At 65.8% G+C, this 333848-nt stretch carries 308 protein-coding genes, 2 tRNA genes, 2 rRNA genes, 1 other RNA gene, 1 pseudogene and 1 riboswitch (2 of these 315 running past the window's edge); of the genes and pseudogenes, 173 read left to right on the top strand and 141 right to left on the bottom strand.

Annotated elements, in window-relative coordinates; all coding sequences use genetic code 11:
• Both ACN5W5_RS18765 and rrf read left to right on the top strand, forming a co-directional pair.
• Positions 1-2568: ribosomal RNA gene (locus ACN5W5_RS18765) — 23S ribosomal RNA — on the top strand; it begins 311 nt to the left of the window's first position.
• Positions 2569-2727: 159 nt separating this feature from the next.
• Positions 2728-2840: ribosomal RNA gene (rrf, locus tag ACN5W5_RS18760) — 5S ribosomal RNA — on the top strand.
• A 202-nt stretch (positions 2841-3042) separates the two neighbouring features.
• Here rrf and ACN5W5_RS18755 read toward each other — a convergent pair.
• On the bottom strand, positions 3043-4029 hold the full coding sequence (locus tag ACN5W5_RS18755) for an NADPH:quinone oxidoreductase family protein (protein WP_420049972.1): 987 nt from the start codon (positions 4027-4029) through the stop codon (positions 3043-3045).
• Positions 4030-4188: 159 nt separating this feature from the next.
• Between ACN5W5_RS18755 and surE the strand changes: the two genes are divergently transcribed.
• The 5 genes from surE (at position 4189) to rlmD (ending at position 9265) form a co-directional block, all read left to right on the top strand.
• On the top strand, positions 4189-5019 hold the full coding sequence (gene surE / locus ACN5W5_RS18750; protein WP_420049971.1) for a 5'/3'-nucleotidase SurE: 831 nt from the start codon (positions 4189-4191) through the stop codon (positions 5017-5019).
• Positions 5016-5849, top strand: coding sequence for a protein-L-isoaspartate(D-aspartate) O-methyltransferase (locus ACN5W5_RS18745; RefSeq protein ID WP_420049970.1), 834 nt, complete (start codon positions 5016-5018; stop codon positions 5847-5849). Before surE ends, ACN5W5_RS18745 begins: the two co-directional genes overlap by 4 nt.
• 82 nt (positions 5850-5931) lie before the next feature.
• On the top strand, positions 5932-6843 hold the full coding sequence (locus ACN5W5_RS18740) for a peptidoglycan DD-metalloendopeptidase family protein (protein WP_420049969.1): 912 nt from the start codon (positions 5932-5934) through the stop codon (positions 6841-6843).
• Positions 6844-6975: 132 nt separating this feature from the next.
• Complete coding sequence (locus ACN5W5_RS18735; RefSeq protein ID WP_420049968.1) at positions 6976-7761, top strand: 3'-5' exonuclease; 786 nt, start codon at positions 6976-6978, stop codon at positions 7759-7761.
• A gap of 37 nt (positions 7762-7798) precedes the next feature.
• A complete protein-coding gene (gene rlmD, locus ACN5W5_RS18730) occupies positions 7799-9265 on the top strand; it encodes a 23S rRNA (uracil(1939)-C(5))-methyltransferase RlmD (RefSeq protein ID WP_420049967.1) in 1467 nt (488 codons plus the stop codon).
• Positions 9266-9274: 9 nt separating this feature from the next.
• Here the strand turns inward: rlmD and ACN5W5_RS18725 are convergent, their stop codons facing one another.
• On the bottom strand, positions 9275-9637 hold the full coding sequence (locus ACN5W5_RS18725; RefSeq protein ID WP_420049966.1) for a hypothetical protein: 363 nt from the start codon (positions 9635-9637) through the stop codon (positions 9275-9277).
• A gap of 150 nt (positions 9638-9787) precedes the next feature.
• Complete coding sequence (locus ACN5W5_RS18720; protein WP_420049965.1) at positions 9788-10486, bottom strand: Bax inhibitor-1/YccA family protein; 699 nt, start codon at positions 10484-10486, stop codon at positions 9788-9790.
• A gap of 246 nt (positions 10487-10732) precedes the next feature.
• On the opposite strand from ACN5W5_RS18720, the gene ACN5W5_RS18715 reads away from it, so the two are divergent.
• Positions 10733-11140, top strand: coding sequence for a GlcG/HbpS family heme-binding protein (locus ACN5W5_RS18715; protein WP_177139724.1), 408 nt, complete (start codon positions 10733-10735; stop codon positions 11138-11140).
• A gap of 108 nt (positions 11141-11248) precedes the next feature.
• Here ACN5W5_RS18715 and hemP read toward each other — a convergent pair whose 3' ends face one another.
• The 7 genes from hemP to ACN5W5_RS18680 all read right to left on the bottom strand — a co-directional run bounded on the left by hemP (position 11249) and on the right by ACN5W5_RS18680 (position 18043).
• Positions 11249-11452, bottom strand: a complete 204-nt coding sequence (hemP, locus tag ACN5W5_RS18710; protein WP_420049964.1) for a hemin uptake protein HemP — start codon at positions 11450-11452, stop codon at positions 11249-11251.
• Between the two features lie 28 nt (positions 11453-11480).
• Positions 11481-11894 (bottom strand): ExbD/TolR family protein, encoded by a 414-nt coding sequence (locus ACN5W5_RS18705; RefSeq protein ID WP_420049963.1) that lies wholly within the window; start codon positions 11892-11894, stop codon positions 11481-11483.
• 18 nt (positions 11895-11912) lie between these two features.
• Positions 11913-12647 (bottom strand): MotA/TolQ/ExbB proton channel family protein, encoded by a 735-nt coding sequence (locus tag ACN5W5_RS18700; RefSeq protein WP_420049962.1) that lies wholly within the window; start codon positions 12645-12647, stop codon positions 11913-11915.
• A 51-nt stretch (positions 12648-12698) separates the two neighbouring features.
• Positions 12699-13346 carry an energy transducer TonB gene (locus ACN5W5_RS18695; protein ID WP_420049961.1) on the bottom strand — a complete coding sequence of 216 codons (648 nt, stop codon included), beginning with the start codon at positions 13344-13346 and terminating at the stop codon, positions 12699-12701.
• A 305-nt stretch (positions 13347-13651) separates the two neighbouring features.
• Positions 13652-14761, bottom strand: coding sequence for an alpha-hydroxy acid oxidase (locus tag ACN5W5_RS18690; RefSeq protein WP_420049960.1), 1110 nt, complete (start codon positions 14759-14761; stop codon positions 13652-13654).
• A 163-nt stretch (positions 14762-14924) separates the two neighbouring features.
• Positions 14925-15617 (bottom strand): Fe2+-dependent dioxygenase, encoded by a 693-nt coding sequence (locus ACN5W5_RS18685; RefSeq protein WP_420049959.1) that lies wholly within the window; start codon positions 15615-15617, stop codon positions 14925-14927.
• Between the two features lie 101 nt (positions 15618-15718).
• A complete protein-coding gene (locus ACN5W5_RS18680) occupies positions 15719-18043 on the bottom strand; it encodes a TonB-dependent receptor (protein WP_420049958.1) in 2325 nt (774 codons plus the stop codon).
• Between the two features lie 343 nt (positions 18044-18386).
• Here ACN5W5_RS18680 and ahpC point away from each other — a divergent pair, with 343 nt between their 5' ends.
• Together ahpC and ahpF are read left to right on the top strand one after the other, a co-directional pair.
• Positions 18387-18950 (top strand): alkyl hydroperoxide reductase subunit C, encoded by a 564-nt coding sequence (ahpC, locus tag ACN5W5_RS18675; protein ID WP_420049957.1) that lies wholly within the window; start codon positions 18387-18389, stop codon positions 18948-18950.
• 218 nt (positions 18951-19168) lie between these two features.
• The gene (ahpF, locus tag ACN5W5_RS18670; RefSeq protein WP_420049956.1) at positions 19169-20758 is read left to right on the top strand and encodes an alkyl hydroperoxide reductase subunit F; all 1590 of its coding nucleotides are present in this window, start codon (positions 19169-19171) and stop codon (positions 20756-20758) included.
• Between the two features lie 87 nt (positions 20759-20845).
• On the opposite strand, the gene ACN5W5_RS18665 is transcribed toward ahpF, so the two are convergent.
• Both ACN5W5_RS18665 and ACN5W5_RS18660 read right to left on the bottom strand, forming a co-directional pair.
• Entirely contained in the window at positions 20846-22570 is a 1725-nt protein-coding gene (locus ACN5W5_RS18665; protein ID WP_420049955.1) for a cation acetate symporter, read from the bottom strand.
• The gene (locus ACN5W5_RS18660; RefSeq protein ID WP_420049954.1) at positions 22570-22878 is read right to left on the bottom strand and encodes a DUF485 domain-containing protein; all 309 of its coding nucleotides are present in this window, start codon (positions 22876-22878) and stop codon (positions 22570-22572) included. Before ACN5W5_RS18660 ends, ACN5W5_RS18665 begins: the two co-directional genes overlap by 1 nt.
• Positions 22879-23216: 338 nt before the next feature.
• Here ACN5W5_RS18660 and ACN5W5_RS18655 point away from each other — a divergent pair, with 338 nt between their 5' ends.
• From ACN5W5_RS18655 to ACN5W5_RS18645, 3 genes are all read left to right on the top strand, one after another.
• The gene (locus ACN5W5_RS18655) at positions 23217-23477 is read left to right on the top strand and encodes a DUF4212 domain-containing protein (RefSeq protein ID WP_420049953.1); all 261 of its coding nucleotides are present in this window, start codon (positions 23217-23219) and stop codon (positions 23475-23477) included.
• A 15-nt stretch (positions 23478-23492) separates the two neighbouring features.
• Positions 23493-25343 (top strand): sodium:solute symporter family protein, encoded by a 1851-nt coding sequence (locus ACN5W5_RS18650; RefSeq protein WP_420049952.1) that lies wholly within the window; start codon positions 23493-23495, stop codon positions 25341-25343.
• Between the two features lie 199 nt (positions 25344-25542).
• On the top strand, positions 25543-25914 hold the full coding sequence (locus ACN5W5_RS18645; RefSeq protein WP_420049951.1) for a hypothetical protein: 372 nt from the start codon (positions 25543-25545) through the stop codon (positions 25912-25914).
• Between the two features lie 44 nt (positions 25915-25958).
• On the opposite strand, the gene ppsR is transcribed toward ACN5W5_RS18645, so the two are convergent.
• The gene (ppsR, locus tag ACN5W5_RS18640) at positions 25959-26780 is read right to left on the bottom strand and encodes a pyruvate, water dikinase regulatory protein (protein ID WP_177139746.1); all 822 of its coding nucleotides are present in this window, start codon (positions 26778-26780) and stop codon (positions 25959-25961) included.
• A 252-nt stretch (positions 26781-27032) separates the two neighbouring features.
• On the opposite strand from ppsR, the gene ppsA reads away from it, so the two are divergent.
• The 5 genes from ppsA (at position 27033) to ACN5W5_RS18615 (ending at position 35193) form a co-directional block, all read left to right on the top strand.
• On the top strand, positions 27033-29444 hold the full coding sequence (ppsA, locus tag ACN5W5_RS18635; protein ID WP_420049950.1) for a phosphoenolpyruvate synthase: 2412 nt from the start codon (positions 27033-27035) through the stop codon (positions 29442-29444).
• A gap of 151 nt (positions 29445-29595) precedes the next feature.
• Entirely contained in the window at positions 29596-29829 is a 234-nt protein-coding gene (locus tag ACN5W5_RS18630; RefSeq protein WP_420049949.1) for a hypothetical protein, read from the top strand.
• Between the two features lie 17 nt (positions 29830-29846).
• Complete coding sequence (locus ACN5W5_RS18625) at positions 29847-32624, top strand: ATP-binding protein (RefSeq protein WP_420049948.1); 2778 nt, start codon at positions 29847-29849, stop codon at positions 32622-32624.
• On the top strand, positions 32621-32995 hold the full coding sequence (locus tag ACN5W5_RS18620) for a response regulator transcription factor (RefSeq protein WP_226462147.1): 375 nt from the start codon (positions 32621-32623) through the stop codon (positions 32993-32995). The genes ACN5W5_RS18625 and ACN5W5_RS18620 overlap by 4 nt, the downstream gene beginning before the upstream one ends.
• Positions 32992-35193 carry an exonuclease domain-containing protein gene (locus ACN5W5_RS18615; protein ID WP_420049947.1) on the top strand — a complete coding sequence of 734 codons (2202 nt, stop codon included), beginning with the start codon at positions 32992-32994 and terminating at the stop codon, positions 35191-35193. Before ACN5W5_RS18620 ends, ACN5W5_RS18615 begins: the two co-directional genes overlap by 4 nt.
• A gap of 217 nt (positions 35194-35410) precedes the next feature.
• Here the strand turns inward: ACN5W5_RS18615 and ACN5W5_RS18610 are convergent, their stop codons facing one another.
• Complete coding sequence (locus ACN5W5_RS18610) at positions 35411-37267, bottom strand: putative nucleotidyltransferase substrate binding domain-containing protein (protein WP_420049946.1); 1857 nt, start codon at positions 37265-37267, stop codon at positions 35411-35413.
• 168 nt (positions 37268-37435) lie between these two features.
• Here ACN5W5_RS18610 and ACN5W5_RS18605 point away from each other — a divergent pair, with 168 nt between their 5' ends.
• The 9 genes from ACN5W5_RS18605 to dnaB all read left to right on the top strand — a co-directional run bounded on the left by ACN5W5_RS18605 (position 37436) and on the right by dnaB (position 43954).
• Entirely contained in the window at positions 37436-37732 is a 297-nt protein-coding gene (locus ACN5W5_RS18605; protein ID WP_420049945.1) for a hypothetical protein, read from the top strand.
• Positions 37733-37740: 8 nt separating this feature from the next.
• The gene (locus ACN5W5_RS18600; protein ID WP_420049944.1) at positions 37741-38304 is read left to right on the top strand and encodes a tetratricopeptide repeat protein; all 564 of its coding nucleotides are present in this window, start codon (positions 37741-37743) and stop codon (positions 38302-38304) included.
• Positions 38305-38330: 26 nt separating this feature from the next.
• On the top strand, positions 38331-38591 hold the full coding sequence (locus ACN5W5_RS18595; RefSeq protein WP_420049986.1) for a DUF4212 domain-containing protein: 261 nt from the start codon (positions 38331-38333) through the stop codon (positions 38589-38591).
• A 3-nt stretch (positions 38592-38594) separates the two neighbouring features.
• Positions 38595-40703: a sodium:solute symporter family protein gene (locus ACN5W5_RS18590; protein WP_420049943.1), complete on the top strand. Its 2109-nt coding sequence runs from the start codon at positions 38595-38597 to the stop codon at positions 40701-40703.
• A 146-nt stretch (positions 40704-40849) separates the two neighbouring features.
• The gene (gene rpsF / locus ACN5W5_RS18585) at positions 40850-41239 is read left to right on the top strand and encodes a 30S ribosomal protein S6 (protein WP_177139768.1); all 390 of its coding nucleotides are present in this window, start codon (positions 40850-40852) and stop codon (positions 41237-41239) included.
• 38 nt (positions 41240-41277) lie between these two features.
• Positions 41278-41550, top strand: a complete 273-nt coding sequence (gene priB, locus ACN5W5_RS18580) for a primosomal replication protein N (RefSeq protein ID WP_177139770.1) — start codon at positions 41278-41280, stop codon at positions 41548-41550.
• A 12-nt stretch (positions 41551-41562) separates the two neighbouring features.
• Positions 41563-41844 (top strand): 30S ribosomal protein S18, encoded by a 282-nt coding sequence (gene rpsR / locus ACN5W5_RS18575; RefSeq protein WP_177139773.1) that lies wholly within the window; start codon positions 41563-41565, stop codon positions 41842-41844.
• Positions 41845-41857: 13 nt separating this feature from the next.
• The gene (gene rplI / locus ACN5W5_RS18570; RefSeq protein ID WP_420049942.1) at positions 41858-42310 is read left to right on the top strand and encodes a 50S ribosomal protein L9; all 453 of its coding nucleotides are present in this window, start codon (positions 41858-41860) and stop codon (positions 42308-42310) included.
• A gap of 213 nt (positions 42311-42523) precedes the next feature.
• Positions 42524-43954, top strand: coding sequence for a replicative DNA helicase (dnaB, locus tag ACN5W5_RS18565; protein ID WP_420049941.1), 1431 nt, complete (start codon positions 42524-42526; stop codon positions 43952-43954).
• 70 nt (positions 43955-44024) lie between these two features.
• Here dnaB and ACN5W5_RS18560 read toward each other — a convergent pair whose 3' ends face one another.
• The 3 genes from ACN5W5_RS18560 to ACN5W5_RS18550 all read right to left on the bottom strand — a co-directional run bounded on the left by ACN5W5_RS18560 (position 44025) and on the right by ACN5W5_RS18550 (position 47034).
• On the bottom strand, positions 44025-45815 hold the full coding sequence (locus ACN5W5_RS18560; protein ID WP_420049940.1) for a PhoH family protein: 1791 nt from the start codon (positions 45813-45815) through the stop codon (positions 44025-44027).
• A gap of 183 nt (positions 45816-45998) precedes the next feature.
• Positions 45999-46475: a peroxiredoxin gene (locus ACN5W5_RS18555; protein WP_177139781.1), complete on the bottom strand. Its 477-nt coding sequence runs from the start codon at positions 46473-46475 to the stop codon at positions 45999-46001.
• Positions 46476-46653: 178 nt separating this feature from the next.
• Positions 46654-47034 carry an Mth938-like domain-containing protein gene (locus ACN5W5_RS18550; RefSeq protein WP_420049939.1) on the bottom strand — a complete coding sequence of 127 codons (381 nt, stop codon included), beginning with the start codon at positions 47032-47034 and terminating at the stop codon, positions 46654-46656.
• A 158-nt stretch (positions 47035-47192) separates the two neighbouring features.
• Here ACN5W5_RS18550 and ACN5W5_RS18545 point away from each other — a divergent pair, with 158 nt between their 5' ends.
• The 11 genes from ACN5W5_RS18545 to ACN5W5_RS18495 all read left to right on the top strand — a co-directional run bounded on the left by ACN5W5_RS18545 (position 47193) and on the right by ACN5W5_RS18495 (position 61477).
• Complete coding sequence (locus ACN5W5_RS18545) at positions 47193-48473, top strand: pyridoxal phosphate-dependent aminotransferase (protein ID WP_420049938.1); 1281 nt, start codon at positions 47193-47195, stop codon at positions 48471-48473.
• A 64-nt stretch (positions 48474-48537) separates the two neighbouring features.
• Positions 48538-49860, top strand: coding sequence for a homoserine dehydrogenase (locus ACN5W5_RS18540; RefSeq protein ID WP_420049937.1), 1323 nt, complete (start codon positions 48538-48540; stop codon positions 49858-49860).
• Position 49861: 1 nt separating this feature from the next.
• Positions 49862-51304: a threonine synthase gene (gene thrC / locus ACN5W5_RS18535; protein ID WP_420049936.1), complete on the top strand. Its 1443-nt coding sequence runs from the start codon at positions 49862-49864 to the stop codon at positions 51302-51304.
• Positions 51288-51860 (top strand): molybdopterin-guanine dinucleotide biosynthesis protein B, encoded by a 573-nt coding sequence (gene mobB, locus ACN5W5_RS18530; protein WP_420049985.1) that lies wholly within the window; start codon positions 51288-51290, stop codon positions 51858-51860. The genes thrC and mobB overlap by 17 nt, the downstream gene beginning before the upstream one ends.
• A 35-nt stretch (positions 51861-51895) precedes the next feature.
• On the top strand, positions 51896-53176 hold the full coding sequence (gene glp / locus ACN5W5_RS18525) for a gephyrin-like molybdotransferase Glp (protein ID WP_420049935.1): 1281 nt from the start codon (positions 51896-51898) through the stop codon (positions 53174-53176).
• 11 nt (positions 53177-53187) lie between these two features.
• Positions 53188-53439 (top strand): molybdopterin converting factor subunit 1, encoded by a 252-nt coding sequence (gene moaD, locus ACN5W5_RS18520; protein ID WP_420049934.1) that lies wholly within the window; start codon positions 53188-53190, stop codon positions 53437-53439.
• 2 nt (positions 53440-53441) lie between these two features.
• On the top strand, positions 53442-53915 hold the full coding sequence (moaE, locus tag ACN5W5_RS18515) for a molybdopterin synthase catalytic subunit MoaE (protein WP_290966480.1): 474 nt from the start codon (positions 53442-53444) through the stop codon (positions 53913-53915).
• A 14-nt stretch (positions 53916-53929) separates the two neighbouring features.
• A complete protein-coding gene (locus ACN5W5_RS18510; RefSeq protein WP_420049933.1) occupies positions 53930-54682 on the top strand; it encodes a GNAT family N-acetyltransferase in 753 nt (250 codons plus the stop codon).
• Positions 54683-54836: 154 nt separating this feature from the next.
• Entirely contained in the window at positions 54837-57452 is a 2616-nt protein-coding gene (gene clpB, locus ACN5W5_RS18505) for an ATP-dependent chaperone ClpB (protein WP_420049932.1), read from the top strand.
• Positions 57453-57566: 114 nt separating this feature from the next.
• Positions 57567-59993 (top strand): DUF1631 family protein, encoded by a 2427-nt coding sequence (locus ACN5W5_RS18500; RefSeq protein WP_420049931.1) that lies wholly within the window; start codon positions 57567-57569, stop codon positions 59991-59993.
• Positions 59994-60043: 50 nt separating this feature from the next.
• Positions 60044-61477: a coniferyl aldehyde dehydrogenase gene (locus ACN5W5_RS18495; protein ID WP_420049930.1), complete on the top strand. Its 1434-nt coding sequence runs from the start codon at positions 60044-60046 to the stop codon at positions 61475-61477.
• Positions 61478-61489: 12 nt separating this feature from the next.
• Here ACN5W5_RS18495 and ACN5W5_RS18490 read toward each other — a convergent pair whose 3' ends face one another.
• Positions 61490-61735: a hypothetical protein gene (locus ACN5W5_RS18490; protein ID WP_420049929.1), complete on the bottom strand. Its 246-nt coding sequence runs from the start codon at positions 61733-61735 to the stop codon at positions 61490-61492.
• 148 nt (positions 61736-61883) lie between these two features.
• Here ACN5W5_RS18490 and arsC point away from each other — a divergent pair, with 148 nt between their 5' ends.
• The gene (gene arsC / locus ACN5W5_RS18485) at positions 61884-62264 is read left to right on the top strand and encodes an arsenate reductase (glutaredoxin) (RefSeq protein ID WP_420049928.1); all 381 of its coding nucleotides are present in this window, start codon (positions 61884-61886) and stop codon (positions 62262-62264) included.
• On the opposite strand, the gene ACN5W5_RS18480 is transcribed toward arsC, so the two are convergent.
• Positions 62265-63119 carry an AraC family transcriptional regulator gene (locus tag ACN5W5_RS18480; RefSeq protein ID WP_420049927.1) on the bottom strand — a complete coding sequence of 285 codons (855 nt, stop codon included), beginning with the start codon at positions 63117-63119 and terminating at the stop codon, positions 62265-62267.
• 89 nt (positions 63120-63208) lie between these two features.
• On the opposite strand from ACN5W5_RS18480, the gene ACN5W5_RS18475 reads away from it, so the two are divergent.
• From ACN5W5_RS18475 to ACN5W5_RS18460, 4 genes are all read left to right on the top strand, one after another.
• Entirely contained in the window at positions 63209-64426 is a 1218-nt protein-coding gene (locus ACN5W5_RS18475; protein WP_420049926.1) for an MFS transporter, read from the top strand.
• Positions 64427-64452: 26 nt separating this feature from the next.
• On the top strand, positions 64453-66150 hold the full coding sequence (locus ACN5W5_RS18470; RefSeq protein ID WP_420049925.1) for a thiamine pyrophosphate-binding protein: 1698 nt from the start codon (positions 64453-64455) through the stop codon (positions 66148-66150).
• Positions 66151-66275: 125 nt separating this feature from the next.
• Positions 66276-66971, top strand: coding sequence for a helix-turn-helix transcriptional regulator (locus ACN5W5_RS18465; protein ID WP_420049924.1), 696 nt, complete (start codon positions 66276-66278; stop codon positions 66969-66971).
• Positions 66972-66977: 6 nt separating this feature from the next.
• On the top strand, positions 66978-67628 hold the full coding sequence (locus ACN5W5_RS18460) for a Crp/Fnr family transcriptional regulator (protein ID WP_210825395.1): 651 nt from the start codon (positions 66978-66980) through the stop codon (positions 67626-67628).
• Positions 67629-67655: 27 nt separating this feature from the next.
• Here ACN5W5_RS18460 and ACN5W5_RS18455 read toward each other — a convergent pair whose 3' ends face one another.
• The 4 genes from ACN5W5_RS18455 to ACN5W5_RS18440 form a co-directional block, all read right to left on the bottom strand.
• On the bottom strand, positions 67656-69590 hold the full coding sequence (locus ACN5W5_RS18455) for a hypothetical protein (protein ID WP_420049923.1): 1935 nt from the start codon (positions 69588-69590) through the stop codon (positions 67656-67658).
• A gap of 31 nt (positions 69591-69621) precedes the next feature.
• Positions 69622-70647: a phosphatase PAP2 family protein gene (locus tag ACN5W5_RS18450; RefSeq protein WP_420049922.1), complete on the bottom strand. Its 1026-nt coding sequence runs from the start codon at positions 70645-70647 to the stop codon at positions 69622-69624.
• 88 nt (positions 70648-70735) lie between these two features.
• Positions 70736-72463, bottom strand: coding sequence for an adenylate/guanylate cyclase domain-containing protein (locus tag ACN5W5_RS18445; protein WP_420049921.1), 1728 nt, complete (start codon positions 72461-72463; stop codon positions 70736-70738).
• A gap of 276 nt (positions 72464-72739) precedes the next feature.
• Complete coding sequence (locus ACN5W5_RS18440) at positions 72740-73192, bottom strand: SWIB/MDM2 domain-containing protein (RefSeq protein ID WP_305359530.1); 453 nt, start codon at positions 73190-73192, stop codon at positions 72740-72742.
• Positions 73193-73462: 270 nt separating this feature from the next.
• On the opposite strand from ACN5W5_RS18440, the gene rraA reads away from it, so the two are divergent.
• Positions 73463-73969, top strand: coding sequence for a ribonuclease E activity regulator RraA (rraA, locus tag ACN5W5_RS18435; RefSeq protein WP_420049920.1), 507 nt, complete (start codon positions 73463-73465; stop codon positions 73967-73969).
• A 28-nt stretch (positions 73970-73997) separates the two neighbouring features.
• Here the strand turns inward: rraA and ACN5W5_RS18430 are convergent, their stop codons facing one another.
• The 4 genes from ACN5W5_RS18430 to ACN5W5_RS18415 all read right to left on the bottom strand — a co-directional run bounded on the left by ACN5W5_RS18430 (position 73998) and on the right by ACN5W5_RS18415 (position 75838).
• A complete protein-coding gene (locus ACN5W5_RS18430; protein ID WP_420049919.1) occupies positions 73998-74813 on the bottom strand; it encodes a sulfite exporter TauE/SafE family protein in 816 nt (271 codons plus the stop codon).
• Between the two features lie 153 nt (positions 74814-74966).
• Positions 74967-75145: non-coding RNA, 6S RNA (ssrS, locus tag ACN5W5_RS18425), on the bottom strand.
• Between the two features lie 73 nt (positions 75146-75218).
• On the bottom strand, positions 75219-75602 hold the full coding sequence (locus ACN5W5_RS18420) for a cell division protein ZapA (RefSeq protein WP_420049918.1): 384 nt from the start codon (positions 75600-75602) through the stop codon (positions 75219-75221).
• Positions 75599-75838 (bottom strand): DUF904 domain-containing protein, encoded by a 240-nt coding sequence (locus tag ACN5W5_RS18415; RefSeq protein WP_420049917.1) that lies wholly within the window; start codon positions 75836-75838, stop codon positions 75599-75601. The genes ACN5W5_RS18420 and ACN5W5_RS18415 overlap by 4 nt, the downstream gene beginning before the upstream one ends.
• Positions 75839-75888: 50 nt before the next feature.
• Positions 75889-76136: riboswitch (cobalamin riboswitch) on the top strand.
• Between the two features lie 80 nt (positions 76137-76216).
• On the opposite strand from ACN5W5_RS18415, the gene ACN5W5_RS18410 reads away from it, so the two are divergent.
• From ACN5W5_RS18410 to ACN5W5_RS18315, 20 genes are all read left to right on the top strand, one after another.
• Positions 76217-78058 carry a TonB-dependent receptor domain-containing protein gene (locus ACN5W5_RS18410; RefSeq protein ID WP_420049916.1) on the top strand — a complete coding sequence of 614 codons (1842 nt, stop codon included), beginning with the start codon at positions 76217-76219 and terminating at the stop codon, positions 78056-78058.
• 90 nt (positions 78059-78148) lie between these two features.
• Positions 78149-79534, top strand: a complete 1386-nt coding sequence (locus ACN5W5_RS18405) for a cobyrinate a,c-diamide synthase (RefSeq protein ID WP_420049915.1) — start codon at positions 78149-78151, stop codon at positions 79532-79534.
• Complete coding sequence (locus tag ACN5W5_RS18400) at positions 79531-80352, top strand: cobalamin-binding protein (protein WP_420049914.1); 822 nt, start codon at positions 79531-79533, stop codon at positions 80350-80352. The genes ACN5W5_RS18405 and ACN5W5_RS18400 overlap by 4 nt, the downstream gene beginning before the upstream one ends.
• Complete coding sequence (locus ACN5W5_RS18395) at positions 80345-80920, top strand: bifunctional adenosylcobinamide kinase/adenosylcobinamide-phosphate guanylyltransferase (protein ID WP_420049913.1); 576 nt, start codon at positions 80345-80347, stop codon at positions 80918-80920. Before ACN5W5_RS18400 ends, ACN5W5_RS18395 begins: the two co-directional genes overlap by 8 nt.
• Before the next feature lie 5 nt (positions 80921-80925).
• Complete coding sequence (locus ACN5W5_RS18390; protein WP_420049984.1) at positions 80926-81819, top strand: ABC transporter substrate-binding protein; 894 nt, start codon at positions 80926-80928, stop codon at positions 81817-81819.
• Positions 81816-82895, top strand: coding sequence for a FecCD family ABC transporter permease (locus tag ACN5W5_RS18385; protein ID WP_420049912.1), 1080 nt, complete (start codon positions 81816-81818; stop codon positions 82893-82895). The genes ACN5W5_RS18390 and ACN5W5_RS18385 overlap by 4 nt, the downstream gene beginning before the upstream one ends.
• 8 nt (positions 82896-82903) lie before the next feature.
• Complete coding sequence (locus ACN5W5_RS18380) at positions 82904-83701, top strand: ABC transporter ATP-binding protein (RefSeq protein ID WP_420049911.1); 798 nt, start codon at positions 82904-82906, stop codon at positions 83699-83701.
• Positions 83691-84260, top strand: a complete 570-nt coding sequence (cobO, locus tag ACN5W5_RS18375; RefSeq protein WP_420049910.1) for a cob(I)yrinic acid a,c-diamide adenosyltransferase — start codon at positions 83691-83693, stop codon at positions 84258-84260. Before ACN5W5_RS18380 ends, cobO begins: the two co-directional genes overlap by 11 nt.
• Positions 84261-84286: 26 nt before the next feature.
• Positions 84287-85285: a biotin synthase BioB gene (gene bioB, locus ACN5W5_RS18370; protein ID WP_420049983.1), complete on the top strand. Its 999-nt coding sequence runs from the start codon at positions 84287-84289 to the stop codon at positions 85283-85285.
• A gap of 60 nt (positions 85286-85345) precedes the next feature.
• Positions 85346-85762 carry an aspartate 1-decarboxylase gene (gene panD / locus ACN5W5_RS18365; protein ID WP_291100280.1) on the top strand — a complete coding sequence of 139 codons (417 nt, stop codon included), beginning with the start codon at positions 85346-85348 and terminating at the stop codon, positions 85760-85762.
• Complete coding sequence (bioA, locus tag ACN5W5_RS18360; protein ID WP_420049909.1) at positions 85759-87141, top strand: adenosylmethionine--8-amino-7-oxononanoate transaminase; 1383 nt, start codon at positions 85759-85761, stop codon at positions 87139-87141. Before panD ends, bioA begins: the two co-directional genes overlap by 4 nt.
• Positions 87131-87844 carry a dethiobiotin synthase gene (bioD, locus tag ACN5W5_RS18355; protein WP_420049982.1) on the top strand — a complete coding sequence of 238 codons (714 nt, stop codon included), beginning with the start codon at positions 87131-87133 and terminating at the stop codon, positions 87842-87844. Before bioA ends, bioD begins: the two co-directional genes overlap by 11 nt.
• Positions 87822-89069: an aminotransferase class I/II-fold pyridoxal phosphate-dependent enzyme gene (locus ACN5W5_RS18350; RefSeq protein WP_420049908.1), complete on the top strand. Its 1248-nt coding sequence runs from the start codon at positions 87822-87824 to the stop codon at positions 89067-89069. Before bioD ends, ACN5W5_RS18350 begins: the two co-directional genes overlap by 23 nt.
• On the top strand, positions 89066-90043 hold the full coding sequence (cbiB, locus tag ACN5W5_RS18345; protein WP_420049907.1) for an adenosylcobinamide-phosphate synthase CbiB: 978 nt from the start codon (positions 89066-89068) through the stop codon (positions 90041-90043). The genes ACN5W5_RS18350 and cbiB overlap by 4 nt, the downstream gene beginning before the upstream one ends.
• Positions 90040-91020: an aminotransferase class I/II-fold pyridoxal phosphate-dependent enzyme gene (locus ACN5W5_RS18340; RefSeq protein WP_420049906.1), complete on the top strand. Its 981-nt coding sequence runs from the start codon at positions 90040-90042 to the stop codon at positions 91018-91020. Before cbiB ends, ACN5W5_RS18340 begins: the two co-directional genes overlap by 4 nt.
• Positions 91017-92483 carry a cobyric acid synthase gene (locus tag ACN5W5_RS18335; protein ID WP_420049905.1) on the top strand — a complete coding sequence of 489 codons (1467 nt, stop codon included), beginning with the start codon at positions 91017-91019 and terminating at the stop codon, positions 92481-92483. The genes ACN5W5_RS18340 and ACN5W5_RS18335 overlap by 4 nt, the downstream gene beginning before the upstream one ends.
• A 3-nt stretch (positions 92484-92486) precedes the next feature.
• Positions 92487-93548, top strand: a complete 1062-nt coding sequence (gene cobT, locus ACN5W5_RS18330) for a nicotinate-nucleotide--dimethylbenzimidazole phosphoribosyltransferase (protein WP_420049904.1) — start codon at positions 92487-92489, stop codon at positions 93546-93548.
• A gap of 121 nt (positions 93549-93669) precedes the next feature.
• Entirely contained in the window at positions 93670-94473 is an 804-nt protein-coding gene (cobS, locus tag ACN5W5_RS18325) for an adenosylcobinamide-GDP ribazoletransferase (protein WP_420049903.1), read from the top strand.
• The gene (locus tag ACN5W5_RS18320; RefSeq protein ID WP_420049902.1) at positions 94470-95063 is read left to right on the top strand and encodes a histidine phosphatase family protein; all 594 of its coding nucleotides are present in this window, start codon (positions 94470-94472) and stop codon (positions 95061-95063) included. The genes cobS and ACN5W5_RS18320 overlap by 4 nt, the downstream gene beginning before the upstream one ends.
• Positions 95064-95074: 11 nt before the next feature.
• Positions 95075-96355 carry a DUF445 domain-containing protein gene (locus ACN5W5_RS18315; RefSeq protein ID WP_420049901.1) on the top strand — a complete coding sequence of 427 codons (1281 nt, stop codon included), beginning with the start codon at positions 95075-95077 and terminating at the stop codon, positions 96353-96355.
• Here ACN5W5_RS18315 and nth read toward each other — a convergent pair.
• The 22 genes from nth to ACN5W5_RS18205 all read right to left on the bottom strand — a co-directional run bounded on the left by nth (position 96352) and on the right by ACN5W5_RS18205 (position 123452).
• Positions 96352-96987, bottom strand: coding sequence for an endonuclease III (gene nth / locus ACN5W5_RS18310; RefSeq protein ID WP_420049900.1), 636 nt, complete (start codon positions 96985-96987; stop codon positions 96352-96354). The genes ACN5W5_RS18315 and nth overlap by 4 nt on opposite strands.
• An 18-nt stretch (positions 96988-97005) precedes the next feature.
• A complete protein-coding gene (locus ACN5W5_RS18305) occupies positions 97006-97503 on the bottom strand; it encodes a DUF2059 domain-containing protein (protein ID WP_420049899.1) in 498 nt (165 codons plus the stop codon).
• Positions 97504-97661: 158 nt separating this feature from the next.
• Positions 97662-98162, bottom strand: a complete 501-nt coding sequence (locus ACN5W5_RS18300) for a hypothetical protein (protein ID WP_420049898.1) — start codon at positions 98160-98162, stop codon at positions 97662-97664.
• Positions 98163-98174: 12 nt separating this feature from the next.
• Complete coding sequence (locus tag ACN5W5_RS18295) at positions 98175-101351, bottom strand: DUF6519 domain-containing protein (RefSeq protein ID WP_420049897.1); 3177 nt, start codon at positions 101349-101351, stop codon at positions 98175-98177.
• A 13-nt stretch (positions 101352-101364) separates the two neighbouring features.
• Entirely contained in the window at positions 101365-103440 is a 2076-nt protein-coding gene (locus ACN5W5_RS18290; RefSeq protein ID WP_420049896.1) for a hypothetical protein, read from the bottom strand.
• An 88-nt stretch (positions 103441-103528) separates the two neighbouring features.
• On the bottom strand, positions 103529-106339 hold the full coding sequence (locus ACN5W5_RS18285; protein ID WP_420049895.1) for a putative baseplate assembly protein: 2811 nt from the start codon (positions 106337-106339) through the stop codon (positions 103529-103531).
• Positions 106339-108936 (bottom strand): putative baseplate assembly protein, encoded by a 2598-nt coding sequence (locus tag ACN5W5_RS18280; protein WP_420049894.1) that lies wholly within the window; start codon positions 108934-108936, stop codon positions 106339-106341. The genes ACN5W5_RS18285 and ACN5W5_RS18280 overlap by 1 nt, the downstream gene beginning before the upstream one ends.
• Entirely contained in the window at positions 108933-109301 is a 369-nt protein-coding gene (locus tag ACN5W5_RS18275; RefSeq protein ID WP_068166235.1) for a GPW/gp25 family protein, read from the bottom strand. Before ACN5W5_RS18275 ends, ACN5W5_RS18280 begins: the two co-directional genes overlap by 4 nt.
• A gap of 2 nt (positions 109302-109303) precedes the next feature.
• Complete coding sequence (locus tag ACN5W5_RS18270; protein ID WP_420049893.1) at positions 109304-109624, bottom strand: hypothetical protein; 321 nt, start codon at positions 109622-109624, stop codon at positions 109304-109306.
• A gap of 4 nt (positions 109625-109628) precedes the next feature.
• Positions 109629-110147: a phage baseplate assembly protein V gene (locus tag ACN5W5_RS18265; RefSeq protein WP_420049892.1), complete on the bottom strand. Its 519-nt coding sequence runs from the start codon at positions 110145-110147 to the stop codon at positions 109629-109631.
• 61 nt (positions 110148-110208) lie between these two features.
• Entirely contained in the window at positions 110209-111351 is a 1143-nt protein-coding gene (locus tag ACN5W5_RS18260) for a hypothetical protein (protein ID WP_420049891.1), read from the bottom strand.
• Positions 111341-111703, bottom strand: coding sequence for a LysM peptidoglycan-binding domain-containing protein (locus ACN5W5_RS18255; protein ID WP_177133756.1), 363 nt, complete (start codon positions 111701-111703; stop codon positions 111341-111343). The genes ACN5W5_RS18260 and ACN5W5_RS18255 overlap by 11 nt, the downstream gene beginning before the upstream one ends.
• Positions 111703-112362, bottom strand: a complete 660-nt coding sequence (locus ACN5W5_RS18250; protein WP_210829038.1) for a hypothetical protein — start codon at positions 112360-112362, stop codon at positions 111703-111705. Before ACN5W5_RS18250 ends, ACN5W5_RS18255 begins: the two co-directional genes overlap by 1 nt.
• 7 nt (positions 112363-112369) lie before the next feature.
• Complete coding sequence (locus tag ACN5W5_RS18245) at positions 112370-114745, bottom strand: DUF4157 domain-containing protein (RefSeq protein WP_420049890.1); 2376 nt, start codon at positions 114743-114745, stop codon at positions 112370-112372.
• On the bottom strand, positions 114742-116058 hold the full coding sequence (locus ACN5W5_RS18240; RefSeq protein ID WP_420049889.1) for a DUF4157 domain-containing protein: 1317 nt from the start codon (positions 116056-116058) through the stop codon (positions 114742-114744). Before ACN5W5_RS18240 ends, ACN5W5_RS18245 begins: the two co-directional genes overlap by 4 nt.
• Positions 116055-116309, bottom strand: a complete 255-nt coding sequence (locus tag ACN5W5_RS18235) for a hypothetical protein (RefSeq protein WP_420049888.1) — start codon at positions 116307-116309, stop codon at positions 116055-116057. Before ACN5W5_RS18235 ends, ACN5W5_RS18240 begins: the two co-directional genes overlap by 4 nt.
• Positions 116306-118231, bottom strand: a complete 1926-nt coding sequence (locus tag ACN5W5_RS18230; protein WP_420049887.1) for an ATP-binding protein — start codon at positions 118229-118231, stop codon at positions 116306-116308. Before ACN5W5_RS18230 ends, ACN5W5_RS18235 begins: the two co-directional genes overlap by 4 nt.
• Positions 118228-119556 (bottom strand): DUF4255 domain-containing protein, encoded by a 1329-nt coding sequence (locus tag ACN5W5_RS18225; protein ID WP_420049886.1) that lies wholly within the window; start codon positions 119554-119556, stop codon positions 118228-118230. The genes ACN5W5_RS18230 and ACN5W5_RS18225 overlap by 4 nt, the downstream gene beginning before the upstream one ends.
• Positions 119553-120311: a hypothetical protein gene (locus ACN5W5_RS18220; protein ID WP_420049885.1), complete on the bottom strand. Its 759-nt coding sequence runs from the start codon at positions 120309-120311 to the stop codon at positions 119553-119555. The genes ACN5W5_RS18225 and ACN5W5_RS18220 overlap by 4 nt, the downstream gene beginning before the upstream one ends.
• Positions 120312-120336: 25 nt before the next feature.
• Positions 120337-121044 (bottom strand): hypothetical protein, encoded by a 708-nt coding sequence (locus tag ACN5W5_RS18215; protein WP_420049884.1) that lies wholly within the window; start codon positions 121042-121044, stop codon positions 120337-120339.
• A gap of 11 nt (positions 121045-121055) precedes the next feature.
• Complete coding sequence (locus ACN5W5_RS18210; RefSeq protein WP_420049883.1) at positions 121056-121580, bottom strand: phage tail protein; 525 nt, start codon at positions 121578-121580, stop codon at positions 121056-121058.
• A 279-nt stretch (positions 121581-121859) separates the two neighbouring features.
• Positions 121860-123452: a phage tail sheath family protein gene (locus ACN5W5_RS18205; RefSeq protein WP_420049882.1), complete on the bottom strand. Its 1593-nt coding sequence runs from the start codon at positions 123450-123452 to the stop codon at positions 121860-121862.
• A gap of 382 nt (positions 123453-123834) precedes the next feature.
• Here ACN5W5_RS18205 and ACN5W5_RS18200 point away from each other — a divergent pair, with 382 nt between their 5' ends.
• The 3 genes from ACN5W5_RS18200 to ACN5W5_RS18190 are packed head-to-tail and all read left to right on the top strand — an operon-like array spanning position 123835 to position 126141.
• The gene (locus ACN5W5_RS18200) at positions 123835-125025 is read left to right on the top strand and encodes a PLP-dependent aminotransferase family protein (protein WP_420049981.1); all 1191 of its coding nucleotides are present in this window, start codon (positions 123835-123837) and stop codon (positions 125023-125025) included.
• Positions 125026-125083: 58 nt separating this feature from the next.
• Positions 125084-125581, top strand: coding sequence for a GNAT family N-acetyltransferase (locus ACN5W5_RS18195; protein WP_420049881.1), 498 nt, complete (start codon positions 125084-125086; stop codon positions 125579-125581).
• 23 nt (positions 125582-125604) lie between these two features.
• Positions 125605-126141, top strand: a complete 537-nt coding sequence (locus ACN5W5_RS18190; protein ID WP_420049880.1) for a flavin reductase family protein — start codon at positions 125605-125607, stop codon at positions 126139-126141.
• A 114-nt stretch (positions 126142-126255) separates the two neighbouring features.
• On the opposite strand, the gene ACN5W5_RS18185 is transcribed toward ACN5W5_RS18190, so the two are convergent.
• Complete coding sequence (locus ACN5W5_RS18185) at positions 126256-126861, bottom strand: lysophospholipid acyltransferase family protein (RefSeq protein WP_420049879.1); 606 nt, start codon at positions 126859-126861, stop codon at positions 126256-126258.
• 82 nt (positions 126862-126943) lie between these two features.
• Here ACN5W5_RS18185 and ACN5W5_RS18180 point away from each other — a divergent pair, with 82 nt between their 5' ends.
• On the top strand, positions 126944-127768 hold the full coding sequence (locus ACN5W5_RS18180; RefSeq protein WP_420049878.1) for an alpha/beta fold hydrolase: 825 nt from the start codon (positions 126944-126946) through the stop codon (positions 127766-127768).
• A complete protein-coding gene (locus ACN5W5_RS18175; RefSeq protein ID WP_177133780.1) occupies positions 127765-127980 on the top strand; it encodes a DUF3820 family protein in 216 nt (71 codons plus the stop codon). Before ACN5W5_RS18180 ends, ACN5W5_RS18175 begins: the two co-directional genes overlap by 4 nt.
• A gap of 30 nt (positions 127981-128010) precedes the next feature.
• On the opposite strand, the gene ACN5W5_RS18170 is transcribed toward ACN5W5_RS18175, so the two are convergent.
• From ACN5W5_RS18170 to ACN5W5_RS18145, 6 genes are all read right to left on the bottom strand, one after another.
• Complete coding sequence (locus tag ACN5W5_RS18170; RefSeq protein ID WP_177133782.1) at positions 128011-128565, bottom strand: NUDIX hydrolase; 555 nt, start codon at positions 128563-128565, stop codon at positions 128011-128013.
• Positions 128566-128651: 86 nt separating this feature from the next.
• Positions 128652-129704, bottom strand: a complete 1053-nt coding sequence (locus tag ACN5W5_RS18165; RefSeq protein ID WP_420049877.1) for a TRAP transporter substrate-binding protein — start codon at positions 129702-129704, stop codon at positions 128652-128654.
• 207 nt (positions 129705-129911) lie between these two features.
• Positions 129912-130607, bottom strand: a complete 696-nt coding sequence (locus ACN5W5_RS18160; RefSeq protein WP_420049876.1) for a fumarylacetoacetate hydrolase family protein — start codon at positions 130605-130607, stop codon at positions 129912-129914.
• An 83-nt stretch (positions 130608-130690) separates the two neighbouring features.
• Positions 130691-131014 (bottom strand): 2Fe-2S iron-sulfur cluster-binding protein, encoded by a 324-nt coding sequence (locus tag ACN5W5_RS18155; protein WP_420049875.1) that lies wholly within the window; start codon positions 131012-131014, stop codon positions 130691-130693.
• A gap of 5 nt (positions 131015-131019) precedes the next feature.
• The gene (locus ACN5W5_RS18150; protein WP_420049874.1) at positions 131020-132498 is read right to left on the bottom strand and encodes a glutamine synthetase family protein; all 1479 of its coding nucleotides are present in this window, start codon (positions 132496-132498) and stop codon (positions 131020-131022) included.
• Positions 132495-133880, bottom strand: coding sequence for a Rieske 2Fe-2S domain-containing protein (locus ACN5W5_RS18145; RefSeq protein ID WP_420049873.1), 1386 nt, complete (start codon positions 133878-133880; stop codon positions 132495-132497). Before ACN5W5_RS18145 ends, ACN5W5_RS18150 begins: the two co-directional genes overlap by 4 nt.
• Positions 133881-133959: 79 nt before the next feature.
• Here ACN5W5_RS18145 and ACN5W5_RS18140 point away from each other — a divergent pair, with 79 nt between their 5' ends.
• The 13 genes from ACN5W5_RS18140 (at position 133960) to pgeF (ending at position 147478) form a co-directional block, all read left to right on the top strand.
• A complete protein-coding gene (locus tag ACN5W5_RS18140) occupies positions 133960-134679 on the top strand; it encodes a GntR family transcriptional regulator (RefSeq protein WP_420049872.1) in 720 nt (239 codons plus the stop codon).
• A gap of 232 nt (positions 134680-134911) precedes the next feature.
• Positions 134912-136483: a thymidine phosphorylase family protein gene (locus ACN5W5_RS18135; RefSeq protein ID WP_420049871.1), complete on the top strand. Its 1572-nt coding sequence runs from the start codon at positions 134912-134914 to the stop codon at positions 136481-136483.
• The gene (locus ACN5W5_RS18130; RefSeq protein WP_420049870.1) at positions 136483-137391 is read left to right on the top strand and encodes a ribose-phosphate diphosphokinase; all 909 of its coding nucleotides are present in this window, start codon (positions 136483-136485) and stop codon (positions 137389-137391) included. The genes ACN5W5_RS18135 and ACN5W5_RS18130 overlap by 1 nt, the downstream gene beginning before the upstream one ends.
• A 193-nt stretch (positions 137392-137584) precedes the next feature.
• A complete protein-coding gene (acsA, locus tag ACN5W5_RS18125; RefSeq protein ID WP_420049869.1) occupies positions 137585-139357 on the top strand; it encodes an acetate--CoA ligase in 1773 nt (590 codons plus the stop codon).
• Positions 139354-140352: a pyruvate dehydrogenase (acetyl-transferring) E1 component subunit alpha gene (pdhA, locus tag ACN5W5_RS18120; protein WP_420049868.1), complete on the top strand. Its 999-nt coding sequence runs from the start codon at positions 139354-139356 to the stop codon at positions 140350-140352. Before acsA ends, pdhA begins: the two co-directional genes overlap by 4 nt.
• Positions 140349-141353, top strand: coding sequence for an alpha-ketoacid dehydrogenase subunit beta (locus ACN5W5_RS18115; protein WP_420049867.1), 1005 nt, complete (start codon positions 140349-140351; stop codon positions 141351-141353). The genes pdhA and ACN5W5_RS18115 overlap by 4 nt, the downstream gene beginning before the upstream one ends.
• Positions 141350-142558, top strand: coding sequence for a dihydrolipoamide acetyltransferase family protein (locus ACN5W5_RS18110; protein ID WP_420049866.1), 1209 nt, complete (start codon positions 141350-141352; stop codon positions 142556-142558). The genes ACN5W5_RS18115 and ACN5W5_RS18110 overlap by 4 nt, the downstream gene beginning before the upstream one ends.
• Positions 142559-142571: 13 nt before the next feature.
• On the top strand, positions 142572-142808 hold the full coding sequence (locus ACN5W5_RS18105) for an acyl carrier protein (RefSeq protein WP_420049865.1): 237 nt from the start codon (positions 142572-142574) through the stop codon (positions 142806-142808).
• A 162-nt stretch (positions 142809-142970) separates the two neighbouring features.
• Complete coding sequence (locus ACN5W5_RS18100; RefSeq protein WP_420049864.1) at positions 142971-144431, top strand: NfeD family protein; 1461 nt, start codon at positions 142971-142973, stop codon at positions 144429-144431.
• Positions 144424-145200 carry a slipin family protein gene (locus ACN5W5_RS18095; RefSeq protein WP_420049863.1) on the top strand — a complete coding sequence of 259 codons (777 nt, stop codon included), beginning with the start codon at positions 144424-144426 and terminating at the stop codon, positions 145198-145200. The genes ACN5W5_RS18100 and ACN5W5_RS18095 overlap by 8 nt, the downstream gene beginning before the upstream one ends.
• 265 nt (positions 145201-145465) lie before the next feature.
• Positions 145466-145864: a collagen-like protein gene (locus ACN5W5_RS18090; protein ID WP_420049862.1), complete on the top strand. Its 399-nt coding sequence runs from the start codon at positions 145466-145468 to the stop codon at positions 145862-145864.
• Positions 145865-146015: 151 nt separating this feature from the next.
• A complete protein-coding gene (gene maiA, locus ACN5W5_RS18085) occupies positions 146016-146657 on the top strand; it encodes a maleylacetoacetate isomerase (protein WP_420049861.1) in 642 nt (213 codons plus the stop codon).
• Between the two features lie 5 nt (positions 146658-146662).
• Entirely contained in the window at positions 146663-147478 is an 816-nt protein-coding gene (gene pgeF / locus ACN5W5_RS18080; protein ID WP_420049980.1) for a peptidoglycan editing factor PgeF, read from the top strand.
• Here the strand turns inward: pgeF and ACN5W5_RS18075 are convergent.
• Positions 147398-147850, bottom strand: coding sequence for a hypothetical protein (locus tag ACN5W5_RS18075; RefSeq protein ID WP_420049860.1), 453 nt, complete (start codon positions 147848-147850; stop codon positions 147398-147400). The genes pgeF and ACN5W5_RS18075 overlap by 81 nt on opposite strands.
• On the opposite strand from ACN5W5_RS18075, the gene phaC reads away from it, so the two are divergent.
• From phaC to phbB, 3 genes are all read left to right on the top strand, one after another.
• Complete coding sequence (phaC, locus tag ACN5W5_RS18070; RefSeq protein ID WP_420049859.1) at positions 147849-149693, top strand: class I poly(R)-hydroxyalkanoic acid synthase; 1845 nt, start codon at positions 147849-147851, stop codon at positions 149691-149693. The genes ACN5W5_RS18075 and phaC overlap by 2 nt on opposite strands.
• Positions 149694-149735: 42 nt before the next feature.
• On the top strand, positions 149736-150914 hold the full coding sequence (locus tag ACN5W5_RS18065) for an acetyl-CoA C-acetyltransferase (protein ID WP_420049858.1): 1179 nt from the start codon (positions 149736-149738) through the stop codon (positions 150912-150914).
• A gap of 157 nt (positions 150915-151071) precedes the next feature.
• Positions 151072-151809 (top strand): acetoacetyl-CoA reductase, encoded by a 738-nt coding sequence (phbB, locus tag ACN5W5_RS18060; protein WP_177133829.1) that lies wholly within the window; start codon positions 151072-151074, stop codon positions 151807-151809.
• Positions 151810-151960: 151 nt separating this feature from the next.
• Here the strand turns inward: phbB and ACN5W5_RS18055 are convergent, their stop codons facing one another.
• Both ACN5W5_RS18055 and ACN5W5_RS18050 read right to left on the bottom strand, forming a co-directional pair.
• A complete protein-coding gene (locus ACN5W5_RS18055; protein WP_420049857.1) occupies positions 151961-153880 on the bottom strand; it encodes a sensor histidine kinase in 1920 nt (639 codons plus the stop codon).
• Position 153881: 1 nt separating this feature from the next.
• Positions 153882-154724: a transporter substrate-binding domain-containing protein gene (locus ACN5W5_RS18050; RefSeq protein WP_420049856.1), complete on the bottom strand. Its 843-nt coding sequence runs from the start codon at positions 154722-154724 to the stop codon at positions 153882-153884.
• A gap of 136 nt (positions 154725-154860) precedes the next feature.
• On the opposite strand from ACN5W5_RS18050, the gene dusA reads away from it, so the two are divergent.
• From dusA to ACN5W5_RS18030, 4 genes are all read left to right on the top strand, one after another.
• A complete protein-coding gene (gene dusA / locus ACN5W5_RS18045) occupies positions 154861-155910 on the top strand; it encodes a tRNA dihydrouridine(20/20a) synthase DusA (protein ID WP_420049855.1) in 1050 nt (349 codons plus the stop codon).
• Positions 155911-156086: 176 nt separating this feature from the next.
• Positions 156087-158009 carry a PrkA family serine protein kinase gene (locus tag ACN5W5_RS18040; RefSeq protein ID WP_420049854.1) on the top strand — a complete coding sequence of 641 codons (1923 nt, stop codon included), beginning with the start codon at positions 156087-156089 and terminating at the stop codon, positions 158007-158009.
• Positions 158010-158051: 42 nt separating this feature from the next.
• Positions 158052-159320 (top strand): YeaH/YhbH family protein, encoded by a 1269-nt coding sequence (locus ACN5W5_RS18035; protein ID WP_420049853.1) that lies wholly within the window; start codon positions 158052-158054, stop codon positions 159318-159320.
• Positions 159320-160888, top strand: a complete 1569-nt coding sequence (locus tag ACN5W5_RS18030) for a SpoVR family protein (RefSeq protein WP_420049979.1) — start codon at positions 159320-159322, stop codon at positions 160886-160888. The genes ACN5W5_RS18035 and ACN5W5_RS18030 overlap by 1 nt, the downstream gene beginning before the upstream one ends.
• Positions 160889-160919: 31 nt before the next feature.
• On the opposite strand, the gene ACN5W5_RS18025 is transcribed toward ACN5W5_RS18030, so the two are convergent.
• The 3 genes from ACN5W5_RS18025 to ACN5W5_RS18015 all read right to left on the bottom strand — a co-directional run bounded on the left by ACN5W5_RS18025 (position 160920) and on the right by ACN5W5_RS18015 (position 163941).
• Positions 160920-162206: an NAD(P)/FAD-dependent oxidoreductase gene (locus ACN5W5_RS18025; protein WP_420049852.1), complete on the bottom strand. Its 1287-nt coding sequence runs from the start codon at positions 162204-162206 to the stop codon at positions 160920-160922.
• A 109-nt stretch (positions 162207-162315) separates the two neighbouring features.
• Complete coding sequence (locus ACN5W5_RS18020; RefSeq protein ID WP_420049851.1) at positions 162316-163206, bottom strand: Dyp-type peroxidase; 891 nt, start codon at positions 163204-163206, stop codon at positions 162316-162318.
• 99 nt (positions 163207-163305) lie between these two features.
• The gene (locus tag ACN5W5_RS18015) at positions 163306-163941 is read right to left on the bottom strand and encodes a GntR family transcriptional regulator (protein ID WP_420049850.1); all 636 of its coding nucleotides are present in this window, start codon (positions 163939-163941) and stop codon (positions 163306-163308) included.
• Positions 163942-164082: 141 nt separating this feature from the next.
• On the opposite strand from ACN5W5_RS18015, the gene scpA reads away from it, so the two are divergent.
• The 8 genes from scpA (at position 164083) to ACN5W5_RS17975 (ending at position 175015) form a co-directional block, all read left to right on the top strand.
• On the top strand, positions 164083-166239 hold the full coding sequence (gene scpA, locus ACN5W5_RS18010; RefSeq protein ID WP_420049849.1) for a methylmalonyl-CoA mutase: 2157 nt from the start codon (positions 164083-164085) through the stop codon (positions 166237-166239).
• The gene (gene meaB / locus ACN5W5_RS18005; RefSeq protein WP_420049848.1) at positions 166236-167240 is read left to right on the top strand and encodes a methylmalonyl Co-A mutase-associated GTPase MeaB; all 1005 of its coding nucleotides are present in this window, start codon (positions 166236-166238) and stop codon (positions 167238-167240) included. Before scpA ends, meaB begins: the two co-directional genes overlap by 4 nt.
• Before the next feature lie 29 nt (positions 167241-167269).
• Positions 167270-168802, top strand: a complete 1533-nt coding sequence (locus tag ACN5W5_RS18000) for an acyl-CoA carboxylase subunit beta (protein ID WP_420049847.1) — start codon at positions 167270-167272, stop codon at positions 168800-168802.
• A 21-nt stretch (positions 168803-168823) separates the two neighbouring features.
• Complete coding sequence (locus ACN5W5_RS17995; protein ID WP_420049846.1) at positions 168824-170872, top strand: acetyl-CoA carboxylase biotin carboxylase subunit; 2049 nt, start codon at positions 168824-168826, stop codon at positions 170870-170872.
• An 83-nt stretch (positions 170873-170955) separates the two neighbouring features.
• The gene (locus ACN5W5_RS17990) at positions 170956-171546 is read left to right on the top strand and encodes a class I SAM-dependent methyltransferase (protein WP_420049845.1); all 591 of its coding nucleotides are present in this window, start codon (positions 170956-170958) and stop codon (positions 171544-171546) included.
• A 3-nt stretch (positions 171547-171549) separates the two neighbouring features.
• Entirely contained in the window at positions 171550-172038 is a 489-nt protein-coding gene (locus ACN5W5_RS17985; protein ID WP_420049844.1) for a VOC family protein, read from the top strand.
• A gap of 274 nt (positions 172039-172312) precedes the next feature.
• A complete protein-coding gene (locus ACN5W5_RS17980; RefSeq protein ID WP_420049843.1) occupies positions 172313-172600 on the top strand; it encodes a hypothetical protein in 288 nt (95 codons plus the stop codon).
• A gap of 99 nt (positions 172601-172699) precedes the next feature.
• Positions 172700-175015 (top strand): methyl-accepting chemotaxis protein, encoded by a 2316-nt coding sequence (locus tag ACN5W5_RS17975; RefSeq protein WP_420049842.1) that lies wholly within the window; start codon positions 172700-172702, stop codon positions 175013-175015.
• Positions 175016-175039: 24 nt separating this feature from the next.
• On the opposite strand, the gene rsxB is transcribed toward ACN5W5_RS17975, so the two are convergent.
• Both rsxB and phaZ read right to left on the bottom strand, forming a co-directional pair.
• Positions 175040-175702 carry an electron transport complex subunit RsxB gene (gene rsxB / locus ACN5W5_RS17970; protein ID WP_420049841.1) on the bottom strand — a complete coding sequence of 221 codons (663 nt, stop codon included), beginning with the start codon at positions 175700-175702 and terminating at the stop codon, positions 175040-175042.
• Positions 175703-175748: 46 nt separating this feature from the next.
• Positions 175749-177224 carry a polyhydroxyalkanoate depolymerase gene (gene phaZ / locus ACN5W5_RS17965; protein ID WP_420049840.1) on the bottom strand — a complete coding sequence of 492 codons (1476 nt, stop codon included), beginning with the start codon at positions 177222-177224 and terminating at the stop codon, positions 175749-175751.
• Positions 177225-177526: 302 nt separating this feature from the next.
• Between phaZ and ygiD the strand changes: the two genes are divergently transcribed.
• The gene (gene ygiD, locus ACN5W5_RS17960; RefSeq protein ID WP_420049839.1) at positions 177527-178345 is read left to right on the top strand and encodes a 4,5-DOPA dioxygenase extradiol; all 819 of its coding nucleotides are present in this window, start codon (positions 177527-177529) and stop codon (positions 178343-178345) included.
• Positions 178346-178414: 69 nt separating this feature from the next.
• Here the strand turns inward: ygiD and ACN5W5_RS17955 are convergent, their stop codons facing one another.
• A complete protein-coding gene (locus ACN5W5_RS17955) occupies positions 178415-179623 on the bottom strand; it encodes an amino acid aminotransferase (protein WP_420049838.1) in 1209 nt (402 codons plus the stop codon).
• A 113-nt stretch (positions 179624-179736) separates the two neighbouring features.
• Here ACN5W5_RS17955 and uvrB point away from each other — a divergent pair, with 113 nt between their 5' ends.
• The 13 genes from uvrB to ACN5W5_RS17890 all read left to right on the top strand — a co-directional run bounded on the left by uvrB (position 179737) and on the right by ACN5W5_RS17890 (position 192310).
• The gene (gene uvrB / locus ACN5W5_RS17950) at positions 179737-181842 is read left to right on the top strand and encodes an excinuclease ABC subunit UvrB (protein ID WP_420049837.1); all 2106 of its coding nucleotides are present in this window, start codon (positions 179737-179739) and stop codon (positions 181840-181842) included.
• A gap of 90 nt (positions 181843-181932) precedes the next feature.
• A complete protein-coding gene (locus ACN5W5_RS17945; protein WP_420049836.1) occupies positions 181933-182625 on the top strand; it encodes a LuxR C-terminal-related transcriptional regulator in 693 nt (230 codons plus the stop codon).
• A 14-nt stretch (positions 182626-182639) separates the two neighbouring features.
• Positions 182640-184547 carry a sensor histidine kinase gene (locus tag ACN5W5_RS17940; protein ID WP_420049835.1) on the top strand — a complete coding sequence of 636 codons (1908 nt, stop codon included), beginning with the start codon at positions 182640-182642 and terminating at the stop codon, positions 184545-184547.
• A gap of 162 nt (positions 184548-184709) precedes the next feature.
• Positions 184710-185246: a Fe-S cluster assembly transcriptional regulator IscR gene (gene iscR, locus ACN5W5_RS17935; protein WP_226462032.1), complete on the top strand. Its 537-nt coding sequence runs from the start codon at positions 184710-184712 to the stop codon at positions 185244-185246.
• 162 nt (positions 185247-185408) lie between these two features.
• A complete protein-coding gene (locus tag ACN5W5_RS17930) occupies positions 185409-186626 on the top strand; it encodes an IscS subfamily cysteine desulfurase (protein WP_420049834.1) in 1218 nt (405 codons plus the stop codon).
• Positions 186627-186638: 12 nt separating this feature from the next.
• Complete coding sequence (iscU, locus tag ACN5W5_RS17925) at positions 186639-187025, top strand: Fe-S cluster assembly scaffold IscU (RefSeq protein ID WP_077331347.1); 387 nt, start codon at positions 186639-186641, stop codon at positions 187023-187025.
• A gap of 21 nt (positions 187026-187046) precedes the next feature.
• Positions 187047-187370: an iron-sulfur cluster assembly protein IscA gene (gene iscA / locus ACN5W5_RS17920; protein ID WP_177133880.1), complete on the top strand. Its 324-nt coding sequence runs from the start codon at positions 187047-187049 to the stop codon at positions 187368-187370.
• A 64-nt stretch (positions 187371-187434) separates the two neighbouring features.
• Positions 187435-187953 (top strand): Fe-S protein assembly co-chaperone HscB, encoded by a 519-nt coding sequence (gene hscB / locus ACN5W5_RS17915; protein ID WP_420049833.1) that lies wholly within the window; start codon positions 187435-187437, stop codon positions 187951-187953.
• 52 nt (positions 187954-188005) lie between these two features.
• Entirely contained in the window at positions 188006-189889 is a 1884-nt protein-coding gene (gene hscA / locus ACN5W5_RS17910; protein ID WP_420049832.1) for a Fe-S protein assembly chaperone HscA, read from the top strand.
• Between the two features lie 32 nt (positions 189890-189921).
• The gene (fdx, locus tag ACN5W5_RS17905) at positions 189922-190260 is read left to right on the top strand and encodes an ISC system 2Fe-2S type ferredoxin (protein ID WP_177133886.1); all 339 of its coding nucleotides are present in this window, start codon (positions 189922-189924) and stop codon (positions 190258-190260) included.
• Positions 190260-190967 carry a DNA polymerase III subunit epsilon gene (gene dnaQ, locus ACN5W5_RS17900; RefSeq protein ID WP_420049831.1) on the top strand — a complete coding sequence of 236 codons (708 nt, stop codon included), beginning with the start codon at positions 190260-190262 and terminating at the stop codon, positions 190965-190967. Before fdx ends, dnaQ begins: the two co-directional genes overlap by 1 nt.
• 93 nt (positions 190968-191060) lie before the next feature.
• Positions 191061-191135 (top strand) — tRNA-Val (locus ACN5W5_RS17895).
• Between the two features lie 68 nt (positions 191136-191203).
• Positions 191204-192310, top strand: a complete 1107-nt coding sequence (locus tag ACN5W5_RS17890; protein ID WP_420049830.1) for an NAD(P)/FAD-dependent oxidoreductase — start codon at positions 191204-191206, stop codon at positions 192308-192310.
• Between the two features lie 18 nt (positions 192311-192328).
• Here ACN5W5_RS17890 and ACN5W5_RS17885 read toward each other — a convergent pair whose 3' ends face one another.
• A complete protein-coding gene (locus tag ACN5W5_RS17885; RefSeq protein WP_420049829.1) occupies positions 192329-193420 on the bottom strand; it encodes a quinone-dependent dihydroorotate dehydrogenase in 1092 nt (363 codons plus the stop codon).
• A 41-nt stretch (positions 193421-193461) separates the two neighbouring features.
• Here ACN5W5_RS17885 and rpiA point away from each other — a divergent pair, with 41 nt between their 5' ends.
• Positions 193462-194133, top strand: a complete 672-nt coding sequence (rpiA, locus tag ACN5W5_RS17880; protein ID WP_420049828.1) for a ribose-5-phosphate isomerase RpiA — start codon at positions 193462-193464, stop codon at positions 194131-194133.
• Positions 194134-194152: 19 nt separating this feature from the next.
• On the opposite strand, the gene ACN5W5_RS17875 is transcribed toward rpiA, so the two are convergent.
• The 3 genes from ACN5W5_RS17875 to ACN5W5_RS17865 are packed head-to-tail and all read right to left on the bottom strand — an operon-like array spanning position 194153 to position 197514.
• Entirely contained in the window at positions 194153-194833 is a 681-nt protein-coding gene (locus ACN5W5_RS17875) for a DUF4124 domain-containing protein (RefSeq protein ID WP_420049827.1), read from the bottom strand.
• A gap of 56 nt (positions 194834-194889) precedes the next feature.
• On the bottom strand, positions 194890-196983 hold the full coding sequence (locus ACN5W5_RS17870) for a M3 family metallopeptidase (RefSeq protein WP_420049826.1): 2094 nt from the start codon (positions 196981-196983) through the stop codon (positions 194890-194892).
• A gap of 60 nt (positions 196984-197043) precedes the next feature.
• Positions 197044-197514, bottom strand: coding sequence for a YhbY family RNA-binding protein (locus ACN5W5_RS17865; protein WP_210825194.1), 471 nt, complete (start codon positions 197512-197514; stop codon positions 197044-197046).
• 44 nt (positions 197515-197558) lie between these two features.
• On the opposite strand from ACN5W5_RS17865, the gene ACN5W5_RS17860 reads away from it, so the two are divergent.
• From ACN5W5_RS17860 to folP, 3 genes are all read left to right on the top strand, one after another.
• Positions 197559-198278, top strand: a complete 720-nt coding sequence (locus ACN5W5_RS17860; RefSeq protein WP_420049825.1) for an RlmE family RNA methyltransferase — start codon at positions 197559-197561, stop codon at positions 198276-198278.
• A 96-nt stretch (positions 198279-198374) separates the two neighbouring features.
• A complete protein-coding gene (ftsH, locus tag ACN5W5_RS17855) occupies positions 198375-200294 on the top strand; it encodes an ATP-dependent zinc metalloprotease FtsH (protein WP_420049824.1) in 1920 nt (639 codons plus the stop codon).
• Between the two features lie 69 nt (positions 200295-200363).
• On the top strand, positions 200364-201191 hold the full coding sequence (folP, locus tag ACN5W5_RS17850; protein ID WP_420049823.1) for a dihydropteroate synthase: 828 nt from the start codon (positions 200364-200366) through the stop codon (positions 201189-201191).
• Between the two features lie 383 nt (positions 201192-201574).
• Here folP and ACN5W5_RS17845 read toward each other — a convergent pair whose 3' ends face one another.
• Together ACN5W5_RS17845 and ACN5W5_RS17840 are read right to left on the bottom strand one after the other, a co-directional pair.
• Entirely contained in the window at positions 201575-201835 is a 261-nt protein-coding gene (locus ACN5W5_RS17845) for a HEPN family nuclease (RefSeq protein ID WP_420049822.1), read from the bottom strand.
• A gap of 137 nt (positions 201836-201972) precedes the next feature.
• On the bottom strand, positions 201973-203055 hold the full coding sequence (locus ACN5W5_RS17840) for a restriction endonuclease (RefSeq protein WP_420049821.1): 1083 nt from the start codon (positions 203053-203055) through the stop codon (positions 201973-201975).
• 789 nt (positions 203056-203844) lie between these two features.
• Here ACN5W5_RS17840 and glmM point away from each other — a divergent pair.
• Together glmM and ACN5W5_RS17830 are read left to right on the top strand one after the other, a co-directional pair.
• Positions 203845-205179 (top strand): phosphoglucosamine mutase, encoded by a 1335-nt coding sequence (gene glmM, locus ACN5W5_RS17835; protein WP_420049820.1) that lies wholly within the window; start codon positions 203845-203847, stop codon positions 205177-205179.
• The gene (locus tag ACN5W5_RS17830) at positions 205179-205667 is read left to right on the top strand and encodes a GNAT family N-acetyltransferase (protein WP_420049978.1); all 489 of its coding nucleotides are present in this window, start codon (positions 205179-205181) and stop codon (positions 205665-205667) included. Before glmM ends, ACN5W5_RS17830 begins: the two co-directional genes overlap by 1 nt.
• A 15-nt stretch (positions 205668-205682) precedes the next feature.
• Here the strand turns inward: ACN5W5_RS17830 and ACN5W5_RS17825 are convergent, their stop codons facing one another.
• The 11 genes from ACN5W5_RS17825 to ACN5W5_RS17775 all read right to left on the bottom strand — a co-directional run bounded on the left by ACN5W5_RS17825 (position 205683) and on the right by ACN5W5_RS17775 (position 214853).
• Positions 205683-206885 (bottom strand): exo-beta-N-acetylmuramidase NamZ domain-containing protein, encoded by a 1203-nt coding sequence (locus tag ACN5W5_RS17825; RefSeq protein ID WP_420049819.1) that lies wholly within the window; start codon positions 206883-206885, stop codon positions 205683-205685.
• Between the two features lie 8 nt (positions 206886-206893).
• Complete coding sequence (locus tag ACN5W5_RS17820) at positions 206894-207526, bottom strand: DOMON-like domain-containing protein (RefSeq protein WP_420049818.1); 633 nt, start codon at positions 207524-207526, stop codon at positions 206894-206896.
• A 55-nt stretch (positions 207527-207581) separates the two neighbouring features.
• Positions 207582-207995, bottom strand: a complete 414-nt coding sequence (locus ACN5W5_RS17815) for a hypothetical protein (protein WP_420049817.1) — start codon at positions 207993-207995, stop codon at positions 207582-207584.
• A 114-nt stretch (positions 207996-208109) separates the two neighbouring features.
• Positions 208110-209138, bottom strand: coding sequence for an ACR3 family arsenite efflux transporter (arsB, locus tag ACN5W5_RS17810; protein ID WP_420049816.1), 1029 nt, complete (start codon positions 209136-209138; stop codon positions 208110-208112).
• Between the two features lie 17 nt (positions 209139-209155).
• Entirely contained in the window at positions 209156-209659 is a 504-nt protein-coding gene (locus ACN5W5_RS17805) for an arsenate reductase ArsC (protein ID WP_420049815.1), read from the bottom strand.
• 4 nt (positions 209660-209663) lie between these two features.
• The gene (locus ACN5W5_RS17800) at positions 209664-210200 is read right to left on the bottom strand and encodes an arsenate reductase ArsC (RefSeq protein ID WP_420049814.1); all 537 of its coding nucleotides are present in this window, start codon (positions 210198-210200) and stop codon (positions 209664-209666) included.
• A gap of 29 nt (positions 210201-210229) precedes the next feature.
• Positions 210230-211507 (bottom strand): organoarsenical effux MFS transporter ArsJ, encoded by a 1278-nt coding sequence (gene arsJ, locus ACN5W5_RS17795; protein ID WP_420049813.1) that lies wholly within the window; start codon positions 211505-211507, stop codon positions 210230-210232.
• Between the two features lies 1 nt (position 211508).
• A complete protein-coding gene (locus ACN5W5_RS17790; RefSeq protein ID WP_420049812.1) occupies positions 211509-212552 on the bottom strand; it encodes an ArsJ-associated glyceraldehyde-3-phosphate dehydrogenase in 1044 nt (347 codons plus the stop codon).
• A gap of 136 nt (positions 212553-212688) precedes the next feature.
• Positions 212689-213180 carry an ArsI/CadI family heavy metal resistance metalloenzyme gene (locus ACN5W5_RS17785; RefSeq protein ID WP_420049811.1) on the bottom strand — a complete coding sequence of 164 codons (492 nt, stop codon included), beginning with the start codon at positions 213178-213180 and terminating at the stop codon, positions 212689-212691.
• Positions 213181-213192: 12 nt separating this feature from the next.
• Positions 213193-214503 carry a hypothetical protein gene (locus tag ACN5W5_RS17780; protein ID WP_420049810.1) on the bottom strand — a complete coding sequence of 437 codons (1311 nt, stop codon included), beginning with the start codon at positions 214501-214503 and terminating at the stop codon, positions 213193-213195.
• A complete protein-coding gene (locus tag ACN5W5_RS17775; RefSeq protein ID WP_420049809.1) occupies positions 214500-214853 on the bottom strand; it encodes an ArsR/SmtB family transcription factor in 354 nt (117 codons plus the stop codon). Before ACN5W5_RS17775 ends, ACN5W5_RS17780 begins: the two co-directional genes overlap by 4 nt.
• Before the next feature lie 187 nt (positions 214854-215040).
• On the opposite strand from ACN5W5_RS17775, the gene ACN5W5_RS17770 reads away from it, so the two are divergent.
• The 5 genes from ACN5W5_RS17770 to ACN5W5_RS17750 all read left to right on the top strand — a co-directional run bounded on the left by ACN5W5_RS17770 (position 215041) and on the right by ACN5W5_RS17750 (position 220718).
• A complete protein-coding gene (locus tag ACN5W5_RS17770; protein ID WP_420049808.1) occupies positions 215041-215907 on the top strand; it encodes a GNAT family N-acetyltransferase in 867 nt (288 codons plus the stop codon).
• A 125-nt stretch (positions 215908-216032) separates the two neighbouring features.
• Complete coding sequence (locus ACN5W5_RS17765) at positions 216033-216908, top strand: UDP-2,3-diacylglucosamine diphosphatase (protein WP_420049807.1); 876 nt, start codon at positions 216033-216035, stop codon at positions 216906-216908.
• Positions 216909-216933: 25 nt separating this feature from the next.
• Positions 216934-218058 carry a glycosyltransferase family 4 protein gene (locus ACN5W5_RS17760; protein WP_420049806.1) on the top strand — a complete coding sequence of 375 codons (1125 nt, stop codon included), beginning with the start codon at positions 216934-216936 and terminating at the stop codon, positions 218056-218058.
• Between the two features lie 76 nt (positions 218059-218134).
• On the top strand, positions 218135-220216 hold the full coding sequence (gene ppk1 / locus ACN5W5_RS17755) for a polyphosphate kinase 1 (protein WP_420049805.1): 2082 nt from the start codon (positions 218135-218137) through the stop codon (positions 220214-220216).
• 19 nt (positions 220217-220235) lie between these two features.
• Entirely contained in the window at positions 220236-220718 is a 483-nt protein-coding gene (locus tag ACN5W5_RS17750; RefSeq protein ID WP_420049804.1) for a SixA phosphatase family protein, read from the top strand.
• A gap of 48 nt (positions 220719-220766) precedes the next feature.
• On the opposite strand, the gene ACN5W5_RS17745 is transcribed toward ACN5W5_RS17750, so the two are convergent.
• The 4 genes from ACN5W5_RS17745 to ACN5W5_RS17730 form a co-directional block, all read right to left on the bottom strand.
• Positions 220767-221294: a hypothetical protein gene (locus ACN5W5_RS17745; protein WP_420049803.1), complete on the bottom strand. Its 528-nt coding sequence runs from the start codon at positions 221292-221294 to the stop codon at positions 220767-220769.
• A gap of 82 nt (positions 221295-221376) precedes the next feature.
• Positions 221377-224328 carry an ATP-binding protein gene (locus ACN5W5_RS17740; protein WP_420049802.1) on the bottom strand — a complete coding sequence of 984 codons (2952 nt, stop codon included), beginning with the start codon at positions 224326-224328 and terminating at the stop codon, positions 221377-221379.
• 22 nt (positions 224329-224350) lie between these two features.
• On the bottom strand, positions 224351-225469 hold the full coding sequence (locus ACN5W5_RS17735; protein ID WP_420049801.1) for a response regulator: 1119 nt from the start codon (positions 225467-225469) through the stop codon (positions 224351-224353).
• A gap of 123 nt (positions 225470-225592) precedes the next feature.
• Positions 225593-227077, bottom strand: coding sequence for an exopolyphosphatase (locus ACN5W5_RS17730; RefSeq protein WP_420049800.1), 1485 nt, complete (start codon positions 227075-227077; stop codon positions 225593-225595).
• 167 nt (positions 227078-227244) lie between these two features.
• Here ACN5W5_RS17730 and ACN5W5_RS17725 point away from each other — a divergent pair, with 167 nt between their 5' ends.
• The 7 genes from ACN5W5_RS17725 to ACN5W5_RS17695 all read left to right on the top strand — a co-directional run bounded on the left by ACN5W5_RS17725 (position 227245) and on the right by ACN5W5_RS17695 (position 232396).
• Complete coding sequence (locus ACN5W5_RS17725; RefSeq protein ID WP_420049799.1) at positions 227245-227847, top strand: sigma-70 family RNA polymerase sigma factor; 603 nt, start codon at positions 227245-227247, stop codon at positions 227845-227847.
• Positions 227844-228431 (top strand): TlpA family protein disulfide reductase, encoded by a 588-nt coding sequence (locus ACN5W5_RS17720; protein ID WP_420049798.1) that lies wholly within the window; start codon positions 227844-227846, stop codon positions 228429-228431. Before ACN5W5_RS17725 ends, ACN5W5_RS17720 begins: the two co-directional genes overlap by 4 nt.
• Positions 228432-228495: 64 nt before the next feature.
• Positions 228496-229545 carry a permease gene (locus ACN5W5_RS17715; protein WP_420049797.1) on the top strand — a complete coding sequence of 350 codons (1050 nt, stop codon included), beginning with the start codon at positions 228496-228498 and terminating at the stop codon, positions 229543-229545.
• A gap of 35 nt (positions 229546-229580) precedes the next feature.
• Complete coding sequence (locus tag ACN5W5_RS17710; RefSeq protein ID WP_420049796.1) at positions 229581-230519, top strand: MBL fold metallo-hydrolase; 939 nt, start codon at positions 229581-229583, stop codon at positions 230517-230519.
• Complete coding sequence (locus tag ACN5W5_RS17705) at positions 230520-230756, top strand: thioredoxin family protein (protein WP_420049977.1); 237 nt, start codon at positions 230520-230522, stop codon at positions 230754-230756.
• 246 nt (positions 230757-231002) lie between these two features.
• Positions 231003-231401 carry an OsmC family protein gene (locus ACN5W5_RS17700; protein WP_420049976.1) on the top strand — a complete coding sequence of 133 codons (399 nt, stop codon included), beginning with the start codon at positions 231003-231005 and terminating at the stop codon, positions 231399-231401.
• Positions 231402-231433: 32 nt separating this feature from the next.
• A complete protein-coding gene (locus tag ACN5W5_RS17695; RefSeq protein WP_420049795.1) occupies positions 231434-232396 on the top strand; it encodes a cation diffusion facilitator family transporter in 963 nt (320 codons plus the stop codon).
• A 21-nt stretch (positions 232397-232417) separates the two neighbouring features.
• Here ACN5W5_RS17695 and ACN5W5_RS17690 read toward each other — a convergent pair whose 3' ends face one another.
• On the bottom strand, positions 232418-232654 hold the full coding sequence (locus ACN5W5_RS17690) for a thioredoxin family protein (protein WP_420049794.1): 237 nt from the start codon (positions 232652-232654) through the stop codon (positions 232418-232420).
• Positions 232655-232684: 30 nt separating this feature from the next.
• On the bottom strand, positions 232685-234130 hold the full coding sequence (locus tag ACN5W5_RS17685; RefSeq protein ID WP_420049793.1) for a permease: 1446 nt from the start codon (positions 234128-234130) through the stop codon (positions 232685-232687).
• Positions 234131-234445: 315 nt separating this feature from the next.
• Between ACN5W5_RS17685 and pstS the strand changes: the two genes are divergently transcribed.
• The 7 genes from pstS to phoR all read left to right on the top strand — a co-directional run bounded on the left by pstS (position 234446) and on the right by phoR (position 241134).
• Positions 234446-235477, top strand: coding sequence for a phosphate ABC transporter substrate-binding protein PstS (pstS, locus tag ACN5W5_RS17680; protein WP_420049792.1), 1032 nt, complete (start codon positions 234446-234448; stop codon positions 235475-235477).
• 112 nt (positions 235478-235589) lie between these two features.
• On the top strand, positions 235590-236570 hold the full coding sequence (gene pstC, locus ACN5W5_RS17675; protein WP_420049791.1) for a phosphate ABC transporter permease subunit PstC: 981 nt from the start codon (positions 235590-235592) through the stop codon (positions 236568-236570).
• Positions 236571-236593: 23 nt separating this feature from the next.
• Entirely contained in the window at positions 236594-237448 is an 855-nt protein-coding gene (pstA, locus tag ACN5W5_RS17670) for a phosphate ABC transporter permease PstA (RefSeq protein ID WP_420049790.1), read from the top strand.
• A gap of 51 nt (positions 237449-237499) precedes the next feature.
• Positions 237500-238276: a phosphate ABC transporter ATP-binding protein PstB gene (gene pstB / locus ACN5W5_RS17665; protein WP_420049789.1), complete on the top strand. Its 777-nt coding sequence runs from the start codon at positions 237500-237502 to the stop codon at positions 238274-238276.
• Positions 238277-238368: 92 nt separating this feature from the next.
• Positions 238369-239070 (top strand): phosphate signaling complex protein PhoU, encoded by a 702-nt coding sequence (gene phoU, locus ACN5W5_RS17660; RefSeq protein WP_177134008.1) that lies wholly within the window; start codon positions 238369-238371, stop codon positions 239068-239070.
• Positions 239071-239086: 16 nt separating this feature from the next.
• Positions 239087-239818, top strand: coding sequence for a phosphate regulon transcriptional regulator PhoB (gene phoB / locus ACN5W5_RS17655; RefSeq protein WP_420049788.1), 732 nt, complete (start codon positions 239087-239089; stop codon positions 239816-239818).
• Complete coding sequence (gene phoR, locus ACN5W5_RS17650) at positions 239815-241134, top strand: phosphate regulon sensor histidine kinase PhoR (protein WP_420049787.1); 1320 nt, start codon at positions 239815-239817, stop codon at positions 241132-241134. Before phoB ends, phoR begins: the two co-directional genes overlap by 4 nt.
• A gap of 7 nt (positions 241135-241141) precedes the next feature.
• On the opposite strand, the gene ACN5W5_RS17645 is transcribed toward phoR, so the two are convergent.
• The 4 genes from ACN5W5_RS17645 to trxA form a co-directional block, all read right to left on the bottom strand.
• Positions 241142-242842: a hypothetical protein gene (locus ACN5W5_RS17645; RefSeq protein ID WP_420049786.1), complete on the bottom strand. Its 1701-nt coding sequence runs from the start codon at positions 242840-242842 to the stop codon at positions 241142-241144.
• A gap of 157 nt (positions 242843-242999) precedes the next feature.
• A complete protein-coding gene (locus tag ACN5W5_RS17640; protein WP_226466904.1) occupies positions 243000-243257 on the bottom strand; it encodes a type B 50S ribosomal protein L31 in 258 nt (85 codons plus the stop codon).
• 209 nt (positions 243258-243466) lie between these two features.
• The gene (gene rho / locus ACN5W5_RS17635) at positions 243467-244729 is read right to left on the bottom strand and encodes a transcription termination factor Rho (protein WP_177134018.1); all 1263 of its coding nucleotides are present in this window, start codon (positions 244727-244729) and stop codon (positions 243467-243469) included.
• A 191-nt stretch (positions 244730-244920) separates the two neighbouring features.
• Positions 244921-245253 carry a thioredoxin TrxA gene (gene trxA / locus ACN5W5_RS17630; protein WP_177134020.1) on the bottom strand — a complete coding sequence of 111 codons (333 nt, stop codon included), beginning with the start codon at positions 245251-245253 and terminating at the stop codon, positions 244921-244923.
• A 103-nt stretch (positions 245254-245356) separates the two neighbouring features.
• Between trxA and ACN5W5_RS17625 the strand changes: the two genes are divergently transcribed.
• From ACN5W5_RS17625 to ACN5W5_RS17615, 3 genes are read left to right on the top strand one after another with little or no spacing between them, the layout of a single operon-like run.
• On the top strand, positions 245357-248068 hold the full coding sequence (locus ACN5W5_RS17625) for a PD-(D/E)XK nuclease family protein (protein WP_420049785.1): 2712 nt from the start codon (positions 245357-245359) through the stop codon (positions 248066-248068).
• A complete protein-coding gene (locus ACN5W5_RS17620) occupies positions 248065-251478 on the top strand; it encodes a UvrD-helicase domain-containing protein (protein ID WP_420049784.1) in 3414 nt (1137 codons plus the stop codon). The genes ACN5W5_RS17625 and ACN5W5_RS17620 overlap by 4 nt, the downstream gene beginning before the upstream one ends.
• Positions 251475-252803 (top strand): TIGR03862 family flavoprotein, encoded by a 1329-nt coding sequence (locus ACN5W5_RS17615; RefSeq protein ID WP_420049783.1) that lies wholly within the window; start codon positions 251475-251477, stop codon positions 252801-252803. Before ACN5W5_RS17620 ends, ACN5W5_RS17615 begins: the two co-directional genes overlap by 4 nt.
• Positions 252804-252819: 16 nt before the next feature.
• Here ACN5W5_RS17615 and ACN5W5_RS17610 read toward each other — a convergent pair whose 3' ends face one another.
• Positions 252820-253737 (bottom strand): CoA transferase, encoded by a 918-nt coding sequence (locus ACN5W5_RS17610; RefSeq protein ID WP_420049782.1) that lies wholly within the window; start codon positions 253735-253737, stop codon positions 252820-252822.
• A gap of 214 nt (positions 253738-253951) precedes the next feature.
• Positions 253952-255136, bottom strand: coding sequence for a 4-hydroxybenzoate 3-monooxygenase (gene pobA / locus ACN5W5_RS17605; protein ID WP_304920545.1), 1185 nt, complete (start codon positions 255134-255136; stop codon positions 253952-253954).
• Positions 255137-255281: 145 nt separating this feature from the next.
• On the opposite strand from pobA, the gene ACN5W5_RS17600 reads away from it, so the two are divergent.
• Positions 255282-256064, top strand: coding sequence for an IclR family transcriptional regulator domain-containing protein (locus tag ACN5W5_RS17600; RefSeq protein ID WP_420049781.1), 783 nt, complete (start codon positions 255282-255284; stop codon positions 256062-256064).
• A 95-nt stretch (positions 256065-256159) separates the two neighbouring features.
• Here the strand turns inward: ACN5W5_RS17600 and ACN5W5_RS17595 are convergent, their stop codons facing one another.
• The 6 genes from ACN5W5_RS17595 to ACN5W5_RS17570 form a co-directional block, all read right to left on the bottom strand.
• The gene (locus ACN5W5_RS17595; protein WP_420049780.1) at positions 256160-256873 is read right to left on the bottom strand and encodes an ABC transporter ATP-binding protein; all 714 of its coding nucleotides are present in this window, start codon (positions 256871-256873) and stop codon (positions 256160-256162) included.
• A 2-nt stretch (positions 256874-256875) separates the two neighbouring features.
• Positions 256876-257637: an ABC transporter ATP-binding protein gene (locus ACN5W5_RS17590; protein WP_420049779.1), complete on the bottom strand. Its 762-nt coding sequence runs from the start codon at positions 257635-257637 to the stop codon at positions 256876-256878.
• The gene (locus ACN5W5_RS17585; protein WP_420049778.1) at positions 257634-258626 is read right to left on the bottom strand and encodes a branched-chain amino acid ABC transporter permease; all 993 of its coding nucleotides are present in this window, start codon (positions 258624-258626) and stop codon (positions 257634-257636) included. The genes ACN5W5_RS17590 and ACN5W5_RS17585 overlap by 4 nt, the downstream gene beginning before the upstream one ends.
• Before the next feature lie 16 nt (positions 258627-258642).
• Complete coding sequence (locus ACN5W5_RS17580; RefSeq protein WP_420049777.1) at positions 258643-259506, bottom strand: branched-chain amino acid ABC transporter permease; 864 nt, start codon at positions 259504-259506, stop codon at positions 258643-258645.
• Between the two features lie 75 nt (positions 259507-259581).
• Positions 259582-260769, bottom strand: coding sequence for an ABC transporter substrate-binding protein (locus ACN5W5_RS17575; protein ID WP_177134041.1), 1188 nt, complete (start codon positions 260767-260769; stop codon positions 259582-259584).
• A gap of 344 nt (positions 260770-261113) precedes the next feature.
• Positions 261114-263087: a peptidase U32 family protein gene (locus tag ACN5W5_RS17570; protein WP_420049776.1), complete on the bottom strand. Its 1974-nt coding sequence runs from the start codon at positions 263085-263087 to the stop codon at positions 261114-261116.
• An 81-nt stretch (positions 263088-263168) separates the two neighbouring features.
• Here ACN5W5_RS17570 and ACN5W5_RS17565 point away from each other — a divergent pair, with 81 nt between their 5' ends.
• Positions 263169-263927 (top strand): alpha/beta fold hydrolase, encoded by a 759-nt coding sequence (locus tag ACN5W5_RS17565; protein ID WP_420049775.1) that lies wholly within the window; start codon positions 263169-263171, stop codon positions 263925-263927.
• Positions 263927-264691 (top strand): heparan-alpha-glucosaminide N-acetyltransferase, encoded by a 765-nt coding sequence (locus tag ACN5W5_RS17560; protein ID WP_420049774.1) that lies wholly within the window; start codon positions 263927-263929, stop codon positions 264689-264691. Before ACN5W5_RS17565 ends, ACN5W5_RS17560 begins: the two co-directional genes overlap by 1 nt.
• Here the strand turns inward: ACN5W5_RS17560 and ACN5W5_RS17555 are convergent, their stop codons facing one another.
• From ACN5W5_RS17555 to ACN5W5_RS17530, 6 genes are all read right to left on the bottom strand, one after another.
• Positions 264692-265339: a GntR family transcriptional regulator gene (locus ACN5W5_RS17555; RefSeq protein ID WP_420049773.1), complete on the bottom strand. Its 648-nt coding sequence runs from the start codon at positions 265337-265339 to the stop codon at positions 264692-264694.
• The gene (locus ACN5W5_RS17550) at positions 265336-266724 is read right to left on the bottom strand and encodes an aspartate aminotransferase family protein (protein WP_420049772.1); all 1389 of its coding nucleotides are present in this window, start codon (positions 266722-266724) and stop codon (positions 265336-265338) included. Before ACN5W5_RS17550 ends, ACN5W5_RS17555 begins: the two co-directional genes overlap by 4 nt.
• A 10-nt stretch (positions 266725-266734) precedes the next feature.
• Entirely contained in the window at positions 266735-268081 is a 1347-nt protein-coding gene (locus tag ACN5W5_RS17545) for a glutamine synthetase family protein (protein ID WP_420049771.1), read from the bottom strand.
• Between the two features lie 137 nt (positions 268082-268218).
• Positions 268219-268998, bottom strand: coding sequence for a peptidylprolyl isomerase (locus ACN5W5_RS17540; RefSeq protein ID WP_420049770.1), 780 nt, complete (start codon positions 268996-268998; stop codon positions 268219-268221).
• A 95-nt stretch (positions 268999-269093) separates the two neighbouring features.
• Positions 269094-269378, bottom strand: a complete 285-nt coding sequence (locus ACN5W5_RS17535; RefSeq protein ID WP_420049769.1) for a BolA family protein — start codon at positions 269376-269378, stop codon at positions 269094-269096.
• Complete coding sequence (locus tag ACN5W5_RS17530) at positions 269375-269932, bottom strand: septation protein A (protein ID WP_420049768.1); 558 nt, start codon at positions 269930-269932, stop codon at positions 269375-269377. Before ACN5W5_RS17530 ends, ACN5W5_RS17535 begins: the two co-directional genes overlap by 4 nt.
• On the opposite strand from ACN5W5_RS17530, the gene ACN5W5_RS17525 reads away from it, so the two are divergent.
• Together ACN5W5_RS17525 and ACN5W5_RS17520 are read left to right on the top strand one after the other, a co-directional pair.
• Positions 269904-271052, top strand: coding sequence for a YcjF family protein (locus ACN5W5_RS17525; protein ID WP_420049767.1), 1149 nt, complete (start codon positions 269904-269906; stop codon positions 271050-271052). The genes ACN5W5_RS17530 and ACN5W5_RS17525 overlap by 29 nt on opposite strands.
• A gap of 174 nt (positions 271053-271226) precedes the next feature.
• Positions 271227-271724: a hypothetical protein gene (locus ACN5W5_RS17520; RefSeq protein ID WP_420049766.1), complete on the top strand. Its 498-nt coding sequence runs from the start codon at positions 271227-271229 to the stop codon at positions 271722-271724.
• 6 nt (positions 271725-271730) lie between these two features.
• Here ACN5W5_RS17520 and cysK read toward each other — a convergent pair whose 3' ends face one another.
• Both cysK and ACN5W5_RS17510 read right to left on the bottom strand, forming a co-directional pair.
• A complete protein-coding gene (gene cysK / locus ACN5W5_RS17515) occupies positions 271731-272651 on the bottom strand; it encodes a cysteine synthase A (protein WP_420049765.1) in 921 nt (306 codons plus the stop codon).
• An 87-nt stretch (positions 272652-272738) separates the two neighbouring features.
• A complete protein-coding gene (locus ACN5W5_RS17510) occupies positions 272739-273875 on the bottom strand; it encodes an iron-containing alcohol dehydrogenase (RefSeq protein WP_420049764.1) in 1137 nt (378 codons plus the stop codon).
• Positions 273876-274005: 130 nt separating this feature from the next.
• Here ACN5W5_RS17510 and ACN5W5_RS17505 point away from each other — a divergent pair, with 130 nt between their 5' ends.
• Both ACN5W5_RS17505 and ACN5W5_RS17500 read left to right on the top strand, forming a co-directional pair.
• The gene (locus ACN5W5_RS17505; RefSeq protein WP_420049763.1) at positions 274006-274989 is read left to right on the top strand and encodes an alpha/beta hydrolase; all 984 of its coding nucleotides are present in this window, start codon (positions 274006-274008) and stop codon (positions 274987-274989) included.
• A 10-nt stretch (positions 274990-274999) separates the two neighbouring features.
• The gene (locus tag ACN5W5_RS17500) at positions 275000-275860 is read left to right on the top strand and encodes a YbgC/FadM family acyl-CoA thioesterase (protein WP_420049975.1); all 861 of its coding nucleotides are present in this window, start codon (positions 275000-275002) and stop codon (positions 275858-275860) included.
• A 1-nt stretch (position 275861) separates the two neighbouring features.
• Here the strand turns inward: ACN5W5_RS17500 and ACN5W5_RS17495 are convergent, their stop codons facing one another.
• Together ACN5W5_RS17495 and ACN5W5_RS17490 are read right to left on the bottom strand one after the other, a co-directional pair.
• Complete coding sequence (locus tag ACN5W5_RS17495; protein ID WP_420049762.1) at positions 275862-276716, bottom strand: NRDE family protein; 855 nt, start codon at positions 276714-276716, stop codon at positions 275862-275864.
• A 21-nt stretch (positions 276717-276737) separates the two neighbouring features.
• On the bottom strand, positions 276738-277673 hold the full coding sequence (locus tag ACN5W5_RS17490) for a YgfZ/GcvT domain-containing protein (protein ID WP_420049761.1): 936 nt from the start codon (positions 277671-277673) through the stop codon (positions 276738-276740).
• Positions 277674-277788: 115 nt separating this feature from the next.
• Here ACN5W5_RS17490 and mltG point away from each other — a divergent pair, with 115 nt between their 5' ends.
• The 14 genes from mltG (at position 277789) to ACN5W5_RS17420 (ending at position 290385) form a co-directional block, all read left to right on the top strand.
• On the top strand, positions 277789-278796 hold the full coding sequence (mltG, locus tag ACN5W5_RS17485) for an endolytic transglycosylase MltG (RefSeq protein WP_420049760.1): 1008 nt from the start codon (positions 277789-277791) through the stop codon (positions 278794-278796).
• A gap of 121 nt (positions 278797-278917) precedes the next feature.
• Positions 278918-279601: a dTMP kinase gene (gene tmk, locus ACN5W5_RS17480; protein ID WP_420049759.1), complete on the top strand. Its 684-nt coding sequence runs from the start codon at positions 278918-278920 to the stop codon at positions 279599-279601.
• Positions 279602-279653: 52 nt separating this feature from the next.
• Entirely contained in the window at positions 279654-280655 is a 1002-nt protein-coding gene (locus ACN5W5_RS17475) for a DNA polymerase III subunit delta' (RefSeq protein ID WP_420049758.1), read from the top strand.
• Positions 280656-280666: 11 nt separating this feature from the next.
• Complete coding sequence (locus tag ACN5W5_RS17470; protein ID WP_420049757.1) at positions 280667-281038, top strand: PilZ domain-containing protein; 372 nt, start codon at positions 280667-280669, stop codon at positions 281036-281038.
• A gap of 64 nt (positions 281039-281102) precedes the next feature.
• The gene (locus ACN5W5_RS17465; protein ID WP_420049756.1) at positions 281103-281912 is read left to right on the top strand and encodes a TatD family hydrolase; all 810 of its coding nucleotides are present in this window, start codon (positions 281103-281105) and stop codon (positions 281910-281912) included.
• 68 nt (positions 281913-281980) lie between these two features.
• The gene (locus ACN5W5_RS17460; protein ID WP_420049755.1) at positions 281981-282598 is read left to right on the top strand and encodes an ankyrin repeat domain-containing protein; all 618 of its coding nucleotides are present in this window, start codon (positions 281981-281983) and stop codon (positions 282596-282598) included.
• Between the two features lie 154 nt (positions 282599-282752).
• A complete protein-coding gene (locus ACN5W5_RS17455; RefSeq protein ID WP_420049754.1) occupies positions 282753-283241 on the top strand; it encodes a tripartite tricarboxylate transporter TctB family protein in 489 nt (162 codons plus the stop codon).
• Between the two features lie 15 nt (positions 283242-283256).
• Positions 283257-284768 carry a tripartite tricarboxylate transporter permease gene (locus ACN5W5_RS17450; protein ID WP_420049753.1) on the top strand — a complete coding sequence of 504 codons (1512 nt, stop codon included), beginning with the start codon at positions 283257-283259 and terminating at the stop codon, positions 284766-284768.
• A 407-nt stretch (positions 284769-285175) separates the two neighbouring features.
• Positions 285176-286033, top strand: a complete 858-nt coding sequence (locus tag ACN5W5_RS17445) for a transporter substrate-binding domain-containing protein (protein ID WP_177134092.1) — start codon at positions 285176-285178, stop codon at positions 286031-286033.
• 27 nt (positions 286034-286060) lie between these two features.
• Complete coding sequence (locus tag ACN5W5_RS17440; RefSeq protein ID WP_177134095.1) at positions 286061-286762, top strand: ABC transporter permease; 702 nt, start codon at positions 286061-286063, stop codon at positions 286760-286762.
• A complete protein-coding gene (locus tag ACN5W5_RS17435; protein WP_420049752.1) occupies positions 286762-287478 on the top strand; it encodes an ABC transporter permease in 717 nt (238 codons plus the stop codon). Before ACN5W5_RS17440 ends, ACN5W5_RS17435 begins: the two co-directional genes overlap by 1 nt.
• Before the next feature lie 96 nt (positions 287479-287574).
• Positions 287575-288696 (top strand): succinylglutamate desuccinylase/aspartoacylase family protein, encoded by a 1122-nt coding sequence (locus ACN5W5_RS17430; RefSeq protein ID WP_420049751.1) that lies wholly within the window; start codon positions 287575-287577, stop codon positions 288694-288696.
• Between the two features lie 15 nt (positions 288697-288711).
• Positions 288712-289479: an ABC transporter ATP-binding protein gene (locus ACN5W5_RS17425; protein ID WP_420049750.1), complete on the top strand. Its 768-nt coding sequence runs from the start codon at positions 288712-288714 to the stop codon at positions 289477-289479.
• 141 nt (positions 289480-289620) lie between these two features.
• Entirely contained in the window at positions 289621-290385 is a 765-nt protein-coding gene (locus ACN5W5_RS17420) for a hypothetical protein (protein WP_420049749.1), read from the top strand.
• Between the two features lie 164 nt (positions 290386-290549).
• Here ACN5W5_RS17420 and ACN5W5_RS17415 read toward each other — a convergent pair whose 3' ends face one another.
• The 3 genes from ACN5W5_RS17415 to ACN5W5_RS17405 form a co-directional block, all read right to left on the bottom strand.
• Positions 290550-293033 carry a penicillin acylase family protein gene (locus ACN5W5_RS17415; RefSeq protein ID WP_420049748.1) on the bottom strand — a complete coding sequence of 828 codons (2484 nt, stop codon included), beginning with the start codon at positions 293031-293033 and terminating at the stop codon, positions 290550-290552.
• Positions 293034-293115: 82 nt separating this feature from the next.
• Positions 293116-294060 (bottom strand): FHA domain-containing protein, encoded by a 945-nt coding sequence (locus ACN5W5_RS17410; protein ID WP_420049747.1) that lies wholly within the window; start codon positions 294058-294060, stop codon positions 293116-293118.
• Between the two features lie 180 nt (positions 294061-294240).
• Positions 294241-294387 (bottom strand): hypothetical protein, encoded by a 147-nt coding sequence (locus tag ACN5W5_RS17405; RefSeq protein ID WP_420049746.1) that lies wholly within the window; start codon positions 294385-294387, stop codon positions 294241-294243.
• Between the two features lie 62 nt (positions 294388-294449).
• Here ACN5W5_RS17405 and ACN5W5_RS17400 point away from each other — a divergent pair, with 62 nt between their 5' ends.
• Positions 294450-294782, top strand: coding sequence for a hypothetical protein (locus tag ACN5W5_RS17400; protein ID WP_177134109.1), 333 nt, complete (start codon positions 294450-294452; stop codon positions 294780-294782).
• A gap of 28 nt (positions 294783-294810) precedes the next feature.
• On the opposite strand, the gene ACN5W5_RS17395 is transcribed toward ACN5W5_RS17400, so the two are convergent.
• Positions 294811-295752 (bottom strand): LD-carboxypeptidase, encoded by a 942-nt coding sequence (locus tag ACN5W5_RS17395; protein WP_420049745.1) that lies wholly within the window; start codon positions 295750-295752, stop codon positions 294811-294813.
• 31 nt (positions 295753-295783) lie between these two features.
• Positions 295784-297172: a tRNA adenosine(34) deaminase TadA gene (gene tadA, locus ACN5W5_RS17390; RefSeq protein ID WP_420049744.1), complete on the bottom strand. Its 1389-nt coding sequence runs from the start codon at positions 297170-297172 to the stop codon at positions 295784-295786.
• Positions 297173-297236: 64 nt separating this feature from the next.
• On the opposite strand from tadA, the gene opgC reads away from it, so the two are divergent.
• Entirely contained in the window at positions 297237-298379 is a 1143-nt protein-coding gene (gene opgC, locus ACN5W5_RS17385) for an OpgC domain-containing protein (protein WP_420049743.1), read from the top strand.
• On the opposite strand, the gene ACN5W5_RS17380 is transcribed toward opgC, so the two are convergent.
• The 5 genes from ACN5W5_RS17380 to ACN5W5_RS17360 form a co-directional block, all read right to left on the bottom strand.
• Positions 298359-299066, bottom strand: coding sequence for a GDSL-type esterase/lipase family protein (locus ACN5W5_RS17380; RefSeq protein ID WP_420049742.1), 708 nt, complete (start codon positions 299064-299066; stop codon positions 298359-298361). The two genes, opgC and ACN5W5_RS17380, sit on opposite strands and share 21 nt — an antisense overlap.
• Positions 299036-299629: a 2'-5' RNA ligase family protein gene (locus ACN5W5_RS17375; protein ID WP_420049741.1), complete on the bottom strand. Its 594-nt coding sequence runs from the start codon at positions 299627-299629 to the stop codon at positions 299036-299038. Before ACN5W5_RS17375 ends, ACN5W5_RS17380 begins: the two co-directional genes overlap by 31 nt.
• Positions 299630-299716: 87 nt before the next feature.
• Positions 299717-301333 carry a glutamine-hydrolyzing GMP synthase gene (gene guaA, locus ACN5W5_RS17370; protein WP_420049740.1) on the bottom strand — a complete coding sequence of 539 codons (1617 nt, stop codon included), beginning with the start codon at positions 301331-301333 and terminating at the stop codon, positions 299717-299719.
• A 71-nt stretch (positions 301334-301404) separates the two neighbouring features.
• Positions 301405-302874 carry an IMP dehydrogenase gene (gene guaB / locus ACN5W5_RS17365; protein ID WP_177134125.1) on the bottom strand — a complete coding sequence of 490 codons (1470 nt, stop codon included), beginning with the start codon at positions 302872-302874 and terminating at the stop codon, positions 301405-301407.
• 168 nt (positions 302875-303042) lie between these two features.
• The gene (locus ACN5W5_RS17360) at positions 303043-303231 is read right to left on the bottom strand and encodes a hypothetical protein (RefSeq protein WP_420049987.1); all 189 of its coding nucleotides are present in this window, start codon (positions 303229-303231) and stop codon (positions 303043-303045) included.
• Between ACN5W5_RS17360 and ACN5W5_RS17355 the strand changes: the two genes are divergently transcribed.
• On the top strand, positions 303140-303601 hold the full coding sequence (locus tag ACN5W5_RS17355) for a DUF4124 domain-containing protein (protein ID WP_420049974.1): 462 nt from the start codon (positions 303140-303142) through the stop codon (positions 303599-303601). The two genes, ACN5W5_RS17360 and ACN5W5_RS17355, sit on opposite strands and share 92 nt — an antisense overlap.
• Positions 303602-303640: 39 nt before the next feature.
• Here ACN5W5_RS17355 and ACN5W5_RS17350 read toward each other — a convergent pair whose 3' ends face one another.
• Complete coding sequence (locus ACN5W5_RS17350) at positions 303641-303970, bottom strand: RnfH family protein (protein WP_420049739.1); 330 nt, start codon at positions 303968-303970, stop codon at positions 303641-303643.
• Positions 303967-304410, bottom strand: coding sequence for a type II toxin-antitoxin system RatA family toxin (locus tag ACN5W5_RS17345; protein WP_420049738.1), 444 nt, complete (start codon positions 304408-304410; stop codon positions 303967-303969). Before ACN5W5_RS17345 ends, ACN5W5_RS17350 begins: the two co-directional genes overlap by 4 nt.
• A 103-nt stretch (positions 304411-304513) precedes the next feature.
• Between ACN5W5_RS17345 and smpB the strand changes: the two genes are divergently transcribed.
• Both smpB and ACN5W5_RS17335 read left to right on the top strand, forming a co-directional pair.
• The gene (smpB, locus tag ACN5W5_RS17340; protein ID WP_177134131.1) at positions 304514-305008 is read left to right on the top strand and encodes an SsrA-binding protein SmpB; all 495 of its coding nucleotides are present in this window, start codon (positions 304514-304516) and stop codon (positions 305006-305008) included.
• Positions 305009-305061: 53 nt separating this feature from the next.
• Positions 305062-306312 (top strand): glycosyltransferase, encoded by a 1251-nt coding sequence (locus ACN5W5_RS17335; protein ID WP_420049737.1) that lies wholly within the window; start codon positions 305062-305064, stop codon positions 306310-306312.
• 45 nt (positions 306313-306357) lie between these two features.
• On the opposite strand, the gene ACN5W5_RS17330 is transcribed toward ACN5W5_RS17335, so the two are convergent.
• From ACN5W5_RS17330 to ACN5W5_RS17265, 14 genes are all read right to left on the bottom strand, one after another.
• The gene (locus ACN5W5_RS17330) at positions 306358-307461 is read right to left on the bottom strand and encodes an enoyl-CoA hydratase/isomerase family protein (protein WP_420049736.1); all 1104 of its coding nucleotides are present in this window, start codon (positions 307459-307461) and stop codon (positions 306358-306360) included.
• 25 nt (positions 307462-307486) lie between these two features.
• Positions 307487-308515, bottom strand: coding sequence for a DMT family transporter (locus ACN5W5_RS17325; RefSeq protein WP_420049735.1), 1029 nt, complete (start codon positions 308513-308515; stop codon positions 307487-307489).
• 43 nt (positions 308516-308558) lie between these two features.
• Positions 308559-310379: a translational GTPase TypA gene (gene typA / locus ACN5W5_RS17320; protein WP_420049734.1), complete on the bottom strand. Its 1821-nt coding sequence runs from the start codon at positions 310377-310379 to the stop codon at positions 308559-308561.
• Positions 310376-311356: a tRNA pseudouridine(55) synthase TruB gene (gene truB, locus ACN5W5_RS17315; RefSeq protein ID WP_420049733.1), complete on the bottom strand. Its 981-nt coding sequence runs from the start codon at positions 311354-311356 to the stop codon at positions 310376-310378. Before truB ends, typA begins: the two co-directional genes overlap by 4 nt.
• A 2-nt stretch (positions 311357-311358) precedes the next feature.
• The gene (gene rbfA / locus ACN5W5_RS17310; protein WP_177134140.1) at positions 311359-311733 is read right to left on the bottom strand and encodes a 30S ribosome-binding factor RbfA; all 375 of its coding nucleotides are present in this window, start codon (positions 311731-311733) and stop codon (positions 311359-311361) included.
• Between the two features lie 24 nt (positions 311734-311757).
• Entirely contained in the window at positions 311758-314631 is a 2874-nt protein-coding gene (infB, locus tag ACN5W5_RS17305; RefSeq protein ID WP_420049732.1) for a translation initiation factor IF-2, read from the bottom strand.
• 32 nt (positions 314632-314663) lie between these two features.
• Positions 314664-316163 (bottom strand): transcription termination factor NusA, encoded by a 1500-nt coding sequence (nusA, locus tag ACN5W5_RS17300; RefSeq protein WP_420049731.1) that lies wholly within the window; start codon positions 316161-316163, stop codon positions 314664-314666.
• Positions 316164-316242: 79 nt separating this feature from the next.
• Positions 316243-316836 (bottom strand): ribosome maturation factor RimP, encoded by a 594-nt coding sequence (gene rimP / locus ACN5W5_RS17295; RefSeq protein ID WP_420049730.1) that lies wholly within the window; start codon positions 316834-316836, stop codon positions 316243-316245.
• Positions 316837-316982: 146 nt separating this feature from the next.
• Positions 316983-317204, bottom strand: coding sequence for a DUF2788 domain-containing protein (locus tag ACN5W5_RS17290; RefSeq protein WP_177134148.1), 222 nt, complete (start codon positions 317202-317204; stop codon positions 316983-316985).
• A 21-nt stretch (positions 317205-317225) separates the two neighbouring features.
• Positions 317226-317969: a DUF2189 domain-containing protein gene (locus ACN5W5_RS17285; RefSeq protein ID WP_420049729.1), complete on the bottom strand. Its 744-nt coding sequence runs from the start codon at positions 317967-317969 to the stop codon at positions 317226-317228.
• A 135-nt stretch (positions 317970-318104) separates the two neighbouring features.
• A complete protein-coding gene (locus ACN5W5_RS17280) occupies positions 318105-319706 on the bottom strand; it encodes an ABC transporter ATP-binding protein (protein WP_420049728.1) in 1602 nt (533 codons plus the stop codon).
• The gene (locus ACN5W5_RS17275) at positions 319703-320737 is read right to left on the bottom strand and encodes an ABC transporter permease (protein ID WP_420049727.1); all 1035 of its coding nucleotides are present in this window, start codon (positions 320735-320737) and stop codon (positions 319703-319705) included. Before ACN5W5_RS17275 ends, ACN5W5_RS17280 begins: the two co-directional genes overlap by 4 nt.
• On the bottom strand, positions 320737-321762 hold the full coding sequence (locus ACN5W5_RS17270; RefSeq protein ID WP_420049726.1) for a microcin C ABC transporter permease YejB: 1026 nt from the start codon (positions 321760-321762) through the stop codon (positions 320737-320739). Before ACN5W5_RS17270 ends, ACN5W5_RS17275 begins: the two co-directional genes overlap by 1 nt.
• 43 nt (positions 321763-321805) lie before the next feature.
• The gene (locus ACN5W5_RS17265) at positions 321806-323653 is read right to left on the bottom strand and encodes an extracellular solute-binding protein (RefSeq protein WP_420049725.1); all 1848 of its coding nucleotides are present in this window, start codon (positions 323651-323653) and stop codon (positions 321806-321808) included.
• A gap of 38 nt (positions 323654-323691) precedes the next feature.
• On the opposite strand from ACN5W5_RS17265, the gene fabI reads away from it, so the two are divergent.
• Together fabI and ACN5W5_RS17255 are read left to right on the top strand one after the other, a co-directional pair.
• Positions 323692-324492 carry an enoyl-ACP reductase FabI gene (gene fabI / locus ACN5W5_RS17260; protein WP_420049724.1) on the top strand — a complete coding sequence of 267 codons (801 nt, stop codon included), beginning with the start codon at positions 323692-323694 and terminating at the stop codon, positions 324490-324492.
• Between the two features lie 44 nt (positions 324493-324536).
• Entirely contained in the window at positions 324537-325409 is an 873-nt protein-coding gene (locus ACN5W5_RS17255) for a DNA ligase (protein ID WP_420049723.1), read from the top strand.
• Positions 325410-325430: 21 nt separating this feature from the next.
• Here ACN5W5_RS17255 and ACN5W5_RS17250 read toward each other — a convergent pair whose 3' ends face one another.
• Both ACN5W5_RS17250 and ACN5W5_RS17245 read right to left on the bottom strand, forming a co-directional pair.
• Positions 325431-325646, bottom strand: a complete 216-nt coding sequence (locus tag ACN5W5_RS17250; RefSeq protein WP_177134165.1) for a YdcH family protein — start codon at positions 325644-325646, stop codon at positions 325431-325433.
• 119 nt (positions 325647-325765) lie between these two features.
• Positions 325766-328057 (bottom strand): Orn/Lys/Arg decarboxylase N-terminal domain-containing protein, encoded by a 2292-nt coding sequence (locus ACN5W5_RS17245; protein ID WP_420049722.1) that lies wholly within the window; start codon positions 328055-328057, stop codon positions 325766-325768.
• A gap of 164 nt (positions 328058-328221) precedes the next feature.
• On the opposite strand from ACN5W5_RS17245, the gene ACN5W5_RS17240 reads away from it, so the two are divergent.
• From ACN5W5_RS17240 to ACN5W5_RS17230, 3 genes are all read left to right on the top strand, one after another.
• On the top strand, positions 328222-328647 hold the full coding sequence (locus ACN5W5_RS17240) for an NfeD family protein (protein ID WP_420049721.1): 426 nt from the start codon (positions 328222-328224) through the stop codon (positions 328645-328647).
• Positions 328648-328717: 70 nt separating this feature from the next.
• Positions 328718-329632 (top strand): SPFH domain-containing protein, encoded by a 915-nt coding sequence (locus ACN5W5_RS17235; protein ID WP_420049720.1) that lies wholly within the window; start codon positions 328718-328720, stop codon positions 329630-329632.
• 44 nt (positions 329633-329676) lie between these two features.
• Positions 329677-329766 (top strand) — tRNA-Ser (locus ACN5W5_RS17230).
• A gap of 2 nt (positions 329767-329768) precedes the next feature.
• Here ACN5W5_RS17230 and ACN5W5_RS17225 read toward each other — a convergent pair.
• The gene (locus ACN5W5_RS17225; RefSeq protein WP_420049719.1) at positions 329769-330347 is read right to left on the bottom strand and encodes a hypothetical protein; all 579 of its coding nucleotides are present in this window, start codon (positions 330345-330347) and stop codon (positions 329769-329771) included.
• A gap of 14 nt (positions 330348-330361) precedes the next feature.
• Here ACN5W5_RS17225 and ACN5W5_RS17220 point away from each other — a divergent pair.
• Positions 330362-330454 (top strand): annotated as a pseudogene (locus ACN5W5_RS17220) (Lrp/AsnC family transcriptional regulator); the annotation flags it as partial.
• 399 nt (positions 330455-330853) lie between these two features.
• Here the strand turns inward: ACN5W5_RS17220 and ACN5W5_RS17215 are convergent.
• Together ACN5W5_RS17215 and ACN5W5_RS17210 are read right to left on the bottom strand one after the other, a co-directional pair.
• A complete protein-coding gene (locus ACN5W5_RS17215) occupies positions 330854-331012 on the bottom strand; it encodes a hypothetical protein (protein ID WP_420049718.1) in 159 nt (52 codons plus the stop codon).
• A gap of 89 nt (positions 331013-331101) precedes the next feature.
• Positions 331102-332127: a helix-turn-helix domain-containing protein gene (locus ACN5W5_RS17210; RefSeq protein ID WP_420049717.1), complete on the bottom strand. Its 1026-nt coding sequence runs from the start codon at positions 332125-332127 to the stop codon at positions 331102-331104.
• 320 nt (positions 332128-332447) lie between these two features.
• Here ACN5W5_RS17210 and ACN5W5_RS17205 point away from each other — a divergent pair, with 320 nt between their 5' ends.
• Both ACN5W5_RS17205 and ACN5W5_RS17200 read left to right on the top strand, forming a co-directional pair.
• Positions 332448-333734: an ABC transporter substrate-binding protein gene (locus ACN5W5_RS17205; RefSeq protein ID WP_420049716.1), complete on the top strand. Its 1287-nt coding sequence runs from the start codon at positions 332448-332450 to the stop codon at positions 333732-333734.
• A 5-nt stretch (positions 333735-333739) separates the two neighbouring features.
• Positions 333740-333848, top strand: the 5' portion of a protein-coding gene (locus ACN5W5_RS17200) for a DsbA family protein (RefSeq protein ID WP_420049715.1). Its footprint extends 608 nt past the window's final position; the window shows 109 of its 717 coding nt (coding positions 1-109); it begins with the start codon at positions 333740-333742; its stop codon lies off the right edge, out of view.

The following is a 333848-nucleotide window of genomic DNA, read 5'->3' as shown; positions in this document are numbered from 1 at the left end:
CATAGTGGGTGATAGCCCCGTACGTGAAAAGACCTGTGTGGTACTGAGCTAACGAAAAGTAGGGCGGGACACGAGAAATCCTGTCTGAATATGGGGGGACCATCCTCCAAGGCTAAATACTCATCATCGACCGATAGTGAACAAGTACCGTGAGGGAAAGGCGAAAAGAACCCCGGGAGGGGAGTGAAATAGATCCTGAAACCGCATGCTTACAAAAAGTAGGAGCCTCGAAAGGGGTGACTGCGTACCTTTTGTATAATGGGTCAGCGACTTACATTCAGTGGCAAGCTTAACCGAGTAGGGAAGGCGTAGGGAAACCGAGTCCGAATAGGGCGATTCAGTCGCTGGGTGTAGACCCGAAACCAAGTGATCTATCCATGGCCAGGATGAAGGTGCCGTAACAGGTACTGGAGGTCCGAACCGACTAATGTTGCAAAATTAGCGGATGAGCTGTGGATAGGGGTGAAAGGCTAAACAAACTTGGAAATAGCTGGTTCTCTCCGAAAACTATTTAGGTAGTGCCTCAAGTATTACCGTCGGGGGTAGAGCACTGTTTTGGCTAGGGGGTCATGGCGACTTACCAAACCAAGGCAAACTCCGAATACCGACGAGTACAGCTTGGGAGACAGAGCACCGGGTGCTAACGTCCGGACTCAAGAGGGAAACAACCCAGACCGCCAGCTAAGGTCCCTAAAATTGGCTAAGTGGGAAACGAAGTGGGAAGGCTAAAACAGTCAGGATGTTGGCTTAGAAGCAGCCATCATTTAAAGAAAGCGTAATAGCTCACTGATCGAGTCGTCCTGCGCGGAAGATGTAACGGGGCTAAGCCAGTTACCGAAGCTGCGGATTTGCAATTTATTGCAAGTGGTAGGAGAGCGTTCTGTAAGCCTGTGAAGGTGTCTTGTAAAGGATGCTGGAGGTATCAGAAGTGCGAATGCTGACATGAGTAGCGTTAAAGGGGGTGAAAAGCCCCCTCGCCGTAAGCGCAAGGTTTCCTACGCAACGTTCATCGGCGTAGGGTGAGTCGGCCCCTAAGGTGAGGCAGAGATGCGTAACTGATGGGAAACAGGTCAATATTCCTGTACCGATTACAAGTGCGATGTGGGGACGGATCTTAATAGGTTATCCGGCGGTTGGATGTGCCGGTTTAGACAGATGTAGGCGACACGTAGGCAAATCCGCGTGTCATATACCGAGGCTGTTGATCGAGCGAGCTTGCTCGCGAAGTAACTGAACGAGGTCCCAGGAAAAGCCACTAAGCTTCAGCTTGTAATTGACCGTACCGCAAACCGACACTGGTGCGCGAGATGAGTATTCTAAGGCGCTTGAGAGAACTCTGGAGAAGGAACTCGGCAAATTGACACCGTAACTTCGGAAGAAGGTGTGCCCTTGTAGTGTGATGAGAACATCTGAGCACGAACGGGTTGCAAAAAATTGGTGGCTGCGACTGTTTATTAAAAACACAGCACTCTGCAAACACGAAAGTGGACGTATAGGGTGTGACGCCTGCCCGGTGCTGGAAGATTAATTGATGGGGTGCAAGCTCTTGATCGAAGTCCCAGTAAACGGCGGCCGTAACTATAACGGTCCTAAGGTAGCGAAATTCCTTGTCGGGTAAGTTCCGACCTGCACGAATGGCGTAACGATGGCCACACTGTCTCCTCCAGAGACTCAGCGAAGTTGAAATGTTTGTGATGATGCAATCTCCCCGCGGAAAGACGGAAAGACCCCATGAACCTTTACTGTAGCTTTGTATTGAATTTTGAACAGATCTGTGTAGGATAGGTGGGAGGCTTTGAAGCAGGGTCGCTAGATCTTGTGGAGCCAACGTTGAAATACCACCCTGGTGTGTTTGAGGTTCTAACCTAGGTCCCTTATCGGGATCGGGGACAGTGCATGGTAGGCAGTTTGACTGGGGCGGTCTCCTCCCAAAGTGTAACGGAGGAGTTCGAAGGTACGCTAGGTACGGTCGGACATCGTGCTAATAGTGCAATGGCATAAGCGTGCTTAACTGCGAGACTGACAAGTCGAGCAGATGCGAAAGCAGGACATAGTGATCCGGTGGTTCTGTATGGAAGGGCCATCGCTCAACGGATAAAAGGTACTCTGGGGATAACAGGCTGATACCGCCCAAGAGTTCATATCGACGGCGGTGTTTGGCACCTCGATGTCGGCTCATCTCATCCTGGGGCTGTAGCCGGTCCCAAGGGTATGGCTGTTCGCCATTTAAAGAGGTACGTGAGCTGGGTTTAAAACGTCGTGAGACAGTTTGGTCCCTATCTTCCGTGGGCGCTGCAGATTTGAGGAAGCCTGCTCCTAGTACGAGAGGACCGGAGTGGACGCACCTCTGGTGTACCGGTTGTCACGCCAGTGGCATTGCCGGGTAGCTAAGTGCGGAAGAGATAACCGCTGAAAGCATCTAAGCGGGAAACTCGTTCCAAGATGAGATCTGCCGGGGCCTTGAGCCCCCTAAAGAGTCGTTCAAGACCAGGACGTTGATAGGTCAGGTGTGGAAGCGCAGTAATGCGTTAAGCTAACTGATACTAATTGCTCGTGAGGCTTGACCCTATAACTTTGACGATAATCGTCCAAGTGCAAATGTTATTGTTATGCCCCGTGGACAACTCACGTTGTTCCACATCGTTGGCAGCAATCAAAATCAGCTGATTCGAAACTCTATGAATTCGTCCCTGTTGTGCAACAGCACAGCAAGGACAACCCGTTATGCCTGACGACCATAGCAAGTTGGTACCACTCCTTCCCATCCCGAACAGGACAGTGAAACGACTTTGCGCCGATGATAGTGCGGATTCCCGTGTGAAAGTAGGTCATCGTCAGGCTCTTACTCCCCCTAACCCCCTCGTACTTCCCGTACTTGGGGGTTTCGGCTTTTCTGGGGTTATCTCAGTTGTTTTGCGGCTCGATCAAATCCGTCGCCTGCAAAAATGCACTTTCTGCTGGCCTTCCTCCGATCCGCCATCCCTCCATATAAAAAAAGCCCGCTGATTGCGAGATCAGCGGGCCTTTTCCTTGTTGGAGCGTTCAGTTCACCAGCACCAGTTTGCCCTTGACCGAGCGCGAACCCATGATGGCGTAGGCCTTGGGCAGTTCGCTCATGGGGAGGGTCTGGTCGATGATCGGTTTGACCTGGCCCTTGGCGTACATGCCGGCAAGGATCTGCATCATCTGCGCGTTGGCTTGCGGCTCGCGGCGAGCAAAGTCGCCCCAGAACACGCCGACGATGCTGGCGCCCTTGAGCAGGGTCAGGTTCAGCGGCAGGCTGGGGATGGGGCCGCTGGCAAAGCCCACCACCAGGTAGCGCCCGCGCCAGGCGATGGAGCGGAACGCGGGTTCAGCGAAATCACCGCCCACCGGGTCGTAGATCACGTCGGGGCCCTTGCCGTCGGTCAGGCGTTTGATTTCGTCGCGCAGGCCAGCCTGGGGCGTGTGCACGCTGTAGTTGATGGTGGCGTCTGCGCCCAGTTGGCGGCACAGTTCGCATTTGTCGTCGGTGGATGCGGCGGCGATCACGCGCGCACCGGCGGCCTTGGCGATCTGGATCGCCGCTGTGCCCACGCCACCGGCCGCGCCCAGCACCAACACGGTCTCGCCCGCCTTGAGCGCAGCGCGGTCCATCAGCGCGTGCCACGAGGTGGCGTAGATCATGATGAAGGCGGCCGCGTCCACCGGCGGGAAACCCGGCGGCAGGGGCATGCACAGCGCGGCGGGCGCCAGGGTGTGTGTGCCAAAGCCCCCGGTGCCACTGAGGCAGGCCACACTCTGGCCCACCTGCAGGTGCTTCACGCCTTCGCCCACCGCGCGCACCACGCCCGCGTATTCGGAGCCCGGTACGAAGGGCAGGGCGGGTTTCATCTGGTACTTGTTCTGCACGATCAGCAGATCGGGGAAGTTCAGGCTCGCGGCCTGGATTTCGATCAGTACTTCGCCCGCCTTTGGCTCGGGGGTGGGCAGCTCTTTCCAGGTCAGGGCTTCGACGCCGACAGGGTTTTCGCACAGCCAGGCTTGCATGTTGTCTCCTCGTAGGACAGGGGGGAAGCGGCTGATGATAGGCAGCGCGCCGGGTCGGGCACAGCGGGTATGTCCGCTTTCTGTCGCTGGGGCGACCGGGGTTGGGCTGTCGGTGGCGTGAACCCGGTCCAGTGGGGCAATCCACCTAGAATCGACAGCATGAAAATCCTCATCTCCAACGACGACGGTTACCAGGCGCCCGGCATCGTGGCGCTGTATGAAGCGCTCAAGGATCTGGCCGAGGTGGAGGTGGTGGCGCCCGAGCACAACAACAGCGCCAAATCGAATGCGCTGTCGCTGCATTCGCCGCTGTACGTGCACACGGCGCACAACGGTTTTCGCTATGTCAACGGCACGCCGGCTGACTGCGTACACATCGCGCTCACCGGGTTGCTGGGCTACCGCCCCGACTTGGTGGTTTCCGGCATCAACAACGGCGCCAACATGGGCGACGACACCATCTATTCGGGCACCGTGGGCGCAGCGATGGAGGGTTACCTGTTCGGTATCCCGGCGATCGCGTTTTCCCAGACGCAGAAGGGCTGGGCGCATCTGGATGTGGCCGCGCAGAAGGCTGCCGAACTGGTGGCGCAACTGCTGCCGTCTCTGGACGGATCTCCGCAGCACCATGCGCCCTGGTTGCTCAATGTGAACATCCCCAACCGGCCGGCCAGCGAAATACCAGGATTCAAAGTGGCACGGCTGGGGCGGCGCCATGCGGCTGAGCAGGTGATCGCCCAGACCAATCCGCGCGGCGACACCATGTACTGGATCGGTGGCGCCGGGGCGGCGAAGGACGATGCCGAAGGCACCGACTTCCACGCCACGGCGCTGGGCTACGCCACCATTACGCCGCTGCAGGTGGACCTCACGGACCACGAACGCCTGCCGTACTGGGCGCCGACCGCGGCGCGGCTTTCGGGAGCACCAGCGGCCGCCACCCCCGCTGGCACTACCGGTCGGCACGACACAGGCAGTTCTGCGGCATGAAAAAGCCACCCACGCCTGGCCCTCGGGCGCCAGCCACGAAGACACCGGCCCGACCGCGGCCGGGTTTCCCTGTTCAACTGGCCGCCCCTGCGCAGGGTGCGCCAGCGCGCAAAAACAACTCCGCGGCGCCAGCACATGCCAAGCCCACGGCCGCCCCGCGATCAGCGCCGACCGCGAAGCTTGTGGATATGGACTCACGTGCGTTGCGTGCGGCTATGGTCCGCAAGCTGCAGGCGCAGGGGGTGAGCCATCCCGCGGTGCTGGCGGCGATGGGCGCGGTGGAGCGACACCGTTTTGTCGATACGGCTCTCGTCAACCAGGCGTATGAAGACACGAGTCTCCCCATAGGTTTGGGTCAAACCATATCCAAACCCAATGTGGTGGCCCGGATGATCGAACTGCTGTGCGAGGGGCGCACCGAAAAGCTCGGTCGGGTGCTTGAAATCGGGACCGGATGTGGTTACCAGGCCGCGGTCTTGAGCCAGGTGTCGCGGGAGGTCTACACCATGGAGCGCCTGCGCGGTCTGCACGAAAAAGCACGCGAAAATGTGCGGGGTCTGCGGCTGGCCAATCTGCACCTGCTGTTTGGCGACGGAATGCTGGGTTTTGCGCAAGGCGCTCCTTATGCGGCCATCATCGCAGCTGCCGGTGGCGAGGCGATTCCGCAGGCCTGGATAGACCAGTTGGCGGTGGGTGGACGCCTGGTGGCACCTGCCGTGACCGGCGTGGGCCAGCAGCATCTGGTGGTCATCGACAAAACCGCCACGGGTGTGAGGAAAACGGTGCTGGAGCCGGTGCTGTTCGTGCCTCTAAAATCAGGGGTCGCATGAGGTCCACCTTCTGGTGGGGGCTCGGGATTTTTTCAGGCAGTCCTCGGAACATCGCCAGGGCTGCAACCAGGTGGGAGTCAAGATGAACAGAGTGGAATTCGACCCGTTGGCACCGAAAGGCGTGCCCGCGCGTCGAGCGGCTTGGCGCAGCGTGCTGCTGGTGGCTGCGGTCACCAGCCTGCTGGTGGCCGCGGGTTGTTCGACCCGGCGTGTCTCGCAGCCTGCGCCGGTGGAAGACCGTTCGGGCGCCAAAGCCACGGAGGTCAAACCCTTGCCGGGTGCCGAGAACGCGGGCAAGCCCGGTTATTTCACCGTGCGCCCGGGCGACACCCTGTACCGCATTGCGCTGGAGAGCGGACAGGCCTGGCGCGATGTGCAGGCCTGGAACAACCTGGCCAATCCGAACCTGATCGAAGTCGGCCAGGTCTTGCGCGTGGCGCCTCCCGCGACCACCGGCACAGCGGGAGCGTCAGGAACAACCCCCACCACAGTGACCGCGGCGCCCGTTGCGGCACCCGGCGTGGTGGCGCGGCCCCTGACCGCCGGCAACAGCCCGGCACCGGCCACCACGCTCCCGCCCGGACCGGCAGCTCCCGCACCGGCAGAGCCTCCGGTGGCATCGGCCGAGGAGCTGCAGTTTGTCTGGCCAGCCCAGGGGCCGGTGATCGCACCGTTTGACGAGGCCAAGAACAAAGGCGTGGCGATTTCCGGGCGTGTGGGTGATCCGATCGTGGCGGCGGCCGATGGCCGGGTCGTCTACGCCGGTGCCGGCCTGCGTGGCTATGGCAACCTGATCATCCTCAAGCACAACAACACCTACCTCACGGCGTACGCGCACAACCAGGCCTTGCTGGTGCGCGAAGACCAGGCGGTTCGCCAGGGGCAGAAGATTGCCGAGATGGGCAGCAGCGATGCCGATCGCGTGAAGCTGCACTTCGAGGTGCGTCGCCTGGGCAAACCGGTCGATCCGCTGGGTCATCTGCCGAAGAGGTAACCTTCCTGCGCCGCTTCGCGGCTTCCCCCCCCGGGGGACCACACCTTTGGACCTGCGAAGCCGGAGCCTCGGTGTGTGCGGGATGCAAACCCGTGCTCCGGTGGCGCCTCTTAACGCTTCTGTGAGAACCCTATGGCTTGGCCTGTTCTGGTTTTTGACATCGAGTCGATCCCCGACATCGAGGGCCTCAGGGCCTTGCGTGGGGAACCCACCGAGACCAGCGACGAGCAGGTGTACGCAGCCTGGCTGGCGGAACGCAAGGAAAAAGGGCAAAGCGATTTCATGCCTTTGCACCTGCAGCGCATCCTGGTCATCAGCGTGGTGTTTCGCAACGCCGAGGGCTTGCGCATCCATTCGTTCGTGGACCGCGATGGCGCGAGCGAAGGCAAGGTGGTGCAGACCTTCTTCAACAGCATCGAGAAACACCAGCCGCAGCTGGTGAGCTGGAACGGCAGTGGTTTCGACCTGCCCGTGCTGCACTACCGTGGCCTGCGCCACGGCGTTGAGGCCAGCAAGTACTGGGACATGGGCGAAGACGACCGCGAGTACAAGTGGAACAACTACATCAGCCGCTACCACATGCGCCACCTGGACCTGATGGACCTGCTGGCGATGTACAGCCCGAAGAACAATGCGCCGCTCGATGCCATGGCCAAGCTCTGCGGCTTCCCCGGCAAGCTCGGCATGGATGGCTCGCAGGTGTACGCGCAGTACCTGGCCGGTCAGACCGATGACATCCGCCGTTACTGCGAAACCGACGTGATGAACACCTATCTGGTGTATTGCCGTTTCCAGAAAATGCGCGGCGGCCTGACCGAAACCGAGTACGAGCAGGAAATCACCTACGTCAAGGAAACGCTGGGCAACCTGGCGCCCACCGAGAGTCACTGGGACGAGTACCTCAAAGCCTGGGCTTGACGCGGGATCCCGTCTCGCGTCCTGAGACAATCGGGGGATGACCGCACCTCTTGCCCACGAAAACAGCCTGCTCACCACCGCGCGCGACGACGCGCCCGCCGCTTCTGAAGCCACATTGCCGGAAGGCTGGCTGGCGGTGGAATCCCTCGACATCGATGCCCAGGGCATCGCTCGCCGTCCGGACGGCAAAGTCGTCTTCATCGAAGGCGCCTTGCCCTTTGAAGTGGTCAGCACCAGCGTGCACCGCAAGAAAAACAACTGGGAAGCGGGCGTCGTCACCGCCATCCACCGCGAATCCTCGCAGCGCGTGCGCCCGGGCTGTCCGCATTTCGGCCTGCACGCGGGTGCCTGCGGTGGCTGCAAGATGCAGCACCTGCACGAGAACGCGCAGGTGGCCATCAAGCAACGTGTGCTGGAGGACAACCTCTGGCACCTGGGCAAGGTCAGGGCGCAGACCATGTTGCGTCCCATCGAAGGGCCGGCCTGGGGTTACCGCTACCGCGCGCGCCTGTCGGTGCGTTTCGTGCACAAGAAGGGCGAGGTGCTGATCGGTTTTCACGAGCGCAAGAGCCGCTACGTGGCCGACATGCAGGTCTGCCATGTGCTGCCGCCGCATGTGAGCGCGATGTTGATGCCGCTGCGTGGGTTGATCTTCGGCATGGACGCACGCGAAACCTGCCCGCAGATCGAACTGGCCTGTGGCGACGACGTGACGGCCCTGGTGCTGCGCCATCTGGAGCCGCTGTCGGACGATGACCTCACCCGTCTGCGTGCCTTTGCTGCCCAGCACGGTGTGCAGTGGTGGCTGCAATCCAAAGGGCCGGACACGGTGAAGCTGCTCGACGAGGGCGGCCCCTTGTTGTCGTATGCATTGCCCGATTTCGGCATCAACATGCCATTCAAACCCACCGATTTCACCCAGGTCAATCCGCACATCAACCGCGTGCTGGTCTCGCGCGCCCTGCGCCTGCTGGACGCGCAGAAGACCGAACGCGTGATCGACTGGTTCTGCGGCCTGGGCAACTTCACCTTGCCGATCGCCACGCAGGCGGGTGAAGTGCTGGGCATTGAAGGCAGCGACACACTGGTGGCGCGCTCGCGCGAGAACCTGGCAGGCAATCAGACCGGTCGAGTGGTGCCGCTGGCGCCCACTTCGTTTGTGGCGCGCAACCTGTTCGAGATGACGCCCTCGCAACTGGTGGGCGATGGGCGGGCGGACAAGTGGCTGGTGGACCCGCCACGCGAGGGCGCGTTCGCGCTGGCCAAGACGCTCGCCGACCTGCACCTGCAGCCCGAGCTGCGTGGTGGCTGGACACCGCCCAAGCGCATCGTCTACGTGAGCTGCAACCCGGCCACGCTGGCGCGCGATGCGGGCCTGCTGGTGCACCAGGCGGGCTACCGCTGTGTGGCGGCGGGTGTGGTGAACATGTTCCCGCACACGGCGCACGTGGAGAGCATGGCGGTGTTCGAGCTGGACGCCGAGCGCGTGGCCGGCGCGGCCTGACCGCTTTGGTCAGGACTTGTGCGACCGGACGGCGTTGGCGTTCGGATCGCTGGTCGCTTCGGCTTCGTCGGCCTTGCCCGGGCTGGATTCGGCGGCCTCGGGTTCTGATGGCATGCCGACGATCTGATTTTCGCGCATGTACTGGTCCATGTCTTTCCAGCCGGCGAAAACGGCCGCCTTGCCAGCCTTGGGGTTGCCGTTGAAACAATCCTCGATGCTGCGGATGGCGTGTCGGCAGGCGCTGCCGATGGCCATGCCTTCGGCTTCCTTCTTGGCGGCTACCTGAGGGGCGGTCTCGATGCCCAGGGCATCACAGCCGGCCAGCAGGCTGGCTGCGGCAATCAGGCAGAAGGTGAGGGCGTTGTGTCGCATGGTGCTGGGTGCGTGCGGATGTGTCCTTTCTTTCGGCTTCTGGCGTGCCAACTTGAATGGTTTTCATGTTCCGGCGACCGGCAGACGACTTGCGAACCGGCAAAGAAAAAGGACCCGCAGGTCCTTTTCTCTGAGGGGCCGTGAGGGCGATCAGTCGCGTTCGCCGCCGAAGATGCCCAGCAGGGCCAGCAGGCTCTGGAAGATGTTGAACAGGCTCAGGTACAGGCCCAGCGTGGCGCTGATGTAGTTGGTCTCACCGCCGTCCACAATGCGCTTGAGGTCGTACAGCAGGTACAGGCTGAACACGATGATGGCCAGGGTGGCGATGGCGGCCATGCCGGCGGTGCTGCCGACAAACACGTTGATGATCGCGCCGATCATGATGGCCAGGGCGCCGACGAAAAGCCACTTGCCCATGCCCGAGAGGTCGCGCTTGATCACGGTCGAAATGTTGGCCATGATGAAGAACACGCCAGCGGTGCCGCCGAAAGCGGTCATGATCAGACTGGCTCCGTTGCTGAAGCCCAGCACCCCGGCCAGCAGGCGCGAGAGCATCAGGCCCATGAAGAAGGTGAAGGCCAGCAGCACCGGCACGCCGGCTGCGGAATTCTTGGTCTTCTCGATGGCGAACATGAAGCCAAAGGCGCCACCCAGGAATACGATCAGGCCCAGGCCTCCCGTCAGGCTGGCGGTGATGCCGGTGGCGACGCCGATCCAGGCGCCGAGCACCGTGGGCAGCATGGACAGCGCGAGCAGCCAGTAGGTGTTGCGCATCACCTTGTTGCGTTGCGCGGAAGTGGATACGGCGGCGCCGAAGCGGCCGCTGGTGGGTTGTACTTGGTCGGTCATGGTGGTGAGCTCCTTCATCATCTGACGCAGTGGTCTGACAGCATCCGGTCCGGGGACCGATCGCTGGTGAAGCCGCATTGTAGGGCGCGGCCTTGTCCGCCGTGTGACCCGGCATAAACCGCATTCCGGTCAGGGCAGTTGTGACCTGCGCTGGGCCTGTAGTGCGGTATCGTCCCGGGTCCAGAGCCTCGGCGGTGAAGCCGGCTCGCGAACCCCAGTCAGATACCCCATAGAAGGAATAAGTTCATGAAAAACAAAGCCGTTCTCGAACTCGCCGACGTCAAACTCATCGCCGCGGCGGCCGAGGCCGAGGCCCTGCAAAACAGCTGGGCGGTCACGTTCGCCATCGTGGACGATGGCGGCCACCTGCTCTGGCTGCAGCGCCTGGATGGTGCTCCGGCCATTTCCTCGCACATCGCACCCGCCAAGGCCCACACCGCGGCGCTGGGGCGCCGCGAAAGCAAGGTCTACGAAGATGTGATCAACCAGGGGCGGGTGTCGTTCCTGAGTGCGCCCGCCGTGGCCGGCATGCTCGAGGGTGGCGTGCCGATCATGAAAGACGGTCAGTGCATTGGCGCGGTCGGCGTGAGCGGTGTGAAGTCGAGCGAAGACGCGCAGATCGCGCGTGCGGGCATTGCAGCCATCGGGTTGTGAGGAAAAAATGACTGGCTACCGGGACCGGAATCCCTTGGCTGGCCAAAAAACGACGCTCGGGGAGATGGCATTTCCCCGGGTCGCCCCACGATGAAGTTGAGTTGATCCTTATTTGGTCAGGATGAGTTTGCCCTGGCGGGTGGTCTGCAAGCGGTAGAGCGCGCCGTTGTGGGTGATGGCCACCGATTTCTGGCCACGCAGCACATCGTGGCTGGTGAGCAGAACGAGCGCCGCCGTTTCAGGCAGCGTCTCCATGGCCTGAGGCCGGTCCGTCATGGGCACGGGGTCGTTCGACGGTGGTTTGCTCAACATGCGTTCTCCTGGGCCGGATGACCGGGTCTCACGGCGCCACCGGCTCGGTGATGAAGCCGATCTTGCGCACACCCGCGCGCTGGGCCGCGGCCATGGCCAGGGCCACGCGCTCGTAACGCACCGCCTTGTCGCCGCGGATGTGCAGTTCGGGCTGCGGCTCCTGGGCTGCGGCACTGGCGAGTCGCTGCTCGAAGTCGGCATCCTGCACCGGGGTCTCGTTCCAGAAATAGGCGCCGTCGGCGTCCACCGAGAGGCGGATGTTTTCCGGCTTGTCGAGCACCTTCTCATTGCTGGCGCGCGGCAGGTCGATGTTGACCGCGTGTTTGATCACCGGCACGGTGATGATGAAGATGATGAGCAGCACCAGCATGACGTCGATGAACGGGATCATGTTGATCTCGGCGAGCATCTCGTCGCTGTCGTCCTGGGTTCCGATGGCCATGGTGTTGTCCTCAGGCGGTCAGGCTTTTTTCATGGGCAGGACCTTGCCGTCGCCACCGGCCGTCACACGGGCGCCGGTGACGAAGTAGGCGTGCAGGTCGTGGGCAAAGCGGTTGAGCTGGTGGTTGATGCCCTTGTTGCCTCGCACCAGGACGTTGTAGCCCAGCACGGCGGGAATCGCGACCAGCAGGCCCATGGCGGTCATGATCAGCGCCTCGCCGATCGGGCCGGCGACCTGGTCGATGCTGACCTGGCCGGCCGCGCCGATGCCGAGCAGTGCGTGGTAGATGCCCCAGACGGTACCGAAGAGGCCCACGAAGGGCGCGGTGGATGCGATGGAGGCAAGCACGGTGAGGCCGCTCTGCGCGCGCGCGGTGGCGTCGTCCAGGCTGCGACGCAGGCAGCGTTCCACCCAGTCGCTCACGTCCAGTGAGTCGTGCAGTTGCGGGCCGGGCCGGCCGTCTTTGTGCAGGACGTGGCGCGCCGCTTCGCGGCCTTCGTTGGCCAGCGCGCGGAAGGGGTTGCCGTCCTGCGCGCCGAGCTTGTCCAGGCCTTCGGCAAAGTCGGCGCTGTGCCAGAACCCTTCGCAGGCCCTGGCCTGCTGGCGCTGGGCGCGCTGGTCGAGGTATTTCCACAGGATGATGATCCAGGTGGCGAGCGACATGGCCAGCAGGACGAGGGCGACGGTGCGGGTGACGGCGTCGCCCTGGATCCAGACGTGGGCCAGGCCGGATGAGACGTTTTGCGGTTCCATGGGTGAGAAAGCTCCAGTGAGATCGGTTTCGGTACGGGTGTGCGTGGCGCGTTATTCGAGGACGAAGTTGATGGGGATGTTGAACCACATCGCTTCAGGCACACCGGCGCGTTTGCCGGGGATGTAGCGCCACTTCAACACCGTCTGCAAGGCGGTCTGGTCGAGACGCTCGTAGCCGCTGGAAGTCCTGATTTCGGCCTTGCTCGCCGTGCCATTGACTTCGATGAAAGCGCGCACGATCACCTTGCCTTGTTCTCCCAGCCGCTTGGACAGCGGCGGGTAGGGCGGTGGTGCGTTGTTGAGGTAGTCGGCGCTGCTGGAGGGCAGTTCGACCTTGGGTGGCGCTGGTGGCGCGGGCTCGGCAACCACCATGGGTGTCTGTGGAGGCGGCGCGGGTGGCTGGGGTTCGGTGGTGCCCGTCGCGGCCGTGGGGGACGGGGTCGGATCGACCATGGCCACCGGTTGCGGAGCCGGTTTGGGCGCTGGCGGGGTGACCTTTTTCGGGACCGCTGTTGGTCGGGGCTGCGGTGGCGGCGGGGTGGGCGTCACCTGGGGTTGGGGCAGTTCGATGAATTCGGCCATCACCTGCACGGGCACCACGAGCTCCACCGCCCGGCGCAGCAGGCCGGTTTGCAGGGCCCACAGGCCCAGTACATGAAAGCCGACCACGGCGATCACGATGAACAGGCGGCGGTCCATGCGGGGTGTCGGATTGGGAGCCTGTGGGGCTCCTGAAAGGGGTAGCGCGAGGCTCGCGCTGGCGGAAGACATAGTGTAGGTGGAGGCGACGTTCGGTTGGAATGGGCGCTTCGCGGATTCAGGGGTGTAGCACCCACCACGCGGCGGCCAGAATCAGGATCAGGCTGCCGCCCAGAATGAAAACACTGCTGGTCATGGTGAGCCCCTTTCGGTCTGCGGTTGAAGACTGAGTTAATTATAAATGCGAATAACTCGCATTCGCGATAAATATCAAAAAAGTATCGAAATGCATGGACGTCCCGGGTTCATTCAGACGGGCGGGACCACAACGCCGCGCTCGCCTCATCGAGCGTCCGGCAACCGCTCAGCGCCATGGCGATTTCCAGTTCGTCACGCAGCAGGCGGATGACGTGCGCCACGCCGGTGGCGCCCGCGTTCGCCAGCCCGTGGATGACCGGCCGGCCCACCAGCACCGCGGTGGCGCCCAGCGCGATGGCCTTGAGCACGTCGGTGCCGCGCCGGATGCCGCCGTCCACCAGCAGCGGCAGCGCGCCGCCGACCGCCCGTGCAATGGCCGGCAACAGGGTGGCGGTGGCGGGCAAGGTGTCCAGCGTGCGGCCGCCGTGGTTGGACACGATCAGGCCGGCCGCGCCGCAGGCCAGCGCCTGCTGCGCATCGGCCGGGTGGGTGATGCCTTTGAGCAGGACGGGCAGACGGGTCTGCTCGCGCAACCAGACCACATCGTCCCAGCTGGGGGCGTGGGTCAGCAGGTCGTCGAAAAGAGGGCTTTGGCCAGACCGCAACGCTGCGGGCGCAGGCGCCTGCAGGCCTTGCAGGTTGACGGCAGAGATGCCCGGCGGCAGCGTGAAGCCGGTGCGGCGTTCGCGGTCCCGCGCTCCGTTCACCGGCGCATCGACCGTGAGCACCAGGGCTTCATAGCCCGCCGCTTCGGCGCGCTGCACGAGCGCCCGGGTGAAACCCCGGTCGGCTTGCAGGTAGAGCTGGAACCACAGCGGGCCGCGATCGGCTTCGCCCAGCACCACCTGGGCCACGTCTTCCAGCGGCGTGCTGGCCTGGGTGCTGAGCACCAGGCCCGCGCCCAGCACGGCCGCTGCCAGCGCCGTGGCCAGTTCACCGTGCGGGTGCGCCAGGCGCTGGTAGGCCATGGGGGCGATCAGGATCGGATGGACCAGGGTGCGGCCGAGCAGTTTCACCCGCGTGTGCCCGCCGGCCAGGGGTCGCAACACCCGTGGCCACAGCGGTATGCGCTGCCAGGCCAGGACGTTTTCGCGCAGGGTGATCTCGTCGGCGGCGCCGCCGTTGAAATAGGCCTGCGCGTTCGCATCAAGCACACCGCTGGCAAAGGCTTCGTGGTCGGCCAGGTTGACCAGGCCCTCAGGCAGCCGGTCATTCATGACAGCCCCAGCGCCGGACTGTCCCAAGCTGGGCCAACCCCCTCGGGGGGCAGCGACCCGCGCAGCGGTGGAGTGTGGGGGCTCCGACCCAGCGCCGGGCCGCCCCAAGCTGGGCCAGCCCCCTCGGGGGGCAGCGACCCGCGTAGCGGTGGAGTGCGGGGGCTCATGTTTCCGACCACATGCGCAGCAGGTTGTGGTACGTGCCGGTCAGGGCCGTGGCTTCGGGCGTTTCGCCGTGTTGCTGGCGCAGGGCCAGGATGTTCATGTCGAGTTCGTAGAGCAGGCGGCGCTGTTCATCGCTGCGCAACATGCTCTGCACCCAGAGGAAACAGGCGAGCCGGTGTCCGCGCGTGACCGGCGTCACCTGGTGCAGGCTGGTGCCGGGGTAAAGCACGGCGTGGCCGGCGGGCAGCTTCACGCCGCGGGTGCCGTAGGTGTCGCTCACGGTGAGCTCGCCGCCGTCGTATTCGTCGGGGTCGTTCAGGAACACGGTGCAGGAGACGTCGGTGCGCACGTATTCGGTCTGTCCGGCTTCGTTGACCTTGAGCCGGATCGCGTTGTCGATGTGGTTGCCGTAGGTGTTGGCTTCGCCGCCGTAGCGGTTGACGCGGGGTGTGAAGATGCGCAGTGGCAACGCGGCGCTGAAGAACAGCTGCGAACGGTTGAGGCCATTCAACACCATCGTCCGGATGGTTTGTGCGGCTTCGCTGTCGTGCGGCAGTTGCTGGTTGTTCTTGACGGTGCGCGCCTGCGGGCCGGCGCTGTCCCGGCCGTCGGTCCATGGCGCATCGGCGAGCATCTGGCGCGCCAGGCGCAGGTCGTTGGATGACAGGATGTCGGGCAGGCTGAGCAGCATCGGGGTGTTCCGTTTTGTTGATGGGTTCTCATAAATGGAAAAGGCCGTCCCCGCGTGACCGCGAGGACGGCCAGCGTGCCGTCAGTCGACGCGGTGCGCGATCAGAACTTCAGGCTGGCGGTCACCTGCAGCGTGCGCCCTGCGCCCGGGATGTAATGCCCTGGGTAAAGCTGGTCGGCGTAGAGCTTGTCGGTGATGTTGGACAGGTTGGCCTTGAGCGTCAGGCGGTCGAAGTCGAACTTGTACTCGGCCATGAGGTCGGCGGTGACGTAGGACGGGACGGTCCATTCCACACGGGTCGGCGACTGTTTGCCGCGGAAGTTCAGGCCGGCGCCCAGGCGCAGCTTGGGCGTGAACTGGTAGGTGGTCCACACGGTGCCGCTGTGCTCGGGCGTGAGCGACGGGCGGTCGCCCGGGCGCTCGCCAGCAGCACCTTGGGAACACTGACCGGTGGTCGGGCAGGGGGCCGCCCGGTCCACCTTGGCCACGGGCAGCCACATGTAGGAGCCGAAGACTTCCCACTTGGAGGTCAGGCGGCCCACGATGTCGGCTTCGAATCCCGCCACGTGGCGTTCACCCGACAGTGTCACGACCGGGCGATCCGGATCGGTGTTGCGCTCGTTGTACTTGGTCGAGCGGAACACCGCGAGCCGCGTGGAGAAGCGCTTGTCGGCCGAGTCCAGCTTGGCGCCGAGTTCGATGTTGCGGCTTTTTTCCGGCGGGGTGTCGACGTTGCTGGCGCCCAGCGAGTAGGCGTCGCCGGAGGTGTTGAACGACTGGCCGACCGAGAAGTGGTACGACTGCTGTGGCGTGGGCTGGAACAGCACGCCAGCGCGCGGGCTCCATTCCGACACATCCATGCGGTAGCTTTCGGCGCTCAGCGGGCCGGCAGCGTTCTGCGGCAGGCTGAAGCTGTCGTAGTCACCGGTGAGTTTGTCGTAGCGCAGGCCGGCCACCACCTTCCAGGCGGGGGCGATTTCCACCGTGTCCTGCACATAGGCACCCCAGCCCTGAGAGGTGTACTGGTTGTTCACACGCAGCACGCGGGACGATTCGTCCACCCAGGCCCCGTCGTCCGGTGTTCCGATCAGCGTGGTGGGCTTGGTGATGTCAACGCCACCCTGAGCGCGTGAGCGCGCGGCGTAGACGGTGCGTTCCTCGCGCGAGAAGTCCACACCAGCCAGCAGGTCGTGCCTGGCGCCCAGTGCCTCGAACTTGCCCGAGTAGTCGCTCTGGAACTGGGCCGTGTCCATGTCCTGAATCTTCAGGTGGTTGCCACGGGTCAGCCGGGTGTTCGGGCCGAAGTTCTCCAGGGAGTTGGCGCTGGGGCACTGCGGGTTGGTCACGGCGCCGGTCTGCTGGTTCACGCCGCGGGTACACAGGCGGATGGCGCCCGAGCGTTGGTCGCGCTCGAACTGGCCCACGCGCACCTGGGTCCTGAGTTCGCTGTCGCGGCTGAAACGGTGGGTGTGCGAGCCCCCAATGAGCGTGGCGCTGCCGTTGTTGTAGTCGCTGGCAGCGCCGTAGTAGGTGTCGGGGTCGAGCGGCAGCAGCACGCGGTCGCTGGAACCGGCGGTGGGCGCGATGTACGGAATGCCGTAGTTGATGCCGTTGTTGTTGTCCAGGTGGTAGAGGTTGACTTGGAACTCGTTGCGCTCGCCAATGCCATTGCGGTAGGCCAGGGCCGCACCGCGCTTGTCCAGGCTGGCGCCGCTGCCGTTGTTGTCGGCCTGGGTGGCCATCGCGTTGATGCGCAGCGCGGCGCTTTCACCGGTCTGGATGTTGAAGTCGCCCGTGGCGCGCACGTACTTGTGGTTGCCCAGCGTGAGGTCGATCTGGTGTTCGTCGATCAGGCGCGGCGTCTTGCTGACCTGGTTGACGGCGCCGCCGGTGGAGCCGCGGCCGAACATCATGGAGGCCGAACCGCGCAACACTTCCATGCGGTCGAGGTTGAAGGTGTCGCGGTCGTAGATCGCCGGGTCGCGCATGCCGTCGATGAACAGGTCACCGGTCGCCTGCAGGGCGAAACCGCGCAGGCGGATGTCTTCCTCGCCGCCTTCGGCCGCCAGGAAGGTGATGCCGGCGGTGTTTTTCAGGGCTTCCTTGAGCGTGTCGAGGTTGCGGTCGTCGATCAGCTTTTCGGTGACCACGGTGACCGACTGGGGGATGTCGCGCAGTTGCTGCTGGCCTTTGCCGATGCGGGTTTCGGTGGCGCGCAGCGCGTCTTTGCCTTCAGGTGCTTCGGCCTGTTCGCGCACCACGACGGTGGGCAAGGTCTTTTCCGCGCTGGAGGGCGCGGTCTGGGCGAAGGCGTTCAGGGAGCCGGCCAGCAGCATGGCGCCCAGCGGCAGCACGGAGCTTGCAGAGGTGGATGAACGGGGCAGGGCGCGCTGGGCGCTGCGCAGGGTCTTTTTGCGTTGTGACATGGAAGCGTTGGTCGAACGGGTTGTCGGCTGGCTTCAACGCACTGCGCTGTGGCTGGCTGGAAACGCAATCGTATTGCAAACGCGAACGATTCGCAATAAAGTGTTTCGGATTGCCGCCTGAAACCGATTTTTGTAGCACCGAACCAACATCGGATGGCGCCGCCCCGTCACCACCGCCTGTGGGTGCGTGGGCGACCCGGTCATGCTGCTGCGCAACAAAAGCTATCGATCCAATGTAAACTATCAATGCGACTTCATGATAGTTGTCGTCTATGATTCAACCCATCGCGATACCCGTCGCGTCCTGATCACCGTTTCTTTCAACTCCAACCTAGGAAATACCATGTCCCTGATCAATACCCCAGTCCAGCCCTTCAAGACCCAGGCCTTCCACAACGGCAAGTTCATCGAAGTCTCCGACGAAAGCCTGAAGGGCAAGTGGTCCGTCCTGATCTTCATGCCGGCCGCCTTCACCTTCAACTGCCCGACCGAAGTGGAAGACGCCGCCGACAACTACGCCGAGTTCCAGAAGGCCGGCGCCGAGGTGTACATCGTCACGACCGACACGCACTTCTCGCACAAGGTGTGGCACGAGACCAGCCCCGCCGTGAGCAAGGCCCAGTTCCCCCTGGTCGGTGACCCGACGCACACACTGACCAACGCGTTCGGCGTGCACATCCCCGAAGAAGGCCTGGCCCTGCGTGGCACGTTCGTGATCAATCCCGATGGCATCATCAAGACCGCCGAGATCCACTCCAACGAAATCGCCCGCGACGTCAAGGAAACCCTGCGCAAGCTGAAGGCTGCCCAGTACACCGCCGCCAACCCCGGCCAGGTGTGCCCGGCCAAGTGGAACGAAGGCGCCAAGACGATCGCTCCTTCGCTGGAACTCGTCGGGAAGATCTAACCCCCCCCTGCGCCGCGCCTAGCGGCGCGTCTTCCCCCCAGGGGGACAACGCGAGCGGCCCGGCAAAGCCGGTTCCGCCGCGTTCTTGGCTCGGACACTTCGCTCCGGCGCAGATTTTGTTCCTCTTGCCATTGGCAGTACCGCTGCCTCATGGGCTTGCTTGCAGGCCCATGCACCAGCGGCCTTCCGCACCCCATCTTTCCTTTCAGGAGTCCACCATGCTTGACGCCACCCTCAAATCCCAGCTCCAGCAGTATCTCGGCATGCTGCGCCAGCCGATCCGGCTGATCGCTTCGCTCGACGACAGCGATACCGGCGTGGAGATGCGCAGCCTGCTGGACGACATCGTTTCCCTGTCGGACAAGGTCACGCTGGACACCACGGGCAACGATGCGCACAAGCCGTCGTTCGTGGTGGCGCGTGAGGGGGAAACCCAGGGCGTGCGCTTCGCTGGTCTGCCGCTGGGCCACGAGTTCACCTCGCTGGTGCTGGCGCTGCTGTGGACCGGCGGTCACCCGCCCAAGGTCGAGGCGGACGTGATCGAGTCGATCAAGGCCCTGGACGGCGACTTCAGTTTCGAGGTCTACATGTCCCTGACCTGCCACAACTGCCCGGACGTGGTGCAGGCGCTGTCGCTGATGGCGATCTTCAACCCCAAGGTCAAGACCGTGGTGATCGAAGGCGGCGCCTTCCAGCAAGAGGTGACCGAGCGCGAGATCATGGCCGTGCCCATGGTGTTCCTGAATGGCAAGGTCTTCGGTTCCGGTCGCATGTCGGTCGAGGAGATCGTGGCCAAGCTGGACACGAACTCGGGCGACCGCGAAGCCGCCAAACTGAACGCCAAGGACCCGTTCGACGTGCTGATCGTCGGCGGCGGCCCGGCTGGTGCGGCGGCGGCGGTGTACGCGGCCCGCAAGGGCATCCGTGTGGGCGTGGCGGCCGAGCGTTTCGGTGGCCAGGTCAACGACACCATGGCGATCGAAAACTACATTTCGGTGCTGGAAACCGACGGTCCCAAGTTCGCTGCGGCGCTGGAAGCGCAGGTGCGCCACTACGAGGTGGACATCATGAACCTGCAGCGTGCCGACAAGATCATCCCCGCTGAGGAACCGGGCGGTCTGGTGCGGGTGCAGATGGCCAACGGCGGCGTGCTCCAGGCGCGCAGCGTGATCCTGTCCACCGGCGCGCGCTGGCGCAATGTGAACGTGCCCGGCGAGCAGGAATACAAGAACAAGGGCGTGGCCTACTGCCCGCATTGCGACGGTCCGCTGTTCAAGGGCAAACGCACAGCGGTCATCGGCGGAGGCAACTCCGGCGTGGAAGCGGCCATCGACCTCGCCGGCATCGTGCAGCACGTGACCCTGGTCGAGTTCGCCGACCAGCTCAAGGCCGACGCCGTGCTGGTGAGCAAGCTGAAAAGCCTGCCCAACGTGACCGTCCACGTGAACGCGCAGACCACCGAGATCAAGGGTGCCGATGGCAAGGTCAATGGCCTGAAATACAAGGACCGCGCGACCAATGAAGAGCACCTGGTGCCGCTGGAAGGCGTGTTCGTGCAGATCGGTCTGGTGCCCAACACCGAGTTCCTCAAGGGCACGGTCGAGCTCAGCCGCTTCGGCGAGATTGTGGTGGACGCCAAGGGCCACACCAATGTGCCGGGCGTGTTCGCCGCCGGTGACTGCACCACGGTGCCGTACAAGCAGATCGTGATCGCCGCGGGCGAGGGCGCGAAGGCCGCGCTCAGCGCCTTCGACCACCTGATCCGCCAGCCGGTGGTGGCCGCCGTCTCCGAAGCCGTGACCGCCTGAACGAACCTCGGTTCCCGAAAGAAAAAAGCCACCGGGGCAACCCGGTGGCTTTTTTTGTTGGACGGACCGAAGTCCGCTCTTCGTGGATCAGTGACCCGAAGCGCCGGAAGCGCCGATGCCTGTTTCCGAACGAACCTGCTGGGCCAGGAAGCCCGCGCGATCGACTTTGGCACGGGCGCTGTTGTCCAGGATGGAGAACAACCAGATGCCCACGAAGCCGATCGTCATGGAGAACAGGGCCGGCGAGGTGTACGGGAACAGGGCCGAACCTTTGGGGTTGCCCAGCGTGGCTTCCCAGACCGAGGGCGACACGATGGTCAGCGCCACGGAGGAGATCAGCCCCAGGAATCCACCGATCACGGCACCCTTGGTGGTGCAGTCCTTCCACAGCACACTCATGAACAGCACCGGGAAGTTGGCCGATGCCGCGATCGCGAAAGCCAGCGACACCATGAAGGCGATGTTCTGCTTCTCGAAGGCGATGCCGAGCACCACCGCCACGAGGCCGAGGCAGATCGTGGTGATCTTCGACACGCGCAGTTCGGATGCCGAATCGGCCTGGCCCTTCTTGACCACGGTGGCATAGATGTCGTGTGACACGGCCGAGGCGCCCGACAGCGTCAGACCCGCCACCACCGCGAGGATGGTGGCGAAGGCCACGGCCGAGATGAAGCCCAGGAACACATTGCCGCCCACCGCATTGGCCAGGTGGATGGCAGCCATGTTGTTGCCGCCCAGCAAGGCCCCTTGGGCATCAAGGAAGTTGGGATTGATCAGCACGAAGGTGATGGCACCGAAACCGATGATGAAGGTCAGCAGGTAGAAGTAGCCGATCCAGCCGGTGGCCCACATCACCGACTTGCGGGCTTCCTTGGCCGACGGCACGGTGAAGAAACGCATCAGGATGTGCGGCAGGCCGGCGGTACCGAACATCAAGGCCATGCCGAAGCTGATGGCCGAGATCGGGTCCTTCACGAAGTTGCCCGGGCCCATGATCGACTGACCGGCGGCCGTGGCGGCTTCGGCAATCTTGCCGTCCTTCAGCGCCAGATCGGTCTTGATCTGCACCGCGCCAGCGAACATCGCTTCGGGGCTGAAGCCGAAGTGCAGCAACACCATGAAGGCCATGAACGATGCGCCACCCAGCAGCAGGCAGGCCTTGATGATCTGCACCCAGGTGGTGGCTGTCATGCCGCCGAACAGCACGTAGACCATCATCAGCGCGCCGACGATGATCACGGCGATGTAGTACTCCAGGCCAAACAGCAGCTTGATGAGCTGGCCGGCACCGACCATCTGTGCGATCAGGTAGAACGCGACGACGACCAGCGTGCCCGAGGCCGCAAAGACGCGGACAGGGGTCTGGGCAAAGCGGAACGCGGCCACGTCGGCGAAGGTGAACTTGCCCAGGTTGCGCAGGCGTTCCGCCATCAGGAAGGTGATCACGGGCCAGCCAACCAGGAAGCCGATGGAATAGATCAGGCCGTCAAAACCGCTGGCCATCACGGCTGCGGAAATGCCGAGGAACGAGGCGGCCGACATGTAGTCGCCGGCAATCGCCAGACCGTTCTGGAAGCCGGTGATGCCACCGCCGGCGGTGTAGAAATCCGATGCCGACTTGGTTTTGGCAGCGGCCCACTTGGTGATGAACAGGGTGAACACCACGAACATCGCGAACATGGTGATGGCCGTCCAGTTGGTGGGCTGCTTCTCGGCCTGACCGAGGTCGGCGCCCGCTGCCCAGGCGGCAAACGACACACCGAAGAGCGCCAGCAGCGTCAGCACGCGACGCAGGGAGTTTTGAGCGGGCATCATTTGTATGCGGCCTTGATCACTTCGTTGGAGAGGTCGTCAAACTCGGTGTTGGCGCGTTTGACGTAGATGGCTGTGATGACGATGGTGAAGATGATCACGCCGAAACCGACGGGGATGCCCATCGTGATGACGCCGTCGCCCAGCTTCTGCGAGAGGAACTCCTTGTTGAAGGCAACCAGCAGGATGAAGCCGTAGTACACGAGCATCATGGCCAGGGTGAGCCACCAGCCGAAGCGGGATCGTTTGGCTTTGAGCTCCTGGTATTGGGGATTCTTCAGAATCCGTTGAATGACGGTGTCGTCCATGTCTTGACCTCGGTCTTGGTTGGTTGAACATCCACGATAGGCTCAGGGTCTTACCTAGTACTTACCCCGACTTCCATGGGCTTGCGCGATCAGTGCCTGACACGCCCGTCGCGCTGTGCGGGAGGGGCGAATCTGGACCTTCCTCTCCCTATGTGAAGGTCATTTATTGGGACTTACCCTTGGTTTGCCTGAAGGGGGTGGTGGAAGCAATTTAACTGTAAGGAAGTGCTCCCACAGTCCGCCCCGTAATGCCGGAATCCGCAAGGTAGGCGGCATGCAAAACGGGGCGGCTCACACCGCTGAAATCGCAAAAGCATCACTACGAGGAGATGACTTTCATGACAAGTGACAACAACGCAAAGGCCTACTGGTCGGCCACCCTGGGTCTGCTGACCAAGGTGCTGATCATCTGGTTCCTGGTCTCATACGGCGCAGGCATCCTGTTCGCCAGCGCCCTCAACGGCATCCATCTGGGTGGCTATCCGGTCGGGTTCTGGTTCGCCCAGCAGGGGTCCATCTATGTGTTCATCGCGCTCATCTTCTGGTACGCCTACCAGATGGGCAAGATCGACCGCAAGTTCGGCATGCAAGAAGACTGATCAAGGAAGACCACCATGGAACTCCAAACCACCATTTATCTGTTTGTCGGGCTGAGCTTCGCGCTCTACCTCGGCATCGCCTTCTGGGCACGCGCGGGCAGCACGTCCGAGTTTTACGTTGCCGGCGGCGGGGTGCACCCCGTGACCAACGGCATGGCCACGGCCGCTGACTGGATGTCGGCCGCGTCCTTCATCTCCATGGCCGGCCTGATCTCCAACATGGGCTACGGCGGTGCCGTGTTCCTGATGGGCTGGACCGGTGGCTACGTGTTGCTGGCCATGTTGCTGGCACCGTACCTGCGCAAGTTCGGCAAGTTCACCGTGCCCGAGTTCATCGGCGACCGCTTCTACTCGAAGGCCGCACGTAACGTCGCGGTGCTGTGTCTCCTGGTCGCATCGCTGACCTACATCATCGGCCAGATGACGGGTGTGGGCGTGACCTTCGCGCGCTTCCTGGGTGTGTCGAGTGAGCAGGGCATTTACATCGGTATGGCCATCGTGTTCGCCTACGCCGTGTTTGGTGGCATGAAGGGCATCACCTACACCCAGGTGGCCCAGTACATCGTGCTGATCTGTGCCTACCTGGTTCCGGCTTTCTTCATCTCCCTGAATCTGACGGGCAACTTCCTGCCGCAGCTGGGCCTGGGCTCTTCGATGGCCGGTACCGACGTGTCGCTGCTGACCAAGCTCGACCAGGTGGTGACCGATCTGGGCTTTGGCCAGTACACCACGTCCAGCGCCGGTTCGATGCTGAACATGTTCTTCTACACCGTGTCGCTGATGATCGGTACCGCGGGCCTGCCCCACGTGATCGTTCGCTTCTTCACCGTGCCGAAGGTGGCTGACGCCCGTTCGTCCGCTGGCTGGGCCCTGGTGTTCATTGCCCTGCTGTACACGACCGCTCCCGCTGTGGGCGCCATGGCCAAACTGAACCTGCACGGCACGGTGAACAATGCCGTCGGCCTGACCCAGACCGCTGACGGCATCCAGGTGAACGCCGACGTGGTGAAAGCCAATGGCGACCTGTACGCCACCGAAGCCAGCCTGGTTTACGAGCAGCGTCCCGACTGGATGAAGCGCTGGGAAAAAACCGGTCTGCTGAAGTGGGAAGACAAGAACGCCGACGGCCGTATCCAGTACTACAACGACAAGACCAAGAACGAAGTCGCCAAGGGCAAGGCCGAAGCGGCTGGCTGGAAGGGCAACGAACTGACCGTGAACGCCGACATCATCGTGCTGGCCAACCCGGAAATCGCGCTGTTGCCCAACTGGGTGATCGCACTGGTGGCCGCCGGTGGTCTGGCCGCTGCGCTGTCGACCGCTGCCGGTCTGCTGCTGGCCATCTCGTCGGCCATCTCCCACGACCTGATCAAGGGCGCCATCAAGCCTGACATCAGCGAAAAGGGCGAACTCATGGCCGGCAAGATCGCCATGGCCGTGGCCATCTTCGTGGCCGGCTACCTGGGTCTGAACCCACCGGGCTTCGCCGCTGGTACGGTGGCCCTGGCTTTCGGTATCGCGGCCTCCACGATCTTCCCGGCCTTGATGATGGGCATTTTCAGCCGCACCATCAACAACAACGGCGCCATCGCCGGCATGCTGGCGGGCCTGTTCGTGACGCTGTTCTACGTGTTCGCGCACAAGGGCCTGTTCTTCATCAAGGGCACCGAATACCTTGACATGGTGGGCGGTGTGAACGGCTTCTTCACCATCACACCCGAAGCCTTCGGTACCGTGGGTGCCATGGTGAACTTCGCTGTCGCTTACCTGGTGAGCAAGATGGGTGCTCCGGTGCCCAGGCACATCCAGGAACTGGTGGAGTCGGTGCGCGTGCCCAAGGGCGCGGGCGTTGCCACCGGTCACTGAGATCGACTGAAAACCACCCGCCAGGCCACGGCTTGGTGGGTGGGTGAATCAAGACCCCGTGGGCTTGCCGACGGGGTCTTTTTCTTGGGGGACAATCCGGCCTGTCGCTGTTTTGTCACCAGGTTTGTTGTGCACAGACCGTCTTCCCGGCGCTTTGCGCAGAGCACACCCGCTCCCCGCATCAACAAGGACTTCCCGGATGAATCTACCGAGTGTTTTCATATTCAACTGGATATTTCTGCTGGCCCTGTTTCCCGTGGCCTTTTTCTGGCTGCGCCGCGCCTGGCGCATCCTGGTGAAGAAGGACTTCTCCGAGGTGGCACTGAAAAAAGGCCTGCCGCCGCCCAACGCCGAGAAGTACGCGCCCTATGAAATGGCGATCAACATGATTGGCGGCGTGGTGATCGTGGTCCTGCTCGTGGCGGTGCTGGGTTTTCAGGCGCTGGCATCGGAAGACTGGGTGGCCATCGCGGGCGTCACGCTGTGGGTGAAACTGTTCGCCTCGTTCGCCCTGGGGCGCCAGGCCCACGGCCTCGGCCCGGCCAAGAAGAAGCCCGCAGCAGGCAAATAGGAACGGCCTCCCCGCCACGCACCCGCTTGCTGGCCCGGGGGGGCTCAATAGCTGAGTTGTTCGGGCCGGATTTCCTGCAGGATGGTGGTGGCGATTTCTTCGATCGACTTCGTCGTAGTCGAGAGCCAGCGGATGCCCTCGCGGCGCATCATGCCTTCGGCCTCACTGACCTCCATGCGGCAGTTCTCCAGGCTGGCGTAGCGCGAGTTGGGCCGCCGCTCGTTGCGGATCTCGGACAGGCGTTCCGGAGCGATGGTCAGGCCGAAGATCTTCTTGCGGTGTGGCATCAATGCCGGCGGCAATTTGCGGCGCTCGAAGTCTTCCGGGATCAGCGGGTAGTTGGAGGCCTTCAGGCCGTGCTGCATGGCCAGGTAGAGCGAGGTCGGCGTCTTGCCGCTGCGGCTCACGCCGACCAGGATCACATCCGAACCGGCCAGGTCGCGGTGGCTCTGACCGTCGTCGTGCATCAGCGAGAAGTTGATCGCTTCGATGCGATCGTGGTATTCCTTGCTCTTGGAGACGTCCGAGAAGCGGCCCACGCGGTGGTTGGACTTGATGCCCAGCTCGGCCTCCAGCGGCTCCACAAAGGTGCCGAACATGTCGAGCATCATGCCGGTGCAGTGTTCCTTGAAGACCTGCAGGACCTCCATGTTGACCACGGTCGTGAAGACCAGGGGGCGCCGGCCCTCGACCACGGCGGTGTGGTTGATCTGGCGCACCGCCTGGTGGGCCTTGTCCACGCTGTCGAGAAATGGCAGCCGCACACGCCGTACCTGGGCCTCGAACTGGTTGAGGATGGCGTTGCCGAAGGTTTCAGCGGTGATGCCGGTGCCATCGGAAACGAAAAAGACGGTTCGGTTGGTCATGAAGCGGTCCCGGGGTAGGGGGTGCAAAAATATTCAGGCAATGCCACCGCGGTTTTCACACCGCAGGGCAACGGTGTGCCGCCTGAAACAGGCTGCCGCCCTACAATTGCAGGTTCGGGCTCCGGTCATTATCCCGGTTCCGGCCCGTCAGATTTCAGCCCCCGTTGCCCGGTGCAAGACCCACAACAGAACCACAGGTCGCAAGCGCCGAGCATGGAGCCCCCGGTTTTTTAACTTGAGCGGAGTCTTTCCATGTCCAACCTGTTTTCCCCGACCGACCTGGTCGTGCCTTTCGAGCACCTGCGAATGTCCGACGTCGAAGCCGTCGGCGGCAAGAACGCCAGCCTCGGCGAAATGATCTCGCAGCTACCCAGCGGCGTGAAGGTGCCCACCGGTTTTGCCACCACGGCGCACGCCTTCCGCGAGTTCCTGCAATACGATGGCCTGACCGACCGCATCAACGCCCGCCTCGACGCGCTGGACACTGAAGACGTGCGCGCCCTGGCCGAAGCCGGCGCCGAGATCCGGGCCATGGTGGAGAACCAGCCGTTCCCCGCCGACCTGGAAAAAGCCATCCGCGACGCCTTCGCCACCCTGGTGGGTGACAACGACAAAGCCACCTTCGCCGTGCGGTCCTCCGCCACCGCCGAAGACCTGCCCGATGCCTCGTTCGCCGGCCAGCAGGAAACCTTCCTCAACGTGCACGGCATCGACGAAGTGCTGCACAAGATGAAAGAGGTGTTTGCCTCGCTGTACAACGACCGCGCCATCAGCTACCGCGTGCACAAGGGCTTTGCCCACGCCGACGTGGCCCTGTCGGCCGGCGTGCAGCGCATGGTGCGCTCCGACACGGGTGCGGCCGGCGTGATGTTCACCATCGACACCGAGTCCGGCTTTGAAGACGTGGTCTTCATCACTTCCAGCTACGGCCTGGGCGAGACGGTGGTGCAGGGTGCCGTGAACCCCGATGAGTTCTACGTGCACAAGCCCATGTTGAAAGCCGGCAAGCGCGCGCTGATCCGCCGCAATCTCGGCAGCAAGCTGATCCAGATGACCTTCACCACGGCCGAAGAAAAAGCCGGGGACAGTGCGCTCAAGGGCAAGCTGGTGAAAACCGTGGACGTGCCGGTTGAACAGCGCAACCGCTACAGCCTGACCGATGCCGACGTCGAACAACTGGCGCACTACGCGCTGGTGATCGAGCAGCACTACGGCCGTCCGATGGACATCGAGTGGGGCAAGGATGGCATCGACGGCCAGCTCTACATCCTGCAGGCACGTCCTGAAACTGTGAAGAGCCAGTCGGCCGGCAAGACCGAGGTGCGCTACAAGCTCAAGGGCAAAGGCGCCGTGCTGGCCTCGGGCCGTGCGATCGGTCAGAAAGTGGGCACCGGCCCGGTGCGCCTGGTGCACAACATCAGCGAGATGGACAAGGTTCAGCCCGGTGATGTGCTGGTGACGGACATGACCGACCCGAACTGGGAGCCGGTGATGAAGCGCGCCAGCGCCATCGTGACCAACCGCGGTGGCCGCACCTGCCACGCTGCCATCATTGCGCGCGAACTGGGTATTCCGGCCGTGGTCGGCTGCGGCAACGCCACCGAAACCCTCAAGGACGGCATGCTGGTGACCGTGAGCTGCGCCGAGGGCGACACCGGCCACATCTACGACGGCCTGCTGGAAACCGAGATCACCGAGGTGCAGCGCGGCACCATGCCCGAGGTCGACGTGAAGATCATGATGAACGTGGGCAACCCCCAGCTGGCGTTCGACTTCGCGCAGATCCCGAATGGCGGCGTGGGCCTGGCCCGTCTGGAATTCATCATCAACAACAACATCGGCGTGCACCCGAAGGCGATCCTGGACTACCCCCAGATCGATGCCGACCTGAAGAAGGCCGTGGAGTCGGTGGCCCGCGGCCACGCTTCGCCGCGCGCGTTCTACGTGGACAAGGTGGCCGAAGGCGTGGCGACCATCGCCGCGGCTTTCTGGCCCCGGCCGGTCATCGTGCGCCTGTCGGACTTCAAGTCCAACGAGTACCGCAAGCTGGTCGGCGGTAGCCGCTACGAGCCCGATGAAGAGAACCCCATGCTGGGCTTCCGCGGCGCGGCACGCTACATCAGCGAAGACTTCCGCGAAGCCTTTGCCATGGAGTGCGAGGCCTTGAAGCGCGTGCGCGAAGACATGGGACTGGACAACGTGCAGGTGATGGTGCCGTTTGTGCGCACCCTGGGCCAGGCCCAGCGTGTGACCGAGTTGCTGGCCGAGAAGGGTCTCAAGCGCGGCGAGAACGGGCTGAAGGTCATCATGATGTGCGAGATCCCAAGCAATGCCGTGCTGGCCCATGAGTTCCTGCAGTTCTTCGACGGCTTTTCGATCGGCTCCAACGACCTGACCCAGCTCACCCTGGGGCTGGACCGCGATTCGGGTCTGGAGCTGCTGGCCAAGGACTTCGACGAGCGCGACCCCGCCGTCAAGGCCCTGCTCAAGATGGCCATCGGCGCCTGCAAGGCCGAGGGCAAGTACGTGGGCATCTGCGGCCAGGGCCCCAGCGATCACCCGGATTTCGCCCAGTGGCTGCAGGCCGAAGGCATCAGCTCGATCTCGCTGAACCCGGACTCGGTGGTGGACACCTGGCAGCTGCTGGCAGCGTCCCAGAAGTAAAGCGCGGGCAAGTCACAGCGCAAGGCGGCAAGGGGCAACCCTTGCCGCCTTTTTCGTTGCGTTGCAACGTAAGCCCGTGGTCAGTGCTTGGGGCACAATCCTTTGAGACAGGCGCGGCGATGCATCGCGCCCGCCGCTTGAGGAGACACACATGTTTCAAGGCCTGGATGCCCAACGCCTGGTGGCCCTGTTCGTGGCCGGCTGGGCCTTGTTGAGCTTTCCGCTGCTGGCGCTCTGGGACCACGAGGCGCGGGTTTTCGGGTTGCCACTGTTTCCCCTGGCCTTGTTCGGTATCTGGGTGCTGCTGATCGCGGCGCTGGCCTGGGTCGTCGAGCACGGACGCGAACGCGATCCTGCCGCCAGCGACACCGCACGGCCCCATTGACACAAGACGACCCGCCCATGCTGTCCGCCCCGCTGGTCATCGCCGTTTCGTTCGCCTACCTGTTGCTGCTGTTTGCCGTGGCCTACTGGGGCGACTGGCGTGCGGCGCAAGGCCGCTCGGTGATTTCCAGTCCCTGGGTGTACGCCCTCTCGATGGCGGTCTACTGCACCGCCTGGACCTATTTCGGCAGCGTGGGGCGCGCAGCCAACTCGGGCGTGTGGTTCCTGCCGATCTACCTCGGGCCGATGCTGGCCATGATCCTGGCCTGGATGGTGGTGCGCAAGATGATCCGCGTGGCCAAGACCTACCGCATCACCTCCATCGCCGACTTCATCGCCAGCCGCTACGGCAAGAGCCCTTTGCTGGCCGGGCTGGTGACGATGATCACGGTGGTCGGCATCGTGCCCTACATCGCGCTGCAACTCAAGGCGATCGCCAGCGGTTACGCGGTGCTGACCTCGCCGCTGGGATCGCCTGCGGTGCAAAGCGCGCAGTGGTGGAACGACAGCACCCTGTATGTGGCGCTGATGCTGGCGGGTTTCACCATGGTGTTTGGCGCGCGCCACCTCGACAGCACCGAGCGCCATGAAGGCATGGTGGCGGCGATCGCTTTCGAGTCGGTGGTCAAGCTCGTGGCCTTCCTGGCTGTGGGCCTCTTTGTTTCGTTTGGGTTGTTCGCCAGCCCGGCCGCGCTGTTTGACCAGGCCTACGCGGTGGCTGAACTGCGCCGCTTGTTGCAGTTCGGCCAGGACCAGCCTTTTGCGTACCCGCAATGGTTCGGCCTCACCCTGCTGGCCATGCTGTCGGTGATCTTTCTGCCGCGGCAGTTCCAGGTGATGGTGGTGGAAAACGTCGACGAGCAGCACCTGCGCCGCGCTGTCTGGGTGTTTCCGCTCTATCTGCTGCTGATCAATCTGTTCGTGCTGCCCATTGCCATCGGTGGCTTGCTGCACTTCGGTCCGGGGCGCATGGATCCGGAGACCTTCATCCTCTCGTTGCCCCTGTCGCAGGGCCATGGTGCACTGGCGCTGGGGGCCTTCGTCGGCGGGCTCTCCGCTGCCACAGGCATGGTGATCGTTGAGGCGATCGCTGTCTCCACCATGGTCTGCAACGACCTGGTCATGCCCATCCTGCTGCGCATGAAGCGTTTCGGCGCGCGCGCCAGCGGGGACCTCACGGGCCTGCTGCTGGGCATCCGGCGCCTGGCCATCCTGGGCATCCTGCTGCTGGGCTACCTGTATTTCCACCTGGCGGGCGAGGCCTACGCGCTGGTCAGCATCGGCCTCATCAGTTTCGCCGCGGTGGCGCAGTTCGCCCCCGCCATGCTGGGCGGCCTGTACTGGAAAGGCGGCACACGCCGTGGCGCCCTGGCCGGTTTGCTGCTGGGCTTCGGCTTCTGGGTCTACACGCTGATGCTGCCCTCACTGGCCAAATCGGGCTGGCTGGATTCGGACTTTCTGCAGTTCGGCCCCTTTGGCTTGCACTGGTTCAAACCCGAGGCGTTTCTCGGCCTCTCAGGACTCGACAACCTGACGCATTCGCTCTTCTGGAGCCTGCTGGCGAACATCGGAGCCTACGTGGGTGTGTCGCTGTGGCGTGCGCCGTCAGCGGCTGAAACCAGCCAGGCGCTGTTGTTCGTCGACGTGTTCAACCGCACGGCGCATGCGCGGCCGGTGTTCTGGCAGGGCACGGCCCAGGTATCGGCGCTGCTGCCGCTGACCGGGCGCTTTCTCGGTGTCGATGTGGCCCAGCGCCTGTTTGTGGGCTATGCCGCGCGCCTGGGTGTGGCCAGCATCGACCAGATTCCGGGCGACGCGCGGCTGGTGCATTTTGTCGAGACCCAGCTCGCGGGTGCGATCGGCAGCGCTTCGGCGCGGATCATGGTGGCGGCGGTGGTGGAAGAAGAGGCGCTGGACCTTGACGACGTCATGCGCATCCTCGACGAGGCCTCGCAGCTGCGGGCCTATTCGCACGCGCTGGAGGACAAATCGCGTTCGCTGGAGCGGGCCACGGCCGAATTGCGCGAGGCCAATGAGAAGCTCAAGAGCCTGGACCGCATGAAGGACGACTTCATGTCTTCGGTGACCCACGAGCTGCGCACGCCCTTGACCTCCATCAGGGCCCTGTCGGAGCTGATGCGCGACGATGACCACATGGACACGGCGCAGCGACAGCAGTTCCTGGGCATCATCGTCACCGAGGCCGAACGCCTGAGCCGGCTGGTGAACCAGGTGCTGGACATGGCCAAGATTGAGGCGGGACACGCCGAGTGGCACGACACCGATGTGGACCTGCGCGAGGTGGCCGACCAGGCTGCGGGCACCATGAAGGAGAGCTACCGCGAGCGGGGGGTGGCGCTGGTGCTGAACTTGCCCGCGCAGGTGCATGCGGTCCGGGCCGATGCCGATCGGCTCACGCAGGTGGTGCTGAACCTGCTGTCGAATGCCCTGAAGTACGCCCCCCGAGAGGGTGGTCGTGTGGTGCTGCGCCTGCATGAGGACCCGGATCGCCTGACCGTGGAGGTCGAAGACAACGGTCCGGGCATCCCGCTGGAGCAGCAGGCGGTGGCCTTTGAAAAATTCCGGCAGGTCGCCGGTGACGACCATTACCGGGCGGGCGGCACGGGGCTGGGCCTGCCCATCAGCCGACAGATCGTGGAGCATTTCGGTGGCAGCATGTGGCTGCGCTCAACGCCGGGGCAGGGCGCCTGCTTCGGCTTCTCGCTGCCCCGCCACACACCGACCGCCGACGACGGCAGCTACAACGATGAACACCAGAGGAGCACACAAACATGAGCCAGAAAATACTGATTGCCGACGACGAACCGAACATCCTCATCTCGCTGGAGTTCCTCATGAAACGCGAAGGCTTTGAGGTGGTGCTGGCGCGCGATGGCCAGGAAGCGATGGATGCGATTGCCCGCGAGCGCCCGGCGCTCGTGTTGCTCGACGTGATGATGCCGATCAAGACCGGTTTTGACGTCTGCTGCGAAGTCCGTGCCAACGAAGACCTGCGCGACACCCGCATCCTGCTGCTCACCGCCAAGGGCCGCGACACCGATGTGGCCAAGGGCCTGGCGCTGGGGGCCAACGCGTACATGACCAAGCCGTTCTCGACCAAGGAACTGGTCCAGAAGGTGCGTGAACTGCTGGGTGCCGCTTCATGAGTGGGCAGCAGAAGACAGACCGCCGTCTGTGGTGGCTGCTGGTGGTGGCGGCCGTGGTGTCGGTGGCCTGGTTGCTGGCAACGTTTGGCCTGCTCGGTTCGACCCTGGAGCCGGACGACCGGGCGACCATCTGGGGCCTGCTGGGGGACCGCCTGATGCTGATCTCCCTGACGTGGGGCGCCGGCATGGCGGCCATCGCCTGGGGTCTGAAGCGCTGGTTCGACCACTGGGTCACGCCCTCCGTGCAACTGGCCGAAGAAGCCCAGGTGCTGCTGCGCACCGACGTCGTGCGCGAACTCACGCCCAAGGGCAACGTGGAAACCAAGGTGTTGGTGGGGCTGTTCAACCAGCTGGTGGGGCAACGCGAAGACCTGCGGCGCGAGATGGACGCCAAGGTGCGTGAGGCGGCGCAAGGCATCGAGCAGGAAAAGTCGCGTCTGGCCGCGCTCATGTCCGAGCTCACGCAAAGCGTCGTGGTCTGCAACCTCGACGGCCGCATCATTCTGTACAACAACCGCGCGCGCATGCAGTTCAGGGCGCTCTCGCAGGCGCCCGGCGTGGCCGGCGGCGCCGAACTGATCGGTCTCGGTCGCTCGATCTACAGCGTGTTCGACCGCAAGCTGGTGGCCCACGCACTGGAGAACATCCAGCAGCGCATGCTGCGTGGCGCCGGCCAGCCGTCGGCCCAGTTCGTGACCACCACGGCGGCCGGTCAGTTGCTGCGGGTGCAGATGGCGCCGGTGCGTTCGGCCCAGGCCCAGGCGGCCGAGTCGCCGGCCGACCGCATCGAACTCAGCGGCTTTGTGCTGATGCTGGACAACATCACGCGCGACTACGAGGCCGAGTCGGCCAAAGACCAGGTGCTGCACTCGCTCACCGAGGGCAGCCGTTCTGCACTGGCCAACATGCAGGCCGCGATCGACATGCTCGATTACCCGGATCTGGAAGCCGCCATGCGCGAGCGCTTCCTGGGGGTCATCCGCGAAGAGACGCGCACGCTCAGCCAGCGCATCGGGGCGCTGGAAGCGGGGTCGGCCGACAGCCTCAAGACCCGCTGGCCGCTCGAAGACATGCTGGGCGGCGATCTCGTGAACGCGGCGCTGCGCCGCATTGAGGTGGTGACCGGTCTGCCGGCTTCGACGGTGGAAGTGGACAGCTCTCTGTGGCTCAAGGTGGAGAGCTTCTCCCTGCTGCAGGCGCTGGTGTACCTGTCCGGCCGCCTGGCCGACGAGTTCGACGTGCGTTTCGTGCAGCTGCGCCTGGCGCCCGCGGCGGGCAGCGCGGGCAAGGCCCAGCTCGACCTGATCTGGTCGGGGCAGGTCATGAGCACCGAGACCGTGATGAGCTGGGAAATGGACCCGATGAAGGTGGGCAACGAGACCACGCGCCTGACCGTGCGCGACGTGGTCGAGCGCCACGGCGGTGCTTTCTGGTTCGAGCGCGAACGCGTGCGCCACCAGGCCTTTTTCCGCTTCCTGCTCCCGCTGGCCAACCCGCAGGAGCAGGTGGACGCCGCCGCCTTTCTCAAGGGCGAGAGCCGCCCCGAGTACTACGACTTCGACCTTTTCAAGACCACCGAACAGACGCGCACGCTGGACGACCGCAAACTCGTCGATCTGGTCTACACCGTGTTCGACACCGAGACCACCGGGCTCAACCCGTCGCAGGGCGACGAGATCATCCAGATCGGTGCGGCGCGCATCGTCAACAACAAGCTGCTGCGCCAGGAGTGTTTCGAACAGCTGGTGGACCCGAAGCGCCCGATCCCGGCGGCCTCGATTCCCATCCACGGCATCCAGCCCGAAATGGTGGTGGGACAGCCGACCATAGAAGAGGTGCTGCCGGCCTTCCATGCCTTCGCGCAGGACACCGTGCTGGTGGCGCACAACGCCGCGTTTGACATGCGTTTCCTGCAGCTCAAGGAGGCGCAGACCGGTGTGGTCTTCGACCACCCGGTGCTGGACACGCTGCTGCTCTCCGCGCTGATCCATCCCAACCAGGATTCGCACCGGCTGGAGGCGCTGGCCGAGCGCTTCAACGTCACCGTCATCGGGCGCCACACCGCCCTCGGCGATGCCATGGTCACCGCCGAGGTGTTCGTGAAACTGATTCCGATGCTGGCCGAAAAGGGGATCCACACGCTGGGCGAGGCGCGGGAAGCGGCGCAGAAGACGTACTACGCCCGAATCAAGTATTGATCCCCCCGCGCCGCGCCTATGGGCGCGTCACCCCCCAGGGGGCGATGCGAGTGGCCCGGCAAAGCCGGTTCCACCGTATCCTGGGTCAGGGCACGCGCTCCGGAGAGGCAATGCCTGCGTGAAGGGGCGTTGATCCCAAGGCACCGCGGAACCGGCTTTGCCGGGCCGCCAGTGCCGCCCCCTGGGGGGTGACGGCCGCAGGCCGGCGCGGGGGGTATCACATCTTGTAGCGCTGGCCCAGCACGCTTTGCAGTGACTGGACCACGGTGAATGCATCCTTGAGCTGGGTGCGTTCGAAGTTCGAGACGTCGTCCGGATTCAGGTAGTTGTCGGGAGCCAGACCGGCGGCGATCTGGCGCGCCTGGTGCTGGATGCGGGTGAACGCCAGAAACTCCAGCGCATCGCGCAGGTCGCGGGCGCTCTGTTCGCTGATGGCCCCGCCCGCTGCGGCGCTCAGCAGCCGGTCGTGGGTGTTCACGGCATCGTCGCCGCCGGCCAGCGCGTACACGCGGGCCAGATCGACGATGGGCACCACACCGGTGTGCTTGAGGTCGATGGTGCCCTTGTGCTCACCACTGCGGATGCTGGAGATGCCCTTGAACATGCCCAGCGGTGGTTGGTGCGTGAGCGCGTTGCCCACCATGAGGGCCAGAAAGATGCTGTTGCCCCTGGTGCGTTCGAGCACATCGCGGCGCAGTCCGTCGAGCAACTGGCTGTTGCCGTGCACCGCGCGCAGGTCGAAGAACACACAGGTGAGCATCAGTGCTTTCGGATCGGGCTGACCGGTCCAGCGCGCGAAGTACTCGACCCAGCGCCGGCGCGGCTGGCGCCAGGTGTCGGTCATGGCCATCATCTCGCCGGGGCAGTAGACGTAACCGCAGGCGTCCAGCCCATCGCAGACGAACTGGGCCAGGGCCTTGAAGTAGGCGCCGTGTTGCGCTTCGTCGTAGCTGTCGTCCAGCACCATGCAGTTGTCCTGGTCCGACTTGGCGGTCTGTTCGCTGCGCGCCTGGGAGCCGGCGGCCACCCACACGTAGTCCACCGGCGCCGGGCCGAAGCGGGCTTCACCGAGCTGCAGCAGCCGGCTGGTGATGGCGTCGGTGATGGCGGTGATGATGTGGCCGGTGCTGTAGGCCGATGCCTGTGCCGAGGCCAAGCTCTGCTGCAGGCGCTTGATCTTGGTGCTGGCCTGCTGCAGGCCTTCGACGCTGCCTTGCTTGTAGATGTCACCCGCCAGGTACACGGCCGAGGTGCTGTGCTGCTCGGTCAGGTCGGTGGCGGTGATCATGCCGACGATACGCTGGCCGTCGAGCACGGGCACGTGGTGGATGTTGTGGCGGGCCATGAGCAGCAAGGCATCAAAGGCCGGGTTCTGCACGTCGATGGTCATGGGCGCGAGCGTGGCGATGTCCATGATCGAACGCGAGGTGTCCATGCCGGCGGCGATCACGCGGTTGCGCAGGTCGCGGTCGGTGATCAGGCCAAAGAGGTGGTCCTGCTCCACGATGAGCACCGAGGACACGCGCTTTTCACTCATGACCTGCGCCGCCTCGCGGATGCTGGTTTGCGGGGGCAGGGTGATGGGCGCGCGTTTGATCAGCGCGCGCACCGGGGTGGTCATCAGGTTGAGCGCGGGGTCGGTCTCGGTGCCGGCGCTGGCCAGGGCGTTGCGTGGGAGGCGGCTACCCTGGGGCAGGAAATAGGAGAGGGCAGGGGCTTCCAGGCGCAAGGCATTCAGGGTGGCGTGGTCGAGGTGCGCGACACGGCAGGCGCTCAGGGCCACCGCCGCGCAGGCCATCAGGTCACCGCCCAGGTCCAGGCCAAAGAACTCACCCGCCTGCAGGGTGAGCAGCACTTGGTCATCGGCATCCTGCAACTCCACGGCGCCGTCCATGAGCCAGTACAGATGGGCCGTGAACGTTTCGCCATCGGCCAGGCGAACACCGGCCTCGTACCCCTGAACCGTCAAGGCGTTGGCCAACGAGGCCTGGGCATTGGCGGGCAAGCGGCCGAACACCCGGTGGTCCCGGATGGCGGCGGTGAGGGAGGGGTTTTTGCTGGCGGATGCGCTCATGTCCTGGACCTGTTGGGATGCTTGCTGAACATGCTACACCCCGGGAGACGGGGGTATCGCGGGTATACCCTGTTGGCGTTTGACCTGTGTCAGACGCGATGTCGGCGCTTCTGTAAGAACTTGGTAAGCTCGAAATCCAGAATGGCCCCACCGTGTCCTGAGCCTTGCATGTTGATCTTCCTCTCTGCCGTCAAACTCGTCGCTGAAATCGCCCTGCTGGCGTTGTTCGGGCAATGGGTGTTGGGCTTGCTGGCGGGCCAGCGCCGTGCACAGAACTTCTTCTACCAGCTGCTGCAACAGATAGCCCGACCGTTTGTTCAACTGGCGGGATGGGTGGCGCCCCGGGTGGTGCTCGAACGCCATCGGCCGCTGGTGGCTTTCCTGATCCTGGGCTTTGTCTGGCTAGCGGCCACCGCGGCCAAGATTGCCCATTGCCTTGAGATTGGGGTGCAGCTGTGTCGATGACCGGGCGCATGACCGCCACGCTGGAACGCGGTCGGGTCCGGCTGCTGCTGATGTTCGGACTGGAGCGGCTGGCGCTTGCGCGGATCTTGCGTCGCCTTGAGGCCCATCCCGCCGACGCGTTTTCACTTGCCACGGGCGCACACCTTCACGCCAGCCTGGGCGACCCAGCAGCCGCGCAGCGCATGCTGGAGCGGCTGGTCCGGCTGCACCCTGAGCGGGCGGACGGCTGGTTCAATCTGGGCTATGTGTGCGAATCGCTGGGCCTGCTGGCCGCGTCCGAGGCGGCGTTCCGCCGTGCGATCGCCATCGATCCCCGGCTGGACCGGGCGTGGTACGGCCTGTCGCTCAGCCTCATTGCCCAGCAGCGCCTGGATGAAGCCCTGCAGACGCTGCGCAAGAACACCGAACTGCAGCCCATGAGCCCTTATGGGTGGTACCAGATGGCCCGGGTGCAGGTGGAGCGGCAGGAGCCCGATGAGGCCGAAAAAATCATTCTCCACCTGCGCGGGTTCGAGCCGCGTGTGGCGGCCCAGCTGGAGCGCGAAACCGGTCTGGGGGCCGTCCGGGCCTGACACCAGCGAAGAACCCAATGGATCACATGGACCCCACCGAGAACCACCGCCGCTACTGGCGGAAAAACCTGAACATCACGGCCGTCTTGCTGGCGATCTGGTTTGTGGTGACTTTCGTGGTGAGCTACTTCGCCCGCGATCTGAACTTCAATTTCTTCGGCTGGCCCTTCAGCTTCTGGGTGGGCGCGCAGGGCGCCCTGGTGGTGTACTGCCTCATCATCGGGTTCTACGCCTGGTACATGGGCCGGCTCGACATCCAGCATGGGGTGGATGAGGACGGGCCATAGACCATGACAGGTCGACCCGAATCCCGGCGCAGTGCCGCCGACATCGCCGCCAACAAGGCGTTCAGGCGGCAGCTCGACAAGGTGTACCTCTGGTACACCGGCGGGTTCGCCTTTTTTGTGGTCAGCCTGGCCGTGGCGGAGCAGATGGGTCTGCCGCGCGACTGGATCGGCTTCATCTTCCTGCTCGCCACGATCGGTCTCTACGCGGGCATCGGCATCATGAGCCGCACGACCGACGCCACCGAATACTACGTCGCCGGCCGACGGGTGCCCGCCGTCTACAACGGCATGGCCACTGGCGCGGACTGGATGTCGGCCGCGTCGTTCATCGGCATGGCCGGCACCCTGTACCTCACAGGCTACAGCGGCTTGGCTTTCATCATGGGCTGGACCGGCGGCTATTGCCTGGTGGCCCTGCTGCTGGCGCCGTATCTTCGCAAGTTCGGTCAATTCACCATCCCGGATTTCCTCGGCGAGCGCTATGGCGGCAACCTGCCGCGCCTGCTCGGGATTGCTGCGGCCATCCTGTGTTCCTTCACCTATGTGGTGGCCCAGATATCGGGCGTGGGTCTGATCACCTCGCGCCTGACCGGTGTGGCTTTCGAGCTCGGGATATTCCTCGGACTGGGCGGTATCCTGGTGTGCTCCTTCCTGGGCGGCATGCGTGCCGTGACCTGGACCCAGGTGGCGCAATACATTGTGCTGATCGTGGCCTACATGCTGCCGGTGGTGTGGCTGTCGGTCAAACAGACGGGGGTTCCGGTGCCCCAGGCCATTTACGGGTTTCAGCTTGAAAAGGTGACGGCCAAGGAAAAGCTGCTCGCGAACGATCCCAAAGAGCTGGAGGTGCGCGAGATCTACAAAGCCCGTTCGATCGAACTCGCCGCCAAGCTGGAAAACCCCGCGGTCGCCCTGGTGGGGGCCAAAGCGGCTGCTGAAGCGAAGCTCGCCGAATTGCGCTCGGCGAATGCGCCGTCGTCACAGATATCGGTCGCCGAAAAAGCCTTGTCGGCCTTGCCAAGGGATGCCGCTTCGGCCCGGGTCACCTGGACCCGCGCCAAGGTCGAAGCCGACGCCAAGTCATTGCCGCTCAACGGCATGCCAGCGCACGCAGCCCAGTTTGCCGGGGACCCCGATGGCAACGCCGAGGACCGAAAGACCTACGACGAATCGCGCCGCAACTTCCTGGCGCTGATCTTCTGCCTCATGGTGGGCACCGCAGCGCTGCCCCACATCCTGATGCGCTACTACACCGTGCCCAGCGTGAAGGAGGCCCGGCAATCGGTGACCTGGTCGCTGTTTTTCATCTTCCTGCTGTACTTCACCGCACCGGCGCTGGCCGTGCTGGTGAAATTCGAGGTGTTCCACGTGCTGATCGGCACGCCGTTTGACCAGTTGCCCCAGTGGGTGTCCGCCTGGAACAAGGTCGATCCTTCGCTGCTGTCGGTGACCGACATCAACAAGGACGGGCTGTTGCAGCTCAATGAAATGTCCATCGGTGGCGACATCATCGTGCTGGCCACCGCAGAGATTGGCGGCTTGCCCTATGTGATCTCCGGTCTGGTGGCCGCTGGCGGCCTGGCCGCAGCGCTGTCCACCGCCGACGGGCTGTTGCTGACGATTGCCAACGCGCTGTCTCACGACCTTTACTACAAGATGATCGATCCCAACGCGTCCACCGCGCGCCGGGTCACCATCTCCAAGGTGCTGCTGCTCATGGTGGCCCTGGTGGCGGCGTATGTGGCGGCGCAGAAGCCGGCGGACATCCTGTTCCTCGTCTCTGCCGCGTTTTCATTCGCGGCGGCGGCGTTCTTTCCCGCACTTGTCCTGGGCATTTTCTGGAAACGTGCCACCGGCATCGCCGCGGCCCTGGGCATGATCGCGGGTCTGGGCGTCACCTTCTACTACATGGTGACCACGCAGCCGTGGTTGCGCGATGTGTTCGGGGTCACCTCGCCGGTGGAGCTCTGGTTCGGCATCCTGCCGATTTCTGCCGGCGTGTTTGGTGTGCCCCTGGGCTTCGTCGTGATCATTCTGGTGAGTCTGGTCACGCCGCCGCCGAGTCGCGATGTGCAGGATCTGGTGGAGCACGTTCGCTACCCCCGGCGCTAGGCGCCGGCGCCATTGCCCAGCTTCGGCCCGTTTGATCTCGCCAGTTCGTTTTACAGACCGCCTGGATCTTTGCTAGAATCGCGGGCTTGCCTTGCTGCACCCCAAACAGACGCTGGGGGCGGCTTTTTTATCCAAAAGGAGAGTCTATGCGTCATTACGAAATCGTTTTGCTGATCCATCCGGATCAAAGCGAACAGGTTCCAGCCATGCTGGAGCGCTACAAGGGCATGATCACGGCCGGCGGCGGCAAGATCCACCGCGTTGAAGATTGGGGCCGTCGCCAGATGGTTTACCAGATCAACAAGCTGTCCAAAGCCCACTACCTGTGTGTCAACATCGAGGCCGATCAGGCTGTGATGGCTGAACTGGAGCACGCCTTCAAGTTCAACGACGCCGTGCTGCGCCACCTGACCGTGCTCAAGAAGAAAGCCGAAACCGGCCCTTCGAGCATGATGAAGTCGGTCGAGCGTGAAGAAGCCCGCAAGCTTCAACAGCCCGCCCACGGCAACCAGGAACAGCGAGTCCAGGCCGCCTGATCCCGGGCGTGTCATCGTCAGCGGTCAACCGGTGTCAATTGTCCGCCGTGGTGGTGCAGGTTCAGAGCCTGCGCTACACACCGGCAGGCATCCCGGCCGTCAACCTCGTGCTGGAGCACGAGTCAACGGTCACCGAAATGGACACCCCGCGACTGGTGAAACTGCAACTGAGGGCTGTGGCCTTCGGAGCCCAGGCTGAAACACTGTCCCGACAGGGGCTTGATTCGGTTTGTGAGTTTCACGGTTTTCTGGCGAATGCACGCAACGGCAAAGGCGTCGTGTTTCATATCCAAGATTTCAGCAAGACATAGGAAAGGCCCATCATGGCTGCACCGAAACGTTTCAACAAAGACAAGCGCCCCAAGCGCAACACCCAATCGCTGCTGTTCAAGCGCAAGCGCTTCTGCCGCTTCACTGTGGCGAACGTCGAAGAAGTCGACTACAAGGACATCGATGTCCTGCGTGACTTCATCGCCGAAAACGGCAAGATCATCCCCGCGCGCCTGACCGGCACCCGCGCCTTCTACCAGCGCCAGGTCAACACGGCCATCAAGCGCGCACGCTTCCTGGCCATGCTGCCTTACAGCGACCAGCACCGCGTCTGAAAGAGAGCCTGACATGCAAATCATCCTGCTCGACAAAGTTGTCAATCTCGGCGCCCTGGGCGATGTGGTCAAGGTCAAGGACGGCTACGCCCGCAACTTCCTGATCCCGGCCGGCCGTGCCCGCCGCGCCACGCAAAATGCCATCGCCGAATTCGAAGCCCGCCGTGCGGAACTCGAAAAAGTGGCGGCGACCAAGCTGGCTGAAGCCCAGGCCCTGGGTGAAAAGCTGGCTGCTGTGACCATCAAGCTGTCGCAAAAAGCCGGTGTGGACGGTCGCCTGTTTGGCTCCGTCACCAACCACGACGTGTCCGAAGAGCTGAACAAGCAAGGCTTCTCTGTGGTCAAGTCGCAAGTTCGCATGCCCAACGGTCCGTTGAAGAATGCGGGTGACTACACCGTGAGCGTCAACCTGCACACCGACGTCACCATCGACGTCGCTGTTTCGGTGCTCGGCGAAACCGCCTGATCGCCCGCATCCATCCAGGCAGTTCACTGCCAGGATGGAACAGAAGCCGCCGCCTTCGGGTTGGCGGCTTTTTTGTTTCCGGCGCTGCGTCCCGCCCATCGGCTGGAGCGACTTGTCCCACGAAATCCTTCGCCTTTGCACCGGTTGTCCACAGGTTTGTCCCATGACACACGGGCGGCCGCGACGTACCATTGAAGGCCCTTCAGGAAAGCCATGTCCTCCGCATTCTCCAGTCCCCTTTCTTCATTTGACGCCGGTCTTGACGAGGTCGATTTCGGTGCCGACCGGCAGATCGCCCAGTTGCGCGTTCCACCGCATTCCATCGAGGCCGAATCCAGTGTGCTGGGCGGCCTGCTGCTCGACAACCACGCCTGGGACCGCGTGGCCGATCTGGTCAACGATTCCGACTTCTACCGCTACGAACACCGCCTGACGTATTCCGCCATCGCCTCGCTGGTCAATGCCAGCAAGCCGGCCGACGTGGTCACGGTGTTCGAGCACCTGCAGAACCTGGGCAAGGCCGACGAGGCCGGTGGTCTGGCCTACCTGAACTCGCTGGCTCAATACGTGCCCAGCGCGGCCAACATCCGCCGTTACGCCGAGATCGTGCGCGAACGCGCCATCCTGCGAAAACTGGTCGCCGCCAGCGATGAAATCGCCACCGCGGCCTTCAATCCGCAAGGCCGGCAGGTCGCCAAGATCCTGGACGAAGCCGAGCAGAAGATCTTCAAGATCGGTGAAGAAGGCTCGCGCATGAAGGAGGGCTTCCAGGGCATGGACACGCTCGTGGTCGATCTGCTGGACCGCGTGCAGGAAATGGCCGACAACCCGATGGACGTGACGGGCGTGCCCACCGGTTTCATCGACCTGGATCGCATGACCTCGGGCCTGCAGGCGGGGGATCTGGTGGTGCTGGCGGCTCGTCCGTCCATGGGCAAGACGGCGTTCGCCATCAACATCGCCGAACACGTGGCCTTGAACGAGGGGCTGCCGGTGGCCGTGTTCTCCATGGAAATGGGCGCCTCCCAGCTCGCGGTGCGTATCGTCGGTTCCATCGGTCGCATCAACCAGGGCCACCTGCGCACCGGCAAGCTGACCGACGACGAATGGCCCCGTCTCACCGAAGCCATCGAGAAGCTGCGCAACGTGTCGCTGCACATCGACGAGACACCGGGCCTGACCCCCAGCGAACTGCGCGCCAACGCGCGGCGCCTCTCGCGCCAGTGCGGCAAGCTCGGCCTGATCGTGGTCGACTACCTGCAGCTCATGAGTGGCTCGGGTGCAGCCGGGGGGGACAACCGTGCGACCGAGCTGGGTGAAATCTCGCGGGGCCTGAAGATGCTGGCCAAGGAACTGCAGTGTCCGGTGATCGCGCTCTCCCAGCTCAACCGCTCGGTCGAGCAGCGCACCGACAAACGCCCCATGATGAGCGACCTGCGCGAATCCGGTGCCATCGAGCAGGATGCGGACATCATCATGTTCATCTACCGCGATGACTACTACAACCGCGAAACGTCCAAGGAACCCGGCGTGGCCGAGATCATCATCGGCAAGCAGCGTAACGGCCCCACCGGCGTCGTCAAACTGACCTTCCTGAACACACTCACACGTTTTGAGAGTCTCGCTGGCGGCGGGGATTTCTGATCCCGGTTCGCTGAACGCAATAAAAAAAAGCCCGACCGAAGTCGGGCTTTTTTTATTGTGTGTCAGGCGGTTACAGCACTTCGGAAGCAAAGTCCGCCAGTCGCGAACGTTCGCCGCGCGCGAGCGTGATGTGCCCGCCGTGCGGCCAGCCCTTGAAGCGGTCCACCGCGTAGGTCAGGCCCGACGACCCTTCGGTCAGGTAAGGCGTGTCGATCTGCGCCAGGTTGCCCATGCAGATGATCTTGGTGCCGGGGCCGGCGCGCGTGATCAGGGTCTTCATCTGCTTGGGCGTCAGGTTCTGAGCCTCGTCGATGATGACGTACTTGTTCATGAAGGTGCGCCCGCGCATGAAGTTCATGCTCTTGACCTTGATGCGGCTTCGGATCAGCTCGTTGGTGGCGGCACGGCCCCATTCGCCGGCATTGCCGCCATCGCCCTTGGCCAGGAATTCCAGGTTGTCGTCGAGCGCGCCCATCCAGGGACCCATCTTTTCTTCTTCGGTGCCGGGCAGGAAGCCGATGTCTTCACCCACGCTCACCGTGGCGCGGGTCATGATGATTTCGGTGTAGCGGCGGTCATCCAGCACCTGGGTCAGGCCGCTGGCCAGCGCCATCAGCGTCTTGCCGGTGCCGGCCGTGCCGGCCAGGGTGACGAAATCGACCTCGGGGTCCATCAGGATGTTGAGCGCGAAGTTCTGTTCACGGTTGCGGCTGGTGACGCCCCAGACGGCATTTTTCAGGTGCGTGAAGTCCTTGAGCGTCTTGAGGACCGCGGTCTTGTCCCGGATTTCGGTCACGCGGGCGTACAGCGAGGGTTCGCCAGGCGCTTCGAAGTACACAAACTGGTTGATGTAGAACTGGCTCACCGCCGGACCGCTGACGCGGTAGAAGGTGTGGCTGCCACTGGCCCAGCTCTCGATCGTCTTGCTCTGGCGGGTCCAGAAGTCCTGCGGCAGGGCCAAGGCACCGGCGTAGAGCAGTTCACCGTCATCCAGGGTCTTGTCGTTCTGGTAGTCCTCGGCGGCCAGACCCAGTGCACGGGCCTTGACCCGCATGTTGATGTCCTTGGACACCAGGATCACTTCACGCTGAGGGTGCTTGTCGCGCAGGGCGTGTACAACACCCAGGATCTGGTTGTCGGCCTTGCCCTGGGGCAGGCTGGCAGGCAACTGGGCGTCCAGCGGTTCGGTCTGGAAAAACAGCAAGCCGCGTGCAGACAGGTGGCCGGTGGCCGAGAGCTTGAGGCCGCGTGTCATGTCGCCGCCTTGCTGCGCGACCAGGGCATCGAGCGTGCGGCTGGTCTGGCGGCCGTTGCGGGCGACTTCCGTCATGCCTTTCTTGTGGCCGTCGAGCTCTTCGAGCACGATCATGGGCAGGAAGATGTCGTGTTCCTCGAAGCGGAACAGGCTCATCGGGTCGTGCAGCAGCACGTTGGTGTCCAGCACGAACAAGCGGGCCGGTCCGGTTGACCCGCCGGATTTGGCGCGCCCTGCGCGGCGGTTGCTGGCCACGGGCGAAGCGCGCGACACGGTCTCGCTGGCGACCGGCGGTTTGCCCGTTGGCTGAGGCGCACGGAATTCGACCGGTTGGCGCTCTGCAGCCGGGGTGGCGGGAGCGGGCGCCCGCGCGGCGGGTTGGGATGGCACCGGGGCCAATTCGGGCTTTCGCTCACGGCCACGGGACCGCGCACCGGCTTTTGCAGTCGGTGCCTCGCTGGCGGGTGCCGCAGGAGCGGCACGCAAGGGGGTGACCACGCGCTCGGGTTCCGGAGAAAAGTTGATCAACTCTTCAGATGCCCTGAGGCTGTAGGCATCGGAGGCAAGCAGGGCGGCGCGTTTGGAGGGGGCTGGAGGCAGTGGCATGGAAGGCTTGGTGGTTCAGCGCTGGGCCGGAAAGCAAAAAGCCGCCGGGAAGACCGGGCGGCTTTTTGGGCTGCATAGGGCAGAGAAAGAAGGGCGGGCGAAGGGTCTTCCCAATGTCATGAACCCATTATGCACGAGCCCTGTGACGGGCAAATTCCGCCGCCACCGGCGGTGTGGTTAAGTTCAGACGGCCTTTTTCAGGGTCTTGACGGCTTTCAGCACATCTTCGACATGGCCCGGCACTTTCAGGCCACGCCATTCCTGCTTGAGCACACCATCGGCGCCAATGAGGAAGGTGCTGCGTTCGATGCCCTTGACCTTCTTGCCGTACATGATCTTGTTCTTGACCACGCCGAACATGTGGCACATCTTTTCTTCTGTGTCGGCGATCAGTTCGAACGGCAACTCAAGTTTGGTTTTGAAGTCATCGTGGGACTTCATGTTGTCGCGCGAGACGCCGAAAACATGGGCGCCAGCCTTGACGAAGTCTTTGTACTTGTCGCGGAATTGCATGGCCTCGGTGGTGCAGCCGGGCGTGTTGTCTTTCGGGTAAAAATACAGCACGACGGTCTGGCCGAGGTGAGTCTGGTTGCTGACTTTGATGCCGCTGGTGGCCAGGGCTTCAAATTCGGGAATGGGTTTGTTGACAACGACTGCCATACTGCGTGGACCCCTGACGTAAGTTGGTGGTGATTCGTTGGCTTCCCGGGTGCATCGAGCAGGCCACGGGCGGCGTGCACCCAATGGCTGTCAAAGCAGGAAACAATCCGGTATTTTACCCTGAACAGGGGTGCCGGGCCGAGAATGGACCCGAATGGACCGCTCGGTACCTGGGTATTCAGGTGCCAATCAGCAGGGCGGCCAGCACCCGCCGGCCTTCGCCCGCGAGGATGTTGTAGGTGCGGCAGGCCGCCAGGGTGTCCATGGTTTCTACGCCGATGCGCTGGTTGATCAGGCACTCCAGCATGCCTGGACGCACGAACCGCAGGCGCGGGCCACTGCCAAACACCACCAGCTCGGGCTTCACAGGTGAGCAGCTCAGCAGTTGCTCGAAATGCGCGGGCTTGAGGTCTTCGAACCGCTCGCAGGCCCAAGGCAGCAACTCCCCGGACGACGCGAGGATGAGGCTTTGCGTGTGGCGCTGACCGTTGATCGCGATCCATCCATCGCCGTAAGCGTTGATGGTGTGCAGATCGGGCTTGTCAGCGTGCAGTTTCATGGGGAAGTCGGGCGCAGGAATGGGGCGGAGCGTGCACGGATACGGTGAAGAACTGTGGTCAAATTGCAGGTTTTCCCTACAAGACGCACCGTAATATAGCGCCCAGCGCCATAGCCCGGCTCTCCACCTCTTTCTACGGCCCCCAAGCGGGAGGGACTTTGAAAACCATCCAGAAATCCGCCAAGCTCGCCAACGTCTGCTACGACATTCGCGGTCCCATCATGGACGCCGCGCGCCAGATGGAAGAAGAGGGCCACAAGATCATCCGCCTGAACATCGGCAACCTGGCGGTGTTTGGTTTTGATGCCCCTGAGGAAATCCAGCAGGACATGATCCGCAACCTGCCGAACTCGGCGGGGTACTCGGACAGCAAGGGCATTTTTGCGGCGCGCAAGGCGGTGATGCACGAGACGCAGAAACAGGGCGTCAAGGGCGTGACGCTGGATGACATCTACCTCGGCAACGGCGCCAGCGAGCTGATCGTGATGGCCACCAACGCCTTGCTCGACGATGGCGACGAGCTGCTGCTGCCATCGCCCGACTACCCGCTGTGGACGGCGGCGGTCAGCCTCTCGGGTGGCACGCCGGTGCACTACATGTGCGACGAGTCGAATGGCTGGATGCCCGACCTGGACGACATCCGCCGCAAGATCACACCGGCCACCAAGGGCATCGTGGTGATCAACCCCAACAACCCGACCGGCGCACTGTATTCCGACGAACTGCTCCTGGCGATCGTGGCGATCGCGCGCGAGCACGGTCTGGTGATCTTCGCCGACGAGGTGTACGACAAGGTGCTCTACGACGGCGTGAAACACACGGCGCTGGGCAGCCTGTCGGAAGACGTGCTGACCCTGACCTTCAACTCCCTGTCCAAGAGCTACCGCTCCTGCGGTTACCGGGCGGGCTGGATGATCGTCTCGGGCGACAAGAAGCCGGCCCGGGACTACATCGAGGGCCTGAACATGCTCTCGAACATGCGCCTGTGCGCCAACGTGCCGGGCCAGTGGGCGATCCAGACCGCGCTCGGTGGCTACCAGAGCATCAACGATCTGGTGTGTGAAGGTGGTCGGTTGCGCCGCCAGCGCGACCTGGCCTACGAACTGATCACCGCCATTCCGGGCGTCAGCTGTGTCAAGCCGACGGCGGCGCTCTACATGTTCCCGCGCCTTGACCCGGCGATGTACCCGGTTGAAGACGACCAGCAGCTGTTCCTGGAGCTGCTGCAGGAAACCCGTGTGATGCTGGTGCAGGGCTCGGGCTTCAATTACCCGGACAACCAGCACTTCCGCATCGTTTTCCTGCCGCACGAGGACGATCTGCGCGAAGCCATTGGTCGCGTGGCCAAGTTCTTCGAAGGCTGGCGCAAGCGCCACGCGCCCGTGCACGCATCAATCGCCCCCGCAATGGGCAACACCGCCAGTCTGGCCGTTCCCTAAACTGGGTGCCCCGGGCGATGGCATGGCCTGGCACCGATATTTTTGAAGTCGAGAGTTAACAACGATGAAACCGATCCAAGTAGGCCTGCTGGGCATAGGCACCGTGGGCAGCGGCACGTTCAACGTGCTGCAGCGCAACCAGGAAGAAATCAAGCGCCGCGCTGGCCGTGGCATTGAGATCACCATGGTGGCCGACCTTGATGTGGCGCGTGCGCAGAGCATCGTCGGCCCGGACGTGAAGGTGGTGAACGACGCGCGCGCCGTGATCGCCAATCCCGAGATCGACATCGTGATCGAGTTGATCGGCGGCTACGGCATCGCCAAGGCACTGGTGATGGAAGCCATTGCGGCCGGCAAACACGTGGTCACCGCCAACAAGGCGCTGCTGGCCGTGCACGGCACCGAGATCTTCGCTGCTGCGTCGGCCAAGGGCGTGATGGTGGCGTTTGAAGCGGCCGTGGCTGGTGGCATTCCCATCATCAAGGCGCTGCGCGAAGGCCTCACCGCCAACAGCATCCAGTGGATCGCCGGCATCATCAACGGCACGACCAACTTCATCCTGTCCGAGATGCGCGACAAGGGCCTGGACTTCGACGTCGTGCTCAAGGAGGCGCAGCGCCTGGGCTACGCCGAAGCCGATCCGACCTTCGACATCGAGGGTGTGGACGCGGCGCACAAGGTCACGTTGATGAGCGCGATCGCCTTCGGCATCCCGGTGCAGTTCGACAAGGCTTACGTGGAGGGCATCACGAAGCTGGGCGCCACCGACATCAAATACGCCGAACAGCTGGGCTACCGCATCAAGCTGCTGGGCATCACCAAGCGCACGGCCAAGGGCATTGAGTTGCGCGTGCACCCGAGCCTGGTGCCGTCCAAGCGGCTGATCGCCAACGTCGAAGGTGCGATGAACGCCGTGGTGGTACAGGGCGATGCCGTGGGCACCACGCTGTACTACGGCAAGGGCGCAGGCAGTGAACCCACCGCCTCGGCCGTGATCGCCGATCTGGTGGACATCACCCGCCTGCACACCGCCGACCCGCTGCACCGCGTGCCGCACCTGGCGTTCCAGCCCGACGCCATGAGCGACCTGGCGGTGTTGCCCATGAGCGAGGTGGTGACGAGTTATTACCTGCGCCTGCGCGTGGCCGATGAAGCCGGCGTGCTGGCCCAGGTGACGGGCCTGCTGGCCAACGCCGGCATCAGCATCGACGCGGTGCTGCAGCGCGAGGCCGATGAAGTGGGCGGCGAAGGCTCGACCCAGACCGATCTGATCATCCTCACGCACGACATCCGTGAAGGCGCCATGAACGACGTGCTCGCGCAGATGCAGGCGCTGCCGAGCGTGCTCGCACCCATCACGCGGATTCGAAAAGAAGAACTGAACTGAGATGCTGTACCTCTCCACCCGTGGCCACCCGGACCGCAAACACTTCTGCGAAATCCTGCTTGAGGGGCTGGCCCCCGATGGCGGTCTGTATTTGCCCGAGCGCTACCCGCAGGTGGAAGCCGCCACACTGGCGCGCTGGCGCTCGGTGTTCAACGGCGGTGCGGCCGGTGGTTACGCCGCGCTGGCGTTTGAGGTGCTGTCGCTCTACATCGACGACATCCCTGCGGCCGACCTGAAGGCGCTGTGCGACAAGACCTACACCGAAGCGGTGTATGGCACCGCGGCCATCGTGCCACTGAAGCAACTGGAAGATGGCTTCTACCTCGAAGCCCTGTCCAACGGCCCGACGCTGGCGTTCAAGGACATGGCCATGCAATTGCTGGGCAACCTGTTCGAGTACGAGCTGGCGCGCCGCGGCGAAGAGCTGAACATCCTCGGCGCCACCTCGGGCGATACCGGCAGCGCGGCTGAGTACGCGATGCGGGGCAAGCAGGGCGTGCGCGTCTTCATGCTGAGTCCGCACGGCCGCATGAGCCCGTTCCAGCAGGCGCAGATGTTCAGCCTGATGGATCAGAACATCCACAACATTGCGATCGAAGGCGTGTTCGACGATTGCCAGGACATCGTCAAGAACGTGTCGAACGACCTGGCTTTCAAGCGCCAGTACAAGATCGGCACCGTCAACTCGATCAACTGGGCGCGCCTGCTGGCGCAGGTTGTTTACTACTTCGCCGGCTATTTCCAGGCGACCACGGGCGACGACCAGAAGGTCAATTTCACCGTGCCCAGCGGCAACTTCGGCAACGTCTGCGCCGGCCATGTGGCACGTCAGATGGGCCTGCCGATCCAGACGCTGGTGGTGGCGACCAACGAAAACGACGTGCTCGACGAGTTCTTTCGCACCGGCGTCTACCGCGTGCGCGCCAGTGCCGACACGCACGAGACCTCCAGCCCGTCGATGGACATTTCCAAGGCCAGCAATTTCGAGCGTTTCGTGTTCGATCTGCTGGGCCGCGACGGCGCGCGCGTCAAGGCGCTGTTTGGCGAGGCATTGAACAAGGAAGGCCGTTTTGATCTGGGCGCCGACCCGGTTTTCGCCGAAGCCGCCAGCCACTACGGGTTTGTCAGCGGCAAGAGCACACACGCCGACCGCCTGGCCACCATCAAGGACACCTTCGATCGCTTCGGCGTGATGATCGACACCCACACCGCCGACGGCGTGAAGGTCGCGCGCGAGCATTTGAATGCGGCGGCGCCGATGATCGTGCTGGAAACCGCCTTGCCCATCAAGTTCGCCGAGACCATCGTCGAAGCCCTGGGGCGCCAGCCTGATCGTCCGGCGAAGTTCGACGGCATCGAAGCCCTGCCCAAGCGCGTGCAGGTGATGCCGGCCGACACATCGGCGGTGCAGCGCTACATCGTCCAGCATTGCCCCGCGGCGTGATGCCCGGGCGTCGGCAGCGGGCATGAAAGTCGTCGGCTTTGCAGGCTTTTCCGGTGCGGGCAAGACCACGCTGGTTGAGCAGCTGATCCCAGTCCTGCGTCAGCGGGGCCTGCGGGTCTCGGTGGTCAAACATGTGCACCATGGTTTTGAAATTGACCACCCGGGCAAAGACACCTGGCGCCATCGCGAGGCCGGCGCCTACGAGGTGGTGGCCGCGTCGCCGCAGCGCATGGTGCTGATGCGCGAATTCGAGCGGCCACTGGAGTTGACGGTGCACGACGTGATTCGCACGCTGCATCCGGGTGTGGACTGGGTGCTGGTCGAGGGCTACCGCGACAGCAACCTGCTCAAGGTCGAGGTCTGGCGTGCGGCCACCGGCAAGCCCGTGCTGTACCCGGACGATCCCTTTGTCGCAGCCATCGCCACCGACAGCGCGGATCAGTTGCCGCAGACCACCCTGCGCCCGGTGCTGAATTTGAACGACGCCGCTGCCGTGGCCGGCTGGCTGCTCGACAATGAAGATCGTTTTGACTATGTTCCCGAGGCCTACATCTGACCCGGCGGACATGCCCATCCACCGACCCTGACGCCATGAACGCTTCTGTACCGCCCGCACGGGCTCCCTTGATGGCGCTGGACGCTGCGTTGACCGACTTGCTCGAGCGGGTCGTTCCGTTGTCCCGGATCGAGACGGTGGCCGCGTTCGAGGCCGATGGCCGCGTGCTGGCCAGCGATCTGATCTCCGGACTGCAGGTGCCGCCGCAGGACAACTCGTCCATGGACGGATATGCCGTCAACACGGCCGACGTGACCGAAAAAGGCGTGGTGCTGACGGTGTCGCAGCGCATCGCGGCCGGTCATGCGGCCGAGCTGCTGCACCCCGGCACGTGCGCGCGCATCTTCACGGGTGCGCCCATGCCCTCGGGAGCCGACGCGGTGGTGATGCAGGAGGACACCCGCGAGGTCGGGGGCGATCTGCATGCGGTGCACATCGACGCCGTGCCGACCTCTGGCCAGTGGGTGCGTCGCGCCGGCGAAGACGTGACGCGTGGGGCGGTGGTCTTGCCGCGCGGTACGCGGCTTTCCCCGGCCAGTCTGGGGCTGGCGGCCAGCATCGGCTGCGCCCAGCTGCCGGTGATGGTGCGTCCGCGCGTGGCCCTGTTTTCCACCGGCGACGAACTCGTGATGCCGGGCGAGGTGGCTCCCCAGGACATGAAGCCCGGGGCGATCTACAACTCCAACCGCTTTTTCCTGCGCACGCTGCTGCAGCGCCTGGGCTGCGAAGTGAGCGACCTGGGCATCGTGCCGGACAAGCGCGACCTGACACTGGCCGCGCTCAAGACCGCGGCCGACCACCACGACCTGATCCTCACCAGCGGCGGCGTCTCGGTGGGCGAAGAAGACCACATCAAGCCGTCCGTTCAGCAGCTGGGCAGCCTTGACCTGTGGCAGATCGCCATGAAGCCGGGCAAACCTTTCGCGTATGGCACGGTGCGGCGTGATGCGGGGGCCGGGGCCGACGCGGCGCAGCCCTGCCACTTTATTGGCCTGCCGGGCAACCCGGTGTCCAGTTTCGTCACCTTCCTGCTGCTGGTGCGGCCCTTCCTGCTGCGGCTGCAGGGAGCCGAAGTGCCTGGCTTGCAGCCAGTGAAGTTGCCCGCCCACTTCGACCTGACACGTGCCGATAGGCGCCGCGAGTTCCTGCGCGTGCGCCGCAACGCCGACGGCGGCCTGGACCTGTTTCCCAACCAGAGCTCGGGCGTGTTGACGTCCGCTGTCTGGGGCGATGGTCTGGTCGACAACCCCGCGGGCAGCACCATCGCCCGGGGCGATCTGGTGTCCTATCTGTCTTTTGCCGACCTGCTGCTCTGAAAGCCTATCCCGTGAAGATTCAACTGCGCTATTTCGCCTCCATTCGCGAAGCTGTCGGCACCGGCAGCGAGTCGCTGGACACGGCGGCCGGCACGCTGGCTGTCCTGCGCGACGAGCTGATTGCGCGAGGTGGTGCCTACGCCGAGGCGCTGGCGCGTGGCCGGGCGGTGCGTGTGTCGCTCAACCAGACCATGACCGACGAAGCCGCCGCGCTCAGCGAAGGCGCGGAAGTGGCCTTTTTCCCGCCCGTGACCGGAGGCTGAGCATGAACGCCCGCGTCAGCATCCAGACCCAGGACTTCGACCTCAGCACCGAGGTCGCCCGGCTGCGCGAGCAGGACAAGCGCGTGGGTGCCATCTGCACCTTCGTTGGCACGGTCCGTGACCGCAACGATGGCCAGAGCATCAGCACCATGGAGCTGGAGCACTACCCGGGCATGACCGAGAAGAGCATAGAAGCCATGATCGACGAGGCGTTCAAACGCTTCGACATCTACGCCGCGCGCGTGATTCACCGCGTCGGCCTGCTGCAGCCGCTGGACCAGATCGTGCTGGTCGCCGTGACCTCCGCGCACCGGGGCGAGAGCTTCCAGGCCTGCGAGTTCCTGATGGACTACCTCAAGACCCAGGCGCCGTTCTGGAAGAAAGAACAGACGCCGGAGGGTGCACGCTGGGTGGATGCGCGGGTCAGCGACGACGCGGCGCTGGCCAAGTGGGGCATCCAGAGTCAGAACGCCTGACCGCCCCTGCTGACATGGCGCCCACGATCCTTTCCGACGCCGATATCGAGGCCATCGAGCGCGCCACGCTCGATGCCGTGTCGCCCGAGCGCGTGGAGTCGCTGCCCGGCTGGTTGCTGCCCATGGACAGCGGCACCGTGGGCCGTGCCCGCAGTGCTGTCCCTCTGAGCCATGCCGCGGCCGACCCGGCGGTGCTCGACGACATCCTCGAACGCTACGCCGACCAGGGTTTCGTGCCGGCCTTCCGCCTGCCCGATGGACCGGCCTTCGAAGCCCTGTACCGGGGGCTGCAAGCGCGGGGCTTCGCGCGCGCCCAGCCGACGCTGACGCAGTGTGGCCGTGTACAGGACCTGCGGATGGCGCAGACCGGGCCGGTGGCGGACCTTGCGGACACGCCCGACGCCGCCTGGATGGCGATGTTCCTGGGCGAAGGCCTGGACCCGGTGGATGGTGCGAGCCGTGCCCGCTCGCTGAGCCGGGCCACCGGGACGCTGTTTGCCAGCCTGCGCGAAGACGGGCAGACGGTGGCCTGTGGCGCCGCGGCCTATGGGCACGGCTGGCTCAGCGTGCACGGCATGCGCACCGTCGCCTCGCACCGGGGCCGGGGCCTGGCCGGGCGGGTGTTGCAGGCCATGGCCGAAGAGGCCTTGCGCCGCGGGATTCACCGGGTGTTTCTCCAGGTCGTCTCGGACAACGGGCCGGCACTCGCGCTGTACCGCCGGCTGGGTCTGAACACCGCCTGGACCTACGCCTACTGGCGCCGCTGAGCGGCGCCGGTCCAGACGGCCCCCAGAGGGCGGGGATCGGCTGATCTGCGTCAAGACGATGTGGTGCACGCGGGTGCAAGCTGGAATGATCACCTTGAAAACCCGGGGAATCGCTCCAAATGCCGGGTAATCAAATTTTCCGGAGAGCTCTTTCATGCGACTCGACAAACTCACCACCAAGTTCCAGGAAGCCCTGAGCGAAGCCCAGACCCTGGCGCTCGGCAACGACAACGCCTACATCGACCCGGCCCACCTGCTGCTGGCCATGCTGCGCCAGGCCGACGGCCCGCAGTCGCTGCTGCAGCGCGCGGGCGTGAACGTCCAGGGCCTGGCCAAGGCCGCCGAGGCGGCTGTGAAGCGCCTGCCCGAAGTGCAGGGCCAGGAGCAGGTGCAGGTCGGATCCGATCTGGCCAAGCTGCTGCAGGCCACCGAAAGGGAAGCCATCAAGCGCGGTGACGAGTTCATTGCCGGCGAGCTGTTCCTGCTCGCCGTGGCCGACAGCAAGGGCGATCTCGGCCGCATCGCGAACGAAAATGGCCTGACCCGCAAGAGCCTGGAAAGCGCGATCACGGCGGTGCGCGGCGGCCAGAAGATGGACAACCCCGAGGCCGAGGGCCAGCGGGAAGCGCTGAAGAAATACACCATGGACCTGACCGAGCGCGCCCGCCTGGGCAAGCTCGATCCGGTGATCGGTCGCGACGACGAGATCCGCCGCGCCATCCAGGTGCTGCAGCGCCGCACCAAGAACAACCCGGTGCTGATCGGCGAACCCGGCGTGGGCAAGACCGCGATCGTCGAAGGCCTGGCCCAGCGCATCGTCGCCGGCGAAGTGCCCGATTCGCTCAAGGGCAAGCGTGTGCTGTCGCTCGACATGGCCGCGCTGCTGGCTGGCGCCAAGTTCCGCGGCGAATTTGAAGAGCGCCTGAAGACGGTGCTCAACGAACTGGCCAAGGACGAAGGCCAGACCATCGTTTTCATCGACGAACTGCACACCATGGTGGGGGCGGGCAAGGCCGAAGGCGCTATGGACGCGGGCAACATGCTCAAGCCCGCTCTGGCGCGCGGCGAGTTGCACTGCGTGGGCGCGACCACGCTGGACGAATACCGCAAGTACATCGAGAAAGACGCCGCGCTGGAGCGCCGCTTCCAGAAAATTCTGGTGGGCGAGCCGACGGTGGAGGCGACCATCGCCATCCTGCGCGGCCTGAAGGAACGCTACCAGGTGCACCACGGCGTGGACATCACCGACCCGGCCATCGTGGCTGCGGCCGAGCTCAGCCACCGCTACATCACCGACCGTTTCCTGCCCGACAAGGCGATCGACCTGATCGACGAGGCGGCGGCCAAGATCAAGATCGAACTCGACTCCAAGCCCGAGGTGATGGACAAGCTCGACCGCCGGCTGATCCAGCTGCAGATCGAGCGCGAAGCCGTCAAGAAAGAAAAGGACGAAGCCTCGCAAAAGCGGCTGACCCTGATTGAAGAAGAGATCACCCGGCTGCAGAAAGAGATCGCCGACCTCGACGAAATCTGGAAGTCCGAAAAGGCCACGGCCCAGGGCAGTGCCCAGGTGCGCGAAGAAATCGACCAGTTGCGCCAGCAGATCGAAAGCCTGACCCGCAAGGGCGACCTGGCCAAGGTGGCCGAGCTGCAGTACGGCAAGCTGCCCGAGTTGGAAAAGCAGCTCACGGAAGCGCAGGAAAAAGAGTCCGGCAAGGCCAAGGGCGGCGCGGGTGTGGGCCCGCAGCTGCTGCGTACCCAGGTCGGCGCCGAAGAGATCGCCGAGGTGGTGGCGCGTGCCACCGGCATCCCGGTCGCCAAGCTGATGCAGGGCGAGCGCGACAAACTGCTGGTGATGGAAGACAAGCTGCACACCCGCGTGGTGGGGCAGGACGAAGCGATCTCCGCCGTGGCCAATGCCATCCGCCGCTCGCGCTCGGGTCTGTCCGACCCGAACCGCCCCACCGGTTCCTTCCTGTTCCTCGGCCCCACCGGCGTGGGCAAGACCGAGCTGTGCAAGGCCCTGGCCGGCTTCCTGTTCGACAGTGAAGACCACCTGATCCGCATCGACATGAGCGAGTTCATGGAGAAGCATTCCGTGGCCCGCCTGATCGGTGCGCCGCCCGGCTACGTGGGTTACGAAGAAGGTGGCTACCTCACCGAAGCCGTGCGCCGCAAGCCCTACAGCGTGCTGCTGCTTGACGAGGTGGAGAAGGCGCACCCGGACGTGTTCAACGTGCTGCTGCAGGTGCTGGACGACGGCCGCCTGACCGATGGCCAGGGCCGCACCGTGGACTTCAAGAACACCGTGATCGTGATGACGAGCAACATCGGCTCGCACCTGATCCAGGCCATGGTGGGCCAGCCCTACGACGACATCAAGGAAGCCGTCTGGGGCGAGCTCAAGGACAACTTCCGGCCCGAGTTCCTGAACCGCATCGACGAGACGGTGGTGTTCCACGCGCTCGACGCAGAGCACATCGCGTCCATCGCCGGCATCCAGCTCAAGGCTTTGCAGGCCCGCCTGCAGAAGATGGATCTGCGGCTGGAGGTGGCACCCGCCGCGTTGGCCGAGCTGGCCAAGGTCGGTTTCGACCCGGTGTTCGGTGCCCGGCCGCTCAAGCGCGCGATCCAGCAGCGCATCGAGAACCCGCTCTCCAAGCTGTTGCTCGAAGGCAAGTACCCGCCGAAATCGGTGATTCCGGTCGGTGTGGATCCGGTGCGTTACCCGGGCGTGTTCGAGTTCGGCGAACCCATCGAAATGGCCTGATGAAGGAGAACCGTCGGACGGTCGTTATCGGGGGATAGACGGTCGCACTGGTAACAGGTTGTTGCCATTGCCTTGCATTCGAACAAGAGGCGGACGGTATAAATCCTGGGATATATGCCGAATTCGTCACAGTTGCTCGATCAATGTTTTGATGAGGTCGCCCGCCAGGCGAAGCCTTTGCTGGGCCGTTGCGTCGAGTCGGCGGTGGCTTCGTTGCAGGCGGCTGAAACGAAGTCCAGCGCGGTGGCCGAGCGCCAGCGCCTGGCCCAGGCCTGCTGGGGATTGACACAACGCAAAGGCGCGCTGATCGATACCTACCCGGTGCGCTTGCGCGAGGCCTTTGAGCGGGGAGGGGGCGAGGGCGGGCGAACGTCGTCGCTGGCTCTGCTGTCCGACTCGTCGTTGCTGGCGCTGGTGGACGACCTGTCGGTGTCCGAATCCCTGGAGTCGGCCCGCCTGCTGCAGGACCTGATGCCGGTGGTCGAGCAGGCCCTGACGGCGCTGGATGCGCGCATGAGTTCGCTCATCGGCTTCGAGACGGTGCAGGTGGAGAAGAACCCGCTGCGTCCCTCGGTGTTCGTGCGGGTGCTACGCGACCTCATTGCCGAGTTCGAGCGCGAGCCCGAGATCCGGTCCCTGTGGTTGCAGCACCTGGCCAGCCCGCTCGGCCGCGGGCTGTGCCAGCTCTACGAGCAACTGGCGCTGCGGCTGCAGCAGGCCAATGTGCAGGAAGCGGGCTATCGCATCCGCCTGGTGGAGGATCCGCAAGCGGGCTCGGGCCCGGCCTCAGCGCGGCGCGATCCATGGACCCGCGACGCGCAGTCTTTTGAACCCGCTGTGACCGGGCGCGGCGATCGGTATGAGGCGCTGCCGCCCATGACGGCCCTGGCTGGCACGCAGGCACGGGTGGACCATCAGGTGTTCCACGATTTCCTGGCCGACCAGGGTGACCGGTTCGAGCAGGCGCTCGATTCGGGTTATTACGACCAGTTGTTGCGCGAGCAGCGGATCGCCCAGGCCGAGGCCGATCTGCCCCTGCTGGACGAGGTGGTGGTCGATCGCGAGCGTGTGCAGTTCCGCGGCCTGCCGGTCGTTGACCGGCCTGCGCGAGCGGTCAGCATCGGTTCGCAGCTGGGAACGGACCACTGGGGCGCCTACGCCGCCCCGCACGAGCGCACGCGGGTGTTGCTCGACCTCAAGCAGCAAGCCGAGCGCGTGTCGCAGGCGGTGGGCCTGGACCTGGTTCGCAAGCTGGTCAACCAGGTGGCGCGCGATCCGCTGCTGCTGGCGCCGGTGCGCGAGGCGGTGGTGGCGCTGGAGCCGGCCCTGCTGCGGCTGGCGATGGACGACCCCCGGTTCTTCGCCAAAGACCAGCACCCGGCCCGCCTGCTGGTCGAACAGGTCGCGCAGCGCAGCTTCCGCTTCAACGACGAATTCTCGGGCGAGTTCGAGCAGTTCCATGCGCCGGTGCGCGAGGCCGTCAATGCCCTCAACGCCTTGCCCGGCGCGACGCCCGAACCCTTTGCGGTGGCGCTGGAACACCTGCGGGAAGACTGGGCAAGTGCCGACCAGGCCGAGGCGGAGGCGCAGGCGCAGCACCTGCAGGCCCTGCATTTCGCCGAAGCACGCCAGGAGCTGGCGGACCAGGTGGCGTGGGAAATCAGCCTGCGACCCGACGTGTTCAATGCGCCTGCGGCGGTGCTGGATTTTCTCTACGGCAGCTGGTCGCTGGTGATCGCGGAGGCGCAACTGCGCCATCCCGACAGCGGCCCTGACCCGCTGGGCTACCGGGCGCTGATCTCGGATCTGCTGTGGAGCGTGCGCCACGAGGTCACGCTGCACCAGCCGCGCAAGCTGATCGAGATGCTGCCGGGTCTGCTGCAGAAACTGCGAGCCGGGCTGGGCATGCTGGACAAACCGGCAGAGGAAACCCAGACCTTTTTCGATGCCTTGATCCGCTACCACGAGCCGGTGCTGGCGTTGCGCCGGGCCAGCGCCCGGTCCCAGGCCGGGACTTCGATGCCGGGGGCGCTCGAGACCCCGGTGGTTGCCTTTCCGGAAACGGACAACCTGGCCGAGGCGCCCCGGCCGCGGGTGGCAGACACGCCCTGGCTGGCGGCGCATGAGCGGGTCGAGGCCGGGTTCCAGGATGCGCCGGCTGCGGTTACACAGGTGGAGGAGGACTCAGCGGCAGCGCCGCTGTCCACCTCCAGCGAAGAGCCGGATGAAGGGTTGGAAACCGCAGGCGTGCTCGCCAGCCTGCATGTGGGTGACTGGGTGGATCTGCAGGCCAGCGGACAGTGGCTGCGCGCCCGGCTGGTCTGGGCCAACGCCCGGGCCACGCTGTTCCTGTTCACCAGCCGGGGCGGCCACCCGCACACCATGACCCGGCGCAGCTGCGAAAAGCTCATCCGCCAGCGCGGGTTGCGGCCGCTGGCGGTGCGGCCGGTGGTCGATGCCGCCATCGACGCGGTGGTCAAGGGCGTGCCCGGCGCTCCCGCTCACGCCTGCGTCGTCGCCACCGAAGCGGTTCCGGCCTGATAGGGGCACAACCCCTATCTCCGGGGCGGCGTCTTTTTTATGATGGCACCATGACCCAGACCCCGCCCGACCTCCCGATGCGCGCCCTGTTTGACGCGCAGTACCGGGCCAGCCGCTCCCAGATCGACGTGCCGCTGGCGCTTCGGCTCGACCGTTTGCAGCGCATGCGGGCCTTGATCGACGTGCACGGCGCAGCGCTGGCCGACGCGGTGCAGGCCGACTTCGGCGTGCGCTCCCTGCAACTCACCGAAGTGGCCGACTTTTTTGTGCTGCGCGCGCTGCTGGGCGATCTGGAGAAGCACACCGGCGCCTGGATGAAATCGCGGCGCGTGTCCACACCGATCTACCTGCAGCCCGCGAGCGCACACATCCAGCGCCAGCCGCTGGGCGTGATCGGGGTGATCGGCCCCTGGAACTACCCGCTGCAACTCACGCTGGGTCCGGCCGCCACGGCGCTGGCGGCGGGCAACCGCGTGATGATCAAGCCCAGCGAGCTCACGCCGCACACCTCGGCGTTGCTGGCCGAGGTGTTGAACCAGGCCTATGCGGCCGACGAGGTGTGTGTGGTGCAGGGCGGGGCGGACGTGGCGCACGAGTTCGCCAGCCTGCCGTTTGACCACCTGTTCTTCACCGGCTCCACCGCGGTCGGTCGCAAGGTGGCGGCGGCGGCGGCCGCCAACCTCACGCCGACCACGCTGGAGCTGGGCGGCAAGTCACCCTGCATCATCGACGCCTCGTGCGACATCGCCAGCGCCGCCATCAAGATTGCCCACGGCAAGCTGCTCAATGCCGGGCAGACCTGCATCGCACCCGACTACGTGCTGCTGCCGCGCGGGCGCGAGGCCGAATTCGAACAGGCGTTTGCGACGGCCGTGGTGCGCCTGTTCCCCACCATTGGCGGCAATCCCGACTACACCAGCATCGTCAGTGACCGGCACCATGCGCGCCTGCAGTCGCTGTTGTCAGAGGCCCGGACGCAGGGGGCCCGGGTGGTGGAGATTCGTGCCTCGGTTGTGGAGGGGGCACACACGGTGGCCCAGGAACGCCAGATGAACCCGGTCCTGGTGTTTGATACCCCGTCCGGTCTTCGCCTGATGCGCGAGGAGATCTTCGGCCCCATCCTGCCGGTGCTGACCTACAGAAAACTGGACGACGCCATCGCCGCCATCAACACCGGGCCACGCCCGCTGGCGCTCTACTGGTTTGGCAGCGACACCGGCGCGCGCGACCATGTGCTGCGCAACACGGTGAGTGGCGGTGTGACGGTGAACGACACCCTGCTGCACATTGCCCACGACAACCTGCCATTTGGTGGCGTGGGAGAGAGTGGCTGGGGCGCCTACCACGGTGAAACGGGCTTCCTGCGTTTCACGCAGCAGAAGTCCGTGCTGGTGCAATCGCGCTTCGCGATGGGCAGCCTGTTTTACCCGCCGTACGGCAAGCGCTTTGAACAGGTGATGGGGCTGCTCAAGCGCTGGCTCTGAGCGCCGGGGCGATCAGCTGTTGAGGGTGTTGTCCCCGTCGCTGTACATCACGAGCGGAATCGGCTGCAGGTAACCCTGGAGCTGCAGTCCGTGTGCCAGCTCGGAGACGTCATCCCCCAGCAGCATGGAAAGCTCCCGCTCGCTGCGCCGTCCATTGGCCATCAGCAGCAGGCTGTGGGCTTTGCGCCCGATCTGGCCCGGGCGTGCGAGCGCGTCCCAGGCCTTGGGTGTTTTGGCGAACCGTTCGATGCTGGCCATATGGTGCTCCCTGTGCGTGTGACTTCAGTCCAGCAAGATACGGGCCGGCCGTGACAGGGGCATGACAGGGCCGCCAGCGCCCGATGGCCGGGCACCTTGCACCGCGAGCGGGCGCTATGCTCTCGCCAGCCGCCACCGAAGCACCGACATGAAGCCCAAGAACCCCGACATCACCTTTTTCCACAACCCCGCCTGCAGCACCTCGCGCAACGTGCTGGCCATGGTCCGCGAGGCGGGCTTCGACCCGCTGGTGGTGGAGTACCTGAAGACACCCTACACGCGTGAACAGCTGGCAAACCTGTTGAAAGCCATGAACCTGCGCCCGCGCGACGTGATCCGGACCAAGGGCGATCTGTACGCGCAGCTCGATCTGGCCCGGCCCGACTGGAGCGACGACCAATTGCTCGATTTCATGGTGAACCACCCGGTGCTGGTCGAGCGGCCCATCGTCGTCACGCCGCTGGGCACGCGCCTGTGCCGGCCCAAGGAGCGGGTCTGGGAGGTGTTGCCCGTCGAGCGGCCCGCCTGATCAGGCGGACGCCGGTCGACCCGGCCCGAAGCGTGTGGGTGGCTGGCCCAGTGCGGCGCGGAACATGGCGGTGAAGGCGCTGTCGCTCGCGTAGCCGCTGGCCGCGGCCACCTGGCTCACGGGCGTGCCGCGCGCCAGCATGGGCAAGGCATGGGCCAGCACCACCTGCTGGCGCCAGCGCTGGAAACCGGTGCCCAGCTCCTCGCGAAACAGCCGCGCCAGCGTGCGTTCGCTCGCACCGCTGTGCGCCGCCCAGGCGACCAGCGTGGCGTGCTGTGCGGGTGCGTTCATCACGGCTTCGCACAGCGCGCGCAGCCGGCGGTCGCCGTGTTGCGGGTCGGGCATGGGCACACCCAGTGGCTGGGTGGGTGCGTTCGCGATCTCGGCCAGCACGAGCGTGGCCAGGGCCTGCTGCTGGGGCGCTTGCTGCGCGTGGGGCTGGTCCATGCCACGCACCAGCTCGCGCAGCAGCGGCGACACCACCAGGACGCGCGAACAGCGCCAGTCCGCTGGCACCACCGACGCGTCGATGTAGAGAGTGTGCAATTGCGAGGCTTCGAGCATGGTGACAGCGTGCCGCGCCCCCGGCGGGATCCAGACCGCGCGCGATGGCGGCACGATGGTGGTGGTTTCGAACGCGGGGGCGTTGCCGGTCGGGTCTCCTGGCGTGGACACCGTCACCTGCAGCAGGCCGCTGGCGCAACAGGCGAGCTGGCCCCAGGGGTGGTGGTGCGGCTCGAACTGGGTGTCATGCCCCATGGCGCGTGCGCGGCAGCGCACCGGCCGCGCCGGCGTGGGTTCAAAGGGGTCGGTGTCGCCGACAGGGACGGCCTGGCGCGGGCGGCGGGGTTTCATGGGTGGGGCAGGGCGGTTTGGCTGGAATTCGACAGGAATTGTCTTTTTATCGCAAAAGAGCCTTGCCTGCCCACCCTACCATTGGCCGCATGAACACCGCCACCCTGGGCGCCACAGCGCCAGTCAACCCCATTCCCCTCAAGCAGGATGCTTCCGTTATCGGGCTGGTCGGCCTGGCGCACGGCACCTCGCACTTCTCCCACCTGCTGCTCGCGCCACTGTTTCCGGTGTTCATGCGCGATTTCGGCCTGAGCTATTCCGACGTCGGTCTGCTGATGAGCATCTTTTTCATCATCTCGGGCTCGGGCCAGGCCATGGCGGGCTTCGTGGTGGACCGCATCGGCGCGCGGCCGGTGCTGTTTGTGGCGATCACGTGTTTTCTGCTGGCGGCGCTGGCCGCCTCCATGGCCACGGGTTACATGGGCCTGGTGCTGGTGGCGGTGCTGGCCGGCCTGGGCAACGCGCCGTTCCACCCGGCGGACTTCACCATCCTGAACCAGCGCGTGTCGGCGCCGCGCCTGGGCCACGCCTTCAGCGCCCACGGTCTCACCGGCAACCTCGGCTGGGCGCTGGCGCCCGCGTTCCTGGTCGGCATCACCGCGCTGGCCGACTGGCGCACCGCGTACCACGCCGCCGCACTGCTCTACGTGGCCGTTCTGGCCCTGCTGTTCTGGCAGCGCGACAAGCTGCGCACCGAGGTGCACGTGCGCCACGCCGACGCACCCAAGGGCTCGGACCTGGCCTTCCTGAAGTTGCCCGTGGTGTGGTGGTGTTTCTCGTTCTTCCTGCTGTCCACCATGACGCTGGCGGTGGTGCAGAGCTTCGCCCCCTCGATCCTGAAAAACCTGCACGGCGTGAGCGTGGAAGCGGCCACGCTCACCATCAGCGCCTACATGCTGTGCGGCGCCTTCGGCATGCTGGTGGGCGGCTTCGTGGCGGCGTACACGAAACAGAGCGACCGCGTGGTGGCGCTGGCCATGTCGGCGGGCGCCGCCTTGCTGCTGGTGTGTGCCACCGGCTGGCTGGGTGCCACCGGCACCATGGTCGCGCTGGCGGCCACCGGTTTCGCCGTGGGCGTGGGCGGCCCGAGCCGCGACATGATGATCAAGAAAGCCACGCCCAAGGGTGCCACCGGCCGTGTCTACGGCACGGTGTATTCGGGTCTGGACGTGGGCTTTGCGATCTCCCCGCTGGTGTTCGGTGGCTTCATGGACCAGGGCTGGTACGCGCTGACCCTGGCGGGAGCGGCGGTGGTCCTGTTCATCTCGGTCTACGCGGCCATCGGTGTCGGCCGCAGGACAGCTTGAATCCCTGCGCGCGGCAAAATGCCGGCATGACACAAAAGCTCGCCGGACACCTGCTCGTTGAATGCCTGATCGCCCAGGGCGTGACCCACGCCTTTGGCGTGCCGGGCGAAAGTTACCTCGCCGTGCTCGACGGCTTTCATGCCCACGCCGACCGCATCCGTTTCGTGATGAACCGGCAGGAGGGCGGCGCCGCCTTCATGGCCGAAGCCCAGGGCAAGCTCACCGGGCGACCGGGCATCTGCTTCGTGACCCGCGGACCGGGCGCGACCAACGCCTCCATCGGCCTGCACACCGCCTTCCAGGACTCCACGCCCATGGTGCTGTTCATCGGCGATGTGGCCAGCGACGCGCGCGACCGCGAAGCCTTTCAGGAGGTGGACTACCTGAGCTTCTTTGGGCCGAGCACCAAGGGCATGGCCAAGCGCGTGGAGCGCATCGACGATGCGCGCCGCATCCCCGAATACGTGGCGCGCGCCTTCGCCACCGCCATGAACGGCCGGCCCGGTCCGGTGGTGCTCGTGCTGCCCGAAGACATGCTCACTCAAACCGTGGACGTCGAACCGCTGCCGCGCGTGGAGCCGGTGCAGGCCTGGAGCGACCCGGGCGCGCTGCGCACCCTGCGCGAACTGCTGTTGCAGGCCGAGCGCCCGCTGGTGATCGCCGGCGGTGGCGGCTGGACGCCGCAATCGGCTGCGGCCCTGCAGCGCTTTGCTGAAAACTGGCAACTGCCGGTGGCCAACGCCTTCCGCTTCCAGGACTGTTTCGACAACCACCACCCCAACTACGCGGGCGACATCGGTCTGGGCATCAACCCGGCACTGGCCGCGCGCGTGCGCGAGAGCGACCTGCTGATCGCCATCGGCCCACGACTGGGCGAATCGACCACCGGCGGCTACACGCTGATCGAAGCGCCGGTTCCGAAACAGAAACTGGTGCACATCCACGCCAGCGCCGAAGAGCTGAACCGCGTCTACCAGGCCACGCTGGCGATCAACGCCACCATGAACGCGGCGGCGCGCAGCCTGGAGGTGCTGACCGCGCCACCGGGTGTTGCCTGGGGCCAGTGGACACAGGCCTGCCACGCCGATTACGAAGCCAACGTGGACGTGGGCAACGGGGGCATCGTGCTGCCCGGCACGATCGACATGCCGGCCATCATCCACACGCTGCAGCAGCACCTGCCGGCCGATGCCGTGCTCACCAACGGCGCGGGCAACTTTGCGTCGTGGTTGCATCGCTTCTTCAAATACCACGGACTGGTCAAGGGTCACAAGACCCAGCTCGCGCCCACCAACGGCGCCATGGGCTACGGCGTACCGGCGGGGATCGGGGCGGCCATCCTCACCGGGCGCACCGCCTTCACCATCGCGGGCGACGGCGACTTCCTCATGAACGGCCAGGAGCTGGCCACGGCCGTGCAGCACGGCGCCAAAAGCATCGTGCTGCTGCTCAACAACGGCACCTTCGGCACCATCCGCATGCACCAGGAGCGTGAGTACCCGGCGCGCGTGAGCGGTTCTGACCTGAACAACCCGGACTTCTGTGCACTCGCACGGGCCTATGGCTACGCAGCCGAGCAGATCACCCACACCGCCGAATTCGAGCCCGCGCTGCTGCGTGCCCTGGCGGCGCCCGGCGGCACGGTGATCGAAGTGATGCTCAGTGAAGAAGTCATCACCACGCGGGGCACCTTGTCGGCCATACGCGACAAGGCGCGGGCATAAGACCTGTCGCAGGCCGATTTTTCGGCGAAATGTAAATAGATCACAAAACGCCGGGCAACCACGCGCTATCTGTCCAGCCGCCGTTTTTCTAAAGTTCCTCCATCAACACGACGGAGGAACGTCACATGTGGCAAGCCAATGAAACCATCTCCACCCGCAGCCATCTTTCGGCAGCGGGCTTCGGCGCTCAGGGTGGCCTTGAGCAGGCGCTCCTGCTGCGCGTGCTGGACGAAGTCGACTACGGTGTGCTGGTGATCGACGGCCAGGGCCGTTTGCGTCACGCCAACCACCTCGCCCGCCACGAAATGATCAGCGCCCGGCTGATCATGAACCACGGCAATACGCTGCTGGGCGCCACCACCGAGTTCACCGTGCAGATCCAGCAGGCGCTGGAGCAGGCCCTGCGTGGTCAGCGCCGGCTGGTCTCGCTTCGCAGTGCATCGCGGGAGCTGTCGCTGGCCTTCATCCCGCTGAGCCACCCCCTGGAGACCGGTGAGCCGTCGGTGCTGGTCCTGTTGTCGCGACAAAGTGCCTGCGAGAACCTGGCTGTCCGCATGTTTGCCCGGTCGCAGAACCTCAGTCCGAGTGAAGAGTCGGTGCTGATGGGCCTGTGCCGCGGCCTGTCGATTCCCGATATCGCGGCCGAACACGGCGTGGTCCAGTCCACGGTGCGCAGCCAGATCAAGGCCTTGCGCGAAAAGACCGGCTGCCCCAGCATCCGTTTGATGATGCAGCGCGTCAACAGCCTGCCGCCGGTGGTGCCCGCCTTGCGCATCGTTTCGCCGATGCCTCACAATGCCATGGAGTTCGCCCAACCATGAGCACCCATGCCCCTTGCCGCCGCGTTATCGCCCCAACCCGGTTCCACATCACACATTGAGGCTCTGGCCGCCCTCGGGGTGCCTCGTCTCTACCGCCGGGGGACGCTGCTGATCCAGGAAGGGGAGACCGGCGACACGCTGTACGTCGTTCTCAAGGGCCGGCTTCGGGCCTTTCTGGCCGACAACAGCGGCAAGGAACTCACCCTCGGCACCTATGGGCCGTGGGAATACGTGGGCGAAATGTCGCTCGACGGCGGCCCCCGGTCGGCCAATGTCGAAGCCACCGAGGCCAGCACCTGCGCCGTGGTGACCCGGGCCACGCTACTGGGCTACATCGCCGATCACCCCGAATTTGCCCTCGAGCTCCTGGGCCGTCTGATCCGGCGCGCCCGTCTGGCCACGGAAAGCGCGCGCAGCGTGGCACTCATCGATGTTTACGGTCGTCTGGTCAGTCTGCTGAACCGGATGGCGAGCCCGCCCAACGAACGGGGTGAGCGGCCATTGCGTGAGCGACTGACCCACCAGGCCATGGCGCAGCACCTGGCCTGTTCGCGCGAGATGGTCAGCCGCCTGCTGAAAGACCTGGAGAGTGGCGGCTACATCGCCGTGCGCGAGCGCTGGATATGGCTGCTGAAGGACTTGCCAGCGCGCTGGTAGCGCCGGACCCGTTCCGCGCAGGCGTTTTCATGCTTCGTTGAGTCGCTGGCGGGCGAGCTGTGGCGACGAGCTGCTGGTGCCGGCCAGTCGGATCACGCTGCCGCTGCGACTGCCCGCTCCCAGCACGCCCCACAGGGCGGGGTTGTCATCGCTGGGCTGCAGTTTGTCGGGCACTTTCTTCACGCCCGGCCGCTCAGGGCGGCCCGCGTCCGGGTCGGGTTTGCGCGGGGAATACAGGGCGAAGTGCCCGCTGGGCGATGCATCGCGCCGGGTACCTCCCACGCTCACCGTGTTCTGGCCGGTGGACAGGCTGTTGAAGGTGCCACTGCGCCGGATCGGCGTCGGGTTATCTGGATGATCGACGAAAGACCCGAGGTTGCCACTGGTGTCGTAGTCCGCGTCTTCAAAGTAGGACTGTCGGGCACCGGTGTTCTGACCAATGGCTACATCGTCGCGCTCAATGTAGGCGTCGAAGAGTGTGGTGTTGGCGCCCGTGTTGGCGAGGGTGACTTTCCACGAGCCACAGGGCGCGGTGGAGTCGGCGGCGTGGCGACTGAAGGTGGGTGCGAGCGCGAGCAGGGCGCAGGTGCCCCGGGTGCCGAGCGCGGTCGTGGTGGGGAAGATCAGCCCGCACAGGGGGGCGCCGTGCGCGTCGGTCCACAGGCCCGCTTTCCCCATGGGCATCGCGGACAAAGGCTGCGGGTGTCCAGGCGGCGTCACGGAAATCGTCATGTCCTGTGCGCCATCGGGCAGCCACAGCTCCAGAAAGCTCTGGGTGCGGTCGTCCGGCTGCACGCGCCAGTGCAGGGTCACGGCCCGGTTCGGCGGCAGCGTGGCGTTGGCATGGGTGCGGCTCTGGTAGGCGTTGCCCGCGGGCACGGTGACCTGCAGTCGCCCGCCGTACAGCGCGATCAACTGGTCCATGGCCGCCTCCAGGATGGAGCTGCCGTCGTGCGGCCCCGCCAGGGTGCCCCAGCTGATGTTCACCACCACCTGCGCGCTCGGCGCGCAGCGCGCCAGGATGTACATCAAGCCGTCGAGCACGCTCACGTTCATGGCGCCGCCCGAGGTGTCGAGCACGTTCGACCAGTCGAGTTGCACGGCCACCAGGTCGGCACGGCTGGCGTCGTCGTGGATCGGGCGCAGTGGATTGCCCCGCCCGCAGGCCAGGCTCATCACGTGGGTGCCGTGGTTGACGGGCTTGCTCAGGTCCCAAAGCTGCAGGTGCTGGTAGAGCGCGTCTTCGTCCACCTGGCCTTGTCGGGTGTAGGCCGCCATGGCCGCGTTGATGGCCGCGCCCGAGAGCTCGTGGCCATAGCCCATGTCGTGCGGCGTGGGGCCGGCGCGTGCCGGGTCCAGCGGTTCGCGGTGGCGCGGCTGGTTGCCGGGCCAGTTGCCGTTCTCGTAGGCGTCCTGCCGCCAGAAATGCCGGATGCGTGTGTGACCGTGCCGGTCCAGAAAGGCGCTGTTGGCCAGCGCCAAGCCGCCATCAATCAGGCCCAGCACCTTGTCGCCCAGCAGGCCATGGGCCGGGCTGGGTTGGCTGGTGGGCGTGCAGGGGTCGATCAGTGCGTGCGTGTGCGGCTCCACCGGCAGGCCGAGTTCGAAGCGCTGGATCAGGCCGCGCAAATGCGCGTCGCTGCGCAGCTTGTCGAAGAAGCGCGGCTTCACGCGGGCGCTGCAAAAACGCAGGCCGGGTACGTTCAGGTACACCCGGGGAATCTGCAGCCAGGCGGTGCGGGATGCGGCCACCAGCGCTGGCACGTCGGCCAGCTCCGAGAGCTGAATCACGATGGGCAACCACTTTGGCGGCTTCTTGCCGGGCCTTCTCCGGTAGCCGGCGAAGTGGTCGGCCTCGGCCCAGGCGAGGTAGGGGTCCTGGCCATCGATGGCGCCGGGGGCGCTCCAGTCGATGCCGGTGAATTCGCCGGTGGGCAAGGGCTGCCAGGTCGTGGCGCTCATTCCGGCACCTCCGCGCGGCGCACCGCGCCGCTCATTGCCACTCCTCGATCGCTTCCTCCCAGAGCCAGGTAAGCAGGGGGGCATTGCCCACGCCCGTGCTGGTCGCCGAGCGTGTGTAGGCTGCCTGCCTTTGCGGGCCATCCATCTTCTGGTGCAGGCTGAAGTCCAGCGCCTCGCCGTTCGGACCGTGGAACAGGCGGCCGTCAAAGCCGCGCTCGTGCACCCGCGTGCCGGTGGCGCGGGCCACCAGGAACTCGGCCAGCGCCGTGCCGAGAAGACGGCCGGCCGCGCTGTCCACCGGGAAGTGCACACCGGCCACCGTGCGGTTCACGGCGATGCGTGCGGCCAGGCGTTGCAACTGTTCGTGGCTGGCCGTGCCGTTGGGGGTGGCGACACCCTGAGCAGAGGCGGCGTTGAGCAGCGCTTCCAGCAGGACGGCGAAGGCAAAGGCTTCGGTGGCGTGGCCGCTGGGCCAGCTGCCATGGCCCGGGGTCTGAATCATGGGCTGGATCTGCGGCGAAAACGCTTCCGGCCGCAGACTGGCGAAGGTGTGTTTGAAGCGCATCTCCACATGAACACAGAGCGAAAAGACCAGGTCCAGCAGCTGCAGGGTTTTTTTGTGGCGGTGTGCTGTCAGGCCGACCATGGACGAAAAGAACGCCAGCGGCGGCGTCAGCTGCGCCACGACCTCGGCAGCACGGTCGGCGCGCAGGTCGGCGTAGGCCGCGACCAGATCGAGTTGTTTCTTGAACTGGGCCTTGGTGGGCGCGCGCAGGCACACGAGTGGTTTGCGCTGGATGGTATTGGCCTGCAGGTTGGCGAACTCCAGCAGCGCCTCCTTTGGGCCGTTGCGGGTGCGAAACAGCAGGCCCTCGACCAGCTCGGTGAAGCAGGCCGCGACGCGCGGTCCGTCGGCCCAGAGCTTGAGGTTGGCGGGTTTGTCGAACCCGGGTTCGGAGGCGTCCAAGGACGCACCGATGAATGGGCCGACGATGGCTGCGCGGCTGAGGATGAGGGCGTCGGCCGAAATGAAGCCACCACTCATCCCACCACTCATCCCACCACTCATCCCACCACTCATCCCACCACTCATCCCACCACTCATACCTCCACTCATACCTCCACTCATATCAGCTCCTTTGAAATCAATGAACCGGCAATCCCAACTGGGCCAATGCGTTGGCTACTCGCTTGCGCAATGGACTCTGCCCTCCCGATGCAAGGTATTTGGCAATGGTCAAATCGGGTTGAAGTGTGCGCATCAGGTCAAAGGTTTCCCTTGCCTCATCTTTCGCGCCGGTTTCGAGTTGCGAGACGATCAGGCAACGGATCGTGGGCAAGTGGTAGCGATTCTTCAGCAGCGAGGCACGGCAGAGTTCAATGGCACGTTCCCATTGCTCCATGGCGGCGCAGCTGGTCGCCAACATCATCTCGAAATAATATTTCTGTGGATCCAGCGGGGAAAGATGCAGCGCATTTTCGGCTTCGATCATCGAATCCGTGGGGGTGCCCCACATGGTCGACCACACACTGTTGTACAGCCAGGCCATGGGGTCGTTGGGGTTGCTCTGGGTGGCTTCCTGCAGCAGGCGGTGCGAGGCATCCACGTCCTCGCCGAGGTGACACAGCGCATGGCCCTTGATGGCCATGGCCAGCGAGCTGGAGGGCTCAAGATCGAGCGCGCGGTCGGCCATGTCGATCGCGCGCTTGAACTCCCTGGCCGGATCGGTTGCAATGCCTTGCACCACCTGCATGATGTGCCACTTGGCTATCCAGGCCCGGGGTGCCGCCACGCGCTTGTGCCGTTCAGCCACCGCTTCGAGCAGCTGCTGGCTGCGCTGCAGGTCACGCGCTGTCGAGCGGTGCATGAGCGTGATGCCGCCCAGCATGAGCGAATTGCTGTCCAGCTTGGGCAGCGGCAGCACCAGGCTGCGTTGGATTTCGGCATGGAGCAGCGCGTGGGCACAGGCGGTGCTGAGCGTGTTGAGCAATTCGCTTTGCTCCTGCACCAGATCCAGGGTGTCGCCACCGAGGCGCTCGGCCCACACGACTTCATGGCGGCGCGTGTCGGACAGTTCGGCCATGATGACCACCCTGTCACCCAGGGTGGCATAGCTGCCGCTGAGCACGAAGGCAGCGTCGAGCCGGGCGTCGATCTCGCCGGGGCTGGCGCTGCGGTTGCGAAAGGCCGTGGTGGACAGTCGCGAGATCACGCGCAGGTCCTGGCTGCGTGAAAGCTGCGCTATCACGCCGTCGGCAATGAGCTCGCCGATGACGAAGTGTTCCGGCGAAGGGTTGCGGGCCTCGAACGGGATGACGGCGATGGAGGGCCGGAAGTCGACGGGCGCGGCCTCGCGCACCGCGGGACGCCAGACCGCCTGGCCGTCTCGAACCGGGTGAACCAGCCAGGTGCGCACCGGCTCGGGCCAGTGTTTGAGATAGCTCTCGCCCATGTCCTCGACTTCACCGTCCACCCCGTCGACGATGGCATCGCGCACGGCCGCCGTGACCACCGTGTCCCCCGGATCGGCCAGGCTGGTCACGCGCGCGGCCAGGTTCACGCCGTGGCCATACACGTCTTCGGAATCGACATACAGGTGGCTGGCGTTGATGCCCGCCCGCAGATGCAGCTGCTCGGCCGGCGGCAGGGTCTGGTTGAGGGGGGCGAAGAAGCGGTGGAGTTCGTGGGCCGCCTGCACGGCGTCGACGGGCTGGTCGAACTCGGCCAGGATGCCGTCACCCAGGCTCTTGACCAGGCGGCCGTGCCGCTGGGGCAGCACCTGCGTTCGTGCATGGCTGAGAAAGCCGTGCCAGTGATTCACCACCGCCGACTCGTTGGCCGCCATCAGACGCACGGATTCCACCAAGTCCATCACAAGGACCACCCTGTTGTATTGCAGCGGCAACGGCGAAGTCAGGTCCTCATGACCTGAACCGCTGACCGGCATGTTGGGCTGTGGGGGTGGAACTGTCATACCTCATTTGGGGTAGGTTTTTTTCAGTTTCTCACATTTGGGGGATGCTCTGCAGGGGTATCCCATTGATGTTGCCCTTCGGCGGCGCTGGTCGCGCCCAGACGAAAAAAAGCCGGCTTGCGCCGGCTCTTTTGATCGAAGGCTCTGCGCGAAGCGCGGAGCCCCGTGTCCTGATCACTTCAGGTGTTCGTTGATCATCTTGGTCATTTCGAACATCGAAGCCTGGGCCTTCTTGAAGATTTCCTTCAGCTTGGCGTCGGCGTTGATCATGCGACGGTTCACTTCGTCCTGCAGCTTGTTCTTCTTGATGTAAGCCCAGACCTGCTTGGTCACTTCGGTGCGTGGCAGCGGGTTGGCGCCGACGATGGCGGCCAGTGCGGCGCTGGGCGTCATGGCCTTCATGAACGCGGCGTTGGGCGTGCGCTTTTTCGCCGGAGCGGCCTTCTTGGCAGGGGCGGCTTTTTTGGCAGGAGCGGCCTTCTTTGCCGGAGCAGCAGCCTTCTTGGCCGGAGCGGCTTTCTTCGCGGGTGCAGCGACCTTCTTCGCAGGAGCGGCCTTCTTTGCCGGTGCAGCGGCCTTCTTGGCCGGGGCGGCTTTTTTAGCCGGCGCTTTTTTCGCAGTTGCCATGGTTGTATATCCTTCTAGAAGTTGACTATTCACCAGCGGAAAACGCGCTTTCTCACTGGTGTCTCGGATGCTAATGGACTTGCATCACCATTCCAAGCGGCGTGATCAGGTTTTTTGCAGGTTTTCAGAGGAAGTGAGGCCCACATTGGCGTTGAAAACAACACTTCGGCCCACGCCCTGTGCAAGCTGTTCGTCAGAGCGTGTGGTCATGCTCCAATGCGCTCGATTTCCAGGCCCTTCTTCCATTCGTTTTTCAATCCGTTTTTCACCATGTCCAACACCCCCACGATGGCCACCTGCGATTTGTGTGACGCCCACAAGAACGATGACTCCGGCGCCTTTCGTGTGCTGCCGCCCGTGTTTCGCGATTTCGGTGCGGTGCGCCGCTTCGCGGGTCCGGTGGTCACCGTCAAATGCTTCGAAGACAACACCCCGGTGAAGCAGGCGGTCGAAAGCGTGGGTGAGGGCCGGGTGCTGGTGGTGGATGGCGGCGGCTCGTTGCGCCGCGCGCTGCTGGGCGGCAACCTGGGGGCCGCGGCGGCCCGCAACGGTTGGGCCGGCGTGGTGATCGATGGCTGCGTTCGCGATGTGGCCGAGCTGGCCGCCTGCAACGTGGGCATCCGCGCGCTGGCCTGCATACCGTTGCCCACCGAGCGCCGCACCGAGGGGCTGCGCGATCTGGCGGTGCAGATCCAGGGTGTGTGGGTTCGACCGGGCGACTGGCTCTACGCCGACGAGGACGGCATCGTGGTGTCGAACGTTCAGCTCACGGGTTGAGCAGGTCCGCTGCTGATGGCCCGAGCGTTCAGGCTGCCAGACCTTTGTAGAGCATGTAGGCGGCCAGCACATACAGGATGCTGGCGAAAACGCGCTTGAGCGATTTCACGGGCAGCGCGTGCGCGGCCTTCACGCCCAGTGGCGCCATGAGCACGCTGGCGATGGCGATGACCAGCAGAGCGGGCAGAAACACATAGCCCAGTGAACCGGTGGGCAAGCCGGTCACGCCCTGGCCCGAGACGATGTAGCCCAGGGCGTTGGCCAGCGCAATCGGGAACCCGAGCGCCGCGCTGGTGGCCACGGCGTTGTGGATGGCGACGTTGCACCAGGTCATGAAGGGCACGCTCACGAAGCCGCCCCCCGCACCCACCAGACCGGAAAGGAAGCCGATGGTCGTGCCTGCGCCGATCTGGCCCGCGGTGCCGGGCAGGGTGCGCGTGGGTTGGGGTTTTTTGTCCATCAGCATCTGCGTCGCGGAGAAGCTGACGAAGGCGGCAAACACCAGCGCGAGCCACGCACCCTTGAGCATCGCGAACACGCCCAGGCTGGCCAGCGCGGCACCCAGCACGATGCCTGGTGCCAGGCGCTTGACGATGTCCCAGCGCACGGCTCCGCGTTGGTGGTGCGCGCGCACGCTGGAGATGGAGGTGAAGATGATGGTGGCCATGGAAGTGGCGATGGCCATCTTGATCGACAGATCGGGGGCGACGCCGCGACCCGAAAGGATCACGGTGATGAAGGGCACCATGATCATGCCGCCTCCAATACCGAGCAGGCCGGCGAGGAAGCCGGTGCACAGGCCCAGCACAACCAGTTCGGCAATGAGCAGAGGTTCAAGAATCATGAGGGGATCGGGGCCAAACGCCGATAGCACGCGCAGGAGGGGGAGCCACCCAGAGCAGACGTGGAACCGGCTCAGCCGGGCCACTGGCTGCGTTCACCCTCCCGCAGGAGAGGGGGGAAGACGCGAAGCGGCGCAGGGGGGTGATTCGAATAGGGGTGTCTGCAAGTGCCGCCGGACCGTCATCCTGAACCGGGGTTCAGGTGGGCCAGGGCAGCGTGACTTCGGGTTCATCTGACGCGAGATGCTCACACCCATCAGGCAATGTACCTAGTCCGTGCTCAATGAGCATTGGTTCAAGGAAATATAAAGCCCGGCGCGCACTGCAGACGGTTTGGATTGTAGGCCCGCTGCGCTGTGTTTTCAGGACCGCCGGTCCATAAAAACTTGCGCGCCGCCGAATGGTCGTCAGAGCAGCTGGCCGTCGCTGCCCAGGGTCTGGTCGAGGCGGCGAATGAGTTCGTCCATGCGCGCCTGCGCGGCCGGATCGTTGTCCGTGCTGCCCAGGGTCTGGGAGGACTCGGTGAGCGCGCCGGATTCGGTGTGGCCGAACACCGGCTGTTCAAAATGTTGTGACTCTTTTTGCGACAGCTCGAAGGCGAGGTTCAGCGAGGCGAGCACGGCGATGCGGTCGCGGGCCTTCATCTTGCCGGCATCGCGGATGCGGCACATGGCGGTGTCGACCCGCTCCACGGCGTCGAGCAGGGCCGACTCGCCACCCACCGGGCAGGCCAGCAGGTAGCTCTGTCCCATGATCTGGACTTCAATCTGTTTGCTGGCCGGCTTGTTCATTCGCGATCCTTGTTCGGGGTCGTCAGGCCTTCGGTGGCCGAGGCGGGCAGCCGGTCGAGCAGGGCGTCGATGCGGGCGCGGGCGGCGTTCAGTCGCGACTTGAGCGCGTCGCGTTCGGCCTGCAGGGCCTGCACCTGCTCGTGCAGCAGGGCGTTGGTGCGCTGCAGCTCCTCGTGTCGCAGCAGCAGCCGCTCTACGCGTTCGGTGATCTGGTCAAGGTGCTTGGGATCGGCCATGGTTACGACATGTTGCTGCCACATTGTAGGGTTGCGGCAAGGGCCGCGCGATTACAATGCGCGCTGTTGGTGCTCGCGGTGTGGTTCACATGCCGCAGTTCAACGGGAAGCAGGAGGGAAAGTTCACAACGGACCGACCTAACCTGCGCTGCCCCCGCAACGGTAAGCAGACGAGATGCCTGATGTCTTCAGGCCACTCCGCTTTCATCTCACAACCACTGGACAGCTCGCGCTGTCTGGGAAGGTGATGAAGGTCGCTCTGCCAGCCCGGATACCGGCCAACGAGGTGGTGGTGCGTCCAGAAGTTGGCGCGCTGCCGTGACGCTCAGGCACCGTCGGGGAAGACGGTGAGAGCACATCATCGTTCGTTCTGCTTTCATGAAAAACCGCAACCTGCGCGCGCCCCTGGCCGTGCTGCCCCTGGCCATCCTGGCCCTGTCTTCCCACGCCCAGACTTCCGGAGCCTCCACGGCAACGGAACTGCCTGAAACCGTGGTCACCGCCACGCGGTCTGCCATTCCTGTGGCCGATGTGGTGGCCGACGTTTCCATCGTTGACCGCGAACAGATCGAGCGCAGCGGCGCCAACGGTCTGGCCGATGTGCTGTCGCGCGTGCCGGGCATCACCGTGACCCGCAATGGCGGCCCCGCTTCGACCACCAGCGTGTACCTGCGCGGCGCCGAGACGCGTTTCACCGCCGTGTTCGTGGACGGGGTCCGCGTGGATTCGCAGTCCACCGGCGGCGCCAGCTGGAATGCGATCCCCTTGGCGCAGGTCGAGCGCATCGAGGTGCTGCGCGGCCCGGCGGCAGCGATCTACGGATCGGACGCCCTGGCCGGTGTGGTCCAGATCTTCACCCGTCAGGGTGAGGCGGGTTTCTTCCCCTCTGTGCACGTGGGTGTGGGCACGCACAACACGCGCGACATGAGCGTGTCGCTGCGCGGTGGACAGGACGCTGTGAGCTATGCGCTGGGCCTCTCGGGCGAGCGCAGCGACGGGTTCAATGCCAAGCCCTCGGGCAACCCGGACCGCGACGGCTACCGCAACCAGTCGGTCTCTGGCCGGCTGGGCTGGAAGCTCGCGCCCGGCCACGAGCTGGAAGCGACGCTGCTCGACAGCGAGCAGAAGGCGGGTTACGACGGCTTTCTTCCTGGCCAGGATGACCAGAGCCAGCAAGACCTGCGCACCCTGGGATTCAGCTGGTCGGCGGCCTGGAGCGACACCTGGAAAACCCGGGTGGGGGTGACACGCGGTACCGACCGCTACGAAACCACGCCGTCGCCTTACCTCACCAACACGCGCATCGACACCTACCTCTTGCGCAACGAGTGGCGCATGGGCACGGCCACCCTGAGCGCCGATCTGGAGCGCCGCGAAGACCGCCTCACGAACGGCAGCACCACCCCCGAACAGACCAACCGCGACCAGAACGCGCTCGCGCTGGGCTACACACTGCGCCACGGTGCACACACGCTGCAACTCAACGCACGCCACGACGAGGACAGCGAGTTCGGTGGCCAGTCCACCGGTGGCGCCGCCTACGCGTTTGCGTTCACACCCGCCTGGCGCGCCACGCTGTCGGCCGGCACCGCGTTCCGTGTGCCCACGCTGTTCCAGCGCTTCAGCCTCTACGGCACGCCCGATCTGAAGGCCGAAACCGCCCGCAACTTCGAAACCGGTCTGCGTTACCAGGCGGGTCATGACCGCGTCGGATTCACGCTGTACCGCAACGAGGTGAAGAACCTGATCGACTACGTCACCGGGCCCGGCACCTGTGCCAATGGCGTGGGCGAATTCGCGGGTTGTTACGGCAACACGGGCAGGGCGCGTTACACCGGCGTCACGCTCAGCGGCGGCACCCGGGTCGGCACGGTCAACCTCGGGGCTTCGCTCGACCTGATGCGTCCCAAAGACCAGGAGACCGGCCTGCGCCTCGCGCGCCGCGCCCAGACCCAGGCCACGCTGACCGCCGACACCCAGATCGCCAACTGGACGCTGGGGGGCGAGGTGCAGCATGTCGGCTCGCGTTTCAACGACGCGGCCAACACCCAGCGCCTGCCGGCCCACAGCCTGCTGAACCTGACGGCCAGCACCGCGCTCACGCCCAGCTGGAAGCTGCAGGCCCGCGTCGACAACCTGACCGACAAGGCCTACGAGTCGGTGCTCGGTTACGCCACCGCCGGCCGCACCTTGTACGTCGGCCTCAACTGGTCGCGGTGAAGGATGGGACACCCCCCTGCTGCGCTGCGCGTCTTCCCCCCGCCCGTTCCGGAGGGGGAACGCAGCCTGTGGCCGGGCGAAGCCCGTTCCATGGCTGCCTTGGGTGGGGCACGCGCTTCGGATCCGGTTGACGCTGTCGCCTGTCCGGCGCTGCTGATCGCGGCCCCGGCCTCGGGTCAGGGCAAGACCACCGTGACGGCCGCGCTTGCGCGGCTGCACGCGCGGCAGGGCCGCCGGGTGCGGGTGTTCAAGTGTGGTCCGGATTTTCTGGACCCGCACTGGCACACGCTCGCCAGCGGCCACCCGGTGCACAACCTCGACCTCTGGCTGAATGGCGAGGCCGACATCCGGGCCCGCCTGTTTGAGGCGGCTTCGTCGAGCGACCTGATCCTGATCGAAGGGGTCATGGGTCTGTTTGATGGGGAACCCAGCGCGGCCGACCTCGCACGGCGCTTCGGGCTGCCGGTGTTGGCGGTGATCGACGCGTCGGCCATGGCGGGTACCTTCGGCGCGCTGGCGCACGGGCTGCGCCATTACCAGGAAGGCCTGCCCTGGGCGGGCGTGCTGGCCAACCGGGTTGCCAGCGAGGGCCACGCGCAGATGCTGCAGCGCTCGCTGCGCCCCGCAATGTCCGAAGGAAACGCGGTGGGCATCGACGCCGGCTGGCTCGGGGCCTTGTTGCGCGACGCGGGCTTCACGCTGCCCGAGCGGCACCTTGGCTTGACGGTGGCGTCCGAGCTGCCCGACGCCATGGAGCGGCTGGATGCCGTGGCCGACGCGCTGGCGCAGACGCCGCTGGGTCAGCTCGACCACGCGGGCTGGCAGCGTTGGGCGGTGCGGTTCGACGCGGTGCCACCCGCGCTGCCCGCTCGCCGGCTGGTGGGTCGCACGGTGGCGGTGGCGCGCGACGCGGCCTTCTGCTTCATCTACCCGGCCAACCTGGACAGCCTGCGCGCACTCGGCGCCGAGCTGGTGTTTTTCTCGCCATTGGCCGACGAACCGGTGCCGGCTTGTGACGCCGTGTGGCTGCCGGGCGGCTACCCGGAGTTGCACGCGACCACGCTGGCGAAGGGTGTGCACTGCCGGGCCTCGCTGGCCGATCACGTCGCGGCGGGCCGACCGGTCTGGGCCGAGTGCGGCGGCATGATGCCGCTGTTCGACACCTTGGCCACCGCCGACGGCGACGAGCACGCGATGTGGGGCCTGCTGCCCGGCCGCGTGGCGATGCAGAAGCGCCTGGCCGCGCTCGGGCCGCAGCGCTGGGACACGGCGCAGGGCGAGCTGCGCGGGCACACGTTCCACTACTCGACCACCGAGTCGCCGCTGCAACCGCGGTCCCGGACCGAGGCCCAGCGCACGGGCGGGCGCGGCGAGGCCATCTACGTGCAGGGGTCGGTGCGCGCCAGCTATTTCCACGCCTGGTTTGCCTCCAACCCCGAGGCCACCGCCTCGCTGTTCCTTGAGGAGGTCTTGTGAGCACACCGCACCTGGGGCCTCAGCGCATCGTCTGCCTGACCGAGGAGACCACCGAGTGGCTCTACCTGCTGGGGCAGGAGCACCGCATCGTCGGCATCAGCGGCTACACGGTGCGCCCGCGCCGCGCGCGCGACGAGAAACCCAAGGTGAGTGCGTTCCTCAACGCCAAGATCGACAAGATCCTCGCGCTGCAGCCCGACTGCGTGTTCGGTTTCTCCGACCTGCAGGCCGACATCGCGGCCTCGCTGATCCGGGCCGGCGTGCAGGTGACGGTGTTCAACCAGCGCAGCGTGGAGGAAGTTTTTTCCATGCTTTTCCAGGTGGCTGCGATGGTGGGCTGCGCTGAAGAAGGCCTGGCGCGCATTGACGTCATGCGCCTGCGGTTGGCGGCCATCCGTGCCGAAGTGGCCGCGCTGGTGGCGTCCGGCAAGCGCCGCCCGCGGGTGTTTTTTGAAGAGTGGGACGAGCCGCACATCAGCGGCATCCGCTGGGTGTCCGAGTTGCTGGGCATCGCGGGTGGTGACGATGTGTTTCCCGAGTTGGCGGTGCAGTCGCTGGGCAAGGACCGCATCATCGCCGACGGCGCGGAGATCGTGGCGCGCTCACCCGACATCGTGATCGGCTCCTGGTGCGGCAAGAAGTTCCGTCCCGAGAAGGTGGCGGCGCGCGCTGGATGGCAGGAGGTGCCTGCGGTGAAGAACGGCCAGCTGTTTGAGATCAAGTCGGCCGACATCCTGCAACCCGGCCCGGCGGCGCTGACCGACGGGGTGGAGCAGATGCACCGCATCGTCACCACGTGGATGAACCGGCATGGTTGATCTGGCCCGCAGCGAATTCATCCTCGGTGGCCAGCGCAGCGGCAAGTCGCGACGCGCTGAAGAACTGGCGCGTCAATGGATGGCCGCCGACACCGCGCACCGCGCCGTGCTGATCGCCACCGGACAGGCCTGGGACGGCGAGATGCGCGAGCGCATCGCGCGCCACCGGCGGGACCGCGCTGAGCGGGTACCGGGCATGGTCACGGTCGAAGAACCGCTGGCGCTGGCCGGGGCGCTGCACCGTGTCAGCGATGCGAAGACTCTGGTGGTGATCGATTGCCTCACGCTGTGGATGACCAACCTGACGATGCCGGCCGATGCCGGGCAGGCGCTTGACGAGGCGGCTGTGATCGCCGCGGGCCACGCGCTGTGCGAGGCCATCGCCGCCGCGCCCGGCCCTGTGGTGCTGGTGGGCAACGAGATCGGTCTGGGCGTGATCCCCCTGGGGCGCGAGGTGCGCCAGTTTGTGGACGCGCTGGGCCGCCTCAATCAAAGCGTGGCCGCCGCGTGCGAGCGCGTCACCCTCATGGCCGCAGGCCTGCCGCTGACCTTGAAAGACCCGACATGAGTGCGATGCGCAACATCCTGGCCACTGTGACACTGGTGGGGCTGACGCTGCTGGCCTTGCCGGTCCGCGCCGCGCTGCAGATCACCGACGACCACGGCGTGGTGGTGAACTTCGAACGCTCGCCGCAGCGCATCGTGAGCCTGCTGCCTTCGCTGGCCGAGACGGTGTGCGAACTGGGGCAGTGCCAGCGCCTGGTGGGCGTGGACCGTTACACCAACTGGCCCGCGAGCGTGAAGCCGCTGCCCAAGGTGGGTGGCGGGCTGGACCCGAACATCGAACAGATCGTGGCGCTGCGGCCCGACGTGGTGCTGATGGCCACGTCGTCCCGGGCGGGCGACCGGCTGCGTGCGCTGGGCCTCAAGGTGGTGGCGCTGGAGCCCAAGACGCACGCCGACGTGCAGCGCGTGATGCTCAAGATCGGCCAGTTGCTGGAGGTGCCCGACGCGCAGAAAATCTGGCGCGCCATCGACGCCGCCGTGATGGCGGCCGCGCAGTCGCTGCCCGCCAGCGTGCGCGGCACGCGGGTGTATTTCGAGGTCAATCCCGGACCGTACGCCGCGGGTGAAAGCTCCTTCATTGGCGAGACGCTCACGCGCCTGGGCACGAAGAACATCGTGCCCGCGTCGCTCGGGCCGTTTCCCAAGCTCAACCCCGAGTACATCGTGCGCGCCGACCCCGACCTGATCATGGTCGGCCAGCGCAGCGTGGACGGCATGCTGCAGCGCCCGGGCTGGATGAGCATGCGCGCCATGCGCGCGCAGCACCTGTGTGTGTTCCCGGCCGACGAGTCCGACACCCTGGTGCGGCCCGGCCCGCGCATGGCCGAGGGGGCCCGGCTGATGGCGCGTTGCCTGGCCGAGAAGGCGCCCGGCGCCAAGAAACCGGGAGTACGCCCGTGAACGCACGCCGCGCATCGTGGCTGGTGGTGGGCTTGCTGCTCACCGCGCTGGCTTTGGCCGCGCTCGGCGTGTGCGTGGGCAGCGCTGGTTTTGAGAACCTGATCGGCCCGCTGCTGAACCCGGATGCCGATCCGGCCGCTACCGCGATGGCGCAGCAGATCGTGTGGGAGATCCGCCTGCCGCGCACGCTGGGCGCCTGGGGAGCGGGCGCGCTGCTGGGCTTGGCCGGCGCGGTGGCGCAGGGCCTGTTCCGCAACCCGCTGGCCGACCCCTTTCTGCTCGGCAGCGCCTCCGGCGCATCGCTCGGTGTGGCGCTGGCGCTGGCCGCGATGGGCGGCGGCGCGGGCATGCTGGGTGCCAGCATGATGAACGTTGACGTGGCCGTCAGTGTGTTCTCCAGCAGCGTCTGGGTGCGCCTGGGCCTGACCGGCGCGGCCTTCGGCGGCGCGGTGCTGGCGGTGCTGCTCACGCTGCTGCTCTCGCGCGGCGTGCAGCACACGCTGCGCCTGCTGCTGGCCGGTGTGGTGGTGGGCGTGGTGCTGGGTGCGATGACGCACCTCGTGCTGCTGTTCTCGCCCGAATCGCTGCAGGCCATGCAGGCTTTCATGCTGGGCTCGACCAGCTTCGTGGGCTGGACGGCCTGCGTGCTGATGGGGGCGGTGTGGGCGGTGTGTGCGCTGGCGGCCTGGCTGCTGGCGCGTGTGCTCGACGGCCTGAGCCTGGGCGATGCGACCGCGCGCAGCCTGGGCCTGCCGCTGGGCCCCATGCGCGCAGCGCTGGTGGCGGTGCTCGCCCTGGCCACCGGCACCGCCGTGGCGCAGACCGGGCTGATCGCCTTCGTCGGCCTTGCCGCGCCGCACCTGGTGCGCTCCATGGTCAAGACCACCAGCGCCCGGTTGATGCTGCTGGCCAGCTGCATGGGCGGCGCGCTGCTGATGGCGGCCGACACGCTGGCGCGCTGGCTGATCGCGCCGCAGGAGCTGCCGGTGGGCGTGCTCACCGCCGTGCTGGGTGGCGGCTACCTGCTGTGGCTGATGCAACGCAACACGCGTGTGTCGCGGGGGGCGGGGCTGTGAACGCACCCATGAACGTCATTGCCATCGAAGCGCGCGGCCTCAGCGCGCGGCTGGGCGACGCACAAATCCTGCACAACATCACCCTGGCGCTGCCGCGTGCGCGCTGGACCTGCATCGTCGGGCCCAATGGCGCGGGCAAGTCCACGCTGCTCAAGGCACTCGCCGGGCTGCTGCCGCACAGCGGCGGGGTCGCCCTGCTGGGCCGGCCGCTGGCCGACTGGCCGAGCCGCCAGCGGGCGCAGCAGCTCGCCTGGCTGGGACAAAACGAATCGAGTGGCGACGACCTCACCGTGTGGGACGTCGCCATGCTCGGGCGCCTGCCGCACCAGGCCTGGCTCAGCCCGCCCAGCGCCGCCGACCACGCCGCCGTGGAGCGCGCGCTGCGGGCTACCCAGGCCTGGGACTGGCGCGCCCGCTCGCTCGGTCAGCTCTCGGGCGGCGAGCGCCAGCGCGTGCTGCTGGCCCGCGCGCTGGCCGTCGAGGCCCAGGTGCTGTTGATGGACGAGCCATTGGCCAACCTCGACCCGCCGCACCAGGCCGACTGGCTCGCTCTGGTGCAGGCGCTGGTGCATGAGGGCAAGACCGTGGTCAGCGTGCTGCACGAGATCGCCATGGCCTTGCACGCCGACGAACTGGTGGTGATGGCGCAAGGCCGCGTCACCCACCAGGGCCTGTGTGCCGAGCCCACCACCCACCGCGCACTGGAAGCGGTGTTCGACCACCGCATCGAAGTCCACGCACTGCAAGGGCAGTGGGTGGCGTTGCCGCGCATCATTCCATCAGTGAAACCACACCATGCAGATTGAAACTCCGCCGAGCGAGAAGCCCTACGACAAAGCCGAGGGCGAACGCCGTGGCCTCGTGATCGTCAACACGGGCGACGGAAAAGGCAAGAGCACGGCCGCCTTCGGGCTGGCGTTGCGCGCGCATGGCCGCGGCAAGGCCGTGAAGATCTACCAGTTCATGAAGGTGCCAACGGCGCGCTTCGGCGAACACCGCATGTTCGAACAGATCGGCATCCCGATCGAAGGCTTGGGCGACGGCTTCAGCTGGAAGAGCCAGGACCTGGAGCGTTCCGCGCAACTGGCGCGCGACGGCTGGGAAAAGGCCCGCGCTACCATCCTTGCCGGTGATCACTTTCTCGTCGTGCTCGACGAGATCACCTACCCGCTGATCTACGGCTGGTTGCCGCTGGACGGTGTGTTGCAGACCTTGCGCGAGCGGCCTTCGCACGTGCATGTCTGTCTGACCGGCCGCCGCTGCCCGCCCGAGATCGTCGAGCTGGCCGACACCGTGACCGAAATGACCAAGATCAAGCACGCGTTCAACGCCGGCATCCCGGCGCAGCGCGGCATTGAAGACTGAACCTCTGGAGACACCCGATGAACATGATCGTTGAAGCCCCTGTGACCCTGCACCGCCCCGTCAAGTCTGCACCGGCGACGGCACCGCGCTGGAGCGTCGCCGACGTGCAGGCCCTGCTGGACCTGCCGTTCCCCGAGCTGATGCACCGCGCCCAGACCGTGCACCGCGAGCACCACGACCCGACCCACATGGAGCTGGCCACGCTGTTGTCCATCAAGACCGGCGGCTGCCCGGAGGACTGCGGCTACTGCCCGCAGTCGGTGCACCACGAGACCGGCGTGGAAGCCACCAAGATGATGACGCCCGAGGAAGTGCGCGAGGCGGTGCTCGGTGCCAAGGCGGCCGGCGCCTCGCGCTTCTGCATGGGTGCGGCCTGGCGCGCGCCCAACGACCGCGACCTGGAGAAGGTGGAAGAGCTGGTGCGCGTGATCAAGGACGAGGGTCTGGAAGCCTGCTGCACCCTGGGCATGCTCACGGGTGACCAGGCGCAGCGCCTCAAGGGCGCGGGCCTGGACTACTACAACCACAACCTGGACACCGCGCCCGAGCTGTACGGCGACATCATCACCACCCGCGACTACCAGGACCGGCTGGACACCCTGGGCCACGTGCGCGGGGCCGGCATCCATGTCTGCAGCGGCGGCATCGTGGGCATGGGCGAGTCCCGCGCCGGGCGCGCCGGCCTGATCGCGCAGCTGGCCAACCTGGCGCCGTACCCCGAGTCGGTGCCGATCAACCACCTGGTCAAGGTGCCGGGCACGCCACTGGCCGACGAGCCCGACCTCGACCCGCTGGAATTCGTGCGCACGGTGGCGGTGGCCCGCATCACCATGCCCAAGGCCAAGGTGCGTCTGTCGGCCGGGCGCCGGCAGATGGGCGAATCGACCCAGGCGCTGTGTTTCCTGGCCGGCGCCAACTCCATCTTCTACGGCGACAAGCTGCTGGTGACAGGCAACCCCGATGTGGAGGCCGACCAGGACCTGCTGGCCCGCATGGGCATGCACACCACACGCGCGCACGCCTGACGCACGCCCGTTATGGGCCCTGCCGATGGCCGAGGCCCACTCAGATCAAGGAGATCCCTTATGTTCCGCACCCTGCTGAAATCCAAAATCCACCGCGCCACCGTCACCCACTGCGAGCTGCACTACGAAGGCTCCTGCGGCATCGACGAAGACCTGCTGGAGGCGAGCAACATCCGCCCCAACGAACAGGTACACATCTGGAATGTCAACAACGGCGAACGTTTCATCACCTACGCTATCAAGTCGCCGCGCGGCAGCGGCATCATTTCGCTCAACGGCTCGGCCGCCCGGCGCGCCAGCGTGGGCGACCTGGTGATCATCGCGGCCTTCGGCATGGTGCACGAGGACAAGCTCGACGAAGCCGTGCCCAAGCTGGTGTTCCCCGACGCGGCCAACCGCATCGTCGAGACCCGCAGCGAGCCCGCCGGTCCGCAGGCCGGTGACCCGGTCATCCTGCCCCTGGGCGCCGAGCTTTGACGCTGCCCGTGTCGGCCAACGCCGCCTGGCGCCAGCGCAGCCTGGCCGCCGTCTGGCACCCCTGTACCCAGATGAAGCTGCACGCGCCCGAGGGCGCGGCGTTGCCGCTGATCCCGGTGGCACGGGCCGAAGGCGTGTGGCTGCACGACCACGAAGGCCGGCGCTACCTCGACGCGATCAGCTCCTGGTGGGTCAACCTGTTCGGCCACAACCACCCCGCGATCCGCGCCGCGCTGATCGACCAGCTGCACACGCTGGACCACGTGATGCTGGCCGGCTTCACCCACGGGCCGGTGGTGGAACTCTCCGAGCGCCTGGCCGCGCTTACCGGCCTGGGCCACGCCTTCTACGGCAGCGACGGCGCCAGCGCCACCGAGATCGCGCTGAAGATGAGCGCGCACCACTGGCGCAACGCGGGCAAGGCCGACAAGTGCCGCTTTGTCGGCGTGGCCGGGGGTTACCACGGCGAGACTGTGGGCGCGCTGGCCGTGACCGACATTGCGCTGTTCCGCGAAGCCTATGCGCCGCTGGTGCGCCTGGCCGCCACCGTGCCCAGCCCCGACGCCCGGCAGGCCGCGCCCGGCGAGACCCCGGCCGACGTGGCCGAGCGGGCCGCCTCCGCCCTGGGCGACTGGCTGGCCGAACACGCTCACGCGACCGCCGCCGTGATCATCGAGCCGCTGATCCAGTGCGCGGCGGGCATGGCCATGCACGATCCCGTGTACCTGCGGCGCGCGCGCGAACTCTGCGACCAGCACCAGGTGCACCTGGTGCTCGACGAGATCGCGGTCGGCTTCGGCCGCACCGGCACCCTGTTTGCGCACGAGCAGGCGGGCATCCGCCCCGACTTCCTCTGCCTCTCCAAGGGCCTGACCGGCGGCACGCTGCCGCTGTCGGTGGTGCTCACCACCGACGCGGTGTACGCCGCCTTCTACGACGACGAGGTGGCGCGCGGCTTCCTGCACTCGCACAGCTACACCGGCAACCCGCTGGCCTGTCGCGCCGCGCTGGCCACGCTGGACCTGTTCGAGCAGACCGACGCGCTGCGCCAGAACCTGGGCACCAGCGAGCGGCTGGCCGCGCAGTTCACGCCGATCTCCCACCACCCCCGCGTGCGCCACGCGCGGCGCAAGGGCATGGTCTTCGCTTGGGACGTGGTCAGCAGCCTGCCCGACTTCGGCCGTCGCTATGCCCGCCACGCGCTGGCGCAGGGGCTGCTGCTGCGCCCCATCGGCCAAACCCTGTACGCCATGCCGCCCTATGTGATCGACGAGGCCGAGGGCGAGCTGCTGGCCGGGGGCGCGCTGGCCGCACTCGAAGCCACGCTGGCCGAAGAAACCAGCCCGGCGCCGGTGAGCGGGGTGCTTGATGGTGTTTGACGGCTGCTTCGTCACCGGCACCGACACCGGCGTGGGCAAGACGCTGGTCAGCGCCGCGCTGCTGCACACGCTGGCGCGCCACCACGCCCGCGTGGTCGGCATGAAGCCGGTGGCGGCGGGCCTGGTGCAGCAGGGCGGCGCGTGGGTGGCGGAAGACGCGCTGGCCTTGCGCGCCGCGTCCACCGTGGCCGTGCCGCCCGCGCTGGACAACCCGGTGGCGCTGCCCGAGCCGCTCTCGCCCCACCTGGCGGCCGCGCGCGCGGGCCGGCGCGTGGGCGTGGCCGAGCTGGTGGTGGCGCACCGCGGGCTGCGGCGCCTGGCCGACGTGGTGCTGGTCGAAGGCTCGGGTGGCTGGCGCGTGCCGCTGAACGACAGCGAGACCCTGGCCGACCTCGCGGTGGCGCTGGCCCTGCCGGTGGTGCTGGTGGTGGGTCTGCGGCTGGGTTGCCTGAACCACGCGCTGCTGACGGCCGAAGCCATCCGCGCCGACGGCCTGCACCTGGCGGGCTGGGTGGCCAACACCGTGGACCCGGCCATGGCCTGCCGCGACGAGAACATTCAAACACTGCGCCAGCGCCTGACCGCGCCGCTGCTGGGCGTCGTGCCCTGGCAGCTCGACACCCCCGATGCACGCCAGATCGTGCTGGACCTGCCTGAACCCTGGCAATCAAAGGAAAACCATGAGCTGGCTGAACGAATTTGATGAACGCCTGGCCGCGCTGGACGCGCAGTCGCTGCGCCGCGTGCGCCGCGCGGTCACGCCCGAGCCGGGGGCACGGCTCAACGTGGACGGCTTGTCGCTGCTGGCCTTCTGCAGCAACGACTACCTGGGCCTGGCGCAAGACCCGCTGCTGCGCCAGGCGGTTCACGCCGCGGTGGACCGCTACGGCGTGGGCTCCGGGGCATCGCCCATGGTCAGCGGCCACAGCGTGGCCAACGCCGCGCTGGAGCGCGAGCTGGCCGAGGCCGTGGGCCTGCCGCGCGCGCTGTATTTCTACGCCGGCTACGCCACCAACGCGAGCATCGTGCCGGCGCTGGTGGGCGAGGGCGACGCGCTGTTCTCCGACGCGCTGAACCACGCCTGCCTGATCGACGGCGCCCGCCTGTCCAAGGCCACGGTGCACCGCTACCCCCACGGCGACCTGGCCCGGCTCGACGCTCTGCTGGCCGTCAGCCCGGCGCGCCGCAAGCTGGTGATCAGCGACGCGGTGTTCAGCATGGACGGCGACGTGGCCGACATCGCCGGCCTGCACGCTCTCTGCGAGCGGCACGATGCCTTGCTGCTGCTGGACGACGCGCACGGCTTCGGCGTGCTGGGGCCGCAGGGCCGTGGCGCACTGGCCGCCGTCGGCCTCACCGGGCCGGGCGCTTCGCCGCGCGTGCTCTACATGGCCACGCTGGGCAAGGCGCTGGGCGTGGCCGGGGCGTTCGTGGCCGGGCCCGAGCGCTTGGTGGAATGGCTGCTGCAGAAGACGCGCAGCTACACCTACGCCACCGCCGCGCCGGCCTTGCTGGCCGAAGCCGTGCGCGCCGGTTTGCGTTGCGTTCTCGGTGCCGAGGGCGAACGCCGGCGGCAGCACCTGGCCGCTCTGATCGCGCAGCTCCGCCGGGGCCTGGCGCCGGGCGCCCACGCGGCCATCGACGCCGCGGGCTGGACGCTGATGCACTCGGACACCGCCATCCAGCCGCTGGTGATCGGCGACAACGCCGCCGCGCTGGACGTGATGGCACGCCTGCGCGCGCAGGGTCTGTGGGTGCCCGCCATCCGCCCCCCCACCGTGCCGGAGGGTACCGCCCGATTGCGCATCGCCTTGTCGGCCGCCCACCAGGCCGACGACGTGGACCAGTTGCTGGCGGCGCTGCACTCGGCTGCTGCAGAGCGGCTGGCCCTGGCCGATACCGCCGCCCTGCAAGGCGCCACGCCATGACCGACCCGCAGGCGCTGTCGCCAGTGGCCATCGGCGCCCTCGCGGTGCTGGTGGCGCTGGGGGTGGACCGCCTGTGGGGCGAGCCGGCAGCGCGCTGGCACCCGGTGGTGTGGATGGGGCGCTACCTCGGCTGGGCCGGTGAACGCATCGCAACGAAGTTGCCCACGCCGCAACCCGACCGGTGGCGCGTGTTCTCGCGCGGCGCACAGGCCTGGCTGCTGGGTGCCGCGCTGGTGGTGCTGAGCGCCTGGGCGCTGGCCCGCGCGCTGGACGCAGCGCCGGGGTGGCTGCAGGTGCTGGCGCTGGGCCTCTTGCTCAAGCCGCTGCTGGCCTGGCGCATGCTGCGCGACGAGGTGCTGGCCGTGGAGGTGGCTCTCGCCGGATCGTTGCCGGCCGGACGCGAACGCCTGGCCTGGCTGGTGAGCCGCGATGTGAGCGCGCTGGACGCGGCCCAGGTGCGCGAAAGCGCCATCGAAACCCTGGCCGAAAACCTCAACGACTCCGTGGTGGCTCCGCTGTTCTGGTTCGCCTTGGCCGGCCTGCCGGGCGCCGCGCTCTACCGCTTCGCCAACACGGCCGATGCCATGTGGGGCTACCGGGGCGAGCGCCAGGGCCGCGACTGGACCTGGGCCGGCAAGTGGGCCGCGCGTGCCGACGACGTGCTGTCGTGGTTGCCGGCGCGCCTGACGGCTGGATTGCTCGGTGCGCTGGGCGCAACCCGCACCTGGCGGCACCTGCCGTCGCAGGCGGGCCTCACACCGTCGCCCAACAGCGGCTGGCCCATGGCCGCCATGGCGCTGGCGCTGGACGTGAGCCTGGCCAAGCCGGGCGTGTACACCTTGCACCCGGCCGGTCGCCGGCCGCAGGCGGCCGACACGGCGCGCGCCTTGCAACTGGCGGGCCGGGTGGTGGGCGTGCTCGCGCTGCTGGCTGGCGCGGTGGCGTTGTACGCCGCAGGGAGGGCGTTGGCATGAGCGGCATTCACGGCGGCCCCGATGCCCAGGGCGTTCCGCGCTGGGATTTTTCGACCAACGCCAACGCCTGCGGACCGTGCCCCACGGCGCTGACCGCCGTGCAGGGGGCCGATCCGCAGCACTACCCCGACCCCGGCTACACCGAACTGCGCGTGGCGCTCGCCGCGTTCCACGGTGTCGCGGCTGAGCGCCTCGTGGTCGCAGGCAGTGCGAGCGAGTTCATCGCGCGTATCACGGCGGCCGTCGTGCGCACGGGCGGGCAAAGCGTCTGGTGGCCCGCGCTGGCCTATGGCGACTACGCCCACGCCGCCCAGGCCTGGTGCCTGCAGCGGGTGAACGATCCGGCAAAGGCCAATCTGCTCTGGCTGTGCGAACCGTCCAGCCCGCTGGGCACGGCCGAACCCCTGGCGCAGGCGGTGGCCGGGCAGGGCGGTGTGGTGGTGCTGGACCGGGCCTACGAACCGCTGCGGCTGAGCGGGCACTGCAGCCTGGGCGCCGACGTGCTGGACCGTGTCTGGCAACTCTGGTCGCCCAACAAGGCGCTGGGTCTGACGGGGGTGCGCGGCGCCTACGCCATCGCACCGCTGCGGGGCCTGGCCCTGGCGCAGACACTGACCCGGATGGCGCCCTCGTGGCCGCTGGGTGCTCACGCGGTCGCGATGCTCACGGCGTGGGTGCAGGCTGACACGCAGCGCTGGCTGGCGCAGAGCCGCGTGCAACTGGCCGAGTGGAAGACCGCTCAGCGGGCGATGCTGCAAGGCGCGGGCTGGCAGTGCCTGCCCAGCGAGGCCAACTACCTCTGCGCCCGCGCGCCGCTCCCACTGAACGTCGAAGCGCTGCGCGCCCAAGGCATCAAACTGCGCGACACCACCTCGCTGGGCCTGCCGGGCCACTGGCGGCTCGGTGTGTTGCCACCAGCGGCCCAGCAGGTGCTGCACACCGCAGTGCTGGAAACCACGAAGGAAACCGCCCCATGACCGCTGTCTGTGTGATGGTGCTCGGCACCACCAGCGGTGCCGGCAAAAGCTGGCTGACCACAGCGCTGTGCCGCCACTACGCGCGCCAGGGCCTCAAGGTCGCGCCGTTCAAGGCGCAGAACATGAGCAACAACGCGCGGGTGGTGGCGGGGTCCGGTGGTGCCCTCGGCGAAATCGGCAGCGCCCAGTACTTTCAGGCCCTGGCCGCGCGAGCCGAACCCGAGGTGCGCATGAACCCGTTGCTGCTCAAGCCAGAGGCCGACACGCGCAGCCAGGTGGTGCTGATGGGACAGGTGAGCGAAGAACTCTCCACCATGCCCTGGCGCGGCCGCAGCGAGAAAGTCTGGCCGGCGATCACCGCCGCGCTCGACGCGCTGCGCGAAGAGAACGACGTGGTCGTGATCGAGGGTGCGGGCTCGCCGGCCGAGATCAACCTTCACGCCAGCGACATCGTCAACATGCGCATCGCGCGCCACGCGCAGGCGCGCTGCCTGCTCGTGACCGACATCGACCGCGGTGGCGCCTTCGCCCACCTCTACGGCACCTGGGCGCTGCTGCCGGAAGACGAGCGCGCACTCATCAAGGGCTTCGTGCTCAACAAGTTCCGGGGCGACGCCACGCTGCTCGCGCCCGGCCCGCAGATGCTGCAGGACCTGACGGGCGTGCCCACCGTGGCGACGCTGCCGATGTGGTGGCAACACGGGCTGCCGGAAGAGGATGGCGTTTTTGATGACCGCACCCTTGCTTCCGGTGCGGTGCAGACAACGATCGCCGTCATCGCCTGGCCGCGCATCAGCAACCTCGACGAATTCCAGCCCTTGAAGAACGTGCCCGGTGTGCGCCTGGTCTGGGCGCGCACACCGGCCGATTGCGCGGGCGCCGACTGGATCGTGCTGCCGGGGTCCAAGGCCACCGTGGCCGACCTCGCCTGGCTGCGCACGCAGGGGCTCGACCGCGCCGTGGCCGAACACGCGGCGCAGGGCGGGGCGGTGCTGGGCATCTGCGGCGGGCTGCAGATGTTGGGCGAGGCGCTGATCGACACGCACGGCATCGACGGCAACGCACCCGGCCTGGGCCTGCTGCCGCTGGTGACCGCGTTCGATCCGCAGAAAACCGTGCGCCACACGCAGACCCGTTTCAGCGCGCTCGCCGGCCACTGGCGCGCGCTGTCGGGGGTGGAAGCCGCCGGCTACGAAATCCACCACGGCCAGACCGCCCAGCACCCGGCCATGGCCGCCAAGGGCGACGTGGCGCGCGAGGTGATCCCTGGCCTGGCCTGGCAGAACGCCGCGGGCAACGTGCTCGGCTGTTACCTGCACGGCCTGTTCGAAGACCCGCGCGTGCTGCACGCGCTGTTTGGCGCCAGCGCGCCCACGCTGGAGAGCGTGTTCGACGGCCTGGCCGATTTTCTTCAAACCCATGTCGAGCCCGGTGTGCTCGACGCCCTCATCCAACCGGACTGAACCATGACCACCACCGTTCCCACCATCGCCGACATCACCCAACCCGTGCTGGCGGCACGCCTGCAGCTCAAGCTGGACAACAAGACCAAGCCCTTGGGCTCGCTCGGCCGCATCGAGGCGCTGGCGCAGCGCCTGGCCCTGATCCTCGGCAACGAAACGCCCGAGCTCCGGGATCCCCAGCTGGTGGTGTTCGCCGGCGACCACGGCCTGGCCGCGCGCGGCGTGTCGGCCTACCCGAGCGACGTGACCTGGCAGATGGTCGAGAACTTCCTCGCCGGTGGCGCCGCGGTGAGCGTGCTCGCGCGGCAACACGGCATCGGCCTCACCGTGGTGGACTGCGGCGTGCGCCACGACTTTGCGCCCCGGCCCGGACTGGTCATCAACAAGATTGCACCCGGCACGGCGGACGCGCTGGAGGGCCCGGCCATGAGCGCCGCCCAGTGCGAGGTGGCGCTCGCCAACGGGGCCGCCCTGGTGCGCGGGCTGCCGGGCAACGCGCTGCTGCTCGGTGAAATGGGCATCGGCAACACCTCGGCGGCTTCGCTGCTGCTCGCGCGCCTGGCCGGACTGTCGGTGGCCGACTGCACCGGTGCCGGCACCGGACTCGACGCCGAGGCCGTGCAACGCAAGATCGGCATCCTGCGCCAGGTGCTGGCGCGCCACCCCGATGCCAAAGACCCGCTGGCCGCGCTCGCCGCGTTCGGCGGTTTCGAGATCGCCACCATGGTGGGCGCGGTGCTGCAGGCGGCGGCCGAGCGCCGCGTGATCGTGGTGGACGGTTTCATCGCCAGCGCGGCCGTGATGGTGGCCGCAGCCTTGCAACCCGCCGTGCTGCAGCGCTGCGTGTTCGCGCACCGCTCGGGTGAACGTGGCCACGCGCTCATGCTCGCCCACCTGCGCGCCGAACCGCTGCTCGACCTGGGTCTGCGCCTGGGCGAAGGCTCGGGCGCGGCCATGGCCTGGCCGCTGCTCATGTCGGCCTGCGCCATCCTGCGCGAGATGGCGAGTTTTGAATCGGCCGGCGTGTCGCGGCAGGATGAGGCGGCAGCGCCCGTCCAATCTTGAGGCAGGTGCGGTGGAGCGCGGTGACTTAGACCAGGGCAGCCGTGGCACCGGCCCCGCCGGGCCACTGGCTGCGCCTCCCCTCCCGCAGGAAAGGGGGGAAGCCGCGCAGCGGCGCAGGGGGGTGTTCCAGTCCTTTCGGCATTTTTTCATCGCCCTCCAGTTCTTCACCCGCATCCCGGTGACCGGGCGGCTGGCGGACTGGGTCGGTTTTTCGCCCGCCATGCTGCGCGAGAGCGCTGCGCATTTCCCGGGTGTGGGCTGGGTGGTCGGCGGGCTGACGGCGGCGGTGTTTGCTGGCCTGCTCACGTTGCTGCCGGCACAGCCCGCTGCGCCCTGGGTGGCGGCCGTGCTGTGCACCGCGTTCAGTGTCTGGCTGACCGGCGCGTTCCATGAAGACGGCCTGGCCGACACGGCCGATGGCCTGGGCGGCGCGGTGAACCGCGAACGCGCCCTGGAGATCATGAAAGACTCGCGCATCGGCAGCTACGGCGCGGTGGCGCTGGTGCTGGCCTTGTTGTGCAAGGTGGCGCTCATGGCCCTGCTGGCGCAGGCCGGTGGCCTGCTGCTGGCGAGCGCGGCGCTGTTCGGTGCCCACGTCAGCTCGCGGCTGATGCCGCTGTTCATCATCCGCACGCTGCCGCACGTGGGCGACACGCCCACGTCCAAATCCAAGCCGCTGGCCGAGAGCATCGGCAACGCGGGTTTGTTCACCGGCGTGCTGTGGTGGGCGCTGGCCATGGGGCTGGTGGTCAGCCTGCAGCCGGGCCTGCACTGGCTCGCAGCGATGCTCGGCGCGCTGCTCGGCCTGGCCTGGATGTGGCGCCTGCTGCGCCGACGTCTGCAAGGGTTCACCGGAGACGGCCTGGGCGCCACGCAGCAGGTGTGCGAGCTGGCGTTTTACCTCGCGCTGGCGCTGGCGCTGTGAAGCTCTGGCTGCTGCGCCACGCCCGGGTGGAGCTCGAATCCGGCTTCTGCTACGGCGCGACCGACGTGCCGGCCAACGCCGCGCTCACGCTGCAGGCCGCCGAGGCCGCGGCGGCGCTGCTGCCGCCCGGCTTGCCGGTGTGGGTGTCGGGTCTGGGCCGTGCGCAGCAACTGGCGCTGGAACTGAGCACGCTGCGGCCCGACCTGGGCGACCCGGTCATCGACACCCGCCTGAACGAAATGGACTTCGGGCATTGGGAACTGCAGCGCTGGGACGACATTCCGCGCGCCGCGTTTGACGTCTGGATGGCCGACTTCGCGCACCACCGCTTTGGCGGTGCCGAGAGCACGCAGCAGCTCATTGATCGCGTGGCCGATGCGCTGGACGCGTTGCGTGAAAGCGTGCCCGGCGAAGCGGTCTGGGTCACCCACGCCGGCGTGATCCGTGCCGCGCAGTTCGTCGCCGCCCATGGCCGCGGGCCCATCGGCGGCGTGGCGCAGTGGCCAAAAGACGCGCCCGGGACGGGCGGCCACCTCTGCCTAGACTGGTCGTCCGGCGCAAAGCCTCCCGGTGCACACTGTGGCCCATGAATAACCAGCCGATGAAACCATCCGCCAGCCTGGCCCGCATGAAGGCGCTGGCGCTTGGCTTGCTGCTGCTGGCCGTGGTGATCTATGTCGTGGCCACCTTGCTCGCCCCGCACCACCCCGTCTGGGCCTATGTGGCCGCTGCGGCGGGTGCGGCCGTGGTCGGCGCGCTGGCCGACTGGTTTGCCGTGGTCGCGCTGTTCCGCCACCCGCTGGGCCTGCCGATTCCGCACACCGCCATCATCGTGGCCAACAAGGACCGGCTGGGAGCGCAGCTCGCGCGCTTCCTGGGCACGCACTTCCTCACCGCCGAACACGTGCGCCCCATGCTGGCGCGCTGGGACGTGGGCCAGGAACTGGGCCGTTGGCTGGCGCAGCCGGAGTCGGCCGCCCGCGTGGGCCGGTGGTTGCAGCAGGCCACGCCGGCCTTGCTGAACGCGCTCGACCAGACCCTCGTGCGCCAGTGGGTGGCACAACTCGCGCAGCGCCTGCTGCGCCAGGTGGACGTGGCCACGCTCGGCGGGCAGGCGCTCGCCGCGCTCACGCAACATGGCCACCACCAGCAATGGCTCAACGGCCTGTTGCAGCAGATGGCGCACTGGGCCGAACAGGACACGGTGCAAGAGCAACTGACCGAGCGCATCGCGGGTGAACTCAAACAACTCAAATACGTGGGCCTCGACCAGATGGCCGCGCGCCTGGCCACGCGCAAGCTGGTGGCCGCGCTCACCCACACCCTGGCCGACGTGGCGGCCGACCCGCAACACGAGCTGCGCCACCGCTTCGACGACTGGATGGCGCAGTCCATCCAGCGCCTGCAGACCGACGCCGACTGGCAGGCCCGCGTGGCCACCTGGCGCGACGCCTGGCTGGACCAGCCGCAATGGAATGAACCCATCGAAGCCTGGTGGCACGAGGTGATGCAGCGCCTGGCCAACGAGGCGCAACAACCCGACAACGCGCTCGCCGGGCGCTACGCCAGCGTGGTGCAGGCCGCTGGCCGCCAGCTGCTGGCCGATGCCACGCTGCGGGAGTGGCTCAACACCCAGGCCCAGCAGGTGCTGCTGCGCGCGCTGGAAGGCAGCCGCGACAACATCGTCGGCTTCGTGGCGCAGCGGGTGGAGGCCTGGGACGCACACGACATGAGCCGCGTGCTGGAAGACCACATCGGCCGCGACCTGCAGTTCATCCGCATCAACGGCACGCTGGTGGGGGCGCTGGTGGGGCTGCTGCTGCACGCCGCCACGGTGATGGTCATGCAGATGCCCGTGGTTCAGGGCTGGATGTCGCCTTAACCGGTCGTCTTTGGCTTGAAATCGCAGTACGCCGACACCGCACACTTGTGGCACAGCGGTTTGCGCGCCTGGCACACGTAGCGGCCCAGCAGGATCAGCCAGTGGTGCGCGTCCACCGCGTAGGCGGGTGGCACACGTTTCATCAGCAGCTGCTCGACCGCCAGAGGCGTCTTGCCCGGGGCCAGACCGGTGCGGTTGCTGACGCGGAAGATGTGGGTGTCCACCGCCATCGTGGGCTGGCCGAAGGCCACGTTGAGCACCACGTTGGCCGTCTTGCGGCCCACGCCGGGCAGGGCTTCCAGGGCCTCGCGCGTGCGCGGCACCTCGCCGCCGTGGCGCTCCACCAGGATGCGGCAGGTTTCCATCAGGTGCTTGGCCTTGCTGCGGTAGAGGCCGATGGTCTTGATGTAGCTCTCCAGCCCTTCCTGCCCGAGCGCCAGGATCTTCTGTGGCGTGTTGGCCACCGGGAACAGCTTGCGCGTCGCCTTGTTCACGCCCACGTCCGTGGCCTGGGCCGAGAGCAGCACGGCGGCCAGCAGCTCGAACACGCTGGTGTATTCCAGCTCGGTGACCGGGTGCGGGTTGGCGGCCTGGAGGGTTGAAAAAAAGGCTTCGATGGCGGCGGGTTTCATGGCGGCGGTGGTGCGGGTTTACAGGGTAACGCCCTTGGACGCGAGGCGTTCCCTCACCCGCTGCTCCACCTTGGGCCCGAGCAGGCGGCCGAACTGCACGCCGATCTCGAACGATTCCCGGTTGAGCGCGGGCGTGACCTGGGTGAGCTTGCGGCCGGTGTCCGAGGCGTAGAACACCAGCAGTTGCCGGATGTCGTCGGCGCTGAAGTGCTTGTGGTACAGGTGCACCATCAGGGCCTTGAACACGCCGATGTTTTCATCAAACACCGCTTCGTGGGCTTCGGCAACGATGCGCAGATGTTCTTCGGTCAGTTTGGGCTGCTTCTGGCGCAGCTGCAGCACCAGTTGCTGCAACACGGTGTTCATGTTGGCGCGCGCGTTGCTCATGGTCTGGGTGAGTTCGAGCAGCTGCTCGATGTCGGCGCGCTTGGCGTCGTCCAGTTCCTGCGCCCAGGCGCTGTGGCCGAGCGTCAGGCACAGCGCGAGGGCCGCGAGCAGAGGGCGTATGAAGGGCATGGTCAGAACGGGAGAAGTGGCGGGGCGCCTGCCATCTTATGTGCTTCCCGTGCCAGATGCCGAGACACAGCCACCCCTCGGCCATTCGCCGACCCCCTTCACAAGCTTGAACGCTTCAAGCGGCCCGGCAAGACCCCCGTGCCGCCCCGTGCCAGGCTTCAGGCGCTCGCGGCTTTCAGGTCTTTCAGCATGCCCTGGATCGCCGCCTCCATGGTCTTGGCGCGTTCCGCGAGCTCCTTGCCTCGCAGTTCCAGGGTCTTGGTGGTCAGTGCGGCCTGTTCTTTCAGTTCGGGCGATTTTTCCAGGGCACGTTTGAAAGCGTCGCTGCGGATCAGGGCGAAGTGTTCCTTGTTGTCGGCCAGGCCCTGCTGGGTGCGTTGGGCCAGCTGTTTGCCGTAGCTGGAGAGCGCCTCGCCGATCTCGCTGGTGATCTGGGCGGGTGGATCGTCCGCCGCCCGGCGGGCCTTGGCCCGCAGTTCCGGCAGGTCGGGCACCTTGAGCACGGCGCCCTTGGGCAGGGTGCTCAGGTCGTTCAGCCGCGGGTTGGCTTTCAGGATGGCGGCCTCGGCTTTTTCGCGCTGCTTGGGGGTCAGGCGCTCGAACATGACGTCGGCGATCTCGGCCACGGACTTTTCGCCGCGGAAGCTGGTGATCGGCATGGCAAGTCTCCTTCAGAGGCCAATGACGTTGGTGAGGTTGATGTCGGCGGGGGTGGGCGTGCCGCCTTGCACCACGATCGGACCGGTGCTGGTGTTGCCCATCACGATGGCGCGCTTCAACTCGGGGAACAGGAAGAGGGTCTGCAGGTCTCCCAGGCCGATCAGCCGGTTGTTGCTGGCGTTGAGCGTGCGCGCCGCGAGCTGGCCGATCACCGGCTGCGGGCTGCTTTCACCGACCGCTTCGCAGTGGTTGGTGTTGAACAGGCAGTCGGCGACGCCGCCGCAGCGGTTCAGCGGCACCGAGGACAGGTGGCCGCGCAGCCGGTTGCCGCGGATGGACAGGATGCCCGTGCGCGCGGGCACGGCCGCCGCCAGGCTTTCGGTCAGCAGGAAACCCGTTTCGCCCGCCGCGACATGGCTGGCCATGGCGAAGTGGGTGAAGCGCACGCTGCTGCCGGGCGCGATGTTGATCGCGCGCCAGGCCAGCGGCTCCGGCTTCTGGTCGTTGCCGCCGATGCGGTCCACCTGGTTGTCGTCGATCCCGCAGTGCTCGAACGGCGGCAGCACATGCAGGCCGCTGATCTGACCACTGCCGCGGTCCGGGCCAATGCCGAAGCAGCGGTTGCCCGCGATGCGCAACTGCCCCATCGCCAGCGCGCGCACCGCATCGACTGCGGGCGACCCGGTGGCCGTGCGCGCGACCAGGCCCAGGCTGTTGTCGAGCAGGTCGGCGCGCTCCACGCGGACCAGCTGGATCGCGGCGAAGGCGGTGTTCTCCACGTTCGCGGCCTGGCCGACGTCGTGGCACTGGTTGCCCGAAAAGCGCAGCACGCCCGCCGAGCCACTGCGCGCCATCACCAGCGCGCCGAGCCCCAGTTGCTCGAAGTGGTTGTCGCAGATCACCGCGTGTTCCACGCGGTGGTTGATCAGCACACCGTTGCCCCGCAGCGTGCGCAGGCGGTTGCCGCTGATGCGTGCGCGGTCCAGCGCCACCGGGTCCAGGCCCTCTTCGAGCACGATGCCGTCGCCGCTGCGTTCGGTGGCGCCGGAGATCTCGTTGCCCTCGATGCACAGGCCATCGACCCCGGCCCGGATGCCGTCGCCCGCGGTGTAAATGACGTTGCTGGCGATGTCCATGGGCGAGCCGGGCAGGGTGGCGCCGGTGGCGACCACGGCGGCCTGGTTGCCCACCAGCATCAGGTTGTCCACGATGCGTGTGTTGCCGAAGTGCAGGCTGACACCGTCGAGGTTGACCGCGCGCTGGCTGCAGAACATCAGGTTGCGCGCGATCCGCAGTTCGGCGGTGAGCAGGTGCTTGCGCTCGCGTTCGGTCACCGCCGCGATGCCGCGTTCGGCCACCAGCGCGCACTGCTCGATCTTCGCGCCGAGCACGTTGCCGGCCAGTCCGATGGCCACGCTGGTGCCGTTGCCCACCGACAGGCCGAGCACGTTGATGTGCTGTGCGAGCAGGTCGATCACCTGGGTGGCCAGCAGCATGGCGGTGGTGCCCGAGGTGCGCGCCGAGCCGAGCAGGCTGAGGTTTTCCAGCGCCACGCCGTTGCTGTCGTGGATGTTCACCACGGTGCCGGGTTCGCTGCCCTGCAGCACGGTGGCCCAGCCCTGGCCGCGGATGCGCAGCGAGCGTGCGCCCTCGATGTTCAGCGGCGCTGAAAGCACGTAGGTGCCGATGCCCAGGCAGACCGTGCCTCCGGTGGCCTGCAGGCTGTCCACCGCCTGTTGCAGGGTGGCGCTGCCGTTGTTGTGGTTTTCCGCGCTGACGCAGACCGAGCAGTCGCAGCCGTGGCCCTCGGGCATGGGGGGCCACAGCGTGCGGCAGTCGGTCTCGGCGTCCGGGAAGTTGACCACGGCGAGCCGGGTGTGGTGGTGGTGGATGCCCAGCGGCGGGGCGCGGTCCAGCTCTTCGATCCTGGCGTTGGTGCTGCGCGCTGCGAACACCCAGTGGTCGCCGCTGTGGAACTGGCCACCGGCCGGGTCGAGGCTGAATTCGACCAGGACACCGTGTTCCAGGAACAGGCGCGTGCCCAGCGGCGGGATCAGGATCGCGCCGGTGCTCGCGGGCGCGTCCAGGTCCTGGCCGGCCACCGCGCTGCCGTCTTCGCGGCGCACCTGGCCCGACTGGTCCCAGCGCCGCACCCGGGTGTTGCGCAAGGGGTCGGTGGCCTGCTGTGGATCGGTGGGGAACAGGCCGGCGCTCAGCGGCTGGTCAAAAGTCAGGGTGCGCGCGGTCACGTCCACCCCGCTGGCCGCGCGGATGCGGCGCAGCTCGCCGGGCAGGCCGTGCAGTTCGCGGTGGTCGTCGGTGACCTCGACCCAGTCGCCGTCGTTGAAGCGCAGCACGTCGTCGCGTCCGATGCTCTCCACCGTGACGCGGTCGCGCGCCGGGTTGATGTGGGTCGCGCGCGAGGCCACGCTGGCGTTGTCGCGCGACCACTTGAAGGTGGCCGTGCCGAGCGCGCCGCCCTGGTGCACCTCCACCCGGTAGAGCTGGTTTTCCAGCCCGCGGTAGCCCGCGGCCGGCGGCACGCTGCAGGGGTTGGGCTCGAAACCGGGGTCGCCGGTGGCGGTGGACAGGCGCGCGGCCGAGGGCGCGGTGGCGGCCGCCCAGCCTGGGACGTCTTCGTCGGGCGTGGCGCAGCTGATCGCGCCGACGTTGGGCAACACCTTCACCTGCCACACCGTCTGGCGCCGGCCGGTGGTGTCCACCCCGATGGCCGGCTCCACGAGCCCGGGCGCCTGCAGTGCGGTCACGTCGCGTTGCCACACGTCCAGGTACACCAGGTGCGGCCCCGAGCCGGGCAGTTCAGGCGGGTCGGGATAGTAGGGCTGGTCCAGGTAGTCCAGCGCGGTGGTGCCGGCCAGTTCGGCCAGGTGCGGGTCCCAGGCGTCGGGCGTGCCGCCGTGGTTTTCGGCCAGCAGGCCATCGACGTACATGCGCCCCGGGCCGATGCTCAGGGCGCCCGCGGCCGCCTCGATGCGGAAGCCGTCGGGCGTGGTGCGCGGCACCACGCTGCCGTTGAAGGTGTCCCAGCTGCCGGCCTGCAGGCGCCGGCCGAGCTGGGCCACCCACTCGTTCCAGTCCGCGTCCAGCTGGACGCGGCCCTGTTGCATGACCACGCCCAGGAAGTCCTGGCGGGCATCAAAGCGCACGCGGCTCAGATCGAAACTCATGGTGCTCCCTCCTTCAGGATTCGTAGAAAATGCCGGCCCGCAACCCGACCCGCAGGTACTCGTCGAGGCGGATGCGCAGGTTGGCTTCGCGCTGCGCGCCGTGCAGGTGGTGAAACACGCCCATTTCGCTTTCGTCGTCGGCACCACGCAGCACCTCGGGCGGTGTCGAGCGGGCGAGCTGGGCGTAGGCCGGTGTGCCGTAGACCAGCGAGGTGAAGCGCGGCGCGATGTGCTGTGCATCGCTGGCCGAGCCGGGCTGGCAGCGGAACCGCGTGGGCACGATGGCGCCCAGCGGCAGCCAGGAAAAGCGCACGCAGCCCAGCTGCTTGCGCGCCGCGCGCACCGGCACGGACCAGCTGTCGCCCTCGGCCAGGGCCGCGAGCAGGATGCTATTGGACACGCTCATCTGCGCCGCGTGCAGCTTGCCCACCACGGTGCAGGCCTCCAGCGTGAGCGCCGCGCCGGGGCCGCTGCCATCGAGCGCGGCCAGCGCCACGCCGCTGCGCGCGGTGGCGTCGATCAGGCTGTCGTCCGCGCTCAGGCTGGCGCGTTCGTGGCAGCGCACGCAGCCCACGATGCAGCGCTCGATGTGCGTCTGCAGGCCGGCGAGCTCCAGCAGCAGGCTGGGGCTGGTGGGCTGCGCGGGGCTGGCGTCCGGGTTCAGGGCGATCCCCGGCACCAGGGTGCAGTGCAGCAGGTTCAGCTGCTTCAGGGCGTTCGTGCCGTCGTCGGGCACCAGCAGCGGCGCGCCGGTGATCAGCAGGCCGTTGAGCGTGCAGGCGGCGTTGGCCCCGCCGGTGACGGTGCAGCCGCCGAGGTCGAGCACCGGGCGGCGGCCGTTCTCGGCCCGGATCTCGATCTGCCCGTCGGCCACCACGGCCAGGGTCAGCGTTTCCGTGTAGCGGCGGCTGTCGCGGATTTCCACCACGCCGTTGCCCGCGATCTGGGTCAGCGCCGCGCCGATGCTGGGCTGGTCGTCGGGCACGCGCACGACCAGCGTGCTCGCGGCCGGGGCGGGCAGGCTCTCGCCGCGTTCGTACTCGCCGCCGCCCAGGTCGGCGCTGAAGCCCTCGTGCCAGGTCAGGCTCAGCTCGGCAGGGTCGTCGGCCTCGGGCGGCAGCGCGATGCGCCCGAGCACCGGGTCGATGGCGTAGACGCCCGCCGGGGGCGGCGTGTGGGCCCAGCCCGCGCCGTCGTCGCCCAGGTTGCAGACCACGATCTGGTCGCGCTCGATGGGCGTGCCGTCCACGCTGAGCAGCAGCGCGGGTTCGGCGTTGTCCGCGGGTGCCGCCGCGTGGGCCCGCGTGCCGTAGTGCTGCGCCAGCTCGGTGGCCAGGCGCCGGCGCGAGAGCGGGCCCGGCACATGGGCCGGCTCGGCGAGGTGGGTGATGTCGTCCTCGGCGCGCGGGCGGTTGAACAGCGGCAGGTCGTGGTTGAGCGGGCTCACGCGGTAGCGGCGCGGCCCCACCCGCAGCGCCGGTGTGTCGCGGTGCCGGTAGGCCTGGATGCGCCACAGGTGCAGGCCCACGTTGGGGATGTTGTGGCGCCCCCGGCCCGACTCGATGCGCCGCACGTCCACCGTGCGGTTGGCGCTCTCGAACGCGGTACCCACGAACTCCAGCGCCGCCCCCCGCCGCAGGTCGGGCGACTGCAGGTTGTGCGGACGGGTGTGGTTCATGTATTGCGTGGTCACGATGCGCTGGAAATACTCCACGGCGCGCGCGTCCCAGCCGGTCACGTCGCGCGCGAGCTGCTCCAGCACCAGCGCCGTGCCCTTGCGCCGGCGCAGGGCGATGGTGTGCGCCACCTCGGCGCGCGCGCTGGCCACCTTGGGCGTGACGCCGTGCAGGCTCTGGTAGCCGATGAGGTCGCCGATGTAGGGCACGGCCCAGTCGGCGCAGGTCTCGATGAACAGGTCGTCGTGGAGCTGCTCCAGGCTTTCCCCGGCCACCGCGATCTGCTCGGCCAGTACGCTGATCAGCTCTTCGAGCGGCCCGCGCTCCAGGCCCAGGGTCTGCGCGAGCTCGGCGTCGCGGATGCGGTGGATGGCCGGCAGCAGTTCAAACAGCGACTGGGTGTCTGTGGTCATTGGAATTCCCTCCGTGCTGCGCTCACGGGAGTACCTTCGCCCTGCGGGCTGCGGTGCGAGCTTGCTTGGGAGCGGCCCGGCGCGGTGCTCATGGCATCACCTCCAGTTCCACCGGCTCGTCGGCCAGGGTGAGCAGTTCGGCCGGCAGCGGCTGGCCGGTGAGCGTGGCCACGGGCAGGGCCGCGAACAGGCGCGGCACCAGCCCCGGGGCCTGGCCCACGCGGTGCAGGCGGGTGACGTGCACCGCCTGCACGCCCGCCACCGCCTGGGCCACGGCCGCCACCTCGTCCACCGACACGGTCTGCCCGAACTGGCGGCGCGCGAAGCTGAAGTGCGCGCGCAGCGCGGCCTCCAGGGCCTGGAGCACCGGGTCGGTCTCGTGGCTGGCCAGCACCTTCACCGAGAGCCGGGCGCGAAACCGCACGCCAAGGTGGTTGCGCAGGTGCAGTGGCACCAGCGCGTCGCCGTGGTTGCGCAGCGCCGCGCCCAGGCTGGCGAAGGTGGCGCCCGACGGCGGCACCACGGCGCCGTCCACCCCGGCGATGGTGAGGAACACGCCGCGCGCGGGGCCGGCGGGAATCCACAACGCGTGGGCCTTGTCGATGCCGGCGAAGGCGCGCGCGAAGCTGGCGTAGTCGGTGATCGAAACCGCGCGGTCCAGCGTCAGCACGGTCAGCGGGGCGTTTTCGCGCGCGCGCTCCAGCAGCTCGCCGTCTTCGCCGCCGGTGGCGGGCTCGGGGTTCACCACCTCGCTGACACCGAGTGGGCGCGACAGCAGCGTGGTGAGCTGGCCCGCGGCCACGTTGCCGGCCACGCCCAGGCCCTTGCGGTAGCGCGCGCGCACGTTGCTCTGCCCGCTGGGCAGGCGCGCGCCTTCCACGCCGTCGCCAAACTCCACCGTGGTCAAGCCGTCATCGTCCTGACGGGTCTGGTAGACGCGGGCGGCCGGGCTGGCCTGGTAGAGCGTGGGCGCCTCGGTCCACAACACGTCCGCCACGCGCAGCTCCAGGGTGGACGCGCCGCCGCTGGGCGTGGGGGCGCTCACGTAGGTCAGCGGCGCCTGGTTCAGCACGAAGCGCTGGCCCGCGCTGCCCGCGTCGCCGTTGCCCAGCAGCGCCTCGACCGTCTCGCCGTGCGTGGCGGGCGCCACGTTGCCGTTGACCCGGACGCTGGCGCGCTCGTAGACGTGGCGCAGCGCGGCGTCGAGTTTCAGCTGCGTGTGGTCGCGCGCCTGCAGCACGGCCTGCCCGGTGGCGGCGATGTGGGCGATCTCACGCACCAGCGGGTCGTCCTTGCGCGCCGGCGCCAGCCGCAGCTCGTGGCCCTTGGCCACCAGCGTGCCGCTGCGGCCGTCGCGGTCCATCAGGGCGAGGCGCAGCCGGGCCGACGGCTGGCCGAGCAGCGCGGTGAAGGCCTCGGCGCCGAGCGTGATGGCCGTGAGGCCCACCAGGCGGCTGGCCGGCGCGGTCATGAAGAGTTCGTCGCCCTCGGTCAGCGCCACGCTGCCGCCCTGCGCGAGCTGCAGCGACAGGCCCGTGGCCCCCGAGGCGATGGCGATGCGCTGGCGCGTGCCCGAAACCGCCAGCGCCTGGCCAGGCAGCAGGCCGTCCACGCGCTGGCCCAGGGTGAGGGCGTCGCCGTGCACCGGGTGGAACAGCGGCGTGTCCACCGTGGCCAGGCGCTCGCTCTGCGCAAGCACCAGGGTGTTGCGCAGGCCGAAGCGGGCCGCGCTCAGGTTTTCGGTGGTGTCGGGCGTGATGCGGGTGGTCTTGCCCGAGATGCCGAAGTCGTTGCGGCTGAGCTGGCTCACGCGCTGGGCGCGGTAGAGCTCGGTGTAGCCCGGCAGGTCGGCGCTGCCCAGGCCGGCCTCGTTGGACACCAGTGCGAACCAGGTGCCGGCGGTGATCTTGGGGTTGGCGCTTTCCAGGTCCACTGTGGTACCGTTGATGTGGAACTGCTTCCAGATCCAGTTCGACGGCGTGCTTTTGTCGATCTTCTGCGCCAGGTTGGAGCCGCGGCCGCTGAGCAGGTTGGGGTCGGGCGCGTTGTGGCCGAACAGCGCCGTGCGCTGGCGAAACGCGTGCACCTCCACGCCCACGCCGGCCGGGCTCATGGTCGGGAACGCACTGCCCAGGGGATGCTTCCACACCACGCGGGTGCGGGCGTTGGCGTTGTCGGGCAGCACCGCGCTGAGCACGCGCACGTCCCAGTGTTCGCCGCCGGGGTCGTTGATGCGGTCGCTGCCCACGATGAGGATCGCATCGCCCGGCTGCAGCTGCGTGGCCAGGCCGTCGAGCCACAGCTCGGTGTCGCCCGACTGGGGCCGCCAGGGCACCCGGGTCTGCACCGGCATGGCGTTCCACTGCACCCGCGCGGGGATCTCGGCCACGGTCTCGAAACTCTGCGCCGTCTCGTCCTGGCCGGGCACGCTCTGCACCCGGGTGCCCACCGGGATCTGGATCGGCTCGGGCGGCGCGGCGCCCGGCGCCTCCAGCAGCTTGAACGCCAGGTGGGTGCTGGCGGCCACGCCGGGTGCGAGCCGGTAGCCGATCAGGCGCGCCATCTCGCGCACCGAGAGGCGTTCGGTGGCGGTGCGCAGGTAGTGTTCCTGCGCGTAGCGTTCGGTGTAGAAGCTCAGCACGTCGAGCGAGGTGGCCATGGCGTCGGCCAGCGCCAGGCTGAAGTCGCTCATCTCGCGCGTGCCCAGGGCGGCCAGCGCCGGCGTGTCGGTGCTCGACAGCCGGGCCTGCATCGAGGCCAGGAAGTCGCCGTGGCGGCCCACCCGGTAGGCAATGGCCGGCAGACCGGGCGGGTTGTGCACGCGGGCCGGCGTGTCGGCGTCCACGCCGGCGCAGCAGCCGCAGTCGCCGTTGCCGGCGGGGGTGTCATGGCCACTCATCACTTGCCTCCGTGCAGTTCAAGCCGCAGCACACCGTGCTCGGGGAAGTTGGGGTCGTTGTCCAGCCGCGCGATCTCCAGCCGGCCCAGCGTCATGAAGCCGTCGGCCAGGGGTTTGGGGTCGGGCTGGCCCTGGCGCTGGAAGCGCGTGACCTGGACCGAACTCACGCCGGCAACGGTGCGTGCGGCCGCGTACAGCGGGCTCAGGAACACGGTCTGGCCGAAGCTGAAGTGGTCTGGGTGGAACAGGCCACGCGTGCCGTCGGCGCGGGTGCGGCTGCTCAGCACGTCGAGCAGGCCGCGGCTGACGTCGCTGCGGAAGTGGTCCTTGTGGACGCAGACCAGCAGGTCGATCTCCAGCGACACCGCGATCGGGTCGTGGATGCGCAGGTCGTGGCCGGCCATGCGGTAGCGGTCCAGGTGGGTGCCGACCTGGGTGGCGAAGGCGGGGTCGATGGCCTCACCGTCTTGCCGGTCAACGGTGACGAACACGGTGTGCCAGCTGCCGGTCCAGCGCAGGCTGGCGGCGGCGCGCTGCACCTCGGGCAGGCGCTCGGTGACGGCGGCGTAGTCGGCCGTGGTCACGGCGCGCTCCTGGGTGCGAAAGGCCTGCGGCGCGCGCCGGCGCACCTCGGCGGTGGTCTCGGGCGCCACGCCGCCGCGCGCGGGCATGGGGTTGACCACCGCGTTGATGCCGCCCTGGGTGGTCACCACGTGGGCGATGGCCTGCGCGCCCACGTTGCCTTGCGGCCCGTTGCCCACGCGGTAGTGCGCGCTGAAGGCGGTGCCGCTGTCGGGGCGGCGGCCGTGCACGTCGTCACCGAAGCGCAGGCGCGCGCTGCCGTCGTCTTCGGCTTCGATCACGAAGTGGGTGTCGCTGGCCCGGCTGGAGAGCAGGTCGCGCCGCGGGCTCCAGGGCTCGCTGCCACTGCCTTGCGTGGCGGTGAGGCCGATCCTGGGCAGCGCGTCGGCGGTGCGCCAGCGCATGGCGGCGCTGGCCGAGTCCTGCGGGTCGAACAGCAGGCGTTCACTGGTGCGCACGCCGTTCTCGACCCGCGTCACGAGCACCGTGCCCTGGTGGGTGAGCGGCGTGCTGGCCAGCCGCGGCCGGTAGCGCGGGGGCAGGGGTTGCGGCGCCTCGCGCTGGCAGGCATCGCCCAGCACGGCCGGGTGGTGCAACCGGGGTTGCGGCACGCTGCCCAGCGGCTCGTCTTCGATGCGCTGGCCGTGATCGACCAGCACGTTGTTGCCCAGCGCGAGGCTCACGCCGTGGATCAGCACGCTGCCGTGCGCCTCGTCGGTCTCGCTGGAGATGCACAGCGCGAAGGGCAGGGCATCGGCCGGGTGCCAGGCGATCTCGGTGATCTCGGTCAGGGTGCTGGGGTCGGCCGGGTCGGGCGGCAGCGGGTCGGTCAGCGGGTCGGCGCCGTCGAAGGCGCGCACGGCGCTCAGGCGCACCGCGTGGCGGTGGGCGGGGTCGGCGTCTTCGGGCTCGCCGCTGAGCGGGCCGAGCTGCTCCTGGAAGATCAGCACGTCGCCGGCCTGCAGCTCGGGCCAGTGGCCCAGCAGCGTGGCGCGGGTGGCGCCGCGGGGCAGGCAGCAGCGGGCATCGCCCCAGGTGTGGAACTCAAAGCTGTTGTGGGCCTCGCGCAGGGTCGCGCCGTGCAGCGGCTCGAACACCAGGGGCCGGGCCTGCAGCGCGGCGCGCTCGGCGGGCGAGTCGGGAACGATGCGCGGGGGCACGCCCGCCACCCGGGTGTAGCAGCGCAGGTCGTCGGGCAGGGGGAAGGGGCCACCGCTCACGTCGAAGTGCAGCCAGGCGCGGGCGTTGCAGCCCTCGTGCACCGCGTAATCCACCAGCAGGGCGTGGCGGCGCAGGCTGCTGCGCCGCCGGGCGGTGTGCAGGTAGGCCTCGGTGGCGACGGCGTCGAGCTGGTAGTGCTGCAGATCACCGACGTAGGCGATCAGCTCGGCCAGTGTGGTGGCCAGGTCGGCCGGGCTGCGGTCGCGCCAGCCCGGCATGTTGCGCGCCAGGCGGTCGATCACCAGCCGGCGCAGGCTCTCGTAGTCGCGGGCGAGGTAGTTGATGTCGGGGGCTGGCTTCGGCGGCTCGGTGCAGCCCGGGGGTGTGCGGCAGTCGAAGTCGCTCGGGCACTCGACCTTGAAGCGGAATTCGATCTCGGAGAGCCGGGGGTCGAAGTCGGGCAGCGGCGTGGGCGTGGCCGGGTCCTGCGTGAGCCGCAGGGTGTAGCGCGAGAAGTCGCCCGCGCTGTCGGTGCGCACCAGCAACACGTGGTCAGCCTCGGGCAGCGCGCTGAACAGGGCCTGCTCGGCCGCGTTCGCCTGGGCCGGGGGCGCGCTGGCCACGCCAACCCAATCGACCTGGATGCGGCGGATGCGCTCGCCGCCTTCGATCACGACCTGCTCGCGCGTGAGCCCGGCCGGCACCGGCTTGAGCAGGCGCACGAGCAGGGTGCGCTGGCGCGGGCTGCCCAGGGGGGCGTCGAGGTCCAGCACCTCCAGCCAGTCGATGCCGTTGAGCGTGGCGTGGGCGTCCACCGCCGCGCGCCGGTTCTGGTCGCAGCAATGGAAGATCATGGCTGGCCTCCCTGGGTGAAGGTCTCGCGCTGGCGCGAGGCGTTGCGCCGTATCAGGTACTGCACGGTGACGCTGAGCGCGGCGTCCACCGCCCGCACTTCGACCGCCTCGACCGTGATCAGGCCCGAGAGCCAGCGCTGCAGCGCACCCTGCACCAGGAACTGGGTGGTGGCCGCGAGCTCGGGGCTGTTGGGGGCGAACACCAGCTCGCGCAGGCCGCTGCCGAAGTCCGGGCGCATCACGCGCTCGCCCGGCGCGGTGAACAGCACCTGCTCGACCAGGCCACGGATCCAGTCCGCCTCGTCGGCCTCGCGGGTGAGGCCGCGGCCATCGAACTGGTAGGGGAAAAACAGGCGTTGGGTCATGTTCAGCTCCCGATCACGCGGGTTTGCGCGGCCACCGGCATCAGCGGTGTGCCGTTGGGCACGCACACCGCCTGGCTGTCCATCAGCACCAGGGGCTGGCCACTGGACTGCACGCGCAGCGCAGCCATCACCCATTGCCCGGTGACGCAGGGCACCGGGCTGCCCGAGACGTTGAACGGGCAGCCCGCGATGGCGTAGGGCGCGCTCATCACCACCGTGGGCTGGCCGCTGACCAGCACGCGCGGGTTGGGCGCCGTGGGCGTGGCGGTGCCGCCGTGGGCACAGAGCACGGTGGCGCCGACGTGGAGCAGGGGGCCGGGCATGGCGTCAGGTCACCGTGAGGGCGCCGTTGTTGATGGTCACCACCGGGCCCACCAGGGTGATGGCCGCACCCTTGCCGTTCTGGATGTAGATGCCGGTGTCGTTGACGATGAGCATCGCGCCGGTGGTGCTCTTGATCATGATGCCGCCGGTGGGGCCGGGCACGTCGGAAATGGTCAGACCGTTCTGCAGCGGCGTCTGCAGCGTGATCGCTGGCACGGCCGGGGGCGTGAGCAGGGCCAGCGCGGGCACTTCGGCCGCGCTGCCCCAGAAGCCGCCGACCCAGATGGGAAAGTCCGGGTCGCCCTGCTCGAACTCGACCCAGACGCCCGAGCCGGGGATGGGCAGGGCGAACATGCCGTTCTGTATGCCCGCGATCGGCACGCAGGGCATGGCCCAGGTGCCGGGGATCAGGCCGCCCACGTCGGGCACCTGCACCATCAGCCGGCCCTGCTGCATGGGGTCGACGTTGGAGATCACCATGCCGCGGTATTTGCCGTAGAACTTCTGCGCACCATTGCTCATTCGACTACCCTCCGTGCTGCGCACTGCGGGGCTGAGCACCTTGGGAACGGCCCTGCGGTGCTCATACGGGGATCCTCGGTGTGATGGAGATCAGGCCGTTCCGGCTGAGGTCGAAGCTCTGCTTGAACTCGCCGCGCTTGAGCGTGCTCTTGACGCTGGAGACGTAGTACAGGCCGTCGTAGGCCAGGCCCACGCCACGCACCCCGACCAGGGCACGCGACTTGAGCGGGCGGCCGTAGCGCAACACGTCGAGCTCGCCGCTGGCGGTCACCGAGTCCTGCGACTTCTTGGCCTCGGCCAGGCCGCGCGAGATCGCCTGCATCGGGTTCATGCGGGCCGTGTCCTTGAGCATGGTCAGGTTCGACAGCGGCGTGGACAGCACGCCCAGCGGCGGCTGCAGCGGGTTCAGGTTGGGGATCGGAATGGGGATGGGCGCGCGGGTGAGCTGGTTCTGGATGAACACGATGGGCAGCACGCCGGCGGTCGGGTCGAAGCTGAAGCTCAGGTTCTCGACGTTGGTCAGCGCGTCCATGTCCACGTTGAGCGCGGGCTGGGGCACGCCGATCTTGATCTCGGGGCCGAAGTAGGCGATGTTGGTGCCCGGCGCCGGCCCGGGCTCGATGTAGAACACGTAGCCCACCTGCTCGGCGAGAAGGCGGATGTAGGCCAGATCGGTGCCCTGCTGGGCCGGGATCTTGTCCACCGGGATCGGCACGTCGGGGAACAGCGCCGGGATCACCAGCGGGATCAGGCCAAACGGTGCGTACTTGGCGCAGAGCAGGGCCACGCGCGCCTCGATCGGCATGGCCGGAAACGGCAGGCCGCTCCAGTCCTGGGTGTCCATCACCTTGGTCAGGTCTTCGCCGGTGACGGTGACCGTGCCGGGCGAACCCTGGCCGCCGGCCTGCACCTCCACATGGGTCATGACGCCGTCGAACAGCGGCTGCGGCGAGCCATTGAGCGTGACGATCAGCATCACCCGCAGCGGCGGCGTGCCCAGCCCGGTGTTCTGCGCGCCGGCGATCAGGAAGATGGTGTTGAGCTCGGAGCGGGAGCTGAACTGGAAGGTCAGCGTGAACCCGCTGGCGCTGCCCGCGGAGCTGCGCACTTCCACGCTCTCCAGCGCGTCCATGACCACCCGCGGCGCCGGCACCGCGATCACCGGGCCGATCAGCAGGGTGAGCTGGATGCCCTTAGCCAGCATCGCTGTCTCCCGGAATGCCTTCGGGCAGGGTGATGCGCAGCACGCGGCCCACGGTGGCGGTCAGCTCGGTCGGGTCCATCGCGCCATTGGCGTCGCACAGGCGCCAGTACTGCAGCGGGTCGCCGAGATAGTGCGCGGCCAGGTTGTCGAGCCGGTCGCCACTGGCCACGGTGTGCTCGGAAAGGGTTGAAAAACGCTCGGGCGGCGGCACGAAGCGCCGCTTGACGAAGGTGATCACCGTGCCCTCGGGCGTGGTGGTCTGCGCCGAGCCGATGCCGTGGTAGCGGCTGGTGGGCGCGAACAGCGGGGTGGCCAGCGCATGGGCCTGCATGAATGCCTGAACGGGGTCCATCAGCCGATTCCTCCTATGCCCAGAGAGCCGAAGCTGCCCGCCTGCGCCTGGCCGGCGAGCCGCTCCTTGCCCTGCAGATACGCCATGAACAGGCTGCCGCCCTTGTGGGAGAAGCCCAGGTCGTCCACCGACAGCACACGCAGGCCGATGCTGACCTTGGCGACGATGGGGTTGAGCGCCGGGTCGAAGGCCTCTTCGGTGATCGAGAACTCGGTCAGTCGCACCGGCACGATGCGGTTCTTGCCCCAGACGAAGAGCATCAGCGGGGCCTCCATGGGCGCGATCTCCAGCGTGCCGGAATCGGCCTGTCGGTGCACCTCCAGCAACTGCGCGCTGCCCGGGTTTGCCAGCGCTTCGAGCACGGCCAGTTGCGGCGCCACGCCGTGGTCCACGGTGCCGCGGTTCTGGTCGGGAAACTCCAGCTGGTCGGCCGCGTCGATGTCGGCTTCGAGCCGGAAGGTCTCGATGGCCGGCCCCTTGAAGCGCATCGCCTCGCTGCGGTTGGCCGCTTCGCCGCCAGCGGCCTGCACCTGCAGGCTGCGGGTGAGTTTTTCCGGGTTGTACTGCAGCGAGATGACGCGCAACACCCGCGACGACTCGGGGTCGATCAGCACCAGACCGCCTTTGAGGACCTTGGGGGAGTTGGGGAAGCTGGTCATGGGGGACTCATTTCGGCGGCGGCGGGGGTTTGAAGGTGGACTGCGCGAAGAAGTCGCTGTCGCCCTCGGCGCGGTTGAAGTGCTCGTGCGCGGACACGTCCAGGCTCTCGTGGTGCAGGTAGGCCACCACCCGCGTGGCGGTGGCCTTGATCGTGGTCGTTCCCTTCTTGGCGTTGTGGCTGCGGGTGGTGACCCAGCGGTAGCGGTCCGGGTTGTTCAGCGTCGCGCGCGCGGTCTGCTCGAACGCGGCGTCGCTGGGCACCACGGCTGAACTCAGCTCGAAGTACTGCGTGGCACCCTTGGGCAGGTCGCCGTCCAGCCGGTAGGTGCGCGTCGGCTCGCCGTCCTCGCCGGTGGAAGCCTTTGAACTCAGGGTGCCGGGGACAAATCCCTTGGGTACCTTGCCGCGCGCTGCACGGAACGCAGCCAGAAACTCCTGGCCGTCCGCCGGCTCGACGAAGGTTCGGGGAATGACGCGGCTGTAGACCCGCTGGCCCTTCTGCTTGTAGGTGCCCTGGGCCAGAGCCACCGCGTTGGACCGCGGGTCCTTGGCCACCAGTTTCTTGGCCAGCGCCTTGTGCCGGGCCTCGGAAAGGTGGCCGTACAGGCGCTTGAGTTCTGGCAGCAGTTCGTCCACCGTGTACAGCTGCTCGCCCAGGCGCTGGAACATCGGCCCCGAGAACGCCTCGTAGGTCCGGGCCTCCTGCACCTTCTGTTTGCGCTCGTCGTCGCGCTCCTTGAGTTCGGCCTTGATGGCGGCCTTGCGCTCGGCCACGGCCTTGGTGCGCACGGCCTTGGCGTCCTTGAGCGCTTTGCCCTTGAGCGTCTTGTCCACCGGTGGGGGCTCGGGGTACTTGGCCTCCACCTCCGAGCGGAAGGCCGCGTCCGCGCGCTGGGCGAGTTCGGGGTCGGTGCCGTAGACCTGCTCGTGGGTGGGCGCGGTGACGGTGCCGGCACCGCCGAAGGCCTCATCCAGCAGTTCGAGCATCTCCTTGGTGCGGCCGATGTCGCAGCCCTTGATGCGCACCACCGTGTGGGCGTCGATCTGTTTGCCGACCCGGGTCAGCGCCGACACCCCGGACGCCGGGTGCAGGGCCTTGCGCAGCTCGGTGACGTTGAGTTTCTTGTCCTTGTCGTCGCCATCGAGCGCGAAGCTGAGCGTGCCGTCTTCGTTGGCGTGCGAGACCAGGTACAGGTTGCCGATGGGGTCGGTGATCTCGCCCGCGATGTGGTCGAGCACCGCCGCCAGGCTGCGCTTGTCGGTGACGAAGGTGGCCTGTGGCCGGTGGGCGCGGAAGTAGCGGTTGGCCTCGCGGTAGAACGCGTCCTTCTTCACATCACCCATGATGAACACGTAGTCCTGCCGGGGTGGCCCCTGCGCCTCGGCATCGGCCTGGGTCTGGGCCGGCGCGTCCACCGCCGGTTCATCGGCTTTCGCCGGTCGCAGCGCGCGCGATCCGCCGAGCGCGGCCTTGCGACCGCCTTCGAAAGTCTTGTCGTAAAAGGCGCGCAGGGCGTCTTCTTCTGCGCCGTGGAAGTCGCCGTCCAGGTTGTCCGGGTCGATGCCGCCCTTGGGCGCGAAGATGGCGGCAACGTCGGCCGGGCTGCTGTTGAGCAGCAGGGTGAGGATGGCGCGCTCATCGTCGTTGCCGGTGAAGCCCGACTGCATCTCCTGGATCAGCAGGATCTTCTGCGCGGCGTCGAGGGTCAGCGTGCCCTTGCGCCACAGCGCGACGATGGCCCGGGCCTTGTCGTCGCTGTTCATGTTGTCTTCGATCTTGCCCGGCCCGTGTTGGGCCAGGTAGGTCTGCAGCGTGGGGAGATCGAAGCCGTCCGCATCGAAGTCTTCGATGTCCAGCGCCCGCTGCACCCAGGGCGCCGCAGCGCCTTGCTGCACCACGTGGGCCAGCTCGTGCGCGATCAGCCGCTGCCCCTGGCGCGTGTCGGGCGCGAACTGCCCGGCGTTGAAGGCGATGTGTTCGCCCACGGTGTAGGCCCGGGCATTCACGTCGTGGGCCGATTGCTGGGCCGGGCCGTCGGTGTGGATGCGCACGCGGGAAAAATCGTGGCCCAGGCGCTGCTCCATGCCGTGGCGCAGCGCTGGCGCCATCGGCGTGCCGGGCCGGGTCAGGGTGCGCTCCACGCTCGCGGGTGCGCTGGTGGTTTCGCCGGCGGCGCGGGTCGCGTCGCGCTGCAGGCGGGGGGCTGCCGGTGCGGTGGCTGCGTGGGGTGGTGCGGCCAGCGCCTGGTCGGCGGCGCGGTCCGCCTCCTGCTCCAGCCGGTCGCTGCTGGCGCCCACGGCGAGCTTGCGCTGCAACACGCCGCGCGCGACCGGTGTGCGCGGCGCCTTGGCCGGAGCAACTTGCAAGGGGGCCGTGCTCATGGGCATTTGGTGCCTCCGCAGGGATTGGCGTTCCAGCGGGTGTTGCCGGTTTTCTTCCGGTGGCAGCACAGGTCGTCCAGCACCGCGCCGCTGTAGCTGACCGACACCGTGGTCACGCCGATCCGGGTGTGGTGGTTCAGGGTGCGGATCAGGGACCGGGTGCCGACGTGCACGCAGGCGTGCGAGCCGGTGTTGAGAAAGCCCTCGTGAATCGCCTGGATGCCCTTGAAGAAGATGGCGTAGTTCATGGTCCCGGCGCCGCTGGCCGAGTAGCGCGCGCCTTTGCCCTTCTTGGCCACGGGATCGGTCAGGTTGCCGAGTCGGACGTTTTCGGAGTCGGTGTAGCCCAGGCCTTCCAGCCGCGAGACTTTGGAATTCTTGACGCGGTCGGTCAACCCGACGCCCAGCATGGTGGAGCCGCCCGTGATGGACATCACGATGTCGGCCGGCACGCTGGACGATGCCGTGCTGTATTTGGCCTTCAAGGTGCCGGTGGGCATGCGCGGTTCCAGCTGGCCGGCCGCAAGGGCCGCGGCCTTGTGGCCGTCGTCCACCACGGCTTTGTCGAACTGGATGTCGATGTGTTCCACCCAGGGCTGGGTCTTGGCGTCCGTCAGGGTTTCGTCGGCGCCCTCGAAGGCAATCGTGTCCTTGCCCTTGCGGCGGTAGCGGTGCAGGGTCTGCGCGGAACCGGCTGTCGGTTCGCCCGACAGGCCGGTCTGCTGGACCACATGGGTGAGCTCGTGGGCGATCAGGTGCCGGCCCGCCGCCGTGCCGGGCGCGTACTGGCCGCTGTCGAAAACCACGTCTTGACCCACGGTGTAGGCGAGGGCGTTGACGTCCCGGGCCGAGGTTTGTGCCGCCGCGTCCGCGTGCACGCGCACCCGGGAGAAGTCGTGGCCGAAGCGTTGTTCCATGTCCTGGCGCAGCGCCGGCTCCAGCGCGCGGCCCGGGCTTGCCAGTGCCGTGTCCACGCTGGCGGGCGCCGCGGCCGCACCCTGCGCTGCGCTGCCGCTGGAGCGCTGGATGCGCGGCGCCACCGCCCCCGCGTGGGATCGGCCCGGTGCCACGAGCACCTGGTGGGCGACCTGTTCGGCCTCCTGCTCCAGCGCGTCGTTGCTGGCGCCGATGGCGAGCTTGCGTTGCAGGGAGCCGGTCGAGGCACCGTCCTCGCAGCGATCCTTGGCGGGGGTGGTGGCGGACGAACCGCAGCCGCAAGCGCACTGGCGCTGCAGCCACGGGCTCGCCACCGGCGTGTGGGTGGACACCCTGGGTTTGCCGGCCTTGGTCACCAGGGGCGCCACCGTGCTCATGAACCGATCCCCCGCACGATGCCTTGCGCGGTCTGTTCGCCCACCGCCGAGGCCCGTGCGCCTGGCGCGATGCGCAGGGATGCGACTTTCAGCAGGGGCACGCTGCGTTGCGCCAACAGCGCCTGCGCCGCCTGCGGCGTGGCCAGCAGCCGGCCGAGCTCCGCGCCCAGCCCTTCGGCGATGCCAGCCTGGTCTTCGCGGTCGAAGCCACGCAGCACCAGCCGGTCGATGTGCAGCACGACGCGCTTCATGACCACCCCCGGGTTTCGGCATCGCTCAGCGGGCGTTCGCGTTTGCTGGCTTCGGACTGCGCGGCGCGCAGCACGTGGGCCATGCCGACGGGTTGTGCGTCCTGCGCCGCGTGGAAGGCGGCGTTGAGCGCGATGTTGCGGATGTTGCCCCCGGCCATCTGCAGCCGGGCGAGCTTGGCGTGGTCCAGGTCTGCGGTGGGCGTGGCACCGGGGAAGACGCGCCGCCAGATGGCTTCGCGCTCGCTGGCCTCCGGGAACGGGAAGTTCACCACGAAGCGCAGCCGGCGCGAGAACGCCGTGTCCAGCGCCTTTTGCTGGTTGGTGGTGAGGATCGCCAGCCCGCGGTAGGCCTCCATGCGCTGCAGCAGGTAGCTCACCTCGATGTTGGCGTAGCGGTCGTGGCTGTCCTTGACCTCGCTGCGTTTGCCGAACAGCGCGTCGGCCTCGTCGAACAGCAGCACCACGCCGCTGTCTTCGGCGACGTCAAACACGCGGGCCAGGTTCTTTTCGGTTTCACCGATGTATTTGCTGACCACGGCGGACAGGTCGATGCGGTAGAGGTCCAGGTGCAGTTCGTGGGCCAGCACCTCGGCCGCCATGGTCTTGCCGGTGCCGCTCTCGCCGGCGAACAGCACCGAGATGCCCAGTCCGCGCCCGCCCTTGCCCGCGAAGCCCCAGTGTTCGTACACCGTGGGCCGGTGGCGCAGGTGGGCGGCGATCTGGCGCAGGGTGGCCTTCTGTGGCTCGGGCAGGATCAGGTCGTCCCAGCGGGCCACGGGGTCGATGCGCTGGGCCAGCCCGGCAATGCGCCGCCCCTCCAGGCTGCGGCAGGTGGACCACAGGGCGGCCACGGGGTCGGTGGCGAGGTCTTCCGCGCGCTGCAGTTCGGCGCCCATGCGCTGGATGTCGCGTGCGCTCAGCCGGAACTCCGAGGCCACGCCGTCGAGCGCGGCGCCGTACCGCGGCGCCCGCCCGCCCAGCGCCTGTTCCCACAGGTGCCGCTGCTCGCGCACCCCGGGCTTGGGAATGTCGATGCGGATGTCGCGCCGCGTGAGTTCCGCCGGCTCGGACACGCCCAGCAGCGCCAGGCCACCGATGCGCTCGACCAGGCGCAGGGCCGGTGCGGGTGGGGCGGCGTCGCCGCATTCGATCAGCAGCGCGGCGTCGAGCAGTGCTGCTTCGCGTTGCCAGAGCACGGCCAGCGCTTCAAGCTCCTGCGCCGATTCGGGCAGGTCTTCGCAGGCCATGGCGTAGAGCTGCAGGCCGAGCCGTGCGGCGGCGGTGGCGGCGATGTCGCGTTTGCCGTGCCTGTCCTTGCCCCAGAGCTGCACCACCGGAACGGGCTCGCCCGCCTCGGCGATGGCGGCGGCGAGCGCCTGGGCCAGCGTCTGCTGCCGGGGCGCCATCGTGGCAGGCGCCTGCACAGGCTGCATCAGCGCCTGCAAGCGCGTGTCCAGGAAACCGGCGCCGGCCAGGTGGTGCAGCACCCGCTCGTCCAGCTTCAAGCGGGCGTTGACCAGGGAGGCGTCGTCGGCCGGTTCGACCAGGCGCCAGCGGCGCAGGGGTCGCACCGGGGTCAGCGCGCTCCAGTGCGGATCGGGCAGCACGGCCAGGGCCAGACCGAAGGTGGCCCAGCGGCGCTGGCCGCCGGGCGAGGCCCCCGCGCAGAGCGCGCCGATCTCGCTGTCCATTTCGACGCCGGCGGCCAGCAGCACGGTGTCGCGCTCGAAGCCCGAAAGGCCCAAGCGTTGGGCCAGCTGGTCGATGGCCGCCGGTTCATCCAGTTCGAGCCGGCATTGCGTGATCCGGGCCTGTGCGACCGCCTCGTCCTCACCGCGCAGCCGGGCCTTGATGCGCGCGAACTCGGCCGACAGCAGGCGCTGGTTGGCCGTGGTCCAGTCGGAGGGCGCGCGGGCGTTCATGTGATCACCACGCGCTGGTTCAGGAAGGTTGGCGGCACGGCCGCGCGGTCGATGACGGGGCTGTCGATGCCGTCGATGCGCAGGCGCGCCAGGTGGCCGGGGGGCTGGCCCGGCGGGGGCGGCGGTGACACGGGCGCGTCTTCGATCACGAAGTCGAGCGAGGTGGTGGGCGTGGTGAACGCCTGTGGCGCGTACTCCTGCTGGCCCAGCACCAGCACCACGCTCTGCCCGGCGCGCAGGGCCGGGTGGAAGTTGATCGTGAAGCTGGCGCTGCCGTCGCCCGCGCGCACCACGTTCAGTGGCAGCCCGGTGATCTGCGGCGCCAGTGTCATGGCCAGGCGGTTGCTGCTGCGTGCGGCGCTCTCGCCCGGGCGCAGCACGCTCACGCCGACGCGGTAGACGCCCACCGGATAGATCGCGGCGTCGGCCACCGGGAGGTTGAACTGCACCAGGGCCGCGCCCCCGGCCGCCAGCGCGGGCAGACTGAGTTCGCTTTCGAAGCGGTCATTGCCCAGCAGCACGGTGCGCCCGGTGCCGTCCAGGTGGTGGCCCGTGAGGTCGATGGTTTCGCCCAGCCGCGCCACGATCTGCCCGCCGGGTGGTGACACCGCTTCGAGCGTCGGGATCGCGGGCTCCAGGCTGGGCTCCACGGACACGCCGCGTTCGCGCCCGCTTGACGGATCCACCCCGCCGCGGGTGAGCACCGGCAGCGCCGAGCGCACCGGCTCCGAGTCTTCGATCAGCACCACCGTGGCGCGGTAGGCGGCGGTCGGGCGCAGATGGCTTTGGGTGGCGGTCCAGAGCTTGGACATCTCCTCGGTGTCGAGGTGCTCGGGCGTGATCTTGATCAGCTCGACCTGGTCGGCCAGGCCCGCGTCGAACAGCGCGCGTTCGAGCGGTGTGCCGGGCAGGGGGGCGGGTGTCAGGGCCTGGCGGATCATGCCGCGCGTCAGCAGCGGGGACTCGTGCAGCCACTGCATGGCGTAGCCCAGCAGGATCTCGGCGTGCAGGTCGCCGCCGCTGTAGGCCGAGAGCAGGTAGTGCAGGTCCAGCGCGAGCGGGGCGTTGCTCAGGCGGTTGCGCCCGGAGGCGTCGCGGCTGGGCAGGCCTTCGTTGCGCCAGCCCGTGTTGGCGCTGACGCGGTGCAGGAACAGGTTGAGCTGCGAGGCCTCGGTGCCGTTCTGCGGCACCACGCGGTCGGGTGGCAGCACGCTGACGGTGGCGGTGCTGCCCAGCACGCCGCTGAGGTTGTGCTCCACCAGCCCCTCGCTCAGCAGGCTGCGCAGGGTGGCGGTGACCGCGGCGATGCCCAGGGCGGTGGTCATGATCGGCCCCCTTGGCGCCGGGCCAGGTACTCGTCCAGCGAGACCGGCGCTTTGCGGCGTGCCGCCGGGCGTTGCGCTGGCGCCGCCGGTTCGTGGATGGCCGTGACCTCGATGCGCCCAATGCTCACGTGCACTTCGGTGGTGGTGTCGGCCGGACCGCTTGGGCTGGGCCGGTGGGCGAGGGGCGGCTGCTCGGCGCTGGCGGGCCAGCGCACGCGGATTGTGGGCGCCAACAGCGGCTCGACCTGAGGCCAGGCCGGGGGCTCTGTGGCTGGCGGCGTGGTTGTTGAGATTGCGTCCGGCCCCGTGGTGCCGGGTGCGCTGGTGGCGGGGTTCGCGCGGCGGACTGCCCGGGCTTCGTCCGCCGTGTCCGGTGTATCTGGGGTGGACATCGAAGCTTTTGCACGTGCCGACCGCGCCGGGGAGGGCACCGCAGCGGCTTCGCCGGCGGGCGCCAGCAGCGGGGCGGGGGCCGATGCCGTTGCGGCGATCTGACCGCGCCGGGCTGCTTGCGCGGTCTGCGGGCGCGGTGCATCGGCTGGCGCGAACACCGGGTCGGAAAGATGGCCCGGACCCGCGCCTGCGGGCGTGTCTGCGGGCTGAAACGGCGCGGTGCCCCCGATCGCCGGGGCGTCCTCCGGCATCGGCGCTTCGTGCCCGAGCGGCTCTGGCGCGAAGCGCGCGCCCGACGCGGCGCGCACCGTGCGGGCCGAGCCATTGGCCCGTTGGGCGAGACGTTGCAGGAATCCGGTCATGGTCTGCCTCGTCGTGTGGTGAGCCTCAGACCCTGAGCAGGTCCAGATACGCGGCGCGCCGGGCCGGGCTGAGCGCGAGCACCTCGCCTTCGGTCCAGCCATAGGCCTGCGCGAGGCTGTGCACCTGGCCGAGCAGGCTCCGGGCTTGGTGGTGCACGTCGTCCCACAACAGGCTCCCCGCGTCCAGCGAGGCCTGGGTCGTCTGGCCGCAGGACTCGCAGGCCACGCTCAGCCGCAGGTCGGCCAGGGGGTCGGCGGCTTCGAGCTGTTCTTCCGCCTCGCTCAAGACGTCGGCCAGCGCGGCGGGATCGTCAGGGCGCGCCACACAGCAGCGCTCCAGCAGGTGCAGCGCGGCGGCCCGCGCATCGGGTTCATGGGCCAGGGCGGCGAGATCGCGGCTGTGCGGCACGCGGAAGCGGAACCCTTGCAGCTCGATGTCCGCGCGTTCGTCCTGTGCCGTGGCGTCGGCCAGCAAGGGGTTGATGTCCAGCCCGAGCTCCAGGTGTTCGCCGCAGTGTTCGCAGTCCAGTTGCACCTCGACGCGCGCGCCGAACAGCGCAGCGCGCATGCGCAACAGCCCGGTGTTGACCACGCCCAGCGGCAACTGCGCGAACCGCTCGGGCGCCACGTCGGGCCGCGCCCAGGCGCAGAGCAGCAAGGCCCGGTCAATGGGGTGGCGGTCCTGGCCGCGTTCCCAGAGGTCGAGCAGCCCGGCTTCGTCGAGCGTGCGCATGGCGGTGGGCCTCAGGCCGGTTCGGTGAAGCGCGGCTCGGTCGGCTCGGTGACGTCGTAATCACGCTCCCAGCCCTCGTTCTCCAGCTTGATCGACTGGATGGCCACCGCGTTGGCGTTGGCGTCCAGATCGGGCAGCGCCTGGTATTCCGAGACCCAGCAACGGAACACCTTGTAGGCCAGGACGAGCTGGCCGGCTTCGTTGTAGACCTCGATGATCAGGTCCTTGCGGAAGTCCTGCAGCGAGACCTCGGCGCCCAGGCCGGAGCCGAAGTTCCAGACCTTGTTGGCCCAGCGCTCGAACTCCTGGTCGTGCGTCACGCCGCGCTCCAGGCTGATCGCCTCGAACTTGGTGCGCCCGGGCGATTTGCGAGTGACCGAAGGGTCGCCGCCCTCGCGGTGCTCGACCAGCTCGGTGCTGCGCTTGAGCGCGCCGACCTTGCTGATGCCCGCGACGTAGCGGCCGTCCCACTTGACGCGGAATTTGAAGTTCTTGTAGGGATCGAAACGCTGTGCATTGACGCTGAACTGAGCCATGACGGTTCTCCTTAGGGCCTGTTCACACTGTTTTTCCAAGTGCGAATGGGTTGAAAACAGCGCCAATCTAGGCGCGCGACGACGGCCAGACTGGGCGTCTGGCCTAGGAGTGCAACAACGAGTGGCGCTGTTTTCAACCCATTCCCTTCGGGTTGCGGCCAAAAAGGCCATGCGCGGCGTTGCGAAGCCTTGCCGGGGGGCGACCCCGGCTGCGTTTCGCGCCTTGCGCATGGCCTTTTTGATCCGCAACGCATCTTTGAAAAACAGTGTGAACAGGCCCTAGACTTCGACCTGACCGGCCATCTGCTGGATCTTGAGCACCACGAATTCGGCCGGCTTCAGCGGCGCGAACCCGACCAGGATGTTCACGATGCCGAGGTTGATGTCGTTCTGCGTCGTGGTCTCGCGGTCGCACTTGACGAAGTAGGCCTCGCGTGGGCTGCGGCCCTGGAAGGCGCCCTGGCGGAACAGGTTCTGCATGAAGGCGCCCACGTTGAGCCGGATCTGTGCCCACAGCGGTTCGTCGTTGGGTTCGAACACCACCCACTGGCTGCCGCGGTACAGGCTCTCTTCGAGGAACAGCGCGAAGCGCCGCACCGGCAGGTATTTCCACTCGGAGGCGAGCTGGTCGGCGCCGGCCAGCGTGCGTGCGCCCCACACCAGGTTGCCCGTGACCGGGAAGCTGCGCAGGCAGTTCAGCCCCAGCGGGTTGAGCAGGCCGTTCTGGCCGTCGGTCATGGTGTAGCTGAAGCCCTGCACACCGGAGAACGAGGCGTCCAGCCCGGCGGGGGCCTTCCAGATGCCACGCTGCACATCGGTGCGCGCGATGATGCCCGCGACCGCACCGCAGGGCGCGAACTCGGCGAGGCGGTTTTCGCTCAGCGGATCGGCCATGCGCAGGCGCGGGAAGTACACCGCGGCATTGCGCGCATCGTCGTTGCCCACCGTCGTGCGCAGGGCGCTCACGTTGGTCTGGGCGGTGCTGATGGCGGTGGCGGCGTTCGCGGTCCAGCTGGCGGGCGAGTCGATGATCAGCATCGCGCGCCGGTCCTGGCAGTAGGCGGCAGCCAGGGCCCAGGTGGCGCTGGCCACGTCGGCCTCGTGCGTCAGCGGCGGCAGGCACAGCAGGTTGAACAGGTCGGCCGCCTCCAGCGCGTACATGCCCTCGCGGTTGGCGATCGCCGTGGCGCTGGTGGGCACGAGCTGGGCGTCGGTGATCGCCGCGCCATCGGCGTTCGCAGCGCCCACGGCCACCACGTTGGGCAGGGCCGGGTTGGCCGGATCGTTCGGGCTGGCGTTCTGCGGTGCGGAGGTGCGCACCCTCACCAGCGCCGACTGTTCGTTGAGCACGGTGTTGACGAAGCGCGGGCTCAGCGGCGAAACCGAGACGTTGCGAAAGCTCTCCGCGGCCACCACCTGGCTGCCGCCCACCCGGTCGAGCTCTTCGATGGTGAGGTTGAAGAGCAGCGTGTCGGCGGGATTGCGGGTGAGGTGGTCGACCCGGGCCCGCAAGGCCTGGCCCCACAGTCCCGGACTGGCGGCCTCCAGCACCAGATTGCCGGCGCCCGCGGGCAGGGTGATGGTGGCCGTGTTGGTCGCGATGTTGCCGTTGAACACACGCACGATCAGCGCGTCGGCTCCGCCGTGCTGAAAGAAGTGGTTCACCGCGTAGCTCATGGTGCTGTCGCGCCAGAGGCCGCCGAAGATGCGCGCGTACTCTGTAAAACTTTGTACGCGCACCGCCCGGTTGACCGGGCCTCGCGACGAACGGCCGATGAAGGCCGTGATGGACGTGGCGACACCGGTGATGGTGCGTACACCACTGGGAACCTCTTCGACGTAAACCCCAGGGTAGGTGAGGGCTGAAGGCATGGTGGACGCTCCTTGAAGGCTGTGTTGGTTGGGGGCCCGGAGTGCGCCTCGTGGCGCCTGGTGAAGCCAGCTGGGTGCTTCAGGTTCGAGAGGCTACGAACTTCATCGACCGGATGTTGTGACACTTTGTGTCGCCCGATCCCTTGTCCAACCGGTGAAATTCGTGGCCTCAACGCGGGTTCTTCTGGACCGCATTGCGCCACAGATCGGGGTAACCGGCATGCCTCAAACGGAGGAAGAAAAGGCGTTGGTGGACAGCAGAAATTGCGCGCCGAAAACGGCGGAAATGGACCCACGGGACAGCCTCGTTTCTGGAGGTGCCGCGGCGGCGTCTGCTATCTTCCAAGCTTTCATTTTTGCCAATGAGCCACACGCCATGCCACTGCAATTTGCCGACCGCCTGAACAACGTCGAAACCTCCGCCATTCGCGAACTCTTCAAGCTGCTGGGCAAGCCCGGCATCATCAGCTTCGCCGGAGGCTTCCCCGACAGCGCCATGTTCGACGTGGACGGCATCCGCGAAGCCGTCAACACCGCACTGACCGAAGAACCTGGTAGCGCCCTGCAATACGGTGCAACCGAGGGTTACAACCCGCTGCGCGAACAGCTCGCCGCGTTCATGACCAGCAAGGGCAATCAGGGCGTGAGCGCCAGCGACCTCATCGTCACCACCGGCAGCCAGCAGGCGCTGGACCTGCTGGGCAAGACGCTGGTGTCGCCCGGCGACAAGGTCATCGTCGAAGGCCCCACCTTCCTGGCCACCATCCAGTGCTTCCGCCTCTACGGCGCACAACTCATCAGCGCGCCTGTGGATGGCAATGGCGTGAAGACCGACGAGCTGGAAAAGCTGATCGAAGAACACAAGCCCAAATTCGTCTACCTCATCCCCACCTTCGGCAACCCCAGCGGCGCCATGCTCAGCCTGGAGCGGCGCCAGCGCGTGCTGGAGATGGCGGTGAAACACAACACGCTGATCGTGGAAGACGATCCCTACGGCGACCTCTACTTCGGCGAAGCGCCACCGCCCAGCCTGCTGGCCCTCAGCGCCAGCGTGCCCGGCAGTCGCGAGCTGCTGGTGCACTGTGGTTCGCTCAGCAAGGTGCTCAGCCCCGGCCTGCGCGTGGGCTGGATGGTCGGCCCGGCCGAGCTGCTGGCCAAGGCGACCATGTGCAAACAGTTCAGCGATGCACACACCAGCACTTTCGCCCAGGCCACCGCCGCGCAGTACCTGAAAGCCGGCCGCATGCCCGCCACGCTGGCCAAGGTGCGCGCCGTCTACGCCGAACGCGCCACCACCATGGGCAACGCCCTGAGACGTGAACTGGGCGAGGCCATCGAGTTCGTGCAACCCCAGGGCGGCCTGTTCGTCTGGGCCCGCCTCACCGGCGCGGGCGGCAAGGTGGCCGACGGCGGCGAGCTGGCCAAACGCGCGATTGAAAAAGGCGTGGCCTTCGTGCCCGGCGCACCGTTCTACGCCTCCAACCCCGACCACGCGACCCTGCGCCTCTCGTTTGCGACGGTGGGGGTGGAGAAGATCGAAGAGGGGGTGGGGCGGTTGGGCGCGGCGGTTTGATCTGCTGACTCCAACTTCTTCAGCGTCCAAAACCCAAACACCCTGACCGGCTCACACCATGATCCGGCCCGAAACCCCCGCCGATGCCGACGCCATCGCCGCCCTCACCACGGCCGCTTTCCTGAATGCGCCCCACGCCGCCCACACCGAAGCCTCTATCGTCAAAGCGCTGCGCCGCGCCGGTGCGCTGAGCGTGTCGCTGGTGGCGGAGCAGGGTGGCGAACTGGTCGGGCATGTGGCGACCTCGCCGGTGGTCATTGCCGACGGCACGCCGGGCTGGCATGGGCTGGGGCCGATTTCGGTGTTGCCTGAACACCAGGGAAAAGGCATCGGTTCGGCGCTGATGCGGGCGGCGCTGCAGGCGCTGCGCGAGCAGGGTGCGGCGGGCATCATGCTGGTGGGCGAACCGGGCTACTACCGGCGCTTCGGCTTCCGCAACGAAGCGCAACTGGTCTACCCGGACATTCCGCCCGGGTACTTCATGGTGCTGCCGTTCACCGATGCCTTGCCGCGAGGCACGGTGCACTTCCACGAGGCGTTCGGCGCGACGTCCTGATTCTGCGCAACGGGAGCCCACACATGGCCAAAAGACCGTTCCCGCTCGCCAAGGCCTACACCCTGCTGGAGCCCGGCCCGGTGGTGCTGCTGACCACGGCGAGTGGCGGGCAGACGGATGTGATGGTGCAGTCCTGGCACCTGATGCTGGAATTCGAGCCACCGCTGGTGGGCTGTGTGGTCAGCCCGCGCAACCATTCGTATGGCTTGCTCAAGGCGTCGCGCGAGTGCGTGATCAACATCCCCTCGGTGGAGATCGCAGAGCAGGTGGTGGCGTGTGGCAATTCATCGGGCCGCAACGTGGACAAGTTCGAGCGCTTCGGGCTCACACCGGTGCCGGCCAAAGTGGTGGGTGCACCGTTGATCAGGGAGTGTTTTGCCAGTCTGGAGTGCCGCGTGGTGGACACGCGCATGGTGACGCAGTACGGTCTGTTCGTGCTGGAGGTGGTGAAGGCCTGGGTGGACCCGGCGCACAAGGACGCGCGCACCTTGCACCACCGCGGGCGCGGGCGTTTCATGGTGGCGGGCGAGACGATCCAGCTCAAATCAAAAATGAAATAGGCGGCCCACACCTTTCACCGACCCGGACGGCGTCGCCTGGACGTGGCGAACGACCTGCAGGAGCGGCGCGATCGGCACGACCGCTGGGGCGAAGCGACTGGCTGACGCGCGGGCTTACTCGATCGGCTCGGCTTCAGCTTCAAACTGCGCCGCGTTCTTGCCCTTGAACGGCGCGTAGAACGCCTTGATCGCGGCCATGTCGGCCTCGATGTCGCCGGTGGGCTGGAACAGCGGGCCCAGGCCGCTGCGCTTGGTGGCGTAGTCCATGTAGGCCATGACGATGGGCACCCGGGCTGTCTGGGCGATGTAGTAGAAACCGGTCTTCCAGTAGCGCGTCTTGCTGCGTGTGCCTTCGGGCGGCACGATGAGTTGCAGCGGTCCGTCGGCCTCGGCAATGGCCTGGGCCGAGGCAGCCACCAGGTTGCTGGATTGCGCGCGGTTCACCGGGATGCCGCCGAGCCAGCGCATCAGGCCACCAAACGGGGCTCTGAAGATGCTCTGCTTGCCCATCCAGTAGGGGTTCAGGCGCAGGGCGAAAGCGACCATGAGGGTGTAGGGCAGGTCCCAGTTGCTGGTGTGCGGCGCGGCGATGAACACGCTCCGGGTCGCCTGCGGCGGCAGGCTGCCTTCGATCGTCCAGCCAGTCATTTTCAGGAAAGCCAGCGAAAAGCCGCGCAACAGGGCGTTGACCACCGGGGTGGTGAAGATGGTTCGGTGCATGGCCGGGGAGTATCGTGCAAGACACCGCCTGGCCCTTGCGCGCGCTACCATCGCCGCCACTTCATTTGACGGATATCAAACCATGACCCCAACCCTCGATGTGCAGGGACTGACGGTGCAGATCGAGGGCCACGGCCCCACGGTGGTGATGCTGCACGGCTGGCCCGACACGCTGGCGCTGTGGGACGGCGCGGTGCGGGCGCTGAGCGACGGATACCGCTGCGTGCGCTTCTCGCTGCCGGGCTTCGACCTCGCGAAGCCGCCGCGTCCGGTGTCGGTGAATGAGATGTGCGAACTGGTGGGCGCCGTGGTGGATGCGGTGAGCCCGGACGAGCCGGTGACGCTGCTGCTGCACGACTGGGGCTGTTTCTTCGGCTACGAATACGCGGCACGCCACCCGCAGCGCGTGGTGCGCGTGGTGGGCACCGACATCGGTGACACCAATTCGGGCGCCTACCTCAAGTCGCTCAAGGCCAAAGAGAAGCTGATGATCGCGGGCTACCAGCTCTGGCTGGCTGTGGCCTGGAAGCTGGGGGGCTGGCTGCCGGGCCTGGCCAACCGCATGACGCGCTTCATGGCGCACACCATCGGTTGCCGCACGCCGCCGGAGCGCATGGGCTGGCAGATGAACTACCCCTACGCCATGCAGTGGTTCGGTTCGTACGGCGGCTTGCGCGGCGTGGCGCGGGTGGACAAGGTGTTCGGCCCGCAGATCCCCACGCTGTTCTGCTTTGGGCGGCGCAAGCCCTTCATGTTCCATTCACCGCGCTGGCTCGCGGCCCTGGGCACGACGCCGGGCAACCAGGTGCAGGGCTTTGACGCCGGGCACTGGCTGATGTTTCAGAAGCCCGACCAGTTTCACACCGCGGTGCGGGCCTGGCTGGACAGCGGAGGCGCTGAGCGGTGAAGGCTGAGGACCTGGAACGCCTGATCACAACCGAGATGCCCTTCGGCAAGCACAAGGGCACGCCCATCGCCGACCTGCCGGGCAACTACCTGAACTGGTTTGCGCGCGAGGGCTTTCCGAAGGGGGACATCGGCCGTCTGCTGCAGCTGATGCACGAGATCGACCACAACGGCCTGAGCGATCTGCTGGCGCCGCTGCGGCGGCGCTCCTGACCCGCCCTGCATCGCCGGCGATGCCAGCCCTCAGGCGATGTCGAAGGCGTGGAAGCCGAACTGCCCGCGCCGGCGGTCGGCGAAGTAGTGTTCCAGCGTTTCCCGGACGGTGCGGAACGCGATCTCGTCCCAGGGGATCTGGTCTTCGGTGAACAGCCGGGCCTCGATGGTCTCGAAGCCGGGGTTGAATTGCTTGCTGAGCAGGCGGGCGCGGTAGTAGAGGTGCACCTGGCCCACGCGCGCCACGTTCATGAGCGTGAAGAGTTCGCCCAGCTCGATCTGCGCGCCGGCCTCTTCGTCGGTTTCGCGCAGCGCGCCTTCGGCCGTGGTTTCGCCCAGCTCCATGAAACCGGCGGGCAGTGTCCATTTGCCACGGCGCGGTTCGATGTTGCGCAGGCAGAGCAGCACGTATTCACCCGTCTCGCCCCACACCGGCACCGTGCCCACCACATTGAGCGGGTTTTCATAGTGGACGGTGTGGCAGACGGTGCAGATGGCGCGGGGTTTGGTGTCACCGTCGTCGGGGAGTCGGTAGGTGACGGCGGCGCCGCATTCTCTGCAGTGTTGGATGGGGCTGCGGTGCATGTCGCAAAGTGTAGGGGAAATGAAAAAGGGCCCCTTGCGGAGCCCTTCACGAGGCAGGGGTGCAAGGCACCCGGTGCCGGCGGCGGTCAGCCCTTGGCGGTCTTGCCGTGTTTGGCGATCAGCGACTTGGCGGTGTCCAGCAGTTGCTTGCCGTTGAAGCCGCGCTTGTCCATGTCCTGCATCCATTCCACTTCGACCAGGCGCGCCTTGCGCTTGAATTCCTGCGCTTCGGCTGCTGGGATGGTGTAGATGCTGTTGCCCAGCTTGACGGCCGATTCCCGGCCGGGCGCGTCGCCACCTTGCTGCACCTTGCCCAGCCAGGCCGAGGTTTCCATGCCGGAGTTCTTGTCGATGACGGCCTTGAGGTCGGCGGGCAGCGCGTTGTACTTGGCCTTGTTCATGGCCAGGATGAAGGTCGTGGTGTAGAGCGCGCCGCCCGCCGGGTCGAACTCGCTGTGGAACTTGGCCAGTTCCTGCACCTTGACGGCCGGCACCACTTCCCAGGGGATCACGCAGCCGTTGATGACGCCTTTGGAAAGCGCGTCCGGAATCTGCGGCAGCGGCATGCCCACGGGTGAGGCGCCGAGGTAGCCGAGCATCTTGGTGATCTGGCGGGTCGGGCCGCGCACCTTGGAACCCTTGAGGTCTTCGGCGGTCTTGATCTGCTTGTCGCGCATGTGGAAAATGCCGGGCCCGTGCACCTGCAGGGCAATGGGGTGCACATCCTTGAACTCGTCCTGGGCAACGGTCTGCACGTATTCCCAGTAGGCCTTGGAAGTGGCTTCGGCGTTGTTCATCATGAACGGCAGCTCGAACACTTCGATGCGCGGGAAGCGGCCGGGCGTGTTGCCCGGCAGGGTCCAGACGATGTCCACCACGCCGTCCTTGGCCTGGTCGTACAGCTGCACCGGCGAACCACCGAGCTGCATGGCCGGGTAGGCCTCGAACTTGATGCGGCCGCCCGAGTCCTTGGTGACCTTGTCCATCCAGGCCTTGTGCATGTTGAGCCACACATTGGACTGTGGCGACATGAAGGTGTGGAACTTGAGGGTGACGCTCTGCTGGGCAAAGCCGACGAGCGCCGGGGCGCCGAAGGCCACGGCCGCGCCGGACTGGAGCAGGGTTCTGCGCTGGATCATGAAATGTTCTCCTGTGTTGTAGGGGGAAATGGGGTGGCCGACGGCTGATGACCCTGTGACGGTAAACGTTTTGTTGCGCTGCGGGACAGAGGTCAAACCCGCAGCGCGGACGGTCCGCATGGGTTTTCGTGATTTAAATTTGTGAAATCAGTTCACGATGGTTGAATTGTAGGTGTTCAACCCTGCGGGTTGACCCTGGGGCCTTTTTCAGGCCACCTTGACGCTGATGCCGGTCAGGCCGTCCACCCCACCGGTCATGGTGTCGCCCTTGACCACCGCGGCCACGCCTTCGGGGGTGCCGGTGTAGATCAGGTCGCCCGGCTGCAACTCCCAGGCATTGGACAGGTGTTCGATGGTCTCGGCGATGTTCCAGATGAGTTTGCTCACGTTGCTGCGTTGCCGGTCGCTGCCGTTGACCTGCACCCAGATCGCGGCGTTGCCGATGTCGCCCGCCTCGGCCGCGGGTGTGATGGGGCCGATGGGTGCGGACTGGTCGTAGCCCTTGCCGATGCACCAGGGGCGGCCCTGCTTTTTCATCTCGGTCTGCAGGTCGCGCCGCGTCATGTCCAGGCCGACCGCGTAGCCAAAGATGTGCTTCGCTGCGTCTTCGGCACGGATGCCGCGGCCACCCTGGCCGATGGCGACCACGAGCTCGATCTCGTGGTGCAGGTTGGACGTGAGCGTGGGATAGGGAATGACCGCGGTCTTGCCGGCTTCGGCGACCACGATGGCGTCGGCCGGTTTGAGGAAGAAGAACGGCGGCTCGCGGCCGGTGAAACCCATCTCTTTGGCGTGTTCTTCGTAGTTGCGGCCCACGCAGTAGATGCGGTGGACCGGGAAGCGTTCGGCTCGGCCGACCACGGGCACGGAGACGACGGGCGGCGGGGTGAAAACGTAGCTCATGGTGGGTTCCTGGCGGCTGGCTGGCAGCGGGTGGCGTGGGTTCGGGTGCCCAGTATAGGCACCCGGTACCTGCTCAAGCCCGCTCAGTATTGCGAAGCCGGCAGGCGAAGTTCGATGCCGTCGAGTTCCGGTGTGAGCACGATCTGGCAGCTCAGCCGGCTGCCGGTTGCGCGCGGCGATGCGGTGAAGTCGAGCATGCCTTGTTCGTCATGGCCGGGCGGCGGGAGCCGGTCTGCCCAGGGGGCATCGACGATCACATGGCAGGTGGCGCAGGTGAGCGTGCCGCCGCAATCGGCTGCGATGCCGCTCACGTTCGCGGCGACGGCGGCATCCATGACGCTCTGGCCCGGTTTTCCCTGGATGTCCTGTACGGACTGGTCGGCGGCGATGAAGCGGATGTGGATCATGGGGCTCAGATTCTGCTGAAGTATTCGCGGCGGTCGAAGTCGGTCTTGTCCTTGGCGTCGGCGTGGCGGTCGATCTCTTGTTGTTTGATGCGGCAGAAATGGTGCACGACATCGGCGCCCAGCCCGGCGATGAGCGCGGTGTCGGCGCGCAGGCACCGCAATGCGTTGCCGAGGGTGTCGGGAATTTTGGGGTGATCGGCGGCGTAGGGGGTTTCGCAGGCGGGTGGTGGTTCGAGGCCGCGGGCCAGTCCGTCGAGACCGGCGTGGATCTGCGCCGCCATGTACAGGTAGGGGTTGGCCGCCGGTTCGCCGATGCGGTTCTCGATGCGGGTGGCTTGGTCGCCCGGCCCGCCGACCACACGCAACATGGCCCCGCGGTTGTCCTGGCCCCAGATTACGCTCTGGGGGGCCAGCGCGTTCGGGCGGAAGCGGCCGAAGCCGTTGACGGTGGGCGTGCACAGCGCGGTCATGCCTTTGGCGTGGGCCAGCAGGCCGGCGAGCCAGTGGGCGCCGGCGTCCGACAGCGTGTGGCGCGCGTCGGCGCGGCCGCTGCCGGGTGCGGGCGATTCGCGCACGCAGACGTTGCGGCCAGTGGCCAGGTCCACCAGCGACTGGTGCAGGTGCCAGCCGCTGGACATGATGTGGGGAAACGGCGGGCGGCACATGAAGGTGGCGTGGTAGCCGGCGCGGCGCAGCGCCTGGCGCACACCGTTGCGGAACAGCACCATCTGGTCGGCCGCGGTGAGCGCGTCGGTGGCGTCGAACACGGCTTCCACCTGGCTGGGGCCGAGTTCGATTTCCAGCGACTGCAGCGGCAGGCCCAGCGCCTGCGCCGTGTGCATCACGATGGCCAGTGGTTCATCCGCCATGTCGATCATGGCTTCGGACTGCAGGTTGTAGCCGGGGTGGATCATTTCCACGCTCGGCGGCAGACCGGGCCAGTCGGCGCGTTCGGGGTCGAGTTGCGGCGCGGTGTCGGTGATGCGGTAGATGTGGAATTCGACTTCGAGCCCGGTCTTCAGGCCATAGCCCGCCTGGGCCAGCCGCGCCAGCGCCTGCTGCAGCACGCGGCGGCTGTCCAGCGCCACCGCGGTGGCGTCCTGGAACCAGGGCTGGCAGCGCAGCCAGCCGGTGCCCGGGCTCCAGGGCAGTTCGATGAAGCTGGCCGGGTCGGGCAGCAACATGAGGTTGGCGGCGCCGGCAAACCCGGGCAGGTCGCTGGTGCCACCGGATTCGAACACCTTCCAGGCCGTGCGGTCGGCCGTGTCCTTGAGCATCATCGTGCCGACCATGCCGACGCCGTCGCGCAGGGCCTTGATGGCGGCGTGGGCCATGAGCGTTTTGCCGCGCAGCGTGCCGTGGGTGTCGCACCAGCCCAGGCGCACGCGCTCGATGCCGCTGGCTTCGATGAGCCGGGCGGTGTGTTGGCAAGCCGCCTCGCGGGCAGTGTCGTGGAGGCCGCAGCGTTCGGCGAAATGGGTCATTTCGCGTTGACCGTTTCGGTCGTGGCTTGCGCGGCGGTGTTTTTCCAGGGTGCGCCTTGGCGCTTGGCGCGCACCGCGTCTTGCCACCAGGTTGGCCAGCCCTCGGCGGGGGCGATGCCGTCCACCGTGTCGGGGCCGGTGATGTGGGCGTGTTGTGCCGGGTCGGCGATGCCGGGTGGCGTGCCGCCTTGTTCCACGGTGTCCATGGCCTGCAACAGCATCCGCCGGTTCGCCATGATGACTTTGTCTGTTGTGCCGAGATGTTCGCGTGTGCGGTCCTGGATGGCGCCCATGCTCTCGCAGGCCCACTGGTCGTGCACGTTGATGTCGTCCTCGCCCATGCCGAGGTAGGTGCGGTTCTGCTGCTCTTCGGCGTTGAAACCCCAGTTGTTGTGGCGGCCGGATTTGGGGATGTAGTCGGGCAGGGTGACGGCGTCCAGGCGCTGGTTGCGCATGGTGTCCTTGTCCACCGGTTTGTCGAAACTGGTGAAGAAGGCGAACCAGTAGTTGTGCGTGTCGTCCACCGGCACGTGCATCTGCGTGATCGTCATGGTCTCGGAGAGCGGGATCACGAAGGTCTGCGGGAACACGGCGTTTGTGATGCGCACGTGGGTGAGCGCGTCGGTCATCGGGCGCAGGGCGGTCAGTTGCAGGCCGTAGGGCTGCTGCGTGAAACTGATCTGTGGCTGGCCGAACTCGCGCATCACCTTGGTCATGGGCCAGCGTTCGCCGCCCACCTCGCCCACGCTGGCGCCGCGGAATTGTTTGCCGTAGCTGCCTTCGAGCGAGGCGTCGTTGAAGAAGCGGTGCAGGTACGAAGCGTGCGCCGGGTCGATGCCGACCTCGAAGGCCTGCAGCCAGTTGCAGTGCCAGAGGCCCTTGAACACGAAGCTGTGCGTGGCCGGCGCTTCAAAACAGTCCAGCGCGGGGAAGGGCGGCGGCGTGCTGCCTTCGGGGCCAAACCAGCCGAACAGCGCGCCGGCCTTTTCCACCAGCGGGTAACTGCGCTGCCGGATGCGGCTGCACAAGGTGCTGCCGGCGGGTTCGGCCGGGGTGTCGGTGCACTGGCCGCTCACGTCGAACTTCCAGCCGTGGAAGGGGCAGCGCAGGCCGTCGCCCTCGTTGCGGCCAAAGGCCAGGTCGGCGCCGCGGTGCGGGCAGTCGCGGTCGAGCAGGCCGAAGGCCCCCTGGGCGTTCCGGAACAGCACAAAGTCCTGCCCCAGCACGCGCACCGCCTTCACTGGGCGCACGGCCATGGCCGGGTCAAGCGCGGGGTTGAACTCGTCGAGCAGGGCCACCGGTTGCCAGTAGCGGCGCAGCAACTCGCCGCCCGGTGTGCCCGGCCCGACCTGGGTGATGCGCTGGTTCTGTTCGGCTTTCATGCGGGGGCTCCTGTGGGCTGTTCGGCGGGTGATGGTTAAACGGTATCCCGTTTCGTGGTTTCAGTGTACATTTTGCGGCATGAGCCTGCAAGAAACCGTTTTGATGCAACTGCGCGACCTGATCCTGAGCGGCGAATTCGCGCCCGGCCAGCGGCTGGCTGAGCAGCAACTGGCCGAGCGCCTGGGGGCCTCGCGCACGCCGGTGCGCGCCGCGCTGGTGACGCTGGAGCAGGAGGGGCTGGTGGAGGCCAACGACACCGGCAAGTACCTGGTGCGGCAGTTCACCGCCCGGGAAGTCACCGACGCGATCGCGGTGCGCGGTCATCTGGAAGGCATGGCGGCGAGACTGGTGGCCGAGCACGGCGTGTCGCGCCAACTGCAGGGCGATCTGCAGGCCTGTCTGGAAGAAGGCGACCGCCTGCTCGCCGACAGCCCGCTCACGATCGAGAGCTACGCCGCCTACGCGACCATGAACGACCGCTTCCACGCGCTGATCCTGGACGCCTGTGGCAACCGGGCGTTGCAGCGCGCCGTGGCGCTCAACGACAAGCTGCCGTTCGCCCCCGCCTCCGCCATGTTGCCCATGCAGGGCACGGTGGCGCTGGACCGCGACTGGATGCTCTACGCCCACCGGCAGCACCACATGCTGTTCGACGCGCTGCGCCGGGGCGAGGGCGCGCGCGCGCAGGCGCTCGGCGTGGAGCACACCGAGGTGGCGCAGATGAACATGCGGCTGGCGCTGGAGCGGCGCGCAGAGTCCGAGCGGTTCATGCCCGGAATGCGGCTCGTGGTCGGCTGAACACGGCTCCCCCCGCGCCGGCCCTGCGGGCCGTCACCCCCCAGGGGGCGATGCGAGTGGCCCGGCGAAGCCGGTTCCACCGCATCCTGGATGAAGACATTTCGCGCCGGAGGGGAAGTTGGTTCCTGGGCGCCGTTTCATGCCTCGGGGTGGCACTCTGGAGCGGTGGAAAACTGCAGCGGGAGCGCTGTGCGCTATCGCACGGGGCTTTCGGCGGTGTATCGTGCCGGGCATGAGTGCCCAACCCGAACAAGAGACCCCCGGCCATGGCAGCCTGATGCTGCGCCGCGTGGCCATCGACACCTACCGCGAGAACGTCGCCTACCTGCACCGCGATTGCGCGGTTTACCGTGCCGAGGGTTTTCAGGCCCTGTCCAAGGTCGAGGTGCGCGCCAACGGCCAGCGCATCCTGGCCACGCTCAACGTGGTGGACGACGCATCCATCGTCGGCTGCAACCAGCTCGGCGTGTCGGAAGATGCTTTCGCCCAGCTGGATGTGCCCGACGGGCACCCGGCCTCGGTGTCGCAGGCCGAGCCGGCCGAATCCATCCCAGCGCTGTTCCGCAAGATCAACGGCGAACGCCTCACGCGCGCCGATTTCCACGCCATCGTGGGCGATATCGCCCAGCACCGCTATTCCAAGATCGAGCTCACCGCTTTCGTGGTCGCGAGCAACCGCAGCGAGCTCGACCGCGAAGAGGTGTTTTTCCTCACCGAAGCCATGGTGGCCAGCGGCCGCAAGCTCGACTGGCACGAGTCGCTGGTGGTGGACAAACACTGCATCGGCGGCATTCCGGGTAACCGCACGTCCATGCTGGTGGTGCCCATCGTGGCGGCCTACGGGCTGGTGTTTCCCAAGACCTCGTCGCGCGCCATCACCTCGCCCGCGGGCACGGCCGACACCATGGAGGTGCTGGCGACGGTGGAGCTGCCGTTCGACCGCTTGACGGAAATCGTGCGCACCCATAAAGGCTGTCTGGCCTGGGGCGGTACGGCCAACCTGTCGCCGGCCGACGACGTGCTGATCTCGGTGGAGCGGCCGCTGGCGCTCGACTCGCCAGGGCAGATGGTTGCGTCCATCTTGTCCAAGAAGATCGCGGCCGGCGCCACCCACCTGGTGCTCGACATCCCCATCGGCCCCACGGCCAAGGTGCGCTCCATGCCCGAGGCGCAGCGCCTGCGCCGGTTGTTCGAGTACGTGGCGCAGCGCCTGCACCTGTCGCTGGACGTGGTGATCACCGATGGCCGCCAGCCCGTGGGGCAGGGAGTGGGCCCGGTGCTGGAGGCGCGCGACGTGATGCGGGTGCTGGAGAACCACCCCGATGCGCCCAACGACCTGCGGCAGAAATCGCTGCGCCTGGCCGGGCGCCTGATCGAATGCAGCCCCGACGTGCGCGGTGGCGACGGCTTCGGTATCGCGCGCGACATCCTCGATTCGGGTCGCGCGCTGGCGCAGATGCAGGCCATCATCGAGGCCCAGGGTTCACACGACTTTGATCACCACCACCCGGCGCTGGGCGCGCTCACGCTTGAAGTGACCGCGGCGCAGGCCGGCGTGGTGACCGGGATCGACAACCTCCAGATCGCGCAGATCGCAAGGCTGGCCGGTGCGCCCAAGGTGCAGGGCGCGGGCGTGGACCTTTGCGCCAAGCTGGGTGACGAAGTGCGCGCGGGCGATGCGCTCTACCACGTGCACGCCAGCTACCCGGCCGACCTCGAATTCGCCCGCCAGGCCTGTTTGCGCTTCAACGGTTTCAGCCTCGGGCACGCCGACCAGGTGCCCCATGTGTTTGTGGAGTTCTGATGCACCCCGACCTTTCCGCTGGCTGCCTGCTGTGTTTTGACGATGAGCAGACCATCGCCCAGGCGGTTGCCGCTGCGGTGGGCCTGACGCTGGCCGTCATCGAGCGCCACCGCTTTCCGGACGGCGAGCTGCGGCTGCGCCTGCCCGAGAGCCTGCCGCCGCGCGTGGTGTTCTGGCGCGGCCTGCACCAGCCCAATGAAAAGCTGGTCGAGATCCTGCTGGTCGCGCGCACCGCGCACCAGCTCGGCGCCTTGCACCTCACGCTGGTGGCGCCTTACCTGGCCTACATGCGGCAGGACATTGCGTTCAACCCCGGCGAAGCGGTGAGCCAGCGCGTCATCGGCCGCTTCCTGGCCGGTCTGTTTGACGCCGTGATCACGGTGGACCCGCACCTGCACCGCGTGGCGACGCTGGAAGAGGCCATACCCGTGAAAGATGCCATCGTGCTCAGCGGTGCGCCGCTGCTGGCCGACCACATCGCCACGCAGCGCCCCGACGTGCTGCTGATCGGTCCGGACGAGGAGTCGCTGCAATGGGTGGCGCAGGCCGCTGCGCGCCACGGCTGGGCGCACGGGGCGTGCCGCAAGCTGCGGCATGGCGATCGGCAGGTGGACATCGAGTTGCCCGACCTGCCGGTTGCCGGGCGTGCCGTGGTGCTGATGGACGACGTGGCCAGTTCCGGCCATACCCTTGCGCAGGCCGCGCGTTTGCTGAAAGCGGCGGGCGCGGCTTCGGTGGACGTGGCGGTCACGCACGCGCTGTTTGCCGATGGCGCGGTGCAGCTGATCCGAGAATCCGGCGTTGGCCAGATCTGGAGCACAGACTGCATACCCCACGCCAGCAACGCGGTCAGTGTCGTGCCTGCGGTGGCGGAGGCTTTGCAGCGCCTCGCCGACCGCACACACTGATCGGTTCTTGCTGCTGCGGCGGTCTTCGCTCACATTGATTGCGCTCAATCGGCTCGTGCTCCCGATGGGACAAGATGTTTCCTATGGGAGCGCAGTCTCCCGCCACACCACAGGCAGCGCAGGTTTTCCGGTTCGCTGACGGTCTTTCGTCTTGGCGTCTTGCGACGGGCTGCTGTGCATCCAGGAGACCACGGTGAGCGCGACCATTCACAAGCAAGCCGCGGTGCGGGGGCCGGCACCGAACCTGATGGACCACGCGGTCACGGCCGCGCAGTTCAGCTGGAATGACGCACGCGGCTGGCTGGACGGCCTGCCCGGCGGCGCTGGCCTGAACATCGCCTACGAAGCCGTGGACCGGCACCTGCTGCACGGCCGCGGCGACAAGGTCGCGATCCGCTGGATCGGCAAGAGCGGTGAACGCCAGGAATTCACCTACGCCGACCTGGCGGAAGCCACCAACCAGTTCGCCAACGCGCTGCACGACCTGGGCGTGATGCCCGGCGAACGGGTGTTTGTGCTGATGGGGCGCCTGCCCGAGCTGTATGTGGCGGTGTTGGGTGCGCTCAAGGCGCGCTGCGTGGTGACGCCACTGTTTTCGGCCTTTGGTCCCGAACCCATCGTCACCCGGGCCGAGATGGGCCAAGCGCGCGTGCTGGTGACGACGCCCGAGCTCTATCAGCGAAAAATCCGGGACGTGCGCGAACGCCTGCCGGGGCTGAAGCACGTGATCGTGGTCGGAGCGGCCCCGGCGGACGAACCCGGCGTGCACCCCTGGGGCGCCATCGTGTCCCCTGCGTCCACGGCGTACACCATCGGGCCCACCGATCCCGAGTCCATGGCTCTGCTGCACTTCACCAGCGGCACCACCGGCCGCCCCAAGGGTGCGGTGCACGTGCACGAAGCCGTGCTGGCGCACGTGGTGACGGGCCGCTACGCGCTGGACCTGCACGACGACGATGTGTTCTGGTGCACCGCCGACCCGGGCTGGGTCACCGGCACCAGCTACGGCATCATCGCGCCGCTGGTGTGTGGCGTGACCAACGTGGTGGTGGAAGCGGAGTTCGATCCGCAGACCTGGTACGGCGTGCTGGAGCGCGAGCGCATCACCGTCTGGTACACCGCGCCCACCGCGATTCGCATGATGATGAAGCTCGGCGCCGAGGCCTTGCAGGGTGTCGACCTCTCGGCGCTGCGATTCATGGCCAGCGTGGGCGAGCCGCTCAACCCCGAGGCCGTGGTCTGGGGCCTCAGGGCGTTCGGCCGGCCGTTCCACGACAACTGGTGGCAGACCGAAACCGGCGGCATCATGGTCTCGAACTACGCGGCCATGGACATCAAGCCGGGTTCCATGGGCAAACCCTTGCCCGGCATCACCGCCGCGGTGGTGCGCCGCGGGGCCGACGGGCATGTGGAGCCCATCGAAGCACCCGATGTGGACGGCGAGCTGGCGCTCAAGACGCCCTGGCCATCGATGATGCGCGGCTACCTGCACGAGGACGAGCGCTACCGCAAGTGTTTCGCCGACGGCTGGTACCTCACCGGCGACCTGGCGCACCGCGACGCCGACGGCTACTACTGGTTCGTCGGCCGGGCCGACGACGTCATCAAATCCGCCGGGCATTTGATCGGGCCGTTCGAGGTCGAGAGCGCGCTGATGGAGCACCCGGCGGTCGCCGAGGCGGGCGTGATCGGCATTCCCGACCCGATGGCGGGCGAGGTGGTGAAGGCCTTCGTGGCGCTCAAGCCTGGCTTCGAGGCCGGCGAGGCCCTGCGCCGAGAGCTGCTGGGCCATGCGCGCAAACGGCTGGGCGCGGCGGTGGCGCCCAAGCAGATCGAGTTCCGGGACAACCTGCCGAAGACCCGCAGCGGCAAGATCATGCGTCGCCTGCTCAAGGCGCGCGAGCTCGGCTTGCCGGAAGGCGATCTGTCCACGCTGGAGAGCGATGAAAACAAGGGTGCGCCATGACCGACAAGATTCACCTCGACCGCACACATCTCCACCACCTGTACCGCGGGATGTTGCGCATCCGGCGCTTCGAGTCGCGCTGCGTCGAGCTCTACCAGGCACAGAAGATCCGTGGCTTCCTGCACCTGTACGACGGCGAGGAGGCTGTGGCCGTGGGGGTGATGGATGCGCTGGAGCCGCGCGACGCGGTGCTGGCCACCTACCGCGAGCACGGCCATGCGCTGGCGCGCGGCGTGCCGATGGCGTCACTCATGGCCGAGATGCTGGGCAAGCTTGAAGGCTGTTGCCGCGGTCGCGGCGGCTCCATGCACCTGTTCGATCGCGAGCACCGCTTCTTCGGCGGCAACGCCATCGTCGGCGGTGGCCTGCCGCTGGCCGTGGGCATTGCCATGGCCGACAAACAGCTGCGACCGGGCGCGGTGACGGCCTGTTTCTTTGGCGAGGGCGCTGTGGCCGAAGGGGCCTTTCACGAGAGCATGAACCTGGCGGCCATCTGGAAGCTGCCGGTGCTGTTCGTGTGTGAAAACAACCTCTACGCCATGGGTGTTCCGCTGGCCGATTCGGAGTCACAGACCGAGGTGTACCGCAAGGCCGACGCCTACCGCATGGCCTCGGCGCAGGTCGATGCGATGGACCCGGTCCAGATGGCCGCCGCCGCTCGCCGGGCCGTGGAGCATGTGCGCGCCGGGCTCGGTCCGTATTTCCTGGAGTGCCGCACCTACCGCTTTCGCGCGCATTCGATGTTCGACACCCAGGCCTACCGCACGCGGGGTGAGATCGAAGACTGGCGCCAGCGCGATCCGATTGAGCGGCTGCGCCAATGGATGGAGGACAACCACCTGCTGACCGCGGACGAATCGGTGGCGATCGACACCGCGGTGACCGCCGAGATACAGGCGGCTGTGGCCTTTGCCGAGGCCGGCACACTGGAACCGCTGGACCAGCTGGAGCACTTTGTGCTGATGGACCGCGTGGTGCAGGAGACCGTGACATGAACGCCGCCGCACCGACCCGGATGACCTACCGCGAAGCCTGCCGCCAAGCGATCCGCGACGCGCTGCGGGCCGACACCCGCTGCTTCGTGATGGGCGAGGACGTGGGCAAATACGGCGGCTGCTACGCCGTGACCAAGGGGCTGCTGGAGGAATTCGGTCCCGCGCGCATCGTGGACACGCCACTGGCCGAAGTGGGTTTTGTGGGGGCGGGTGTGGGCGCCGCGCTGGCCGGGTTGCGCCCGATCGTCGAGATCATGACCTGCAACTTCAGCCTGCTCGCGCTGGACCAGATCATGAACAACGCCGCCACCATCCCGCACATGTCGGGTGGGCAGTTTGCGGTGCCGCTGGTGATCCGAATGGCCACGGGTGGCGGGCGGCAGCTGGCGGCGCAGCATTCGCACAGCCTGGAAGGCTGGTTTGCCCACATTCCCGGACTCAAGGTGCTGGTGCCCGGCACGGTGGAAGACGCACGCCACATGCTGGCCGCCGCGCTGGCCGATCCCAACCCGGTGCTGATCTTCGAACACATCGTGCTCTACAACGCCGAGGGCGATCTGGACCCGGCGGTCACCGCGGTCGACATCGAGCACGCACGCGTGCGCCGTGCGGGCAAGGACGTCAGTCTGGTGACCTATGGCAACAGCCTGCCCAAATGCCTGGCCGCGGCGCAGCAGCTGGCGGGCGAGGGCATCGAGGCCGAGGTCATCGACCTGCGGGTCTTGCGCCCGCTGGACACCGCCACCGTGATGGAATCACTCTCTCGCACGCACCGCTGCGTGATCGTGGACGAGGGCTGGAAGAGCGGGTCCATCTCGGCCGAAATCGCTGCCCGGCTGGCCGAAGACGCGCTCTACGAACTCGACGCGCCGGTCCGACGTGTCTGCTCCCGCGAGGTGCCGGTGCCCTACGCCGAACACATGGAGACGGCCAGCCTGCCGCAGGTGTCCGACATCGTGGCCACGGTGCGCAGCCTGGTGAAATCGGGGCTGGGTGCATGACCGACTTTCTGATGCCCGCGCTGGGTGCTGACATGGAAACCGGCACGGTGGTGCAGTGGCTTGTCGAGCCGGGTGCCCGCGTGAAGCCGGGCGATGTGGTCGCCGTGGTGGAAACGCACAAAGGCGCGATCGATGTGGAGTGTTTTCTCGACGGTGTGATTGGCGATCTGGCGCCGGTGGGTGAACGCTTGCCGGTGGGTGCGGTGCTGGCGCGGGTGATGGAGGCGGGCGGGAAGCCTGCAGCATCGGTCAAGGCCTCGGAGCCCACGGTCTCAGCGGTTGCGCAGCCCGTCTCCGCGCCGCTGGGGAGCGATTCCGCAGGCTCCCGGGCCGCGCAGTCCACACCCGTCAATCCGCGCCGCAAGGTCAGTCCTGCAGCCCGTCAGCGGGCGCTGCAGGTTGGCCTGGACCCCGATGTGCTGGCGGGCACGGGAGCCGACGGCGCGGTGGTGCTGGGCGATGTGGAGCGTGCTGCGCGGCCGCCCCGGTCGGTTGCGGCCCCCGCAGCAGCGGCACCGGCCGCGCCCAGGGGGGGCTTCGACCCGGTGCAGATGCGCCAGGCCATCGCGTCGGCCATGGCGCGATCCAAGCGCGAGATCCCGCACTACTACCTGAGCAGCACGATCGATTTCGGTGCGGCACAAGCCTGGCTGCAGGCATGGAACCGCGACCGCGACCCGGTGCACCGCCTGCTGCCGGCGGTGTTGCTGCTCAAGGCCACGGCACTCGCGCTGCGCGAGGTGCCGCAGTTCAACGGATTCTGTGAAGGCGGTGTCTTTCGGCCCGGCGCCGGGATTCACGTCGGATGGGCCACCGCCCTGCGTGGTGGCGGCCTGGTGGCGCCCGCCATCCACGGCGCCGATGGTCGATCGCCCGCCGAGTTGATGGAAGCCATGCGCGATCTGGTGCAGCGCGCCCGAGCTGGCGGTCTGCGCAGTTCGGAACTGACCGATCCCACCGTCACCGTGACCAGCCTGGGCGACCGCGGTGCTGAAAGTGTGCTGGGCGTGATCTACCCACCGCAGGTCGCCATCATCGGGTTTGGCCGGGTGGTGGAGCGGCCCTGGGTGGTGGACGGGCAGATCGTCGCCCGCGGGCTGGTGAACCTGAGCCTGGCTGCCGATCACCGCACCAGCGATGGCCATCTCGGCGGCCAGCTGCTGGCGGCCATCCAGCAACACCTGCAATCGCCCGAAACGCTGTGAGGAACCCCCAGTGATGAACCCGATCGACATCCGACAACTCGCGACCGATGTGCTGGCCGGCATCGCCCCCGAGGCCGACCTGAGTACCGTTGGCGACCACGAGGACCTGCGCGAGGCACTGGACCTCGACTCGATGGACTTCCTCAACTTCATCATCGGCCTGAGCCAGGGCAGTGGCGTGCCGATTCCCGAAAGTGACTACCCGAGGCTGTTCACGTTGCAAGGGCTGGTGGCGTATCTGGCCCGGTAGCGCGTCGCAGCAGCGGGGTGCCGGACCGGCGCAGCCTGGCTTCGAGGGCGCGCTGCATCGCCAGTGGGGACATCCTCGTCCCCACCATGGGTGTACCACTGGCCATTTGCGTGCGGACCGCCGAGAGGCATACAGTGAATCCGGTAGCTCTGCGGAGGTGCGATGAATACAGCTCATGCCATGGATCCCCGGGCCGCCTGGGGTGACCGCATCAGCCGCATCCGGGGCTGGTGGGTGTGGGCTGCGTTGTTGTGGGCCTTCGCAGTGACCGGTGTGCGGGCCGAGCCGGTGATGGTCCTGACGGTGCAGGGGACCATCGGCCCCGCCAGCGCAGATTACGCGATCCGTGGTCTGCAACGTGCCCAGCAGCAGGGTGCGCCGCTGGTGGTGCTGGAACTGGACACACCCGGCGGGCTCGACACCTCCATGCGCCAGATCATCCAGGCCATCCTGGCCTCACCCGTTCCGGTCGCCACCTACGTGACGCCTCAGGGTGCCCGCGCCGCCAGCGCCGGCACCTACATCCTGTACGCCAGCCACATCGCCGCCATGGCCCCGGCCACAACGCTGGGGGCCGCCACGCCCGTGGCCATCGGCATGCCGGGCGCACCGCAGGCGCCTCGTGAACGACCCGATCCCACCCCGGCGCCCAAGGGCACACCGGGAACGCCAGCGCCCGCATCGCCCGCCGACGCCATGACCGCCAAGCAGGTCAACGACGCGGCCGCCTACATCCGGGGCTTGGCGCTGCAACACGGGCGCAACGCGGCGTGGGCCGAACGCGCGGTGCGCGAGGCCGCGAGCCTGGCCGCGACCGAAGCCCTGAGCGAGAAGGTCATCGACGTGGTGGCCAGCGACGTGCCAGACCTGCTCGCGCAGATTCACGGGCGCACCGTGCGCATGGCCAGCGGCGAGCTGCGCCTGCAGACGCGCGGCCTGACCACCGTGGCGCAACCGCCCGACTGGCGCCACCGACTGCTGGGCGTGGTCGCCAACCCGAGCCTGGCGCTGATCCTGCTGATGATCGGGGTCTACGGCCTGATGTTCGAGTTTTCGTCACCCGGCTTCGGCCTGCCCGGCACCGTGGGCGCGCTCTGTCTGCTGCTGGCGATGTTTGCGCTGCAGTTGTTGCCGGTGAACTACGCGGCGCTCGCGCTGATCCTGCTGGGCTTTGCACTGCTGGCGGCCGAACTGCTTTCGCCCTCGTTTGGCGTGCTCGGTGTGGGTGGTGTCGTGGCGTTCATCGCTGGCGGACTGCTGCTGTTTGACCGCGATGTACCCGGTCTGGGTGTGCCGCTGCCGTTGATCTTCGGCATCGCCGTCACGGCCGCGGCCGCGGTGCTGCTGGGCGGCGGCATGGCGCTGCGGGCGCGCCGCGCGCCGGTGGTCAGCGGCGGTGAGGACATGGTCGGTGCCCTGGGCGAGGTGGTCCAGGTGCAGGACGGCCGGATCTGGGCCGAGGTGCGTGGTGAGCGCTGGCAGGTGCGCTCCGACACCGCGCTGCGGCCCGGGCAGCGCGTGCGCGTGGAGGCCCTGCACGACCTGATGCTGCAGGTGCGGCCCGAAGCCGCCGCACCACCCCCATCTCCCAACCCAGTGCATGGAGGCACCCACGATGTTTGATGTCAACCTGGGACTGGGCACGATCCTCGTGCCCGTCGTGCTGATCCTGCTGGCGTCGTCGTTCCGCATCCTGCGCGAGTACGAGCGCGGCGTGGTGTTCCAGCTGGGCCGGTTCTGGAAGATCAAGGGCCCCGGCCTGGTGATCGTGGTGCCGGGCCTTCAGCAGATGGTGCGGGTCGATCTGCGCGTGGTGACCATGGACGTGCCGCCGCAGGACGTGATCTCGCGCGACAACGTGTCGGTCAAGGTCAACGCGGTGGTGTTCTTCCGCGTGGTGGCGCCCGACAAGGCCATCATCCAGGTGGAAAACTACCTCATGGCCACCAGCCAGCTCGCGCAGACCACGCTGCGTGTGGTGCTGGGCAAACACGAGCTCGACGAAATGCTGGCCGAGCGCGAGCGGCTCAACCTCGATGTGCAGCAGATCCTGGACGCGCAGACCGATGCCTGGGGTATCAAGGTGACCAATGTCGAGATCAAGCACATCGACCTGAACGAGTCCATGGTGCGCGCCATCGCGCGCCAGGCCGAAGCCGAACGCGAGCGGCGTGCCAAGGTGATCCACGCCGAAGGCGAGAAGCAGGCCGCCGTGTCCCTGCTCGAAGCCGCTCAAATGCTGTCGCAGCAGCCCGAGGCCATGCAGCTGCGTTACCTGCAGACCATGACCCAGGTGGCCGGTGACCGCGCCTCGACCATCGTGTTCCCCCTGCCGATGGACCTGCTCGGCCGCATGCTGGACACCTCCCGGAAGCCTGATTCGCGGGGTTGACCCAGGGCAGGGAGCCAGGCTCCCAGGCAGTCGCGGGGGTGGCGCTTCTGTGAACACACCCTAAGCGCGCCAGCGCACCGACTGGCGCCAATGGCCTGTCTAAGCTGCACCGGGACGGAAGCCCCAAGCCACCAGGCCGAATTTCCGCTCAAACGTGGCGATGGCCTGATCTGCCGACGCTCAAAGTCTGTGTCAGAGGGCTGATCAACTCTGCAGGGCTGCTCTTCAAGTGAGGGTGGTCCTCGTAAGCCACCAAGGAACCATCATGCATTCAATCAAAATCATCGCCGTCGCCGCGACCACACTGGCGCTCACCGCCTGTTTCTCGCTGCCTGCAGGCCCGACCGGTGCCACCGGCGCCACGGGCGCGACCGGCGCCACGGGGACCACCGGCTACACCGGCGCCACAGGTGGCACGGGTGCCACAGGGGCCAAGGGCACCACGGGTTACACCGGTGCAACGGGTGGCACGGGCGCCACCGGTGACACGGGAGCGACCGGCTACACCGGGGCCACAGGTGCCACCGGCTACACCGGTGCAACGGGTGGTACCGGCGCCACGGGCGCCACGGGCTATACCGGTGCGACCGGCGCCACCGGCAGCACCGGTGCCCGTGGAGCCACAACCCAGGGCGACACGCTGGTCATCGTCCCGGCGCGCTGAACAGCCGGGTAACACTGCGCTGAGAGCCTGAGAGCCTGAGAGCCTGAGAGGAAGCCTCTCAGGCTCTCAGCCGTTGCGAAGCCCGCCTGCCCAATGGGGGCGACTTCGCACGACCGGACAACACCAGCCGGGCGGTTTATCCTTGGCTTCCATGAAGCTCTACAACTATTTCCGTTCCTCGGCCTCGTTCCGCGTGCGCATCGCGCTGGCGATCAAGGGGCTGCCTTACGAATACCTGCCGGTGCACCTGGCCAAGGGTGAACACCGGCAAGCGGCTTATGGTGATATCGCGGCCGATGGCCTGGTGCCCGTGCTGGAACTGGACGACGGCACGCGCTTGTCGCAGTCCATGGCGATCATCGAGTACCTGGACGAGATCCATCCCGAGCCCGCCCTGGTACCTCGCGACGCGCTGGCACGTGCCCGTGTGCGGGCTTTGGCGCAATCGATCGCCTGCGAGATCCATCCCATCAACAACCTGCGCGTGCTCAAGTACCTCTCGGGCACCCTGAAGCTGGACGAAGACACCAGGAACACCTGGTACCGCCACTGGGTGCGCAGCGGACTGGAGGCCTTTGAACGGCAGCTGGACCAACAGCCGGCTTCGCGCTTCTGTTACGGCGACACGCCCACGCTGGCCGATTGTTGTCTGGTGCCGCAGATCTTCAACGGGCAACGTTTCAACACCCCGTTCGACGGCTTGCCACGCACCATGGCCGCGTTCGACGCCTGCATGGCGTTGCCTGCTTTCCAGCAGGCCCAGCCTTCCGCCTGTCCGGACTTCGAAGCCTGATGCCCATGCCGGAAGACTGGCTGGTGCCCGACTGGCCGTTGCCGGCCGGGGTGCGCGCGGTGTTCACCACCCGCTCGAGTGGCGTGTCCGGGCTGCCGTTTGACCGCCTCAACCTCGGTGACCATGTGGGTGACGATCCGGTTGCGGTCGCCACCAACCGGGCGCGCCTGGCCGGTGCCACCGGTGTGCGACCGGTGTTCCTGAAGCAGGTGCACGGCATGGCCGTCGCCACACTCGATACCCGGACGCCTGATGGGAGTGAGGCCGATGCCTGCCTGAGCACGCAGCCCGGTGTGGCCTGCACCATCATGGTGGCGGACTGCCTGCCTGTGCTGTTCACGAACAGCGCGGGCAGCGTGGTGGCGGCCGCCCATGCCGGCTGGCGTGGACTGGCGGGAGGGGCTGATGGCCAAGGGGTGCTGGAGGCCACGGTCGCTGCCTTTGTGAAGGCGGCTCGGCAGATGGACGCATCGGCCGATCAGGACAGCGTCATTGCCGACATGCTGGTCTGGCTGGGACCTTGCATCGGGCCCGAAGCGTTTGTGGTGGGGCCTGAGGTGAGGGCTGCTTTTTTGCAGGGCGATCCGGCGGCCCAACACGCCTTCGTCCCGCACCCGGCGGATAGAGAGAAGTACCACGCGAACCTGTCGGCGCTGGCCCGGTTGCGGCTGAGCGCCATGGGCATCCACCGCGTTTACGGCAACGACGGCACCCCGGTCTGGTGTACCGCGACACAGTCCTTACGTTTCTTTTCGCACCGCCGGGATGCTGTCCGTCTGGGCAGTACCGGGCGCATGGCCGCCTGCATCTGGCGGGTCTGACACAGGTGTTGCGCTCTCTGTGGCGCGCAACTTGTGGGCGAGGTCCTCGGCGGCTTCGCGTGCCTTGATCTCTTTGCGGCGCTGGGGCGTGCGCATCAGGTAAACCACCAATGCGATTGGAATCAAACCGTAAAGAAAGAAGGTCACAATGGCTCCGAGGACGGTGCCTGTCGTGTTTGACGCCTCAGCCACCGCCATCATGAGCACCACATAGAGCCAACCAATCACCACCAGATACACAACGTTCCTAACCAAGCGGGGTTTTGTTGTCAGGTTGCTGGAAGCCGGCACACCGACACTAGGGAAAACCCGGAACTCCTCCCCAGAGGAACCGATAATAAGCCGCTGGTAAAAACCATTGGAGACAAGCATGACATCTGGGAAAACCCCTCAACAGCCGTGGCTGGAGGCTGCGCAGCAGTTTCAGCAAAACCTCATTGCCCAGTGGTCGCATGCCGCTCAGGCCTTTCCGGGCGCTGCCTCGCAGGCCGCTCCTCAGGGTGCCACCGACCCGTTCGCGGCTTTCAAGGCGTTCATGCCGCAAAGCGGTGCGGCCCATCCTTTCGGCATGGCCATGCCGCAGGTGGGCGCGGGGATGGGCATGGCCGGCATGGGCGACATGTTCAACCAGGCCGCCGGTCAGAAGGTCCACTTCGATCCGGCCAAGTTGCTCGAGATCCAGAACACCTACATGAAAGACGTGGCGGGCCTGTGGAACCAGGGTCTCGACGCCAAACCGCAGGCTGACCGCCGCTTTGCCTCAGAAGCCTGGGCCAGCAATCCGGTGGCCGCGTTCTCCGCCGCCGCCTACCTGTTGAACGCCCGCACCCTGATGGCGCTGGCCGATGCGGTGGAAGGTGATGCCAAGACCCGGACCCGCGTGCGCTTTGCGGTGCAGCAGTGGATAGACGCCAGCGCACCCAGCAACTTCCTGGCGTTCAACGCCGAAGCCCAGAAGATGGCGCTGGAGTCCAAGGGCGAGAGCATCGCCAAGGGCATGGCCAACCTGCTGCACGACATGAAGCAGGGCCATGTGTCCATGACGGATGAGAGCGTGTTCGAGGTGGGCAAGAACGTTGCCACCACCGAAGGCGCGGTGGTGTTCGAGAACGAGCTGTTCCAGCTGATCGAATACAAGCCGCTCACCGCCAAGGTCTACGAGCGTCCGTTCCTGCTGGTGCCGCCGTGCATCAACAAGTTCTACATCCTCGACCTGCAGCCCGCCAATTCGCTGATCCGTTACTGCGTGGAGCAGGGCCACCGCACCTTCGTGGTGAGCTGGCGCAACCCGGACGAGTCGCTCGCGCACAAGACCTGGGACGACTACATCGAAGACGCGGTCATCAAGGCGATTGGTGTCACGCAGGACATCACCGGCGCCGAGACCATCAACGCGCTGGGCTTCTGCGTCGGTGGCACCATGCTCAGCAATGCGCTGGCCGTGCTGGCCGCGCGCGGCGAAGAGCCGGTCCACAGCGCCACCTTCCTCACCACGCTGATCGACTTCACCGACACCGGCATCCTCGATGTGTTCATCGACGAGCCTTTCGTGAAGATGCGCGAAATGCAGTTTGGCCAGGGCGGCCTCATGTCCGGCCGCGATCTGGCGACCACCTTCAGCTTCCTGCGCCCGAACGATCTGGTCTGGAACTACGTGGTGGGCAACTACCTGAAGGGCGAATCGCCACCGCCGTTTGACCTGCTGTACTGGAACTCGGACGCGACCAACCTGCCTGGCCCGTACTACGCCTGGTACCTGCGCCAGACCTACCTCGAAAACAACCTCGTCAAGCCCGGCAAGACCACCGTCTGCGGCGAGAAGATCGATTTCCGCCAGGTCAAGCTGCCGGTCTACATCTACGGCTCGCGCGAAGACCACATCGTGCCCATCGGCGGTGCGTATGCGAGCACGCAGGTGTTCCCGGGCAAGAAGCGCTTCGTCATGGGCGCTTCCGGCCACATCGCTGGCGTGATCAACCCGCCCGCGGCCGGCAAGCGCAGCCACTGGGTGAACAACGCCACCAAGTTCCCGGCCGATGTGAACGACTGGATCGCCAGCGCCACCGAGCACAAGGGCAGCTGGTGGACCGACTGGGCCAACTGGCTCAAGCCCCTGGCTGGCAAGCAAATTGCTGCGCCCAAGACCTATGGCAAAGGCAAGACCTACGCAGCCATCGAGCCGGCACCGGGCCGCTACGTCAAAGCCAAGGCCTGAATTTTTCGCAACCGATTTTTTGACCACTGAGGAGACACCCCCATGGAAGACATCGTCATCGTTTCAGCCGCCCGCACCGCCGTGGGCAAGTTCGGCGGTTCGCTGGCCAAGACGCCGGCCACCGAGCTGGGCAGCATCGTCATCAAGGAACTGCTGGCGCGCACCGGCCTGCCGGTCGATGCCATTGGTGAGGTGATCATGGGCCAGGTGCTGGCCGCTGGCTGTGGCCAGAACCCGGCGCGTCAGGCCATGATGAAAGCCGGCGTGGCCAAGGAAACGCCGGCACTGACCATCAACGCCGTCTGCGGCTCGGGCCTGAAGGCCGTGATGCTGGCCGCCCAGGCCGTGGCCTGGGGCGACAGCGAGATCGTGATCGCCGGCGGCCAGGAAAACATGAGCGCCAGCCCGCACGTGCTCAATGGCAGCCGCGACGGCCAGCGCATGGGCGACTGGAAGATGACCGACACCATGATCGTGGACGGCCTGTGGGACGTGTACAACCAGTACCACATGGGCATCACCGCCGAGAACGTGGCCAAGGCCCACGGTATCACGCGCGAGATGCAGGACGCGCTGGCCGCGGGCAGCCAGTCAAAGGCCGCCGCTGCACAGGCTGCCGGCAAGTTCAAGGACGAGATCGTCGGTGTGAGCATTCCGCAGCGCAAGGGCGACCCGGTGCTGTTCAACAGCGACGAGTTCATCAACGCCAAGACGACCGCCGAAGTGCTGGCCGGTCTGCGGCCTGCCTTTGACAAGGCGGGTTCGGTGACTGCCGGTAACGCATCGGGCATCAACGACGGTGCTGCCGCCGTGATGGTCATGACGGCCAAGAAAGCCGCCGCCCTGGGCCTGACGCCACTGGCGCGCATCGCCGCCTTTGGCACCAGCGGTCTCGACCCGGCCACCATGGGCATGGGCCCGGTGCCCGCTTCGCAGAAGGCCCTGGCCCGCGCGGGCTGGAAGGCGTCGGACGTCGACGTGTTCGAACTCAACGAAGCGTTTGCTGCACAGGCCTGCGCCGTCAACATGGCGCTGGACATCGACCCGGCCAAGGTCAACGTGAACGGTGGCGCCATCGCCATCGGTCACCCCATCGGGGCGTCGGGTTGCCGCATCCTGGTGACGCTGCTGCACGAAATGCAACGCAGCGGCGCCAAGAAGGGCCTGGCGGCGCTGTGCATCGGCGGCGGCATGGGCGTCTCTCTGGCGGTAGAGAGGTAATTCCGAATCACCCCCGCGCCACCTGCGGCGTCACCCCCTCAAGGGGGCGGTGCGAGTGGCCCGGCGAAGCCGGTTCCACCGCACCCAGGGTGAAGTCACCGCTTTACCCCAACAAGTTTTTTAATGCCATTCGGCACCACCTAGAGGAGCAAACAACATGAGTCAAAAAGTAGCGTACGTCACCGGCGGCATGGGCGGCATCGGTACCGCCATCTGCCAGCGCTTGCACAAGGAGGGCTTCAAGGTCATCGCTGGATGTGGCCCCACGCGCGACTTCACCAAATGGCTGGACGAGCAGAAGGCCCTGGGCTACACCTTCTACGCCTCGGTCGGCAACGTGGGTGACTGGGATTCCACCGTGGAAGCCTTCTCCAAGACCAAGGCCGAGCACGGCAGCATCGACGTGCTGGTCAACAACGCCGGCATCACCAAGGACCGCATGTTCCTGAAGATGTCGCGCGAAGACTGGGACGCGGTGATGAACACCAACCTGGACTCCATGTTCAACGTGACCAAGCAGGTCGTGGGCGACATGGTCGAAAAGGGCTGGGGCCGCATCATCAACATCTCGTCGGTGAACGGCGAGAAGGGCCAGGCGGGTCAGACCAACTACTCGGCCGCCAAGGCCGGCATGCACGGTTTCTCCATGGCGCTGGCGCAGGAGCTGGCCACCAAGGGCGTGACGGTCAACACCGTGAGCCCGGGCTACATCGGCACCGACATGGTCAACGCCATCCGTCCCGACGTGCTGGAAAAGATCGTCGCCACGGTGCCGGTCAAGCGCCTGGGCAAGCCGAGCGAAATCGCCTCCATCATCGCCTGGCTCGCCAGCGAAGAAGGTGGCTACGCCACGGGCGCCGATTTCTCGGTGAACGGCGGTCTGCACATGGGGTGAGGGTGGTCCCCCCTGCGCCGGGCTCCGCCCGTCACCCCCCAGGGGGCGGCACTGGCGGACCGGCGGAGCCGGATCCGCGGTGCCCTGGATGGGCACCTCTCGCCGAGAGCCTTGCTGATGCAGGGCTTTTTTTTTGCCTGTTCGATCCGGGTCAGGATTCGATATCGGGCCCGAGCGGGGCGGGGCGGCTGTTGCTGTGGCCCAGTGGGGCGGGGCGGCTGCCGATGAAGTCGCGTTCGCGTGGCGGGGGCTGGCCGGGCAGGGTGAAGAAGATGATGGCGCCGACGTTGATCTGGCCCTGTGCCCAGACACGGCCGCCGTGGTGCTTGACGATACGCCGCACCGTCGCCAGTCCGATGCCGTCGCCCGGAAATTCGCGCGCCGAATGCAGCCGCGTGAAGGGCTGGAACAGTTGGGTTGCGTGGGCCATGTCGAAGCCGGCGCCGTTGTCTCGCACGTAGAAAGCGGTGGAGCCATCGGCCTGCGGGCTCTGCCCGATCTTGATGCTGGCCGGTTGCCGGTGCGCGCTGTACTTCACCGCGTTGCTGATGAGGTTCTGCAGCAGACTGCGCACCAGGTGTTCGTCGGCCCAGACGGTCATGCCCGGCTCCAGCTGCCATTCGATGCGGTGGTCCTTCTGGTCGATGCCAAAGGCCATGCAGATCTCGTTGGCCATGGCCGACAGGTCCAGCCAGCTGCGTTGCAGCGGGATCTCGCCGATGCGCGAGAGGTTGAGCAGGCTCTCGACCATCTGGGCCAGTTGGTGGGCCGACTTGCGTGCGCGTTCGAGCAGGTCGCGCGCAACGGGACTCAGCGAGTCACCGGCTTCCTCGACCGCCAGGGCTGTGTAGGCTTCAACGGCCCGCAGCGGGGCGCGCAGGTCGTGGGACACCGTGTAATTGAACCGGCGCAGCTCCTCGGCGGCATCGTTGAGCTCGCGGGTGCGCTCCTCAACGCGGGCTTCCAGCTCTTCGTTCAGCTGGCGCAGCGCCAGTTCGCTGCGGATGCGCTCGGTCACGTCACGCGACAACCAGATGACCTGGTCGAGTGGGGTTTGTGGGGGCGTCTCGAAGGCATCGCTGGTCGGTAGCGGTTCGATGGCGGCCACACGGGCTTCGAACCAGCGGGTCTGGCCCGCGGTGTCGGTCAGTTCCGACTCCAGGGTTTGCACCTGCCGCGATGAAAGGGCCTGGTGGATCGTCTCCAGGTACTGCCGGCTCAAGGCTGCGGGACGGTGTTGCTGAACGAGATCACCCACGGGCAAGGGCGGCAGTTGTCCCGTATGCTCATGCGGGTGCCCGATGGCCTCGAGCACCCGGCCTTCGCTGTCGAGCACATACACCGGGTCGGGCACCGCATCGGTGTAGGCCCTCAGGCGCGCTTCACTGGTGTGCACCTGGCTGAACGCGTTGCGAACCCGCGACCACATCCAGAACAGCGTGACCACCACGGCCGTCATCAGCACCCCGGTGGAGATGATGGCCAAGCCGTCCAGCCATCGTTTGCTGCGGAAGTCGTTCTGGAGCTGACCCAGAATGTGCTGCTCCAGTCGGTGGGTCAGGGCAGAGAGGTCGAGCAAACCGCGCTGCAGGTCCAGCAGCACACGGCCAGAGTCGTTCAGTGCTCGGGTGCTCAGGATTTGCAGATCGGTGGCCAGGTCCCGCAGTTGCAGAGCGACAGTACGGGCATCGTCCTGCAGCGCCTGCGATCGGGGCAAACCCGCCAGACCTCCTTCGCCGTTGAGCAGCCGCTGGGTGGATGCCACCACGTTCTTCAGCAGCAGGGGCACCTCGCAGAGTTCGTTCTGTCCCTGGTCGTTGCAGGGCAGCTGGGACAGCTGGTCCTGGCGTTTCACGAGCAGCAGGGCCTGCGAGGTCTGGCGCTGGATCAGCAGGAGCTCCTGCATCGGAGCGACGCCGCGGTCCAGGGTGCGGTCCGCCATGCTGACACCGAGGATGAGCAGGATCTGCATGAACAGCCCGAACGCCAGGATCGTGGCGATCGATACGCGCAGGGGTTTGCTCAGCAGCACGGGCAGGGTATGTTCTGGCGAGGAGGGATTTCTGGGCATGTCAGGGTGCTTCCGATGGCATTTCGTCGCTGGTGAAGCCGAAGGCCTGAACCAACTCACGGTGTTCGTCACTGCCCAGGAAGCTATGGAGTTTCTGGTCCATCTGATCCCGAAGACGGGCGTCGTCAAGGCGAAAGGCAAACGCGGGCAGACCCGCAGGACCGTCGCTCAGGGTGCGCACTTCCAGCGCCCATTGGGTGTTGTGCGCGACCAGCTGCCAGGCGGTCACGGCGGATATGGCGAAGGCATCGGCCGACGACTCGGCCACGGCGCGCAGGCCGCGGTGCGCCTGGAGTACGGTGGCCACGTGCTCGGGAGCGATGCCGGCCTGGAAGAGCAGTCCGTTTTCGGCTGCGCCGTGGATGGTGGTCCAGCGCAGCGGCGGATGGGCTGACAGGTTGGCCAGCAGCGGTTCGAGCGGGATGGCGGTTTCGCCCTTGCGAACCACCAGGGCCGGGCGCACCCGGGCGGTGGGGCGGGTAAAGGCCGCTTCGCGCTGGCGTTCGGGCGTCACGAACATGCCGGCTGCGATGGCGTCGATGCGACCGAGCTGGAGTTCGGGCAGCAGATGGGCAAAGTCCAGGCGCACCCAGTCGATGTGTTCAACCCCCATCTGGTTGGCCATCAGCTTGAATATCTCGGTGGCCTCGCCCGTCACCTGGCCATGGGCGTCGAGGTAGGCGTACGGCGGCTCCAGCGCGAAGCCCACGCGCAGCGTGCCACCGCGCTGCAGATGGCTGGCGGCGGTGGCGGGCGCGTTGCGTTGCACCAGCCACAGGGCGGCTCCGGTCAGGAGCACGATGAAAAGCAATGCGGCTGTCAGCAGCCTTTTGTGTGGTTTCAACCAGGGACTCCCTCTTGTATTCTGAAATATAGGGGGATTGCGTCATTTCGGGGTTTGTTTGACGGCAAAAACGCGACGGCGATTGTCAAATCTTCACCGGCTGCACGCGGCGCTGACGACTGGGATAATTCGGTCCATGTTGTCTGCAGTCTCCTCCCGTTTCGAAACCGTTCCGGTGTCTGCTCCGTCGCCCTGGCGCCTGTCGGTCGCGCCCATGATGGGGTGGACGGATCGCCATTGCCGGTATTTCCATCGCCTGCTGACCAGCCACACGCTGCTCTACACCGAGATGGTGACCACCGGTGCCCTGATCCACGGCAACGCGGCGCAGCACCTGCACTTCAATGAAGAAGAGCACCCCGTGGCGCTGCAGCTCGGCGGCAGCGATCCGGCCGATCTGGCCGCCTGCGCGCGGCTGGGTGAACAGCGCGGTTACGACGAGATCAACCTCAACTGCGGGTGCCCCAGCGAGCGGGTGTTGCGCGGCGCTTTCGGCGCCTGCCTCATGGGTGAACCGAAGCTGGTGGCCGATGGGGTGAAGGCCATGGTGGATGTGGTGGACATCCCGGTCACGGTGAAGCACCGCATCGGCATCGACCGGGTGGAGAGCTACGACTTCGTGCGTGATTTTGTCGGCACCGTGGCCGATGCGGGTTGCAAGGTGTTCATCGTGCACGCACGCAACGCCTGGCTGAAGGGTCTGTCGCCGAAGGAGAACCGCGAGATTCCGCCGCTGCGTTACGAGTTGGTGTATCAGCTCAAGCGTGACTTCCCGGCGTTGACCATTGCCGTCAACGGTGGTATCAACACCAACAAGCAAATTGAAGAACATCTGACGCAGATCGACGGGGTGATGATCGGGCGCGAGGCGTACCACAATCCCTGGCTCATGACGGAATGGGATGCCCGCTTTTACGGTGCGCCAGACGTTGCAACGGCGCTGACGCGTGAAGCCGTGGAGCAGCGGATGGTGGACTACATGGAGCGAGCGGCCCTTGAAGACGGCGCACCCTGGTATGCCATCGCCAGCCACATGCTGGGTTTGCGCCATGGTTTGCATGGGGCGCGCAAATGGCGCCAGGTGTGGAGCGACCACCGGTTGAAACCCCTGCCGGCGCGTGAAGTCTGGGCGATGGCGCAGGCCCACGTCGGCGCGGGGGAAGAAGGTGCATTGGCTGAGGTGTGATCTGAACTTTTCCGGACCGGTGTCCTCACACGCTCAGGATCTGTAGAAGACACCTGTTTCGGGTGGCGCGGATTCAGAGCCAGGCGGGACGAGGGTATCCGGCTGGCGCCAGCCCCGGCGGGGAGCGGGTCGGGGTTGGTGGATTTGAATGAGTGCGTTCCAGACTAGGAGGTCGTATGGATGCTGTCCGTCATTTCCTGACCCGATACGAGCAGACGCGTGAAGACGAGCTCTCGATCGAGGAGTACCTGGATGCCTGCAAGCGCGATCCGCTGGTGTATGCCACCGCGGCCGAGCGCATGCTGGTGGCCATTGGCGAGCCGGAGTTGCTCGACACCCGGCACGACCAGCGCCTGTCGCGCATCTTCGGCAACAAGGTCATCAAGATCTACCCGGCGTTTCGGGATTTCTATGGGCTCGAAGAACCGATCGAGCAGGTGGTTTCCTATTTCCGTCATGGGGCCCAGGGGCTGGAGGAACGCAAGCAGATCCTCTACCTGCTTGGGCCCGTGGGGGGCGGCAAGTCGTCGATTGCCGAACGCCTCAAGCACCTGATGCAACAGGTGCCGTTCTATGCGCTCAAGGATTCGCCGGTGAACGAGTCACCGCTGGGCCTTTTCAACGCGGCCGAAGACGGCGAATTGCTGCACACGCAGTACGGCATCGCGCCAAGGTATCTGGAGCGCGTGATGTCGCCCTGGGCTGTCAAGCGGCTGGAAGAGTATGGCGGCGACATCCGGCGCTTTCGGGTGGTCAAGCGCTTCCCCTCGGTGCTGCGACAGATAGCGATCGCCAAGACCGAACCGGGCGATGAGAACAACCAGGACATCTCCTCGCTGGTCGGCAAGATCGACATCCGCCGGCTTGAAACCTTTGCCCAGGACGACACCGATGCCTACAGCTACTCGGGCGGCTTGTGCCTGGCCAACCAGGGCCTGCTGGAGTTCGTTGAAATGTTCAAGGCACCGATCAAGGTGCTGCACCCGCTGCTGACCGCGACCCAGGAAGGCAACTTCAAGGGCACCGAAGGTTTCGGCGCGATCCCGTTCGACGGCATTGTGATGGCGCACTCCAACGAGAGCGAGTGGAAGGCCTTCCGCAACAACAAGAACAACGAAGCCTTCCTTGACCGCATCTACATCGTCAAGGTGCCGTATTGCCTGCGGGTGACGGAAGAAATCAAGATCTACGAGAAGCTCATCCGCAACTCGTCGCTGTCGCAGGCTGTCTGTTCACCCGGCACGCTGAAGATGCTGGCGCAGTTCGCGGTTTACACCCGGCTGAAAGAGCCCGAAAACTCCAGCATCTTCAGCAAGCTGCTGGTCTACGACGGCGAGAACCTCAAAGACACCGATCCCAAGGCCAAGAGCTACCAGGAATACCGCGACTACGCCGGCGTGGACGAGGGCATGAGTGGCATTTCCACGCGCTTCGCGTTCAAGATCCTGTCACGGGTGTTCAACTTCGACAGCACCGAGGTGGCGGCCAACCCGGTGCACCTGATGTATGTGCTGGAGCAGCAGATCGAGCGCGAGCAGTTCCCGGCCGAAACCGAGCAAAAGTACCTGGCCTTCATCAAGGAGACGCTGGCGGTGCGCTACGCCGAGTTCATCGGCAAGGAAATCCAGACCGCGTATCTGGAGTCGTATTCCGAATACGGCCAGAACATCTTTGACCGTTACGTGACCTACGCCGACTTCTGGATCCAGGACCAGGAGTACCGCGACACCGACACCGGCGAGATCTTCGACCGCTCCTCGCTCAACGCCGAGCTGGAGAAGATCGAAAAGCCCGCCGGCATCAGCAACCCGAAAGACTTCCGCAACGAGATCGTCAACTTCGTGCTGCGCGCACGAGCCAACAACGCGGGCAAGAACCCGTTGTGGACCAGTTACGAAAAGCTGCGCGCGGTGATCGAGAAGAAGATGTTTTCGAACACCGAAGACCTGCTGCCGGTGATCTCGTTCAACGCCAAGGCCAGCGCCGACGAACAGAAGAAGCACGAAGACTTTGTCAACCGCATGGTCGACAAGGGTTACACCACGCGCCAGGTGCGCCTGCTGTGTGACTGGTACCTGCGTGTGCGCAAGAGCTCCTGAGTGCCGGGGCCGTTGTCCCGAATACCAGAAAGGCGGGTCTCCATGCTGCAGCAGATCGTCGATCGCCGGCTGTCGGGCAAGAACAAGTCCATCGGCAACCGCGAGCGCTTTTTGCGCCGTTACCGCGACCAGATCCGCGATGCGGTGAAGAAGGCGGTGTCCGGCCGCAGCATCCGCGACATCGAGCAGGGCGAAGACATCACGCTGCCCCGGCGCGACGTGTCCGAGCCGGTGTTTGGTCACGGCCAGGGTGGCGTGCGCGAGACGGTGCACCCGGGCAACCGCGAGTACGTGCGGGGCGACCGTGTCGGTCGGCCACCATCGGGTGGCGCGGGCGGAGGCGGACGGGGCAGTCAGGACGGTGGCGGGGAAGACGATTTTGTCTTCCGCATCACGCGCGACGAGTTCATGCAGATCTTCTTTGACGACCTGGCCCTGCCGCATCTGGTGCGCACGCAATTGCTGCCCGACGCACCCGAGTGGAAATCGCAGCGCGCGGGCTACGTGTCGGCGGGCAACCCGGCGAGTCTGCACGTGGTGCGCTCCATGCGAACCTCGCTGGGCCGGCGCATCGCCATGGGCGGTGAACTGCGGCAGCACCTGCGCGAATTGCAGGACGCACTGGCCAAAGCCGAGCGGCTGGACAGCACGCCGCGCGCGGAAATTCATGCGCTCCAGCAGCGCATCGAGGCCTTGATACGCCGGATGCGCCGGATTCCGTTTCTCGATCCCCTCGATCTCCGGTTTCGCAACCGGGTGCGCATTCCACAGCCGACCGCCAAGGCGGTGATGTTCTGCCTGATGGATGTGTCGGGCTCGATGGATGAGGAACGCAAGGACATTGCCAAGCGGTTTTTCATCCTGCTCTACCTGTTCCTGCAACGGCACTACGAACGCACCGATGTGGTGTTCATCCGTCACCACACACAGGCCGCCGAGGTGGGGGAAACCGAATTTTTCCAGGCGACCGAAAGCGGGGGCACGGTGGTTTCCAGCGCACTGACGCTGATGCACGAGGTCATCCAGGCGCGCTATCCGCCGGGCGACTGGAACATCTATGGCGCCCAGGCTTCGGACGGTGAAAACTGGTACAAGGATTCGGCGCTGTGCCGGGATCTGTTGCAGCAGAAGCTGCTGCCCTTGGTGCGCTACTACGCCTATGTGCAGGTGGCTGGCGACGAGCAGAACCTCTGGGAAGAGTATGACCAGGTGCGCCGGAACGAGCCGAACTTTGCCATGCGCCGGATCACCGACGCCGCCGACATCTACCCGGTGTTTCGCGAGCTGTTCAGGAAGGCAGGTACCTCATGATGCACGTCGAAGATGTCCCGCGGGAACCGGTGCCCGAGGTTGGCGGTGATCCCGCTCCCGCGGGCCGGGACCGGCAGCCCTTGCCCTGTCCATCGGACTGGACCTTTGAACTCATAGAGACCTACCACGCGGAGATTGCGCGTGTGGCCCGCGACTTCGGACTGGACACCTACCCGGTGCAACTGGAGGTCATCACCGCCGAACAGATGATCGATGCCTACGCCTCGGTGGGCATGCCGGTCAACTACCGCCACTGGTCCTTCGGCAAGCAGTTCATTGCGACCGAGAAACACTACCGGCGCGGTCAGATGGGGCTGGCCTACGAGATCGTGATCAACTCCGATCCCTGCATCGCCTACCTGATGGAAGAGAACACCATGACCATGCAGGCGCTGGTGATCGCGCACGCCTGCTACGGCCACAACTCGTTCTTCAAGGGCAACTACCTGTTCCGCATGTGGACCGACGCCGAGTCCATCATCGACTACTTGGTCTATGCCCGAAACTATGTCTCGGAGTGCGAGGAGTTGCATGGCATCGAAGCGGTCGAGGAATTGCTGGATTCGTGCCACGCGCTCATGAGCCAGGGCGTGGACCGCTACCGGCGTTCCCAGAAGCCTTCGCTGGCGGAGGAAGAGGCGCGGCGCAAGGAGCGCGAGGCCTATTTGCAGCAGCAGGTCAACGACCTCTGGCGCACGCTGCCCAAGGGATCGGACAAGCAGGTGGAAAAGTCCAGCCGGCGTTTCCCGCCGGAACCCGAGGAGAACCTGCTGTATTTCATCGAAAAACACGCGCCGCTGCTGGAACCCTGGCAGCGCGAGGTGGTGCGCATCGTGCGCAAGGTGGCTCAGTATTTTTACCCGCAGCGCCAGACCCAGGTGATGAACGAAGGATGGGCCACGTTCTGGCACTACACCTTGCTCAACGCCCTCTACGACGAGGGCCGCCTGACCGACGGTTTCATGATCGAGTTCCTGCGCTCGCACACCAACGTGGTCTGCCAGCTGCCGGTGGGACATCCGGGTTACAGCGGTGTCAATCCGTATGCGCTGGGCTTCGCCATGTTCAGCGATCTCAAGCGCATCTGCGAAAACCCCACGCTGGAAGACCGGCAGTGGTTTCCCGATCTGGCGGGCAGTGACTGGCTGTCGACACTGCATCACGCCATGCGGAACTACCGCGACGAGAGCTTCATCGGGCAATTTCTTTCACCGCGGCTCATGCGCGAGATGCGGCTGTTTTCGATCGTCGACGACGCGGCCGAACTGGAGCTGGAGGTGGTCGCCATTCACGACGAGGCGGGCTACCGGCGGGTGCGCGAAGCGCTGGCGCGGCAACACGACCTGAGCGAACGGGAGCCCAACATCCAGGTGTGGAATGTGGACGTGCGAGGCGACCGTTCGCTCACCTTGCGCCACACCCGCCAGCACGACCGGCCCTTGAGCGACGACGTCCGGGAGGTGCTCAAGCACGTGTCCCGCCTGTGGGGCTTCAAGGTTCAGCTCGAAAGTGTGGACAACCACGGCAAGGTCGTGCAGCGCTGGGAAGCCGAGCCGCCGCGCCACTGAGGGCACTTGCCACCCAAGTGCCCGCGTAGCGTCAGGGGCCCTGTTTGCCCTTGAGCTTGGTGATGCCGATGAAGTCCATGATGAGCTTTTCGTAGATTGGCTCGGACGTGCCCTTCTGCATCTTGCGCATGAAGTACTTCTCGAACGCCACCTTGGCCAGATGCACCCACTTGCCTTCGCTGAACCAGCTCACGTTGCGTGGCGGGATCTGTGGCAGCGCCACGAAGGCCGCACCGGTGTCGCCGAAGTCGGCCAGGCACACCGTGTTCCAGGTGGCGTGGTGCGTGGGCTCCTTGCCGTCGAGCAGTTCGCGGATGTTGTGCGCCGTGGCCGTGACCATGGACTCGATCATGTAGCCGGTCTTGGGCGTGCCGCAGGGGATGGGCGTTACTTCCACCGGCGGAATCGCCACGCACACGCCCACACTGAAGATGTTCTTGAATTTGGCGTTGCGCTGGTGCTCGTCGATGGTGATGAAACCGCGCGGATTGGTCAGGCCCTCGATGCCGAACACCGCGTCCACCCCCTTGAAGGCGGGCAGCATCATGGAGTGCTTGAAGGGCAGCACGTGGTCCTTGACGGGTCTGCCCTGGTCGTCGTGCTCGGTGACGTGCATCTGGCCGGCCTCGATCTTGGTGGTCTTGGCGTTGCAGATCCACTTGATGTGACGCTGGCGCATGGCCGACTCGAGCATCCCCTTGGAGTCGCCCACGCCGCCCAGGCCCAGGTGGCCGATGTAGGGTTCGGATGTCACGAAGGTCATCGGCACCTTGTCGCGGATCTTGCGCTTGCGCAGGTCGGTGTCCATGATCATCGCGAACTCGTAGGCCGGGCCGAAGCACGAAGCGCCTTGTACGGCACCCACCACGATGGGGCCGGGCGCCTGCACAAACGCATCCCAGGCCGTTTTCGTGGTTTCGGCGTGGCTCACGTGGCAGATCGACTGCGTGTGGCCACCATACGGACCCAGGCCTTCGATCTCGTCAAACGCGAGCTTGGGGCCGGTGGCGATGACGAGGTAGTCGTAGTCCACCCGGCTGCCGTCTTCCATCTCGATCTGGTTGGCGTCCGGGTGGACCCGTTTGGCGCGCTGGATGATGGACTGAATGCCTTTTTTGGCCAGCGCCGGGGCGATGTCGACCTCGATGTCTTTGCGGGTGCGCCAGTTCACCGCCACCCAGGGGTTGGACGGGACGAAATGGAACTTGGGGGCTTCGCTGATGACGGTGACGGTGTCACCGGCGCGGGCGAGCGCTTTCATCTCGTAGGCCATGGGCATGCCGCCGAGGCCGGCGCCCAAAATGACAATGTGAGCCATGGGTTTGTCTCCAAGTGGTCGATGTTTCAGTCACGTGAATGATGCATGCCCCAGGGGGTATGTTGTTTGACAATTGTCAAGTCCGCTCCCCGGACAAACCCTTGGCTGGTCAGAGCCCGATGGCGCGCAGATCAATTCCGCCGTTGGCCACCGGTGGGCACCAGAAATAGGCGCCCGTTTCAGGCTCGGTGAAATCAAAGAGCGCGTCGACGATGCCGTCTTCGGCGCCAGACATGCGGCGCAGCTGCGCTTCAAATGCATCGAACGAGCAGCCAAAGGCGGCAAACACCAACCCTCCCTGGTTGCCCTCTGCCCAGGGCATCGAGCGCCGCAGGACAAAGGCCTCGGGGTCGAAGTTCTCTTGCGCGGTGCGCTTCACATGGGACGATTCGGGCGCGTCGTCCAGTTCCTCGTTGCTGTCACGTTCCCGGCCGATGGCGTGGTCCTGTTGCTGCCTGGACATGGCATCGAAGCGGCTCATGTGGTGGCGCCAACGCTGAACCGCGACAAAGCTGCTGCCCGCCAGCAGCCCGGCGCTTTCTGGCAGCAAAGCGGTGGCTTCGGCCTCCTCGCCCTGGGGGTTTTCGGTTCCGTCCTCGTAGCCGGTCAGGTCCCTGCCGTTGTCGTGAATGAAGGCATCGGTGATGTCCTGCACGTCGAATGCCGGCGCCATCAAGGCTTCCAGCTGGCGGCTTCGGATCAACAGGTCCCCGCGGTCGGTGCCGCGCAGCCAGATGAACAGGTCCGCGGGTGTGGCAGGGAGCTTGACGCGCGCACCGTCGATGCCTCGGAAGCTTTTGAGGCCAGGGATCGACACATCCAGTTCGCGAACCAGCGATGCTCCCAGCCCCACAATGGTGAGCTGGCCGTCTGACTGACCGGCCAGCCGGCGCAACACGGCGCGCGGGTCTGCGCCGACGCGCAATTGGCAGGTGAGGTAACGGCCTTGGGCCGGAATGGGTTCGAGAATGCCGGGTTGGGCCAGATGGGCAAGGGTCATGGGTCGTTCCAGTCGATCTTCACGCCTGCGGGTCGCCATGAACCGCAGGGCCTATGACCGGAATCTATCAGCGTGCAGGCACGCTTTCGTTGCGGTCGCTCAGGTTGCGGCTTCGAGCCCGTTCTGGAAGTGCTCGTGCATGCGCTGCTGGGTCAGCGCGGCGTTGCGCGCGAGCAGGGCGGTCATGATGGCGCGGTGTTCGGCGAGCGACTCGTCGATGCGCCCGGTCTTGAACAGCGAGTTGTGGCGGTTGAGCTTCATGACCTTGCGCAGGTCGGCGACCATCTGCTCGCGCCAGCGGTTGCTGGCGAGTTCGAGCAGGCGCATGTGAAACCGCTCGTTCAGGGCGAAGAAGCGGTTGCGGTCGTCTGCGGCGGCTTCGAGCTCGGCGTGCAGCCCCTGGAGTTCGGCGAGTTCGGCGTCGGTTGCGCGCTGTGCCACCACACCCGCAGCGTCCGACTCCAGCAGAGCCAGCAGGTGGTAGACGTCGGCGAGGTCCTTGTCGGACACTTCGGTCACGTAGGCACCGCGGCGCACTTTCATGGTCACCAGGCCTTCGGCCGCCAGCACCTTGAGCGCTTCGCGCAGCGGCGTGCGACTGATGCCGTATTCCTCGGCGATCTTGAGCTCGTCGATCCAGCTGCCGGGCTCCAGCTCGCGGCTGAAGATGCGCTGGCGCAGCAGCTCGGCGACTTCTTCATACAGGGCGCGGGGGGCGAGGGACAGGGCGGACATGGGGCGAGTGGTTGAGAAAACGGTGTGTGACGGGCTGCTGATTGTAAGACCGCAGGAATATTTTGCATCAATAATTATGAATGATATAAAATCGCCGGCGCTCCCAAGTCTCCCTTCCGTCGTTACAAGTACTTGCCTGCCATGAGCCACAAACAGCCCGAATTTGCCCCCGCCACCCTCGAAGCCTGGACCAAGGCGGCCCAGAAGTCCGCGCCCGGCGGTGACGTGAACGCGCTGAACTGGCTCACACCCGATGGCATATCCGTCAAGCCGCTGTACACGGCAGAAGACACGGCGAACCTGCCTCACACCAACACCTTGCCGGGCTTTGAGCCCTTCATCCGCGGCCCGCAGGCCACCATGTACGCGGTGCGCCCGTGGACCATCCGCCAGTACGCGGGGTTTTCCACCGCCGAAGAATCCAACGCCTTCTACCGCAAGGCGCTGGCCGCGGGTGGGCAGGGCGTGTCGGTCGCGTTCGATCTGGCCACGCACCGCGGCTACGACTCCGACCACCCGCGCGTCACCGGCGACGTGGGCAAGGCGGGCGTGGCGATTGACTCGGTCGAAGACATGAAGATCCTTTTCGACCAGATCCCGCTCGACAAGGTGTCGGTGTCCATGACCATGAACGGCGCCGTGCTGCCGGTGTTGGCCGGCTATGTGATCGCGGCCGAGGAGCAGGGCGTGTCGCAGGACAAGCTGAGCGGAACGATTCAGAACGACATTCTGAAAGAGTTCATGGTGCGCAACACCTACATCTACCCGCCCGAGCCGTCGATGAAGATCATCGGCGACATCATCGAGTACACGGCCCAGCACATGCCGAAGTTCAACTCGATCTCGATCTCGGGCTACCACATGCAGGAGGCGGGCGCCAACCAGGCGCTGGAACTGGCCTTCACCCTGGCCGACGGCAAGGAGTACGTGAAGACCGCCATCGCCAAGGGCATGGACGTGGACGGGTTCGCCGGGCGCCTGAGCTTCTTCTGGGCGATCGGCATGAACTTCTACCTGGAGATTGCCAAGATGCGCGCGGCCCGGCTGCTGTGGACGCGCATCATGAAGGGCTTTGACGCCAAGAATCCCAAGAGCCTGATGCTGCGCACCCACTGCCAGACTTCCGGCTGGTCGCTCACCGAGCAGGACCCTTACAACAACGTGGTGCGCACCGCCATCGAAGCCATGGCTGCGGTGTTCGGTGGCACGCAGAGCCTGCACACCAACTCGTTTGACGAAGCCATCGCCCTGCCGACCGAGTTCAGCGCCCGCATCGCCCGCAATACCCAGCTCATCATCCAGGAAGAGACCCACATCACCAATGTGGTAGACCCCTGGGCCGGCTCTTACATGATGGAGTCGCTCACGCAGGAAATGGCCGACAAGGCCTGGGCCATCATCGAAGAGGTCGAAGCCATGGGCGGCATGACCAAGGCCGTGGACAGCGGCTGGGCCAAGCTGAAGATCGAAGCGGCGGCGGCCGAAAAGCAGGCCCGCATCGACTCGGGCAAGGACGTGATCGTCGGTGTCAACAAGTACAAGCTCAAGACCGAAGACGCCATCGAGGCTCGCGACATCGACAATGTCGCTGTGCGCGACGGGCAGATCGCTCGCCTGAAGCAGATCAAGGCGAATCGCGATACCACCAAAGTGGAAGCGGCGCTCAACGCGCTGACCGCGTCTGCCGAGTCCGGCCAGGGCAACCTGCTGGACCTGTGCATCCAGGCCATGCGCCTGCGCGCCACCGTGGGCGAGGTGAGCGATGCGCTGGAAAAGGTTTTTGGGCGCCACCGCGCCGATACACAAAAGGTGACCGGTGTGTACGCTGCTGCTTACGACTCCGCCGAAGGCTGGGACGCCCTGAAGGGCGAGATCAACGACTTTGCCACTGCGCAAGGCCGCCGCCCGCGCGTGATGATCAGCAAGCTCGGCCAGGACGGCCACGACCGCGGCGCCAAGGTGGTGGCCACGGCCTTCGCCGATCTGGGTTTTGACGTGGACATGGGTCCGCTGTTCCAGACGCCCGAAGAATGCGCCCGCCAGGCCATCGAGAACGACGTGCACGCCGTGGGCGTCAGTACGCTGGCCGCCGGTCACAAGACCCTGGTGCCCGCCATCATCGCCGAGCTGAAGAAGCAGGGCGCCGACGACATCATCGTGTTCGTAGGCGGCGTGATCCCGCGCCAGGATTACGAGATGCTGTACGAGGCGGGCGTCAAGGGCATCTACGGTCCCGGTACCCCGATCCCGGCCAGCGCCAAGGACGTCCTGGAGCAGATCAAGAAGGCGCTTGCGTGATTCCCTCCGAGTTGCAGGCCGGTGTTCTGTCCGGGGCCGGCGCTGTTCAGCGCCGCGCCATGGCCAAGGCCATCACGCTGCTCGAATCCACCCGCGCCGACCACCGTGCCCAAGGTGATGCGCTGCTGACAGCGCTGCTGCCGCACTCCGGCAAATCGTTCCGGCTCGGCATCAGCGGCGTGCCCGGCGTGGGCAAGAGCACCTTCATCGAAGCGCTGGGGCTTTACCTGATTGGGCTGGGCCACCGCGTGGCGGTGCTGACCATCGACCCCTCCAGCACCGTGTCGGGTGGCTCCATCCTGGGCGACAAGACCCGCATGGAGCACCTGAGCGTGCACGAGAAGGCCTACATCCGCCCCAGCCCGAGCAGCGGCACGCTGGGGGGCGTGGCCGAGAAGACGCGCGAAGCCATGCTGGTCTGCGAAGCCGCGGGCTACGACATCGTGATGGTGGAAACCGTGGGTGTGGGCCAGAGCGAGACGGCGGTGGCGAACATGACCGACATGTTCTGCCTGCTGCAGCTGCCCAACGCCGGCGACGACCTGCAGGCGATCAAGAAGGGTGTGATGGAACTGGCCGACCTGGTGGTCATCAACAAGGCCGACATCGACCCCGACGCCGCCACCCGAGCCCGCGCGCAGATCACGTCCAGCCTTCGCCTGCTCGGTTTGCACGGTCATCCGGAGCACGCCCACCACGACGACAAGATCTGGCACCCGCAGGTGATCCAGATCAGCGCGCTGCACAACCAGGGCGTGGACAGCTTCTGGGCCGAGGTGTCCAGATTCCGCACCGTGCAGACCGCCAACGGCCGGCTCGCTGCGCGCCGCCAGCACCAGGCGGGCGCCTGGATGTGGGAGCGCATCGACGCCGGCCTGAAACAACGTTTCCGTGAGCACCCACAGATCCGTGCACGGCTCGACGAGACCACCCGCCGGGTGCTGGCCGGTGAACTGCCAGCGTCGACCGCCGCGCGCCAGTTGCTTGAACTGTTTGATTGAATCAAAACCGATTTTTCTGGAGAAAACGCATGCAAGAAATCCTGGACCAACTGGAGCAAAAGCGCGCCGCAGCCCGCCTCGGCGGTGGGCAAAAGCGCATCGACGCGCAGCACGCCAAGGGAAAGCTCACCGCGCGTGAGCGGCTGGAGGTGCTGCTGGACGAGGGCACGTTCGAAGAGTGGGACATGTTCGTCGAGCACCGTTGCACCGACTTCGGCATGCAGGACAACAAGATCCCCGGCGACGGCGTGGTCACCGGCTACGGCATGATCAACGGCCGCCTGGTCTTTGTGTTCAGCCAGGACTTCACGGTCTTCGGCGGCGCGCTTTCCGAAGCGCACGCCGAGAAGATCTGCAAGATCATGGACCAGGCCATGAAGGTGGGCGCACCGGTGATCGGCCTGAACGATTCGGGCGGTGCCCGCATCCAGGAGGGTGTGGCCTCGCTCGGCGGTTATGCCGACGTGTTCCAGCGCAACGTCATGGCCTCCGGCGTCGTTCCCCAGATCTCCATGATCATGGGCCCATCGGCAGGTGGCGCGGTGTATTCACCAGCCATGACCGACTTCATCTTCATGGTCAAGGATTCCTCCTACATGTTCGTGACCGGCCCCGAGGTGGTGAAGACCGTGACGCACGAGGAAGTGACCGCCGAAGAGCTCGGCGGTGCCGTGACGCACACCACCAAGAGCGGCGTGGCCGACCTGGCGTTCGAGAACGACGTGGAAGCGCTGCTGATGCTGCGCCGGCTCTACAACTACCTGCCACTCTCGAACCGGGAAAAAGCGCCGGTGCGCCCCAGCGGCGACCCGATCGACCGCATGGAGTTGAGCCTGGACACCCTGGTGCCGGACAACCCGAACAAGCCTTACGACATGAAGGAGCTGATCGTCAAGACGGTGGACGACGGCGACTTCTTCGAACTGCAACCCGAGTACGCGAAGAACATCCTGATCGGCTTCGCCCGCATGGACGGCCAGACGGTGGGCATCGTGGCCAACCAGCCGCTGGTGCTGGCGGGGTGCCTGGACATCAAGAGCTCCATCAAGGCCGCGCGCTTCGTGCGCTTCTGCGATGCCTTCAACATCCCGGTGATCACCTTCGTCGACGTGCCCGGCTTCATGCCTGGCACGAGCCAGGAGTTCGGCGGCATCATCAAACACGGCGCCAAGCTGCTCTACGCCTACGCCGAGTGCACCGTGCCGAAGATCACCGTGATCACGCGCAAAGCCTACGGCGGTGCCTACGACGTGATGGCCTCCAAACACCTGCGCGGCGACGTGAACTTCGCCTGGCCCAACGCCGAGATCGCGGTGATGGGTGCCAAGGGCGCGGTGGAAATCATCTTCCGCGAAGAGAAGAAAGACCCGGACAAACTGGCCGGGCGCGAAGCCGAATACAAGGCCCGCTTCGCCAACCCCTTCGTGGCGGGCGCGCGCGGCTTCATCGACGATGTGATCCTGCCCCACGAGACGCGCAAACGCATCTGCCGCTCGCTGGTCATGCTCAAGGAAAAGAAGATCGAGAACCCCTGGCGCAAGCACGGCAATATCCCACTCTGAGCACCCGAGGAGCACAAGAACATGTTCACCAAAATTCTCATTGCCAACCGTGGCGAGATCGCTTGCCGCGTCATCGCCACCGCCCAGAAGATGGGCATCAAAACCGTGGCCGTTTACTCCGAAGCCGACAAGGAAGCGCGCCACGCGCAGCTGGCCGACGAGGCTGTGCTGATCGGTCCGGCCGCATCGCGCGAATCCTACCTCGTTGCCGACAAGATCATCGCCGCGGCCAAGGCCACCGGCGCGCAGGCCATCCACCCCGGCTACGGTTTCCTGTCGGAAAACGAGGCCTTCGCCAAGCGCTGTGAAGACGAAGGCATCGCCTTCATCGGGCCGCGCCATTTCTCCATAGCGGCCATGGGCGACAAGATCGCTTCCAAGAAGCTGGCCCTGGAGGCCAAGGTCAACACCATCCCGGGCTGGAACGACGCCATCGAAACCGCAGAACGCGCGGTCGAGATCGCCAAGGACATCGGCTACCCCGTGATGATCAAGGCCTCGGCCGGCGGCGGCGGCAAGGGCCTGCGCGTGGCCTTCAACGACAAGGAGGCCTTCGAGGGCTTCACCAGCTGCCGCAACGAGGCGCGCAACAGCTTCGGCGACGACCGTGTGTTCATCGAGAAATACGTGCTGGAGCCGCGCCACATCGAGATCCAGGTGCTGGGCGATTCACACGGCAACGTGATCTATCTGAACGAACGCGAGTGTTCGATCCAGCGCCGCCACCAGAAGGTGATCGAAGAGGCTCCGTCACCCTTCATCTCCGACGCCACGCGCAAGGCCATGGGCGAGCAGGCCGTGGCGCTGGCCAAGGCCGTGAAGTACCAGAGCGCGGGCACGGTGGAGTTCGTGGTGGGCAAGGACCAGGACTTCTATTTCCTGGAAATGAACACCCGCCTGCAGGTGGAGCACCCGGTGACGGAGTGCATCACCGGTGTCGATCTGGTGGAGCTGATGATCCGCGTGGCGGCCGGCGAGAAGCTGCCGCTGACACAAGCCGATGTGCAGCGCAACGGCTGGGCCATCGAGTGCCGCATCAACGCCGAAGACCCGTTCCGCAACTTCCTGCCCAGCACCGGCCGTCTGGTGCGCTTCCAGCCGCCGGCGCAGACCATGCACCAGTCCAACACCGCCGACCTGTTCGGCGTGCGCGTGGACACGGGCGTGGTCGATGGTGGCGAGATCCCGATGTACTACGACTCGATGATCGCCAAGCTCATCGTGCACGGCAAGGACCGCAACGAGGCCATTGCCAAGATGCGCGAGGCGCTCAACGGCTTCGTGATCCGTGGCATCAGCAGCAACATCCCGTTCCAGGCCGCGCTGCTGGCGCACCCGAAATTCGTCAGCGGCGAGTTCAACACCGGCTTCATCGCCGAGCACTACGCGCATGGCTTCCGTGCCGAAGACGTGCCGCATGACGACGCCGACTTCCTGGTCGCGCTGGCCGCTTTCGTGCGCCGCAAGTCGCGCGAGCGCGCAGCGGGTCTGACCGGCCAGCTGCCAGGTTACGGCGTCAAGGTCGGCCACGACTTCAGTGTGATTACCTTGGGGACTGGCGGCGAAAACCGTTATACGGCGGTGCACGTGGACGAGGTGGTGGGGCAGGTCGGTTCCGCGGTGGTCACGGTGGAGGGCAAGCGCTTTGCCATCAGCAGCCCCTCGCGCCTGAACGACGTCTGCATCACCGGCGCATGCAACGGTCAGCCCTTCACCGCTCAGGTGGAGCGTGGCACGCTGCGCAACCCGCTGGCCCTGGTGGTGCAGCACAACGGCACGCGCATCGAAACCGTGGTGGTGTCTGCCCGCATGGCCGAGCTGCACAAGCTCATGCCGTTCAAGGCGCCGCCCGACATGAGCAAATACGTGCTCTCGCCCATGCCCGGCCTGCTGGTCGACGTGGCGGTGCAGGTGGGCCAGAAGGTGCAAGCCGGCGAGCGCGTGGCGGTGATCGAGGCCATGAAGATGGAGAACGTGCTGTTCGCTGCGGCCGACGGCGTGGTCTCCAAGGTGCTGGCCGCCAAAGGCGAATCGCTGGTGGTCGACCAGCCGATCGTCGAATTCGGCTGATCCCGGCTGGTCGCAACGGGACAGAGACAAGCCTGGCGAAAATGGGATACCCTTCGATTCCCGTTGGCTTTGAGGGGTGTCGCATGGACCATGGTCTGGCTTTCGCTCTGGGCTGTCTGCGCAACCCGCGGCGTGTGGGCGCCATTGCCCCCGCGTCCCGGGCGCTGGCCCAGGCGGTTTGCGAAGAGGCGCTGCGCGGTTCACCTCGGGTGCTGATCGAGGTGGGCGCCGGCACCGGGGCCATCACCCGCCGACTGGCGACCGCCGCGCAGGCCCTGGACCGATTCGTGGTCTACGAACTCGATCCCGACTTCGCTGGCCTGCTGCGCATCGCTTTTCCCGAGGTCGAGGTGCTCAACCACTGTGCTTCCCGCGTTGACCGGCTGGCCATCGGAGCCGATGCGCCGGTGACGCTGGTGTCGTCGCTGCCCCTGTTGTCGATGCCGGCGCACGAGGCGCGCCTGTGCATCGACGCCATGCTGGCGCTGGTCTCGCGCCAACCCGATTCCCGCCTGGTCCAGTACACCTATGCGTCGCCGCACCTGCGCCCGTTTGACGGCATTCCGCCCGGCTGGCGCTGGCGGCGCGCGGCCTCGGTCTGGGCCAACCTGCCACCGGCCACCGTCTGGACGCTGGAGCAGGTCCCTCATTCACTCAACAACGGCATTCACTGACTCATGGAACCACAACAACGTCCTTTCAAGGTGCTGGGCATCCAGCAGATCGCCATCGGCGGACCGGACAAACAGCGCCTGCAGAAACTCTGGGTCGACATGCTCGGGCTGGAGGTCACCGGCACCTTCAAAAGCGAGCGCGAGAACGTGGACGAAGACATCTGCGCCATCGGCAGCGGCCCGTTCAAGGTCGAGGTCGATCTCATGCAGCCGATGGACCCCGAGAAGAAGCCCGCGGTGCACGCCACGCCGCTGAACCACATCGGTCTGTGGATCGACGACCTGCCGCTGGCGGTGCAGTGGCTCACGGCCAACGGCGTGCGTTTTGCGCCCGGCGGTATCCGCAAGGGTGCGGCGGGTTTTGACATCACTTTTCTGCACCCGAAGGCGAACGATGAGTTCCCTGTTGCAGGCGAAGGCGTGTTGATCGAGCTGGTGCAGGCACCGCCCGAGGTGGTGAGCGCCTTCGACAGGCTGGCGGCCGCGGCTTGATGGTTTGACGGACCGGAGGAGACCGGCCCTGCAGGTGTTCGCACCTGCAGGGCCCTTTTTTTGCCTGTGCGGGGTGAGAACCACGGAGCAGGGTGGTTTTCCACCGTTTGTTCGGTACATCCGTGGGTTGGATGGCCGATACCCTTGAGACATCACAAGTTCGCCAGAAAAAGCCGGTTGTCCGGTTGTCGCAGGGCTGGATTTCATCAAGGAAGGACTTTCCATGTGCTCGATGCAGTCACCCTCGTCCATCGGTGCGGAGCCACCCGCTGCCATGCCATTGTTGGAACAAGACGACGCCCGCTGGTCACAGCGACAGCCCCCATGGCGCGAGCGTGAGCTGGCATTGCCGTGGCCGCGGGAATTGCTGGAAACCTTCACCTTGCGCATGGCCAGCCACGGCATGTGCGTCAGCCGTGCGCTGATGCTGTGCGACCGGCGCTATGCACTGGAACAGCTCGCCCATGCCCACAACCTGGCCGACGACACGCTTCACCTGATGGTGGAGCAGCTGTTCCGGCACTTTGAGGCCCGGCAGTCCGGGATTCCTGCCAGGCACTGATGGGCCATTTGGCTGCTCCGGTGGCCGAAAAAGTTCAAGGCCCCGGGGAAACGGACCGATAAACCCTCAAAGTACCACCGACTCAGGAGACCTTCGCGCATGTTCCACTACTCACCCTTGGCGCCAGGCATCTGGCTGATGCGCCGCCTCCGCTTGCCCACCAAGCTGGGCGTCTTGTCGTCGGTGCTGGTCGTGCCCTTGCTGGTCATCTGCGTCTTGCTGATTCAGCGACTGGGTGAGGACATCCGCCTCGCCGAAAACGAAGCCGACGGTGTGCGGGTGATTTCGCTCATGGCCGATGTGGTGCAGTCCGTGCAGACCCATCGGGGGCAGACGAACATGCTGCTGTCGGGCAACACCGCTGTGCGCGGCGCACTCGACAAGACCCGTGGCGAACTGACCCGGTCACTGGCCGCTACACGGGCGCTGGTGGACGAGTTGCCCCGGATGGGGCTTGAAACCGAATGGCAAGACCTCCAGACGCGCATCGAGAAGCTGCCATCGATCGAAAACGGTGACCCGGTCGACGCATTTGCCCGGCACACCGCCGTGGTGAGCGAGCTGCGGCAACTGATTTACACCACGGGCGAACGGTCCCAGCTGCTGTTCGATCCGAAGGCGGCCACCTATTTCCTGATGGACATGGTGGTCTCTCGCACCATTGGCTGGAGCGAAGCCGTGGCTCGCCTGCGCGGCTTGGGGGCGGGGCAGCTCAGCCTGCCCGAGCCGCAGGCCGACGTGGTGAGTGGCCTGCGCCTGCAACTCGACATGCTCGGCGTCGAAACGCAGGACATCCGCTTTGCCATGGGCTTCGCTGCCCGCCACGACCAGAACGATCTGCATGGTGAGGCCGCACTGGCATCGACTGAAGCTTTTGTACAGACCGCGCGCCAGGCGTTCGACACGGCCGGCAGCATCAGCAGCCAGGCCTACTTCGATGCGGGCACGCAGACCATTGCGGCGATCCGCGCGCACCAGACCGCCGTGCTGCAAAGGCTGGATGCGCTGCTGGACGAACGCGCCGGCAACCTGCAATGGCAACGCCAGATTGTGGTGGGCTCTGCGCTGTTCGGTCTGGGCCTGCTGCTCTTCCTGCTGCTGTCGTTCTACCGCAGCTTCGTGATCGATTTTCGCGATGTGTTGGCCGTGATGAAGCAGACGGCCGCCGGCAACCTGCAGGCCCGCGTGAAGATCCGGGGGAACGACGAGCTGTCCGATCTGGCCGGTCTCCTGGAAGGCATGATCCGCAACCTGTCGTCGATGGTGGCGGAGGTGCGCAGCAACTCGGCGCTGGTGGCGCACGCGGGCAAGAGCCTGGCGCTGGGCAACCGCGACCTGGCGGACCGCACCGAACAACAGGCGGCCAACCTGGAAGAGACGGCCGCCAGCGTGCAGCAGCTCTCCAGCACCGTGCACCAGAACGCGGAGACGGCCAGCGACTCCGACTCGCAGGCGGCGCGGGTGCGCGATGTGGCCGAATCCGGTGCGCAGTCCATGGGGCGGGCGGTGGATTCGGTCGAGATCATCCAGAAAAGCGCTCAACAGATGAACGAGATCATCGGCGTGATCGACAGCCTGGCCTTCCAGACCAACATCCTGGCCTTGAACGCCGCGGTGGAGGCTGCACGGGCCGGCGAACAGGGGCGCGGATTTGCGGTGGTCGCGAGCGAGGTGCGCATGCTGGCCCAGCGTTCGGCGGCCTCGGCCAAAGAGATCCGGCAGCTCATCGAGGCGTCGGCCATCCAGGTGGCGGCGAGCGTGAAGCAGATCCGCGCGGCGGGCGGCAACATGACCGAGATCGTCAACGGCGTGCGCGGCGTGGCGGCCAACATGTCGCTCATCTCGGCCGCCAGTGGCGAGCAGAGCACCGGCCTGATCCAGGTGTCATCGGCGGTGAGCCAGCTTGACGAGATCACGCAGCGCAACGCCCAGATGGTGGAGCGCGCCGTGGTCCAGGCGAACCAGCTGGAGGACCGCGCGGCCAATCTGTCCCGGGCCGTGTCGTCCTTCATGTTGCAGCAGGGCACCGCCGAAGAAGCGATGACCCTGGTTGATCAGGCGCTGGACTTCCGTGGAACCACCGGGCGCGATACCTTCCTGCGCGAACTGAGTGCGCCAGACGGCCCGTTCTTCGATCGGGACATGTACGTCTTTGTGCTCGACCGTCAGGGTGCCTACCTGGCGTTTGGTGGCAAACCGGAAAAAGTGGGCTCCCGGGTACAGGAAATCGCCGGCATCGATGGCCAGGCGCTGCTGGACAGCATCGTGGCACAGGCGGAACTGGAGCCTGGCTGGGTCGAGTACGACATCGTCAACCCGCAGAGTGGTGCGATCCAGACCAAGATGTCGTATGTCACCCGGGTGGACGACCTGTACCTGGGCTGCGGCGTCTACAAGTCGTTGAGCCTCCAGTGAACGATGCCCCGACGGGTGTGACGCTCAAGTGCCGCTGGCCTGGCGTTTGGCCCGCGCACGCTCCAGCGCCGCTTCAATGACGGCGCGCTTCTTGTCCAGCACGACCGGATCGGTGTGCCGCGAGTGGGCCTCCAGATCGGCGAATTTCATACGGGCCTTGGCTTCGAGCACCTGATCGTGTTCGACCTGCTCGCGGGCCAGCCGCAGCTTGCGTTCGTCGTAGCGCTGGCGGGCCTGGGCGGCCTGTTCTGTGGTCCAGGCCTGCCAGCCGGTGCGCTCGCCACTGACGATCTCCAGCGAGATGCAGTCCACCGGACAGACCGGCAGGCAGAGTTCACAACCCGTGCAGAAGGGCTCGATCACGGTGTGCATGCGCTTGTTGCTGCCGACGATGGCATCGGTCGGACAGACCTTGATGCACAGGGTGCAGCCGATGCACCAGTCTTCGTCGATCACTGCGAGGGTGAGCGGTCCTTCGATCCCGTTGCCCGGGTTCAGCGGTGACGTGCTTCGGCCGGTGAGGCTGGCCAGTCGTTCGATGCCTTCTGTGCCGCCGGGCGGGCACTGGTTGATGCCGGCTTCCCCTGCGGCAACCGCTTTGGCGTAGCTGGCGCAGTCCGGGTAGCCGCAGCGGGTGCACTGGGTCTGGGGCAAGGCGGCGTCGATGCGCCGGGCGAGATCGTTCATGTCGCCAATATACCGGGGAGCAGGGCGCTCCCCGGCCCGCACGCCATCAAGCGGCGCGGGGAGGGGTCTTGCGTTTGGCGGCGGCGACCGGGGTCTTGGTCGCGGGCTTGGCCACGGCTTTGACCGGCGATGCTTTGGCGACGGGCGCTGCCACCTTGTTCACCGTCTTGGCCTGGGCCGGTTTGGCGGCGCGCGCGGTGGGTTTGGCCACCACAGCGGGTGTGGTCGAAGCGACAGCAGCGGTTGCCTGCGCCGGTTTGGGCTGGTGAGACAGGATGAAGGTCTTCACCACCGGGTACACCATGTCGCGCCAGCGCCGGCCGCTGAAGATGCCGTAGTGACCCGCACCTTTGGCCTCGTAGTGCATCTGGTGCGTCTTGGGAATGCTGGTGCACAGGTCGTGGGCGGCGGCCGTCTGGCCCGAGCCGGAGATGTCGTCGAGCTCGCCTTCGATCGTGAGCAGGCCGGTGGTCTTGATGTCCTCCGGACGCACGCGCTCGATCTTGCCTTTCACGGATTTCACGTCCCAGGTGCCGTTGACCAGCTTGAAGTCCTGGAACACGGTCTGGATCGTCTCCAGGTAGTAGTCGGCGTCCATGTCGAGCACCGCGTTGTACTCGTCGTAGAACTGGCGGTGGTTTTCGGCGCTCTCGTTGTCGCCCTTGATCAGGTCTTTGAAATAGTCGTAGTGGCTGGTGGCGTGGCGGTCGGGGTTCATGGCCACAAAACCGGTGTGCTGCAGAAAACCAGGGTAGACGCGGCGTCCGGCACCGGGGAAGCTGCTCGGCACGCGGTAAATCACGTTGTTTTCGAACCAGCTGTGGCTGCGCTGGGTGGCCAGGTTGTTGACCGCCGTGGGCGACTTGCTGGCGTCGATGGGGCCGCCCATCATGGTCATGGACAGCGGCGTCATCTCGCCGCGGCTGGCCATCAGCGAAACTGCGGCCAGCACCGGCACGGTGGGCTGGCACACGCTCATGACGTGGCAGTTGCCGTAACCCTTTTGCAGGTACTCGATGAATTCCTGTACGTAGTTGATGTAGTCGTCGAGGTGGAATTCACCTTCGGACAGGGGCACCAGGCGGGCGTTCTTCCAGTCGGTGATGTAGACCTTGTGGTCCTTGAGCATGGTGCGCACGGTGTCGCGCAGCAGCGTGGCGTAGTGGCCGGACAGCGGTGCCACCACCAGCACGACGGGCTGCCCCTTCAGCTTCTCCAGGGTCGCGGTGTCGTCGGAGAAGCGCTTGAAGCGGCGCAGTTCACAAAATGGTTTGTCAAGCTCCACGCGCTCGTGGATCGCAACATCCACCCCATCCACATCGACCGTGTGAATGCCGAAAACGGGCTTTTCGTAGTCTTTGCCCAGCCGGTGCATCAGGTCGTAGCCCGCCGACATGCGCTGCGCCAGGGGCAACTGGGCCAGTGGCAGAGCGGGGTTGTTGTAGAGCCTGGAAGCCACTTCGGCCAGGTCAGCGAACGGCTCCATGATGGAGCGCTGGGTTTCGTAAATCTGGTAAAGCATGGGACTGATTCTTCCGTTATGTTGCAGTGCAATATAACAGTATGCGCTCGGGCGCGTGAGAGTGAAAACACCTAAATTCACTGGCGGGTTGTCACCTTCGTGAAAGAATCCATATTGAGCTTTCTGGCTGTTGTGGCATCGATCCACAGCCGATCCACGAACCCATCCTCTTCATGCAACGCCGCCCTCTGATCCATTCCGGCCTCGCCCTTGCCGCCACCGCGTTGGGAATTCCCATGAGTCTGACCTCTGCCGCCCAATCCTCCACACCGGTTTCGACCGTTTCCCGTCTGGACACGTTGATGGATTGGCCCCTGTCCGAACGCCAGCCAGTGCTGTTTCTGGGGCATGGCAGTCCCATGAATGCCATCGAAGACAACGCCTATCGGCGCAGCTGGGAGGTGCTGGGCACCGAACTGCTGGAACGGGGCCCACGCCCGCGCCTGATCCTGTGCATTTCCGCCCACTGGATCACGCGCGGCTGGCAACTCACCGCCATGGACGATCCGCGCACGATCCACGATTTCGGCGGGTTTCCGCAGGCGCTGTTCGACCAGCGCTACCCGGCACCCGGATCGCCCGCGATGGCGCGGGCGATCAGCGCGGCCGTGTCGCAGCCGGGCAGCGGGGCGCCGCTGGGCCTGGACGATCTGGAATGGGGTCTGGACCACGGCACCTGGTCGGTGCTCAAGCCCATGTTTCCGGATGCCAGCATCCCGGTGATCCAGCTCAGCATGGATTACAGCCGTCCGCCGGCCGAACATTTTGAGCTGGGACAGCAGCTGCGCGCCCTGCGAGACCGGGGTGTGCTGATCGTGGGCAGCGGCAACATCGTGCACAACCTGCGCGCCATTCGCCGCGAGGCCGCCGACCACCAGGCCTACGACTGGGCGATCGAGTTTGACAGCATCACGGGCGATCACATCGCCGAAGGGAGGCTGGAGGCCCTGGATGGATTCCGTGCACTGGGCCCGCTGGCCCAGATGGCCCACCCCACTTGGGACCACTACCTGCCCCTCTTGTACGCCGCGGGGGCGGTGGAAGCGGGCGAAGCACCCCGGTTCTTCAACGACAGCTTCCAGGCGGCTTCCATTTCCATGCGCTCGGTCATCTGGGGGTGATCGGGCTCCATGGGCTTCAGAAACAGAAAGGCCACTCAATGAGTGGCCTTTCTTTCAGGTTCAACCGGGTCAGATGACTTTGGCGATGGCCTGGCAGACGTAGTCGATGTTCTTGCTGTTGAGCGCGGCCACGCACATGCGGCCGGTGTCGGTGCCGTAGACGCCGAACTCGCTGCGCAGGCGCACCATCTGGTCCTTGGACAGGCCCGAATAGCTGAACATGCCGATCTGGGTGGTGATGAAGCTCATGTCCTTTTGCACGCCGGCAGCCTTCAGGCCGTCGACCAGCTTCTGGCGCATGGCCTTGATGCGCACGCGCATTTCACCCAGTTCCTTTTCCCACAGCGCACGCAGTTCGGGGTTGCCCAGCACGGCGGCCACGATGGCGCCACCGTGGATGGGCGGGTTGGAGTAGTTGGTGCGGATCGCGATTTTCAGCTGACTGAGCACGCGGTCGGTCTCTTCCTTGTTGCTGCCCACCACGCTCAGGGCGCCCACGCGCTCGCCGTAGAGGCTGAAGCTCTTGGAGAACGATGTCGACACAAAGATGTTCAGGCCGGCGGCCACGAACTTGCCGATCACGGCGCCGTCTTCGGCGATACCGTAGCCAAAGCCCTGGTAGGCCATGTCCAGGAACGCCGTCAGGTTGCGCGCCTTCACGACGGCGATCACCTGGTCCCACTGGGCCGGGGTGATGTCGTAGCCGGTGGGGTTGTGGCAGCAGGCGTGCAGCAGCACGATGGTGCCCTCGGCGGCGGCGTTCAGCTTGGCCAGCATGCCGTCGAAGTTGATGCCGCCCAGGCCACCGTTGGCGCTCTGGTCAAAGTAGGGGTAGGTGTCGACGTTGAAGCCGGCGTTGGTGAACAGCGCACGGTGGTTTTCCCAGCTCGGGTCGGAAATCAGCACGGTGGCATTGGGGCTGAGCTTCTTCAGGAAGTCGGCACCGATCTTCAGGCCGCCGGTGCCGCCAATGGCCTGCACGGTGGCCACGCGGCCGCTCTTGACCACGTCGGAGTCGGCGCCGAACACCAGGCCCTTGACGGCGTTGTCGTAGGCCACGATGCCGTCGATCGGCAGGTAGCCACGGGCCGTGGGCTTTTCCATCATCGTCTTTTCAGCGGCCTGCACGCACTGCAGCAAAGGCAACTTGCCGTTGTCGTCGAAATACACGCCAACGCCGAGGTTGACCTTGTTGGGGTTGGTGTCGGCAGCGAACTGCTCGTTCAGACCCAGGATCGGGTCGCGGGGGGCCATTTCGACGGCGGTGAACAAAGACATGTCAGAGGTCCTGAAGTGGAAGGGTGCGCGAAAAGAAAGGGGGTCGGAAGCCGAGTGGCAGCGGTGCGTCGATTGCGGTAGGCTGTCGGGTTCGACCGCCATTTTATCCGCCCATGTCAGCCCTTCCATCCGCTTCCTTGAGCCTTGTCGAAGAACCGAATGCGCCCGAAGGCGAGTTCGTGCGTTTTCCGGGCTCGCCGTTCGAGCTTTTCATGCCCTATCCACCCGCGGGCGACCAGCCCACCGCCATCGCGCAGCTGGTGGAGGGCGTGAACGACGGCGAGGTGTTCCAGACCCTGCTGGGCGTGACCGGGTCGGGCAAGACCTTCACCATGGCCAACGTGATCGCCCGCCTGGGGCGCCCGGCCATCGTGTTCGCGCCCAACAAGACGCTGGCCGCGCAGCTGTACAGCGAGTTCCGCGAGTTCTTCCCGAAGAACGCGGTCGAGTACTTCGTCAGCTACTACGACTACTACCAGCCCGAGGCCTATGTGCCGCAGCGCGACCTGTTCATCGAGAAGGACAGCGCGATCAACGAACACATCGAGCAGATGCGCCTCTCGTGCACCAAGAGCATCCTGGAGCGGCGCGACGTGGTGATCGTGGCCACGGTCTCGGCCATCTACGGCATCGGCAAGCCCGAGAGTTACCACCAGATGGTGATGCTGCTGCGCGTGGGCGACAAGATGGGCCAGCGCGACCTGATCGCCCAGCTGGTGCGCATGCAGTACGCACGCAACGAGGCCGATTTTTCACGCGGCAAGTTCCGCGTGCGCGGCGACACCATCGACGTGTTTCCGGCCGAACACAGCGAGATGGCGATCCGCATCGAACTGTTCGACGATGAGATCGAAACCCTGCAATTGTTCGACCCGCTCACCGGCAAGGTGCGGCAGAAGATCCCGCGCTTCACCGTCTACCCCAGCAGCCACTACGTGACGCCGCGCGAGCAGGTGCTCAACGCGGTGGAACTGATCAAGGACGAACTGCGCGAGCGCCTGGGCCAGCTGGTGGGCATGGGCAAGCTGGTGGAGGCGCAGCGGCTGGAGCAGCGCACCCGCTTCGACCTGGAAATGCTCAGCGAAGTGGGGCACTGCAAGGGCATCGAGAATTACTCACGCCACCTGTCCGGAACGGCAGAGGGCGAGCCGCCGTCCACGCTGACCGATTACCTGCCCAAAGACGCGCTGATGTTCCTGGACGAGAGCCACGTGCTCATGGGCCAGTTCGGCGGCATGTACAACGGCGACCGCGCGCGCAAGACCACGCTGGTGGAATACGGCTTCCGCCTGCCCAGCGCGCTGGACAACCGGCCGCTCAAGCTCGAAGAGTTCGAGCAGCGCATGCGCCAGGTGGTGTTCGTCTCGGCCACGCCGGCCGACTACGAAAAGACGCACTCGGGCCAGGTGGTGGAGCAGCTGGTGCGCCCCACCGGTCTGGTGGACCCGGAGGTGGAGGTGCGACCCGCCACCCACCAGGTGGACGATGTGCTGCAGGAAATCCGCATCCGCGTGGAGAAGAACGAGCGCGTGCTCATCACCACGCTGACCAAGCGCATGGCCGAGCAGCTGACCGACTACCTGACGGAAAACGGCGTCAAGGTGCGCTACCTGCACAGCGACGTGGACACGGTGGAGCGCGTGGAAATCCTGCGTGACCTGCGCCTGGGTGCGTTCGACGTGCTGGTCGGTATCAACTTGCTGCGCGAGGGCATCGACATCCCGGAGGTGTCGCTGGTGGCCATTCTGGATGCCGACAAGGAAGGTTTCCTGCGTTCCGAGCGCAGCCTGATCCAGACCATTGGCCGCGCGGCGCGCAACCTGAACGGCCGTGCCATCCTCTACGCCGACCGCACGACCGATTCGATGGCGCGGGCCATCGGCGAGACCGAACGCCGGCGCACCAAACAGATCGCGCACAACCTGGCCATGGGCATCGAGCCGCGCAGCATCAACAAACGCATCAAGGACCTGATCGACGGCGTCTACAGTGAAAAGGCTGGCAAAGAGGCCGACCGACTGGCCGCCGAGAGCGCGCTGCGCGCCAGCGTGGACGACATGAGCGAGAAGGACGTGGCGCGTGAGATCAAGCGGCTGGAGAAGCTGATGCTGGAGCATGCGCGCAACCTGGAGTTTGAAAAGGCAGCGGGCGTTCGCGATCAGCTGCACCACCTCAAGGCGCAGATCTTTGGCGCGCCCGGCGTGGACAACGTGGCCTGAAAACAATGAAGGACAATGGCGCCATAAGCTCCTGCGCAGGGGCCGGCCAGCATGGACGGGACGCGGGGGCAATCCGCAACCGATCCATCTATGCAAGCACCGCAAGCGCTGCGCGAACCGGAGGGGCAGGACTCTGACACGCGCATCTACCTGGTAGAAGACGATCCGAGCATCCTGCAGTTTGTGCAGCAGGCGCTGCTGATTCGCCCGCTCTGGCAACTGTTGGGTCACTCAGCCACGCTGGCCCACGCACGACGGCACGTCGTGGCGTCGAACGCCAATGTGTTCCTGGTTGACCTCGGTCTTCCCGACGGCAGCGGCGAAGACTTGTTGCGCATGCTGGCGCGCCAGAAACCCGAAGCCGAATTGCTGGTTTTCACGGTGTTTGGCGAAGAATCGCGGCTGGTGGCTGCGCTGGAGGCGGGCGCCACGGGTTACGTGCTGAAGGGCTGCAGCCCTGAGGCCTTGATCGCGGCCATCGAACAGATCCGCGAAGGGGGCGCCCCCATTTCACCGCTGCTGGCGCGCATGCTGCTGAAACAGTTTCGCGAGGTGCAGTCGTCTTTGCCCGCGCTGGAGCTGTTGCACGAGGTTCTGCTGTCGGACCGTGAAACCGAAGTGCTTCAGCTGGTCGCCAAGGGCTATGTGAACAAGGAGATCGCCGCCAAACTGACGATCTCGCCGGCCACGGTGGGCACGCACATCAAGAACCTCTATCGCAAGCTCGCGGTGCACAGCCGCGTTCAGGTGGTTCGCGCGGCCCAGCAGCGGGGTCTGCTTTGAGGCCGTGGCCGCCATTGCTGCGGCGCCTGCACCGGACGCCAGCCTACTTCTGGGCCGGGTTGCTGGTGGGCTTGATGTTGCTGGCGCTCGGGCTGGCGACCCGTGTGGGCCACATGCCTGGCGCGATCGCGGTTGAGCAGGCGACCGTGCTGCTCGCGGGGCAGGATGAGGCTTCAGCCAGCGCCGTTGATTTGCCCCACGTCTGGGACAACGAGCGGCGCAGCTGGCGCGGGGAAGCGCACTACCGGCTGGTGCTGCCCGAGGCACTGGCGCAAGCCGGGCAGCCAGAGAGTGGCCTGGCGCTCCTGCTGCCCCGCGTGGGTGTGCGTTTCCGGGTTTTGTTCAACGGGCAGGAGCTGTCGGCAGAGTGCTGGCGGCGGAGCGCCGGCTATTGTGATGCCGGCACGCGGGCACATTTCGTTCAGCTCCCGCAGCGCCTGATGGCGCCCCAATGGGCCGACAACCGGATCGAGATCCAGGTCCAGGGGCAGTTGCTGCGCTTCAGCGGGCTGTCACCGGTCTGGGTGGGACCTCGGGATGTGTTGTACCAGCGCTTCCGGTGGCTGACCTGGTGGCAAGTCAACCTGACCTGGATGGTGGCCGCCTCGTCGTTCATGATGGGTGTGTTGTCGCTGCTGATCTGGTCCCGGACCGCTGAGCCCCTGTTTGGTTTGCTGGGCGGTGGACTGGTGGTGCTGACCGTGCGACTGTGCCTGTCCACGCCGGTGTTTCTGCCCGGGCCGTTCCTGATCTGGGACTACATCCACAAACTCAGCTTCACTTGGTATTGCGGGTTCACCTACCTGTTCATGTCGGAACTGTTCGATTTCCGGCAAAGCCTGGTGCGCAAGCTGGTGGTGGCGATGATGGCGCTCGGGCCGTTCTGGCTGGCGCTTCAAGCCGGGCTGGAGAACTACCAGCTCTACCGGCTGTGGACGGGCGTGATCGCACTGGTGTGCGTGCTGGCCATCCTGAAGGTGATACACAGAGCCCGCTGGGGCATGGACGTGAACCAGCGTCTGATGGTGGTGGTGAGCCTGGCCACCATGGCCACCGGTTTGCGGGATTTTCTGGTGGTGCAGATGGACTTTCCCGGTGACACCGATATCCGCTGGATGACGCCGGGCAGCCTGGTGCTCATGTTTGCCATGGGCTGGGTGCTGGTCCGGCGCACAGCACAAGCGATGGAACAGGTTGCCCAGCTCAATACCGAGCTGGCGCGCAAGGTGGGTGAGCGCGAGGCCGAACTGCAAGCCGTGTTTGATCGTCTGCGCATGGTGGAGAACCAGCGGGTGCTGGAGGCTGAGCGCCGGCGCCTGACCCGCGACATGCACGACGGCCTCGGAAGCCAGCTGGTGCAGACGCTCAACCTGGTGCACAGCAGTGGCGCCAAGGTGGACAGCGCGTCCGTGGCGAACATGCTCAACCACGCGCTCGAAGAGCTGCGCATGACACTGGATTCGCTGGAGCCGATGGATGGCGACCTGCCCACCATACTGGGCACCTTGCGCCAGCGCATCTCGCCGACGCTGCAGGCAGCCCGCATCGATCTGGACTGGCAGGTCGAAGCCGTTTCCGCTGTTCAGGGGCTGGAGGTGCGTGGTGTGATGCACCTGTTCCGGTGTTTGCAGGAGGTTATTGCCAACGTGGTCCAGCACGCACAAGCCACCCGGGTGACGGTGCGAACCTGGGAGCGGGGAGGGCGCATCTTCCTCAGTGCGACCGACAACGGTGTGGGACTGGGTGAGCCGCTGGAATCGGGTTTCCGTGAAGGTGGCCGCGGTATCAGCAACATCCGGATGCGGGCGTCGGAAATCGGCGCCGAGGTGCGGTTCTCCAGCGCCCACCCGGGCACCTGCGTGACCTTCAGTTTTGCTGCGGACCCTGCAGCCGCTCCTCTGGGTGCCGCCGCGCAAGCTTGAGCGGGGAACAGGGTTTTCGGGTATACTCGATCAAAATAGTCGGGAAAGACTTCGAAGTGTCAGCCGCCAACGGTGCGGCAGGGTGGGCGGAGAAGCGGTTTGCTGGGTTGATACCCACCAAACCTTCAACGACGGTCAAGCCACAACTTTCAGGAGCTTGAAATGCGCCTCACGACCAAAGGCCGCTTTGCGGTCACAGCCATGATTGATCTGGCCCTGCGCCAGAACAATGGTCCCGTCACGCTCGCGGCCATCAGCCAGCGCCAGCAGATTTCGCTCTCTTACCTGGAGCAGCTGTTTGGCAAACTGCGGCGCCACGAACTGGTGGAATCCACACGTGGCCCGGGTGGTGGTTACAGCCTGGGCCGCAAGGCCGCGGAAATCACCGTGGCCGACATCATCGTTTCGGTTGACGAGCCGATCGACGCCACCCAGTGTGGCGGCAAGGAAAACTGCCTGGGTGAAGGCAACCGTTGCATGACCCACGAACTGTGGGCCGCGCTCAACGCCAAAATGGTGGATTTCCTCGACTCGGTGTCCCTCCAGTCGCTGGTGGACGAACAGTTGGCCAAAGGCGTGGTGGTGGAAAACGCCCCCATGATCAAGCGGGCCATCTCCAGCGCGCCGGTGGTCAAGCCGATCCGTGTGAACGCCCCCAACTCGGTCTTCGCACTCGGAGGTGCGGCCTTTTCGAAATGACACCGGCTTCCGGGGACTGTTTCCCGGTGGCATGGTCCGATTCCACATGTTCCGGGGTGTCCTGATCGATGCCGGGGTTCCGGTGCGTCGTTCGTTTGTCCCTGCATGCCTTTTCTGTCGATCCCTGTCGATCCCAACCGCCAGCCCAATTCATTGACCGCCATGAGCACACCGCACTTTCCCATCTACATGGACTACAGCGCCACCAACCCCTGCGATCCGCGGGTGGTGGATGCCATGATTCCCTGGTTGCGTGAACACTTCGGCAATCCGGCGTCGCGCAGCCATGCCTGGGGCTGGGAGGCTGAAAAGGCGGTCGAGACCGCCCGCGAGCAGGTGGCGGCCCTGATCAACGCCGACCCGCGCGAAATCGTCTGGACCAGCGGTGCGACCGAGTCCAACAACCTGGCCCTGAAAGGTGCGGCACACTTCTACCAGTCCAAGGGCAAGCACCTGATCACGGTCAAGACCGAGCACAAGGCCGTGCTCGACACCATGCGCGAGCTCGAGCGCCAGGGTTTTGAGGTGACTTACCTTGACGTGCAGGCCGATGGCCTGCTCGATCTGGACGTCTTCAGGGCAACCATCCGCCCGGACACCATCCTGGCTTCCGTCATGTTCGTGAACAACGAGATCGGCGTGATTCAGGACATCGCCGCCATCGGCAAGATCTGCCGCGAGAAAGGCGTGATCTTCCACGTGGACGCGGCGCAGGCCACCGGACGGGTCGACGTCGACCTGCAGACGCTGCCGGTTGATCTGATGAGCCTGACCAGCCACAAGACCTACGGACCCAAGGGCATCGGCGCACTGTACGTGCGGCGCAAGCCACGCATCCGCATCGAAGCGCAGATGCACGGTGGCGGTCATGAGCGCGGCATGCGTTCGGGCACGCTGCCCACCCACCAGTGCGTGGGCATGGGCGAGGCCTACCGCATCGCCAAGGAAGAGATGCACACCGAGAACCTGCGCATCCGCGCGCTGCACGACCGCATGGTCGCCGGCCTGAAGGGCATCGAAGAGGTGTTCATCAACGGTCACGAAACCCAGCGCGTGCCGCACAACCTGAACATGAGCTTCAACTACGTCGAAGGCGAGTCGCTGATCATGGGCATCAAGGGGCTGGCGGTGTCGTCGGGCTCGGCCTGCACCTCGGCCAGCCTGGAACCCAGCTACGTGCTGCGCGCCCTCGGCCGCAGCGACGAGCTGGCCCACAGCAGCCTGCGCATGACCATCGGTCGCTGGACGACCGAAGAAGAAATCGATTACGCAATCGCCACGATCAAGGAAAACGTGGCGAAGCTGCGCGAGTTGTCCCCCTTGTGGGAAATGTTCAAAGACGGCATTGATATCTCGACGATTCAATGGGCCGCACACTGAAGGAGAAAGATCATGGCTTATTCTGAAAAAGTGGTTGACCACTACGAAAACCCCCGCAATGTTGGCTCGTTCGACAAGGGCGACGAGTCCGTCGGCACCGGCATGGTGGGCGCGCCCGCCTGCGGCGATGTGATGAAGCTGCAGATCAAGGTGAACCCGACCACCGGTGTGATCGAAGACGCGCGCTTCAAGACCTACGGTTGCGGCTCGGCGATTGCCTCGTCGTCGCTGGTGACCGAATGGGTCAAGGGCAAGACGCTGGACCAGGCCGCAGCGCTGAAGAACAGTGAGATCGCCGAAGAGCTGGCGCTGCCGCCGGTGAAGATCCACTGCTCCATCCTGGCCGAAGACGCGATCAAGGCCGCGGTGGACGACTACCGCAAGAAACACCTGAACTGATCCAGGCAATATTCCAGCACCATGGCTATTTCGATCTCCGAAGCCGCTGCGCGGCACGTCACCCGTTACATCGCCAAGCGTGGCAAGGGCGTGGGCGTGCGCCTGGGCGTCAAAACCACCGGCTGCTCCGGCCTCGCTTACAAGCTGGAATACGCCGACGAGATTGCACCGGAGGACGTGGTGTTCGAGGACAACGGCGTCAAGGTGCTGGTGGACCCGAAGAGTCTGGCCTACATCGACGGCACGCAGCTCGATTTCGTGCGCGAGGGCCTGAACGAAGGCTTCCGCTTCAACAACCCCAATGAGCGCGACCGTTGCGGTTGCGGCGAGAGTTTCAGAATCTGATACTGTTGCCGAATCACCCACTAGTAGCCGCCAGTGCGTACCGTCCTGGCGGCTTTTTGATGCCATGAACCTGTTGTCCAACGACTTCGAAATTTTCGGTATTGCACCTGCATTTGCGCTGGACCGCGACGCGCTGGACCAACGCTGGAAAGACCTGCAGCGCGAGGCCCATCCGGACCGTTTTGCAGCGTCCGATGCCCCCGCGCAACGCCTGGCCATGCAATGGTCTGTGCGCATCAATGAGGCCTACCAGCGCCTGAAAGACCCGCTCAAGCGTGCCGCCTATCTGTGCGAGTTGAATGGCGTGCCGATCCAGGCAGAAAACAACACCGCCATGCCGGCCGCCTTCCTGATGCAGCAGATGCAGTGGCGTGAAGACCTGGAAGAGGCCCGTAGCAGCGAGGCGCTGGAGCGCACGGCTGACGAGGTGGCTGCGGCGCGCCGGACCATGTTGACCCAGCTGCAGCAGACCGCCGACGGCGAGCGCGACTTCGCTGCGTTGGCCCAGCAGGTCAGAGCCCTTATGTTTGTTGAGCGCTTTGCCAGCGACGTGGAGAACCGGCTCGATCAGCTGGGACAATAGAAGGCTGACCTCCGCAACCCTCTGCTTTCTTTATCCATCAGAACCCGCGCACATGGCTCTCCTGCAGATTTCCGAACCCGGCCAGTCCCTCGATCCGCACCAGCGACGGGTGGCGGTCGGCATCGACCTTGGCACCACGCATTCGCTGGTGGCCGCCGTGCGCCACGGGGTGTCCGAATGCCTGCCCGCGGCGGACGGTCGCACGATCTTGCCCAGCGTGGTGCGCTACCTGGATCCGGCGCAAGGCGGCTCGGGTCGCCAGATCGGCTTTGAAGCGCTGGCCGCGCAGGTCAACGATCCAGCCAACACCGTGAGTTCGGTCAAGCGCTTGATGGGGCGCACACGCGCCCAGGTGGCCGACGCTGACAAGTTGCCGTACACGGTGGTGGACGAGAACGGTATGGCCGTGGTCGAGACCATCGCCGGACGCAAGACACCCATGGAGGTGAGCGCCGAAATCCTGGCCACGCTGCGTTTCCGGGCCGAAGACAGTTTCGACGATGAGCTGTTTGGGGCGGTCATCACCGTGCCCGCGTACTTCGACGACGCGCAGCGCCAGGCCACGAAAGACGCGGCGCAGCTCGCCGGCATCAACGTGCTGCGCCTGATCAACGAACCCACCGCCGCAGCGATCGCGTACGGGCTGGACAACGGCTCGGAAGGCATCTACGCCATCTACGACCTCGGTGGCGGCACCTTCGACATCTCCATCCTGCGCCTGACGCGGGGGGTGTTCGAGGTCATGGCCACGGGGGGCGACTCCGCGCTGGGCGGCGACGATTACGACCAGGCGCTCGCAGCCTGGGTGCTGGCGCAACAAGGCGTGACCATGCCGCTGAACGCATCCGAGCGTGCGGGTCTGCACGCAGAGGCCCGCCGCTGCAAGGAAGCCCTGTCGGCCGTGGATGCCCGCACCGGTCATGTGGTGTTCGAAGCGGTGGTCGGTGGCCAGACGCTGCGCCAGACCGTCACGCCGGCCCAGTTCGAGGCAACCACCTCCGCACTCACGGCCCGCACCATGGCGGCGGTGCGCAAGGTGCTGCGCGATGCGCACATTGCCAAGGACGAAGTCAAGGGCGTGGTCATGGTGGGTGGTTCCACCCGCATGCCGGTGATCCGCCGTACCGTGGGTGAGTTCTTCGGTCAGGAACCGCTGGTCAACCTGAATCCGGACGAGGTGGTGGCTCTGGGCGCAGCCATCCAGGCCAACGCGTTGGCCGGCAACAGCCGCGACGGCGACCTGCTGCTGCTCGACGTGATCCCGCTCTCGCTCGGTATCGAGACCATGGGCGGGCTGGTTGAGCGCATCGTGCCGCGCAACAGCCCCATTCCCACCGCGCTGGCGCAAGATTTCACCACCTACCAGGACGGCCAGACCGCGCTGGCGCTGCACGTGGTGCAGGGCGAGCGCGATCTGGTGGCCGACTGCCGCAGCCTGGCGCGGTTCACGCTGCGCGGCATCCCGCCCATGGCCGCAGGTGCGGCGCGCATCCGTGTGAGTTTCACGGTGGATGCCGATGGCCTTTTGTCCGTCAACGCCAAGGAGCAGGGCAGCGGTGTCGAGGCCGCGATCGACGTCAAGCCGGCCTACGGCCTGTCGGACGAGCAGATCGCCGCCATGCTGAAGGACAGCTTTGCCACGGCCCAGCAGGACATGCAGGCGCGCGCGCTGGTTGAAGCCCGGGTGGACGCCGATCGCATGATCGCCGCCACGCACAGCGCGCTGGCGGCCGACGCCGACTTGCTGGAGCCCGCAGAGCTGCAAGCCATTCACAACCTCATTGCCCAGTTGACCCAGACCCTCGCCGGCGACAACGCCGCTGCCATCGAGTCCGCCACCGAAGTGCTCGCCAAGGGCACCGAAGCCTTTGCCGCCATGCGCATGAATCGAGGCATCCAGCATGCCCTGGCCGGCAAACGGCTCGAAGAAGTCTGAGGCCCGCCGCGGACCGACGCACAGGAACCCCCATGCCCATCATCAAGATATTGCCCCACCCCGAATACTGTCCGCAGGGAGCCCAGGTCAGCGCACCGGCCGGCACCTCGATCTGCGAGGCGCTGCTCGAAAACAACATCCCGATCGAGCACGCCTGCGACATGGTGTGTGCCTGCACCACCTGCCACGTGATCGTGCGTGAGGGCTTCAACAGCCTCAACGAGCTGGACGACAACGAAGAAGACCTGCTCGACCGGGCCTGGGGTCTGGAGCCCAACTCGCGCCTGTCCTGCCAGGCCATCCTGGCTCAGCAGGATGTGACGATCGAAATCCCGAAGTATTCGATCAACCACGCCAAAGAGAAACACTGATGCGTCAGATCGTCCTCGACACCGAAACCACCGGCCTGTCCGCCGACAGCGGCGACCGCATCATCGAAATCGGCTGTGTCGAGCTGCTCAACCGCAAGCTCACCGGCAACAACCTGCACTTCTACGTCAATCCCGAGCGCGACAGCCATGAGGACGCGCTCAAGGTGCACGGCATCAGCAACGAATTCCTGCGCGACAAACCCAAGTTCGGGCAGATCGCGGACGAGCTGCTGGACTACTTGCGCGACGCCGAACTGATCATCCACAACGCGCCTTTCGACATCAGCTTTCTCAACAAGGAACTGGAACGTCTGGGGCGTCCGCCGCTCAAGAGCGTGATCGGTCAGGTGATTGATAGCCTGGTGATGGCCAAGGAGATGTTCCCGGGCAAACGCAACGGCCTCGATGCGCTGTGTGACCGGCTGGGCGTGGACAATTCCGGGCGTACGCTGCACGGTGCGTTGCTCGATGCCGAACTGCTGGCCGACGTCTACATCAACATGACGCGCGGCCAGGACGCGTTGCTGATTGAAGGCAACGAAAGCAGCGAAGCGGGCGTCGAAGCCATCGTGATCGATCTGTCCCGGTTCGAGTTGCCCGTGCTTCGCGCCAATGAGCAGGAGCTGCAGGGGCACGATGTCGCGCTGGCCGATCTGGACAAGGCCTGCAAAGGCAAGACGCTCTGGCGCAAGCTCGAGGCGGCTTGACCGGGCATTTCACCAAATTTTCTGCGCACCGGGAAAAACGGCCCAAATAAGACGCTATAATTTGAGGCTTCCGAGAGATCGGTCAGATCAATCGGGCGGTTAGCTCAGTGGTAGAGCACTGCCTTCACACGGCAGGGGTCGCAGGTTCGAACCCTGCACCGCCCACCAGACAAAGCCCCAAGCGTTTCGCTTGGGGCTTTTTCGTTGGGGTCATGTCTTTGACAGGAGTTGGCGGCATGGAACAGGTGGATGTGGTGGTGATCGGCGCCGGCGTGGTCGGGCTGGCGGTGGCCCGTTCGCTGGCGCTGGCCGGGCGCGAGGTGATGGTGCTGGAGCGCGAGGCGACCATCGGCACTGGCACGAGTTCGCGCAACAGCGAGGTGATCCACGCCGGCATCTACTACCCCCAGGGTTCGCTCAAGGCGCTGCTGTGTGTGCGGGGCAGGGCGCTGCTGTACGCCTATTGTTCAGAACGCGGGATCGCTCACCGCCGGTGCGGCAAGCTGATCGTCGCCAACACGGCGTCGCAGGTGCGAGGGCTGCCGGGCATCCAGGCTCGCGCCGAAGCCAACGGTGTGCACGATTTGACGTGGCTCTCACGCGCTGAGGCGCTGGCCCAGGAACCTGCGCTCGAATGCCTCGCGGCCTTGCTCTCACCGTCCACCGGCATTGTCGACAGCCACGCCCTGATGCTGAGCCTGCAGGGCGATCTGGAACACGCGGGCGGACTGGTGGCCTGTCACAGCGGTGTCGAGCGCTTGCGGGTGATCGGCGCCGGGATCGAGGTGCTGATGCAGGATGGCACCGTTTTGTTGGCGCGCAGCGTGGTCAATGCAGCTGGGTTGCATGCCTGCCAGATCGCGCGGAACACCCAGGGACTGGACCCCGTGCACGCGCCCAAAGCCTGGTACGCCAAAGGGAGCTATTTCACCTTGAGCGGGCGCTCGCCATTCGCTCACCTGATCTACCCCGCGCCCGATCCCGAGGCGCACCTGGCCGGGCTGGGTGTGCACCTGACACTCGATCTGGGTGGTCAGGCCAAGTTTGGGCCGGATGTGCAGTGGACCGACGACCCGGATGACCTGGGCGTGAACCCGGCCAGCGCCGAGGGCTTTTACGCCGCGGTTCGCCAGTACTGGCCAGGATTGCCTGAGCAGGCCTTGTTGCCCGGCTACGCCGGCATGCGACCCAAGATCAGTGGTCCCCATGAACCCGCGGCCGATTTCCGCATCGATGGTCCGGGCGTGCACGGCGTGCCGGGACTGGTCAACCTGCTGGGCATCGAATCACCGGGCCTGACCAGTTGCCTGGCCATTGGCGAGCGGGTCGCGGCACAGCTGTGAGCGCCGCTGCCGTTCCATTCAGTGGGGCGCGGGTGCGGCGCTCCTGATCGCCTCGGCCGCTTCCCGGACAAGTGCCGGGCCTTTGTAGATCAGCCCGGTGTAGATCTGGACCACGTTGGCACCCGACTGGATCTTGCTCACCGCATCCGCGCCGCTGAGGATGCCGCCCACGCCGATGATGGGGAAACTCTTTCCCAGACAAGCGCGCAGGCGCCGGATCACACGGTTGCTGGCCGCCAGCACTGGCGCGCCCGAGAGCCCGCCCGTTTCGTTGGCATGGGGCAGGCCGGCCACCGCTTCACGACTGAGGGTCGTGTTGGTGGCGATCACGCCGAAGGCGTTGTTGGCCTGGCCTGTGCTGTCGGTGCCGTAACGCATCAAGGTGGTGGCGATCACCTCGATCTGGGTGTCGTCCAGATCGGGGGCGATCTTGACGAAGATGGGAATGCGTCGGCCCGTCTGCTGGGCGAGGGCTTCCCGACGTTCTGCGACGGCGCCGAGCAGCGCGTCCAGCGCTTCGTCGCTCTGCAGGCTGCGCAGGTTCTGGGTGTTCGGGCTGGAAATGTTGACCGTGACGTAGTCGGCGTGGGGGTACACGCCTTCGAGGCAGGTCAGGTAATCGTCGGTGGCGCGCTCGATCGGTGTGCTGGCGTTCTTGCCGATGTTCAGGCCCAGCAGCATCGGATGGGCGCCACCCTTGCTGCGAAAGCGCGCCCGCTGCACATTGGCGATGAAGGCGTCCAGGCCATCGTTGTTGAAACCCAGCCGGTTGATCAGGGCGTTGGCCTTGGGCAGTCGGAACATGCGCGGCTTGGGGTTGCCGGGCTGCGCCTTGGGCGTGACCGTGCCCACTTCGACAAATCCGAAACCCATGGCAGCCAGGCCGTCGATACAGGCGGCGTTCTTGTCCAGCCCTGCCGCCAGACCGACCCGGTTGGGGAAGTTCAGCCCTGCAAGGGTGACCGGATCGTCGATCCGGGTCTCACCATAGAGACAGGTCAGCGGCGAGCGCTGCAGCTTCGCGATGCTGTGCAGCGTGAGTTCGTGGGCGGCTTCCGGGTCAAGGCCGAAGAGGAAGGGGCGTGCGACAGCGTAGGGCAGAAGGGACATTGGATAATGGGGTGATTCTTTGTAACCGCTGATTGTCTCAAATGACCCAAGACGAACTCAAAGCCCTGGTGGGCCAGGCCGCCCTGCAATACGTGACCCCTGGTGACATCGTCGGTGTGGGCACCGGCTCGACGGTCAACAAGTTTATCGATGCGCTTGCCACCATGAAAGACCAGATTCCTGGCGCGGTGTCGAGCTCGGTAGCCTCCACGGCCCGACTGAAAGCGCTGGGCATCCCGGTCTTCGAAGCCAATGAGGTGGCCGAACTGTCGGTCTACATCGATGGCGCCGACGAAATCGATGCGCAGGGACACATGATCAAGGGCGGTGGCGCGGCGCTCACACGCGAGAAGATCGTGGCCGCCCAGTCACGCCGCTTCGTCTGCATTGCCGATGAGTCGAAGATGGTGAAGGCACTGGGCGCTTTTCCCCTGCCGGTGGAGGTGATCCCGATGGCCTCTGCCCGGCTGATCCGCCAGTTTTCCGCCCTTGGCGGCAAGGCTCACCTGCGCCTCAAGGACGGCGCCCCGCTGGTGACCGACAACGGTCAGCACATTCTGGATGTGACCGGCCTTCAGATCACCGATCCGCTGGCCTTCGAGAGCGAAGTGAACCAGTGGCCAGGCGTGGTCACCGTGGGTGTGTTTGCACACCAGAAGGCCAGCGTCTGCCTGCTGGGAACCAGCAGCGGCGTGAAGACGCTGACGTTCTGAGTCTCAGGGCCAAAACCGTTCAGAAGCGGATGCCGGCCGGGTTATCGGTCGGCGCTGTCACCGGCGTCTGGGCCGGTTGCACTGGCGGCCGGGCCGAAGCGGCATTCGGTCGCGCAGTAGCTGCCGCCTGCACGGGTTGCGTTGCCACCAACGCCGTTGCCGCAGGCCGGCGGTAACCGGATGGCAGGACGGACTGCTTGGGGTAGCCCGCTGCGTCCAGGTACTGCGTCCAATCGGCGTCCGAGAACCCTTTGATCTGTTGCCCGCCAATGCTGAGGAAGGGCAGCGAGGTTTCTCCACTCAGGCGCTTCAATGCAGCGGCGTCCTCGGCAGAATTGACCGTTTTTTCAGTGAAGGGCACGCCGCGCGCGGAGAGCAGGTTGCGCCCGGTGTTGCAGGGCGCGCAATCGGTCGCGGTGTAGAGGGTGACCGGATAGCGGTTGACCACCTGGCGCAGTTCCAGCGGCAGCTGTGGGTTGGCGGCCGCTCCGGCGCTGGCGGAGGCGCCGCCCACGACGGACGCCTTGCCGTTGGCCGGTGGTGGCTGGTCCGAATAGGTCACCTTGCCGTCGGGCCCCACGGTGCGGTACACGCCCTGGGCCGAGGCCCAGGGGGCGACGAGCGCGCCGAACACGACGCCAGCCAACGCCGCACGCACCAGCGAGCGCTGCGTGGAGGTCTGGGAAAGGGTGATGCTCATGTCAAATCCTTTTGCCAAATACAAGTTCCGAACCACATTCAGGCCGGCATTCGCGCTCAGGCCATGCCCTGGTGACGCAGCAAGGCATCGATGCCCGGCTCCCGCCCACGGAACGCCTTGAACGACGCCATGGCCGGGCGGCTGCCGCCAGCTTCCAGGATCGCCTCACGGTAGCGTCGGCCCGTTTCCACGTCCAGCGTGCCGTGCCCATTCTTCTGTGCAGCTTCCTCGAACGCGGCGTAGGCATCGGCCGACAGCACTTCGGCCCACTTGTAGCTGTAGTAGCCGGCAGAGTACCCACCCGCAAAGATGTGGCTGAAGGTGTGGGGCGTGCGGCTGTAGGCGGGCGGTTGCAGCACGGCGACTTCATCGCGCACCTGTTGCTGTAGCGCCAGGATGGCGTCGCCGTTGCTGACAGGCGCGGTCTGGCTGTGCAGCAGCATGTCGAACAGAGAAAACTCCACCTGGCGCAGCGTCTGCAGGCCGCTCTGGTAATTCTTGGCCGCGAGCATCTTGTCGAACAGGTCGCGGGGCAGCGGTTCGCCAGTGTCCACATGGGCCGTCATGTGCTTGAGCACGTCCCATTCCCAGCAGAAGTTCTCCATGAACTGGCTGGGCAGCTCCACCGCGTCCCATTCCACACCGCTGATGCCCGAGACATCGCGCTCGTTCACCAAGGTCAGCATGTGGTGCAGGCCGTGGCCAAACTCGTGGAAGAGGGTGATGACGTCATCGTGCGTCAGCAGCGGGGGCTTTTTTACGCCGTCGATTTCGACGCCTTCAGCGAAGTTACAGACCAGATGCGCCACCGGTGTCTGCAGCGCGCCAGTGTCCGGGCGCAGCCAGCGGGCGCGCACATCGTCCATCCAAGCCCCGCCACGTTTGCCCGTGCGGGCGGCCGGGTCGAGGTAGAACTGACCCACCAGCTGGGCGCCGGCCGGCGAAGTGCGTTCGATGCGGTAGAACTCCACACCGGGGTGCCAGACCGGTGCGGTGTCGCGGCGAATCGCCACTTCGAACAGCGTTTCAACGATCTGGAACAGCCCGGCGAGCACCTTGGGCGCTGTGAAATAGGGTTTGACTTCCTGCTCACTGAAGGCGTAGCGCGCTTCCTTGAGTTTTTCACCAACATAGGGCCAGTCCCACGCTTGCGGGTCAGTCAGGCCAAGCTCGCTGGCGGCGAAAGCGCGCAGGTCCGCCAGGTCCTTGTCGGCATACGGGCGCGCCTTGCCCGCCAGATCGCGCAGGAACTGGATCACCTGTTCGGGCGATTCGGCCATCTTGGGCACCAGCGACACGTCGCCAAAGTGCCTGTAGCCCAGCAGCTGAGCCTCTTCGTGGCGCAGGGCCAGCAGCTCGGCCATGATCGCGGTGTTGTCGAACTTCAGTGCCTCCGCGGCCGCCTGGTCGCTGGCCCGCGTGACGTAGGCCCGGTAGAGCTTTTCGCGCAGCGCGCTGCTGTGGGCGAATTGCATGACCGGCAAGTAGCAAGGCATCTTGAGGGTCAGCTTGTGACCCGTCTGGCCTTCGGCCTTGGCCGCTGCGGCCGTCGCCTGTTGCACATCGGCTGGAACGCCCGCCAGCTCTTCGGTGGACACGATCAGCGAGAACGCATCGGTCGCGTCGAGCGCGTTTTCGCTGAATTTCTGCCCCAACTCGGCCTGGCGCTCCTGCAGCCAGGCAAAACGTTCCTTGGCCTCGCCCTGCAGTTCTGCACCGCCCAGTACAAAGCTGCGCATGGCGTTTTTGTGCGCCTGCGTTTGCTCCGCGTTGAGGCTGGCAGGGTCCATGGCCTTGTACTTGGCGTAGAGGCGTTCGTCCGAGCCGAGCCGGGTCCAGAATTCAGTGACCTTGGGCAGGGCTTCGTTGTAGGCGGCGCGCAGCTCAGGCGTGTCGGCCACGCTGTTGAGGTGGCTGACAGCACCCCAGGCGCGCGAAAGGCGCTCGGTGGCCACGTCCAGCGCGCCGGCAATGGCGGCCCACTCAGCCGGGAACGTGTCCGCCGTGACCTGCTCCAGCGCGCGGTTGGCGTCGGTCAGCAAGACGTCCAGCGCCAGAGCCACCTGGTCCGGCGTGATGGCGTCAAAACGCGGCAAATCGGAAAAATCCAGCAGGGGCAAGGTGGCGCCCGGCACAGTTTGAAGGTTCATGCGGTTTCAGATGGTGCGCGACAGGGGAAGTTCAAGCCGCTGGTGGCCGGGGGCATCGGCTCACTGGGCGCTCTTCTTGATGCTCTTTTTCATGACCTTGGCACGCTTGACCTGGCCGCCGGGTGTGAGGCGCTGGTTGCCCAGGACGCGCACCACCTTGACTTCGGGGCGCTGACCGCCCCGTTTGCTGAACTTGAGCACCTTGACGTCACGCGGTCCCGGCATGCGCTCTTCGTCCGTCGCTTTTTCTTTCTCGGGCATCGGGCGCCACAACACCAGCAGTTTGCCGATGTGCTGGATCGGTGCGGCGTCGAGTTCGTCGGCCAGCGTCTTGAGCATGAGCTCTCGCGCGGCACGGTCGTCGCTGAACACGCGCACCTTGATCAGGCCGTGGGCCTTCAGGGCGTTGTCGATTTCTTTCTTGACGGACGGGCTCAGTCCATCGCCGCCAACGAGGACGACGGGATCGAGGTGGTGGGCATCAGCGCGGTGGACTTTGCGCTGGGCGGGAGTGAGTGTGATCTGGGGCATGGGACAATTATCGTTTACACAGAACTGAAAAGACCTTTATGGGCATGAAAGTCAAGACCCAGAGCAAGAAGGTCAACAAGGCCTGGCTCAACCAGCACGTCAACGATCCTTACGTGAAGCTGGCGAAAAGAGACGGCTACCGCGCGCGGGCCGCCTACAAACTCAAGGAAATTGACGAAACCTTGGGCCTGATTCATCCAGGGCACTGCGTGGTCGACCTAGGCTCTGCGCCTGGTGCCTGGAGCCAGTATGTGCGACGCCGCCTGAGTCCGCAGGGCGCGGCGGTGGGCGAACTCCATGGTCAGATCATCGCGCTCGACATGTTGCCCATGGAGGCGGTGGAGGGCGTTCACTTCATCCTGGGTGACTTTCGTGAACCCGAGGTGCTGGCTGCGCTGGAAAAATCGCTGATCGACAGGGGTGTGGCGGCTGTGGATGTGGTGGTTTCCGACATGGCACCCAATCTGTCGGGCATCGGGTCTGCCGACGCAGCGCGCATCACCGACCTGATCGAACTCGCCGTGGATTTCAGCGTGCATCACCTGAAGCCCGACGGCGCGCTGGTGGTCAAACTCTTTCACGGCGGGGCTTATGACCTCGCCGTGGCCCTGTTTCGCCAGACCTTCCGCGTGGTCAAAGCCATCAAGCCCAAGGCTTCACGCGACAAATCTTCTGAAACCTTTCTGGTGGGCATGGGTCTTAAACCCAGGCATGGGTCCGATACTTCGTGTCACGTCAAACAAATAAGCCAACCATCTGAATGACATTGCCAAGTCATTTGTCAATGGCAGGTCTTCTTGAAAGACCTAAAATGGGTCCAATATGCGTGTTTACGACAATGTTCTAGCCAGGAGCTGCACTTGAACAACCAGTGGTTCTCGAAAATCGCCGTGTGGATGGTTATCGCCATGGTGCTTTTCACCGTCTTCAAGCAGTTTGACGGCCGCGCAGCGGCTGGCGCTGGCTACATCGGCTACTCCGAGTTTCTTGACGAGGTGAAAGCCCAGCGCATCAAGAGCGCCACCATCCAGGAAGGCCAGGGCGGCACCGAGATCGTGGCCGTGACCCAGGACGACCGGCGCATCCGTACCACGGCAACCTATCTGGACCGCGGCCTGGTGGGTGACCTGATCAACAACAACGTCAAGTTCGACGTGCGCCCGCGCGAAGAAGGCTCGCTGCTGATGACCCTGCTCGTGAGCTGGGGCCCGATGCTGCTGCTGATCGGCGTCTGGATCTACTTCATGCGCCAGATGCAGGGTGGCGGCAAAGGTGGTGCTTTCAGCTTCGGCAAGAGCAAAGCGCGCATGCTCGACGAGAACAACAACACCGTAACTTTCGCCGACGTGGCAGGTTGCGATGAGGCCAAGGAAGAAGTCAAGGAAGTCGTGGACTTTCTCAAGGATCCGGCCAAGTTCCAAAAGCTGGGTGGTCGCATACCGCGTGGTTTGCTGCTGGTTGGCCCTCCAGGCACTGGTAAAACGCTGCTGGCCAAGGGCATCGCTGGCGAAGCCAAGGTGCCGTTCTTCAGTATTTCGGGCTCTGACTTCGTTGAGATGTTCGTCGGTGTGGGCGCGGCCCGCGTGCGCGACATGTTCGAAAACGCCAAGAAGAACGCACCCTGCATCATCTTCATCGATGAAATTGACGCCGTTGGTCGCCAGCGTGGTGCTGGCCTGGGCGGCGGCAATGACGAGCGCGAGCAGACCCTGAACCAGATGCTGGTTGAGATGGACGGTTTCGAAACCAATCTGGGTGTGATCGTGGTCGCGGCCACCAACCGCCCGGACATCCTGGACGCTGCCTTGCTGCGCCCGGGGCGTTTTGACCGCCAGGTCTACGTGACGCTGCCCGACATCCGTGGCCGCGAGCAGATTCTCAATGTGCACATGCGCAAAGTACCGTTGGGTACCGACGTGAACCCGAGCGTGATCGCCCGGGGCACGCCCGGCATGAGCGGCGCCGATCTGGCCAACCTGTGCAACGAAGCCGCCCTGATGGCCGCGCGCCGCAACGCCCGCGTGGTCGAGATGCAGGATTTCGAAAAGGCCAAAGACAAGATCTTCATGGGCCCCGAGCGCAAGAGCATGGTGATGCCCGAGGAAGAACGCCGCAACACGGCCTACCACGAGTCCGGCCACGCGCTGATCGGCAAACTGCTGCCCAAGTGCGATCCGGTGCACAAGGTCACCATCATTCCGCGCGGTCGCGCACTGGGTGTGACCATGAGCCTGCCCGCGCAAGACCGCTACAGCTACGACAAGGACTACATGCTGAACCAGATCAGCATGTTGTTTGGTGGCCGCATCGCCGAAGAAGTGTTCATGCACCAGATGACCACCGGCGCGTCCAACGACTTCGAACGCGCGACCACGATTGCACGTGACATGGTGATGCGCTACGGCATGACCGATGCACTCGGCCCCATGGTTTACGCTGAAAACGAAGGCGAAGTGTTTCTGGGCCGCTCGGTGACCAAGACCACCAACATGAGCGAGTCCACCATGCAGAAGGTCGACGCCGAGGTGCGCCGCATCATCGACCAGCAGTACAAGCTGGCGCGCGACCTGATCGAAGAAAACAGCGACAAGATGCACGCCATGGCGAAAGCCTTGTTGGAATGGGAAACCATCGATGCCGACCAGATCGATGACATCATGGCCGGCAAGCCACCCCGTCCGCCCAAGGACTGGACGCCCCGCAACCCTTCCGTGGGTGGTGGTGGAGGCAGCGGTGGCACTCCCGCTGTGAACACCGATCCGGCGCCAACGGCGGCCTGATCCCGCAGGCTTTTACCTGCTTTCACCTGACGGGGCCTTTGGCCCCGTTGCTTTTTGCGGACTCCATTCATGCACTGGCAAACCTCCCGCTTCGACATCGACCTGAGCCAACCCAAGGTCATGGGCATCGTCAACGTCACGCCCGATTCCTTTTCAGACGGCGGTCAACACGCCGGCACCCGGGCCGCGCTGGCGCACTGCGAGCAGTTGCTGAAAGATGGTGCGCACATTCTCGATATCGGTGGCGAATCCACCCGACCGGGCAGCCCGGCAGTGCCACTGGACGAGGAGCTGGCGCGTGTTTTACCTGTGGTTCGCGAAGCCGTGAAGTTCGGTGTGCCGCTGTCCGTGGACACCTACAAACCCGAGGTCATGCGGGCTGTCCTGGACGAAGGGGTCGACATCATCAACGACATCTGGGCGCTGCGTCAGGGCAATGCGTTGCAGGTGGTCGCAGCGCATCCGCGCTGCGGCGTGTGCCTGATGCACATGCACCGCGATCCGCAGACCATGCAGGTCGCTCCCATGCAGGGGGACGTGGTGCCCTCGGTCGCCGAATTTCTGCGAGTTCGGGTGAGTGCCCTGCGCGCTCTGAATGTGGCTGCCGAGCGCATCGTTCTCGATCCCGGCATCGGATTCGGCAAAACCGTCGAACAGAACTTCAGCCTGCTCGCGCGCCAGCAGGAGTTGCTCGTCGAGGGCTATCCCCTCTTGGCGGGTTGGTCGCGCAAGTCCTCCCTGGGTGCCGTGACCGGGCGAGAGCTGCCTGCCGAACGCGTGTCGGCCAGTGTGGCGGCGGCCTTGTTGTCGGTGGAGCGGGGCGCCCGGGTGGTACGGGTACACGATGTGTGCGAGACAGTTGACGCACTCGCGGTCTGGCAGGCCAGCATGGCCTAGCTGTTCTTATTGTCGGGTGTCAGTCAGGAGGAATCTGTCGATTTACTGGCTAACGGTCCGGCTATGGCTGAGTGGGCTCGGTCGTGAGACTCAAGTCGGTCGGCAGCTGTCGACCCATTGTGGACAGTCGCACAGGGTGAAAGCAGATAGGTTGTTTCGGCGCACCTATCCTTGGCTTTTAAAGGAGGGCCTTGATGCAAGGCGGATCTGATCTACTGAATTTTCAAATGTGTCGCCAGCTTAAAAACAAACTCCCTGATCTCTTCCAAGCAAATTTCTGCATGGAACCCATTTCTATCATGAAACGAATATCCAAAAACTACCCCAGATTGATGGCACGGCTCGATTTTGAAGTGTGCGACTGCATTTCGGAGTCGCACTATTTACTGCTTAAGGTTCGGCTTATGGCTATGCCCATAATTGCAACTACCTAAAGCTTTTATTGAGCTTGACTGGATACCCCATTCCGCAAGATTATCAAAATCAATAGAAGGGATGCTGTTATTTAGAGACTCCTTCGGAAGAATCAGCAACCCAAGCAGACAATTTATGAGCAGAGTGGCCTCATTGGGGTCGTTGTATTCTTTAACTAAATCCAACGTTCGCTGCATGAAGCTGAGTTCGAAATCATTTTCATATTCCACGAAAAAATCTCCCAAGTATTCGAGGTTTGAAAAATTTATACTCCTTCAAGCTTAGAAACGCAATTGCTATGGTGCATCGAATTTTCAGCAAGAAGTGCGTGCGCAGTTCGAATCTCGTACTGACACTCGAATGGAATTTATTCCATAAGACACCGAAGTAACTCGATATAGTCATCATCGTTTGCCAGAAATACATTTGTTTTTGTCGCCAGCAGTTTGGCGGCATTGGTGTATCCCATTGGTGAAATAACCATGCAGTCAGATGCATTGTAAAATGACTTCGAAGCAAAGACCTCTTGTACTGCGGCGTTGCCAACTGGCGTTGAATAGTATTTAGCTTGGATCGCGATTTTTAACTTTGGCGTAGTAACTATTATGTCAGCACCCTGATCTCGAGAGGCGGGTGTTGTTTCCACCACGGCATCTGGGAAAGCATTCTGAATTTTTAGACTCAGCGAGATTTCATAGTCGCGCCCGGTCGAAATTTCAGCCTCCTCTTCCATTTCATCATCTGATCCTTCCGAAAGGACGATATAGATCAATGTACTACCGATGTGTCCGCCCGGAAAAATGGATGCAAAATGCTCCCTCGCTTCATCTGATTGTGTTGACGAAATCAGTGCTTCCATTGCGCCAATGCGAAGCTTTTCCGAAGAGAACTCTCGTAGCACGTTGAACCATGGGCTCATGTCTACATCGCCCCATTTGTCAATTGAAGATAATTGTCGCTTCTTCGCTAATAAAATTTTCTTGTAGGCTCTAATCGTTGCGCAATCTTCATCGAAGCAGTAGAAGAAATTCGCGCATAAAAGCACCTGAGTATCGATACAATGCTTTATCGTATCTCCTATTGCGCTAAGTATTAACTGAGGCAAATCGTCAGGAAGTAAAGATTTAGTTGTCGCTAGTAGATCTTGCTCCCGAAGGTGCTGACGAATACATTCAAGAAAATCTTGAGTAAAGCCTGAGATCGATAATGTCTTCTTTTCTGCATTGTAGTTTTTTTCAATCAATGCATTCAACTGATCTCGGTCAATACCAATAATTGTTGCTCGATAGGCAAGTCCTACAACCTCGTCCCGCTGCAGAATATCTTTAAGCTTCTCAGTCAGTCCTTCCACGAGATTTTCTTGCGTCAGCGTTGCCATACTCTTTGCTGCATCAAATGCCTGTCGATAACGATTAACACGGGCGTCCACGAGATGATCTTGAGATTGCATTGGCTTCCTTCGTATAGTTGGTGAGATTTTGGTTCTTGCTGCGTTAGGGGTAGTGTTCAACACATCCGCTGAGGAAACATTTGAAAAATATATTCCACATGATAGGAAGCAGGGTGGCACTTTTTAAGTGCCTTCACTGGAATTTCATTTCTATGATTTTCCGTTTGAAGGTGCTCCGTGACTGTAGTCCTTGAAAAATCCTGCGCCAAGCCGTCCGCGAATTGCTCAGTTCGCACAAGAAGGCGTTCAATCGTGCTGAGTTCTTGACCAACCCTAGGTAGCGCACTTTGACGTCCCCGACCTGCTGCTTGCCCTGTCGAGACCAAAGTTCCACCTAAGCTCGGACGCCAGCTTTGATTTTCTCCAACTTTTCCACGATTCCATAGGGGGTCGTGATCCAAGATTTGCGCTTACTGGGAAGCATGACGTCAGTCTACTTGAGCGTACTTCTTTTGCACAAAATCGCGATTGTCAACACCCAAGTGAATTGGAACCGAAAGTCCTCTTTTGGCCGGCAGCAGTCCAAGGATCAGTAGGGGTCGCGAGTCGGACACCTGGGCATGAACCGACGCTCATGGCAACACTTTGGCCGCAGCAGCGGCCAAAGAGCAAACCTGTTACGCGGGTCAAGGGGATATGCAGTCCCATTGCCTGAGCAAGGACGGCAACACCATCGCCATGCTGCTGCCTTCGCCCCCTGTGGAAGCGCCTGTGTGATCGCGAGGCTGATTTCCTAGGCGAAGCTTCTCGCGCAGGGCGCGTCCCGTGCGGCACCCTAAAATCAAACCCATGACCCGCAAATACTTTGGCACCGACGGCATCCGAGGGACCGTTGGCCAGGCCCCGATCACCCCCGATTTCGTTCTCAAACTGGCTCACGCCGTGGGCCGCGTGCTCAAGCGCGACGAGGCGCACCCCACGGTGCTGATCGGCAAGGACACGCGCATCTCGGGCTACATGCTGGAAAGTGCGCTGGAGTCCGGCTTCAACTCCGCCGGAGTGGACGTGGTCTTGCTCGGCCCGGTACCCACGCCCGCCGTGGCCTACCTGACCCGCGCGCAGCGCGCCAGCCTGGGCGTGGTGATCTCGGCGAGTCACAACCCTTTTGGTGACAACGGCATCAAGTTCTTCAGCGCGCAGGGCAACAAGCTCTCGGACGACTGGGAGCACGCCGTCGAGGCCGAGCTGGACAAGGACCCGGTCTGGGCCGACTCGCGCAACCTGGGCAAGGCGCGGCGCATGGACGACGCGGCGGGTCGCTACATCGAGTTCTGCAAGAGCACTTTTTCCAACGACCTCACCCTCAAGGGTCTGAAGATCGTGGTCGACGCCGCCCACGGCGCGGCCTACCAGATCGCGCCCGCGGTGTTCCATGAGCTGGGCGCCGAGGTGGTGCGCATCGGCTGCGCCCCCGACGGATTGAACATCAACCACGAGGTCGGCGCGACCCATCCGCAGGCCCTGGTCGATGCGGTGCGGGCGAGCGGGGCCCACTATGGCGTGGCCCTCGACGGTGACGCGGACCGGCTGCAACTGGTGGACGCCAGCGGGCGCCTGTACAACGGCGACGAGCTGCTGTACCTGATCGCGGCCGATCGCATCGCTCGCGACGTGGACGTGCCCGGCGTGGTGGGCACGCTGATGACCAACATGGCGGTCGAGGTGGCGTTCCGGAAACGCGGGGTCAGGTTCGTGCGAGCGAAGGTGGGCGACCGTTACGTGCTTGAAGAGCTGGAGCGCCACGGCTGGATCCTCGGCGGTGAAGGCTCGGGGCACTTGCTGGTGCTGGACAAGCACACCACCGGCGACGGCCTGGTGTCGGCGCTGCAGGTGTTGCAGGCCTGCGCCGGCAGCGGCAAGACCATGGCACAGCTGCTGGCCGATGTGACGCTGTTTCCGCAGACCCTGATCAATGTGCGCCTGCAGCCCGGGCAGGACTGGAGAACCAACACCTTGCTGGTCGATGAGACGAAAGCGGTCGAGGCCGAACTGGGGGACACGGGGCGGGTGCTGATCCGCGCCAGTGGCACCGAGCCACTGCTTCGCGTGATGGTCGAGGCGCGCGATCCTCAGCAGGCCCAGGCTTGCGCCGAGCGGCTGGTGAACGCGGTGAGGGCCGGATGATGGCGGCCGCGTTTTCGGTTCGCCGTGCGGACTACGCCAACCCGCACGATGCGGCATCGCTGGTGATGCTGCTCGACGCTTACGCCAGCGATCCGGCGGGTGGCGGGGAAGGACTGAGCGACTTTGCCAAGGCCCACCTGGTGCGTGAACTGGCTGCGCGACCACAGGCCTACAGCGTGCTGGCATTCGACGGTGACGCACCGGTGGGCCTGGTCAATTGCATCGAGGGTTTTTCGACCTTTGCGTGCAAGCCGCTGGTGAACGTGCACGACGTGGCCGTGTTGTCCAGCCACCGAGGGCGCGGCATCGCCGAGCAGATGCTGGCGCTGGCCGAGGTCATCGCCCGCGAACGCGGGGCGGTGAAGATGACGCTGGAGGTGCTCTCGGGCAATGCGCCCGCGGTCAAGCTCTACCAGCGCATCGGCTACGCCGGTTACCAGCTGGATCCGGCCATGGGCACGGCGCAGTTCATGCAGAAGTGGCTGTGAACTGACCCCCGTTGCTCAGTAGAGCAGGTGGGGTTTCCGGGTCTCTATCCAGGCCGCTTCGTCCGGCCTGGTGATCGCATCGAGGTCTTCGGGCTTTGACTTCGGATCGTCCACCCACTCGCGCAACGCTGGACCGCCATTGATGAGGTCGATCGCCAGGCGATCGTGTTCGTATTCGTAGGCGAAGTCGCGCCACAGCGGGTAGCCGGGCGCCTGCAGCCGCAGCGCCTTGAAGGCCAGGGCCTGCAGGCGCCAGGGCTGGAAGGTGGCGTGGTCGTAGTGCGTCGGGTCTTCCACATGGATCTGCACGCCGGCGCAGAGCTGGCCGGCGTGTTTGTGGAACGTCGGCTCGAAGAAACACTCGCGCAGCATGCAACCTTTGAGCCACTGCGGGGCGATACGGCGCATGTCGGCAATGAGCCGTCGGGCATCGATGTCGGGGGCGCCGAACAGCTCCAGCGGGCGTGTGGTGCCTCGGCCTTCGCTGAGCGTCGTGCCTTCGAGCATCACGGTGCCGGCGTAGGCGCGGGCCATCCAGAGGTTGGCGGCGTTGGGGCTGGGGTTGACCCAGGTGCGCTCGGTGGGCCAGCCGAAACCGGGCGCTGCGTCGGGCGCCCAGCCTTCCATGGTGATGACACGGTATTCCACTTCCAGCTTCAACAATCCGATGAACCAGTGGCCGAGTTCGCCCATGGTCATGCCGTGGCGCATGGGCATGGGGCCGGCGCCGACGAAGCTTTCCCAGCCCGCGCGCAGCGTCAGGCCCTCCACCGGGCGGCCGGCGGGGTTGGGGCGGTCGAGCACCCAGACCGCCTTGCCATGTTGCGCGGCGGTTTCGAGCACGTAGCGCAGCGTGGTGATGAAGGTGTAGATGCGGCAGCCCAGGTCCTGCAGATCGACCAGCAACACGTCGAACGTGTCCATCATGGCGTCGGTCGGGCGGCGCACCTCGCCGTACAGGCTGAACACCGGGATGCCGAGGCGCGGGTCGAGGTAGTCGGGCGACTCGACCATGTTGTCCTGCTTGTCGCCACGCAGGCCGTGCTGCGGGCCGAAGGCGGCCGTGAGTTTCACGTCGGGCAGGGCGGCGAGCGCGTCGAGCGAATGGGTGAGATCACGGGTGACCGAAGCCGGGTGGGCCAGCAGGGCGACGCGGCGGCCGGCGAGCGGTGCGCGCAGGGCAGGGTCTTCCAGAAAACGTTCGATGCCGAATTTCATGCGGGGTGTCAGGCAGGGTTGAAGGGTGCTGTGGGAAACGGCGGCAGGTCGAGCACATGCGCGAAGCCGGCACGGTGGTGAAAGTCGGGGCGTGCGGCGGGGTGGTGCAGGGCCCAGTAGCTGAGCTGGCCGTCGCGGGTCTCCAGGACGGCGCTCAGACCCAGCATCAAGGGCGCACCGGCCGCGGCCGGCGGCAGCGCCTCTCGCGGCAGCCAGACCTGCAGATCCATGGACTGCGGTTGTTCCACGAACACCAGTTCGGGTGCACAGGCCGGCGCAGCCACCTCGGCGGGCAGATCGCGCACCCGTTCAGCACTGAAGCGGTAGGCCGCCCACCGACCCGATGGCGAAAAATTGAACTCCTGGTAGGCCGGCTCGCCAGCGCGGGCGACGAACGCTTCCAGGCAGGTGTGCTGCCACAGGCCATCGGCTGGTCCGGGAACACCGGGCGGCGGGACGCGCAGACCCGCCGTGTCACCCGTGATGCGGTAGTGCAGCAGCCAGCCTGCGCCCGTCTCGGTACCCGCCGCCGCCAGCGACACGCTCAGCTGCAGGTCGAGCGGGCAGGGTGTGGCGGGGTGGCAGGTCAGCGCCAGAGGCCTCGCGGGCAGTGGCTGGATCGGGGTGGGGGCGGAAGTCACAGCCCCGTATTCTGGCAGGCCGGCGGCCGCTCCGGCAGGGATCAGTGCGACGCGCTCACGGCTGGTAACACCGGCCCGAAGGGTCGTTGTCGATGCGGATCAGCTGGTTGTTGCCACCGCCCCAGACGGTGCCACCGGTGAAGGTCAGGCAGCCTTCGCCTTTGTAGTGGGTGATGATGCGGCGGGCATCGCTGCCGAAGTAAAACGGGATCCAGCGCTTGCCGGTGTCGTGGGAGTACATCGCATCGGCCTCGCCGATGCGCTTTCGGACCGACTGGGCCTCCATGCCGATCCGGAGCTGGGCAAACCGGCTGCCGGGTGCGGCGGTGCCCGTGACCTCGCCTTCAGACTGGCCGTCGATGGACTTCACCTCTCGCACGGGCGGTTCCTGCGGTTCGAGGGAAATGCTGGAGCAACCCCAGATCGATGAGAGCAAACTGACGACCAACAGGGTGCGCGGTGTGTGCATGGGGATGCTCCTGGTTCGATCGAAGAAGGCGGTCCTTCACCGAAGGGAACCGCCAAGGCAGGCTGCCACAGCAGCTCGTTCAAATTGTAGTAATGAGCAGCGCGGTGCCGCTGCTCAGCTCGCCTGGGGCACGAACCAGTGCTGCGTGCGGTTGATCAGCGCCACCAGCGACAGCATCACAGGCACCTCCACCAGCACGCCGACCACCGTGGCCAGGGCGGCGCCCGAGTGCAGGCCGAAGAGCGAGATTGCGACCGCCACGGCGAGTTCGAAGAAATTCGAGGTGCCGATCAGGCAGGCCGGCGCGGCGATGTTGTGCGGCAATTTGAGCCAGCGCGCACCCACGTAACCGATGGCAAAAATGCCATAGGTCTGTATCAGCAGGGGGATGGCGATCAGCCCGATCACCAGCGGCTGGGCCACGATGGTCTCGGCCTGGAATCCGAACAGCAGCACGACGGTGGCAATCAGGCCCACCACCGACCAGGGCTTGAGCAACTTCACGAACGCGCTCACCGCCACCTCGCCACCGCGCGAACGCAGCCATTGCCGCGTGAGCACACCCGCCACCAACGGCAGCACCACATAGAGCATGGTGGACAGCAGCAGCGTCTGCCAGGGCACGGCCAGATCGGTCACGCCGAGCAGGAAGGCGGCAATCGGCGCGAAAGCGAACACCATGATGAGGTCGTTCACCGAGACCTGCACCAGCGTGTAGTTGGGGTCGCCCTTGGTGAGCTGGCTCCAGACGAAGACCATGGCGGTGCAGGGCGCCACACCCAGCAGGATCATGCCGGCGATGTATTCGTTGGCGGACTGCGGGTCCACGAAGGGCGCGAACAGGTACTTGAAGAACAGCACACCGAGCGCCGCCATGGTGAAGGGCTTGATGAGCCAGTTGATCACCAAGGTGAGCATCAGGCCCTGCGGCTTCTTGCCGACGTCGCGCACCGCTGCGAAGTCGATCTGGATCATCATCGGGTAGATCATGATCCAGATCAGCACGGCGACGATCAGGTTGACGTGCGCCACTTCAATCGCCGCGATCGCGGCGAAGTTGGCGGGCGTGAGCAGGCCCAGGCCGACACCCGCGAGGATGCCCAGGCCGACCCAGACGGTGAGGTAGCGTTCGAAGAGTCCCATGCGGCGATTGTGAGGGCTCAGGCCTGGGCCAGGCGCCGGGCCTCGGTTTCCAGCATCAGGCGGTCGAGCTGGGCCAGGGGCAGGTTCATCAGCAGCTCCAGACGCTGGTGCAGCGCGTGCAAGACCTGCTTGAAGGCAAACAGCTGTTCGTCGTGGCTGCCGGTCAGAAGCGTCGGATCTTCATAGCCCCAGTGCGCGGTGGCCGGGTGGCCTGGCCAGACCGGACAGACTTCCGCTGCCGCGTCGTCACACAGCGTGATGATCAGGTCCATGTGTGGCGCGTCGGGCAGCGCGAACCGATCCCAGCTTTTGCTGCGCAGACCATCGGTTCGGATGCCGGCCGCCTGCAACACTTCCAGTGTCAGCGGGTGCGCAGCCCCGTCCGGGCTGGGCTGACAACCGGCCGAATAGGCGTGGAAGGTGGGCCCATCCATGTGGTTGAGCACGGCTTCGGCCATCAGGCTGCGGGCGGTGTTGTGGTTGCAAAGAAAGAGGATGTGAACGGGGGGCTGGAGGCTCATGGGCTCAGGCACTGGCGGTGGTTGTGGTGGTGGATTCAGTGGCCGTGACCAGGCCAATCTCGGTCACTTCTTTTTGCAGCGTCAGGCGGCTGAGCTTTTCGATCGGCAGGCACATCAGCAACGAGATGCGGCGCGAGAGCACGCTGAACGCATCGTTGAAGGCGCGCTGGCGCTGCTCTTCGGTGCCGGTGGCGGCGGCAGGATCGGCCACGCCCCAGTGGGCCGAGATCGGTTGTCCGGGCCAGACCGGGCAGACTTCGGCGGCAGCCTTGTCGCAGACGGTGAACACGAAGTCCATCGCTGGCGCGTCCGGCGTGGCGAATTCGTCCCAGTTCTTGCTGCGCAGGCTGTCGGTCTTGTAGTGGTTGCGCTGCAGCAGGTCGATCGCCATCGGGTGCACACTGCCCACGGCGTGGCTGCCCGCGCTGTGGCCGCGGAACCGGCCAGCCGACTGCGCATTGAGGATGGCTTCGGCCATGATGCTGCGGGCCGAATTGCCGGTGCAGAGGAACAGCACGTTGTAAACCTTGGGGGTGTTCATGGGATCGTCCTTTGGAAGGAATGCAGGAACTAGGGGGTGGGCGAGGGAGATCCGTTGAGCGCCAGGCGCGTGGGCAAACCCAGCGTCAGCAGCCAGCACACCAGCAGCATCAGCGCCGAGCCCACCAGCGCGTAGAGCAGGCCGCCCCACTGGTAGAGCAGGCCCGACATCAGCGTGCCGAAGAAGCGGCCCAGGGCGTTGGCGGCGTAGTAGAAGCCCACGTCTTCGGCCGCTTTCTCGCTGCCGGCGTAGGCCAGGATCAGGTAGGAGTGCACCGACGAATTGACGGCGAAGGCGAAGCCGAACAGGCCCAGGCCGCCGACCACCCACCACTGCAAATTCGGCGCGTCCAGCAGCACGGCCGCGGCGATGCCCACCGGAATCAGCGCCAGCGCCAGCGACCACCAGCGTGCCTCCGGCACCTCGGCGCTCAGGCCGTCGGCGCTGCGCTTGACGATGTGGGGGGCGAGCGCCTGTACCAGGCCGTAACCGATGGTCCAGAGCGCAAGGAAGCCGCCGACCATGGTGAAGGTCCAGCCCTGCGAATACAGGAACACCGGCACGCCGACCACGAACCACACGTCGCGCGCACCGAACAGCGCCACGCGCGCGGCGGCCAGCGCGTTGATGCCGGCGTTCTTCGCGAACAGCTCCTTGGCCGATTTGGACGCCTTGCTCTTGCCCATCAGTGGCGGCACGAAGCCCACCACGCCCGCCAGCACCAGCACCAGCAACCCGGCCATGGCCCAGAGCGCGTGCTGGAAGCCCAGTGCATCGAGCAGCAGGCCGCCGAGGAAAAAGCCGAAGCCTTTCATGGCGTTCTTGCTGCCGGTGAACCAGGCGACCCATTTGAACAACTGGCCCGAGCCCTGGTTCTTCGCCTGGTCGGCGGTGATCTTGATGGCCGACTTGCTCGCGGTCTTGGTCAGGTCCTTGGCCACGCCGCAGATGCCTTGCGCCACCACCACCCAGGCCACCGACAGGGCCGCCGTCCAGGCCGGGTTCAGCAGCGAGAGCAGGGTGAAGCCGGTGATCTGCGTGAGCAGGCCCACGGTCAACATGCGCTGGATGCCGTAGCGCGTGGCCAGCCAGCCACCAATCAGGTTGGCCAGCACACCGGCCGCTTCGTACAGCAGGAACAGAAACGCCAGCGTGAACGGTGAATAGCCCAGGCGGTAGAAGTGCAGCAGCACCAGCATGCGCAGCGCGCCGTCGGTGAGCGTGAAGCCCCAGTAGGCGGCGGTGACGATGGCGTAGTTGCGGGTGGCGGTGCCAGCCGTGGAAGGCGATGCGGTCGCGTTCGACATCTCAGAGACCGAGAGACTCGATGTGGCAGGCCAGGTCCACCATGCGCGTGGCGTAGCCCATCTCGTTGTCGTACCAGGCGTAGACCTTGAGCAAGGTGCCGTCGGTCACCATGGTCGAGAGGCCGTCGACGATGGAGCTGCGGGTGTCGCGCGCGTAATCGGCGCTCACCAGCGGGCGGGTCTCGTAGCCCAGGATGCCGGCCAGCGGGCCCTTGGCAGCGGCTTCGAACAGCGCGTTCACTTCTTCGGCCGTGGTCGCTCGGTTGAGCTCGAACACGCAGTCGGTCAGCGAGGCATTGAGCGCCGGCACGCGCACCGCGTGGCCATTGAGCTTGCCCTTGAGTTCGGGGTAGATCAGCGCGATGGCGGTGGCGCTGCCGGTGGTCGTTGGGGCCAGGTTGACCATGGCGCTGCGCGCGCGGCGCAGGTCTTTGTGCGGCGCGTCCACCACCAGGTTGGTGTTGGTGGGGTTGTGCAGGGTGGTGATCTGGCCGTGCCTGATGCCAATGGCTTCGTGCACCACCTTGACCACCGGGGCCAGACAGTTGGTGGTGCAGCTGGCGGCGGTCACGATGCGGTCGCGCGCGGGGCTATAGAGGTGTTCGTTGACACCGACCACGATGTTCAGCACGTCGCCGACCTTCACCGGCGCGGCCACGATCACGCGTTTTGCGCCGCGATCCAGGTGGCCCTGCAAGGTTTCGGGCGTGAGGAACTTGCCGGTGCATTCGAGCACCAGGTCCACGCCGAGGTCGCCCCAGGGGATGTCGCCGGCGGTGGCGTGGCTGCTGAAGGAGAGCGTGCGTTCGTTGATGCGGATGGCGTCTTCGCCTTCGGCGGCGATGTCGGCGCGCCATTTGCCCTGCACCGTGTCAAAGGCCAGCAGGTGGGCTGTGGCCGCAGCGCCGCCCTTGATCTCGTTCAGGTGCACGACGTCCAGGCGGTTGCCGTTGCGCGGGTCGATGGCTTCGCGTTCGATGGCGCCGAAGGCGGCGCGCAGCGCCAGGCGGCCCATGCGGCCCATGCCGTTGATACCAACTTTCATGTTGACAGGTCCAGTGAAGGGGAAAAATCGGGAATGGGATCGGGTGCGGACGCTTCAATGAATATTGAATTGTCTGGCACCCATGTGACGAACGTGTGACACCGTCCGGTGTGTCACACAGCGGCGATACCGGCGATCACCGCCCGCAGCAGCCAGCGGCTGAGGCAGGCGCCGCGGCCGGGTTGCAGCAGGCACTGGCCGAAGAGGCTGCGGGCGCTGGCGCGCAGCACGCTGTGGCCGCAGGTGCCGCGGCTTCGTTGAACACGGGGATGTTGCCCAGCGTGTGGAACTGTTCCCAGGCCACGCCCTGCGGGTCGGTGATCCAGTATTTGTCGCTGCGGGCGTAGCAGCAGGTGGTTTCGCCTTCGTCGAGCAGGGCCATGTCGGCCGCCTGTGCCTGGGCCTTGAGCGCGCCGAGCTCGTCGGCCGACGAAACCTGGATGCCCAGGTGGTCCACGCCGGTGCTGGTGCCGCGCGTGGAGATGGCGAAGTTCACGGGTGGGTCTTCCAGCATCCATTTGGCGTAGTCGCCTTCGGTGCGGGTGGGCGGCTGGTTGAACAGGGCGGAATAAAAGCCAATGTTCTTGTCCAGGTCGTTGACGTGCAGGTGGACGTGAAAACGTTTCATCGGAATCTCCAGTCAGGCTTGAAAGGGAAGGGTTTCGGGCAGCGTGGCCGCGGCCGGCAGCACCACCACCGGTGAAAAGCCGCCGCCTTCGGTGCGGAAATTGGTGGTCTGGCCCGACCAGGTGCGCGCGGCCAGCAACTGCACCTGGGCGCGGTAGGTGTAGGCGCGCAGGTCCAGCTTGAGCAGCGTGGTCCGGCCGTCGACGGACACCCGCCGTTCGCTGGGCGGCACGGTGGTCTGGGCGACGTAGTCCCCTGCGAAGATGTCGCCCCACACGCGCCGGGTGAGCTTGTCGCCGCGGTAGGCGGCGCGGGCGCCGAAGCCGGCGGCGGGCTTGAAGAACAGCGTGCGCCGCTGGGCCCAGAGCGCGTCGGCGCTTTCTGCCGTGACGCGCTGCGTGGCGGGCACCACCTGGCGCAGCACGGCGCGGTCGGTTTCACCCACACCCCAGGCTTCGAGCCGCGCGGCGTCGGACAGCGCGATCAGGTTGCGTTTGTCGGCGTACAGCGCGTGGGTGCGGGGGTGCGGCGTGACCACGGCCGCGCCCGCGCGGTAGGCCTGTTGCAGCGCGTCGTGGCCGCTGTCCTGCAGGTAGAAGTCGGTCAGGCGGTTGTAGACCAGGTCGACCGGCATGTCGCCCGGCAGGGCCGGGTGCCAGAGCGCGCCGTCGCGCCATTGCAGTTCGCGCGCATCGGCCACCACGGCGATCAGGCCCTGCGCGGCGAACAGCGCACGCGCCATCTCGAACTCGGGTGCCAGGTACTGCTGACCGGGCGTGTCGTCCACGATCAGCACGTTGCGCAGCGGCGCGTCGCCACGCTGCGACCGCCACTCGGCGCGGAACATGGCGAGGAACACCTCGTCCAGCCGCAGCAACGCATCCGCTGGGTCGAACAGTGGCTCGAAGCCCGTGCAGCAGGCGCGGTGCGCCCGGGCCAGCGCGGCGTTGAGGAAAGCGCCGCCGGCGTTGCTGTTGATCTCGATCAGCTTGGGGCCGTCGGCCGCGAGGTGGAAGTCATAGCCCATGAAAACGCCGGCCGGGCCCCAGTCCAATGCCGCGATGGGGTGCGCGCGCGCCAGGGCCTGTTCGCGCCAGGCGGGCAGGGCGATCACGCGCTCCAGGGTTTGCACAGCTTGCACGATCTGCTGCTGCACCCCGGCGTCGAGGAACACGGCGCTGGCCGAAAACAGGTGCGGGTGGCTCTCGGCCAGCCGCACGGTGAGACCGCCGAGGGCCGGGCTGGTTTCCAGTTGCTCGCGCAGGCGTGAGGGCTGCAGGGTCTGGCAGGCGCAGCCCAGGTTGATGGCGTCGGCCAGGTTCATGGCGCTGTCCCGCAGTGGGTGCAGCCGCCATCCGAAGGTACCTCGCAGGCCTGGCCGGCGCAGCAGTGTTCGGTGAGGTAGCCGAGCAGGGCGTTCATGCGGTCGAAGCTGGCGCGGTAGATCAGGTGGCGGCCCTGCGGCTCGGCGCTCACCAGATCGGCGTGAGCCAGTTCCTTGAGGTGGAACGAGAGCGCGCTGGGCGACACCCCCAGCTGTTCCGCCAGGACGCCGGGCGTGAGACCGTCGGGGCCGGCCACGACCAGCGCACGGAAGGCGCGCAGGCGCTGCACCTGGGCCAGCGCGGCCAGCGCGCTCAGGGCCTGGGATTCCAAGGGTGAAGTGATTTCCATATTTCAATATTACTTGAAACGTGGAATCAATGCCTGTTTTTTTCCATGTCCACACGGGTCGGGGGTGTCATCAAAACTTCATGTCGCTGCCACAGACGGGACATGCGCAATTCCCAGAATGCAGGTTCATGAACACGTGCACACCGACCACAGCGCCTGCGATGGGCGCACCCACCAGGAGCCTGCCATGAGAGAACTGCCCACCCCCACACTGAACCTCTCGCCGGTGAGCCGGCCCCGGGGGTTGCTTCATCCGCGCTCACCTGCTCCGTCTCAGCCCCTGGTGGCCAGGCCGCTGGCGGAAAAGCCCGCGGTGGGCGGTATCGAAGTCTCGTGGGCCCGCCACCTGGACGAGGTTCGTGAAGCGCAACGACTGAGGTACGCGGTGTTTGCCGGCGAGATGGGGGCCATCCTCTCGAACGCCGTGCCCGGGCACGACGTGGACCTGTTCGACGACTTTTGCGAACACCTGCTGGTGCGCGACAGCGCCACGCGGCAGGTGATCGGCACCTACCGCGTCCTCACGCCGGCCCAGGCACGGCGCGTGGGCAGCACCTACAGCGACACCGAGTTCGACCTGACGCGGCTGCGCAATGTGCGCGAACGCATGGTGGAACTGGGCCGCAGCTGCGTGCACCGCGATCACCGCCATGGCGGCGTGATCATGGCGCTGTGGGGTGCACTGGCCGAATTCATGGTGCGCAACCAGCTCGATACCATGATCGGTTGCGCCAGCATCCCCATGCAGCACCAGGGCGAACACGGCATGGTGGGTGGTGGTCACGCCGCGGCCAGCATCTGGCGCCAGGTGAAAGAGAAGCACCTCGCTTCCATCGAATTCCACGTGCGCCCGCGCCTGCCGCTGCCCATTGAACAGCTCGACGACACGCTCGACGTCGAGCCTCCCGCGCTGATCAAGGGCTATCTGCGCCTCGGCGCCAAGGTGCTGGGCGCACCCGCCTGGGACCCCGACTTCAACGCCGCCGACCTGCCGATGATGATGCGCATCGCCGATCTGCCGGCGCGCTATCGCAAGCACTTCTTGGGCTGTTGAATGGTCCCCCCCGCTGCGCTTCACGCGACCCCCGAGGGGGCAGGGCTTCCGGCCAAGCCGGCCCGGCGGTGCCCAGGGGGAAGTCATTTCCGATCTGCTGGGTTTGCTGATCCAAAGGAACCACGATGAGAACGGCCTTTGAAGCGCTGGGTGGGTGGGGGATGGCAGGGGTTCTGCCCATCGGTTTCGACGCCGACGACGAGCATCCCAACGATGGCGGAGAACGGCCCCGTTTTCGGGCCGTTTTCATTTCCGATCTGCACCTGGGCACGGCGGGCTGCCAGGCCAGTGCCTTGCTGGAGTTCTTGAAGCAGCACCCGAGCCAGACCCTGTACCTGGTGGGCGACATCGTCGATGGCTGGCAACTGCGCCGCAAATGGTTCTGGCCGCAGGCGCACAACGACGTGGTGCAGAAACTGCTGCGCCGTGCGCGCAAGGGCTGCCGGGTGGTGTTCGTGCCGGGCAACCACGACGAGTTCGCGCGCCAGTTCCACGGCCACAACTTCGGCGGCATCGAGGTGAGCAACGAGGCCGTTCACACGACGGCCGACGGGCAGCGTCTGTGGGTCGTGCACGGTGACCACTTTGACGGCGTGATCCAGTGCGCCAAGTGGCTGGCCTACGTGGGCGACAACCTCTATGAATTCACGTTGCGCCTGAACCGCCACCTGAACTCGCTGCGCGCGCGCATGGGCCTGCCGTACTGGTCGCTCTCGCAATACCTCAAGCACAAGGTCAAGAGTGCGCTGAACTACGTGACCGATTTTGAACGCGCCGTGGCCGCCGAAGCGCGCCACAAGGGCTACCAGGGCGTGGTCTGCGGTCACATCCACCGCCCCGAAATGCGCCACATCGACGGCACGCTGTACTGCAATGACGGCGACTGGGTGGAAAGCCTGTCGGCGCTGGTCGAGCACATGGATGGCCGGCTGGAGCTGGTGCACTGGATTCCTTCCATCGCTGAACGGCCGTCAGAGCCGCGGCTGCCCCAGACCGCCTGAAAGAGTCACCCAGGGAGACAAAAAAATGAAGCTGGTTCTGGTGACAGACGCCTGGTCGCCCCAGGTCAACGGCGTGGTGAGCACGCTGGTGGAGCTGGTGCGCCAGCTCCAGGCGCGCGGCGACGAGGTGGTGGTGATCCAGCCCGGGCAGTTCCGCACCCGGCCGTGCCCTGGGCATCCGGGCATCGGGCTGGCGCTGTTCCCGGGCCGGCAACTGGCGCGCATGCTCGATGCGGCCAACCCAGACGCCATCCATCTCGCCACCGAAGGCCCGCTGGGCTGGGCGGCGCGAAGCCATTGCCTGCGACGCGGACTGCCGTTCACCACCGCGTTCCACACCCGGTTTCCCGAGATCCTGCGGACGATGCTGCGGGTGCCGCTGTCCTGGAGCTATGCACTGCTGCGCCGTTTTCACCGGCCCAGCAGCGGCGTCATGGTGCCGACCCGCGGTGTGCTCGACCTGCTGGAACAACGGGGTTTTGGCAACCTGCGCGAGTGGACGCACGGGGTGGATACGCGCCTGTTTGCGCTCGCGCCCGAAGCCATTGAATTTCCGGCCCTGGGCCACCTGGCGCGGCCGGTGAGCCTGTATGTGGGTCGGATTGCTGCAGAGAAAAACATCGAGGCGTTCCTTTCGCTTGACGTGCCGGGCAGCAAGGTGGTGTGTGGGGTGGGGCCGCTGAAGACCGCGCTGCAGGAGCGTTATCCGAATGTGCACTGGCTGGGTGTGTTGCCGCGCCAGGAACTCGCGCAGGTGTATGCCGCGGCCGACGTGTTCGTGTTTCCCTGCCGCAACGAAACCTTCGGGCAGGTGATGCTCGAAGCCATGGCCTGCGGTGTGCCGGTGGCGGCGTATCCGGTGCACGGGCCGCTGCAGGTGTTGGGCGATGCCGGTGCCGGCGCGATGCGCGAGGACTTGCGCGAGGCCTGGTTCGAGGCGCTGAAGGTCAAGCGCCACGCGGCGCGCGCCCGCGCCCAGCAGTTCAGCTGGGGCCGGGCCACGACCCTGTTTGCCTCTTTCCTGGTGCTGTTCCCGCCGCGGCAGCGCAAACCCCGGCCGTCACCGCTGAACGCGGCCGCTGCCGTGCGGTCATTGCCCGGCATCGAGGCGGTCAGACTGTCACACAAACGTCATCCAGCTGTTGAATAATCGTCAAGATCATGTGACATGGACGCCAGCCAAAACCGGCTGGACCTTGCCGCATCCCCTGATACCCACGGTTTTCATGAGCGCCAGCAACCCACAGACCCGCCTGACTTTCCTGGACCGAGACCACAGCATCCTGGCTTTCAACGAGAGGGTGATGGACTGGGCGCGCCGAACCGATGTGCCCCTGCTGGAACGCCTGCGCTACCTGAGCATCGTTTCCAGCAACCTCGACGAGTTCTTCGAGGTGCGCATGGCGCCCCAGCTCAACGCGCACAAGACCCATGAGCAGCGCGGCCTGTACACCGTCGAAACCTACGAACAGCTGTCCGCCAAGGTGCACGCCCTCGTAGCGCAGCAGTACGCCATCTACAACGACGAACTGCTGCCCTTGCTGGAGAAGAAGGGCATCAAGCTGGTGGCCCACGGCGAGCGCAACCCGCGCCAGCGCCGTTGGGTCAAGGAGTTCTTTCAGCGCGAAGTGCAACCCCTGTTGTTGCCCGTGGGCCTGGACCCGGCGCACCCGTTTCCCCAGGTGGCGAACAAGTCGCTCAACTTCATCGTGCGGCTCACCGGCAAGGACGCGTTTGGCCGCGAGAACGAGATCGCCATCGTCAAGGTGCCGCGCATCCTGCCACGCTTCTTTCGCATGCCACCGGTCAAGGGCTCGAAGCAGAGCCACTTCGTTTCCATTTCCAGCCTGATCCGCTCGCACCTGGCCGACCTGTTCCCGGGCCGGCAGGTCACCGAGTTTTCGCAGTTCCGCGTCACGCGCCACTCCGACCTCGCGGTGGACGAGGAAGAGGTGAAGAACCTGCGCACCGCGCTGCGCAAAGGCCTGCAGCAACGCCACTATGGCGAAGCGCTGCGCCTGGAGATCTCGGCCGGCTGCTCCGACTACCTCGCCGGTTTTCTGCTGGCGCAGTTTGCGCTGCCGCAGGAGGCCCTGTTCCGGGTGCCCGGCCCGGTGAACTTGGTGCGGCTGAACCAGCTCATCGACCAGATCGACGCGCCCGCGCTGCGCTTCGAGCGCTACAACGCCGGCTGGCCGGTCCAGCTGGCGCCCGGGCAGTCGTACTTCGAGCAGCTGCAGCAGGGCGATGTGCTGATCCACCAGCCCTACGAGAGTTTTGACGCGGTGCTCGCCTTCCTGCGCGAAGCGGTGGAAGACCCGGACGTGCTGGCCATCAAGCAGACCATCTACCGCACGGGCGCCAAGTCCGAGTTGATGGAGCTGCTGCGTGAAGCGGTGCGCCGGGGCAAGGAAGTCACCGCGGTGGTGGAGCTCAAGGCGCGCTTTGACGAAGAGGCCAACATCAACTACGCCGAACGCCTCGAATCCGTGGGCGCGCAGGTGGTGTACGGCGTCGTGGGCCTGAAGACCCACGCCAAGATGATGCTCATCACGCGGCGGGAAGACGGCCGGCTCAAACGCTACGCCCACCTCTCCACCGGCAACTACAACCCCGGCACCGCCAGGCTCTACACCGACCTGAGCTACCTCACCGCCGACGACGCGCTCACCGCCGATCTGGAGCAGGTGTTCCTGCACCTGGCCAGTCAGAACCGGCTGCCCAAGCTGAACAAGGTGCTGATCGCCCCGTTTCACCTGCACAAGTCCATGCTGGACAAGGTGGAGGCCGCGGGTGCGGCCGCCAAGGCCGGCAAGGAAGCCCGCATCATCCTGAAGATGAATGCCCTGACCGATGAGCCGCTGGCCCGGGCGCTGGCCGCGGCCTCGCAACACGGTGTCCGGATCGACATCATTGCGCGTGGCGCCTGCATCCTGCCCGCACAGGTGCCGGGCCTGACCGACAACGTGCGGGTGCGCTCGGTGATCGGCCGGTTGCTGGAACATTCACGGGTGTTCTATTTCCGTACCGACGAGGTCGAAGAGCTCTGGCTGTCCAGCGCCGACTGGATGAACCGCAACATGCTGCGCCGGGTGGAACTGGCCTGGCCCGTGACCGACAGCGCGCTGCGCCACCGCATCATGGACGAGTGCCTGTCGGCCTGTCTGCACGACACCAAGGATGCCTGGCTGCTGCAGCCGGACGGCCGGTACGTGCCGGCCGCCATGCTCGCTGGCGCCAAGGGACGCAGTGCGGTGCCGCAGTCGGCACAGGCCAGCCTGATGGCGCGTTACGGCAGCAAGGGCTGAAACAGGAAAGGGCCAGGCTGTGGATCTGATCCTCTGGCGGCACGCCGAAGCCCACGATCACCCCGACCTGGTCAACGGCCAGCAGGGCGACCCACTCGACCTCGCGCGCCGCCTGACACCGCGGGGCGACAAGCAGGCCGCCCGCATGGCCGCCTGGCTCGACCGCCAGTTGCCCGACGGTGCCCGCATCTACGCCAGCCCCGCGGCGCGGGCGGAACAGACGGCGCTGGCGCTGGGGCGCAAGCTCAAGCTGCGCGACGAACTCGCACCGGACGGCGACCCGCTTGCATTGCTGGAGCTGGTGCAATGGCCCAATGGCAAATCGCCGGTGGTGGTGGTGGGTCACCAGCCGATGCTGGGCAGCGTGATCGCGCGCCTGCTCGGCTTGCCGGAAGAGTACTGCCCGATGAAGAAGGGGGCGCTCTGGTGGCTGCGCAGCCGGGAGCGCAACGGTGCACTTCAGACGGTGCTGGTCACGGTGCAGACGCCCGAACTGATTTGATCGTCTGCGAGACAGGGTTCAGCGCACCGTTCAGGGTGCGCTGAAACATCAGGCGCTGGTTGTGGCGGCAGGCTTGACCACAGCGGCGGCCTGCTTGGCGGGCACAGCGGCTTTGGTGGGTGCGGAGGCCTTGGGCTTCACTGCGACCGGCTTGCGCGCTACCGGGGCAGCGGCCTTTTTGGCGACCACTTTCTTTTCAACCGCCTTGGGCGCCACCTTGGCAGCCGGCTCGACCTTGGTTGCGGGTTTCGCCGCCTTCTTCAGGGTCACTTTGGCGGCAGGCTTGGCCACCACTGCAGGTTTGGCTGCAGAGGCAGCCGCCTTGGACGGCGTCACTTCGGCGCTGGGGCGGCCGGTCTTCAGGGTGGGCACGGCGGCAACAGCGGTCTTGAAGGCCGCATCGCTCATGCCCTTGAGCACCATCAGGCCGGCGCGCAGGAGCTCGCTCTTCTTGACGCTGGTGCCCATGCCGATGGCCCGGATCTTGAGAACGTCGATGGTGGCGTACTCGGCCTTGGGGATCGTGAAACTGTCGCGGACCAGTTTGCTGGATTTGCCGGTGTTCTTGGATGCCATGAATTTTCCTTTTGAGTTAAACGGTATAAACCGTTTATACCAAAAAATCAGGCCGTCTTTTCCAGCCCAGAACCCGCCCGCTTCAGGCCCGGGCCATGAAACCGGCCAACGCCCGCGCCGTGCCGAGGGCGGCGGTTCGCAGTTCTTCCAGCGCCTGGGCGTCCACCGTGCGGTCGCGCGCCGCCTGTTCGATCTGTGCGCAGGCAACCCCCAGCGCCGTGGCCCCCACGTTGTCGGCGCCTCCCTTGAGTCGGTGCGCGGTGTCCTGCAGATCCTTGAAGCGGGACTGCGCTGCGGCCTGTTGGATGGCATCGCAACCGGCAGACAGGGTCTGCAGGAATTCGCTGAATATGTCGCGGCTCAACGTGCCCGCCGCATCGTCGCATTCGGCCAGTTCCGCCCAGCGCCCGACGTCCAGCCAGGCTGGATCGGGCGCAGCCAGGAGTGTGGCCGGAGCGGACAGTGCAACGGTTGTGGACGGCGCCGGGTTGGCCGCCGGTGTCCAGCGGTGCAGGGCGGCGGCGAGGCGTTCAAGCTCCAACGGTTTGGGCAGGTAGTCCGACATGCCCGCGTCCAGGCAACGCTGGCGGTCTTCACCCAGCGTTGAGGCGGAGATGCCGATCAACACCGGCGCGATGTTGCCCAGCTGTGCCCGGATGGCCTGCGCGGTGGCCTGGCCGTCCATGCCGGGCATGTGGCTGTCGAGCAGCACCAGGGCAAACGGCTGCTGCGCGGCCTGCGCGCTGGTGAGGGCCTGCAGCGCTGCGGCGCCATTGCTGACGCTGTGGTGGGGATAGCCCAGCCGGGCCAGCATGGCCGCGGCCACCTTGAGGTTGACCGGGTTGTCATCGACCACCAGCACACGGTGGGGCTGGATGTGGTGCGGCAGGGTGGTGGTCGCGGGTGCGCGCACCAGCGCGGGATCGGCGGCCACGCAGCGGACCGAAAAACGGAAGGTGGAGCCCGTGCCGGGGGCGCTGATCACGCTGATCTGCCCACCCATCATCTCGACCAGGTGTTTGCAGATCATCAGTCCGAGGCCGGTGCCTCCGTAGACGCGGGTCGTGGATGTGTCGCCCTGGGCGAAGGGCTGGAACAGGTCGGGCAGGCGCTCGGGCGGGATGCCGACGCCGGTGTCGGTGACGCTGAAACACAGCTGTGGCGGCGTTTGCGTCTGGTCCATCCACCCGCGCAGTTCGACCTCGCCGTGGTCGGTGAACTTGATGGCGTTGGACAACAGGTTGAGCAGGATCTGGCGCAGGCGGACCACGTCGCCGATCATGGCCGCAGGCACTTCGGGCGCGATCTGGATGGCCAGATGCAGGCCTTTCTCTTGCGCCTTGAGACGCATGATGCCGGTGGCGTGGCCGATGGCGGCGCGCACGTCCATCGGTGCCTGTTCCAGGTGCAGGCGCCCGGATTCGATCTTGGAGAAATCCAGGATGTCGTCCACCACGGCGAGCAACTGGTCGCTCGACACCTTCAGCACACCGAGCAGCTCCTGCTGGGTCGTTGTGAGCGGCGATTCGCTGAGCAGTTCGCTCATGCCGACCACGCCGTGCAGCGGGGTGCGGATTTCGTGGCTCATCACCGCGAGGAAACCCGCCTTGGCCTTCACCGCCGCGAGCGCTTCTTCGCGCGAAGCGGCGAGTTCGGCGGTGCGCAGGCTGACGCGGGCTTCCAGCATCTGGGCGGCATCGCGCAGGGCTTCGTTTTTCTGTTCAATTTCCGCGTTGTAGGCCTGCAGCTGGACCGCGCTGTCGTGCATGACCTGCGACAGGTTGTGCACCTCGCGAAACCGGGTGAACCGCTGCACCGGCGGCACGTCGCCCGAGCCCAGGCGCAGGGCCGAGGTGTTGAGTCGACGGAACTGGACCGAGAGCCGGCGGGCCACGGTGTACGCCACCAGGGCGCTCACCCCGATCAGCGCGGCCATCGCCATCAGCGCCCATTGCCGGGCCTGCGTGACCTGGTGGGTGAAGTCCTGCTCGGGCGCGACCACGATGAGCTGCCAGTCGAGGTTGTATTTTTTGCCGAAGGGCCGCTGCAGGGCCATCAGCCGGTTGTTGGTCAGACCGAGCCGCTGCAGCCAGTCCTGCCGGGTTTCCAGCCGCACCAGACCGGGCCGGGTGCGCTGGTCTTGCTGGAAGCGCGCCTGGAGCTGGCTGTAGGAGGCGCGCACCAGCGCGTCCTGGCTTTGTGTCGGGGTGATGCGCTGTTGTTTGCCGGCGACCAGGTGGTGAAGCGCTTCTTCGCCCGAACTGGCCACCATCAGGCCCTGCGCGTCGACGAGGTAGGTCACGGCGTTGTCGCTCACGCGGGTGCTGCGGATCAGGTCGGTCAGCCGCGCCAGGCTCATGTCCACCGCCATCACGCCGAGCAGGGTTTTCTGGTCGACGTCATAGATCGGCTGCGCCAGGGTCAGGTCGAACTGGTCCTTGACCGCCGAGCGGTAGACGTTGGTGAACACGCGCTGGCCGGTATTGGCCGCCAGCTGGTACCAGGGTCGGCGGCGCGGGTCGTAGACGGTGGCTTCGGTCTTGACGAGTTGGCTGCGGTCACCCGGTTGCGCGATCAGGAAGTGCCGCCGGCCGCTCTCGCCGGGCCGGATGGTGCGCACGATGAAACCCGCCTCTTCGCGTTCCAGGCCGAAGAAACTGCCGTCTTCGGTGCCGAAATACAGGTAGGGCACGTTGGCCGACTGCTGCGTGAGCGCGTGGGCCATCAGCTCGAACGCGGGGGTGTCCTTCAGCCAGTTGCGCGTGCGTTCGGCCTCGGCGCCGCTGGTCACGAAAGGCGGCACCAGCGCGTTGACCACGGTGTGCGATTCGCCGAGATGGGCCAGCGCGCCCACGTCCACGCGGTGGGCCGCCTGGCTCATGGCGTTTTCGGCCAGGGTGTCGATGGCCTGCGCGCTGTTGGACGAGAGCAGCCACGACACCAGCAAAGCCGGCACCAGCGCGGCCAGCACCAGCGCCGCGATCAGGGCAGGGCCGAGCGAGAGCCGACGGCGGTGGGCGTGGGTCGTGGGCACGGTGGCGGGCCAGGGCAGGGGGTCAGAAAGGCAGCGGTTCCACGGCACAAACGTCCATGGGTTCGCTGCGGTGGGGCAGTGTGAGCAGGTAGCGGGCCACCGGCCGGACGGCGCCGGTGATGCTGCGCAACACCGGGATCGAAACCGTGATGGCGCCGTGTTCGGACGGCGCGTGGCGTTGCATGGCCATGGCGTCCACCACGGCTTCGCCCACCGGGATCAGCTGCCGGCTGCCGCCGAGCAGGCCATCCAGTTGCATCATGGCCACCGGCCCCCCGTGCAGCGCGATGCCCACCTCGAACGGCGGCAGTCGGCGGCCGGGAAACTGCGCCTGCACGAAGTCGGCCATGCTGGCGGCGGCGTTGCGCAGGCCCAGCGCGGCCTTGGCCGCCCGCAGGCTGTGGGGCGCGCTCCTGGCCGCATTCACCCCGTCGGCAAAGATGCCGAGCACGCCTTCACCCACGAACTGCATGGCGCTGGCGCCAAACAGGTGGACGGTGTCGCCACTGTTTTCGTAGAAACGTTTGAGCATCCGGCCGAGTTCGGCCGGGTCCAGTGCAGCCAACCAGTGCGGGTAATGCCGGATGTCGGCGAACAGCACGGTGGCCTCGGGGTAGTTGAGGGCCTGTTGGCCGCGCGTGTCGCCAGGCCACTGTTCGCTGAGCTCGCGCGCGAGCCGCTTCTCGTATTGTTCATGCAGGTCCCAGGCCTGCTCCTCAAGGGCCTCGGACAGGGCCTTCTGCAGGTGCATGTCCTGCACGGCGGTGCGCAGGTTCTGCCGGTTGAACTGGGCCTGCACCGCCTCGATCAGCTCCTTGGGTCGCAGAGGTTTGGTGAGGTAGTCGTCGGCACCCAGGAGCATGCCCTGGCGCATGTCGCGCCGCTCCTGCAGCGAGGTCAGCAGGATCAGCGGTGTCTGGCCGAGTCGCGGGTGTTCACGCAAATGCTGCAAAAGGTCAAATCCGCTCATGCACGGCATGTTCACGTCGCTGACGATCAGGTCGGGCTGGTGTTCCTGGATCAGGCGCCAGGCGGCGAGGCCGTTGCTGGCTTCGAGCACATCGTGGCTCTGGTTTTTCAGCACCACGCTGATGAGTTTGAGTGTTCCGCCATCGTCTTCCGCAACCACTATCAAGGCCATCGCTGTGCTGTCTCCGAGTACACATGGAATCGGCCATCGTAGACCGGCCGGTCCGGCTTTCGGCTTCGCCCGGCGTGCTGGCGGGTGACTCCGTGACGGATTGCCTGTGGGCGTGCGCCGGGGTCAGCGAAGATCGGCGCTGAATTTCCAGGCGGTTTTCTGCCAGGCCAGCACTTCTTCACCCAGCAGCCAGGCCGACTGCGGGTAGCGACGCGACCAGCCCGGGTTGGTCGCCAGCTTGAAGGCACCCGATTTGTAGCTGAGCTTGACCGACTGGTGCTCCGGCGTCTGGCGGGCATGGCAGAGCAGCACCGCGAGGCGCAGGCTCATGAGCTGCTTGGCGAACAGCTCGTCTTCCAGCGACTGCTCCAGCTTGCGCAGCTTGCCGCGCTGACCGAGCACCAGCTGGCTCATGCGGTGCAGCTCCGGAAAAGAGAAACCCGGTGCGTCCACGTTGTCCAGGATGTAGGCGCCGTGGTGGTACGAGCGGTCGTGCGAGATGTGGGTGCCGATCTCGTGCAGGCGGGCTGCCCAGGCGAGCTTTTGCGAATAGCGATCGTTGGGCGTGTCGGCAGCCGCGATCTGGGCGAACAGGGCCGTGCTCACCGTGCTCACGCGCTGCGCCTGCACTTCGTCGATGGAGAAGCGCTCAGCCAGCCAGCGCACCGTGCGCTCGCGCACGTCGCCCTCGTGGGACTCGCGGTCGATCAGGTCGTAGAGCGCGCCCTGGCGCAAGGCGCCTTGCGCGGGCAGCATCTGCTGGATGTCGAACAGGTCGAAGATCGCGCGCAGCACGCTCACGCCGCCGCCGAGCACGGCCCGGCGGTCGTCCTTCATGCCTTCGACACGCAGGTTGTCGACGTTGCCGGCCTTGATCAGCTTGTCCACCAGCCAGTCCAGCCCCGAACGGGTGATCACACCCGAAGCCCAGCCGTTGGCCGCCAGAATGTCGGCGACCGATCCCACGGTGCCCGAGGACCCGTAGGACACTGTCCATTCGGAGGGCGGAAAGGTGTCGAGTGCTTCGTCGAGCACCGCCTTGGCCGCGACCTCGGCGGTCTTGAAGGCCACCGCCGTGAGCTGGCCGCGAGGAAAGTACTTGGTCGACCAGGCCACGCTGCCCAGCCGGTACGACTCCATCTTGCGGGCCTCGTAACCCTGGCCCAGGATCATCTCGGTCGAGCGCCCGCCGATGTCCACGACCAGGCGTTTTTCTTCGGATTGCGGCAGCAGGCGCGAGACACCCTGGTAAATCAGGCGCGCTTCTTCGTGGCCGGACACCACCTCGATGGCAAATCCCAGGATGGACTGCGCCTTGCGCATGAACTCGTCGCGGTTCCTGGCCTCGCGCAGGGTCTGCGTGGCGACGGCCCGGACCTGTTGTTTCTTGAAGCCGTGCAGGCGCTCGGCGAAGCGGGCCAGACAGTCCCAGCCGCGCTGCATGGCGGCTTCGCTCAACACCTTGTTCTCGTCCAGGCCGCTGCCCTGGCGCACGGTTTCCTTGATGTATTCGACGCGTTCGATGTGGCCTGAGTGGAAACGGCCGATTTCCAGCCGGAAGCTGTTGGAGCCGAGGTCGATCGCGGCGAGGAGGGTTCCGTTTTGCATGTTGCGTCAGAGCCGCGCCGGTGGCGGGTCTGGAAGTTCGGGTTCAGTGGGACAGCCGGGATTGTGACGCATCGCGGCGCGGCGCCGCCGTCGCTGCGGCACGAGCTTTGGCCCTCGTTTGAAACCCGCGTCCTTTCCCGGTACGCTAGCGGCTTTGCAGCGATGCCATGAAACAACTTGTGTCTGTCTGGACCCGTCACGAGCCCGAACTGCGCGGCTGGTTGCGCGCGCGTGCGCCGGTGGCGAGCGAGGTGGAAGACATCCTCCAGGACAGCTTCATCAAGGCCCTGCGCCAGGGCGATCGTTTCCAGGACGTGGAACAGCCACGTGCCTGGCTGTTCGAGATCACCCGCAACACCCTGATCGACCGGCTCAGGGCGCACCAGCCGCTGGCACCCTTGCCCCCGGACTGGGAAGATATACCGGACGAGCCGCCGCAGCTGGCGGCGGTCGATTCTCTGGTGGCCTGCTTGCCGCGTGTGCTGTCGGAACTGGATACCAGGGACCGCGAGGCCATTGAACTGTGCGACCTGCAGGGCCTGCCGCAGGCCGAGTTTGCACGCCTCAAGGGTTTGACATTGTCCGCGGCCAAGTCGCGCGTGCAGCGCGCCCGCCAGCGCATGCGCGAACGCATGGCGCTGGGCTGCCAGGTGTCGTTCGACCCGGGCGGGCGCGTGTCGGATTTTGTACCCCGGCCGCCGTTGTCGGCGGCGACACCAGACCCCACAAGTGCCGCCCGCGCATCACCCATTCCCAGCAACACCCCATGAAAACACCTGCCAGCGCACCAGCAACCCACCCGGCGGATGCAGACAGCCGCTGGACCCGCCGCGACTGGCTGCGCGCCAGCGGTGCCACCGGCCTGCTCGCGGGCATGAGCCTGCCCACCCTGGCCCAGCCCGTTTCGGCCGCGGCCGAGGAGGCCAAGGCGCCGCCCTTGCCGGCGCTGGGCTCGCCGCTGGCACTGCCACGCATAGCGTTGCTGGACGGCACCGTCTACGAACCGTCCGCCAGCGCTGGCCAGCCGCTGCTGGTGTACTGGTGGTCCAGCACCTGCCCGTTCTGCGCGTTGCAAAGCCCCAGCATGGACCAGCTCTGGCAGAGCCAGAAGGCCCGGGGGCTGCAGATGGTGGCGCTGTCCATCGACAAGAAACCCGAGGATGCCGTGGCCTACCTGAAGAAGAAGGGCTACAGCTTCCCGGCCGCCTGGGCCAGCCCGGACTGGCGCAAGACCTTCCCCAAACCCCGGGGCTTGCCCATCACCCTGCTGCGCGGACGCGACGGCAAGCTGCTGCTGGCTGAAAAGGGCCAGATGTTTGCCGAGGACGTGGAGGCCATCGCCGCCCTGGTCTGAGCGGATGCGAAAAAATTTTCGCATCGACCTGCATCTTTTGTGCACTGGCCCCGTCTTCCGAGGCATGAGCACCCTCACCAACAACCTGATCCGCTGGCCGAAAAGGCAGCCGCTGGTTTTCCTGCTGACCGCTGCAGCCCTCTGGTGGGGGCTGTACCCGTTGCTGATCCCGTTTTCCGAAGCCATGGTCGCCGCGCTGCCCGTGGACCGGGCCAGCCAACTGGGCAGGTCATTGCAGTTTTTCTTCTACGACACGCCCAAGGTCCTGCTGCTGCTGACCGGCGTGGTGTTCGTCATGGGCATGGTGAACACGTATTTCACCCCCGAGCGCACCCGCGCGCTGCTGGCCGGACGCACGCCCGGTGTGGCCAACCTCATGGCATCGGCGCTGGGCGTGGTCACGCCGTTCTGCTCCTGCTCGTCGGTACCGCTGTTCATCGGCTTCGTGCAGGCCGGTGTGCCACTGGGCGTCACATTCTCTTTTCTGGTCACGGCGCCCATGGTGGACACGGTGGCCCTGACCATCCTGTTCTCGCTCTTCGGCTGGAAGATCGCCGCGCTCTACCTGGGCTTTGGCATGGCGCTGGGCGTGGTGGCCGGGCTGGTCATGGGGGCGCTCAAACAGGAGCGCTATCTGGAAGACTGGGTGCGCGGGATGCCCCAGGTGTCGGCCGATGTGGATCAGCAGCAGCTGTCGCTGGCCGACCGCATCGCCGCCGGCATGGCCTCGGTGCGCGAGATCGTGGGCAAGGTTTGGCCGTATGTGCTGGGCGGCATCGCGGTGGGTGCGGGCATCCACGGCTATGTGCCGCAGGACTTTCTGGTGTCCATCATGGGCAAGGATGCGGCCTGGTGGTCGGTGCCGTTGGCGGTAGTGATGGGTGTGCCCATGTACGCCAACACCGCGGGCATCCTGCCTGTGATCGAGGCGCTCACCGCCAAAGGTGCGGCCATGGGCTCGGCGCTGGCATTCATGATGAGCGTGGTGGCGCTGTCGCTGCCCGAAATGATCATTCTGCGCAAGGTGCTCAAGCTGCGCCTGATCGCCACTTTCGTCGCCATCGTGGCCACTGGCATCCTGGCCGTGGGCTTCATTTTCAACGCGATCCTCTGAATTTCAGTTCATTCACCCCACGGAGACAAGAAACCATGCGCATTCCCTTCACCTTCCTCCAGCACGGGCTGCTGGCCGGCGCTGCGGCCACCTTGGCGTGGTCCGCCCAGGCGGTGGAGATCGTCTTCAAACCCGTCGCCCCCAACGTGTACGCCCACGTCGGCGACACCGAAGGCCGCACCTACGAAAACGAAGCCATCAATGCCAACATCGGCCTGGTGGTCACGCCCGCCGGCGCGCTGCTGATCGACAGCGGCGCGAGTTTCCAGGGGGCGAAACAGATCGCCGAGGCGGCGAAGAAGGTCACGGCGCAGCCCATCCAGTGGGTCATCAACACCGGCGGCCAGGACCACCGCTGGCTGGGCAACGGCTACTTCATGGCGCAGGGCGCACAGATCATGGCGCACGCCGATGCCGAGGCCGACATGAGGGCCCGCGGGCCGGCGCACCTGAAGGCCAACGCACCCGTGCTGAAGGAAAAGATGGACGGCACTGAAATCGTGCTGCCCACCCGCTGGCTCAAGGATGCCGACACGACGCTGGACCTGGGTGGCGTGGCCGTGCAGGTGGTGCACCGCCAGGGGGGCCACACGCCGGGCGACAGCATGGTCTGGCTGCCGCAGAGTGGCGTGGTCTTCACGGGAGACGTGGTCTATGTGGACCGCATCCTGGGCCTGCACCCGGTGAGCAAGACCAAAACCTGGGTGGCGTCGTTCGAAGCGCTGGAGGCGCTGAACCCGAAGGTGGTGGTGCCGGGCCACGGCCGCGTGACCACGCTCGCGAAGGCGCAGGCCGACACCGGCAAGCTGCTCAAGTCCCTGCGCGCCCACATGGGCCAGGCGGTGGAGGCGGGTACCGACATGAGCACAGCGATCAAGAGCTTTGACGCCAGGCCGTACCAGCATCTCAAGCACGTGGAGGTCTGGCTGCCCCAGATCGCCAATCTCACCTATCTCGAAATGGAACAGGAGTAGATCGTGGACATCAAGGTACTCGGAACCGGCTGCACCAACTGCAGGAACACCATCGCCCTCATTGACCAGGTGGCGAAAGCCAAAGGCGTCGAAGTCCAGCTGGAGAAGGTGGAGGAGCTGCGTGACATCATGGGCTATGGCGTCATGAGCACGCCCGGCGTGGTGATCAATGGCCAGGTGGTGCACGCGGGTGGCGTGCCCAGCCGCGAGAAGATCGAGCAGTGGTTCAGCGCCTGAGGGCGCCGAACCCTGCTGCATGAAGCCAACCGCAGGGGTGGCGTCAAGTCGCGGGCGCATGCCGGGAGCTTCTGCCGGGTCTTGCCGCGGTGCTCGCTTGCCAAGCCCACGCGGGGTGGCATTCTTCTGGGGATGCAAAAAGGTTACCCTCTGAAAAGGGCGGCGCTTTGAAGCCAGGTCGTTGTCCGACCCATCCACGGCATTGTGCTCACCAGGAGGCATGACTTGACCGAAACCTCCACCAAGATGACGTTTCACGTGACCTCGCGCCGCGTGGATGCCCACGGCAGCCTTTCGCACTGCAAGAACGCCGAAATTGCACTCGACACCGACATGGCCGGCAATCCGGATGCCTTCAATCCCGCCGAGCTGCTGCTGGCCGCGCTGTCGGCCTGCATGATCAAGGGTATCGAGCGTGTTGTGCCGATCCTCAAGTTCGAGCTGCGCGGTGTGCAGGTGATCGTTGACGGGGTTCGGCAGGACGTGCCGCCCAGGATGGAAAGCATCCGCTATGAAATCGTGGTGGACACCGATGAATCTGACAGGCGCATTGACCTGCTGCACGACAACGTCAAAAAGTACGGCACCGTCTTCAACACCGTGGCGCCGGGTACCGATCTGAGTGGTGTGATGCGCCGCGCTTGAAAAAATCAAGAAACCTTGCAAACACAAACTCCATGAGCGCCGGACACGATCACAGCCACGCCCCTGCCAATTTCAACAAGGCCTTTGCCATCGGCATCGGGCTCAATCTGGCCTTCGTGGCGATCGAAGCGTTCTACGGCTGGAAAATCAATTCGCTGGCCCTGCTGGCGGATGCGGGGCACAACCTGAGCGATGTGGCCGGGTTGGTGCTGGCCTGGGGCGGTGCGCTGGCCGGCAAGCTGCGACCCAACCCCCGCCACACCTATGGATGGAAGCGCGGCAGCATCCTGGCGGCTTTTGCCAATGCCTTGCTGCTGCTCGTGGCCATGGGCGCGCTGGTCTGGGAAGCTGCGGGGCGCCTGATGTCACCCGATCCGCTGGTCGGCCATCAAGGCGTGACGATCATGGTGGTGGCGGGTGTGGGCATCGTGGTCAACACCGCCACCGCCTTGCTGTTCATGCGGGGACGCGAGAGCGACCTGAACATCCGCGGCGCTTTTCTGCACATGGCGGCCGATGCGCTGGTGTCGGCCGGTGTGGTGGTGGCCGGCGCGCTCACCCTGTGGATGGGCTGGGCATGGCTCGATCCGGTGGTCAGCCTGCTGATCGCCGCCGTGATAATCGTGGGTACCTGGAACCTCTTCCGGCAGTCCTTGCACCTGTTGTTTGATGGCGTACCAGACAGCGTGGACCCGCAGGCGGTGCACGACTACCTGGTGGGGCTGCCGGGCATCAGCCGCGTGCACGACCTGCACATCTGGGCCATGGACACGTCACAGGTGGCCATGACGGCCCATCTGGTGATGCCGCAGGGACATGCCGACGACGGGTTTCTGAAAGAGGCCACGGAGCAACTGCATCACCGCTTCGAGATCTCCCATGCCACATTGCAGGTGGTGAGCGCTCCGTTCACGGAGCCCTGCGGAGACTGGCCTGCAGCGTCGGACACGCCCCCTGCGCAACAGGGGCCTGTCCGCCATGTCCACGGTCATTGAGGGGCTGGAGTCACCGTAAAGTCAGGCGGACAACCACTTCTGGACTTCCGCCACTGTGGGAATGCGGCCGCTGCTGACCAGTTTTTCATTGACCACCAGGCCCGGCGTCGAGATGAGGTCGTAGGCCAAGATCTGCTGCATGTCGGTGACCTTGAGGAACTCGGCCTCGATGTGGCTGGCGGTGGCGGCTTCGCGGGCCACGGCTTCGAGCTTCTTGCAGTTGGCACAGCCGGAACCCAGGATCTTGACGGTCAACATGGTGTTTCTCCTTTGAAGGCATGAAAGGGATCAGGCGGCGACAACCATGCGTTGCCGCCGGCGCAACCAGCCCAGGGCAACGGCCAGGCCAGCCAGGCACGCGCCCATCACCGCAGCCAGTGACGTCCAGGCCGCACCGTCGACCCAGGCACCAAAGATCAGCCCCGCACAGACGCTGAACAGGGCCACCCAGCCCACGTAGGCCGCGGTCTTGGTCCGCCCGATCACCGCGACCACCATCAGCATGCTCTGCAGACTGAGTTCCGGGTCGGCCATCAGGTAGGCGAGCAGCGGGCCGGGGTGCATGCCCAGGTCCAGGAACATGCGGGCCACCGGCACCTCGACCAGCGTGGGGAAGTACATGAAGACACCGAAACCCACCGCCACCACGTTGGCCGTCAGGGTGTTGCTGCCGGCCAGTGTTTCTATCCACTCGGGGCGAATGAACTGTCGCACCATGCCGACCACGAACACGCCAACCACCAGCACGAGGAAGATCTGCTTCACGAAGCGCCAGGCCTCCCACAACCAGCTGCGCCAGTCGTCGGCAGGCAACTGCCGGGCGCAGGACCACACCGCCCACAGCGAGAGACCGACCGCCAGTGCCCGGCCGGTGAGGGCGATTTCCAGACCTTCTGGCGTGGGTGACAGGCGAAGAGCCGCCACCAACAGAGTGGTTGCCGCCAGGCCCAGCGCAACCCAGGTCCAGCTGTTGGCGCCTTCGATGATGTTCTCCATGCCTTTCCAGGCGGTGGCAGAGATCAGCAGCAACAAGCCGATCAGCACCGAGCCCTGGAAGCTCACACCTTCTTCGCCTTTGGCGGCGTCAAACGGCACCCAGCCGAACAGGGTTTCCTGCCATGGGAGAGCCCAGGACAGGGGCACAGTGAAGGTCCCCACGGTGCTGGTCAGCGGCCACAGCTTCAAAGTGCCGGCGATCAGCAGGGCCACCAGCGACAGCAGGACCCCCAGGGCAGCCGGGGCGATGCTGGCCTGCGCCGCAAAGAGTGTGTCGGTCTGCGCGTCGTGGCTCGCATCGTCGCGCCAGAACACCAGCGCCATCAGGATGCCGATGCCGATGCCGAACATCAGGCAGAACACCACGCGCGCGGCGGCAAATTCGGGTCCGAGGATGCTGCCGGTGTAGGCCAGCGCCATGATGTTGCCGGCCGGCGCAAAGAAGAGAAAGGTCATGGCGGGACCGATGCCGGCGCCCTTGCGGTAAATGCCCGCGAACAAGGGCACGATGGTGCAGGAGCACACCGCCAGCAACGACCCGGCCGCCGCTGCTGCAGGGTAGGAGACATAGGCCGGCGTGCTGCGCCCCAGCCAGCGCGTGATGCTGGCCTTGGGTATCAGGGCTGCCATGGCGCCCGCGATGAAAAACGCGGGAAGCAGACACAGCAACACGTGAGCGGCGAGGTAGGCCGCCAGACTGCCGGCGCCACCGATCAACAACTTCAACACGAGTTCCATAGGCGTCTTTCGTGTGCATACCGGGTTCATTATCGACATCCGGCACCGCACGGTCACCCGCCATTGCGCCTTGATTGAGGCGGATCAACGGCTTTGACACACCACGCCCTGGCATCAACCACGGCTTCTCCAGCTTCCTTGATGGTCAATCGTGACGCTGCCCATGCTGGGCTCCGGTCGGTTTGGGTCGTTCAGCGGCGGCATGGTGCGGCAAGGCGCTGCTTCCAAAACGGATTTGTGACTGTCACAGGCTTGTCACATTGCCCCTCTAGAGTCCCGGTTGTGGATTTTCTTTCCCCAACACAGAGGACACTCATGAACACCAAACGCACCCTTCTGAAGACCGTCGCCGCTGCCGCACTGGCCACCATGGCCATGGGCAACGCCTTCGCAGCCGACATCACGGGCGCTGGCGCCACGTTCCCGTTCCCGGTCTACGCCAAGTGGGCCGAGGCCTACAAGAAAGAAACCGGTACCGGCCTGAACTACCAGTCGATCGGTTCGTCGGGCGGTCTGAAGCAGATCCGCGCCAAGACCGTGACCTTCGGTGCTTCCGATGCGCCGGTCAAGGGCGAAGACCTGGACAAGGACGGCATGATCCAGTTCCCCGCCATCATCGGTGGCACCGTGCCCGTGATCAACCTGGAAGGCTTCAAGCCGGGCGAACTGCGCGTGACCGGCCCCGTCCTGGCCGACATGTTCCTGGGCAACATCACCAAGTGGAACGATGCCAAGCTGGTCGCCCTGAACCCCGGCAAGAGCCTGCCTGACCAAGGCATCACCATCGTGCACCGCGCCGACGGTTCGGGCACCACCTTCAACTGGACCGACTACCTGACCGCGGTCAGCAAGGACTGGGCCGACAAGGTGGGCAAGGGCGCTGCCGTCAAGTGGCCTGCCGCCTCGTCCGTGGGTGGCAAGGGCAACGAAGGCGTGGCCGCCAACGTGAACCGCGTCAAGGGTGCGCTGGGCTACGTGGAATACGCCTACGTGAAGAAGAACAACATGAACTTCATGCAGCTGCAGAACGCCGATGGCAAGTACGTCAGCCCCGATGACACCGCCTTCGCAGCCGCCGCCGCCAGCGCCGACTGGTTCAGCGTGCCCGGCATGGGCATCTCCATGGTCAATGCCAAAGGTGCCGCCAGCTGGCCCGTGTCCACCGCATCGTTCATCCTGATGTACAAGCAGCCCGAAGACAAAGTGGCTTCCGCCGAAGCGCTCAAGTTCTTCGACTGGGCGTTCAAGAGCGGCAAGCAGATGGCGGCGGACCTCGACTACGTGGCCCTGCCTGACAGCCTGACTGCGCAGATCCGCTCCAAGGTCTGGTCGCAGGTCGCCAAGTAAGTTGCGTTGACCCGTGTCATGCGCCGGCTGGCCCCCAGTGCCTGCCGGCGCATGACACATATCAGTGAACGAGAGTAACCTGACGGGAGTCAACATGAACGTGGGTACCACCATGAGTTCGCAACCAGTGTCCCTTGAAACGGGCAGCGCCACCATGGTGTCGATCGCCAGGCGGCAACGGCTCCAGGATGTCTTTTTCCACCGCATCACGCAGTCGTTCTCGCTGCTGGTGCTGATCGCCCTGATGGGCATCATCGTTTCCCTGTTCATCAATGCCTGGCCGGCGTTCCAGAAGTTCGGTGTGAACTTCATCTGGTACGTCGAGTGGGACATCATCAACGAAGAATTTGGTGCCGCGATCGCGATCGTCGGCACCCTGGCCAGCGCGGGCATTGCGCTCTTGATCGCCGTGCCGCTGGCTTTTGGCATCGCGCTGTTCCTCACCGAAACCTGTCCCGCCTGGCTGCGTCGCCCGCTGGGCACGGCGGTGGAGCTGCTGGCCGCTGTGCCATCCATCATTTACGGCATGTTCGGCCTGTTCGTGTTTGCGCCGCTGTTCGCCGACCATGTTCAGGTGCCGCTGCAGAACGTGCTCGGTGGCATGCCGCTGATCGGTTTCCTGTTCGGCGGCAGCACCAATGGCTTCGGCATCCTGGCCGCGGGCATCGTGCTCGCCTTCATGGTGCTGCCCTTCGTGGCCGCGGTGATGCGCGACGTGTTCGAGATCGTGCCCCCCATCCTGCGCGAATCGGCCTACGGGCTGGGCTGCACGACCTGGGAAGTGGTGCGCAAGGTCGTGCTGCCATACACGCAAAAAGGCGTGGTGGGCGGTGTGATGTTGGGCCTCGGTCGCGCGCTGGGCGAGACCATGGCCGTCACCTTCGTGATCGGCAACGCCAACCGCATGCCCACTTCGCTCTTCTCGCCGGGCACGTCGATCGCATCGACGCTGGCCAATGAGTTCGGCGAGGCCGCCGACTTCCACATCTCCGCGCTCTTCGCGCTGGGCTTCCTGCTGTTTGTCATCACCTTCATCGTGCTCGGCCTGGCCAAGTGGATGCTCGTGCGGGCTGAAAGGGCCAAGGGCCTCTGATTCCCACAACGAAAGACACCAACATGGACTTCAACCAATCGCTCTACCGCCAGCGCCGCTGGTCCAACGCTGTCGGCCTGACCCTCTCGATGGGCTCGATGGCACTGGGCCTGACCGTGCTGCTGTGGATTCTGTTCGTGCTGTTCAGCAACGGCTTTGCCGCGCTGGACTGGAACATGTTCACCCAGTCCACGCCAGCGCCCGGCACCGAAGGCGGGGGCCTGGCCAACGCCATCGTGGGCAGCCTGCTGATGGTGGGCTTCTCCGTGCTGGTGTCGACACCCATCGGCATCTTCGCCGGCGTGTACCTGGCCGAATACGGCGATGAGAGCAGGACCGCCGAGGTGACCCGCTTCGTGACCGACATCATGCTGTCGGCCCCTTCCATCGTGCTGGGCCTGTTCGTCTACGCCATCGCGGTGGCCACCATGGGCACCTTCTCGGGCTGGGCCGGCACGCTGGCGCTGTCGCTGATCGCGGTGCCGGTGGTCGTTCGCACGACCGAGAACATGCTGCGCCTGGTGCCCGGCAGCCTGCGCGAAGCGGCCTTTGCCCTGGGCGCGCCGCGCTGGAAAGTGGCGACCCTGGTCACGCTGCGCGCGGCCAAGAGCGGTGTCATGACCGGTCTGCTGCTGGCCGTGGCCCGCATCAGCGGCGAAACCGCGCCGCTGCTCTTCACCGCGCTGAACAACCAGTTTTTCAGCACCGACATGAGCAAGCCCATGGCCAACCTGCCTGTCGTGATCTTCCAGTTCGCCATGAGCCCTTACGACAACTGGATCCGCCTGGCCTGGGGCGGCGCGCTGCTCATCACCCTGTCCGTCCTGCTGCTCAACATCGTTGCGCGCGTGTTCCTGCGCGAGAAGACGCCAGGCTGAGCGCACGCCCTGCGCCACGCCGTCATCTCATCAATTTTCCGGATCCGACCCATGACCGAAACCGCTGCATCCTCCAAAAACGCCCTTGAGTTGCGCAACCTGAACTTCTTCTACGGCAAGTTCCAGGGCCTCAAGGGGGTCAACATGAACATCGAAGAGCGCAAGGTCACGGCCTTCATCGGCCCGTCGGGCTGCGGCAAGTCCACGCTCCTGCGCACCCTCAACCGCATGTACAGCCTGTACCCCGGACAGCGCGCCGAGGGCGAGATCAACTTCTACGGACAGAACATCCTCGACGACAAGCAGGACATCAACCTGCTGCGCGCGCGCATCGGCATGGTGTTCCAGAAGCCCACACCGTTCCCGATGTCGATCTACGACAACATCGCCTTTGGTGTGAAGCTCTACGAAAATCTCAGCAAGAGCGAGATGGACGACCGCGTCGAATGGGCGCTGTCCAAGGCCGCCTTGTGGGGCGAGGTGAAGGACAAGCTCAACCAGAGCGGCCTGTCACTCTCCGGCGGCCAGCAGCAGCGTCTGTGCATCGCACGCAGCGTGGCGGTCAAGCCATCGGTGCTGCTGCTCGACGAGCCCACCTCGGCACTCGACCCGATCTCCACCGGCAAGGTCGAGGAACTGGTGCACGAACTCAAGCAGGACTACACCATCGCCATCGTGACGCACAACATGCAGCAGGCCGCCCGCTGCAGCGACTACACCGCCTACATGTACCTGGGCGAGCTGATTGAATTCGGCTCCACCGAACAGATCTTCTTCAAGCCGACCAAGACGGAGACCGAAGACTACATCACCGGCCGTTTCGGCTGACCCTGTTCCAGCTTCCTCCGTTTCGTTTCTCTCATTCATTGCCCCCGCGGGGGGCGCAGGCTGGCCGCAAGGCCGCCTTTCAGGAGACCTTCATGGGCGACAAACACATCTCCAGCCAGTTCGACGCCGAGCTGAACTCCATCTCCACCCATGTGCTGGAGATGGGCGGCCTGGTCGAGTCCCAGCTGCATCAGGCGGTCTACGCGCTGATCCACATGAGCCTGGAGACGGCCGAGCAGGTGCTCGAAGCCGAAAACCGCATCAACCAGATGGAAGTGAACATCGATCACGAGATCATTTCCACCATCGGCCGTCGCCAGCCCACGGCGCGCGACCTGCGCTTCCTGATGGCGATCTCGCGCACGACGCAGAACCTGGAGCGCGCGGGCGATGAGGTGGCCCGCATCGCGCGCATGGTCAAATCCATCATCGAAAGCGGCTCGCCGCGCTCGTTGCCGGTGTCGGAGTTGCGACTGGCCGCCGATCTCGCCGCGGGCATGCTGCGCAAGACGCTGGACTCGTTCGCCCGCCTGGACACGACCATGGCCCTGGCGATCATGAAAGACGACAATGCCATCGACCTGGAGTACGACGGCTTCCTGCGCAAGCTGATCACCTACATGATGGAAGATCCCCGCACCATTTCACCGAGCCTGAACCTGCTGTTCCTGGCCAAGTCGCTGGAGCGTGTGGGCGACCACGCGAAGAACATCGCCGAACAGATCATCTTCGTGGTCAAGGGTGAAGACGTGCGCCACACCTCCATGGACAAAGTGGAGTCGGTGGTCGGATGAACACAAGGGTTTCAGCATGAGAAAACTGCCACGCGTGCTCGTCGTGGAAGACGAACCGGCGATCGCCGAGCTGATCGCCGTCAACCTGCGACACAACGGTTTTGCGCCCACGGTTGTTTTTGACGGCGCGGCGGCGCAGCGCGAAGTCGACGCGGTGCTGCCCGACGTCATTCTGCTCGACTGGATGTTGCCGGGCGAGAGCGGCGCTTCACTGGCGCGCCAGTGGCGCAAGCACGAGCGCACCAAGACCGTTCCGATCCTGATGCTCACCGCGCGCAGCGACGAGTCGGACAAGGTCCAGGGTCTCGACGCAGGCGCCGACGACTACATCACCAAGCCGTTTTCCACCCAGGAACTGCTCGCGCGCATCCGCGCCGTGCTGCGCCGCCGTGCACCCGAGATCGTCAACGACTCGGTACAGGTGGGCGAGCTCGCGCTGGACGCCGGCACCTACCGCATCACCTTCCGGGGCAAGGAACTCAAGGTCGGACCGACCGAGTTCAAGCTGCTGCACTACCTCATGAAACACGCGGAACGGGTGCACACGCGTGGTACGCTGCTCGACAAGATATGGGGGGACCATGTCTTTATCGAGGAGCGAACCGTGGACGTGCATGTCAAGCGTTTGAGGGAATCACTGGGTGAGGCCGCCGGCATGGTGGAGACGGTGCGTGGCGCCGGCTACCGCCTCACGGCCATCAACAACACCGGACGTCCGGCGCAAGGCACCTCCATTTCCGCCGCATGATCCGGCGCTCCGTCGAACTGCTGCTCCTGGTGGCGCTGGGGGCGGTGTGGGGCTGGACGCAGGACGCCGCGGGCTGGTCGTTCATGGGCGCCTTGCTGGGTGCGCTGGGCTGGAGCGTGTTCGATGGCTTGCGTGCACGCCGTCTGCTCAACTGGCTCAACAAGGCCGACGTGGCCCGCACGCCGGGCCTCTCGGGCCTCTGGGGCGAATTGCTGGACCGCAACCGCAAACTGATCAAGAAGCTGGAGAAGAAGGCCAGCAACAGCGATGCCCGGCTGGAAGATTTCCTCGCCGCCATCCAGGCTTCTCCCAACGGTGTGGTTCTGCTCGATTCGGCGGGCCGCATCGAATGGTCCAACCTCACGGCCGCCAACCACCTCGGCTTTGATCCGCAGCGCGACCTGGGCCAGTATGTGCGCAACATGGTGCGCGCACCGGCCTTCATGTCTTACCTCGCCGAAGGCGATTTCGGCCACGAAATCCAGATCGACGGTCCGGGCCCCCGCCCGTCACAGCCGACCCGGATTTCGCTGCAGATCCACCCCTACGGCAAAAAGCGCAAGCTCATGATCACGCGCGACGTGACCGCGGTGCAGCTGGCCGAGGCCATGCGCCGCGACTTCGTGGCGAATGTCTCGCACGAAATCCGGACCCCCTTGACGGTGCTCAGCGGTTTCGTCGAAACCATGCAGAGCCTGTCGCTGGAAGAGTCCGAGCGCATCACCTACCTGGGGCTGATGAGCCAGCAGGCGCACCGCATGCAGACGCTGGTGAGCGATCTGCTGACACTGTCGCGCCTGGAAGGCAGCCCGGCGCCCGGGCCGGGTGAATGGATCGATGGCGACGAACTGCTGGGCCACGTGTTGCAGGAGGCCCGCGGGTTGACGGCGGTGATTTCAGACCCGCCCCATGAGATCGTGCAGTCCTCGGCGGCCGGACTCTGGGTGTCGGGTGCCAAGACCGAACTGCTGAGCGCCATGTCGAACCTGCTGAGCAATGCGGTGCGCTACACGCCGGGTGGCGGACGGATCGAGGCGGGCTGGCGGCTGCGCGAAGACGGCTGGGGCGAGTTCTTTGTCAACGACACCGGGCCCGGCATCGCTGCCGAGCACATCCCTCGCCTGACCGAACGCTTTTACCGCGTGGACCGCAGCCGTTCGCGCGAGACCGGTGGTACCGGTCTGGGGCTGGCCATCGTGAAACACGTGGCCCAGCGCCATGGCGGGCAGATCGACGTGCGCAGCGTCGTGGGCCAGGGCTCCACCTTTGTGATCGCCTTGCCGCCGGTGCGCGTGCGCGAGCACGCAGTCAACTGAACCCCGTTCAGTTGGCCACGCGGCGGTAGACCAACAGACGTTCCTTGCGGTCGCTCAGGCGGCTGACGCTGGCCCTGAACGCCCAATGGGTCAGTTGCACACGCTGGTCCAGCGTGGGTTGGCTCTCCGGCGAAACCACCATGCTGCGGCAGCGAGCGGTGAGACTGACATCCTCAAGACTGCGCACCAGCTGGAGGCCGCCCTGGTACTGCAGCGCGGCAATCTGGGCCTGGGACAGCCCGTCCACCAGCACACAGCTGCCGGTGGGCACCAGGCGCGCGATGCTGCGCGAAACGGGCCCGTAGCTGCGTGCAAAGTCCAGCAGCGGCAGCCACAGCGACATCAGCAGCAACCAGCACAGTGTGGCACCCGCCGCGGGCAGCACCAGGCTCTTCCAGATCGCCTGCCGGTTTCTTCCGACGCGCCACACCACCAGCCAGACCCACGCCACCGTGGCCAGCAGGCCGGCCAGGAAAAGCAGCAGGGAAAACTCGGGCACGAAACCGGGCGCCAGGCGTGCCACGTTCGCGGCGGGTTTCGCCGGAATGCCGGTTTGCATGGCCAGCCAGATCACCCAGATCGCCAGCGCACAGATCGTGAAGAAGATCAATGTGAACCAGTCGATCAGCGCCGAAACGCTGCGCCGCAGCGTGGGCAGGGCGAAGGCGGCCAGAGCGGCCATGGCGGGCAGCGCCAGCAGCAAGGCGCGATCAAAATCGGCGTTGATCGCACTGTTGACCACGCTCACCAGCACCGTCCAGAGTGGCAGTGCCACATGCGGACTGAGCAGCTGGCGCCGCCAACCCCACAGGGTCCACAGCACCAGGGGCCATGCCGGCCAGGTGAACCAGACCAGCAAGCGTCCCCAGCGGCGCCAGTCGTCAAAACCCGCCGGCAGACCCAGTGCGGGCCAGCTCATCTGACCAGTGAAGGCACCGATCCCGATGGCCAAGGCCAGCAGGGCCGCCGCAGACGGCAGCAAGGGGTGAAGGGTTCGCCCGGGATGGCTGCCCATGACCAGCAAGGCCAGCAGCAAACCCGCACCCAGGCTCATGGCCACCCAGGGCGCCCCACTCAGCACCATCGCCAGCGCCGAGACGCTCCAGAGCAGCACGCTGCGCCAGGGGTGTCGGTCATCCGCATGGGCCAGTCGCGCAGCGGCCATCAACAAAGCGCTGACCATGGCCAGACGGGCCAGGTCCGGCGTGGTTTCATGCGACATCTGGGCCAGACCCAGACAGGCCACGAGCGCCAGCAGGCCGGCATCGGCCAGCGAGCGCGCGTAGTCGACTGGGTTGGCTTCACCCCCGAAGGCAAAGGCGATCGGCTGAGCCGATTTCTGGCGCGCCAGGTGGTACACCGCGTACCAGGTGCAGACCAGGGTGAGCGCCAGGAGCAGGGCAAACGGGACGCGGGCTGCGCTGTCGGCGTTCAGGAAAGGCAGGAACCGGATGAACACCGCGCCGAGCCAGTAGGGCAGGGGACCGTCCACGTCAGCGGCCACGCCCAGCACCTGAGGTTGCCACCAGCTGCTGTTCCCTGAGGCCATCTCCAGCATGACCCCGAGCGCGGAAACGTCGGCATTTTTCCAGGGCTCACGGCCCAGGAACCCCGGCAGCACATAGGCGAGGCAGAACAGGATGAGCGCGAGCCTGGGCAGACGACGCACGGCCGACTGGGTCACGATGGCGGGGGTTGTTGAATTCACTGCGGGGAATATACAGGGCCGTCGGGGCAGGTTGCCTGTTGTTTCAGGCTGGGGTCACAAAAGCGCCGGGCGAAAAAAAAGCAGCCGGTTCACCGGCTGCTTTTCTGCAGAATCTGCGTTGGAGACCCGCAGCCCTGAGGCCGGGTCCGGCTCCTGCTTACTTGGCAGCGGGCTTGGCGTAGCGGTTGCGGAAGCGCTCCACGCGGCCACCCATGTTGTCCACGCTCTTTTGCGTGCCGGTGTAGAAGGGGTGCGACTCGCTGGAGGTGTCAAGCTTGAACAGCGGCAGCTCGCGGCCGTCTTCCAGCTTGATCATTTCCTTCGTGTTGGCGCAGGAGCGCGTCACGAACTGGAAGTTGTTGGACAGGTCCACGAAACAGATTTCGCGGTAGTTGGGGTGAATGCCGTCTTTCATGACGTTTCCTTGGGTTCAGGTGCGGCAGCCGCAGCAGAACCATTCCGCTGTACTTGTCGCAAATTGCAAAGCCTGTGATTATAGCCGGGAAAGCCGACCTGGCTGACGGCGTGAAGTGCCTTAAGCCAAGAACACCGAGGAACCGGCTTTGCCGGGCCTCTGGTGTTGTCCCCCTCACAGGGGGGAAGCGCCGTCAGGCGCGCAGGGGGTCAGCCGCCTCTTCGCATCATGTCAAAGAACTCCGAGTTGTTCTTCGTCGCCTTCATGCTCTTCAGGACCATTTCCATGGCCTCGATCTCGTCCATGTTGTACATGAACTGGCGCAGGATGCGGGTCTTCTGCAGGATCTCGGGCGCCAGCAGCAATTCCTCGCGGCGGGTGCCGCTGCGGTTGAGCTGGATCGACGGGAACACGCGCTTTTCGTACAGGCGGCGGTCCAGGTGGATTTCGCAGTTGCCGGTGCCCTTGAACTCCTCAAAGATCACTTCGTCCATGCGGCTGCCGGTATCGACCAGGGCGGTGGCGATGATGGTCAGCGAACCACCTTCTTCGATCTTGCGGGCGGCGCCGAAGAAGCGCTTGGGGCGCTGCAGGGCATTGGAGTCCACACCGCCGCTCAGCACCTTGCCGGAAGACGGCAGGACGTTGTTGTAGGCGCGGGCCAGGCGGGTGATCGAGTCCAGCAGGATCACCACGTCTTTTTTCAGCTCGACCAGGCGCTTGGCGCGTTCGATCACCATCTCGGCCACGTGCACGTGGCGGGCGGCCGGTTCATCGAAGGTCGAAGCGATCACGTCGCCGCGCACCGTGCGCTGCATTTCGGTGACTTCTTCCGGGCGCTCGTCCACCAGCAGCACCAGCAGTTCCACCTCGGGGTGGTTGGCGGTGATGGCGTGGCAGATGTGCTGCATCATCACCGTCTTGCCGCTCTTGGGCGGCGCCACGATCAGGGCGCGCTGGCCGCGGCCGATGGGCGCGATGATGTCGATGACGCGACCGGTGATGTTCTCTTCGGTCTTGATGTCGCGTTCCAGACGCATCTGTTCCTTGGGGAACAGCGGCGTCAGGTTCTCGAACATGATCTTGTGCTTGTTGTCCTCGGGGGGCAGGCCGTTGATCTTGTCGAGCTTGTTCAGTGCGAAGTAGCGCTCGCCGTCTTTCGGGATGCGCACCTCGCCCTCGATCATGTCGCCGGTGTGCAGGTTGAAGCGGCGGATCTGGCTCGGCGAGATGTAGATGTCGTCGGTGGACGCGGTGAAGCTCGTGTCCATGTTGCGCAGGAAGCCGAAGCCGTCGGGCAGGACTTCGAGCACACCGTCCGCGTTCACCAGTTCGCCGCCCTTGGCGCGCTTCTTGATGATGGCGAACATCAGCTCCTGCTTGCGCATGCGGCCGGTGTTTTCGATCTCAAGCGCTTCGGCCTGCTTGAGGACTTCAGACACATGCAGTGCCTTGAGTTCGTTGAGGTGCATGGAATTCACTCCGAGAGGGAGTTGTGACTAAGACCGGGGGAGGGGGCGCTGGCGTCCGGATTCGGACTGGCGCTGTCGAGAGGGGCTGGGCAGTGTCGGGCCAGCTGTTGGACCGGATTATGACAGGAAAAAAAGCCGCTTGAGAACAGGGCCCGGGCGTTGCACCCGGGCCGGTCCTTCCGGCTGACCGATCAGGCGAGTTGCTGGTCGATGAAGGCGGTGAGCTGAGCCTTGCTCATGGCACCGACTTTGGTGGCTGCCAGCTGGCCGTCCTTGAACAGCATCAGCGTGGGAATGCCACGGATGCCGAACTTGGCGGGCACGTCGCGGTTGTCGTCGACGTTCATCTTGGCGACCTTGAGCTTGCCGTCGTAGGAGCCTGCGACTTCGTCAAGGATCGGGGCGATCATCTTGCAGGGGCCGCACCATTCGGCCCAGAAATCCACCAGCACCGGTGCCTGGGCTTCAAGCACATCGGCCTGGAAAGTTGCGTCAGAAACGTGTTTGATCAGGTCACTGGCCATGGTCCATCCTAAGGAACGTTGAACGGGGGAGTTAAAGTCAAAGCGCTGGCGCACTGGCCGTCAGCTGCAAGCTTTTGATTGTGACAGAAACGCTCCCGACCCGATGCCTTTGAACCGAACACCACCACCAGCGCCGGCCCGACTGGCGCAAGGGGCGCAGCCGGGGCCGGGTCCACAGGTGCCCACACGCGCGGGCGAACACCCGACCCGCCACCAATGGCGGGTCTGGATCGATGGCATCGATGACCTGATCCGCCAGACGGGTATCGACCCGTCACGGGCACTCGTCCTGGTGCCCTATGCGCAGCTCATGGACGCAGGGCGGCGCGCCTGGGCCGAGGCCAGCCCGAGCGGCTTTTCGCCGCGCTTCGAATCCACCCGGAACTGGGCCGCGTCCTTGCAGCCTTTTGCGCCCGGCCCCACCGATCTGAGCATGGACATGGCCCGCGACAGCCTGGTGGCGGCTGCGTTCATCGATCGGGTGGCGCAGGGACGGCCCGATGCCTCCATGCGCGCCGTGATGGTGGCGCGGCTGGTCGAGGCGGCTCGCCAGCTCGCGCCGATCGCCGCGGCGGTGCCGCCGGACCTGCGCGCGGCCTGGGCCGAGCCCCTGCGCGAAACGCTGGCAAACGGCCTGCAGACGCTGCACTGGGAGTCGATGCTGGGTTCGCTGGCGCTCGTGTGGGCCAGCACCTCCGCTTACGCCACCGATGTGCTGTGGAGCCCGCTGGCCCGCTCGGTGTCGGGCGTGCAGACACTGATCGTGCTGCAGGGGTTCCAGCAGGACCCGCTGGCTTCGGCGCTGGCGCGGCACTGGGGTGCGCAGGGTGCCGAACTGCCATTGGCCCAGGGCGAAACCGACCCGGCCATGCCGTCCGCGGTCCTGCACGCCTGCGGCGATGCCGAGGACGAAGCCCAGCGCGCGGCCGCCTGCGTGATCGCGCGCGTCAACGCCGAGCTGCGGCCGGTGGCCCTGGTGGCGAACGACCGCCTGCTCACCCGCCGCGTGAGCGCCATGCTCCACCACGCCGGCCTGGGCGTGCGCGACGAAACCGGCTGGAAGCTCTCCACCACGCACGCCGCTGCCCGGCTCATGAGTCTGCTGCGCGCGGCCGATGGCCGGGCCCGCATGGACGACGTGCTCGACCTGCTCAAACAATGTCCGGCCTGGCCCGAAACCCAGGTGCAGGCGCTGGAACAGTTGGCGCGCGAAGCCGGCGTGTCGCTCTGGCGCTCGGCGCTGCAGTCGCCGCGCCTGTTGCCCGCGCTGCCCGAAGGCCTGTCGGCCTTGCTCGAAGGGCTCCAGCCGGCGCGCCCGCTGGTGGTCTGGCTGGAGAGTCTGGCGTTGGCGCTGGCGCAATGTGGTTTGTGGGACAGCCTCGCCAGCGACCCGGCGGGGCAGCAGATGATCCAGGCCTTGCGGCTGGGCGAAGGCGCCGCGCAGGAACTGGTGCGGGTGACCGATGCGCTGGCCGCCACCGCGGCAGACGGCACCCCGGCCCGGACCGCCACACGTTCCGGCAGCAAGCTGTCGTTGTCGGGATTCACCGCCTGGGTGCGCGATGTGCTCGAGGGCGCGAGCTTCATGGCGCGAGGCGAGGGCGAGCCGGATGTGGTCATCCTGCCCATGGCGCAGCTGCTGGGCCGCGCTTTCGCCGCCACCGTCGTGCCCGGTTGCGACGAGGTGCATCTCAACCCCAGTCCGGAGCCGCCCGGCCAATGGACGGCCGCTCAGCGCGAAGCCCTGGGGTTGCCCACCCGCGAAGTCCTGGCCTTGGCCGCCGCACAAGCCTGGCGGGCTACGCTGGCGCTGCCGCAACTTGACCTGCTGTGGCGCACGCAGGAGCGCGGCGAAACCCTGCAGGCCAGCCCCTGGGTGCAGGCGCTGTCCGGCTACGAGGCGGCAGCCGGTGCAGATCCGCGCCCCCAGCGCACGCTCCAGCCGGTGGCGCAACCACGGCCCCAGCCGGCCGCGGCCGACGTGCTGCCCGAGTCGCTCTCGGCCAGCGCCTACCAGGACCTGCGCGACTGCCCCTACCGTTTCTTTGCATTGCGCCAGTTGCGGCTGGTGGACGCGCCCGAGCTCGAAGCCGAACCCGACCAGCGCGACATGGGCAATTGGCTGCACGCCGTGTTGCGGACCTTCCACGAGCAGCGTGGTGACCGTCGGCCCGGCCGCGAGGCCGACCGCGCCGAGCTGAACCGCCTGGCCGACGCCACGGCCGAGAGCATGGGCCTGAACGCAGGCGAGGGCGGCGCCGGGTTTCTGCCCTACCAGGCGGTCTGGCCGGCGCTGCGAGAGGGTTACCTGGACTGGCTGGCCGGCTTTGAGGCGACACCCGACCGCACCGGTCCCCGCTTTCTGAAAGCCGAGGCCGCACTGACCGCCCAGGCCGGGCCCTGGAAGCTCTACGGCAAGCTGGACCGCGTCGATGTGCAGGACAGCCCCGAGGGGGCGATTCCCTTCGTGATCGACTACAAGACCGAGGGCCGCCCGGGCACGCTGGAGCGCGTGAAGGAGCCACTGGAAGACACCCAGCTCGCTTTTTATGCCGCGCTGCTGCCCGACGAAAACCTGCGCGCCGCCTACCTCAGCATCACCGACAAGCGCGGTGACACGGTCCGGGATGCGCCCACCCTGCTGGTCGAGCAACCCGAGGTGCTGATGGCGCGCGAACAGTTGCGTGAGGGCCTGGCGCGCGACATGGCGCGCGTGGCCGCCGGCCAACCCATGCCCGCGCTGGGCGAGGGCCGGGTGTGCGATTTTTGCGCCGCGCGCGGCCTGTGCCGCAAGGACTTCTGGAGCGCCGCATGACCGGGGCAGCCTACCGCATCAACGGCAGCCAGGTGGCGCGCGAGACCTTCTACACGCTGGCCTGCGACCCCGCGCGCAGCATCGCGGTGGAGGCCTGCGCCGGCGCCGGCAAGACCTGGATGCTGGTCTCGCGCATCCTGCGTGCGCTGCTCGACGGCTGTGCGCCGCAGGACATCCTCGCCATCACCTTCACCAAGAAGGCCGCCGGTGAAATGCGCGACCGGCTCAATGCCGAACTGCGCCGCTGGAGCCGCCTGTCCGACGAGGATCTGGCGGCCGAACTTCGCGCGCGCGGGCTGTCGGACGCCGAAGCGTTGCGCCGCCTGCCCGAGGCCCGAGGCCTGCACACGCGCGTGACGGCGCTGGGCCGTCCGGTGCAGGTGCGTACCTTTCACAGCTGGTTCGCTGCGTTGCTGCGCGGGGCGCCGCTGGCGGTCCTGCAGGAACTGCAGCTGCCGGCCCAGTACGAATTGCTGGAAGACGATGCGCCCGCGGTCGCGCTGGTCTGGCCTCGCTTCTACGCCGCGCTGGCGGCCAGCGATGGCGACAAGCAGGACTTCCTCGACGCGGTGGCTGAACACGGTCGCCACCAGACCCTCAAGGCCCTGGAAAAGGCGCTGCAGAAACGCGTGGAATTTGCGCTGGCGGACGTCGCCGGTGTGGTCGAGGCTTCGGTGCAGCCGTTTGCGGCGCTCTACCCGCGCTGGGCCGGCCTGGCCATGCCCGAGCTGGCCCTGCTGCAGCCCGGCGCCCGCGAGCGCTGGCTGGATCGGGCGAAGCTGCTGGGTGGCGAGGCCAACAAGACGCCCAGGACGGCCGCCGCCGCGGTGGTGGATGCGTTTGAACTGGCCGATGAACCGGCGCTGATGCCGCGCCGCCTGGCGCTGCTGCGCAAGGGTTTCTTCGTCGCCAGCGAAGACCGGCTCAACACCAACCTCACCAAGTTCGCCGCCGCCCAGGAAGCCGAGCCCGAGCTGCAGGACCTGTGCAGTGCCCGCCGCCAGCACGCCGCGTGGTTGCACCACCAGCGCCTGGCGCGCCTGACCCGTGTGCTGCTGGCCGCGTACGCCGATCTCAAGCGCGAGCGCGGCTGGGTCGACATGAACGACGTCGAGGGCGCGGCGCAGCGCCTGCTGGGCGACGCCGAGCTCTCGGGCTGGCTGCAGCAACGGCTCGACGCCCGCGTGCGCCACGTGCTGATCGACGAGTTCCAGGACACCAACCCGCTGCAATGGCAGGCGCTCTACGGCTGGCTCTCGGCCTATGCGGGCGCCGGGTCGGGCGAGGCGCCTTGCGTGTTCCTGGTCGGCGACCCCAAGCAGTCGATCTACCGCTTCCGCCGCGCCGAACCCCAGGTGTTCAAGGCGGCGCAGGCTTTCGTGGTGCAGGGCCTTGCGGGCGCGCTGCTCAGCTGCGACCACACGCGCCGCTGTGCGCAGGGCGTGGTGCAGGCGCTCAACAGCGTGATGCTGACGGCCGTGGAAGCCGGTGAATACGGCAGCGACTACCGAGCCCACACCACCGAAAGCCACGAGGCGGGCGCCGTGCTGGCGCTGCCCCAGCTGCCACGCAGCCTGCGCGAGCGCGACGCCGCGGGAGGCGACGAGCCGGTCTGGCGCGACAGCCTCACCACGCCGCGTGTCTTGCCCGAAGACACCATGTCCGCGCTGGAAGCGCGGCAGGCGGCCGACTGGGTGGCGGCACAAATCGCCTCAGGGCATCTGAAACCCGAGCAGGTCATGGTGCTCTCGCGCCGGCGCGAGCGCCTGGCCTGGATGTTCGAGGCGCTGCGCGAGCGCGGCATCGCCAGCGAGCAGCCCGAGAAGCTTGACCTGTGCGAGGCGCCCGCGGTGCAGGATGTGGTGGCGCTGCTGGATGCGCTGGTCTCACCGCGCCACGACCTGAGCCTGGCGCGCGCCCTCAAGTCGCCGCTGTTCGGCTGGAGCGACGACGCGCTGGCCCAGCTGGCGCGCCTGCGCCAGCGCTGGACGCAGCGGGCCGACGCTTCCACCGAAGCCGGCGCCGCGACCCCGCCGGTGCGCCCCTCGTGGTGGGACGTTCTGCAGCGCTTCGCCGGCCTGCCGTCGGCCGAACAGGGTGACCTGCTGCGGTTGCCGGGGCAGGCGCCGGCGCCGGAACAGGCGGGCCTGCTGCGCGACACCGCCGCGCGACTGGCGCTGTACCAGGACTGGGTGCGAAGCCTGCCGCCGCACGACGCGCTCTCGGCCTTGTACGACCACGGTGACGTGCTGGCGCGGTTCGCGCAGGCCGCGCCCGCCAGCCAGCGCAGCGGCGTGCTGGCGCAGCTGCGCGATCTGCTCGCGCAATCGCTGGCGCAGGACGGCGGGCGCTTCCTCACGCCTTACCGCCTGGTGCGCGCGCTCAAGGCCGGTGGCATCAAGGCCACGCCGGTCCAGACGCCGGGCGCCGTGCGCCTGCTCACCATCCACGGCGCCAAGGGGCTGGAGGCCCACACCGTGCTCATGCTCGACACCGACGCACCGCCCAGCCGCCCCGAGAGCATGGGCGTGCTGGTCGACTGGCCCGGTGAAGACGCCGCGCCGCGCCGCTTCGTGTTCCTGGCCAGCGAAAAATCGCCGCCCGCCTGCGCGGTGGAAGTGCTGCAGGTGGAGCAGCAGGCGCGCGCGCTCGAAGAGCTCAATGCGCTCTACGTGGCGCTGACGCGCGCCGAGGAGCGTCTCGTGTTGTCCAGCTTCGAGCCGCACGCGCGCGGCAGCGGCGCCAGCTGGTACCAGCGCCTGCAGCCCCTGTCCACACCCATCGACGCCCCCGAACCGGCCAGCGCCGTGGCCGCGCCGGCCGCTGTGGCCGACTTCTCGCTGGCCCAACTGCCCGTCTGCACATCCATCCCAGGTCGTGCAGAGGTGATCGCGGCGGCGGTGGACGATGAGGTCCCCGCGGACGACGAACACACCCGCATCGGCCTCGCACTGCACCGCCTGCTGCAGTGGTTCCCCACGCCGGCCGACGGCTTCGACTGGACCGCGACCCACACGCAGGCCGCCGCGCGCGAGTTCGGCCTGAGCCCGGCCCAGGCGGCCGAGGCGCTGGCCATGGCGCGCCGCATCGTGGCAGGCGTTGCCGCCTGGGCCTGGGACGCCACGCAGCTCGACCACTGGGGCAACGAGGTCGAGCTGTTCCACCAGGGCGACCTGCTGCGGCTGGACCGACTGGTGCGCCGGCGAGGCGAAGGCGGTGTGGCCGGCACCTGGTGGGTGCTCGACTTCAAGAGCCACGAACACCCCGAGCGCCAGCCCGAATACCTGGCGCAGATGCAGCGCTACCGCCAGGCCATGGCGCTGGCGCGGCCCGGCGAGCCGGTGCGGCTGGCCTTCATCAATCCCCTGGGCCAGCTCATCCCGCTTTCACCCGAACAACTGGCTTCATGACCGATTCCGAACCCTTGAACACTCCCGAATCTGCGCTGAAGGTGGACGTTGCCGTCATCGGCGGCGGCCCGGCCGGCCTGATGGCCGCCGAGGTGCTGTCAAGCGCCGGTGTGGCGGTGCACCTGTTCGACGCCATGCCCTCGGTGGGCCGCAAATTCTTGCTGGCCGGCAAGGGCGGCATGAACCTGACCCACGCCGAGCCGCTGGCCGCTTTCATCGGCCGCTACGCGGAGCGTGCGGACGCGCTGCGCCCGCTGCTCGAAGCCTTCGGGCCGAACGAGGTGCGCGAATGGGCGGCTGGCCTGGGCATACACACCTTCGTCGGCAGTTCCAGCCGGGTCTTCCCGGACGACATGAAGGCCGCGCCGCTGCTGCGCGCCTGGCTGCAGCGCTTGCGGCATCCCGCTGTGGGTGGCACACCCGTGCGTTTCCACATGCGCCACCGCTGGACCGGTTGGGCCGACGACGGCGATGCGCTGCTGTTTCAGACGCCGGAGGGCGGGCAATCCGTGCAAGCCCGGGCCACGGTGCTCGCGCTCGGTGGCGCCAGCTGGGCGCGGCTGGGCTCTGACGGTGCCTGGTGGCCGCTGCTCCGGGCCAGCGGCGTGGACCTGGCCGCCTTGCAGCCCAGCAACTGCGGCTTTGACGTGGCAGGCTCGGCGGTGCACGGCGTGAGCGCTGGCTGGAGCCGCTTCTTCAGCGAACGCTTTGCCGGGCAGCCCTTCAAGTCCGTGTCGCTGCACTTCACCGACAGCCAGGGCCACCGCTTCGACCGTCGGGGCGAATTCGTGGCCACCGCCACCGGCGTCGAGGGCAGCCTGGTCTACGCCGTGTCCAGCCTGTTGCGCGATCAGATCGCTGCCCAGGGATCGGCCACCTTCACGCTGAACCTGCTGCCCGACCACAGCGCGGCGCAGGTGCTGGCCCACGTGAGCCACCCGCGCGGTTCGCGCAGCCTCTCCAGCCACCTGAAAAGCCGGCTGGGCCTGGACGGCATCAAGCTCGCCCTGCTCAACGAGCTGCTGCCCCGGGACACGCTCAACCAGCCTGCGCTGCTGGCCGCAGCGATCCAGGCTTTGCCGGTCACGGTCGTGACCGCACGTCCGCTGGACGAAGCCATCAGCACGGCGGGCGGCGTGCGCTTCGAGGCGATGGATGCGGCCCTCATGCTGCGTGAGAAGCCCGGGGTGTTCTGTGCCGGCGAAATGATCGACTGGGAAGCGCCCACCGGGGGCTACCTGCTCACGGCCTGCCTGTCCAGCGGACGGCTGGCGGGGCAGGGTGTGGCGCGCTACCTGGCGCAGCAGCCGGCGCCGCAGCCCTGACTGTTCAACGACAGTTTCAGGCTGCCAGGGTGTGCAGCGGGATGTCTTTCGCGACGGCCAGCTTGTCGAGCTGCTGGCGGGTCTTGCCCGCGAGGAAGCGGGTCATGGCAGCGTGGGTGTCCGGCTTGAACATCGTGCCCATGCCGTTGAAGGCCACGTCAGCGGCAGCGCAGAGCGTGGCCGCAAAGTGCGGCTCCAGCGCGGCCACGGCCACGCGGCCGTTCTTGCAGGGATAGACACGGTAGCCGGCGTGCGCGCCGCCCACCGCCCCCTGCGCTTGTGTCAGACCCCAGTTGCGGGGCAGGGCGAGCCAGGAGGCGGCATCCGACAACGCAACGGCCTGAAACGATCCCTTGCCGCTGGTTTTCTGCGCCAGCACCGCCTGGAGCACCGCCTCGCTGGCCATCAGGGCGCCGCCCATGTCCGCGAACAGCGTGGCGGGCAGGTCCAGCCCCGTGATCAGCCCCGCGTCGGCCAGGTAGGTGAGATCGTGGCCCGGCTCCTCGGCGCGCGCGCCCGGCGCACCCACGATGGCCACCATCGAGAGCTGCGGATACGACTTGTGCAGCGCCTTCCAGCCCAGGCCGAGCTTGGCCAGCGCCGAAGGGCGGAACGAGGTGAGCAGCACGTCGCTGCGCGCCAGTTCCCGGTGCAGGCGGGCCTGACCCTGGTCCGATTTCAGGTCGATGCCCAGCACCTTGATGCCGTCGTGCAGTGTGGTGTAAGTGGTCGGGTTGTACTGACCCATCGGGTCGCCGCTGGTGCCGGCGGGCGCACCTTTGGGCCCGGGTGGCTCGACCTTGAGGCAGGTCGCGCCCATGGCCTTGAGGCGCATGAGCGCGGCCGGCCCAGGCAGGTTGAGCGCCAGGCTGAGGATACGGACACCGCGCAGCGGCTTGAGGGGCTTGATCGAGGTGGTGGCGAGTTTGGACATGGCGTTACCGGTTGACGTTCACGTCAATGTACCGCCTGGTCAGGTTGCTTCGAAGCGCGAGCGCGACAACGCTGCGACGAAATCCCGGTGTCAACGCAAACGCCACCCCGGCGCGACGTGACTTCACCCAGGATGCGGTGGAACCGGCTCTGCCGGGCCACTCGCATCGCCCCTTTGAGGGGGTGACGCCGCAGGCGGTGCGGGGGTGGGTCGTCTACTCCCCGAAGTTCAGCGGCAGACCGACGTAGTTTTCAGCAATGGTTTTCAGGCCCGACTCGGAGTGCATCAGGTAGTCCAGCTCGGCCTGCTGCAGCTTGCCCGTGATGGCACCGTCGTCGGGGAAGTTGTGCATGATGGACGTGAACCACCAGCTGAAGCGTTCGGCGCGCCAGATGCGCTTGAGGCAGCGCTCGGAATAGCTGTCGATGCCGGCCTCGGTCTTGTCCTGGTAGAACTCGACGAAGGCGTTGGACAGGTATTTCACGTCGGTCGCGGCCAGGTTCAGGCCCTTGGCGCCGGTGGGCGGCACGATGTGGCCCGCGTCACCGGCCAGGAACATGCGGCCAAAGCGCAGTGGCTCGGTGACGAAGCTGCGCAGCGGCGCAATGCTCTTTTCCAGGCTGGGGCCGGTGACCAGCTTTTCAGCCGCTTCCGGGTCCAGGCGCAGTTTCAGCTCGTTCCAGAAAGCGTCGTCGCTCCACTGTTCGATCTTGTCGGTCAGCGGCACCTGCAGGTAGTAGCGGCTGCGCGTGGCGCTGCGCTGCGAACACAGGGCAAAACCGCGCGGGTGGTTCACGTAGATCAGTTCGTGGTGCACCGGGGGGGTGTCCGACAGCAGGCCGAGCCAGCCGAACGGGTACACCTTTTCGAATTCCTTGATGGCCGAGCGCGGCGCACTGGCGCGGCACACACCATGAAAGCCATCGCAACCGGCGATGAAATCGCAATCGATGGTGTGCGTCTGGCCGTCTTTCTCGTAAGTCACACGCGGCTGGGTGGTGTCGAAATCGTGCACCTGCACGTTGGCGGCCTCGTAGACCGTGGGCAGACCCGCGGCCTTGCGCGCATCCATCAGATCGTGGGTGACTTCGGTCTGGCCATAGACCATGACCTTCTTGCCGCCGGTGAGCTTCTCCAGGTCGATGCGGTGGCGCGTTCCGTTGAACAGCATGTCGAAGCCGGTGTGCACCAGGCCTTCGGCATGCATGCGCTGGCCCACGCCCGCTTCGTCCAGCAAATCGGTCGCCACTTGTTCAAGGACACCGGCACGGATGCGCCCGAGCACGTACTCGGGCGTCTGGCGTTCCACGATGATGGCGTCGATGCCGGCCTTGTGCAGCAATTGGCCGAGCAGCAGGCCGGAGGGGCCTGCGCCGATGATGGCGACTTGGGTTCGCATGGTGTTGTCTCCTGAAAATTGGGATCAGCAGTCAGCGTAATTTTTGCGGCTTGCGGTGGCAAGGGCAGGGCGCCAGCAATGAGCGATCATCAGATCGGTTGTGCGATCACCGCGCAATACACCTGAAAAATCCGATAATCCCGGCATGACCAGCGACTCCCGACACATCGCCAAAGCCGACTTCATCGAGGGCATGGCCAAGGGCATGGCCGTGCTGGAGAGTTTCGACACCGAACGCCAGCGCCTCAACGCCACCCAGGCCGCCGAGCGCGCGGGCCTGACCCGGGCCGCGGCGCGGCGCCACCTGCTGACACTGGCCTATCTGGGCTATCTCGACACCGATGGCAGCCACTACTGGCTCTCGGCCAAGGTGTTGCGCTTCTCGGGCAGCTACCTGTCATCGGCGCGCCTGCCGCGCTTGCTGCAGCCGACGCTGAACCGGCTGGCGGCGCAGACACGCGAGTCGTTCTCGGCCGTGGTGCTCGATGTGGACGAGGTGGTGATCGTGGCGCGCAGCGCCTCGGTGGGCGGACAGCGGTTGATGGCCTACGGCCTGCACCTGGGTGCACGCCTGCCGGTGCACGCCACGTCCACTGGCCGGGTGCTGCTGGCCGCGCTGCCGCGTGCCGAATTCAGCGCCTGGCTCAAGGGCCGGGAGCTGGCGCGGCTGACGCCCAAAACAACCATCGACCACAAGGCCTTTCGATCCATCGTGGCCCGGGTGCGGGCTGACGACTACGCCGTGGCCAGCGAGGAACACGAGCTGGGCGTGCATGCGCTGGCCGTGCCGTTGCGCAACATGAAAGGGAAAACGGTGGCCGCGCTCAACGTGGTGGCGTCACCCGAGCGGCTGGCGCCCGATGCGATGCGCCAGGACCTGCTGCCGCTGCTGCTGGACGCGGCGCGGGAACTCAGACCGCTGCTGTAAAAGCAGCGCTCGCGCTGGCTCCGGCTTTGCCGGGCCGCACCGCGTTGCCCCTTTTTGAGGGGGTGACACCGCAGGCGGCGCGGGGGTGAGCCCGGTCAGACGCCCAGATATTGCTCCAGCAACTCGGGCTTCGACAGCAGTTCGTCCGAGCTTCCCTCGAACACCACCTCGCCCTTGATCAGAATGACGTTGCGGTCGGTGATCTGGGTCACGTGTTTCCAGTTCTTGTCCACGATCACGCTGCTGATGCCGCTTTCGCGGATCAGGCCGCAGATGCGCCAGATCTCGCGCGCGATCAGCGGCGCCAGGCCTTCGGTGGCTTCGTCGAGGATGAGCACGTCCGGGTTGGTCATGAGCGCGCGGCCGATGGTGAGCATCTGCTGTTCACCGCCGCTGAGCTGCTGGCCGCCGTGGTTCAGGCGCTCGGCGAGGCGGGGGAAGGTCTCCAGCACGCGGTCGTAGGTCCAGTCGCGCTGGCCCTTCGTGCCGGCGCGGGCCGACATGACCAGGTTTTCCTTCACGCTCAGGTTGCCGAAGATGCCGCGGCCTTCGGGCACGTAGGCCAGCCCCAAGCGCGCGATCTCGAACGTCGAGGCACCCGTCATGGGCCGGCCCTTGATCAGCACGCCGCCGCCGCTGGGTTTGACGATGCCCATGAGCGACTTGAGCAGTGTCGTCTTGCCCATGCCGTTGCGGCCCATGAGGCCGATGGTCTGGCCCTGGCCGACCGTGAAGTCCACCCCGCGCAGGATGTGGCTGGCGCCGTAATGGGTGTGCAGGCCGGTGGCTTGAATCAGCGCATTGCTCATGTTCAGTGTTCCTCGCCCAGGTAGGCGGCTTGCACCAGCGGATCGCCGCGCACCTCGGCCGGCGTGCCGCTGGCGATCACCTGGCCGTTGACCATCACGGTGAGCTGGTCGGCCAGCGAAAACACGGCGTCCATGTCGTGCTCGACCAGCATCATGGCGTGGTCTTTCTTCAGCTTCTGCAGCAGGGCGATCATGCTTTCGGCCTCGGCCTGGCCCATGCCGGCGAGCGGCTCGTCGAGCAGCAGCACGGTGGGTTCGGTCGCCAGCGTCATGGCGATTTCGAGCTGGCGCTGTTCACCGTGGCTGATGGTGGCGGCCACGGTCTGGCTGCGCTGCGTCAGACCCGCGAGTTCGATGGCGCGCTCGCAGCGCTGGTTCACCTGGGTCATGCCGGCGGCGGCGCTGAGCCAGCGCAGCGGGTTCCAGGGCGCATGGCGTTCGCGCGACTGGGCGGCCAGGCGCACGTTGTCCCAAACGGTGAAGGGCAGGAAGATGTTGGTCTTCTGGTAGCTGCGGCCCAGTCCCAGGCGGGAGATGCTCTCCGGGCTGTGGCCGGCGGTTTCCGCGCCGTTGAGCGTGATGCGGCCCGAGGTCGGTGGCAGGTCGCCCGAGAGCAGGTTGGTCAGGGTGGACTTGCCCGCGCCGTTGGGGCCGATCACGGCATGGATGCGGTCGCGGAACAGGTCCACGGAAACCTCGTTCACCGCGGCAAGACCGCCGAACCGCTTGACGAGCTTCTGGGCTGACAGCAGAAGTTCGCTCATGCCGCGTCCTTCTTTTTCATGAAGCGCTCACCCAGGCCCAGCAAGCCGCGCGGGGCGAACACCACGACCAGCACGATGAAGCTGCCCATGAGCAGCTGCCAGTGTTTGGTCAGATCCTTGAAGAAGTGCATCACATATTCGAAGGCGAAGGCACCGACGATGGCACCGGCGAAGTTGCCCATGCCGCCGAGGATGACCATCATGATGGCGTGCGCGCTCATGTGAAAACCCATCAGTTCGGGGTTCACGAAACCGGTCTGGGCGGCCCACAGGTAGCCCGCCACGCCAGCCAGCGTGCCAGCCAGGCCGAAGGCCGCGAGCTTGTAGCCGAAGGTGCCGTAGCCCACGGCGCGCATGCGGTGCTCGTTGACGCGGATGCCCGCCAGCACGCGGCCAAAGGGCGAAAACAGCAGGCGGCGCAGGAAGGCGTAGATGAGCACCAGCATGGCCAGGGTGAAGTAGAAAAACGTGGTCTTGTTTTCCAGGTCGATGCCGGTCCAGCCGAAGACGCTGGCGTCGGGCCGGAAGTTCACGTACAGGCCGTCCGAGCCACCCAGTTCCTTGTTGTCAAAGAACAGGAAGAACACCATCTGCGCGAACGCCATGGTGACCATGATGAAGTAGATGCCGTGTGTGCGCACCACGAAGAAGCCGATCACCAGGGCGGCCAGTCCGGCCCCCAGCGCCGCCACGGGCAGCGACCACCACAGGCTCACGGGCACGTCGGCCGGCGTCAGGAAGGCAAGGGCATAGCCGGCCAGCCCGAAGTAGGCCGCGTGGCCGAGCGAGACCAGACCGGTCACGCCCTGCAGCAGGTCCAGGCTCATGGCGAAGATGGCCAGGATCATCATCTGCGAGAGCATCTGCAGGTAGAAGTCCGAGCTGTCGGACGGGATCAGCGGGAACGCGGCCAGGGCGATCGCGCCCAGCGCCAGCAGCGCCTGCACGCCCTTGGGCAAGGTTTCCAGAGTGGCTTTGGGGGAACTCATGCGAAGGTGACTGTGTTCATTGTTTGAACAAGCCTTCCGGCTTGTAGAGCAGCACGCCGGCCATCAGCATGTAGACCGCCATGCCGGCGATCTGCGGCACGAGCACCTTGCCGAAAGTGTCCACCAGGCCCACCAGCAAAGCCGACACCAGCGCGCCGCGCACCGAGCCGATGCCGCCGATGACGACCACCACGAAACACATGATCAGCACCGAGCTGCCCATGCCGGGGTAGACGCTGGAGATCGGCGAGGCGATCATGCCGGCGATGGCCGCCAGGGCCACGCCGAGCGCGAACACCACGCCATGGATCAGGCGGATGTTGATGCCCAGCGATTCGGTCATTTCGCGGTTGAAGGCGCCGGCGCGGATCTTCATGCCGAGGCGGGTTTTCGAGATCAGGAAATACAGGCCCAGCGCCAGCGCCACGCACACCACCGAGATCACCAGCCGGTAGACCGGGTAAGACAGGTTCTCGGTCAGCGGAATGGACCAGTTCACGAGTTCGGGCACGGGCACCGAGTGCACGTCGTCGCCCCAGAGGATGGAGCGCACCTCTTCAAAGATGTAGATCAGCCCGAAGGTGAGCAGCACCTGGTCGAGGTGGTCGCGGTGGTAGAAGTGGCGGAACAGCAGCCACTCCAGCGCCCAGCCCAGCGCCACGGCGATCAGCGTGCCGACCACGATGGCCAGCACCAGGCTGTGAAACTGTGAAGCCAGGAACCAGGCCAGGTAGGCGCCCAGCATGTAGAAGCTGCCGTGCGCGAGGTTGACCACGCCCATGATGCCGAAGATCAGTGTCAGACCGGCGGCCAGCATGAACAGCAACAGGCCGTATTGCAGGCTGTTGAGCAACTGGATCAGGAAGTTGGCGAAGTCCATCGGGTCGGTGTTTGGGCGCAGACAGGGCCTGCACCTCGAAAGGCGCAGGCCACGGGCAAGGTTTCAGAACCGGGCTCAGCCCATGCGGCAGCCGGTGGCCGGGTCGGCCACGGCCTTCTGCGCGATGCCGATGACCTTGTTTTCCTTGTTTTCCACCTTGCGCAGGTACATGTCCTGGATCGGGTTGTGGGCCTTGCTCATGGTCCACTGGCCACGCGGGCTGTCGATGGTCGCGCCCTCCATGGCGGCGTACAGCGCCTTCTTGTTCGACAGGTCGCCCTTGACCGCGTTGGCGCCCTTGATCAGCAGCAGGCCGGTGTCGTAACCCTGCACGGCGTACACGTCGGGCTGGGCCTTGAAGGTCTTGGCATAGTCGAGGCGGAATTTTTTGTTGCGCGGTGTGTCCAGCGCATCGCTGTAGTGCATGGTGGTCAACACCCCGTCGGCGGCCGGGCCGGCGGCTTCGAGCACACCCTCGGTCAGGAAGCCCGAGCCATAGAGCTGGATGTTCTTGGAGAGGCCGGCCGCATGGAAGTCGCGCAGGAACTTGGCGGCGCCGCCACCGGCGAAGAAGCAGGCCACGGCGTCGGGCTTGAGCGAGGCGATCTCGGTCAGCAGGGCCTGGAACTCCACGTTCGGGAAGGGCAGGCCAAGTTTCTTGACGATGGTGCCGCCCGCGGCGGTGTAGCTCTGTTCGAAGCCTTCGAAGGCTTCTTCGCCAGCGGCGTAGTTCCAGGTGATCCAGACGGCCTTCTTGTGGCCGCGGTCCACCATGGCCTTGCCCAACGCCAGCGTGGGTTGCGAGTTGGTGAACGAGGTGCGGAACACATTGGGTGAGCACTGGGCGCGTGTAGCCACGTGCACACCGGCGTTGGGGATCAGGCTGAGCACGCCACTGTCGCGCGCCACCTTGTGGATGCCCATCTGAACGCCCGAGTGCACCGTGCCCACCAGCACGTCGACCTTGTCGCGCTGCACCAGGCGGTTGGCGTTTTCGATGCCCTTGGCCGGGTTGGACTCATCGTCCACCTTGAAGAACTCCACCTCGCGGCCACCGAGCTTGCCGCCTTGTTCGTTCAGCGCCATGCGAAAGCCGTTCTCGATGGCCACGCCGAGCTGGGCAAACGTGCCGGTGTAGGGCAGCATGAAGCCGACACGCACCTTGTCGGACTGGGCATGCACGATCTGCGGCAGCAGCAAGCCACTGGACGCAGCACCGATCACGGCGGCGCTGCGGGTAAGGATTTCTCGGCGGGTGGTCATGGTCTGTCTCCTGTTGGTGGTATGTATGGACCGGCTCAATGTATGCGGGTGGTGCGGTCGTGTGGATAGTGAATTACCCGTACTTGATGTCTAAACTATTTAGCCCTGAAGCCTGGGGCGGCTGAATTCCAACGGTTGCAGCTGGGTTGAAACCCCCGACTGGAAGGAAAGCACGACAAAAAACAGGAATTAAAGTGCCGGAAAACCGCCCCCGATTGCTGCGCGCTGACAGGCAATATACTGCATATCACCCATCCAGCAGCTAGCAGAAACCCTTGGTTTAGCCGCGAACGAGCGGATACCAAGGCACGCTCGCGCTGGGCGCAGCCAGCCAAGGGAAGCGCTCAAAGCGGGATGGCCGAGCCCGGTCGCGTCCGGTAGAACTTCAGCGGGCTGCTCTGCCCGGCCTTCAGCACCGAGGGCCGCACCTTGCCCACCACGTGCATCTCGCAGGGTTTGCAGTCGAAGCGCAGCGTGAGCTTTTCATGGCCGTTGATGAGCTGCATGGGCTCGGCCTTCACCGTGCCCTGCACACCGGTCACACCCTTCGCCTGCTTGGGGCAGAGGCTGAGCGAGAAGCGCACACAGTGCTTGGTGATCATCAGGCTCACTTCGCCTTCTTCTTCGTGGCTCTCGTAGGCCGCGGCGATCACCTTCACACCGTGTTTCGCATAGAAGTCGCGCGCCTTGTGGTTGAACACGTTGGCGAGGTAGGTGAGCGTGTCTTCCGGGTAGGTCACGGGCGGCTCCACCGGCTTCGCGCGGGGCAGGCGGGTCCATGCGGCGGCGCGCGCGGCTTCCAGGGCTTCGATGGCTTCGCGGCGCAGCGGGTTGAGCAGTGAAGCGGGCACGAAGCGCGGGCCTGACAGATTCAGCGTCACGTCGATCGGCTGGAAGATGGTTTCACCGAGCCGGGCGAGCGCTTCGCGCAGCTTGGCGCCGGCCTGGGCCGGGTCATTGGCGGCTTCCAGCCTGCAGGGCAGGGTGGTGGTGGCGCTGTGGCCGTCTTCGTCCGTGGCGGTGAGGCTGAGGCCTTCGGGTGTTTCGTCCAGCTTCAGCCACGCGCCAATGCGCCGCTCGGCCGACTTCTTCTCCAGCCCGCGCACCCAGTCCATGTCGCGGTTGCGGTTGACCTGCACACCCTTGCGCAGGTCCTTGAAGCTGTCCATGGCGTCTTTGGGGTACACGCGCCAGAGGCCCGGTTTGCCTGCCGACTCCGCCCGGTTGATCTGCAGGCCGGTCAGTTCCTTCTGCAAGTCGAGGTAACACAGGCCGTCGCCGTTGTGGATCACCGTGGCCGGGTCGTCGGTTTCGAGTTCCACGAAGTTGGGGCCAACCTTCGTCACGTAGCCGATCGGGCGGCCCGGGTTCTTGGGCGTGTCGAAGGCGCCGATGTCTTCCTGCCGGCCGTGCACGAAGTAGTCGGTGAACTCGCGGTTGAAATTCTGGTCCGGGTCGGGCTGGAAGCTGAAGGTGCATTCGCCGCTGGACGCACGCGCCAGCTCGGGGCGTTCTTCCAGGATCTCGTCGAACAGCACGCGGTAGTGCGCGGTGATGTTCTTCACATAGGCCATGTCCTTGTAGCGGCCTTCGATCTTGAAACTGCGCGCGCCGGCGTCGATCAGGGCGCGCAGGTTGTTGCTCTGGTTGTTGTCTTTCATCGAGAGCACGTGTTTGTCGTGCGCAACGATGCGGCCCTGGCTGTCCTTCACTTCATATGGCAAGCGGCAGGCCTGCGAGCAGTCGCCGCGGTTGGCGCTGCGCCCGGTGTGGGCGTGGCTGATGAAGCACTGGCCGCTGTAGGCCACGCAGAGGGCGCCGTGGATGAAAAACTCCAGCGTGCAGCGCTCCGGGTCGGTGGCGGCGCGGATGTCGGCGATCTGCTGCAGCGTGAGTTCGCGCGCCAGCACGATCTGGGAGAGGCCCACGTCCTGCAGAAAACGCGCTTTCTCGGGTGTGCGGATGTCGGTCTGCGTGCTCGCGTGCAGCTGGATCGGTGGCAGGTCGATTTCCAGCAGGCCCATGTCCTGGATGATCAGCGCGTCCACACCCGCGTCGTACAACTGCCAGGCCAGCTTGCGCGCCGGCTCCAGTTCGTCGTCGCGCAGGATGGTGTTCATCGTCGTGAAGATGCGGCTGCCGAAGCGGTGCGCGTGTTTCGCCAGCCGGGCGATCTCTTTCACCGGGTTGTCGGCGCTGGTGCGCGCGCCAAACGACGGCCCGCCGATGTAGACCGCGTCGGCCCCGTGGTTCACCGCCTCGATGCCGATGTCGGCGTCGCGGGCGGGGGAGAGAAGTTCGAGTTGGTGGGACAGCATGGTGAATCGACAAAGGGGCAGTGCAGAATCGGGCGGAAAACACCTGTTGAAAACAGCGCGATATTGTCCCGGAGAACCCGCATGTCTGCATCACTTGATCTTTCCAGCACGGCCATCGTGCTGGTGCACGGCTCATGGCACGGCGCCTGGTGCTGGAAGCGCGTCCTGCCGCTGCTGCGCGGCACGGGCGTTGAAACCCACGCCGTCACGCTCACCGGCGTGGGCGAGCGGGCGCACCTGCTGAGCCCGTCGGTGGGCATTGACACCCACACCCAGGACGTGATCGGCCTGATCGAGGCCGAGGAACTGCAGCGCGTGGTGCTGGTGGGCCACAGCTACGCAGGCAACCTGATCACCTGCGTGGCCGACCGGCTGCAGCGCTCGCACCCGGGCCTGCTGCGCCACCTGGTCTACCTGGACGCGGGTATCCCGGCGCCGGGCAGCAGCTGGAGCACACCCCACTCCCCCGAAACCGTGGCCAAGCGCGTGGCCGAGGGCCAGGCCAGCGGTGGCCTGAGCTTTCCGCCGCCGGATGCCAGCGTGTTCGGCCTGACCGGCGCCGACCGCGACTGGGTCAATCGCCGCCAGACGCCGCAGCCCTTCCGCCTCTACCAGGAGCCGCTGAGCTTCGACCCGGCGCTGGTCTGGGCCATTCCGCACAGCTTCATCGACTGCACGAATCCGCCGCTGCCGACAATTGATGCCGCCAGAAAGCGCGTGCGCAGCGAACCGGGCTGGACCGTGCACGAGCTGGCCACTGGGCACGACCCGATGGTGAGCGCGCCGCGCGAACTGGCGCAGTTGCTGCTGGCGATCCACCATCGGGCGAGCCGAGGCTGATGGCGCCGGTGGCCCCCCCTTCCACGCAGCGGCTGGACCGCATCGACCTGCTGCGCGCGGCAGCCATGCTGTGGATGACGGTCTACCACTTCTGGTTCGACCTCGATCACTTCGGGCTGATCCACGAGAACTTTGCGCGCGACCCTTTCTGGACCTGGCAGCGCAGCGCCATCGTGAGCGGCTTCCTGTTCACCGCCGGACTGTCTCAGGCGGTGGCGCTGTCGCGGGGCCTGGATTGGCCACGCTTCTGGAAGCGCTGGTCGCAGGTGGCTGTCGCAGCGCTGCTGGTCACCGCCGGCTCGGCGCTGATGTTCCCCCGGAGCTTCATCTATTTCGGTGTGTTGCACGGCATCGCGGTGATGCTGATCGTGGTGCGGCTCACGGCGGGGTGGGGCGGCTGGCTCTGGCCGGCTGGCGCGCTGGCGATTGCGGCCAAGTTTGTCGCGCCGACGGTGATCGCGGCGATGCCGGGGCTGGAATTTCTCAACGCCCCGGGCTGGAACGCTCTGGGTTTCATCAGCCGCCTGCCCGTGACCGAGGACTATGTGCCGCTGCTGCCCTGGCTGGGGGTGATGTGGTGGGGCGTGGCCGCGGGCCAATGGGCGCTGCGGCACCGGCCGCATTGGCTGGGCGCAGCGGATGGGCCAGCCACCGGTCTCAAACGTGGCCTGGTGACGCTGGGGCGCTGGAGCCTCAGTTACTACCTGCTGCACCAGCCGGTGCTGATGGGCCTGGTGGCGGCGGTGGTCTGGTTGCGGGGCTGATCAGCCGGCGCAGAAAGGCCGCAGAAACTGCCCGGCCACAAACAGGTCTTTCTCGATGGCACGGCGCACACCCGCGCTGTCCTTCAGGCGCAACGCCATCACCGTGTCGCCGTGCGCCTCGTTGATCACGCGCAGCGAGGCCGGCACCTCGAACAACTTGTTGGACAGTGGCCCGACCTTGAGCCAGACGGTCTCGATCAGCGAGAGCAGCGTGGGCGAGGCCGCCGCCTGGTACAGGCGCAGGTGGAACAGCTCGTTGGCGTCCAGGTAGCCCTTGGCGTCGTTGACCTTGAGCGCGTCGCGCATCTGCTGCTCCAGTGCCAGCAGCTCGGCCACGCCGGCGGCGTCGAGCCGGTGGGCGCCACGTTCGGCGGCCTCGCCTTCGAGCAGCAGCCGTGTCTGCAGCACGTCGTCGAACTCGGCCAGCGTAAGCTTGGGCACGATCATGCCGCTGTGCGGCACGTTGACCAGTGCACCTTCGGCGGCCAGCCGCTGCAGGGCTGCGCGCACGGGCATGACGCCGACGCCCAACTGCTCGGCGATGGCGTGGATCTTCAGCCGTTCGCCCGGCAGGAACTGGCCCACCGTGACCCACTGGCGCAGGCGCGCGTAGGTGCTGTCCTGCTGGGTCGGGTTGGGTGTCTTCATGCCGTCAGGGTGATCTGCGAAAGCACCTCGTCGAGCGCACCCAGCAGCAGGACCACGTCCTCCTCCGTCGTTTGCGGGCAGACCAGCATCATGTTGTGGAAGGGCGTGATCATCACGCCGCGGTTGAGCAGACCCAGGTGGATCAGGTGCTCCAGCTCGGGGTCCAGCACGGCCTCGGCTTCGCTGCCGTTCCGGGGCGGTGCCGTGCAGAACTGGAATTCGGTGCGTGCGCCGACCTGGGTCACGCACCAGGGCAGGCCGTGGCGGGCGATCAGACCGCGCAGACCACTGGCCAGCCGTTCGGCCAGCGACAGCATGTGCGCGTAGGCCGCGGGCGTCATCACCTCGGCGAGCGTGGTGCGCATCGCGGCCATGGCCAGCATGTTGCCGGTGAGCGTGGTGCCGATGCCGCTGTGGCCAGGCGGTGCGTCCTGCTTGGCTTGCACGGCACGGGTGGCCAGATCGGCGCTCATGCCGTAGACCGCGCAGGGCACGCCGCCGCCCACCGGCTTGCCGAGCACGAGCGCGTCGGCCTCGATGCCGTGGGCGCGGGCGTAGCCGCCGGGGCCGGTGCTGATGGTGTGGGTCTCGTCCATGACCAGCAAGGCGCCGTGCTTTTTGATGAGGACTTGCGCCTCGCCCCAGAACCCCGGCTCGGGCAGCACCATGCCGATGTTGGTCATCACCGGCTCGGCCAGCACGCAGGCCACATCACCCTGTTGGAGGGCAGCTTCGAGTGCAGGCAGATCGTTGAACTCGACCACCATCGTGTGTTCGGTCAGGTCGTGCACCTGGCCGAGCAGGCTGTCGCGTTGCACGGGCTGGCCGTTGACCAGATCGACGAACACGTCTTCGATGGTGCCGTGGTAACAGCCGTTGAACACCAGCAGCTTCTTGCGCCCGGTGGCGGCGCGGATCCAGCGCACGATGTAGCGGTTGGCGTCGGTCGCGCTCATGGCGAACTGCCAGAACGGGAGGCCGAAGCGGTCGGCCAGCAACCCGCCCACGGCGGCGGCGTCGGCCGTGGCGAGCATGGTGGTGTAACCGCGCGTGGCCTGCTTCGCCAGCGCGGCGGCGACCGGCGCGGGCGCGTGGCCGAACATGGCGCCGGTGTCGCCCAGGCAGAAATCGACCAGCGTGTGACCGTCCACGTCGGTGACCTGGGCACCGCTGGCCTGGCAGACGTGCAGGGCGAAGGGTGTGCCCCAGTCGTTCATCCAGTGCAGAGGCACGCCGAACAGCAGGTGTTCGCTGGCCTGGGCGGCCAGGGCGGCGGAGGCCGGATTGCGCTCGGCGAAGGACCGGCGCTCGCGGGCGAGGAAGGTGAGGGCGCGGGTCCAGTCGAGGCCGGTGCGGCTGGCCCGTTGAAGGGGGTGAGCGTTCATGGGCACCACCTCAGACCAGCAGGAGGAGGTGCTCGCGTTCCCAGGAGCTGATCACGCGGTTGTAGGTGGCGTATTCCAGCTCCTTCACCGCCAGGAAGGCATCGATGAAGGCGCCACCGAACACGTCGCGCACCGGCTCGCATTCGCGCATGCGGCGGATCGAGTCCTCCATGTGGCTGGGCAACTCGAAGTCCATGTCCCAGGCGCTGGTCGTCATGGGCTCGCTGGGCAGCTTTTTTTCCACCATGCCGAGGTAGCCCGCGCCCAGCGTGGCGGCCATGGCCAGGTAGGGGTTCACGTCCACGCCGGGTACGCGGTTTTCCAGCCGGCGGTTGGCGGCGTCGGACTCGGGCACGCGGATGCCGCAGGTGCGGTTGTCGTAGCCCCACTGCACGTTGATCGGCGCCGACATGAAGCGCGAGAGCCGGCGGTAGGAGTTCACATAGGGCGCCAGCATCGGCATGATCTGCGGCACGTAGCGCTGCAGGCCAGCGATGTAGTGGTGGAAGGCGGGCGTGGGCGAGCCGTCTGCGTCGCTGAAGATGTTCTGCTTCGTCTCGGCGTCCAGGATGCTCTGGTGGATGTGCATCGCGCTGCCGGGCTCGGCTTCCATGGGCTTGGCCATGAAGGTGGCAAAGATGCCGTGGCGCAACGCGGTTTCACGCACCGTGCGTTTGAACAGGAACACGCGGTCGGCCAGGTCCATGGGCTCGCCGTGGGTGAAGTTGATCTCCATCTGGCCAGCGCCGGCTTCGTGGATCAGCGTTTCCACGCCCAGGCGGTGCACCTCGCAGAAGCGCGAAAGCTCCAGGAAGAAGGGGTCGAAATCGTTCACCGCGTCGATGGAATACGACTGGCGCCCGGCCTCGGGTTTGCCGGTGCGGCCCAGCGGCGGCTGCAGTGGTTCGTGCGGGTTCTGGTGGCGCGCCACCAGATAGAACTCCATCTCGGGCGCCACCACCGGTTGCCAGCCCTGCGCTTCGTAGAGCGCCAGCACGCGACGCAACACGGAGCGCGGCGCGAGTGCCACCGGCGTGCCGTCGAACTCTTCGCAGTCGTGGATGATCACCGCCACCTGTTCGGCGGCCCAGGGCACCATGCGCGCGGTGGCGAGGTCGGGCACACAGACCATGTCCGGGTCGGTGTCGCCGACGAAGGCGGTGTTGTCGGGCTGCTGGCCGTTGACCGTGTTGAGCAGCACGCTCTTGGGCAGGCGCATGTGGCCGGAGTTGAGGAACAGGTCCTTGGGCAAAATCTTGCCGCGCGCGATGCCTGTCATGTCGGGGATGACGCACTCCACCTCGTGGATGCGGTGCTGGGCGAGAAACTCGCGCAAGCTGTCGGTTGAGATGCTCATGTGCAGCCTGATTTGATCAAAAGTGGCAGCAATTCTGTCACTTTTTTGAGTTACTGAGAATATTTGATCAAATCAAGCGATGGGACGAAAAAAAGCGCGACCCGGAAGTCGCGCCTGGGTAAGCCAGCGTCGGCTGCTTACTCCACCTTGGCCTTTTCCCGCAGGCTGGCCTGGAACGCTGCCACTTTCTGCTGCTTCATCTGCTGGGCGATCTGGTCCTTGATCTCTTCGAACTTGGGCAACTGGGCCTGGCGCACATCGTCCACGCGGATGATGTGCCAGCCAAACTGGCTCTTCACCGGCGCCGGCGTCATCTGCCCTTTTTCGAGCTTGACCATGGCCTCGGAAAACTCGGCCACGTAGCTGGACGCATTGGCCCAGTCGAGGTCGCCGCCGTTGGCGCCGGAGCCCGGGTCTTTCGACTGTTTCTTGGCGATGTCTTCGAATTTGGCACCGCCTTTGATGGACGCGATGACCGCTTTGGCTTCGTCTTCCTTCTCCACCAGGATGTGGCGGGCGCGGTATTCCTTGCCACCATTGCTGGCGGCGAACTTGTCGTACTCGGCCTGGATTTCAGCGTCCGTCACCGGGTTCTTCTTTTCATAGTCCGCAAACAGCGCGCGGATCAGGATGGTCTGGCGGGCCAGTTCCATCTGGTCCTTGTATTCGGGCAGCGCGGCCACGCCGCGTTTTTGCGCTTCCTGCATGAAGATTTCGCGCAGCACGACTTCTTCTTTCAGCTGGGCACGCACCTCGTCGGTCACCGGGCGGCCCGATGCCGCGAGCTGCTTGGCCAGCACCTCAACCCGCGCGGTCGGCACGGCCTTGCCGTTGACGATGGCCACGTTTTGCGCAGCGGCCCAGGGGGCGGCAGCGAGAAGGACGGCCGCGGTCAGGGCCGACAGGGAAAATTTCATGGTGTTCCTCGGGTGAAAAAAACGGGGGGCCAACGCACAGTGCGGGGTTTCAGCAAACAGGGCTCAGATGGTTGCCAGGCCCATGTGCTGACTGGTCAGGCCTGGATTTCAATCGCCAGCGCGTGCAGGCCCGCGTCGGTGAATTTTTGCAGCGCATCATACACAAGCCGGTGTTGTGCCACGCGGCTTTTGCCCGCGAAGGCCGCCCCGCCGATGCGCACCCGGAAGTGCGTGCCGTGACCCAGGCCGTTGGCGCCCGCATGGCCGGCGTGGGCCGCACTTTCGTCGATCACTTCCAGCACCGCGGGCGCCAGGGCCTCGCGCAGCGCAGCTTCCAGAGCCGGGGCGGTGCTGATCACAGGGGTGGGTGTTGCGTTCATGGTTTCTGGGCTCCGTCGCCGGGGGTGTCGCCATCTTTCAGGTAGCGCGCGATGTACAGGCCCTGACCGACGATGAAGACGATCGGGAACACATAGCCCCAGAGCTTGAAGTTGACCCAGTCTTCGGTGGAGTAGTAGGCCGCCACATAGGCGTTGATGCCGGCCATGAAGAGGAAATAGCCGATCCAGATCACGGTGAGCCGCGCCCAGACCGCGGTCGGCAGCGACAGCTGGCTGCCCAGCAATATCTGCAGGAAGTTCTTCTTCCAGACCCATAGCGCCGCACCCAGCACGATCGCCATGCTCGCGTACAACACAGTGGGTTTCCACTTGATGAAGCGTTCATCGTGCAGCGCCAGGGTGAGCACGCCGAACACGATCACCAGCACCAGCGTGACCTTCTGCAGGGTCTGCAGCCGGCGGTCGATGGCGTAGATGAGGCCCGTCTGCACCAGCGTGGCGACCATGAGCACCGCGGTGGCGGTGTAGATGTCGTGCAGCTTGTAGGCCGCCACAAAAAGGCCGATGGGAAAGAAGTCGATGAGAAAACGCATGGACCGATTATCGGGCTTGCGCCGCGGGCGCTGCGTGACAGGGGGTATCACAACCGGCTCGGGCCAGCGCCGGAACTTGAAACACGCAACGGGCTCTACCGGGGTCACTTGGTCACAACCCCACTCGAAACACCCCATGCAAGCCAACGAACAACAGTCCATCCTCACCATCGCCCTGCTGGCAGCCTTTGCCGACGGTCACAAGGCCGACACCGAGCGCGAGGCCATCCGCAAGCTGGCCGAGACACTGGGTCACGAGAGCGGTGGCGCCGGGCTGGCTCAGCTTTACCAGGATGTGCTGCTGAAACGCGTGACGCTGGCCGACGCCGTGGCCGGCCTGACGGACGCCGGCCAGCGCCAGCTGGCTTATGAAATGGCGGTGTGTGTTTGTGATGCGGACGGGCGCCAGAGCCCCGCCGAGACCAGCTTCCTGGCCGACCTGAAAGCCCGCCTGCAACTGGACGCGGCCGAGGCCTCGGCGTTCGAGCGCGAGGAAGCGGCTGTGCTCGATGCGGCCGACCAGGCCGCACCGCTGGCCGTGCCCGTGGTCGTGGCCGCTTCGGCGGCGCAAGCTGTGCCGCAGGCGGCGCCACGGGATGCCGCTCTCGACGCCCAGCTCGACAAGACCATCCTGAACGCGGCCATGCTCAACGGCGCGCTCGAATTGTTGCCGCAATCCTGGGCCTCGATGGCCATCATCCCGCTGCAGGTGCGCCTGGTCTACAACATCGGCAAGGCCCACGGCGTGGAACTGGACCAGGGCCACATCCGCGAGTTCATCGCGGCCGCGGGCGTGGGCGCGACCTCGCAGTACATCGAGCAATTCGGTCGCCAGCTGCTCGGGGGCCTGCTGGGCAAGATGGCCGGGCGCACCTTGGGTGGTCTGGGCCGCGCTGCCACCGGCGTGGCGTTTTCGTTTGCCACCACCTACGCCCTCGGCCAGGTGGCCCGGCGCTATTACGCGGGTGGCCGGGTGATGAGCACGGCGCTGTTGCAGGAGACCTTCCAGAAACTGCTCACCCCGGCCAAGCAGTTGCAGGCGCAATACCTGCCGCAGATCCAGGCACAGGCCCAGTCGCTGGACATGGGCAAGGTGCTGGCCATGGTGCGGGGCGGCTGAATTCAGCGCTGGTTTTTGTTACACGCGCGGACGCTCCGCGCTCCGGAGGCGGGGTGGTTTTGGGCCAGAATCCCCAAGGGGTGTCTGTTCGTTTCCACACGGTTGCGGAGCCCAACCCTTGTTATTGTTCTTGTTATTGTTCGACTCACCCCATTTCATTTCTGGACACACCTTATGACGACGCACATCCGCCATGCATTCAAACTGGTCGGGCTGAGCCTGGCCATCGCCGCGCTCACCGCCTGCGGCGGCAACGACGATCCGAAGCCGGGTGACACCTCGGGTGATCCGGTGGCCAAATACATCGGCTCCTGGGAGAGCGCGTGTTATGAAGACAGTGGCGCGTCGGCCCATCTGCGCGCCGATTTCACCAAGGCCTCTGCCACGGGCTTCACCGGTGAGGTGGTGGCCTATTTCTACATCGGCACCTCGTGTTCCGGCCCCAGCGTGAAGAACACCAAGGTGTTCACCCACATGGTCATGTCACACGACGGCACCAAGATCGTGGGCAGCGTGACGGCCGACAAGTTCGCCGGGACTTCCGACCAAGGCTCCGCGAAAGTGCTGCTCTATGTGAACGGCAACACCCTGCAGATCGGTGACCCCGACGCCGCCAAGGACGCGCAGGGTTACCCCAACACGTTCTACGACAAGTCGATGACGCGCATCTGATCGGCGTCAGGCGGGCAGGAAGCCCTCCACCGACAGGTAGCGCTCGCCGGTGTCGTAGTTGAAGCCCAGCACCACGGCGTTGGCCGGCAGTTCGGGCAGTTTCTGCGCGATGGCGGCCAGTGTCGCGCCCGACGAAATGCCGACCAGCATGCCTTCTTCTCGGGCGCAGCGGCGGGCCATCTCGCGGGCCGGTTCGGCGTCCACCTGGATCACACCGTCGAGCAGGGTGGTGTCGAGGTTGTTGGGGATGAAGCCCGCGCCGATGCCCTGGATCGGGTGGGGCGCCGGGCTGCCACCCGAAATGACCGGCGAGGCCACCGGCTCCACCGCGTACACCTTGAGTTGGGGCCATTTGGCTTTCAGCACCTGCGCACAACCGGTGATGTGCCCCCCGGTGCCCACCCCAGTGATCAGCACATCGACTCCCTCAGGGAAATCGGCGGCGATTTCGGCGGCCGTGGTTTTGGCGTGGATCGCGACGTTGGCCGGGTTGTTGAACTGCTGCGGCATCCAGGCGCCGGGCGTGCTGGCGACGATTTCTTCGGCCCGGGCGATCGCGCCTTTCATGCCTTTTTCACGCGGGGTCAGGTCGAAGCTCGCGCCGTAGGCCAGCATCAGGCGGCGACGCTCGACGGACATGCTGTCGGGCATGACCAGCACCAGCTTGTAGCCCTTGACAGCCGCCACCATGGCCAGTCCGATGCCGGTGTTGCCCGAGGTCGGCTCCACGATCGTGCCGCCGGGTTGCAGGGCTCCTGACTGTTCGGCGTCTTCCACCATCGCCAGCGCAATGCGGTCCTTGATCGAGCCGCCGGGGTTGCTGCGTTCGGACTTGATCCACACCTGCTGCGAGGCGCCGGCAAACAGCCGCTGGATGCGCACGTGGGGGGTGTTGCCGATGGTGTCGAGAATGTTCTGGGCCTTCATGCGGTGCTCCTGAGGTGTGTCGAAGGGCGCCAGTATCCCCTGTCTGCAAACACCTTGCAGGCCGCGACCCGGCCAAGTCCGAGCACCTCACATGGCCGCTTCCAGCATCTGGCGGTATTCCTCCGCGCTGGCGATGCGCGGGTTGGTCTTGTGGCAGTGGTCGGCCAGCGCGCCTTCGATGACTTTGTCGAACAAGTCGGGCGTCACGCCCATGGCAGCCAGGCCGGCGGGCAGGCCCAGTCGGGCGTTCATGTCCTTGATCGCTTCACCGATGTCGCTGCCGCTGGCCAGACCCATGGCGTGCGCCATGCGATCCAGCCGCCGGTCTTTCTTCATCGACTCGGCTTCGGCGTTGAAACGCACCACCGCGGGCAGGAACATGGCGTTGAGCGTGCCGTGGTGCAGGCGCGGGTTGACGCCGCCCAGGCTGTGGCTGAGCGAATGCACACAGCCCAGGCCTTTCTGGAACGCCATCGCGCCCTGCATGCTGGCGCTCATCATGTTCAGGCGCGCCTCGCGGTCGCTGCCGTCCTTGGTGGCGCGCTCGATGTGCGCCCAGCCGCGCATCAGGCCATCGAGGCCGATGCCGTCGGCCGGCGGGTTGAAGGCCGGCGCCATGAAGGTTTCCATGCAGTGGGCGATGGCGTCCATGCCGGTGGCGGCGGTCAGCATGGGTGGCAGGCCGAGCGTGAGCTCGGGGTCGAGCAAGGCGGTTTTGGGCACCAGGTGCCAGCTGTGGAAGCCCAGCTTGCGGCCGTCGTCCACGATCACGATGGCGCCGCGCGCCACCTCGCTGCCCGTGCCCGCGGTGGTCGGCACGGCGATCAGCGGCGGCACGCGGTCGGTGATCTTCGGTGAGCCGCCTTCGATGGTGGCGTAGGTCTTGAGCGGGCCCTCGTGCACCGCGGCGATGGCCACGCCCTTGGCGCAGTCGATGGAGCTGCCACCGCCGAGTGCGATCAGGCCGTCGCAGCCCTCGGTCTGGTACACCGCCACGGCCGCACGCACCGCCGCTTCGTTCGGGTTCGACGGCGTCTGGTCAAACACGGCAGGCTTCAGGCCGGGCAGGGCGGCGAGCGCCTTGTCCAGCAGCCCGGCGGCCTTCACACCCGCGTCGGTCACGATCAGCGGGCGGCGGATGCCCACGCGTTCGCATTCGGCCTGCAGCTGCGCGAGCACGCCAAAGTCAATCAGGATGTTGGTGACATAGAGAATCTGGGCCATGTTTGTCTCGTGTGGTTGTAGGAGGCGAAAGGCAAAACTATACGGCCGCACTCTCTTGAGGCCAATGCCACCGGCGTGACCGCCGGTCGCACAAAAGACAGCCACAATCCGGCGCATACTTTTTCCACCCATGTCGCACCACCCCAACCCCCGCTCCCTGCTCACGACCGCCATGCGCGGCGTGCTCGACCGCATCGCCCGCGCCGGCCACCCGCCCATGCACGCGCTTTCGCCTGCCCAGGCCAAGCAGGCCTACGAGGCGGGCGCCGGGGTGCTCGACATCCCCTCGCACAAACTGGTGCGGGTGGACGATCTGAAGATCCCGGCGCGTGACGGCTTTGAGCTGCCTGCCCGGCTGTTCGCCCCCGCATCGGCGCACCCGCTGCCGGTGCTGCTGTACTTCCACGGCGGCGGCTTCACCGTCGGCAGCGTGGCCACGCACGAACCGCTGTGCCGCCACCTGGCCCACCTCGCGCATTGCGCGGTGGTCTCGGTGGACTACCGGCTGGCACCGGAGTGGCAGTTCCCCACCGCCGTGCACGACGCCTGGGACAGCCTGGCCTGGCTGCGCGAGAACGCTGCGACGCTGCGGCTGGACGGCAGCCGGATCGCGGTGGGCGGCGACAGCGCGGGCGGTACCCTCGCGGCCGTCACCGCGCTCGGCGCCCGCGACGCCGGCTGGCCGCTGGCTTTGCAACTGCTGTTCTACCCCGGCACCGCCGGCCACCAGAACACCCCCAGCCACAAGACCTTCGCCAAAGGCTTCTTGCTCGAAGAGGCCCACATCACCTACTTCTTCAACCACTACCTGCGCTCGCCGCAGGACCGCGACGACTGGCGCTTCGCCCCGCTCGACGGCGTGGACGAATCACGCCAGGTGCGCGACTTCGACGGCGTGGCCCCGGTCTGGATCGGCCTGGCGGAATGCGACCCGCTGACGGACGAGGGCGTGCAATACGCCGACCGCCTGCGCATGGCGGGTGTGCCGGTCGACCTGGAGATCTACGCCGGTGTGGTGCACGGCTTCATCCAGTTTGGCCGCGCCATCCCGCAGGCCCTGACCGCGCACAACGACGCTGCCCGCGCTTTGCGCCATGCTTTTGGAGACCACTGAGATGCCCACGATGAAACGCGCCGACTTCCGCTTCTTCCACCGCCTGCGCGTGCGCTGGGCCGAGGTGGACATGCAGAAGATCGTGTTCAACGCGCACTACCTGATGTATTTCGACACCGCCATCGCCGACTACTGGCGTGCGCTGGCCTTGCCTTACGAGGAGTCGATGCAGCAGCTCGATGGTGATCTCTACGTCGTCAAGGCGACGGTGGAGTTCCACGCTTCGGCGCGGGTGGACGACCAGATCGAGGTGGCCATGAAGTGCAACCGCATCGGCACCTCGTCCATGACCTTCACCGGCGCGATCTTCCGCGGCGAGGAACACCTGATCTCGTGCGAACTGGTCTACGTGTTCGCCGACCCGGCCACGCAGACCTCGCGCCCGGTGCCCCAGGCCTTGCGCGACACCGTTCTCGGCTACGAGGCTGGTGAGGCCATGGTGACGATCAAGGTCGGGCGCTGGAGCGAGCTCGGCGACGATGCCCGCCGCATCCGCACCGCGGTGTTTGTGGAGGAGCAGCGCATTCCCAAAGACCTGGAGAGCGACGCGGCCGATCTGACGGCGGTGCACGCCGTGGTCTACAACCGCCTGGGTCAGCCGGTGGCGACCGGGCGCTTCGTGCCGCACGGGCCGGGGGTGGTGAAGGTTGGACGCCTGGCGGTGCACCGCGTGCTGCGCGGCGGCCACCTGGGGCGCCAGGTGCTGCAGGCGCTGATGGACGCGGCCCGCGACGCCGGAGAACGCGAAGTGATGCTGCATGCCCAGCGCAGCGCCGTGGGCTTTTACGAGCGGCTGGGTTACCAGGCGCGGGGGGCGTCGTTCGAAGAGGCGGGCATTGAACATCAGGAGATGTTCAAGCCGCTCGTCTGAATCACCAGAACAGTGTTTCGCTGCGCCGGTTGTGCGGGTTCCAGGCATGCCCTTGACCGGCCACGGGTGCGTGGGTCCACTCGTCCACGGCCACCCGCCAGGCCGCCGGCGCCGCACGGGTTTCTGACATCTGCACGCTCAGGACCAGACTGCTGCGGGTGCCGTAGCCACGCTCGGGCAGGCTGACAAAGGGGCTGGACAGACCGTGTTCCATCTCCAACGGAACACCGGTTTCCGGCAGTTCGTGTGTGGGCACGCGCCGCGCGTCGGCCAGCGCATCGGTGAGCCTAGTGATCGGCAGGGGTGAAGAAGCGGGCTGCGCGAGGCAATCGCCGAGCGCCTGCTTCAGCCGTTCGCTCTTGGGCCAGGGGGTGTCGAGCGCTGCGTTGGACAAGCCGTAGACACCCGCCTGCAAGCGCCGGCTGTGCAAACCGGTGGGATGTTCGTCGTGCGGATGCTCGGGGTCGCGGTTGCCGGCCCAGGCCCAGAACTGGTTGTGGAAATCACCCACCACCAGGTTGAAGCCGCCGTACGCGGCCGGATCGAGATCATCCAGCAGCGCCTCCCAGCTCAGCCCGCCGCGCAGCCAGCGGGTGACCAGTTCACCCCGGCTGCGCTGGCCCGGCCCGGCCTGGGTGCTGCGCACATTGGTGAGCATGGCCACACGACCGGTTTCGCTCACCCCCAGCCAGGTGCCGCCGTCCCGCAGGTCGCGCCCGGCGACCACACCGGCGCCGTCGGGCAGGGTCCAGTGGTGCAGAGGAGCCGTCGGCCGGTCCAGGAATTCGTCGCGGTTGGCCGCGATCAGCAACGGACAGACCGGGCTGGCATCGATGGCAAAGGCGATCAGGCACATGGCGGGACCCGCCCGAGGCGGTCAGACGTCTTCCAGCAGCGGGTAGGGGAGGGGCAACAGGTGCAACACCGGGCCCGTGGCACTGCCGGCGTGCAGGCTGCCGCCCGCTGCCGCGCTGGTCTGCATGGACACGGTGGCGCTCCAGCCGCCCGCAGGGTTGGCTGCAGCAGCGGCCACCGTCCCGCAGGGCTGTTCGGCGTCGCTGCTGTGAAACACGTCTTGCCCCACGGTCAAAGGCTCATCGGCCTGCACCAGAAACGCACGGCGCTTGAGCGTGCCGCGGAACTGGCTGCGCGCCACCACTTCCTGCCCGGGGTAACAACCTTTTTTGAAGTTCACGCCGCCCACCGATTCGTAGTTCAGCATCTGCGGCACAAAGGCTTCCGCGATCGGCTGGGTGAGGGTGGCCACGCCGGCCATCACATCCAGCCAGGCCCAGTGGGCTTCGGGCAGGGCATCGCCCGCGGGCGGCGGGTGGCCGGTCGGTGCCACCCACAGCGCGCGGGGCAGGCCTTGTGACGGGTAAATCGCGATGGTTTGAGCGCCGCCCGCCTCGCCGGACTTGCTCCAGGGTTTGGCGTCTGCTGGCGCGGCGGACCCGCTGAGCCCCCAGACCTGAAATTCCTCGCTCGCGTCACTCAGCCGGGCCTTGGCCCGCAGCACGAACATCGACAGGCGCTTGAGCGTGGCTGGCAGCAGGTCGCGGCTGCAAACCAGCAGCACGTCGTCGTGCGCGAGCTTGAAGCCGACAAAACTCGCCAGCATGCGGCCCTTGGCCGAACAGAACGCCGCCAGCCGCGCTTCGGACAGGCCGAGCATGGCAAAGTCCTGCGTCAACTGGCCGTGCAGGAACTTCGCCGCGTCTTCGCCCTGGACGCGGATGATCCCCAGTTGGGGCAGCGGGGTCGCGCCGTGGAGCGCGGGCAGGGGAACGCTGGGCAAGGTGGGCGGGTTCATGGCGTGGGTGGTGTGGCGTGGGTGTGTGGCGAGCAGGGGAACAGCGGTCGATTATCATCTTTGGCCCGGGTCTCTGCCGGCGGCGTCACCCATCTCCTCGCACCATCCCCGACCCGTGAAACGTCTGTTGTTCCTGTTGTTCTGGCTGCCGCTGCTCGCGATGGGACTGGCCGCGGGCGCCGCCTGGTGGTGGTTGCACGAGCCGCTGCTGCTGCCAGCCGATGCCAGCGCGCAAGCACCAGTGGAATTGAACATCCAGCCGGGCAGCTCGGCGCGTGTGGTGGCCCAAGCCGTGACCAGTGCCGGGGTCAGGGTGCCGACCGTCCTGCTCTACGCCTGGTTTCGAGCTTCAGGGCAGGGCCGGTCGATCAAGGCCGGCGTCTATGAAATCAAACCCGGCGCCACGCCGCGCAGCCTGCTGGACCAGCTGGTACGGGGTGAGCAGGCGCTGCGCAGCCTGACCCTGGTCGAAGGCTGGAACGTGCGCGAGGTGCTGGCGGCGGTGCGTGCTTCGCCCGACCTGAACCAGGATCTTGACGGCCTGGGCATGGCCGACATCATGGCCCGCATCGGCTACGCCGGGCGGCACCCGGAAGGCCGCTTTTTCCCCGACACCTACCGCATGGTCAAACACGCCACGGCGTCCAGCGTGTTGCGCCAGGCGGCCCAGGCCATGGACCAGCGACTGGCTGAAGCCTGGGCCCAGCGCGCGCCAGATTCGCCGCTGCGCTCGCCCGAAGAGGCGCTGATCCTGGCCAGCATCGTCGAAAAAGAGACGGGAGCCGAAGTCGACCGGTCGATGGTGGCCGGCGTGTTCAGCAACCGTCTGCGCATCGGCATGCGGCTGCAGACCGATCCCACGGTGATCTACGGCCTGGGTGAACGCTTCGATGGCAACCTGCGCCGGACGGACCTCGAAACCGACGGCCCTTACAACACCTACACCCGCGCCGGCCTGCCGCCCACGCCGATCGCCATGCCGGGCTGGAACTCCTTGCTGGCGGCGGTCAAACCGGCGGCCACACCCGCGATGTATTTTGTGGCGCGCGGCGACGGCAGCAGCCAGTTCAGCGCCACGCTTGACGAACACAATTCGGCGGTGCGCCGCTATCAAAGCAAATGACCCCCCTGCGCCGCTTCGCGTCTTCCCCCCTGAGCAGGGGGGACCACACCAGCCGCCCGGCAAAGCCGGTTCTGCGGTGTGTGCTGGGCCGCGTCCTTCGTCGGCACGATGGAGCCCTGAAATGACGGTTGGTTCGACAGGCCTGTTCATCTCTTTTGAGGGCATCGACGGTGCGGGCAAGTCCACCCACATCGCGAACCTCGCCGATGCTTTCCGCAGCCAGGGCCGCAACGTGACCCTCACGCGCGAACCCGGCGGCACACCGCTGGCCGAAAAGCTGCGCGCCATGGTACTCGGCGACGCCATGGACCCGCTCACCGAGTCGCTGCTGGTGTTCGCCGCCCGGCGCGACCATCTGTTGACGGTGATCGAACCGGCGCTGGCGCGCGGCGATGTGGTGCTGTGTGATCGCTTCACCGACGCCACCTTTGCCTACCAGGGCGGTGGTCGTGGTTTTGACCTGCAGACCCTCGGCACGCTGGAGCGCTGGGTGCAGGCGACGCCTGCCCTGCAGGGCCATGGCATCCGCCAGCCCGATCTGACGGTCTGGTTCGATCTGCCGGCCGAGACCGCCGCGGCCCGGCTGGCCGGCGCCCGTGTGCCCGACCGCTTTGAAGCCCAGCCGGTGGCGTTTTTCCAGGCCGTCGCTGCGGGCTATGCGGCGCGTGCCGAAGCCGAGCCGTGGCGCTTTGCGCGCATCAACGCCGACCAGCCGCGTGAGCAGGTCTGGGCCGCCATCGCGGTGGCGTTCGCCCAGCGGGGCTGGTTGCCGGCACCGGCTGAATCCGGCCCTTCCGCCAGCTGACGCCCCACCCATGGCAACCCGTTCAACACCCCCTGACACCGTCGCCCCACCCATGGCAACCCGCGCACCCTGGGTTCAGCGCCAGCTGCAGGCACTGCTCGCACAGCGGGGGCATGCCTGGCTGTTGCAGGGGCCATCGGGCCTGGGGCAATACGAGCTGGCGCTGGCGCTGGCGCAGAGCTGGTTGTGCGAGCAGCCCACGGCGTCGGGCCCCTGCGGGGTCTGCGCCAGCTGCCACATGGTTGATACCCACGCCCACCCCGATTTTGTGGTGCTCATGCCCGAGACGGTCATGCTTGAACGCGGCTGGCCCCTGGCCGAAACCGCGCAGAAGGAGATCGACGACAAGAAGCGCAAGCCCAGCAAGGAAATCCGGGTCGAGGCCATGCGCGACACAGTGGCCTTCGCCCAGCGCACCAGTGCGCGTGGGCGGGGCCTGGCGGTGCTGGTGTACCCGGCCGAGCGCATGAACCACGTGACGGCCAACGCCTTGCTCAAGACCCTGGAGGAGCCACCCGGGGACACCCGCTTCGTGCTCGCCAGCGAGGCTACCCACCAGCTGCTGCCCACCATCCGCAGCCGTTGCCAGACCCATGCCATGGACTGGCCCCCGGAACCGGAAGCGCTGCAGTGGCTCCAGGACAACGCGGCCAGCCGCCCCACGCCCGAGCAAGCGCAGGTCTGGCTGCGCGCGGCCGGTGGGCGACCGGTGGATGCCCTGGCCTGGGCCGGCACCGGCCTGAACGCCAAGGCCTGGGCCGATCTGCCCGCCGCGCTGGCCCGCGGCGACTGGAGCACGCTGGCGGGCTGGCCCGCAGCGCAGCAACTTGAGCTGCTGCAGAAACTCTGCCACGACCTGATGGTGCAGGCGGCCGGCGGCACGCCACGCTTCTTCGCCGCCGCGAACCTGCCGGTGGCGCCGCGCTGGGGCGTGCTGGCCCGTTGGTCTCGCGAACTGCTGGACGCGGCGCGCTCGGTTGAGCACCCGTACAACCCCGGTTTGATGCAGGAAGCCTGGGCCGCCCGCACGCGGCAGGCCCTGGTTTCCCGCTAAACTTGTTGGCCATGAGCATCAGCCCCCCCGCATCCAACGCCTCAGTTCGCCCGAGCGTGATCCAGCTCTCCATCAAGGAGAAGGCAGCGCTGTACGCAGCCTACATTCCGTTGTTTGCCGACGGGGGCATTTTCATTCCGTCTTCCCGCGAGTACCGCATCGGCGACGACGTCTATGTGCTGCTCAGCCTGCCCGACGACCCGCAGCGCTACCCGGTCGCCGGCAAGGTCGCCTGGGTCACGCCCGCGAAGGCGCAGGGCGGGCGCACCCAGGGTGTGGGCATCCGTTTTCCGGCTGACGAAAAATCGCGCCTGCTCAAGATCAAGATCGAAGAGATTCTGGGCGCCAGCCTGGGCTCGGACAAGCCCACTCAGACCATCTGAGCCGCGGTGTGGCCAGCGCCCCGCTGGGCGGGCCCACAGCCATCTCGCCATTTTCCCGCCCAACATGTTCACCGATTCCCATTGCCACCTGAACTTCCCGGAGTTGCGCGGAGACTTGCCAGCGATCTTGGCTGCCATGAGCAAAGCCCAGGTGGACCGCGCCCTGTGCATCTGCACGACGCTCGAAGAGTTTGACGATGTGCACGGGCTGGCCCGTGATCACGCCAACCTGTGGGCCACGGTGGGCGTGCACCCCGACAACGAAGGCGTTCAGGAGCCCACACTGGACGATCTGCTCCGGCGCGCCGATCTGCCACGCGTCGTGGGCATTGGTGAGACCGGCCTGGACTACTACCGCCTGAATGGCCGCAGCGTGGCCGACATGGCCTGGCAACGCGAGCGCTACCGCACCCACATCCGCGCCGGCCGTCTGACCGACCTGCCTCTGGTGATCCACACCCGGAGCGCGTCGGAAGACACGCTGGCGATCCTGCGCGAGGAAGGCGGTTTTGACCGTGCGGCCCAACCCGATCTGCCGCACTCAAGGGGGGTGTTTCACTGTTTCACCGAAACCGAGGCGGTGGCACGGGCCGCGCTTGAGCTGGATTTCTACATCTCGTTCTCGGGCATCCTGACCTTTCGCAACGCCAGCGATCTGCGTGAGATCGCCCGTTTTGTCCCGCTCGACCGCATGCTGATCGAAACCGACAGCCCGTATCTGGCGCCGGTGCCCCACCGCGGCAAGACCAACAACCCGTCCTTCGTTCCCTTTGTGGCGCAGCAGATCGCCGAGGTCAGGGGTGTGGCCGTGGAGGTGGTGGCCGAGGCCACCAGCCGCAATTTTGAGCAGGTCTTCAACCGGATCATGGTGTGAAAATATTCATGAAACACTTTAAGTTTTTTAAAAAGTGTTTTGTTTTAACTGCATTTTTTACATCTTCTATGGTCGCCAGTGCTGGCGCCTTCGAGGATTTTTTCAGCGCGGCCAAACTCGACAACGAGTCCGTGATGGTCGGGCTCACACTGCGTGGTTTTGACCTCAACACCATTGACCCACGCGGTGACAGCGCCCTGCTCATCGCCGTGCGCGAAGGTTCGCGCAAGGTGGCCCTGTTCCTGCTGGAACAACCCTCGGTGAAAGTTGAAGCCCGCAACCCCAAAGGGGAAAGCCCGCTGATGCTCGCCGCACTCAAAGGCGATCTGGACATGGCCAGGCGCCTGATCCAGCGCAAAGCCGAGGTCAACAAGCCCGGCTGGACGGCCTTGCACTATGCCGCGTCCAACGCCACCCAGGCCAGCCAGGAGATGGTTCGCCTGCTGCTGGAGCACCACGCCTACATCGACGCGGAATCGCCCAACCGCACCACACCCCTGATGATGGCGGCACATTACGGCCATCCGGCCGTGGTGAAGCTGTTGCTGGAAGAGGGGGCAGATCCCCTGCTGCGCAATGAACAGGGGCTGACGGCGATCGACTTTGCCCGGCGGGGCGAACGGCAGGAATCGGCCGACCTCATTGCGGCCTTTGTGCGCCGAATGCGCCCCACCGGCACCTGGTGAACACGGCCCGGTGGGCCCGTTTCCGCGCCCGGGGCAGGGCAGGGACACCGCCCAGACTCAAGTAGGTGTAATCCCTCGGTAGGTGTAACCCACATCGATATTCCGTTAACAGTCCTCCAGAATGCCCCACATTCCAAACTTGAGGAGATGCACCGTGGCCCTGGCCAGTCAGAAGGATTTTTTTTCGGGACTCATGTTCACCGCGGTGGGTGGGTCGTTTGCCTGGGGCGCCACGGATTACACCGTGGGAGAGGGTGCACGCATGGGGCCGGGTTATTTCCCGCTCATGCTGGGCATCCTGCTGGCCATTCTCGGCACCATCATCACACTCCAGGCGTTTGTCAAAGGCAACCCGGGCGGCGACAAGGTCGGTGCCTTCGCCTGGCGCCCCTTGGGTTTCATTCTGGGCGCCAACCTGGCCTTCGGCGCCCTGCTGGTGGGACTGCCGTCCATTGGCTTCCCGGCCATGGGCCTCATCGTGGCGATCTATGCCCTGGTTTTCATTTCCAGCCAGGCGCAGCCCGGCAGCAAACTGAAGGCAACGTTCATCCTGGCGACGATCCTGGCTGCTGGCAGCTACGGCGCTTTTGTCAAACTCTTGAGCTTGCAGTTCCCGGTGTGGCCTGCGTTCCTCACGAACTGATCACAAGGCACCACCATGGAATTGTTTGACAACCTTGCACTGGGTTTTGGCGTCGCCTTCACCTTCCAGAACCTGGTCTACGCCTTCGTCGGCTGCCTGCTGGGCACGCTGATCGGCGTGTTGCCCGGCATCGGGCCACTGGCCACCATCGCCATGCTGCTGCCCGCGACCTACGGCTTGCCGCCGGTGGCTGCGCTCATCATGCTGGCCGGCATCTATTACGGTGCCCAATACGGTGGCTCCACCACCGCCATCCTGGTCAACCTGCCGGGTGAGGCTTCATCGGTGGTGACCGTCATCGACGGTTACCAGATGGCGCGCAAGGGCAGGGCAGGCCCGGCGCTGGCCGCAGCCGGCCTGGGCTCCTTCTTTGCCGGGTGCGTGGGTACCCTGATCCTGGCCGCATTCGCGCCACCGCTGACCGAAGTGGCGCTCCAGTTCGGCCCGGCCGAATACTTCTCGCTCATGATCGTGGGCCTGATTGGCGCCGTGGTGCTGGCCTCCGGCTCGCTCATCAAAGCCTTGGCCATGATCGTGCTGGGCCTGTTGCTCGGCCTGGTGGGGACCGACGTGAACTCGGGTGTGGCGCGCTACAGCTTCGACATCCCTGAACTCACCGACGGCATCAGCTTCCTGGCCATTGCCATGGGCGTGTTCGGATACGGCGAGATCATCAGCAACCTGTCGCGCCCCGAAGAACACCGCGAAGTCTTCACCGGCAAGGTCGAAGGCATCATGCCGACCAAGGAAGACTTCAAGAACATGATACCGGCCGTGCTGCGCGGCACCGCCCTGGGCTCGGCGCTGGGCATCCTGCCCGGTGGTGGGGCGCTGCTGTCGGCCTTCACGGCCTACACCCTCGAAAAGAAGACCAAACTCCGGCCGGGTGAAGTGCCCTTTGGCCAGGGCAACATCCGCGGCGTGGCGGCGCCCGAAGCGGCCAACAATGCCGGTTCGCAGACCTCGTTCATTCCGCTGCTGACCCTGGGCATTCCGCCCAACGCCGTGATGGCGCTGATGGTCGGTGCCATGACCATCCACAACATCCAGCCGGGTCCGCAGGTCATGACCAGCAACCCCGAACTGTTCTGGGGTCTGATCGCCTCGATGTGGATCGGCAACCTGATGCTGGTGATCCTGAACCTGCCGCTGATCGGCATCTGGATCAAGCTGCTGACCGTGCCGTACCGCTGGCTGTTCCCGGCCATCGTGCTGTTCTGCGCCATTGGCGTGTACTCGACCAACAACAACAGCTTCGACATCTGGATGGTCGCCATCTTTGGCTTCATCGGCTACCTGTTCATCAAACTGGGCTGCGAGCCGGCGCCTTTGCTGCTGGGCCTGATCCTGGGACCCATGATGGAGGAATACCTGCGCCGTGCCATGTTGATCTCCCGCGGCGACTGGTCGGTGTTCGTGACCCGGCCGTTGTCGGCCAGCCTGCTGGCTATCGCCGCGGTCCTGCTGGTGGTCGTGCTGCTGCCTTCGATCAAGAAGAAGCGCGAAGAGGCCTTCGTCGAAGACTGAGGTCTATCTATCGACCAGGCGGACACGCCTGGAGAGCCCGATCAGAGATCTCTGATCGGGCTTTTTTTGTTGGTCATCTGATCAGCACGAGGTGATGTGACCGGGACTTTCGACGGGTTGACTCAGGGCTTCTCAGGTCGTCCCCAAAATTTCGCTGAGCCGACAGGGTCTCTGGCGGTGTGGATTCGTCGAATTTCAATATTCCACGATGTATATTATGTATAGTTAATTTCAGAAAACAAAGACTTCTCTTCGGCCCGGATATTGCATACAAGCTTTCACGTGTCGCCTATGCGGGGAAACACCTGCTGGCGATGCCCCGAAATTGGACTGCCCAGACCTACAATTGGTGCGCCCGTCAGGAGGCCAATCCTGTCGATCCACATGCTTGATGACCAAGGACTTACATGAAAAACCTGTTTCTTTCCCTGAGCCTGATTGGTGCAGCCGCGCTGGTCGGTTGTAGCAAGACCGAAACCCCGGCACCGGCCGCCCCGGCCGAACCTGCTGCAGCCGCAGCACCGGCGGCTCCCGCCAGCCAGTGGCCTGAACTGCGCGTCGCGATCGACCCGACCTACAAGCCGTTCACCTACAAGACCGAATCTGGCGAACCCGCCGGTTTTGACGTCGACGTGGCCAAGGCCCTGTGTGATGAACTCAAGAGCAAGTGCGTCTTCGTCGAACAGGCCTGGGACGGCATGATCCCCGGCCTTCAGGCCAAGAAGTACGATGCCATCATCTCCTCGATGTCGATCACCGAAGAACGCAAGCAGGCCGTGGACTTCACGGGCAAGTACTACAACACGCCGTCGTGCGTGGTGGTGAAGTCGGCGCTGAACCTGGGCGCGGAAGCTGCGAATTTCAAGGGCAAGAAGATCGGCGTGCTCAAGGCCTCCACGCAAGAGAAATACGCCATGGGTGAGCTCCAGCCCGCTGGCGCCACCATCGTGCCTTACGACGCGCAGGATCAGGTTTACCTGGACATCAAGTCCGGCCGCCTGGACGGCACCGTGGCCGACGTGGTTGAAGTCAACGGTGGTTTCCTGTCCACGCCCGATGGCAAGGACTACGCCTGTGCTGGCACCCGCATCCCGGTTGAATTCGATGCCAAGTACTTCGGTGCTGGCGCTGGCGTGGCCATCCGCAAGGAAGACACGGCTCTGCGCGACGCCCTGAATGCCGGCATCAAGGCCATCCGCGACAGCGGCAAATGGAAAGAGCTGGCCGAGAAGCACGTGCCTGGCGTAGACATCTGGGGTTCCTGAGCCTGAGCGCCCGGAGGTCCTGATCCGATGACGACCTACTTTCTCAATATCCTGCAGGGACTGTTGGTCACCCTCGGTGTGTCCTTGGGCGCGCTGGTGGTCGCCGCCCTGTTGGGTCTGGCCGGTGCGGCAGCCAAGCTGTCGCACCACAAATGGCTCAACTGGGTGGGCGACATCTATTCCACCGTGATCCGGGGCGTCCCGGATCTCGTGTGGATGCTCCTGCTGTATTTCGGTGGCCAGATTCTGGTCAATGACATCGCGGAAGCCCTGGGCTTTCGCAGCGGTCCGCAGATCAACCCGTTTGTGGCGGGTGTGCTGACCATCGGTTTTGTGTATGGCGCCTACATGACGGAAACCTTCCGTGGCGCGATCATGAGTGTGCCCAAGGGCCAGTCGGAAGCCGGCTGGGCTTTTGGCATGAGCCGGTTCTACACGTTTCGGCGCATGGTGCTCCCGCAAATGGTGCGCTTTGCGTTGCCCAGCTTCACCAACAACTGGCTGGTGCTGCTGAAAGCCACCGCGCTGGTCTCCGTGATTGGTCTGGCCGATATCACCAACCTGGCCAAACAGGCGGGCGCAGCGGCACGTGGCCAGATCCCGGGCGCCGCCATCATCTTCATGGCCTTTGCTGGCCTGCTCTACCTGTTGATTTCCAGCATCAGCCTGCTGTTGCTGCGCCGCGCTGAAAAACGTTATTCGGTCGGTGTGAAGCGGGGGGATTTCTGATGGACAAGTTCGCCATCATCTTCCAGCCGCAGAATCTGCAGCTCTACTGGACCGGCCTGATCGCCACCATGGAGCTGCTCGGGGTCAGCCTGATTGCGGGCGCCCTGATGACGTTGCCGCTCACGCTGATGCGGGTCTCGCGCAACCGCTGGGTGTCGTCGCCGGTCTGGTTGTTCACCTACGTGGTGCGCGGCACGCCGCTGCTGATCCAAGTCTATTTCATCTACTACGGCATTGCGCAGCTGGAGTGGGTGCAGGGCCTGTGGGACACCCACTGGCCGTTCACCTGGTTCAAAGACCCCTTCTTCTGTGCCGTGCTGGCGTTCACGCTCAACACCTGTGCCTACACGGTCGAAATGCTGGCGGGTGCCATCAAGGAAACCCCGGCGGGTGAAATCGAAGCGGCCCAGGCGGCGGGCTTCGGCAAATGGAACATGATGTTCCGCCTGATCCTGCCCAGCGCCATGCGCCGCACCCTGCCGGGCTATTCCAACGAAGTGGTCATGATGCTGCACGCCACCTCGCTGGCCAGCGTGGTGCCCGCGCTGTACGACCTGACCAACGCCGCTTACGCGATCTACAAGACCTACTACCTGGCGTTCCAGCCGTTCATCTTTGTCGCGGTCCTGTATTTCATGCTGACCTTCGCACTGGTGTACGTGTTCCGGCTGCTGGAGCGCCGTTTTCTCGCCTATCTGCGCCCCATTGCCCACTGACACGACCACCCTTCCTGGGGTAGCCTTGTGCTGCCTGACCGGCCCGGCCAGGCCGACACCCGCCCCATGGCGGGTTCGGGGTCCTTGAACGTCACTATGCAACAGATCAACCACCCCCTCCTCTCGCCCGCACTGGGCACCCAGCGCCTTCTGAGCAGCTGGCATTTCGGGCAACCCGGCCAAGGTCCCAAGGTCTATGTGCAGGCCAGCCTGCACGCGGATGAACTGCCTGGCATGCTGGTCGCCCACCATCTGCGCGGCCTGCTTGAAGAGGCCGAACAGAGCGGCCACCTGCTGGGTGAGGTCGTGCTGGTGCCGCTGGCCAACCCGATCGGCCTGGACCAGACCAGCATGCACCACCAGCTCGGGCGCTTCGAGCTGGCCAGCATGGAGAACTTCAACCGCAACTACCCGGACTTTTTCGCCCTGGTGAAAGACGACGTGGCCACCCAGCTGGGGCCCGACGCTGGGCAGAACAAGCTCCTGATCCGCGCGGCCATGCGTCGCGCCCTGGACGCCCAGAAGCCGGAAACGGAGCTGCAGAGCCTGCGCCGGACACTGATGCAGCTGTCCCACGACGCCGACATCGTGCTCGACCTGCACTGCGACTTCGAGGCGGTGTTGCACCTCTACGCGGAGCAGCCCATGCTCGACCAGATCGAACCGCTGGCGCGCTACCTGGGCGCGCGTGCCTTCCTGTGGGCCAGGGGTTCAGGGCCATCGATCTCGTTTGATGAGGCGCTTTCGGGTCCCTGGTGGCGTCTGCGCGAGCACTTTACCGACCGGTTTCCGGTGCCTCTGGCCTGCGCCAGCACCACGGTGGAGCTGCGCGGCCAGACCGATGTGTCCGAGCCGCTGGCGCGCCAGGACGCGCAGGCGATTTTTCACTACCTGCAACATGCCGGTGTGCTGGGGGGCACCGCACCCGAGCTCCCGTCAGCCCTGTGTGACGCCACGCCGCTGGCCGGCACCGAGTCGCTGCATGCGCCCCATCCTGGTGTGATCGTGTTCACCTGTGCCGTGGGCGATGTGGTCCAGGCCGGGCAGGTGCTGGCCCATTTGATCGACCCGCTGACGCCGCGCACCACGCCCATCCAGAGTTCAATCGACGGCGTGGTGTACGCCCGCCACAACCTGCGCTGGGCCACCAGCGGCATGGAACTCTGCCGTGTCGCCGGCGCCACCCCGATCCGGTCCGGCAACCTGCTCAGCCCTTGAATCATCCCCCTACCCATGACCACCAAACTCGAAGCCATCGACATCCGCAAGAGCTACGGCAGCAACGAAGTGCTCAAGGGTGTTTCGGTCACGGCCCACGCGGGCGACGTGATCAGCATCATCGGCTCTTCGGGGTCGGGCAAATCGACCTTTTTGCGCTGCATGAACCTGCTGGAGCGCCCCCAGCACGGCCGGATCATCGTGGCCGGTGAAGAGCTCAAGCTGGTGACGGCCAAAGACGGCATGCTCAAGGCAGCGGACGAAAAGCAGCTGCAGCGCGCCCGATCCCGGCTCGCCATGGTGTTCCAGCATTTCAACCTCTGGTCGCACCTGACGGTGCTCGAAAACATCATCGAGGCGCCAATGCATGTGCTCGGCCAGAGCAAGGACGAAGCCGTATCCGCCGCCCGCAAGTACCTGGAAAAGGTGGGGCTGCGCGGCGTGGAGGACAAATACCCGGCGCACATGTCGGGTGGCCAGCAGCAGCGCGTGGCGATCGCCCGGGCGCTGGCGGTGGAGCCCGAGGTGATGCTGTTCGACGAACCCACCAGCGCACTCGACCCCGAACTGGTCGGCGAGGTGCTGCGCGTCATGAAGCTGCTGGCCGAAGAAGGCCGCACCATGCTGGTGGTGACGCACGAAATGGGCTTCGCGCGCGAGGTTTCGAACCACCTGATCTTCCTGCACAAGGGCTGCATCGAGGAACAGGGCGTGCCGGCCGAGGTGCTGGCCCGGCCCAAGAGCGAGCGGCTGGCGCAGTTCCTCTCCGGCAACCTCAAGTAAGCGGCATACGCGGCCGGCCGGTCAATCGGCCAAACAGCGGGGTTCTTCACCCGCTGATGACCGGCTTGCCCGCCACCCTTTTGTTGGAACATAGGTCCAGCCTGATTGGCACCTTGTACGCCCCAACGAAAGGAATTCCCCATGAGCACCACCGAATCGGTTGGCAACATCGCCAGCGGCCTGCTGTCCTCCATCAGTGCCGCCTTGTCCACACACCTGCAGGACAAGGCGCTCAAGAAGATGGACACGGATGGCAACGGATCCGCCAGCCAGAGCGAGTTCCAGGCGGCCATGGAAAAGGTGTCCGGCAAACTGGGCATCGACATGGGTGAAGAAGGCGCTGCGAGCCTGTTTGCCAGCTTTGATGCCGACGCCGACGGTGCGCTGAATGCCGCCGAAGTGGGTCAGGCGATCAAGAATGTGTTCATGCCGCCCGAGAACACGCAGGCCTTCGTGCAGTCGCGGGGTGATGAAGCGCGCTTTTCCGAACTTGACGCCGATGGTGACGGCAGCATCTCGATGGCCGAGTTCGGCATCAACCCGGCGCAGACGGGTGAGATGTCCATGGTCAGCACCACCACAACGACCACGACCTATGTCAATTCCGGGGGGGAAACCGCCAACGGCGCCGAGGCGGTTGCGGGCACCGATGCAGCGCAAGCACTGGCGGCGGCCACGGGGGCACCCGAAGCTGCAGCAGAACCCGCCACCGTGATCGCGGCGGCCGACCCGTTGCAGGAACTGATCGGCTCGGTCGACAGCGACGGCGATGGCCAGATCAGCGGCGCCGAATTGAACACCTTTGTGGCCCAGCTGAGCAGTCAGCTGGAGGCCGCCTCGAAGAAATACAACGACGTGGCGCTGGCCTCTGCCAGCGGCGCCAAGACCCTCGACGAAGCAGCTTGAAATGGAACACCCCCGCCGCGCTTTGCGCGACCCCCAGGGGGGCGACACTGGCCGTCCGGCGAAGCCGGCCCGGCGGTGTCCTGGGTTGCACCGTTGCCGATGTCGGCGCAGCGCTCCGGCCTCCGGGAAAAACGGTGACTTTGCGCTCACCCTGCCCGGTATGGTCAGGGCACCAGTTTCAGGCTGCTGACCCAGCGCTCGGGTTGCATCCGCAGAGGACGGTATTGCACCGCCGCCCAGTCATCGCTCATGTCGCGGTAACGGCCTGAAAACACGTTGCCACTCTGCCCTGTCTGGTAGATGAACACCGACTTGTCGAGGTCGGCCAGGTCGTAGACCGCCCGCAGACTTGCCGCATGGCGGTTGGCAAAGGGTGCGTCGGCCTTGTCCAGGTGGTACTGCCCCACGTTGAGAGTGAACGGGTCGCCACCGGTGGGCGTGCGCACCTCAAACAGCGGCGCCAGTGCGCCCACGTTGCTGAACGGCCGGTGTATCGAGATCGCCGGGTGCGCGGTCCCCCAGCGCCAGGCCGAAACGTCCTGCCCCTGCATCGCCGACAGGCGGTCCAGCGCGCGATTCAGGGCTGCGCCGCTCGGCGCCGCACAGCCACCCGCCCCACACCAGCCGGCATCGTCACGTTCCAGCAAGTCTTCGACCGCGTTGCGAAACAGCCGCTTGCCGTAAATCGCCTCGAAACGCTCCTTGCCCAGCCGGCCACCGATGACCCCACGCGTGAATTCGTCGATCCACGCGGTGTAGATCAGCGGCGCCGCGCCGTCGGCGCGCATGCCACCGTCAAAACCCTTCAGGGCGTCCTGCGCCGCAGCGGCCAGCGGGTGGCTGGACGCGGCCTTCTGCAGGAACGGCAGCAGCCGCAAGGTCGCGGCCGATTGCTGATCGGCGTGCATGGCCTGGAAACTGGCCATGTCGTGCTTCGGTGTCTGCGCCAGCAAGGTCTCGATGCGTTCCTGGCGGTAGGGCGCTGCCCAGTCCTGGGTGAGAAAGTGCGGGTAGTCCGGGCCGTGGATGCGCTGGTTGGCGGTCGCGATCCAGCCCTTGCTGCCATCGTCCTGCGGCGTCTGCTCGTAGGGCAGCCAGCCCGCCCAGTCGTAGCGAGCCTCCCAGCCCGGCGCGGGCGCGACACCACGGATGTCGTTGCCCGGCTGGCGCAGAGGAATCTTGCCCACCGCTTTGAAGGCAATGCGTCCGCTTCGATCGGCCGCCACCACGTTCTGCATCGGCGCGTGGAAGTCGCGGTAGGCCTCCAGCAGATCGGCCACGGAACCCGCGCGGTTCGAAGCCAGCGTGGCCTGAACGTTGAGGTTGTCTGCGTCGAGCGCGGTCCAGCGCAGCGCCAGGGCGTAGCGCACTGTGTCGATCAGGGCCTGGGTGCGACCCGGCACATCGCTGATCACGGGGCCGTGGCGCGTGCGACGCACGGTGTGCTGCACGTCGGCCTGTCCCTTGACCCGGATGGTTTCCACACGGGTTTCGAAATCGGCCCAGGCACTGCCCTGCTCCGCCGGCACGCGGTATTGCGCCGGATTCGCGGGGTTGATCTGCTCCAGGTACAGATCCTGCACATCAGGCCCCGTGTTGGTGAAACCCCAGGCCACCTCGCGCGTGCGGCCCAGCACCACGAAGGGTGTGCCGGGCAGCGTGGCGCCCATGACGTCCATGCCCTTGAGCCCGTTCGCATCGGGCGCCTGCAGCCGCGCGAAATACCAGATGGCCGGTGCGCTCAGGCCGAGATGGGGGTCGTTGGCCAGCAGAGGTTGCCCGCTGACACTGCGCGTTCCGGCCACCACCCAGTTGTTGGAGCCCTTGCCTTCGATGTTGCCGAGTTCGTGGGTCCATTCGCGCAGATCCTGCCCGACGCGGGCGGCGAACGTGGTCGCGTCGGGTTGCGCACCGGAGGTCGCCAGCGGCTGGGGCCGGTAGACCGCGAGTTCGCGGTACAGCCGGGCCAGGTCGGCGCTCGCCGCCGGCGGTTCACCCGGATAGGGCGGGAACAGTTCCCACAGCTGGGGCGTATCCAGCACCTGCAAGGCGGTCAGGCGCGCGATTTCGTTGCCCCAGTTGCCCCCCAGGTCCAGCGCCATCATGATCGACCAGGCCACGCTGTCCACGGGCTCCCAGTAGCGACCGGCCGATGCATCGTCCCGCGGGTTGATCCCCAGGATCTGGAACTCCGGCGAAAGCGCCTGCTTGCCCTGCGCGTAAAACGCGTTCACCCCGTCGCTGTAAGCCTGCAGGGCCTGGCGGGCCTCGTCGGTCAGCCCCCCCAGCTGCGCGCGGGCGGCCGCGTGGATGCCCAGGCTGCGCATGAGTCGGTCGGTGTCCAGCGTGGCGGGGCCGAGGGCTTCGGAAAGCGTACCGCGCATGACGCGGCGGTTGAGTTCCATCTGCCAGCCACGTTCCTGCGCGTGCACGTAGCCCATGGCCATCCAGGCGTCGCGCGGATCGCTGGCCTGGATGTGGGTGACGTCGCTGGCATCACGCTGCACCTGGACGCTGGCCCGCAAGCCTTTGACACCCAGCTCACCATCCGTCTGCGGCAGGCTTCGATTGACGTAGATCGCCGCGGCGATCACCGTCAGCAGCAACAAAAGGCCCACGGCCCAGGATGTTCTTTTCAACCAGCGCATGAATGTCTCCTTGAGGGCCGTCATGTTGCCATGACGTCCACCGCCCCACCGTCATCGGGGAGACGGAGTGGGTGGGAGAGACTCAATCGCGCAGAGGGCCGTGACCGAGCAGCATGTGACCGTCCACCAGCTTGAAACCGACGGTGGGTGTGCTGATGTCGGTGAACGGTGCGCCCAGGGCGAACTCGCCATCGCTGTGCAACAGACACTCCTGGCGGCGCAGCGCGATCACGTTGTCGGTTCCGGTAAAACGCACCCAGGTGCCGTAGCTGCTGGTGTCTTCGAGCAGGTAGTTGCCCGAACGCATGTCGATGCTGGCGTGCAGGCGGGAAACGCGTGGATCGTTGATCACAAAATCGGCTTCGGGCACGCGACCGATCTTCACCGGCAGATCGGTCAGGTTGAACGCGTGGCTCATGTCCAGCCAGCCCAGTTCGATGCCCCCGTAGACCGACTCGGCGGATTTGCGCAAGGCGTGCAGATCGGCCGGCAGGGTCAGGAATTCGGACAGCATTTCCGATTGCCACTCGATGCGGAACACCTCGCAGGGTTCGACCCGGCCCTTGATGCGCATGGGCCCCAGGCTGCGGCTGCGCACGCCGTTGCGCGCACCCAGCTTGCGGATCACCGTGCTGGTGACCAGGATCTGCTCGGGCCCGGCAAGATCACTCAAGCGCGACGCCACATTGACCGCATCGCCAAAACAGTCCCCATCGACCTGCACCACCTGGCCGCGGGCCATGCCGATCTGCATCATGAGCTTGAGCCGGTTGGGCCACCGGGCCACGCGCTCTGCGTGCTCCTGCTGGATCTGGCTCATGCACTCGACGGCCAGCCGGTTGTTGGTGAAAGACAGCAGCACGCCGTCTCCCAGCATCTTGACCACCTTGCCGCTGTGCGCCAGGCCCACCGACCCGATCCACTGGGTCAGCTTGGTCACGGCTCTCGCCGCACGGTCGTTGCCCAGTGTTTCGAACACGGACACGCTGCCGGTGAGGTCGACAAAAGCAATCGTCAGTTCAGCCATGAATGATCAACATCTGCGTGGAATTACAACACACCGCCCTCGCCCACGAAGGCCGAGGATTCAGCGCGGGCCTCGCCAAGGTTGTGTGATATTTATCACAACACCAAGCGCCCAAGGGCCGGACAAGACGCTGATCCGGCCCGCTGTTCCAAAGGTCGATCCGGTTAGTGCAAAAAAGACTTAATTTTTAAAGCAAAACCAAGTTGCTGATGATGCTTTTCTATCGCCAAGGTACTCATAAAGCGCATCCATCATCTTAAACAATTCTGCTAACCCCATGATTTGCCTGTTGTTTTCTTGACTTGGCTCAAGTTGCTGCGATTGCATTCAAGGTGTTGACTGTCGTATTCTGAGGTCCAATAGAAAAAACCAGTCGTTGAGGTTTCACCATGCGTTGGATCAAACCCGCTTTGAGGAACAGCATTTCAGCCCTGTTGGGCAACGAGGTGCGCAAGCACTCTCCGGAATCGCTGGAACCCGTTCGCCAGGCCATGCTCGCCGCCTTGGGAGAAGACGGTGCACGACTCAATCCACGACTCAAACACCGGCTGCAATACCTGCACGATGCCCATGGCCTGTGGTACGCCCGTTCGGAAATGGTGGCCGTGCTCAGCAGCCTGCACGGCGAGGCCCACGCGGTCAACGCCGTCAAGAGCCTGTCATATGTGTTCCAGGGGTTGTTGCCCAAGAGCCTGATGGACGCCTGCCGCATGCGCCACTGAGCGGCGATACGGCCCGGTTCAACCCTCTTCAACCCCAGAAAACCAGGGCGTCCCTGCCCTGCACCAGCAGCTCCACCTTCTGCCCCACGGGCAGCATCACCTTGGTGGGCACGTGACCAAAGGGCAAACCGGTCAGCACCGGGGTCTTGGTCTTGCTGCGCAACCAGTCCACCACCGTCTGCAGCTTGAAGCCGCGGTCGTGCGGGCTGAGTTGGTAGCGGTTGAATGCGCCCAGCAGCACCGCTTTCTGTTCACCCAGGATGCCCGCGTGCAACAACTGCGTGAGCTGGCGCTCGATGCGGTAAGGGTGCTCGTTCACATCTTCCAGAAACAGGATGCCCCCCTTGACCCGAGGCAGCCAGGGTGTGCCCACCAGCGAACACAGCACCGAGAGGTTGCCGCCCCAGAGGATGGCATTGCGCACCTGCAGTGGCGGCATGTCCTCGACCGGTTTTTTGCCCCGTGCCGCCAGCGCCGGCAGATCGGACTTCGGCAGTTGCCACCCCGTGCCTTCACCCTGCCCACAGACCATGTCGTCGAAACAGGCTTCCATGATGTCGTCGGGCGTGTCTTCGGTGCCGAAGTCTTCCCCCAGCGCGGGGCCGGCCCAGGTGGTGGCGCCGGTCTTGGCCAGCAGCGCGCACTGCAAGGCGGTGAAATCGCTCAGGCCCACGAACTGGGTCCCTTTTTCAACGGCTTTGGCGATTTTTTTGTAGGGCAGCTCGGGCAAGATGCGCGTGAGCCCATAACCACCGCGCGAGATGAGCGCCACATCGGCACCGCTGGCCGCGGCACGGGTGATGGCCGCCAGACGTGAGGCGTCGTCGCCGGCAAAACGCAGGTGGCTGGCGAGCGCGGCCTCGTCGACCTCGACCTCGTGCCCCAGATTCTTGAGGCGGGCCACACCGCGTTTGAACGCTGCTTTGTCGCGTACCGCGCTGGACGGGGAATAGATATAGATGTGGCTCATGTGAAAAGATCGAAAACGGTCAAGGGCAGGATCATCGCGCAAAAAATGCGCAGGCCTCGTGGGCCACGCGCTCGCCGTGCTCCTGGACGAAATGCCCGGCCTCGGGCAGCAGCAGCGGTTCGGGGCAGTTGCGGATGTCGCGCTGCAGCGCGCGCATCACCGGCTCGCCCAGCACCGGGTCTTGCCGGCCGATGGCCATGAAGGTCTGGCCTTGCCAGTCGTGGCGCCAGAACTCGCGTGCCTGGCGCGAGACTTCTGCGCCATCGTCATCGGGCTGTTCGGGCACCATCGCCGGGAAGGCACGCAGTGCTGCGCGGTGGCCCCGGTCCGGAAAGGGCGCGTTGTAGGCCGCGCATTCTTCGGCGCTCATCTGCGGGTTGCCACGCGCGAAAAGGTGGGCGATGTCGAATTCGGGATTCTTGGCGCACATGTCGCGCCAGGCCAGAAAGCCGGGCGAGAGCGGGGCATCGCCAGTGGCCAGTGTGGTGTTCATCACCAGCAGGCCGCGGTAACGCTCTGGAGCCACCATGGGCAGCGTCAGGCCGAGCAGACCACCCCAGTCCTGCACCACCAGCACCACATGGCGCAAATCAAGCCGCTCAATCAGCTCCAGCAGCACCTGCCGGTGCCAGGTGAAGCTGTGGGCGCCCTCCTTCTTGGGCTTGTCGCTCTTGCCGAAACCGATCAGGTCGGGTGCGACCACCCGCGCGCCGCTGGCGGCGAACACGGGGATCATCTTCCGATAGAGGTAGCTCCAGGCCGGGTTGCCGTGCAGGCACAGCCAGGTGGCGCTGGCGTCGCTCGGCCCCAGGTCGAGGTAGTGCAGGCGCAGGCCGTTGAGGGACGGCAAGTCGCTGACGTAGTTCGGTGCCCAGGAATAGTCGGGCAAGCCGGTGAAACGCGCATCGGGCGTGCGCAGGGCGTCTTCCCGCAGTGGATGCGCGGCGCGGCGCTGGTCCTCGCGTCGCTGCCGGAAAAAATCGCTGAGCAGGGTGCCGCATTCGTCGGCCAGCACCCCGCCCTGCACGGCCGTCTGGTGGTTCAACTGGGGTTCCGCGAACAGGTTGATCACCGAACCGGCCGCACCGGTCTTGGGGTCGGCCGCGCCAAACACCACACGCGGGAGCCGCGCATGCAGCATGGCCCCGCTGCACATGGCGCAGGGTTCCAGCGTGACGTAAAGCGTGCAGTCGTCCAGCCGGTAATTGCCCAGTGCCTGTGCCGCCGCCCGCAGCGCGACGATTTCGGCATGGGCGGTGGGGTCCAGGCCGTCGATCGGCGCGTTGCGGCCGGTGGCGATCACGCGTCCACCCCGTACCACGACCGCGCCCACGGGCACTTCACCGGCCTGGGCCGCCCGCTGCGCCTCGGCCAGGGCCTCACGCATGAAACGGTGATCGGGAACGGCGGTGTCGGGCATGCGGCGAGTGTAGGCCAGGGCTTGGCGGCTCTGGCATGATCGCGGGTTCTTCTGGTTTACCCTGATGTCAAACGCTTCTCAACGCCGATGGGAGCTGGACGCCCTGCGCGGCCTCATGCTCGTCCTGATGACGCTGACCCACATGCCGACGATGTATTCGTTGCCATCGGGCCAGCCGTTCGGCTTTGTGTCGGCCGCCGAGGGCTTCGTGTTCCTGTCGGCTTTCATGGCGGGCCGCGTGTACGGCGGCCGGGCCCGGCGCGATGGCCTGCCGGCCATGCAGGCCGCCTTCTACAGCCGCGCGCTCAAACTCTACCTGTGCCAGGTCGGCCTGCTGCTGCTGGCCTTCACGCTGATCGCCTGGCTCGGCGTGTACAACCAGCAAGGCGGAGTGACCGGGCTGCTGGAGTTCTTTTTCATCGATCCCGGTACCGCGGTGGTGGCCGCAGTCCTGCTGCTGCACAACCCGCCACTGCTGGACATCCTGCCGCTGTACATCGCCCTGATGCTGCTGAGTCCCTGGTTGCTTCGCCGCGGCCTGCAGCGGGGTTGGCACGGCGTGCTGGCGGTCAGCGCCCTGCTCTGGCTGGCACAACAATGGGGGCTGGGTCAGGCGCTGTACGAGGGGTTCGTCCAAGGCACCGGTTTTTCCGTGCCCTACAAAGACATGGGCGCCTTCCACGGGTTTGCCTGGCAGGCACTGTGGGTGGCCGGCCTGTGGCTCGGCGCGCGGCAGCAGCCGTTGCCACGTTTCCCGTGGTGGCTGCTGGTACCGGCGACGCTCTATGCAGCGGGCATGCTGTTGTGGCGCCACATGGTGGGCCAGGACCCGATGCCCGGTGTGCCCGCTGTCGGCCAGTTGCTCGACAAATGGTCGCTCGGGCCGCTGCGGGTCCTGAACTTTGCCAGCGTGTTTGTCTTGCTGGTGTCGGCCGGCCCCTGGTTGAAACGGTTGCTGCCTCGCCCCTTGCCACTGGAAGTGCTGGGGCGCAACTCGCTGTCGGTGTTTTGTGCCCACGTCGTGATCGCGCTCTTCACCCTCGCCTTTTTCGGATCCACCGAGGTCGTGAGGCCCTGGACCACCGATGCCATGCTGCTGGCCAGCGCATTTGCCGGTCTGCTGGCGGTGGCGATGGCGGTGGAGACCCTTGAGCGCACCGGCTGGCGCCCTGCGCTGGCGTGGCCTTCAGGGCCGCAGGTGCGCTGAAACGATCTGGCGCCAGAGGCCATAGCCCTCGGCGCTCAGGTGAAGCTGGTCGTGCACATACAGTTCGGCTCTCGGCCGGCCGTCGTTGTCCAGCATGGCGGTGTGCACATCGATGTAGTCGAGATCGTCATGAGCCAGCACATGGGTCTGGATCAGCAGGTTGGCTTCGCGCATGGTCGTCATGTGCGCCAGCCGCGAGGGGCTGGGCTTGATCGACAGGTAGGCGATCCGCGTGTTCGGCAGCGCGGTCTGTACCTGCTGCACGAACCGCACAAAGTGGGTCAGCAGGTCCTGCGGTCCGGCACCCTCGGTCAGATCGTTTTCACCCGCGTAGAGCACCACCAGCCGCGGCCGGTAAGGCAGCACGAGACGGTGCACCAGGTCAGCGCAGTCCGACAGGCGCGAGCCGCCAAATCCGCGCCGGATCACCACCGGCTGCTCAGGGAAGGTGTTTTCCAGACTGGTCCACATCCGCACCGACGAACTGCCCACGAACAGCACGCCCCCGGGCGCCGGCAACTGTTGCCGGTCGGCCGCGGCGAAGGCGTCAAGTTCGGCCTTCCAGCGCTGCTCGGAGGGAACACTCTGAGCCCGCGCCCAAGCCCAGGACGTGGCCGCCAGCCCTGCCACGAACACGCGCCGGTTGATCTGGCCGGTCATGGATGCAAAGGCCAGGTGCCCAAGCATTCGTAGTAGCCATCCCCTACGTGGCTGTCAATCAACGCGAATTCGGTGGCCGTCCAGCGAACGGGTTCAATGGCCTGCGGGGGGACGAGCTTGCGGTCGTACAGCAAGGTCATGTGAGGATTGAAACCATGGTTCGCTGGCAAGGGCAAACCGACCCGGTGGACTTCCAGGTGCAGCAGCATGTGCAATCGATGCAGGTCGGTCAGGGATCGATGATCCGAATGCCACAAGACGACCGGATTGGTGCCTGCGCGATGGATGTCAAAGCTCTGCACCCGATCAAAAACCACCTCAATTCTCGGTGAGTCGACGCGTGCCGCGATGAACCGTGCCGCATCAACCGTCAGGGGCGAAACATCCGGTGCCACGGCATGCAGGGACACGTGCAATCTGTCCACGCCGATCAAATTGCCCGTCAACCCGTGGGCACGACGCAATTGCTCGGCAGCCCGGTTGACCTGTTCGGCGACTGCCTGAGGCGGCATGAGCGCGAAGAACAGATTGTGACGCCCGCGCACTGGCGGGGCCTCAACGGGGTCAAGCAAAGACAACTGGTGACTCATGACCCTAAAAATACCACCGACGGTGGTCTCAACGGAAGATGGCCCCTTGGCACATGGTTTCATGCCTCCGAGACGGTATCGCCTCGCTCATTCCCACTCTATGGTCGCGGGCGGCTTGCTCGACACGTCGTAGGTCACGCGATTGATGCCTCGCACCTCGTTGATGATCCTGCTCGACACCTTCTTGAGCAGCGCGTACGGCAGTTCCGCCCAGTCGGCGGTCATGAAGTCGCTGGTCTGCACCGCGCGCAGCGCCACCACGTAGTCGTAGGTGCGGCCATCGCCCATCACGCCCACGCTCTTGACGGGCAGGAACACGGTGAAGGCCTGGCTGGTCAGGTCGTACCAGCTCTTGCCAGAGGGGTGATCGATGGTGGAACGCAGTTCCTCGATGAAAATCGCGTCGGCCCGGCGCAGCAGGTCGGCGTATTCCTTCTTCACCTCGCCAAGAATGCGCACCCCCAGGCCCGGGCCCGGGAAGGGGTGGCGGTACACCATGTCGTGCGGCAGACCGAGCGCCACGCCGAGTTCACGCACCTCGTCCTTGAACAGGTCGCGCAGCGGCTCCAGCAACTTCAGACCGAGCTGTTCGGGCAGGCCACCCACGTTGTGGTGGCTCTTGATGGTGACGGCCTTCTTGCTCTTGGCGCCGCCGGATTCGATCACGTCCGGGTAAATAGTGCCTTGTGCCAACCACTTGGCGCCTTTTGTTGATGCACCACTTGAGATCAGTTTGGCGGCTTCAGCCTTGAAAACCTCGACGAATTCGCGGCCGATGATCTTGCGTTTGGCTTCCGGATCGCTCACGCCGGCGAGGTGGCCGAGGAACTGATCGGCCGCATCGACACGGATGACCTTGGCGTGCAGCTTGCCGACGAACATGTCCATCACCATGTCGCCTTCGTTCAGGCGCAACAGGCCATGGTCCACGAACACGCAGGTCAGCTGGTCTCCGATGGCGCGGTGGATCAGGGCTGCGGCCACGGAAGAATCCACGCCACCGGACAGGCCGAGAATCACCTCTTCGTCACCCACCTGCTCGCGGATCTTCTGCACCGCTTCATCGATGTGGTCGCGCATCACCCAGTCAGCCCGGGTATTGCAGATTTCGAGCACGAAACGCTCCAGCAGCGCCCGGCCCTGCACCGTGTGCGTCACTTCCGGATGGAACTGCACCGCGTAGTAGCCGCGATCCACGTCGGCCATGCCGGCGATGGGGCAGCTGTCGGTGCTGGCCATGAGTTTGAAGCCGGGTGGCATTTCGGTGACCTTGTCGCCGTGGCTCATCCAGACCTTGAGCATGCCGTGGCCTTCAGGCGTGTGGAAGTCGGCGATGTCCTTGAGCAACGGCGTGTGACCACGGGCGCGGACTTCGGCGTAACCGAACTCGCGGGTGTGGCCCGCCTCCACCTTGCCGCCGAGCTGTTGCGCCATGGTCTGCATGCCGTAGCAGATACCCAGCACCGGCACGCCCAGTTCAAACACCGCGTCGGGGGCCTTGTCGTCCACCTCGTAGACGCTGGCGTGGCTGCCGGAGAGGATCACGCCCTTGAGCTGGCCGTCGGCGGCGAACTCGCGCACCCATTCGCTGCTCACATCGCAAGGATGCACTTCGCAGTACACATGCGCCTCGCGCACGCGGCGGGCGATGAGCTGGGTGACCTGGGAACCAAAATCAAGGATGAGGATTTTCTGGTGTTGCATGGCGTTGTCTGGCTGGTCTGTTCAGAAAGCAAAAAGGCCGTCCATCAGGACGGCCATCGGCGCATGTGTGCTTACTCCGCTCGGTAATTCGGGGCTTCTTTGGTGATCTGCACGTCGTGCACATGGCTCTCCCGGATGCCGGCCGAGGTGATCTCGACGAACTCCGCCTTGTGGCGCATGTGTTCGATGCTGGGGCAACCGCAGTAGCCCATGGAGGCGCGCAGGCCGCCGGCCATCTGGAAGATGATGGAGACGACCGAGCCCTTGTAGGGCACGCGGCCTTCAATGCCTTCGGGCACCAGCTTGTCGGCATTCGGATTGCCGGTGCTGGACTCCTGGAAGTAGCGGTCGGCGCTGCCCTGCTGCATGGCACCAATGGAGCCCATGCCGCGGTAGCTCTTGTAGCTGCGGCCCTGGTACAGCACGATCTCGCCCGGCGCCTCTTCGGTGCCGGCGAACATGCCGCCCATCATCACCGTGTTGGCGCCGGCCGCGATGGCCTTGGCGATGTCGCCGCTGTAGCGGATGCCGCCGTCGGCGATCATGGGCACGCCCGTACCCTGCAAGGCGGTGGCCACGTTGTCGATGGCCATGATCTGGGGCACGCCCACACCGGCCACGATGCGGGTGGTGCAGATGGAGCCCGGGCCAATACCGACCTTGACGCCGTCAGCACCGGCCTCCACCAGCGCCATGGCCGCACCCCCGGTGGCGATGTTGCCGCCGATCACGTCCACTTGCGGGTAGTTCTGCTTGACCCAGCGCACACGGTCGATCACACCCTTGCTGTGGCCGTGGGCCGTGTCCACCACGATCGCGTCCACGCCCGCCTTGACCAGGGCCTCCACACGTTCTTCGGTGCCCTCGCCAACACCCACCGCCGCGCCCACGCGCAGCCTGCCCGACGCATCGCGCGCGGCATTGGGGAAGTTGAGCTGTTTGGTGATGTCCTTCACCGTGATCAGGCCCTTGAGCTCGAACGCCTCGTTGACCAGCAACAGGCGTTCCAGCTTGTGTTTGTTGAGCAGGGTCTTGGCCTCGGCCGGCGTGGTGCCGTCGGGCATGGTGATCAGGCGCTCACGAGGCGTCATGATCTCGCTCACGGGCAGGTCGTAACGGGTTTCGAAGCGCAGGTCACGCCCGGTGACGATGCCGACCACACGGCCCGCCTCCACCACCGGGAAGCCTGAAATACCCAGATCGTCGGACATCTTCATGACCTGACGGATCGTGGTCTGGGGCGTGATCACCACCGGATCGCGCAGCACGCCCGACTCGTAGCGCTTGACTTTGGCCACGTGTGCGGCCTGCTCTTGCGGCGTGAGGTTTTTGTGGATGATGCCGATGCCACCTTCCTGGGCAATGGCAATCGCCAGCCGGGCCTCGGTCACGGTGTCCATCGCGGCAGAAACCAGGGGCAGGTTCAGCTTGATGTTGCGGGAAAACTGGGTGGCGAGGGAGGTGTCCTTGGGAAGGACCTGGGAGTAAGCTGGCACCAGCAACACGTCGTCGAAGGTGAGCGCTTTGCCGAGTAGGCGCATGGGGTAAAGCTCCAAAAACACTATTGTATCCGGGCGCCCGGAGCCTCCGGGAACGCCGACGTCTTCCCACGCAGTGCCTGAGCGTGGCAAAAATGCCTCTGCAGCATCAACTCGATCGCTGGCACAGCAGGCCAGACATGCTGCGCGCCGGCTGGGGAAGTAAACTGGTCAGATGGAACATTCAATCTCTTCCCTGTCCGGCGTCCTCAAGTTCGCGCTCGCCGCTTTGACGGTTTTGGCTTGCAGCAGCGCGCCCGCGCAATGGCTGTGGATTGATGCCTCCGGCAACAAGGTGTTCAGCGACACCGCCCCGGCACCCGGGGTGCCTGAAAAAAACATTCTGAAGCGGCCGGGCATGCGCAGCGCCCCCGCAGTGGTGGAAGCCGACACCGCAGCTGCTGCGCCCCAGGCGGCCCCACCCTTGAACCCACCCAAACCCAGCGGGCGCGACGCGGCGCTGGAAGCCAAGAAAAAACAGGCCGAGGAAGCCGAACTGGCGAAGAAAAAAGCCGAGGCCGAAAAAATCGCCAAGGCGCGGGCAGAGAACTGCGATCGGGCCCAGCGCGCCAAAGCGACGCTGGATTCGGGCGTTCGTGTGGCTACCACCAACGCCAAGGGTGAACGGGAGATCATGGACGACAAGGCCAGGGCTTCTGAAACCCAGCGGCTCAACGAGATCATTCGCGCCGATTGTGGCCCGGCTCCCCAGGCACAGGCCCCCCAGTAAGACCGCTGTGGTGAGTGGACTCGGCCTTCCGGGGACGGGTCAGTAGCCCGCCTTGGAGCCCGGCCTGCGTCGTGCAAACAGGCCGGTGCCCCGAGCGCCCTGCCCCACGAAGCGTTCCCGGCGCGCGACCTTCGGGTCCACCCGGAGCGCGCGGTACACCTCCACCCGATCGCCCTCCCGGAGTGCCGTGGACGGCGTGGCTTTGTGCCCCCAGATGCCCAGTGCCAGGGGCTCACGCCGAATGTCCGGGAACTGGGCCAGCCAGCCGCTTTGCTCCAAGGCCTGGGCGATGCTGCAGCCGTCGGCCACCTGCAGCGCCAGCTGATGCACCGTGCGGGGCGCACTGGCGTAGACCAGCGTGATGTTCATGCGCCGTACACCTGGTCGGCGCGCTTGACGAAGGCGTCCACCAGATTGCCCGCGATCTTGTCAAACACCGGGCCCACGAGCTTGGCCAGCGTGTTGCTGGAGAAACCGTAGGTCAGACGGAATTCGACTTTGCAAGCCCGCTCCGTACCGTCACCCAGCGGCGTGAAATCCCAGCAACCCTCCAGATGCGAAAACGGTCCGTCCACCAGCTCCATCAGCACCTGGCGGTCGTCGACATGGGTGTTGCGGGTCGTGAAACTATGGCGCAGGCCGCTGATGGACATGCCCACTTTGGCCACCATGCCTTCTTTGCCACGTTCAACCACTTCACCGTGGTCGCACCAGGGCAAAAACTGCGGATAGTGGTGCACATCGGTCACCAGCGCGAACATCTCGTGGGCGCTGTGCCAGAGCAAAACAGACTTTTGAATCGTTTTCATACAATCAGGCGGGCATTTCAGGCAAGCCGCCAACAATGACATGCCGCCCGGCAGCTTCTTCGCTGCCATTGTATTGGCCAGAAACGGCCGCAACTGACACTCCATGGCCACCAAACCCAGTAAAAGCGCGCCCACCAAGGGCGTCGACAGCCGCATTGCCGATAACAAAAAGGCGCTGTTCAACTACGCTATCGAGGAGCGTTTCGAGGCCGGCATGGTGCTCGAAGGCTGGGAGGTCAAAGCGCTGCGCGAGGGCAAGGTGCAGCTGACCGATGGCTATGTCGTCATCCGCGAAGGCGAGCTGTTCCTGATCGGGTGCCAGATCAATCCGCTCAACACCGCCTCGACCCACGTCAGCCCGGACTCGGTGCGCACCAAAAAACTGCTGCTGCACCGCGACCAGATCAGCCGCCTCATCGGCAAGATCGAACAGAAGGGCTATACCCTGGTGCCGCTCAACCTGCACTGGAAAAATGGCAAGGTGAAGTGTGAAATGGCACTGGCCAAGGGCAAGGCCGAACACGACAAGCGCGACACCATCAAGGAGCGCGAAGGCAAGCGCGAGGTCGAACGGGCGATGAAGAGCCGAAGCCGCTGAGACCGGGCGATCGATCAATGGCGTACGCCGATGAACCCAGAAGGAAGGCGCCTTTGAAATACCTGTTCATCCACCAGAACTTTCCGGGTCAATTCCGGCACCTGGCGCCTGCGCTGGCCGCGCAACCAGGCAATCAGGTCGTGGCGCTGATGGTGCAACCCAAGGGCGAGCCGCAGACCTGGCGCGGGGTGCGGGTGCTGCCCTACCCGCTTCAGGGCGCCAACACGCCGGGGCTGCACCCCTGGCTGGTCGACATCGAAACCAAGACGCTGCGGGCCACGGCCTGCTGGCAGGCGGCACGATCGCTGCGCAACCAGGGCTTTGTGCCCGACGTGATCGTGGCACACCCGGGATGGGGTGAACCGATGTTCGTGAAGCAGGTCTGGCCCCGGGCCCGGCTGGGCTTGTACGCCGAGTTTTTCTACCAGCTCGACGGCGCCGATGTGGGTTTTGACCCCGAGTTCGCTCCACCCGATGCGGAAGCCGATGCCTGCCGTCTGCAGATGAAAAACCTCAACCACCTGGCCCACCTGGACCAGGCCGACGGAGCCTTGAGCCCGACCCACTGGCAGGCCAGCACCTTTCCCACGGCCTGGCGCAACCGCATCTGCGTGGCGCACGACGGCATTGACACCGACGTGCTGTGCCCCGACCCCGATGTGCGTTTTCCGTTGCCGGGCGGTGCGCGGACGCTGACCCGGGACGATGAGGTGATCACCTATGTGGCGCGGAATCTGGAGCCCTACCGCGGCATTCACGTGCTCATGAGGGCCTTGCCTGCCTTGTTGCACGAGCGGCCGAACGCGCAGGTGCTGCTGGTGGGCGGCGAAGAGACGGGCTATGGGGCGGCTGCTCCTGCCGGGCGCACCTGGCGCGAGGTGTTCTGCAGCGAAGTGAAAGACCAGATCCCTGACGCGGACTGGGCCAGGGTGCACTTTCTCGGCAGGCTGGAGCGCGAGGCGTTCACCCGGCTGCTGCAGGTGTCGCGGGTGCATGTGTACCTGAGCTACCCTTTTGTGCTGAGCTGGAGCCTGCTGGAGGCCATGAGCGTGGGCGCTGCGATCGTGGCCAGCGACACCGCGCCGGTGCGCGAAGTGATCGCGCCAGGTGAAACCGGGCAACTGGTGGATTTTTTCGATGGAACGGGGCTGGTTCGATCCATTGGCTCACTGCTGGACGATGCCGCAGAACGCCAGCGGCTGGGGACCGCCGCGCGCGCCTTCGCGCGATCCCACTACGATCTCAACCGCGTGTGCCTGCCGCAACAGCTGGCCTGGGTGCACAGCCTGTCCGCCGGGCTCTGACGATTTGGCCAGGGCCAGGCGGCCGCGTACGAGCCATGCCTCCAATCAGCTCAGTGACCGCAGCGGATGCGCATGCGCGGGCCAGGGACTGACGAAGAACGGGGCAACCATCTCGGGCGTCACATCTTCAACGCGGGTGGGGTTCCAGCGCGGGCTGTGGTCCTTGTCCACGGCCAGCGCGCGGATGCCCTCCACCGTTTCACTCGCCGCGCCGGGGCGCAGATGGAAACAATGGCGCACCATGTCGCGCTCCATGCGCAAGGCGTCGGCCAGGCCCATGCGACGGGCCCGGCGCACCTGCTCCAGCACCACGTGCAGCATCAGCGGCGAGCGCTTGTTCAACACCGCCAGTGTCTGGGCCGCCCAGTCGCCTGGGGTTGCGGCCAGCGCTGACACGATCGCCCCCACGCTGTCCAGCGAAAACACCCGGTCGATCTCGGCCAGCGGCCAGACCACCCGGGTGAAAACCTTTTGTTCGTGGTTGCGGCACCAGCGCTCGACAGCCTCTCCGCTTTCAAACGGCGTCTGACCCAGCGTCTCCCACAAACCGGTCAGGCGGCCGCTGTCCATCAAGGCATCGGCCAGGCCCATGCTCATGGCTTCGGTGCCACCCAGTACGTGTCCCGTGAGCCCGAGGTATTCACCCAGGCGACCGGGGCAACGGCTCAGGAAATAGCCGCCACCCACGTCGGGGAAAAGACCGATACCGGTTTCGGGCATGGCCAGTTTGCTGCGCTCGGTGACGATGCGCAGGCTGGCCCCCTGGCTGATGCCCATGCCGCCGCCCATGACGATGCCGTCCATGAGGGCGATATAGGGCTTGGGGTAGGTGTGGACCAGGTGGTTGAGCGCGTATTCTTCGGTGAAGAAGTCCTCCAGCTCGGGATCGCCGGCCAGCGCTGCCTGATGGAAAAAACGGATGTCGCCGCCCGCACAGAAGGCCCCGAACGGGCCTTCCTTGCCCATGCCGCGCACCACCACGGCCAGCACATGGGTGTCGTCGCGCCAGGCGATCAGGGCCGCCGTGATGTCGCGGATCATGCCCAGCGACAGCGCGTTGAGCGCCTTGGGCCGGTTCAGCGTGATGCAGCCGACGCGGCCACGAACCTCGGCCACGACAAGGGATTCAGAAGCAAGCGCATTGGTCATGTGAGGGATCCTCGGTTCGGTCGGTTCAGGATTCGCGGGCGTCGGCGTTGAGGGTCTGTATGCGTGGCGTGCCGGCTCGCGACCGCCAGCCCAGCAGTTCGTTGATCACCAGGGCGGCGATCACCAGACTGCCCCCGGCGAGCACCTCGGTTCCCGGCACCTCGTTCGCCAGCCACCATGCAAGGACGATGCCGAAAATCACCTCCAGCAGGGCGAGCAGGGACACTTCAGGCGCCTTGAGCACGCGAGCACAGACAACAGAGAGCACGCAGGGAATGGCCAGCTGCACCAGCCCCAGCAAGGCCAGCCAGCCGATGTCCGCGCGGGTGGCCGCAAACGGCAGCGCCAGTGCGAGCGTGTAGAGCGCAGACAGCACCGCCCCGAGCATGACCGATGGCACGAGGTCGATGCGCTCGCCGTGCGACTGGCTGCGTTGCACCACCGTCCAGTTGACGGCAGCGGCCACAGGCACGCACAGCGCGATCAGGGAGCCCAGCAACAGGCCCGATGCGCTGGCCGTCGTGTCCGACAAGGCGGTCAGCATCTGGCTCCCATACATATAGGCAATACCCGCACCAGCTGCAACAATGGCCAGCCAGGTGCGCAGCGGCAGACGCTGCCCGATGGCAAAGCGCGCCAGCAAGGCCGTCATCAAAGGGCCCAGCGCCATGATGACGAGAACGTTGGCCACACTGGTGAAGGTCAGCGCGAGCATGAAGGCGGTGAACATCACGCTCCAGCACACGCCGGACACCCAGAACGCACGCGACTCGGGCAAAAGACCCCAATGTTGATGGAGGGTACGGCCGATGACCGAGCGCGCCTGCTCACCGGGTGCCTGAACGCCCCCCCGGCGGTCGGCCGCACGCCAGACCGGCAGGATGACCAGCAACGACAGCGCCGTGAACGCACTGCGCCAGAAAGTCACCTCGAAGCGGGCCGCCGATTCGAGCTGGCGCGACACCACGCCGGCGATCGACCACATGAGGGTCACCGCGATCATCATGAACACCGCCTGGGTGTGGCTCAGGCGGCTGAGGGCGCGAAAAGGCATGGGCTGAAACCACAACACGGCGCCAGGCCGTGTCGAAGCGTCATCAGTCGCGGTTGCGCTTGCGGTCGCTTTCTTTCAGGAAGCGCTTGCGCAGACGGACCGACTTGGGCGTGATTTCGACCAGCTCGTCGTCTTCAATGAACTCGACGCCGTATTCCAGGTTCAGGTCGATCGGCGGCGTGATCTTGATCGCATCTTCCTTGCCGGAGACGCGGAAGTTGGTCAGCTGCTTGGTGCGCGTGGCGTTGACCACGAGGTCGTTGTCGCGGCTGTGGATGCCGACGATCATGCCTTCGTACACCGGGTCACCGGCCTTCACGAACATGCGGCCGCGGTCGTCCAGCTTGCCCAGGGCGTAGGTGAAGATCTCACCATCGTCCATGGAGATCAGCACGCCGTTCTTGCGGCTGGCGATGTCACCCTTGTGCGGCTCGTAGCTGTCGAAGATGTTGGAGATCAGGCCGGAACCGCGGGTCAGGTTCAGGAATTCGTTGGTGAAACCGATCAGGCCACGGGCCGGGATGCGGTATTCCAGGCGCACGCGGCCACGGCCGTCCGGCTCCATGTTGACCAGCTCGCCCTTGCGTTCGCCCAGGGCCTGCATCACGCCACCCTGGTGCTGCTCTTCGATGTCGGCCGTCACCAGCTCGATGGGCTCATGCCGCACACCATCCACATCACGGAACACCACGCGCGGCTTGGACACAGCCAGCTCGTAGCCTTCGCGGCGCATGTTCTCCAGCAGGATGGTCAGGTGCAGTTCACCGCGACCCATCACTTCAAAGATGCCGTCTTCGCTGGTTTCGCTGACGCGCAGCGCCACGTTGGACTGCAGTTCCTTCTGCAGACGGTCCCAGATCTGGCGGCTGGTCACGAACTTGCCTTCGCGGCCTGCCAGCGGGCTGGTGTTGACGCAGAAGTTCATGGTCAGGGTCGGTTCGTCGACCTTGAGCATGGGCAGCGGTGCAGGGTTCAGCGGATCGGTCACGGTCACGCCGATGCCGATGTCGGCAATGCCGTTGATCAGCACGATCTCGCCCGGGCCGGCTTCGGTCGCCTGCACACGGTCCAGACCCTGGAACGTCAGCACCTGGTTGATGCGGCCCTTGATGGTCTTGCCATCGGGGCCTTCCATCACCAGCACGTCCATGTTGGGCTTGATCGTGCCTTGGCTGATGCGGCCCACGCCGATGCGGCCGACGAAGGACGAGAAATCGAGTGCGGAGATCTGCAGCTGCAACGGCGCTGACGCGTCGCCGGTCTGCGCGGGCACGTGCTTCAGCACGGTCTCGAACAGGGCCGACATGTCGGGACCCCACTGCTCACCGGGCGCGCCCTCTTCCAGCGAAGACCAGCCGTTGATACCGGAGGCATAGACCACCGGGAAATCGAGCTGTTCGTCGTTGGCACCCAGCTTGTCGAACAGGTCGAAGGCGGCGTTGACCACCTTGTCGGGGTTCGCACCGGGCTTGTCCACCTTGTTGACCACCACGATGGGCTTCAGACCCAGGGCCAGCGCCTTCTTGGTCACGAAGCGGGTCTGTGGCATCGGGCCTTCCTGGGCGTCGATCAGCAGCACCACACCGTCCACCATGGACAGGGCGCGTTCGACTTCACCACCGAAGTCCGCGTGGCCGGGGGTGTCCACGATGTTGATGTGCGTGCCCTTCCAGCTCACCGCGCAGTTCTTGGCCAGGATGGTGATGCCGCGCTCTTTTTCGATCGCGTTGTTGTCCATGACCGTGTCCACGACTTTTTCGTGTTCGGCGAAGGTGCCCGACTGGCGCAGCAGCTGGTCAACCATGGTTGTTTTGCCGTGGTCGACGTGGGCGATGATGGCGATGTTGCGGATCTGTTTGCTCATGTTGCGGTTTCCAGGATTTGCTGTATTTCAATGGGGCTCAGCAGCCGCCCCGGGATGAGTTCACCGCCCTCTGTGTGCCCGCTGCCAAGCAGGACCATCGAGGGGTTTGACGTTTCGGTGGAGGTCGTCGGCGCCGGGCCGAACACCGCCACCTGGTTCTGATCAGGCCATTCGCCTCGCCGGCGCACACCACTGAGGTAGCGTCCGGCATTGTCGGCATCCAGCGTGACCGGCACATGTCCTTCAAGCAAGACCTGGACCGGCGCCAGGTGCGCCAGCCGCTGGTCTTCGGTTTCCGAGGCCAGGGCATCCAGGGTGGTGCACTGTGTGGCATCAAAAGGCCCGGTGGCGGTGCGGCGCAGCATGGTCAGATGCCCGCCACAGCCCAGCGCTTCGCCAATGTCTTCGCCCAGGGTACGGATGTAGGTGCCCTTGCTGCAGCGCACGCGCAGTCGCAGGCAAGGTGCGTCGCCGTCAAGCTGCATGTCCAGCAGGTCCAGATCGTGAATCACCACCTGGCGCGCTTCGCGTTCGACGGTCTGGCCGTCGCGGGCGTATTCGTACAGCGGCTTGCCGTCTTTCTTCAGCGCGCTGTGCATGGGCGGTACCTGGGCGATCGGGCCCATGAAGCGGTCGAGCACCTCGACCACCTGACCCGCGGTACAGGTCACAGGCCGGGTTTCGATCACATCACCTTCGGCGTCACCGGTGCTGGTTTTCAGTCCCAGGCGCACGGTGGTTTCGTAGGTCTTGTCCGCGTCGAGGTGCAACTGGCTGAACTTGGTGGCCGCGCCAAAACACAAGGGCAGCACACCGGTGGCCAGCGGATCGAGCGTGCCGGTGTGGCCGGCTTTTTCGGCGCGCAGCAACCACTTGGCCTTCTGCAAGGCCTGGTTGCTGGAGAGACCCAGCGGTTTATCTAGCAGCAGCACCCCATGCACAGGGCGCCGTTGCACCCTGGTGCTTTGGCGCTGCATGCTCATTCCTCGTCTTTGGAACGCGACGCCACCGCCTTGGAGATCAAGGCGTTCATGTCCGACGCGCGCTCGGTGGTGCGGTCAAAGATGAAGTGCAGCGTGGGCACGGTGTGGATGTGCAGCCGCTTGAAAAGTCCGCTGCGCAGGAAACCGGCCGCCGCGTTCAGGCCCTGCTGGGTTTCCTCGGGGTCGCCGGTCAACAGGCTGAAGAACACCTTGGCGTGTGCGTAGTCGGGCGTGACCTCGACCGCGTTGATCGTGATCATGCCCACCCGGCGATCCTTCAGCTCGCGCGCGATCAGCTCGGCCAGATCACGCTGGATCTGGTCGGCCACGCGAAAACCGCGGTTGGGAGTGGAAGACTTCTTGACAGCCATGTTGGTGCTCGAAACATACCCCGATCAGAGGGTACGCGCCACTTCCTTGATCTCAAAGAACTCGAGCTGATCGCCCTCTTTGATGTCGTTGTAATTCTTGAGCTTGATACCGCACTCGAAGCCTTCCTTGACTTCGCGCACATCGTCCTTCAGACGCTTCAAAGTGTCGATCTCGCCGGTGTAGACCACCACGTTTTCGCGCAGCAGACGGAAGTGTGCGTTGCGGGTGACCTGGCCCGAAGTGACCATACAACCCGCCACCGTACCGATCTTGGACGCGACAAACACGGTGCGGATCTCGGCCGAACCGATGATCTCTTCGCGTTTCTCGGGCGCCAGCATGCCGGACATGGCCGCTTTCAACTCATCGACGGCGTCGTAGATGATGTTGTAGTAGCGCAGATCCACGTCGTTGCCTTCGGCCAGCTTGCGCGCGCCCACATCGGCTCGCACGTTGAAGCCGATGATCACGGCCTTGGACGCGATGGCCAGGTTGACGTCGGACTCGCTGATGCCACCCACGCCGGAGAACACCAGCTGCACCTTGACCTCGTCGGTCGAAAGCTTGAGCAGCGAAGCGCCCAGAGCTTCCTGGGAACCCTGCACATCGGCTTTGACGATGATGGGCAAGACCTTGACCTCGCCCGCCGACATGTCCGTGAACATGTTTTCCAGCTTGGCTGCCTGTTGCCGGGCCAGCTTGGTGTTGCGGAACTTGCCGGCACGGTAGGTGGCGATTTCGCGCGCACGGCGCTCATCGGTCATCACCATGAAGTCGTCACCGGCCTGCGGGACTTCCGACAGACCCTGGATTTCCACCGGAATGGAAGGACCTGCGGACTTGATGGTCTTGCCGTTTTCGTCCAGCATGGCGCGCACGCGGCCCGAAGTCTGACCAACCAGAATCACGTCGCCGGTCTTGAGCGTACCGCTCTGCACCAGCACCGTGGCCACGGCGCCGCGGCCTTTGTCCAGACGCGCTTCGATCACCAGGCCCTTGGCCATGGCATCGACCGGCGCCTTGAGTTCCAGCACTTCGGCCTGGAGCAGCACCTGCTCCAGCAAAGCGTCCACGCCCTCGCCGGTCTTGGCCGACACGTTCACAAAGGGCACGTCGCCGCCAAACTCTTCGGGCACAACTTCTTCGGCCACCAGCTCGGAGCGCACCTTCTCCAGGTTGACGCCGGGTTTGTCGATCTTGGTGAGGGCAACCACCATGGGGACGCCTGCCGCTTTCGCGTGCTTGATGGCTTCCTTGGTCTGAGGCATGACGCCGTCATCGGCCGCACACACCAGGATCACGATGTCGGTCGCCTGCGCACCACGGGCCCGCATGGCGGTGAACGCCTCGTGACCCGGGGTATCGAGGAAGGAGATCACGCCGCGCGGGGTTTCCACGTGGTAGGCACCGATGTGCTGCGTGATGCCACCGGCTTCGCCCGCCGCCACCTTGGCGCGGCGGATGTAATCCAGCAGCGAGGTCTTGCCGTGGTCCACGTGACCCATCACGGTCACGACCGGAGCGCGCGGCAGCAGCTCGGCTTCCAGTTGCTCGGTGTCTTCGTCGGTAAAGGCTTCCGGGTCGTCCAGCGCGGCAACGATGGCCTTGTGGCCCAGCTCTTCCACCACGATCATGGCGGTGTCCTGGTCCAGCGGCTGGTTGATGGTGACCATCTGGCCGAGCTTCATCAACTGCTTGATGACCTCGGACGACTTCAAGCTCATCTTGTGCGCCAGTTCGGCGACCGTGATGGTCTCCGGCACGTGCACCTCGATGACCTTGAATTCGGTCGGCGCCACGAAACTGCTCTGACCGGTGTCACGGCTGTCGCGGTCGTTGCGACGACCACCACCACGCGGACCACCGCGCCAGTTGGAGCGCCCGGCGCTGGTGTCGCCACGGGTCTTGATTTCCTTCTTCTTGGCCGCGTCGTCTTTCCAGGTCGAAGACAGGTTCTCGGACTTGACTTCTTTCTTGCCAGCCGCACCCGCGACAGCCGCCACAGCAGCCGTGCCCGCGGGTTTGGCACCGGGTGTGCCAGCAGGTTTGTGCAGCGTGCCCTTGATGGCCTTGGGATCCGGCGTGGGCTCAGGCTTCTTGGCCACCATCGTCTTGGCCGGAGCTGCCATCATGGCGCGGATGTTGGCGGCTTCGGCTTCCGCCTTGCGACGGCGCTCGATCAGGTCCTGGGCGCGCAGGTCGTCGGCCTTCTGGACCTCGGCCTTCTTGTCGGCCAGCACACGGGCGGCAGATTCACGCTCCAGCGACGCGGCCTGGGCTTTTTCGTGCTCGACGATGCGGGCCGCAGCACTGCCAGCGGCATCGACGGGAGTAGCTGCGGGTTGAACGGCTTCACGCTCGGCGCGCGCCGCTGCCTCGGCCGCTTCTGCAGCCATCCGGTCCTGTTCGGCCTTGGCCGCGCGGGCTTCTTCGGCTTCGCGCTGCTGGCGTTTCTGCGACAGTTCTTCTTCCTGGCGACGCAGCAGTTCGGCTTGATGGCGTGCATCTTCTTCACGACGGGCCAATTCGGCCTCATCGATGACGGGAACCGCTGGCGCCTCTGGCTCGGGCACGACTTCCGGGGCGATCACATCGTCGTCGCGCTTGACGAAGGTGCGCTTCTTGCGCACCTCGACCTGGATCGTGCGGGCACGACCGGTGGCGTCAGCCTGCTTGATTTCACTGGTCGATTTCTTGACCAAGGTGATTTTCTTGCGCTCGCCACCCGAGGTGCCATGGCTGGCCTTGAGGTGACCCAGCAGCTTCTGCTTGTCGGACTCGGTGACCGGATCGGTCCCCGCGTTTTTGGGCACCCCGGCTGAGGAGAGTTGCTCCAGCAGCGATGAGGTGGTCTTGTTCAGCTCGGCAGCCAATTCGGCGACAGTGGTACTGGTCATAGGTGTTTTTTCTCCGCTCTGGCCTGCTCGGTTCAGTTGGATGCAGGCGTTTCGTCACTGTTGAACCAGTGAGCGCGGGCCAACATGATCATCGCCGTGGCCTCTTCAGGCGTCTGGCCGGTCAGGTCGGTCAATTCGTCGGTGGCCAGGTCGGCCAGTTCATCACGGGTGTGCACGCCGCCATCGGCCAGCTTGGCCACCAGCTCGGGGGTCATGCCTTCGAGGTCGCGCAGATCCTGCGAGACTTCCTCGACGCTTTCTTCCCGGGCAATCTCCATGGTCAGCAGGGCATCCTTGGCACGGGTGCGCAGTTCGTTCACGGTGTCTTCGTCGAACGATTCGATCTCCAGCATTTCCTGCAGCGGCACATAGGCCACTTCTTCGAGGCTGGTGAACCCCTCCTCGATCAGGATATCGGCGATTTCCTGGTCCACGTCCAGCTTAGCCATGAAGATCTTGCGGATGCCGTCGGCTTCTTCGGCCTGCTTCTGCGCCGACTCGTCGGCGGTCATGATGTTGATGCGCCAGCCGGTCAGCTCGGAGGCCAGACGCACGTTCTGTCCACCGCGGCCGATGGCGATCGCCAGGTTTTCTTCATCCACGACCACGTCCATGGCGTGACGCTCTTCATCCACCACGATCGAGACCACGTTGGCCGGCGCCAGGGCGCCGATGACGAACTGAGCCGGGTCTTCGGACCACAGCACGATGTCCACGCGTTCGCCGGCGAGTTCGTTGGTCACGCCATTGACACGCGAACCGCGCACGCCGACACAGGTGCCGATCGGGTCGATGCGTTTGTCGTGCGATTGCACGGCGATCTTGGCGCGCGAACCGGGATCGCGGGCGCAGGTCTTGATCTCCAGCAGGCCCTGTTCGATCTCAGGCACTTCCTGGCGGAAGAGCTCGATCATGAACGACGGGGCCGAGCGCGACAGCAGGATGGGTGCGCCACGCAGCGTCAGGTCCACATCCATGATCATGGCGCGCACACGGTCGCCCGTCCGGAAGTTCTCTTTCGGGATCATCTCGCTGCGCTTCAAACGGCCTTCGACACGGCCGCTCTCGATGATGAGGTCGCCCTTGTCCATGCGCTTGACGGTGCCGACGAAGATCTTGTCGCCGCGCGACATGAAGTCGTTGAGCAGCATCTCACGCTCGGCGTCGCGAATCTTCTGCAGGATCACCTGTTTGGCGGCCATGGCGCCGATGCGGCCGATGGGCACGCTTTCAACCGGCTTCTCGATGAAGTCGCCTTCTTCGATATCGGGAATTTCCTCGCGCGCATCGGTCAGCAGCTCTTCGGCATCGGGGTTCTGCAGGCCCGCTTCGTCGGGCACGACGAGCCAGCGACGGAAGGTCTCGTAGGAGCCATCGTCCGGACTCATGGCCACGCGGATGTCCACGTCGCCCTTGTAGAGTTTTTTGGTGGCCGAGGCCAGCGCCAATTCCACAGCGCTCAGCACAATGTCACGTTCGACATTTTTCTCGCGCGAGATGGCATCGATCAGCATCAACATTTCGCGGTTCATATCACTCGCCCACCTTTCCGAAGCTCTTTTCCAGAGTCACAAACAATTTTTTGCATGAATGGATCGCACAACAACAACTTCAAACCGGATCCAATCCATCTGAAGCCGTCTGACGACCCTTGAAATTCACAATGGGCGCCAACCGGGCCTGCTGGACATCGTCCAGCACAAAGCCCAGCGCCTGCAGCGGCGGCGGCACACGTTTCTTGCTCACGCGCTGCCCCGGCTTGGGTTCGGGCGCATCGCTCCACACCAGCTGCCAGGACACCCCATCAGCGGCCCGCTCCAGCGTACCGCGAAACTTTTTCCGACTGGCCGAAATACCAGAGTCCGTGACGCCGATCGGCGCCTTCAGCGTGAGGTCAACCACGTGACCCTCAAACCGGATGTAATCCATTTCGTGACGGAGCGGACGGTCAATACCCGGCGAACCCACTTCCAGCCGGCGGTACTCCAGACCTTCGACTTCCAGCAGATAGTGCAGCTGGCGCGTCACCTTCTCGCAATCTTCCACCGTCACGAACTGGGGTACCGGTGCGGGCTGGCCCGCTTCTGGCGCCTGCCAGGGCAAATCGATCGTGACACGCAACAAACCACCGGCGGAACGCTCCAGATCCACCAGGTCAAAACCCAGTCCAGTGACGGTTTGCGTGACGGTTTCTTGCCAGGCCATTGGTGCGGTATCTGCCTTGTTCGGTGTTGGTTGGAAAAGCGTTCGGCCAAAAAAAATGGGCCGGTAGTAACCCGCCCATTTGGTCGTGAAGCTCGCATTATAACCCGTCTGAGACCCCTATTGCAATATCCGAGCCACCGGCGCCATCAAATACCCAACACCCATTGAATGATGTTCTTGGCGACGAAACCCAGCATGCCCAGCGACAGCACCAGAAACAGGATGAAGGAGCCGAATTTGCCCGCCTTGGACTCCAGCGCGAGGTTGAACACAATGAAAAGCATGTAGAGGATGAACGCGCCGACGCCGAAGGTCAGCCCGAACTGGGCGATCTGGCCCTCGGTGTAGCCGAAAAGGGTGGTTTCCATGAAAAAGTGCCGCGTTGCGGCTCAGGCGGCTGGCGCCGTGGGGCTAGAAATAGAAGTTTCGGGGCAGAGATCGCGGTAGGCGTGCCAGCTGGCATGGGCCACCAGGGGGATGACCACGATCAGACCCAGCAAGGCGGTGATCAGGCCCATGCCGAAAAGCATGCCGATCAGCACCGCCCACCAGACCAGCGGCCCGGGATGATCGGCCACGGCGCGCCAGCTCGCGGTCACCGCCATGCTGACCGGCACGCTCTTGTCCACCAGCATCGGAATGGCGACCACGCTGGAAGCAAAAACCGGCGCCGCGAGCAGCGACCCCATCAGGAGCCAGACTTCAAACAGGCCCGGCTCCCTCACCAGCACCACATGTTTCAGAAAATCCGCCGGCTTGTTGATCGGCACCTCGGACCACAGGGTGATCAGGCCGGCCGAGGTCAATACCCAGCCCGTGCCTGCCAGCCCCAGCAACAGACCAAAGCGCACCAGGCGCCCATCAAACGAGCGCCAGAGCGCCAGCACATCGCCCAGACCCGCCATGCGCCCGGCGGCCCGTTCGCGGCTGACGTGGTACAGACCGGTCGCCAGCACCGGGGCGACAATCAGGAAGCCGGAAAAAGCGCCCGCCAGCAGCCAGAATCTATCGCGCGCCGCCCACATCAGCAGCCAGCCGAACAGGGTGATCAGCGCACCATGGACCAGACCGGGCACAGGGTTGGCCCGCAGATCGTCCCAGCCCTTTTCAATCCAGCGGACAGGCGAGATCATGTCCACGGGCACGGCGGCGTTTGGGGAAGGCGCTGGCGGTAGGGTCTGTGTCATGGAGGTGGAATGGGTTCGCGCTCAGACGCGCCACGGCGGCCTGGGACGGCGGAGATGTTAATTCATGCCCGAACACGCAGTTCAGGCGGCCGCCCTTACCAGGGCCTGGGTGTAGGGATGCTGCGGGTGCTGCAGCACCTGGTCGACATGACCCCGTTCCACCAGTGCACCGTCTTTCATCACCACGACCTCGTGGGCCATGGCGGCGATGACGTCGACATCGTGCGTGATCAGCAGGTAGCTCAGGCCGCGCTCGCGCTGCAGGCGCTGCAGAAGGGCGAGCACCTGTCTCTGCACGGTCACGTCCAGCGCGCTGGTGGGTTCGTCGAGCACCAGCAGGCGAGGCCCGACGATGAGTGCGCGCGCAATGGCGAGACGCTGGCGCTGGCCACCCGAAAACTCGTGCGGGTAACGCTGCAGCCAGTCGCCGCCATGGCGGGGGTCGTCCACCAGGCCGACATCGGCGAGGGCAACCACCACGCGCTCCCGGCGCTGGGCGGCGGACAGCCCGGGCTCGTGGACCAACAGGCCTTCGCCCACGATCTGCTCCACCGTCATGCGCGGCGACAACGAAGAAAACGGGTCCTGGAAGACGACCTGGATGCGCTGGCGCAGGGCGCGGCTCTGGCCCGCCTTGTGGGCCTCGCTCCAGTCGGTCCCGGTCACCCGCAGGCTGCCCCCGTGCGGCAACAGGCCCAGCGCAGCCAGCGCGAGCGTGGACTTGCCCGAGCCCGACTCGCCGATCACGCCCAGCGTGCGCCCGGGAGGAATGTCGAGATCGGCGCCCTGCACCGCCACGAACTCGCCCTTCTTGAACCAGCCGCGCAGACCCGGCAGCGGCACCGGGTAGCTCACGCGCAGGCCACGCGCCTGCAGCACCGGTTCACCGGCATCCGCAGGTGCTTCCACCACATCGCGCCCGGGTTTGCTGGCCAGCAGCATGCGGGTGTAGGCGTGTTGCGGTGCGGCAAACACCTCTGCCACGCCGCCCTGCTCCACCAGATGACCGCGCTCCATCACCGCCACACGGTCGGCGAAACGCCGCACCAGGTTCAGGTCGTGCGTGATCAGCAACACCGCCATACCGTGCTGGCGCTGCAGATCGGCCAGCAGGTCGAGGATTTGGCCGCGCAGGCTCACGTCCAGCGCGGTGGTGGGCTCGTCGGCGAGCAGCAATTTCGGGTTGCTGGCCAGCGCCATGGCGATCATGGCGCGCTGGCGCTGGCCGCCGCTGAGCTGGTGCGGGAAGGCGCCCGCGCGGCGGGTCGGCTCGGGGATGCCGGTCGAGGCCAGCAGCTCCACGGCGGCCGACCGGGCCTGGCTCACGGTCAGCCCTTTTTTCAGCTGCAGCACTTCGGTGATCTGGTCGCCCACCGTATAGAGTGGGTTGAGCGCCGTCATGGGTTCCTGGAAGATGACAGCCACGTCGTCGCCGCGCACGCCGCGCAACTGGTGTTCGCTCATCTGCAGCAGGTCCCGCCCTGCCAGCAGCGCCGAACCGCTGACCTCGGCGTTGTGCACCAGGCGCAGCAGCGAGAGTGCCGACACCGTCTTGCCCGAACCGGACTCGCCCACCAGGGCCAGCTTTTCCCCGGCATCAATCGAAAAGTTGATGCCGTGCACCACCGGCTGGCCGTTGAAGGCCACCTGCAGGTTCTGAACCTGGAGCAGCGGCGCCGTCATTGTTCGGCCTTCCGCGGATCGAGCGCGTCGCGCAAGGCATCGCCCATGAAGGTGAGCAGCAGCAGCGTGATCACCAGCACGGCGAAGGTGGACATGGAAATCCACCACGCGTCGATGTTGTTCTTGCCCTGGCTGAGCAGTTCGCCGAGCGACGGCGTGCCGGGCGGCACGCCCAGGCCCAGAAAGTCCAGCGAAGTCAGCGCCAGGATGGCCGCGCTCATGCGGAATGGCAGAAAGGTGACCACCGGCGTGAGGCTGTTGGGCAGCACGTGGCGCCAGATGATCTGCGCGTTCGACAGGCCCAGCGCGCGCGCCGCGCGCACATAGTCCAGCTGGCGGTTGCGCAGGAACTCGGCACGCACGTAGTCGGACAGGCCCATCCAGCCGAACAGGCTGAGCAGCACCAGCAGCAGGCTGATGCTGGGCGCGAACACGGCGGAAAAGATGATCAGCAGGTAGAGCTCGGGCATCGAGCCCCAGATTTCGATGAAGCGCTGGAAGGCCAGGTCGGTCTTGCCGCCGAAAAAACCCTGGATGGCGCCGGTGATCACACCGAGGACGACGCCGATGAAGGTGAGCGCGAGCGCAAACAGCACGCTGACCCGGAAGCCATAGATCAGCTGGGCCAGCAGGTCGCGCCCGCGGTCGTCGGTGCCGAGCCAGTTGTCGAGGGTCGGGGCCGAAGGATTGGGCTCTTTCGCGAAGTAGTTGAGCGTCTTCGGGCCATAAGGGTTGGGTGCGTAGACCGCCCAGTTGTTTCCGCGGGTCAGTTGCTCGCGGATGAACGGGTCGAGGTAATCGGTGGTGGTTTCAAAGTCGCCACCGAACGTGGTTTCGGGGTAGTCCTGCACCATGGGGAAATAGGTGCTGCCCTCGTAGCGCACGATCAGCGGCCGGTCGTTCGACAGCAGCTCGGCGAACAGGCTGGCCACCACCAGCACGCAGAACATCACCAGACTCCAGTAGCCCAGGCGGTTGCGCTTGAAGCGCTGCCAGGCACGGCGGGACGGGGAGAGGGAAGCGGACGCCATCAATCGAACTTCACCCGGGGATCGACCCAGAGGTAACAAAGGTCCGACACCAGCTTGGTCACCAGCCCGATCAGCGTGAACAGGAACAGGGTGCCCAGTACGACGGGGTAGTCGCGCCGGATCACACTTTCATAACTCAGCAGGCCCAGGCCATCAAGCGAAAACAGCGTTTCAATCAGCAGCGAGCCGGCAAAAAAGGCACCGATGAAGGCCGAGGGGAAGCCGGTGACGATGGGGATCAGCGCATTGCGGAAGACGTGCTTCCACAGCACCTGGCGTTCGCTCAGGCCCTTGGCGCGCGCCGTCATCACGTACTGCTTGCGGATTTCTTCCAGAAAGGCGTTCTTCGTGAGCATCGCCGTGACCGCAAAACTCCCGAGCACCATGGCCGTCAGCGGAAGGGTGATGTGCCAGAGGTAATCCAGGATGCGCGCGCCCCAGCTCAGTTCGTCCCAGTTCGATGAGGTGAGCCCGCGCAGCGGAAACCACTGCAGTTGCCCGCCAAAGATCACCAGCAGCGCCACGCCCAGCACAAAGCCGGGGATGGCATAGCCGATCAGAACCAGCAGCGTGGTCACCAGATCAAAACGGGTGCCGGCGCGAACCGCCTTGGCGACACCGAGCGGCACTGCCACGAGGTAGCTGATGAAAAAAGTCCACATGCCGAGACTGATGGACACCGGCAGCTTCTCGACGATGAGCTCGGACACCGCCTTGTTCTGGAAAAAACTGGTGCCCAGATCGAAGCGCGCGAATTGCCCGAGCATCTGGAAAAAACGCTCGTGCGCCGGCTTGTCAAAGCCGTACAGCGCCTTGATCTGCTCCAGACGCTGCGGGTCCACGCCCTGGGCGCCCCGGTACACCGAGCCGCCTTCCGCCCCACCGCCCTGCCCCGTGCGTGCCTCGGCCAGGTACTGATCCACCGGCCCGCCCGGCACGAACTGGATCACCACGAAGGTCAGCAGCAAGACCCCGAACAGCGTCGGGATCATGAGCAGGAGGCGTTTGAGGATGTAGACCCACATGGTCAGTTTGTACCTGATCTCATTGAGCAAGCGATGGGGGTGATCACTGCTTGCTCCACCAGGTGTCAATGGCCCAGGATTCTCCGGCGGCGTAAGGCGGCATGTCTTTTGGCCGCTCCAGCCGCCAGGCGTTGTAGACCATGCGGTGCGTGGTCGCTGACCACTGCGGGATCAGGTAGTGGCTGTGGCTGATGACGCGGTCCAGCGCCCGGCAGGCGGCGAGAAAGTCGGGCTTGACGCGCGCATTGACCATCCGGGCGATCAGCGCATCCACAGCGGGGCTGCTGACGCCCGCGAAGTTGCCGGAGTCTTCGGTCTTGGCCGCCTGGCTGCCGAACAGGTCGGCGTATTCGGCGCCGGGGTTGGGTGTGCCGCCGTAGGCGATGGAAATGATGTCGAAGTCGAAACCGCGCAGTCGCTGTTGGTACAGCGCGAAGTCCACCGGCCGGAACTTCAGTTCGATGCCCAGCTTTTCCAGATTGCGCGCCCACGGTGTGACGACCCTCGCCCCGGTTTCGGCGCTGTCCAGGTATTCCAGCACCATGGCTTGCCCCTGGGCGTTGCGCAATTGCCCGTCCTGCACCGTCCAGCCCGCCTCGCGCAACAGCGCCTGGGCCTTGCGCAAGTTGCCGCGCAGGGAGTCCTGGCCGTCGGTGCGCGGCGGTGCGTACATGGGGCCAAAGGCCGCGGCAGGCAACTGGCTGCGCCAGGGCTGCATCAGCGCCAGCTCGTCGGGGCCGGGCCCGTTCGTGGGCGAACAATCGGTGTTGCCGAACAGGCCTCGCACCCGCTGGTAGCCGCCGTAAAACATCTGCCGGTTCATCCACTCGTAGTCCATCGCCAGCCCCAGCGCCTCGCGCACCCGGATGTCGTCCAGCGGTTTGCGACGGGTGTTGAGCACATAACTCTGGAAACCCATGGGCAGGCGGTGGCTGAACTCGGCCTTGACCAGTTCACCGGTGTTGAAGCGTTTGCCGTTGACGCGGCGCGCCCAGTCACCGGCCGAGAAGAACCGCATCAAGTCAAACTCGCCGGCCTTCAGCGCCTCCAGGCGCGCCGTGCTGTCCTTGTAGATCTTGACCGTGATGCGGTCGAAATTGGCGGTACCCCGGCGCACCGGCAGGTCGCGCGCCCAGTAGGCCGGGTCGCGCACGTAGGTGATGTCCTTGCCGAACTGCACCGGACCGATCTTGTAAGGCCCGCTGCCGATGGGAAAGTCCATCACAACCTGGTCAAAGCTCTTGCGTTGCCCGGTCTTGGGATCCACCGCATCGCCCCAGGCGCGGCTGAACACGGGCAGACCGCCCACCGTCAACGGCATTTCGCGGTTGGGCTTCTTGAAGCGGTAGCGCACCGTGCGCTCGTCGATCACGTCCAGCCCGGCCACGTCTTCCAGGATGGTCTTGTAGGCGGGCGAAGTGTGCGGCCCCATCAAGGTGTCAAAACTGTGCTTCACATCGGCGGCCAGCACCGGCTGGCCATTGTGGAAACGCGCCTCTCGTCGCAGCCGGAAAGTGACCGACAGGCCATCACTCGCGGCGTCCACGTCTTCGGCCAGCAGCCCGTAGCCGGCACCCGTTTCGTCCAGCGCGCCCGTGAGCAGCGAGTCGAACATCAGGTCGGACAGGTAGGCAGGTGCACTGCCCCGCAAGGTGAACGGGTTGTATTTGTCGAAGGTGGACACGCGCAGGTTGCTGACCAGCCGCAACTCGCCCCCTTTGGGCGCAGCAGGGTTCACATAGGAAAAATAGGCAAACCCTGGCGGGTATCTGAGATCGCCCCAGAGGGCATAACCATGGGCCGACCAGGCCGGGGATGCAGACAGCGCCAGCACGGCCACCGAACACAGACCAGCCAGGCGTGAACGGAATCGGTGAAGCGGTGGGTGCATGCGACAATTCTGCTGGAAATTTCACTGGAGGTCGCGTCATGGGTTTTCTGGCCGGCAAAAAATTGCTGATCACGGGGGTGTTGTCCAACCGATCCATCGCCTATGGCATCGCCAGAGCCTGTCACCAGCAGGGCGCCGAACTCGCTTTCAGCTATGTGGGGGAACGCTTTAAAGACCGCATCACCGAGTTTGCGGCCGAGTTCGGCTCGACGCTGATCTTCGACTGCGATGTCGGCGACGACGACCAGATCGACCAGATGTTTGCCGGTCTGTCGAAAACCTGGCCGAAGTTTGACGGCTTCGTGCACAGCATCGGCTTTGCGCCACGCGAGGCGATCGCCGGCGACTTTCTCGATGGCCTGTCGCGTGAAGCTTTCCGCGTCGCCCACGACATCAGCGCCTACAGTTTCCCCGCCATGGCCAAGGCCGCCCTGCCTTATCTGAACGACAAAGCCGCCCTGCTCACGCTGAGCTACCTCGGTGCGCTGCGCATCATTCCCCACTACAACACCATGGGCCTGGCCAAGGCCAGCCTGGAAGCTTCGGTGCGCTACCTGGCCGAGTCGCTGGGTCCGCGCGGCATGCGCGTCAATGGCATCAGCGCCGGACCGATCAAGACGCTGGCCGCCAGCGGCGTCAAGGACTTCGGCAAGCTGCTGGGCATGGTCGCCGCCGCATCGCCCCTGCGACGCAACATCACGATCGAAGACGTGGGCAACGTGGCGGCGTTCCTGCTGTCCGATCTGGCTTCGGGGGTGACCGCCGAGATCACCTATGTGGACGGGGGCTTCAGCCAGACCGGCGGCGCCAGTCGCGACAGCGATCCGGCAGGTTCCTGACCGTGCAAGCGCCCGGCCAGCCTCTGTTGCACCGGCGGACATGGATGCTGGCGGCGCTCGGCCTGCTGGCGTTCGGAGGGGCAGAGGCGGCCGCCCCCAACGGCACCCCGGCCCTGATGCTGGCCAACGTCTACCGCCCGGGTATCGATCTGGGTGCCTACTGGCTCAGCGAAAAATACGACGGTGTGCGCGGCTTCTGGGATGGCCGGCGCTTGTTGACACGCGGTGGGACTGAAGTTCTGGCACCGGCCTGGTTCACGCAGGGGTGGCCCGACGAACCCATGGACGGTGAACTCTGGGCCGGTCGTGGCCGGTTCGAAGAAGCGGTTTCCACCGTGCGCCAGCAAACGCCCGACGATGCGGCCTGGCGAGGCATCCGTTTCATGGTGTTTGATCTGCCGGCGCACGCTGGCGTTTTCAGTGAGCGCATCCAGGCTTACCGGTTGCTGGTTCAAGGCATGGGCCAGCCTTGGGTGATGGCCGTGCCACAGGAACGGGTGGCCAGCCACGAAGCGCTGGGCCATCGGCTGGACCAGATGGTGCGCTCGGGCGGCGAAGGCTTGATGCTGCACCGTGGCGACTCGCTGTACCGCGCCGTGCGCAGCGACGACCTGCTCAAGGTGAAGACCCACGAAGACGCCGAAGCCCAGGTGCTGGGGTCTGTGCCCGGTCGGGGCAAATACGCGGGAGCCATGGGCGCCCTGCTGGTGCAGTCGCCGGATGGACGGCGGTTCCGGATCGGGAGCGGTTTCAGCGATGCCCTGCGCCAGCAGCCGCCCCAGGCGGGTACCTGGGTGACCTACCGCTACCGGGGCCTGCACGACAGTGGCCTGCCGCGCTTCGCCACCTTTTTGCGCATCCGCAGCGACGCCGACTTGTCGGCGCCGGTCGGAGCGCAGACCCCTGCCCTGCGCTGAACAGGCAGCAGACCGCGCGGGTCAGGCGCTGGCCTGCCGCAGGATGCCGTAGATCTGGTCCTTGAGCAGCAGTTTTTCTTTTTTCAACTGTTCAATCTCGGCCTGCGAACCGGGTTCAATGTGCGCTTCCTTGTTCTTGATCACCTGATCCAGTTCGTTGTGCTTGTCAAACAGGCGCGTGAAGTGGACGTCATGGCCCTTGAGCTGGGTGATGAGATCGCGGTATTCAGGGAACATCGGTAAGCCTCCGGTTGGGTGGTGGGCATGCACGGTGCACGTTCCTTTGTGCCTCCCGCCATGAGCGGGTTGCCGAAACATCTTACCGTGCGGCCTCCGGATCAGCGTATCCGGCAGTCTCAGATACCCACACAGTCGGCAAAGTAGCGAAGCACACCGTCTGTCCCGCGCTCCTGCACGAGCCCGTGGATGTCGGTTTCGAACCCGGGGCACTCGCGCGCGAACTCGCGGTTGAACTTGAGGTAGTCCACGATCTTCTTGTTGAACACCTCACCCGGGATCAGCAATGGGATGCCCGGCGGGTACGGGGTCACCAGGCTGGTGGTGATGCGACCTTCCAGGTCATCGATCGGCACGCGCTGCGTGGTGCGGTGCGCGATGTGCGCAAACGCGTCACTCGGCTTCATGGCCGGCGTGTGGTCGCTCAGGTACATGTCGGTCGTGAGGCGTGCGATGTCGTACTTGGCGTAGAGCTCGTGCACGTGCTGGCAGAGGTCGCGCAGGCCCATCTGGTCGTAGCGCGGGTGCTTCTGGCAGAACTCCGGCAGGATGCGCCACATGGGCTGGTTCTTGGCGTAGTCATCCTTGAACTGCTGCAGCGCCGTCAGCAGCGTGTTCCAGCGGCCCTTGGTGATGCCGATGGTGAACATGATGAAGAAGCTGTAGAGCCCGGTCTTCTCCACCACCACGCCGTGTTCGGCCAGGAACTTGGTGACGATCGAGGCCGGGATGCCGGTGGCGGCAAAGTCCCCGTTCATGTTCAGCCCGGGCGTGACGATGGTCGCCTTGATCGGATCCAGCATGTTGAAGCCCGGCGCCATGTCGCCAAAACCGTGCCAGGCCTCTTCGCCATCCGAAGGCTGCACGCCATCGGCGTCGGTGCGCTTGAGCACCCAGTCGCTGGCCCGGCCGATGCCCTCTTCCACCAGGTTGTCGGGTCCCCAGACCTGGAACCACCAGTCGTCCTCGCCGAATTCGGCCTCGACCTTGCGCATGGCGCGGCGGAAATCCAGGGCTTCGGCGATGCTCTCTTCCACCAGTGCGGTGCCGCCGGGCGGCTCCATCATGGCCGCGGCCACGTCGCAGCTGGCGATGATGCTGTACTGCGGGCTGGTGCTGGTGTGCATCAGGTAGGCCTCGTTGAAGAGGTGGCGGTCCAGCTTGGTGGTCTGCGAGTCCTGCACCAGCACATGGCTGGCCTGGCTGATGCCGGCCAGCAGCTTGTGGATGGACTGCGTCGCGTACACCACCGAGTGCTGCGGACGCGCGCGCTTCTTGCCCATGGCGTGGAAACTGCCATAGAACGGGTGGAAGGCCGCATGGGGCAGCCAGGCTTCGTCGAAGTGCAGGTTGTCCACCCAGCCATCGAGCAGGTTCTTGATGGTCTCGGTGTTGTAGAGCACACCGTCGTAGGTGGACTGCGTGAGCGTGAGGATGCGCGGCTTGACCTTGTCGGCATCGACGCCCGCCAGCAGCGGGTTGGCGCGGATCTTGGCCTTGATGGCATCGATCTCGAACTCGCTCTGCGGGATCGGGCCGATGATGCCGTAGTGGTTGCGCGTGGGCTTCAGGAAGACGGGGATCGCGCCCGTCATGATGATGCTGTGCAGGATGGACTTGTGACAGTTGCGGTCCACCACCACCACGTCACCCGGCGCCACCGTGTGGTGCCAGACCATCTTGTTGCTGGTGCTGGTGCCGTTGGTGACGAAGTAGCAGTGGTCGGCGTTGAAGATGCGCGCGGCGTTGCGTTCGCTGGCACCGATGGCGCCGTTGTGGTCCAGCAACTGCCCGAGCTCCTCCACCGCGTTGCAGACGTCGGCGCGCAGCATGTTCTCGCCGTAGAACTGGTGGTACATCTGGCCCACCGGGCTCTTCAGGAAGGCCACGCCGCCCGAGTGACCCGGGCAGTGCCACGAATAGGAGCCGTCTTCCGCGTAGTCGAGCAGCGCCTTGAAGAACGGCGGCTGGATGCCTTCGAGGTAGCTCTTGGCTTCGCGGATGATGTGGCGCGCCACGAACTCGGGCGTGTCTTCAAACATGTGGATGAAGCCATGCAGCTCGCGCAGGATGTCGTTGGGCAGGTGGCGGCTGGTCTTGGTTTCGCCGTGCACATAGATCGGCACGTCGGCGTTCTTGCGCCGCACTTCCTGAATGAAGTTGCGCAGGTTCAGCACCACCGGGTCCAGGTCCGGCCCCGGGCTGAACTCTTCATCGTCGATGGACAGGATGAACGCGCTGGCGCGGCTCTGCTGTTGCGCAAACAGGCTGAGGTCGCCGTAGCTGGTGACACCGACCACTTCGAAACCCTCCGTCTCGATGGCCTGCGCCAGGGCGCGAATACCCAGACCGGAGGAGTTCTCCGAGCGGAAGTCCTCATCGATGATGACGATGGGAAAACGGAATTTCATGGCGGTCTCCAGCCGCGGACGCGGCCATCAGGGGCAAAAGGAATCGAAACAGGCGCGAAGTGTACGGAAATCGAGTGACCCTGCCCTTTTGATGCCGGGCATTTGTCGCAGAATGTGGCACGGGTCAGACATTCAGGGGAATGCCTGCCGAATTGGGAGCTTACATGTCGGATTCCACCCTTTGGTGGCTGCTGGTCGGCGCGGCCGTGGCGCTGGAGTTGTTCACCGGGACTTTCTACCTGCTCATGCTGGCCGTGGGCATGGTCGCCGCGGCGCTGGCCGCCCATGCCGGCGCCGGCTTGAGCGCGCAGTTGATCGTGGCGGCGGTGGTCGGATCCGCGGCCGTCTTCGGTTGGCACCTGATCAAACGGCGGCGCCCCTCGGACCCGTCGGTGCGCGCTATGCGCAGCGTGAACCTTGATGTGGGCGAGGTCATACAGATCGAAGAGTGGCGGCCCGACGGCAGCGCGACCGTCAAATACCGTGGCGCGCAATGGACGGTGATCCAGCGGCCGGGCAACCCGCCCACACCGGGCGCCTACCGCGTGGCCGAACTCGTGGGCAACCGCCTGCTGGTCGAAAAAGCCTGAATGACTGCCTGAAGTGCGCTGTGCTACGGCATGATGCACACCCAGTTACCTCAACTACGGAACACCGTCCATGGAAATCGCCGTCGTCCTCTTTGTCATTGCCGCCATCTTCATCACGCGCGCCGTCAAGGTCGTGCCGCAACAGAACGCCTGGGTGGTTGAACGCCTGGGCAAGTACCATGGCAGCCTGTCGCCGGGACTCAACTTCCTCATGCCGTTCATCGACAAGGTGGCCTACAAGCACAGCCTGAAGGAAATTCCACTGGACGTGCCCAGTCAGGTCTGCATCACACGCGACAACACGCAGCTGCAGGTCGACGGCATCCTGTACTTTCAGGTCACCGACCCGATGCGCGCGAGCTACGGCTCGTCCAACTACATCATGGCCGTGACCCAGCTTGCGCAGACCTCGCTGCGTTCGGTGATCGGCAAACTTGAACTGGACAAGACCTTCGAAGAACGCGACATCATCAACGCCCAGATCGTCCAGGCCATCGACGAAGCGGCCCTGAACTGGGGTGTGAAAGTGCTGCGCTACGAAATCAAGGACCTGACGCCGCCCAAGGAAATCCTGCACGCCATGCAGGCCCAGATCACCGCCGAGCGCGAAAAGCGTGCGCTCATCGCCGCTTCGGAAGGCCGGCGCCAGGAACAGATCAACATCGCCACCGGCGAGCGCGAAGCGTTCATCGCCCGCTCCGAAGGCGAGAAGCAGGCCGCCATCAACCAGGCCCAGGGCGAGGCCGCGGCCATCACCGCCGTGGCCGATGCCACCGCCCAGGCCATCGAACGCATTGCTGCGGCCATTCAGCAACCGGGCGGCGAACAGGCCGTGCAGCTGAAGGTGGCCGAACGCGCGGTTGACGCCTACGGCAAGGTGGCCGCAGACGCCACCACCACGCTCATCGTCCCAGGCAACATGACGGAAGTTTCCGCCCTGATCTCATCGGCCATGAAGATGATTGGCACCAGCAAGGCGTCCTGAGTTCCAGAACAGAGAACCCGGCCTGCTATACTGCGAGGCTGCGCGGAGAGGTGGATGAGTGGTTTAAGTCGCACGCCTGGAAAGCGTGTGTGGGCTAATCCCCACCGCGGGTTCGAATCCCGCCCTCTCCGCCAACTTACAAAAAAATGCGGCCTCCGGGCCGCTTTTTCATTGTGGTTGGCAGCGAATGCTGACGGCGGGTGCGGCCAGTCGTACTCACGCTGACTGCCACGAAGCGACTGTCGGGTACGGCGACACACGCTGTCCCGAATGGCGTGTATGAGGTACTGCGGTGATAGGGCTTCCGCGACCCGGCTGGCGTCGCGCCACCGACCGCATCCCCACCACCTGAAAGGTATGTGTGTGCAGCACCGCGCAAGAGCCCGATACGGCGTTGCACAGTTTCAGGTGGCGGTAGGCGTTCCAGGCAATGGTGCTCACGCGGATGCCTGCTAGCGCGCCCGGCGTGGCCAGGGCGCTGACCATCTGGCGCGAGCGGCTGGCCAGCACTTTGTAGGTGGTGCGGTGAGTGTCGCCTTCCACCCGCCTGTGTGAAGCTGCGCGCCGCGCGCCAAGGCGTCTGGCACATGGCGTTAGATTTTTCCACCGCGCGCACCTTGATCATGGAGCCGATCTGAGCGGCGGGGTCGCTGGCCGGCCCCACCTTGAGCGCTTCGACGCGCGCACAGAGCCTCTGTGCGAACGCTTCTTGCACCTTGCGGTGCACGCGGGATTGCGAAATACAGCAGCTGCATCGTGATCAAGTCACCGTTCATCAAGACCCACTGCCCCATCGAGCGCCTGTTTCCGCACCAGCGCTGATGCAGCGGCAAGGGCAGCGCAGCCTCAGACGCGCAGCCCGCTTGCGGGGTCAAACAGGTGCGTATGCGCACCGTCCACCGCCAGCCGGATGGTGTCGCCCGGCCGCCCGGCCGCGCGGCCACCCGCTCACGGAACACGGCCGTGATGGGCTGTCCGCCCGCGAAGGCCACGACCTGGGTCTCCGAACCGGTGGCCTCGAAGCCCGCATCGTCAAAGCGGAAGTACTCGGGACGGACGCCGTAGATCAGTTCCGCACCGATGCGCGGGCCGGGCACCGACGCGCAGGACAGCACATGGCGACCATTGAGCAGCAGCCCGTCGGCCTGCAGGCGGCCCTTGAGCGATGTTCATCGCCGGGCTACCGATGAAGCCGGCGACAAACAGGTTGACCGGGTGGTCTTAGACCTCCAGCGGTGTGCCCACTTGCTGGACCACGCCGTCATTGAGCAACACGATCTTGTCGGCCGTGGTCATCGCTTCCACCTGGTCGTGCGTCACGCAGGTGATGGTTGTGTTCAACCGCTGATGCAGCGCCTTGATCTCGGTGCGCATCTGCACGCGCAGCTTGGCGTCCAGGTTGGACAGCGGCAGGATGGCCGTCGCCGAACGACGCCCGATGGCCGTTGGAAAAGAAGAAGCGGTGGCCTTCAGGCCAGCGCCTGGACAGACAGGGCCTGTTGCCGCCACTCGCGTGGCGTGAGGCCGTACTGCTCCTTGAAGGAGCGGCTGAAGTGGGCGGCTTCGTTGAAGCCCCAGGAAAACGCAATGTCGCTGACGCTGCGGCTGGCCAGGCGCGGGTCGACAAGATCGCGGTGGCAGGCCTCCAGCCGCCACTGCCAGATCAGGCGCGACAAGGGCAAAGGCTCGCCCCGGAACAGGCGCGCGAGGTGGTCGGGTGACAGACCGGCCGCCTGGGCCACGCTCGCGACGGACAGCCCGGGGTCGCGCAGCCGCTCCTTGACGTAGGCCTTGATGCGGGTGAGGTGGTAGGCGTGCAGGCTCGAAGGACGGCGCGAGTTGGCCTGCGGCAAGCTGCGCAGGCCCGCCGCGATCATCTGGGTGATGGCATCGGATACGCCTTGCGCGGACGCGGGGTGCAGGCGATCGGCCTGGTTGCGCAAGGTGCTCACCATGGAGAGCAGGAGGTGCCCGGCGGCGCCGTCACCCGACACCGTGGTTGCGGTGAGTTCCTCCAGCCCCGTCACATGCTGCTCCAGGTGCGAGCGTGGCAGCCTCAACACCATGACGTGGTGCTCCTCGTCGTCGAACATCAGCTCGTAAGGCCGGGTGCAGTCGTAGAGCACGAAGTCACCCGGGTTGACCACGGCGATCCGTCCGTCCTGACACACCACGCCTTTTCCGGCCTGCTGCAACTGCACCAGGCAATAGTCCTCGCCCGAACGCGACACATGCAGCGGCGTGCGCCGCACCCGTGGCACGTTGGCTCGCAGCTCGGTCAGATCCAGACCGCCGATCCGGGAGAACTCGATCTCGCCGAACAGCGCACTTTCCTGGGGCTGGTCGCACTCCAGCTGCACATAGATGGAGCAGATCATGTCCAGCCAGTACTCGAACCGCTGGTTCTCGGGCACCTCGCCCGTGGCCATGCGGTTGCGCAGCGTGCAGACATGTCCCGTCGGATGGCTTTGCGTAGATGGAGTCAGGTTTTCCATGGTGTGTTCCTTTGCGTGCGGACCTGGCAAGCAAGACCCACACCTGATGAGCACGTTACGCCTTCGGCCTGTTGAGCAGCATCGGGTTCAACCCTCAGCAGGGCCACCAGGCCCCTGATCCATCGCAAGCACGGCAGCACCCGGGCAAGAACCAGGACGGATCCGGACAAGTGGCGTCCTCAAGTGCCACAGCACCGGCGCGCCAGTCGGAATGAACCAAGCGCTGCGCAGCACTCGTGCAAGCCCAAAGCTGTCGTCACACCTACGCTCAAGCCTCGTTCCAACCCACCTCCTTCCAACCCATCTCCACGAGGCACCACATGCAAGACGAGCAGTCCACCTCTGCCGGTCACAGCACCCGCCGTCAGTTCCTGGTCAAAGGCACCGCGCTCGCAGCGGCAAGCGTCGCCGCGCCCCAGGTGTACGCGGCCGATGACGTCATCAAGATTGGCTACCTGACGCACCGCACCGGTCCATTCGCGCCCTTCGCCGAAGCCGACAGCTTCATCCTGGACAACGCGGCCAAGGCCTTGGCCGGTGGCTTGAGCATCGGCGGCAAGAAGTACCGCGTCGTGTTCATCGCCAAGGACGATCAGAGCAACCCCGACCGCCAGTCCAACCTGGCTGCTGAGTTGATCAACAAGGACGAGGTGGACCTGATGCTGGGTCAGGCCACCATCGGCCCCGGCATTGCCCAGCAGTGCGAGATCAACGGCGTGCCCTGCATCACCACCATGAGCCCGTGGCAGGCCTGGATGTTCCCCATGAAGGGCGACCCGGCCAAGGGCTTCAAGAACGTCTTCCATTTCTTCTGGGGCATCGACGACATCGCCAACGTGTACCAGGACATCTGGAAGGACCTGAAGCTGCCCAAGGTGATCGGCTCGGCCTTCGAGAACACGCTGCCAGGCAACGCCATGGGCGACATGAAGATGGGCATGCCGGCCATGTTCGCCAAGGCCGGCTACAAGATCGTGGACATCGGCAAGTTTGCGCCTGGCAGCAACGACTTCTCGGCACAGATCCAGGCGTTCAAGAAAGAAGGTGCCGAGATCGTCACCGGCCTGTTCGCCCCGCCCGAATGGTCCAGCTTCGTCAAACAGAGCGCGCAGATGGGCTACAAGCCCAAGGTGATGACCATCGCCAAGGCCCTGCTCTTCCCGGGCGGCGTGCAGGCACTGGGCAAGAGCGCCCACGGCATGTCCACCGAGATCTGGTGGTCGCCGGCCTACCCGTTCAAGAGCAGCCTGACCGGCCAGACCGCGCGCCAGCTGGCCGACGCCTACACGGCAGCGACCCAGAAGGAGTGGACCCAGCCCATCGGCGTGATGCATGCCCTGGTGGAAGCCGGCATCGCGGCACTCAAGGCCAGCGGCGACCCGAAGAATCCGCAGAAGGTGGCCGACGCCATCCGCAACATGAAGCAGGACACGGTGATCGGCCGCCTGGACTTTGCGGGCAGCGGCATCAAGAACGTGTCGAAGATGCGCGTCGTCGGCGGGCAATGGATCGTCGACGAAAAGGGCAGGCTCGACATCGTCGTCACGCACAACGGCACCGCTCCCGAGATCCCTGTGCAGCGCAAGTTCTTGCTGCTGGGGAGCTGACGGCCATGCAACTCGCGATGCACGGTGATGACGCGGACCATGGGCGGGCCGAAGGACTTGGCCTGCCCGAGCCCTGTGCGCTGTATGTGTTCGACGCCTATTGTGGCTGGTGCT

Origin of the sequence: Hydrogenophaga sp. ZJX-1 (assembly GCF_048590325.1) — a bacterium.
Classification (GTDB): Bacteria; Pseudomonadota; Gammaproteobacteria; order Burkholderiales; family Burkholderiaceae_C; genus Hydrogenophaga.
The sequence above is the reverse complement of the archived record's forward strand: the minus strand, read 5'-3'. Positions and strand labels throughout refer to the sequence as shown.

Coding starts and splice junctions, on each gene's coding strand:
- nusA (WP_420049731.1), bottom strand. CDS start 316,163: ATGAACCGCGAAATGTTGATGCTGATCGATGCCATCTCGCGCGAGAAA.
- ACN5W5_RS17640 (WP_226466904.1), bottom strand. CDS start 243,257: ATGAAAGACGGCATTCACCCCAACTACCGCGAAATCTGTTTCGTGGAC.
- ACN5W5_RS18090 (WP_420049862.1), top strand. CDS start 145,466: ATGCATTCAATCAAAATCATCGCCGTCGCCGCGACCACACTGGCGCTC.
- ACN5W5_RS18235 (WP_420049888.1), bottom strand. CDS start 116,309: ATGAAGCGCGTCGTGCTGCACATCGACCGGCTGGTGCTGCGTGGCTTC.
- ACN5W5_RS18230 (WP_420049887.1), bottom strand. CDS start 118,231: ATGAACGCCCGCGCGCCCTCCGACTGGACCACGGCCAACCAGCGCCTG.
- ACN5W5_RS17240 (WP_420049721.1), top strand. CDS start 328,222: ATGTCGGATTCCACCCTTTGGTGGCTGCTGGTCGGCGCGGCCGTGGCG.
- ACN5W5_RS17860 (WP_420049825.1), top strand. CDS start 197,559: ATGAAAGTCAAGACCCAGAGCAAGAAGGTCAACAAGGCCTGGCTCAAC.
- ACN5W5_RS17720 (WP_420049798.1), top strand. CDS start 227,844: ATGAAAACACCTGCCAGCGCACCAGCAACCCACCCGGCGGATGCAGAC.
- ACN5W5_RS18295 (WP_420049897.1), bottom strand. CDS start 101,351: ATGAGTTTCGATCTGAGCCGCGTGCGCTTTGATGCCCGCCAGGACTTC.
- pstB (WP_420049789.1), top strand. CDS start 237,500: ATGACCGAAACCGCTGCATCCTCCAAAAACGCCCTTGAGTTGCGCAAC.
- ACN5W5_RS18690 (WP_420049960.1), bottom strand. CDS start 14,761: ATGAATGACCGGCTGCCTGAGGGCCTGGTCAACCTGGCCGACCACGAA.
- ACN5W5_RS18290 (WP_420049896.1), bottom strand. CDS start 103,440: ATGACCACAGACACCCAGTCGCTGTTTGAACTGCTGCCGGCCATCCAC.
- ACN5W5_RS18745 (WP_420049970.1), top strand. CDS start 5,016: ATGAAAAAGCCACCCACGCCTGGCCCTCGGGCGCCAGCCACGAAGACA.
- ACN5W5_RS18470 (WP_420049925.1), top strand. CDS start 64,453: ATGACACAAAAGCTCGCCGGACACCTGCTCGTTGAATGCCTGATCGCC.
- ACN5W5_RS17435 (WP_420049752.1), top strand. CDS start 286,762: ATGGACAAGTTCGCCATCATCTTCCAGCCGCAGAATCTGCAGCTCTAC.
- ACN5W5_RS18460 (WP_210825395.1), top strand. CDS start 66,978: ATGCCCCTTGCCGCCGCGTTATCGCCCCAACCCGGTTCCACATCACAC.
- ACN5W5_RS18560 (WP_420049940.1), bottom strand. CDS start 45,815: ATGCCACTGCCTCCAGCCCCCTCCAAACGCGCCGCCCTGCTTGCCTCC.
- ACN5W5_RS17375 (WP_420049741.1), bottom strand. CDS start 299,629: ATGAGTCACCAGTTGTCTTTGCTTGACCCCGTTGAGGCCCCGCCAGTG.
- ACN5W5_RS18645 (WP_420049951.1), top strand. CDS start 25,543: ATGAATCTACCGAGTGTTTTCATATTCAACTGGATATTTCTGCTGGCC.
- ACN5W5_RS17545 (WP_420049771.1), bottom strand. CDS start 268,081: ATGAGCATCTCAACCGACAGCTTGCGCGAGTTTCTCGCCCAGCACCGC.
- ACN5W5_RS17930 (WP_420049834.1), top strand. CDS start 185,409: ATGAGCACACCGCACTTTCCCATCTACATGGACTACAGCGCCACCAAC.
- ACN5W5_RS18225 (WP_420049886.1), bottom strand. CDS start 119,556: ATGACCACCGCCCTGGGCATCGCCGCGGTCACCGCCACCCTGCGCAGC.
- ACN5W5_RS18620 (WP_226462147.1), top strand. CDS start 32,621: ATGAGCCAGAAAATACTGATTGCCGACGACGAACCGAACATCCTCATC.
- rimP (WP_420049730.1), bottom strand. CDS start 316,836: ATGGCCTGGCAAGAAACCGTCACGCAAACCGTCACTGGACTGGGTTTT.
- ACN5W5_RS18145 (WP_420049873.1), bottom strand. CDS start 133,880: ATGAAAGCCGAACAGAACCAGCGCATCACCCAGGTCGGGCCGGGCACA.
- ACN5W5_RS17255 (WP_420049723.1), top strand. CDS start 324,537: ATGCTGGCGGCGCTCGGCCTGCTGGCGTTCGGAGGGGCAGAGGCGGCC.
- ACN5W5_RS17235 (WP_420049720.1), top strand. CDS start 328,718: ATGGAAATCGCCGTCGTCCTCTTTGTCATTGCCGCCATCTTCATCACG.
- ACN5W5_RS18255 (WP_177133756.1), bottom strand. CDS start 111,703: ATGGACCCCGTTCAGGCATTCATGCAGGCCCATGCGCTGGCCACCCCG.
- ygiD (WP_420049839.1), top strand. CDS start 177,527: ATGGATTGGCCCCTGTCCGAACGCCAGCCAGTGCTGTTTCTGGGGCAT.
- ACN5W5_RS17430 (WP_420049751.1), top strand. CDS start 287,575: ATGCAACAGATCAACCACCCCCTCCTCTCGCCCGCACTGGGCACCCAG.
- ACN5W5_RS18315 (WP_420049901.1), top strand. CDS start 95,075: ATGAAACCATCCGCCAGCCTGGCCCGCATGAAGGCGCTGGCGCTTGGC.
- ACN5W5_RS17205 (WP_420049716.1), top strand. CDS start 332,448: ATGCAAGACGAGCAGTCCACCTCTGCCGGTCACAGCACCCGCCGTCAG.
- ACN5W5_RS18305 (WP_420049899.1), bottom strand. CDS start 97,503: ATGCCCTTCATACGCCCTCTGCTCGCGGCCCTCGCGCTGTGCCTGACG.
- ACN5W5_RS18115 (WP_420049867.1), top strand. CDS start 140,349: ATGAACGCCGCCGCACCGACCCGGATGACCTACCGCGAAGCCTGCCGC.
- ACN5W5_RS17725 (WP_420049799.1), top strand. CDS start 227,245: ATGAAACAACTTGTGTCTGTCTGGACCCGTCACGAGCCCGAACTGCGC.
- ACN5W5_RS18665 (WP_420049955.1), bottom strand. CDS start 22,570: ATGCCCGCTCAAAACTCCCTGCGTCGCGTGCTGACGCTGCTGGCGCTC.
- ACN5W5_RS17445 (WP_177134092.1), top strand. CDS start 285,176: ATGAAAAACCTGTTTCTTTCCCTGAGCCTGATTGGTGCAGCCGCGCTG.
- ACN5W5_RS18600 (WP_420049944.1), top strand. CDS start 37,741: ATGACCGCCACGCTGGAACGCGGTCGGGTCCGGCTGCTGCTGATGTTC.
- ACN5W5_RS18300 (WP_420049898.1), bottom strand. CDS start 98,162: ATGCCGATCACCAGCTTCCGCGGCGAAAAGTCCGTGGCCGAGATCGCC.
- ACN5W5_RS17865 (WP_210825194.1), bottom strand. CDS start 197,514: ATGCCCCAGATCACACTCACTCCCGCCCAGCGCAAAGTCCACCGCGCT.
- ACN5W5_RS18420 (WP_420049918.1), bottom strand. CDS start 75,602: ATGAACAAGCCGGCCAGCAAACAGATTGAAGTCCAGATCATGGGACAG.
- dnaQ (WP_420049831.1), top strand. CDS start 190,260: ATGCGTCAGATCGTCCTCGACACCGAAACCACCGGCCTGTCCGCCGAC.
- ACN5W5_RS18250 (WP_210829038.1), bottom strand. CDS start 112,362: ATGACCAGCTTCCCCAACTCCCCCAAGGTCCTCAAAGGCGGTCTGGTG.
- ACN5W5_RS17600 (WP_420049781.1), top strand. CDS start 255,282: ATGACCAGCGACTCCCGACACATCGCCAAAGCCGACTTCATCGAGGGC.
- dnaB (WP_420049941.1), top strand. CDS start 42,524: ATGTCCTCCGCATTCTCCAGTCCCCTTTCTTCATTTGACGCCGGTCTT.
- ACN5W5_RS17990 (WP_420049845.1), top strand. CDS start 170,956: ATGGACCATGGTCTGGCTTTCGCTCTGGGCTGTCTGCGCAACCCGCGG.
- rho (WP_177134018.1), bottom strand. CDS start 244,729: ATGCACCTCAACGAACTCAAGGCACTGCATGTGTCTGAAGTCCTCAAG.
- ACN5W5_RS17410 (WP_420049747.1), bottom strand. CDS start 294,060: ATGGCTGAACTGACGATTGCTTTTGTCGACCTCACCGGCAGCGTGTCC.
- ACN5W5_RS17540 (WP_420049770.1), bottom strand. CDS start 268,998: ATGAAATTTTCCCTGTCGGCCCTGACCGCGGCCGTCCTTCTCGCTGCC.
- infB (WP_420049732.1), bottom strand. CDS start 314,631: ATGACCAGTACCACTGTCGCCGAATTGGCTGCCGAGCTGAACAAGACC.
- ahpC (WP_420049957.1), top strand. CDS start 18,387: ATGTCCCTGATCAATACCCCAGTCCAGCCCTTCAAGACCCAGGCCTTC.
- ACN5W5_RS17885 (WP_420049829.1), bottom strand. CDS start 193,420: ATGTCCCTTCTGCCCTACGCTGTCGCACGCCCCTTCCTCTTCGGCCTT.
- ACN5W5_RS17425 (WP_420049750.1), top strand. CDS start 288,712: ATGACCACCAAACTCGAAGCCATCGACATCCGCAAGAGCTACGGCAGC.
- ACN5W5_RS17555 (WP_420049773.1), bottom strand. CDS start 265,339: ATGAAGACACCCAACCCGACCCAGCAGGACAGCACCTACGCGCGCCTG.
- ACN5W5_RS17290 (WP_177134148.1), bottom strand. CDS start 317,204: ATGGAAACCACCCTTTTCGGCTACACCGAGGGCCAGATCGCCCAGTTC.
- ACN5W5_RS18740 (WP_420049969.1), top strand. CDS start 5,932: ATGAACAGAGTGGAATTCGACCCGTTGGCACCGAAAGGCGTGCCCGCG.
- pobA (WP_304920545.1), bottom strand. CDS start 255,136: ATGCGAACCCAAGTCGCCATCATCGGCGCAGGCCCCTCCGGCCTGCTG.
- fdx (WP_177133886.1), top strand. CDS start 189,922: ATGCCCATCATCAAGATATTGCCCCACCCCGAATACTGTCCGCAGGGA.
- ACN5W5_RS18595 (WP_420049986.1), top strand. CDS start 38,331: ATGGACCCCACCGAGAACCACCGCCGCTACTGGCGGAAAAACCTGAAC.
- ACN5W5_RS18030 (WP_420049979.1), top strand. CDS start 159,320: ATGCACGTCGAAGATGTCCCGCGGGAACCGGTGCCCGAGGTTGGCGGT.
- ACN5W5_RS18395 (WP_420049913.1), top strand. CDS start 80,345: ATGGTTGATCTGGCCCGCAGCGAATTCATCCTCGGTGGCCAGCGCAGC.
- ACN5W5_RS17710 (WP_420049796.1), top strand. CDS start 229,581: ATGCGCATTCCCTTCACCTTCCTCCAGCACGGGCTGCTGGCCGGCGCT.
- ACN5W5_RS17210 (WP_420049717.1), bottom strand. CDS start 332,127: ATGGAAAACCTGACTCCATCTACGCAAAGCCATCCGACGGGACATGTC.
- truB (WP_420049733.1), bottom strand. CDS start 311,356: ATGCAGCGCCAAAGCACCAGGGTGCAACGGCGCCCTGTGCATGGGGTG.
- iscA (WP_177133880.1), top strand. CDS start 187,047: ATGGCTATTTCGATCTCCGAAGCCGCTGCGCGGCACGTCACCCGTTAC.
- pdhA (WP_420049868.1), top strand. CDS start 139,354: ATGACCGACAAGATTCACCTCGACCGCACACATCTCCACCACCTGTAC.
- ACN5W5_RS17955 (WP_420049838.1), bottom strand. CDS start 179,623: ATGTCTTTGTTCACCGCCGTCGAAATGGCCCCCCGCGACCCGATCCTG.
- ACN5W5_RS17570 (WP_420049776.1), bottom strand. CDS start 263,087: ATGCTGTCCCACCAACTCGAACTTCTCTCCCCCGCCCGCGACGCCGAC.
- ACN5W5_RS18040 (WP_420049854.1), top strand. CDS start 156,087: ATGGATGCTGTCCGTCATTTCCTGACCCGATACGAGCAGACGCGTGAA.
- ACN5W5_RS18245 (WP_420049890.1), bottom strand. CDS start 114,745: ATGAGCACGGCCCCCTTGCAAGTTGCTCCGGCCAAGGCGCCGCGCACA.
- ACN5W5_RS17380 (WP_420049742.1), bottom strand. CDS start 299,066: ATGCTTGGGCACCTGGCCTTTGCATCCATGACCGGCCAGATCAACCGG.
- ACN5W5_RS18135 (WP_420049871.1), top strand. CDS start 134,912: ATGAGTGCCCAACCCGAACAAGAGACCCCCGGCCATGGCAGCCTGATG.
- ACN5W5_RS17745 (WP_420049803.1), bottom strand. CDS start 221,294: ATGGCATCCAAGAACACCGGCAAATCCAGCAAACTGGTCCGCGACAGT.
- ACN5W5_RS17945 (WP_420049836.1), top strand. CDS start 181,933: ATGCAAGCACCGCAAGCGCTGCGCGAACCGGAGGGGCAGGACTCTGAC.
- ACN5W5_RS17405 (WP_420049746.1), bottom strand. CDS start 294,387: ATGCAATCGCAGCAACTTGAGCCAAGTCAAGAAAACAACAGGCAAATC.
- ACN5W5_RS17610 (WP_420049782.1), bottom strand. CDS start 253,737: ATGTCCAAACTCGCCACCACCTCGATCAAGCCCCTCAAGCCGCTGCGC.
- ACN5W5_RS18625 (WP_420049948.1), top strand. CDS start 29,847: ATGCTGTCCGCCCCGCTGGTCATCGCCGTTTCGTTCGCCTACCTGTTG.
- iscR (WP_226462032.1), top strand. CDS start 184,710: ATGCGCCTCACGACCAAAGGCCGCTTTGCGGTCACAGCCATGATTGAT.
- ACN5W5_RS18380 (WP_420049911.1), top strand. CDS start 82,904: ATGAACGTCATTGCCATCGAAGCGCGCGGCCTCAGCGCGCGGCTGGGC.
- ACN5W5_RS17330 (WP_420049736.1), bottom strand. CDS start 307,461: ATGACCAATGCGCTTGCTTCTGAATCCCTTGTCGTGGCCGAGGTTCGT.
- ACN5W5_RS18265 (WP_420049892.1), bottom strand. CDS start 110,147: ATGAGCAATGGTGCGCAGAAGTTCTACGGCAAATACCGCGGCATGGTG.
- ACN5W5_RS18650 (WP_420049952.1), top strand. CDS start 23,493: ATGGAACTCCAAACCACCATTTATCTGTTTGTCGGGCTGAGCTTCGCG.
- ACN5W5_RS17775 (WP_420049809.1), bottom strand. CDS start 214,853: ATGGAAATCACTTCACCCTTGGAATCCCAGGCCCTGAGCGCGCTGGCC.
- ACN5W5_RS17830 (WP_420049978.1), top strand. CDS start 205,179: ATGGCGGCCGCGTTTTCGGTTCGCCGTGCGGACTACGCCAACCCGCAC.
- dusA (WP_420049855.1), top strand. CDS start 154,861: ATGTTGTCTGCAGTCTCCTCCCGTTTCGAAACCGTTCCGGTGTCTGCT.
- ACN5W5_RS18025 (WP_420049852.1), bottom strand. CDS start 162,206: ATGGCTCACATTGTCATTTTGGGCGCCGGCCTCGGCGGCATGCCCATG.
- ACN5W5_RS18605 (WP_420049945.1), top strand. CDS start 37,436: ATGTTGATCTTCCTCTCTGCCGTCAAACTCGTCGCTGAAATCGCCCTG.
- thrC (WP_420049936.1), top strand. CDS start 49,862: ATGCTGTACCTCTCCACCCGTGGCCACCCGGACCGCAAACACTTCTGC.
- ACN5W5_RS17975 (WP_420049842.1), top strand. CDS start 172,700: ATGTTCCACTACTCACCCTTGGCGCCAGGCATCTGGCTGATGCGCCGC.
- ACN5W5_RS18335 (WP_420049905.1), top strand. CDS start 91,017: ATGACCGCTGTCTGTGTGATGGTGCTCGGCACCACCAGCGGTGCCGGC.
- ACN5W5_RS18590 (WP_420049943.1), top strand. CDS start 38,595: ATGACAGGTCGACCCGAATCCCGGCGCAGTGCCGCCGACATCGCCGCC.
- ACN5W5_RS18015 (WP_420049850.1), bottom strand. CDS start 163,941: ATGTCCGCCCTGTCCCTCGCCCCCCGCGCCCTGTATGAAGAAGTCGCC.
- typA (WP_420049734.1), bottom strand. CDS start 310,379: ATGAGCAAACAGATCCGCAACATCGCCATCATCGCCCACGTCGACCAC.
- arsJ (WP_420049813.1), bottom strand. CDS start 211,507: ATGTCGAACGCGACCGCATCGCCTTCCACGGCTGGCACCGCCACCCGC.
- iscU (WP_077331347.1), top strand. CDS start 186,639: ATGGCTTATTCTGAAAAAGTGGTTGACCACTACGAAAACCCCCGCAAT.
- trxA (WP_177134020.1), bottom strand. CDS start 245,253: ATGGCCAGTGACCTGATCAAACACGTTTCTGACGCAACTTTCCAGGCC.
- ACN5W5_RS17495 (WP_420049762.1), bottom strand. CDS start 276,716: ATGTGCCTGATCGCCTTTGCCATCGATGCCAGCCCGGTCTGTCCGTTG.
- maiA (WP_420049861.1), top strand. CDS start 146,016: ATGAAGCTCTACAACTATTTCCGTTCCTCGGCCTCGTTCCGCGTGCGC.
- rpiA (WP_420049828.1), top strand. CDS start 193,462: ATGACCCAAGACGAACTCAAAGCCCTGGTGGGCCAGGCCGCCCTGCAA.
- ACN5W5_RS18185 (WP_420049879.1), bottom strand. CDS start 126,861: ATGCACCGAACCATCTTCACCACCCCGGTGGTCAACGCCCTGTTGCGC.
- ACN5W5_RS18445 (WP_420049921.1), bottom strand. CDS start 72,463: ATGGACTTGGTGGAATCCGTGCGTCTGATGGCGGCCAACGAGTCGGCG.
- ACN5W5_RS17580 (WP_420049777.1), bottom strand. CDS start 259,506: ATGGACTTCGCCAACTTCCTGATCCAGTTGCTCAACAGCCTGCAATAC.
- ACN5W5_RS17715 (WP_420049797.1), top strand. CDS start 228,496: ATGAGCACCCTCACCAACAACCTGATCCGCTGGCCGAAAAGGCAGCCG.
- ACN5W5_RS18105 (WP_420049865.1), top strand. CDS start 142,572: ATGAACCCGATCGACATCCGACAACTCGCGACCGATGTGCTGGCCGGC.
- ACN5W5_RS17690 (WP_420049794.1), bottom strand. CDS start 232,654: ATGTTGACCGTCAAGATCCTGGGTTCCGGCTGTGCCAACTGCAAGAAG.
- hscA (WP_420049832.1), top strand. CDS start 188,006: ATGGCTCTCCTGCAGATTTCCGAACCCGGCCAGTCCCTCGATCCGCAC.
- tadA (WP_420049744.1), bottom strand. CDS start 297,172: ATGCCCGACACCGCCGTTCCCGATCACCGTTTCATGCGTGAGGCCCTG.
- clpB (WP_420049932.1), top strand. CDS start 54,837: ATGCGACTCGACAAACTCACCACCAAGTTCCAGGAAGCCCTGAGCGAA.
- ACN5W5_RS17615 (WP_420049783.1), top strand. CDS start 251,475: ATGACCGATTCCGAACCCTTGAACACTCCCGAATCTGCGCTGAAGGTG.
- ACN5W5_RS18280 (WP_420049894.1), bottom strand. CDS start 108,936: ATGATCTTCCATTGCTGCGACCAGAACCGGCGCGCGGCGGTGGACGCC.
- ACN5W5_RS17470 (WP_420049757.1), top strand. CDS start 280,667: ATGAGCATCAGCCCCCCCGCATCCAACGCCTCAGTTCGCCCGAGCGTG.
- ACN5W5_RS17985 (WP_420049844.1), top strand. CDS start 171,550: ATGGAACCACAACAACGTCCTTTCAAGGTGCTGGGCATCCAGCAGATC.
- ACN5W5_RS18220 (WP_420049885.1), bottom strand. CDS start 120,311: ATGACCGGATTCCTGCAACGTCTCGCCCAACGGGCCAATGGCTCGGCC.
- ACN5W5_RS17450 (WP_420049753.1), top strand. CDS start 283,257: ATGGAATTGTTTGACAACCTTGCACTGGGTTTTGGCGTCGCCTTCACC.
- ACN5W5_RS18680 (WP_420049958.1), bottom strand. CDS start 18,043: ATGTCACAACGCAAAAAGACCCTGCGCAGCGCCCAGCGCGCCCTGCCC.
- cobO (WP_420049910.1), top strand. CDS start 83,691: ATGCAGATTGAAACTCCGCCGAGCGAGAAGCCCTACGACAAAGCCGAG.
- ACN5W5_RS17265 (WP_420049725.1), bottom strand. CDS start 323,653: ATGCACCCACCGCTTCACCGATTCCGTTCACGCCTGGCTGGTCTGTGT.
- glp (WP_420049935.1), top strand. CDS start 51,896: ATGAACGCTTCTGTACCGCCCGCACGGGCTCCCTTGATGGCGCTGGAC.
- ACN5W5_RS17695 (WP_420049795.1), top strand. CDS start 231,434: ATGAGCGCCGGACACGATCACAGCCACGCCCCTGCCAATTTCAACAAG.
- ACN5W5_RS18035 (WP_420049853.1), top strand. CDS start 158,052: ATGCTGCAGCAGATCGTCGATCGCCGGCTGTCGGGCAAGAACAAGTCC.
- ACN5W5_RS17360 (WP_420049987.1), bottom strand. CDS start 303,231: ATGCCCGGCCGCTTCAGAATGTTTTTTTCAGGCACCCCGGGTGCCGGG.
- ACN5W5_RS18615 (WP_420049947.1), top strand. CDS start 32,992: ATGAGTGGGCAGCAGAAGACAGACCGCCGTCTGTGGTGGCTGCTGGTG.
- ACN5W5_RS17735 (WP_420049801.1), bottom strand. CDS start 225,469: ATGGCCTTGATAGTGGTTGCGGAAGACGATGGCGGAACACTCAAACTC.
- ACN5W5_RS18095 (WP_420049863.1), top strand. CDS start 144,424: ATGTTTGATGTCAACCTGGGACTGGGCACGATCCTCGTGCCCGTCGTG.
- ACN5W5_RS17575 (WP_177134041.1), bottom strand. CDS start 260,769: ATGACCACCCGCCGAGAAATCCTTACCCGCAGCGCCGCCGTGATCGGT.
- ACN5W5_RS18685 (WP_420049959.1), bottom strand. CDS start 15,617: ATGCTGCTCAGCCTGCCCGACATCCTGTCATCCAACGACCTGCGCCTG.
- ACN5W5_RS18390 (WP_420049984.1), top strand. CDS start 80,926: ATGCGCAACATCCTGGCCACTGTGACACTGGTGGGGCTGACGCTGCTG.
- phbB (WP_177133829.1), top strand. CDS start 151,072: ATGAGTCAAAAAGTAGCGTACGTCACCGGCGGCATGGGCGGCATCGGT.
- ACN5W5_RS18000 (WP_420049847.1), top strand. CDS start 167,270: ATGCAAGAAATCCTGGACCAACTGGAGCAAAAGCGCGCCGCAGCCCGC.
- ACN5W5_RS17995 (WP_420049846.1), top strand. CDS start 168,824: ATGTTCACCAAAATTCTCATTGCCAACCGTGGCGAGATCGCTTGCCGC.
- ACN5W5_RS18455 (WP_420049923.1), bottom strand. CDS start 69,590: ATGAGCGCCACGACCTGGCAGCCCTTGCCCACCGGCGAATTCACCGGC.
- ACN5W5_RS17530 (WP_420049768.1), bottom strand. CDS start 269,932: ATGCGTTTTCTCATCGACTTCTTTCCCATCGGCCTTTTTGTGGCGGCC.
- phoB (WP_420049788.1), top strand. CDS start 239,087: ATGAGAAAACTGCCACGCGTGCTCGTCGTGGAAGACGAACCGGCGATC.
- ACN5W5_RS18350 (WP_420049908.1), top strand. CDS start 87,822: ATGAGCTGGCTGAACGAATTTGATGAACGCCTGGCCGCGCTGGACGCG.
- ACN5W5_RS18110 (WP_420049866.1), top strand. CDS start 141,350: ATGACCGACTTTCTGATGCCCGCGCTGGGTGCTGACATGGAAACCGGC.
- ACN5W5_RS18275 (WP_068166235.1), bottom strand. CDS start 109,301: ATGACCCAACGCCTGTTTTTCCCCTACCAGTTCGATGGCCGCGGCCTC.
- ACN5W5_RS17560 (WP_420049774.1), top strand. CDS start 263,927: ATGGCGCCGGTGGCCCCCCCTTCCACGCAGCGGCTGGACCGCATCGAC.
- ACN5W5_RS18270 (WP_420049893.1), bottom strand. CDS start 109,624: ATGCCCGGCCCCCTGCTCCACGTCGGCGCCACCGTGCTCTGTGCCCAC.
- ACN5W5_RS18170 (WP_177133782.1), bottom strand. CDS start 128,565: ATGCACCGCAGCCCCATCCAACACTGCAGAGAATGCGGCGCCGCCGTC.
- ACN5W5_RS18340 (WP_420049906.1), top strand. CDS start 90,040: ATGAGCGGCATTCACGGCGGCCCCGATGCCCAGGGCGTTCCGCGCTGG.
- ACN5W5_RS18450 (WP_420049922.1), bottom strand. CDS start 70,647: ATGAGTGGTGGGATGAGTGGTGGCTTCATTTCGGCCGACGCCCTCATC.
- hscB (WP_420049833.1), top strand. CDS start 187,435: ATGAACCTGTTGTCCAACGACTTCGAAATTTTCGGTATTGCACCTGCA.
- ACN5W5_RS17520 (WP_420049766.1), top strand. CDS start 271,227: ATGACGACGCACATCCGCCATGCATTCAAACTGGTCGGGCTGAGCCTG.
- ACN5W5_RS18100 (WP_420049864.1), top strand. CDS start 142,971: ATGAATACAGCTCATGCCATGGATCCCCGGGCCGCCTGGGGTGACCGC.
- ACN5W5_RS17325 (WP_420049735.1), bottom strand. CDS start 308,515: ATGCCTTTTCGCGCCCTCAGCCGCCTGAGCCACACCCAGGCGGTGTTC.
- ACN5W5_RS17625 (WP_420049785.1), top strand. CDS start 245,357: ATGCCTTTGAACCGAACACCACCACCAGCGCCGGCCCGACTGGCGCAA.
- uvrB (WP_420049837.1), top strand. CDS start 179,737: ATGTCAGCCCTTCCATCCGCTTCCTTGAGCCTTGTCGAAGAACCGAAT.
- ACN5W5_RS18160 (WP_420049876.1), bottom strand. CDS start 130,607: ATGAGCTACGTTTTCACCCCGCCGCCCGTCGTCTCCGTGCCCGTGGTC.
- ACN5W5_RS17505 (WP_420049763.1), top strand. CDS start 274,006: ATGTCGCACCACCCCAACCCCCGCTCCCTGCTCACGACCGCCATGCGC.
- ACN5W5_RS17780 (WP_420049810.1), bottom strand. CDS start 214,503: ATGAACCTGGCCGACGCCATCAACCTGGGCTGCGCCTGCCAGACCCTG.
- ACN5W5_RS18480 (WP_420049927.1), bottom strand. CDS start 63,119: ATGAAACCCCGCCGCCCGCGCCAGGCCGTCCCTGTCGGCGACACCGAC.
- pstC (WP_420049791.1), top strand. CDS start 235,590: ATGAGTTCGCAACCAGTGTCCCTTGAAACGGGCAGCGCCACCATGGTG.
- rbfA (WP_177134140.1), bottom strand. CDS start 311,733: ATGGCTGTCAAGAAGTCTTCCACTCCCAACCGCGGTTTTCGCGTGGCC.
- phaZ (WP_420049840.1), bottom strand. CDS start 177,224: ATGCTTTACCAGATTTACGAAACCCAGCGCTCCATCATGGAGCCGTTC.
- ACN5W5_RS17730 (WP_420049800.1), bottom strand. CDS start 227,077: ATGCAAAACGGAACCCTCCTCGCCGCGATCGACCTCGGCTCCAACAGC.
- ACN5W5_RS18405 (WP_420049915.1), top strand. CDS start 78,149: ATGGCTGCCTTGGGTGGGGCACGCGCTTCGGATCCGGTTGACGCTGTC.
- ACN5W5_RS17465 (WP_420049756.1), top strand. CDS start 281,103: ATGTTCACCGATTCCCATTGCCACCTGAACTTCCCGGAGTTGCGCGGA.
- hemP (WP_420049964.1), bottom strand. CDS start 11,452: ATGTTGAGCAAACCACCGTCGAACGACCCCGTGCCCATGACGGACCGG.
- ACN5W5_RS17420 (WP_420049749.1), top strand. CDS start 289,621: ATGAGCACCACCGAATCGGTTGGCAACATCGCCAGCGGCCTGCTGTCC.
- ACN5W5_RS18415 (WP_420049917.1), bottom strand. CDS start 75,838: ATGGCCGATCCCAAGCACCTTGACCAGATCACCGAACGCGTAGAGCGG.
- ACN5W5_RS17770 (WP_420049808.1), top strand. CDS start 215,041: ATGAGAGAACTGCCCACCCCCACACTGAACCTCTCGCCGGTGAGCCGG.
- ACN5W5_RS17585 (WP_420049778.1), bottom strand. CDS start 258,626: ATGAGTTCCCCCAAAGCCACTCTGGAAACCTTGCCCAAGGGCGTGCAG.
- ACN5W5_RS18610 (WP_420049946.1), bottom strand. CDS start 37,267: ATGAGCGCATCCGCCAGCAAAAACCCCTCCCTCACCGCCGCCATCCGG.
- ACN5W5_RS18195 (WP_420049881.1), top strand. CDS start 125,084: ATGATCCGGCCCGAAACCCCCGCCGATGCCGACGCCATCGCCGCCCTC.
- ACN5W5_RS17875 (WP_420049827.1), bottom strand. CDS start 194,833: ATGAGCATCACCCTTTCCCAGACCTCCACGCAGCGCTCGCTGGTGCGT.
- ACN5W5_RS17350 (WP_420049739.1), bottom strand. CDS start 303,970: ATGAACATCACGCTGGTCTACGCCAGTGCGCCCCGCACGGTGCATCAG.
- ACN5W5_RS17700 (WP_420049976.1), top strand. CDS start 231,003: ATGACGTTTCACGTGACCTCGCGCCGCGTGGATGCCCACGGCAGCCTT.
- ACN5W5_RS18140 (WP_420049872.1), top strand. CDS start 133,960: ATGAGCCTGCAAGAAACCGTTTTGATGCAACTGCGCGACCTGATCCTG.
- ACN5W5_RS18260 (WP_420049891.1), bottom strand. CDS start 111,351: ATGCTGGCTAAGGGCATCCAGCTCACCCTGCTGATCGGCCCGGTGATC.
- ACN5W5_RS17440 (WP_177134095.1), top strand. CDS start 286,061: ATGACGACCTACTTTCTCAATATCCTGCAGGGACTGTTGGTCACCCTC.
- ACN5W5_RS17765 (WP_420049807.1), top strand. CDS start 216,033: ATGAGAACGGCCTTTGAAGCGCTGGGTGGGTGGGGGATGGCAGGGGTT.
- ACN5W5_RS17280 (WP_420049728.1), bottom strand. CDS start 319,706: ATGACGGCGCCGCTGCTCCAGGTTCAGAACCTGCAGGTGGCCTTCAAC.
- phoR (WP_420049787.1), top strand. CDS start 239,815: ATGATCCGGCGCTCCGTCGAACTGCTGCTCCTGGTGGCGCTGGGGGCG.
- ACN5W5_RS18695 (WP_420049961.1), bottom strand. CDS start 13,346: ATGGACCGCCGCCTGTTCATCGTGATCGCCGTGGTCGGCTTTCATGTA.
- ACN5W5_RS17550 (WP_420049772.1), bottom strand. CDS start 266,724: ATGAACGCTCACCCCCTTCAACGGGCCAGCCGCACCGGCCTCGACTGG.
- ACN5W5_RS17500 (WP_420049975.1), top strand. CDS start 275,000: ATGAAACGCGCCGACTTCCGCTTCTTCCACCGCCTGCGCGTGCGCTGG.
- ACN5W5_RS18430 (WP_420049919.1), bottom strand. CDS start 74,813: ATGATTCTTGAACCTCTGCTCATTGCCGAACTGGTTGTGCTGGGCCTG.
- tmk (WP_420049759.1), top strand. CDS start 278,918: ATGACGGTTGGTTCGACAGGCCTGTTCATCTCTTTTGAGGGCATCGAC.
- ACN5W5_RS18500 (WP_420049931.1), top strand. CDS start 57,567: ATGCCGAATTCGTCACAGTTGCTCGATCAATGTTTTGATGAGGTCGCC.
- rlmD (WP_420049967.1), top strand. CDS start 7,799: ATGACCGCACCTCTTGCCCACGAAAACAGCCTGCTCACCACCGCGCGC.
- ACN5W5_RS18490 (WP_420049929.1), bottom strand. CDS start 61,735: ATGGCCAGCATCGAACGGTTCGCCAAAACACCCAAGGCCTGGGACGCG.
- ACN5W5_RS18285 (WP_420049895.1), bottom strand. CDS start 106,339: ATGAGTGGCCATGACACCCCCGCCGGCAACGGCGACTGCGGCTGCTGC.
- ppsR (WP_177139746.1), bottom strand. CDS start 26,780: ATGACCAACCGAACCGTCTTTTTCGTTTCCGATGGCACCGGCATCACC.
- rpsR (WP_177139773.1), top strand. CDS start 41,563: ATGGCTGCACCGAAACGTTTCAACAAAGACAAGCGCCCCAAGCGCAAC.
- ACN5W5_RS18660 (WP_420049954.1), bottom strand. CDS start 22,878: ATGGACGACACCGTCATTCAACGGATTCTGAAGAATCCCCAATACCAG.
- rplI (WP_420049942.1), top strand. CDS start 41,858: ATGCAAATCATCCTGCTCGACAAAGTTGTCAATCTCGGCGCCCTGGGC.
- ACN5W5_RS17285 (WP_420049729.1), bottom strand. CDS start 317,969: ATGATCTCGCCTGTCCGCTGGATTGAAAAGGGCTGGGACGATCTGCGG.
- ACN5W5_RS18130 (WP_420049870.1), top strand. CDS start 136,483: ATGCACCCCGACCTTTCCGCTGGCTGCCTGCTGTGTTTTGACGATGAG.
- ACN5W5_RS17535 (WP_420049769.1), bottom strand. CDS start 269,378: ATGAACGCAACACCCACCCCTGTGATCAGCACCGCCCCGGCTCTGGAA.
- ACN5W5_RS17870 (WP_420049826.1), bottom strand. CDS start 196,983: ATGAACCTTCAAACTGTGCCGGGCGCCACCTTGCCCCTGCTGGATTTT.
- guaB (WP_177134125.1), bottom strand. CDS start 302,874: ATGCGCCTACTCGGCAAAGCGCTCACCTTCGACGACGTGTTGCTGGTG.
- folP (WP_420049823.1), top strand. CDS start 200,364: ATGCACTGGCAAACCTCCCGCTTCGACATCGACCTGAGCCAACCCAAG.
- ACN5W5_RS17890 (WP_420049830.1), top strand. CDS start 191,204: ATGGAACAGGTGGATGTGGTGGTGATCGGCGCCGGCGTGGTCGGGCTG.
- fabI (WP_420049724.1), top strand. CDS start 323,692: ATGGGTTTTCTGGCCGGCAAAAAATTGCTGATCACGGGGGTGTTGTCC.
- ACN5W5_RS17805 (WP_420049815.1), bottom strand. CDS start 209,659: ATGAGCCTCCAGCCCCCCGTTCACATCCTCTTTCTTTGCAACCACAAC.
- ACN5W5_RS17475 (WP_420049758.1), top strand. CDS start 279,654: ATGGCAACCCGCGCACCCTGGGTTCAGCGCCAGCTGCAGGCACTGCTC.
- scpA (WP_420049849.1), top strand. CDS start 164,083: ATGAGCCACAAACAGCCCGAATTTGCCCCCGCCACCCTCGAAGCCTGG.
- ACN5W5_RS18555 (WP_177139781.1), bottom strand. CDS start 46,475: ATGGCAGTCGTTGTCAACAAACCCATTCCCGAATTTGAAGCCCTGGCC.
- ppsA (WP_420049950.1), top strand. CDS start 27,033: ATGTCCAACCTGTTTTCCCCGACCGACCTGGTCGTGCCTTTCGAGCAC.
- ACN5W5_RS18410 (WP_420049916.1), top strand. CDS start 76,217: ATGAAAAACCGCAACCTGCGCGCGCCCCTGGCCGTGCTGCCCCTGGCC.
- ACN5W5_RS18075 (WP_420049860.1), bottom strand. CDS start 147,850: ATGCTTGTCTCCAATGGTTTTTACCAGCGGCTTATTATCGGTTCCTCT.
- pstS (WP_420049792.1), top strand. CDS start 234,446: ATGAACACCAAACGCACCCTTCTGAAGACCGTCGCCGCTGCCGCACTG.
- ACN5W5_RS18165 (WP_420049877.1), bottom strand. CDS start 129,704: ATGATCCAGCGCAGAACCCTGCTCCAGTCCGGCGCGGCCGTGGCCTTC.
- pgeF (WP_420049980.1), top strand. CDS start 146,663: ATGCCGGAAGACTGGCTGGTGCCCGACTGGCCGTTGCCGGCCGGGGTG.
- moaE (WP_290966480.1), top strand. CDS start 53,442: ATGAACGCCCGCGTCAGCATCCAGACCCAGGACTTCGACCTCAGCACC.
- ACN5W5_RS17840 (WP_420049821.1), bottom strand. CDS start 203,055: ATGCAATCTCAAGATCATCTCGTGGACGCCCGTGTTAATCGTTATCGA.
- smpB (WP_177134131.1), top strand. CDS start 304,514: ATGGCCACCAAACCCAGTAAAAGCGCGCCCACCAAGGGCGTCGACAGC.
- ACN5W5_RS17345 (WP_420049738.1), bottom strand. CDS start 304,410: ATGAAAACGATTCAAAAGTCTGTTTTGCTCTGGCACAGCGCCCACGAG.
- ACN5W5_RS17685 (WP_420049793.1), bottom strand. CDS start 234,130: ATGGAACTCGTGTTGAAGTTGTTGATCGGTGGCGCCGGCAGTCTGGCG.
- ACN5W5_RS17815 (WP_420049817.1), bottom strand. CDS start 207,995: ATGCACACACCGCGCACCCTGTTGGTCGTCAGTTTGCTCTCATCGATC.
- ACN5W5_RS18630 (WP_420049949.1), top strand. CDS start 29,596: ATGTTTCAAGGCCTGGATGCCCAACGCCTGGTGGCCCTGTTCGTGGCC.
- ACN5W5_RS17565 (WP_420049775.1), top strand. CDS start 263,169: ATGTCTGCATCACTTGATCTTTCCAGCACGGCCATCGTGCTGGTGCAC.
- ACN5W5_RS18510 (WP_420049933.1), top strand. CDS start 53,930: ATGGCGCCCACGATCCTTTCCGACGCCGATATCGAGGCCATCGAGCGC.
- ACN5W5_RS18240 (WP_420049889.1), bottom strand. CDS start 116,058: ATGAGCACGGTGGCGCCCCTGGTGACCAAGGCCGGCAAACCCAGGGTG.
- ACN5W5_RS18700 (WP_420049962.1), bottom strand. CDS start 12,647: ATGGAACCGCAAAACGTCTCATCCGGCCTGGCCCACGTCTGGATCCAG.
- bioD (WP_420049982.1), top strand. CDS start 87,131: ATGGTGTTTGACGGCTGCTTCGTCACCGGCACCGACACCGGCGTGGGC.
- phoU (WP_177134008.1), top strand. CDS start 238,369: ATGGGCGACAAACACATCTCCAGCCAGTTCGACGCCGAGCTGAACTCC.
- arsC (WP_420049928.1), top strand. CDS start 61,884: ATGAAGCCCAAGAACCCCGACATCACCTTTTTCCACAACCCCGCCTGC.
- ACN5W5_RS17460 (WP_420049755.1), top strand. CDS start 281,981: ATGGTCGCCAGTGCTGGCGCCTTCGAGGATTTTTTCAGCGCGGCCAAA.
- ACN5W5_RS17620 (WP_420049784.1), top strand. CDS start 248,065: ATGACCGGGGCAGCCTACCGCATCAACGGCAGCCAGGTGGCGCGCGAG.
- ACN5W5_RS18655 (WP_420049953.1), top strand. CDS start 23,217: ATGACAAGTGACAACAACGCAAAGGCCTACTGGTCGGCCACCCTGGGT.
- rsxB (WP_420049841.1), bottom strand. CDS start 175,702: ATGAACGATCTCGCCCGGCGCATCGACGCCGCCTTGCCCCAGACCCAG.
- ACN5W5_RS18190 (WP_420049880.1), top strand. CDS start 125,605: ATGGCCAAAAGACCGTTCCCGCTCGCCAAGGCCTACACCCTGCTGGAG.
- cbiB (WP_420049907.1), top strand. CDS start 89,066: ATGACCGACCCGCAGGCGCTGTCGCCAGTGGCCATCGGCGCCCTCGCG.
- arsB (WP_420049816.1), bottom strand. CDS start 209,138: ATGGGACTCTTCGAACGCTACCTCACCGTCTGGGTCGGCCTGGGCATC.
- ACN5W5_RS18155 (WP_420049875.1), bottom strand. CDS start 131,014: ATGATCCACATCCGCTTCATCGCCGCCGACCAGTCCGTACAGGACATC.
- ACN5W5_RS17800 (WP_420049814.1), bottom strand. CDS start 210,200: ATGAACACCCCCAAGGTTTACAACGTGCTGTTCCTCTGCACCGGCAAT.
- cobT (WP_420049904.1), top strand. CDS start 92,487: ATGACCACCACCGTTCCCACCATCGCCGACATCACCCAACCCGTGCTG.
- ACN5W5_RS18180 (WP_420049878.1), top strand. CDS start 126,944: ATGACCCCAACCCTCGATGTGCAGGGACTGACGGTGCAGATCGAGGGC.
- ACN5W5_RS18475 (WP_420049926.1), top strand. CDS start 63,209: ATGAACACCGCCACCCTGGGCGCCACAGCGCCAGTCAACCCCATTCCC.
- surE (WP_420049971.1), top strand. CDS start 4,189: ATGAAAATCCTCATCTCCAACGACGACGGTTACCAGGCGCCCGGCATC.
- ACN5W5_RS18495 (WP_420049930.1), top strand. CDS start 60,044: ATGACCCAGACCCCGCCCGACCTCCCGATGCGCGCCCTGTTTGACGCG.
- ACN5W5_RS17395 (WP_420049745.1), bottom strand. CDS start 295,752: ATGAGCCACATCTATATCTATTCCCCGTCCAGCGCGGTACGCGACAAA.
- ACN5W5_RS18735 (WP_420049968.1), top strand. CDS start 6,976: ATGGCTTGGCCTGTTCTGGTTTTTGACATCGAGTCGATCCCCGACATC.
- ACN5W5_RS17825 (WP_420049819.1), bottom strand. CDS start 206,885: ATGAAATTCGGCATCGAACGTTTTCTGGAAGACCCTGCCCTGCGCGCA.
- cysK (WP_420049765.1), bottom strand. CDS start 272,651: ATGAAGGCCCAGAACATTCTCGACACCATCGGCAACACCCCCCACGTG.
- phaC (WP_420049859.1), top strand. CDS start 147,849: ATGACATCTGGGAAAACCCCTCAACAGCCGTGGCTGGAGGCTGCGCAG.
- ACN5W5_RS17400 (WP_177134109.1), top strand. CDS start 294,450: ATGCGTTGGATCAAACCCGCTTTGAGGAACAGCATTTCAGCCCTGTTG.
- ACN5W5_RS17785 (WP_420049811.1), bottom strand. CDS start 213,180: ATGAAACGTTTTCACGTCCACCTGCACGTCAACGACCTGGACAAGAAC.
- ACN5W5_RS17595 (WP_420049780.1), bottom strand. CDS start 256,873: ATGAGCAATGCGCTGATTCAAGCCACCGGCCTGCACACCCATTACGGC.
- panD (WP_291100280.1), top strand. CDS start 85,346: ATGTTCCGCACCCTGCTGAAATCCAAAATCCACCGCGCCACCGTCACC.
- ACN5W5_RS17590 (WP_420049779.1), bottom strand. CDS start 257,637: ATGAGCGAACTTCTGCTGTCAGCCCAGAAGCTCGTCAAGCGGTTCGGC.
- ACN5W5_RS18725 (WP_420049966.1), bottom strand. CDS start 9,637: ATGCGACACAACGCCCTCACCTTCTGCCTGATTGCCGCAGCCAGCCTG.
- ACN5W5_RS18055 (WP_420049857.1), bottom strand. CDS start 153,880: ATGCCCAGAAATCCCTCCTCGCCAGAACATACCCTGCCCGTGCTGCTG.
- ACN5W5_RS18150 (WP_420049874.1), bottom strand. CDS start 132,498: ATGACCCATTTCGCCGAACGCTGCGGCCTCCACGACACTGCCCGCGAG.
- glmM (WP_420049820.1), top strand. CDS start 203,845: ATGACCCGCAAATACTTTGGCACCGACGGCATCCGAGGGACCGTTGGC.
- nth (WP_420049900.1), bottom strand. CDS start 96,987: ATGAAACCCGCCGCCATCGAAGCCTTTTTTTCAACCCTCCAGGCCGCC.
- ahpF (WP_420049956.1), top strand. CDS start 19,169: ATGCTTGACGCCACCCTCAAATCCCAGCTCCAGCAGTATCTCGGCATG.
- ACN5W5_RS17275 (WP_420049727.1), bottom strand. CDS start 320,737: ATGGCGTCCGCTTCCCTCTCCCCGTCCCGCCGTGCCTGGCAGCGCTTC.
- guaA (WP_420049740.1), bottom strand. CDS start 301,333: ATGCAACACCAGAAAATCCTCATCCTTGATTTTGGTTCCCAGGTCACC.
- ACN5W5_RS17490 (WP_420049761.1), bottom strand. CDS start 277,673: ATGAACCCGCCCACCTTGCCCAGCGTTCCCCTGCCCGCGCTCCACGGC.
- ACN5W5_RS18465 (WP_420049924.1), top strand. CDS start 66,276: ATGTGGCAAGCCAATGAAACCATCTCCACCCGCAGCCATCTTTCGGCA.
- ACN5W5_RS17245 (WP_420049722.1), bottom strand. CDS start 328,057: ATGAAATTCCGTTTTCCCATCGTCATCATCGATGAGGACTTCCGCTCG.
- ACN5W5_RS17270 (WP_420049726.1), bottom strand. CDS start 321,762: ATGTGGGTCTACATCCTCAAACGCCTCCTGCTCATGATCCCGACGCTG.
- ACN5W5_RS18215 (WP_420049884.1), bottom strand. CDS start 121,044: ATGCGCACGCTCGACGAAGCCGGGCTGCTCGACCTCTGGGAACGCGGC.
- ACN5W5_RS17250 (WP_177134165.1), bottom strand. CDS start 325,646: ATGTTCCCTGAATACCGCGATCTCATCACCCAGCTCAAGGGCCATGAC.
- ACN5W5_RS17790 (WP_420049812.1), bottom strand. CDS start 212,552: ATGAAAGTTGGTATCAACGGCATGGGCCGCATGGGCCGCCTGGCGCTG.
- ACN5W5_RS18440 (WP_305359530.1), bottom strand. CDS start 73,192: ATGGCAACTGCGAAAAAAGCGCCGGCTAAAAAAGCCGCCCCGGCCAAG.
- ACN5W5_RS17510 (WP_420049764.1), bottom strand. CDS start 273,875: ATGGCCCAGATTCTCTATGTCACCAACATCCTGATTGACTTTGGCGTG.
- ACN5W5_RS18705 (WP_420049963.1), bottom strand. CDS start 11,894: ATGGCCATCGGAACCCAGGACGACAGCGACGAGATGCTCGCCGAGATC.
- opgC (WP_420049743.1), top strand. CDS start 297,237: ATGTCAAACGCTTCTCAACGCCGATGGGAGCTGGACGCCCTGCGCGGC.
- ACN5W5_RS18210 (WP_420049883.1), bottom strand. CDS start 121,580: ATGGCTCAGTTCAGCGTCAATGCACAGCGTTTCGATCCCTACAAGAAC.
- ACN5W5_RS17415 (WP_420049748.1), bottom strand. CDS start 293,033: ATGCGCTGGTTGAAAAGAACATCCTGGGCCGTGGGCCTTTTGTTGCTG.
- ACN5W5_RS17980 (WP_420049843.1), top strand. CDS start 172,313: ATGCCATTGTTGGAACAAGACGACGCCCGCTGGTCACAGCGACAGCCC.
- ACN5W5_RS18720 (WP_420049965.1), bottom strand. CDS start 10,486: ATGACCGACCAAGTACAACCCACCAGCGGCCGCTTCGGCGCCGCCGTA.
- ACN5W5_RS17525 (WP_420049767.1), top strand. CDS start 269,904: ATGGGAAAGAAGTCGATGAGAAAACGCATGGACCGATTATCGGGCTTG.
- ACN5W5_RS18715 (WP_177139724.1), top strand. CDS start 10,733: ATGAAAAACAAAGCCGTTCTCGAACTCGCCGACGTCAAACTCATCGCC.
- ACN5W5_RS18755 (WP_420049972.1), bottom strand. CDS start 4,029: ATGCAAGCCTGGCTGTGCGAAAACCCTGTCGGCGTCGAAGCCCTGACC.
- ACN5W5_RS18205 (WP_420049882.1), bottom strand. CDS start 123,452: ATGCCTTCAGCCCTCACCTACCCTGGGGTTTACGTCGAAGAGGTTCCC.
- ACN5W5_RS18020 (WP_420049851.1), bottom strand. CDS start 163,206: ATGACCCTTGCCCATCTGGCCCAACCCGGCATTCTCGAACCCATTCCG.
- ppk1 (WP_420049805.1), top strand. CDS start 218,135: ATGAGCGCCAGCAACCCACAGACCCGCCTGACTTTCCTGGACCGAGAC.
- pstA (WP_420049790.1), top strand. CDS start 236,594: ATGGACTTCAACCAATCGCTCTACCGCCAGCGCCGCTGGTCCAACGCT.
- ACN5W5_RS18550 (WP_420049939.1), bottom strand. CDS start 47,034: ATGAAACTGCACGCTGACAAGCCCGATCTGCACACCATCAACGCTTAC.
- ACN5W5_RS17760 (WP_420049806.1), top strand. CDS start 216,934: ATGAAGCTGGTTCTGGTGACAGACGCCTGGTCGCCCCAGGTCAACGGC.
- ACN5W5_RS18065 (WP_420049858.1), top strand. CDS start 149,736: ATGGAAGACATCGTCATCGTTTCAGCCGCCCGCACCGCCGTGGGCAAG.
- ACN5W5_RS18540 (WP_420049937.1), top strand. CDS start 48,538: ATGAAACCGATCCAAGTAGGCCTGCTGGGCATAGGCACCGTGGGCAGC.
- rraA (WP_420049920.1), top strand. CDS start 73,463: ATGTCCAACACCCCCACGATGGCCACCTGCGATTTGTGTGACGCCCAC.
- rpsF (WP_177139768.1), top strand. CDS start 40,850: ATGCGTCATTACGAAATCGTTTTGCTGATCCATCCGGATCAAAGCGAA.